This window comes from Amphritea sp. GJ51-11, from assembly GCF_055808735.1.
In genome coordinates, this window is the sequence record NZ_CM147881.1 from 777,598 (window position 1) to 1,238,970 (window position 461,373).

The window sequence follows — 461,373 nt, forward strand, 5'->3', positions numbered from 1 at the left end:
AGTGCACTGCCTTCAGGCACGGTCGCTTTTGCTGATGGCCAACTTAGCCAACAGATTACGGTTAACATTGCTGCGGATGAAAATGTTGAGCAGAGTGAAGCGTTTAGTGTTGTGCTGAATGTCGCTGATGCGGACAACGTTGATTTGTCGTCGCCCTCCGCCAGTGGCTCAATTAGCAACGATGATTCGGGTTTCTCTATTTTTGCTGCTGAGAGTACTAAAGCCGAGGGCGATAGTGGCATCACCACCTTTACGTTTGAGGTGGTTCGGGCCGGGGATCTATCTGGCGCCGCCTTGGTTGATTGGGCGGTTGGCGGAGGTTCTCAGAACCCTGCTGATGCGGATGACTTTGGCGGCAGTTTGCCGCAGGGAACCTTGAGTATTCCTGCGGATACCGAGACCGTTACTCTGAGCATTGAGGTGTCGGGTGATACCCTGGCCGAGTTTGCTGAAGCGTTTACCGTGGCGATCAGTAATGCCCGTTTGCAGGCGGGCGGGGCGCTAGGTATATCAGCTGAAACCAATACGGCGGTCGGTAGTATTGTTAACGATGATCAGAACTTTGCGGTCAGTGCCGCGAATGCTAGCTTAGCTGAGGGTGATAACAGTACTCAGGAAGTTGTCTTTACGATTACCCGCACGGGTGATGTGTCAGGTTCTGCCAGTATTGACTATGCCGTGACCGGTGGTGCGGGTGTTGATAATGACGACACCAGTACTGCACTGCCATCCGGTGCGCTGGCTTTTGCTGCGGGGGTTAGTGAGCTAACCGTGTCAGTATTTGTTCAAGGGGATCTGCTAGGTGAAGATGATGAAACCTATACCCTAACATTGTCCAATCCTAGCGTCGGGGTTATTACCGGTGATACGGCTGCCACGACGATTACCAATGATGATGCGAGCTATGAGGTGTCTGCACCAGCGGATGCTTATGAGGGCGATGAGGGTGGCTCAACGGCATTCACTTTTGTTGTTAGTCGCACCGGAGATATCAGTCTAGCAGGCTCGGTGGAGTGGGCGGTGCAGGCCGCAACAGGTCTGACGGCAGGGGATTTTGTCGCCGGCCAAGACGCGTTAAGTAATGGTGGTTTACCCAGTGACGTCGTGTCATTCGCCGCCAATGAAAGCAGTAAAACCATTACGGTTAACGTATTGGGCGATCTGAATCTGGAAAGTGATGAGACGCTGTCGGTGCTGTTCTCCAACCCAACCAATGGTATTTTCTTGGATCAATCCGGTGCTCAAGTCAGCAGCGTGACGGATTCTGCGACGATTCTGAGTGACGATGATAGTTTCAGTATTGATACTCAGACCACCTCAACATTTGAAGGGCATGTCGATGACAGCACTCTGACCTATAGCGTTAGCCGCAGCGGTTCGTTGGTGGGCGCTAGAGAGTTGACCTGGACAATAACGGGCGTCGATGCGGCCGATCTAGGCGATGCTCAGGACATGACTGGAACGGTCAGCTTCGCCGATGGACAGGATACGGCGGATATCGAGATTACGCTTAAAGCCGATACGGTCACCGAAGCTGATGAGACACTCACGGTAACCTTATCGGGCGCGCCTGCTAACTCAGTGATTGGCACGGCTACGGCGAGTACCGATATTCTGAATGATGATGCCAGCCTGTCGATTGCCAATCTGTTAGCAGATAAAGTGGAAGGTAATAGTGACGTGGCATCAGGAGAAGTGCCTGAAGATAACACTTCTACATTTACTGTGGATAGCACTGGGGTTGCTATTGGTGATGTTGAGGTTTCATATGATAAGGATTGGTATCGTGTAAATTTAACAGCGGGGCATACTTACCAAATTAGTGTCAATGGAAGTCCTGCAGGTGAAGGAACAATTACCTACCCTTATCTTTGGGGAGTATATAGCAGCGATGGAGCTTTTTTAGGGGCTAATAATTTTGGTTATGACTCAGGATTAGGCGGCTATAAAGGACAAAGCAATTATACTGCCAATGAAACAGGAGTCTATTTTGTGTCGGCTGGGGGCTATCCAGGTGATTTTGGAGGTACAACCGGAACTTATACCTTAACGATTTCTGATCAGACGACGTCAGGCGCAGACGTAAGTGCCCCAATAATTACTTTGGTTGATTACACGTTTACTGTCACTCGTAGCGGCTATCTCGATCAGGAAAGCACTGTTGAGTGGCGTGTTGGTGGCGGTGATGATGCGGTCACCACAACCGATTTTTACGGTACAGTGGATACGTTGGGCGATAACAGCGGCTTACCCAGTGGCAGTGTCACTTTTGCCGTTGGTGAAACCACTAAAACCCTGACCGTTCAAGTATCAGCTGATTCGCTTCTTGAAGCGGATGAGAGCCTTCAAGTAACTCTGTCTGATCCTAGCAGCGGATCTGTTATTGGTACTGCCGTGGCAACCGGCGTTGTGCGTAATGATGATGCCGAGTTGAATATCACTGCGGGGACTGCCAGCTTGTCTGAAGGGGACGCGGGTCATGGCACCGATGTGGCGTATACCTATACCGTCACTCGTACCGGTAATACCGATCAGGTCACCACGGTCGATTGGGATTTGGCTCACGGTACTACGGATATCAATGATTTCAGTAACGGTAGCAATGCGAATATTACCCCCAGCGGTACACTAACATTCAGTGCTGGCGAAACCTCGAAAGAGATTACGGTTTATGTGTCTGGTGATACCGGCGTGGGTAGTATTGAAACGGATGAAACCTTCAGTATTAAGCTTAGTAATGTCAACTCGGGCAGTTCATTGGGTGACACCTCATCCTTTGATAGCACCATTCTCAATGATGATGCAAAACTGGTTCTAACCGTTGATGATTATGAGAAAGCCGAAGGTAAAACCGGTGAAAATACCGTATATAACTATACGGTCACTCGGGAAGGTTATCTGAGTCAAACTACCGAGTTCAACTGGAACGTCAATGATGCAGAGAGTATAACGCACTACAATAATGGTGGCGTTTATGACCATACTCCGTCCTCGCGGTGGGAGTATGATGCCGATACAACAGACTTTGGAGGCAGTTTCCCCGCGGGAGGCAATATCACCATGGCGAGTGGTGATGAAACCGCTTCTTTTGCGGTGACAGTGCCAGGTGATAATACCGTTGAGGATGATCAGTGGTTTGTTGTTAATATCGCCGCAACAAGCGGTTATGACGAAGTTGTTGTTAAATATGACGACCCGAATGAGACGGATAATACCACTCTCTTTAGAACCTATAATAATAACTACAGTGGCAACTGGACCTATTATTACGATAATCAGGAAGTAACCAGTGCCCGTAATAACACCACGGTTGATAAAAACTACCTGTTTACCTCGATTGAGCGTGATGAAGCCATTTTTTATCTCAGTGACCGTGAGGTCGCTGATGAGACGATTGAAACACTGTCACCGGGCGATAGTCTCTATCAACGGGACGAAGGCGATAGTGCTGCCGATGGTGGTGCAGGTTCGATAACCGTTAATGTTGGCGGCACCGATTATTCCTATGTTGAACATATTTTTGCGGTTCAACGTCAGGTAGCAACCGCTGGAGAGGCAACCGTTGATTGGCGTGTTAGCACTTACTATGGTGATGCGGTTGAAGTGGATGACTTCCTTGATTTAACCTTTGATGCCGGTGGTGTGGTAACCGCTGCCAGTGTTTCAAATGAATTTCCTTCAGGCACCGTTACCTTTGTTGATGGTCAAGAGTGGGCGTATCTCAAGTTTTATACACTTGCCGATGATGTGGGTGAATATGATGAAAGCTTTAGCCTTTATTTAGAAAACCCAAGTGCGGGTTCGTCAGTCAATGGCACAGATAATTCAGGTAATCGCTATCGCAATACAGGCTATCTCAATAACGACGATACCCGCTTCGATGTGACGGTGAGTGATGTAACCGAAGGTGAAACTCTGACCTTTACGATTACCCGTGATGGTGATGCCCGAGGCACGGATACCGTCGATTGGTTTATTACTTTCCCCGGTAGCGAAACCACCAATGAGAGCACCAGTGATGAGTCAAGCTGGTATCAACTGGATGCCTCCGATGTGCAAGACCCCGTTCCTGCTAATGGCACAGTAAGCTTTGATGCGGCCAATAATTATTGGACGGGTACGCTAAGTTTTGCCGACGGTGAAACCACCCAAGTGATTACCGTGGACACGCTTGACGATAGTTGGACAGAAACTTGGCGTGAGAGTGTTTCGATCACCTTAGGTAACGCCAATAATGTGGACGAAGGCGAAGCGAATCATGACGCCGAAACTGCTGTGACAGGTTATACGGATACAGCCTATGTTTATGATAATGAACCAAGCCCAATTTTAACCCTATCGGTTGACCAAACTTCGGTGTTTGAAGGCACCGCGGCGAATCCTGCTTACAATGATCAGAATACCGGGAACACGGTTACCTTTACGGTCACCCGTACCGCTCAAAATGGAGAGGCCCTTGATTACACATCAACGGTTGCTTGGTATCTGAGTGGTTCAAATATCAATAATGGCAGTTATGGTGATATCAAAGACTACGGCACAGTCAATAGGGCTTGGGAAGGTAATGGCAGTAGTACCTGGGGCAATGTTTTGTTTGCCGCTAATGAAACCGAAAAACAGATAACCATTACCTATAATGGTGATGACTTCGTCGAAAATGATGAAACCTTGACCTTCCGGTTGTTTGAAGCTGATCAGGCAGAAAGTTCTTATTATGATATTTATGGTGGTGCAGCGGATCAGAACGGTTATGGTCCGGCCAACATCGATATCAGCACTGAAAATAATTACATTGAGCAGCAAGTGATTATCAAAAATGATGATGTCCGCTTGTGGGTTGGTGGTTGGGATACCTATAACGGTGATGCCGAGGGCTATAACACTAACCTAAATGTCAGTGCTTATGAGGGCAACCCGCTCTCGTTTACCATGATTCGTGCCGGACGCATGGATAACGATGTGACGGTGGGTTATGAAATTATTACTGGTAGTGCAACTGCCGGCGATTTCGGGACCACCAGTGGCACCTTTACACTGGATGCCCAAGCTAGCAGTTACAGTGGTGGCTATACCTATAATATTTCTATAGAGGATCTGCTGAGCGACGATACACTGGTCGAAACAAATGAGACCTTTACCTTACGGCTAACCACGCCGGGTGATGCAGAAGGTTCCTATGTCCGTTTCCAGAGCTATGCGCTCAACTCAACTGCATGGAACAACGGTTACAGTGGTGAATCTACTACCTTAGATCTGTCTGCCACGCTCTATGATGATGATACCTCTTACACTCTGACGCCGGCGAGCACTAGCCTGGTTGAGACGGATACGGGCTCCAGCCAGACATTCTCCTTTACGGTGGATCGTGCCAGCACCGGTTATAGTGGTGCGGCCACCCTCAGCTGGCGCGTTGAAGCGGTAGGTGATGATGGTGCCGATGCAGATGACTTCAGTTCGGCTGATGCATTAGGGACCAATAGTGGGTTACCGAGTGGCACGGTTTCCTTTGCCGATGGCGTGCTGACCAACCAGTTCAGTGTTGTGGTGTCGGGGGATATTCTTGCTGAGAATAACGAGCAGTTTAGGGTTGTGTTGTTTGAGGACACGTTAACGTCTCCTGATCCTGATATCACTAATACCCATAGTATTGCCAGTGCTGACCTGACGATCCTGACGGATGATACCGGAATAAGCATTGCTGATGCGCAGATTGCCGAAGGGGATGCGGATAAGACATTGAGCTTTACCGTTACGCGTAGTGGGGATTTGAGTGGTAGCTCTTCAATGAACTGGAGCCTAGTGAACATCTCCACGGCGGCGAGTGATTTTGTTGGTGCGACAACCGGTGCAATTAGCTTTGCGGTGGGTGAGAGCAGTCAGCAGATTCAGGTGACCGTGGCTGGCGATATCACGCCGGAAGATTCAGAAAACTTCACCATACAGTTGAGTAATATTGTTAATATCGACGAAGTGATCGACAGTTCCGCTGCCGGTATTATTAATAACGACGATAGTAGCTTCGCGATTCAGGCCGGTAGTGCGGCTGTTGAAGGTACAGCTCAAACCTTTACCGTGACACGTAGCGATGATACGGCGCAATCACAAACGATTAACTGGTCGGTCAGTGCCGGCACCGATACGGAGACGGCTGACTTTAATGGTAGTTTCCCTACCGGATCAGTGACATTCGCGGCTGGTGAGTTTAGTAAAACCTTCGAGGTAACCGCCTTTGATGACGCCAGCGCTGAAACCCCTGAGGCGTACGCGGTTGAAATCAGTTTGGGGGACGGTACCAGTGACGACATCATCACAACGGGATCTGCGGTAGGGACGATTCTTGATAATGATGCCGAGTTTAGTATTACCGCTGATGCTGCCACCGAACTAGAAGGTAACAGCGGCACTCGTTCATTGACCTTCACCGTTGATAGCGTCTCAGGGTATGGCACCGTGAATTGGGCCTTATCAGGTGAAGCTGCGTTAACGGAAGCTGACTTTATAACGGCAGACGAGCTAGGTAATAACAGCGGCTTGCCCAGTGGTTCACTGACATTTACAGGCGATCGTTATCAGACGATTACCATTGAAGTCAGTGGCGATGAAACGTTAGAAGCGGATGAACTCTTCACCCTAACATTGTCTGATGCAGCCTCAACAACGGCTGGAACAGCTACCGTTACAACGGCTACCGCATCGACAACGGTCGTGAATGATGATTCTGCACTGTCCATTAGCGCCGCCGATGCGGTTAAGGCCGAGGGTGATGCAAGTCTGACAGCCTTTACCTTTACAGTCGCGCGTACCGGTTATTTAGCGACGGCGGCAACGGTTGATTATGTGGTGACAGGCAATGGTGCTCAGGCGGTCGATGGCACTGACTTTGGCGGTGCTTTGCCGTCCGGTACTTTGAGTCTAGCGTCCGGCGAAGCTGCTACGACCTTAACGATCTATGTCAGTGGTGATATTGCCGGCGAATTTGATGAAGGCTTTACCGTGACGCTGAATAACCCTAGCACCGGTGTGACACTGGCGCAGGCTTCGGCAGAGGGTATTATTCAAACGGACGATATTGTGTTTGACATAGTGGCCCCGGGGACTCCCGTGGTGGAAGGCGATACCGGCACCACAACCTACTACGATTTTGTTGTCACTCGCAGCGGTAATCTCGATGCCAGCCAGACATTGACATGGAATGTTGCTGGTATTGGTAGCAATCCGGCCGCCGCCAGTGACTTTGATGCCATTACGGGTACGGTAACATTCGACGTTAATGATACCGAACAAACGATTCGAGTCCCTGTCACCGGCGATTACCTAGTTGAAGATAATGAAAGCTTCCAGATTAGCCTGACGGGCCCTGATGGTATCCATTTTATCAACAGCACTGCCGATGCGGTGATTGTCGATGATGAAACCGCTGTGAATATCACCGCAACGGATGCTTATAAAGCGGAAGGGCAAGAGGGTGATCTAACCTATTACACCTTTGTTATTAGCCGAGAGGGCAATAAAGCGTTGGCCGCCGATGTGGATTGGAGCCTGACACTACCAGCGGGGCAAGATGCCGCGTCGTTAGATGATTTTGTTACCGGGCAGGATGATCTGGGAGACAACGGTGGTCTGCCTTCAGGTCGAGTGAGTTTCAGCGCTGGGGACAGCGACAGTAAAACCATCACTATCGCGGTTATGGGCGATCTGTTGGTGGAGCCTGATGAACTCTTCAATATCGAAATTGCCACCGATTCAATCGGTCATGGTGTGGTGGATGGCAGTGCGACCGGCACACTGGTCAGCGATGATCTGGCATGGACGGTAAATGCAACTACTATACCGGTGGAGGGTGATAGCAATAGTGAATTTGTGTTCACCGTTTCCCGTACCGGTAGTCTATCGGCAACTACGCTGGATTGGTCGATCGCGGGTAGCGGCGCTGATGCCGCCGATACCAATGACTTTGTCGGTGGCTTCCTGCCGTCGGGAACCCTTACCTTTACTCAAGGGCAGGTTAGCCAAACATTTATCGTCAATATCAATGGCGATAATCAGCTAGAAGCCGATGAAGGATTTACAGTTTCACTGGTCGCGCCGACGGATGGACTTAACCATACTTTTGCTCAGCAAAGCGTCGATGTCACTATCACCAATGATGATGATGTTATGTCCATCGCCGCGCTGGATGCTGATCAGACAGAAGGGTCTGGCACCAACACTGGCTTTACCTTCACTGTTACGCGGAACGGCAGCTTGGATGGGATATCGACCGTGGGCTGGCATATTCTCAATACGGAGACGTCGGCGGCTGACTTCGAAGCCACCTCAGGCGTGGTTGAGTTTGCCGATGGTGAATCTAGTCAGGTGTTGACCATTAATATTGTCGGCGATCGCGAGGTTGAAGCTAACGAGGCGTTCTCGGTCGAACTCTATGATGCGGGCAGCGGCAGCACTATTGCGGCAACGGCTGGCAGTGCCGAGGCGCTGATTAGTAATGACGATGTTGATTTGGCTCTCAGTGGTTTGGTCACCAGTGCAGTCGAAGGCGATGAGTCCAGTGCCAGTTCGACAACCTTTACGGTCAGTCGAAGTGGTGACTTGAGCGTGGATACCACGGTGGATTGGCAGGTGGTTGCCGGTTCGGCGACCGCGGATGATTTTGTCGGCGCGGTCTTACCCTCCGGTAGCCTCACCTTTGTGGCGGGTGAAACCAGTAAAACCATTACCGTTGACCTCGCTGCCGATGGTTTGGATGAAGGCAATGAGACCTTTAATGTTGAGCTGACGAATCCGAGCGGTGAAGCGGATATTATCGTCGACAGTGTGACGGGTTCTATTATTGATGACGATGATACCCTGACGGTGGTGGCAGTTTCGGGCCCACAGGCCGAAGGGGATAGTGGCAGCGGTACATTTACTTTCCGTATCGATCGCACCGGCACCACAACGGGCTCCGCGAATGTGGATTGGACGGTTGCCGGTTCCGGTGAGCATCCGCTTGAGTTAACTGAATTTGCTAATACTTCGGGCAGCGTTGAGTTTGCCGATGGCGAGACCAGTAAAACCTTCACCGTTGAAGTCTATGGGGATAACCTAGGCGAGTATGATGAAAGCTTCCTCGTGTCGCTTGAGAATCCAAGTTTTGGTTCGACGGTGGCCAATGTAACAGCGCAAGGGACAGTCCTGAATGATGATGCGGTGTTAACCATTACTGCCGATCAGGTATCACGCGATGAAGGCGCGGATGGCGTCGAAACTGTCTTTACCTTTACGGCAACGCGTAGCGGCGATATTAGTGGTTCGGGTAGTGCAGCGTGGTCGGTGCAACCGAGTGGTGATAACCCTGCAAACGCGTTGGACTTTGGCGGATTTTATCCTTCTGGGGTGGTTGGTTTTAGCCCCGGCCAAGAAACGGCGACGATTAGCGTGGTGGTGATGGGGGATGATGTTGGTGAATTTGATGAATCCTTCACCGTCGTCCTGTCCGAACCCGATGGTGTCGATATTCTCCAGAGTGAGGCAAGTACCGTGGTATCGAATGATGATACCGGGGTGTCTATCTTTGCGGTGGATGCGGAAAAAGCAGAAGGTAATATTGGTGAGACCAGCACCTTCACTTATCGTGTTGAGCGTGTCGGTGATTTGTCCGCGACAACCATTACTTGGGCAGTTGAGGGCTATGGTAGCTATCAAGCGGGTGCCGATGACTTTGTCGGTGGGGTAATTCCATCGGGCAGCATTGAGTTTGCTGAGAATCAAGCCTCTGCAGAGATTGAAATTGTGGTCGCTGGTGATAATGAACCGGGTCAGGATCAAACCTTTAGGGTTGTGATTGATGGCGCTAACCTCGTTAACGATGTTGCCTTGGGTGTTATCCAGAATGACGATAGCCTGATTACTATTGCTAACGAAGGGGCTGATAGCCAGCTTGAAGGTGATAGCGGTTCGGTTATCTATCAGTTCACGCTGACACGAACGGGGGCCGTCGATAAGGTCGATACGGTTGAGTGGGTCGTGGTTGGCAATGGTGGTAATCAGGCCGATGCGAGTGACTTTGTAGGGGGATTGCTGAGCGATACGGTCACCTTTGGGCTTGGTGAAACCAGCAAAACGATTTCGGTTGAAGTTGCATCGGATATGTTGACCGAGGTGGATGAAGGCTTTGCGGTACAGCTACAAAACCCGTCACAGGGTGTTGCCCTAGATCCTAATAACTCACAAGCAACGGCGACGATTGCTACCGATGATGAGGGTGTTGTCTTACTTGGGCTGGATGTGGAACGCTTTGAAGGCGAAGCAGGTACACAAACCCAGTTTACCTATCAAATCTTACGTTCTGGTAATACGGATAATCCGGTCACGATCGACTACGCCATTACTGGGGATGTGGATCAAGATGACTTTATCACGTCACTGACGGGTACCATTACCATGGCGGCCGGTGTCAGTAGTCAGCAGTTTGTTGTCACCGTCCAAGGTGATGATGTGATCGAAGTCGACGAGGGATTCCTGCTGACTCTCAGTGGCGAGGGTTTGAATATCGATAGCACACCGGTGAATAGCACTATCTTGGCAGATGAACAGGGTATTCGAATCGTTGCTCGAGAAAGCAGTGTGGTTGAAGGCACAGGCGGGGTAACGCAGGTCACCTTCGATGTGGTGGCAACCGGTGTAACGGGCAGTACCGAAGTGACCTGGGGGCTCGTGGGTACCGGCGGTGCGGATGTGTCTGCGAGTGATTTCAGTGGTGCTGTTATGCCAACCGGTTCGCTGGTTTTCGAGGCCGATGGAACCCAGTCGTTTACAGTTAATGTTAATCAAGATGCAACTGTTGAGTTGGATGAGTTAATCAGCGCTGAAATCGATAGTGCGATGACCTTGTTGAATAACAGTGCCACCACTCTGATCACCGACGATGATGTTGCCGGTGAAGGTGATGATGTGGTGGAGGGCAATAATCAGGCGGATACGCTGCTTGGGTTGCTGGGTAATGATTCCCTCTATGGCTTTGCCGGTGGCGATCGCCTGGAAGGTGGTGATGGCAATGATAGTCTATTCGGAGGAGAAGGTGCGGATGTGCTGATTGGTGGCGCCGACGCTGACCGTTTTGTCTTTGAGGCGCCAACACAGGGTATGGATGTGATGCAGGATTTTGATGCGGCCGAAGGTGACAGCATCGTCTTGAATAGCGCAACCTTTAGCGGTTTGCCGGCGACCATGACTAAGGCGTTCGCTTCCTTTACTACCGATGTGAATACCACTCTCGGGGTGCTGGCAGCGCAGGCCGATGCCGATCTCTATGTGGTGAATCTGGATGCGAGTTTTAATTTCGATAACAGTGAAGCAGGCCATCTGGATGAGCTTGAAGCCTCCATGACTAACGGTGATCACAGTGGCTCGGCGCTATTCCTTGTGTCCAATGGCGCTCAGACGCGTTTGTATTATGATGCAGATACCAACGCGGGTGATGATGGTAGTGGCTTGATTGCTGTGGCCGAGATGACCTCTGTTGCTGATGCAAGCACCGTTGATGATGCGATTGTTACCGAGTCACTTTAGGGTTTCATTGGGAGATTAAATGAAGGAGTTCTACCGGCGTCTCACTCAGGAGAGACGCCTCGCTATCGAAGTACTCGTTGTGTCACTGATCATCAATATGTTGGGTCTAGTGTCATCGTTATATAGCATTCAGGTGCTGAATCGATATTTAGCATTGGGGATTGATGAAACACTGATTACGCTGACATTGGGTGCACTTATCGCTATCGGGCTTGAGGTCTTTCTCCGTGGCGCACGACATAATGTGGTGAAGTGGCTCTGTCGAAAGTCTGATAAGCAAATGGCGCACGCGGCTATGCATGCGATTACGACCAGCCGTTATATGTCGTTTGAAAACTTACCCGCAGAGGCGCGGCGAGAGGCATTGAGTGGGCTGAATACGGTGCAGATGTCATTCGGACCGCAAAACCTGTTATCAGTGGTTGATGGTCCGTTCGGATTGATTTTCGTGCTGTTTGTCTTTTTGCTGAGCCCTGTTGTGGGGCTCGGTGTGTTGCTATTAACACTATTGATTGCCGCACTGACATGGTTGCTTTATAACGCCATCGACGATCCGTCTAAGGGGCTGATTAAATCTGTTGTCTCTTGGGGACGGTTACAGAATGGGCTGTGTTCGAGTTCTGAACTGACGCGGGCTTTTCCAACTCAGGCGTTGATTAGCACTAAGTGGGATGAAAATGTCCAAGATGTAACACGCTTCCGAGGAATGGTGGCTGGCTTGCAGGGGCATATCGGTACCATTGGTATTATCAGTGCGGCACTTGGCAGTATTGTTATTTTCGGTTTAGGTTCTCGGGAAGTGCTGGCGGGTAACCTTGATGTGGGCTCATTAATTGGCGCCAGTATTCTCGGCTCTCGGGCGATTGGCCAGTTGAACCGCGTGATGCAACTGGTTGAACCGGTAAAAAGAGGACTGCGTTCTCTCGAACTTCTTGGCCAGCTTGCGCGCTTGCCACGGCAGAATGAGCAGGGCATGAGTCTGACGCATGTGAAAGGGGATATTACCTTTGAAGACCTTGCCTTTGCTTATGCAGGGCAGCCTGTACCGCTGTTTGAATCTCTCGATTTTAAACAACCACCAGGCACTGTTTTGGTGTTTAAAGGCAGCAATGGTGCGGGTAAAACCACCTTTGCTCGCTTATTGAGTGGGCTGCTTGAGCCTGCCAGAGGGCGAATTAAAATTGATGATATGGATTTAAGGCAGGCCTCTCAGGAGTGGTGGAGCCAGCAGTTAAGTTATTTCCCCCAGGAGCCAGCGTTTTTGGATGGCTCATTGCGAGAAAATCTCTCAATGGGGGCGGATATTGCTGATGATCGGTTAGTTGAGGTTATGCAAGAAGTGGGTTTGGGGGCTTTTTTACAGAACAGTAAAGAGGGACTTCTGATGCCGCTTTATGCGAACGGAGCTTCCCTTTCTATGGGGGTTAGGCGGCGTATTACCTTAGCGCGGGCGCTATTGGTCGATGGCCAAATTGTCATCTTTGATGATCCGACGGAAGCTTTGGATAGCCAAGGCTGTATAGCGGTTGCCAATATTCTTAATCGATTAGTGAAGGGGGGAAAAACCGTTATTGTGATGACGAATGAGCCTTTTATTATCAAGGCAGCAAACTTTATGATCGATCTTGATAGCAAGCCGCAGCCAACGGTTGTTCATGCCGCGCAAATAAACCATGAGGCGGCTGAAGACTGATGGCAAATAATCAATTAATCGGTAGGTTAAAATCGTACTTTGCACCGGCACATGATCCCGATGATATCACCAGCTTGTTTTCCAGCCGGGTGCATATCTGGGGGCTAAGTATCCTGCTGTTTGCTTTGGCATTGTGGGTCTCCTTTTTTACCCTCGATATGGCCAGTCGCTCCGTGGGTGAGGTGGTGCCATCGACACTGACTAAACCGATACAACACTTCGAAGGTGGTATTGTTCACGCGATTCTGGTGTCTGAAGGGCAGCGAGTCGTGAAGGGGCAGCCGCTGGTGGAGCTAAAACGTGTTGCATCCGAAGCCGACCTAGGGGTCGTCGAGAAACGTATACGCTCACTCGAAATTCGAATGATGAGAATTCGGGCGCAGCTTGCCGGTGAACAATCTTTCCCCGTACCAAAAGGCTATTCGCAACAGGATGCTCAACAGGTCAATAATGCTAATCAGATTTTGACCGCCGCGTTCGATCGCTATCACTCCACAGAGGATCGTTTGTCCCGCTTGATTGAACAGCGGCAGGCAGAATTGCGAGAGTTAAAATCGAGGGAGTTGCATCTTAATCAGAAGTTACGCTTACTCAGAGAGCAGGTGAGTATTAATAATGCACTGCTCAAAGATGGTTTGGTCACTAAGTATGAGCAATTAAACTTATTGAAAGAGGAGCGAACGGTGACCGGTGCAGTGGCTGAGATCCGTTCGACCAAACAAAGTGCAGAGGCCTCGATAGCCGGAGCAAAGTCTGAATTAGAGTCTTTTAGGTCAACAGAGACTGAAGCGTTAGAAACGGAGTTCTCAGAAACGAATATGGAGCTTGAGGAGCTGAAAGATCAGCGCTTGAAGCTAACCGATACTCAGGATCGGCTGATTGTTATGGCGCCCTCCGATGGAGTGGTATTAAATCTTAATGTCTTGGGGCCTGGAGTGATTGTGAAGCCTGGTGGTACCTTGATGAATCTAGTGCCGGTGGATGATCCTTTAGTGATTGAAACCCGTTTGCCGGTGGGGGATGTTGGTTTGGTCAGAGTCGGTCATCGGGTACGGATGGAATTGATGTCAGGCACGGCCCGAGGGTTCCGGCCTATCACGGGTAAGGTGGTTTCGGTGAGTGCTGATCGCATGATGGATAATGATGGCATGCCATTTTATAAGGTCAGAGTGAAGCCTGATTCCTATGAGTTTATTCGTGGCGTGCAATCGTTTCGCTTGATTCCCGGAGTACGTGTTCAGGTATCGATATTGGTGGGTACACGCACGGTTGTTAGTTACCTGTTCGAGCCGTTTATGTCGATCTCTCAAAATGCACTGATTGAGCCTTGAGTCGGCGTCATCTTAAAGCAGTGTTATCTCACGTAGAGGCACTGCTCAATACCTCTGCTGTTTTTCTGAGTCATGAGCGTTAGGTGATGCTAGATAAGGGCAGAGGTTGTTTTAACTGTTCGGCTTAAGTTGACGTCGGGCTGAATATCAACCGTTGTTTATGACTTTTTATCTAGCTCTTGGCTGCTGGTTTGCAATAGGCCTGCTAACCATTGCAACCCGGGGTCAGAGTCCCTGACGTTATGCCACTGGATCCCCTCGACAATCTCCGGGAAGGGGGTCCAGGTTGGGTGTAGTTTGATGGGATATAACTTGGCGAAATGCAGAGCATAGCGGCGATGCATTGTCGCCAGTCGCTTGGTACCGATGATCGCCTGACAGAGTGCACCAAATTCAGGTAGTTGCACTTCTACGCGGCGTTTCCAGCCGTTTCTGTTAATATAATGGTCTGCAATCGAGGGGCGCCGCTCCGGGCCAAACGCGGCAATGGCGTGACCACAGGCGAAAAAAGTATCCACATCTATCTCTTCAAAACCGGCTTCATCCCAACTGATGATCACCTCATCATCCCGCCAAAGTTCTGTAAAGGTATGATTCGACAGTGCCAATGTATCGACGGTTAGCAGTAGATCTATTTCGGCGCGATCAAAGCGGTTAATGGTTTGTTCGCTTGGGGGGACGATCTCGAAGGTCACTTTAGGGGCTAGGGTTGCCGCTTTAGCCACTACATTGCCGAGCAGGATAGTGTAGGCGTAATCCGAGGCGGATATCACGAAGTGACGTGCGGTGGTGGCCGGATCAAAACTGCCAGCCCGGGTGATTTCGCCCCTGATTTGCAGCAGTGCTCGGTGTACCGGTTCCGCTAGTGCCTCGGCTTTAGGCGTCAGAAACATGCGGCGACCACGTTGCACGAGTAGCTCATCATTAAAGTATTCCCGCAGTCGCTTAAGAGCCCCGGTCACCGCCGGTTGGCTCAAGTGAATGCGTCGCGCCGCCGCCGAAACGTGTCGCTCCTCAATCAGTGCCTCAAGGGCAACCAGTAGGTTTAAATCTAATCCGTCAAATCGCATTGGGCTAATCTATCAGCGGCACTTATAGCTTGCAAGGTTAATTATGATTGGACGCTTATATGTGTTAGATGGGAAATTAGACCATCAGTCTTTATATCTATGTGTGCGTTTAGCACCGCGAAGTCGCATAACGGTTTCTGCAACTGATTTTCTTTGTGTGTACCTTCGTCATTATAAAAATAATAGTTAATGGGGTTTTAATTCATGAGTGTTGTTAGTTGTGCAGATCAAAATTTAATTCCGGTTGAGCGTAAAGGCAAACACTTGGTGGTGGATATCCATTGTCATTTAAATGTGCCCGCTGCGGATGGCATTGTGCAGGTTAATTACCCGGGACCACCGCCGGGAATTAATGAATTTTCATGTGCTAAAACCTTAGAGGTTAACCGTGCTCAATTTGGCACAATCGGTGCGACACTCAATGGTGTAGAGCAACGTATTAAGGATATGGATCGGTTGGGCATTGATGTCCAAGCGATGTCTCCGAATCCGGGCCAATATTTTTATTTCACGGATGCTGACATCGGTTTGCACGCCGCTAAACTGGTTAATGATGGCATTGCACAAGCGGTGGAGGCGAATCCCGATCGTTTTGTGGGTATGGGGACTGTGCCATTACAAAACGTGCCGATGGCGATTGCCGAGATGAAACGCTGTGTGCGTGAACTGAATCTACGGGGCATTGAGATAAGCTCAAACGTCAATGGTAAAGATTTACACAGCGAAGAGTTTCGTCCTTTCTTTGCTGCCGCCGAGGCGTTGGGTGTTCTACTCTTTATTCATCCGTTAGGTTTCACCCAAGCTAACCGTATGACGGAATACTATTTTAATAATCTGATTGGTAACCCGTTGGAATCCACGTTGGCTGTGGGTCATCTGATTTTTGGCGGTGTGTTGGATCGCTATCCCGGTTTGAAAATCTGTGTTGCGCACGGTGGCGGTTATATTCCGGGCTACTGGGGACGTATGGATCATGGCTGGCGTGCACGGGCCGATTGCAGCGAACATTGTCAGCACCTGCCATCGAGTTATCTGCGTAAGCTATGGTTCGACACTCTGGTGTTCGATAAGGATCAACTCGATTCTTTAGTGCGTACTCAAGGGGCTGATCGTTTATGCCTCGGTAGCGATTATCCTTTTGATATGGCTGAACCAAACCCAGTTGAGTTCCATCAGCATCTTTGTGATGGGGATAAAGCCAAAATTATGGGGCTAAATGCGGCGGATCTATTGGGATTAACATTGCGAACCTGAGTTATTTGGGGGGCACCTATAGTGAGTACTGATAACTTAACCTATAAGTAATACGAATAGCTTGATGGTTTTTATTATATTGGACGCTGATAGGTTAGGCGCCTATATTGATCCAACCTTTAGTCGAGTCGCGGTTTCGATGAGTAAGTGATTTGTGGTGTGCTGCTGACCGGTTCAAAAATAAAATAAAAAAGGAGTAACCCTTATATGCGTCTTAAAAGCCCTCATCATGTGAGATTTCAGGTGCAGGACCTTGCTCAAACTGAAGCGTTTGCGCAAGATTTTGGTCTATTGACCGTTGAGCGAACCGAGCAGCGTTTAGTGATGCGCACAGGCGGCGGTGACGCCTTTGCTTATGTCGCCGAAAAGGCCGACGAACCCCGTTTTATTGGCCTCGCGTTTGAGGTTGAAAGTGAAAGTGATCTGCGTCATGCGATTGATGAACATGGCGCTTCGCCCATTCGTCAATTGACGACTCCCGGCGGTGGTGTGGCGGTGACCTTGATGGATCCAAATGGTTTCGAGATTGATTTGGTCCATGGCATTGAATCTGTCGCAGCAGAGCCCGCGTATGCCTCGCTTATTATGAACTCGCCACAGGAATACGCGCGCGAAGGCCGTTTTGAACCTAAGCGTCCGATGGGGCCGGCAAAACTATTTCGTTTAGGCCATGTGGGATTGTTTGTGCCAAGTTTTGGAGAAAGCCTCCCTTGGTATCAAAAGGTGTTAGGGCTTATTCCGAGTGATGTTTATCACATCCCGGGTCAGCCGCATGCCCAGATCGTTGGCTTCTTGCGTCTTGACCGTGGTGAAGAGTTGGTCGACCACCATGTTATTGCCTTGATGCAGAGTCAAACAGGTGAAAGCGCCTGCCATCATATTAGTTTCGAAGCACAAGATTTCGAAGCGCAATTTATGACGCACCGCTTCTTAGAATCGAAAGACTACGAATTGGTGTGGGGCGTCGGACGTCACCCCCATGGTAGTCATATTTTTGATGTATGGCGTGACCCGGATCGTAACCGTTTTGAAACTTTCTCAGATACCGACCGGATGAAAGCCAGTGATGGTTCACGCGTACACAATATTGCTGATGTCGAAATGGATGTGTGGAGTTCAGAGCCACCAGATCGCTACTTTAGCTGATCGCCATGTTCGCACACAGTAAACAGCATTGAGTAGAGGAATACAGTTTATGAGCTCAAAAGAATTTACGGCATACCAGGTACAGCCTGCAGTAGAGCCAGAGAATATTGACCCGATTACCGGCCTCGTCGAGGGGACTTTTGGTATTGGTACTTATCAAGCACGGGGCGAAGGTGAACTCCCGTTTCCAGGTTTAGTGTTGCCCGGTGGCAATGTGTTAAATCTGTCGGATCGTTATGTGGATACCCATGCGATCTTTAATGATTGGGATCGTGCTCTTGAATGGGCTAAATCATTAGCCGAAAAGCAAGATCGTCCCGCACAATCGTTTCAAGATCTGATTATCTTGCCGGTGCTGGCTCATCCTAATATGCTATGTGCCGCATCGAACTATCGTCAGCATGTTGCTGAGATGATGACGTTCAACAAGTTTAACCAAGATAAGCGCTTGCCAGGCGAAGACGATGAAGCGTTTTTCAAACGCAACTATGAAGAGGTCGATCGTCGCGGTCGTGAAGGCACACCTTTCTTTTTTGTGGGTATGCATTCAGCTTTATGTGGCGCGAATGATGATGTTCCTTTACCACTCGTTGGCGATCAACCGGATTGGGAGTTAGAACTTGGTATCATCGTTGGAAAAAGCGAGCGTTATGTTAGGCCTGAGGACGCAGAAAACCTGATCGCGGCTTATGTCATGGTCAACGATATTGGTACGGTGGATGAATTTAAACGGGCTGATATTAAGTTTAACTTCGACTGGATCAGTAAATTCCAGCCTAACTTCAAACCGTTTGGCCCTTTTGCGGTGCCGAAAGAGTTTGTTGATCGTCAAAAAATGCAGATTAAGTTGAATGTTAACGGTGAGAAGCGCCAAGACTGGCCCGCTGAAGATATGATTTTTTCACCTAGTCAGGTGCTGTCCCATGCGTCTGAGCGGATCAAGTTACTGCCCGGCGATCTGATGATTATGGGGTCTCCTCCGGGTAACGCCGCCACGCTCGGTGGTTTATGGCTGAAGCCGGGAGATGTTATGGAAAGTTCTATTACTTACCTTGGCCGTCAGCGGAATAACATTGTCGAAGAGGAAACTAACGGACGTACGCCAACTTACGGCCCATTTAAAACGGAATGGTAAGTGAGTCGTTCGCTCTCTATTGAGCGTTCTGTTATGACTTGAGTCTATGTATACCAGAACGCTTTAAGCGCTGCAGGGGTTAACCCATGGGCGCTATTTTTGGGTTTGCTAAAACGAGTCTATTTGAATCGCAAGAGCTGCTCAAAAAGCACAACAAATATAAAAATATAAATTGGGGAATATTTAATTATGTATCCATACAAATATGAAAGCTCAATTGTTCGTAACCGTTGGTATATAGCGGCGTTTTCGAATGAGATTTCACGCGAACCTATCGAACGCACCTTATTGAATAAACCGGTTGTGATGTATCGCAAAGAGAATGGTACGCCGGTAGCGATGTATGGCTTATGCCCTCACCGTTATTATCCTTTAGCAAAAGGACGGCTTGAAGGTGATGCTATTGTGTGCGGTTATCATGGCTTTACCTTTGCGGATACGGGTGAGTGTGTTGATATTCCCTCCCAGGACAGTGTCAAAGCTAAGTTTTGCCAACCGGTGTATCCATTAGAAGAACGCGGCCCCCTTTGCTGGATCTGGATGGGCGATCTTGATCAGTGTGATACGAACTTGATTCCCCCTTACGAAGACTTTGGTCTAGGCCTGCCCGGTTGGCATTACAGTTCAGAAAACTATTTTCTGCTTAACGGTCGTTCGCAACTGTTAATTGACAACCTAATGGATCTGACTCATCTGCCGTATGTGCATCATCATGTAGGTGGTGGCGAAGCGATGAAAAAAATACCCCTGAAGACTGAAGAGCGTGAAAGAAGTTACCGCATTGTGCGCAGTGGTAAGGCGCCATGGAACCCCTTCTTCACCGAGGTGTTTGGTGCTGAGGCGGCCTATGAAGGGCTGGCAGACTTTGACTCATTGAGTGATTTCTATGGTCCAGAATTGATTAAAACCAGTTTGCCGATTGTGACTAAGTTGGCGGGTCACGATACAGTGCCTGAGGCGTTGGGGGCGTTATTGATTCTTCATGCGATCACTCCCGAAACAGAAACAACCACCCATTACTTTGGTTTTTCTGTACGTAATTTTAGGCAGGGTGATGAGGCGTTAGACCGCTTCCAACAAGAATCTGATATCACCATTCGTCAGCAGGATGTCGATGCGATTAATGCGGTTGAAGAGCGTTTAGACGTGGCGGCGAGTGTGCAGAAAGAATTGCTCGCACTTGCGGATGTGCCCGCAGTGCAGGCGCGTAGAAAAATTGAGGCGATGTTGGCTAAGGAGTACGGCCAGCAAGACACTTAATTTAAATCAGGCTTTATTCTTAAATAAGCCTTAGCTGAGTCATTGCGATATTGGGATCCTCATTGAGGGTCCCTTTTTTCGTTTTCGGGGTATTTGAGTGTGAAGTGTCGCTCACTGGTGAATATCGAGAGTGCGGGTTAAGGGGTAAACTGTTTAAAAAGTACAATCAATAGATCTAATCGTCTATTTTTTGCACGCCGGGTTCCCGGCAGTATAGATCTCTATTAATTCGAAGCATTGTGGTTTAAAGCTGCTAAGACAAGAGATGATTATGAATACTATAAAAACTCAAGTTGCAATTATTGGTGCGGGCCCTTCAGGGCTATTGCTAGGTCAGTTGTTAGCGAAGCAGGGCATTAGTAATATTATTTTAGAACGGGTAACGGGTGACTATGTCTTAGGGCGCATTCGCGCGGGTATTCTGGAACAAGGGTTTGCTGACTTGGTGCGTGAGGCGGGTGTTGCTGAACGCATGGATCAAAGTGGTGATGTCCACCATGGCTTCGAAATTTCCGCTAATGGCCAGCGTCATCATATTGATCTGCAAGGACTGACCGGCGGTAAAACCGTGGTTTGTTATGGTCAGGTCGAGATTACTCAAGATCTGATGAACGCCCGTGAAGCGGCAGGTCTGACGACCTATTATGAAGCCTCTGCCGTGCAGCCACACAATGTTACCTCAGACACACCTTCGATCACCTTTGAGCATGGCGGTGAGCAGTATGAACTACAGTGTGACTATATTGCCGGTTGTGATGGTTTCCACGGCATTTCTCGCCAGACCATTCCCGAGGAAAAGCGCACCGAATATGAACGCGTCTATCCGTTCGGTTGGTTAGGGCTGCTGAGTGATACGCCTCCGTGTAATAGTGAGTTGATCTATTGTAAACATGAGCGTGGTTTTGCGCTGGCGAGTATGCGTTCCGAAACCCGCTCCCGTTATTATCTGCAAGTGCCACTGACCGATAAAGTTGAAGACTGGTCTGATGATGCATTCTGGGATGAGCTGAAAAAACGTCTGCCAGCAGATGTGGCGGACAATATGGTTACCGGACCTAGTATTGAAAAGAGTATTGCGCCGCTGCGATCATTTGTTTGTGAACCGATGCAGTATGGGCGTTTGTTTTTAGTTGGTGATGCTGCGCATATTGTGCCTCCGACAGGGGCGAAAGGACTTAACCTAGCGGCTTCTGATGTGGCGACGCTGTATAAAATCATGACGCGGGTTTATCAGGAGAATGATCCTGAATGTATTACCCAATATTCGGCGATTGCGCTGCGTCGGGTTTGGAACGGTGAACGTTTCTCTTGGTGGATGAGTAATATGTTGCATAACTTCGGTCAGATGGAAACCGGTGATATGGATGCGGCAACCTTTAAACGCTTTATGGATTCAGAGCTGGATTACTATCTAAACTCTGAGAACGGCCGCCGGGTAATTGCTGAGCAATATGTGGGTCTGCCGTATGAAGAGTTAGCGCCCTGAGCTATCAGCGAAGGTTTGATTTTATGTAAGCAATACCGGCGAAAGCCGGTATTTTTTTGTCTGATAGGGGCGCGCTAAAACGCGCTCTGTTTGTTTTTCCACAGACCTTCGGCGGTAAAGAAGATTAAGCCGGCCCAGATAAGGGCAAAGGTGACTAGGCGATTAGCATCCAGTGGTTCATGGTAGACCAGTACCGCTAATAAAAAGGTGATGCTTGGTGCGGTGTACTGTAGCAGCCCATTGAGGGTTAATGTTAGCCGGCGGGCCCCCGCAGCAAAGCAGATCAGCGGTAGGCTGGTGATAATCCCTGCAGCAATTAGTAGTAGGTCCATATCAATTCCTTGGGTTAAAAACGTCAGTTGGTCGTGCTGCTCTAACCAGAATAGATAGAGTAGGGCAAACGGGCTGATCAGTAAGGTTTCGATTAACAGACCGGAAAATGGGTCAACGACGATACGTTTACGTAATAAACCGTAGATACCGAAACTGCAGGCGAGAAACAGTGCGACCCAGGGCAGGCTGCCAAGTAATACCAATTGATATCCGACACCAGCGACCGCCAATAGAATAGCGATCCATTGTCCTCTACGTAGGCGCTCGCCGAGAAAGATCATGCCTAACAGTAGGCTGATCAAGGGGTTGATAAAATAACCGAGAGAGGTTTCCAGAATCCGTCCCTGGCCAACGGCCCAAATAAACACCAGCCAGTTCAGGGAGACAAAGATAGCGGACATGGCAAGGCTGACCAGTAAGCGTTTTTGGCGCAGGTTGCCGACCAGTGTTTGCCAACGGCCCGATACCATAATAAATAATCCAAGGAAGACCAGCGACCAGATAATCCGGTGACACAGCACTTCAAAGGGACTGACCTCAGCAACACTTTTAAAGTAGATGGGAAACAGCCCCCACATGCCGTAAGCGGAAAGGGCAAACAACATGCCTTTTTTTAGCTCTTGCGTATCAGTTTGCATTGAGACGTCCTATGTCGGTGTTGTCGGGCGTATTGAGTAACCAGCGATGCTGGAATGTCTTTGAGGTACGGTTTAGCCAACGGGTCATAATAGCAAGAAAGACAAAACTGAAGGCAAGGCGTGTCCAGAGTACGCCGGATAGGTCTGCACCGAGGGTCATAACCAGTAAGGTGTCTTCGATAATGCTATGACTCAGGCTGAGTAGGCAGAGTGCCGAAAAGCAGTCTTTGGGGCTGATATGTCCACTCTGGGCTTCTCTTATTAGTAGTCCGCCTCCGAAAGATAAGCCTAAGGTGACGCCAATAATCGTTAACGAGGTGGCTTGGGTGCTAATCCCCAGTAGTTTCAACAGTGGTTGCAGTAGCCAGATCATCAAGCGTTCAATATGCACCCAGCGCAGAAAGCGTAGCAGACTCATTAGCGCGGTGATAATCACAATGATCATAATAAAGCTCTTAAGTTGATTAAGGCCCCAGCTCAATAAGCTGTTATCGGTGACGGGTTGTTGCCAGATGAGGACCACTGGCTGCTGTAGCCAGTCGGCCCACTGATAGCTGTAGTGGAGTAACATGCCGAGCGCCAATGCCGATAACAGACGGATGAGCAGCGCGACTATTATTTTTACACCAGCCTTTTGCACGATACGTAGCTCTATCGGTAGGCTGTGGGCGATCAACATCATGCTGCTAAGCACCGTGACTTGGGCGACAGTCAGATGTTCCTGCGGGGCTAATTGAAAAAAGATCAGCATACCGCCGTAGATATTGGTTAATAGCGTGGTGGTCCAGACGAGGCCCATTGAGTCGGGTAAGCCGACTAGCTGCATAATAGGTTCTAATGCCAAGCTGATATAGGGAATAGCGCCGAACTCTTCTAATGCTTTTACAACCAGTAACACTGGAATCATGATTTTAAAGAGTAGCCAGCAGACCTCATAGATCTCCCGTGCCAACTGGGGCAGGGTGCTATGGAAAAATTGATTGAATAACTGTCGCATAAAAGAGGTTCCGCTAAGGCTGGGTAACAGAAGGCTAGTCTAAATGAGAATTCTGTCCTATGATTTCAATGAGTGGCTTCAAACGAAATAATATTGCAAATTTCATCATCAAACTTTCTAAAAGTTAACAAATAGGTTGTCTTTATGTTATTTGATCTTGATCGAACCGATCGGCGTATCCTCAATATCCTGCAGCGAGACAGCCGCACCAGCAACCAAGCATTAGCAGAACAGATCGGTTTATCACCGCCAGCGTGCCTGCGTCGAGTTCGTCGACTGAGAGAGGCTGGTGTCATTATGGCGGAGGTCGCGCTGATCAATCCGCGGTTGGTCGGGCGTTATATAAATGTCATTGTTGAAGTCGAGATGGTGCGTGATCAGCTGGATATCTACGCTGCTTTTAAGCGCAAGATGGAATCGGTTCCAGAGGTGACGCAATGTTATCAGGTGACCGGTGAGGTTGATTTTCTCTTGATGCTGATGGTGGAAGATATGGAAAGTTATGAGCGTTTCACCCGTCAATATTTATCGACTGATGCGAACCTGAGTAAGTTTAGAACGTTGATCTCACTTCGGCGGGATAAGTTTAGTACTGCGATTCCTTTATAAGTGACGAATTTTCGCACAGTGCATTAGTCGGGTTCTATTTATAGTGTTTTGAGCCGTATGGTGAATGGTTACTTTAGGCGCTGAGGGCGAGATAGTAGGGGCTTAGGCGTGTTGAGTTAACGGGGCTGGAGACATGAGCCTGTATTTTTTAAAAATACTAAAAAAATATTACAAAATTGATGGAAAGGGGTTGACCGAAACGGGCCAGATCAATAAGATACGCCCCGTCTTCTGGAAACAGAGCCACAGCGTCCCATTCGTCTAGTGGCCTAGGACACCGCCCTTTCACGGCGGTAACAGGGGTTCGAACCCCCTATGGGACGCCACTTTTTATGACGCGGAATTAGCTCAGTTGGTAGAGCGGAACCTTGCCAAGGTTCAGGTCGTCGGTTCGAGCCCGATATTCCGCTCCATTCTTGATACTCTCTCTTCTTTATTATTCACTTTTATTTTTCTTCGGCTTAATTCTTTCTGCATCCTTATTGCTCAACACCTTGCGATTGACGGTGACGTATAGCTTTAATCTTTAGGCTTCCCTCTTTAATGTACGACCATCTTCTACGCTTGCTTGTGTGGCTGAGCGCTGCTCGTTAGCCTGATTCTTTTTACCCGTATTAGACTCAACTATTTGCCGTGCTGCAGTTGTGTCGATTGAATGAATTTTTTGTATATTTTTTCTTGACGGGGGTGGGGTTAGTCATTAATATACGCGCCTCCTCTGATGACGAGGAGAGATACAAATGTGTTTAGTCCCATTCGTCTAGTGGCCTAGGACACCGCCCTTTCACGGCGGTAACAGGGGTTCGAACCCCCTATGGGACGCCACCTTTTGTAACGCGGAATTAGCTCAGTTGGTAGAGCGGAACCTTGCCAAGGTTCAGGTCGTCGGTTCGAGCCCGATATTCCGCTCCAATATACAGTTCATCAATATGCGTCCCATTCGTCTAGTGGTCTAGGACACCGCCCTTTCACGGCGGTAACAGGGGTTCGAACCCCCTATGGGACGCCACTTTTTTCTTTTTTCCTCTCATATCTGTTCATTATCCCTAAAATTCTTCAGCTTTTTGCTGTGGAATATTTTTTGTCTTATAAGCTTCGTATATACTCAGTAACTTAATGATTTGATAGGTAATCATTTAAATGGTCTGGCTGATAAGGATATCACTGCTCTTTGTTGTCGTACTGAGCCTTTCTGTAGGAAGCGCTTCCGCACATTCAGTGATCGTCTCTCAAGACGTTAAACAACAAACACTCGACAGAAATTTTCTTTTTGCTGTTTTTTCGATGCGCGTTACCCGTTGGCCAGATGGAAGGCCGATACGGGTCTTTGTGTTGCCCGATAGACATCCTCTACACAGCCTGTTTGTTAAGCAACAGCTACAAGTTTTTCCTTATCAGTTAAGAAATAAATGGGATCGTCAGGTTTTTACTGGCGCAGGCTCTGAACCTGAACGGGTGGATACCATGGAAGAGATGTATCGCAATGTCAGTCAGAACAAAGGGGCGATCGGCTATATTGAAGAGTCATTTAAGCTAGATCTTGAAAAAGTGAGGGTTGTCGATGAATTTTAAATATCTTTCGGCCCTGCTGGTTTCAGGATTGGGCGCTTTTTGCTCCGTTGCCTTTGCTGAGGGCTCAGATAATGATTTCTCGGTGAATGGCTTCATCACTCAGGGCTTCTTCTATACCGATGAAAACAACGTCTATGGTGAAAGTAGCGAACATGGCAGTTTTGACTTTCATGAGATCGGCTTAAATACGGCCTATCGTTTTACCCCAAAGTTACGTGGCGCGGTTCAGTTGATGTCCCGCCAGGCGGGAGAGGTAGACAACGGTGATCCTCAACTGGATTATGCGCTGCTCGACTACCGTTTCACTGACTCTGTAGAACATGCGGTTGGCATGCGGGTTGGTCGGCTGAAAGTCCCTTTTGGTTTTTACAATGAGACTCGTGATGTAGCCTTTACCCGGCCCAGCATTATGTTGCCACAGTCGCTCTATTTTGATCAGGCGCGGGATTTAGAGTTGTCGATCGATGGTGCGATTTTGTACGGTTCTATATCGGTGCCCGGTGGTTGGCTTGATGTTGATCTACTGTATGGCAGTCCGCAAACCGACACAAATGTTGAGTATGCCTACCTTGCCGTGGATGCCGTGGGTGAGTTTGATCAATCAGAAGGCTTTATGGGGCGGGTGATTTACAATACTGAGAGCGGTCGGTTTCGGCTTGGGGCAACAGTGTCTGAATATCGGTTAGGTTATCAGCCCGCAGGGGGAACAGTGCCCTTTGACTATAATGGCGGCGATCCTCAGTTTGAATTTCATGACGGCGATCTTAAGCTGAACGTGGCGATGCTCTCGGCACAGTACAACACCGAACACTGGAGCTTAACCGGTGAGTATATGGTGCATGACATTGACTGGACCGAATTAGGCGGTATTTATGCTGCCCGGCCAAAGACCCCGTTAACATCCTATTATTTACAGCTGCAATATCGACTCAACTATAACTGGGACCTGTTGCTGCGCTATGACGACTTGATGCTGGATGGTAATGATCCCAAAGGCAAAGAGAATAGCCAAATGTTCTATCCCCGCCAAGCGCATAATTTTTATAGCCAAGATGTCACCCTTGGGGTGGGCTGGCGGCCTAATTCGGACTGGCTATTTCGGGCTGAGCTACATAATGTAGAAGGTACTGGCTGGGCTGCAGAACAGGATAATCCAGATTCTGCCAAATTACGTAAGTACTGGAATATTTTTGCTTTGCAGGCGACTTACCGTTTCTAAACTATGACATCGTGAGATAGAGCATGATGGTTGACGTACACCGAAAGTTTGTAAGTATCAGGTGGAAAATCTTCATCCTGCTAGTGGTTGTGCTGGTCGGGGTGCAGGGCATGTATGCTTTTTTCTCACTGACGCAGCTCAATGAGCAGTTTAAATTACAGCGAGAGCAGATCAATTTATCCGAGGTGGCCCGCCTCGATGGCTCGGTTGAAGCCTCTTATCAGCGCTTGCTTGAAGTCGCTGAACTATTGCCGTTGATCGATAACAGCTCGCAGGAGCAACACGCTACGCCGTTGGCCCATCTGACGCAGATGATTAATCTTAAGTTTGATGCGTTTCAACTGACTGGCTCGGTGAATGCTGCGTATCTTTTTGATGGTCAGGCCCGCATGGTGGGTTTTTGGGGCGAAAGAGTTGATATCCAAGCAGATGATATTCGCCGTGTATATGAAACTGAACGACCATTACGTAAGTTGGTGTGTACCACCGTATGTCTGCGATATGTCGCCATTCCTATTCAGATGGCGGGAGAGAAGCAGGGCGTGCTAATGGTTGGCCGTTTTCTCTATGATGTTATTTATGACATTAAACAGCAGACCACGTTGGATATTGGCTTGGCACTGCAAGCTCCCGCTGGCGTGGGTGAATTAGGTAACTGGGGGTTGTTGATCAACTCTTTGACGAACCGATCGCAAAATCAGGAACTGTTAGAGCGGCTTAGTTTAGAGCAAAGCTTCAACCCCGGGGGTGGGAGTTATGTGTTGGAATATAATGACCGGTATTTCGAGGTGCTTTTCTCTCCCTTAAAAGGGGTTAGCGAAGGACAGGCCTATTGGGTTGTATTGGATGATATCTCAGGCCATTTATTAAGTATTCGTCAAAGTTTATTGAACTACCTGCTGCTGGGTCTCGGCGGTATTCTCACGGCCTTGGTGCTGTTGTCACTGTTGTTACAAAAACCGATTCATTTCTTTACCCGTTTGGCGCAGGATATGTCGCTGTTAAGTCGCGGAGAGTTTGGCGAGTTTCGTAAAAACTTGGCGGAGTTTCGCACCCGACGGCCTATTTTTGGTGAAGACGAGCGGGACCTGCTGGTTCAAAGTTCGGTCCTGTTGAGTGAACAGCTTGAAGGGTTGGAGGATGAGGTTGCTGAACGCACCGATAGCCTCGAAAAAAGCCGTCATGCGTTAACTCAAGAACGAGACTTTTTATTCGGCCTGCTGGAAACCGCACCGCTGGTTATTATTACCCAGAATGGTAAAGGGCAATTACGCAGTGTTAACCACTTTGGTCTGCAATTGATGGATCTCGATAGTCAGTCATTCCGTAAAGCGACTTTCTTGGATACCCTGCAGCGGGAAGAAGAGCGGCTCGACTTCCTATCTAATACCGGCCGGTTGATGGATGGTCTGGAAACGGAAGTGCGCACTGACAGTGTGTTACTTGATAGTGGTGGTAATCGCCATGACCTTTCTTGGCTGCATGTACGGTTGCGAAAATCCCAAGATGAACCGCTGATGTTAAGTATTGGTATGGATATCAGTGATCGTAAGCTAGCTGAGCGCCGTCTCCAGTGGCTAGTGAATCATGATCCCCTTACCGAGCGCCCCAATCGATTATTCTTTATGAGCTGCTTGAATGATGCGATTGAAAAGGGTCGCAGTACCGGAAGCCATGTTGGGGTGCTGTTCATTGACCTAGATCGCTTTAAAGAGGTTAATGATTCTTTGGGTCATACGGTGGGCGATAAACTACTGAAAGTGGCGACCCGGCGGATCAGTGAGTGTATTCGTGATACGGACCTGTTGGCGCGGCAAGGGGGCGATGAGTTTAGTGTATTGCTCACCAGTATCCGAGATCTTGAAGGGGCAGAGGTGGTTGCTAGTAAAGTCCTTCAAGCGTTTCAGCAACCCTTCTGGATTGGTGAATATGAAATTGTGGTCACTGTGAGTATTGGTATAAGTCTGTTCCCTGATCATGGCGATGATGGCGCTACGCTGATCAAACATGCTGATGTTGCGATGTTCCAAGCCAAAGACGCCGGTAAAAATTGTTACTTTATCTACGATGTAGAGAAAGATCATCAGCGTTTTGAGCGTTTCTCTCTAGGAGCTGATTTACGTAAAGCAATCCAGAATGATGAGTTGGTACTTTACTATCAACCTCAGGTGGATGCTGTCACGAGCCGGGTTATCGGGGTGGAAGCTTTAGTGCGTTGGCAGCACCCTAGCGCCGGTTTATTGCCGCCGGATCGCTTTATACCTTTAGCGGAAGAGCTCGATCTGATTATACCCTTAGGTGAGTGGGTATTACGTGAAGCCTGTCGGCAGATGCAGGCCTGGATTCATGTTGGTCTGCCGGACATGAAAGTATCGGTTAACCTGGCGGGTCAACAGATAGCCCATGAGCGTCTGATCAGTAGTGTTGAAGAGGCCTTGTCTGAATCGGGCCTCAGTCCCGAGAATCTTGAGTTGGAAGTGACCGAAAACTTTGTTATTCGTCAGCCTGAGGTCGCGGTGGGCAAGTTAACCTATCTGCGGGAGCGGGGAATTACGTTGGCGATGGATGATTTCGGTACCGGTTATTCGTCGCTTAGTTATTTGAAGAAATTGCCGATCGATCGGTTAAAAATTGATCGCAGCTTTGTTAAAGATATTGGTATTGATCGCAGTGATGAGTCGATTATCAAAGCGACATTAGCGATGTGCCATACGCTGGGGCTGGAAGTGGTTGCCGAAGGGGTTGAGACCAGTGAACAGTTGAGTTTCTTAAGGGAGAATAACTGCCAAATCATTCAGGGCTACTATTTTAGTAAACCTTTGCCGCCTGAAGCCTTTATGCAATATATCTGTCATTCACAGCCGTTGAAGGATATTTGAAACTTTAGTCAGCCGAAATCCACGAGTTGATAAGTGTGGATTTCGGTTGCTGTAAAGTGTTACAGCAACAAATAGCCGAATTAAGTACTCTATTAGTTTTGCCCGAAAATGCTCGCGCGGGTATTGATATAGTCAAACTCTTCGCCTTGCTCTTCTGCGGTAAAGCGCAGCTCGTCGAGACGTTGGAATTTTTCTAATTCGATATCCGCCATGTTATGTAGGCAGGTGCCGCCGAAAAACCAGAGAAGGTCGCGGGCAATGAGATGCGCCAGTTGAGGATACATACGAAATGCTCGGTCAAGGAACTGCTCACCTTCTTGATAGATCTGCGTATCACCCTGTTCAAAATCATGAATCAGCTGCTGAAAATCAAGAATAAACTGCTCCTCTTCAGCCGAAATCTCCTCAAGGGTGAAAGGTTCCTGATGAATAAAATTGTTATAGGCAATTTTAAGGAAATTAAGGTGGTGAAACTGATAAGGTGTCATAGTGTTCCGTGCGTTATATACGAGAGCAAAGCGACATTTTAACCCAGAATTTAAGTGGCAGTAACCGTTGAAATTGTCTCCGGCTGCCCCAATCTATGCTGTTTAATCGATTCAGCATTCCCTCTTAGCAATGCCACAGGAAACTGCATGACAGCTGCACTCTCCATCAAAGATCTGCGTAAGGTTTACAAAAATGGTTTTGAAGCACTGAAAGGTATCTCGTTTGAGGTGCAAGAAGGTGACTTTTTTGCGTTACTCGGCCCCAACGGGGCAGGTAAGTCAACGACGCTGGGTATCGTCTCCTCATTGGTGAATAAGACCAGTGGCCAGGTCGAAGTGTTTGGTTACAACCTCGATAGTCAGGCCGATAAGGCTAAATGTGAGCTGGGTGTTGTGCCACAGGAGTTTAATTTTAATATGTTCGAGAATGTCGAAGATATTTTGATTACTCAGGCCGGCTATTATGGCATTGCTGCGACAGAGGCGAAGAAACGCAGTGAGTTTTATCTACGTAAGTTAGGTTTATGGGATAAGCGACATGAACCCTCGCGGAGTCTTTCTGGCGGGATGAAACGTCGTTTAATGATTGCCCGTGCGCTGATACATCAGCCGCGCTTGTTAATATTAGATGAGCCTACAGCGGGGGTTGATATTGAGTTGCGCCGCTCAATGTGGGCATTTCTGCAAGAGTTAAATGCTAATGGCACGACGATTATTTTAACCACTCATTACCTAGAAGAAGCGGAAAGCCTGTGTCGCAATATCGGTATTATCGACCGGGGTGTGATTGTTAAAAACTCCAGTATGCGAGACCTATTGCAACAGTTGAATACCGAGACCTTTATTCTCGACACGGCACAGTCGTTGAGTGAATGTCCCGTGTTGGAGGGCTATCCGGTGACGCTGGAAAAAGATCTCTCTTTACGTGTGGAGGTCGAAAAGTCTCAGGGGATGAATCGTTTATTTAGTCAATTATCCGAGCAGGGGATTGAAGTGACCAGTATGCGTAACAAGAGCAACCGCTTGGAAGAGTTGTTTGTTTCATTGGTGGATAAAACCCTAGACGACAAAAATAAGGGTGAAAACAATGAATAATCGCCAACTGTTTATTGCTTTTTGGACGCTGCTGGTTAAAGAGGTGCGCCGGTTTACGCGTATCTGGGGGCAGACACTGTTACCTCCTGCGATTACCATGACACTCTACTTTATTATTTTCGGTAACCTGATTGGCTCACGTATCGGTGAGATGGGTGGCTTTGATTATATGCAGTTTATTGTGCCCGGCTTGATTATGATGTCGGTGATTACCAACTCATACAGCAATGTGGTGTCCTCTTTTTATAGCACTAAGTTTCAGCGGCATGTAGAAGAGCTATTGGTTTCCCCTACACCTAACTGGATTATCTTGGCAGGGTATGTCATCGGGGGATCGGTGCGTGGGTTATTGGTGGGCTTGATCGTGACGACATTGTCGTTGTTCTTCACCGATCTGCATATTCATAACTTCTGGGTGATTACCTCTATCGTCTTTTTAACCGCTATTTTGTTTTCGCTGGGGGGCTTTATTAATGCGATTTTCGCTAACAGCTTTGATCATATCTCGATCATTCCGACCTTTGTGTTAACTCCGTTGACTTATCTTGGAGGTGTGTTCTATTCCATCAGTTTGTTGCCTGAGTTTTGGCAGGGCGTTTCCCAGTTGAACCCCATACTCTATATGGTCAACACCTTCCGATATGGCATTTTAGGTGTCAGTGATATTAATATCGGTCTGGCTTATGCCATGATCATCGGTGTGATTGTGGTGTTGTTCAGTTATTCCATGTATTTGCTCAATACCGGCAAAGGTATACGACAGTAGCGAGGTTCGCCAGATGAAAGATCAACAAAACGCCCTAGATCATGCGCCTCTGGGGGCTGATACTACCTATGTTAATCAGTACGATGGGTCGCTGCTATACCCGATTGCGCGGGATCTAAACTGGAAGGCTCAGGGCGTTGATCGCACTGCACTGCCATTTCAGGGATGTGATATCTGGAACGCTTATGAAGTTTCTTGGCTAAATAGCCGAGGAAAGCCGGTGGTTCGGCTGGCCGAGTTTCGTATTCCCGCTGCTAGTAGCCATATTGTTGAGTCGAAATCGTTTAAGCTTTATCTCAACTCGTTTAATCTGACCCGCTTCGAGAGTGAAGCTGAGGTGCAGGTGCGTATGGTTGAAGACTTATCTGCGGCGGCTGGTGGTGCGGTTGAGGTGTTGTTATTGCCGGTCGATAACAGCGCTGCGATCAGTCACTTTAAGGGTGAGTGCTTAGATGACTTGGATATTGAGGTGGTTGATTATAGCCCTGCTCCACAGCGTCTTAGTGCGGTGGGTGCGGTGGTGGAAGAAGCATTATATAGTCATCTGCTGAAATCGAATTGCCCGGTGACCGGACAACCCGATTGGGCGAGTATTTCGATTGACTATCGAGGCCCCGCTATCGAAAAAGCCGGTTTGCTGCACTACCTGATCTCTTATCGTGAGCACGGTGATTTTCATGAACAGTGTGTCGAGTCGATTTTTATGGATATTTGGCAGCGCTGCCAACCAGAGAAACTAACGGTTTATGCCCGTTATTTACGACGCGGAGGGTTGGATATTAACCCTTGGCGTAGTAGTGAGGCGGGTCAGCCTGTGAATTTACGTTTAAGCCGCCAATAACGGGAGTTAACATGGACGCACTGGATAATCTGCATCAGCGAGTCTCCATCGCTGCGCTGGAAGCACCTGGGCCTAGCCCTCAGCAGTTGGAGAATATGTACCGTGCGGCTCTTCGCGCGCCGGATCATGGTGCGATACAGCCATGGCGGTTTCTGAATATAGCGGGTGATGCGCGCCATAAGCTGGGTGAACTCTACCTGAGTGCAATGGCAGCGGATCAGTTGCTTTCTGCTGAACAGCAAACGAAATTCAAAAATATGCCGTTAAGAGCACCGCTGATTATTGTGGCGATTGCGGCTATTAAAGATCATCCCAAGGTACCTCACTCGGAACAAATTCTTGCTGCCGGTTGTGCGGTACAGAATATGTTATTGGCCGCTCATGCTCAGGGCTTAGGGGCCATTTGGCGTACCGGCGAATTGGCTTATCATCCGCTAGTGATGGCGGGTTTAGGGTTGCAGGCGGATGAACAGATAGTGGGTTATCTCTACGTCGGCACACCGATACGGCAACGTAAGGCTCCCCAGCCTGATATCAGCCAATTTGTCAGCGATTGGAGCTGATTGTTCAAACGATAGAGCAGGGCTAACTGGATGAATCATCAACAAACAGCAGATCTCTTTCAATTATGGCTGAAAGAGCAGATTCCATTGATTGGCCATATGGGACTAGGTGATCCGGTTTATGATGGTCGATCATTAACACTGACGGCGGCATTGGCTCCTAATGTTAACGATAAAGGCACCGGTTTTGGTGGCTCGTTAGCGACTCTGGCAACCCTCTGCGGCTGGGCTATTGTGACCCTGTATCTACGCGAGCAGGGACGTGATTGTGACGTGATGATTCGCGATAGTCAGCTCAAATATTTAGCGCCCGTGTTGGGTGATTTTACGGCAACAACGACGCTTCCCGAGCAAGCCGAGCTAGATGGTTTTATCGCGTATATGGATAGCAAAGGGCGGGCCCGACTGAATCTAGACGTTGAGGTTCGTCAGGGTAACAAGGTTGCAATGACCTTAGCTGGTGCTTATGTGGCGGTGGAAAGACCTTCGTAGCGGATTGCTCGAAGGTTGCAGAAAGAGCGACTCACTCGACGCTCAGAAAGTCAGTAAGAAGACTTGCTTTGCATCATTGATGCTCGCAAGTCTTTTTCGATCGACATCTTTCTTTAGTGGTTGTTTTTCAATACCACGCTCTGAATCACAATCGGCTCAACAGGCACATCGCTATATGGTCCTTGGCGGCCGGTTTGTACATGGCCTATTTGAGTAATTACATCCATCCCATTGATCACTTTACCAAATACGGCGTAGCCCGGACGAGGGCCGTTGGCATTGAGAAAGTCGTTGTTCTTCAGGTTGATAAAGAACTGTGATGTTGCGCTGTGAGGATCATTGGTGCGGGCCATGGCAATGGTACCGCGCATATTGGGCAGACCGTTGGCCGATTCATTACGGACCGGAGGTAGGGTGTCCTTACGCTCCAGATCAGCGCTAAATCCGCCACCTTGAATCATAAAGTTATCGATAACTCGGTGGAAAATCGTGTCGGTAAAGAAACCGCTATCAACATAGCGCAGGAAGTTGGCCACGGTGAGTGGTGCTTGCTCCGGCATGAGTTCGAGCTCGATAACTCCAGCGCTGGTGGTCATCACCACGACAGGGTTTAGATCATCAGCAAACGCTGGGCTGAACAGCGTGACACTCAGTAATATCGATAGCAGGTATTTCTTAAGCATTATGATTCCTTAAAAGTCGAATACTTGTTTTAGTAGGTCGGTGGTACGGGCAGCTGGGTTTTCACGGATTTTTTTCTCTTCGGTCGCTAGCATGGTGAATAGGCCATTTAATGCGCCTTTAGTGACATAGTTTTCAAGATTATAGTCTTCAGCGAAATCGCCTACCATCGGTACCTGAGCCGCTTGTTTCGTTAGGTCACTATAGGATTTAGTCACCCCAACCTGATCCATCGAGCTTTTAACCGATGGGCGAAAGAGTGCTTCTAAGCTGCTTGAGGTTTTCTCGCGGAAGTATTCGGTAGCGGCGTCATCCGAGCCATTCAAAATAGTTCGGGCATCCTCGATGCTCATCTCTTTAATCGCGCCGACCAGTATTTCGGTTGCTTCGGGCGCTGCTTGTTCGGCGGCGCGGTTCATGCTCAGCTCAAATGCCTCAACCTGCGAACCTAGGCCGAACTTTTTCAACAGACTGCTTGCCTGTTCTAATTGATCGGGTAAAGGAATTTTGATGAGTTCATTACTAAAATAACCATCTTTCTGACTGACGGATTCGATCGCTTTGCGGCTACCGACTTCCAGTGCTTCTTTCAGGCCGGCAATTACAGTGTCATAGCTAAGGTTGCTATCAGCGCCCGATGATGTAGATGTACTTTGTTTTTGTTCTAGCAGCTGCTTGCCGCTATCTTCTACTTTTTTAAGAAGATCGCCAAAGCCTGCAAAGGCGGTGGCCGCGATACTGCAAGAAAGTAGCGTGATGCCCACTTTGCCGAGGGTTGTTTTGCGCATAGTGTGTACTCCAGACGGAATGACGAATTGATTACATTCAGTCTAATCATTAAACCTTAAAATAACCTTAATAATTAGGCTAAAGAAGGTGATGCGGAGTAAAAATGTTGGTATTTATCCTCAGTATAAAACTTTACCTTTCTTAACACCTACATGACTTATGTTTTTCATCAATAAGATTTAGAGTTAGCAGATCAAACGCTTATTGGAATTCATGATGGATAGTCGCACTCAATTCACTAAAACTACGGTGTTTTTACACTGGATCATTGCGCTGGCGATTATCGGCAGTCTTATTTTCGGTATGTATTTAGAAGACCTGCCGCGTAGCCCCGATAAAGGCGCTTTAGTTGGTATTCATAAATCGATCGGAGTGCTTATTCTATTGGTGGCTCTGTATCGCATTTATTGGCGTATTCGTAACGGCTTTCCGCAGCGTTTGACGCCGGTTGAGCAGTGGCAGGAAAAAGTCGCCACTATTGTGCATCTGACTTTGTTAGTCGGCACGGTGTTGATGCCGATCTCCGGTATTTTAATGACGGTTGGTAATGGTTATCCGGTCGCGGTATTTGGTCTAAACCTAATACCGGGGGGCGATAAAATAGAGTTGTTGGCTGATGCCGGGCACATTGTGCATGGCTTGGGCGCAAAGGTGATGATCGCGGCGGTTCTGCTGCATGTTGCGGCGGCCGTTAAGCTGCAACTGTCGACTAAAGATGGTTCATTGGCGCGTATGTTTGGGCGCAAGGTGTCTTAAAAAGTTTTGACTCAGGGGCGTCGTTAACACCGCGGGTTGGGTTAACGATGTTGAGTTTGAAGGGGATCAAAAGCCGCGTGAAGCGGCTTTTTTATTGTCCGTGAGTGCTGAACTATCGTTTATGGGGGTCGATATTAGGGTGATCAGCGGTTCGGTTTGCGGCTTATTTTGCGTTGATGCCCATGCAGCGGTCGGCTATCTCTTCACCGATTGGAAGGCTAAAGCGGCGCCTGTCATCGCTATAATGGCTTACCTCAGGACAGCGGTCTGGATCAATGCGGATCGGTAGCGCTAGATCCCAGCCGTTGTCGATAGTGTGTTTGCGCGGAATTTTATAACCAAAAATGGTACTAAACCGTTTACCAACAGCCTTGCGGCTCTCTTTCTTGAGAAATAGGTGCCATTTCGGGGTTGAGCCGATATAGCGGGGCGGAGTCTTGTAAGCGGCCAGCACCCGGATCGATAGCTGACGAAAGTCAGTGAGTGATGCTTGCGTTACTTGCAGACTTTCTTGATTCGTTTGGCTGGCTGAATAACACTGGCCGGTCAGTATTACACTCAGCATCATTGACGAAATTCGTATCAACATAGATTTTTACAACAGTCCGGTTTTGAATAGTGGTTTGAATAACGGTGAACTTCAGAATCAGACTTTACAATAACGGAAAAATTCCATTTATTATAAAGCGTTATGTTCTTTTAGCAGAGAGGCGATACGCTGTGATAGTGCTTGATAACCCTGGTTATTAAAATGCACCGGGTCCGATTTATAGTGCGGAGTGCGCAGCAGGTTGGCAATGATCTCGGGTTCCCACACCAAGGAGTACTCCTGCGCTAACTCTCCATATAGTGGTGCGCTATTGGAAAATAGTGATTTTTCCGGCACCGCCAATAGCACAACATCGATTTGACGTTGCTGCGCCAGTGAGATCATCTGTGCTAGGTTTTGTTTTAGCTTCGTTTTATCAAGATTGCGCAGAATATCGTTACCGCCTTCTAGCAGGATTAACAGTGTGGGCTGGTATTCATCCAGCAGTGTTGGCAGTCGCTGTAAGCCTTCGGCGCTGACTTCGCCGGCGACACCGGCATTGATCACTCGACGTTCAATGAGTTGTTGCAACTGATGAGGATAGTCACCGCCATCCGTGCTGCCAACGCCCTGTGTGAGACTATCACCAAAGGCTAGAACAACTCCGTCGGCAGGGACGTAGCTCAGTTCTGCGCGATCGCTGCAACCACTGATGAACAGCAGCAGCGCAATTAAAGCAGTTTTAACGGTTGTTCCAAGCAATGCATTGCTCCAAGGTGACACCGTTGCCACCAAAAATATCCAGTGCACTGCCGATGGTAAGATCAACTTTACCGGCGGATAAACGGTCGACTAGCTTTAAATCGTCAAGGGAACGGGCACCGCCCGCGTAGGTCACCGGGATCGGGCAGGCTTCACCCAGTAGCTTGACTAATTCCTCATCGATGCCGGCTTGTAGACCTTCGACATCCGCCGCATGGATTAGAAATTCTGCACAGTGCTGGCTCAGTTCTGCCAGTGTCTGAGCATTCACCGGGGTGTCGGTGACGGTCTGCCAGCGATCAGTGGCGATGTGCCAACCACTGGTGGTGCGCCGACAGCTCAGGTCGAGAATCAAACGCTCTTTTCCGGTGATCGCTTTGATCTGCTCTAATCGTTGCCAACTGAATTGGCCGTTATCAAACAGATATGAGGTCACGATGACATGGGAAGCGCCTGCTGCAATAAATTCCGCAGCGTTGGTGTTATTCACGCCACCCCCAAACTGTAAGCCGGCGGGCCAAGCTGCGAGCGCTTTCAGTGCTTGCTCTTTATTACCAGGCCCCAGTGCAATGACATGACCTCCGGTCAGATGATGTTTGCGGTATAAAGTGGCGTAGTATTCAGCATCATACTGACTGACAAAGTTAGTCTTAGCGCCTTGGTCATTTAGGCTGCCACCAACAATCTGTTTTACCTGACCCTGGTGCAGGTCGATACAGGGGCGAAACTGGGTCAAAGGACTCTCTCCGAAACACTGGATTGAAAATACTCGATAACAGCCGCCTATTGTAGCAGAAAGCATTAATACCACTATCGGGCGGGGGGTAATCCTGTCATCTTTCAGGCATAATTTACTGAACAATCCTCTTCATTGGTGGTCACACCATCAGCCAATGGGGTATGGACTATCGTTAAGCAGTATTGAGGCAGAGTGACAGCGTTTGAAAATCGGTAATATAAGTGCACGACTGCGGTCGTTTGTTAGCTTAACTAAAGCTGTGTTGAGTCATCTACCCACCCCCCATCGCATTATCTTGGGAAGTGTTTGTTTTATTCTGCTGGTGTCATTGATGCTAGCGGATAATAGTTCTGCTGTGTCTGTTCCACCGGGGCAGTTCAGGAGCGAACTTGAACTTGAGTTACCGACGGCGGATAGCGCCGCAGAGGTGGTTGACGAACCGCTTGAGTTTTCACATGAGCCGAGCGCCGTCGATAACCCTTCTATCGGTTATGTGGTGCAGAAGGGCGATACCCTGAGTACTATCTTTAGTCGTTTGCATATCTCCCAAGCGACCCTTTATAAATTGATGGAAGCCGATCTTAACTTGCTGGCTCTCGATACCATTCAGCCCGGTCACCAGTTGGGATTTAATTTTGATGACGCAGGGCTTAAGCAGTTTATCTTCCGTTCTGGCCTGACCTATCAAGTGACCTTTGATCGGGGCGCGAAGGGCGACTTTGAGTTTGAAGAGTTTATCGAGAAGGGTGGTTATCGTCGGGAAATTATCAGCGGCACTGTTGAAGGTGATCTGCCACGGTCAATGAAACGGGCTGGTGCGCGAATTGCTGAGGCCTATCAGGTAACCAATTTACTGAAAGAACGGATGAATTTCAGAAGTCACCTGCGTGCAGGCGATCGTTTTCAGCTGGCGGTATCGCGTCAATATGTTAAGGGTGAATATACCGGCAACAGTATTATTGAGGGCTTCGTCTATGATGGTGCGATCCGCAAACAATCAGCCTTTTTGTTTGATGATAACTATTTTGATGCCGATGGTGAGAGTTTAGAAAAAGCTTTTCAGCGAATCCCTCTGGCAAAACGTTATCGTATCTCCTCACGGTTTGACCCACGGCGTCGTCATCCCATTACCAAGCTGATCCGGCCCCATAATGGCACCGACTTTGCGGTGGGTATCGGCACGCCGGTGTTAGCCGCAGGTGATGGCGTAGTTTCCCGAGTTATTAAGCATCGCTATGCTGGTCTCTATATCGAGATTCAGCATAACCGTAAATATAAAACTCGTTATTTGCACCTGAGTAAGGCCTATGTGCGTAAAGGGCAGAAGGTTTCCCGTGGGCAAAAGATCGCCGCATCGGGTAATTCTGGTCGCTCGACCGGCGCCCACCTGCACTATGAACTGCATGTTAATGGTCGTCCGGTGAACGCCATGACGGCACCTATTCCGGTAGTACAGACTATCTCCCGTAAGAAACGTAATCAATTCAAACAACAGGTGGCGTTAATTAAAACGCAGATGGCCGAGCAACTGATGTTGGCAGAAAAACAGCCATCAAAGTAATCGCGCTTGCTTTGGCGCATTGCTGGCGGGAAAGCAGGACGAATTAACGCATGGAAGCCCCCAGCGTATCGACAATGAGTAGTCGATACGCGGGGTTATCTACAGATGAGGGTTAGATCAATCTAGCAGTATGCTGTAACCGGTCGACATACTTTGTTGGGTTACACAGGAAAAATCACATTGCACTGTCCAGTGCCAGAGCTTGGAAAGTACTCCGTCATCATTTCGGCACAGCCGGTATAGCTGTCCCAACCCAATAGTCCAAACAGCATCGCGGTATCGTGCATACCCCCTTCACCCGCACAGTCTTTGGCGTATTTCGGCAGAATTTCAAGAAACTCTTTGGCTTTGCCTGATTTCCACATATCCAGCACCATCAAATCAATCTCTTGGTTCATCGGCTCACTGATTTTGAACATGTAGTCGCCAACCACTTTGTTGGGTGGAATACGGTGGGATAATGAACCGCTGGCAAGGAAGGCCACGCGCTTGTCGGACTGTTTAATCGCTTCAAGCACCGCTTCGCCAACCTGTTTAGACTCTTCCATATCTGCGTCATACATCCAACCGGCGATGGAGACCACCTTGATATCGTTACCAATACCCAGGTAGCGCAGTGGCACCAGAGTACCGTACTGTAGTTCAAGGGTCGCTACTTCATGATGGCAGAGGGTCTTGACTCCGTTAGCGGTAGCGATAGCCGCAATCTGTTGCCCCAGCTCGGGGTCACCGCTGTGGCTATACTCCATATTATTAAGAAAATGTGGAAACTCGGTGCTGGTGAACACACCGGACATATCCGGCTTGGCATTGATATGAAAACCGGCATTCACAAGCCAGTGGGTGTCTGAAATAACCACCGTATCAACGTTTAGCTCACGACACATATCCCCGATGCGATGCAACCCCTGAATAGCTGATTCGCGGATACCGTTGAGCGGTCCTTCTTGTTCAGAAATAAACATCGATGGCACATGTGTTACTTTTGCTGCTAGAACTAATTCGCCCATAACTCACCTCAGTTGTTTTTTTATTTGAATAGTCGTGCTGGATCAAATATCCATTGAGCGTGAGTATACGGTGGGTTTTGCATACGTCTTTGCCATTTAAAGCAAAGCTTTTACCATTTAAGACAGACGCTTTTTAGCGCAACGGTGAGTTGCTCCTATGACAAATTACGTTGTCGGATTCGCTAAATGACGGGCACGGAATGCGGTGGGCGTTTCGCCGGTCCAGCGTTTAAAGGCGCGGTTAAGATGGGCCGGGTCAGAAAAACCCAACGAGTAAGCGATTTGAGTAATGTTTTGTCGTGAATGCTGTAAATATTGACGCGCCAACTCTTCACGTATCTGATCTCGCAGCGCCTGTAGCGGGGTGCCGTTTTGACTCAGCTTATATTGTAGGGTTCGGGGGGACATCTTTAGTTCGCAGGCAACCGCATCTAAGGTTGTCAGTCCGAGGGGCATCAGATTAATCAGAGCACTGCGAACGATGCCACGAAGGTCGGCCATCTGTAGTCGTTGGAGATATTCTTCAACCAGCTTGTCATTTTGCTCTGCCAATAAACGGTTGCCTGCGGGGAGAGGGCGATTAAGTTGTTCGGCACTTAGTTGCAGATGATTGCAAGACTGGCCGAACAGTACCGGACACTGGAAGTAAGTTTCCCAGCGGAGGGGATTAGCTGGGGTTGAGCGGGTAAAACTGACCGCTTGGGGTGAAAAGTGCTGATCGGACATATCGCGAAACATTTTCACCACCGCGCCGAGAAAGTAATCGACACCTTCATCGGCGACCAAAGGTTGCTGAGCGGATTTTTTTACCTGCATGCAGAAGTCGAAGGTTTGCTTGTTTGACGCCTTAAGCGACAGAGTACAACCATCATTGAGTAAGACTTCAAAACGCACCATGCGTTGAAGTGCATCGAGCAGGTGACTACTGGCCCAGAGTGAAAATCCTAGTGCATGAAAGGTGGTTGGGCAAACATATTCAGCCACCCGTAAGCCGATATCCTCTTGGCCGGTTTCCGCCAGCGCCAAACGCCATAATTGACGGGTATTGTCAGAGGAGAAACGAATATCGTTGTCTCTTTTTTTCGCTAGATCGACACCTGCTGCCTGTAGTAAACGATCGCCATCATACCCTAATGCATCCAAAGCCCGTCCCACGGCCACAGACCAACCGCCGACCACGGTGGAAGATTGTTGGCGAGTGATTGTTGTATGCGGTGTCTGAGGCTGCATCATGGTTTGAAACATTATTCATTAGGGAGTGTGTGGGTAATTAACAGTGTATGTAAAACCGCCGTCAGGATACAGCGCTACTTTGCTCGAACGGATTGTGTTGTACCTGAGGTGTGTTTGTTGTGTTCGTATTTCGCGTTGCTTTATAGCCCTATTTAACGGTGTATTTAGTTATTTCGTACAATGATTAACGGAGTCTGTTTTTGCTAACCTCGTTAGATGAGAGACCGTTGTTCCTTGAGACCTTTAAGCCCGTTTACCGATAGCAGTGTTATGGGGTTGTGTTGTCTGGCTTATCGTATCTGATACCTTATTTATTCTTTCCCCTTCAGGGTGTTTTATACGATATGCCCATTTTTTCTTATCGGGTGATGAGCGATAGATGTGCCGAACGGGCACGGTATCTGAGCATTTAATCATTGGGAGGCTGTTATGAAGATTGTCTATTACGCTGCTGCATTCAGCCTGATATTGAGGCCCTTTATGGGGCGTATCTTAAGCGCGTTTATTTTAGGCATGTCAGTGATAACAACGACAGGGTTAAAACGGCTTACTATGTGTGTGCCGTTTAAAGAGCTAAGAACGTACGCCATCAGCATGGTCGTTACTGCGCTGATATTAATGCCATCGGCAGCATTATATGCGGACACACGACCATTAGTGCGGGTGGCGGTATTGCAATTTGGTACGGTTAATTGGGAAATGGATGTGATACGCCATCATCGACTCGATGAAAAATACCACTTCTCCTTAGAGGTGATGCCGGTGGGGAGCAAAAATGCCAGTGCAGTCGCCTTACAAAGCGGGGCTGTGGATCTTATCTATGGTGATTGGGTGTGGGTTAACCGTCAGCGCTTCAATCAACGGCTATTTGGTTTTTCGCCGGTATCTTCAGCAACAGGGGGGCTCTATGTTCAAGCAGATAGCCCTGCATCGTCCCTTGATGAGTTACTAAATTATTGGTTGCAAAACGCGGAGGCAAAGCGACTGCGATTAGGCATTGCCGGCGGCTCTGTGGATAAAAGCTGGTTGCTGCTGCAGGCCTATAGTAAGCAGGTACTCGGTCGAGATATGGTCGCTGCCATAGAGCCGGTATTCGCCGCGCCACCTTTACTGAATCAGTTGATGTATGACAGCAAGCTGCCTGCTAGTCTCAATTTTTGGCATTATAGCGCACGGCTTAAGGCCCGTGGTTTTAAACCCATTCTTACCGTCGAGGAAATGATTAAAGGGTTAGGTGTGAAGCATCAGGTGCCTCTTTTAGGGTGGATCTTTACTGATGAGATGCTGCAGCAACAGCAGGCGTCGCTGGGTGCTTTTTTAAATGCCTCTCGGGCAGCTCGGCAGATATTATTAACGTCTGATGCGGAGTGGCAACGTATTCGGCATTTAACGCGGGCCGAAGACGAACACATTTTCACTGCGCTGAAGCAGGGCTATCGTGCTGGAGTGCAACAACAATTTGGTGTTACCGAGCTGGACGGACTGGCAACACTGTATGGGATCTTGGCTCAGGAGGGCGGTAAAAAACTTACCGGAGGGGCGCAGACATTAGACCGGGCACTCTTTTGGATGCCGGATGCTACCTTGGGGATGCGTCAGGTTGATGCGCGGAGAGTGCCATAATGGTGAGGTGTCGGCGGCTAGCGCTGGCGGTGTTACCACTGCTGGTATTGTTTCTTCTGTGGCAGTTTGCCGCTATGTTGCTGAATGATAGTCGTTTTCCGAGTGTGTTTGAGGTGTTTGCAAGTTTACGTGGCCATCTGCTTGAAGGCGATATGCTGCATCATCTGTTAGTGACGATGGTCAGAGTGTTACTGAGTTTTATCATTGCGATGGCTCTGGGTGTCGTCATTGGCATGATGATGGGGGCCTTTCCTCGCTTGAATGCAGCAGGTGATGCTATCTTGATTCTGGCGCTTAATGTACCAGCGTTAGTGACTATTATTCTTTGCTATGTTTGGTTTGGCTTGGTTGAATCGGCAGCTATTGCTGCCGTGGCGATTAATAAAATTCCTACCGTGGTGGTGATGGTACGTGAAGGTGCCCGGGTGGTTGACCAAGATTTACTGGCGGTAGCGAAAGTGTTTCGGGTAGCGCCAGCGCGTTACTTTTTTAAGGTTTATCTACCCCAGCTTTATCCATTTATTATGGCTTCAGCCCGTTCAGGCCTGTCGTTGATCTGGAAAATTGTACTGGTGGTTGAGTTGCTTGGTCGCAGTGATGGGGTGGGGTTTCAGTTGGGTAGTTTTTTCCAGTTTTTTGATATCGCCAGTATTCTCGCTTATACCCTAGCGTTTGCCGCTATTGTTTTGCTGCTAGAGGGACTGATTATGCGTCCCCTAGATCGTTATATCGCTCGGGGGGGATATGGTCAGTCTTGATATTTCACTGTTGGGTAAGTTTTATCGCAATAGCCCTGATCAGGTGCTTGATGCCGTGTCGTTTAAACTGTCTTGCGGTGAATTTGTGGCTTTGCTTGGCCCCTCAGGCACAGGTAAAAGCACGTTGTTAAATATGATTGCTGGGTTAGAGCCTAGTGCGCCCGGTGAGATTAAGCTTAATGGTTGCCCTTTGCAGGATAAGCCGGACTGTAAGCTGGGATATATCTTTCAACAGCCTAGACTGATGCCTTGGTTGACCGTAGCGGAGAACCTGCGTTTGGTGCAGCCCGATGCAGATGCGGCGGCGATTGAATCGATGTTGGCAAAGGTAGGTCTAGCGGGTAAATCAGCCTGTTACCCGAAGCACTTGTCAGGAGGCATGCAGCGTCGAGTGAGTATTGCTCGGGCTTTTCTGACTCAGCCAGATCTACTGTTGTTAGATGAGCCGTTTGCTTCGTTGGATGCGCCGAATGCCGATAAATTACGCAGATTGTTATATGCGTTATGGGTTGAACAAAAACCGACAGTTTTGTTTGTAACTCATGATCTTAATGAAGCGATTCAACTAGCCGATAGGATTATCTTTCTTTCCTCGGCTCCCGGCCGGGTGATTCTCGATAAAACCGTTGATCTTTCTCGCCCCCGTGCCACTGACGATTATCGGCTTCAGGGCTGGAAAGATGCTCTGCTCTGTCAACATGCAGGCCTGTTAGAAGGTACAGTGCCTAATGCGTTTGAATCCTAAGGTTAAAAACGTGCGGCATGCTGGGCAAGTTGCTCTGCTGAAAAACGATAAATCGTCATCTCATCAACGCTGTATGCTCCCATTTGTCGATAGAACTTGATGGCGGGTTCATTCCAGTCGAGGCATCCCCACTCCAGCCGTTGGCAGCCGCGCTGTAATGCCAGTTTTGATATATAGGCCATCATCGTCTGTCCTAGTCCTTTAGACTGGACCTGTTGATCGATAAAGAAACCATCAATATATAATCCCGATTGTCCTGTGAAAGCTGACGAGTTTTGATAAAAATAGATAAAACCGACGGTCTCGCCTTCAAGTTCGCCAAAAATCACTTCGCCTTGCTTATTCTTTAGCCGTTGACGAATACTGGCTTCGGTTGCAGTGATTTTATCCAACATTTTTTGATAGGCGCCTAACTTCTTCATGTAAGCAACGACCAAGGCGGCATCATCTGGGGTGCCGTGGCGCAGGGCAAATCCAGCCTGTTGGGTTTGAATGAAATCCATATCGTTAATCCTATGGTTTAGCCGGTGGCATACACCAGCCACCTTTAAATTGAGCGTCGTAAATGACGGGGTTATCGGTGGTATATATTGGGTAGTTTTAGTTCAAACACAATAGCTAAGGCTCGCAGTACAAAGGCCACCAAAAAACCGCCTATCAGGTCATAGTTGTCGGGTAGGTTGAGTTCGCCGAGGATTAAATAGGTGACGGAGCCGGCCAACATGGTGGTGATATAGAGCTCTTCATTCATTAGGGTCAGGTTGCTACCGCAGAGCAGGTCGCGGGCAATACCACCAAAGCTGGCAGTCATTACCCCCATGCAGACAGCGATAAGGGGAGAAGTGCCGAATACCAGGGCGATCTCAGTGCCGACGACAGCAAACAAGGCGATACCCACGGCGTCCATCCAGATCAGTGCTCGTGTTCTTGATGCCAGTTTGGGGGCAATAAAATAGGTAACAGCGGATGCTATCAAACAGACGATAATCCAGACGGGTTCTCGGATCCAAAGCACCGGTAGTTTACCCAGTAATACATCCCGTAGGGTACCGCCTCCCAACCCGGTGGCAGTGCCTATAAGCATAAAGCCTAAAATATCCATCTTCTGACGTGCGGCATCAAGCGCACCTGAGATGGCGAATACGGCACAGGCTGATAGTCCCATGATGTTAATTGCAGCGGTAATGTCGAAAGGTATCATTAAACGTCCTAGAGTCTTGTTTATCGTTACCGCAGATGTTTTGTATGGGTCTACTGATGAGTAGGGGGTTGGCTGAGGTAATAGATGAATTGTAGCTGGTTTTCAGAGGACTCGAATACGTTTAAGTCACAATACTTCGGAGTTTTTATCGGCAGTAGGCTGTTGTTACTCCGGTTATTTGATATGGGGGCATTTAGTGCAATAACAGAGGTTCGACAGCAGCCTTGAATACGATTTACATCTCTCGATTCTAGGCGTGCTTTAGGGGAGGAATAGTCCCGCGCTGTTGACTCCCAACTCGCTTTCAATAAGTTCCTTTTAATTGGTGCGTCATTATGTCACAGCAACTGCGGCATCCTGTCACATCTCAGTAGAGGGTGGTCACTCTACAATACGCGCAGTTTATAACCTTCCGCTGCTAAGGAACGCTGTATGATCAAAACAACGCTGTCGCTGGCTATTGCTGCGACGATTTCGGCACAGGCTTTTGCAGGCCATGATGATAAACCTCTCGTGATTGAAATAACATCAGGCCTCCCGCAGGTTGAGAATACGGTACACAGTGAAACCGCTGCGGTTCAGGCATCGCCAACGACTGATGGTGGTGAGCTGTTGCAGAGCCTGAGTGGTGTGTCTGGTATTCGGATGGGGGGGCGTTCGATTGATCCTGTGATTCGAGGGCAGAGCCAGACTCAACTGAATATTCTGTTGGATGGTGCTTATATCCACGGAGGGTGTCCTAACCGTATGGATCCGCCGACCTCTTATACTTCGGTGGATAGCTATGACAGCGTCACCGTTATTAAGGGTAACCGTACCGTGGTTTATGGTGGCGGCGGTTCCGGTGGTACCGTTCTGTTTGAGCGTCAATGGCCTCAATTTGATAACAATAGTTATGCCGGTGAGTTGAGCGCTAGTTATCACGGTAATGGTAATCGTTATGAACTGGGAGCGGATGTTGCGGCCGGTTCCGATGAGGGTTATATCCGAGTTATTGCGCATAAAGCGGAAGCTGATAACTATGATGATGGGGATGGCAATGAGGTTCGCTCATCGTTTGAAAGCTTATCGAAATCGCTGCTGGTGGGTTACCGCCTGACGGATCTCACCACCATCGAAGCTAGCTATGAAAAGCAGGAAGAGGATGATGTTCTGTTTGCGGGTGCAGGCATGGATTCCCCCTATGCTGATGCTGATACTACTCGTTTAAAACTCACTCATGAGTTTGAGCAGGGGGTGTTGCAGCAAGTCCAGCTGGAGCTGTATAAGTCGGATGTGAAGCACAATATGGATAACTATAGCCTGCGTCCCGCCGGAATGATGAAGATGCAGGCGCCTTCTACCTCCGATACCGAAGGTGGGCGGTTAATCTTTGATGCTCAGGCGGCGGATATTGCTTGGACTTTTGGTGTAGATATGCAAAACAATGACCGCGATGCAGAGTTGCAGAACAGTGCTGGAGTAGCAAGTCGTCTGCTTTGGCCTGGTGTTGAAATTGATCAAACGGGTGTTTTCGCAGAGAGTGAAAAGGTTCTGAGTACAGATGATATTGTACGTGCAGGGCTGCGTTATGATCATATTAGTGCTGTCGCAACACGTCGGAATGAAGTGGTAGGTGGTATGACGCCAGCGGCGATTTGGTCGATGGCTGGCGCGCCTGCCGGAGCCGGTGAGCAACGCAATGAAGATAATGTGGGCGGTTTCGCTAGCTGGACCCACCGTTTAAACGACCAGTATAGTGTTGAAACTATTTTATCTCGCAGTGTTCGTACCGCCGATGCAACGGAGCGCTATATGGCTCGGTCAACGATGACCAGTGACTGGATAGGCAATCCATTGTTAGAACCTGAAAAGCATCATCAAATAGAGGTCAGCCTGCAGGGTAATCTTGATACGCTGAACTGGTCGGCAACCGGCTGGTATAATCAAGTTAATGATTATATTTTACGGCAGACCGTCGCTGCAGGCTCTAAAAGCCGCGATATTTATCGCAATGTTGACGCTGAACTGTACGGTGCTGAGTTAGAAGCTGGCTATCAAATCAATGCCAATTGGCAGTTAGGTAGTGCCTTAGCATGGACGGTGGGTAATAATCTGGATGATGACACATCGCTATCACGTATCGCGCCTTTAGAACTCAATACCTCATTGGATTATCAGCAAGACCGTCTGCAAATGGGCGTCGAGTGGCAGCTGGTGTCTAATCAGAATGATATCTGTTTAGCCGGTAGCGGTTACTGTGGTGGTCAAGATGTACGTAAAACACCGTGCTATGGCGTCGTTAACCTGCATGCTCAATATGAATTTGATAATGGCTTAAACCTACAAGCCGGTGTGGATAATCTGATGGACAAGGCGTATACCGTGCATGAAAGTCGTGATGATTCGATCAATCCTGATCCATTCCAAGTGGCTGAACCCGGTCGTAGCGCTTGGATTCGGGTGACCCAGTCATTCTAATAGCGTTATTCATTTCCCTTTTCCATAGCCGGATCATCTGATCCGGTTTTTTTATATCCTTTGAAAGGTTTCTTAGTGGTTCATGTAACAGCCACTGGCTTTTCTTACTTGCTGTATTAAAGCTAGCCAGTCTTTAGAGGCTAAATTGTCCAGTGGGTGATTAACACCCGCAAGTTTTGCATGTTTAGCGTAGGGATTATGCTGGAGGTATTTTTGCTGATGCTGAAAAGTAACCTGGGTATCTTGGCTGCCCGTCAGGTGAAGTTGATAGATATCAGCTCGAGAAGGGAGTTGTGCAGGGTTAATTGAATCGTATAAAGGGGAGTAACCATGTGATGCTGTCCAGCGATCGGTATCTAATGGGGCTGCGAGTGTTACGACTGCGGTTACCTGTGGTGATCTTTGAGCAACCAGAGTTGCAAGTACTCCGCCACCGCTATGGCCCACAAGAATAACTGGTTTATCCACAGCGAGTGTCTTAACCAGTTCAGTGAGGCTGCGAACCACTTCTTCCGAGTAACGGCCAAAGGTCCATAGATGGGGGTTACAATGGCGGCTTGTTTGTAAGCCAAAATAACAGGGGCGTCCTAGCCAGACCGCATTTTCATTATCTTTTTGGCTGAGCTGTAACAGTGGGTTTTTATACCCGGTGGGGTTGGCCGAGATGCGACTACCCTGCGCTAAAAACGGAATACCATCTCCTTCAAGATAAATGGTTAAGCAGCGAAGGTTGGTTATGGTGTTTTCAGGGGTGGCAAGCCAGTGGTCAAATTCAGTAGAACGAATTTTTTCAAACGTAAATCCAGGTGGTGAACTCTGCGCTGGATTCGGTTGTGTTGGCTGAGATTGGCAGCCATGTATGAAGAGAGAAAAGAGGGCGATACACAGTGTTAGTATCGCCCTTTGGCCAAGCCTGACAAACGTCAGGCAATGGCCTTTTTTAACAATGCTTTTCAGCGTAAGTTACCGTTAAAATTCATAGCGGAATTGTGCTGCAAGGCTATGACTTTCAACATCACTATTATCGATAAATGTATTGTAACTCAGAGCCAGTTTAGATGTCTTAGACAGCCATACGGTTGTACCAAGGCCTAGAGTGACATATTCCTGATCAAGTTCACTGATATCCATATTCAATACAGATGAACCACCGACAAAGTTAACCGCAACACTACGTGAATCATCCGCAAACTCTTTGACAAAAGCCAAATTAGCGTTGAGTTCAACATCTTTCTGTTTCACTTGCAGGTATTTAACCAGTTCGCCGCCGAGTGTTAGACGTACAGATTCGGCCTCATCATCACCAACAGACAGTGGTGCAACACCGCTTTCGGTATAGCCATCTACGTTAACTTTTTCGTAGTTAGCCGCGAGAGTAGGAGTTACTTGCAAGCTGTTTGAAACAGCGTAGTTGTAACCACCTTTCACCATCAGGTATTGAGTTTCTGAATCAGTAGAAGCTGTCATGGTATTACCGCCGAAGTTACGGCTAATATCATGATTAGCCCAGCTATAGCCTACTAAACCGTCGATAAATACATTGTTGGTAGGATAATAAGTACCGTAGAGAAACAGAGACGTTGCTTCGGTGTCAGTTTCACCTTGGTCATTATCTTGCTCGGTATTGTTATCAGTGTAGCCCAGTGCAACCCCGGCAAGCAGGTTTGGATTAAACCGGTAGTCAAAGCCAATAGTTAAGCCGTTGGTGTCATAATCACTTCCAACGGAACTGGCATCGCCATCAAATGAACCGCGATCCATTCGACCTTCAATAAACAAGCCTTTGGCCAATGTTGACATCTCACCTTCACCAGCGGCGGCGCCATTTACATTGCTAATGCCCTGTTGTTCAAGTATGTCGCGGTAGGAAACCATCTGGCCGTTTTGTTCTATTTTCAGTTTATCTAGGTCGACCTGAACCACTTGGTTGCTACGCCGAGAACTCATCCGTTGATTGATGTTCTGTAACTGAAATATGCCTGTTTGGCGGTTGTAGCTGATGATGCGGGGCAATGTGCGGGAAGAGAGAGCTAGCTGTTGTGTACCGCTAGTACCAGGCTGAGCCTGAATTACATTTGATAGACAGTTAAGGAAAGCACCTGAAAAGGATTGGGCGTCCGTACCGCCATTACGCAATACATTCAAGTTGGCAACACAGCCCTGAGCGGCGATCGCTAAATTGGTGTAATCAGTGGTGGTGGTGCCAGAGGCATAATCAATAGAAACCCCTGCTTGGGTCGTGAATCCGCCATTTCCATCAGCCACATAACTATCAGTACCATCGGTACCGACAGTGACACTGCTGTCTGCTGAATTTAGGTTCTGATTGAGGATGCCGGTGAGGGTTGCCCCTTTATCTTGAAGGGCTGTCAGCACGGTGTTGTAAGTCAGAGAGGAGTCGGTGTTATCCCGGTCTTCATCGGTGACGAGTACGACAGCCACCCGTGCGCCGGCATCAAATGTTAGGTTATCTAGCGCATATTGAATACCCGCATAGCCATCTTCCGTACCGCCGTTTGTTACGAGGTTTGAAGTGGCTGTGGCAAAATCGCTGGCGCTACCAAATTGCCCGCTTCCGACGCTGATTGGGCGAGGCACTACTGAGTTATTACCATAGCCGACTAAACCATAACTAGAGCTTAGGCCTACCGTTGTTTGTAAGTCTGTTTCGAGTTGTGTGGTAAAACCGGGTAACCACGCATGTTCACCGGACATCGAGCCGGATTCGTCGACAACAAAAACGAGGTTGACGTCTGCAGCTAATGCTTGGTTGGCGGTGGCTATTGCGATAGACAGTAAAGAGGTTGATATAGCGGTGCTCAACACTCGGTTAAGTCTCATGAGGATTCTCCTTTCCTTTCTTTATTATGGTGCCTAAACTGCGGACGTTCATGTAGACAACCCTGTAAAAGTAATGGTAAGTATTTTTTGTTTCAAAATAAAGATAACATTTAGGATAACTTGATGTACGACAGGTTTTAAAAGGGGTAAACGCCGCGCATGGTCGGCGTTATTCATTGATGTATATAAAAACCGTAACCGTCGCTTACAAAAGAGTTTTAAAAACTATAGGACGCGGAGATAGAGCCAAAGCTGTGAGTTTCGCTTTCTGTCTCAAATGATTTACTGCGAAAGACCCGCGCGTAGGAGAGTTTCCAATCTGCGATAAGCATGCTGGCACCAACGCTGAAGTCGCCGACAAAGTTCTTTTTATCCACGGAGTGGCTATCGCGGAAGGTGTTGCCATCGAGGAAAATATTCCGCAGTACCCAACGGCTATCGAGGGCGACAAAGCCATGTAGGCCAAAGTTCTGCTCACGGCTATAACCAGAAGCGCTTTGAGTGCGAATATCTTTGCTGCCAGGGGCGCTGTTATCGCCCCCTGGACGTAGGGATGAGGTTCCAAAGTCGTCCGGTAGGAACCAGCCTAGACGGAATTCAGCACCCGCATTCATATAGGTCGCGACGTTGCCTAGGCTAGCGCCACCATGCCAGATAATATCGTATTCGAGAGCACCTTTTATTCGTTTTACCGGGGTACGGTACTTACGTTCGTAAACTAGTTGTATACCGAGCTCATTGTGTAGCTGATTGTCCCACCCCTCAAATTTGTCGATACCGCGTATATCATGCACTAAATCCTGTGCTTCTTTGGCCATGGAAGCAGGTCCAACAACCCCGATATTAATGATCGCGGAGTCCATCTGTTGTTGGTGTTTTAAATGATAACCCATACCGAGGTAAAGCCAGCCCGCGTAGGGACGGTCATCGGGGTCGATGGTGGTGCGCTTATTATCCTTTGGGGTATACATCTGCTGTCCTAAGGTGATCACCAGATTACGAACAATTTCATTTTGTTTCGGTGGGGTATCATCAAATAGCCCCAGCGGCGAAGTGATATAACGGTTATAGCGGCGCGCCCAGACCGGCAGACTATTATCATCGAGATAGCTGGTTAGGTCTGGGGAGGTCCAAGAGAAGCGAATGCCGTTGGTGTATTGTTGATCGGTATCGGCAAATAGATCGTTTTCCAGATAAAAATTGAACGTGCCTGGATTCGTCTCATTACCTAGCAATGCTTCGGCGGCAATCAGGGGGGCGGGCAACATCAGCCCCGCAGTGAGTATTACAGCCGTTTTATTCATTAGAAGAATAGGTTTCTCTGAGGTTTTTTAATTACGATTTTCCACACCAAGACCAGCAATACTAGCATCAGAATCAATGATAGATGGGCAACACTAAGTTGATAAATATGCCAATCGGGATAGGGGCAAATGCCAGCGTTGTGGGCAGTTGTTAAGAGGGCGCTAAAACTGCCCTGTTCGAGTAGCAGTGAGGTGCTCAGCTCGCAGCTTGAGGCGAGGTTATCGGCATCGACGAATAAGCTGCGAATGATGGTTATGATGCCACCACTAATCAGTAATAGGTGGATAGTCGCGACGAATCGCTGAAAATATACGCTGCGATTAATGAGAAAGCTAAGTAGAAACAACCCAGACATCAGTAACAGAATAATACGGATGACAGAGCACAGAGCGCAATTGCTCTGTGCTATCAACGGCTCGATATAGGTTTCTGTGATGGTTAGACTGGCCACACAGATAAAAAAGCCTAATGCATTATTTGAACGATATGAGGGTTTAGCTGATATGCCAAAGGTGCTCACATGACTGTCCTAGTTTGGTTTACGATTTACTTTTTGGACCACTGCCCGTTCGGGGTTTGAATATATTGCCCCGGAGAGGCCCGTTTAATCAAGCGTTCACCAATGCGTAGTTCAATAATATTGATATCGACACCCGCATTGCGAGCGGTATCGGCATAGGCTTCACGCCGTTTTTCATTGATTTTTTTCACCAATGCATTGACCTCAGAGGAGCTTTTGACGACACCGAGGTAACCATTAAGCTGTTCACCGACCATGCCTTGATGCTTGGCATCATCCAGACTGATTGCCCAGACTGGCGTGATCACTAGGCTGAGTAGGAGGGTGGCGAATGTTAGGATCGTTTTTATCTGTTTCATGTTGCTGCGCCTCAGAATAGTTCGCTGTTTTCTTCTAACAGATTATCAATTTCTTTATCAACCTTTATCAGTATCTCATGTTTGATTTTAACATTGAGGTTGATGGTGATCGGTTCATTAGGAACAGCGACCTGCACCGTTGGCGAGCAGGCGGCTAACATCGCCATCAGGCTGCTGAATGCCAGCGATTGTAGTATTTTTGGCATGGACATGTGCTGTTCTCCGTCAATTGTAGAGCATGTTTACGATGCCGTTGTTGAGGCTTTGCTGCCTGATTGTAACCTGTCAACGGTAGCGTTTCTCTAAGGTTTTGGTCAATTTGTCTGTAAATTGTAGTGCCTGTATCAATTTGGGGATGTTCTCCTCAATATTGATCGTAAAGTCTACCGGCTGTCCTTTGTTCCAGTCCGGATTGTGGCCCTTTAAATGGGTTTTTAGCAGAGCTTCACCGTCCGGCTGGTAATCCAACTCAATGCCGAGGCGTTCATAGTGCATATTGCCTAGCGCACCGAAGGCGATTGCCAATGCCTGATTGGTTTTCGTCAGGGCTAGCATGGCGGGTGGAGGGTCAAATCGAATCCAGCCTCCTTCTGCGTCACTGATAATCTGTCCACCAACAATGGTTAATGCGCCATTTGATACCTGAATTGGCATCTGCCCATTGAGTGTGCCGGAGCCGCTTAGCCCCTCCTGTTGCTCTAGCGCAATCAACTGGGCTAAATCGATGCCGGTGACCGCGACAGCGGTGCTAAAGTTTGGCGTATCCAAGGAAACTGTTACCGGCAAGGTAGTGACCGTGCCACCTAATAGGTCGACGGTGCTGCTCTCCAAGTGCAGCACCGGTTGCCCGCTAAGATGCTGTTCAAAATGGTAGCGACCGGCAAAATTCTCCAGTGGCACGCCGACATCGATAAAGGCGATCGTCAGTTGACCGTTATCATCTACTTTACCTTGATGGTTCTTAACGGTTTCTGAATTCCAATCAATCTCGTAAAGGTGGGTTTGATCATAGCTGAGGCTGGCGTGTTCTGTCTGATTTAATAGCCGTAGGGCAATACCTGTTTTGTTGCTATCGAGCCAGCCTTGTTGGTTTAGTTTGCCGCCGGTAAAAATTAGCTCAGGAGGAAGCGCGGTGCTAAAGCGGCGAATCAGCTTTTCGATGCCTGTCAGGGGAATGCTGGTTTTCCAACTGCCGGTAGTGCGACCGGTGTTTAGCGTGGTGTTCGTTGAGCCGCGAACCTGAGTCTCACTGGCAAGCAGGCGATCTTTGAGCTTGAGGTTAAAGATGTTGCTGATGTTAGTCGAGGAGATGGTGGCGGTGTTATCTAAGGTTATGCTTGGGAGTGACTGGGCGCCGTAGCGCGTCTCAATGAGGTCTGTGGTTAGCTTGGCTTGGGCGCGTTTATCATTAAGGTTGATCTGCGATAGCGCGAGTTTCAGCGGCGTGCTTTTAAGCAAGATGGTTGGCTGTCCCGCCAGTTGGATACTGATAGGCTGAGGGCTTATTTGCAGTTGTGTGTTTGGTAATTGAATGGCTTTTAGACCTTGCTGGCGGAGCTGTTTGATACTGCTACTCAGTGTAAGGGGCTTGAGTAAGTCGATACGCAGGGCGGTCGTACTGACTTGCATGGCGTTTTTTTTGGGTTCTGGGATGAGGCTAAACTGTTGTCCATTGGCCGATAAACTGTTCACCGTGAGGGTTATAGCATCGCCGTTCAGTGTCAGCAGGGTATCTTGCTGTACGGTTAGTTTTTCAATAGTGGGTAGTTCGGTTATGGCAACCTGGTGATGGAGTTGGTAGCGGTGTTGGCCTTCGTTTAAATCATCGTTTAGGGAAAACTGGCTCTGCCCCGTCAAGGTCACTGTGCCAGTGATGTGAGGTAAGACGGCAATATCCGGCAGCTCGATAAGGGTCGTTAACAAGGGTTGCTGCAGTATATGGGGCAACTGTTCGGGATAGAAAAGGGTCTTGCTTTGGCTATTGATCTGAGGTTGCTGGTAGCTCAGGGAGGCTTCGGTTGTTAGGGCGATGTCGTCGCCAGTGTAGAGTGATATATCCACGTTATCTTGTTTATTGAGTGTCAGTAGGAGGTGCAGATCGGGTGCGTCATCGATCTGATTGATCGTTAAACTCAGTTGCTCATTAGTGGCGTTGGCGCTGCCTGAAAATCCTAGCTGCATGAGGCTGTTTGTTTCAGAACCGCGGGTGATATTAACGCGGTAATGTGACAGGTTGACGCTGCTGGCCGGGATTAGACCAAGAATATAGGACGGTAAAGGAGGAAACGGTAGTGATATTTGTTCCGATTGGACTGCGCCATTGGGTTGTGGCGTCAGTTGGAGGTCCAGTGCAAGAGCGTTTATCTCTAAGGTATCGATACGGCCGGTATCAAATAATTGCCAAGGATTAAAGCGTAGGCTGATGGAGTCGGCGGTGAGTGTGAAGGCTTGCTCAGCGGTGTTTTTTTCCAGCTTAAGTTCTCGTACTTCGATGCGGTTAAGGCCGGGGCGTTGTAGCACAAAGCTGGCATCGATCTGCTGTTCTGTTAGGGCTTGGCGGACACTGTATTCGGCAATGGCGGGCAGGGCGATATAGATTCCGCCAATCAACATAATCAGGAGAACTGTTGCTATCAACAACTTACGCATGCAGCTCTCCTTATGTGTTCATTGACGGTTGTTTAGTCAAATATCGTCTAATTCCATCTCGTAGAGTCGGTCAACCGCATCCTTGAGGTGAAAGATCATAGCTGTATATTGATCACTGTCGGCGGCAATATCAAGATCGCTGAGGCGGTCTGCGGTTTCTTCTAAGGATGCCCCGTCGGCCCGAATACCATGATCGTCTAATAGCCAGTGTATCAGACCGTAAATTTCGGCGCGGGTTTCAATGGCATCAAGGTCAGTAAGCAGGTGGTCTCTGATCTGCTGCAACGCTGAAAACAGCGGTGCATCTCGATCGGTGGCCACATAAAGCCTGAGCAATGTATCGGCACTATCGATCTGATAATCGGTCGGCGCGAGAGGTGCGTCATCATTAATGTTGTCTGCGTGTATTGGATGCCGTTGTTCAATTGTGAAATCATCGCCGTTGGCGCGAATGATAAACCCCATGATGGTTAATCCTATCGGTCTAATTGTTTACGCGGCGTATTAGCGGATTTTGCGTACAACGTTGAGGCCGTCGCGTACGGTTAGGAAGACGTTTTCCACATTGGGGTCTTCAGCGATAACCCGATTCGTTTCTACTAACACATCATCGATATCAGATTCTGGTTGTACCACCTTGCCTGACCAAAGCACGTTGTCGAGTACGATCAGCCCACCGGGACGGGTCATCTCTTTGACGCGGTTGTAATAGTTGAGGTAGTTACGTTTATCGGCATCGATAAAGGTGAAATCGAGTTCGAGGTCAAGTTTCTCGATAGTTTCCAGCGCTCGGCCAAAGATCACTTCAATTTTATGACCGTGTTCACTGCGGTCATAGAAGGTTTGCGCGAATTCAATCGCCCGAGGATTCGTTTCACAGCAGATGAGCCGTCCGTCATCGGGCATTCCTTCAGCAATCGAGAGGGCGGAATAACCGGTAAACATACCAATTTCTAAAGCGACTTTCGGCTGGTGGATAGCGCTGAGTAGTTTCAATGTACGACCCACTAAACGGCCCGAAAGTTTCTGCGGCCAGCCCATATTCTCGTTAGTTTGGTCGATGAGCTCCCGAAGTAAGGGCGGCTCTTCACCGGTATGGATAAAGGCGTAATCTTCAATGGCTTCATCAACCAGATACTGGGTCATGCTGAGTCTCTCAATATGGCGGGTCAGGGCCGAAGCTTACTGGCGTCGATGCCATCCGCTGCGGAGTAAAATAGGGGTGAATAATATCACTTTCAGGCGCGTTAGGGATAATTGCATTGTGACGCTGTCGTTGGGCTGTAAATAGGTTGTTTTTTCCGCTGTCAGGGCGGTGAGGCCATAGGTTGAAGATGAAAAATCCCTTACAATGGACTTCTTTAATATCTGTCATAGTGGAGTAATCCTTTGGAACCCCTGATTCTGTTTCTTGTTACCGGTTTTGTATCTATGTCTACCGCCCTCAGTGCCGGTCAGCTGAATAAACTACCAGAGGCTGAGAAGTCCGCTTTCCTGCAGAGTCGAAATGGCGCTGTGTTGGTTATTATGGCGGGTAATCTCGGGGCGTTGACGCTGATTGGCGCGCTGGCTTACGGTTTTCGTCTATTGGAATGGTGGATACCCCTGAGCAGTATTTTCATCTCTTTTCCTGCGATCTCAGTGGGCATTACGCAACGTATGTTTGGTGACAAGGTCAACCTGTTTATTATGTTACCGCTCACGCTCGTGTCTGTCGGTTTGCTGTATTACTTTTGGTAAGACCGCTTCTCAGCGTCCGTTATTAAGGAACAACAATGGAACCGACCCTTACTGCATTACTCAATGACCCCTTCATCACTGCGATTATTGGCCTCGGGCTTGGCTTGCTGTTGGGGGTACTGTTGTGGCAGTTAAACGCAGTGAAGCTCAAAGGACTTTTTAATCAGCAGTTACAGGCTTACGAAACCGAGAGGCTTAAAGCTCAGGAACAACTTGAGCGTTTTCAGGTTGAACTGAATAGCTCGGCTGAACGCGCTCAGTTACTTGAGCGGGAGCAACAACAGAGTCGTGCGAGGGTACGTGAATTAGAGTTAGATCAAGTGCGCCTGCAACAGATTGAAGCGCAGAAGTATCATCAAGACGATGAGTTGGCCGAACAGCATGAGCAGGTGGATAACCTACAGCGCTTACTGAGTCAGCGGCAGGCCCGAATTGCCGAATTAGAAAGCCGACTCGAAAGCGAGCGGGAATCGCAATCTGAAAAGCTGCAGTTGCTCACCGAAGCGCGGGATCAACTGAAAAGTGAATTTCAGAATTTGGCGAATAAAATCTTTGAAGAGAAATCCGCTAAATTCACTTCCGCTAATAAAGATTCTCTCGGCTCTTTACTGACGCCCTTAAGGGATCAACTCGGTGAGTTTAAACGGCGTGTTGATGATGTCTACGACAAGGAGGCCAAAGATCGGCGTTCATTATATGAACAGATTACCCAGCTGAAAGAGTTGAATCAGCAAATGAGTGCCGATGCGGTCAATCTGACCAATGCCCTTAAAGGGGAAAGTAAAACTCAGGGTAACTGGGGCGAAGTTATCCTTGAGCGGGTATTGGAACAATCGGGGCTGCGCAAAGGCTATGAATATGAAACGCAGGTCTCTCTGAACGAAGAGGGGCAGCGCTATATGCCCGATGTGATTATCCGTTTACCGGATGATAAAGATGTTATTGTCGATGCTAAGGTGTCGCTAACGGCTTATGAAAAATATTGTTCTAGTGGTGAAACGCGGATGCAGGAACAGGCATTAGCTGCGCACCTGCAATCCATTCGCAGCCATGTACGCGGCTTAAGTGATAAAGCTTATCAGAGCCTCGAAGGGGTGCGTTCACTGGATTTCGTCTTGATGTTTATCCCCGTGGAAGGGGCTTTTTTGCTGGCGCTGCAACAGGATAAAGAGCTTTTCAGCTTTGCCTATGAACGCAATATTATTTTAGTCAGCCCTTCAACTTTGTTAGTGACGCTACGCACCATCAATAATATTTGGCGCTATGAACGACAAAACCGTTTTGCTCAAGAGATCGCCCAACGGGGCGGTGAGCTGCATGATAAGTTTGTTGGTTTTGTGGAGTCGTTAGACGATGTGGGGCGTCACTTGGGGCGTACTCAGGCGGCTTATGAAACGGCCCATAAACGGCTCAGCACTGGACGGGGTAATTTAGTAAGCCAAGCCGCTTCACTGCACAAACTCGGGGTTAAGAGTAAGAAAGAGCTGGATAAAAAACTGGCCGATAAAGCCCTTGATTCTGACCCCGATGCGGAACAGTTGGAGATTCTCGAGTGATGATTTCGGTGGTGGGTTATGGCTCACTCTTATCTGAGCATTCTGCTTTGCAAACCGTGCCTGCGCTGCAAAATTTTCGGTTAGTGCGGGTGCCCGGTTATCGACGCATCTTTAATAAAGTCGGAGTCGTCTTTATCAGTCGCTTTGGCGCTGACCCGGCTAATCTACAATTAGCATCCTGTTCTACACAGGCAGTTAAGACTGGAGAGATTATTTGCAGCCAGTTTGAATGTTCGGTTGATGACTTTACGGCGCTTTATGAACGGGAACACCGGTTTCGTTGGGTCGAAGTGGAGACTGTGAGGCTTGATGGTTCAGTTAATCCTGCAGAACCGAATGTGGGGCGTATGTGTACCGCTTACAATGATCTCGATTACCGGCTAAATAAATGTATTACCCCGCAGGAGTATGAGCGCCGGGTCGGGGATTTTTATCACGGGTCTCTCTGGCGTGATGATATTCTTCCGTTTCCTCGTTATCTGGCATTCTGTCTGCAAGCGATGGCCTCTCAGGGTCAAGCGGTGCTGGACAACTTTCTTGATAGTAGCTTTCTTGCTGATGGCACAACGTCGATTAGAACTTATCTACAGCAGTCTCCTGAACGACAGGATTGGCGTAACGTTGATACAGGTTATAACTACCGCACTGGCTACGAGTGATGGCGTTGAACTATTAACCCCCGATTTATATCGTCATTATTAGCCCCTATTTTTATATCAATATGCCATGTTGATTTTTAGTGAAAAATCAAAACTTAATTTTGAAATTTCTCAAAATCATCAATATTAAATATTGAAAATTCTTAAAAACATCAAGATTAAATAATGATTGCTATGTTTTTGATCAAAATTTGATTTTGATTTTTGTATATTTTTTGTACAAAAAAGTCTGGATATATGATAAAAATAGAGAGGTTATCTAAGAAGTGCTATATTTGCTGTAATGGCTGATGTGGCAAGGGTATCTGCTGCTAAAGATAGCAAAATATGGCCGATATAGATAAATAGACCAAATTTGGGGCTGGTATTTTGTTATTGCAAACTTTTGTTTAGATAAATACTCATTTTCGTAAATATTTGGTTTATTTTTTGCTGTAGTTATCAATAATACGGGTCTTAGCAAAAAGAATGATTTAAGTGGATGAAAAACATCCGCTGTTGGTTAAATAATATTCAGGACTGAAACAAACATCAGCCTGGTAATTTGAGTGTTCTGTGACGGAACAACGAATTTCAAAATGTGACTTGATATGGCAATGACGAGCAATATGATCGTGGCACTGGATATAGGCACCTCGAAAGTGGTGTGTCTAGTGGGCGAGGTCGGCCTAGACGGCACAATCGATATCGTTGGCATTGGCTCTCATGAGTCTCGCGGGCTTAAGCGCGGGGTGGTGGTGAATATTGAGTCCACTGTGCATTCTATTCAGCGGGCGGTAGAAGAGGCTGAGCTGATGGCCGGCTGCAAGATCCATTCGGTAACGGTGGGTATTGCCGGCAGTCATATCAAGAGCATGAACTCTCACGGCATTGTCGCGGTGCGTGAGGGTGAAGTAATGGAACATGATCTAGAACGAGTGATTGATGCGGCCCGAGCGGTGGCGATTCCTGCTGATCAAAAGATTCTGCATATTTTACCGCAAGAATATGTCATCGATAACCAGGAAGGCATTCGTGAGCCATTGGGGATGTCCGGTGTTCGATTGGAAGCCAAGGTGCATCTGGTGACCGGCGCGGTGAACGCGGTACAGAATATTGAAAAATGCGTTCAGCGTTGCGGTTTAGCGGTGGATAACTCGGTGTTGGAGCAATTAGCGTCCAGTTATTCGGTACTGACCGATGACGAAAAAGAGTTGGGCGTTTGCATGGTGGATATGGGTGGCGGCACGACTGATATCGCTATCTTTACCGGGGGGTCTATTCGCCACACGGCAGTGATTCCCATTGCCGGTGATCAGGTGACCAACGATATCGCTATGGCGTTACGCACACCGACACCCCATGCAGAAGAGATCAAAATTAAATATGCCTGCGCATTGGCGCAGTTGGCTAGTGCCGATGACACCATTAAGGTGCCGAGTGTGGGGGATCGTCCAGCACGGGATCTATCCCGGCAGGCGTTAGCTGAGGTGGTCGAGCCTCGCTATGACGAACTGTTCACCCTGATACAGGCTGAGCTGAGACGCAGTGGATTTGAAGATTTAGTCGCGGCAGGTATTGTCCTGACCGGCGGCACGGCGAAGATGGAAGGTGCAGTAGAATTGGCGGAAGAAATTTTCCACATGCCGGTGCGCCTAGCATTGCCAAAAGGTGTGCGGGGAATGGGCGATATTTTGAATAGCCCTATCTATGCCACCGGCATTGGCTTGCTGCAATACGCTAAACAAGATAATCAGCATATGGCTGAAGCGGTACCGGTTGACGATGGTGTTGAGCAACCCAATGTTCTGCAGCGGATGAAGACTTGGTTTCAGGGGAACTTTTGAAGTGTTCCCCGAGTGTCGATTGTAGGTCAGCGAATGACCTCGATCGATAGGTTCACAGGATGTGACAGATAGCGAATAAACCGAACGTAATAATAAGCAATACAACAGGTGCGGGTTGGGCACTGAACCTGGAGGAATGGGACATGTTTGAACTAGTTAATAATATTGCACAAAGCGCGGTCATCAAGGTGATTGGCGTGGGTGGTGGCGGCGGTAACGCGGTCCAGCACATGGTCTCGTCAGAAGTGGGCGGGGTTGAATTTATCTGTGCGAATACCGATGCACAGGCACTGAATAATATGGGCTCACGCAACGTCCTACAGCTGGGTGGCGAGATCACCAAGGGGCTAGGAGCTGGCGCGAACCCTGATATTGGTCGTGATGCGGCGCTTGAAGATCGCGATCAGATCGTCGAGATGCTGAGCGGTGCTGATATGGTATTTATCACCGCCGGTATGGGTGGTGGTACCGGTACAGGTGCAGCACCAATTGTGGCTGAAGTGGCTAAAGAGCTCGGTATTTTGACTGTTGCCGTGGTGACTAAGCCATTCCCGTTTGAAGGCAAGAAGCGCATGCTGATTGCCGACCAAGGAATCAAAGAGCTATCCGAGCATGTTGATTCACTGATTATTGTGCCTAACGAAAAACTGCTTCAGGTGCTGGGTAAGAACTGCACCCTAATGAAAGCATTTGATGAAGCGAATGATGTGCTGAAAGGCGCGGTACAGGGTATTTCTGACTTGATTATCCGTCCGGGTATGATCAATGTCGATTTCGCTGATGTGCGCACTGTTATGTCAGAGATGGGTACCTCGATGATGGGGACTGGCTCAGCTCGAGGTGAGAACCGTGCCGTTGAAGCGGCAGAAGCGGCTGTACGTAGCCCACTGCTGGAAGATGTTGATCTGATGGGCGCTCGCGGTATCTTGGTTAATATAACGGCAGGCCTAGATTTAGGCTTGGGTGAATTTAGCGATGTGGGTCAGGTGATCGAAGAGTTTGCTTCTGACAGCGCTACTGTCGTCGTTGGTACCGTTATCGATCCAGAAATGACTGATGAGATTAAAGTGACCGTTGTTGCGACAGGTCTCGGTGGTGCTGAGAAACAAGATATTCGAGTGGTTAGCAATGGTACAACAGGCGCGACAGGCTCACGCCGTGCCGCTAGCGCTGTAAGTGATTATAGCCAGTTGGAACTACCAACGGTGATGCGTAACCGTAATGACTCTGTCCGCGCGCAGGATAATCCTGTGGTTGAACCTGAGCCGGTTGCTGAAACACGCAAAACAGGCACTGACGATATGGAGTTTCTTGATATTCCGGCGTTTTTGCGCCGTCAGGCTGACTAAGAGATCATTTATAGGGGTATGTCCCGTCCCTGATCTTTTTATGCCTAACAGACCCCGCCGTGAAGCCCTTCACGGCGGGGTTTTCTTTGTTGTGGCTATTTTTTATCAATTAATTGATGTTTTTGATTAATCCTAAAAAAGTCGTTAAAAAGCCCTTCATATGTTTGATTTAAGTCCTGAATTCTATTAAAGTACGCGACCTCTGAGATCGGCTCTCAGAGCGTTTACAGCAACTCTTGTGTAAACAAGCAAACGTGGTGAGGTGTCCGAGTGGCCGAAGGAGCACGCCTGGAAAGTGTGTATACCGCAAGGTATCGAGGGTTCGAATCCCTCCCTCACCGCCATTTTTTATCTTATATTTCTATGACTTACAGTGTATCGTCCTTTTTCTGAGGCATCTGTGGGGCTGTTTGATTCGAAAATTCCATTATCTTGTTAATCATATTCGCCATCGGCGGAGCATCCTCTGGTATCTATTTAGCATAGTGATCATCTAGCATTTTAGTGCTGGTTTGTCCCATTTGTTGCGCGATCCAGCCTTTCGATATCATACCTGTTGATAATAGCTGCGATGCAAATGTATGTCTGCATGGCACTGTTCCGCGGGGATAGACTGTTTCTCTCGATCGGGGGGCAGATTTCGTTATTCACGGTACGATTGTCTAGCTGAGCTATTTGAACCTTCTTGGAGTAGGTTAGAAGTTCGTAGATCTACTAGAAGTTTTTCATCTTCATTCGTTAAACGGGATTGTCTGTATAAGCAGATGGGGTCGTCATGGCTGCTGAGCATCCCCAATAATCCTAACCTGTTGTTGTTCAGGCTCAACTTCGAGATAGAAGCATGAGGGGCGACCAGTATGACAGGCTGCACCTTTCTGCTCCACTTGGCAGAGAATGACATCACCATCGCAATCAAATGAGATGCTGATCAATTTTTGGGTATGGCCACTGGTTGCTCCTTTTTCCCAGAAGCAGTAACGACTTCGTGACCAGTAAATCATATGTCCTGTATATAGCGTTTTATCCAGTGCTTCTCTATTCATCCAGGCCTGCATTAATACCGCTTTGGTCGAGCAGTCTTGGGTGATAACGGGAATGAGCCCGTTTTCATTAAAGCAAAGGTTCTCCATCACCTCTGCTAATGGCAGTCTGTGATTGTGGGCATTGCTTTCCAGACGTTGAAAGAACATCTTGCTCATATAGCAGTCTCCTGACATGAATAATCTATCGGATGTTAGAATAACTTGATTAAAGATGTTATAACATAACCTTAATGAGATGTAGCAATTATGTCAGGTGTTGGTATGAATGTGGTAGAGCGGGAAGAAAATCGGGCAGGTTGTATTGGTCTTGGAGAGCAGAGCTATGCATCAGGTTTAATGCCTGAAGTGATGGCAAAGATTTATCAAGAACAGATAAATCTAGTCGTGTTAGAGCGAACGTTGGCAAAAGAAGTCGCTGGCTATTGCCAGATGCTAGTCACAAGCAAACCTGGTTTTAATCTGCGTATTTCGGAGCATTCCGAACAGCCATTTCGGTATGACCCGAACACCTATTTCGGTTTAATCCGAACGCACATTCCGCGATTATCCGAACACTTTTAAGCGAACTCCGAAATCAGCGTTCGGAATAGCGAAAACCGCGTTCGGAATGCCCGAAATCCTTCCTTTTTCTCTTTTAAATCAATAGCTCGCTATTCTTTACTTCTTAAAAAAGAACGTAAGGAAGCGACAATGGCTAAAAAGAGAACGCCAATGAACAAAATCAAAGAGGTATTACGCCTTAAGTACGAGTGTGGGTTGTCCTACCGTAGTATTGCCAGTTGTCTCAATGTCAGTCTTGCAACAGTCTCAGAACTTGTCGCTCGCTTTAAGCAAAGTCAGATAGGCTGGCCTCTCCCAGAAGGTTGCAGTGATACAGACCTTACTAAAGCTCTTTATCATTCGAAGAAAGCCAGTCGACACAAGGTCATGCCAGACTTCGCTCAGTACGCTGTCGAACTCAAGCGTAAAGGCATGACAAAGATGTTGTTGTGGCAGGAATACCATGAGCAATATCAAGAGCAGGCTTACGCTTACACTCAGTTCTGCGAGCACTTCACTCGCTGGTTCAAAACCCAAAAGCGCAGCATGCGTCAGCTCCATGTTGCAGGTGACAAGCTGTTTATCGATTACTGTGGGCCTCGGCTTCAAGTCGTCAACCCTAATACAGGTGAAGTGCGCGAAGCCGAAGTGTTCGTAGCGACCTTAGGCGCGTCAAATTACACCTATGTTGAAGCCTTCCCTAGTCAAGGTAAGTCTTACTGGTTAGAGGCGCATGCGAATGTGTTCGAACACTTCGGCGGTGTACCACAGCTCTTGGTTCCCGATAACCTGCGTAGCGCGGTCACCAAAGCTAATCGCTATGAGCCAAGACTTAATGACAGCTATCAAAAACTGGCAAATCACTATCAAACTGCTGTGATGCCTGCTCGCCCCTACAAACCGAAAGACAAAGCCAAGGCAGAGAATGCCGTGCTCCTAGTGGAACGTTGGATCATGATGCGGCTACGACACCAAACCTTCCATACCTTCAAAGAGCTGAACTTGGCCATCCGTGAGCTTATGAATGACTTAAATCAACGTGAGATGAAACAGTATGGTGCAAGTCGTAAAGTGCTGTTCGACAAACTCGATAAACCTGCATTGAAGCCACTGCCTAAGCAGCGATACCTATATACCGAAACCAAACGAGCCAAAGTGGGGCCTGATTATCACATCGAATATCGCCGCCATTACTACTCGGTTCCTCATCAGCTTGTTGGCCATCATGTCGAACTGGAAGCTTCCAACCGTTTGGTGCAAATCTACCATCAAGGTAACTTGGTCGCTCAGCACCCACGTAGCCAAAGGGAGCACGGAAACAGCACTCAACCAGAGCACATGCCGAGTCATCATCAACATCAAAAGTGGTCGCCTGGACGCTTACTCAACTGGGGAGCCAATATCGGCCCAGCCACACGAGAAGTTGTCAATAAGATGCTTAACTCCAAGCCTCATCCAGAGCAGTCTTATCGTTCTTGTCTGGGGTTACTCAACCTAAGCAAAGCCCATGGTGAATCGCGCCTAGAGCAAGCCTGTAAAGATGCACTGATGCTGACAAAACCCAATTACACCTTCGTCAACAATCTACTCAAGAACAATCGTGAAGGGCAACTGAGTAAAGACAAAGCGAATACGCCGAACCTTGTTCACAGCAATGTTCGAGGCCCGACCTGTTATCACTAGGAGAAAAGATATGAACGCACTTAATGATCAACTCAAAAGCCTCCGCTTGAGCCATGCGGCGAAAGCGTTAGAGCAGCAACAAGAGCAACTGACCACTTACGCAGAGCTGAACTTCGAGGAGCGGTTAAGCTTGCTTCTGGAAAGCGAGATCTTGAACCGTAATCAGAGCAAAATACAACGCTTAAAACGACAAGCTAAGCTGAGAGTGGATGCGCAACCGAGTCAACTCATCTACAAGGAGGGACGAAACCTCAATCGCAAACAGATGAGCGAACTTCTGACGGGGAGTTATCTGCACAAGCACCAGAATATCTTGATTACAGGCCCAACAGGTGCAGGAAAAACCTATCTTGGTTGCGCTCTGGCAACCAGCGCCTGCGACCAACAGCAAACCGTCAGATACTACCGATTAACTCGCTTGCTGATGATCTGACCGCAGGTCGTCTGGATGGTAGCTATCAAAAGCAACTTCAGTCTCTCGCTAAAAAAGCCCTGCTTATCCTAGACGACTGGGGGATGGAAAAACTGACTCAAGAGCATGCTGGTCACTTGTTAGAAGTGCTTGAAGACCGCTACCAAAACAGCAGCACAATCGTCATCAGTCAGTTACCTGTCAAGGAGTGGCACAACATGATCGGCAACGCCACCGTCGCAGACGCTCTAATGGATCGTCTAGTTCACAATAGTCATCGAATAGAACTGGGAGGAGAGTCAATGAGAAAACTGGCGCAATCCGAACACTTAGAGTAAAAATAGGGAAAGAGAAAAAGTGCTGGTTCAGGTGTTCGGAATAAACCGAAACAAGCGTTCGCAATCACCGAAATACGCATTTAATCTTCGCTCTGTCATTAATCCTGAGAAAGCGGTTTCGTCTCTAAGATCTTTATTGCCTGATCTGGAAAGCCAATCAGCGTTCATCGATGATCTGGCCTTGTTGCTTGATATGTATGCCTGCTTGTTTGAACTTGATGAGGTTGGTGTAAGGCTACAGGTGCTGGATCGTGCGATGTGCCCCCGTTTCCATACTGACAAATTAGGTTGTCGTTTAGTCAGCACTTATCAGGGGCAAGGAACAGAGTGGCTTCATAATAGTGATGTAGACCGCGGCAAGCTGGGCTCTGGAAATATGGGTTTGAATGACGATGAGTCAGGGCTGATTTCTAGTCCAGCTTGTATTCAACAGGTTAACTCGGGAGATATTGTTCTGTTAAAAGGTGATGGCTGGTATGGCAATGATGGGTTGGGAGCGGTGCATCGTTCTCCAGCAGTTTCCGGTGGTGAAAAGCGCCTTGTAGTTACTATGGATTTTGCTTGAGAGTGAAACAAAACGTAGCGAGTTGAGGGTTTTAGAATAAATGCGACAACGGGATAAGAGATTCACTATTGATCGTTATACCCTTCTTTATTGTCAAAAACATAAGATTTAGCGTTAATGGTAATTATTTGAAAATTATTTTGGATGGAAATTCGATGGTATAGACGTTGACGAAATTGGGCTTAACAGCATTGCTCAGTGGTTTAGGATGTACTCGATGAACGCTTTGAATGTGTCGAGGCCGGTTGTAGCAGCCCCATTTTAGGCTGTTACGTTTTGGCATGCTTAGCCGACTTCTTCAATCGGTATTCGAGTTTTATCCTTGTCATGTCAAGTTCACGTGCAGTTTTCGATATATTACCATTATTTTTCGCAACGATATTCTTTAAAAAGAGAGTTTGGATATCGGCGTATTGAAGTTGGTCTCTTGTCATATCATCAAGGATAGAATCATATAGAGGGGCTGCTTCTTGACCTGTTGTATCAACCTCAAGATTCAATGAGCCTTCTAAATTTGAAAAATGTCCATAATCAAGGGTTTCATTATTTTCTGCTAAGATAACTGCGCGCTCGGTGATATTTTCTAGCTCTCGGACATTTCCCTCGAAAGTGTAGTTAGTTAATTGCTCTACGACACGGGAAGAAATACCGCTGATATTTTTTTTGTGGATTTTACTGAAATGTTTTATGTAGTGATGGAGAAACATCGGAATATCTGATTTTCGTTGTCTTAATGGGGGTATGTGAATCGGAAATACGTTGAGTCTATAGAGTAGGTCGGTTCTGAAGCGTCCATTCGCTGCCGCTTTATTAAGGTCAATGCTGGTAGCAGCAACAATTCTGACATCAACCGATATTGTTTTGCTATCGCCGACTCGTTCAATTTCTTTATCTTGAAGAGCCGTTAAAAGTTTGGTTTGTGCTTCCCAAGATAGATCTCCTATTTCATCGAGAAAAAGCGTTCCTCCATTTGCCCTTTCAAATCGACCCGCTCTGGATTTACTTGCATCTGTATAAGCTCCCTTTTGTACGCCAAAAAGCTCCGATTCAACTAATTCATCTGGTATTGCCGAACAGTTTATGGCAATAAAGGGGTGGTTATTGCGATTACTGATCGTATGCAACGTCTGCGCGAGTTTTTCTTTCCCCACTCCTGTCTCGCCTAAGAAAAGTACAGATGTATTAGCGTTGGCAACATTCTTGATTCGGGCTAAGCATTTTTTAAGTGCGTCTGAACTACCAATCACACCATGAGTGGTTTCAATAGTGATATCGTTAGTCAAAATAGCCGACGTGTTATGGGGGCGCTGTTTTGGTGCAGTCGTAGACTCTTGGCAGAGTGAAATATATTTGAGTTGATCGTGTATTTCATCTTCATACCAATCTGATAGTTGTTTGCCTATCAATCTACAGCATTGGTGACCGGATACTTCGCATTCAATTTCTTTATAGATAATGGGGATATTTAATAAAGTTGATGCAAAGCCACTCATATAGCCTGTTTGCATCCAGCATGCTGCGTTTTTAGATAACCCTTTATTTTGGAGTATGGCGTCTACTTCGAAATTACCGGTAAAGGTTCTTTCTTCATAAAAATAGGGGGCAAGAGGGTCTATATCTTGTTGTATTATTTTTGTGTTGATCGTGCCACGAATAGACTGTGCCTGTTGACCGATAGCAAAAATCTCTTTTATAGGGCTTTCTTTATAGGTTTTCTGACAGGTGAGTGCATCTCGTTTTCCGGATGAAAATCCGAGTTCGCAAAAAATTCTGGATGTCTCTCGGATGCCAATAATTTCAACGATTTCTCTTTTCATTCGAGCTAAGGCAGAGGTCTGGATTAGAGAAACGTATTCATCAGAGAATTGTAGACGGCCCGTTTCTGGATAAAAACTGATGAGATCTGTTAGGTCGACTGAATTACCTGGGCTCGCCGTTGTATTTGGCTTTTTCATTTCTATTTTCAAGATAATCTACCATAAGGTTTGATTGTTACAGGTGGAAGAAAGAATTTCCACCTGTAATATCAGCTATTATCTTGGTAACGTGTCTTTCCACGGTTTTTGTTCGTACGGTAGAGGACCGTCGAGCATTTGGAAGTCTTCAACGCAGTTGTTGTACCAGTCGGTCATTTTCAAGGGGTCTGCATTCATTTGTGCGGTCCAGTCTGAGCGATCACACTCTTTCGGCAGTGGTTTATGTGTTGGCTTGTCTAAATAGTTCCACAAAATAACCCACTTGGCCGGTGAACCCGTGGATTTATAACCATGAACCTGTCCAGCAGGGACGTGCACCCATTGACCTTTTGTAACCACCATATCTTTGTCACCAACGCGCATCTGAATAGTACCTTCAGTGACGATAACCGTTTCAGTACGGTGGTAGTGGATGTGTGGCGGGCCATAATAATCATGTTCAATATGCTCAATACCACCACTGAATAGCCCATCGGTATCTGAGGGTAGGATCATAGGAATAAATGTTGCTCTTGGAAAACCAAGATGAAACATCGGCATATCAAGTGGTCGAACCATCGGCATAGGGTTTGTTTTCGGGTCATATTTGGTGTGATCAGCTTTCTCTTGATACATACCGTTAACATCGTCTAAAGCGTATGAGCCTGAAGACATACCCAGTAGTGCTGCCGTTGCCAGTACTAATGCTTTTTTCATATCTATTTTCTTTTGTTGTATTGTTGTATTTATCAGGCAGAAAGTGAGACATTGCTGCCTTAGTGGTTCTTATGGCCTTGTTAATACAGGAGAAAATATTTATTTCCTCCTGTAGCGTTAGCTATTATCTTGGTAGTGTTTCTTTCCACGGTTTTGTTTCGAACGGCTCAGGGCCGTCAAGCATTTGGAAATCTTCAACGCAGTTGTTGTACCAGTCAGTCATTTTTAAGGGGTCTGCATTCATTTCTGCCGTCCAGTCTGAGCGGTCACACTCTTTCGGCAACGGTTTATGTGTTGGTTTGTCTATATAGTTCCACAAAATAACCCACTTGGCGGGTGAACCGGTGGATTTATAACCATGAACCTGTCCGGCAGGGACGTGTACCCACTGACCTTCTGTAACCACCATATCTTTGTCACCGACGCGCATCTGAATAGTGCCTTCTGTGACAATAACTGTTTCAGTACGATGGTAGTGGATGTGTGGTGGGCCATAATAATCATGTTCAATATGCTCAATACCACCGCTGAATAACCCGCCGGTATCCGAAGGGAGGATCATCGGAATGAACGTTGCTCTTGGGAAGCCAAGATGAAACATCGGCATATCAAGTGGTCGAACCATCGGCATCGGGTTTGTTTTGGGGTCATATTTGGTGTGATCAGCTTTCTCTTGATACATACCGTTAACATCGTCTAGAGCGTATGAGCCTGAAGACATACCCAGTAGTGCTGCCGTTGCTAGTACTAATGCTTTTTTCATATCTATTTCCTTTTGTTGTATTTATAAGGTTAGAAAGGGAAGTCTTGCTGCCCTAACTGCACGGTGACCCACTTCACTTCGGTAAACTCGTCCATGGAAAATTGGCCACCCTCGCGTCCAAAGCCACTGTTTTTAACACCACCAAAGGGAGCAACGGCTTCATCGCGGATCGTTGGGCCATTAATGTGCACCATCCCTGTTTCTAGAGCTTCAGATATCTCATAGGATTTCTGTAAGTCATTTGTGATAACCGCTGAGGAGAGGCCGTATTCGGAGTTGTTAGCCAGTCGGATGGCATCTTTATAATCTTTAGCTCGAATGATTGATGCGACAGGGCCAAAACACTCCCGCTGGAATATGGACATGTTTTCTGTGACATCAGCTATGACTGTTGGTAGGAGACAGTTCCCGACATTATCACCACCGGTGAGTAAGCGAGCGCCTTCTGTTTGGGCTTCAGCGATAATTGATTTAATAAAGTTGATCTGTGAAGAGCGGATCAAAGGGCCAACAATAACCGTAGGGTCGCTAGGATCACCAGCTTTAAGTGATTGAGCTTTCTGTGCAAACTTGTTGCAGAATTCCTCATAGATCTCGTCTTCTACAATGATACGAGAGCCGGTCATACATACTTGTCCTTGATGTATGAAGTTGCTGAAAGCAGCGGCATCGACGGCATACTTAATATCGGCGTCTTTAAGTACGATCATCGGATTTTTTCCGCCCAGTTCTAGGGTGAATTTTTTCAGATGGGCTGCTGCTTTCTGGGCTATTTTCTTACCCACCAAAGTTGAGCCGGTAAAAGTAACTTTTTTGACTCTTGGATCATCTATCAGAATGTCGCCGATATCCGTAGCTTGTGCCGGAACAATATTCAATACACCGTCTGGAAGGCCCGCTTCTTTGAAGATCTCGCCGAGTTGTAGTGCGATAATTGGGGTTGCTTCGGAGGGCTTAAGGACAACACAATTCCCCGCTGCGATTGCCCAGCCTATTTTTCGTACTGTCAGGAGCAAAGGAAAGTTGAAAGGTGAGATGGCGGTAATAACCCCCAATGGTTTGCGAATACTGTAAGAACGTACGCCATGGGACTCAGATACAAACGTTTGGCCGGCTACTCTACGACACTCTCCCGCCATGCCTCTTAACGTTGAGGGAGTTAGATGCAGTTCAAAACCGGCTTTTAATTGCGTCGACCCTGATTCCTGAGTCAGCAGTTTTATCAGTGCATGTGATTTCTGCTCCATCAAGTCAGCCGCTTTGAGAAAGATAAGTTCCTTCTGCTGAGGAAGTGTATCTTTCCACGTTTGGAAGGCCTGATCTGCAGCGTCTATCGCCTTTAATATGTCAGACTCATTCGCTTGATGGACGGTTGCGAACTCTTCATTATTGTATGGGTTGCGTGAAATAAGTTTTTTTTGTGATGATGAATTAACGGGTTGTCCATTAATAAACAGCTTGTATTCATTCATTGTTGGCACCAATTGGTAAGCTAACCCCGCTCATCTTTTACCATCGAATAAAGCGGGGTATAGGGCTAGGTTAAAAGAACCTCACGGACGTCATTGATGACTACTTCTTTTCTGCGAGGTATGTCGCAAGCGCTTTAAGTTGTTGATCTGAGATTTCGGTATCCCGAAAAAAGGGCATACTGAAAATGCCTGATCGCACAATATACTGTACATACTCAGTAGTTAGGTCTGAGCGCTTTTGTAGCTGCGCTTTATCAATCCCAAGACGTTGTCCGAGTAGCTTGGTGCCAGGATGGTCGGCACTACTAGGGCCATGACAGTGAACGCACCATTGATCAAACACTACTTTTCCATCAGTGGCAGATGACTCTGCATGACTCACTGATGTCAGAGTTAAAAAGAGGGCAGCATAGACAGATTTCATGATTTCGCCTCCCGGTAAGCTTTAGGCCAAATTCCCTGTTTACCTGGGGCGAATATGCCATTGGGGTCAAGCGCATCTTTTAGGGTTTGATTGAATTTAAGTGCAGCGCCATCATTGAATGAATACGATCCCGCAACCTGATCCATAAGGAAAAGGTGTGAACGGTAAGCTGCCCAGCCACGTTTAGCACCTTCATCAATCATTGCACTTATCGCTTTCCGGCCTTGCTTATTCACTTCAGGCATATTTTTAATGATAGGTAGCGGAACAATATGCAGTAGGCCTCGTTCTCGACCGACAAATCCGCCGACATATTCATAACCAGCATCCTGAACCATCTTGCTGAACAGGTTGTATTGCTCCATGGCTGTGGAGCCTATCAGTGGACAGGTTGGGGAAAAGTCCATATGGCCGCTCAAGCCGGTGCCCCAGTTGATAACATTCCACTCGGCCATATTCGGTATGCCTGCTTGAAGCTTTTCGTTGTAGTCGAGCTCGTCAATAGTGAGTGGTGTTCTGAACTCTTTCATCTCATGGGTGACGCCTGGAAGTTTCTCAAAAGCTAAGCGTACTTTTTCCCAGTTATGTTTAACTGTGGATTCATCACCATAAAATGAAAGGCGTATATTCCACCATCCAACGCCGAGGTCTGCGTACATGTCCCGTAGTTCCTTTTTAGTCATCGGAACGGGACCTTGTTTATATTTTGATCTCACTGTACGGAAGGCCGCTTCGAAGGTGCCTGTGTAGATGGAGGGGGCGCATTCAATTGTTTTATCGAGCATGAAAGGGCGAAGTGTGTTGACGATATTTTCTAGTTGATCTTCATCCCTGACATGGATCATTCCGCACGTGTAGTATTCTGGCTCAGGCATTAGCCATAATCCCATTTTGGTGACAACACCATAATTGGATTGGGTGAATAGACCATCAACATAAGGCCCAAATCCGTATTTGAACTGTTGCCAACTATCGGTGCCCTCAATCGCGCCGTTACCTGTGCGCATAAGTTCACCGTCGGCAAGGACGACTTCCATACCGCACTGTTGGCCAAAGTGATCACCATACGGTGTGTAACCAGCACCACGTTCCAGTGCGTTACCCAGAACACTACCCCACCCAGGAGATGGCACTGACATCCATAGTTTTGAGTGATTTTCTTTTAAATGGTTGTGAAGGTCGAAAAAGCTAACGCCAGGTTCGACCAGTACGTAAGCAAGCTCCTCGTTAACTTCTAGGATTTTATTCATGCGCTTGAGGTCAAGAACGATGGTGCCGGTCATTCTTGGAGATGAACCGCCATAAGCAAGGTTTTTGCCTGTGGAGATACTCCAGAGAGGAATTTTATATCTATTGGCGATTTTAACGATGGCTTGAACTTCTTCCGTGCTAGCGGGGGCTATCGCAGCAGAAGCATAAAATTCATCGTTAGCGTCTAATGGGGTGTAAGCGTCTCTATATAGATCGACCTTTTTTCTTTCAATAAAAACCCATTGTTTTCCTACAACCTGATTGAACTCAGTTAACGCTTTCTCAAAAGTTGATCTATCGAGACCTGGTGGAAGCACTCTGTCCATCAAACATACCTCTATTATTAAAACGCTTAGCCTAATAAGTTGCTCAAGATACTGTGTAATTAACCCCGCTTTGTGCCGTAGGCATCGGTTGGCAAGAGTTTGCTGACACAGTTCAATGTTGGACAGCATTAGATAAGTGTTCTTATTTGTTGTTGTGGTTTGTAGGGGGAAAGCAATAACGAGACCAATTACTATTATTTTTTATAAGTGATTGATTTTAAGAGTTAAAAAATATTTTTTTAGAATGATTTGGTTTTTATTTTGAGGGGGGATGAATAATCGGCTAATGATTTATATTATTAACATTTTTGATAGTTGGGGTCTGTAAAAGATTTGGCTATAAGATAGTTTAAATTATTGATTTATAGTTGAATTCATATTATTTTTCAATTTATTTTAAAGTTGTAAATAATATAAATTTTTTATTTTGTTTTTGTCATAAAAGTATCTTATATATTTTTATCTATATGATATTAAACAGATTTATTATTTTTGGTGTTGTTTTTGCTATTCCTTACAGCAGGTCATGATAAATGAGGAATGCCTTAGTGAATAATAATAAATGCTCATACAATAAAAAGAAGAGTGCTCTTTCCTTAAGAGTAGTATCCAGTTTAGGACTCGCTGTCATTGCTGCTAACGCTGAAGCGGTGCAGTTATATCAGTCAGATGATGTCTCAATACGCTGGGATAATAATATTAAATATAGTGCTGCAAGTAGTGTCGCCAAGAAAGATAACGCTACATCTGCGGCGCTTGCCGCACAGTTTCGAAATGATGGTTATGACAACTTTGATCGAGGGTTAATTTCCAATCGTATTGATCTTCTGTCGGAGCTAGATGTTAAAGCTGGCGATATTGGCTTTCGCCTTAGCGGTGCTGCATGGTATGACGATGTATACAGTAAAGAGACAGAGCAAAATACATCCTTTCATCCCGACGTTGAAGATCAACATGGATCAGATGCAGAGCTTCTGGATGCTTTTCTTTACGGTCAAACTAGCTTTGGTGGAACCGATGTCTCGGTTCGTCTAGGTCGACATTCTTTGGTGTGGGGAGAAAGTTTATTTCTTGCCACCAATGGCATGGCTTATGCAAATGGCCCATTGAATCTAGCTAAAGCGTTGGCTGTACCGAATACCCAAGCAAAGGAACTATTCCTCCCGGTTAATCAGATATCGATGGGCGTTCAGCCGACGGATGACTTCAAGGTTGAAGCTTATTATCAATTTGAGTGGGAAAAATCTCGTATTCCCGGAGCTGGTTCATATTTCTCAGATACCAACTTTATGGATAAAGGCGGCAGCCTTGATCTTGGTTACGGTAATTTGGCTAGAGAGGATTATGAAGCTAGTGATGATGGTCAATGGGGTATCGCTTTTAAGTATTTTTCGCCAGAGCTTGATACCGACTTTGGTCTTTACTATATGAATTACCATGAAAAAATTGGCTACAATCAAGCAACCGATAACTTTTTTGATTTATCCACGGTTGCCCCTGTACCTCCTTCAACCATTGTGCCTGGTTCTTATGGTCTCTGGTTCCCTGAAGATATTACGATGATTGGTCTGAGCGCGAGTACGACTGTCGGGACTATGAACGTGGCGGGTGAGATCAGCGTGCGTAAAGATACGCCATTGCTTGCTAGTCCTTTTTCTCCGCCAAGTCAGCAGCCGTATGGCGATAGCTTCCATTACCAGATCTCCGGTATTTATATCGGTGGTCCACACCTTTTTTGGGATAGTTTTACCTTTATCGGAGAAATTGGTGGCCATAAGGTTACCGATGTAACAAAGAATGAAGCATACCTTTGGCCCGGTATGAATAATGAAGTATTGGGCACGCGATTCCAGTTTATTCCCGCTGTATACCAAGTACTCCCAGGTCTTGATATTGAAACGCCATTGTCCGTTGGTCATAACTTTAAGGGGTATTCTCAGCTTGATCCTAAGTTTAACGGGGGTTCTGGTGATGGTGCTGGCGATGTCTCTTTAGGGGTCGATTTTACTTATCAAGGTTATTGGAAAGGAGGGGTTAGCTATACCCATTACTACGGTGATGATGTGTCAGAACAAGCGTTGATCGACCGTGATTTTATTTCATTTAATATCAATCGAACTTTCTAATCAGGAACGCGAATATGATTAAAATAATTAAAAATAGCGCTCTTACAATGGCTGTTGCGCTGACCTGTAGCTCTACTGCTTTTGCTGTCTCAGAACAAGAAGCGGCGCGTTTAGGGCAAGATTTAACACCATTAGGTGCCGAAAAAGCGGGTAATGCAAGTGGCACTATCCCTGCTTGGACTGGAGGGTATAAAGGAGGCAACCCCGAAGGCTATGTTTCCGGCCAGCCTCGTAAAGATTTATTTCCAGAAGATAAGCCTCGCTTGGTAATTACGTCATCGAATTATAAGGAGCATCTGGATAAGTTGAATGCGGGTATTGTTAAGTTATTTGAGACCTACGATGATTTTCGGATGGATATTTATCCAACTCGCCGAACCGGTATGGCACCGCAAGAAGTTTATGAGGCGACCAAAAAAAATGCGATAACGGCAACGACTAGCCACAATGGTTATCTGCTCGAAAACGCTATCGGTGGGATTCCATTCCCGATACCGTCAACCGGTTTAGAAGCTATGTGGAATCATCTAACTTCCTATCGAGGTAAAAGTACCCACGATTATTTCAGAACTTATGTCGTTCCACCAAATGGCGAGAAAGTTTTAGCCTCAGGAACGAGCCAACACTGGATTTATCCCTACTATGGTGAAGGTTCATTCGATGGCAACGCGTTTGCTAAGGCGGCTCTTGAAAACTTGGAGCCTAGCTACAAAGTAGGTGAGGCGATGTTGGTATATGAGACGTTGGATAATTCAATTAATGGCCGTAAAGCTTGGCAGTATATGGCGGGACAACGTCGTGTAAGGCGCACGCCTAGTCTAGGTTACGATACGCCAGACTTTGTTACATCCGGTAGTGCTTTTTTTGATGAAGCATATATTTTCTCTGGCGGAATGAATCGTTTTAATTGGAAGTTAGTCGGCAAAAAAGAGCTGTATGTTCCCTATAACAATAACGGTTATTTAGAGCATTCTGACGATCAAACGATAGGTAAACACTTTTTGAATCCTGATTATGTTCGCTGGGAGTTGCATCGTGTTTGGGAAGTGGAGGCGACGCTTGCTGAGGGTCAACGTCATGCTGTTGCGAAGCGTAAGTTATACCTAGATGAAGATACATGGTTAGCCTTACTTGTTGATGGTTGGGATAGCAATGGTGAGTTATGGCGGATGAGCTATGGGCTACCTATCGTTATACCGGAAGGTGAATTTGTCGTGTTTCGTCCTTGGGGAACCTATGACTTTATTAAGGGAAGCTACCTAGTCAACGGTCAGTTGAATGAAGGCGATGCACAAATGAGTGTTACTGAGCCTAAAAGTGAGCGTTACTTTACCCCTAAAGCTTTGGCTTCTCGTAGTTTGAGATAACGTCCGTACTATGCCGGGAGTTTCCTCCCGGCTATTTATACCTCAGGTTATTTATGAGAAATTTTTTTAAAAAAGTATCCAAGCGGATAACCGTTTTTGTGATGTTGGTTAGTATGGCTATTTCATTTAGTTCAGCTAAAGCCAATACTGCTGCGGAAAAAGCACTGGAAATAGCGACACACTCACTCGTTTTAGATATTGCAACGGCTGGTCAACGGTTAGTTGCTGTCGGTGAGCGAGGTAATATTCTTTTGAGTGATGATCAAGGCCTGAATTGGCGTTTAGCCAACAGCCCCATCGGCTATGGTTTGACATCGGTGGCGTTTCCTTCAGCAACCGTTGGTTACGCTGCGGGACATCGTGGTGTAGTACTTAAAACGGAAGATGCTGGCCTACATTGGGTTCAGATTTTGGATGGCAAAACAGCATCGAAATTAGCATTTGATCAACTACCTAGTGATATTGACTCGTCCATTGCTGAAACCGTGCGGCGTTTATCGGGTGATGGTGCAGATAGGCCCTTTTTTGATCTTTGGTTTGATAGCCCCGATAGAGGTTTTGTGGTCGGCTCCTATGGACTTATTTTTATGACAGAAGATGGAGGTTTAACCTGGGATTCACTGATTCATAAAGTTGAAAATCCTTTTGGGTTTCATTTTTATTCGATTTCGCGGCTCCTAGATGGAGCTGTGTTGATATCGGGTGAGCAAGGTGGTATTTACGTGGCCGAAACGGATGATATGAATTTTGTAGCAAAAGATAGCCCTTATATAGGCACATTTTTTGGGCAGATAAGTCTTAAAGAGGGTGGGGCCATTGTTTATGGATTAATGGGTAATGTTTTCAAAAAGATCCATCTAGGCTGGGAAAAATGTAATGTTCCAACCGAAGCAACGATTAATACCGCCATTGAATTAGATGATAAACGCGTGTTGCTGGCCGCTGCTAATGGTCGTTTACTGATTAGTGAAAGTGATGGATGTCGGTTTAAAGCATTGGGTGTCGGCAGTGTCTTTACTGCTGGGCTAGAGCAAATTGACACGTCAAAAGTTATAGCTGTTGGGTTGAATGGCATAAAAAATATTTCAATTTCAATTTCAAAAGAAAAATAAATACTCAGCTATAAGAGATAATAAAAATGATACCTGAAGAAATTAATCCTAAAGATCATGATGGGTCTAGCTCTTTAGCTAGCTTTGACCATAAATCAGGCCCTATGATTGAACGCCTTATATTTAATAATCGACCAATTATTCTGTTGATCTGTTTAGCACTAACTGTGTTTTTTGGTGCTCAGTTATTTAATCTAAAATTGAATGCAAACTATGAACGAATGATCCCAGTTAATCATCCGTTTATTCAGAACTTCAATAAACATAAAGGCGATTTATCGAGCAGTGGGAATACACTTAGAATCGCTGTTTCGAACAAAGGTAAATCAATATTTACTTCTGAATATTTAGCTATATTACGTCAACTTAATGATGAATTATATCTGCTTCCAGGGGTTGATCGAGCCTATGTTAAATCGTTGTGGATGCCATCAGTTAGGTGGACGGCTATTACCGAGTTTGGTTTTGATGGTGGGGCGGTTATTCCCAGTAATTATAATGGATCTGAAAGTTCACTTGAGCAGGTTAGGATCAACGTAGAGCGGTCAGGGGAAGTCGGTCGACTGGTTTCTAATGATTACAGCTCAAGTATTATTCAACTTCCTCTATTAGGCATTAACCCTAAAACTAAAGAGGCGTTGGATTATGGCGCATTCTCCGTAGCGCTTGAAGAGCTGCGTTCAAAATACCAAGCGCAGGGCGTGGATATACATATTATTGGCTTTGGTAAAGTGGTGGGTGATCTCATCGCAGGCCTACAAGAAGTGATTCTCTTCTTTGTCATGTCTGTTATTGTTGCCGGTTTCGCTGTATTCCTTTTTACTCACTGTATTCGAAGCTCTTTGATCGTAGTGGGCTGTTCTTTAACGGCGGTCATTTGGCAGCTAGGGATTCTGTCTATCATGGGGCTAGAACTTGACCCCTATTCGATACTCGTACCTTTTCTCGTTTTTGCCATCGGGATGAGTCACGGTACTCAAAAAATGAACGGCATTATTATCGATATAGGTCGAGGCACCCATAAGCTTATTGCGGCTCGATATACTTTTCGCCGCTTGTTTATGGCGGGAATGACAGCATTAATCAGTGATACTTTTGGTTTTGCTGTGTTACTTATGATTGATATTGGTGTGATTAGAGAGCTTGCGTTGAATGCGAGTATTGGGGTGGGGATCTTGGTTATTACTAACCTGGCCGTCATTCCTGTTTTACTCAGTTATACCGGTGTATCTCCTCGTGCCGCTACCCGTGCGGTTAAAGATGATGTGATTGATATGCAGGATCAACAACATAGCAAGCATAAGATGTGGGCCTTCCTTGATCTTTTTACGCAAAGGAAATGGGCTGCAGGAGCGATTACAGGGGCTTGTTTGTTGGGTATTGTCGGCCTCTATGTCGCTCAAGACCTAAAAATAGGTGATTTAGACCCCGGGGCTCCTGAGCTAAGAGGCGACTCTAGGTATAACCTAGATAATGCTTTCATAACGAATAACTTCACTGTTAGTAGTGATATTTTTACAGTGTTAGTTGAGACTCAGAGTGGTTTCTGCGGGAGTTTTGAAGCGCTGTCTAAAGCCGAAGAATTAGAGTGGCGATTACGTCAGTTATCTGGCGTTGATTCGGTTGAGTCGATGGCGTCAAAAGGGAAGGCGGCATTAGTTGGATTAAATGAAGGGAATCTTAAGTGGTTTGAGTTAGTGCCGAATCAGAGGGTGTTGAACGGCATTATCAATTACACCCCGAGAGATCTATTTAACCAGAATTGCGATTTGCTTGTTGTAAATGCTTATCTACAAGACCATAAAGCGGAAACACTTAAGCGCATTGTCTCAACGGTTGAAGCGTTTGCCGTTGAAAATAATACCGAAAACGTTCGTTTCATCTTAGGGGCCGGTAATTCTGGCATTGAGGCGGCGACTAATATCGTCGTTAAACATTCAAATCACATTATGTTGTTTTGGGTCTATGGTGTGGTGTCGCTGCTTTGTTTGATAACGTTCCGTTCTTGGAGAGCGGTTCTAGTTGCTGTTTTGCCTCTTATGTTGACGTCAATTTTAGCGGAAGCATTGATGGTAATACTGGGCATGGGAGTTAAAGTTGCAACCTTACCAGTGGTAGCCCTAGGGGTGGGGATTGGTATTGATTATTCTCTTTATTTAATCGTGGTTCTGCAGGCCCGATTAAAAAGTGGAGATAGTCTATCTGATGCTTATTATCATACGCTTCTTTTTACTGGCAAAGTGGTTCTGCTAACAGGCTTCACGCTTTCTATTAGCGTTATAACATGGCAAATGTCTGATATTAAATTTCAAGCAGATATGGGGGTCATGTTAGCATTTATGTTCCTCTGGAATATGCTTGGTGCTTTGATCTTAGTTCCTGCTCTGGCGCGCTTCTTTCTTGTAAGAAAAAATAACGTTGTTTAAGTTTTTCCTGCAGTATTAAATCGAGGTTTCAAATGAATAGACGTGATTTTATAAAAATATTCGGTGCAGGTACTGCAGTTTTAGCGATCCCAGACATGAGTTTTGCAATGGATAGCACAAACGTAGATAGCCCATTGTTAACGGTTTTTGATGAACGCTTTGAAGAGGGTGATGGTTTAGTCCGTACATTAAGCGGCCCTAATAAAAAGGTTATTTCATTTAAAAATGATATCTCTACTGTTTGGTTTAGTGATATTCTTCCAGCCTTTAATAATGGACATAAAATTGTTGGTGTATCTCGTCCTGCTGAATATTTTATTTTAGAGCAGTTTCTTCTTGGCGAGGGTGCAGCACCGTTATATGTATCCGCTCATGAATATCGGAGTCATGGTATACTGCATAAAGTCCCAGAGGGAAGTCCTCTGCATAAGCTGGGTGTAGAACCCTCTTTTGAATGGGGTAGTGCATTGGCTAAGCAGTTAGTTTCGGAAAAGTTTTTTGCTGAAAATCAGCCTACCATACAGCTTATCTCTTCTCATAAAAAATCGTTGGAGAGTCCAGATGAGTTCTTTATTTGGCGGATTTCTTAAGGATTTTTTGTAAAATATATAAAAATAACCTGATGATAAACCTTATTTTTTATCTCAGGTTATTTGTGTTGATAGTTAACGTTTTAGTAGATGAGTATTAATTATTTTTTTGTGAATTAATTCTATATCGAATAAAATCTCTTTTTACACCTAACAATTCTGCTGCTTTTGTTATGTTGCCATCGGCTTGGCGGATAGCTGACTGGATAATACCTTGTTCGAAATCTGAAAAAGTAATTTTATTATCAATTAACTGGTTCATGGTTGGATCTTCAGACGCGATGATTTTTTTGCTTTTTAAATTGCCGGTGGGATCAACTTCCATTAGGGCTGTTTCAAGAATATTCTCATCGACAAATAGATGCTCAATATCAATAAGTTTTCCCTCTTCGGTCATGATGACTGCTCGTTCGATCAGATTTTCAAGCTCTCGAATGTTACCGGGATAGTCATATTGATATAAAACATCGGTGGCCATATCGGTGAAACCATGAATTTTTTTGTTGTGGCTTTTTGAAAAATTTTTCAGGAAAAAATCAATCAGTAGTGGGATGTCTTCCTTCCTGTTTCTTAAGGGGGGAATATCAATTGTAAAAACATTGAGTCGATACAGAAGATCTTTTCTGAATTTACCCTCTTTGACCGCCTGATTTAAATCAACATTGGTTGCTGTGATAATTCGGACGTCAATTTTTTTGACGTGAACGCTACCGATGGGTTCTATTTCTCGCTCCTGTAAGACCCGTAACAACTTAACTTGTGCTGATAGACTTAGAGTGCCTACTTCATCAAGAAATAGTGTTCCTTTATGTGCGCGTTCGAATTTACCCAAACGTGTTTGGTTTGCGCCAGTATAGGCACCGGCTTCTACTCCAAACAGTTCCGCTTCGATTAGATTTTCCGGTATCGCCGAGCAATTTAGTGAAATAAAGGGTTTGCTGGAACGGTCGCTTAATTCGTGTATAAGCTTCGCAAACTGTCCTTTACCTGTGCCTGTTTCACCCAGCAACAAGGCGGTCGTACGTGAGTTTGCTATCTTTTCCGCAAGGTAGCGTGCTGAAGTATAGGCAGCAGAAACCCCAATCATACGACTGTTTATTGATTTGTCGTGCGATGAATTTTTCTCCCCAACCTGATCGAGTTTATTGCTGAAAAAATGGGTTCTCAGCGCATTGAGCTCGTTTTGAATTTCATCGTCTTGCCATTCTTCAAGTAATTTGCCTTCCATTACGCAGTTGTCGTCACCATGTGCACGGCATTGAGTTTCTTTAAACACCATGACTCTTCCTAGGAAAGTTGATGTATAACCGGAGGCCATACCTGTATGAATCCAACAAACACCTTCATCCGACAGACCAAAGTTTTCGAGATGACTGTTGGCATCCATTGTGTCATGAAGTATGACTTTCGCTTCTGATACACCTGTTGCGTAATTTGCAGCGATCGCTAGAGGCTCAGTTCGTGTTAAGCCCGTCATGGTATGAAGCTGCGGTCCCAGCAAATATGAGTCTGTAGTGTTATGAGATAGCTGAAGTCTTTTGGCAATCATAGCTGTTTGGCAGCCAATATGGTGACCAAACCGAGTGAGAATTCCCCTCGCTTCTTCTATTCCTAGGCTGTCAATCAACTGTGTTCGTAACTTACTCAGTGTTTTTAAATGGACTAAGGTAACACGATCATTACCAAACCAGATTTTTCCTTCATTAGGGAAAAAACGTAGTTCCCTTGTCAGAGATTCAAGATAAGGGAAATGGGTAAGAATTTCTTCGGGGGTTTTTAAATTTACATCTGAATATTCTGTATTTTCAGCGTTAGGAACCATTGAATTTTCTGTTCTACTTATTGTTATAGGAAAGCCACTTTATTGTGCTACTAAATATTTCTGATGATATATAGTTGAGTCTGTAGATATATTGGCAGGCATACGTAGTTGTCAAATTGGTTTCAACTTAGGCGCTCAATATGAATTATAGACAGGTGAAGCGCTTTGCACACTATATATTTGTAGGTCAATTTTTTAATTGTTAACCATAGCAGCGGAGAATGATTTCAACAAGATATTCTAATGGATAACACTCATGAGCTATCGATAGAAGATAAGTGAAATTAATTGATTTTAGGATGAATCAACCGGCGGAGTGATTCAAAGCCATTTTGTACTTAGTTAGCTAAGGTGAGTTTATTACCGCTAATCAGGTGGTCAAGATTCTTGTATCTTTACAGTTATCCGCAGGTCGCCTGTAGGTCGGCAGAAGACCTAATGTCTAACGAAAAAACATTTCTTATGGCTGTAGATATAGCCCAGTTTTACAGGCTACAAAGAGATAGCCCTAAAGGCTCTCGCTTCTGTGTCTAGTACCTCCAATCCCCAGCTCAACTCGCAGATGGCCTTATTATTGGCAGTTTTTTCCATGTTCTTGCGAGTTAATGATTCGCATAAATGGTGCACTATGTGCACGATGCAGTTGGTTTTTATTGAGGGCTATTCAACGTAATTGATATAGTGATCGCGAAAATTACAAATAATAATGTCTGATCTGTGTCACTGAATAAGCCACAGATTTGGTTTCCTAGTGTTAGATGACAGACGGTTTATCCAGCGTTTACACACTTCTCCCGAACAAGGTGCTTGCATGACTGCCGACAATAAGACCAATGATGTATCGACCGATTATCTCTGTAAAGTAGCCATTCTAGGCGCTGGACCTGTTGGTTTGACTATTGCCAATTATCTTGGCCAAGCCGGTGTTGATGTCATCGTACTAGAAAGGCTCGACAAGCTGATTGATTACCCTCGTGCCATTGGTATTGATGATGAATCGCTACGCACCATTCAGTCTGTTGGGCTGATCGATGAAGTTCTGCCGCATACCACGCCACATCATGCTATGCGCTTTCTCACACCGAAAGGACGTTGCTTCGCTGATATTCAACCGATGACCGATGAGTTTGGCTGGTCGCGCAGGAATGCATTTATCCAGCCGCAGGTAGATGCCGTATTGTATCGTGGTCTTAGCCGCTTTAAGAATGTGAAAGTAATGTTCTCGCGGAATGTTCAAGCGTTCGAACAGGATGACAAAGGCGTCACAATTCATGCTGACGGCCCGGAAGGTCAGGAAGAATCCATTCGTGCCGATTATCTGGTTGCCTGCGATGGTGGTAATAGCTACGTGCGAAGCTCTCTGGGCATTAGCTTTGATGGAAAGACGGCTCCGAATCAATGGATTGTAGTTGATATAGCCAACGACCCATTGGCGACACCAAACGTTTATCTATGTGCTGATCCTGAGCGCCCCTATGTATCTGCTGCGTTGCCTCATGCGACACGACGCTTTGAGTTCATGGTGATGCCGGGTGAAACGGAGGAGCAGTTGAGCCAGCCGGAAAATATGCGCAAGTTGCTGGCGAAGGTGCTACCCAACCCGGATAACGTAGAGCTGATTCGTAGCCGTGTTTATACCCACAATGCCCGCTTGGCTGGTGAATTTCGTAAAGGTCGTGTGTTGCTCGCAGGTGATGCTGCTCACATCATGCCGGTATGGCAGGGGCAAGGTTACAACAGCGGGATGCGTGACGCGTTCAATCTGGCTTGGAAATTAGCACTGGTTGTTCAAGGAAGTGCCGGTGAGCAGTTGCTAGATAGTTATGAGGTCGAACGACGGGATCATGCCAAAGCGATGATTGACCTATCGGTATTGGCTGGGCATGTGCTGGCGCCTCCTAAACGCTGGCAGGGTACACTGCGTGATGGACTCTCCTGGGTGATGGGTTTTGTGCCTCCGGTGAAGCGTTACTTCCTAGAGATGCGCTTCAAGCCTATGCCAAAGTACGATCAGGGTGCATTGGTTGAAGTGAAAGAAAATATCAAGGGGTCGCCCGTTGGTAAAATGTTCATTCAGCCGAAGGTGCTGACGGAACAAGGTCCGATAGTTTTACTTGATGAAGTGATCGGTACTGGTTTTGCTGTTATTGCCTGGGGAACAGATCCAACTTGGGGGTTGAACGATAGGCAAGTTGAGGCTTGGAAAGCGCTCGGGGCTAAGTTCATTCAGGTGCTTCCAGACGTTCAGATGAAGAATGGCTGCGAGGTGGCGGATGGCGTGATTCGTGTGGGAGATGTTCAGGGCCGTCTGAAGGATTGGTTTGGTCAGTATCCAGCCTCTATTGCTGTTATTCGCCCGGACCGCTTTGTTGGAGCGGTTGCCATTCCCCAGACTCTAGGTCAGGTGACTGAGGATTATCTACGGGTGCTGCAGGCTACGCCGGTTTGTGCTGAGGATATATCTGCGCCACATAAACGTGAAGTAGCTTGATATGCCAGCATTATTACAATGTTTGTCTCATACCCCTTTGGTCGGGCTCGTGGATCCCGAACAAATGATACTGGATGAGGTCAGCGGTGTCGTGGCTACTGCTCGTAAGCGTATCGAAGCTTTTGCTCCGGAACTCGTATTGCTGTTTTCGCCAGACCACTATAACGGTTTCTTCTATGACATTATGCCGTCATTTTGCATCGGCACTGCTGCCCATGCGATTGGTGATTTTGGAACCGCAGAAGGCGACCTACTTGTGCCCGCTGATCTAGCCGAAGCGGCTGCTCAGTTTGTTATGGACGCCGGTGTCGACACTGCGTTGTCGCATAAAATGCAGGTGGATCATGGTTTTGCCCAGCCTCTTGAGTTTCTACTGGGCGGGCTGGATAAGGTTCCGGTGATTCCTGTATTTATCAACTCGGTTGCGGTGCCATTGCCGTCTTTTGAACGTGCTCGTTTGCTGGGTGATGCTTTAGGTCGCTATGCCGCTTCGCTTAACAAGCGAGTACTTATTATCGGTTCCGGCGGCCTGTCACACCAGCCGCCTGTGCCGGAACTGGCCAATGTCAATGCACACATGAGAGATCGGATGCTTGGTAGTGGCCGTAACCTGCCGACAGACGAACGGGAAGCTCGTACCCAAAGGGTTATCGACGCAGCTCGTGGCTTTGTCAACGATCAGAACTCACTGCTCCCTTTGAATCCAGAGTGGGATCAGTGGTTCTTGGATCTACTTGCTACTGGCCAGATGAGTGAGCTGGATACCATAAGCAATCAGGACGTTTCCGAAAAGGCGGGTAAGTCCGCTCACGAGGTAAAGAACTGGGTAGCTGCGGCTGCAGCGATGGCTGCTTTCGGGCCTTACCGGGAGGAGTCTCGCTACTATCTCCCGATTCCTGAGTGGATTGCCGGTTATGGCGCATTGACCGCTTCGGCAGTCAGTTAATCTCGGGATAACACATTTTAAAACTAGGGGTATTTGAGAATGTCACAGCAATGGACTGAAGCAGGAACCAGTAAATTTATTTCTATCAAGGAAGGCGATGCTGATTTGAACATCCACTACAACGACACCGAGAAAGGTGATCAAGTTGTGGTGATGCTACATGGCTCTGGGCCGGGTGCGAGTGGTTGGGCCAATTTTAATCGTAACATCCAACCACTGACAGACGCAGGTTATCGCGTAATTCTGATGGACAGCCCTGGCTGGAGCAAGAGTGATAGCATCGTTAACGACGGTTCTCGCTCTCACCTTAACGCCCGAGTCCTGAAGGGATTGGTTGACGGCTTAGGCCTGAAAAAAATTAACATTATTGGTAACTCTATGGGTGGGCACAGCGCTGTCGCTTTTGCCCTGGAATATCCAGAGTATGTCGATAAGCTAATCTTGATGGGAGGCGGCACCGGTGGCGGTAGCATGTTCACGCCAATGCCAGCCGAAGGTATCAAGCGTATTGGTAAGCTGTATCGCGAACCGACCATGGATAATCTTAAGGAGATGATGGATATCTTCGTCTATGACAGCAGCAGTATGACAGAAGAACTTTTCCAGACTCGTCTGGATAACATCTTAGCCCGCAAGGATCATTTGGAAAACTTTGTAAAGAGTATCCAAGTCAATCCTAAACAATTTCCGGACGTGGGCCATCGTCTTAATGAGATTACTAACGAAACGTTAATCTTATGGGGACGGGATGATCGCTTCGTACCCATGGATACGGGTCTTCGTCTAGTGAATGGCTTGCCGCGTGCCGAGCTGCATATATTCAACCGCTGTGGTCATTGGGTACAGTGGGAATTTGCTGACAAGTTCAATCGTATGGTGTTGGATTTCCTCAAGTACGGAATTAAGTAAGCTGTCAGCTGGTGCATAAAGCCAGCGAGTCTTGCGTTTCAGAATCAGGAGTTAGTTCCGAGTGCGCTTGAAACCAGTGTTATTGAAGATGAAACCTTTCACACTGCGTCGGTTAGGTCTTCTGCTGATCGCTGCTGGGTAAGGGGAGTGTTGAAGCAGGTACTCCAGCGACAGAATAGCTTGTACCGATGCTTTATGAGGCAGTGACTGAGATTGATACTCCTTTGAATGAAATCTGCGCATGAAAGAGCCTAGTTTAACGACTGGGCTTTTTATGCCTGAACTATGCAGGAGACTCTTTTGTTATTCTTGCTAACTAAAGTGAAGCTGGTTATCCCAAATTAGGTGGCTAAATGTGTTGTGTCATTACACGGGGTCAGTGCTAGCTATCTTGACATATATGTTTATCCATATATATTTGTTTGAATATACCTTTATCCATATGTGTTTACATAAATATGGCAATGTCTCCCTTACACTTTTATAAGTGTCTTTATATAGAGAGTTATGGCGGTTTGAGGCGATAGGGAATCGGCTTGAGCGGACGCAGGCTTTTTGCTGTTAGCGACCGTCATTTGTTGATTGGATAAGGCATAGGAATAGTGGCCTGATCGGCGATCAAGATCGATTGAGTATATGTTAGTTAAGGCATAGCCAAGGAGAGTTTGCGTGGGTAGTTTTGAACGATATCTTAGTGTATGGGTGGCTATAGCCATTGTCTGCGGGGTGGCACTGGGGAATCGCTTACCTGAATATTTTGAGTTGATTGCTTCCTGGGAATTTGCCCAGGTAAATGTGGTTATCGCGGTGCTGATTTGGTTAATGATCTACCCGATGATGGTGCAGATCGATTTTTCCTCATTGAAAGAGGTGGGTAAAAAACCTCAGGGTTTATTACTGACGCTGGTGGTCAATTGGTTGGTTAAACCTTTCACGATGGCATTCTTAGGTTGGTTGTTTTTTAAAGGAATATTCGCCGATTGGGTCGATCCGAAAACCGCGAGTGAATATATTGCCGGGATGATTTTATTAGGCGTCGCGCCATGCACGGCGATGGTATTTGTTTGGAGTCAGTTAACCAAAGGGGACCCCAATTACACCTTAGTACAGGTATCGGTTAACGATATTATTATGATCTTCGCCTTCGCGCCTATTGCCGGATTTCTATTGGGGGTCACGGATATATCGGTGCCTTGGGGGACTCTACTGCTCTCGGTCGTACTGTATGTGGTTATTCCATTGCTGGCAGGGGCGATCACCCGCAAGAAGGTTGATCGTAGCGATGATCATTCGGCACTTGAGCGCTTACTAGCGACACTCAAACCCTGGTCTGTGATTGGGCTGCTGACGACGGTGGTGTTGCTGTTTGGTTTTCAGGCGCAGACGATATTGGCTCAGCCGCAAGCGATTGTGTTAATTGCTATTCCATTGTTGATTCAAACCTATAGTATTTTTGCGATGACTTACTGGGTCGCTAGGAAAATGCGTTTGCCCCACAATATAGCCGCGCCAGCATGCATGATTGGTACCTCCAATTTTTTCGAGTTAGCCGTTGCGGTGGCTATTTCATTGTTTGGATTACATTCTGGTGCCGCGTTAGCAACGGTTGTCGGGGTGTTGGTTGAAGTGCCGGTGATGCTGAGTCTGGTTTGGTTTGCTAACCGAACTCGGCATTGGTTTGGGGCAGTATAACGATTTTTTACGCTAAGGCTGTCATCTAAGGTTTATACATAGTGCTGCTGAATGACGCCTTAGTTCAGCTCAGTTACATATTGGTGAGACTGTAATCCCCAAAATACAACAGCGTTCAAGTGAGCATACGAGCCGTCGCTTTATCGTGCTAGCGAAAATGACAAAGTTGTCATATTGATTGCGGTTGCGACGGCTCAGCTGAGATACTGGTTTGAGTCGTTTAAGGATGAGTCTCAATGAACCTGTTGCTAGTCGAAGATGAACAAAAAATTGCCGATTTTATCTGTGAAGGTTTGCGGGCAAAAAACTTCCACGTTACCCATTGTGCCGATGGTCATAAGGGATACGAGGCTGCGAGCAGTCAGGCTTTCGACGTTATTGTTCTTGATATTATGCTGCCGGGCCGCGATGGCCTAGATATTCTTGCCTCCCTTCGACAGATCGGGGTTGAGACGCCGGTTATTCTGCTGACGGCTCGAAATGAGTTAGGTGATCGTGTGCAGGGCTTAGAGATGGGGGCCGATGATTATTTGGCCAAACCTTTCTATGTGGAAGAGTTGAATGCGCGGATTCAAGCGTTACTGAGACGCCATAGCGGCAGAGCACAGCATCTGCTGGAAGTTGGTTCGCTGCAATTGGATTGCATCAATCGCAGTCTTCATTGCCAGGGGCAATCGGTGGAACTCACCAGCCGCGAATTTAGCCTGCTTGAATATTTGATGCGCTCGCCCAATCAAGTCTTAACGCGGGGCCAGTTGTTGGAACATGTTTGGGGTTACGATTTTGATCCCTGCACCAATGTAGTGGATGTCTGTATTAAGCGCATTCGTCGCAAGATTGCATCATTGGAAGGGGCCGGCAAGATGGTGGGCGCGATTGAATCCGTGCGCGGTACGGGCTATCGTTTAAGCGCAGGCTGAGGGGCTAGAATGTATTTTCGCACACGGATTATTACCATCTCCCTGCTAACGGTGAGCGCAGTGCTGGCGATTGTGATCACCTTGAGCTGGTCACGCATTATGCAAGTCGAGTTTAATCGCCTTGATGACCGACTGTGTATGGAAGCAAGGCGACTGATTCCACGGTTTGATGCCGATGGTTCTCCTCGTTATCGACCGATTTCAAGTGCGGGAAAGCCTTCAGATAGTCAGATTATTGCTGACTTAGTCAATAAACTAAGAGTTAGCTCACCAAACGAGGTCATGATCTATCTCGGTGCTGGTGACGCTGGTGTTGTGAGAACATCTGAGGGTGTTGATATCAACACTATTATTAATAACATCAATTGGCGTAGCGCTGATCAGTTAGAATTATCCGATAAAAACCAAGCCAAAGCCTATTGTCGGGTAGCCTTTTTTGAACATGAAGAGAAGCAATGGCTTGGTGCGCTGTTAAAGGTTCGAGACTATCAGAGCTTTATCGGCATTGATGTGGCAGCCAGCACCCGGGAGTTAAAAAGCACCCTACGTGAAGCGCTGGTCGTTGTGATTCCATTCTCTTTTTTGCTCAGCTTGTTGGGCTCTTGGCTGATCGCGAGTCATACCCTTCGGCCGATCAATCGTCTGCATCGTTCCATGGATAGGGTGACCGAGAAAGATCTGAGCCATCGCTTGCCTGAACATAAAGAAGACAAAGAGTTTCAACGCTTAATCGAAGCTTACAATACAATGCTCGATCGGCTTGAGGATAGCTTTCAGCAAATCTCACGCTTTACCGCCGATGCCGCTCATGAATTAAAAACACCGCTGACCGTTTTAAGAGGCAAGCTGGAACAAGCGGTGCTCGCTGAAAATTCATCGCAGTTAGACCTCAATGCCATTCTTGATGAAGTCGGGCACCTCTCGGCGATCACGCGTAAATTGTTGCTTTTGTCACAAGCAGATTCCGGCTCAATGGCACTTCATCTGGAACCGATCAATATGACCGATCTATTAGATGAACTAACCGCCGATATGGAGCTGTTGTCCGAGGCGTTAGTGCTGCATTGCTCGATCGATCGAGGCCTAATAACAAAAGGCGATAGTGTCTTGCTGACGCAGCTACTGAATAATTTACTCGTTAATGTGATGCACTATAGCCTGCCAGAAAAAGGCGTTATGATTAACGCCAGCGAAAACGGCTCGACCATTGAGGTGGTGATCAGCAACGCCTGTTTACCACTGTCAGAGCAGGTCAGAAGTCAGCTATTCGAGCGTTTTTACCGTGGCGAATCCGCACAGATTCAAGGTGCTTCTGGTAGTGGTCTTGGGTTGAGCTTGGCACGTGAGATCGCCCGTGCCCACGATGGCGATCTTTTACTTGAGCCCAGCGCGCAAGATGTTGTGGTGATGAAATTAGTGTTACCCATGGTTAAATGACAGCATTGTCATCCATCCCAGCCGTCTAATCGTTAGACTTAAGTTAACTGCTTAAATCGTTACCTTGATGACTAAAGAGATTAGCCATGCAGACGAAAAAAATTGCTCTATTGACTCTCGTTACCTCGATACTACTGGTGTCTGGGGCTCAGGCCCATGACTTCCTCGAACTAAGCAGCCCTGAGTTTGTTGATGGAGGAATGCTACCTGTTAAGTTTACCTGTGAAGGCGAGGGTATATCGCCACCGTTAAGTTGGCGTGGTGTGCCACAGGGTACCCAGTCTTTGGTCATTATTATGGATCATATGCCGATGTCTAAATCTGAGCCTAAAGTGGCCAAGTACCCAGCCGGCAGCCCAGACTCTCAGGCGGGTCATGATGAAAACAATCCCGCACAGGTCACTCCCGCTCCTCTTCCCTCACATAAGCCAAACAAGCCGGAAGGATTGCGTTGGTATTGGGGGATGTACAACGTGCCCGCCACGGTATCGGGTATTCAAGCTGGACAAGTTGCCGGCGCATTGGGCAGCAATGTTGTGAATCGGAAAAGTGAGTACGCACCACCCTGCTCCAAAGGGCCTGGAGTGAAGAACTACAGCTTTCACCTTTATGCATTGTCAGCGTTTTTAGCGCTGCCAGAGTCCGATAATGTGTCCGCTGCGGTGCTGCGAAACAAGATGCGAGGCTTGGTGCTCGGGTCTGGTTCCCTCACTGTTAGTTTTGAACGCTATGGGCAAACGCAACAGCCAGTTCATTGAGAACCGTTGCGCCAATCAACCGTTGCTATTGTATAAACCTGTTTGTGTTCGCTGAAGATAAATCGTCACAAGCTCTCAAGAGATTGACATGAAAAAGAAGATGAAAAACACATTGATCGTCCTACTTCTGATCGTGGTTGTGGCCATCGGAGTTGGCTATAAATACATTCAGGCACAGCAGGTTCAGCCGGCCTTTATCACCAATGTTGTTAAGCGAGGCAGCATTGAAAATGTGGTACTGACCAACGGGGTTTTGTATCCGTCAAAATTGGTCAGTGTCGGTTCTCAGGTATCTGGCTTGATCGAAAAAATCGATGTTCAGGTGGGCGATACGTTAAAAAAGGGTGAGCTTATTGCTCAGATTGATAACCTGACACAGCAAAATGCGCTGAAGGAAGCGCAAGCATCACTCAAGAGCATTAATGCTCAATACAAAGCAAAACAAGCGCAGATTAAAGCCGCGCAAGCCGAGTTTAAACGTAAGCAACAATTGCTGATGGATGGCGCTACCTCGCAAGCGGAATACGATACGGCGGAATCATTATTGGCCGTTTATCGGGCAGAACTGGATCAACTGAGTGCAGAGAAAGAGAAATCGATTATCAGTGTGGATAATGCCAAGCTTGATCTAGGCTACACCACCATTACATCACCCATTGATGGCACGGTGGTTTATGTCTCGGTCGAAGAGGGCCAGACCGTTAATAACAATCAGGGGACGCCCAGTATTATCGAGTTGGCACAACTGGATGTGATGACCATCAAGGCGCAGGTGTCCGAAGCCGACATCATTAATGTGGCTGCCGGGCAGGAGGTCTATTTCACCATCTTGGGGGCGACGGATAAGAAGTATCACGGCGTTTTACGGGCGATTGAACCCGGTCCTACCTTGCTCAGCGGTGATGATAGCGATCTAACGATTGGCGATGATGAGGCGATCTATTACAACGCCCTGTTTGATGTGGAAAATCCCGACAATTTGTTGCGCTTCGGTATGACTGCGCAGGTCTCTATTATTTTAGCGCGGGCAGAGGATGCATTGTTGGTGCCTTCGCAGGTGTTAGTTGCCAAGCGGGGCTCAAAGAATACTTATCAGGTGCTGGTGAAAAACAAGGATGAGGTGGAATACCGCGATGTGACGGTGGGCATCAATAATAAAGTCTACGCGCAAATCTTGTCAGGTCTTAATGAAGCAGATGAGATTGTTATCGGTCAGTCGTCCAGCAGCAACAATGCTAGAGCCGGTAGCGCTAGTGGCGGCCTTGCGAGTGGGTTGATGGGGCAAACTCGGCCCGGCTCAGGTAGACGGTAATAGCCATGACTGAAGCACTGTTAAATGTGGTGGGTGTCAGCCGTAGCTTTTCTGCCGGAGAAGACGAACTGACGGTTTTGAAGGAGATTAATCTTCAGATTAATCGCGGCGAGATGGTGGCGATTATCGGCGCCTCTGGCTCGGGAAAATCGACCTTGATGAATATCCTTGGCTGCTTGGATAAACCCAATAAAGGACATTACTTCATCAATGGCCAAGATACCTCGGCGATGGATGAAAATGAGTTGGCGGCGCTACGGCGCGAATACTTCGGCTTTATTTTCCAGCGTTATCATCTATTGGGCGATTTAACCGCCTTGGGTAACGTCGAAGTGCCGGCACTCTATGCGAATGAAGGGCCTAATGAGCGGCAGAAAAAAGCGACCGAGTTACTCACTCGGTTGGGATTAAGTGATCGTTTAGAGCATAAGCCAAATCAACTGAGTGGTGGCCAGCAGCAGCGGGTGAGTGTCGCAAGGGCGCTGATTAATGGCGGAGATGTGATCCTCGCGGATGAGCCGACCGGTGCGTTAGACAGCAGCAGCGGCGAAGAGATGATGAAGCTGCTGCGTGAGCTACACCGTGATGGCCACACCATTATTTTGGTAACACATGATCCGCATATTGCCGAGTTTGCCGATCGTGTTATTGAGATCAAAGATGGCGAGATCATTGGCGATACGCTCAATACTAAAGTCAATGAGGATCAATCGAGTGACAGCAGGGTAGAGGACGCATCGCAGTCTGCAATCGAGCTTGACGACCATAAGCCACAAGTCGATCAACAAACAATTAAGCAGCCAGCGATTAAACACCACAGGCTGGCGCGCACGATTAACTGGTCCCGTTATCTCGAAGCGCTAAAGATGGCGTTGATTGGGATGTCGAATAACCGTCTGCGTACGTTTTTGACCATGCTCGGCATTATTATTGGTATTGCTTCTGTGGTGTCGGTCGTTGCACTAGGGGCCGGATCGCAGCAGTCGATTATGGATAATATCGCCTCTATGGGGACCAACACCATTGAGATAAAGCCCGGGACTGGTCGCGGTGATCGGCGTTCTGGGCGGATTCGTACACTAACGGCAGCGGATGCCGATGCGCTGAAAACCTTGTCTTTTGTCGATAGTGTTACCCCAACGGTGAGAGCCAATGTGGCGATTCGCTATTCCAGTGAAACGGTGACCGGGTCAGTGCAGGGGGTGGGCACGGATTACTTCCGTGTGCGCGGTTATAGCTTGGCGCAGGGACAGTTTTTTGCCGAAGACAGTGTCGTCGCGATGGAGCAGGTGGCGGTTATTGACGAAAACACCGAGCAAGCGCTTTTTGCTGAAGGGAATGCACTGGGTAGCGTTATCTTTCTTGGTCGCCTGCCGGTCCGGGTGATTGGCGTAACAGAGCCCATTGAAAGTGTTTCTAGTAACAGTGATGAACTGAATGTTTGGTTGCCTTATACCACCGTATCGGGGCGTATTTTCCGGCAAAACTATGTCAGTGATATCACCGTCAGAGTGGATGAGAATGTCGAGAGTGAGGTGGCAGAGCAGGGCATTATTAGCCTGCTAACGATGCGTCATGGCACGGTGGATTTCTTTACGATTAATACCGATACCATCCGCAAAAGTATTGAGAAAACATCGGATACCATGACCATGCTTATTTCGGCTATCGCTTTTATCTCGCTGCTGGTGGGCGGTATAGGGGTGATGAATATTATGTTGGTCTCTGTTACCGAGCGAACACGGGAGATCGGTATACGTATCGCCGTCGGTGCTAGGCAGACCGATATCATGTGGCAGTTTTTAATCGAAGCGGTGCTGGTGTGCTTTTGTGGTGGTGCGTTAGGGATCGGGCTGGCTTATCTCGTTGGTATCATCTTTAGCTATAGCGGTAGCGATTTTCAGATGATCTATTCCGGCACCTCTATCGTGGCGGCGTTTACCTGCTCGACCTTAATTGGCATTCTGTTTGGCTATCTGCCTGCCCGTAATGCCGCACGACTTAACCCTATTGAGGCACTTTCCCGAGATTAGGGTGAAGGATATTAAAATGAAAATTGTCAACAAAATCTCTACCGTCATGCTGTTATGCGTACTTGGGTTATCTGGGTGTAGTTCAATGCGCAGTGAGTATCAGCCACCGGTGTTAGATGTTCCAGAAAGCTGGTCCCAGTCTCAAGTGCAAGCGAGCGCAACCGTGGCGCGCCCTGACGCTTGGTGGACGTTATTTGGAGACCCACAGTTAAATCGGTTGATCGATCAGGTATTGGCGTCCAATAGTGATTTGGCAAAAGCGACGCTGACGTTAAAGAGAGCACGGCTGGAGGCCGGTGTCAGTGAAAATAACAAAGTGCCAAGCATCAGCGCTTCGCAGTCTTCGTCACGGGAATATGACCTTGACGCGGAGACCTCCGATAGCCGTTTTGGTTTGAGTTTATCTCTAGCCTATGAGCTGGATCTTTGGGGACGGGTGGATGCGGTGGCTGATGCTGCTGAATGGACCGCCAACGCCCGTTATGAAGATCGTGAGAATACCGCCCACAACCTCGTCGTAACAACGGCGACGCTGTATTGGAAAGTCGCCTATCTGAATCAGGTGATTGCGCTTAGGGAGCAGACCATCGCCGATACCGAACGGGTCGTTATGCTGACACAAAACAAATATGAGGTTGGCGCAGAGAGCCGTTTGGCGGTGCTAGAGTCAACCCAGTCGCTGTATAACCAGCGGGTGGAACTGAGTCAATTGCAACAAACGCTATCAGAAACGCAAAATGCGATCTCCATTCTGCTTAATCAGCCTTTGCAAGACGTTGGTATAAACGTCGACCGGTTACCGGCCCAACTTATCCCTGATATTGAGGCGGGGATTCCGGCGGATCTGCTGTTGCGCAGACCGGATGTTAAAGCCAGTTTGTATGCCCTGAAATCCACGCTAGCGTCTAAAGATGCGTTAGATGCCAGCTATATGCCGACCTTTACTCTAACAGGATCGCTAAACACCTCATCTTCAAGCTTATTGAATTTATTGCAAAACCCGGTTGCTACGTTGGGTAGCGGTATTGTTTTGCCCTTCTTAGAGTGGCAGGAGATGACATTAAACAAAGATATTTCTGAAGTCGACTATCAGCTGGCCGTAGTGGATTATCGAGATACGATTTATCAAGCATTTGAAGAGGTAGCGAACCTGTTGACGGCTAAACAACACTTCGGTTATCAGGGCGATATTTATCAAGCGCAGTATACTAACGCGCAAGCGATTGAGGCGATCTACGGAAGTCGATATCAGCATGGGGAGAGTGATATCATCGATTGGATTAGCTCGATGGAATCGAGACGTAGTATCGAAACATCACTGTTGGAAAACCGCTATAACCAATTTGTCATTCAGGCAAAACTTTATCAGTCACTCGGTGGTGGCGATATCGCACCTGAGGCTTGAGGGTAATACACTGCTCATACAGTGGTGTTGATCGATCGCTGATTCAATTTTGTAACGCCTGCTGTTTTTGTCGGTACAGCAAAAGAACCGCTAACGGTTATTCACATTCTGTGAGCGGAACTGTTTTGGCGTCAGTTGGGCGAGTCGCTTAAAAAAGCGGTTAAAGTAGGCGGGGTCGTTAAACCCCAGTTCGTAAGCGATCTCATTAATACTGGTGACGGTGTAGATCAAATGCCGTTTGGCTTCGAGCAGCAGACGATCGTGAATCAATTGCAGGGCGCTGCGTTGGATGAGTTTTTGGCACAAACTGTTGAGATAAGGTGCGGTAATGCCTAGTTCTTCGGCATAACTTTCCACTTTTCGATGCTGGGCAAAATCCCGATTGATGAGATCGGTAAAGCGGTTGAGGTATTCACTTTTTCGATCTTGATGGTTACCCAAATAGTGCCGATGAACGGCGTTGCGTTCCAACCAGATGCCCAATAATTGCACCAGTGATCCGAGGGCTTCTGATCGTCCGCTGATGATGGGTTGGGAATACTCATGCTGAATTAGATTGAGGATCGATTCCAGTTGCGTCTGTTCACGTCGCACGGTCATGATGAGCGTCGATCTAATCACCGGTTGCTCTTTCTGCACGGCTTGTTCGACTCTTTCTAATAACGGGCTGGCAATCGACAGCACCATCCCCGAAACATCTTCCGACCAAAGAAAGTCGTGTACACACATCTCTGAAATAACAATGATGCAGGGGCCTTTGATGGTGGTTGTGTCACCATCTAAATTGGCTTCACCGCTGCCCCGCTGTAGATAGAATATCTGACTCAAACCATGGTGCCGATGGGGGCGAATGGTGAATTGATGGGCTCGGCTGCGGGTGATGAGTGGCTCGCAGTGGAGCAGGTCCGGGGTGACATACTGCTCTTGATCGCCGTAAAACTGTACGGTAAGTATTTCGGAAGATTGACCCATAGGACAATTTACTCTCGCTGCTGATATTCGAAAAGTACAATTTTTATATCATTTTATCTCTTAATTATGTGCGTTTTTTAGATAAAAATACATAAACAATAGATAGCGAAGTCACTCGCTGATCTCAGATATAAATCTCAACAATAAAAGGGCAATCAGCATGGTTTGGCAAAAGCATGATTATGACGATATCCCAGGCACTTATGTGTTTGATGGAAAACGTTCCCACTCTGCCTATAACTTGAATAAGATGGCGTATAGCTTCAATAGTGCGGCAAATCGCGAAGAGTTTGCAGCCGATATGGATGCTTACTGTCGTAAGTTTAACCTCCCGGATGAGCAGCGTATCGCGGTGTTGGAAGGTAACTTTCTTAAGCTGTTACAACTCGGTGGCAATATTTACTATCTAGCAAAAATTGCCATTTTCCATGGTTTGAGTGTGCAGGATGCCGGTGCGTCCTTCCATAACATTACCACTGATGAGTTTAAGCAAGTGCTGCTAAACAATGCCGAAGGTTTTGATGAGAAGTTACAACAGCGTGGAGGTTACTGGAATGGGTAAGGTTATTGGTGGTATTACAACGTCTCATATTCCGGCAATCGGCAATGCGATGGCGAACAAGCAGGAAAATGACCCGTATTGGCAGCGTTTTTTCGCCGGTTACGAGCCGGTAAAAGCTTGGTTAGCAGAGGAAAAGCCTGATGTAGTAATCGTCGTGTATAACGACCATGGTTTGAATTTCTTTTTGGATACCGTGCCGACTTTTGCAATTGGTTGCGCCGATACCTATCAGAATGATGATGAAGGTTGGGGCATTCCCACGACTGCCTCATTTGAGGGGGATGCGCAACTGTCTTGGCATTTAGCTGAGTCCCTGATTAATCAGGGGTTTGATATGACCATGTGTCAGGAAATGAAAGTTGACCATGGTTGTGTTGTGCCGATGGGACTGATGTTCCGTCACCTGCCTGAATGGCCATGTAAACTGATTCCGTTGGCAGTTAATACCGTGCAACATCCATTACCAAGTGGCCAGCGTTGTTATGATTTGGGTAAAGCGTTAAGGATCGCGATTGAGTCTTATCCTGAAGATACCAAGGTGGCGGTTTTTGGTACCGGTGGTATGTCGCATCAGTTACAGGGTGAGCGGGCCGGTATTATCGATGTAGACTTTGATCTGAAGTGTATGGATTACATCATTAATGACCCGGAAAAAATGACCGCTTTTTCTAACGCTGAAATCATGGAAAAGGCGGGCACTGAAGGAATTGAAGTGATCATGTGGATGGTGATGCGAGGGGCGTTATCGCCTAACGTTAATGTGCTGCATAAGCACTACCATGCACCGATTTCAAATACCGGTGCTGGTGTTGTTTTGCTGACGGATGGCACTGATTAAGCGTCTGCGTTGTGTGCTCAGGCTGGCTTAAGGGCGAGTCTGAGCGCGTTTAATGGTTACATTTTAGGGCTATAAGCTCGGGTCAGTATTTACTGATTATCTCCTCGTTCATTGTTTTTTTCATTAATTGCACTTTTTAAACAGTAGTTTTTAGCGGCAATCTTTCGCCCGTTCGCTTTACTGAATATGCGATACTACATTGATATTTAGTCGATATGGGGTTCTTTCTGTTTTCGACACCGATATCGATAGCTCATCATAGCGCTATACGACTTAACACCTCTCTCTTTTTGCCTATTATGAATAGATTTTCCAGCTAAAGAATTGTACTTTTACCCTAAAGCATACCAACACACGGCGATGGGGGCTTGTCCGCTATGAGTAAAAAAATCGACGAAAGGGTGAAGCGTTAATCTCCACCTACGCACTGTATAGCGAAGAGCCTTCGCGGGAAGATCCAGAGTTTATCCATATTGAAGATATTCGCACCCGGGCCGAACTGTTTGATTGGACGATTAATATTCACACCCACCCAAAGATGTTTCAGCTGATCTATGTTCGCAAGGGCGGGGTGAGAATCCATATCGACGGCCTAGAGCAGGAGGAGGTTGCTCCCTGTCTGATCACTATTCCTCCAGGGGTGGTGCATGGTTTCCAATTTTATAAAGAAAATACCGAAGGTTCGGTGGTCACCGTGTCGCAATTATTGGTGCAGGATGAGCAGTTTCAGCACCGTTTTCCCTTTAAAGAGGAGCTGTTGAGTAAAGCGTTGGTGATTCAGTTAACCGAGAATGATCCGGACCAACCCTTGATCGATCAGCAGTTTGCCAACCTGACCCGCGAATATCGTGATAACCAGATAGGGCGAGTGGTGATGTTTGAATGGTTGCTGTATTCGTTACTGGTGCGTATCGGTCGCAAATTACACTCCGCCTATAGCAGTAGTGAATCGGGTTCACGCTATGAGCAGCGCTATAAAGAGCTGTGTCAGTTGATCGAAATGCATTATCGCGATCATCTATCGGCGGATCATTATGCGCAGATGTTGAATACCACGCCCATGGGACTGAATCGGGCTTGTTCGGCTGTGGTGGGCAAGACTATTAGCGAGCTGTTACAGGATCGATTGATTCTTGAAGCCCAGCGCTTTCTAATCTACACCGCCGCACCAGCATCATTGATTGCTTATGATCTGGGTTTTAAAGATCCAGCTTATTTCTCGCGCTTTTTTAAGAAACGGGTCGGGTTAACCCCGGGTGCTTTTCGTAATCAGCGGGATACCTGAGAGAATCCTAGCGATCCCAATAGGGTGTTTCACTGAAACGCTCAACCAGAAAGTCGAGCATACTTCTTAGTGCTGCCGGAACATGTTGTCGAGAGAGGTACACGCCCCAAATAACCAGTTCCGGCGGATGCCAGGCCTCCAATAGTGGGGTTAACTCGCCACTTCGAATGTAAGGGCCGGCAAGGTAGGTGGGTTGTAAGGCTATTCCGGCACCGGCTAAGGTTGCGGCGGTGAGAGCGCCAACTTCATTAGCACTGAGATTACCGCTGACGGGTACGCCAATTTCGTCAGTTTGGGGATGCTGGAAACGCCACTCGCCCTTGCCAAAATTGGAATAGGTAAGGCAGTTATGTTCAGCTAGCTGTTCTGGTGTTGTCGGTGTGCCGTGCGCTGCAAGATAGGCTGGCGAGGCGCAGATAACCGAGCGGCATGGGGCTAGACGGCGGGCGACTAAACCGGGATCGAGTTCACCTGAAATTCTTATGGCTAGGTCGATACGCTCCTCAATCAGATTGACCGTTCGGTCGAGCATCATCATATCGACAGATACATCCGGATAGCGTTGCAGATAATCCGTTACCGCTGTTGCCAGATGTAGCTGACCGAACGAGCTGCTAGAGGTAATCCTCAGTTGCCCTTTAGGCGAGCTGTCACGCTGGCCGATGGTTGCCTGTAGACCATTTTCTAACTCTAGCATCTGCTGACACTGCACTAGACAAGTTTGACCTGCCTCCGTGAGTGAGACCCGGCGAGTCGAGCGTTGCAGTAACCGCGTTCCCAGCCACTTTTCTAATTCAGACACAAAACGTGTTGCTTTGACACGGCTCATATCGAGATGGTCGGCCGCGGCGGTAAAGCTCCCCCGTTTAACCACTTCGGTAAAAACCTGCATAGCCTGTAGACGATCCATATGTTCACTTTTTGAAATAAAGTAGTCAATTATTGCATATATATCTGAACCAATGAAGCACGTAACCTCTATCTCAATCACTACAGTGATCTCGAATTTAACGCAATGAGGTTTACATGAAAACAATACAGTCACTACTGCTAACCGCTGCACTATCGGTCTCTTTAACGAATGGAGCTTGGGCCAACGACAGCGATACTCTTAATTTGAAAGTCTATAACGCCGATGGCAATAGCTTCCATGTGAACTCGGTGTTAGTGACAGGAGAGCATGATGCCGTTCTGATTGATGCACAGTTTTCCCGCGCTGATGCGCATCGGCTGGTGGCGGAGATTTTAAAGAGTCAGAAGAGGCTAACAACCGTTTATGTTAGCCATGGCGATCCGGACTATTATTTTGGGCTTGAAGTGATCAAGGCTGAATTTCCCGACGTGAAGATCGTTGCCAGCAAACCGACCATTGCCTGGATTAAGCAAACAGTGCAAAAGAAAGTTGGTTTTTGGGGACCTAAAATGGGTGCCAATGCACCGCGTAAGCCTATTATCCCTAGCGAATTACCCGCTGAAGGTTTGATATTGGAAGGTAAAAAACTAGAGATAAAAGGCTTGGATGGTGAGCTTCCTGGCCGCAGCTATGTCTGGATTCCTTCAATCAAAGCGGTTGTCGGTGGGGTAAATGTGTTCAGTGGCTTGCATCTGTGGACTGCTGATAGCCAAACCTCTGCGGAGCGGGCCGCGTGGTTCTCTATCTTAGAAGGGATCGAATCGCTCGGGCCTGATACGGTTATCCCCGGACACGCCAACAGTGGCGCACCAACTGGACTGGCGGCGGTTGAGTTTAGCAAAACTTATTTGCGTCGTTTTGAGTCATCTTTAGAGGAAGCGGCCGATGCTGCGAGTCTAATCCAGCGTATGAACCAGCTTTACCCAACGCTCGGTTTAGGGACCGCTTTGGAGATTGGTGCCAAAGTGAATAAGGGTGAGATGAAATGGTAATCCACGCTTGATGGATGCTGAGGGTTAATCAACAACGCCCTCATGTTAGGGCTTAGTTGCTGATCAGAGATTCTATCCTTTGCTCGTCAATCAAAAGCCTTTTGGTTGGCTCTGAAGTGAGCTACCTCCGAGCGCGTCCGGAATAAGATTCCGCTCGCGCAAATTATTTTAAGGACAACTTAATGCACACCCCGATATTCCATTATATTTATGACCCGCTGTGTGGCTGGTGCTATGGTGCGGCCCCCTTGCTGGCTTGCGTTCATGAGCTAGATAACGTGACATTGACATTGCATGGTGGCGGTTTAATGAGTGGCCGCTCCGTGACAGCCGAACTGCGCCGCTTTGTGATGGCGAATGATGCCCGCATCGGGAAAATCAGTGGCCAGCGATTTGGCCAGGATTACGTTGATGGTTTGTTGCTGGATGAAACGGCGGTGTTTGATTCGGTGCCTCCCATCGCCGCTATTTTGGCGGCGCAAGCCTGTGGGGCCGATGGTTATGCCATGTTGGTGGCTCTGCAGCAAGCACACTTTGTTGCTGGCCGTAAAATTGTGGATCAAGCTGTGTTGCTGGAGTTAGCCATAGCGCAAGGTATTGAGGCCGGCGTTTTTCAGCAATCATTGGCACAACAATTAAGCGGTTCGGTTGAGCAGCATATTGTTGCCAGTCGAGCACGACTGGCTGGCGCCGGTGGCGGAGGTTTTCCGACCCTTGTGCTGGAACGAGGAGGGCAAATGACGCCACTCGATATAAGTGGTTACTATGGTCAGGTTGAGCCGTGGCGGGCGGATCTTTTGGCGATCCTTAGCCGTTAGTCAGTGTATATCCTGTCCAACTCATTATTGCGATGAGGGTTGGCGAGCCAGTGGCAGCCAACCTTGCGTGACTACTTACCCCAGTTTTCGATGCTGTCGACAAACTGCGTTAAGAACAGATTGGTTTGATAGGCATCGAGGGCGCGGTGGTCAATACTCAGTGAAACATAGCATTTGGGGCGGATGGTCATAATATCCTCACCATCGACCTCTTCAACGACGACTCGCTTTTCCAGTTTACCGATCCCGAGTATCGCTACCTGGGGTTGATTGATGATGATCGGTGCCGCAAATAGGCTACCACTGACACCATGATTCGATAGAGTAAAGGTGCCGCCTTTCAGATCGGCAGCGGTGAGTTTGCCTAGTCGGGCTTTTTCTGTTTGTTGCTGCAGTGCTGAGGCGATTTCAAATAGGTTTTTGTTTTGCACCTGTTTGACGACGGGCACAACCAACCCTTTATCACCCAGTGCGGTGCCAATACCAATATTGATGTCGCTGAATATCTCTAATGCCTCTTCATGAAAGCGAGCGTTAACCGATGGTACCGCATGCATCGCTTTGACCGTGGCAGCGAGGAAGTACGCGGTGTAGGTCAGTTTTACACCGGCTTCGGTAAACCCTAACTGACACTGTTTTCGGTGTTCGATGATGCGCCCCATATCCATTTCAAAGACACTGGTGACATGGGGAGCAGTCTGTAGCAGGCTCTTAACCATATGGCTAGCAATCGATTTACGCATCGGCGAATGGGGCACCAGTCGACTAGCTTGCTCCGTTATTGAAGCGGGGTCCGTTATCGCTGAAGTCACTGGCGTTGCTGTGGCTTGAGTGACTGACTGAGCATCTATCGGAGCATCTAAGTAGGCCAGTACATCATCTCGGGTGACTCGGCCACCACGGCCACTGCCGTTGATTAAATTGATATCGAGGCCGTGCTTATCCAATAAGCGTCGTACCGCAGGACCGATTAGATGGCGGGCGTTACGCGCATCGCTCGCCGGTTGATGGTCGTTCGCTTGATCCGTTGAAGCTATCGCGTGAGAGAGGTCGGTTGTCTTCATCGAGGAATCGATATGTTGAGTCAGTTTACCCAGCAGGCAGCCCTCTTCGACGTCATCGCCGGGCTGTTTATCCTGCTGCAAGAGTACACCGCTAGCAGGCGCAATGACTTCCAGAATCACTTTGTCTGTTTCCAATTCCAATAGTGGGGCTCCCTGTTCAACGGGGTCGCCGACATCGATTAGCCAGTGAGCGATTTTAGCGGTCAAGCCTTCTAATTGATCGGCAGGTAGCGTGATATCGAGCTGCTCGGCGTTGTTGGCTATCCTAGGAACGGATGATGTTGCGCTGGATGCTGTTTTAGTCTGAGCGGCTTTAATCGGCTCGATGGCGCTAACGGTGGTACTCTGCATGAGGCCAAGCGGCGTATTTTCATCGACTTCAGTGCCGGGAACTGCCAGTATTTGGCTCATCACGCCATCGGCTTCGGCACAGATCTCCATCGTGACCTTATCGGTTTCCAGCTCCAGTAGAGGCATCCCTTTGGTCACCTGTTGATCCTCTGTGACTAACCACTCAGCGACCTTTGCCGCAGTGCCTTCTAACGCATCTGCGGGTAGGGTAATTGATATTGAATTTTGCATGGCGGGCTCCTTTTTAGACGGCGATCAGGTTTTGCATGGCTTGAGCAATACGCTGTTCACTGGGAAGCGCGTTTTCCAACAGGTGAATATTGTGAGGGCTAGGGATATCAGGCATGGTGAGTCGTTGAATCGGCGCATCTAAGCTAAAAAATAACTCTTCTGATAGGGTGGCGGCGATCTCGGCACCAAAGCCCGCGGTTTTATTGTCTTCATGGACAATCAAGCAGCGAGCAGTTTTGTCTACCGAACTGAGGACGGCCTCTTTATCCCAAGGTTGCAGGGTGCGAAGGTCGATCACTTCGATGCCTATGTCGAGCTGTTTCGCAGCGCTTTCGCAGCGTTCAACCATCGCTCCCCAGCAGACAACCGTGAGTTTGTCTCCACAGGTTAAGCGCTTGGCCTGACCAAAGGGAATGACAAACTCATCGCCGGGGTAAGGACGACGAGCCCAACTGTGATCCAGTAAGAAACGGTGTTCAAAGAAAATGGTGGGGTTATTATCCCGCAAAGCAAAGCGCAGTAAACCGACCGCATCTTCGGCATTGGAGGGCATCGCCAGTTGCCAGCCAACCTTGTGGGCCCATTCGACTTCATCGCTCATGGAGTGCCATGGATCGCCTCGGCGAGCAAAACCGCCGGGGATTCTAACGACCATCGGCGCGGCAAATTGATTGTTGGTTCGCCAGCGCATAATGCCGGTGTCGGTGAGTTGTTCTGCGGCGGGTTCGGCATATTTCCGGAACTGAATTTCAGGCACCGGCATCAATCCACTCAACGCCATGCCTACTGAACGGCCGATAATACCCTCTTCAGATAAACTGGTATCGAATACCCGGTGGCGGCCAAACTTTTTGTGTAAGCCTAAGGTTGCTCCATGCACGCCCCCTTTAGGGCCAACATCTTCTCCAAAGACGATCACTTTGGGGTTGGTCTCCAACTCATAATCTAAGGTTTTACGAATCGCTGTGAGCATATTGATCCGTGCACCTGTGGGGTTAGGTGTACAGCTCTGTGCCGGAAAACGATGGTTGTCTGCTGCGAGGCCTCCTCGGAGTTGTGTCTGGCCCTGTTCGGCATAGACAGAAGCGGGTGAGCTTGCCAGGCTCTGGCTGCTGACGGGCTTTTGCTCGCGCTACGGATGCTTGAATCTTGTTAACACTCGCTGTTTCGAGCGCCTGCCAAGCAGCGGCGGTGATGAGTTTTTGCTGCAGCATAAAGGCCTGTAATTTCGGCAGCGGATCACGGGTCATCTCATCGGCGATAAATTCGGGTGATTTATAGGTTTGAGTGTCTTGAAAGGTATGACCGCACAAGCGAGGCACTTTCAGTCTTAACAGGCAGGCGCCTTTAGCTGAACGGACATAGTTGACAGCCTCCTTTATTAGCGCTGGGGTTTGCTCCGGGTCGGTGCCATCACCTTCAATAATGTGCAGGTTCTTATAGGCTTTTAGATTTGCTACCTGATCGCCGCCGGGGGTCTGTTCCGTCTGGGGAACGGAGATGCCGTAGCCGTTATCTTCAATATAAAATAGGTGGGGTAGGTTATGGGTGGTGGAGATATTTAATGCCGCCCAGAAACCGCTGGTGGACATCGAAGAGTCGCCTCCCATCGATACAGCGATAGCGCCGTTATAATGGCTATCCTTTAGTTGGTCCCGATGATAAACGATCGATTGCGCCCAGCCTGCGATGGGGGAGTATTGTGCCCCGACACCGCCACACATCGGAAAGAGCATCGCGCCGGTGCGGTTTGGATTAGGGTAATTACAGACAACCCCGATATCTCGCCCATCACTATAGCCGCCGGCTGTGGCCATCGGCGATGCAACCACATCATCTAAATCGATACCGAGGCTCATCACGAAAGGGCGGGAGCGATAATAGCCAGTGGCAGCATCATGGGGGTGGGTCAACAGTGAGCCGAGAATAATCTGAGCAAAATCATGGCCACGGGCAGAAAACTGATTAAAGACTAACTTAGCAGGCACTAACTCTTGCTCTTCGATGGTGTCGAGTGCGCGTGATGCAAGCATCAATTCGGCGATGTGCAGCCAGTCGAGATTAATAGGGATATCGATGAGCGATGTCGCTTTCGGGGTTTCTAACGTTACCTTGTTCATGACTTAGTCGACCTCAGCATGAGCTGTTTCCCAGCTTTTTATTGTGTTATTCAATCTATTTATTTTAGTGCCTTAGTGACGAAATTATCTTTCTAAAGAAGCTTTGTTTAAGGGATAATAAGCAAGATAATTTCTTCTATTGGCAGATAAAGGAAACAAATTATGCTGGATAGCTTTGATGTAGCGATACTGGCGTCTTTGCAGAAAGATGGTCGGCTGACCAATCGTGAATTGGCCGAAACCATCGGTCTGTCGGGAGCGCCCTGTTGGCGACGGCTTAAGCGACTAGAGGCTGAGGGCTATATTGAACACTACACGGCGGTGTTATCGCCTAAAAAAATCAACTTAAATGTGGTCGCTTTTGCGCAGATCTCAATGGATAACCACCACCCTGAAACTTTGAAATCGTTTCTGTCGATGGTGGCGGCCTGTCCCGAGATACAGGAGTGCCATTCGGTCAGTGGCTCTTGTGATTACCTTCTCAAGATTATTACCCGGGATATGGAGAGTTACGAAGCACTGTTAAGTAATATGTTATTACCGGCCGAGGGGATTCGCTCTACCAGCACCATGTTCTCGATGAAACAGCCAAAAATAACCCGCGAGTTCCCTTTGAGTGGCTGTTGATAAGCGGCTGTTCGAACGACATAAAATGCCCGACATCGGATGACCGCCTTCCATCATAACTAAGTTTGCTGGATAGCTTGGTCGACGATCTGTATCCAGTGTTTTACCGGTACTTCTGCGGCTGCGTTTAAATGGGTCATGCAGCCGATATTGGCGGTGCCGATCACCTCAGGTTGCCCTCTCATGAGGTTGTTAAGTTTTTTGGTTTTTAATGCCTGGGCTAGCTCTGGCTGAAAGATAGAGTAGGTGCCTGCCGAGCCGCAGCAGATATGATTATCCGCCACAAAGGTGGTTTCAAAGCCCAGTCGTGTGAGGATTCTTTCAACTTCGCCGGATAGGCCCTGTGCATGTTGTAACGAACAGGGGCATTGAAAGGCTATTTTGGTCTTGGGGCTCAGTGGTAGTTGATGTAGCTCTTCATGGGTTAAGACTTCGACAACATCTTTGGCTAAGGATGAAACCTTTAAGGCTTTGTCTGCATAAGCCGGATCTCGTTTTAACAGTTCGCCATACTCTTTCACTGTTGCACCGCAACCACTGGCGGTCATTACAATAGCTTCGCAGCCCGCATCGATGTAAGGCCACCAGGCATCGATATTGTGACGCATAAAATCCAGTCCGTCGGCTTGCCGATTAAGATGATAGCTGACGGCGCCACAACAGCCCGCTTTCGGGGCCGTGATCAGGGATATGCCAAGGTAAGCAAAAACACGGGCACTGGCCGCATTGATATCCGGTGCAAGGCCCGGTTGCACGCAGCCTTCTAGCACCAGCATTTTGCGGGCATGGCTATCGTTAGGCCAGGGGCTTTTTTTCTCGTATGCGGGTATTTTTATTTTCAGATGTGAAGGCAGCAACGGTTTAAGGGTTTGTCCTAGTCGCAGTAACGATTGAAACCGCGAGCGATAGGGCAGTACATTGACGATCGCAGTACGCAGCAGTCTTTGTTTAACATTGCGGGGGGCTTGTTGCTCCACTAATGGAATAGCAATATCTAATAGCCGATGATACTCAACATTGGATGGGCAGGTGGTTTCACAGGCACGACACTGGAGGCAGCGATCAAGATGATCTCGTGTGTTAGATGTCACTGGCTGCCCTTCGAGCATCTGTTTTATCAGATAGATACGGCCTCTGGGGCTGTCTAACTCATTATTCAGCACGTTATAGGTGGGGCAGGTAGCGAGACAGAAGCCGCAGTGTACGCACTTGCGTAGAATCGCATCGGCTTCCTGGCCTTCCGGGGTGTCCTTGATGAAATCTGCTAGGTTCGTTTGCATGGTGGAGGTCTCTGGCGTGCCGGATTAAAGGTCAGGGTAGATGCGGCCAATATTGAAAATATGCTCGGGATCGAAACGGGCTTTGAGGCGTTGATGCAGTGCCAGTAACGGCGCGGGCAGCGGGGTGAAAATATGGGTGCCTGCCATGGGGTTTCTGAAACAGGTGGCGTGTCCACCCTGGGCTTTGGCCCACTGCTGAATCTGCTCGCCCTGCTGGCTATAGAGCCAGCGAAGGGCGCCACCCCACTCGGTCAATATTTGGCCATCATATAAGCTGTCCGGAATAGCGGAGGCCATCGGCGGTAGCGAGACGCGCCACAGCGGTGTGGGTTGCTGGAAAAAGCCATGTTGCTGTTCTTTGAGGTTATGCCAGAGGCTATCAGAATCGGCCAGTGTATCACCGCCGATCCGTTGTATGGCTTCCCTAACGCCACCCTGTGCACCGGATAAACGGATATAGAGTTGATCCTCATGCTGTAGGGTAGCGGAAACCGGAACGGGTTGGCGGCCAATATCCGCTAGTAGACTCTGCATCTGTGGAAAAGTGGCGCTGAGTACTCGGGTTTCTTCATAATGAGGTTTAGGTATCACTTTTAGAGAAATATCCAGCAAAACCCCTAATGTGCCTAGTGCGCCACACATCAAACGGGATAGATCATAACCGGCGACATTTTTCATCACCTGACCGCCAAACTTAAGGCGCTGCCCTTGACCATTGATCAGCGTGACTCCAAGAACAAAATCTCTAACCGCTCCGGCGTAAGGGCGCCGTGGGCCTGACAAACCACAGGCGATAGTCCCACCGAGGGTGGCATGGTCAGAAAATCGTGGTGGCTCAAAGCCAAGCATCTGCCCTTGCTGTGCCAGCAACTGCTCTATCTCTTTTAAGGGAGTACCTGTCCGAGCGGTGATGACTAGTTCAGAGGGTTCATAGTTAATAATGCCTTGGTACTCGGCCATTATTAATGGTGTTCCCGCCGTTGCTGCGCCATAAAAATGTTTACTGCCGCCACCCTGAATCTGCAATGGGGTTTTCGTCGCCGCCGCGTGTTGTACCTGTGCCGTTAAATCTTGGATATCGAGCATATTAAAAACGTTCCAGATGGGGGAAAGGCATCTCGCCTTGATGTACGTGCATCGCATGAAATTCAGCGCAGCGGGCGAGGGTTGGTATCTGTTTACCCGGGTTGAGCAGGTTTTTGGCATCGAAGGCGGCTTTAACATCGTGGAACTGTTGGAGCTCAGCTTCGGTGAACTGCAGGCACATCTGATTGATCTTTTCGAGACCGATGCCGTGCTCTCCCGAAATGGTGCCGCCGACCTCGATGCAGAGTTCTAGAATGCGTGTGCCGAGTTCTTCGGCCCGATGGTGTTGGTCGGCATCCATGGCGTCGAACAGGATAGAGGGGTGCATGTTGCCATCGCCGGCATGGAAGACATTGACCACTAATAATTGATATTCATCGGCGAGTTGATTGATACGCTGCCAAACATCGGCCAAGGCTCTTCTCGGTATAGTGCCATCCATAATGTAGTTATCCGGTGCTAGGCGCGCCATCGCGGGAAAAGCCGCTTTGCGGGCCGCCCAGATACGGGCTTTTTCCGCCTCACTGTTGGATATCTGGATATTCGCGGCGTCCAGTGCTTCTAGCAGCGAGATTACCTGCGCGAGTTCATCCTCTACTTCATCAACACTGCCATCGAGTTCGCAGATTAAGACGGCCGCCGCATCGGTGGGGTAACCGGCATGCATCAACTCTTCGATGGCATTGATACCGGTATGGTCAATCATCTCTAGACCGGCGGGGATAATACCGGCCGAAATAATCTGTGCAATGGCGTGGCTGGCATTCTCGATACTGGCAAAACCGCATAACAACACGCGGGCGCTGGCGGGTTTGGCAAGCAGTTTAACTCGAATGCCGACAATCACACCGAGCAGCCCTTCAGATCCCGCAAACAGCGCGGTGAGATCATATCCTGCGGCATCTAACGAAGCGCCGCCAAGGGTGAGTCGCTCGCCTTCAATGGTGATTACGTCGAGCTCCAGAATATTGTGTACGGTCAGGCCATATTTGAGGCAGTGAATACCGCCGGCGTTTTCGGCCACGTTACCACCCACGGAGCAGGCCAGTTGTGATGATGGGTCCGGTGCGAAGTAGAGATTGTAAGGTGCTGCGGCTTGAGTCACGGCTAGGTTGCGTACACCGGGCTCAATCAGGGCGGTTTTATTGGCAATATCGATATCGAGAATGCGATCAAACTTGGTCATGCTCAGCAACAGGCCGTTTTCGACCGGCATGGAACCTGCGGTTAGCCCTGTACCTGCGCCTCGAGCAACCACCGAGATATCCAATTCATAGCAGAGGCGCATGATCTGCTGTACCTGTTCAATAGTGTCAGGCAGTACGGTGAGCAGTGGCAACTGACGCATGGTGGTGAAGGCATCACACTCGTAAGCCCGCAAGGCTTCAACGCTGGTGACGATATTCTCCGCTTTGATGAAGCGTTGCAGTGGCGTAAGAATGCGTTGCAGCTGCTGTTCTCGTGTTGGTTGAACGTCGCACATGGCCGATACCTAAATTGTCCCGTTGGATGGAGTTTAGGGGGAGTGATGATATTAAAAAAACACATATTATATATACTTAACCATCGTGTTTTTTAATGGTTTATCAGCGGGTGATGGTTTGAATCTGAAGCAGTTGGAATATTTTGTACAGATCGCTGAACATGGCAGCTTTTCGGCCGCTTCTCGCGCTATTTTCGTCGCTCAGCCGGCGTTGACCCATCAGATAGCGGCGTTGGAAACTGAGCTTTCGATAAAACTTTTTGCCCGCAGTGTTAAAGGGGTAAAGCTGACCGAGACCGGTGAAAGCTTTTTACATCACGCGAGACTGATTTTACGGCAGGTGGATAAGGCCAAATCGGACCTGATCTCCGATGAGTTAGCCCCCAGAGGGGAAGTAGCGGTTGTGATCGATTCTTCCAAAGCGTTTGCCCTGATTCCCCATCTGCTGTCTTTATGTGAAACCCGCTATCCGGATATTCAGTTGCAGGTGCGCGATGCGATGAGTGTCGATGCGGCGGCTTTGGTACAAGAGGGGAAGGTGGATTTAGGGTTGATTCCTAACGCGGCGGATATTGATGGAGTGGATGCTATTTCGGCTTACCAAGAGAACCTTTATCTATTTGGCAAAGCGTTGTTACCCTTTGCCAATGAGGGGACGATCAAGTTTGAACAGCTATGTGAGTTTCCTTTGGTGGTGCCCGCTAAGCCCCATAGCATGCGTCTGCAACTAGAACAGAAAGCATTGGAGGCTAGGCGGCCGCTGAATATCCGTTATGAACAAAACTCTGCCAATGTTATTCGCAGTATTGTTAACAGTGATTTGGCCAAAGCGATTGCTCCCTATGATGTGGTAACGCAAGAGTGGCGGGGTGATCAGCTCGATGCCTTAAAAATTGTCAGCCCAGAAGTTAAGCGTGTCCATGCGATCGTATCCCTTAAAGGGCGACCGAAAACTAGGGCTGCCCGGGCGGTGGAGAGTATTCTAAAAGAGGTGATTCAAAGCCTGCATACCTCGGGGCAGTTACGAGGGACGCTGTTACTGCCATGAGCCGGTCGCTTTCAGGCGCATTGAGCGTTAGCGATCGATGAAATTGTTATAAAAGCATGCGCCTACCAATAGGCTCAAGCTTGGCGACGGGCTAAACGGGCCTGTACTTTTTCGATAACCTCGGCGGGAGGAATGACTCCCTGCTTGCTGAGTACGCAACCTTTCGATGTGCTCTGCGCTAGGATTCGGCCTTTAGACGCTTTGCTATTGGCGATAAAGGTGTGCGTCATATGAAAGGTTTTTTCATCCCAACCGGTAATTTCCATTTCAATATCATAGCTTTGAAACAGGTTTAACGGCCGTTTGTAGACCATGGTTTGCTCTGCCACAACCGGCATCCAATTTTCACGCATCATAGTTTTGGCCAGTCCAGTGCGGATAAACATATCCACCCGTGACAGATCACAGATAGTGAGAAAACGGCCATTATTCATGTGGCGATTAATATCGATATCATTGGGTAAGACGCGAAGCGATAAGGTGTTTTTTGGGTGATGGATCGACAGTCTTGGCTTGAATACCGAAGCAATTAAAAGATAAAGCATGCGTAGATAGAGATTCATGTGGCTGGCCTGTAACGAAACGAAAATAGCATTCTGGTTGACGCGCACACAGATATCACTGACATCCTTAGCCAAGATGATTTACAAATTGAGTCACCCAGCTGAGTGCACTGTTAAAAGGGGCATCAGAATTGCTTAGCCGATGCTCGATTATCAATATTTTGTTTAAACTTATTCATGATCGATAGGGATTATTAATCAATAGTTAGGCTGTTAGTCTAACCAAGGCTGCTAGTTTGAGAGGCGCGTTGCTTTGGGCATGAGGAAAGACAATGGTCCGTGTCATATCAGCAACGACAGACTAACAACATTTAGCGAGAACTTTTGAGTCACGAAGGCTTACACATGCAAAAAACAATTTTGATTACCGGCTCTACCGATGGTATCGGCTTTGAAACCGCTAAAATGCTGCGTTCTTTAGGCCATCATATTTTTCTTCACGGGCGTAATGCCGCGAAGCTGGCCGCGGTTGAAAAACAACTCGCGGCACTGCCGGGGGAAGGGACGGTTGAGGGCTTTATCGCCGATCTATCGCAGCTGTCGCAGGCTTATGGGTTGGCCGATAAGATTACTCAGCAGACTGTATCATTGGATGTGCTGATCAACAATGCAGGCATCTATAATCTGCCGGCTAGCGTTAGCAACGATGAGATTGACCCCCGTTTTACGGTTAACACGCTAGCACCCTTTGTGTTAACGCAGCGGTTGTTACCATTGCTAGGCGCATCGGGACGGGTGATTAATTTGTCTTCTGCCGCGCAGGCTCCGGTCGATCTTGAGATGTTAGCGGGGCCGGTTAATGGTGTGGATGATTTCTCTGCCTATGCTCAGAGTAAACTGGCGTTGACCATGTGGTCGCGGCATCTAGCGCTAGCCTTGGGTGACACCGGTCCGGCTATTATCGCCGTTAATCCCGGTTCGATGTTGGGCAGTAAAATGGTCAAAAATGCATTTGGTGTTGCCGGGGGCGATCTGAGCAAGGGGGCAAAAATACTCACCCGCGCGGCCCTTGATGATGAGTTTGCTAGCGCTACAGGATTGTATTTCGATAATGATGCTGGCGATTTTGGCGCGCCGCATATGGATGCTCTTGATCCACTGAAAAACGATGCTGTTGTGCAGGCGATCGATGCTCGACTAGATCAGTTGAATCTTGCGGCAAAACCGTCATAGCCGCGATACGACAGCTGAAGTGAGCATATCGAAAAGGAGGGCTGATGTTATCAGTCCTCCTTTTTTATACCTGAGGCTCGTTGACGGTGTGCGATAGCGTTATTCGCCGCCAGTATTGCGTATCTGGCCCCTACCGCCCTATTAAAAAAGTGTCCTACGGTATTAACAGTGGCGTTAACTTTGGTATTAACACAATGCCTCTGTCTCACTTATCTGCGTATCTTGATCATCATGGGATTGGGCAATAAGCCGTTTGAACTGCTGCTGATAGCGCAGCCAGCTTAGATAGCCCGCCAACATATTACCGAGCATTGCGCCGCTAAAGAGTCCGGTCGGCCCAGCCAATACTGAGCCTATCCAAAGCAGCGGCAGATAGCAGCCAAATAAACGTATGACAGAAATGATAACGGCCTGAGCGGGCATCCCGATGGCGCTGCAGGCAGAGATGGTGATCATACTGATCCCAAGCCCTGCATAACTTAGCGGCACTAATAACAGATATTGATGAACATGGTCGGCGGTCTGTCTATCACTGGTTAAGAGGTGACTAAGGGGGGCTGACACGAACAAAATCATGAGTGCTACAAACAGTTGAAAAACGATAACAAAGCCGATGGCGATACGCATCAGCTGATCAATTTGAGCAAACTGCTGACGACCTCTCAGCCTGCCGATGATCGGAGGCATCGACATGGTCAGTGAGAGTACGATGATGATAGAGAAAAACTCTATCCGGCTACCTAACCCCCACGTGGCGACAATAGCATTACCATGACTGGCAACCAGCCCGGTGGCGATCAGGGCCGTTAGTGGTGGCAGAAACTGACTGAGCATCGCCGGTGCGGTAAAGCTAAAGAGCCGTTGTAAGCCGTGGCGGATGGTCGCTAGGGTGTTGGGTAGTAGAATCCAGCGTTGCCGATAAATAGCCACAAAAATGATCATACAACCTAGACCAAACGCGCCGACGGTAGCCCAAGCCGCTCCCGCGAGTCCCATATCAAAGGTAAAGATAAATAGTGGATCGAGTAGGATATTAATCAGGCTAGTAAGCACCAGCACAATGCCCGGAAAGCGAGTTTGACCATAGGCACGAAAAAGACTGAAGCCGAAATACAGCATGGCGCCTAGCCAGCAGCTGATTAGCCAAGGAAACCAGTAAACCCGAACTAACGGCAGCAGTGTTGCATCGGCTCCCAGTAACGAAAAAATAGAAGACTGTGTCGCCCAGAGCAATAAGCAGAGCAACGATATAAGGACAAAACCGGTGGCAATAATGAGTGCCCCTAGTTGTTTGGTGTAGGCGGTTTTGTCTTCGCCAAGCGCCATTGAGATGACTGCCGTGGTGGCGATGCCGAGGCCGACCTGGATACCAATGATTAGTTGATAAATAGGCATTGAAAAACCCACCACTGCGAGTGGCTCGGCACCCAGTTGACCGATAAAGGCACTATCAACCAATTGACCGCTGCTAATGGCCAGCATGCCGATCAACATTGGCCATGTCATATGAAATAGTTGTTGTTTCAACGGGGTCGATTGTGTGCTCACGCTAGCTCTCTTTATTTAGATCCCGTTTTGGACTAACCCCAGGCCTTCCTTGGCCCGTTGGCTTGGCAGGTTAAATATCGATAACGACTTTACCCATGCCCTGACCGCTTCCTAGACGCGCATGTGCTTTGCCGGCTTCGGTAAGCGTAAAGCGTTGTTCATCGAGTACTGGCATCAGGTTTCCGGCTTCAACGATCTTGGCTATCTCGGTCAATATCTGACCATGGGCCGCACGCTCATGATTATGAAGCATCGGAATCAGCATAAAGACAACATGCAGTGACAGACCTTTAAAGTGCGCAACGGATAGGTCGAGTTCGACCATCGCAACGGTTGAAGCAATCTGGCCATTTAACGCTGCGGCTTCGAACGAGTTAGTTAAATTAGCGCCACCTACCGAATCGAAGACGACATCAAAGCCGGCACCATCCGTATGTTTAGCAACATAATCAGCAACGGTTTCGGTTTTGTAGTTGATGCTTTTGGCGCCAAGCTTTTCGATCAGGGCGAGTTGTTTCTCGCCGCCACCGGTCGCATAGACATCGGCGCCAAAGTGACGGGCCAGTTGTACTGCAACATGGCCAACACCGCCTGAACCGCCATGTACCAGCACCCGTTGACCGGCGCTAATGCCTGCACGAAGTAAGCCTTCATAAGCGGTGATGCCAACGAGTGGTAAGGCTGCGGCTTCACGCATCGAAAGGTTGCTTGGTTTGTGAGCAATCAGGCGGGCATCCGCGGGCATATACTCAGCCAACGCTCCCTGAAGGTCAGCGAGGCCACCGGCACAGCCATAGACTTCATCGCCGATGGCGAACGTAGTGACACCTTCACCCAAAGCGACGACTGTTCCTGCGAAATCCATACCCAGCACTGCTGGCGCTGGGGGAGAGAGTGGTAACTCTGGGCCCAACTGACGAATCATCATATCGACGGTGTTAACACTGGTTGCCTCGATACGCACTAATACCTCACCTGGCTTAGCCACCGGTGTTGGGATCTCAGCAAGCTCGAATACTTCAGGTGCACCAAATTCACGGACAATCATTGCTTTCATGGGGGGAAACCTCTGTTTAGTTGATGAGTTGTACTTTATTCCTTATTGTTAGCGATGATAATCTGCAATAATGCTCAATCTGTTTATAGATTATATTGATAATAACGATGAATATTGAACATCTGAAGCTCTTTATTAGGGTCGCGGCGAGCCATAATATTAGTCAGGCAGGCGCCGAGTTAGGCTTGTCGCCTGCGGTCGCCAGTGCCCATATTAATAAGCTGGAAGAAGGGCTTGGGGTGCGTTTGATTCACCGAACAACCCGTAAAGTGTCGTTAACCGAGGAGGGAAAAGACTTCCTGCCCTATGCCGAAAATGTCTTGTCCAGTGTCGATGCTGCCTGTGCTTCGGTGGGCGTGGGTAATAGCTTACCGTCCGGCACGTTGAGAGTGTCGGCCTCGGCATCGTTTGGACGTATGCATCTAGTGCCTGCGTTGAAAGGTTTTCTGTCCAGTTATCCTGACCTCAATGTCGATCTACGTTTATCCGATTCCATTATAGATATGGTGGAAGGGGGCTTTGATATTGCGATCCGTATTGCCGAGTTGAAAGATTCAACCTTGGTGGCTCGTAAGCTGGCCTCTGACAACCGCATTATTTGTGCCTCGCCCGACTACATTAAGCAGTATGGTGAACCCACATCACCACAAGACTTAATCAATCATCGCTGTATCAGTTTATTGGGCTTAGAACATTGGCGTTTTAAAGGCCCGAGCGGCGAGCAAGTCGTTAAAGTACAGGGGCATTTTCGTACCGATAATGGCGAAGCCGTCAGAGATGCCTGTACGAATGGTATCGGTATTGCGATCAGCTCGACTTGGAGTGTCTATCAGCAACTGCAAAAAGGCGAGTTGGTGCAGATATTGGAGGACTACCCATTAATGTCCGACACTGCCGTTTGGGCGGTGTACCCCAGTTCACGCCTACTGGCCCCCAAAGTGAGGGCGTTTATAGATTACTACTCTCAGTGCTTCAGCGCGCCGTTGTATTGGGATAAGAGGGCTAGCGATGATGCATCGTAGACGGCTGTAGATGTAGCGTTAGTTGCAGTCGACGTGTATCGATAGCCGCTTCACACTATGAGTTGAACCGGCCTTGTTGATAGCGCTGCAGTGCTGCGTTGATCTCGTTGACGCGCCATGAATTACAGAATTGCGGGACTTTACGGCTTTGGACGTGATGGAAGCCGATGCCGTTGAGTTCATGGGTAATCGCTTTCTTGCCAAATTGTTGTATTAATAATTGAATCATATGAGGTTTGTCATAATTGATACGGCAGGTGATCGCTGCCCCTAAGCGTGACCAGACCTTTTGTAGTTTGGGGTCATAACCTAGTGAGTCAACGCCGGTAAAGCCATGTTTGTAATGGTAAAGATAGGCTTCAGGTTGGATATCCCATTGAGTCATACCGCCAGCCCCTTGATATTCGGGTAACTCGGGGGCTTGAGAACTCGCGCAGCTAGTCAGCAGAAGGGCCAATAAACCACAGGTGAGTATGCTGATTCTTCTCATGGGTATCCAAAGGCCTGCTATAGTTATAAATATAAAGGTTAGTAGGATGATGAGTGTGTTAGCCGGTTAATAACTGACGCTCATTTAAACACAGCCTTACTACCTAGATCGTGTTGTTAGTACAGTTTATCGCGACAGACGGCGAAGGCAATCACTTCTTATCAACCGGGCAAGAAGGGGTTGTTAGCTGTAATTGGTAGCGTTTGTTGGCCATGTCGGCGGTTAAATAAGTGTGAGCATTAATAAATAGGCATGTTTGGTGGTGGGGGGTATATGAGAGACTGGCCCAGTTGAAATGATCGCGATAAAAAGGTGCAACCGTTTTTTATCCTATATAGCGCTTTGTATTACCTGTTTTGGGTAGTGTATATGCTCTTTTATGGCGGCAATGCTTTTGTTATGGGTGAGGTGTCTCTATATTTGAACGTTTAAATATATACTTAAAAAGTGGTTGAGTGTATGCGCTTTACATACTTTTACATTTCACTTTAACTGACGCTTATCCCTAAGAGGAACATTATGCCCAGCTGTATGATCAATGATCGGGAAATGCATTACCTAGATCAGGGAGAGGGGTTTCCTCTCTTGCTGGGACATGGTTTTCTGTGGGATTGCCGTGTGTGGGATACTCAACTGCGCTTTTTGTCGGAGCATTTTCGCTGCATCGTTCCTGACCTATGGTCTCATGGGCGTTCTCAGCCGATCAATGAGGGTGACCTGGGGATCGAGCAACTGGCTGAAGATCACCATCAGTTGATGCAGCAGTTAGGTATTGATCGTTACAGTGTTTTGGGGATGTCGACGGGTGGCTTGTGGGGCGCGAAGTTGGCGATGACGTATCCTCAAGAAGTCGCTAGTTTGGCGCTGATCGCCTGCTATCTAGGCAGTGAAACCGAAGAGAGTGAGGTTGATTACCTTGAACTGCTGAACATTGTTGAGCAGTTGGATACATTGCCCACGCGGGTGGTGGATTCTATCGTCGAGATTCTTTTTAGCCCCGAGACTCAAATGGCGAATCCCGCCTTGGCTGAAACCTTCCGTTTTGATCTAATGTTTCTGACACCAGAACAGGTGAGCGGCATTATGGCGCTGGGCAAACAGGTATTCAGGCGTCGTTCGATGCTGGATCAAGTGGCTAATATTCGTTGCCCGACACTGATTATTGCCGGTGAACATGATATTCCTCGGCCGCAACAAGAGATTGAAGAGATGCACCGGCAGATGCCGGGTAGCCAACTGGCAGTGATTAAAAATGCCGGTCATATGGTGACATTAGAGCAGCCGGACCAGGTGAATCCGTTGCTGATTAATTTTTTGGCGGCTACCGATGGTGTCGATCTTGATGTGAGTCAGTTGGATTTGATCTGATGTCTGTGGCGTTACCTTGGTTTGTGTACATCGTGCGCTGTGCGGATGACTCACTCTATACTGGCGTGACGACCGATACGGTGCGGCGCTTGAATGAACACAATTTTGATGATCGATTAGGGGCTAAATATACCCGTCCACGGCGCCCTGTAAACTTGGTTTTTCAAGAAGCCTGCGCCGATCGCTCCGCTGCTTGTAAGCGGGAAGCTGAAATTAAAAAAATGTCCCGTCCGGCAAAATTAAAACTACTGCAATTAAGCTGCAATCAGTAACTATTCAGTAACGCTCAATCGGCGCATGCGCGTTGCTCCTCGGCTTTGCTTCCCGCTCTGGTTGTGCATCTGTATAATGTTTGACAACTTTTTTGTTATCACTTCAGCGCTTAGGATTCCCTCTCTATGACAACTTTGACCATCCGTACACCCGATGATTGGCACCTGCATTTTCGTGATGGCGATATGCTGACTGAGACTGTACCGGCGACGGCGCGCTGCTTTCAACGGGCAATCGTGATGCCGAATCTGGCACCGCCGGTGGTAAATGCTACCCTTGCGCTGGCGTATAAAGAGCGAATTTTGGCGGCACGTCCGGCCGGCTCCACCTTTGAGCCACTGATGACGCTCTATTTGACTAACGCCACCACCGGTCAGGATATTATCGATGCTAAAGCGGTGGGCGTGGTCGCGGCTAAGCTTTATCCTGCCGGGGCGACAACCAACTCTGCCGCCGCAGTGACTGACCTTGAGGCGATGTATCCCGTGTTTGAGGTGATGGCCGAGCAGGGGATGCTGTTATTGGTTCATGGTGAAGTGACTGATCATCATATTGATATCTTTGATCGGGAAAAAGTTTTTATCGATCAAAAGATGAGCAAAATTGTTGCCGCTTTTCCGCAGCTTAAAGTTGTCTTTGAACATATCACCACCAGTGATGCGGCACACTTTGTTAATGAGGCCTCCGATAATGTCGCCGCTACGATTACCCCGCAACACCTGTTGCTGAACCGTAATGACTTGCTGGTGGGTGGGGTGCGGCCACATAACTTTTGTTTACCCGTGTTAAAGCGTAATACGCACCAAGCGGTGCTGCGCCAGATGGTGCAGTCCGGCTCACCTAAGTTTTTCCTCGGTACTGATTCGGCACCTCACGCCAAAGAAGCGAAAGAAAATGCCTGTGGTTGCGCCGGTTGTTACAGTGCTTGGAGTGCCATTGAGTTGTACGCCCATGTTTTTGAAGAACTGGGAGCACTGGATAAGTTGGAAGGGTTTGCCAGCGATCATGGCGCCGACTTTTATGGCCTGCCACGTAATGAAGGTACGATTACGTTGGTGCGAGAAGAGTGGACTCTACCCAATGAGATTATCTTGCCGGATGGCCGTCCCATCGTGCCATTTTTTGCGGGCCAAAATGTCAGTTGGAAACTTCAGGCCTAATTTGATGAGTCCCTAGGCGGTTTAATTTGCTGTCTAGGACTCTCTTGATCGTTCCCTTGCAGAGCTTAAGCCGTTTATGAAGCAAAAAATTTTGGTTATCTATGCCGGTGGCACTATCGGCATGCAGGCATCGGCGCAGGGTTATGTGCCGGTTGCCGGTTTTGAACGACAGGTGCGTCAACAACTGAACGATGAGCGGGCGGCTCAATTACCGGCATTTGATATGCTGGAATTGGATCAATTGATCGACAGTTCGAATCTGCAACCCCATCATTGGTGTGAGCTGGCTGGTATTATCCAGCAGCGATGGCAGCAGTACGATGGTTTTGTCTTATTACATGGCACCGATACGATGGCTTATACCGCATCAATGTTGTCATTTATGCTGCAGGGCATCGATAAGCCGGTGATTGTGACGGGCTCGCAGATTCCCTTAGCTGAGTTACGCAATGATGCGCTGGATAACCTGTTAACGGCACTGATATTTGCAGGACAATATTCGATTCCCGAAGTGTGTATCTGCTTTAATGGGCGTTTACTGCGAGGCAACCGATCACGCAAGTTAAAGAGTGCGGCGCTGGATGCGTTTGATTCACCAAATTACGGTCATTTGGGGCAGGCTGGTATCAATATTACCCTGCATGCCGAACGACTATTAGCGGTGGGTCGTGCAAATTTCAATATTCCAGAGTTAAACCCTAATGCCGTGGTGGTATTACCGGTCTATCCGGGCATGTCCGCCAGCGTAGCTAAGGCGATACTCAATGATAACGCGGTTAAAGGTTGTGTCTTGCAGACCTACGGCGCAGGTAATCCACCGGATGCTAACAGCGAATTAATGCGGGTATTAGAAGAGGCTATTAAGCGAGGTGTTAGCATCGTTAATGTTACTCAGTGTCTGCAGGGGGAGGTGAATCAGGGCGCTTATGCGACCGGCGCAACGCTGAATCGTCTGGGTGTTATTGCCGGTAGTGATCTGACATTGGAGGCGGCCTTTACCAAGTTACACTACCTTATCGCCACCGAGCCTCAAGCACATATTGGGGCATTGATGGTTAAGCCTTTGTGCGGTGAGATGGCATGAAGAGTTGAGTTTGCCAGTATGTTGCAACTAGCCCTAGTCGTTTTACGATTGGGGCTTTTTTATGAGTGTAGGCTTTCTTTCTTGCCAAAGTTTGTTATAACATAACATCTTTGATAATCCCTAGAGAGTTTGTATTTATGAATAAGTATTGGTTGGCGTTAATGGCAACAGCCTTAGCGGTGCCTGCTATGGCGTACGAGCGGCAACATGAAAGCCATGAGCATGGTGCTGCAACCATGCGGCTGGTGATTGAAGAGGATGCACTGCAGTTGCAGATTGAAACCCCCGCGATGAATATTGTGGGTTTTGAGCACGCGCCAACCAGCGAGGCACAGCATCAAGCGGTGCACAGCGCTGAAACGCTATTAGGCAATCCAGATAATGTGGTTGTGCTGCCCGCTGCGGCACAGTGTCATGTGACGATGGTATCGGTTGAGAATTCGCTGCCAGATGAGGCGGCTGGCGAACATGACGCTGCTGATCATCACCATGAAGGTGAGCACGAGCATGATGATCATGATGAATCCGTGGGTGATGCCGATCATGAGGAAGGGCATAGTGATTTCGATCTGGGCTACGCCTTTAAATGTGGCAATATCGATGCATTGAAACAATTGGATGTTAAGCTTTTCAGCCATTTTCCGCTGCTAGAGGAACTTGAAGTACAATATATTGTCCCTCTTGAGTCAGGTTCAGGCCAGGGGGTACAACATCTCAGCCCGACTCAGCCGCTATTTAAATTCTAGTCACAGGACATCTGTCTAAATGAGTTCACTGATTGAACTGCAGCAGCTTACATTTCACTGGCAGCCCGATAGGCCTGTGTTGGATATCCCCCACTTGGAGATATTTGCCGGTGAAAAGCTGTTTTTGCATGGGCCTTCCGGCTGTGGCAAGTCTACTCTGCTCAACCTGATTGCCGGTATTCACCGGCCGGTGAGTGGGTGTATTTCAGTGAACGGCTGTCATCTGAATGATCTATCCGCCGCCGCCCGAGACCGGTTTCGGGCGGATCATATCGGTCTTATTTTTCAGCAGTTTAATCTACTACCCTACCTTTCAGTACTGCAAAATGTGTTGTTGCCTTGCCAATTTTCTGCGTTAAGAGCGGCGCAGGCTCGCCAGCAGAGCGGCTCGGTAGAGGCCGCAGCACAGGCTTTATTGCAAGAGTTGGGGCTTGCCGACTATCTGAACCATCCCGTCACTGATCTTAGTATTGGGCAGCAACAACGGGTTGCTGCGGCGCGGGCTTTAATCGGTAATCCACAAATCTTGATTGCTGATGAGCCAACTTCATCGTTGGATAGTGATAATCGGGAAGGCTTTATTCAATTACTTATTCGAGAGTGTGACCAACATGGTATTACCCTGCTATTTGTTAGTCACGACCGCCAACTGACAGGCCATTTCTCTCGTATTATCGACCTGAAACAACTGAATGTCGCCGGAGTGAGTGCATGAAACTGATGCTGAGTCTGGCTTATAAAAGTTTGTTTAATCGCCGAATGACGGCGTTGATGATTATCTGCTCGATTGCTGTGAGTGTGGCACTGTTGTTGGGTGTAGAAAAAGTACGTCACGGTGCAAAACAGAGCTTCAGTTCCACTATTGCCGGCACAGACCTGATTGTTGGCGCTCGCTCGGGGTCTGTGCAGCTGTTGTTGTATTCGGTGTTTCGTATCGGTAACGCCACTAATAATGTTAGCTGGCAGAGCTATGAAGATATTGCCGCCAACCCCAAAGTGGCTTGGTCTATTCCCTTTTCGCTGGGAGATTCTCATCGGGGTTATCGAGTATTAGGTACTTCGCAGGCTTATTTCGAACACTATCGCTATGGTAAAAAGCGCCCGCTAACCTTTAACCAAGGGGCACAGTTTCAACAGTTGCATGATGTTGTCTTAGGGGCTGAAGTTGCTAAAAAACTCAGTTATCAGCTCGGTGATCAGGTGGTGATTGCTCACGGGATGGGCAACACGAGCTTTAGCAAACATGAGGATCAGCCCTTTACGGTCGTGGGTATTTTAGCCCCGACAGGCACGCCGGTAGATCGCACCTTACATGTGAGTTTAGAAGCGATTGAAGCGATTCATGTGGATTGGAAAAGTGGCGCCTATATTCCCGGCTCAGGCGGCAAAACACCGCTGCAAGAGCGGGACCTACAGCCTGATCAGATAACCGCTTTTCTCTTGGGGCTGAAGTCGAAAATGGCGACCTTCCAGTTACAGCGTTATATCAGCCAGTATCGCGCCGAGCCATTACAAGCGGTATTACCAGGCGTAGCGCTGCAAGAGCTTTGGGGGATGATCGGGATTGCTGAAAATGCCCTATTGCTGATTTCCGCTTGTGTTGTCTTGTCGGGATTATTTACTATGTTAACGGTACTGCTAACCGGGCTGAACGAGCGACGACGTGAATTGGCGATTCTTCGTTCGGTTGGCGCTCGGCCATGGCAGATTATGCTGTTACTAGTGCTGGAAACCGCTCTGCTTACTGTGTTGGGAATCATGTTAGGGATGCTGCTGCTGTATAGTGGTTTGGCGTTGGGGTTGCCTTTGCTAGAACAGCATTACGGCCTGCAGTTAGCTCTAACCTTACCTCAACTACCAGAACTTAAACTACTCTTACTGGTGCTGCTAGCGGGCACGCTGGTCGGATTGATCCCGGGCTATCGTGCTTATCGATACTCCTTAGCCGATGGCATGACTGTACGGATATGAATACCATGAAACGTTTGATGCTTTTTATCACCATGCTGACATTAGCGGGCTTCCTTCAGGCTGCGACTATCAATGGTAAAACCGTGGAGGACACGGAATGGGATAGTCTGATGCCAGCGGATTACTCTCTTGATGCTATTTTTGATACGACTCAGTTTGGCAGTCTGGATGATTATGATCCGTTGGCAGAGATAAAATTAAAAGCGATGATGGAGGCCCTAAGTTCGGCGCCGGTTGTGCAGGAGATGGATGGCAAGATGATCCGTATTCCCGGCTTTGTCGTGCCGCTGGTGGAAGAGGGGATGGCCGTTACTGAATTCTTTCTCGTGCCTTATTTTGGCGCCTGTATCCATGTGCCGCCACCCCCTCTAATCAGATGATTCATGTTACCTTTGAGCCGGGCACTCAGGTCGAAAATCTTTATGATGCGGTGTGGATTAGCGGCGAGTTAAAGGTGGCTACTGTTGCCCATGAACTGGGGACATCGGGATACACCATGGAAGCCTATAAGATCGAGCCCTATACCGAAGAGTAAGTAAACGGCCAGTCGATGAGGTTTATCTCGTTGTTATAACGGCGTGTGAATAGCACGCCGTTAATTTTTTGAGTCTCATCCGTGCGGATTAAAAATGGTATTGCTGCCATAGTTTACGGATGTCAGCGTCAGGATTACTGACTTCCGCACTATCAATATCGAAGCGCATTGAGATCGGTTTATTTGGTTGGTAAGTGCTCCAATCCGCGTTACCCTGCTTGGCAAAGTGTAGCCATTGATTATGTATTTCGGTTGCTAGCGCCGCCGGTGGTTGGTCGCCGACAAAGTCCGTCGCGGCATCACGGTCGATGGTATTAAAGGTAAAGGGTACATCAACGAAGTGAGCCGCACCGAGTCGGCCACCAAAGGCTGGTGATTGCCACGCAAAATTATACTGCCAAACGGTATTGCCGTTTTTAACCAGTTGCTCGGCAATATGAACAGCGGGCATTCTAAAGGTGTAGTCTGATTGAATGGCGGCATAAATATCGCCCTCAGATTGTTCCGTGTTTGCTTTTGAATAAACCGTTAATGCTGAATCGTTGAGTTTTAAATCATCGAGAAATTGTGTTGTCTGTTTTGCTTCAATACGGTCGATAATCCCCCCTGGCACCAAATAGAGCCTCGCTTCTTGTGCGGTGCTACCGACAATGACGGGGATATCCGGGTTGGCATTGTTGGCCAAGTTAGCCATTGGGGTTTGTTCAATGAGTGTACGATCAATCACTGGTAGAAAGGCAGTACCACCCCAGGACAGCATGCCCCAGTCGTCGTGATTCTGAATGGCATTGCCCATCTGAGTTACTGCTGCAACCAGTTGCGGAAAGGGGACACTGGCGATCCCGGCAATGGTGGCAGGTACATTCAGTTGTGCAGCGAAGGCCTGTGCGACACGCTCAGCTTCAGTTTGGGTCATCGCTTGCATGGGTGGGCTTTGGATAATAGCTTGGTGGTATAAGCCATTGGCTTTCTCCGTTCCTAAGAGAATCGCCACACTTTCGGCTCCGGCGGATTGACCAAACAGGGTGACTCGATCTGGATCTCCGCCAAACTCAGCGATATTATCTTTTACCCATTCTAATGCCGCTATTTGATCAAGAATGCCGCGGTTATCCGGTGCGCCGGGAAGATGCATAAAACCATCGACGCCAACTCGATAATTAATGGTTACCACCACTACGTCGTTGCGGGCGAAACTACTGCCATCATAAACGGCTTCTGAGGCATCTTCACGAATAAAGGCACCACCGGGAATCCAGACCATGACCGGTAGCTTTTGCGCCGATGTTATCGCTGCCGTGGGTGTCCATATGTTGAGGGTCAAATCGCCCGGTGCACCGACTAATTCAGTTGTTTGTCCGCGGCTAGGTTGTGGCACCGGCGGTTGCATGGTGGTGCTATCAAACACGCCTTGCCAGCTTTCGATCGCTTCGGGTGCCTGAAAGCGTCGCGCTTCGGTAAACGGGTTTTTGGCGTAGGGCAGGGCATAGAAAGTGGCGATGTCATCATTCACCAGGCCTTTAATCTGACCTAAAGATGAGGTGATCGTGAGGTTAGTTTGGTTCATGGTGGGTGTTGCAAATAACGCAGTACTCATCAGCAGGGCGAGGGTTATTGCGCCGTTGAGTAGCATTCTAATCGGTTGTCGTTGTTTCATGTGAGTTCTCCCGTTAAGCATACCGCGAGGGGCGATGTTTATTAAGATTACTTTAGCATTTGAAAAATGAATTGATAAACGCTAATTTTAACTTAATATAATCTAATAATTAGATGGATAAATGCATAGAGTCACATTAGATCAGTGGTATGTTTTACAAACGGTTATCGATACTGGGGGCTTCACTGCGGCCGCGGAGCAGTTACATCGAAGTCAGTCATCGGTGAGTTATGCCATTAAAAATTTACAGCAACAGCTCAAGGCTCAGGTGGTCGCGATTGAAGGCCGAAAAGTCAGCTTAACCCCGCTAGGGGCGACTCTCTTAGAAGATGTGCGGCCGCTGTTAAAAGAGTTTAATAGTCTTGAGACTAAAGCGCAGGCATTGGTGTCCGGAGCGCCAGCTAAAATTAAGTTGGAAGTTGATAGTCTGTATCCTAAACCACTGTTGTTTCGCGCATTGAAAGTGTTTGTCGAGCAATATCCCCATACCCAGATTGAGTTAAAAGAGGTCATCCGCTTGGCGCCCACCAATCAGGTTTCTCGCTGCGATTTAGCTATTGGGCTGCCTTTCAACGGCAAAATCATGGCGCAAAAACTGTTTGATGTTGAGCTACTCGCGGTGGCGCATGTAAATCATCCGATTCATCGATTAACGAAAACTGCACTGTCTGAAAGTGATCTGAATCACTACACCCAAGTTTATCTTAATCACAATGATAAACAGGCCAGCGAGAAGCTGGAATTGCCACCTAAACGTTGGATGGTGAACACCGTAGAAACGGCGATAGAAGCGGTGTGCAGTGAGCTGTGCTTGGGCTGGTTGCCTAAGCATCGAATCGAGCCATTGCTTCAGCAACAAACCTTACAACCACTGGCCCTGAAAGTCGGTTTGGTGAGAAAAATTCCGTTATATTTGATCTATATGGATTACGACCACTGTAGCCCAGCAATACACTCACTTGCGACGATTATTCATGGGTGTGCTCATCATTGTGAATCTAGTGAGTGAATACTAACTACTAGTGGCGCTTTATGGGTTTCAGCCTGATTGAATAAACCGCTTGGTTTTGGCCGCTTGTTCAGCGGCTAACGGTTTTCTACTGTATTGTGGGGTGTGGCAGTCGCTGTTGCTGTTGATTGTCATCTTTTTGAAAACGCCTCTAGGCATGTTTTTCACCGCGTTATCGAGAGATCATTGTCAGAAAGGTAACTGGTAACGGTAAGTGACGCAGAGCGTACTTAGCAGAGTATTACCCTTCAATCATCGTGAACAAGGAACCGTCATGACAGAACTCATTATTGAATATCCATATTTGTTAATACCGCTGATCTTTCTGGCGCGGGTTGCTGATGTTTCGTTAGGTACATTTCGCACCATTGTCGTTTTTCGTGGACACAAATTACTTGCCTCATTTATCGGCTTTTTTGAAATCATGATCTGGTTAATGGCCGCCGCTCAGGTGTTAACAAACCTCGATCAATGGTATCTAGCATTGGCCTATGCCAGTGGTTTTGCGGTGGGTAATTATGTGGGTATTTCGATAGAAGCGCGTTTTGCTATTGGCGATGAAATGGTTCGATGTGTCTCATTTAATCGTGATGTACTGGCGGATAGCATTCGCCATCAGGGTTATAAGGTGGTGTCATTCGATGGTGATATGGGCTCAGACGTGCCGGTTGAGCTGCTCCTTATTATCGAAAAAAGACGTCGTATTCCGGCGCTGATACAGTTGATTAAAGCACTTGATCAAACGGCTGTTTATTCTATTTCGGATGTAAAAAGTGTTTATGAAGGCCCAGACCTGTTACCGCGGCGTAGCTTTTTAGGCAGTGCTTTTATGCTGTCAGGCAAGCGTCGTTAATCATCGGGTACTCATTAAAGCAATGGGTTGTATTTTCTACGTGCTGCAATAGGTTACTGTTTCATAACCTAAACATTAGCAACTTTGGTTTTAAATATTCATCCCCCTCTCTAGGATGGCTTTCATCATCGAAAAACAGATGATCGCTATCGTCCTATGGCGACTGATAAGTTAACTACTTTTTGGCGCAAACGTCTTTAGGGAAGATGCGATTAAGAGGTCGCAAAACACTCAACCCCTCTTTCGAATAAAAAAGCACAGGATGCTACTTGTTTTGATGCTTTTCATCACTAAACAAGCTTATTTAGCCTTGTTTAGTGGATTTTGAACGAATTAACCCCTTGCGGCTCGTATCATCTGGTCAATTCTAAACACATTGGCTAAGGCAAACAGCATCGCCAACTTGTTATCGTTTTTAGCCAGTCCTCGATAGATGGCTTTCCTAAAACCAAACTGACGCTTTATGATCCGAAACTCTCGGGATCGCGTGCTTTCGCTTTATTCTTCGTTGAGCTGGCGGCTTCAATGATGGTGGCGTCGACAATCGTGCCTTCTTTTAAGTAAATCCCTGCGCTGGACAACCATTTATTGACCTCTTTAAACAGCTGACGGGAGAGTTTATGTTTTTCCAGCAAGTGCCTAAAATTCATAATAGTAGTGTGGTCAGGGATAGCGATGTCCAGCGACAACCCAGCAAAAAGGCGCATCGACGTGATTTCATAAAGCGCATCCGCCATGGCAGGGTCGCTCATGTTGTACCAATGTTGCATGCAATGAATGCGAAACATGGTGGCCAATGGATACGGTCTTCTTCCTTTTCCGGCTTTTGGATAGAAAGGTTCAATCACCGCTTCAAGCTGATCCCACGGCATCAGTTCGTCCATTCGAGTCAAGAAAATTTCTTTGCGTGTTTTACGACGCTTATTGTTGAATTCACTGTCGGCAAAAGTAAGTTGATGTGACATGGTCAGGCTCGAAAATTAAAAATAAATTGTCTCATGGGAAGGACTTATTCGCATCTTCCCTAGTTATTCAATGCAGTATATGGCGATTACTAAAAGCGGCAAAAAGGATAATTTGGTACTCAATAGCTATATGCAAAGCCTGCAAAGTACTAACGAGTAATATTGTCTCTGCCCCTCGTCAACGCGGTTCTCTACTCTGACCTTAGCCCTCAAGCTAGTCGTTAGATTTGTCGCATGACCTCGTTTTATCATCGATTACTCCGCAAGTATCGTTAAAATCCCCTTTAACTCCTCTCTGCTTCGATCGATACCGGTGCTCTTTTTCATCCCGCCTTAGATTTGTCGAGGCGCAAAAATCGAGTACACTAAGCCACCATTTTTAGACTGAGTAATGATGCATGCAGGCACTTCTTTCAGCGGCGCTTATCGATGCTGGCGGTTGGATTGATCGTCAGGGTTGGTGTCCAGCCACGGGCGGAAATTTTTCGGCGCGGCTAGGCGATGAGTTGGCTTTGGTAACGGCTTCTGGACGGCATAAAGGGCGCTTAACGTCAGATGATCTGCTGCGCGTTGACCTGCAGGGGAATCCGCTTGCTACCACGTTAAAGCCCTCTGCAGAAACATTGTTACATACGCGGTTGTATCAGTTGGATCAGCAGATCGGTGCGGTGTTACATACACACTCGGTCGCGTCTACGGTGTTGTCCCGTCTGGCAACTGGCGAGTGGCTGACGATCTCTGGTTATGAGATGCAAAAATCCCTAGCGGGAAACACCAGCCATGAGGCGGCCATCCAGTTGGCGGTGTTTGATAATACCCAAGATATGCAGTCGTTAGCCGAGCAACTTGCAGCGCGTTGGCAGCAATCACCACTGAGTTGGGGATTCCTCGTGCGTGGCCACGGTCTCTATGCTTGGGGTAAGGATATCGCAGAAGCACGTCGACATCTTGAAGGGTTAGAGTTTCTGTTTGCCTGCGAGTTAGAGATGCGCCGGTTGGCGGTGAAATAAGGATGTATAGAGTATGACGATCAAAGCGATCTTAACCGATATTGAAGGCACCACCACCGATATTAATTTTGTGCATAAGGTGTTGTTTCCCTATGCCTATGAACATCTGTCCGATTATCTACGCAGTCACGCAGATGATGAGACAGTGCAATCTATCTTAACGGAGGCCCGTGAAGTATTAGGGCAACCGGATGCCGATGTAGAGACGCTGATCAGCGCATTTTTAAACTGGATCGAGCAGGATAAAAAAGTTACTGCGTTGAAAAATTTACAGGGGCTTATCTGGGTCAACGGCTATGAGAATAAGGATTTCACCGGCCACCTGTATGCTGATGCCTACGAATATTTGCAGCGCTGGCAGCAGCAGGGGTTGGATCTGTATGTCTTTTCGTCTGGCTCGGTAAAAGCGCAAAAACTGCTGTTCGGCTATAGCGATTTTGGTGATCTGACGCCGCTATTCAGTGGCTATTATGACACCCATATTGGCCATAAACGGGAAGCTTCTGCTTATCGCAAGATCGCCGAGGATATCGGTTTGCCAGCCACTGAAATACTGTTTTTATCGGATATAGTCGAAGAGTTGGATGCGGCCCGAGAAGCGGGGATGGCTACGGTTCTGTTGGCTCGGGATGAACCGGTTGTCAGTGACCATCCGGCGGTCGAAAATTTTCAGCAGATAGCGTTGAACGCATAGTTAAACAAGAGGATTCAGACGTGAGTGAATTACGTATATATCAGGATGACAAGCCGCAACAACCCTTAAGTGTTACCTGTGATGCTGCTGACATTAGCCAACAATTGGCGAACGTAGGGGTACGGTTTGAGCGTTGGCAAGCCGCCCAGCTAATCAGTGCTGGCAGTCAAGCTGACGAGATTTTGGCTGCCTATGCTGCTGAGATTCAGCGACTTAAAGATGAACAGGGCTACATCACGGTTGATACCATCAGCCTCGCCAGCGATAACCCCGCCAAAGATGAACTGCGGCAGAAGTTTTTGAGTGAACACACCCACAGCGAAGATGAAGTACGCTTCTTTGTACGGGGCGAGGGGATCTTCTACCTACATATCGAAGATAAGGTGTATAGAGCGCTGTGCTGTAAAGATGATCTGATCTCGGTGCCCGCCAATACCCCTCATTGGTTTGATATGGGGCCAGAGCCTGATTTTACGGCGATTCGACTGTTTAATAATCCCGAAGGGTGGGTGGCTAACTATTCCGGTAGTGCGATTGCCGATCAGTTTCCTAAGTTTGATGACTAAATTTTGAGGGGAGGTTTGGGAGATTTGATAGCGTTAGCGATGGCATAAACTCCAGTATGCTGGGCTATCTGTCTGTATCGCCATGAAATTAATATTGTTAGGTGTGACCGCTGATCCCACCATAACAAGATCTCCTTCATTCTCTCGATCTTCATCATCGACTAAAATGACCATCCGACCTTAACGGATATCCCCAATAATTTCTTCGCTGCTATTAAATTGCATTTTGGTTACTCACTTGATTTTTAAGATATCTTGAGTTGGCTTTATATCTCTATCACTGAGAGAGTGATGGGCGATAGAGTGTGGATACCAGCAGGCTGAAAAGACTTAATCGAGCACAGAACGCGCAGTACTGTGATGTGAAACGATTCCATCATTCTAGTGTTGATGGAATCGTTTGATGAGACGAACAGTTCGCTTTAAGCTTTTGCTTCGCTAGCGAGGAATGCTTTTTTCTCGTTATTTTCGTTCTTGGGCGAGGTGGGATAAACCACGCCGTTGGCTTCATCATTGAGTCCCTTTACGAATGCGGCGCACATAAAGAGAAGAACAATTGAGAACGGTAGAGCTGCGGCAATTGAGGCTGTTTGCAGCGCTTTAAGTCCACCTGCCATCAGTAGTACGGCAGAGACTGCACCAAGACCAAGGCCCCAGATAATACGGAAGCGTTGAGGAGGATTTTTATCACCGACTGAAAGGATGGTACAGATCACCAGCGTTCCTGAATCCGCTGAAGTAACGAACCAAGTGATGATCATGAACGTTGCCAATGCAGACATGGGCCATGTTAACCACTCCACGCCAATGGACTCAATGGTCTTGTAGAGTGCTAGGGTCATATCGTTATTAACGGCTTCAACGATACCGCCAGCGCCATACAATTCGATGTGGAGTGCAGTGCCACCAAAAATAACGATCCACAAGAATCCGCCTAATGGGGGAATGGTTAACGCGGATAATAAGAATTGACGAATCGTTCGGCCGCGGGAAATACGAGCAATGAACATACCAACCAGAGGACCCCAAGATAACCACCATCCCCAATAGAAGATTGTCCACCAGCCTTGCCACTGGCGTTCAGGGTTAGGGTCAGTCCAGAATCCCATTGGAATCAAGTTCCACATGTAGTCGCCTACACTTGTGGTGAATAAACCTAGTAAAAATACGGTAGGGCCAGCCAGTAGGAAGAAAAGAATCAAGATAGAGCTGATGCGCATGTTCCAAATGCTGAGAAATTTAATGCCTTTCTCAACACCTGAGACAGCTGATAATGTGCCAATCACTGAGATAATGGCAATCAGGATAACCTGCGTAGTTGTCGATATTTCAAGGTCGAATAGGTAGTTTAGCCCTGCGTTCATTTGGGATACACCTAAACCTAAGGTTGTCGCTGTACCAAATAATGTACTGAATATTGCTAGCAGATCTACGGCATGACCGATCGGGCCATAAATACGATCACCTAACAGAGGGTAGAGCGCTGATCGAACAGTGAGGGGCAAGCCTCGACGATAAGCGAAGTACGCCAGAATCAGGCCGACCATGATATAGATAGCCCAGCCATGTAAACCCCAGTGAAATAGGGTAATGCGCATAGCCATTTGTGCAGCTTCAGCCGTACCGGCAGTAATACCGGCCATTTCTATAAAGGGGTTACCCTGAAAGTGGAAGATTGGCTCTGCAATACTCCAAAATAAAATGCCGGTACCAATCGCACAGCTGAACAGCATCGAGAACCAAGTAACGAAGCCGAATTCTGGTTTTTCATCGTCTTTACCTAAGCGAAGATTTCCGAAACGGCTGAAGGCTACCCATATCGAGAAAAACAATACCAGGCTGACCACTGTAATGTAATACCAGCTCAGTGTTGCTTGGATCCAATTTTTGACATCGCTATAGATTCCATTAGCGAAATCTACATTGAGAACGGTGAATAGCACAAAGGCTAATACCATTGCTTTAGAGGCGATCCCCATCCCTGGGTGTATCCCATGGAAGAAGCCCTCACGAGCTATGATTTTTCCGGGCTGCATGTGGCATATCCCCTTAATTTTTTTTATTAATTGATGTCTGTTCTTACTTTCTTGGAAAGAGAGAAAGAGACAAACGCGGATAATCTTTTGTTGCTGTATTATGGTATACCATAATACAAATACGCGATCAAATGCTATTTGTTGCCGTTAAAAGACTGGTTAGACCTAAGAAAAAAAACAAAAGTATTATTTTGAAATTATGATTTGTTACGTATCTATATGTTTTTAAATATAAAAATTAATACCGATTTATTTCTGACTAGCTAAAGGGTTTAGGCTGGCAACGGTTAATATTTATCGATAAATAATGTGACGGTTGGCGTGTTGTTCGAGCCGGAGTGGACAACAATCGATGTTGTCGGCCCGAGAGAATACGAGCAAAGATGGGTAGGGGGATCAATACTAGTGAGCTTTCGTTAGTTTGGTAATGATGCCGCTATTGAGTGATAGGGTTTGTTCTGCGCAAAGTCGATAAACCGCCTCGACGGCATCGCAAAAGTTTATATAACGTAGCTATGTCATCGTTGGCTGTGTAACAAGCTCTGAAGTCGTTCAGAGCTTGTTTTCCGGCGGGATGAGTTCTTCGAAGGCCTATTTAACCCGGTTGCTGCGAGGCTTTATGTGCTAAATATCGCCCATGCAAATGTATTTAATTTCAAGGTAGTCATCTACACCATACTTAGAGCCTTCGCGGCCTTGTCCTGATTCTTTCACACCGCCAAAAGGAATCACTTCAGAGCTGATAGACACTTCATTTATCCCGACCATACCGTAATCTATTGCTTCAGAAACTCGCCAAACACGGGATATATCTTTAGTAAATAGATAGGAAGCCAGACCAAATTCGGTCGCGTTAGCTATCGCTATCGCTTCCTCTTCTGTACTGAAGGTGAAGATCGGCGCAACAGGGCCAAAGATTTCTTCCTTAGCTATCCGCATATCGCTGCTTAGGTTCGCTAATACTGTGGGTTGGTAGAAGGTGCTCCCCATCGCGCCAATTTTTCCGCCGGTTGTCACTGTTGCGCCTTTAGCTTGCGCATCGACAACAAGTGAATGAACATTCGCAGCGGCTTTAGCGGTAATCAAAGGACCTAAGGTAGTAGAACTATCAAAGCCATTGCCTAGATTAAATGTATTCACTTTAGCGGTGAATTTTTCAACGAACGCATCATAAATGCTGTCCTGCACGATAATGCGGTTGGCACAAATACAGGTTTGTCCGGCGTTGCGGTACTTCGCTGCAATAGCGCCGTCTACTGCTTTGTCCAAATCGGCATCGGCAAATACTAAAACGGGTGCGTTGCCGCCCAACTCCATGGATGTACGTTTAACCGTCTGTGCACATTGCTGCATGAGCAATTTACCCACGGGGGTCGAGCCGGTAAAAGTGAACTTTTTAACGATCGGGTTGGATGTTAGTTCAGTACCTATTTCAGGTGCATTTAGACCCACCACCACATTAAATAATCCGGCAGGTATACCGGCTCGGTCTGCGAGTTCTGCGAGGGCCAGTGCTGATAACGGAGTTTCTGCCGCAGGCTTTAAGACAATAGCGCAACCTACCGCTAATGCTGGTGCGGCTTTGCGGGTGATCATTGCGTTGGGGAAATTCCAAGGCGTCACCGCAGCAACAACACCAATGGGTTGCTTGATAACAATGGAGCGTCGATCAGCAGTAGTATTGGGGATAACGTCGCCATAAATACGCTTCGCTTCTTCGGCGAACCACTCTATGAATGATGCACCGTAAGCCACTTCTCCTTTAGATTCAGAGAGTATTTTGCCCTGTTCCGCCGTCATAATGGTAGCTAAGTCATCTTGGTTTGCGATGACTAAATCAAACCATTTTCTTAATAAAACAGAGCGTTCTTTAGCGGTCATTTTTTTCCAAGACTGCATAGCCTGTTCCGCTATTTCAATGGCATAACGTGTTTCTATGACACCTAGATCTGCCACCTTCGCGATAACATTGCCTGTTGCTGGGTCTGTTACATCAAAGGTTTTACCTGACTCAGCATCGATCCATTGACCGTTGATATAGGCTTGTGTCTTTAATAATGAATTATCATTTAAATCTAAAATCGACATTTTTATTTTACTCATATGTTTTTGTTAGAGGTTGATGGTCTGTGTTATCTATTAAGCGTCCACAAGACAATGCTTCGAAGCCTTTTATTAGGCGTCAAAAAGTTATGAGACAGCCTTAAGCTTGTCCCAATAAAGTTGATCATCGTTTTTAATATGCTGAGGCGCAGCGAATAGGCAAGATTGTGCTGCGCCGTGTAAGGGGCAGGCCCTTTATGCTAAAAGATCGAGTTCTTCGAGAACATCTCTGGCGATTCTGAAACACTCCACCCCCTGTGGAACCCCACAGTAAATGGCAATAACATGAATAGTGGATCGAATTTCATCAACAGACACACCATTGGTGATGGCGCCACGTAGGTGAAGTTCCCATTCATGCATTTTTCCCAACGCTGCAATCATGGTGAGATTCATTAATGAACGGGTTTTTACATCAAGGGTGTCATCGCCCCAGCCAAAACCCCAGCACCACTCGGTCATTGCTTCTTGGAATGGTAAATTAAAGGCGTCAGCCTTGGCCAGATTCTTAGAGACGTAATCGTCGCCTAGAGTGGCTTTGCGTTTATTTAAACCCAATTCAAATAGTGCTTTATCCATTATGACCTTCCGTTATATTAGTTTGGATGCAATTTCAGCAGCCTCAGTAAGGTGCTTTTTACAGATCTCTTCGGCACGGTCGGCATCTTTCTGCTCAATCGCATCAATGATATTTAATAAATTTACAGGTCCTTTTGTTTTACGACCTGTGGAGCTCAGGGTTAGCGCACGTAATCTTGAAATACGCGCATTCAGGCGTTCGACTAAATCCCAAGAAACGTGTTTGCCGCCTGTGGTGAAAATGAGTTTATAAAACTCAGTTGTTAGCTTGAGAGCTTGCATAACGTCAGTGTTTTGCAGACAACTGGCAATCTGCTCGCGTAACTGATGTAACTTATCAATCACGGCTTTATCAGCATTTAAGGCGCAACTTCGTACAGCAGAACATTCCAACATAATCCGAATATCATAAATCTCTTTTACTTCATCACGGCTAATCGTGGCGACAATAAAGCCAGCGTTAGGTATACCCACGATTAATCGTTCGCTCTCTAAATGCCTAATACATTCTCGTACCACTGTACGGCTAACACCCATGCTCTCGCATAATGTTCGTTCGACTAGTCGATCTCCCGGCTTGATGAGGTCGCTTGTGATTGCATCGCGCAGGGACTCTAAAGCATTTTCTTTCAGAGTCTTTGGTCTATCTACCTTTAACATACTGTCCATGATTCCATAAATTTAGACATGTAAAGCTCTCTTTATACAGCGGAGCACTAAGGCATCCAGATTACTATATTTCTGAACGTTTTGTTGCATGCGGTAAGATTATATGATTGTATACCATAATACAATAAACGTTGTTATTTCTCTGAGAGAGTATGAAATGAAGCCTGAAATTAGAAAAATCGTTAGTTTTGAAGAAGAAACCTTTATTGAAGGTTTTAAAGAAGCCGAAACACCGGTCCGCATGTTTGCGGTAGCGGCCGTGATTAAAAATCCATGGGCAGGTCGATATGTTGAAAATTTACGCCCTGAAATTTTGGCTTATGGTCCTGTTTTGGGCCAAATATTGACAGATAAAATCAGTGAGATGGCAGGTGGAGCTACCAATATTGAAGCATTCGGCAAAGCAGCCGTGGTTGGTCAAAATGGTGAGATAGAACATGCTTCTGCTTTAATTCATACACTTCACTTTGGCAATATTTTCCGCGAAGCCGTGCAAGCCAAATCATTCTTATCGTTTACGAATACTCGTGGCCCTGCGAATGCGCCCATTATGATTCCGATGATGGACAAAAATGATGGCGGCCGTCGTTCACATTATTTGACACTGCAATTCAATATTTCTGATGCACCGGGCCCCGATGAAGTTGTGATTGTGTTGGGCGGCTCTACAGGTGGTAGGCCTCATCACCGTATTGGTGATCGGTATCAGGAACTTCAGGAGTTAGGCCATGACATTGAAAACCCAGCAGCGGTTTAAGTCTGAGACCGGTCTTGCTTACCTCAAGACCGGCGTCGGTTCTCCCATCGTGTTAATACATGGTGTTGGACTGCGGGCGGAAGCTTGGCTTAATCAGGTGCCGGTACTGAGTGAGCATCACACGGTGTATGCCATTGACATGCCTGGGCATGGCGAAAGTGATTTATTGGCTGATGCGGATGCTGGTTTAGATGAATACGTCGATCTTATCGCCACGTGGATCCAAGCAGAGATTAAAGAGCCCGTTATTATGATGGGGCACTCGATGGGATCTATGATTGCGCTGAACTTTGCGGCCCGTTATAGCGGGATCTGCAGCGGGGTAGCCGCGCTGAACTCCGTTTATCGGCGCAGTCCTCAGGCTAAGCAAGCCGTGCAACAACGCGCGCTTGATATGATTGAAAATCCAGTACTGAGTAATGTTACGACGCCAATTTCACGTTGGTTTGATGATAACGCTAAAGGGTTTGAAAAGCAGATGGCTAGCCTCTGTGAACAGTGGTTGCTCGCTGCACCTGCAAAGGGCTATGCCCGTGCGTATCAGATATTTAGCCAAAATGATGGCCCTAAAGATGAGGCGTTAGCATCGCTCGAAATGCCGGCAATCTTCATTACAGGGGATGGGGATGCTAACTCATCTGGGGATATGTCAAAGCGTATGGCGGCAATTTGTCCTAATGGGCACTATGCCGTGATAGAGCATTCACGCCATATGGTACAGATGACACATCCTGATGAAGTTAACCAGTTGCTCGTCAAATTTGTAAAGCAATGCAGTATAAAAATAAAATAAGGAATCAGTTATGACTAATATTGATACCCGAGAACTACGTAATGCGTTTGGTTCATTCATGACCGGCGTCACAGTGGTCACGGCGGTGAGTGACTCAGGTGAAAAGGTTGGTTTCACGGCTAATTCATTCACATCTGTTTCTGTGAACCCTCCTTTATTGTTGGTGTGTCCGGCTAATAACTTATCAAGCTTTGATATTTTCAATACCTGCCAGCACTTTGCTGTGAATATTCTGGCTGAAGACCAACAAGATATTTCCAATACTTTTGCTAGCGCTAAAGGTGATCGTTTTGAGGGTATTTCTTGGCACAGTGATGAACATGGCTGCCCGGTTATTGATGATACGGTGGCGCACTTTTCCTGTACTACTTTTAGCAATAGTCCTGCAGGTGATCATATTCTGTTAGTTGGGCAGGTTAATGATTTTGCCGCGAATGAAAAACTAGGTTTGGGTTATGCTAAAGGTGGTTATTTCAGCCTAGGGATGGAGCATCGTGCAGAGGAACTTACCCATTCTCTCGATGGTGTTGTTGGCAGCATTATCGAATTTGATAATAAAGTGCTGCTAAGTAAAACGGATAAAGGCTATACCTTACCGCAAGTGGATATACGTTCTGAGCAAGGCTCACAAAAGAGCATACGTTTATTTCTTGAGAGTCAGGGATTAGATTGCGAAGTGGGTTCAGTTTATTCAGTCTATGAAAATCTAGACGCGCAAAAATTCACGACTTATTACCGAGCTAATGCCCTAAATGAGAAAGCGGGTGGGCTGGGTGAGTATATTGATATCGATAAGATATCGGATCTCAAGTTTGTTTCTTCTGATATACAAAGCATGTTGCAGCGATTTGTTCTTGAAAAGCAAAACGGCGTGTTCCGTTTATATGTCGGTGATAATCAAACCGGCGACATCCACTAAATAAAACGGGAGTGATGTAATGAAGTTTTCGTTATTTGCACATATGGAACGGGTTGACGAAGAGCAAACTCAAGTCCAATTATATGAAGAGTTTTTATCATTATGTGATATGGCTGATAAAGGCGGGATGTGTACGGTATGGACCGGTGAACACCATGGGATGAATTTCACCATTGCACCTAATCCGTTTCTTAATTTAGTCGATTTAGCACATCGCACAAAGCATATTCGTTTAGGAACAGGTACGGCGGTTGCACCCTATTGGAATCCTATAAAACTGGCGGGTGAAGCTGCCATGACGGATATTATTACGCAGGGTCGTCTAGAACTGGGTATTGCACGAGGCGCATATTCCTTTGAGTATGATCGCATGGTGCCGGGTATGGATGCTTGGGAAGCGGGTGAGCGCCTTAGAGAAATGGTTCCTGCAATCAAAGGGTTATGGGCAGGTAATCATACACAAACAGGTAAGCATTATAACTTTCCTGAAACGACGTCTGCGCCTAAACCATTATCAGAGAAAGGCCCACCTATCTGGGTTGCTGCAAGAGATATTAATAGCCATGAATTTGCCGTTGAAAATGACTGTAATGTGCAAGTGACACCGTTGTGGCAGGGCTTGGATGAGGTAGAAGGCTTGATTAGTAAATTTAATCAGGCCTGCGAAACCTATAATAAACGCCCTAAGATTATGATTTTGCAACATGCCTACGTGGGTAAAGACGAAGCGGAATTGGCGCGTGCGGCAAAACAGTTAAATGAATTTTACTGCTATTTTGGTGCTTGGTTTAAAAACGAGCGGCCGATTGATCAGGGCTTAATTAAGCGCTTAAGTCAGGCTGAAATTGATGCGCATCCTTTTTACTCTGCTAAAAAAATATGCAAGGACCTGATGATTGGTACATCAAAGCAAATTATCGATCGGTTAAAACACTATCAGGATTTAGGTTATGACGAGTTCTCCTATTGGTCCGACTCGGGTATGAGCCGAGAACAAAAAGAAACGTCGCTTGCGCGCTTTATTGATGAAGTGATGCCCGCCTTTACCTAATATTTTGGATGAGACAGACCATGACAAATAATAACTTACCTCATTACCAGTTGCTGATTGATGGTGCTTGGGTCGAAGGCTTCGATAATCAGGTGATGCACAGTACCAATCCCGCTAATGGCGAAACATGGGCAACCTTTGCCTGTGCCAATAAAGAGGATGTCGATCGCGCTGTGAAAGCGGCTAGGCGGAATCTGAATAGCGGTCCTTGGGCGAGTATGAATGCGACTCAACGGGGGGCAATGCTTTATCGTTTAGCCGATTTAGTCGAAAAAAATGCGCAAAAATTAGGTGAGATTGAAACAACGGACAGTGGGAAACTAGCGGCTGAGACAGTTAGCCAATCCAGTTATGTTGCCAGTTATTATCGATATTATGCCGGCCTAGCCGATAAAATCGAAGGGGCAACACTGCCCATCGATAAGCCGGATATGCATGTATTTACCACCCCTGTGCCGATTGGCGTTGTAGCGGCGGTGGTGCCGTGGAATGCGCAGATGTTTTTGACGGCGTCTAAGCTAGGCCCTGCGTTGGCAGCCGGTTGTACAGTGGTATTAAAAGCATCTGAGTTAGCCCCGGCACCGTTATTCGAACTGGGTAAGTTAATTAAAGAAGCGGGTATTCCGGATGGTGTTGTCTCAATCATCACTGGTGACGCTGCTAATTGTGCCATCCCGTTAACATCACATCCTGATATTGATCGTCTTGCATTTACGGGGGGGCCAGAAACAGCCAAGCATGTAATTCGTAATACCGCTGAAAACTTTGCCGTCACTTCTTTGGAACTGGGTGGTAAGTCACCGATCATCATCTTCGATGATGCCGACTTGGAAAGTGCTGCCAATGGCCTAATTGCGGGTAATTTTGGTGCTTCTGGGCAATCTTGTGTGGCAGGCTCTCGGGCTTTTATTCAGCGTTCAATACTGGCAGAGCTATGCGATAAGATAGAACAAAAAGCCAAGCAGATTGTGATGGGCGACCCTCAATCCAGTCGTACCCATATCGGTCCGTTGTGTACGTTTGCTCAGGTCGAGTGTATTGAAACGACGTTGGCTAAGGCTGTTGAGCAGGGTGCTAATATTCGTTTTGGTGGTAAGCGTGCGCCACAGTATGGATCAGAAAACTACTTTGAGCCGACAATGGTGGAGTGTCCGCACGATCAGATCGAAACACTTAAAACTGAGATGTTTGGTCCGGTGATGTCGATTGTTGCGTTTGATACGGAAGAAGAAGCCATCGCGATGGCAAATGACAGTGTTTATGGTTTAGGTTCCGGCGTATTTACGCAGAATATTGCTAGAGCGCATCGCGTATCCAGCAAGATACAGTCTGGTATTTGTTGGGTAAATACTTATCGGGTCACGTCACCGATTGCGCCCTTTGGTGGTATCAATCAATCGGGGTATGGTCGCGAAGCGGGTGTGCAGGCAGTGCTAGATTACGTTAGAACTAAAACCACATGGATTAATACATCCTCCGAGCCGATGAGTAACCCTTTTGTAATACGGTAATTTATCGGTGTCGTTAGGCCTCTATTGCTTGCCATTATCAGCGACTCTCAATTGAGAGTCGCTTTTTATTATCTGTATTAAAGGGTTGTTAATGCGCCAGCTACTATCTGCTCTGGGCGATAAATTCCCGTATCGAGAATCCATCCACTGACCAACTTAGCGGGGGTAACATCGAACGCCGGGTTATAAACCGGGGTGCTATCCGGTGCCCAATTGACCTCGCCAAAACTACCACTGACACCTTGAACTTCAGCGGGGTTGCGCTGTTCGATAGGGATAGCACTGCCATCGGGGCAGTTTGCATCGACGGTGGTGTAGGGGGCAACTACATAGAAGGGCACTTGGTGATACTGTGCAATCACCGCTAGCGAATAGGTGCCGACCTTGTTGGCAAAATCGCCATTCGCGGCGATGCGGTCAGCACCCACGAGAATTACATCGACCTTTCCTTGGGCCATCAGTAGGGCGGCCATATTATCGCAGATCAGCGTATGAGGGACGCCGAGCCGATCCATCTCCCAAGTGGTTAAACGGCCTCCTTGCAATAATGGACGGGTTTCATCGACCCAAACATGCAGCGCTTTACCTTGCTGTTTAACCGCGCCGATCACGCCGATAGCGGTGCCAACCCCCGCGGTAGCCAGGCTGCCGGTATTACAGTGGGTTAAGATATTGGCTCCATCGGCAATCAGATCGGCACCTAAGTCTGCCATGCGTTGGCATAAGGCGATATCTTCATTAAACAGCTGCTCAGCGCAGTGGCTTAGCGCCGTAGGGCCTTGCTCCGTCAGTGTTGCCAGCATTCGGTCGATACAGATCATCAGGTTAACCGCTGTTGGCCGTGCGGCACGTAAACGTTCGGCATCAGCGCGCAGTGAAGCGGCGCTAGCGCCCTGTTCTGCTAGGTGGGCCAGTAACAGGCTTGCACCGATACCAATTAACGGTGCCCCCCGAATCTGCAGTTTTTTAATCATCGCGATCATTGTATCGGCGCTATCGCAGGGCAACCACTGTTCACGGTGGGGGAGTTGATGCTGATCGAGTATAAGCAGCGTCCCTTGTTGATATTTTATACTGGTGGCCAATAGATCTTTCATGGGGATTACTCGGAAGACATTTAAGGTCGCCTAAGTTATCAGGAACCGTTGAGTCAGAAAAGGGGTATGCAGAGGCAAAACGATTTGCCACAATGCAATCATCTCACCAGCACGCGCTGTTTTGAGTTAAGCCCTTATATTGCTTTTTTACATAGCTGCGGAAACCAAGATAAAAATGAGTTTTAGACAATTTTCATCTGATGCTGATGTGATCGCTTTTGCGCGCCAGCACAGCGATCTATTGAGTGCCGATGAACCTTTGCGGGTCGAGGAAATCGGTGATGGCAATATTAACTTTGTCTACCGGGTGTCCGGTGCCAGCACCAGCCTGATTATCAAACAAGCGCTACCCTATATCCGTATTATTGGTGAGGGCTGGCCACTGTCGCAGGATCGCATACGCATCGAAGCCGAAGCATTGCAGTTGGAGGCAAAGCATTGTCCTGACCTAGTGCCTGAGGTGTACCACTATGATGCAGAGCAGTGCGCCATCGTAATGGAAGATATCAGCGCTTATGACAATCTTCGGAATGTGATGGTGGCTCGTCAGAAGCTGCCTCTGTTAGCGGAACATCTAGGCCGCTTCTTAGCCGATACCTTGTTTTATACCTCCGATCTGTATTTGGATGCCCATGCGAAAAAAGCGTTGGTGAAATCCTTTATAAACCCGGATCTATGTAAGATTTCCGAGGAGCTATTTTTCTGGGACCCTTACTGTGACCATGAGCGCAACAGTATCAACGAATACCTGCGCCCAGATGCCGAAAGGTTATGGCAGGATGAAGCACTGAAGCTGGAAGTTGCACAGCTGAAGATGAAGTTCCTTAACCAAGCCGAGGCGTTGCTGCACGGTGATCTCCATGCGGGTTCGGTGTTTGCTAATGCGTCGGGCTGCAAGATTATCGATCCTGAATTTGCCTATGTTGGCCCGGCCGGTTTTGATATAGGTTCCATCATCGGTAACTATGTGTTGAATATTGCCGGGCAGTCTAATTTGCCGGGGGATCAAGCTGAGCGTCAAGACTATCAACAGTGGCTACTCGATGGCATCAATATTCTGTGGAATACGATTGCGCAACGGTTTCGACAGCATATACGTGACAAAACGACAGACCCAAGCCTGCAGCAAGCAGCATTTGCCGATTGGTACCTGTCGAGCTTGTTAGCCGATAGTCTGGGCTATGCGGGCACTGAAGTGATTCGTCGTACGATTGGTTTAGCCCATGTGCTGGATATTGAATCGATTGAAGATGCTCAACAACGAGCAGAATCCGAGCGCTTGGCACTGACATTGGGGCAACTGCTGATTAAAGAACGCGCCAGCTTTAGCCATATTGAAGCATTGACCGCCAAGCTGGCGGAACAGCTATTTTGTCACTAGGGTAGGTTTTAACAAGCCGTCATACATATAGTTATGATGGCTTTTATTTTTTTTGTACAAGGCAAAGAGTATTCTTTGGCTGTACTTGTTCGGCTATTTTTTATGATAAGCCACTTGATGGAGTAGGCTTTCCGTAGTGCCAATTTCAGACATCGTTGCAATTAATGACTTCAACAGTGTATCTGACGCTTCATAAAAGTTAGGGAAGGTGCGATTAAGAAGTTGCAAAACACTCAACCTCTCTTTAGATGGTCGGTGGAAACCTCATTGCTTCAGCCTATTGTGGCAGTTGTACCTTGAAAGTGCTCCGTTGAGACTATTGGATCTTTATCGTGCTTTAGTTGCGCCAATGATGTGGGATTAGGTTTGAGAAATGGAGCATATGCTCTCTTGAAGTTTATCGTTTTAGATGTGGGTAGTCAGGATGGAAAAGCCGAGTTTTAAACAGTTTTACATTCCAGAAGATCAGTCGATCTACCTGCTTAGTCATAATGATGCACGTAAGCTCAAGGAGTGGTTTAGTCTCTGTCAAGAACAGCTAGAACAGCTGGGCTATCGTAATATTGAAATGATTGGCAAGGGGGCGTTCGCGTTTGTGTTTGGTGGGATCAATCGCCAGGGACGGGAGCTGGTATTCAAGTTTTCCCGCATCACTCTGCCACAACATGTGCAAGACCGTTTGGAGGAAGAAGCTTTCATACTGTCACAGATTGATCACCCACGGGTACCCAAACTGATCGAATTTCAGCGCATCGGTCGTCAGGCGATTATGGTGATGGAGCGTGCGCCGGGGCTGGACATGGAAAAACTAGCGCTACAGAGCGGGCCTCTGTCACCACGATTACTGGTGCATATCGCCAAGCAGCTGGTCGATATTCTTCATGCCCTGCGAGGTGCTTCCATACGTTCCCAACGTCCATTAGTACACGGTGATATTAAACCATCGAATATTATCTTTGATCCGCTCACAGAGCAGATCTGTCTTGTTGATTGGGGCTCATCAGTCTTTGCTCAGCTTGATGAAACGAATCAGCATGTCAGTGTTAATGTGATGGAGTTGATGTCGGATGATCTGCAGCACAGTAATGCCCGTCTTGGTGATGTCTACTTTATTGGTGAGGAGCAGATTAATGGCGGTCTTTCTTCCCCCCGGTTTGATGAGCAGGGTGCGGCCGCAACGCTTTATGCATTAGCGTCAGGGCAGTCTAGTCGATTCGGTCACCATGTGATTCCCCCTACATCGTTAGGGCTACCTCAGGAGATCGCGCGGGTTATGGATCGGCTACTTGATGATGATCCTCACGTACGCAATCAAGCAGGTGACTATTGGCTGAGGAATATGGCATCGATCAGTCGATTGCTGCTGATTGATTTCAATAAGAAGTCGTTGCAGCCTCTAATACCTGTGTGGGTCCACCCCCAGACAAAGATAATGGATTCTGTGGTATACAGCTCCCGTAAAGCGTTTTTAAAGGAGGAGGGAGTTGAGAGTCAATTTATGGATATTGATGATGTTCAGTTTGATCGATATTACAAAAACTTTCTCCAGGGGATGGGGGATACCGAAAAGGCATTTCTGGCTGCGGTAAGTAGACTGGGAAAATTCCCAGTGGTCGGTGGTCTAGCAGTGCGTTGGGAAGCTGACGGTGTGTATATCGATTCTAGTCTTAATCTATACAACCCATTGCAACGGGAAGCCTTTGTGGCAACGGTCAATAATCTGGTCAACCTGGCCCGCTCTGTCTATCGCAAGGGGATATTCAAGAGTTGCTTGTTCGACGCCCGTTGCACTTTGCATATTGAACGCGAATACTGTGAAGATGCGTTTATTCCAGCACCCGAACAGCGGATTCCTTTCGAGGTGGCGGTGATCCCTAATCTTGATGGCAAAAGTCGGTTGCATTCTTATTTCGAGGATGGCCGAGATCCAGAAGAGAATTTAGAACTGCCTGCTTCTATCATTGCTGCCATTAAACAGCTTAATCGGCTTCATCATACCGGGTTGATCATCTTCGAAAGCATGTCGTTGCATCTTAAGGTGCATAGTCAGTTTACACTACTCAATCCTGTTCAAGAGGCTGAGTTTATAACCTGCTTGCAGCAGATTATTTTAGCGATACCACAGATACGAGGACTGGGGGTGGCAGGTTTTATGAAAATGCCTTATAAAGACACCCGCTTCTTCAGTCATATCGAACGACAGCCCGAACGCTTCTATCCGCGCAATCCTAAACGTCTGGCTAGCCTATCGTATGATAGTGATCATCCTGACTGATGATCACTATCAACGGTTCATGGAGTGTGTGCCTATCATTGCCCAGTAATTACTGAGTCTGCGGCGATGAGTTGAAAGCTAGCCCGCATACTAGCAAATAATTCGCCCGTACGTTCTTGAGTGTTACCCGGTATAAAAGAAACCGCCTTCTGGCGGTTTTTTTGTGTCAGGACTCGCGGATGAGAATAGCAACTTCGGGCTGAGCGCAGTGAGACGTTAATAACGAGTGATCCGGCCCCTGAGGGAGGGGCCATTAATACAGATAAAAATTACTTTATCTGTACTGCTTTATCCATAAGCGATAGCTGGTAACCAGACGACTATCTGTGGCCATAATATCAATGCCATCAAGGCCAGCAGCTGTAGGATGATGAAGGGGATCACACCCTTATATATGTCGGCTAATTTCACTTCCGGCGGGCATACGCCTTTCAGATAAAACAGAGCAAAGCCCACCGGTGGGGTGAGAAACGAGGTCTGGAGTGTCATCGCTACCAACATCACAAACCATACCAATTCTGGGTTATCGACTACGCCGTAGCCATCGATATCTAGCCCCAGGGAACTGATAACCGGTGCCAGTAATGGCAGTATGATCAGCGTAATCTCGATCCAGTCGAGGAAAAATCCTAGCAGGAAGATGACAAATAAAACAAAAGCGATGATGCCGTAGGTGCCGAACGGTAGTCCCGTCAGGAAGGATTCGATTAGTTCATCTCCACCCAATTCGCGCAATACTAGAGCAAAACAGCTGGCACCGATAAAGATCATGAAGATATACGCCGTGGTGCCATAGGTACCATGCATGACCTCTTTAAGAACTCTAAAGTTGAATTTACGGTTGTACATCGCAAGTAGAGTGGCGCCTAATGCGCCAACGCCAGAGGCCTCGGTAGGGGTAGCAATACCGCCAAAGATAGAGCCAAGCACCACGAATATTAACAGCAGCGTTGGTAGCATCGCTTTCATCAGGCTGATGAAGGTGCGCATGCTTACCTGCTTGGCGTCGGGCGGTACCGGAGCAGAGTCGGGGCTGAGCAGACCGACGATAACGATATAGACGATATACATGGCGCCAAGCATCAGACCTGGGAATACCGCGCCCATAAATAGATCACCAACTGACAGGCCTAACTGGTCTGCCATGATAACCAGCATGATGCTGGGGGGGATAAGGATGCCGAGGGTGCCTGCCGAGGCGATGGTGCCCAACGCGAGTGGCTTGGAATAACCCTGCTGTAGCATTGATGGTAATGACATGACAGCTAGCAATACAACCGATGCCCCTATAATGCCGGTCGAGGCTGCCAGAATGATGCCAATAGCCATGACTGTGATGGCCAGACCACCACGGACTTTACCAAATAGCTCCTGCATCGACGCCATCAGTTTTTCAGCTACGCCGGATTTGTCCAGCATGATGCCCATGAAGATAAACATCGGCAGGGCTACCAGAATCCAGTTATCCATGATTTTATAGAGTCGGTTAACTATGAGTCCGAGGGTCAGAAAGTCGAGCCCAGTCATAGTATCCAGATAGATATCTGATAAGTAGCCAACGCCGGCAAAAATAACTGCAATACCACCCAGAACATAGGCTATTGGGAAACCGGTAAATAATAAAAGGATGAATGAAATAAACATCCCTACAACTAGTATTTCATTCATTTCCACGATGAATCTCCCCGAATCACTAGGGCAATATTGCGAATTAAACGTGATACAACAGCCAATCCCAACAACGAGAAACTGGTGGGGATTACCGCTTTGATTGCCCATCGCCAGGGTAGCCCGGAAGGTGAAGAGGAGGATTCGTTGATGCGCCAGGCGTCGGCTACAAAATCAACGCTGTGGAATACGATGATCCCAATAAAGGGCAGGGCCAGCGTCAGGATGCCGATGATGTCTATAATATATTTCGTCCGGGTATGCAGGCCTGCATAAAGTAAGTCGACGCGGACATGAGCGTTATTAACCTGAGCGTAGGAAACGCCGAACATAACGCCGATGGCGTATAAGTGCCATTGCAGCTCTTCAAGGGCGATTAGACCATGTGAGAAGCCTTTGCGTAATGCAACTTGCAGGACAATTACCAGAATCAATACAACATAGACCCAGGCGATCAGTTTACCGATTTTTCGTATAGCGTTATCGATAGCATCAGCGATTGGGATAATGGGCGTTTCGTGTTTGGGGACAGTCACGGCAGAAGTCTCTCTTACTGAAAAATAAAAGAGCGCTGGTTCAGCGCTCTTGATTGTCGCTGTAGTTAGATTTACAACGCTTCAGGTTTATCCGTAGGTAGGTAGCCGTTGCTCTTCCAGAGCTTGTAGTTGGTGCGAAAGGCGCTCATGTCCTGCCAGACTTCTTTGAAGAAAGGGTTTGCCGCGCTTTGTTCAGAAGCGACTTCGTGCCACGCGGTTTTAAACGTATTCAGCATTGTATCGTTCCAGTAGCGCAATTCGGCTCCGTTCTGTTGCGCTTCCTGCATCGGCTTGAACTGGCTGGCCTCGCCTTCAGCTAAGGAGTCGGTAATCGCTGATTTACATGCAGTTTCGATCAGTGCTTGCTGTTGCTCAGAAAGAGAGGTCCAGGTGTCCTTGTTGATCAGCAGTTCAAGCAGGGTAGACTGTTGATGCCAACCAGGAAAGTAGTTGTATTTAACGACTTTATGAAAGCCCAGCTTCTGATCGATAACGGGTAGTGAAAACTCAGCAGCATCAACGGCACCTTTTTCCAGAGCTCCGAATATTTCGCCCCCAGGAAGTTTAACGACACCAACCCCGAGTTTTGACATTACGTCAGCACCCAGTCCGTAAAAGCGCATGTTCATCCCTTTGAGATCTTCGGGCTTATTGATGGGCTTGGCAAACCAGCCAGATGTTTCAGGTGGTAGCACGCCACAAACCAGAGCTTTTACGTTAAATCCACCCTCATCATACATCCGCTGATACAGCTTCATACCATTGCCCTGATACATCCAAGCCAGATATTCCCCGGCTTCAGGCCCGAAAGGAACGGAAGAGAAGAGCGGTGCTGCGGGTAGTTTTCCCTGCCAATAGCCAGCGGCTGCAAATCCAGAATTAACCTTGCCGTTGGAAACAGCATCGAGAATTTCAGTTGGGGATACTAGTTTGCCTGGGTCGTAAAGCTTAACTTTGATATCGCCCCCGCTGATGGTCTTGAGGGTTTCGCTAAACGTCGTTGGCGTTGTACCAATTACCGGCAAACTGCTTGGAAATGCAGTGGGGGTTTTTAACAGAAGTTTGGATCCCGCTTGAGCACTTTGAATACCACAAGTGAGTATTAGAGAGGTGCCTAAAATTGCTGAAGCTACTGCTTTCATTCTTTTGTATCTCCGTATTCTTATTGTTATCAATTGGAGACTTAGGTTACAAATCCAGCATAAAAAAACTAATGCATAGTTCTAATGTTCTGATAATAAATACGAATAATCTTTTTAAAACAATAGGTTGCTTTGTGTCAGTGGCGTTGTGAAGGTTAATATAGCCTCTTAGTCAGCAGTTCAGTTAGGGGTGCAGCGAGTTCAGCTGTTCGTTGAGCCCTGCATCGCATCTTTTAATAACTTCCTCAGCCAGCCAATACCGGGGTCTTTGTCCTTTCTAATATCCCAGAGTAAACATACTTTAAACGGATTTACCTCAAAGGGAAGAGAATAAAACTTCAGGGGGGTGCCTGGGCAGACAACTTTCGCTGCCGTTTCAGTGATGCAGGTAATGAGATTAGTACCGGGTAAAATGCGCGTCAGGGGCATGATCTGGGGACTCTTTGCAATGACCTTACGGGTTAAGCTAAGTTCCTCTAGCTTGATGTTGATCAGCGATGGCATATCTTCCCGATGAGCCATCACGATATGCGGATTGCCGATAAGGTCATCGATAGAGATGCAGTCGCCTGTACCGTATATACTGGAATCTGCAATGCAACCTATCCGGTCTTCGAAAAGGAATTCGTGATTTTTACCCTGTGGAGGATATTCAAGTAGTGCGATAGCGATATCCAGATCATTAGTACGTAAGATCTCATCAGACTGTTCAATTCTCGCCATTTTTACCGGGACAATATTGAAACTTACATTAGGCGCATGCTTTAACGCATGACTTATCAAATAAGGTTGAACAGTTTGATTCATGTAATCTGCCAACCCGATCTTAAACTCTCTGTTTGATGACCCCTGATTGAACTCGCTATTCATTGAAAGCGCCTGATCGAAACAGAAAAGTCCCTTTTCAATGGCGGCATCAATCTGATTAGCCGTTGGTGTGGGCTCCATCCCCTCTGCTGTCTTGATGAAAAGTTCGTCGTCAAAAAGTAAGCGTAATTTTTTCAATGAATGGCTGACGGCGGGTTGACTCAGGCAAAGAGCATTGGCCGTTTTAGTCAAATGCCTATTTCTATAGAGCGTATAGAAAATAAGCATGAGGTTGAGATTGGTCCGGTTCAGCTTGGTGATCAGGTTTTCGTCTGGGTGGGAAATCATCAACAGCTGCCTATGAGTTATTATTCAAAATATGAATGTCTACATAAGAATAAATCATTTATCACCTTGATCTAAGCGATCTACTCTGTTTCGTCAATACTATGCACTTCGCTAAAGCAACTCAGTGTAAGCGAAATGCTAGTGTAACCGCTAATGTTGTTAGATCGGTGCAGGATCATGGCTTGATGGCCGTAAGAAATAATTATGAGAACAAAAATATGACTGGAAGAAAAGAGAATACTTTGGCCCTGACCGCTCTTTCGGATGCTTTTGGTGAGCGTCTGATCACAAGCTATGCTGTCAGACAGCATCATGGGTGCGATGAGTCTTGGCATTCGCCTACGTTGCCTGACGCGGTATTGATGGCCCATTGTACTGAGGATGTGGTCACCGCCGTAAAGATTTGTGCAAAGTATCAGTTGCCCGTTATTCCTTTCGGTATTGGGTCTTCGCTTGAGGGACAGGTTATCCCGCTTGAGGGTGGATTATCGATCGACTTTACCGAGATGAGTAAGGTATTGGAGATCAGGCCTGAAGATTTCGACGTGACCGTTCAGCCAGGCGTTACCCGTAAACAGCTGGGCCGCGAGTTGCGTGATGTCGGGCTGTTTTTTTCGGTCGATCCAGGTGCCGACGCTACTCTGGGCGGGATGACTTCTACCCGTGCCAGCGGAACCACAAGCGTGCGTTATGGCACGATGAGCGATAACGTTATTTCTCTTACGGTAGTTACGCCAGATGGCCGAGTTGTTCGTACCGCATCAAGATCCCGTAAGTCTTCAGCTGGCTATGATCTTACTCATCTTTATGTTGGATCAGAGGGTACTCTGGGCGTCATTACCGAGATCACTTTGCGTTTGCACCCGGTCCCCGAAGCGGTATCAGCGGCAGTTGTATCCTTTCCCGATATGGAGTCTGCGGTCAGTGCGGTTGTAACCACACTTCAGTATGCAGTACCGATTGCGCGCATTGAATTGCTGGATGAGCAGACGGTTGATGCCGTCAACCAATACATGAAAACCGACCACCCGGTACAACCTACTTTATTTCTTGAATTTCATGGCAGTGAAAGCGGCGTGAAAGAGCAGGCCGAACTGGTTGGTGATGTGTGTCAGGAGTTTGGCGGGGGGATTTTGTATGGAAAACCCTGGAGGAGGACAGGAATGCATTGTGGGAGGCGCGTCATAACGGAGCGCTGGCTGCGATGAGCCTCAGACCTGGCCGCGAACTATTATCAACCGATGTCTGTGTACCTATCTCCCGTCTGGCTGAAGCGATCGCTGAGGCTAAGGCAGATCTGCTTGAAAATGATATCTATGCTGCATTGATGGGGCATGTAGGTGATGGCAACTTCCATTTCGTTATTCCAATGGATCGCAGCAATAACGAAGAGATGACCAAAATAAAGGCATTCTGCGATCGCCTGGCCCAGATGGCCATAAAGATGGATGGAACCTGTACCGGTGAACATGGAATAGGTATCGGAAAACAGCCTCTGTTAGAGCTTGAAATGGGAGACGGGGTTGATCTTATGCGCTCGATTAAGAAAGTGCTCGATCCAGATAATATTATGAACCCAGGGAAGATATTTAATGGAATAGCCGGTTCATCTTCTTAACAAAAACAGTTAGTTTAACACTGTCAAGATTTATTATTTGGCGGTGTATATCTATTCAGACGTTTAATTTATGTACTTAGTACAACTTGTATACCTGTTTTGCCCTGACTTGGTCGTTTAATTACTGCGTTCAAGAGGGGAGCTTTTTCTCCATTAATAAAAATAAGAGGATGTTATGAGTACGGATACCAAAGACCGGGCTATCCATCAGCCCCAGTTTATTCGTGGCGATGCCCTGAAAATCCCTACCTATAGGGTGTTAAAGCAGGACGGCAGCCTTTATGAAAACGCCCAGGCTCCTGAGATCGATCAGACGTTGGCCCTGCGTATCTATACCAGCATGGTGCGCACCCGAATGCTTGACGAGCGTGGTCTGGCCTCGCAACGTCAGGGACGGTTGAGTTTTTATATGCAGTGTACCGGTGAAGAAGCGACGATTGTCGGTTTTGCTGCGGCACTGGATGATAAGGATATGATCATGACCCAGTACCGCGAACAGGCGGCCCTGGTTTATCGCGGTTTCAGTCTCGATGAATTCATGAATCAACTGTTCAGCAATGAATTGGATTACGGCAAAGGCCGACAGATGCCGATCCATTACGGCTCTGCAAAACTCAATTACATGACTGTTTCTTCCACTCTGGCAACCCAACTGCCCCAGGCCACCGGGTATGCCTATGGTCAGAAGATGGCCGGCGAAGGGCTCTGCACTGTAGCTGTCTTTGGCGAAGGCGCTTCATCTGAAGGTGACTTTCATGCGGCGCTGAATATGGCAGCGGTACTCAAGGTACCAGCGATCTTCCTCTGCCGAAACAATGGCTACGCGATCTCTACCCCTTCCAGCGAACAATTTGCTGGTGACGGTATCGCCCCGCGCGGCGTGGGTTACGGCATGCATACAATCCGCGTTGATGGTAACGATATTCTGGCGGTCGTTGAAGCAACCCGTCAGGCACGTAAGATCGCCGTTGAACAGAACGAGCCGGTATTGCTTGAGGCTATGACCTATCGCTCGGCGCCTCATTCCTCCTCGGATGACCCCTCAGGTTATCGGAGTGATTCTGAAGAGGCAAAGTGGCGTGAGCTGGACCCTTTGTTGCGGATGAAAAACTGGTTGCTGCAACAGAGCTGGTGGAGTGATGAGCAAGATAAAGAACTGTATGAGGCTGAGCGTCAGGCGGTGTTGGCAGCGATGAAAAAAGCGGAAAAGGTGGGCCGGTCGCATATCGATGAGATGATCACCGATGTCTACGACACCCCGCCACCTCATCTGCAACAGCAACTGAAAGCGCTTAAAGCGCATATCCGACTTTATCCTGAGGTGTACCCTACGTCAGCTGCTCAACTGGATACTAAGGAGGGGGTGGATCATGGCTAAAATGAATCTGTTACAGGCCGTTAATAACGCTCTGGATACCGCGATGTCCGCTAACGAGCGTGTTATCTGTTTTGGTGAGGATGTAGGTGTGTTTGGCGGTGTTTTCCGTGCGACCAGTAACCTGCAGGAAAAATTTGGTCGTGCCCGCTGCTTCAATACCCCGCTGGTTGAGCAGGGGATTATCGGTTTTGCCAATGGTTTGGCAGCGCAGGGCTCTGTCGCTGTTGCTGAAATCCAGTTTGCCGATTATATCTTTCCCGCGTTTGATCAGATTGTTAATGAAGCGGCTAAGTTTCGCTACCGTTCCGGCAACCTGTTTAATGTGGGCGGGTTGACTATACGGACTCCCTACGGGGGCGGTATTGCCGGTGGGCATTACCATTCCCAGTCGCCCGAAGCCTATTTTACTCATACGCCGGGCCTGAAGGTGGTGGTACCGCGTAACCCGCATCAGGCCAAAGGACTGTTGCTGGCATCGATTCGTGATCATAACCCGGTGGTTTTTTTCGAGCCCAAACGGATCTACCGTGCTTCAGTGGGTGAGGTTCCAGAAGAGGATTACGAACTGCCATTAGGTCAGGCTGAAGTGGTACGCGAAGGCACCGATATCACCCTGCTAGCCTGGGGCGCACAGATGGAGCATCTCGAACTGGCAGCGGAACTGGCGGATAAAGAGGGGATCTCCTGCGAAATTATTGACCTGCGTACGCTGCTACCCTGGGATGTTGACACTGTCGCCTCTTCGGTACAAAAGACAGGCCGTCTGTTGATCAGCCATGAGGCCCCTATTACCGGAGGCTTTGCCGGAGAGATCGCAACGACCATACAGGAACGCTGTTTCCTCCACCTTGAATCGCCTATCGCGCGGGTAGCCGGGCTTGATGTGCCTTACCCGCTAGCACAGGAAAAGGAGTATATCCCGGACCAGTGGAAGATCTTTGAAGCGATTAAAGCCAGTGTTAATTTCTAGGGGTGTGGAACGATGATTAATAATTTTATTCTGCCGGATATCGGCGAAGGGATCGTTGAGTGTGAGCTGGTTGAGTGGCTGATTAAAGAGGGGGATCTGATTGAGGAAGATCAACCGGTCGCTGATATGATGACAGATAAGGCAGTGGTGCAGATTCCGGCACCTCACGCCGGTCGAGTGACTAAACTCTTTTATCAGCAGGGAGATATCGCCAAAGTGCATTCACCGCTGTTTGCAGTAGAGCAGGATGACGGCTCGAACGATAAGAGGCAAAGCGTTGCTGCATTAGTCGAAGAGACTGTTGCAGCACCCGTTGAGGCCAGCAGCGCCGCAGCGGAAACCATCGATTTTATACTGCCCGATATTGGTGAGGGAATTATCGAGTGTGAAGTGGCCGAGTGGTTAGTTGCCGTAGGTGACCGGCTTGAGGAGGATCAGCCGGTGGTTGATGTGGTGACCGACAAAGCGACGGTACAGATTCCCGCTCCCCGTGCTGGTGTGGTCACCAAGCTTTACTTTGCTGAGGGCGAGATAGCTAAAGTGCATGGACCGTTGTTTGCCTTGTTGCCAGATGAAGCGGCTGCAGTTAAGGCTGATTCTGTTTCGGCGTCAGTACCTGCTGCTGTGCCATCTACACCGTCTGCTTCGGCTCTGTCTGCTGCAACAATGCCTGCTCAGGTTAATGGAAAGGTTGGTACCAAAGCGCTGGCCGGTCCTGCGGTTCGGCGTGTAGCCCGGGAACTTGGAGTGGATATACACCAGGTACCTGGGAGTGGCAAAAATGGCCGGGTGCTCAAAGAAGATGTACAGCGATTTAAGGAACAAGGCGGGGAGGTTGTTGCCGTTTCTTCAGCCCCTGTCGCTGAGATCTCTACTGAAAATCGGGTCGAGAAGATTAGCGGGATTAAGGCTGCGATGGCGCGGCAGATGACACTGTCTGCCTCGACCATTCCACATTTCACCTATGGTGATGAAGTGGATGTGACAGCGTTGCTGGCGTTGCGGGCTCAACTTAAAATTCAGGCGGAGAAGCAGGGGATTCGATTGACGTTGATGCCCTTTATCATGAAAGCACTGGCGCTGGCGTTGCAGGAGTTCCCCATCCTCAATAGTCAGGTAAATGCTGATTGCACTGAGATTCACTATCAACCGAACTGCAATATCGGTATGGCGGTGGACTCTACCAAAGGTCTGATAGTCCCCAATATCAAGAAGGTAGAAACCCTGAGTATTCTTGAGATTGCCAGGGAGGTCAGCCGTCTGGTTGAGGCTGCACGCTCCGGTCGGGTATCTCCGGTGGACCTGCAGGGGGGCACGATCAGTATCTCCAACATAGGCGCTCTGGGTGGTACCTATGCCTCTCCGATGGTTAACCCACCAGAGGTGGCTATTGTGGCCCTGGGTAAGACCCAGACCCTGCCGCGTTTTAATGACAATGGAGAGGTGGTGGCGCGTTCATTGATGAATATCAGCTGGTCGGGAGATCACCGTATTATCGATGGTGGTACTATCGCCCGATTCAGTTTGCTGTGGCAGTCCTATCTGGAAGATCCTGCGTCCATGTTATTGGAGCTGTCTTAATCATGAGATACTGGGTCGATATCGGCAGAGGCCTTTCGCTTTGAAAGGCTATCAGCCAACGAGCGACCTGGTTTCATTCCCTCAACTACAGGAAAGACTCACTTAATCCGCAACCGAACCGTTGCATAAGTTGGGCTGGTAATCGAGAGTAACCGGAAAATGACCATAAACATTGGTTTCGTGCTAAGTTTTTTCAACAGTATCGTTTGTTTTTCAGGTTTGATTCCGCTGCTAAAATTATTGTCTTTAGCTGGGTTAACGATGAAAATAATAAACGTGCCTATGGCAGTATGTCTGACGCGTATCGTGTTTTGAGAAAATGCTGAACAATGGTCATCCACCTGATGATTGTGATTAATTGCTCAAGGAAGCTAAAGGCCATTTGGATCGATTGAATGAGCTTTCTAGCCAGCTATTAGACTAAGATTGTTAATCACAAGGTCAGAAGAGCGGCAAGCCTAACAGCCAAATAGCTGGGCAAATTCCTACGTAAAACTACGTAGACTCTCTACGTATTATCACTTCTGCCTGTGCGCAGTATTCCGAATAGGCGTATCACGACTAATTTAGCACACTGTTCTCATGCTGGCGCTGCACTTTAACGGCGCTATCCGGTGGTGATGTTCGCTCGATATTGTTTCAGCGTTGATCGCTACCTTTATAGATGTTCTTCCCGGCAGGGGAGCTGCAAATAGAGGATGAGAATAACAATGCTAAAACTGAACTTTGCAAAGAAGCTAGTGACGGTCGCAGCCTGCGCGACGATGCTGGCAAGCCCGTTGATGGCGGCGGAGAAAGTCTATCGCTTAAAGTTGGCGGAAACTTGGCCAACTAACTTCCCTGTGTTTGGCGATGCGCCTAAGAATATGGCCGCGTTAGCTGAAAAAATGTCTAACGGTCGCTTAAAAATCACTATCGATTCAAAAAATAAGCACAAAGCACCTTTCGGTGTGTTTGATATGGTGCGTTCGGGTCAGTATGACATGGGCCACTCAGCGTCTTATTACTGGAAAGGCAAGGTGCCAAACACCCTGTATTTCACCACTATGCCTTTTGGTATGACAGCACCTGAACAGTACGCTTGGTTTTATCATGGCGGCGGACAGGAACTGATGGATGAGGTGTACGGTAAGTACAATATTATGTCTTTCCCTGGAGGCAACACCGGTAACCAGATGGGCGGTTGGTTCCAGAAAGAGATCAACTCACTGGATGACCTTCAGGGCCTGAAGATGCGTATTCCAGGATTCGCTGGTGAAGTGCTGGCAAAACTGGGTGCTAAGCCTACCAATATTCCACCGGGTGAACTGTACACCGCACTGGAACGTCGCACCATCGATGCGCTCGAGTGGGTTGGACCCTCATTGGATCTACGCATGGGCTTTCACAAGATAGCACCGTTTTACTATACCGGCTGGCATGAGCCTGCGACTGAGCTTCAGTTCATGATCAACAAGAAAAAGTACGATACTTTGCCGGCTGATCTGCAACAAATCCTGAAGACGGCAATGCGTACCGCTGCGTATGACATGTATATCCAGTCTTACCATCTGTCTAGCGAAAACTGGGCGACTATGAAACAGGAGTTCCCGAACATTCAGGTGAAGTCATTCCCGCCAGAAGTACTCGCAGCGATGCGTACGGCGAACGACGAATTGTTGGCTGAGAAAGCGGCAGCGGATCCTTTAGCAAAGAAAATCCTGGATTCTCAAGCTGAGTACATGAAGAAAGTACGGGTCTGGACTGATATCTCCGATAAAGCTTATCTGGATAACGTCAGTAACTGATCAGTCTGATTGATTGAATCAATGTAAATACAACGAGCAGCCTGTATCTGGTTTCAGGTACGGGTTGCTGCGTTTTTAAATGGCGAGAATGATTATGTTGTTAACCAGACTCGAACAGCTTTGCGATGGCTTTTCTGAACTGTTGGGCAAACTGTCCGCGGTGCTGTTTGTGGTGATGCTGTTTAATGTATTCATCGATGTGGTGATGCGTTATTTATTCAATGATGTGTCGATTGGCATGCAGGAGATGGAATGGCATCTGTATGCATCCGTATTTCTGCTGGGGGTACCTTATACCCTGAAAACCGGTGGGCATGTGCGGGTCGATCTTATCTATGAGGGTCTTACGTCTAAAACCAAGGCGCTGATCGATATGGTTGGCATTCTAGTGTTGCTAATACCTTTTTGTGCGTTGGTCGGTTGGTATGGTGTTGGTTTTGCCATGGAAGCCTATGACCTCGGTGAAACGTCGGGCGATCCCGGTGGTTTACCCTATCGCTGGATTATCAAAGCCGTGATTCCGTTTGCCTTCTTCGCCATTGTGATTAGTGGCATCGGGCTGTTTCTTAAATCGCTCAATATCTTCCTTGGTCACGGTCAGGCGGATAGCTATCAACCCCCACAGCATTAAGAGGCGCTGACGATGATTGGTATTGTAATGTTTTGTGTTGCGCTGTTGATGCTGCTGTTTGGCTTCCCAGTTGCATTTACTTTTGGTGGTGTTGCTCTGTTGTTCGGCTTGTTTGCCGAAGGTCCTGAGCTGTTTGCGTTTATGCCGTTCCGGATTCAAAGTATCATGGAAAACACGGTGCTGATGGCGGTGCCACTGTTTGTCTTTATGGGGATTGTGCTACAGCGCACCCGCTTGGCAGAACAGCTGTTGGAAGCGATGGCGAAGTTGTTTGGTGGTGTACGCGGTGGTTTGGCGATCTCGACGGTATTAGTTGGTGCGTTATTAGCTGCATCAACCGGTGTAGTGGGGGCATCCGTCGTGGCCATGGGATTGATCTCATTGCCGGTCATGCTGAAATACAAGTATGACAAATCGTTAGCCTGCGGCACTATCTGTGCATCCGGCACTCTCGGGCAGATTATCCCGCCCTCAATTATTTTGATCATACTCGGCGATGTATTGGGTATTCCTGTCGGTGATCTGTTCAAGGCAGCGGTCGGTCCGGGCTTTATTCTGATTGGCCTCTATATTGTTTATATTCTAATTTATGCTTGGCTCAAGCCAGAGGCCGCTCCGGCGTTGCCGATGGATGAAGGCGTCAACAGCAAGACCGAACAGTACGTTAAGGCGATGAAGGCGATTATACCGCCGCTGGCACTGATTCTGATTGTGTTGGGATCGATCTTTGCGGGCATCGCAACGCCGACAGAATCTTCTGCTTTAGGTGGTGTAGGTGCTATTGCGCTAGCGGCTATTTATGGTCAGTTTAGCTGGAAGATGGTTATCGATTCGGCTTCCGAAACCGTAAAAGTTACGGCGATGGTGTTTGCTATTCTGTTGGGGGCAACGGCGTTCTCGATGGCCTTTACCTATACCGGTGGTGATTATATTGTCGAAGAGCTGTTATCGGATATGCCAGGTGGTGCCACCGGGTTCCTGATTTTGTCGATGCTCGCGATTATGGTGCTGGGCTTCTTTATCGACTTTGTTGAGATCAGCTTTATTATTGTGCCGATTCTCGCGCCGGTGGCCGATGCATTGGGCATAGCGCCGGTTTGGTTTGCTATTTTGATTGCGATGAACCTTCAGACCAGTTTCTTGACACCGCCGTTTGGTTTCAGTCTGTTCTACCTGAAAGGGGTCTCGCCGCCGGAGGTGCGTACCGTTGATATCTATCGGGGTGTCATGCCGTTTATAGCGATGCAGGTCGCGGTGGTTATTTCGATACTGTTGTTCCCTGGGTTCTATGGTCTTAATTAAAAGCGCTTCTTTAAATGATGGCTAACGATATACTGAGGTTAAAAACAGGCTGATATTGGATCTATGAAACCCGTAGTCACTTCGCTTAAAGCAAAAATGCTGCTGTTATCGATTATCCCTCTGATAATCGTGACGGTGGCGATTACGCTGATCAGCCTGAATCAGGCCCGGTTATTATCCGAGCAAGAGATCCAAACCTTCGAAGAGAATCTACTGGCTTCGAAACGTAAAGAACTGCAACACTATGTTGATTTGGCGATGACATCTATCGCCCATGTGGTTGCCGAAGCGGGGCCGGCTGATCGAGCGGCTGAAGCGGAAGTAAAACGGATTCTACATAGTTTGACTTACGGCGATGACGGCTATTTCTTTGTCTATGATGCCAAAGGGGTTAGTTTGGTACACCCGGTTCAGCCGGAGTTAGTGGGCCAAAACCTGTTTGATATGCAAGACTATAATGGCAACTATGTGATTCAAAACTTGTTGCGTTTGGCGCAGGACGGGGGCGGCTATCACCGCTATATCTGGAGTAAACCATCCAAAGGTGGACTCGAAGATAAACTCAGTTATGTTGTTCAGATACCCAAATTCAATTGGATGATGGGGACTGGGTTATATATCGATGATATCGCTAAAGAAGTGGCCATCACACGACAGAAAGTAACCCATAATATTCGTAATACCTTTTTCACGGTGGTGGCGATTCTTGCGGCAACGGTGGTGGTGATTGCGTTATTGGGGTTGGGGTTAAATGTACACGCCTCGCAATTGGCCGATACCCGCTTACGGGAGGTGGCCCACCGTTATGTGCAGTTTCAGGTGAGTCAGCGGCGTAATTTTGCCCGCGAACTTCACGATGGTATTAATCAATTAATGGTGTCGGTGAAGTTTCGTATTGAGTTAGCGAGAGACAAACTGCAGCCCGATGACATTAAGGCGCGGGCTGAGTTGGACCGTGGCAGTGAAGTATTAAACCAAGCGATTCAAGAAGTCCGACGTATTTCTCATGATCTTCGGCCGATTCAACTGGATGATTTGGGTTTAGAACCCGCTTTGCGCAGTATGATTGCGGAGCTTTCTGAACGCACCGGTATTGCGATGCAGGTCGGCTTAGCTTTGCCTCAGCAGCGCCTGCCTGATGATATCGAGATCACCCTGTATCGTGTTGCTCAGGAAGCCTTAATGAATATTGATCGACACGCGAAGGCGACGCAGGCAAGTGTGCATATTTGGCAGGAAGAACGCTTTATCTGGCTGGAGGTGCGTGACAATGGCCGCGGTTTTAATCTGTCTGCGGATACCGGAGAGGGAATTGGACTACTGAATATGCGTGAGCGTACCGAGCTGTTGAGCGGCCAGTTCAGTTTGCGGAGTAAACCCGGTAGCGGCACCCGCTTACGGGTGGGATTTTCGCTGATCTAGATTAGATGAACAGGTGAAACGGATGACAGGTAAAAAAATTCGTGTTGTGCTGGTGGACGATCACGCCTTGGTACAGGAGGGCATTATTGCCCGGCTGGAGAATGAGTCGGCATTAGAGGTTGTCGGTGCTGCCAGTAATGGTGCTGAAGCACTGTCGTTGATTGCCCAAGTTAAACCCGATGTGGTGTTAATGGATATCTCCATGCCGGTGATGAATGGCTTTGAGGCAACTGAACGGCTACGCGCAGAGCAACCGGATGTGCGGGTGCTGATTTTAACCATGCATGAAAGTCGTGAATATATACTGAAACTGATTCAGTGCGGCGCTGCTGGTTATGTGCTGAAGGATGTGTCGGCGAGTGAGCTGGTCAGTGCGATAAAAACGGTTTATAGCGGGGCGACTTATTTTAGTGCCGGTGTTTCTCAATCTCTGTTTAGTCAGCCGGATCTAACCTTGCAGAATGATACGCCACCTCAGCAGGATTCATTGACCTGTCGAGAAACAGAAGTACTCAGTTTATTGGCGGGTGGCGCGAGTAATAAAGAGGTTGCCCGACAGTTAGATATCTCCGTAAGAACAGCGGAAACGCACCGTCAAAATATCAAAAATAAGCTGGATTTGCATACAGCCGCCGGTTTAGTGCGTTATGCTATCGAACATCATTTGATCGACTGAGATCTATGTAAACCCTCTTGGATCTCGCGGATCGAACGTGACCCTCATGACCTTAGTTGAGCGCGTGAAGCTCGTAAAATATTGTCTCGATCCATTGAGTAAACCCATGCAGGGCAAGCGTTGACGCTTTTCTGCTGTGTGGGTGAGCCATGAGGAAAGAGCCGTCGATGTTGAGTCTACGGCTCTTTTTTTGTTGTAGGCAATGCCAGCTTTGTGCCAAAAGCGGATATGCCACCTGTGATTGATACAATGTGGTAACGCTTTCTTTAATCCTTGAAGAATGTTGTTCTAGCCTATTCGTGTTTTCCAACGTTTGCCGTTTAGCCAAACGTTGTAGCAATCAACAGGGTTACTAGGATATAGTTCAACTAGATGGGTAAGAGGAGTACCCGTATCGTAGTCCGTCATTTTGACTAGCCTACGAAGGTCTGGCCATTCAGACGGATATTCAGGATGAATACCATCATCTTTTTTCCTCTCTGGTGACCCTTGCCTTCGCATACTTAGTCACATATGCCTGATAGGTACGACGTCTAGGATACATACCTTCCCCCTCTTGGATGATGACTACCGTGTAAGGTCGTAGAGCTTGCAAGCTTTAGAGCCTTGCACGGGCGCAATAATAAAGTTGTTAAAAACAAGGAGAAGTCATGATCGGAGCTCATTCACTAGACGGCATCAAAAACAAAATATCCTCCGATCTTCCTCGAACGATTAGCGGCACGAGGAGAGAACCTATTCATGATATCAGGCTTATGACCACTTTTGATTCGCGTCGTCCAACTCGATATCAAAATGTTCGCTTTGAGGAAAAGTGTGATTCGAAACTTGTAGGGATATTGTTAGCGCACCCTAATGCGCCGACTGCCCAACAGGAAATCGTAGGTCATTTATCTCATTTTCACCTCCGTTCGGGAGAAGCCGTCGACTTCTTCTGTGTGGGTTATGGTGCCTATTGGCCGCCGTCCCATTACGCAGATCAAAAGGTGGTAGCCTCCATTGAAGAAACTGATTGGTACTTTAGCGAAACGGCGTTTTCGGAGGTAATTGACCAACTCGAAAAAGAGACACGATGGAGTTACAGCGGCGAAACTGAGCTGATTTTGCTCTCAGCGCATAAAGGCAGTGATGGCAAAGCGGAATTAGATTTCGGGAGTGCCATTGTTTGTAACTTGGAGAGAATGGCCGCTGACGGTGCTTTCAGTTCGATTCGCGCTTTTTTTGCTCAAATCTTCACATTCGCCAAACAGAAAAGAGCTAGCGATCCGGCTTGGGCTTTCAGTGATCATGCGGGTATCGGAGTTGGTAAATCAGTGATAAAGGATGGAATTCTGGGGCTTTTGCCCAGCTCTCTTCGACAGCGGTACAAACAGGCGGAGCACTACGCCGTTCGGGACATCGGCAGTTTTTTAATCGGGTAGCCGAGGGTCTCTAACCCTCAGCCCCCACAACACCCTGCATGCGGATCCGCACAGGGCGTTTCACTGAGAATGGTGAAGCTTGATCCATCCATCGCGCAATTCATAAAGCCCCTGAGATTTTAAATAAGCATTGGATAATGCCTGATTAATCCCCGGTGTTTTAGCGCTTCGCCATGGGCCTTTACTGGTAATGCCACACGCAACAGCCGCCTGTACGTGGACGCCTCGACTTATCAGGTTCCTTACCTTGGTGCGTGGCTTTCGCCACTGCCGCCAGTAAGCCATCCTTATTCTGCGCCGAATCCAATGATCTAGATCGGCGCAGAGTTGATACCCATTGTCCGTTTCGCTCACTCATTGCTGGAGCCGTTTGCGACATATCGTGGCATTTAGTAGAAGTGTGGCTTTGGTCATATAACGAACTAGACGCTCAAAATGGACACAAAAAGTCTGCGGTTTTCGGTCCATTTAGTTTAGCGTTAGTCGATTTTTATGCGCTCTAAGCTATGGCACTCGAATCCTACGGCAGTCAATCACACCGTATCAGCCTATGTAGGTCAGTGGTGTGGTGGTGCTCCAGAGAAATACGGTTGCGGCTCTTAGACCCACTAAAATCACCAAACCGACGGTGAGAATCGAGATACAAAACATAATCCCCCGTGCTTGCGGTATTTTCATAATGATGGGCACGCCGGTAAACAGTAGATAGGTGCTATACGCCAGCGCCGCCATGCCTGCGGCAACACACAACCACAACATCGGATACAAACCCGCTAGCCCGGACAGTAACAGCGGTGTGGCGGTATAGAGGGTTAGGTTCATGCAGCGTTCAAGGGAGGCATGGCCACCGTAGGTTCTTTCCATCCAGTGAATAGCAAAGCTCATTACCCCGAGTGCCAAGCAGGTGGCCAGATAAAAGGCGAAGGCCGAATTGATAGCGCTGATTAAGCTTAGTTTTACGACATCACCACCGGGAATCAGACTCCAGCCGACTTGCGTCGTCCCGATAAATAGAGAGGTCGCGGGGATCATGGCTAGTAACGCCAATAAAAACAATACCTCGGTGGTTCCTTTAAGTCGCTCGTCCCTGAGGTGTTGCATGGCTAGGGTGGGGCGGTAGAAAAGTTCAGACATCGATTTTATGGTCATGATCGTCACCTGCTCGGGTTGCTCGGGGTTAATCTGTTACGCCGATCCCTTAAGAGTAGATCAATACAGCAAAATCTGTACTGCCAAGAGGGATGAAAACTGTATCTGGCGGAGGGGCATCGGCGTTATATATGCTAGTGATACAGCGATGAGGAGATGGGCATGAAGACAATCGGTTTATTGGGTGGCATGAGTTGGGAGTCGACCGCGAGTTACTATAAAGCGATCAATCAAGGGGTTAAAGCCCAGTTGGGTGGCTTACATTCCGCTAAGTTGGCGATGTTAAGTGTCGACTTTGCTGAGATTGAAGTGTTGCAGCAACAGGGCGACTGGCAGCAGGCGGGGGCTATTTTGGCACAAGCCGCTCAGGCGGTTGAGGCGGCAGGGGCGGATTTCTTTGTTATCGGCACCAACACGATGCATAAGGTTGCCGGCCAGATCGAAGCGGCGGTGTCGATTCCCTTACTGCATATTGCCGATGCCACCGCAGTGCAATTGAAAGCCGACAACATGACAACCGTGGGATTATTGGGCACCCGTTTCACCATGGAACAGGATTTTTATCGCGGACGGTTAACGGATCATCATGGCATTGAGGTGCTGGTGCCGGATGAAGCCGCTCGGGGGTTGGTGCATAACATTATTTATGATGAACTCTGCCAAGGGCAGATTAGCGATAGTTCTCGTCAAGTTTATGTCGATATTATTGCGGAGTTAGCGAAGCAGGGGGCGCAGGCGGTGATTCTTGGATGCACCGAGATTGCCTTGCTGGTGAAGCAGAAGGATACCTCAGTGCCTCTGTATGATACCACCGCTATCCATTCAGCGGCGGCGGTTAACTTAGCACTGAGTTGATGATCATTGAGTTAATCGCTGAGGTGCCTATTTAGGTGGTTAGTCGGTTTCGATGACGGGATAACAGTGTCGGCGCATTGTTTCGGTGCTGTCATTATTGAAGTCTTCATAGGACATCTGGCCGATCGTGCCTTGGCTATCGATTAACATGGTCATATTGCGACCGCTCTCTTTGGCGGCATACAAGGCGATATCGGCTCGCTTGATGGAGCCTTTGATATCCGAGTAGCGGCTCAGTTGAGTAACCCCGAACGAGGCGGTGACGTTGTGCTGGTTGCCATGATGATTGATACGGGATTGCGCCAGTTGTAGGCGGATACGATCGATCACGGGGGCCGCCTGCTCTAACGACATCTCTGGGAAAATAAACAAAAACTCCTCACCACCATAGCGGGAAACGGTGTCATGGCGACGAATGCTGTCATCAAAGAGTTTGGCCGTATGGCCTAGTAATAAATCGCCGACATCATGACCCCAGACATCGTTGACGTTTTTAAAGTGATCAATATCGGCCATGGCGATACAGCAGTCATAGTCATCGGAGCGCTGCATTTTATTGTATTCACTGGCCAGTACCGCACCGACTGAACGACGATTCATTAATCGAGTGGTCGGGTCAAACTGCTGCTTGTTTAGGACTGAAAATTCAAACAGCACCATAACCATATCAAACAGTTCTTTTTGGGTGTGCATAAACTTATTCAGGTCATCACGTTTGATCTCTTGATGCTGATTCAGCTGTTGTACTAAGGTGCTGGCAGCAGTATGTAGCTGCTGATGGTAAGCCTCTATTTTTAAAAAGGAGCCCTGTTTGAACATCTCATCTTCAAATACTTTGGTGAGCCATTGGCCAAATTGACAGTGCCGGTGAGCATCGGCCGCAACAAACTGAGCACCCTCTAAGGGTTGGCGGATAATGAGTGCTTTAGTGACGGCCTGCATCCAGTCTCGATGGGCCTCCAATGAGTGCTTAATATCATCGGACAGCGCCTCGAAATCTTCATGGTGCAGACTCTCCAATAGATTTTCGATGACGTATCTATCCTTCGTTTGCTTGTCCGCGGGTGCTAAGTTTGTCGCGCGGTGTAGAGGGCTATTCACAAGCGCAATCTCACTGTAAAGCCAGTTGTTCAGGAACAGGGTGTTGCAATAGTTCCTGCAATGTCTGGCGTTGGTAATGTCTAGCCGAACTGCTGATCTTGCCGCTTTCGCCAGTGGTGAGCCAACGGCGTATACGGCCAGCATCGCCTACCGGGGTACGCTTGCCATAGGAGTTCAGCATCACCATGACGGTGTTGCGGCCATTGATATTTGCCATCATCACTAGGCAGCGACCTGCTTCATCGAGGTAGCCGGTTTTTGTGACGCCGATCTGCCAGCTTTTACGGTGCACCAAGACATTGGTGTTGCCATAGCGTAATGAGTAACCGGGGCTACTAAAACGGGCGGTGTAGCTCGGGGTCTTGCTGTATTCACGAATTTTGGCGTAGGAGGCCGCCGCACGCACCATAATAGCCAGATCCGAGGCGGTTGAGACATTGTGCTCCGATAGCCCGGTGGAGTCGACAAAATGGCTATGGGTCATCCCGAGTTGCTGGGCTTTAAGGTTCATTGCGCGAACAAAGGCTTTAATCCCGCCGGGATAGGTATGACCAAGGGCAGAGGAGGCCATGTTTTCAGATGACATCAAGGCGATGCGGATAACATCTTTGCGGGGGAGTTCGGAGCCGATACGGATACGTGAATAATAATTGTTATTGGCTTGTTTATGACGCTGGGTAAACTGAATTTTTTCATTTAAGGGCAGCTTAGCGTCTAAGGTAACCATCGCAGTCATCAACTTGGTGATGGACGCGATCGGCATCATCATCTCAGCATGTTTTTGATACAGCGGAGCGCCGGTCTGGGCGTCAATGACGGCGGCACTGACCGATGCTAATTCGATATTGCTTTTATCAAGGCTGAGTAACCGTTGTGTGGCACTCGAGAGCGATGCGCTTTGATTATTTGTTTGAGCCTGTGCCGGTAAACTGATGGCGCAGATAAGCAGAAGGCTGTGCAGAACACAGCGGGCTGAGTGGCTCGTTTTAAGGCGTTGTCTGATGGATTGGGTCGCGTATTGGCTTAACAACCACTTTATTGTGAGTATTTTCAAGACTGAACCGTCATAAAATTGGCTTCGTTAAAAGTATGTGTTTATTGACAGTCCGTTGTCTGCCGCATGAATAAATGCAGCTTCTGTAAACTTAGCGTTTTGCCACTTTAGCATAAACACGTGTTTTAATCGTTGTTTAAACTGATCATTTTATGTTTTTATGGCGGCGTTTATTGGATCAGAAAGCCTATCGTAAAATAATTACTTCCCTGAATAGGGTAGAATAACGCACCTGATATTCAGCACTGAAAGCAGGCTTAAACCTTAAGGAATATGTGAAACCGCTATGGAGCAAATAATAACCCTGATTCTAGATTCCGGTCGCACGGCGATTGATTTGGTGCTCTATATGTTATTGCCGGTTATGGTGGTGATGTTAGCGCTGATGAAATTGTTGGAAAGCAAAGGGGTCTTAGGTTGGATCTCCAATCAGCTGTCACCGGTGCTTCGGCTGTTTGGTATGCCAGGGCTAGGTATCTTTGCGATGCTGCAGATTTTGTTCGTTAGCTTTAATGCGCCGGTGGCTTCATTGGCGATTATGGGGCGGGATGGCTCTTCGCGGCGTAGCATTGCGGCAACCTTAGCTGCAGTGTTGACCATGTCTCAGGCTAATGTGGTTTTTCCGATGGCGTTGGTTGGGCTGAATTTACCGGTGATTATGGCGACCTCTGTGTTGGGGGGCTTGATTGCTGCCGCTGCTACTTATTATCTGTTCGCTCGTCAGCCGGGAATGGATGATGACTATAGTTATGCTTCGCACCTTGCGCCTGAGCATCATGAGAAAAAGAATATCATTCAGACTTTATCTGACGGAGGACAAGAGGGTGTTAAGATCGTTATCGCCTCGATACCGTTACTGATTTTGGCGTTTTGTTTTGTCAATGTATTGAAAGTGACCGGCTCTATGGAGTTTTTAACCGCGCTGTTGGCACCGGTATTAGCTCTGGTTGGACTGCCTGAAACAACCGTTTTGCCTATTGTGACTAAATTTGTCGCCGGTGGAACCGCAATGATGGGTGTTACCATCGATCTGTTGAATCAGGGGGCCATGAGTGCCACGGATTTGAACCGGATTGCCGGCTTTGTGATCAGCCCGTTTGATGTGGCTGGCGTGGCCATTTTATTGGCGGCGGGTAAACGGGTCGCATCGGTTGCACGGGCGGCTATGTTGGGGGCGCTGGTGGGCACACTGGTCCGTGGCATACTGCATTTAGTGATATTCTAATCACCGCAACGGTTGGTGCTTGACCCCCGGACGGCGCGGACATAAAGTTGCCTTTACTGCTGATGTTTTACAGCAATCCGGGAAAGGACAATCATATTCATGCAATACCCTGAGACTAAATTACCCAACGTGGGTACCACTATTTTCACTGAGATGTCACAACTGGCTTCAGAGCATAATGCCATTAATCTGTCTCAGGGTTTTCCTGATTTCGACGGGCCGTTAGCGCTGTTGGATCGGGTTACCTATTATCTTGAAAGTGGCCTGAACCAGTATGCCCCTATGGCCGGTGTGCCAAGCTTACGTAACGCTATCGCCATGAAAATTGAACATCTATATGGCTGTCAGGTAAACCCTGATACGCAGGTGACGGTGACATCGGGGGCGACCGAGGCTCTGTTTGCTGCGATTGGCGCGGTGGTCCGTTCTGGCGATGAAGTGATCGTATTTGATCCAGCCTACGACTGTTATGAACCCGCGATTGAATTGAACGGTGGTCGGGCTATCCATCTTGCACTGCAGGCTCCTGATTTTGCCATTGATTGGCAAGCGGTCCAGGCGGCTATTAATGATCATACCCGGATGATTATTATTAATAGTCCTCATAACCCTACTGGGAGTGTACTTTCGACGGCGGATCTTGACCAGCTAGAAGCTTTGGTTGCAGGAACAGATATTTTACTGCTCAGCGATGAGGTGTATGAACACATCTGTTTCAATGGTCCGCATCAGAGTTTATTGCGTCGGCCAGCGCTGGCAAAACGCGCTTTTGTTGTGTCATCCTTTGGTAAAACCTACCATACCACCGGCTGGAAAGTGGGTTACTGTGTGGCACCGCCTGCGTTAACCACAGAGCTGCGCAAGCTACATCAATATCTGACTTTCTGTACCGTGCACCCAATACAGTTGGCACTGGCGGATTTCATGACAGATTACCCAGAACACCATTTGGAGTTACCCGATTTTTATCGCCAAAAGCGTGATCTGTTCTGTCAGTTGATGGCTCCCAGCCGGTTTAGTTTTAAACCCGCCGATGGCACTTATTTTCAATTAGTCGATTATTCGGCGATCGCGCCGGATATGGATGATGTGACCTTTGCCCGTTGGTTGACCACGGAGGTGGGTGTGGCCGCGATACCGGTATCGGTTTTTTATGCTTCGCCGCCGCATCAACGATTGGTCCGCTTCTGTTTTGCGAAAGATGACAAAACCCTAAAACAGGCTGCAGAAAAACTATGCAAGATCTGAAAATTACCTTAGTTCAACCGGATATGCAGTGGCAGAATCCGGCTGAAAATTGCGCGATGTATGAGCGCCTGATGGATCAAGGGGCCGCTGGTACTGATCTCGTCTTATTGCCGGAAATGTTCTCCACCGGTTTCACCATGGATAGTCGCTTAGCCGCGGAACCGATGGGCGGTGAAACCTGCCAGTGGTTACAACAACAGGCGATGCAACGGGGAGTTGCTATCGCGGGTAGTTTGGCGATTAAAGTCGATGATAGCTATGTTAACCGGATGATTTTTACCTTTCCGGATGGTGAGCAGGTTTATTATGATAAGCGCCATCTATTTCGCATGGCGGGTGAACATGAACGTTATCAGCCTGGTGAAAAGCGTGTCGTTGTCGAATATCGCGGTTGGCGGATTCTGCTTCAGGTATGCTATGACCTGCGCTTCCCGGTGTTCTCGCGTAATAATAATGACTATGACTTAGCTCTGTATGTGGCTAACTGGCCGGCCCCCCGTCGTCAGCCGTGGCGTAAGTTATTACAGGCCCGAGCGATTGAAAACCTTTGCTATGTGGCCGGCGTTAATCGTGTGGGTACAGATGCTAATGGCCATCAATATAGCGGTGACAGCATGCTGGTGGACTTTAAAGGTGAGCGGCTAATGGATCATGCTCCAGACTTGCCGTTCTGTGACACCATGACCCTGTCTGCCGAGGCGTTGAAAAGTTTCAATCAAGCTTTTCCTGCTTGGATGGATGCGGATTCATTTGTTATCGCCAATGAGGAATAAGCCGAAGGGTTAAGTCGAAATGCTTTCTAAGCCGTGTTTATCAACTCACCTTACTACACCAAAAGCCGTTCGCAGCTGAGGGAAGGCGCTGCAAGCGTTACCATTGTGTCACTCGGTATCGACTGACAACGCCGGTGTAAGTTTGCCGCAGTGATTTTCTGCCTGTGCTGCGATTGATGAATGTCGATGTTAGCAATACTTCAATGTCACTATGGACTATTGCTTTTAGTCGGTGGCTGAAGGGTATTGCTGTTTTAACACTATATTGAACGAAACGTTCTTAACAACATTCTTAACGAAACGTTGGATACAATGGCCAAGCATATCTAGGGATAGGCCAATAAAGGATATAAGCATTGCAACAGTCGAATACTAAACAGATCCCCTTTGCCGAATTTGTCACCTTGATTGCGCTATTGATCTCGTTAGCCGCTTTATCGATCGATTCGATGATACCGGCACTCGGGGAGATCGGTCGAGATCTGAAGGTGGCCGACCCTAATGATAACCAGCTGGTGATTATCGCTTTTCTGGCGGGTATGGGGATCGGTCAGTTTCTCTATGGCCCGCTGTCCGATTCCTTCGGGCGAAAATTGGCGGTGTTACTGGGACTGTCAATTTTTGTACTGGGGACGGTGCTGTCGATTACGGCAGAGAGTTATCCACAGATGTTGCTAGGGCGGGTACTACAAGGGTTTGGCTTGGCAGGGCCTCGAGTGGTTTCGGTTGCCCTTGTACGAGACCTTTATTCGGGCCGTGCGATGGCTCGGGTGATGTCGTTTATTATGAGCGTCTTTATACTGGTGCCAATGATGGCGCCAGCACTCGGGCAGCTGGTGCTGAGCTTTGCCGACTGGCGCATGATATTCACCGGGTTGCTGAGTATTGCTGTCGTGCTAGGTGTTTGGTTTTTCGTGCGTTTGTCTGAGACATTAGCAATGGATAAGCGTCGCTCTTTTGCTCCTGCTGCCCTATGGCTAGGCTTTAAAGAGGTGATGAGCAATCGGGTAGCAATGGGCTTTACCCTGCTAACCAGCCTCGTGTTTGGTGGTTTTTTGGGGTATTTGAGCCTGTCTCAACCGATCTTGCAGACACAATATGGTCTCGGCACACGATTTCCGCTGTATTTTGCCATACTGGCCGGTGCTATCGGCCTGGCATCTTTAGTGAATACTCGCCTTGTGGGCCGTTATGGTATGTGGCGACTGACAATATTTGCGATACTCAGCATCGCACTAACGTCACTGATCTATGGTGGTGTTGCGTTGACCTATAGTGGGCATCCACCGCTTGCGTCATTGGTGATTTATCTGTTGCTTGTGTTTTTCGCGACAGGCTTGCTGTTTGGTAATCTGAATACGATGGCGATGGAGCCTTTAGGCCATCTGGCGGGCCTTGGGGCCGGATTAATCAGCGCTATTTCGACCATGCTGAGTATTATTCCAGGGATGATTATCGGCAAATTATATAACCAAACGGTTTATCCCGTGGTAGGGGGCTTTTTGGTACTCATGACTTTCGGGTTGTTGGTGTGTTATTGGCTGCATCGTTATGCTGATGTTGGCGAAGGGGAACGTTAGCGTTTCGCGTCATTGTTATCCAACTCGTGCTCAAGGGGCGGTTGCCGCGAAAGGGTTTACAAGCAGTGTCTATCTAAATCGCCTAGATTGGTTCGATGAATATTAAGATTCTCGAGAACTGCTGATCACCCGAATAGTGCTGTTATCATCGTTGGCTAAGTAAAATGGTTCGGCGTACTGCAGAGTGACGTAGGCATGTTCACGCATAATGCCTTCGGCTCGTGCGCCCAAGCCCTGATCAATCGCCTCAAACGCGGCATGGTGCTGCATATGGGCGAAATTAAAACGACGGTATTCTAAGGCCAGGTTATGACGGTCTATGGCTAATGAGCTAACGGATGCAAAGGGAGTATGTTCACTATGCCTCAAGGCGGTGCTGATAGCCGGGTTATCGCTGGCTTCAATAATTAAGGTGTGAAAGCGTTTATTCAGATCGTGATAGATTTCTAGGTCTGTTTCGTCGACATGGCCTTTAATAAACAAGGCATCTCCCTGAGCTAAGCACTGTAACAACTCTTCACGCTGTGCCGTGGTGAGACCTTTCTCTGCGGCTTGTCGAGCGGCTAATCCTTCTAATACTCCGCGCACTTCAACGGCGCCTCTAATATCACCGGCGGTCACTTCTCGCACCCGATAGCCTCGGCGTTCTAATTTGCTGAGTAAGCCTTCCTGCTCGAGTGCTCTAAATGCAATACGTACGGGGGTACGTGATACTCCGAGCCGGTCAGCGGTGGGTATTTCCGCTACCCGTTCACCCGCAGCCAATTCACCCGAAATAATCATTTGGCGTAATGTACTCAGCACCCGCTGACTTGCTTTGCTCATTGAAACTAAAACCTCAGGTAGCATTAATGGTGTGTCAATAGGCTGCGTAATGCCCGTAACCGATGTTCGAGAATAGCATAATATTGGATCCAATAGCGGAAGATTAATGAGTCGGCTATCTGTTTGATCGTGCATCGGGAAACGCAGATTCTTGTGCTGAAACGCTGGATTACTGGTGAGGTTGCCTGGTTGATTAGAGAAAGATGTTAATTATTATTGGATCCATTTTTTGTTGATTTTGAGCTTTAAAGCTATATTATTCCATATATTGGATCCAATAAAATAATAACGAAATGCAAAGAAGGTCTGTTATGTTTCCCAAAAACTGCTGGTATGTTGCTTGTACTCCGGATGAATTTACCGATAAACCACTGGGCCGCCAAATCTGTGGAGAGCGAATTGTTTTTTATCGTGGCACTGAAGGTCAGGTTGCCGCTGTGGAAGACTTCTGTCCCCACCGTGGGGCGCCGTTATCGTTAGGCTATGTTGAGGATGGCTTATTAGTCTGTGGTTATCACGGTTTGCAAATGGGATGTGATGGTAAAACAGTTGCGATGCCTGGGCAGCGGGTAAAGGGATTTCCTTGTATTCGTAACTACCCGGTTATCGAGCGTCATGGTTTTGTTTGGGTCTGGACAGGGGATGCGACGCTCGCCGATCCTGAGGATATTCCAGAGCTGGAATGGGCAAACAATTCGGCATGGGCTTATGGTGGCGGTCTTTACCATATTAACTGTGACTATCGCCTGATGATCGACAACCTTATGGATTTGACCCACGAAACCTATGTGCATGCCAGTAGCATCGGACAGAAAGAGATCGATGAAACACCGGTGCACACCAAAGCTGAAGGCGATACCGTTATTACCAGCCGCTTTATGAATAATGTTACTGCGCCGCCATTTTGGCAGGCGGCATTACGGGCCAATCAACTGGCTGATGATGTGCCGGTCGATCGTTGGCAGATCTGCCGCTTTACACCGCCGAGTCACGTAATGATTGAAGTTGGCGTTGCCCACGCTGGCCATGGTGGTTATGACGCTAAGCCAGAATTGAAGGCGAGTAGCATCGTGGTGGATTTCATTACCCCGGAAACTGAAACATCTATTTGGTATTTCTGGGGCATGGCGCGTCATTTTAAAGCGGATGACAGTGCACTAACAGAGCAGATTAGAGAGGGACAAGGGCAGATATTTAACGAGGATTTAGAAATGCTCGAACGCCAACAGCGTAATCTTTTAGATTATCCCGACCGTCAGTTGTTAAAACTGAATATTGATACTGGTGGGGTTCGATCCCGCCGCATTATTGAGCGCTTGATTAAAGAGGAAGATCAGTTAAGCGCCAGTAAGACGCTCTAATGCTGTGAATCCGTTTACTGCTGTCTCTACGTTTGGGTCGATCAGTAGAGGGTATATCGGAACAAAGGAATTCGTTGTTTTAGAGCCTTACAGGCTGTGATTGGTTCTGGGTCGTTTAATAAATGACAACCGCTTAAGCATAAAATATAACAATAGGAATGTGCTGCTATGACGCTAAAAAAATATATGGGTATCACCGCTATGGTCTGTGGGATGTTGGGTGCATCGGTCAGTTCAGCGATAGCGGCAGATTATAACTTGCGCTTTGCTCATCCTTGGCCCGGTGGATCTGATATTCATAAAGGCTTAGCCGCCTGGAGCGACTCTTTAACGGAAGCATCTGATGGGCGTATAAAGGTGGAGTTTTATCCGGCACAAACCTTGGCAAAGGCGGCGAAAGCCTATGATGCGGTGGTGAATCAGGTTGCCGATATGACGGCAACGGTTCAGGGGTATAGTGCTAATCGTTATCCCTTAACCCAAGTCATTGAGTTACCGGGTATGGTTGCTAGTGGCTCCCAAGGCTCTTGCATTTTGCAGACTCTCTATGATGATGGCGATATTGCCGCTGAGTATGATGATACCCATGTGCTGTTTGTCTGGACTAATGGCGCGGGGCATCTGCATATGAATGGTAAAAAGGTGCTCAAACCTGAAGATATTGCAGGGTTGCGAATTCGTCGACCGACTACAGTGGTGGGTCAATTGTTGCAAGATTTAGGGGCCAAGCCAGTAGGCATGCCCGCCCCTGATGCATACACAGCGTTACAACGAGGTGTGATTGATGGGGTGGCCATCTCTTGGGACGGCGCTAAGGTTTTTCGCCTGAATGATGTGGTGGATTCTCATACGGAGCTGAACCTCTATTCGTTAAGCTTTGTGGTAACGATGAATAAGGACGTTTATCAGCGTTTGCCAGAGGATCTGCAGAGGGTTATCGATGATCACTCTGGCCAGAAATGGTCTCAGTATATGGCCAAGATCTTTGATCGTGTTGATCATGAATCACGGATAGACGCTAAAGCAATGGGGGATGAGGTCATTGAATTTGATACGGCTATTCAACAGGCATGGCGTCCTGCATTAGTAAAGGCAACGGACAACTACCTCGATGAGCTGGAAAGCAAAGACCTGCCGGCTAGGGCGGTCTATGCAAAGGCGAAAGAGTTACGCCAACACTGTGAGACATGATTGTCAGGCCTGGTGTTTAAGCATTGTATTAACAAGCCTGAAAGGTAGCTAACAAAATGGTGAGCGCGCTTTATCGGCAAAGGAACGGTGATAAAAAAAGATAGTCAGCAAGTGTAATGGCTATGGAATGATGTTAACGATAGATTAATGCCAGTCTTGATTGTGCTTAATAAACCCACCCTCCGGTGGGTTTATTACGTGAGGCTTGAATAGTTAAACTAGGGCTAGGTTATGAACAGGCCTGTTTATATTCGAGGGCCTTTTGATAGACCGTTTTGGCGTTTATCGGCGCGTTATTGTTAGCCTCAAGGTAGTCGTTAACCACTTTCTCTAGCACGGTTTTCCATTGTGGATTCTCCATTAACTTATTAATTGTATTGATCGTATGCCCTGCCGCTACTGCTTCAGCACGTCCCGCGGCATCGAGGTCATCTAGTTTTCGCCCCATCGTGCGGGCCCAAGTCATACCACTGTTTTGGTCGATTACGGCTTTGAGTTTGTCTGGTAATCTCGCATAGGCGTTGTTATTCATGGTGGCGATAAAGGCTAGGGTATAAAGTGCTAGCTCCGTGTGTGAACTTAACTGCTCGTTCAAGCGAAAGTCTTTCATCGCTTGCCAAGGAAAAGCAACGCCATCGATGACTTTGCGTTGGGCCGCAGTATAGGTTTCCGGTGCGGGCATGCCGATCGGTTGAGCGCCGAGCGACGTTAATATTTCAGCAACAACGGTGGTTGCCCGCCGGATACGCAGGCCGTTAACATCCTCCGGTGTTAATATTTGTTTTGCGTTTGTATGAAGGTGGCCGGGGCCGTGGGCAAAGAAAAACAGCGGGTGAGTATCTTGATATTCATTATCGATCAGCTTGTTCTCATACAGTGTTTGCAATACGCAGCTGGCATTTTCAGCGGTTTTCACGATACCGGGTAGTTCTATTACTTGGGTAATGGGAAAGCGGCCTGCTATATAACCCTGTGCAGTCACGGTGATATCCATGATGCCATTGACGGTGGCGGTATAACTTTGCGGCGCTTTAGCGAGGGTTTGAGAAGGATAGATCTCTATTTCTAACTCGCCTTGGGATTCAGTCTTAACCTTGTCGGCCCAATCGCTGATAACGTTATCAACACTAGAACCGGGAGGCCAGAAGTGGCCTAAACGAAGTTTATGAACATCGGCGTGGGCGGCATTGATTGCCATACAGCTGGTGAGTGCGGCAGCTAGAACGGTTGTTAGTTTCATTTTGGCGTCCTGTTATTATTTATATTTTTAGACGTAACGGGGGCTTACTAAGGGCTAAGCCTGCTTTTGCTTTTTCAGTCGGGCAATAATTCTTCTGGCGCGATTAGCGCCCACGTCTACATGAATATCGATCATCGGCTTATCAGCAAAGCGCTTCATGTTGGCGTACTGGGCTTCGATAACGACTTTATCTTCATCAAAGGTCATTGCCGACTGGTCAATAATCAGTTTCATGCTTTCCATGGGTTGACTGCTGGGGTTACTTGCTTGAGTCCAGATATAGAAACAGGTCTCATCAGTCTCCGGAGTGACCGCGTGGAAGCCTTTAAGATGAAAACCACCTCGTTCAGGGTCATCTAGCGATGCTGTATTGACATCGACGGCACCGGTCCATATTTCGAGATGCGAAGGGTGGAAGATAATCTCTTGCCAGCGGTCAACGTTACCTTTAAACGGGTAAGCCGCGGTGTAGGTGGGTGGTGGTGTCGAGTTAGGCATCTTGCGAACAACCTTTATCGAATCACCTTTCGCTTCGACGGTCATTTCTGCATTCATATGCAGCTTAGCGTTGCCGCCAATGGTATGCAGATGGACATAACCGAGATGGCTCAGGTCGAGTAAGTTATCGTGGATCAGTTGATAGGGGGCTTGATAGTGGTATTTATCACCATCGTATAGATAGCGTTCATCGGTATGAACATCATACGTTGGGGGTTCACAGGTTGGCTCGGCGTTACCTTCAGAGCCAAACCAGATCCAAATCAGCGCGCCTTGTTCTTTAACAGGATAGGCCGAGATAATCGCTTTAGAGGGTATTTTGCTCTGACCAGGCACCTCAATGCACTTGCCGGTGCCATCAAATAGCAAGCCGTGATAACCACAACGAATACCGTCTTTATCAATAGTACCGAGGGAGAGTGGTAGATCTCGGTGGCAGCAGCGATCTTCGAGAGCACTTACCTGACCGCTTGGAGTGCGGTAAAAAACGATCGGATGATTTAGCAGGGTACGCCCGAGTGGTTTATCCTGTACCTCTTTGCTGAGTGCTGCGACGTACCACATATTCAGTGGAAATTTTGCATGCTTAGCGGCTTGAATATCCGCCACATCGGCTGTTTTGATCTGTTGAACGGTCATTTTCAACCTCTTATTTTAATAAGTTTTTTTGTTTTTTATCGATCGCTCTAGTGCCCGTTAGTTAACCTAGATATCTGACAGGCGCTGCGTGGTTATTTAGTTGACACCTCAACGATACTTGAAATCTAGTTGAGGCGTCAACTAGATTGGCAGGTTTTTATCCGCTTTTTGGTTTACTAAAATGAAATCAATATGTTGTGCTATATTTGTCCGGCGGCTTTTGGACTGAGCTTTAAGTCGCGCAGAAACGGGGTAGCGAGGCTCTAACTAAATGACAACGACATCTTTATCAGTACACAGAAATAAGTTGGATCTTGATCGTTATGTCCCTGCGCTGGTTACATTCCTCGCTAATAAGCTCTCGAGTGGTGCTTCAGCCTGTTATCGGAAACACTTCGATGTTGGCGTTGTTGAGTGGCGAGTTCTCGCGTTACTGAGGGTAGAAAGCAATATAACGGCAAACCGGATCTGCCAAGTAATAGGTCTAGATAAGGCTGCAGTAAGTCGGGCATTGAAACTCTTAAAAGAAGACGACTATGTTACTTTTGTTAAGGACGAAACCGACGGACGTTCAGTACTGATTAGTCTGACACCGAGTGGTGAAGGAGTCCATGATCAAATTCTGCAGATCGCGCTGCAGCGCGAAGCATTGTTACTTGAAGGGTTAACACCGGCAGAGCAGGACACGTTGATCTCTTTATTGCAAAAAGTGAATGCGAGAGTCGCTGTTGTGAATGCCTATGACCCTTCTGATCATGAATAAACAGGTGAATGACTGTTTAGCTTGACGGGCCTCGAAAAGCGACCGCTGAACTATACTTTTATCATTCACAACGGCCGTTCGCGCCGGGAGGTAGAAGATGAAACGTTTAGTGTTTTTAGCGCCGGATCTGGAACATGCTGAGAGAGTGGTTGAGTCGTTACATGAATTAACGATTAATGATGCCGCCATTCATCTGCTGGGTCGGGATCATAACGCGTTGCAGCAAGCCCATCTGCATGAAGCCACCGAAATGGAAACATCGGAGCTAGAGTCTGATTTCAACTGGGGTATTGTTGCCGGGGGTGTTTTGGGACTGATACTGGGGATGGTTAGCTATGGCGCGGTGATCTTTGACGTTGAGTTTGGCCCTATTGCTATTCTGTTGTTAACGGTTATCGGCTCACTGTTTGGCGGTTTGATCGGTAAAAACATTGGTGAAAGTACTCCGAATGCGGATTTGAATAAGTATCAGCATGCACTGGATGCCGGGCAGATTCTATTGATTGTGGATGTTGCGGTGGAGTTATTACCCGAGGTCTATAAACAGGTGCGCAGCCATTGTCCTAAAGCGCTGATTGAGAGTCGCCATGTTTTTCATGATCACCCGCTGGCGGCTTAATCAAAGCAGATGAGCTAAGTGGGTTGCCTTTGTTGGTCAGGCTGTGTGATCGTGATAGTTCAGGTTACGGTCCTGAACGATATGCTTTATTCTGTCGATGAGTGTCCGTTTAGTCGTTGCTTTAACAGGTGTTTTTGACGTGCTAAATCCTTTATAATTGCTTTAATTACAATTGTTAATAAAGTAAATAATTTAATGGCTAATCAAAGTTCAGCGGAAGAGATCGATTACGGTATTTTAGATACACTGGTCGGATACAAGCTTAGACGTGCTCAGGTCACTGTATTTAACCATTTCACCGATCGTTGCCTTAAATTTGGCATTACCCCGGGTTTGTTTGGGGTGTTGTCTATTGTTGAACGTAATCCGGGATTGACGCAGACAGCTATCGCTAACGCGCTGGGTAATGATCGTTCGGCAATGGTCAGTGTGGTTGATCGGCTCGAAGCGATGAACGTGGTTGAGCGTAAGCCTTCGGTAAAAGACCGACGTTCCCATGCACTGTTTTTGACACCTCACGGTGAAACATTTTATAAAGAGTTAGTGGCTCAGGTGTTAGCCCATGAGAAAGACTTCACCGACACCTTGAATGAGAGTGAAAAGGTATTGTTACTCGATATTCTTGATCGTTTCGCCAAGCATTCGCCATCCGCTAAGGCTGAATAGTCGTTATGCCAAATATAAAAAAGCCCTAGCAACATTATTGTTGCTAGGGCTTTTTTTTGTTAGCGCAGCGGCTGGTTTATAGTTTCAGCAGCTTGACCGCATTCTCTTTAAGAATCTTTGGTCGCACCTCATCTTTAATACCAATGGTTTCAAAGTCTTTCAACCAGCGATCTGGGGTGATGACGGGCCAATCAGAACCAAATAGCATCTTGTCTTTTAGCAGTGAGTTGGCGTACTGAATCAAAATTTTCGGGAAATATTTAGGTGACCAACCCGACATATCGATATAGACATTAGGTTTGTGGGTGGCAACGGATAGGGCTTCTTCCTGCCAAGGGAAAGAGGGGTGAGCCATGACAATCGGCATATCCGGAAAATCAGCCGCCACATCATCAATATACATCGGGTTAGAATATTTTAGGCGCATATTCATACCGCCTCGGCTACCCGCACCCACGCCGGTTTGGCCGGTATGGAACAGTGCCACCGCACCTTCTTCAGCAATCGCTTCATAAAGGACATACGCGGCGCGGTCATTAGGGTAAAAGCCTTGCATCGTCGGGTGAAACTTGAATCCGCGGACACCAAAATCACGGACTAGACGACGGGCTTCACGGGCGCCCATACGCCCCTTAGCAGGGTCGATGGAGGCAAATGGAATGATGATGTCGCTATTATCGGCGGCTAGGCGTGCCACCTCTTCGTTTTCGTAGCGACGGAAACCGGTTTCCCGTTCAGCATCCACGGGGAATAGCACACAGGCAATTTTACGATCACGGTAATAAGCGGCCGTTTCTTCAATCGTCGGCAGCATGTTGTGCCCCGCTGGATTTTTGAAGTATTTGGCGAAGTCCTGTTGGAACTCATAATAGCCATCATCGCGCAAGCATGTGCAGGGCTCTTCAGCATGGGTATGGAAATCTATCGCGATAATGTCATCGATATTCATTGTAGCCACCTATCTCTTAAATATTCTTTAGGGAACGCTGACAGCTTATTTTAGTGTTCACTGTAACGGTCTAATTTGTCTCTATTCGGATGACCCGCCGCCATCAACGCGGTGACGGTAGCGGGTATTGCTTCGGTTAACTCAGTATATGCACCAGTGACAGAGTAATTGGCGGGAACAGTACCAGCAACGCAACCCGTGTCATATCCGACATGATAAAGGGCACTACGCCTCTGAAGCTTTCTTTCAGCGACAGTGATTTATCAAACGAATTAATAATAAATACATTCATGCCGACCGGCGGGGTGATCAGCCCAACTTCAACGACCACCAACGCCAGAATACCAAACCAGATACCGGTGTCTTCGACCGACATGCCAAAATCCATCGCCACGATAATCGGGAAGTAGATTGGAATGGTCAGCAAAATCATCGCTAGGCTATCCATGAAACAACCCAGTATGAAGTAGCTTAGCAGCATTAGTGCAAGAATCAGATAAGGGGACATCTGCGCGTCTAACAGTAATTCTGCGCCGAGGTTAGGCAAGTTCGTCAGGGCGATAAAAACACTGAATAGATCAGCTCCGAGAATGATCATAAAGATCATGGCACTGGAAACGGCCGTTCTGATGATGCAGCTCTTGAGCTGATCGAAGGTCAGTTTGCCGTGGGTCAGTGCCAGAATACCGGTTAATACCACCCCAACGGCCGCCGCTTCTGTCGGAGTAAAAATACCGAGATAGATACCGCCTAAGACGATCAAAAAGATCAGACTGATATGCCAGACATCAGCGGTAGATTTAATCTTCTCCATAAAGGTGGTTTTTTGCCCACGAGGGCCTGATTTAGGAAAGATACGCACATAAATAGCGATCGCCAAGATATAGCCAACCGCGGCCAGAATGCCGGGTACAAAGGCGGCGATAAACATTTTAGAAATGTTTTGCTCGGTGAGCACGGCGAAGATAATCAGTACCATTGAGGGAGGAATCAAGATCCCCAGTGTGCCACCAGCCGCAAGACAACCCGCCGCTAAGCCACCGGCATAGTTATTCTTTTTCATTTCAGGCAGCGCAACCTGACCCATAGTCGAAGCCGTTGCTAACGATGAACCACAAATCGCACCAAAGGCGGCACAACCTGAAATCGAAGCCATTGCGAGGCCGCCTTTAAACTGTCCGACCCAGGTATTACAGGTGCGAAATAGTTCGGAGGTGATGCCCGCCCGAGTGGCCAATTCGCCCATCAACAGAAACAACGGTACAACCGATAGGTCATAACTGGAAAATTTAGAATAGGGGACGGTGCTCAAATAGTTCAGTGTGGTGGGAAACCCCGCCAGAATGGTATAGCCCAATGCGCCGCAAGATAGCATCGCCACTGCGATCGGTATACGAATAGACATCAGCACCAGAAGCAATGCCAGCATGGATAGGGCAAGTTCAATATTGCTCATGATCGTGAATACTCCCGGAAGCCCAGCACTGTATCAATGAAGCAGCAGAGGGTGAGAAGTGAAACGGAAAATACGGCTGGAATGTAAGCTATCCAGACCGGTAGTTCGAGAATCATGGTCTGTTCGTTGTATTCGAACATATCCAAGCCTCCCAGATACATCTGCCAAGCCAGTGTGGCGGCAATCAGGGTAAACATCAGATTACCGACGGCATCGAGAAAGTAGATCTTTCGCTTGGCCATATTGAGGGTGAAAAAATCGACAATTACGTGCCCTTTATGTAACTGGCACTCGGTCAAGAAGAGAAAAATTGAGATAGCGAGCCCCATCTCAACCATTTCGTAGTCACCCTGTACCGTGATGCCCAGAAAAGCACGGCCGATAATACTGGCAACTGTCATGAGTGCGAGCAGAATCATAATAATACCTCCCACCAGCGCGAGCTGACGGGAGATGAATGCGATTCCGCTCTTCGTTTGACTAAGCAGAGTAAACATAGGTAAGGCCTCTTACTTGTTGGCCGCTTCGTACTTAGTAATCAGCGCGTTAGCTTTGTCGAGCAGAGCTTGGGATTGATAACCGTCAGACTTCATCTCTGTCAACCAATCTTCAGTGATGAAGTTGATTTGAGACTTCCAGCTAGCAATTTCAGCTTCTGGCAAGGTATAGAACTCATTACCCTGATCAACAGCCGCTTGACGCCCCATCGCTTCAGATTCATCAAACAGTTCGCCAATATGTGCGGCCAGTTCGATGCCTGAGTTGTTGTCGATTACTTTTTGCAGGTCTGCCGGCAGCTTGGCATAGGCCTCTTTATTCATGGTGAACAGGAAGAAGTTAGCATACAGGCCGCGCTTGCCAGGGATCTCAGTGTGGTGTTTAACCAGTTGATGGATTTTCAGTGGTTTAACCACCTCAAAGGGTAATACCGCAATATCTAGTACACCTTTCGAGAGTGCGCTAGGCATCTGTGGCACCGGCATAAAGACAGAGTTAGCGCCTAGTTTTGAAAAGGCTTCGGCCATGATCTTGTTAGGTGCTCGCAGTGTCATCCCTTTTAGGTCTTCAGCGGTGTGGATAGCTTTTTCACGGGAGTGCAGTGAGCCTGGGGCATGCACATGCATCGCAAGCAAATGAACATCTTTTAGTTCATCGGCCATCTCTTGTTCAGCGTATTCTTGAATCGCCATGCTCATCGGTTTTGCTTTGCTGGCCATAAAGGGTAGCTCAAACACCGTGGCTTTAGGGAAACGCCCAGGAGTATAGCCACCAACGGTCCAAGACATATCCACGATGCCTTTACGCACCTGATCAAACAGTGCTGGGGGCTTACCGCCAAGCTGCATTGATGGATAAACGTCGATCTTGATTCGGCCATTAGACTCTTTCATGACCTTATCAGCCCAAGGCTTAAGGAATTGAGAGTGAGCCATAGAAGGTGGCGGTAGAAAGTGATGCAGTTTAAATGTGTATTCTGCATCGGCAGACATAGCACTGCTGGAACCGAGTACCAGCGCACATGCGATAAGTGATTGTCTGAAAGTCTTTTTAATGCCCATGTTTATATCCCTTAGGTTTCTTTATTGTTTTAGGATTCCAGCGAGCTGGTGGGTGTATTTATACATAAACTGTTTAGTAGTGCAACAATTGTCTGTATAAAACATATGCACCAAATTCAGGCGCCTCAGGGTCTAATTTTTGTTGCTCATCGGACGGGAAAACGCGGATCAAGATATTTCCTTTTTTAATTAACAAGTTAAGTAACTAAGGCGAGTGGCTGACGGGTTATGATTGAGATTAGAGGGTAATGTTTTACAAATAATATTGTTGACTATATAAACAATGTTTTATATAAACATAACCAACAACAACACTATACAAGCTGATACGGCTTATTTTTTCTGAGGTGGCGAATGGCCGAGTACCGTTTTATTGAGTTTTCTGTAGAGGCTGATATTGGCCATTTGCAATTGAATCGTCCGGCAAAGAAGAATGCGATCAACGATGCGCTTCTTCTGGAAATCGAAGATGTGTTTATCAATATGCCGGAAGAGGTTGCGGTGGTTTTGATCTCGGGTAATGGCCCTGAGTTCTGTTCTGGGCTAGATCTGTCCGAGCACGTTGCCCGTGACCCTTATGGTGTCGTGCAGCACTCTCGTATGTGGCACCGCGTATTTGGTCGCATCGCGAATTCAACTATTCCCGTGGTGGCTGCGTTACACGGTGCAGTCATCGGCGGTGGTTTAGAACTGGCATCGAGCGCCCATGTTCGGGTGGCCGATGAAACAACCTATTTCCGTTTGCCAGAAGGGCGTCACGGTATCTTCGTTGGCGGCGGTGCATCGGTGCGAGTTGGGCGGATCTTGGGTGCCAGTCGAATGATGGACATGATGCTGACGGGTCGTACCTATGATGCGGTCGATGGTGAGCGTTTAGGCCTTGCCCATTACTGTGTTGCTAAGGGCACGGCGCTGGAAAAAGCGACTGAGCTGGCTAAGTCGATTGCGCAGAATTCACGGCTATCGAATTTTGCCATGGTGAGCGGTTTATCCCGCATTGAAAGTATGTCGATGGATGACGGTATGTTTACCGAGTCTCTATTGGCCGGGATGACCCAAACCAGCCCTGAAGTGCAGGAGCGTATTGGTCAGTTCCTGAATCGGAAAAAGAAATAACCAGCGCGTTTGTCGGCTCAGAGTAAAGTGCAATTTACCTTTGATAAAAAACGCCGGCCCTTACTACAACACAGTTGATTATTGCTGAATAAAAGAAGAACTGAGGACACGGATAATGGATATCAAGCAAAAGGTTTTTATCGTCACGGGTGCAAGCTCCGGTCTAGGTGAAGCCGTAGCGCGGCACTTAGTTGACCAAGGCGCATCGGTGGTACTGGCCGATATTAATGAAGAGCGAGGCGATGCCGTTGCGGCTTCTGTTGGCGCCTCATGGGGTCTTTTGCAAAACCGATATCACCGATGAGGAATCGGCGCAAAACTGTATCGATACCGCAGTTAATCATTTTGGCAGCCTTAGCGGTCTGGTTAATTGTGCGGGTATTCCAGGTGCTGAGCGGGTGTTAGGTAAAAAAGGTGTGCACCGTTTAGAAACCTTTAGCCGTGCGCTACAGGTTAATTTGCTGGGGACCTTCAATATGATTCGTTTAGCGGCCAGTGTGATGAGTGAGCAGCCAATACAGGAAACCGGCGAACGCGGGGTGATTATCAATACCGCGTCTGTTGCTGCATTTGATGGTCAGATCGGTCAAGCCGCCTATGCCGCGTCGAAAGGAGGGATGTGTTCGATGACCCTGCCATTGGCGCGGGAGTTGGCACAATTTGGTATTCGCGTGATGACCATTGCCCCAGGGATTTTTAAAACGCCGATGATGGATGTGCTACCCGAAGAGGTGCAAGCGTCATTGGGTGCGGCGGTGCCATTTCCATCACGTCTAGGTGAGCCTGCTGAATATGCGCAATTGGTGCAGCAAATTATCGAAAACTGCATGCTCAACGGCGAAGTGATTCGTTTGGATGGGGCCATTCGGATGGCGGCTAAGTAGGACATTATGATGGCTAATTATTCTGCTCCGCTTAAAGATATGGATTTCCTGTTAAAGCATGTCGCCGACAGTCGTCAATTTGACCAGCTTGCGCATTTTGATGATTACGATGCACCACTGTTAGCGGCAGTGCTTGAGGAAGCGGCAAAATTTGCCGGTCAGGTGCTGTCCCCTTTAAACCAAACCGGTGATATTGAAGGGTGTCACTTCAATGACGGGGCGGTCACGACCCCAGCTGGTTGGACCGATGCTTATCAGCAGTTCTGTGATAATGGTTGGTTAGGTTTAGCATTACCCGAGGCGTATGGTGGGCAATCTTTACCACGCTTTATCGCCGCCGCAGTACATGAGATGTGGTTAAGTTCTAACCTCAGTTTTGTCATGTTTCAAGCCTTGACCCAAGGGGCCGCCGAAATTTTACTAGCCGCTAAAGATGATCGGCTGAAACAGCGTTATCTGGAAAAGCTGGTCACCGGCGAGTGGGCTACCTGCATGTCCTTAACGGAGCCGGGAGCAGGGTCTGATCTTGGTAACACCCGTACCCGAGCGGTTCGTCAGGAGGATGGCAATTATCTGATCCGTGGTCAGAAGATCTATATCACCTATGGTGAACATGATCTAACCGACAATATCGTGCATCTGGTGTTGGCTAAAACACCGGACTCTCCGGCAGGCGCCAAGGGTGTCTCTCTGTTTATCGTGCCGAAATATAAGGTCGATGAAGCAGGCCAATGTGGTGAGCTGAATGATGTGCGCTGTGTTTCGATCGAACATAAGACAGGCTTACATGGCAGCCCCACCTGTAGCATCAGTTATGGTGATGAGGGTGGCGCGATCGGTGAGTTGGTCGGCGAAGAAAATCGTGGCCTTGAGTATATGTTTATCCTGATGAACGAAGCGCGTTTGAGCACCGGTCAGCAGGGTGTCGCGATTGGTGAGATGGGCTATCAGCGGGCACTGGAATACAGCCTCGAACGTACCCAGGGACGCGATGCGTTAACCGGTGAAACCAATGTTCAGATTGCTCGGCACCCGGATGTTAAACGGATGCTGATGGGCTTAAGAGCACAAGTGACTGCTCTGCGCGCTTTGAGTTATCAGATAGCATCACGTTTGGATCTTGCTGAGGTTGATTCACAAGACCGCGCTGCGCATCTGCAATTTGTTGCCTTGATGACCCCCATTTTCAAAGCCTTTTCTACCGAGAGTGGCAATCAGATGGCCGGTACTACCATTCAAATTTTTGGTGGTATGGGTTTTGTGGAAGAGACCGGCGTGGCCCAGTTAATGCGAGATATTCGGGTTACCACCATCTATGAAGGTACCACCGGTATTCAGGCTAATGATCTCGTTTTTCGTAAGGTGTTGGCCGATCAAGGGGCTGCGCTAACTGCATTGGTCAGCGAGATAGAAACGGATTTTGCCCTCTATAGTGCATTGGATTGTGCCGGGGCTGAGACCGAGATGCTGACGCAGATGATTAGGGTGGTAAAGGATACCGCTGACTACATTTTACAGCAGGGTAAAGAGGGGCGTGAAGCGTTGCTTTGTGGCGCGGTAAATGTCCTTGAACTGCTCGGTATTGCGTGTTGCAGCTGGATGATGATGCGCACTGCGGTGGCGGCTGAAAAGCAGAAACTGCAAAGCACAGACAGGGATTATCTGAATAACTTGATTGCGTTGAGTCGGTTCTATTTCGCCCACTTTACGCCCAAAGTGTTGGCGCTGCATCATACTGTGATCAGTGCTGGGACGGGCATTCAAGATTACCAGATAGAAGAGTAAGCCAGCGGTATTGCTGACGGAAACTGATTAAAAAAATGATAGCGAGAATAACAATGAATGCAGAAGTGCTTCCTGTAAATGTAGTGACATATGATGTTAACGTCGATAAGCGTGACGATGGCTCTATGTTGATTCGTTCCGCCGCTGAGTTGCCCGCCTATGCAACAAAAATGACCGATAAGCTGGAGCATTGGGCCGAGGTTACACCGGATAAGGTGATGGTCGCGCAGCGCACAGAAGATAAGCATCACTGGCAAACCGTTACTTATGCTGAGGCGTTAGTGCAGGTTAAGCATCTGTCGCAATATCTTCTAAATCAGAATCTATCGGCAGAGCGTCCCATTGTTATTCTTTCCGGTAACAGTATTTCACACTTACTGGTTGGTCTCGCGGCGATGTATGTGGGGATCCCTTACTCTCCGATCTCGACCGCTTATTCATTGATCTCCACCGACTTCGGTAAGTTGCGTTATATCACTGAAAAACTGACCCCAGGATTGGTGTTTGTCGAAAACCTCGGACCATTCCGTGATGCGATTGACGCGGTGATGCCAGCAGATTGCAGTGTGCTGGCATTTGAGGCGGATCATGGTGTTGATGATTTCCGTTTTGATTTAAGCCTCTTTGCCGATGCCGTGACCACACCGTTAACGGACGAAGTGGCCAAGGCGAATGCCGCGGTCAATGGCGATACGATTGCGAAATTACTCTTCACCTCGGGTTCAACCGGTATGCCGAAAGGGGTGATCAACACTCAACAGATGATTTGTGCCAATCAGGAGATGATCGGTACGTACTTACAATTTGTAAAACAGCAACCGCCGGTTCTGTGTGATTGGCTACCCTGGAACCACACCTTTGGTGGTAATAAAAACACTGGTTTGGTGGTCTATAACGGTGGTTCGCTCTATATCGATGGTGGTAAGCCGGTACCGAAAGGTATTGCTGAAACCGTGCATAATCTACGTGAGATCGCTCCCACTATTTATTTTAATGTGCCTAAGGGTTATGAGTTGCTAGTAAAAGAGCTGAAGCAACACCCGGATATGGCAAAGGTCTTCTTCTCTAATTTACAGGTGTTGTTTTACGCCGGCGCGGGCCTTGCGCAGCATGTTTGGGATGATCTGTTGGCACTTTCAGTGCAATACACGGGTCGTAAAGTGCCGGTCTTAACGGGCTTAGGCGCAACAGAAACGGCTCCTTCGGCACTGTTCACCTCAATCGAAGAGGCGGCTTCCGGTGTGGTCGGAGTGCCGATTCCCGGTGTTGAACTTAAACTGATTCCGAATCAGGGTAAAATGGAAGTGCGGATTAAAGGGGTTAGCATTATGCCGGGTTACTGGCGTGATGAGGAACAAACCGCTAAAGCGTACGATGAAGAGGGCTTCTACTGCCTTGGCGATGCGCTGAAATTTATTGATGAAGCACAACCGTCTCGTGGGTTTCATTTCGATGGTCGGGTGTCTGAAGACTTTAAACTGGATACCGGTACCTGGGTGAGTGTTGGCACCCTGAAGGCTCACATGATTCACGAGTTTGCACCTTATATTCAAGATGTCGTGATTGTCGGTCGAGACCGTGGCTTTATCAGTGCACTGGTGTTTCCGGATATTGAACACTGTCGCCATCTGATCGATATCGAAGAGGGTGAGCTGAGTCAGGAACAGATTGTAAATCATGCCGCCGTGCGCCAAGTATTCCAGGAACACCTGACGGCGATGGCTGAAAAAAGTACCGGTAGTTCAACCCGCATCAAAAGCTTGGTGCTGCAGAGTCGTCCAGCAGATATCGATGCCCATGAGATGACCGATAAAGGATCGTTGAACTCGAACGCAGTTATTAGCCATCGAGCTGACATTGTCGCCGATATCTATAGTGCCTCACCGTCTTCTCAGGTGATCTCGCTATAACCGTTTCAGGCTAGGAGTTACCAAGAGTGGCTCTCCTCAGTTGCCCCTTCTGATGAAGGGGCCTTTTTTAATTTAGATAGTTAACTTGTTAATTATATTGAAAAATCTAGTTGTTTAATTATTAACTAGTAGCCAGATTGAAAAATGGAAGATCACCTGATCTTCTGCAAGGAAATAATAAAAATAATATCTAATAGTCCGGGGTTGTAATGAAGAATTTTTCTGAATTAAGGATGAAAGGCAGAGCAAAGGATCTTGTCATAGCAAAAAAAACAGAGATAGTTTATGCCACTGATGAAAGTAGTGATGAGTTACTTATCTATCTGTTAACGGATGAAAATAATAATGAGATCCGTATTCAAGTACATCAACGTATGTTTGTGAATTATTTTATTATCGATACCGAGTCGACCTGTCAGCGCAATGCTGATCAGCGCCTCAAAGTAGATAATGAGCGACGTATATTACTGACATCGACACCGCTAAAAGAGCTAATTCTGCATATGTTAAAGCTCAAGGACTTTCATGATCAGGAGGTGCAGAGTCACTATGTTGATATCATCTGCCGTTTCCTTGATGCTGAACTGGCTGAGAGTGAGTCCTGTCCTAGCAGTGGGCACAGCAAACACAAAACAATGGAAAAATTGCGCGATTACATTGATAACAATATCAAACATAGCCTGTCTGTTAAGAGTCTCATCGATGTTTGTCATATGAGCGAACGGTCGTTGTATTATCTGTTTCGTGAAAGTGAATCCATGACGCCATTATCCTATGTGCAGCAACGTAAAATAGTTCATGTACATCGTGAGTTAAGTGCGCGAAAGTCGAGCCGTAGCATCACCCAAGTGGCGATGGAATATGGCTTTACCAATCTTGGGCGGTTTTCTCAGCTCTACCGTAAGCAGGTGGGGGAGTTACCATCGGTAACCCGTTCGAAAACCCTAGGTCAGGCACTGCAAGCGTGATGTCAGCCTAATATTTGCTTAGCGTGAGTGTTTTAAAATGTGCCTGTTGGCGCATTTTTTTTGCCTGACATAAACCTGCTTAAAGCCCTTTATCTAGCATCTTAATCGAGCCCCTTGGTTGAGTCCCTTAATCGAGCCGTTACTTAATCTTGTGCAGTGCCGCTAGGTAGGCTTTGTCATAGATTAAACGTTGCTGTCGGTCGTCGTCGGTAGCAAAACTAAAGGGCCAAGCGATTAGAAATTAGTGAGGGCTGCTATAAGGGAAGGGCTTGATAGGCGACGGGCGAAGGAAAGTGACGAGTTGGGTGTATTTGAAATGGAGTTAACGCCGGTGCTTAGCATCAGTGTGTGGAGACAAAGGGTTACGGGGCGAGGGTTATGCTTTGTTTGAGGTGAATAGAGATACCGGTGAAGGGGGCCAGTATCTCCATTCGTAGCGACTAAGGTACTAAACGTTTACTTAGAACTTGTACATCGCCATGACTTCAACCTGCTGGCCCGCTGGACGCAGAGGATGGTTTTTCATGTCTTGATCACGCCACTCAATACCAAAGTCGAGATCTGGCAGGTAGCTATACATCAGTGTTGCTGTTGTCATAAAGGCAGAGGTGTCTGCAGCATCATCAACTTCAACTTTACCATAACGCAGGGTGCCGTTTAGGCTAGGTGTCAGATTTTGAGTGACGCCAACGCTGTAACCTGTTTGTGAGATAAGGTCGCCAGACGCATCGATATCACAGCTGGCGGTAATACCTGGGTTCCATGCACCACCCACACATAAGCCGGAGTTGACACCCTGACCTTTACCGGTGAATGCGCCTGCAAACAGGGCACCATTACCGACGGCCAGCTTACCTTGGAAAGAAACGGCGGCGCCGACTTCCGAGTCATCGTTCAGTTGTTCTACTTCACGGGCCGTAATCGCTGCGCTGTAGCCGCTACCGCCGTCAAAACGCTGAGCGTAAGAGACCACGAGATCAGGCATGGAGGCGTTATCATAAAGAGGTTCGGCGGCTGATAGTGTGAAGCCATGAGTACGGTAGTGAGCCACCATACTTGGACGAACAGTACCGCCATTACCGGCGATGCTACCCCAGCCTGGGCCAAAGAAGTTGATCATGCGGGCATCGAAAGGCGCGGTGGCAAAAAAGTTACCGCTCCACGTTTGACCTACAGTCAAAGCATCGATGTTGATATAGGCGTGGCGTAAGCGCAGCCCTGGAGTTGTTGAATAGCTTGATTGGTTTTCCCAGAAATCTGCTTCTACAAAGCCGGCAACTTTGTGGCCGTCGACATTCTTCTCTGCCTTAATATTGAAACGGGATTGGCGTGCAGTGCCCTCAACGGTGTTATCACCGACATCTGGCATACCCCAGATCGCTTCTGCTTTCAGATATCCGCCAATGCTGAATGTTGTACCCTTAATCTCGCCCAGCTCCACAGCGCTAACAAACGTTGATGCGGTTGCGGCTAAGACTGCGATACTTAGCTTATTAAGTTTTTTCATCTAAGAGAAGCCTCTTTCTTATTATGTAAATGAGGCTTTATGATCGCAGATTGATAAAAATCTAATATTTGAATACTGCAAATATATGTACAGATACTGCAAACATGATATGAGTGTTAATGACGACTCAAGTGGTTACCTGAATCTATAGTGTTGCTTTATTGGTTTTTTTGGTCACGCTGAAGCATTAGTCTGTTGCAAGTAGAAATAGTTCAGATGTTTTGTGTCAACGTGTTTTTAACTGTTGCTTTTTAACGTTGTTTAATTGGGCAAGGTTAACGGTGGGCTTAAGGTCATTCGCAAAGCGCAGTTATCGAAAGAGCGCTTTGCAAGGGCTGCTAAGCAAGTTTTATAACGGCACGATCAATACCGGCCGTTTTGAGTGATGGATCACCTTATTGGCGGTTGAACCTAGTAAAAACTCTCCGACAGCCGAATGGGTGCGGGTGCCCATAACAATGACATCTGCCTCAATCTCTTCAGCCACCTTCAGAATAACCTTCCAAGGCTGACCCTCTTCGACACGGGCAGTGATATTTTGTGGCTCTAGGTGTTCATGGGCTTCAATCTCAGCGACATAAAAGCGTTCTAAGCGTGTCTGCATCGTGCGCTTCAGGTTTTCAATACTCTGATCATGAAGTTCATTGAGGTCATGCTCATTGATGATGCTTTTGACGACACTCTGGGTACTGGCGCTGAGCGGTTCGATAACATGCAGATAGATAATTTCTGACTGTTCTTGACCACAGAGGCTGATCGCTGAACGTAGGGCTGGACGTGAACCTTTCTCTATGTCGGATGCATAAAGAATTTTTTTAATTTTAGGTAACATCAATATCTCCTTATTACCGTACTCACGGCAGGGACATTGTGGCAGAAGAAGTGATTCGGGTGCAATTGCGCCGTCATTATCCGATCAATTATATTGATATAGATTGTATGATATTTGTTGCATCACGAGCGCCAATATTTTGCCTAGCCATTTAAACGCAGGGTCTTTTGTTCAGCGATGGGGAGAAATACGCCATCGACAATACCCTGTTGCAGCAATTCATAAACCTTAGGCGCTGGGGCACCGACCGGGGTTACGCCTAAACGGTGACCAATTTCAGCGGGTACGCCACCGCCGATACGGATCTTTTTACTTTTTAGGTCGGCCAAGACCGTATTCGATCATGACCTTAACTCGGCCATCGGTGGCTGCTTCGATCCATTTGCCCCAAGTTGGCCAGACCACCGCGTTTTGAACATGGGTGGGCGGCAGCCAACTAGCTATTCGCATAACGGTTTCAGCGTAAGATAATCGACTAAAAGAGAGTAGTAAGGAGGTGAGGGCGATCAGTTTGATTATGTTTAGCGGCATTGTTTATGTCTCGTCAGGGATAACCCCAGCAAAGGCTGTTATGAGTGAAATTTGCAGGACAGCTTTACTGGGGCGTATTTAGTTAGCAGTGTTATTTCAGTTTTGACATTGATAGCGCCAAATCTTCAATCATATCTTCCTGCCCACCGACCGTGCCGCGACGGCCCAGCTCCACCAGTAGATCCCGAGCTTGAATGCCATACTTCGCCTCAGCGCGCTTGGCAAACAGTAGGAACGAGGAGTACACACCGGCATAACCCAGAGTCAGTGCATCTCGATCAACCCGAATGGGCTGATCCATCAATGGCACCACTAAGTCTTCCGCTACATCCATAATGCTGTAGAGGTCGATTCCATGATCCGCACCCATCCGATCAAGCACCGCTACCAGTACCTCCAAAGGGGTGTTACCGGCACCGGCCCCTAAGCCAGCCACCGAACCATCGATACGGATCGCACCGGCATCAATCGCCGCGAGTGAGTTAGCGATCGCCATGCCCATATTATGATGACCGTGGAAACCGACTTCAGTGGTTGGGTTCAGCTCGGCCCGCAGTAGACCGATTTTTTCAGTCACTTCATCCGGCAGCATATACCCGGCGGAATCGGTGCAGTAGATGCAGTTGGCGCCATAGGATTCCATCAGCCGCGCTTGTTCTAAAATCTTTTCTGGGCTGGCCATATGGGCCATCATCAGAAACCCGACCGTGTCCATTTCGAGCTTAGCGGCCAGGCCGATATGCTGCTCGGTAACATCCGCTTCAGTACAGTGGGCCGCGACACGAATGGTGTTCACGCCCATATCGTTGGCCATGCGCAGATGATCAACCGTGCCGATCCCGGGCAACAGCAGCGCTGATACTTTGGCGTTTTTCAGCTTTGGAATCACCGCACCGAGATACTCTTCATCACTGTGGGCCGGGAAACCGTAGTTAACCGATGCGCCACCGAGACCATCACCGTGGGTGACTTCGATCAGCGGCATACCCGCCGCATCTAAACCAGTTGCCACGGCAACCATCTGTTCCAGTGAGATCTGATGACGTTTAGCATGCATACCATCTCGCAGGCTCATGTCGTGGAGTACTACTTTTTTACCGTTCAAATTCATCTTCTTTTCCTCCACTTAGCCGCGGGCCGGCAGGGTGATATTGCCGTTGGCCGCTTCTTCAGCAAACATCTCAGCGGTACGCAGTCCGGCGGCAGTCATAATATCCAGATTGCCAGAGTATTTAGGCAGGTAATCACCCAGCCCTTCAACTTCCATAAACATGGACACTCGATTGCCATCAAAGACAGGGCCATTCACCAGACGGTAACCCGGCACATATTTCTGCACCTCTTTGACCATCGCTTGAACCGATGCGGTGATCGCCGCTTGATCGGGCTCACTTTCGGTCAGACAGTGGACAGTATCGCGCATCAACAGCGGTGGCTCGGCTGGGTTAATGATGATGATCGCTTTACCCTGCTTAGCGCCACCCACTTTTTCCACCGCGCTGGCGGTGGTGCGGGTAAACTCATCGATATTTTTACGGGTGCCGGGACCCGCTGATTTAGAGGAGACTGTGGCGATAATTTCGCCATACCCAACTGGTTGGACTTTAGATACCGCCGCGACCATCGGAATTGTCGCTTGGCCACCACAGGTCACCATATTGACGTTCATCTCTAACTCTTTCGCGTGCTGTACCAGATTCACCGGTGGCACACAGAACGGGCCGATCGCAGCGGGTGTTAGATCGATCATGATCACCCCCAGCTCGTTCAGCTTGCGGCTGTTCTCTGCATGGACATAAGCCGAGGTGGCATCAAAGGCAACCCGAATATCATCTTCAATAATGTGGGCCAGCAAACCATCAACGCCTTCAGCGGTGGTTTTGATGCCCATCTCTTTGGCCCGTTTTAGACCGTCGGATTCAGGGTCGATACCGACCATCCAAACCGGTTCGATCCAGTCGGAGCGTTTCATTTTCATGAGCAAATCGGTGCCGATATTACCCGGCCCAATAATGACTGCTTTTAGTTTTTTCATAGGGAATATCTTTAACTCATTAATGTGTAAATTTCTGGATACAGCGCTTTGGCGCTAAGGCCGCTAGCTGAATTGAGTGCTGACGCGGCCAATATCGCTGATACGCACTTCAAATTGATCACCGGGTTCAACGGTGACCATCGGTCCGAGTGCGCCGGTCAGCACGATATCGCCGGCTTTAAGTGGTTGGCCGAGCTTGCTCAGGGTGCGTGCCAGCCAAACGGCGGCATTGAAGGGGTGGCCTAGGCATTCATTACCGCTACCCGATGAGACCTCAGTTCCATTGCGGGTCATCGTCATACGGATCTGTGCCAGATCAATACCGCCCTGCCAGCGGGTTGCATCCCCGAGGACAAAGGCGCCACTGGAGGCATTATCAGCAACAGTATCGACAAAACGGATGTTCCAATCGCTGATTCGGCTACCAACCACTTCAATCGCGGGCAGTAACCAGCCTGTGGCATCGATTAAATCCGCAAAGGTGGTATCCGGTTCGGGTAAGTCCTTGGTCAAGATTAAGGCGAGTTCGGCCTCGACTTTGGCTTGCATAACACTGGCAAAGGGAATGGTTTGATGGTCGCCATAGCACATATCAGCGAATAGCGTACCGAAGTCGGGTTGGTCCACCCCTAGCTGCTGTTGCACCTTGATGTTTGTGAGACCTATTTTACGCCCGACAATGCGGCGTCCTGAGAGGCAGGCGTGATCAGTATTCATTTTCTGAATTTGATAGGCTGCATGGGCATCGTCTTCACCAATCAACTCCCGGATTGGGGCAATCGATTTGTTATCGCGTTCCGCTTGGCGTAAGTTTTTTGCGATGAGATCCAGGTCAATCGACATTAATTTAATCCTCAGAGTCGTATGACTGAATGATATTCAGTCAGGTAGTTAGACAGACTTTCATTTTTGACACAGTGAGTCGGCGTTACAAAATGGCTTGGTATGCGATCAGCGCTATTTAAATGGATTTGCTTTTGCACGGGTGACGTTAAAAAAGTAACAACAAAGAGGGCCAGCAAGAAAAAGTAGACAGCGATGATAAGATCCATTTTTCGAGCCCCTATTATTAATAGGTATTATTTTTTATGACTTATTATGTGGCGTCAGTATAAAAAAATGACCTAGCAGGCTACAATTAAAAACTGTTGTTGCGTGCACTAAGTGCACTGCTTTGGTTGTGCTAAGGATAAAAAAAGATGCAAACTGAAGAGTCTGGTCAATATAAACAAGTGCGGGGTCTTAGCCGGGGCTTAGCGCTGTTACAGCTATTAAATCGGGCCCATGGCGGCGCTAAAATTCGTGATTTAGCACAATGGAGTGGGATTCATCGAACCACCGTGCGGCGTATCTTGGAAACCTTAGTGGCGGAAGGCTATGTACGGCGTAGCCCCTCTGATGACAGTTATCAACTGACCATTAATGTGAGGCAACTCAGTGATGGCTTTCAGGATGCGCAATGGATATCCCAACTGGCGGCACCGTTGCTAGGGCGGCTGTTGCAGAAAGTTATCTGGCCGACCGATATTTGCACGCTAGACGGAGATGCCATGGTCATCAGGGAAACCACCCACCGCTTTAGTAAGTTATCGTTCCATCGGGATATGGTTGGCAGACGTTTACCCTTATTAATGACGGCCACGGGACGCGCTTATATTAGTTATTGCCCGGAAGATGAGCGGCATGAGATTCTGACGCGCTTACAGCAACAGGAAGATCGTCAGGGCCGTTATGCTAATGATGAAGATTATGTTCGTCGAGTGCTGCGTCAAACTCGAGAGCAGGGCTATGGTGCGAATAATCAGGATTGGGGAGATGAAGGCAACATTGCAGCGATTGCCCGGCCGATTATGCGAGGGGATGAGGTGCTTGGCTGTCTTAATCTGGTTTATATCGCAAAAGCGATGAGCACTGAAAAAGCGGCCAAAAAATATCTGACTAAAATGAATGATGTTATTCAGGAAATTGAAGAACAGCTATAAAACCCCTAGACCAATCGTAGTTTTTAATCACTATTAAAATTTGATAATGGTTTGATAGCAATGAGGTTGTTCAGTTGATCAATAACCTCATCGGCCATTAATGTTGCCAAAAGTCTAATATGATTCGCTTGAATCTAGCTGCATCTTCTCATTGGGCCCAATGACCACCTTTGTTGAACGCATGCAGCTGCGTATTGGGGAAGCCTCGAATCAGCTTTAAACCGAGCCAGCACGCTGTAGAGGGTAATGACGCTGTTTCAGGATGGGCGCCGTGTAGTGAGCGAGGTAGTATTGATGCAGTAAAAAATAGCTTTTTCGTGCACTGAGTGCACAATCTGTCAATTTAAAAGATGACGGTATAGGGTCGCTCTCGGCGCGATTTATGTTGTTTTTATTGCGGGGTTTAGCGGTGTGAGGCTTGCATACTAGAGGGGTATAGCAGTATGTTAGCTGCCTTGAAATATTTGACATGTTCCGTGTATAGCCCTTTTTTGGTATCTAAATCACTATGTTAACGATGATCGGTATTACCGCCCCTATTTTCTTGTTGATCTTGGTTGGCAATATTGCCGTGCGCACTGGGATCATTCCGAGGGAATCTTTACCGGGCATGAGCAGCTTTGTATTGTATCTCGCGTTGCCAGTGCTGATCTTCCATAAACTGACACAGATGGATATGGGGCAGATCGTCGATAGTCAGTATTTAATGGTCTATGCCGTCGCCGGTGTTGGATCATTTTTAGCGGTATTTTTTATTAGCCGAATGGTCCGTGGGGACAGTCTTAGTTTCGCCGGATTGAAGGGCATGGGCGGCGCGATGCCCAACAGTGTATTTATCGGTTTTCCAGTGGCGTTACAGTATTTTGATCAGCCCCCAACTCAGGCATTGGTGATGTGTCTGTTGGTGGAAAATATCGTCTTATTCCCGTTAGCATTAGCGTTTATGGAAGCCCGTGAAGACCAGGGGGCAGACCTGAAAAAACTGCTAGTGACAGTCGCGCTACGGTTGATTAAAAACCCGATCATTATTGCCGTGATCAGCGGTATTTTAGTGTCTTTGATTGGCTTTCAATTACCACAGTTTCTTGATCGGGCGATGCAAATCTTGAATGGTTCTGCGGCACCAATGGCGTTGATTATTATCGGGGCTTCTTTGGCCGGTGCGAAGGTGACCGCCAGCTTAAAAGAGGTTAGCCTGATTGCGTTCTGTAAGTTGTTGTTACAGCCGATTATTGCCTTATTATTGGTGATTTTTGTGGTGCCGGATATGGACCATAACTTAAAGCAAGCGGTGGTGATCTTTTCGGCCTCACCGATGCTGAGTGTCTACCCGATTTTCGGTAGTAAATATGGCCACCAGGTATTCTGTTCAGGGGTGTTACTGATTACCACGGGGTTGGCGTTTTTCAGCGTGACCTTGATGTTGAGTTTGTTGACGTTGGTATAAGTATGACGGCGGAGTCCTGGCTGATTGTATTCAGGCCGTTCTTATTGTCGAACCCGTATCGTTTTGTTGTTAAATCTCCCCCTTAATCACTATAGTCTTAACCGCTCAGCAGTTATTATGTGGCTCTTATCTGATTCAGAGGGTTTATCATGCCATCCATTATCCGCGTGAGCGGGCTGACCAAAACCTATGCGTCCGGTTTTACTGCGCTGCAGGGGATCGACTTGGATATTCACCAAGGAGAGATCTTTGCCTTGTTGGGGCCTAATGGGGCGGGTAAAACAACCCTGATCAGTATTATCTGTGGTATTAGTAGTCCATCTGAAGGTTCGGTCTTGGCCGATGGTTTTGATATCGTCAAGGATTATCGCGCAGCCCGCAGTAAGATCGGCTTAGTACCGCAAGAGCTCTGTAGTGACGCTTTTGAAAATGTTTGGTCGGCGGTGAATTTTAGTCGCGGTCTGTTCGGTAAACCCGCCAACCCTCAATATATCGAAAAACTGCTGCGCCAGTTGTCCCTTTGGGATAAGAAAGATGCCCAGATGCGTGAGCTATCGGGAGGCATGAAACGTCGGGTGATGATCGCCAAAGCGTTGTCCCATGAACCCGATATTCTGTTTCTCGATGAGCCCACCGCCGGAGTCGATGTCGAGTTGCGTAAAGATATGTGGCAGATGGTGCGCGAACTGCGGGAGCAGGGCGTGACGATTATTCTTACTACCCACTATATCGAAGAAGCAGAAGAGATGGCCGATCGGATCGGGGTGATCCGTAAAGGTAAGATTCTGTTGGTTGAAGAGAAGCAGGCGCTGATGGATAAGCTCGGCAGTAAGCAGTTGAGTATTCGTCTGCAACAGCCGATCAGTGAGATCCCGGTGGAATTAGCGGAGTTTAATCTGCAGCTGGATCAGGATGGCAGTAATCTATCCTACTGCTATGACAGCCGTCAGGACGGCGACAGTATCGCTCGATTATTACGTAAGCTGACGGCTCAGGGGTTGGAAATTCGTGATCTTAATTCCAGTGAAAGCTCGCTAGAGGATATCTTTGTTAGCTTGGTTCATGAGAAGGAGCAGTAAGATGAATCTGTATGCAATTCGGGCGATCTATAAGTTTGAGATGGCGCGCACCTTTCGTACTTTAATGCAGAGTATCGCTTCGCCGGTGTTATCCACATCCCTCTATTTTATTGTTTTTGGCACCGCGATTGGCTCGCGGATGGGAAATATCGATGGCATCAGCTACGGTGCCTTTATTATTCCCGGGCTGGTGATGTTATCGCTGTTGAGTGAGAGTATCTCCAATGCCTCCTTTGGTATTTTCTTCCCTAAGTTTTCTGGCACCATTTATGAGGTGTTGTCTGCTCCGGTATCGTCGATGGAAATTGTTATCGGCTATGTCGGTGCGGCGGCGACTAAATCGGTCACCCTCGGTTTATTGATTCTTTTGACGGCTCAGATTTTTGTTGATTATCATATCCAGCACCCCTTTTGGATGTTGGCTTTTTTGATCCTGACGGCCATCACCTTTAGCTTGTTCGGTTTTATTATTGGTATTTGGGCCGATGACTTTCAGAAACTGCAGGTGATCCCCTTGATGGTGGTTACGCCGCTGACCTTTCTAGGTGGCGCGTTCTACTCGATCAGTATGTTGCCACAGCCTTGGCAAACCCTGACGCTGTTTAATCCTGTGGTTTATCTTATCAGCGGTTTTCGTTGGGCTTTCTATGGTGTGGCGGATGTGAATGTTGCGGTTAGCTTGGGAATGACGTTGGTATTTTTGTTGATCTGTCTGACCACGGTTTGGTGGATCTTTCGTACCGGTTATCGTATCCGAACTTAACTGAATGTTTTTCGGCCTGCTCAGGCAGGACTGTTTGCGGCAGGCATCATGACCAGTGCGGCCACTTCGTCAGCGTTGATCGCTTTGCTGAAGTAGAAGCCTTGATAAACATCGCAACCCTGAAAGCCCAGAAAGGATAACTGGGCTTGATTTTCGACGCCCTCGGCGACAATTTCTAGCTCGAGGCTCTTGGCCAAACTGATAATAGCCTTACAGATTGCGGCATCATCCCGGTTTGAATAGCACTCGCGGACAAAGGCGCGGTCAATTTTTAAGATATCCACCGGAAACTTTTTCAAATAGCTAAGGGATGAATAACCGGTACCAAAATCATCAATCGCCAGTTTGATGTGAATCTTCTTTAACGCCTGCATGGCATTGATGCTTTCTTCACTATTGCCCGTTAACGCCCCCTCGGTGATTTCGACTTCGATCAGCTCAGGGTCAAGGTTATGTTCGGTAAGGCAGCCTTCAAGAAAGGGCACGAGGGTTGGTGAATGTAAGTGGTAGCCCGAGATATTCACGGCAACCGGTAGGTTGATGCCCGCTTGGCGCCAGTGAGCCAGTTGTTGCGTGACCTGTGAGATAACCCATTCGCCGACCGTGATAATCAGCCCGGTGTTTTCAATAACGGGGATAAATTCGGCCGGGGAGACAAAACCATGTTCGGGATGTTGCCACCTTAGCAGGGCTTCAAAGCCGACAATCTTGTTACTGACACAGCAGACTTTCGGTTGGTACTGTAGATACAGTTGGTGATTGAGCATCGCATTGGGTAGTTCGTTTTCTATCCACGAGTGCAGTTGAGCTTCCTGTTCCATCTGCGGAAGAAAGAGGCTATAGGTGTTGCGGCCATTGCTTTTGGCCTGATACATCGCTAGGTCGGCATGTTGCAATAAGCGGTCGGCATTTACCTCGCCGTCAACCGAGATAGCAATGCCGATACTGGTGAGAACGGTCAGAGCATTATCGAGCAGGGTGATTGGGTCGCGCATAACCTTGAGTATTTCATTAGCTTTTTTGCTGGCCGCTTGTTCGTCGAGTTGACCGGATAAGACGACGACAAATTCATCGCCGCCCCAGCGCGCTACCAAATCTGAGTCGCGGATAATGGTTTTTAAACGGGCCGCGACTTCACGCAGTAAGATATCCCCAGCATTGTGACCTAATGTATCGTTGATGCGTTTAAACTGGTCGAGATCCAAAAACATTAACACCACACTGCCGGTATGCTCTTTATGTTTAGCGATCAGCCGTTCAAGGGTTCGCATCAGGTAGGTGCGGTTATACAGCCCTGTCAGAGGGTCGTTATAGGCGAGTAATTTAAGTCGGTTTTGCAACTTCACCTGTTTGGTTATATCGCGGATATGCAGGGTATATTGTTTTCGATGGGCGTTCAGGTCGGTGGTTTGAGTGACCACAATCTCTGCTGGAAAGGTTTCTTTGTCATAGCGGGTTAAGTTACAAATGTTATGCCGTTTAAGCACTAACCCTTCGCCCATGGTAAAGCCCTGAGACAGGCTTTTGAGCGCTTTAGCTCGGGGCTCGTCTTCCATAAAGAGCTGGAAGAAATGCTCGCCGAGAACCATCCCGGCGGTGATGCCAAAGCATTGCTCGGCGGCTGGATTAAAGGTAACTATGTGAGCCTGTTCGTTGATGGTAATAATGCAATCCATCGCCGCTTCAAGGATCGCGCCATTACGATATTCGCTTTCTTTGAAGGCATTAAAGGCTCGGTCGCGCTCTTGGATCTCCTGCTGTACCTTGTCGATCACGCGATTATATTCCTGTGCGATCTGGCCGACTTCGGTAAAGGGCTCCACTGGTACTGGAGAGGAGTAATCAGATTGGATCTGTTGTTGATTCATGGCGGTTAACAGGTCAAACACTTCGGTGGTGACTCGGTGTTCAGAGACATTCAGCCCATTCATTTCGGCCTCTGAAGAGACTCTTAAGCGGTAGACCTTGTTAGCTAAACTTAGCGCAATGAAGGCGGTTAAAAAGCTATATAGGCCGATCACAATGATGCCGATAAATTGCGTGGTTAACTGTTCTGGCTTAGTTAAGCCTGTATCGAGCAGGACGGGATCGCCAAATAGGGCGACCGCGATAGTGCCCCAGATACCGGCAAACAGGTGAACCGGAATAACGCCGATGGCATCATCCAACTTGAAATATTCCAACAGGTTGCTGCTATAGACGACGATAATACCGGCAATGCCGCCAATCATCGCGGCATCGACTACCGATACGACATGGCAGTTTGCGGTTATCGCCACCAGTCCACCGAGTACGCCGTTGATAATCTGTGAAATATCAATATAGCCATCGCTCATATATTTGATAACGATGGCGGCAATACCGCCCCAAAAGGCGGCTAAGCAGGTGTTTAATAGAATGCCTGGCACGGCATCGGTCCACGCTAGAGTACTGCCACCATTAAAGCCAAACCAGCCAAACCAGATCAATAATGCGCCGAGCATCGCGATGGGGATATTACTGCCGGGAATATGTCGTTTATCCTGATTGAAGCGTCCAATACGCGGACCGATGACAATGATCGCTGCCAGTGCTACCCAGCCGCCTACCGAGTGCACGACGGTTGAACCGGCAAAGTCAACAAAGCCTGAGACGGCTAACCAACCAGCAGCTGCGCCATTGATCAGGCCTCCCCAAGCCCAGTGGCCAACAACAGGATAAATAAGCAGGCTGATAATCACCGTGGTAATGATATAGCCGGGGTAGCTCATACGTTCTGCGACTGCACCGGAAACGAGCGTGGCTGCAGTGCCACAAAACATCATCTGGAAGAGAAAAATACTGAGTTGTAACGGGGAGGCGCTGTCGCCAAAGAAAAAACTGCCGGTACCGATTAAGCCGTTATAGCTGTCACCAAACATCAAGGCAAAGCCAAAGGCCCAGAAAAGGGTGCTGGATATAATAAAATCAGTGATATTTTTCGCGGCTACGTTGATGCTGTTTTTGCTGCGAACCAAGCCGCTTTCGAGACATAAAAAGCCAGCCTGCATCACAAACACCAACATGGCGCCAAACAGTATCCAGAATATGTTCATGGTCGAGGCCTACTTCGATTGTCAGGGTGTGAGTGAACGCCCAGCTCTAAGCCATAAAACTCGATGCAAGTCACCAGCAGGGATGCAGCGGAGCTATTTGATAGTTTTGCCGTCAATGGACATTGTCTGTAACGCTAATGGATCGAGATCCATGAGATCTGGTTAAAATATTGACAGAAGCGCGGGGTAAAATCTAGCCATAGAGCTAAAGCACCGGCACGAGTTGCTCAGTTTGAGGATGAAATGCCATGTGTGACAGGTTAATGCCTATGGCGCTGAAGACGTTGAGCGAGGCCGCTGCGGTATTTTGGGGCTATTTATCGGCGCATATTGGCTGGTTTAGTTCTATCGGTTGCGTTGGTCGAGGGTTAAGCCATAAGCCTTGGTGATGCTTTGGGCCTATTGGGCTGACGTTGCAAGGGGGTGGAAAAGCTGGAATGCGATGTAGAGTAGAGTCGCAAAAGGTAATGTTGCAAAAGCAGAGTGAAAACAGGAAGGATCAGTGACGGTGATGAGTCGATATTAATGCAGCGAGGCCTGATGCGGTGCGGTGATCAGGCTTTGCTGCATAATAACAGGCATTGTTTAATGTCCGTATAGTGATTCAAGGTTTGGCGTGCGTTTTACGTTGAAACGTTTTGCGATAGCGGCAAACAGAGAAACCAGTTGTTGCTTTCTAGCAGCACGTTTTTCAGCAATACGCATCTGTTCCATTTCGCGGGCCATACGCATAAAGTATTCGCGCTCAGATTCAGGATGGTTTTGAGTCTGTTTGTTGTAAAGGTCGATATAGTAGTAAGTGGTTAACATGGGTCTATTCCAATATACGCACTGTTTTAGTGCTTCTCGGATGCAGCCAATTCTAATTTGCATCCTGTTAGGGCGTTATTAATCTACGCGCGCAGATTATCCAGAATAGGCTGATGAGACAAAGTATTGTTTTTCATCTAAATGGTTAGTTTTTCTAATCTATCGTGGAAGTTGTTGATTCGCTTGAAACTTGTTATTGCCAGCTATAGGGGGAATGTAGAGAAGGTTGTTTGTTTTTTAGGCTAAGTTATATTTTTCAGTGGACAGATAAATCAGTGGATGATTTTGTTGTTTTTTTGCACTGAATTGGGGCTGTGATAACGAATGACTTGAGTGCGTGTAGCCTTATCACTTTATTGATCGACCTCAACGGCTTGAAGTCGATTTGCTGATCAATAGATTAGCTATGCCAACTGACATCGGTGGTGAGGATATAACCTACGCCATAGATGGTCTTGATGATCTCGGGGTTTTTGGGGTCCCGCTCAATTTTCTTTCGCACGCGTGACATTCGTACATCAATACTACGATCAAAAGGGCCTGCACTGTCCCCCATGAGTTGATCTCGTGAGAGGATAGTTTTTGGTGCTTTGAGCAACTTGATTAGTAGTTCGTGTTCCGCCGAGCTTAATTCGGCTTGCTGTCCTTCGGTGCCACTGAGGCTGAGGGTTTTCGGGTCGTAATGCCAATTGGCAAACTGGGCAACCCGGGTTTCGCTGTGGGGTTGGGCTTCTGTGGTGATGCGACGCACTAAACTATTAACCCGTGCCACCAGTTCGCGGGGGATAAAGGGTTTCACAATATAGTCATCGGCTCCAAGCTCTAGCCCCAGCACTTTGTCGGGTACACTATTGCGGCCAGAGAGAATCATGATGCCGATACTATGAAGCTCGCAGAGCTGTTTAACCAACTCCATGCCGTCCATATCGGGCAGGCCGAGATCGATTATACAAAGTACTGGTGGGCGAAGGCGTATCGCATGGCTGGCCTGTGCCCCGGTACTAAAGCTGCGTACATCGTAGCCAAACTGTTCCAGCTCGTGGCTGACTAATTGGCAGATATCCTGCTCATCATCGATGACGTAGATGGTTTTCGGGTTACTCACATATGTCTCCGTATTCACAAAGAGTCCGCTGGACTGCTATACGTGCGGTGATCTCTTGTTGCTATCCTGAAATTCCTTTTTCAAGGCAGCTAAATCAAAAGGTTTACTTAATAAGGAGAAGGCCGGGTTTATCGGTTTCTCTTGACTCTGCAGGTAGGAATATCCACTGATCAGAATGATCCTGCAATGACTATTTTGTTGATGCAGCCAGTTAGCCAGCTCAATACCGTTTAGCACACCTGGCAACATCACATCGGACACCAAACCATATAGGGTCGGTAGGAGCGGGATGAGACGCTGGGCTTCTTCGCCGCTATGGGTATCGATCACATCGAAGTTGAGGTCAAGCAACTGCTGGCGGACGATCGCACGGACATCCGGGTCGTCTTCCACTAGACAGACCAGCTTGCGATGATCATCGCTCGATGGCGTCTCGCTGTGCGGGTTAACGGTGTTATTGGGTATCGCAGGCGTTGCCTTTTGCGCCGGCAGTAATAGCGTCACGCTGGCGCCCTGATCCAGATTATTCTGAATGCTGATATAACCGTTCGACTGCTTTACAAAGCCGTATACCATGCTTAATCCAAGGCCTGACCCGGTGCCATTAGTTTTACTGGTGAAGAAGGGCTCAAAGCATTGTGCTAGTGCCTGACCGCTAAAGCCTGATCCACTATCTTGCATGCGGATTTCACAATAGTGTCCAGGGGCCACGGCTTCGTCCATGACCAGTGGCTCAGTGACCTCGATACTTTGTGTGATGACATTCAGATCACCACCCTCCGGCATCGCATCCCGAGCATTAAATGCCAGATTAACCAGTGCATCTTCGAGCCGACTTGGATCGGCAAAAGGCCACCACTCATGAGTATGGTTATGCAGTTGAATGTGGATCTTCGCCGGCAGCGAGCTGGTCAGTAGTTCAATGGTATCGGATAACAGTTGTTCGAGGTTGATCAGCATGGGCGAGAGCGGCTGTCGTCGGGAGAAGGATAATAGTCGGCTAGTAATATCGGCGCCCCGCCGGGTGGCCCGAATAGCGGGTTCGAGATAGTGATGTAGTTGATCGTCCTCGGCATAACGGTCACCGACGGAGTGGAGGTTACCGAGGATGATGGTGAGAAGGTTATTGAAATCATGGGCTAGCCCGCCGGCCATCTGACCGACGGCATTCATACGCTGCGCTTCGTTTAACTGCCGCTCGGCATCTTTCTCGGTCGTGATATCGAATGTCAAAATAAGAATGCCGTTGACCTCATGAACCTGATTAAAACAGGGGATGAGTGTACGTTTGCAGATCATCGGTTGCTGATCGTAAATTTCGCTATATTCGCCGGCGCTAGGTTGGCCCTGTTGGGCTTCGTTTAGCTGCCACTGGATATCGCTGAAACGGGTCTTACCAATCACCTCGATTAACCGTCGATTAATCATGGCGGCTTTGTCCTGTTGATAGGTTTCGGCAAATAATTGGTTAACAAATAAAATGTTCAGTTGCGGGTCGAGGTAGGCGATCTGCGCGGGTAGGGCATCGAGAATCTGTCGTTGACGCTGTTCTGATTCGCTCAGAGCCTCTTTCGCTTGGGTCATTGAGGCGGAGGTGAGCATGAGCTGCTGGTTTTTCTCGGCCAGCGCGTGGGTGCGCTGGGCCACTTTGCTGTCGAGGTTATTAATAGAATCTCGTAAGCGTTCAACCATGGTGTCGAAGGCCTGGGCTAACACGCCGACTTCATCATCACGACGAATACCGCTGGTGGCGGATAAGTCGCCGTTTGATACCCGCACTGCCGTGTCTGCCAGTCGTTTAATCGGTTGGCTGATCCATTGGCTGAAGAGCAGCATCAGTAGTAGGGCGACAAAAAGAGCGATCACGGCGATGGTAATAATTCGTTCGGCGAGCAGCTCGGCACTGCTGCGTAGTTCATCAACATAGACTGACGAGCAGATATACCAGTCGAAGCCCGGCAGATAGCGTACCAGCGAGAGTTTTTCGTATTGATAGTTGCCGGGGTCGTCTGGCCTATCCCATTTGTAATACAGCTCTTGGCCGGTATCCGCCATCCGTATTAGATCTTCTGCGATGGCGTTGCCGGTGACTGGGTTGGTTAATTCGGGGAAATTGCTGCCGGCGATATTGGCGTTGGGGTGAATCAACATATTGGTTTTGGCATCAAAGACAAACAGGTAGCCGGTAGAGGCTATCTTAATCTCTTCGATACCGGCCCGTAATTCCTCTAAGGCTTCATGGCGGATGCGTTCGATATCGGCCTCCAGATCATCGAGGTAAACGCCGGAGCCAATTACAAAGCCCCACTGGGGGTAGTGTTTAACAAAGGAGACTTTATCGAGAGATTTCTGTGAATCAAGTCGGTGCCACTTGTATTGGTAAAACCCTTCGCCTTGATTTAGGGCTAAATTGATGACTTCATAGACATCTGAAAGGCCGTCAGTACGGCGTAGGTCGCCGGTATCTTGTCCCTGATAGCGGGGGTCTGGATGAGATATCAGGATGCCATTATAGTCGGCGACCCAAATATAGTCATTTTCGCCATATTTAAAGTTCTTTAACTGCCCTAGCACCTGTTGGCGTGCTTGTGCTGCGCTCATACCTCTGTCGATGGCCTGCTGTAGTGAGCTTTCATAGAACGAACCGGCCAGATCAACCACGGTTTGTAGCTGTTTTTTGTGGGACTCCAGCGCCTGGCTTCGGTATTTCTCGGTATCGGCATACATCTTATTCGCCAGCGAGAAGACGCTGTTCAGGGCGATACCACTGGCATTACGCTCAATCTCAAAGACTTTTTTCTTGATCACGGGCACTGAATAAAAATACACCGTGGTAAAAATCATCGAGATGATAATTAACAAGGTGATAAAAAAGCGTTGCATCAGTTTAGATCTGAAAAGCATAGAGGTCGTCTTATCAGGCAGTGTGTTGGGCTATTCTAAAGGAAATACGGGCGACTCAGATAGCTTGTTACATTTTGTTATATTTCAGACAAATTGTAGCAATACTTAAGGCTTTAACTATGCCACAAACACACAAAAAATAGTGTGGCACATAACAATAATAAAGCTGACCGATAACTTAAGGTCGAATGAGAGTAAAGATGCCTCCCTTATATCCACAGCACGATTGTCATGCCAATTTGTTACTTTGGCTTGGCGGGCGTCCTCTGTTTCTGGGTAATACTCCTGCTGTTTCGTGTTATTTATCCTTTCCGTTATAACGGTATCGGTTCGCTTTATCGTACCTAGATTTAACCGGAATGGGCCGCTGATGTGGCTTATTTGACCGCGCCTACCGCGTGCCAGACGGGTTTGCCATAGGGTAGCCAGTCGATAATAAGTACAGGGAATAGCAATGTCTGCACAATCGAATGTTTATAATCAGTCACTGGGGCAAAACCAAGCGAACTTTATTGCACTGAGTCCACTGAGTTTTCTTGAGCGCACCGCTAAAATTTACCCCCATCGCACCGCGACGGTATACGGTGCCGTGCGTCGAAACTGGGCTGAAACCTATCAACGTTGCTGTCAATTGGCCAGCGCATTGACTCGCCGTGGTATCACCCGTGGTGATACCGTGTCGATTATTGCACCCAATCTACCCGAGCATTTTGAAGCTCATTTCGGTGTGCCAATGAGTGGTGCGGTATTGAATTCGATCAATACCCGTCTTGATGCTGAAGCGATCGCTTTTGTTCTGCAACACGCGGAAACTAAAGTGTTGATTACCGAGCGTGAATTTTCCACCGTAGTGAATAAAGCCCTGAAAATGATCGGTAAAAAGATCCTCGTGATCGATATCGATGACCCCACCTATGATGAAGGTGAGCTGATCGGTGAATTGACCTATGAAGACTTTTTGGCTGAAGGTGATGTTAATTTCACTGGGCTGAAACCCGAAGATGAGTGGGATGCCATCACATTGAACTATACCTCTGGCACCACTGGTGACCCAAAAGGTGTGGTTTATCATCATCGTGGCGCCTATCTAAATGCCGTCAGTAACATTGTTTCGTGGGATATGGGCCATCATCCGGTTTATCTGTGGACGTTACCGATGTTCCATTGCAATGGCTGGTGTTTCCCTTGGACCATCGCCGCGGCAGCCGGTACTAGCGTCAGCTTGCGTCATGTGCGTGCGGATAAGATTTTTGAGCAAATAAAAACGCAACAGGTTAACCATTTCTGTGGTGCGCCAATTGTCTTGAATATGCTGAATTCCTCTCCCGCCGAGATGAAAGCAGGCATCGATCATGAAGTTAAAGTCATGGTGGCAGGTGCTGCGCCACCGGCGTCTGTGATTCAGGGGATGGAAGAGTTAGGTTTCAAAGTCACCCATGTGTATGGTCTGACGGAAACCTATGGTCCATCGGTGCTGTGTGCCTGGCATGAAGAGTGGGATCAGTATGATGAAACGAAAAAAGCGCGCCTGAAATCCCGTCAGGGGGTGCGTGCACCGATGTTGGATGGTTTGATGGTAGCTGATCCAGATACCCTTGAGCCAGTCCCTCAGGATGGCGAAACCATCGGTGAGATCTTTATGCAGGGTAATCTTGTGATGAAAGGCTATCTGAAAAACCCATCGACCACCGATGAAGCATTCAAAGGGGGCTGGTTCCATTCAGGCGATCTGGCGGTGTGGCATGAGGATGGCTATATCGAAATTAAAGACCGTTCCAAAGATGTCATTATTTCTGGTGGTGAAAACATTTCCAGTATTGAAATTGAAGATGTGTTGTACCGTCATCCGAAAATTCAGGATGCCGCCGTTGTCGCCCGCCCAGATGAAAAATGGGGTGAAACGCCCTGTGCATTTATTACCGCCACTGATGGTGAGGTCGTGACCGAGCAGGAGATTATTGATTTCTGTCGTGAAAACATGGCTCATTTCAAAACCCCTAAACGGGTGGTTGTGGGCGATCTGCCAAAAACCTCTACCGGTAAAATCCAGAAGTTTTTGTTGCGTAACAAAGCTAAAGATCTGAAATAACCGTCTACGTGTTCAAGGGTCAACGCTGACCCTTGATTTTTTAGGTTGGACGGGAGAATAATAATGCAGATCACCGTCATACTGACGCCGGACGCCGTTGATGAATCTCGCTTGCTGAGTCGACAGGCTTGGGCGAGTATCAATGAAGCGCTCAAATTAAGGCGGAGTGGTCAGGCCGATCAAGTGAGAGTTGTCGTAATAGGACAGTCTCTCGATGAGTCTCAAGGGAGAATATTGCAGCGTCAAAGCGTAGATTGCCGAGTGGTACGAGAGGTTGATATTAATTTAGGACCGATGGAGCTGGTCGAGCTATTCATTGACGTTATTCGCGTCGATCACCCCGATCTGATTTTTATTGCCCGCCGAGAAGAGGGGAGTCCCTGTTCGTTAGGTAATTTATTGGCCGAGTTACTGCATCTAAGACAACCTGAGGCGCTGTATTCCGATCATGAGCGGACGCTGGTAATTCGTGAAATTGGCAGTGGCATGCATAGGGTGCGTGTCGCTTAGTTCGCGGCTTTCATACCCTTGTCGTCGCTCGCCAAACAAGGCTGAGCGTGATTGTCGGAGTATTTATCGTGATCTTGTAAGTTAAGCGCGCTATAAAAAAACCGGCTCTGCCTAGGCAGAACCGGTCGGAAATATTGGTTCGCAGGGTAGGAACCAACTCGCTAACAACAAACCAAAACTATCTTGGCTAGCTAAGGGTGCAATAGATTATGGTTTCTCACGGCTGATTTGACGATAGCATTTGGAGTCAGTGTTTTGTTTTAATCGGACAGTCAGCACAGAGGCTTATCCATGACGAGTATCAATGTTGACTACCGTGGTAGAAGCGTAAACTTAATATCAACCCTTTGATTTACGATAGGTGCTAGGGGAGATACCGGTCCAGTGCTTAAATGCCCGCGTGAAGGCGGCTGATTCTGCAAAGCCGAGCATTCTGGCAATACGCGAGATCGGCAGATTGGGTTGGCTGAGTAGGTGAATCGCCTCGTCTCGGCGCACACTGTCTTTTAGTTCTTGAAAGCTGGTGCCCTCTTCATCAAGCTTACGGCGAAGGGTGCGGGTGGTGGTGTGAATTTGGCCGGCGATATCTTCCATGCTGGTATCAGCCATAGAATCGGAACTTTCTAGATAATCGATCACCTTACGGGTGTAAACTGGATAGTAGGATTGTCGCTTAAACCAGTCTAAGGGGGCCCGGCGAAGATAGCTACTGAGGTTTTGTTGGGTTTGCACTACCGGCGCGCTGAGGATCGAACGGTCAAATGAAAAGCTATTGTTCGGCTGATCATAGACCGCAGGGCAGGGAAACATCAGCCGATATTCCTCAAAGTGGGCCGGTTTTGAATGACGAAAGGACACCTGCTTAAGTGGGATACGTTGACCGATCATCCAACTAGGGAAGCGGTGCCAGAGTAACAAGAGAAAATCGAGCAGTGCAAAATCGGGGTCTTTGCTCGGATCTGTCAGGGTCAGTGTAAAGGTGGCGGTGTCGCCGGCTTCGCTGAAGCTTAGGTGTGAAGCGGGCACCACTAAATTGTAAAAGTGAACCGCATGTTTATACACCTCTCTAAGATTGGTGCTGTGGATCACCAGTTTAGCCATCACCCCGAATACCCCATTACGGGACGGCTGACTGCCGAGGCAGAGATAATCATCATCGCCGTGCCGTTGAATAGACTGTACTAGTCGGCTCAACTGCATAGGTGTGATGCGGACTTCCTGGTTGCTCAACAGTTCGCGGTTGAGGCCGGATTCGAGCATCAGCTGTTGCTCATTAAGGCCTTTTAAACGGGCGCCTTTGAGCATGGCATTGGCAAAATGGATAGAAACTGAATGGTGGCTGTAGCTCATCTCAAGAGTCCGGCATCATTGTGATGACTGTCCTATAATGGTTTTGTTTTTCCGATATTAACAGACTTGTCCGAAATTGAACGGGTATGTGTGTCCGAAAATATCAACTTTAAGGCTTTTTTTGTTATTGTTGTTCTTTGCTTGCAGAGGCAAACTAGAACGCAATAAAACCTCAACATAAACAGTGAGTGCTATGAAAATACTTGTCCCGGTAAAACGTGTAATCGACTACAACGTGAAAGTACGTGTTAAGTCAGATAACAGCGATGTTGATCTGGCAAATGTTAAAATGGCGATGAACCCGTTCTGTGAAATCGCCGTTGAACAAGCCGTTCGCCTAAAAGAGGCGGGTGTCGCGAGTGAAGTAATCGTTGTTTCTATGGGCGATAAGAGCTGTCAGGAACAGATTCGTACTGCATTGGCGCTGGGCGCTGACCGCGGTATCCAGATCGAAACGGATACCTCACCTGACTCACTGTCAGCGGCTAAGTTGCTTAAAGCACTGGTGCAGGAAGAGCAGCCACAGCTGGTCATTATGGGCAAACAGTCCATTGATACGGATAACAACCAGACCGGCCAGATGCTAGCGGCATTGTTAGATTATCCACAGGGCACCTTTGTGTCTGAAATGAGTGTTGAAGGCGACAAGGTACAGATTACTCGAGAAATCGATGGTGGTTTGCAGAGCCTGGAACTGGATTTGCCAGCGATTGTAACGGTTGACCTGCGTCTTAACGATCCTCGTTACGCTTCATTGCCGAACATCATGAAAGCTAAGCGTAAGCCTCTGGCGGTGAAAACCCCAGCTGACTTGGGCGTTGAGCTGAACAACAAAGTGACCCTGGTGGCTGTGAATCCGCCAGCAGAGCGTCAAGCGGGTATTAAAGTGGCCTCGGTATCCGAGTTGGTAGATAAGCTGAAAAACGAAGCGAAGGTTCTTTAAGGAGACGACTGATGACTATTCTGGTAATTGCAGAACACGATAACAACGCACTTAAGCCTGTTACGCTGAATACTTTGGCTGCCGCACAAGAGATCGGTGGCGATATTGAGCTACTGGTAGCCGGTTTTAATTGTCAGGCTGTAGCTGATGCTGCTGCCGCGATCCCATCGGTTAGCAAAGTATTGCTGGCCGATAATGCTGCCTATGAACATGAACTGGCTGAGAATATCAGCAAATTAATCGTCGCATTGGTTAGCGGACACAGCCATATCCTAGCACCGGCGACCACTAACGGTAAAAACTATCTGCCACGGGTTGCGGCACTACTGGATGTTAATCAACTGTCCGATGTGATTGCTGTTGAATCCGCGGATACTTTCCAACGACCAATTTACGCCGGTAACGCGATTGCAACCGTTAAAAGCGATGATAGCGTTAAGCTGCTGACCATTCGTGGCACTGCGTTTGAAGCGGTTGGCGCTGAAGGTGGTAGTGCGGCTGTCGAAACCGTCGCCGAAGTGTCTGATAACGGTAGTGTACGTTTTGTTAAAGAAGAGTTAGCAAAATCGGATCGCCCAGAGTTGACCGCTGCATCAGTGATTGTTGCCGGTGGTCGAGGTATGGGTAACGCTGAAAACTTCGATATGCTGTATGGTCTGGCGGATAAGATGGGTGGCGCAGTGGGTGCTTCACGTGCAGCCGTTGATGCGGGCTTTGTGCCTAACGATCTGCAAGTGGGTCAAACTGGTAAAGTGGTTGCGCCGGATCTGTATATCGCGGTCGGTATCTCCGGTGCTATTCAGCATTTGGCGGGTATGAAAGATTCAAAAGTAATAGTGGCAATCAACAAGGATGAAGAAGCGCCAATCTTCTCTGTTGCTGATTATGGACTGGTCGCCGATCTGTTTGAGGCGCTGCCGGAACTGTCTGCCCAGATCTGAAAAATGGAAAACTACAGGTAACGATCATGAACGATTATAAGCACCCCCTTACCGACGTCGAATTTGTACTGAATGAACTGGTTAAGTTTGATGAGCTTTGTGCCGCTGCTGGACTAGAAGATGTTAATGCCGAATTAGCGTCAGTGATTTTGACCGAAGCCGGTAAACTCGGCACGGGCGTCTTAGCGCCACTCAACCGCACCGGTGATGAAGTTCACCCGGTGATTGTTGATAACGGCGTCCAAGAGACAAAGGGTTTCGCCGACGCCTATCAGGCGTATGTTGAGGGGGCTGGGCCACACTAACAGCAGCCGAGGAGTTTGGTGGACAAAATCTACCCAATGTTTTGGGCACTGCCGTCAATGAAGTGTGGCAAACGTCTAACCTGTCGTTTGCCCTTTGCCCGCTGTTAAGTCAGGGGGCTATTGAATCCATAAGTCATCACGGTAGTGATGAACTGAAAGAAAATTTTCTGCCAAAACTGGTGAGCGGTGAATGGACCGGCACTATGAACCTGACCGAAGCGGGTGCGGGTACTGATCTGGCCGCTGTTAGCACTAAAGCGGTGCCTAATGGCGACCATTATCTGATTACCGGCCAGAAGATCTTTATCACTTGGGGCGATCATCAGATGACAGATAATGTTATCCATCTGGTGCTAGCTCGTCTGCCGGGTGCTCCGGCTGGTGTGAAGGGTATCTCGTTGTTTATCGTGCCTAAATTCCTGTTGGATGGAAACGGTAACCCGGCTGATCGTAACGATGTTTACGCGGTGTCGCTGGAACACAAAATGGGTATCCACGGTAGCCCTACCTGCGTCATGAGCTTCGGCGATAATGGTGGTGCAGTGGGTTATCTGGTGGGTGAAGAACATAACGGCCTCGCTTATATGTTCACCATGATGAACCATGCCCGTCAGGGGGTTGGTTTGCAGGGTTTAGGTGTATCTGAAGCCGCTTATCAGCTAGCCGTGCAATTCGCTAAAGACCGTATTCAGGGCACTAAAAAAGATGGAAGTCGTTATCCGATTATCCGTTTTGCCGATGTTCGTCGGATGCTGATGCAGATGAAATCCGGTACTGAAGCGATGCGCGCGCTCTGTCTTGTGGCTGCGGCTGAAGCCGATCGGAAAAATACGGCTCGTCAGGAACTATTGACCCCAATCGTTAAAGGTTGGGTGACCGAATTTGCTCAAGAATTAACCTCGCTGGGTATCCAGATCCACGGTGGCATGGGCTTTATCGAAGAAACCGGTGCCGCGCAGTATTATCGCGATGCCCGTATTCTGCCTATTTATGAAGGTACTACAGGGGTTCAAGCACTTGACTTGGTTGGCCGTAAAACGCTGATGAATGGTGGTGAATCACTGCAGTCACTCTTGGATGAAATGGCCGCTGATATCAGTGCCTTTGAAGCCCTAGGCGGTGACTTTACACTGGCAGCGCAGCAATGTCGCACCTCACTTGATAATGGTATTGCGGCCCGTCAGTGGTTACTGGATACTAAAGCGGATAGAAACGCATCGGCGAGTGCTTGTGTTAATTTTATGATGTTGTTTGGTTTCCTTTGCGGTGGTTGGTTGATGGCGAAGAGCGCAGTACAGGCACAAGCTAAACTAGCGGCTGGCGAAGGTGATCCTAAGTTCTTACAAGCCAAACTGATCAGTGCGCGGTTCTACTGTGAACACATGATGCCCCGCACCCAGTCCCTTCTCGCTTCTGTTATTGCCGGTGGTGAGAGTATTATGGCACTGGATGAAGAGCTGTTTTAATACCGGTAATCGAGGATAAGAATAATGCAAAGAGAATCGATGGAGTTTGACGTCGTCATCGTCGGTGCCGGACCGGCCGGATTGTCGACCGCCTGTCGCCTGATGCAACAGGCGAATGAGGCCGGCCAAGAGTTGATGGTCTGCGTGGTTGAAAAAAGCGCTGAAGTCGGTGGACATATTCTATCGGGTGCGGTGATTGAGTCGCGCGCCTTGGATGAGTTGTTCCCTGACTGGAAAGAGCAGGGTGCGCCGCTGAAAACCGAGGTCACCGAAGATCAGGTCTATCTGATGACCAGTGGCGAAAAGGCGATTAAACTGCCTAATCTCGTCGTGCCAAAAACCATGCATAACCACGGCAACTATATTGCCAGCGTAGCTAATCTAAGCCGTTGGTTAGGTGAGCAAGCAGAACAGCTGGGGGTTGAGATATTCCCAGGGTTTGCCGCGTCTCATATTATCTATGGCGATGATGGTCAGGTGGCTGGTATCGGTACGGGTGATATGGGCTTGGATGAAAAAGGTGAACAGAAAGATACCTATATGCCGGGTATGGATCTGTTGGCCAAGTACACGATTTTCTCCGAAGGTTGTCGTGGTCATCTAGGAAAAGAACTGTTAGCTAAGTTCGAACTCGATAAAGACGCCGATGCTCAGCATTACGGTATCGGTATCAAAGAGTTGTGGGATGTCCCTGCCGATAAACATCAGCCCGGTCTGGTGTTGCACGGTGCGGGTTGGCCACTGTCTGAAGCGAATGCTAGCGGTGGATTCTTCCTTTATCATGCGGAAGATTGTCAGGTTATGCTGGGGTTGATTACCGATTTGAACTATTCAAATCCACATCTGAGCCCGTTTGATGAGTTCCAGCGCTCGAAACACCATCCATTAATTGCTCAATACTTGGAAGGGGGTAAGCGGGTCTCTTACGGCGCCCGTGCAATCACCAAAGGCGGCTTTAATGCATTGCCTAAGATGAGCATGCCGGGTGGGTTGTTGCTGGGCTGTGATGCGGGCACGCTGAACTTTGCCAAAATCAAAGGCACGCATACTGCTATGAAAACCGGCATGATCGCGGCTGAAACGATTTTTGCTGCGTTAACCAGTGGCGATGAGGGCGGTAAAGATCTAACCGCCTACGGCGATAACTTCAAAAACTCATGGGTTTATGAAGAGTTGTATCGCACCCGTAACTTCGGCCCTGCGCTGCATAAATACGGCACCTTTATCGGTGGTGCGGTTAACTTTATTGACCAGAACCTGTTCGGTTTGCCGTTTACACTGCGTGATAATCATGAAGATTATGCACAGATGAAACTGGCCTCAGAATGTGCAACCATCAACTATCCTAAGCCGGATGGTGTGTTGAGCTTTGATAAGCCTTCGTCGGTATTTTTGTCGAATACCAATCATGAGGAAAATCAGCCCTGCCACCTCAAATTAAAAGATAGTAGCATTCCGCTGATGCAAAACCTGCCTAAGTTCGATGAACCGGCACAGCGTTATTGCCCTGCGGGGGTCTATGAAATATTGGATGATGCTGCGGGTGAAAAGGTATTCCAGATTAACAGTCAGAACTGTGTTCACTGTAAAACTTGTGATATCAAAGACCCTGCCCAGAATATTACCTGGGTGACACCGGAAGGTGGCGGTGGGCCGAATTATCCTAATATGTAGGTGCATCTAACACGAAAACGGGGCTATACGCCCCGTTTTTTTGTCTGGATTATAGAGAGTTCGCTACAAAGCATTTCGGTGGGCGGTATTACGGTCAATAGATGGCTGATGCAAAGTGTCCCGTTGATGGCCACTTTGCTCTATCTGCTCGGCTATGCATAGACTGCTAGAAACTAAGCATTGAGCTAACGATAGCGAAGCGGGCGTTTTATACGGAAGTGGGTGAAATAACGTATGTATTGCCTCGTCGTATATGGCATATCAGAGTAAGCAATATAACTGTCTAGTTTGAATATTTTCGCATGTAACCAGTCGGTGCCAGTGGCTGAGTGAAGCCAGCTAAAGGCTGAGATATTCAGCAGCAGGGTAAACCAAAAGGTGACTCGAAAGCTTTTCTTTTGGGTTTTATGCCGCAGGGTTTGCTGGGCGATAATCGCACCTGGCCAACCGCCCAGAAGTGCTAACAGATGCAGTCGGCTTTCCGGGGTGCGCCAAGCACCCTTTACCGCCGCTGATTTGTCTTTGTAATAGATCGCCAGAGTCAGCAGGCTGATACTGATAAACAGTGCTGGCAGCAGTAATGGCGTGTAACCGAAATAATAGGATAGTCCCAATAGTGGGATAAATATAAAGATGGGCAGGTAGTGTCTTTTCATCGGGTAAGTCTAGCAAAAGGGCGAGAGTGGCAATAGATAAACGCTGAGAGTAACCGCAAATTGGGTGTGACAATGCTGTTTTTAATTCAATTTTTTGATTATGACGGCTAACGGAGGGAAGTGTTAAGAGGTGATGTTGCAGGCTGGGAAACTAAAAATATCCAAGTCATAGCCGGGGGAGCTGAATCGGAGTATTAACTGTTTTGTGTTACCCAGCCTGCTGAAGCATAGTGTCAAAAGAAGGTGATATTTACAATTGATTTGACGCAATGTTTACCCATTTTGGGTAAAGGCGGCGGGCTGATGACGTGCTTGATGCGCGGGCTGTAGCGGCATGGGGGCGTTTTTGCGAGGGGTAGCGCTACGCGCTGGATTAGGGTGCGGTATTAGCGTCGATGGATGTAAATAAAGCATCCATCGACCTATCGTTTGTTAAACCGATTTAAAAGCCAGTTATTAACTGTGTGTAGCTATCGAGTCGGTCGGCTTGGCTATGGGTGACAGCTACCGTTGCAATTTCATCACAATCGAAGGCTTGGGCTAACTGAGTGATCTCCTCGCCACATTGTTCAGGGGTACCGACAGTATAACCATTGAGAATATGATCATATTGCGCCTGGTGGCTAGCAGAGAATGTCCGGTAGCGATCCTGAACTTCTGACGGGGTTAGAAAGGCTTCACGTAGCCCTAGTTGTGCCGCGAGTTTGCGGTACACCGCGGTACCTGCTCGGAGTTTAGCCTCCTCCTCTGTGGCAGCACAGATACAGGCGATAGCTAGCATTTTATTCGGTGTTTGCGGATGTCCGGCCTGTTGCCACTGTTGCAGGTATTCCTGGAAAATAGATGGGTGACAGTTATCGGGGTCGATAAAACGCGCCAGCGCAATGTTGTAGCCTAAATGTCCCGCCAACCCTGCACTGCCTCCGCTAGAACCGAGCATCCAGAGTTCCGGTTGTGGGCTGCTGTCAGGCAATACTTTTATTGCGCTGAACGGGTTATTGTCTGGCAGGTTTCCTTCGATAAAGCCTTTGAGCAGTTGTGCTTGATTGGCATACAAATCGCCATGTTGCGCCTGATGGGGGTAAGCCAGTGCTTGTGAGGTGAGGCCGGTACCACCGGGGGCACGGCCAATACCTAGGTCGATTCGTTCGGGAAACAGTGTAGCCATCATTTTAAAGCTTTCAGCGACTTTCAGTGGGCTGTAATGGCTAAGCATTACACCGCCGCTACCGACACGGATGTTTTTAGTCACACTGGCGATCGCCGCAACCATGATTTCCGGGCAAGGATTGGCAAAATGGATACTGTCATGGTGTTCGGCGACCCAGTAACGGTAATAGCCGAGTTGATCGCACAGTTGTGCTAATTCGATGGTAAGACGCGGGGCGTCGATGGCGGCATGGGAGCCGTGCACGGGTGACTGATCAACAACGGACAGTTTTATACTCATTAGAATCTCCTAGAATTATTAATATGTTAAATATTTTTCCCAGATAGATCAATGATCGGAACAGGGCTTATGGGTAGTGCTGGTTTTTTTACTACCGGTATCGGCTTTAAGGTTAGCTTTGATACGCGGTTTAGCGATTGGCTTAACGCCCAGCTGCGATTTGTATCGCGGTAATATTCGCCGGTAGACAACGCTAAAGGGAGCGGTGATGAGCAGATTCAATAATAGACCGGCGATTAGCCCAAAGGCTATCCCTTCGGTACTCAGAGGAATCCCAGGGGTAAAGTTATTGAGGGTTATTTCGAGGTAGTGATAGCGTGAAGGGGCAATCATATAGAGCGTTTTACTGATCAAATTGCCATTGGCAAATAGGGCCACACCCTGCTGCAGCTGTTCAAATTGTGCTAGCGTAGCGAGTTTTTGTTTTGCATCGGCACGCACACTTGGGACACTGTTTTGCCGGTGATGCTGAATCATGGCGCTGGCATCAGTATAACCAAAATCTTTTGCGGTACGATTATAGCCTTCAATCTGCCAATGGGTTGATTCATAGAGGCCGGCAAGAAACTGTTGATAATGATCAGCTAACTGCGGCACTTGCAACGCCAGCAGTAGTGTGGCCCCGAAAAGGAGTTTGTCTAATAGGGGCCCAACTAGTCGTCTAAACAGCCGTACAATCAACGCTACTTTTCCTGAAAATGATTTGAGATTCAGTATACCCGACTAACATTAACTTTTATGGGCGCTTTTCTGACCGAGGTTTTTTAGGCGTTGATTATTGCGATCACATGGCAACGATAAGTCTTGTTGGGGTTCTTACCCCACCTCAACCTACGTTCTTTTTCAAGCTACTAGCAAGTCGCGCAGCGGCGTTCTAACCACTAACTACTTTCTTTGATACCGTCTTTCAGGCCTGCCGACAGAACCGTAGCTGACTTCAGTAGAGAGTTCAGAACAACTGACCATATATTCCAGATAGCGACGGGCAGTGGTACGGCTGGCACCGATCAGTTCACCGGTTTCTTCAGCGTTCAGTGAATTATCACTCTGGGCGAATATGTTTCTGATCTTTTCTAGGGTAATGCCATCGATACCTTTAGGTAAACGGGCTTCCGGTTCCGAGATAGTTTCAATTGATGTGCTGCTTCGGGGTAAAACATCGTCTACTCCATTCTGATCAAGCGATTGGAGCGTCTCAAACTTAGTCAGATGTTGTTGGTAGTTGGTCAGGGTTTCCTGCAGTCGTTCGAATACCAGTGGCTTAAGAATATAATCGAAAACGCCAGCGTAAAGGGCTTCGCGCAGGGTTTCAACCTCTTTGGCCGCAGTGATCATTATGACATCAACTTTGCTGTTACCAGCACGTATTTTACGTAGTAATTCGAGTCCGGTACCAGTGGGAAACATGATGTCCAGTAGTAGTAACTGTGGTTGCAAAATCTCAATAAGATCCTCAGCTTCCTCTAAACCATGGGCGATACCTATTAGTTCAAAACCGTCGATTCGTTTCAGAAAACGGCGCTGGATCTCAGCTATTTGTGGGTCATCTTCTGCAATTACAACTTTAATCATCTGACTCTAGCCTGGTGTATTTTTATTTTTAGGAATGTAAACAATGAAGCGGCTGCTTCCGGTAGTTGTCGTTTCAATAGTGATAGTGCCACCGAGCTTATGCAGCAGACTCTGTACCAGGTGCAGACCGTAACCGTGGCCTTCCCGGTTCTTGCTGCTGTAGCCTTTTTTAAAAATATACTGCTGCTGTTGCTCGGATATTCCGGGCCCCTGATCTTCTATTTCAAAGATCAGGTCGTTACCCAGATCGGTCATCGATAGCTGAACTTTACCCTCACTACCATATGTCTGCAGCGTAGCTTCCAGCGCGTTATCGATCAGGTTTCCCAATATCGTAACTAACTGCTCCCGGGGCAGGTGATCGGGTAACTGCTTCATTTGGCTTTCAGGATCAATCACCAGTTTCAGCCCCAATTCTCGAGCCCGGTTATATTTTCCTAACAGGCAACCGGCCAGCACAGGATCGGGTGCTGCGTGCATTAACAGATGGATCAGTTCCTGATGACTGGCAGATTCCTGACCGATCAGATTGAGTGCTTCATCAGTCGCACCGATCTGTATCAGGCCAGAGATCGTATGTAGCTTATTGGAATATTCATGCGATTGGCTACGCAGGGTATCGGCATATTGTTGGATTCGGGTTAGCTTCTGGCTCACCATATCCAGTTCATCTTTGCGCCGAAAGCTGGAGACCGCACCGGTAATTTTATCGCCTTGCTTCAGGGGTAAGCGGTTAGCAATAATACATAAACTACCGCGCCAGACCTCTCTGTCATACTGTGGTTCACCGCTTTGCAGGACTTCCAGCATTGAGCTGTCAGATAGCACTTCATCAACTCTTCGGCCGATCAGATTGGTCTCTTTTGGCAGGCCCAAGGTTTCAATCGCTGTCTGATTGATGGTTGTGATCTCGCAGTTGCTGTTGATGGCGATAATGCCTTCACGTACAGATTCGAGTGTGGCGCGCTGCTCATCAAACAGTCGGGCGATCTGTTCCGGCTCGAGACCGAAGATCGCTTTCTTAAAATGGTTAGCAAACCAGACAGCGATCGTAGCGCTAAGCGCAAATGAAAGAATGATGACCACAATCAGCGTTGTGCGGTAGCGATTAATGATGGAGGAGACACGATCCAGGCTATATCCGACTGAAACCAGCCCGACAATTTTGTTTTCATCAGTGGGTGAATAAACAGGTACTTTGCCCCGCATAGACCAGCCGGTATGACCCAGGGCTTTGGAAATATATGAGCGGCCCTCCCGCAGGGGGATGGAATTATCGTCATTGTCATCATCTGCGAGTGACAGGCCTACCCACTTCGGATTGGGATGAGACAATCGTATCGCATTGTAGTCACCAAAGACGACAAAATTAGCCTGCGTTTTCAAGGCTAAAAATTTCCCCATTGGTTGTAGATAGACGCTGTCTCTACGTTCGACTGCCGAGGCAATTTCCGGCATGGCCGCCACCGTTTTAGCTATAAGCAGAGCGCGCTGACCAATCTGCTCATCCATGGAGTGCTGCAGGTACTGTAGGGCAAATAAACCGATAAAACCTGTCTGTACCAGCGCCATGACACCCAGAATCAGGATCATCCGTTGTTTAAGTTTCATTCGGTGCTCCTTCATATACAGTCCCATATGCTCTGTTGCAGTTTATTTAGCTACTGATTAGATATTAAGCAATAGAACGGCATAAGGCCCGTAAACAATATGAACTAAATGAATTTTATGTTTTAAAAAGCCTTTAAATTCATAAGCTTCATTTCGTAATGCTCAACATCTACCTTGCAGACATCACAAAAATAAAACTAGGAATTACCGGATGTTCTGTAAATCTATAAGTAAAAAATCGCTGATATCTGCCGCACTGACAACCTGTCTCACCGCGGGGGCCTCTTTTAGTGTTTCGGCTCTTGAGTCGGTACACTTTTTGATTCCTGGTGGCGCTGGTGGCGGCTGGGATTCCACTGCCCGAGGGACAGGTGAAGCTTTGGGTAAATCAGGTCTGGTTGATACAGTCTCATATCAGAATATGTCCGGTGGTGGCGGTGGTAAAGCTATTGCTCATCTGATCGAAACCGCAGGCCAGAAAACGGACACGCTGATGGTTAACTCAACGCCGATCGTGATCCGTTCCCTGTCAAAAGTCTTTCCACAGTCTTTCCGTGATCTGACACCTATAGCAGCAACTATCGGTGACTTCGGTGCTTTTGTCGTAAAGAAAGATTCTCCTTTTACAAACTTCGAAGAGGTGGTTGCTAACTTTAGAGAGAACCCCCGAAGCATAAAAGTTGGTGGTGGCTCCGTTCGGGGCAGCATGGACCATTTGGTTGCTGCAATGGCTTTTAAAGCGACAGGGGCTGATGTCCGCCAGGTTCGTTATGTTGGCTATGATGGTGGTGCTGAAGCGATGGCAGGTCTGCTTTCCGGTGAAACTTCTATTTTGTCTACGGGGTTCAGTGAAGCTCTGACGTTGGCCGAAGCCGGTGAAGTTAGGATCCTGGTAATGACTGGTGATGAGCGTAATGCTGCTGCGCCTGAAGTGCCGACTCTGAAAGAACTGGGATATGACTCAGTTTTTGTTAACTGGCGAGGATTCTTTGCGGCTCCAGGTACCTCCGAAAGTCAGAAGGCTGAGTTCGTTAAAGTATTGGGGGAAATGTATCAGACCGACGAATGGGAAAATGTTCGAGCGCGAAATGGCTGGGTTGAAATTTTCAAGCCGGATACAGAGTTCCTCACCTTCCTTGAACAACAGGAACAGGAAGTGGGTGGTTTGATGCGGGAATTAGGCTTTTTAAAATAACTTATCTTATATCTGCCCGGATATTTATAAATGGTGATCCGGTCAGTCTCTGTTATTTAACTGAAGTTTCAAAGCTTTTCTTCGGGCCTGTGCCTCAGTCCTTTGCCTTTGCTACAGGCCCGGAGCTTTCTAGATTGAAAGGACGGAATATTCCACCGTCCGGGAGCATCCTATGATTATTACTAAAGACCATATTGGTGGGTTGGTGTTTCTCTGCCTGTCGGTTGTTTACGGTTATTACGCCGGAGATATAGCGTTGTTACCCGGCGACGAGTTTGAACCCTTCCATGCGCAAACACTGCCTTACGCGCTTGCGACTCTCGGCGGAATTTTATCACTTGGATTATTATTTACCGCTGCCAAAGGTGTAGAGCATAAGCTCAGTCTACAAGGTTATGACTTTCTGTTAGTCGCCAAATTACTGCTGCTGGTGGTGGTCTTTGCCCTTGCGCTGGAGTGGGTTGGATTTATGCTGGCCACCATATTCTTTCTGATGTCGGGTTTCTGGTTACTGGGAGAGCGTCGACCGAAGATGCTGCTTCTGGCTTCGGTGCCTTTTGCTGTGGGTATCTGGTTTGCCCTGTCGCAGTTGCTGGATATCTATCTGGCACCCGGCAAGCTGTTAACTCAACTGTTCGGAGGATAAACATATGTTAGACGGAATTATTATCGGCCTATCAACTGCTGTGATGCCCTTTAACCTGATGATGGTTGTAGTTGGCTGCTTTGCCGGAACCTTTATCGGCATGTTGCCGGGCCTTGGCCCAATTTCTGCCGTAGCTCTGATGATACCAATCACCTATGGCCTTGATCCTTCATCAAGTATTATCCTGATGGCGGGTGTCTATTATGGCGCAGTTTTTGGTGCCTCCACTTCATCCATTTTAATCAATGCTCCTGGCTGTGCTGCCACTGTAGTCACCGCTTTTGATGGCTATCCACTGGCGCAGAAAAATCAGGCCGGTAAGGCACTGGCATTGGCTGCTTATTCTTCGTTTACCGGGGGAACTGTCGGAGCTTTGGCTTTACTCGTTGCTGCTCCGACTTTGGCTTCTGTGTCGTTGAGTTTTCAATCTACCGATTATTTTGCTCTTATGATTCTGGGGCTGACAGCGGTGGCTGCATTCTCGGGTAAAGGGCAGGTGATTAAAGCGCTGATGATGACAGTGTTCGGTCTGATGATTGCGACTGTTGGTACCGATACAACGTCTGGTGCGACCCGCTTTACCTTCGGCAATATTGATCTGATAGACGGTGTCAGTTTCCTGCTGCTGGCAATGGCCACCTTTGCATTGACTGAAGTGATAATGACGGTTCTGAATGGCCAGCATAAGGAAGACGAAAAACAGGTTGATATGAGTAAGCTCGGTAGCATGAAGCTGAGCAAGGAGGAGGTGAAAGAAGTTGCGCCTACGATAGCTCGTTCATCAATATTTGGTTTTTTCATTGGTGTGCTACCGGGGGCCGGTGCGACTATCGCTTCTTTTTTGGCCTATGGTCTGGAGCGAAATATAGCCTCAGCTAAAGAGAAACTGAAATTTGGCAAGGGCTCCCTGCGTGGTCTGGCTGCGCCGGAATCTGCCAATAATGCTGCTTCTACTGGCTCTTTCGTGCCACTGCTAACGCTGGGTATACCAGGTTCTGGTACTACCGCTATTATGCTGGGTGCTTTGATTGCCGCAGGCATTCAGCCTGGGCCGCGTTTGTTTATCGATAATCCGGATGTTTTCTGGTCGGTAATTATCTCAATGTATTTTGGCAACTTGGTACTACTGATTCTTAATCTACCGCTGATTCCATATATCTCTAAGCTATTGTTGATTCCGCGATCAATTCTGATTCCGATGATCTTGTTCTTTTCAATAACCGGTGTGTATCTGGTTAGTTTCAATACTTTTGATATTCAGATGATGGTGATTATTACGGTCATTGCGATCTTTCTTAAACTACTGCAATTCCCTATGGCTCCAATGCTGCTTGGTTTTATCCTCGGCGGAATGATGGAGTCTAACCTGAGCCGTGCACTCGTTATCTCAGATGGAAGCTTTGCCTTTCTGTGGGAACGGCCATTGACGTTTGGCATCGTTCTGACGGCTATTACCGTACTGTGTTTACCTCCGGCACTGGAATTCTTGTTCGGCCGCCGGAAAGACAAAGGGCCGGACGTCGCTGCAACTGAAGGAAAAGGCTGACCAGCCAAGACCTCTAAACCATATTTTTACCGGATTGATATTCCCTGACCTCTCGTCAGGGGCGGGCACTGCTGTGCCTGAGATCGAGCACCTGGGAATAACAGGGGCCCATCCTGTCCTGCAGGAGAAACCCTGAAAAACTATAAAAAGAAATACATTCACTAAAGTGGAGATTGATGATGAAGAAAGTTGTTTTAGCTACCGCTATCGCTGCGGCGACTTTGGTTGGTTCCGTTCAGGCGGCGACAGTCTATGAAGACAATGGCCTGACATATGTTCTTAAAGGCGACCTGCAGGTTCAGCTGCGACAGAAGATAGGTGATAACCAGGATCAAGATCTTGAGTTTGACGATCTGGAACTGAAAAATCGGGTGACCTATAGCCTTAATGAAGGGATGAGTGCGTTTGCACAACTAGATTACAGCTTCGATAAGCGTGCTAATGATCAGAGTAGTGATTCTCAGGATGGCGGTAAACTGGAGGAGGCGTATCTAGGTCTTAAGTTTGACAATGTTGCCCTGCGCGTTGGTAAGCAGAATTACTCTTCGGATGAGTTTAGTGTTGAAAAAGCGTATGAAACGGTTGTTGAAGACGACATTTTTGATCTGAACGATGATGCCGGTGATGATGTTATCCGTGTTGATGCTCAGTTTGATAGCGTCTTTGTGTCAGTTTCTACTGACCTTAAAGCAGAAGGTAATGGGGATAGTGATGGCACTAAATCCGCTGATCTATTTGTCTCTACCGAGGTGGGTAATCTGGGGTTGATGGCTGCGTATCAGAACTATCAAGAAACCGGCTCTGACTCAGTTTCGACCTGGGGTGTAGGTGTGACTTTTGATGCCGGCTTTGCAACGTTTGGTGCTGACTACGGGTCTATGGAAGATACCGCAGAGGTTTACAATTTGGTCGCCGCCTTCCCGGTTGCAAAGACTACGACGGTTGCGTTAGGTATTCAGAGCCGTGACGAAGATGCTGGAGATAACGTGACTGGCTGGTATGCCAATGCGACTTATAAGTTCCCTGAACAGAAAGGCGTCAGTCTTTTCGGTGAGGTTGGTGATAATGATGCCGATAATACCGATCCGGGTTATCTGGTAGGAATGCGTATCACCTTTTGAAGCTAAACTACGGTCACTGTGGCTGAGCATTATTTGCCTCCCCCTTCGGGCATTTGATCGCGTTACTGTCCCGTTCATCAACAAAGAAAAAAGCCCGGCTGTTATGCCGGGCTTTTTTTATCTACTTATCAGTATAGTGCAAAGCTATTAGCTATTTTCAGGCTCGCGTTTTTCCAATGCTAAATAGTGATCGATGCCTTTGATTTTGTCTTCAGCGTGATGGTTCACATAGAGCACGGCGGTTTCGCTACCGGCGCAGATCTTCTCGATCAGTGCTAATACCAGCTGGCGGTTCATATCATCTAGGCCTAGGCAGGGTTCGTCGAGAATCAAGAGGGGGATGCTTGACCATCGCACGGGCGATGAGTAACAGGCGCTGATCACCGTAGGATAGTTTGTTGAACGGGGTGTCGGCCCGGTCGGTCATGCCTAATAGTGCCAGCCATTGATCGGCGATCTGCTTCTGTCGATCAGTGGCTTTAGTGTATAGACCAATGCTGTCATAGAAGCCTGAAATAATGACATTTCGCAGGCCGGTACCGACTTTATATTCCCATTGCAAAGCGGTAGAAACATAGCCGATAAATTGTTTTATCTGCCAAATGCTTTCGCCGTTACCACGCTGAAAACCGAAGACAAAAATATCATTTACATAACACTGCGGATGATCCCCGGTAATGAGTGACAGCAGGCAGGTTTTACCACTGCCGTTAGGGCCGCTGAGTTGCCAATGTTGATTGGGCTCGATGGTCCAGTCGAGTGAATCGATAATACGGTGACCATCGTAAGTTACATTAATCTTATTCAGTCGCACTAGGGGCTGGGTTGGGTCAAGCGGTGGCAGGGCGGTATCACTGTCAGTGGGCGGCACTTGAAGTTCGGTGGTTTTCAGGTGCAACAGATGATATAGCTCGTTATAGGCCTGTGAATCATGCCGGTTGATCTGGTGTTGTAAGCGGCCCTGATCGACATAGGCGATATGGGTAATGAAATCGGGAAACTCATCGAAGCGGTTAAGCACCAAGATCATCGGTACGGTTTCGACTAAACCGAGCAGATACTGTTGCAGCATCTCTAGGGTATGGGCGTCGAGGCCGTCGAAGGGCTCATCGAGTACCAACAGCTCAGGCTCACTGGCCAACGCCCGAATCAGCATCACTTTGCGGGATTCACCGGTGGATAACTTACGGAATGCACGGTCGAGTAGGGATTCGAGTTTGAACATTGCGACCAGTTGTTGAATCAGCGCTGGATTGCGCTCGCCCTCATGGAGTATCTCATGCACAGGAGTACCTTCGGCGATAACATCCATAATATCAGCGTCGTCTTTTTTCCGTTCCCGCTCAATCAGTTCCGCCTGTGCTTCAAAGGATACTAAGCCTACCTTCGCTGGAACACCGCTCATTGAACCGCTAACGATGTCGCCAGCTCCCGCCAAAATAGCAGCTAATGCTGATTTACCTGCGCCGTTCGTGCCGGTAATCACCCAGTGTTGGGTATCATCCAGTTGCCAGTTGATCTCATCTAGCTGAAAGCGATCATCGAAGTTGACGGTGAGGTTTTCGAGGCGAATATTCATAGCGATCCGAAGTCTGTGTTAGGTTGTTTTGAATGCTAAAAAAAAGGCCAGGAGGTGAGTCCTGGCCTTCATCTACCTGTTATTCATCACAGGTGAGGTCGTTATTAAACGATCTTCTTCATGTCAGCCATGTGGCCACGCAGAACAGAACCGATCGCTTCAACAGGATGTGAACGCAGGGCAGCGTTAACTTCGATCAAGCGAGCGTTGTCGACGCCAGTGTCGTCCAGTTCCAGACCTTTACCGATAACATCGGTTTTAATGTCTTTCATGAAGTCAGCCAGCAGTGGCAAGCATGCGTGGTTGTACAGGTAACAGCCGTATTCTGCTGTATCAGAGATAGTTGCGTTCATCTCGTACAGTTTCTTACGGGCAATAGTGTTAGCGATCAACGGTGTTTCGTGCAGTGATTCGTAATAAGCAGAATCAGGGATGATGCCCGCAGCTGTCATCGTTTCAAAAGCCAGTTCAACACCCGCTTTAACCATAGCAACCATCAGAATACCGTTATCGAAATATTCCTGTTCGGAGATCTCGACATCGCCAGCAGGGGTTTTTTCGAACGCTGTTTCAGCGGTTTCTGCACGCCAGCCCAGCAGGTTCTTATCATCATTAGCCCAGTCTTCCATCATGGTGCGAGAGAAGGTGCCATCGATGATGTCATCTTGATGCTTGTTGTACAGCGGACGCATGATCTGCTTCATCTCTTCAGCCAGATCAAATGCTTTGATTTTAGCTGGGTTAGAAAGACGGTCTAGCATGTTAGTCACGCCGCCGTATTTCAGCGCTTCAGTGATGGTTTCCCAACCGTACTGAATCAGCTTAGAGGCATAACCGGCATCAATACCTTCTTCAACCATTTTGTCGAAGCACAGTAGAGAACCGGTTTGCAGCATACCGCACAGGATAGTCTGTTCACCCATCAGGTCAGACTTAACTTCAGCGATGAAAGAGGACATCAATACGCCCGCTTTATGACCACCCGTACCAACGGCATAAGCCTTAGCCAGTGCTAAGCCTTCACCTTTAGGATCGTTATCTTCGTGAACAGCGATCAGCGTCGGTACACCGAAACCACGTACATATTCAGCACGTACTTCAGAACCAGGGCACTTAGGTGCAACCATGATAACGGTCAGGTCTTCACGGACTTTCATACCTTCTTCAACGATGTTGAAACCGTGAGAGTAAGACAGGCAAGCGCCTTCTTTCATAAGAGGCATAATAGCGTTAACAACCGGCGTGTGCTGTTTATCAGGTGTCAGGTTAAGCACAACATCAGCGGTAGGGATCAGTTCTTGATAAGTACCTACAACAAAACCATTCTCAGTCGCGTTTTTCCAAGACTGACGCTTTTCAGCGATGGCTGCTTCACGCAAAGCGTAAGAAACATCGAGGCCACTGTCGCGCAGGTTCAGACCCTGGTTCAGGCCTTGAGCACCACAACCGATAACAACCATTTTTTTGCCTTTCAGAGCGTCAACGCCATCGCTGAACTCGTCCATCGACATGAAGCGGCATTTGCCCAGTTGTTCCAGTTGCTCACGCAGTGGCTAGCGTGTTGAAGTAGTTATTAGACATATCTGATAGTTCCGGTTAATTAAGTCATAGCCGAGGGCGGTGACTGAAAATTCTGTTCATTTACCTAGCAGGTACAACATTTCCGGCAAGGCTCAAAATCAGGCAGGCGGACATTATACAGACAGCCCGACTGAAATTTAATAGGGCTACTCTATAGAAAAAGTAATCTTGCGTATATTGATATATGTAAATCACAGTGTTGCAATAAATGAAATGTTAGCGAGGTGCCGTCAGCTGTGCTGAATCAATTCAAACGGGTGTTTTCTCATGATGCAACAGTGGTAGTAGGTTTTGTGGTACCAGATTGGTGATTACTAGGCTAAAAATGTATCGAAACTAGACTAGAATGATAGTTTAAGCCGAATTCGAGACCCGCTAATGATGAATGTTTCTAGAAAGATGAGCTGGATTGTGATTTTGAGCTCATTGGCAGTGTTACTGCCCGCATTGTTAGTGTTTTACTATACGGCAAGAGCAGAGCTGCTCGATAAAGAGCTATCGCAACATCAAGAATATATGCAGATGACGGCCGATAACTTTCAATCTGATTTAGCTATCTATACTACCAGCCTGAAAAAGTTAAATCAGTTGGTCAATCGGCAACTGGACGACACCGGTGCAAAAGATACGGATCGATTCGATACCCGTATGGCTATCTCTGAAGACGGTGCTTGGCGTAATAAGAAAGATAGCTATGATGGCGACATCGAAGCGGGTTTGTTTTTACCGCCTGATTACCATGTTACTGCAGAGACCAAGCTGTTTTACGGCAGAATGTTTGATATTTTTGAAACCTTTGGGGTTGCCACCAGTAGTGATAAAGCCTTCAGTAATATTTGGTTTCTAGATCATGAACGTGGTGAACTAATTTATGATCAAGCATTTCCTGACTTTGTTTATCTGATGTCCCCGGACACCGATTATACCTCTACCGAATGGATGACCTTAGCCTCGCCGGAGCGTAACCCCGAGCGAGAAATTCGCTGGACGCCTCCGCTCTTCGATCCTGTTCCAGGTACGTGGATGGTGAGTGCCGTTTATCCTTTAGATATCGAGGGGGAATGGGTCGGCACCCTCGGGCAAGATGTACAATTAAATCGTTTATTCAAGCTTATTCAAGGCATGAGTGAGATGTATGACGATGAGCAGTACATTTTAAGAGATAGCCAGGGCGGTTTTATTTTGGCAGGACCTTGGCAAAAACAGTTAGAGGATGGTGTTGAGACGTTTTCCATCGATTCTCAAGAAACCGAACTGTTGTCCATCTTAGCTAAACCGTTGCCAAATAAGGCGGTGTTGATGGGTGAGGTGATGGTGCAGGGCAAATCCTATCAAGCCATCGGCGTCTCTCTACAGCCGATGAACTGGAGCTATGTCCACTTAATCCCCACCGGCACTATTTTAGATAGCCTCGTTAAAATGGTTTATATCGCTGCGCTCTTTTTTGTGTTCACGGCCCTTGCTATCAGTGTGCTGATTAACGGTGCTGTGCGTAAAGTGATCTCTAAACCGATTGAACAGTTGGTGCTACGCACCCGGTTGTTTGCTATAGGGCTTAAGCCCGAACCTGTTTCAAATTGGGGCAGTACAGAAATAACAGAATTAGCCCTAGCATTGGATATGATGAATGATGACCTTGATCGGGAAACCAATCGTCTAGCCTTTATGGCCACCCACGATGACTTAACCGGCTTGCCCAATCGTAGCTTACTGAATGATCGTTTAGAACAGATTATTGCCGATGCTAAACGTAATAACAGCAAAGCGGCGGTGCTGTTTCTCGATTTAGATCAGTTTAAAACTATTAATGATTCCTTGGGCCACTCGGTCGGCGATAAACTGCTTAAAATGGTCGGTGAGCGCATCTCTTTTCAGCTGCGAGAGGAGGATGTAGTGTCCCGCTTTGGTGGTGACGAGTTTGTGGTTGTGGTCTCCGAGTTTGAGCATATGCTGGATCTGTCAAACATTGCCGAGAAGCTGCTCTTCATTATTAAACAGCCCTATATCATCGATGGTTATGATCTGAGTATTACCAGCAGTATCGGGATTAGTGTTTGTCCTGAAGATTCAGATGTTGCCGAGATCTTAATCCAAAATGCTGATACCGCAATGTATCAATCGAAAGATCTTGGGCGGAATGCTTTCCAGTTCCATACCAAGGATATTCGAGAGCGGGTGCTGCGTAAATTACAGCTAGAAGATGCGCTGCGTAAAGCCCTCGACGATAATCAATTTGTCCTCTATTACCAGCCAAAAGTGAATCTGAATACGCAGCAGGTTTATGGCATGGAGGCGCTGATTCGCTGGCAGCATCCGGAGATGGGGATTGTTTCACCGCTGGAGTTTATCCCCTTAGCGGAAGAGACTGGGCTGATTATCGATATCGGTGAGTGGGTTATCGAGGAAGCCTGTCTACAGATGAAAGCCTGGACTGAATATTACCCTTGGTTAAAAAATATGGCCATCAACCTCTCTGTTCGTCAGTTCCAGCAGAAAGATTTTTGCCAACAGATAGAACTCTTTATGTTTGATAAGAAAATCGATAGCTCGAAAATCGATTTTGAAATAACTGAAAGTATGATCATGGGGGATGTTGAGGCGGCGATCAGTGTATTAGCCAAACTGAGAACCTTAGGCGTTTCGATCAGTATCGATGACTTTGGTACCGGTTATTCCAGTTTGAGTTATTTGAAGCATCTGCCTGCGGACACTTTAAAAATAGACCGTGCCTTTGTTAAAGAGCTGGTGAATGATCAGAATGATCAGGCGATTACCAAATCGATTATCGCCTTGGCGACTAACCTTGGATTGAGTGTGATTGCCGAGGGTATAGAGGAGCCGGAACAGGCCGCGATGCTGAAACAGATGGGGTGTGATTATGCACAGGGTTACTATTTTAGCCGGCCACTACCCGCGCATGAGATGAGCTTACTGTTGGAAAAGCAGCATGAGGCGACCGAATCCGGCTTTAATTAAGCCATACAGCTGTTTTTGTGATGGTATCGTCTGTTTTATAAGAGGCGGTATAAGAGACGCTATAAGAGGTGATATCAGCGTTGATGTTTGTATCTCCAAAGGATATGGCAAAAGGTGTCTGGCAGGGCTAGCGGACGGCATCCAATGGATCTCGATGAGCGTTGATGATTCAAAAATAGGAAGCGGGTCAGTTTGAATCAGCACTGATATATAGATATTTAACGGGCATAAAAAAAGCAGCGCATTCGAGAATGGGCTGCTTTTTTTATGAGGCGCAGTTGTCAGCGCTTAGGCAATTTACTCAGTCAAGCCCTGCTAAGAGTGCGCGCCATAAGGGATGAGAAAAATCCTCATCTTTCATCAGCGTTTTAAATGAGGTGCTCTGTTGCTGCACTTCTAAAAAGACTTTATTTGCCATTTTTAGTTTTTCTTTCAGCGGCTGTTCAGACGTGAAAGGGCGCATAGACACGCGGTTACCGGAATGTGTCACACCATTACTGGTGTAGCCGATGGTCGGTGTTAAAGCGTAAGCCTGATTATCAATCCACACGGTAGCGCTCTTGATGGAGTGGTATTCTCCGCTCACGGCGACTTTCAGTGTTCTTGGACGGGTGTTTTTTAGGTATAGCGCACTGCAGACGTCGAATTGATTACAGGAAAGTGATTGAATCACCTTATCTGAGAGATCATACGGCAGTTTATATTCCGGCTGGTTAGCGACGCTGCTGCAGCCCGTCAGCAGAGCGAGGCAGAATATGAACGGATATTTCATGGTGTGTCCCTTCTTGAAATCGATAAGGTAAAATTTTTTATTGATTAACTGATTATAACGGGGATTACCAATGCTTCAATCATTGTTTGCCGCAATTATTCGATATAGTTCAACGGTACTGCCGTGGTATCGACGATTTTGCGCATAATAAACGATGACTTTACACCGGTTACACCTTGAATTCGGGTGATTTTTCCCAGCAGGATGTCGTGGTAGCGATCCATGTCAGGCACGGCAACTTTGAGTTGATAATCGGCATCGTGTCCGGTAATTAGATAGCACTCCATTACTTCTGGGAAACCGGTGATCGTGTTTTCAAACGCTTCAAACCGTTCGGGAATATGTTTATCCATACTAATATGCAGGATCGCCATTAAGTTAAGATCCACCGCTCGTTCATCTAACCGTACAACTCGTTCACGAATAACGCCCGTGTCTTCCAGCGCTTTGACTCGGCGGGAGCAGGGTGCTGCGGTGAGGCCTACTTTCTCCGCTAGATCTTGATTGGATAGCCCGCCATCCCGTTGTAATTCGCGCAATATTTTTAAGTCAAAACGGTCGATAGCATGGTTTGATTTCATAGTTTGATCGCCTTGCGCAATAATATTTAATGGTTGAGTGTATTTAATTTATTTTAATTGCGCAATATTGTTAAATTTTTTGTATTTAGCGCAGTTATTGCGCAGTAATCCCTTTAAACTTTGCTCTATTGATTGCTGCAGCGAATCATACTTGCCGAGAACCTCCAAAGCAGCCGTTATCAGCGGATGTGGATGACAACACCAAAAGTGTTTAATCAGGTTTAAGCACCAGTCTACCGGACTGATTAATGTGTACCAAAAGTATGCCAGAGAGTGATTTGATCCCGCGCCCTGTTGCGCGGGATTTCAATAGAGAGAGCCGCTTAACCGGCGACAATCATTTAGAAACCCTATTCTGCCGCAGGCAGAGATTTAGCAGGACGAGACTATGTTCGATCATCGTAAATACAAAGCATTTGAACCGATCCGTTTGACTGACCGTACTTGGCCGGACAATACGCTCACGCAGGCACCTGACTGGTGTAGTGTTGATCTACGGGACGGTAATCAGGCGCTCGTAAATCCGATGAGTGTTGAGCAGAAAACGCGCCTGTTCGACCTGCTGGTGAAACTGGGTTTTAAAGAGATTGAGGTGGGATTTCCATCGGCCTCGAAGCCCGACTTTGATTTTGTGCGTAAATTGGTGGACGAGCAGCGGATTCCCGATGATGTCACCATTCAGGTGCTGACACAGGCACGGGAAGAGCTGATTGAACGTACTTATGAAGCGATGGCCGGGGTGAAAAAAGCGGTTATCCATGTGTATAACTCCACCTCAACGGTGCAGCGAGAACAGGTGTTTGGTCAGTCTCGAGACGGGATCAAGGCCATTGCCGTACAGGGCGCCAAATGGGTGCAGCAGTATGCACAGCAGCACCCCAATACTGAATGGTCGTTCCAGTACTCGCCGGAAAGCTTTAGTGGTACTGAGATGGATTATGCCATTGAGGTCTGTGATGCCGTCATTGAGCAGTGGCAGCCACAGAGCGGCCGCGACATTATTATTAATTTGCCGGCAACCGTGGAAATGTCCACGCCGAACCGTTTTGCCGATCAGGTTGAATATTTCTGCCGCAACTTAGTCAATCGCCAGTACGTGCGTATTAGCCTGCATACCCATAATGACCGTGGTTGTGCCGTGGCTGCAGCAGAGCTTGGCTTGCTGGCGGGGGCTGACCGTATCGAAGGCACATTGATGGGTAATGGTGAGCGTACCGGTAATATGGATGTTATCACCATGGGAATGAACCTGTATTCTCAGGGGATAGATCCAAAGCTGGATTTCTCTAATATTATGGAGATTAATGAGGTGGTGGAAAGCTGCACCGGTATTCCAGTCGGCGTGCGTCACCCATGGGCAGGGGAACTGGTCTATACCGCTTTCTCCGGTAGCCATCAGGACGCGATTCGCAAGTCGGTTAACTATCACACCGAGCATGAAAAGCAGCATTGGGATGTGGCTTATCTGCCGATCGATCCTCGTGATATTGGCCGCGAATATGAGGAGATTGTACGCATCAACTCGCAGAGTGGTAAAGGCGGCGTGGCACTGGTGTTAGAGCGGGACTATGCGATTAGTCTGCCAAAATGGATGCACTCTCCTCTGAGCCGCGTGGTTCAAGGGGCGGCAGAGCAAAGTGGCGTGGAAGTATCGCCGAGTAATATTAAGCGTTTGTTTGATGAGCAGTTTATTGCGGTGCAGAGTCAGTGGCAGTTAGATGATTATGATCTGCACACCGAAGGTCACCATGTGAGTGCCCACTTCCGTATCGGCGAAGTGCATTTTGATGGGCAAGGTGCCGGTGCACTTGAAGCACTGTGTTGCGCCCTGAAGCAAGGCTTCAACTGCGACATTGAGGTCATTAACTTTGACCAGCACGCTATCAGCGGCGGCACTGATGCGAAGGCGCAGGCTTCGATTGAGGTACAGATTAACGGCACGGACTATTATGCCGTGGCCGTGGCGGGTGATACCTCGGCCGCGACCTTGCAAGCAATGTTGACCGCCTTTAGCCGTACCGAGCTTGAAGTAACTCAAGCTGCTTAATGTGATCTATAAACAAAACCCGGTTCACTGCCGGGTTTTGTTTATGTTTAAGTTTTCGTTAATATTCTAAATTGCTGTTGAACCTAGACGGCGTCACTATTCTCCGTTCTATTATTCCTCATTTTACTTCTATTTCTTCTGCTATTTATTTCATATGCTGAGCTGGTGGTTGAGAGGCCACAGTTGCGGAGAGCGATTTGCTGAAAGAATTTTAACCCGGTATGGTTTCATTTAAGTGGCATGGGAATATCAACGGCCGTGCAAGACAAAGACGCCAATGAATCGGTGCGGATGAGACTGTGTTTAGGGCATTGGCTATTCGTTAGGGTTTATTTCAATGGGTTAACAGACTAATGCAAACTAATATTTTGCTTCGTATTCAGCCAATTTTGTTTGCTATTTTTGCCATGGCGGTAAGCCATAATCTATTTTTCGTGATGCTGCCGATACGCCTTAAAGAGGGCGGCTTCGCCTCGTCGGATATTGGCATGGCCATGAGTATGTTCGCGGTTGGCGCGATTATGGCCGGTTTGTTTGGCTCACGAGCGGTGCTCAGGGCGGGACATATTCGGGCGTTTGCCTCGATGGCGGCGATGCTGGCGATTGTGTCAGTGTGCCACAGCTATTTTATTAATATCTGGATTACCGGTGGGTTGCGGATGGTGGCAGGCTTCTGCTTTGTCACTAGTTTTATTACTTTGGAAAGTTGGCTGAATGTACTGAGTGATAAACGCAACCGAGGCACGGTGTTTGGTACTTATCAGATCTGTTTTGCAATCGGCTTTGGTTCTGCGCCGTTTCTCTTTAGTTTATCCAATGAACAGGATCCCCGCTTATTTGGGTTGATCGGCGTATTTCTCTGTGTCTCGTTAATTATTATGTCGATGAGTCGGTTGCCGTTGCCCGAGTTGCCGAGCCGTCCGCGCCCCATGTCACCTAGAGCGTTATGGCACTACTCTCCCTCGGGAACTCTATCTTGTTTCTGTGCTGGTTTAATCAGTGCCGCCAGTGTCTCATTAATCTCCCTGTATGCTTATGACCATGGGATCACCGGTATCTGGTTATCACTGGTGTTGGGTTCCTATCAATTGGGCGGATTGTTAACTCAGTACCCGGTGGGGTGGCTGGCGGATCGTTATGATAAACGTATCGTCGCCGCAGGCCTGATGGGCATGGGGGTTTTTAGTAACTTACTGATTATCGCCGAAAGCTTTATACCGATGCCGATCGAGGTGTTAGTGGTACTCTTTTTGTTATCCGGTGGTTCAGGCGTGGCATTGTTCCCGTTAGCGGTGACTCAGGTGTTCGATCATATTGACCTCAAAGATGCGATGTCGGCCACCAGTATGATGCAAATCCTGTTGGGCTGTGGCGGTATCTTGGGCCCTATTATTGCTGGCTTTTTGATGACTGAGTTTGATGCTATCTGGCTGTACTATTATTTGGTTGCTGTACATCTGTTTGTAGTGGTGTTCCTGTTAATTCGTAAGCTCTATGTACGCACCGAAACACTCGAGGCCAGTGCGAAATATCAGGTCAGCATGCAGGGCACCTCAGTAGGGTCTGGGGTGCTGGAATCTCAGTTGAGCTACAATCTAGCTGAAATTGGCGACCCGGAACTGAAGCTGCTGCTAGTGGCGTTGGGGCAATACCCAAAAGATCCCGATATTTTGATCAGTACGGCGTTGGAAGGTTCTTCCTTGAAACCTCAGGATGTCGCTATCCATATGGTCTTGGCGCTGCCTAAAGGCTCTGGGGAATTGATAAAACGCTTAGTGCTGTTATTTCCTGATGATCGATTGGCTATTGCCTATTCATTGCGTGATCTGTTTATTCTGCGCAAGGAACGGATCAACGCTATGTTGTTGGAAGCCTTGGTTGACGGTGCGGATGATGCCGAGCGCACCGAGATTGATTCGATGATGGCGCATATTCTTCGTGAATTGAATGAAGAGGATGAGCAGTTAAGCGCAAGCTCGGTTTAAGTTCTGCGGGTGTAAATTGAATTCGTCTAAGAGGTCGGTGAGTAATCGCTAGAAACAGCAAAGCCACCGACGAGGTGGCTTTGTGGTCAGTTATTGGTCTGCCGACTTATCGGTCGCTCAAACCGAGTGCTTAAGATTTAGGTTTTTTCGGCCCGCGTCCCACCCGTTTCTTGGGTGATTTCTTCTGCGAAGCAGCCTTTTTAGCGGCGGCTTTGGCAACCGCTTTTTTGTTCTTCACTTTAGGCTTTTTCGGTTTTGCTTTGCCACTGCCCTTGCCGGGTTCTGGATTTTTTGGTGCGAGGCCGGGGAAGGTTGCCCTCGCTAGTTTATCGCCAATAAAGCGTTCGATCTTACCCAGTGTTGGCCAATCTAACGGTTCAACAATCGACCAGACGGTGCCTTTGGCGCCATCGCGGCCAGAACGGCCTGCACGGTGCACATAGCTATCGGCCTTCATTGGCAGATAGAGGTTGATGACATGGGTTAGGTCGGGCAGATCTAAGCCGCGGCCCACCACATCGGTGGCGATGATCAGTTTGATCCGCCCACGACGCATCTCTTTAATCCGTTGAGTCCGTTCACTCTGACGCATATCACCGTGCAGGCCATAGCAAAGCATGCCGGCATTGCGGATGATATTGACCCAGTGTTCGACTTGCTTACGGCTGTTGACGAAGATAATGCCCTGTTTGAGTTCTGGTTGGTGGATCAAGGCTTTGAGCAAGTACTCTTTATGTTGCTCATTATCTGCGCGGTAGATCGTTTGCTCGATATTTGTTGGGATTTGCCGAGGTTGTTCAACGGCGACAATCTGCGAATCTTCATTAAGCAGGTCGGTGGCGAATTGTTGAATCTTTTCGCCCTCAAGAGTGGCCGAAAACATCAATGTTTGACGTTCTAGCGGCAGCACATCGGCAATCTGTTTGATATCGTGGATAAAGCCCAGGTCGAGCATCCGATCGGCTTCATCGATAATCAGCATATCCACTGTCGATAGATCTAGCCATTCCTGAGCATTGAGCTCGAGTAGGCGTCCGGGGGTGGCGATCATAATATCGATGGGTTCAGCCAGCATCCCTTTTTGCATACCAAAGGGTACGCCACCGACAATCAAACAGCTTTTGATACGGTTGGTTTGGGTTTGTAGCTGGATCACCTGATAGATCTGTTTTGCTAGTTCCCGAGTCGGAGCTAGAATCAATATCTGTGGTGCGCTACTGCGATCTTGCTCACTATCAAATACTTTCTGTAGCGCAGGCAAGACAAAGGCTAGGGTTTTACCTGTACCGGTGGGGGCTGACGCCAGCAGATCAAAACCTTCCAGTGCCACAGGGATTGCCTGTTGCTGGATTGGACGGGGGCTGAGAAAGTTGTTGTCAGCCAGAGGGCCCAGAATTTCAAGATCCAGGTTTAGGTCGATAAAGAACATCGAGGAGTACTCACAGAATTAAAGGCGCAAGCATACCTTATTTTTGCCAATCCGGATATTTGGCATAAGGGTGAATACTGACTTTATGGGCACTATTTGATGAATTTTTTCCGATATTTGCCAGTGATTGAGATTGCGCCTTGAGGTAGGCCTTCACAACGCCTATCATTCCGCGCTGACCGGTTATAATGGGTGCGGGTGTCGAGATGAGTGTTGATATTTCCGCTGGCGCCACTTAACGGGTGTTGTTTCTATCGAATTCTGTTTGAGAGCTGTCTTTTGTCTGAATTTATTCCCGGCCAACGCTGGATCAGTAATACCGAATCAAATCTGGGGCTGGGGTTGGTAACCAGCGTATCAAATCGTCGTGTTGAAATGTTATTTCCAGCGGTTGAAGAGGAGCGAACCTACGCGGTTGATAACGCGCCTCTGAGTCGCGTGGTGTATCCGGTTGGAGAGCAGGTACGTAATGCCGCCGGTGTTAAAGTCACCATTACTGCGCAACAAGAGCTGAATGGCTATATGGTCTATCAGGCTGAAGATGCGCAGGGCGAAGTGCTGGTATTGGAAGAGCGCGATCTCGATAGCGCAGTACATTTCAGTAAACCCCATGACCGTCTGTTTGCTGGACAGGTTGATAAGCTTTCACAGTTTAGGTTGCGGGTTGAAACCCTCAAGAATCAATTTAATCATCTGCAATCTGAGAGCTATGGTTTACTCGGTCCTCGAGTACAACTATTACCCCATCAGTTGTATATCGCCCATCAGGTCGCCCAGCGTTTTGCGCCGCGGGTGTTACTGGCCGATGAAGTGGGCTTGGGTAAAACCATTGAAGCCGGGCTTATCCTGCATCAGCAGTTGATTAGCGGCAAAGCCTCCCGGGCGTTGATCGTGGTGCCCGATAGTCTGGTGCATCAATGGTTGGTGGAGATGCTACGCCGCTTTAACCTGCGTTTTACCATTTTAGATGAGTTGCGCTGTGAAGCACTGGAGCTATCGGACGAGGGTGTTAACCCGTTTGAAACGGCTCAGTTGGTACTCTGTAACCTCTCATTCCTAAAATCGAGCCCTGACCGCTTAGTACAGGCGTTGGATGCTGGCTGGGATATGCTGGTGGTGGATGAAGCCCATCACTTGGTTTGGTCGGAAGAGGAATCGAGCCCTGAATATATCTGTATTGAAGCGCTGGCTCGCGAAGTAAAAGGTTTGTTGCTGCTGACAGCAACCCCCGAACAACTGGGTGTGGATAGTCACTTTGCCCGTTTACGTCTGCTCGATCCGGATCGTTATTACAGCTTAGAACAGTTCCGCGCTGAAGAAGAAAGCTACCAGCCGGTTAGTCAGTTGGTGGCTCAGTTACTGGCTGAAGATGCCCGTGAACAGCTTCAGGATGCCCCTGAGGTGTTTTCACAGTTACGTCACTATCTCGGTGATGAGGTGGCTCAACAGCTGCAAGATGAACTGTACAATGACTCCCTCGACCAAGCGATCCAAGATGCGGTAAATAACCTATTGGATCATCATGGCACCGGGCGGGTGCTGTTCCGTAATACCCGTGATGGCGTCAGCGGTTTCCCGAAACGGATACTGCACAGTTATCCGTTAGCGGAACCGGAATTCTATCTCGAAAGTGAGCGTCAGTTGATGGCGCAGGCTGATTTAGAAGAACGACTGCATCCCGAATTGATTTTGGCAGATCGTTGGTTAGAAGCGGACCCTCGGGTTGAGTGGTTGGTTAATTGGCTAAAAGAAAATCGAGATCAGAAAGCACTGGTGATTTGTGCTTTTGCGAACACCGCTAAATCTCTCGAAGCGCACCTGCGGCTGTATGAGGGCATTCGCTCATCGGTGTTCCATGAAGGTATGAGTCTGGTTAATCGTGACCGTGCGGCGGCTTATTTTGCTGATGAAGATGATAGTGCTCAGGTGTTGATCTGTTCTGAAATTGGTAGTGAAGGACGTAACTTTCAGTTTGCCAGCCACTTGGTGTTGTTTGATTTACCACTTAATCCGGACCTGCTGGAACAGCGGATTGGTCGACTGGACCGGATTGGTCAGCGCAATGATGTTCAGATTCATGTGCCGCACTATGAGTTCAGCGCTCAATCGACGCTACTGGATTGGTTCCACCGGGGCTTGAACTGTTTTGAACGGGCTTGTCCGGTGGGGCAGGTGTTGTTTGATCAGTTCCTTGAACAACTGATTCCAGCGCTGTTCGATGAATATGATGAAGCAAATATCGAAGGGCTAATTGAGAGTACCCGAATTGAAGCCGACCGCCTGCTAGAGCAGTTACAGCAGGGGCGTGATCAGCTACTTGAACTAAACTCCTGTCAGCCTGAAAAAGCTCAAGCGATAGCTGAAAGTATGGAAGTCACCGGCAATAGTATTGAACTGAGCCGTTATATGGAGCGCATGTTCGATCAGTTCGGCGTCGAACAACAGGTGCACAGCAGTCAGAGTATTATTCTCAGCCCGGGCGAACATATGCACTATGAAAGTCTGCCGGGTCTACCAGAGGATGGTATGACCGCAACCTATAGCCGTGCGCTGGCCCTAGGGCGGGAAGATATCCAGTTTATGACTTGGGAACATCCGTTGGTCTTGGGCACGATGGATATCGTGGTGAATGGTGATTTTGGTAATACGGCGGTTTGTTCGATCAAACTGCCGCCGTTGAAGCCTGGCACATTGCTGCTGGAAGCTATCTATACCCTGCATTGCGCCGCGCCGAAACCGTTGCAGGTACAGCGTTATCTGCCGCAGACCTTGAGTCGTATTGTGGTCGATACCAATGGCACTGATCTTAGTGCAATTCTTACCGAAGCACATATTAATAATCTGGCCGAACGGGTCGGACGTCGTCAGTCGGTCGAAATCGTTAAGCATACTCGCCCTGATGTCGATAAGATGGTGAATCGGGTTGAGGATATTGCGGCTACCCAGCTACCGGCGATGTTGCTTGAGGCGAAGCAAAATGTCGCGCGGGTGTTAGGCTCAGAGCAGGAACGCCTCACAGCATTGGCGGCGGTGAACCCTAATATTCGTCAGGAAGAGATCGAATACTTAGCTGAAAATAGGGCCGCACTGGAACATCATCTGGATAGCGCTTCACTGAAGCTTGATGCGATCCGTGTGATTGTAGCCACTTGATGTCTGCTAGTATTGCTAGTTATACAGATGAATTTAGCCTAACCGGAGCAGACTTTGTCCAACGCTGAAAACTTTACCGATCTGGGGCTCGACCCCCGGCTCAGCACGATTCTTGATCATCAGGGGATTACCGAGCCAACGGAGATTCAGGCACGGGCAGTGCCCACGGCGATTACTGGCCATGACCTGATTGCGTCTTCCAAAACCGGCTCCGGTAAAACACTGGCTTATCTGCTGCCGACGATGCAGCGGTTGATGCGTCAAAAGGCGCTGAGTAAAAAAGATCCGCGGGCGCTGATTCTGGCGCCCACCCGCGAACTGGCGAAGCAGGTTTATGCTCAACTGCGTAGCCTGATTAGTGGCACGACCTATAAAGCGGCATTGGTGCTGGGTGGTGAAAACTTCAACGATCAGGCGAAAGCCTTGGCGAAAAACCCCCATGTGGTGGTGGCTACCCCTGGTCGCTTAGTGAATCATCTGGATGAACGATCGCTGTTTTTGGATGGCCTCGAACTGTTAATTCTGGATGAAGCTGACCGGATGCTTGATTTAGGCTTTGCCGAACAGTTGAATCGGATCAACCAAACGGCCAGTCACCGTCTTCGTCAGACGCTGATGTTTTCCGCCACGCTAGAACACGCAGCGGTGAATAGCATGGCTAAAACCCTGCTCAAAGCGCCTAAACGGATCGCTATCGGTGCTGCGAATGCTGAACATGCGGATATTGAGAAACGTTTTTATCTCACCGATCATCTCGATCACAAGCAGGTTTTGCTTGAACGGATTCTGGAAACAGAAACCTATCAGCAGGTGATTATTTTCACCGCGACCCGCACCGATACTGAGCGATTGTCCCAGCTGCTATCGGCTAAAGGGTTAAAAACGGCCGCTTTGAGTGGCGATATGAGCCAAACCGATCGTAACAAGATTATGGACAGTTTCAGCCGAGGGCAGCAGCAGGTGTTGATTACCACGGATGTGGCGTCCCGTGGGCTCGATCTGTTGCAGGTCTCGCTGGTGATTAACTTCGATATGCCAAAACAGGCCGAAGAGTATGTTCATCGAATCGGCCGTACGGGTAGAGCTGGCGCGAAAGGGGTAGCTGTTTCATTGGTCGGGCCGAAAGATTGGGATGCCTTTCGCCGGGTTGAGAACTTTTTGCAACAGTCGGTCAACTTTAGCGAATTGAAGGGGCTGAAAGGTAAGTTTAAAGGCATTAAAGACGCCCCAGCGGCGAAGGCTAAACCGGAGAAAGCACAGGCGGAACGTCGTCCCAAGCGGGTTGTTAAAGCACCGCAGGATCGTAAGAACCGCCGTCAGGCGAATCGACAGATTGTGTCTGATGATGGTATGGCGCCATTGAAAAAGAAAAAAACCGATTAGCGCAGCCCTGCGCTGATTTGTGGATACGAAAACCAGCCTTGTGCTGGTTTTTACGTTTACTGTCGACTGCTGTTATCGATTCTCCATCGATTATCATCCTGTCTAACCCTTTGCTTTATCTCTTTTTGCTGTTTGCGAGGGGTGTCGAACCTCCCAAATTGATGACTGATAGTTTTGTAATACATAACATCCCCTGCTAAAAAGACTGTAACCCGTGACCGATGAGGCGAGAAACCGTCGCGTTAATCTGTCCGTTCATCTCGCCCTTTAATCTGGCATGCAGTCGTGGGTTTGCCTTGATAGGAGGGCTGGTGGCTAGGTGTGTTGTCAGCCATAGTAAATCAGTGGGCTGATGTTACTCATTTTAAACAAAATAGATCTATGCTTAAGTTATCCGGTTGAGGGTTGAGTCACTAAGGTTGGTATTACCAGCCAGACAACATAAAAAATTTTTATCTGGTTTTAATTGGGCGCACTGAATGACATCGCCTTAGCTGCAGGAGATATGGATGCTCAGAATAGCCTCTTGGCTAGTACTTGCTTTAAGTCTTTTTGGGGCGTTTGCCTCAATGACATCCTATGCGGCTGAGCAACAAGGAATCGATGCCACTGTCTGGCGTCAACAACACCTTACTCCTGATGAGATCGTTTGGCTTGAACAGCATCCGCAGTTAAAAATGGGCATGGACCCTAAGTTTGCACCGTATGAATGGATTGATGGTGATGGCCGTTATACCGGTATCGCCGCCGATTATTTTCGTCTGCTAGAACAGCGGTTAGGTATTGTTTTCATGCCGATGGCGGATAAACCGTTATGGAGTGAAGTACTTAAAAGCGCCCGTAACGGTGAATATGATCTGATCTCTTGTTTGGTTCAAACCGATAAGCGAGAGGTTTATCTGGACTTTACCGAGCCTTACCTAATCAGTGCGGCGGTGATTGTGGGGCGGCAGGGCCCCTATGTCGGGACATTGGATAAACTGAAGGGTGCCACCGTTGCCATTCATAAGGGCCACTTTACCAACGAGCTGCTGCGCCGAGATTACCCCGAGATCACGATCATTAATACGGCCACTATTGAGGGGGCGCTGAACATGGTGTCTGACGGCCGTGCGGATGCCTTTGTGGGCGATGCGACGGCGGCCAGCTATGTGATGAAAAAAGAAGCTATTTTGAACCTCAGTTTTTCCGGGCATACCGACTATAAGAGTGAGTATCGCGTTGGTGTGGCTAAGGGTAATCCGGTGCTGTTAGGCATTATTCAGAAAGCCTTGGATAGCATTACTGACCAAGAGCGTCAGCAGATACTGGATCATTGGAGTGGTCTTGAGTTTTCTCAGGGCGTTCCTGTGGCTCGGATTGTTAAAATCAGCGCGGTTGTGATGCTCGCGTTTCTATTTTTTATCTATTGGAATTTCCGGCTACGCCGTTCGGAAGCCGCGCATCGAGAGAGTGAACAACGGTTTAAAAGCTTGGTAGATAGTTCCGACGGGGTAGTTTGGGAAGCCGAGTGTAAGAACAATGATGTGACCTACATCAGCGACAATGTGGTTCGCTTGTTCGGTTATCCCATTGAAGATTGGATGCAGCCGGATTTTTGGACCAAGCGAATACATCCAGATGATTTAGAGTGGGTGCTTGAATACGGCGATAGTGAAACCGCGGCATTAAGGGATCATATGCTCGAATACCGCTTTTTTAATGCCAGCGGTGAAGTCGTTTGGATTCGAGATATGATTCGGCTGGTGATTGAAAAAGGTAAGCCTCGCTGGCGTCGCGGGCTGATGCTGGATATTACTCAGCAGAAGAAAGCCGAGTTATTGATGCAGGAAAGTGAATCCCGCTTTCGGGAGTTAATTGAGAGTCTGCCCGCGATAGCGGTGCAAGGTTATGATGAAGACCGCCGGGTGATCTATTGGAACGATGCCAGTGAAACCCTATACGGTTATACCAAAGAAGAAGCTAGAGGAAGGCGTTTAGAAGATCTTATTATTCCAGCAGAGATGCGCGAAGGGGTGGTCGAGTTTCATCGGGCTTGGCTACAAGAGGGTTTGCCGATCCCTGCGGCAGAGCTAGAGTTGTTGCGTAAAGATGGCTCGTCTGTGCCGGTTTTTTCCAGCCATGTGATGCTCACAGCGGCGGACTACAGTCAGAATATGTATTGTATTGATGTCAACTTGATCGAACAGAAACGTGCTCGGGCAGAGTTAACCCAAATGGCACACTATGATTCCTTGACCCACCTACCAAATCGCCGCACTTTCACTGATCGGCTACAGCAGATGATGAAAAGTGCTAAACGAGAAGGTGAACAAGTGGCGGTGATGATGATTGACCTCGATCGCTTTAAAGAGGTGAATGATACCCTCGGTCATGATTATGGTGATCTGCTATTACAGGAGGCCGCTAAGCGTTTGACCGACTGTGTTCGTGAAACCGATACGGTGGCGCGTTTAGGCGGCGATGAATTTTTGGTGATTCTGGGCAACATTGGTGACGTGACCGTGGTTGAACGGGTCGCCAGAAAAATACTGTTACAGCTTAGTGAACCCTTCGACCTGAATGATAACCGAGCCTTTGTCTCAGCGAGTATCGGTATTACCCTGTATCCGGTGGATGCAATGACCCTTGAAGTGCTGATGAAAAATGCCGACCAAGCGATGTATGCCGCTAAAGCCGAGGGGCGTAATCGGTTACATTACTTTACCCCCGAGATGGAGGCCGCGGCACAGCGACGCAGCCGGATGCTGTCTGAGTTGCGTGAAGCGATTAATTTGCAGCAGATGGAAGTCTATTACCAGCCGATCATCGACCTGAGTAGCGGAAAAATTGTTAAAGCGGAGGCATTGCTACGTTGGAATCACCCTAAAGGTCAGATTCCACCGCTGGAGTTTATTCCACTGGCCGAAGAAACGGGGCTTATTGTTGAGATTGGTAACTGGGTATTTGCTGAAGTGGTGCGTCAGGTATCGGTGTGGAAGGCGCATTTTAATACTGATTTACAGGTGGGTATCAACACTTCTCCGGTGCAATATCAGGATGAAAATTGCTGTCAACCCGAGTGGTTTGGCAATATTTTAGGCAGCGGTTTGGCGAATGGTTTGAGTCCTGCCAATCTTTGTGTCGAAATTACTGAAAGCCTGCTGATGGAGGCAGGAAGCACGATCACCGATAAGTTGTTACAGTTTAGGGATCATGGAATCGAGGTCGCATTGGACGATTTTGGCACCGGTTATTCTTCCCTCGCTTACCTAAAAGAGTTCGATATCGATTACCTTAAAATCGATAAGAGCTTCGTCTCCAACCTCTCACCCGACTCGCAAGATCTGGTGCTCTGTGAGGCCATCATTGTCATGGCCCATACACTGGGCATTCGTGTCATTGCCGAAGGGGTCGAAACCGAACTGCAGAGACAGCTGCTGACGGCGATTGGATGTGACTTCTGTCAAGGTTATCTGTTTGGTCGTCCAATGCCAGCCAACGAGTTTTCCGCGCAATGGTTGGCGGTGTCGCATGATGCCAATGATCTCAACTAAACCATAGGCGTTGTAACGTTAGCGTTTTAACGTAAAGTCTATGAGTGTCTTATATGCTTGGCTGCGAAAAGCATTCGCCGCTGTTTAGCGTTTTTTTTCATTAATTATCGATGTTTTTTTTGGCTTGATCAATATCAAGTGAATAGGCGTACTACCTTGTTAGTATCGGGGTGTGACAAATTGTCGCACATGGACAGTGCCCGGGAGCCTGATATGACACTTATTGTTAAACACTCATTCACAACATTAGCCGCTCTATTCTTAGCATTGATGGTATCCCTCATGCTAAGCCCTCCGAGTCGTGCTGCTGATATGGCACAGCAGTCCGGGCACCAGCATGGCAACATGAATATGAATGCTATGGCCGATGAAGTGGTCGCTGTTGGTATCGTTAAACGCATCTTACCCGAATCCAATCAGTTGATTGTGCAACACGAGCCTATCCCTGAGTGGATGATGTCAGCCATGCAGATGAAGTTTAATTTGGCTGATGGTTTGTCTGCTACCGCTGTTAAACCGGGTCAGCAGATTCGTTTTCGCTTGAAACAAGAGCATATGATGAGGTTTACGATCACTCAGTGGCTGCAGTAATCGCTATTTATCGTTAGCGGATTAAGCTAAAGCCGCCGATGTTACAGGTTGTTATTGATTCTGATTCACCTCGTTTGCCCGTGAGGATATAAAAGTGCGATTCATTGACCGTTTGTTCCCGCAATCAATTTTTTCATCGGTATTTCTATTCATTGCGATTGTTTTCTCATCGGTGGTTGGCGCGATGGTGCCGGTGAGCCAATCCCAATCGTTAGACTCGATTAAAGAGGTCTTTTCACAGGCAACCTCTGTGGGTGAAAAGCTGCCGGTGGCGGAAGGTAAAGCGCTGGCCTGGACCGTCTATAAGGGCGAAGAGGTACTCGGTTATGCTTTTGAAACCAATGATGTCGTCAAAATTCCAGCCTATTCAGGTAAGCCCGTTAATACGCTGGTCATGATGGATGTCGATGGCAAAATTCGCGGTACTCGCGTGCTAGAGCATCATGAGCCAATTCTGTTGGTGGGTATCCCCGAGCATAAATTATTTGATTTTGTCGCCGCCTATGTTGGCTTGAGTGTTAGCGATAAGGTGCGTGTGGGGGCCGGTAATAATAGCGACGTTATCAATGTTGATGTGATTTCCGGTGCCACAGTCACCGTGATGGTGGTGAATGAATCGATTATGCGTTCAGCCCGCCGTTTTGCTCAGGTTATGGGGTTGGCGGGTATGTCAGAGCAGGCGGCCACACCACCGGCGACAATAAAACCGGATCTATTTGCACCGGCCGATTGGCAAACGCTGACCGGAGATGGCTCTATCCGCCGGCTCATGTTGGTAGAAGCGGATATCGATAAAGCCTTTGAGGGCACCGCTGCGGCAACACAAGGCAAGCATGGCCCAGGTCGGCAACAGAAGATGTTTATCGACATGTTTTATGCCCCTCTGAATATCCCCTCAATTGGTCGTAACCTGCTGGGTGATGAGCAGTATAACTGGTTGATGGGGGAGTTAGAGGAGGGCGATCAGGCGCTGGCCGTGATGGGGGAAGGGCAATATTCCTTCAAAGGTAACGGTTATGTGCGCGGCGGTATTTTTGATCGGACTCAGCTACAGCAGGGCGGAAAGGTCATCAGTTTCCACGATACGGATTACTATCGCTTAGATGATGTCTATATTGAGGGCTTCCCCGGCTTTAGGGAGATGGCGATCTTTATTGTCCGTAATCAATATGATTTTGATCTTGGCACACCCTGGCAGCTTGAATTATTAGTGCGCCGTCAGGTCGGTGCGCTGGACAGTATTTTTACCAGCTTTCATGCAGATTATCTAACCCCCGAGAAATATCTCGACCGACCCGAACCGGTGGTAGAGCCTGAGCCTGAAGCGTTATGGGTCTCTATTTGGAAAGAGCGGGCCTTCCAGATTGCGGTGCTGTGTGTAGCGCTGGCTATTCTGTTTGTAGTGATCTTTATTCAAGACGTACTGGTACGTTATCCACGCTTGATGCACGGTATTCGCCGAGTGTATCTGGTGTTTACGGTGTTCTTTATTGGTTGGTATACCCTCGGTCAGTTATCGGTGGTGAATGTGTTTACCTTTGTGCATGCACTCAAAGACGACTTCCGCTGGGATCTGTTCCTGTTAGATCCGATGTTATTTATTCTCTGGGGCTTCGTTGCCATGACCATGTTGTTGTGGGGACGGGGGATCTTTTGTGGCTGGCTATGTCCGTTTGGCGCGCTGCAAGAGCTGATTAACGAAGTGGCACGACACTTTAAAGTGCGTCAGTTCGAGATTCCATTTGCGGTGCATGAACGGCTGTGGGCGTTGAAATATGTGATTTTATTAGGGTTATTTGCCGTGTCATTGGAATCTCTAGCAGAAGCCGAGCGCTATGCTGAGATTGAACCATTTAAAACGACCTTCCTGCTGAAGTTTCAGCGTGATTGGGGCTATGTGTTCTATGCCGTCTTCCTATTAGTAATCAACCTGTTTACTCGAAAAGTCTATTGCCGTTATGTCTGTCCACTGGGTGCTGCGTTAGCGATTCCTGCCCGGCTACGCCTGTTTGACTGGCTGAAGCGTCGGAAGGAGTGTGGCCAGCCCTGCAAGGTGTGTGCGAACGAGTGTGAGATTCAGGCAATCCATCCAGACGGTCATATTAATGCCAACGAGTGCCACCAGTGTCTGGATTGCCAAGTGACCTACTACCGGGATGACAAATGTCCTCCTCTGGTGCTTAAAAAACGTAAGAAAGCAAAACAAGACGCCGCTTTAAGTGATATCCCTGTGGTGCAAATCCAGTGATGTCGATTGACGATCAGCTACGTGCTGGGCGCTTATCTTAAATCCAGTCCAGAAATGAATTCTGGCGTATATTGTGTGGAGATCAACACCATGATAGATCCAAAAGATACGAATCTTCCGACTATCGATACTGAAGATCCGCAGGCTTCAGAGCATGTGAAGCTAAGTCGTCGTTTGTTCCTTAGCGGCTCTGCTGCTCTGATGGGCGCCGGCGCGGTGGGGGCAACCATGGGTGGTGCTTTGATGCCATCGATGGCTCATGCGTCATCCGATACTCATCATTCGATCGGCCCGGGTGAACTGGATGAATACTATGGTTTCTGGAGTGGTGGCCACTCCGGTGAAGTCCGTATTCTGGGTTTGCCGTCGATGCGCGAACTGATGCGTATCCCGGTGTTTAATATTGACTGTGCAACTGGTTGGGGTTTGACCAACGAATCGAAAGCCATCCTCGGTGAAAATGCACCGCTCAATGGTGATGCCCACCATCCGCACATGTCGATGACCGATGGTCATTATGATGGTAAATATATCTTCATCAACGATAAAGCGAACACCCGTGTGGCGCGTATCCGCGGTGATATTATGAAGACCGATAAGATAACCACGGTGCCTAACTGTCAGGCTATTCACGGTTTACGAGTACAGAAAGCGCCCTACACGAAGTATATTTTTGCCAATGCGGAATTCCGTATTCCTCATCCTAACAATGGTCTGAATATGGATGATATCGAGGGCTATTATACCCTGTTTAACGGTATCAATGCGGAGACGATGGATGTCGATTGGCAGATCATTGTTGACGGCAACCTCGATAACACCGATGCGGACTATACCGGTAAGTATGCGTTCTCTACCTGTTATAACTCGGAAGGCGCGATTGACCTGCCAGGGTCCATGCGTAACGAACGTGACCATCTGGTTATCTTCAATATTGAACGTATCGAAGCGGCAATTAAAGCCGGTGAATTTACCACCCTGCCGGGCTCTGATGTCCCTGTGTTAGATGGTCGTAAAGGCTCTGAGATTACCCGATATGTGCCGGTGCCTAAAAACCCGCACGGTATTAATACTGCGCCCGGTGGCAAATACGCGGTTGCTAACGGTAAGCTATCACCGACTGTTACTGTCTTTGAACTGGCTAAGTTTGATGATCTGTTTAGCGACAAAATTAAGCCGCGTGATACGGTTGTCGCTGAAGTTGAGCTGGGTCTTGGACCACTACATACGGCGTTTGATAACCGTGGGCATGGCTACACCACGCTGTTTATCGATAGCCAGATCTGTAAGTGGGATATCGAGAAAGCGATCCGTTTTTATAACGGTGAAAAAGTGAACTACATCGTACAAAAATTGGATGTTCATTATCAGCCGGGTCATAACCATACATCCATGGGTGAAACCCGTGATGTGGATGGTAAGTATCTGGTATCACTGCAAAAATTCTCTAAAGACCGATTCCTTAAGTGTGGACCGCTGCACCCAGAGAATGATCAGCTGATCGATATCTCCGGTGATGAGATGAAATTGATCCATGATGGCCCCGCTTATGCTGAGCCCCATGACTGTATTATTGTTCACCGCTCCAAAGTGAAGACCCGTAAGCTGTATGACCGTAAAGATGCGATGTTCGCAGCGACAGTTGCCATGGCGAAGAAAGATGGCGTCACGCTGGAAACTGACAGTAAAGTGATCCGTGACGGCAACAAAGTGCGGGTCTATATGACCTCGGTTGCACCGAACTATGGCCTCAACGAATTCAGTGTGAAGCAGGGCGATGAAGTGACGGTCATCATCACTAACCTGGATCAGATTGAGGATGTTAGTCACGGTTTCTGTATGGTAAACCACGGTGTGCAGATGGAGATCAGTCCACAGCAAACGGCTTCCATCACCTTTATTGCCGATAAACCTGGGGTGCACTGGTACTACTGCAACTGGTTCTGCCACGCGCTGCATATGGAGATGCGTGGTCGGATGTTGGTCTCTCCAGCATAAGCTAAACGGAATAGGCTATACGGCGAGATCATGGCCGTATAGCTGTTCTGTCTTTTCACTCGGCGTTAGGGTTGAGTGAAACTGCGTTTTAAGGCGCATTGTTTTGCCGCTTCTGTGGGCTCGATGGTTAATGCGAGTGCTGGCTGGGGGCGACAATAACTTAGCTCTGCGTTGTTCTTTAAGGAGTGGTGTATGGCTTTTCGTTCTGCCTGGATAGGGCTTGTATGCTTCCTTTTGGGGCTTTCAGCCCAGGCAGCGGTGATTAATGTAGCCCCGTCTGACAATCTGCAACAGTATTTAAATCAGGCCCAACCCGGTGATCAGCTAGTCTTAGCGGCCGGTATCTATCAGGGCAACTTCATTATTTCGCAACCGGTCGAACTCAGCAGTGAAGGAGGTGCCATCCTTGATGGTAATCAGAAGGGTCATGTGCTGAAAATTGATGCGGCCGGTAGCTATATTCATCATTTAAACATTCAAAATTGGGGTGTCGATCTGACCACCCTTGATGCGGGGGTGTTTGTCTCACGTGGCGCGACGGGTTCCCGGATTGAAAATAATCGCCTGCAAGGGGGCGGCTTTGGTATCTGGGTTGATGCCACGGCCGGAACACAGATCATCGGCAACAGCATCGAAGGTGATCTGACCATGCGTTCCTCTGACCGGGGCAATGGTATCCACCTCTATAATGTGACCGGCACGGTCGCTCGGGATAATGAGGTGTGGCACACCCGCGATGGTATCTATATTGATACCAGTAATAAGAATGAACTGGTGGGTAATTACCTGCACGATCTGCGCTATGGCGTGCACTATATGTACTCTTATCATAATCTGATTGAGAACAATGTGACCCGTAACACCCGTACGGGTTACGCGCTGATGCAGTCTAAATATCTGACGGTGATCGGTAACCGTTCTGAAAACGATGCTAACTATGGCATTTTGATGAACTACATTACCAATTCGGTGCTTAAGGATAATCAGGTCATCGGAGTACAGAACGCTCACAATCCCCATATGCAGCAGCAAACTAATTTAACCGGCCTCGAAGGCAAGGCGCTGTTTATTTACAACTCATTATTCAATGAGTTGCGTGGCAACTTGTTTGCCCAGAGTGATATCGGTATCCATTTAACCGCCGGTTCAGAACAGAACATCCTTAGTGGCAATGCTTTTGTGAGCAATAAAGAGCAGGTTAAGTATGTGTCCACCACTACGCAGGATTGGTCTGATGCTGGTGTCGGGAATTTTTGGAGTGATTATTTAGGCTGGGATATGGATAACGATGGCATTGGCGATGTGGTGTATGAGCCGAATGACAGCGTTGATCAGTTGTTATGGAAATTCCCGTCGGCGAAATTGCTGCTTAACAGCCCGGCTGTTGAAACCCTGCGTTGGGTGCAGCGTCAGTTTCCAGTATTGAAATCCCCCGGGGTGTTAGATAGCCATCCATTAATGACGATTCCGGCTTCACTTGCTGCGCCAACGAAGGTCAGTTCAGCTTTGGCGCCGGTGTTAAACCGCGAACAGTGGGTCGAAAATTGATATGAGAAGTACAAATAACATTGTTGAGCTGCAACAGGTTGAGAAGCAATATCAGGGCGTGAGTGCACTGAGTCAGCTTAACTTGGAGTTACGTCAGGGCGAAGTCTTGGGGCTGTTTGGTCACAACGGGGCGGGTAAGACCACGACCATTAAATTGATTTTAGGTTTAATTGAAGCGACCTCCGGTCAAGTGAGAGTTTTTGGTGAAGACCCAACTCAATCGGAAGCCCGTAATCTACGTCGTAAACTGGGTTTTCTGCAAGAAAATGTAAGCTTTTATGATCAGTTAACTGGGCTGGAGGTGTTGCAATATTTTGCTCGGCTCAAAGGTGTTGCGAAGCAAAATTGCCAAGGATTACTGGCGCAGGTGGGGCTTGAACAAGCAGGTAAACGTCGTGTTAAAACCTATTCTAAAGGTATGCGTCAGCGTCTGGGATTAGCGCAGGCATTGCTGGGCGAGCCGAAGCTGTTACTGTTGGATGAGCCAACCGTTGGTTTAGATCCGATCGCCACACTAGATTTTTATCGTCGGATTGAACAGCTGAAACAACAGGGTTGCACCGTTATTTTATGCTCCCATGTGTTGCCTGGGGTTGAAAAGTATATCGATCGAGCACTGATTCTAGGGCAGGGTAAACTGCTGGCTGAGGGCAGCATTAATGATTTGCGGCAGCAGGCAAATTTACCCGCCATCTTTCACTTACAGGGGCAGAGCTTAACGCTACCGGAACATTTTATGTCCAACGCTAAGCAGGATGGCGATGGTACCTGGCTGGAGGTTCCGCTGCCTGACAAGATGGCAGCGATGCAACAATTGATTGGGCTGCCGGGGTTGCAAAACTTCGATGTACAGCTGCCTTCACTGGAAGATCTGTATACCCATTTTATTGCATCGCATACTCAAGCGGGTGCGATAGCGACTCAGGAGTTTGTGCAATGAGAGCTATTCTGACGGTTGCTAATAAAGAGTTCCGGGATGGTTTACGTAATCGCTGGGTGTTATCGATCTGTGTGATTTTTGCGGTCTTGGCGATCGGATTGGCTTATTTTGGTGCCGCCGCCGCAGGTAAAGTCGGCTTTACTTCGCTGTCTTCTACCATTGTCAGTTTGGCGAGTTTGGCGGTCTTTATTATTCCGCTGATTGCGCTGATGCTAGCCTACGATGGCGTCGTGGGTGAGGATGAAAATGGCACGCTACTGCTGTTAATGACCTACCCGTTATCCCGTTGGCAGTTGCTGCTCGGTAAGATGATGGGGCAGGGGGCGGTGATGGCCTTTTCAACACTGGTGGGGTTCGGTTCGTCAGCGATAATGATGGGGATTTTTTCCGGTACCACCCGTTGGGGTGAGTTGATTGGCCCCTATACGGTGTTTATCTTCTCATCGATGTTACTGGGGTGGATTTTTATCGCCATTGCTTATGTTATCAGTGTGTCGGTGTCGGAGAAGTCGAAGGCCGCCGGTATCGCTCTGATCACTTGGTTTGTGTTTGTGCTTGTTTTCGACCTCGGACTGCTGGGGGTGCTGGTAACGACTCAGGGCAATGTGGATGAGACATTGTTCCCATACCTGCTGTTATTAAACCCGACGGATATTTTCCGTCTAGTGAATATCACCTATTTTGCCGACCAAAACCTTACCGGCTTGATGGCTATCGCTCAGCAATCGCAATTTTCAATTGGCGCGTTATTGGCTGGCCTGTTGGTATGGCTGGCAATACCGGTGGGGTTAGCGATGGCGGTCTTTAATAAACGAGGCTTGTGATGAAACATTGGTTAAAACTGTTGCTGGTGATTCCGCTAGCCTTGCTGGGCTGTGCCGACGATGAAAAGGAGCGGATGGTGCATCAGGCGATTGCTATTGAAAGTAGCGCAGAATGTCATCTGTGCGGCATGATTATTACTAACTTTCCCGGCCCGAAGGGGCAACTCTACACTAAGGGGATCAATGGCAATCTGCGCTTCTGCTCCACTCGGGATATGTTTGCTTTTATTGTCGACCCTGAGAATCAGCATAATATTCAGGAAGCTTTTGTGCATGATATGGCGGTAACACCTTGGGATCATCCTGAGGATGAGGCCTATATCGATGCTCGAAAAGCCTTTTATGTGGTCGGTCACGGTAAGCGTGGTGCGATGGGGCCCACCTTAGCGAGTTTTTCAACTCAGGCTGATGCGGATGCTTTTGCGACTTCGCAAGGGGGAAGGTGTATCGTTTCGACGAGATTACGCTGGAGCTTCTGGTGAGTATGAATGGCATGAGCACCGATGCATCATTGCCGGGTATGTCGGGTAACGCACACTGAGCAAGTTGCTAACCAAAGACCTGTCAGTAAGTCTCTCGGTAAACAAAAAAAGCCAGCCCGGTTAGGGGCTGGCTTTTTGGTAAGTGGTTTGATCTATCTGGCGTTTATCACAGGGCGGCTCAGTTGGGCCTGATCAGCCAGCAATGCCTTGTTTTTTCAGATACTCTTCATAGCCGCCTTGGAAGTCGGTCAGGCCGTCTTCTTTCATATCGATAATGCGGGTGGCTAGCGATGAAACGAACTCGCGGTCATGGCTGACAAAGATCAGTGTGCCATCAAAGTTCTCCAATGCAAGGTTCAACGCTTCGATCGATTCCATATCCATATGGTTGGTGGGTTCATCCATCAGCAGAATATTCGGCTGTTGCAGAATTAATTTGCCTAGCAACATGCGACCTTTTTCACCACCGGACAGCACCTTAACTGACTTTTTAATCTCATTTTGCGAGAACAGCATCCGGCCTAAAGAGGCACGAATAACCTGTTCGTCTGAGCCGGATTTAGTCCACTGGGACATCCAGTCAAACAGATTACTCTCTTCGGCAAAGTCGTGGGCATGATCCTGAGCATAGTAGCCAATATTGCTGTTTTCAGACCATTTGACTTCCCCAGCGTCCAGCTCAAGTTCACCCTGTAGGCTCTTCAGAAGGGTCGTTTTACCGATACCGTTAGGGCCGATAATCGCGATGCGTTCTCCCACTTCGACCATCATGCTGAGGTCTTTGATGAGTGGCTCGCCGCCATAGCCCTTGGTGAGACCTTCTACTTCGAGCGCTAAACGGTGTAGCTTTTTCTCTTGATCAAAGCGGATATAGGGGCTTTGACGACTGGAGGGCTTGATATCGTTAAGCTCGATTTTTTCAATCTGACGCGCCCGCGACGTGGCCTGTTTGGCTTTCGAGGCGTTGGCGGAGAAGCGGCTAACGAAACTACGCAGTTCGGCAATCTGGGCTTTTTTCTTGGCATTGTCCGATTGCAGGCGTTCCTGCAGAGCAGTCGATGCGATCATGTAATCGTCATAGTTGCCGGGATAAAGTCGTAGCTCACCGTAATCCAAGTCGGCCATATGGGTGCAGACTGAGTTGAGGAAGTGACGGTCGTGGGAGATGATCACCATGGTGCTGTTACGATCGTTTAGCACCCCTTCCAACCAGCGAATGGTGTTGATATCCAGATTGTTGGTCGGCTCATCCAGCAGCATAATGTCGGGATCAGCAAACAGTGCCTGAGCCAGTAATACTCGTAGTTTCCAGCCGGGTGCGACTTCGCTCATCGGGCCGAAATGCTGTGCGGTTGGGATATCCAGACCGAGCAGCAGTTCGCCAGCACGGGATTCAGCGGTATAGCCATCCAGTTCGGCAAATTCAACTTCCAGTTCGGCAACTTTAATGCCTTCCTCTTCGGTCATATCAGGCAGGCTGTAGATACGGTCCCGTTCCTGTTTGATTTCCCACAGTTCGGCATGGCCCATAATGACGGTATCAATCACGCTAAACTCTTCAAACGCGAATTGATCCTGACGCAGCTTACCGATGCGTTCGTTCGGGTCTTTACTGACGTTGCCGGCCGAGGGCTCCAGATCTCCCCCGAGGATTTTCATTAGGGTGGATTTGCCGCAACCGTTCGCTCCGATCAGGCCGTAGCGGTTACCCTCACCAAACTTAACAGAGATATTTTCGAACAGTGGTTTGGCACCAAACTGCATAGTGATATTAGCGGTAGTCAGCAAAACAGGAATCCATCAGTCTAAACGTTGAGGTTAAAAATAAGCGCCGTATTGTCCCACAAATCACCCTTAAAGTGTGTGAATAGAGTGTTTCTTTTTGATAATTAAATGGAGATACTGCAACGGTTGAGTTACAGGTGGATGTATGGATAAACAACGGTTAATCGCGCAGATCATTGGTCAGCTGCAGACAGACCTCGAAATGAATGTCGCGGCGGCGAATGAAGCACATGAAGCGGCAACCCATGAAGAGAGCGTGGCGGAGAATCAATATGACACCCTCGGTCTTGAAGCGTCCTATTTAGCCCACGGCCAGTCTATGCGAGTGCAGGCACTCGAGCATGATATCGCCGCCTATGGGCAGATGCCGGTTCGCGCGTTCAACGAGGATACTCCGGCGGGGTTAGCGGCACTCATTACTCTGGAAGACAGTCGTGGCGTAGAAAAACAGCTATTTATTGGGGTCGCCGGTGGGGGAATGCAAATTGACTTCGACGCGTCTAAGGTCACGGTCATAACGCCGGAAGCCCCCTTAGGAGCCGCACTAATAGGGCGCTATATCGGTGACCAGATAAGTTTGCCGCAGGGTGAATTTGAGATTACCAATCTACGCTGATGCCGTATAATCAGCGCCAATCGTTTTATGAGCTGTTTAATCGCTCAGTCACTTAAGGAATTACAATGAGTATTACCAAAGACAAAGTTGTTCAGTTTCATTATGCGCTGCACGATGCTGACAAAACGGTTGAAGAAACTACCCGGGGTGGCTCTCCTATGGCTTATCTGCACGGCCATAATAATATGATTAAAGGTCTCGAGCAGGCGATGGAAGGCAAAGCCGTGGGCGATACTTTTTCCGTTACGCTTGCGGCCAAAGATGCCTATGGGGAACATCAACCAGATTCAGAGCAGCGTATTCCGGTTAAACACCTACAGGGTGCTAAAAAATGGCGCCCGGGAATGGTAGGCACCGTTCAGACCGAGCAGGGACAGCGCCAAGTGACTGTGGTTAAAGTGGGTAAGTTTATGGTGACTGTGGATAACAACCATCCGCTGGCCGGCAAGGAGCTGACCTTCGATATCGATATTCTTGATATTCGCGATGCAACGGCCGAAGAGGTCGCCCATGGTCACGCACACGGTGCGGGAGGTCATCACCACTAAGGGATGCCGATTGGTCGGTTGTTCTAATTTATCTTACCAATCTGCTCCATAGCGAAAAATAAATAGCTCATCGCCTCTGTCTGATTAATACTGTGTATCGAAGACAATTGAGGAAGGTGCGATGAAGACGGAGCGTTTAGAGTTTACTGGCCATGATGGCTCGTTATTGGCGGCAAGATTGGATCTACCGGTGGGCAAGCCGGCAGCTTATGCGCTGTTTGCCCACTGCTTTACCTGCTCAAAAGATCTACAAGCATCCCGTCGAATAGCTCAGCGTTTAGCTTCTTTGGGTATCGCGGTATTACGCTTTGATTTTACTGGGCTAGGGCATTCCCAAGGTGAGTTTGCCAATACCGGCTTTAGTTCCAATCGCCAGGATCTGCTGTTAGCAGTGGATTTTCTCCGTGAGCATTACGCAGCCCCTCAGTTGTTGATTGGCCACTCCTTTGGAGGTGCTGCGGTGCTGGCGATTGCTGGCCAAGTTCCAGAGGCAAAGGCGGTGGTGACCATCGGTGCTCCGGCTGACCCAAAACATCTACTGCATAACTTTGATGAGCATATCGATACCATCTGCGCGGAAGGTGAGGCTAATGTTAGTCTTGGCGGTCGTCCATTTACCATTAAGCGCGAGTTTCTTGAAGATATCTCATCGGCATCGCTCGAAAAAGCGGTTAGAGGCTTACGTAAGGCACTATTGGTGATGCATGCGCCGTTAGATGAAACGGTACCGGTGGATAATGCCGCTCAGATCTTTCAGATGGCTAAACACCCTAAGAGTTTTGTTACTCTGGATTCTGCCGACCATCTTCTCAGCCGACAGGAGGATGCTGACTATGCGGCGGAAGTGATATCGACTTGGGCGCAACGCTATATTGATGTACAGATCCTGCCCAAATATATTAATGCACCGGAAGGTATTATTCGGATCAGTGAAGCCGACCCGGATAGCTTTACCCAAGATATTAGTGCTGCAGGTCATCATTTGATTGCCGATGAGCCGCTCAGTTATGGCGGTAGTAATCTCGGCCCATCCCCGTATCAACTGGTTGCGGCGGGTCTGGGCGCGTGCACAGCGATGACGATTAGAATGTACGCTCGGCATAAAAAGCTGGCCTTGGAGCATGTGCAGGTGGATGTTACCCATGACAAGGTACATGCGCAGGATTGTGCCAGCTGTGAGCAGCGTAGCGGCAAGGTCGACCAGTTTGAGCGGCGTATCACCCTCTCTGGAGACTTAATTGATGAAGAGCGTCAACGTTTATTGGAGATTGCCGATCGTTGTCCTGTGCATCGAACATTGGAAGGCGAGATTAATATTGTTACACGGTTAACCGACTAAGCGTCGCTTGGTGTTAGTCGTGTGAACTCGCGAGGTCGTCCTCGACTGACCGGCATTGTCGGCCAGTCGAGTGTTGCTAGCTAACAGGTTCGTCAAGCAGGGATTAAGTCTTAACCACAAAGTTGCAACTCTTCCGCTTTTTGCCGGACTTTCGTCATTAAATCCTGTAGCTGTTGCTGTTCTTCACTGGATAGTGCGGAAAGAATAAAGGCTTCCCGCGCCAAGATCAGCGGCACTAATTTTTTATAGATTGAACGGCCTTCATCGGTCAGGCTCAGACGGGAGTAACGTCGATCCTGACTATCTTCCTGTCGCTGTATCAGACCGGTGTCCGTGAGGCGACTGATGCCACGGCTAACCGGCATTTTCTCCAGTTTACAAGTGCTGGCAATGGCTTTTGCCGACATCGGCGGGTTAGCACCCAGTACCGCCAGTATTCGCCATTCTTGGCGATTTAACTTAAATCGACCGTGATAAAGCTGAGACATTGATTGACTGACGGCCGAGTCCAAATTGGATAACTGATAAGGAAAAAACTGGTTCAGTTCAAATATCGGCTCGACCTTATCCTGAGTGGTTGATGGGTCATTCACTGAGGTTCATCCATAAAAGAGATAATAATGGCGTATATTCTATAAGGCTATTGGTGAAAAAGACAATTTCCAGTTACCGAATAATCGGTGTTATTCTAAATTTAATCAATTAAAACAAAAGGTTAAAAGTCTAAAAAACTTAAGTCATATAGTAACGAATGTTACTGATATAGCTAGGTTGAAAGCGAAATGCTACTTTGGGCACAACAGCTAGATAACGGCTCGATAACAAGAATAACGATTATTATGAGGTTGACCCATGATCGAAATTGAACAGATACACCATGTTGCGTATCGCTGTAATGATGCCAAAGAAACGGTTGAATTTTACCAAGATGTGCTGAATATGGAGTTTTTGGTGGCGATTGCTGAAGATCGCGTGCCTTCAACTAAAGAGCCTGATCCCTATATGCATCTGTTTTTGGATGCGGGTAATGGCAATATTCTAGCCTTTTTTGAACTGCCAACTAAACCGAAAATGGATCGTGATCAGAATACCCCTGCCTGGGTGCAACACATCGCTTTTCGGGTGAAAGATGAAGCGGCGTTATTGGCCGCCAAAGCGGATATTGAAGCGAAGGGTATCGATGTAATTGGGCCAACAGAGCACGGTATTATCCGTTCGATCTACTTTTTTGATCCCAATGGCCATCGTCTAGAACTGACCCATACTAAGGGCAGTGATGCACAGATGGCTGAGCTAAAAAGAGTCGCGCCATTGATGTTGGAAGAGTGGTCACGGACTAAAAAGGCACCTAAACATGCCGCTTGGTTGCATGAGGATGAGTTTAACGGGTTGGATTAAGATGAAATGAGTTTAGTGAATATCAATTGAGTTGGCCTTTTAAGTTGACCTTTAAGTTGGACTATACAGGCGAGTTATTCACTAGATCTATTCAACCGATCGATAACGGAGGCTAACCTTCGTTATGTTTATCGCCGTTATGGTTACGACGTTCAAGCCACTTAACCTTGTAGTGACAATGGGGACAGCGGTCGTGCAGTACCGAGTCGATCTCGTTGCGCAAGCGTCCCATATCTCGCTCTAAGTCTTTTTCCATATTCCGATTTAGGCTGGCATGTAGAATGTTGGCCGCATCCTCTTTACTGATACCCAATGTTTCACGCATTTGATTGAGTGCATTTTGCTCAATGGTATCGATCTTGCCATCCTGAATGGCCATATGCACCATCTTCTCATAGGTCGTACGCCGCTCTCGAATCGCTTCGTTAAAACCCGATGCGAGGATACCGGCGGGGAGGGCGACGATACCCAAACTCATGATACTGATGATGGACGCCAGAACTTTGCCGACCACGGTGATGGGAATAACATCGCCATAACCTAAGGTGGTCATGGTCACAATGGCCCACCACATCGCCGCCGGGATACTGCTAAACACTTCTGGCTGGGCTTGGTGTTCGGCATAGTAGATCAGGCTAGAAGCCAGAATAATCAGCATTAAAATCACAAATAGCGCAGCACCGATTGATCGGGCTTCGCGCCGCAACACCTGTAATAACAGAGACATCGAGGCTGAATAACGGGTGAGTTTGAATACCCGCAGTAAACGTAGTACCCGCATAAAACGTAGATCGACGATCATCATCATGCTGAGATAAAACGGCAGAATAACTAATAGGTCGATCAGTGCTAGGGGGTGAGCATATAACGTAGCCGGCTCCATAACGGGTGGCCATGCTTTATCTCTTCATTTTCAACACTGCTCCAGACCCTAGCCAGATATTCAATGCTGAAAATGATGACCGAAAAAATCTCAAATTGACTAAACCAACGCTGCTCTTCGATATTGTTTGAGGGCATGGTTTCTAGTATGACGCAGAGGACATTGAGGGATATCAGTGCGACGAGAAAAATCTGAATGATATTCCCAAAGCCGTGGTGATTTTTACCCGTCTCAAGGGTGTCGTACGTCAGTTTACGTATAGCGCGCATGGCCAACCTGATTATTGCTGAGCGAATAATTCATAGTATCGGTAAAAGGGGCTGATTATAAAGTCATTTATCGGACTAATAAGTGCAGCTGGCTGTTTCAGCGCGAGGCTTTTAAAACGAGATAACGATGAAAGCACACAGAGATAAGCTGCCTATCGAAGGTCTCAGGCAGCTTCGGGGTAGCGATGGTTAAAGCGTTTTACACCACTGTTCTGTCTTAATCGGGTCTAGCTGAGGGCTGAGTAAGGCTTGAGAGATAATCCGCTGTGCATCCTCAACCGTTAAGGAGGTTTGTGGTATCTCAATAAGCTTATAGCCGTGGCTGTTATCTTTGTTGCAGTACTCAATGTAGAGAAACAGTGTCGGCCGAGTTTGGCGCTTACCTTCAGCCATCCAATAACGAACATTGCACTGATAGATAGTGTGCCAACAGTTTGCTGGTGTATTAGGTTTAACAGGACGCTGATGCAAACCCGCGTCGGGGTTGGCCGCTTCTGTATAAATATGTGCTTCAAACATGGATCTGCTCCCATTTTCATGAGAGCTGACGTTGTGCGTGGGGGTTACCTGAAATTGTCGGTAATGACCACATCGTTTTGCGATAAATCAGCAGCAAAACAACCACCTTACCCAGGCAGGCAGGTTGGCGAGGACGTCAGCCCTTCTCTTGATGTTGAAAAAATGTATAAAAACGAATTCAGCCGCAATTTTAAGGCAATGGCGGGTTTCGCGCAAGACAGCCTTGTAAAAGATAGGGCGATTAACGACATTATTAATATTTAAGTGTCAGAGTATCGCCTTTTTGTATCAGTTCGAGGTGTTGTAAAAAGCTCATGCCGAGTAAAACTGTCTCGCCCTGCATATGGGGATTAATATGGGCCGACACCTGTTTTAGCGAAAGGCCTCCGAGTGCAACGGAATCCAATTGGGTGGCATAGACCTTAATTGTGCCATTAGCGGTGTTGGCATAGGCGGCTCGGCCGGGAGTGAGCTTGAGACTGTCGGCCAGCGCCCCCGGAATGCTGATGTTGGTAGCACCTGTATCCAGTAAAAAGCGTACCGGGTGGTCATTAATTCTGCCCGGAGCTACATAGTGTCCCTGACGGTTACGCTGTAATACCACAGGCGCATTGTTGTTGATGTTCATCAGCCCATGATTGGGGTCATTCTGCTGTAGCCATTTATCCTGAAAAAACAGATAAAACAGCCCCAGTATGATAATCCAAGTGAGATGGGTAAAGAAGCGAGCGATAAAACGTCGGCTGCTATCCTGTTGCATAATGCTCCTGTATATTAGACCGCTTTAGACTTTAGTCTGATGTTGACGTTTGAATCCCTGCCGCGTTGCGACTAGGGCAATATTATCAGGGTTTCGGCGTAAGAGGGCAGAGTCGCAAACCCTTTCATGGTGGATGAAGGCCAGCGTCGGTTGCATCAGCGTACAGTGGAGTGAATACCGTGAAGTTTCATACACAGCGTCAAATGGTAGCCGATGAAGTTCATGCTCGGCCGTTTCAGCAATTGAGTGCGCCGTTAAAAGTACTGCACTTTGCGCTGATGTTAGGGGATAAGAGCATCGCCGACATACACGACGAGATCTCGGCATTTTACCAACTCTGTGGCGGTCAGCGGTTAGATCCGATGGCCAGCTTCTGTTATCAGCAGTTGGGCGCGTTGGCGCTCCGGTGGGAGGCGCACACAGAGTTTTACACCTTGACCCTGTATCATATTCAACTGGATGAGCATTGGCAGCAAAGCCTACCAGGCTTACCTGATAACTGGCATGAACAGCTTCCCGGTGAGTTGATCAGTGGTGTGCAGATACAGATGCTTGATGCCGGTGATCAATCGGATGCCACACAGGTTGAACAACTATTTCACAACCGCCAAGTGGTCGGTTCCGATGTGATGCGGGGTGCTGCGAGGGTTTGGACCGACTTTCGTGCCGAAGGCGTATTCGCGCTGGATCGAGTGTTAGTGAAGAATAATGATCTGCACGGCTATCAATGTGGTCGATTGATACAGCGTCTGTGTGAAATTAATACTTATAGAACAGTCGCATTACTCAGTTTAGAGCCGGCCCGCCAAGCGATGAAACAAGTTTCGTTACTGGATCGTGAGCTGGCGGCTATCACCGTTAAGTTAAGTGAGCTGGAGAAGGGTGAAGAATCTGATAGCCTAGATGCTCTGATGATTTTATCGGCACAGGCGGAAGAGATCTCGGCGAATACGGTTAACCGATTTTCTGCATCGGATGCTTATTATGCATTGGTACGTATGCGTATTTCTGAATTGGAGGAGGTGCGTATCGAAGGGCTACAAACCTTTGAACAGTTTATTGAGCGTCGGGTCGATCCCGCCATGCGTACTTGGCAGTCGGCGGCTCAACGGCTAGAGCGATTATCCCAGCGTATCGCTCGGGCTAGCAACCTATTACGTTCGCGGATCGATCTGTCGACCGAACAGAAAATCCACGGTTTGCTTAGTTCGATGAATAAACGCACCCGTCGTCAACTGACACTGCAGGCGAAGCTAGAAACTTTCTCAATTATTGTTGTGACCTACTATGTATTTGATTTGGTTGAACGCACCATTCGCCATCTAACCACCGGCGCGCCGCAGGATACGGCTATTCACTGGCTAAGTTACTCATTACCGGCGGTGGTGTTATTAGTTTGGCTGTATGTACGGCGTATTACCAAAGAGTTTAAATCCGATGATTAATGGTTGTTTTCTAACCATATTTCACAGCCTGCGCCATTAGTTTTCGGTCGCGGCTATAATCGGGTTTGCATCTACCGAACAGGCTGTTATACTGCCCGCCTGTCTCGTTCGAGACGACCTTAATGGTCACGTTATGGTGGCTCCATTGGTCCTCCCGCAACGATAAACCGTGAACCTGGTCAGGCCTGGAAGGGAGCAGCCACAGCGGTGGATTCGTGTGCCGGGATGTGGCTGGTGGGGCTGCCCCCATTACCTCATCTTGTTTATTTGTCTAAATCATCATTCTGTCTAGTTTGAAGATAATTCGTTTCGGCGCTATGTCGTGATCTGTTAACTGTTTTTCCTGCACCATTTTTGAGCTTGTTTGTCTCTCTGTATGCAATTAGCAAAAAATTCCTGCGTTGAGAGCATCGCTGGGCTAATGCTGGTTTTTACGGTTGAAAAACGATGCGGGCATAGGTGCCTCGGGTTGGCGTGTGTTCCAAGGTGAATCTCCATTCCAGTTGTTCGCAGATCAGTGTGACAATATAGAGACCTAGTCCATGGCTTTCTTTTGCATCGCTCACTAAGGCGCTGTCCAGCGTGTTGACGACTAATTTTTCGGCCTCATCCCACACCTCAATAAATTGATCAGAGATGACGACAATGACTTTCCCCTCATTATGGTTCAGCCCATTATTGATGAGATTGCTCAGTAAAATTCTCACAATACTACTGTCGGCTTCGATTAAGGTATCGCCCTTCAGAGATTGAATCTTTATTCGTTCTTTTGTGTTGGGTGTGGCATCCGCGATGCTTGCGGTTACATCATTTGCAAGTGCTAGCAGCGAGAAAGATTCGTTAGTGGCGGTGCCTTTTGTCTGACGTACGATGGTTAATAGTGCTTTGATATTATCAGACATTATCTCTGCTGAACTGATGATTCTCTGCAGCGTTTTTTGATCGTCGGCCTGTAATTGCTGTCTATGTTCAATGACCTCTGCGGCGCCAAGAATAACCGCGACGGGGGTTCTTAGTTCGTGACTGGCCATTGTGATAAGGGAGCGTTCTCGCTTGATCAGGGCATCGATCTTACTCAGAAAGGCATTGAAACAAGCGGAGATCCGGTTTAATTCTGCATCTTTATAGGTTTCCGGCAGACAGGTGAGGTTATCGATAGACTGAATGTCTTGTGTCAGTTGGGTGACGGGGCTCGAGACCATACGGCTAATCATTATCGATAGGCCATATCCCAATAGGATGGCTATCACCAGCAGACTCAATAAGACAGATATCATCAGGGCTTCATATTGACCAAAGAGTGACTGGTCTTTTGCAAGAAAGAAAGTACCTCCAGGGACCTTATCGATAATAACCATATACTCTTTGTCTAAAAATTCGACTTCACCTTCATAAGGGATGGATAGGTTGCGAAAAATGATGGGGAGGTTTTCTATTTCAGACGTATGGGTTGGCAGGTAGGTTAGGGTTAACATCGCTGATTTTACGTGTACCACTTGATCTGTATCGTGGCGGCTCAGTAGGTGCTCTATTTCCGATTGCTTGTCCATTTTCATCATGGTGCCTTCCATAAACTCCAGAAAGAGCCAAGCGGTGAAGAGTACTGCTAGGACGCTGAGCGTATAGGTCCAGAAAAACAGTTTTTTAATGCGGCTGGAGATCGAGCGTTCCATATAGCTACCTATGCACTAGGCGGGATCAAGGCAATACCCGCGTCCATGAAGTGTTTTGATCATGTCTTGGCCATAAGTGTTCTTTAACGTTTTTCGTAGCACGTAGACATGGGTTCGAATGACATTAATATCCCCATCCGGATGACCCCAGATATCCGTACTGAGGTGTTGATAAGTCACATAGTCGGGATACTTTCTAATCAATGTTTCAAAGATGGTTGCGGCATAACCTATTAATTTCAGTTCGCGTTGATCCTGCAGTTTGACGGTTAAGGTGCCGGGGTAATAGCGGATATTGTTAGCCGTTAAACAGTCGTTATTCGTTTGCCGGCGGCGACATAATGCTTGTATGCGCAGCTCCAGCTCTTTCATATGAAAGGGTTTGACCAAATAGTCATCTGCGCCGTTATCAAAGGCTTGGGTTTTATCTTCAATCGAGTCTCTCGCCGTGAGCATTAACACGGGAACTGAAGAGTTTAGGTCCTCTCTTATTCGGCAACAAATGGTTAACCCGTTTACCCCCGGCAGCATAATATCGAGAATGATCACGTCATAGGGATGACTCGCCAGTAAGTGGAGTGCTGTTAGACCATCAGCGGCATAATCAAGCTCATAATTATCTTCGCCTAGATATTCAAAGAGGTTTTCCGCCAGTCGTTTATTATCCTCAACGATAAGCAATCTTCGTTTGGCATTGTTCGATGGCGGTGTCATAACGCTGTTCTCGTGGGTCAGAAGACGGGTAAATTTATATAGCTCAGCGGTAATCTGCATTGTGACGCTGAGATGTTCTTATAGCATATTAAGCTGCGGCTGTACGGTGGCGAAACAGCCATTGATAGCTTGCTAAGGCCGTATACCAACAGATTGCTAATGTCCAAAGGTCATGGGAAAGGAAGTGAGCGCCGCGAAATTGTTGCGACAGGCCAAACGCCATACCCAGTAATAAGCCAACAGAAAGTGCCGCCATGCGCCATTGGGGCTTATAGAGACGGCAGAAGAAATACAATGCGACCCAGGCATAGCCGCCACTAGCATGTCCCGCCGGGAAGCAGCGAACAGTGCCCGAGCCGAATATAGCATTAACGATCGGGGCATAAAACTGCTCTCCGCCATAGCGTTGGAAATCCCACGGACACGAGATATGGGTAATATCTTTCAAACCAGAAACGATCAGCAAAGAGGTTATCACCGCGCCAAACAGGTACCCTAGGCCTGCCCGATAGGAGCGCATACTTTGACTTAGCCAAGTGCTGGCTAGCGCCCCTAGATTTAAAAGAATGAGAGCGCCGACGAACATTCGTCCCCCCTTATGGATAACCGTTTCTAATAACCAACTATCTTGCAGGTTCCAGCTGTTTCCCTCGAAAGCGTAAATGGCATCGGTTAACCGTAAATCTAAGCCTTGCACGTCGAGCAGATAGGTCGCGATCAGTAACAGCGGCAGAGGCATGACCCAGTGATAAGACAAAGATCTGTTCATAGAATGATTAGCCCCCATGTCATGAGTACAATCATTAATGCCAGCAAAACCGCAGCAGACCCCATATCTTTTGCTCTGCCGCTAAGTTCATGGAGTTCGACACCGATACGATCAACGACAGCTTCGATCGCCGAATTCAGTAGCTCAACAAGGATCAGCAAGAGAACACTGGCGATCAATAAAATGCGTTCGATGGAATCCTGACCGAGATAGAGCGCCAAGGGAATCAGTACCAGTGCACAGAGTGTTTCTTGTCGAATGGCTGCCTCATGCTGCCATGCCGCTTGCAAGCCTTTGATTGAATAGCCTGTGGCTAACACTAACCGCTTGACGCCTTTGATACCTTTAAAAGCCGATGCATCTGTGGTTAGCGGCTGTTGTTCAGTTTTTAACATGATGACTCTTCTATTCATGGGATGTGGCGGCAATGGTGGATGCTTTGTTAACGGATCGGCAGCTGCTGAAAATATCCATTTCTTGGCGGTAAGCGTCAGTCTGCACATCGAGTAATCCCAGCATGGAATCAAACAGATTGTCGTGACTAAAATGACGTTTACGTTTGCCGTCTACGCAGCTTTTACTGATTGAAAAGCGATTGGCGAAACCATCATCCATCCAGAAGATAAATGGCACCTCGGTTTGTTCCTTCGGCGCCAACATATAGGGCACACCGTGCAGGTACAGATTGTTTTCACCCAGTGATTCACCGTGATCAGAGAGATACAGCATGCTGGCATCATATTGATCACTTCTCGATTTTAGAAAGTTGATCACCTCAGAAAGAAAATAATCGGTGTAGAGAATGGTATTGTCATAGGCGTTGATGATTTCCTGCTGGCTGCACTCTTGCAGTTGGTTGGTGTCACAGACAGGTGAAAATTTTCTAAACGCCTCAGGGGTGCGCATAAAATAGCTGGGGCCATGACTTCCTTTTTGGTGCAAGACAATGACCACATTGTTATCTGCTGCGCTGATCGTCTGTTCTAGTTTTTCCAGTAGAATCATGTCGAAACACTCACCGTCATGACATAGGGCCGGGTTATCGGTTTCGACGACGCTGACATTCTCAACACGATCACAAACGCCTTTGCAGCCTGAATTATTATCTTCCCAGATAACGCTAAGTCCCGACCGTTGTAATACATCTAATAAATTGTCGGAATTGATTGCCTGATCATGGTCATAATTGGAGCGGTCCATGTTGGAAAACATACAGGGCAAAGAGACCGCAGTGGATGTTCCGCAAGATGAAAAATCACTAAAGCTGACAATATTTTGTTGGCTTAGGTTGGGCGTCGTTTCACGGGGATAATCGTACAGTGAAAAGTTAGCTCGACGCGCCGTTTCACCTACAACCAGAATAGTGACTACCTTTTTCTGTGCCTTAGACTGCCAACTCAAGCCTAGGTGTGCATCGCTACCGACAGTTTGAAATTCACGTTTATTTTTCGGCAGAAAATGCTGCGCATAGGATTGCAAAGAGTACACATAGTTGAGGGGGACGATCAGGTCTCGCACATATCGGTGGTTACGAAAAAGTGAGGCGTAGTCCTGGTAGAAGGTCACTGCGATAAGACCAATAACAAGAGTAATGGTAACGAATGTCGTGATTTTCGTTAGCAGGAACCGCAGTGGCGAGCCATAGTTGATCTGTACATGCCAAACCCATAGGGCAGGTAAGACGCCCGTCAGAGTAACGTAGACCAATAGACTGATACTGAATAACTCGGTGCTTTCTTTAACATCGGTTTCCATCATATTCATGATCATGGTTTTATCGATCATGATGTTGTAAGTCTGCATGAAGTAAGTCGCTACTGATGCGGTGATTAACAGCGTAATAAGCACCGGTTTCAACACCCAGGGAAGCGCTAATAAAGTCAGAAATAAATTAAAAATCGCCATGAAGAAAAAGAATAAACCCACCATAAAAAGCAGGTCTTTAAGGCTGTTGACGCCATGGATTTCGTAGACAGCGGAAAAGAAGCTGGTATTGAACATCACCATTAAATAGGTTGATACCAGTAGCGTCATTAGCCAACTGGAGCATTGGTTAGGCAGTTTCTGGAAGATTTTTTTAATGGCGAACGACATAGCTGGAAAACCCACATTCATAGTTGTCTTACCGCAGAGGTAAGATTGGAAGTGGGATTATCGAAGAGGTATCGTCATGCCAGTATCAAGGAAACATCAAGGAAATATCAAACTGTAAAAGTGATGGGTAATCGGGGCTGGTCGCTCTACTTTTTTCGGCTAACCCTTTCACTAATCCTTTAATTAGCGAGTTTCACTGGGTCATGGTTGTCTGCTAGGTGAATCTTTTGCTATGAATCGCTTATTAGTATGGTTTGAATGCTAATTTAGAGTATGCTAATTTAAATTTCTGTCACAACTTACCGTTATCACCGATATGGGGCAGTGGTTTAGCGTTTACTGGGCCCATGGTTGATTGAGGTCGATGAAATCCCCCTTAGATTGTTGATATTCTATTCATATGAGTTAACAGAGGCGGGTATTAGCTCGCATAACAGCATCTCAGACGGTGTGTTATGTATGTTTGAATGCTAGTTGGGATAGATTTATACGCCCCTTTGTATGGTTTAAATATGGCTGGTGGGCGATTGAATCATGGCGATGGCTGCTAGGTTGATGGACAGCAGGTTCAACGATAATCAGTTGGCGATGTTTGGATAATGGAGAATAACGTGAAGCGAGTCATAATCGGTGTGTGTTTAATACTGGCCGTTGCTGCAAGCTGGCTGCTGTGGCAGTACTTTCAAGCGCCTGGCTTACCGGCGGATATCGCTTCGGGTAATGGACGCATTGAAGCGGTGCAAATGGATATCTCAACAAAGATTGCGGGTCGTGTAGAGTCTATATCGGCACAAGAGGGTGATCTAGTCCAGCCAGGGCAAACGGTTGCCATGATCGATACCGCACAGTTACGTGCGCAGCGATTACGGGCGGATGCTCAGATCGCTAGTGCTGAAAGTCAGGTGGCAGCCGCTGAAGCGTCGATTGCTCAGGCTAAGGCTAGGCTGGTGTTAGCGCAACAAGAACTCGCCCGCGCACGGGAATTACTGAAAAGAGGCCACGCTAGTCAGGAATCATATGATACCAACGTGAGTGCGGTGGCTGTGGCGAAGGCTAACCTTAAAGCGGCTGAGGCAACCTTGGTTTCGCAACAACGCAATGTGGATGCTGCGCGGGCGGATGCTCAAGGCATTCAAACACAGATTGACGATGCAACACTGGTTGCTCCGAGTATTGGCCGAGTGCTATATCGTCTTGCGGAGCCCGGTGAAGTGTTGGGCAGCGGCGGTAAGGTGCTAACACTGGTAAATCTAGCCGATGTCTATATGGAAACTTTTTTACCCTCATCCCAAGCATATCGTGTTTCTATCGGTGCCGAGGCTCGGGTTAAGCTGGATATTCTCGATGTGGCTATTCCCGCCACTGTTAGCTTCGTGTCACCGGAATCACAATTCACTCCGAAAGAGGTCGAAACCGCAAGCGAGCGGGAAAAACTGATGTTCCGGGTCAAGGTTCGGGTGCCAGAAGCCTTAGTACAGGCCTATATCGATCGTGTTAAAACCGGCGTACGTGGGGTGGCGTATATTCGTCTTGCTCCGCTATCGGGTGAACAGTCTTCAGAATGGCCCGAATTTCTTCAGAAGCTGCCCCCGATGGTCAATCCAGCCACTAGCAATAACTAACGGGTGCCAATAATGGCTCAACAAGATCGCCCGATCGCCCGGCTTCAAGGTGTTACGCACACCTATAAACAGGTCGCCGCTGTCGATGATATTACTCTGGATATTCCCGCAGGCTTGATGGTGGGGCTGCTAGGGCCGGATGGTGTTGGCAAATCGACCCTGATGGGGCTTATTTCTGGCGCGCGCAAACTGCAGCAAGGTCATCTTGAGGTGCTCGGCGGTGATATGGCATTGGCTGCACATCGTAATCTGGTTGGTCCTGGGATTGCCTATATGCCCCAAGGGCTTGGCAAGAACCTTTATGCCGAACTCAGTGTTGAGGAAAACCTTGATTTCTTTGGCAAGCTATTTGGCCAAGGGCCGGCTGAACGCAAGGTTCGTATCGCTAGGTTAACTCAAGCGACGGGGCTTGATCCGTTTCTGTCACGCCAAGCGGGCAATTTATCGGGGGGCATGAAACAGAAGTTGGGGCTTTGTTGCTCATTGATTCATGACCCTGACCTGTTGATTTTAGATGAGCCAACCACCGGTGTTGATCCACTGTCTCGGCGGCAGTTTTGGCAACTGATCGCGACGATTCGTCAAGAACGGCCAAGTATGAGTGTGTTGGTGTCTACCGCCTATATGGATGAAGCTGAAGGCTTTGACTGGCTGGTTGCGATGGATGCTGGGCGAGTGCTCGATACTGGTACACCAGCAGAACTTAAGGAACGTACAGGTGCTGATGATTTAGAAACCGCTTTTGTGCGGCTTTTGCCGGAAGACAAACGCGGCGATATGACTGAACTGGTCATCCCACCGCTGGAAAAAAGTGCAGCTACCCCGGCGATTGTCGCAAAAGGCTTAACCCGTCGCTTCGGTAGCTTTACCGCGGTGGATAACGTTAGCTTTGAGATTCAAGCCGGCGAGATCTTTGGTTTCCTCGGTTCAAACGGCTGCGGCAAAACCACCACCATGAAGATGTTGACCGGATTGTTACCAGTATCCGAGGGTGAGGCGTTTCTGTTCGGCAAGCCGGTCAATGCCAGTGATTTAGAAACGCGGAAGCGGGTTGGCTTTATGACCCAGGCTTTTTCCCTCTATGGCGAGCTGACGGTTGCGCAAAACCTAACCTTGCATGCTCGGCTGTTTCATTTGCCGCCGGAAAAAGCCAGCGACCGTATTGCTGCCCTCGTTAAGCGTTTTAGCCTAGGTGAGCATATGGATGCCTTGGCCTCATCATTGCCCTTGGGGATGCGTCAGCGACTTTCATTGGCGGTGGCGGTGATTCATGAGCCGGAAATGCTGATTCTTGATGAACCAACATCCGGTGTCGATCCCGTTGCCCGAGATGGCTTCTGGGAGCTATTGGTTGAGCTATCTCGGAAAGATAAGGTGACAATCTTTATCTCGACTCACTTTATGAACGAAGCGCTGCGCTGCGACCGGATCTCTCTGATGCATGCCGGCCAAGTGCTAGTCTATGACGAGCCGCAACATCTGGTGGAAGCCAAGGGTGCTGCCTCATTGGAAGATGCGTTTATTAGCTACCTTGAAGATGCTATTGCTGAGAAGGAGTCGAATGTTGCGGTGCAGGCCGATCAAACGGCCATCACAACAACGTTGACAGCGGGTGCTGAAGAAGACATCGAAGCGCTAGCTCCTCAAGCTACAACTGAGCAACTGCATGGCTTCAGTCTTAATCGACTGCTGGCTTACAGCTATCGTGAAATCATGGAGGTCATGCGTGATCCGGTACGGATGGCATTTGCTTTTCTCGGCAGTTCGATGCTGCTGATCGTGATCGCCTACGGGATCTCATTGGATGTTGAAAACCTCACCTATGCGGCGCTAGATAACGATCGTACCCCCGAGAGTCGCGAATATTTAAGTAATTTTGAAGGTTCTCGCTATTTTAGTGAACAGCCTGCGTTACAGAGTAAAGAGGAACTTGAGCGACGCTTGAGATCGAACGATATCACCCTTGCGATTGAGATACCGTCGGGCTTTGGTCGGCAGTTGAAAAAGGGGGAGAACCCCAGTATTTCGGCATGGATCGATGGCGCTAACACCACCCGGGCGAATACGATTGCCGGTTATGTTAACGGCGCCCATGTTCACTACCTGACCCAACTGGCGACCAATGTCGGCATCGATGCCAGCACCATGAGCAAGGTGTCACAGGAATCTCGCTATCGTTACAACCCGACCTTCGAAACCATGTATTCGATCGGCCCGAAAACACCGGCGATGCTGCTGTTGTTATTTCCGGCGATCCTGATGGCGGTGAGTCTGGCGCGGGAAAAAGAGATCGGCACGATTACCAATTTCTATGTGACCCCGACCAACCGGTTTGAGTTTTTGATTGGTAAACAGCTGCCCTATATCGCAATCGGTATGGTCAATTTCGTGATTTTGACCTTGCTGGTGGTCTTTTTGCTCGATGTGCCTTTGAAGGGGAGTTTGGCGGGTTTAACCCTCGGTGCGTTGCTGTATGTTTTTACCTCAACCAGTTTTGGTTTGTTGGTATCAACGATCACTAAATCTCAGGTTGCCGCCGTGTTTGCGACTGCGATTCTGTTAATCATGCCGACCATTAACTTTTCCGGCTTGGTACAGCCCACCTCAACCATGGAGGGGGGCGGTTATCTTATCGGTGTTTTATGGCCAGCGACCTATTATATGCATCTCAGTGTTGCCGCCTTTACCAAAGGCTTGAGCTTTACCGAATTGATGGGGGATATCATGGTGCTGTCCCTGTTCGGCCCCATTTTAGTGGTTATCGCAGCGGCATTTCTGAAAAAGCAGGAGGTCTGAGTGATGCGAACTTGGATCAATATCTTCTGGCTTGGCACTAAGGAGCTGCGTAGCGTCTTTAGCGATGTGGTGATGGTGGTGCTGATTATTTATTCGTTCAGCCTGGCAATCTACTCCCAAGCCACCGCGACCAGTGAATCGGTCAATAACGCGTCGATTGCGATTGTCGATGAGGATCATTCGGCGCTCTCACGGGCCATCGCGAATGCGCTTTATCCGCCCTATTTTAAGACCCCAGAGCAGATCTCGCCTGCCGAGCTGGATGAGGGGATGGATTTAGATCGCTATATGTTTGTGCTGGAGATTCCGCCAAACTTTGAAGAGGATATACGCCGTGGTCGCCAGCCAAGCGTACAGATCAATATTGATGCGACTGCCGTTACTCAGGCCAGCCTTGGCAACAGTTATATTCAAAATATCGTGGTTGATGAGGTTAACCACTTTATCAATCGTTCGGACGAAACCAGCGATTATGCCGTGACACTGGTTCAGCGGCGCGCTTTTAACCCAAACGGCACGGGGATGTGGTTTGGGGCGATTAATGCGCTGATTAATCAGATTTCGATGATTACCATTATTCTCACCGGAGCCGCGCTGCTGCGGGAACGGGAGCACGGTACGATTGAACACCTGTTGGTTATGCCGCTGAGTTCCTTTCAAATTGTGATGTCGAAAGTCTGGGCTAATGGGTTGATTATTCTGGTCGCCTTTGCCTTGGCGATGTGGTTTGTGGTGGAAGTGATTCTTGATGTGCCGATCAGTGGCTCGCGCTTGTTGCTGTTGGTGGGGACGACGCTGTATTTGTTTGCGGCGGCGGCCATTGGGATCTTTTTGGGTACCATCGCCCGCACCATGGCGCAGTTTGCGCTGTTGATGATCATGGCGATCGTGCCGATTATCATGCTGTCCGGTGGCTTAACGCCGATTGAGAGTCAGCCTGAGATTATTCAACCGCTTACTTGGTTTCTGCCATCGCGACACTATATGTCATTTGCTCAGGCGGTGGTTTTCCGCGGGGCGGATCTCAGTATCGTCTGGCCTGAATTGTTGAATATTCTAGGGCTAGGGGTGGTGTTCTTCAGTGCCAGCCTTGGTTTATTCAGACGATCAATTGCCGTCAGTCATTAAATCGTTTGAGCAAGCTAGGCTGCTTGCTCAAGCGTCCATAGATTATCGATCTCTGTCGTCCAGTATAGCTTTAACGGATGGTTAGAGCTTTGCTCTGTCAGGTTGATATCAGCGTATTGATCATCTCATGCTGCTGTGCACAAAAAATTGTTTTTAATAAGCAATAGAATCTTCTATAAAGCCAGTTTGGATCAATACTGCGCTGCAGCATTTAGGCTATACTCTAAGTATTAAAGAGAGTAGTTCATATCATTAATATGAGAGGGATTTAGGATGGAATCGCAACCCTTAGAACATGCAGATAATAATCAAGCTGATTCAGTTGATGTGCATGAAACAAAAACATTACCGTCCCCAGTTAAACCACAGGCAAGTGCTGCTGACCCATCTTATGGGGTGCAAACGCTCAAGTTGCCGGCGAGCGTGGCTGAGTACCTAACCCATCTGTTTGAGCGAGATACCTCGACGCCGGTTTCACTGCAGGAAACAATGGATAGGACGGTTAATGCCACCATGGCGCGCGTTACTGGGGGATTGTCGCCGGGTGGGTTAGCCGGCGCTTATGCCGATTGGGCAGTACATCTTGCGACTGCCCCCGGGAAACAGGCTCAGCTTCTTGAGAAAGCGATTAAGAAAGCACTCAATCTGGCTAATTACGCGAGCTTTTGTGCCACCGGTATTGCCCAAGATACGTCGATGCCTTGTATCGAACCTTTGCCTCAGGATAAACGTTTTAGAGGCGAGGCTTGGCAGAAGTGGCCATATAATGTGTTATATCAATCTTTCCTACTTAACCAACAATGGTGGTACAACGCCACCACGGGTGTACGCGGGGTAACGCAACAGCATGAAAATGTGGTTGAGTTCGCTGCACGCCAGATGTTGGATGTGCTGTCGCCATCGAACTACCTGCTGACCAATCCTGAGCTGCTTGAGCAAACTGAAAGAGAGGGGGGCTTGAATTTACAGCGCGGCATGAAAAACTTTATTGATGACTTTGAGCGCGCAATTAAAGGTCAAAAACCGGTCGGTACTGAAGCCTTTCAGGTCGGTAAAAATCTAGGGGTGTCCCCCGGCAAGGTGGTGTATCGCAATCGCTTGATCGAGTTGATTCAGTATGACCCGGTCACTGAAACGGTTCATCCTGAGCCTATCCTCATCGTCCCTGCTTGGATCATGAAGTATTACATTCTTGATCTATCACCGGAAAATTCACTGGTTAAATACCTCACCGAACAGGGCTTTACTGTCTTCATGGTGTCATGGAAGAACCCTGATGTGGGAGATCGTGATTTGGGTATGGATGACTATCGTACCCTCGGTATTATGGATGCACTCGATACTATCGAGACTATTACGGGTGGGCAGCAAGTGCACGGGGTTGGTTATTGCTTGGGCGGCACCTTATTGTCTATTGCTGCTGCAGCGATGGCGCGTGACGGTGATGAACGCTTAAAAACTCTGTCATTGTTTGCCGCCCAAACCGATTTCACCGAAGCCGGAGAGTTGATGCTGTTTATCAATGAGAGCCAGGTGACTTTCCTCGAAGATATGATGTGGGAAAAAGGCTATCTCGATACCAAACAGATGTCGGGTGCTTTCCAGTTGTTGCGTTCTAACGATTTGATCTGGTCCCGTATGGTGCACGATTATCTGATGGGTGAGCGAGCCAAAATGAATGATCTGATGGCTTGGAACAGTGATGCAACGCGTATGCCTTACAAAATGCATTCACAGTATCTGCGTCAGCTATTTCTTAACAATATGCTGGCCGAAGGTCGCTATACCGTGGATGGTCGGGCAATTGTTGTGTCAGATATTCGCGCGCCTATTTTTATGGTGGGCACGGAGCGAGACCATGTCGCGCCTTGGCGTTCGGTTTATAAACTTAACCTACTGGCTGATACCGAAGTCACCTTCCTGTTAACCAGTGGTGGTCACAATGCCGGGATTGTCTCTGAGATCGGCCATCCCCGGCGGCATTATCGTATCGCCACTCAGAAACATGATGACCGCTATCAGGACCCTGATACTTGGTTTGCTGACAATGATGCCCAAGAGGGTTCATGGTGGCCTGAGTTTGCTGGCTGGTTAAAACAACGTTCGGGCGATCAAACGGCCGTGCCATCTGACGCCACTCAACGTGGGCTGAAGCCTATCTGTGACGCACCTGGAACCTATGTTATGCAGGATTGAGGGGAACTATGATGCTTAATGATGCGAATACCGGCCCAGCCCCCGAACAACGCGATGGCGGGCTATCCTCTGAAGAGGCTGCGCGTCGGCTGTCTGAGCAAGGGGCTAATGAAATCGTTGAACAGCGGGAGGGGCCGCTGAAAAAGATTCTCTCCTATTTCTGGGGGCCAATCCCTTGGATGATTGAAGCGGCGGCGGTGTTGTCGGCGTTAGCGCGGGACTGGCCTGACTTCCTTATCATCCTGACCATGCTGGCGGTTAACGCTGGGGTGGCTTTTTGGCAGGAACGTAAGGCCGATAATGCGGTTGAATTACTGAAGAAAAAACTCGCCACGCGGGCGCGGGCATTGCGTGATGGCAGATGGCAGGACCTGTCTGCCCGAGAGCTGGTTGCGGGGGATTTGATCCATTTGAAACTGGGTGATGTAGTGCCAGCCGATGTTGAACTATTGAAGGGATCAGGCCTTTCAATTGATCAGTCCGCATTAACCGGTGAATCACTTCCCGTTGAAAAGAGTGCATCTGATCCAGCCTATTCAGGCTCAATTGTGCGGGTTGGCGAGATGACCGCAGTCGTAACCGCGACCGGGATGCACACCTATTTTGGTAAGACCGCCGCGCTGGTCGAACGGGCTGGTGCGCCATCGCATTTTCAGCAAGCGGTGTTGAAAATTGGTAATGCCTTGATTGTTGCCACCTTGGTGCTGGTGGCAATTATTTTAGCTTACGGTTGGTTGCGGGGGGATCCACTCCTGGAAACAATGCAGTTTGCCCTGATCTTAACCATTGCAGCGATCCCCGTGGCATTGCCCGCAGTACTGTCGGTGACACTGGCGGTGGGGGCGATGACGCTGAGTCGTCTGGGCTCGATCGTGTCACACCTTGCCGCGATTGAAGAGTTGGCTGGGATTGATGTGCTCTGCTCGGATAAAACCGGCACTTTGACGCAAAACCGATTGGTGGTGGGTACTCCCGCATTAATCGAGGCAAAGGATACTGAACAGGTACTGTTTGCCGCTGCGCTGGCGTGCGAGCCGGAAAGTAATGACCCGATCGATACTTCAATTTTGGCTGCGGTTAAAGGGGTTGATAACCTAGCAAGGGCACAGATTGATAAGTTCACACCCTTCGATCCGGTCAGTAAAATCGCCGAAGTGGAAGTGACGCTGGATGGCCAAGCGCGGTATATCGCTAAGGGGGCGCCGCAGTCAATTTTAGCCTGGGCTAACGCCTCGTCAGAAACACAGGCGGCGGTTGAGGTGCAGATTGATACTTTAGCGGCGGGTGGTTATCGTGCCTTGGCGGTGGCTGAACGTATCGGTGATCAGCCTGCTGAAGTATTGGGTTTGCTGCCATTGTACGATCCACCGCGTGAAGACAGTGCGGAGACGGTTTCTGCGCTAACGAAGTTGGGTGTGTCGGTTAAAATGGTGACCGGTGATCATATCGCTATTGCTCGACAGATCGCTGGACAATTGGGGATTGGATCTAACTTTATCACCGCCGATAAAGCGTTTGCCAAAGAACATAAAATGACCGCCAGCGAGATTCTTGAGCGGGATGGCTACGCCCAGGTTTTTCCTGAACATAAGTTCGAGATTGTCGAAACACTGCAATCCAGTGATCATCTGGTGGGTATGACTGGGGATGGTGTGAACGACGCTCCGGCATTACGTCAGGCGGATGTGGGGATTGCGGTCAGTGGGGCAACCGATGCGGCACGAGCGGCAGCGGATCTGGTGTTAACTGAGCCGGGGCTGGGGGTTATTCGTCACGCGGTGGAAGAGGCACGCCGTATCTTCGAGCGTATGACGGCCTACGCTATTTTCCGTATCAGTGAAACCGTTCGCGTGCTGTTGTTTATGACGCTATCTATTCTGGTGTTTGATTTCTATCCGGTCACGGCGGCAATGATAGTGTTGCTGGCGCTGCTGAATGATTTCCCCATCATGATGATTGCCTATGACAATGCGCGGCCTGCGCCACGACCAGTGCGCTGGGATATGCGCAGGGTGCTTATTCTGGCGAGCGTTCTCGGTACACTGGGTGTTATCTCGAGCTTCGGGATGTTCTGGATAGCAGAATCAATCTGGGAATTACCGCGTCCGACAATTCAAACACTGATCTTCCTTAAATTACTAGTCGCGGGTCATCTGACTATCTATCTGACCCGTAATGACGGTCATTTCTGGGATCGTCCGTTCCCAAGTTTGAAACTGTTTATCACCACCGAGTTGACTCAAGTGGTGGGGACTTTCGCTGCCGTCTATGGCTGGTTTGTTGAGCCGATCGGTTGGACATTAGCATTGATCGTGTGGGGCTATGCGATCGTCTGGTTCTTGATCAATAATATGGTTAAACGACTGGTCTTACATCACTTGGTGGGTATCCAGCAGAGATAAGATATTAGGTATTGTCAGCGCCCCTTAGGGTAGTAGCGCTGTAATTACACTGCTGCTTAATCAAGCAGAGACGATTGACGATTAGGCTTTAAAGGCTTAATCGTCAGCGGTGATAGCAATGGCCTAACGTCGCAGTATAAAGTTTGGCTCAATCAGCTCGGGTTCTCCTGAGAGAGTGGTCGCATAGGAGATTTTTGCGGTGGTCCGTAACACTTTGACGGTCGCAATCTGTTCTTCTAACTGACCCAGTGATTCCTTGGTATAGGGATCAAACATCTCATCGCCTAGCAAGAAAACATTCAGCACATCGCCTTTTTTTAAGGTTTTACCTCCCTGATTGATCACCACGGTTTTGCCTTTAACGGCCACTACCCGCATAGGGTAAATATTCGCCAAGGCTTGTTGTGCTAAGTGTTCAGCTAATTCAGCGGTGATACCCGCTTGGGATGAGCCATGTTTTTTCAACATAGCGCGGATGTCGCGATCGCTGAACTTGAGGTTGATGGAATCAGACCATTTTACTTGGCGGGTAGAGGCGAGAATGATTTTGTAATCCAACTGAGCACTACCGCTATAGCTGACGATAGTTTCACCGGTTAGCTGCAAGGTTTTTGTATGCCGAGTACTGCGTACATTGCGAATATTACCCACAACGATGTAGTCGGCTCCTAGGACATTACCGGTCTTGGCTTTTTCAGCCAGTGCAGCATCATCACTGAGCCAGAGAGCCTTCTCTTGTTGAAACTCGGCACCAAACTCACGATCTAACACGTTCATCTTGCGGGACTGAATAAACTGATCCAGCGCGCGGTTACGCAGCTCTGATTCAATTTTGGTCGCAGAGGTGCGGTCTCCTAAGAGTGAGTAGCTACCCTTATCGCTGTGGAAGGGCATTATCGCCAGTGTACGGCGGCTATCAGTGGGCAGGCCCGGTTTGTCGTACTTGAGCACATGCAGACTAACATCGGCGCGGTAGCTGCCATCCGCTTCCTGCTCTACCGAATGGACGTCATAGCGTGAAATGAGTCCCTTGGTTTTGAGGCTGAGGTCGCCACGATGAGCGACCTCGAACGAGTTGCTGAACTGCTCGCCTTCATTGTTGCTGCTACTGGCATGACCCGATAAGGTTTGCATAACCTCACGGCTGTCGATGCTGACACCGGTAGCTTGTCGCAGACCCTGTACTAAGGCATCGCTGATCGCCTGATTGCGATTGTTGCCATAACCAACAGTATCGACGACCTGTTCAGCGGAGAAGCTGCAACTACTCCAGAGCAGAGCGGTTAATACCAGTAGTGTTTTCAGTAATGATGAGTGCATTCTTCTGTCCTTAGAAATCATCGGCCGACATTAGGTCGCGACTTTGACTCGTGCCGGTTGAGTGAGCCTTGCTGTTGCGCTCCTGAGACTTAGCCTGTGCTTGATGTTTGGGTTTGAAGTTACGCATATTGCGAGCGTTTTGCTCTGAAACCGGGTGCCAGACATAGATAACACCGTTGATTTCGTTACCGTATTGAGGGTGTTTAGCCGTCCAGCGCAGTAGCTGACGGGTGCCTGCTAGATCTGAGATGCTGGCGCGGGCTGAAATTTCATTGTTAATTGATTTCACCATCTCAATGCGGCTTTCTTCAGATGTCAGCACGCCATTTTTTTCGGCTTGCACGATACCTTCAGTTACATCCGTGCTTTTTTTGCTGGTGCTGAATTCAGCATTGCCGACGGCATTCAAAAGGTAAGCAAAGTTGGCGTAAGCATCTGCTTTTGCGTATAAAAAGGCTCCTTTGCGGGCATTCATCTTACGATTGAAGTCGGCACCGTTATAACCTGTTCCTGCTTGACCAAAAGATACCAACACAGGGTAGCCGTTTTCATCATATATTTTGCGGATGCCGAACTCATTAATTAGGGCGGCTTTGTTCTCGGTGAAGCGTTCACGCAGGGATGGCCCGCCCACTTTTTTAGGGTTAGGGGCTAAGTCGCCTTTGCTTTGTGTCATATCATAAATAAATTGGCGCATCTTATCCGAGGCAACCACCATGACAGCGATCGCATGACGGCCTTCGGCATCATTGGCTTCAAAGGTTTTAACCGGTACTAAGCCTGTCAGGCTAGCACGTGCTCGTGTTGTAATTTGTTCGCTGATGGAGTTCTCAAATAGGCGGGCACGTTTCGCGGGAGGTGCGGCATTAAATTCATCCGGGTTTATGCCCAATTCATTAAGTTGTTCATCCAGTTTACCACCGGCCAATGCGACGGCTTTATTAAGCACCTCTTCGAGCTTGTTCGAGCTCTGTAGCTCCTCAGGCGAGAATGATGGCATTTGACTCTTATCTTCAAAGAGTTTACTGACGGTTTCGGCTCGAGAGCTGATCCCTTCAAACTCGATAAATTGTGCTTGTGCATTCATCAGCGCTTCTTTATAGGCCAATAGTCGATGGTCGGCCCAGTCAGCCGCATCTGGCGTAACTTTTACAAAGGAGGTTCCTTCCGCCATAAAAATATCGCCATTTTCAGCCCGTTGAGCCAAACCTGCGCCTGCACCTTGTTTCCACTCTTCGATCTGTTCCATCAGCATCATGCCTGAGTCGACCGGTGCCAGTTTAGCGGCCTCTGCCACTGCAAGATCAACTGCTTCAGTCTGATCCATTGAATGCGCTGTTTCTACTTGGATTGTTGTTTCGATTTCTGGTTGATTAGAGTCTGTTTGTGCTTGAGTTACGACCGCTATGCTACTGATGGCCAGTGCTAGTGCGGTTTGTTTGAATAGCATTTTCATCATCGTATTCCTTTACCTTACTTACCAAGAGGTTCCTTTGGCGCTACCAATTTTGCGAATCGGTGTTTCGCCTTCCCATACAGCTAGGCCATGTTTGAGGTCTGTGAGTGATAGTTGGAAGTAATACTCAACCAGTTGGCGATCATTATCGACGCGGTTGTTACGTTGAATGATCTTGCCTGAAAGACTCATATTCGGTGCGGTAAAGGCTTGTTTAACAACGCTGCTACGATCAACTTTTTTTGATTGGCTTAGTTCACTGTAGACCGAGTTCATTTCGTCCTCAGCGCCGTGCAGGCCGATGGCTGTTGTTGTCATTACCTTGCCGCTTCTTAATAATTCAATACGAATTTTCTTGACCAGCTGGTCGGTGTCGATACGCTGCATGGTGTCGTTAATAATCGAAGAGACCACCATGATGTTCTTTTTTCCATCGTTACGATCTACTGCTCCAGAGGACAGCATAGATTGCACCGCATCGACAGACGCTTGCTCAAAGTCTGTTCCGCTCAGCCCCATGGTGATGGGTTCATCTACCGCACCAGGCGTTAGCATCTGCGTTTTTGGTGTACAGCCAGTGGCGAGTAGTACCAATGCTGACAGAGCAATAACTTTAGTTTTTTGAGCTGAGAATAGTGTTCTCATTGGTTGTTTCCTTGAGGTTGAGGGGATGCGGCGTGAGCATCAGATAAAAATACTTTATAGCTGACGGCTTTCGGGCTAGTGGCGATACGCTGGATAGATATCGGTTCTTTAGGACCGGCTTTTAGTGCTTCCCAACGTGACGTGAGGCTATCTATTGCAAATCCATTTTCATCAAACCAAGTGAATTTATAGCGTAAGGTTTTAACTTGGGTACTGGTATTAAAGGCTTGGATAGAGACCCGTAATAACTGCCCTGAGGTATAGCCATCGACGACAGATTCGACGGCTAAAAAGCTTTTTGCTCCTTGGCCAAAGACGAGTTGTGGGTAATTAGGTGATTTGACCTGCTGTGTTTGGCAGCCCGTTAAGAGTATTAACGGGAGCAAGGCAGTCAGTATTAATGTCTTCATTGGGTTCCTTATTCTCAGGCTTCGAAGCTGGTAAGTTTGTAAGCAGGAGTACTGCCTGGCGTGGTTGCTTTAACATAGATAACGGTAAAGCGGCTATCAGGTAGGTCTATGTTTATAGGGGCGGTGAAGCCAGGAGCATTGATGCTTATGGTGTTGTTTTTGGGCTTTTTGACCCGTGCGAGCTGTACCTCTTTTGGCAAGGCACTCCAGCTACGGGTATCCGCATGGGTGGTGGCGGCTTGATAAATTGCTGCGACTAATCCGCCGAGACTGCCGCCTTCTTTTTGTGCCTGATATTGGATCAATGCTTTGACTAACGAACTGCTGATCGCTTCAGTCACTTTTAGTGGAAACTCTTTTTTAAATTCAGTTTGAATAACGCGATCGATGTCGGCTAATTGTGCTGTTTTACCTAATGATTTTTTACCATCGAAAAGTTCCAGATAGGGGTAGGCTTTAGGCCGGTGGTTTAGTTTTGGTAAGGCGATCTGGGCGTAATCGATATCGTTGTTAACTAGGAAAAGGGGAATAGGGATGAGTGTTTCTTCGACGGTCGGGGCTAGGCCATTTTCAAAAATAACCCAAACGGCGGGGTTTAAGCGTTTTTTACTCCACTGTCCTCGGCGTAATTTGTCCGCTACTTTCAGGTCTGTTTTCACTGCAGGGTTATTAGGGCTCATGCCTGCAACTCTGCGCATTGAGGTGCGAGCTTTGCTGAGATCTGATTTGTCCTGACTAGAGAGCATAAAGTAGAGGCCATGCAGGTAATCAGTATAGGGGTTTACATAATCGGGGTAGGCTTGCCACTCTTTTAGCTCGGGGTATTGCTCATAAACAGCTGATTCGGATTGGGCGCTGCTTTTTTGATAATCGAAAGGGTTGCTTTTATTTTTAGAAGCGCCCGATTTCTTGGCTTCGGCTTCCTTTTCTGCGAGTTCTTTCTGTTTCTCTGCCAGTTTCTCTTTAAAGGCCTCTTCAGCTCGCCGTTGACGATCTGCAGCGCGGTTGAATTCTATCCTGGCATTCTGAAAATCATGTAAGAACATGTCATTAACGGCTTTGTAGGTATTCGTCATGACACCGTCGTACACAGTGGGGGAGTAACGGTTAACACTATTATTGAGGAATGCTGCGGAGATTCTTTCCACCCCTTTTCGGCCAAGACTCTCAGTATCTTCAGCTTTCATCATTAATTCAGCCGAGTCGAAGACCTTGTTACTAAACTCATATTGACCCACGGCGCTGAGTGCTGAACCGCTTTGCAGCGACCAGAGCAGGCTATTCGATTCACCGTCTGGTGTTATTTCACCTGCACTTAAGGCGGTGTCAGCAGCGGCTTGAAATTGGCCTGCCTCAAACTGCTGATCAAAATCAGCGGATTTTTGTTTTGTCTGGATGGCGTTACAGCCGCTTAGTAAAATGGCGGAGAAAAGAAGTGAAGCGGGTTTAGAAATCCCTTTGGTTCGCATGATAAGTCCTTTAAGCGAAAATAAAATCTTTTTATATCAATGGTCTATGTGCATGCGAGGGTATAGATAAGCACTTTGTCTGCCTATAGGAAAAAGTCTTACTTTTATTGTGGATTAGACTGAAAGTACCCAAAATGTCATTTTTAAACGCTGCTGCGACATCGGGTAGCCCAGCTATGTGTCTTATTCTTGACGTTTTTATGGTCGAATTGGGTAAAGGCGTTAATGGAAAGTCCTGTTGTCGGGGCGCGGTGAGCGTGTTGAAACGACTTATAGCGTCTGGAAATGCCGCCAGCTTTTTTATTTTTACGATGGACTATATGAGTTTTCATCAGCAGCGGGATGTCGCGCATGTTTTATTTGCAGCGGGATGCTATAGACGGAGATGCGTTTGCATCTCCGGTGGGTGTTCGTGTAGCGGGTTAGTGAGAATTGAAGTGACTGCTTTCCAGTGAGATCATCTCATCACTGACCGTTACCCAATTGATCGCCTCTTCGGTGAGGACTTGGATAGGGCAGTGCTGATCTTGAAAGTGAATGATCTCGTCTTGTTCAATCAGTCGGTGACGCCTGACGGCGTATTGGTTGGCACTGTTTGCTTTTTCCATCCTCTTATCCTCGTCGGTGAGAAGATTGTTGTTGTCTATGTAAGTTAGTTCATTAATCCTGAGTTAGCGAAGAACAGTTTTCATGTAAAAGCCGATGTGCATGAGTCATCGCAATTTAGTTGCCACTAAATAGCCGGTTTCGCTGGCGATATCAGGCGGTTCCCGTTAGCATTGGTAGCCATGAATAAACACCCCTCTCATATAGATTTGCAGCGATGAGTTATCAGGTACTGGCGCGTAAGTGGCGTCCCGCAAAGTTTCAAGAAATGGTCGGTCAGGAGCATGTGCTCAAGGCTCTGGTAAATGCGCTGGATGACGATCGTTTGCATCATGCTTATCTGTTTACCGGCACCCGTGGTGTAGGTAAAACGTCGATTGCACGGCTTTTTGCTAAGTCACTTAACTGCGAGAAAGGTGTTTCGTCGACGCCCTGTGGTGAATGCTCTGCTTGCCGTGAAATCAGTGAAGGTCGCTTTGTTGATTTGATCGAAGTGGATGCGGCATCGCGCACCAAGGTGGAAGACACCCGTGAGCTGATGGAAAATGTTCAGTACGCGCCGACTCATGGACGCTTTAAAGTGTATCTCATCGATGAGGTGCACATGCTGTCCACACACTCATTTAACGCGCTGCTGAAAACCTTAGAAGAGCCGCCGCCGCATGTTAAGTTTTTGCTGGCAACCACCGATCCACAGAAACTACCCGTTACTATCCTGTCCCGTTGTTTACAGTTTAATCTGAAAAATATGATCCCTGAGCGGATCGTTGAGCACCTGTGTCGGGTGTTGACGGCGGAAACGATTCCTTACGAAGAACCCGCATTATGGCTGTTAGCCCGATCTGCTGATGGATCGATGCGTGATGCCCTGAGTCTGACGGATCAGGCGATTGCCTTTGGTGCAGGCGCCGTTGTCGAAGCCGATGTGCGGGCGATGCTGGGAACGATCGATCAGCGATTAGTCTATAGCTTGGTGGATAACCTAGCGGCTCATAATGCACGAGCCTTGTTAGCAACGGTGGACGAACTGGCCCGTTATTCACCGGATTACAATGCGGTGTTGGGCGACCTGATTAGTTTAATGCATCGTATCGCACTGGCGCAGATTGTGCCGGATGCGGTGGACAATGGCTTGGGCGATCGAGAACTGGTGCTGGATCTGGCGGGTAAATTAACCGCTGAAGACGTGCAGCTGTTCTATCAAACCGCATTGATGGGACGCAAAGACCTACCCTTTGTGCCGGATGCCCGTGAAGGACTGGAGATGACGCTGATGCGGATGCTGGCGTTCCGTCCGGTATCGGTGAGCCATCAAGGGTTAAGTCAGCCAAATGCCGACAGCAAACCCGTTGCGCTGGCGGCACCAGCATCTGAGCCAGTATCGGCTGTGCCCCAGCCAGCGCAGCCAGTCGCGGCAGCGGTTGAGACTCAAAATCATGGCGCAATGGCATCGTCTGGGCCGGCCACTAATATCTCCGCCAACGCTTATCCGGATGCACCACCACAACATCAGGCATCACCTCCGGATTATGATGAGTCATATCTCCAAGGTCCTTCTGAGGATCTTCCCGGAAAAAAGCCTGACGCTGATTCTGAACCGCGGGGGGCTGCGGGGTCGGCTGCTGTAACGCAAAACGCACCGGTTGATCTGCCTTGGGAAGATAATACTTCATCGGCTAAGACATCAGGTGAGCGTCATACGAATCAGCCGCCGCCCAGTGTGACGGGGCAACAAGTAGACAGGCAACGTCGCGAAGCTCAAAGCGCAGCGCCACCGCAATCGGAAGTGCCGTCTGTTGCGCTCGCTCCAGTAGCCCAGCCAGAGGTACGCGCAGAACGACAAAACGGCGAGCGACAAAGCCTTGTAGTCAACAATACCATGCAGTCGCCAGCGACGATGGCGAGAGGTACTGCTGAGGCGGTGATTGAACCGGCGGCGAATGTCAGTCAGGATATTACGCAATTTAATCCCGATCAGTGGGTTCTGTTAGTCGAGTTGATTGGGCTCAGTGGTATGACTTATAGCATTGCCTCGAATACCTCACTGGAAGCGGTGGGGGATTGTTGGCGTTTTCATTATATGCATGAGCAAAAAGCGCTGGTGAACGAAACCCATATCGGCCGCATTCGCGAATCGATTGGTCATTATTTTAATACCCCGGTTGAGGTAGAATTCAGCCTTGGCCATTATAGCCGCGAAACCCCCAGCCAATATCGCGACCGGAAACGGGCCGAGCGTTTGGCTGAGGCGGTGAGCTCTATTCAGAATGATCCGGTGGTACAAACTGTGATTGAGCGGTTTGGCGCCAGAATCGATATTGAGTCGGTTCAGCCGATCGATTAATACGATGACAACAACCTGGTTATCGGCAATATGATTGCCGGTCTTTAACACAGACGAGGAAGAGTATGATGAAAGGTGGTATGGGTAACCTGATGAAGCAGGCCCAGAAGATGCAGGCTGATATGCAGAAAGCCCAGGAAGAGATCGCTAAGGCTGAGGTCAACGGTGAATCGGGCGCGGGTCTGGTGAAGATTGTGATGAATGGTCGTCATGATGTTCGTAGCGTTGCCATCGATGATAGTCTGATGGACGAAGATAAAGAGATTCTCGAAGATTTGATTGCCGCTGCGATCAATGATGCGGTGCGCAAGGTTGAGAGCACAACTCAGGAGCGGATGGCTAAAGTAACCGGTGGTATGGCGATGCCTCCCGGCTTTAATATGCCATTCTGAGGCGGTTAGACTATGTCGTTTAGCCCGATGATTCAGGAATTAATTGACGCCTTCCGGGTATTGCCGGGGGTGGGGCCGAAAACCGCACAACGGATGGCATTTCATCTGTTGGAGCGGGACCGTGATGGCGCCAATACTCTATCTTCAGCGCTGACTCAGGCGGTAGATAAGGTTGGTCATTGTGATCGTTGTCGCACGCTGTCTGAAAATACACTGTGCGAAATCTGCGCCGACACTGGTCGGGATGAAAGTCAGATCTGTGTATTAGAATCACCGGTGGATATGTTGGCGATTGAACAGACCGGCGGCTTTAACGGTGGTTATTTTGTGCTGATGGGCCACCTGTCACCGATTGATGGGGTAGGGCCGGATGATCTCGGGCTCGATAAGCTATTTAGTCGTCTCGAATCCGGAGCGGTTAAAGAGATGATTTTGGCCACTAACCCAACCGTTGAAGGTGAGGCGACCGCGCACTTTATCGCCGCACAAATTAAGCATCTTGATATAAGGGTGACTCGTATCGCCCATGGTGTGCCGGTGGGGGGCGAACTTGAATATGTTGATGGCGGCACCTTGGCCCATGCGATGGCCGGTCGTCGGTCGATGAACTGAGGGAATCATGACACACGCGTACAATTGGCAACGACTGGAAGCCGCTGCAGATCAGCCGATCTGGATTACGGATGATGAAACATTGGCTCGCTACTGTCAGCAGTGGCAGGCTTTGCCGTTGATTGCGCTGGATACGGAGTTTATCCGGGTAGATACCTTTTACCCGGTGCCCGGTTTAATCCAGATTGCCGATGATCAAGCCTGTTATCTGATCGATCCTCTTAAGATCGAAGATTATGCCCCCATGGTGCAATTGTTTCGTGATCCTAGCGTGCTTAAAATAGTGCATGCTGGCAATGAGGATCTGGAACTATTCTTCTATATGTTAGGCGAGATGCCCCAGCCCATTTTTGATACTCAGGTCGCCGCCGGTTTTCTGGGGTGGGGGTTCTCAATGGGGTATCAGCGCTTGGTGGAATATGCACTGGATGTGCAGCTGGAAAAGGGCGAGACAACCTCCGATTGGTTGCAGCGTCCTTTAACCACATCGCAGGAGCACTATGCGGCCCTCGATGTTGCTTATTTGCCCGTGCTTTGTCAGCAACAGATGGCTGAGTTAGCCGAACGAGGCATGAGCCGTTGGGCAGAGGAAGAAACGGCGCTGCTGCTGGATCATGTTCCGGATGATGACCCGGATGGGGTGTGTTATTACCAGCGCTTTAGTCAGGCCTGGAAGTTGCCGCCAGAAAAAATGGCTGCCCTGCGTGATTTGACCGCCTGGCGGGAGCGAATCGCCCGGCAGCGGGATGTGCCCCGCAACCGAGTGCTGAGAAATCATGCGCTGCTGGAAATTGTTAATCGTTGGCCTAAAGATGCCCGTGAACTTGCCCGGGTGCCTGAGGTCAGGATGCAACAGGTGAAGCAGGATGGTGAGGTTATTTTAGGTTATCTTAAAATGGCCGCCCAATCCGCTGCCGAAAAACCGCCAGCGCCAATTCAACGTCCCTTAAGTTATCAGTGGAATAAACCACTTAAGGTGTTGAAGGCGATGGCACGTAGCAAAGCCGAGGCGCTTAATATAGCGCCGGAGATTCTGCTGCGGAAACGCGATCTCGATGCTCTGATTAGAACGGAAGATCAGGGTCAATTCAGCCTCCCGCCCAGCCTGTCAGGTTGGCGTAAAGAGGTGATTGGTGATGCACTGTTGGAAAAACTGCAGAGCCTGGATATTTAAGCAGAGTGTCTATGAAAAAGATTTGTAGTGTGTTTCGAAGCTCAAAAAAGATGAAATGTATCTTTACGTTGATAAAACGGACAAGTTGAAGCGTGTGCCCGACACATTAAAAGAGATGTTTGGTGCGCCGATTCATGTGTTTGATATGCTGTTAACCCCTGAAAAAGAGTTGTCTCGGGTCGATGCGGCTAAGGTGTTGGATGATATCCGTGAAAAGGGCTATTTCCTGCAGATGCCGCCGCCTAAAGATGATTATCTACTCGATCTGTTTAAGGATCGTCCACAAACAGGTGTGCGTTAGTGGCTGATCAGGTATTTTGGCGTTCTAAAACCTTGCAGCAGATGTCCGAACCGGAGTGGGAATCACTCTGTGATGGTTGTTCACTGTGTTGTTTACATAAGCTTGAAGATGAAGATACCGGCCAGGTGCATTACACCAGTGTGGTTTGTCATCTATTGGATATGGAAACGTTGTACTGCACTCAGTATGAGACACGTTGTTCGCTGGTGCCTCAGTGCGTCAAGCTGCACCCTGAAGATGTACAGGAATTTCATTGGTTGCCGCCGAGCTGCGCCTATCGTTTAGTGCATGAAGGTAAGGATCTTCCCGAGTGGCATCCGTTGGTGAGTGGACGTCGTGAATCGGTAAAAGAGGCGGGTGCTTCAGTGCTAGATTGGTATGAAATTACCGATGATAAGCTGAAAAGTGATGATGAGTATTTTGATTATCTGCTCGATTAATTAGTTTGTGAGTTAATCAGAAAAATAAAAGGAGCGGGTGACGCTCCTTTTTTGATCAATTTAATTGCTAATTGACGCGTTTTACTTTTTAGCGGCCAATTGGGCTTTGATCAGATCGCCAATGGTGGTTGGTCCAGCGGTTTCAATTGGAGCATCCGCCATCGCTTTGATTGCGGCTTTTTCGTCGGCTTGATCCTTGGCTTTGATCGATAGGCTGATTGAGCGATTACGACGATCTTGGTTAATGATTTTCGCTTCGACTGTTTCGCCTACTTTAAGCACTGTTGAGGCATCATCGATACGATCGATACTGATATCAGCGGCTTTCAGATAAGCATCGATACCCTCAGCCAATTCGATGTTGGCTCCTTTCGCATCGACAGACTTAACGGTGCCGGTGACGATGGTATTTTTAGGGTGTGCCAACGTGTATTCAGAGAAAGCATCGCCTTGCAGCTGCTTGATACCCAGCGAGATACGCTCTTTCTCGGCATCGATCGAGAGTATCACCGTTTCGACCGCATCGCCTTTCTTGAATTCTCGCAGCGCCACTTCGGCGTCAGTATCCCAAGTGATATCCGACATATGAACCAATCCGTCCAGGTCATTTTCTAGGCCAATGAAAATGCCGAAATCGGTGATGGTTTTAATCGCGCCGCTGACTTTATCGCCAGCAGAATGCTGTTCAGCGAAGGCTGTCCAAGGGTTGTTAGTGCACTGCTTGATACCCAGAGAGATACGCCGACGGTCTTCATCGACATCAAGAATCATCACTTCAATGGCATCGCCAACCTGAACCACTTTCGAGGGGTGTACGTTTTTATTAGTCCATGACATTTCTGATACGTGGACCAGACCTTCAACCCCATCTTCGATGGATGCAAAGCAGCCGTAATCGGTCAGGTTGGTCACCGTCGCCTGCACCACTGCGCCAGCGGGGTAGCGTGCTTTAATCGATGACCAAGGATCGCCGCTCAGCTGTTTTAAACCGAGAGATAGACGGTTAGTCTCTTTATCGAATTTGATGATCTTAACGGTGATCTCATCTCCAGGGGTAAGCATATCGCTTGGGTGGGCAATACGTTTCCAGGCCATATCGGTGATATGCAGTAGGCCGTCAACGCCGCCAAGGTCGATAAAGGCACCGTAGTTGGTTAGGTTCTTAACGTACCCCTTAACTTGCTGGCCCTCTTGTAATGTTGCCAGTAGTTCGTCCCGCTGAGCGCTGTTGGCTTCCTGTAGTACCGCACGACGGGAGACAACGATATTGTTGCGCTTAGGGTCTAGTTTGATCAGTTTAAATTCGAGTTCTTTACCTTCTAAGTGATCAACATCGCGAACTGGGCGAACATCGACCAAGGAGCCGGGTAGGAAGCCTTGAATGTTGTTTACATTAACGGTGAAGCCACCTTTAACCTTACCGTTGATATAACCTTTAACGGTTTCTTCAGCGTCAAAGGCGTTCTGCAGCACTTCCCAAGCTTCAGAGCGTTTGGCTTTTTCACGGGAGAGGTGGGTTTCGCCGTTACCGTCTTCAACACTTTCCAGTGAGACTTTAACCATATCGCCAACTTGAATTTCAAGCTCATTGGCATCGTTGAGAAACTGTTCGCGAGGGATGATCGCTTCAGATTTTAGACCGGCATTCACCGTGACCCAATCATGATCGATATCGAGGACTTCACCCATAACCAGGGTGCCGGGTTGCATATCGAGATGTTGTAGGGATTCTTCGAATAATTCAGCAAAGCTTTCGGACATATGTATTCCTGTAGGCTTGCCCTAAGGAAAGACAGGGCAGGCCGTGTTTACACCCGTACCATCAGCCCGATACAGGTCCGGTTTTGGTTATCCTGATGAGCGCTGTGGTGGCTGATAAAATGAGCGGCAGGCAAGAGGACAGGGGGCAAATTATACCGATTTTGCGTTTTTGGTAAAAGGGCCTGGGTCCGCTAGAACTGGGTTGCAGGCTTTATAGGTGTCGGTAGGTGGGGCGTTTTATCTGCTTCAGGCGTTAGGCGATAGGTAGCTTAAACGTTTTGCTAGCAGCGCTTGGCAGGGCTCGATAATCGCTTTGAGATCACTTTTAAGTCGACTGCTCATGAGTACGGTGGTCATGGTTTTGAAATATTCGACGACTTGCTGCTCTTCTTCCCGGTTGTTTGCGGCGATATCCATGCCGTCGCCAATACAGTAGGCATACACGGGTAAATGGCTATTGACGATGGTATCAATCTGGTCCTGATCGAGTAATAGCTTATGCATGGTCAGGTAGCGTTTGTACTCTTGGGCGGAGGCTGCCGCCATGCCTTTCAGTTGGTTGCGAGAAAAACGCTTTGATTCTTCTTGGCTAGCCAACAGCTGTTTCATGCGGGTATGCACCGTGGATACTTCTTCATTGAAGGTGTGCGGTGCATAGCGCTCATTGGTCTGCTTGTAACGTTCGAGTTCGGCAATCTTCATATGCAGATTGCTAATCTCTTGGCGCATTTCACCCGCTTCTTCGATCAGTTTACTGCGTTCGTTTTTGAGGGTGACGATGATCCGTTGGGTAGGGCTCAATTCATCGTTGCCGATACTTGGGCTTCGATCAGTAGAGGATTGTGATGCGGTTGAGTCGAGTGGGATGACTAGCTCGCCAAAGCCCTCTACTTTTTTACGGTTTTCCTCATGCTGGGCGCTGATCAGGCTATAGATTAAATAGCCTGTCCCCGCCGCAATGATCAGCATGACGGGTATGCCGATCAAAAGACCTAATTTGAACTTGCTTAGCTGCATCGAACCTTACCCTTGGCAGATCAGTTTTTGATAGCGATATACTTATCCGTTAATTCAATCATATCGAGTAAGACGTTGCCGGTTTCTGTTAGCAGGGCTTCCTGCTCCGGACTGATGGTACGACCTTGAGAGTCTTTTTCAAGTAGATCATCGAGATCAGAGAGTTCATTGATTGTGGGTAATTGTTTCGCGGCCCGGCGTTTATTTTCTTGATCGAGTAGCCACTGTTCAGAGTCATTGCGCTCCGCCTTAATGGTGGCTTCGTTGAGCGATATCTGTTTATCCTGCTTGTTTTCATGCATACGCTTAATTTGTGCATCCATGAATAGGAAGTCGGGATTAAACTGTGTTCGTTCATGATGACGACGATTGAGTACCGGTAAAATGGTGCTGAAGTCGATATAACGCTGATGAGGAATTTCCGGCACGGTATCCCAGGGTAGAGCACCATCTAAGGCGCTTTCACCGATCAGGTCCATATCATACATAGTCGGTAGGCTGACATCCGGGACAACCCCTTTATGCTGGGTGCTTTCACCGGATATGCGGTAAAACTTAGCATGGGTCAGTTTGATTTGGCCGTGATGTAATGGCGCGAGGGTTTGCACTGTACCTTTACCAAAGGTCTGGCTACCGACGATAAGGCCACGCTGATAATCCTGAATAGCGCCGGCAAAGATTTCCGATGCTGAGGCACTGAGTCGGTTAACTAGGACAGCCATTGGGCCGTTATACGCGACTCGAGGGTCTAGGTCCGCTTGAATATTAACGCGATTCAATGGGTCTCTGATTTGTACTGTCGGGCCTCGGCTGATAAATAGTCCTACCAGTTCGTTGGCCTCACGAAGTGAGCCGCCTCCGTTGTTGCGCAGATCGACGATCAAGCCATCAATTCCTTCGGCTTTTAGCTCGTTGATCAGCTTCGCCGTATCACGAGTGGTGCTTTTATAGTTCGGGTCGCCACGCTGTAGGGCAGCAAAGTCGATATAAAAGGCCGGTATGCTGATGACGCCCAATTTATAGGGCTTGCCTTGATGGTCGATTTCGATGATTTTACTCTGAGCCGCTTGTTCTTCCAGCTTGACCTTATTACGGGTGATCTTTATGACTTTCTGGTGGGTGTCATCGCCATCAGCAGGGATAATGTTGAGTCGGACAACGCTATCTTTGGGGCCGCGAATCAGGTCTACGACCTCATCGAGACGCCAGCCAACGACATCTTCAATTTCACCATCTTCACCTTGGCCCACGCCCACAATCAGGTCAGCAGGTTTTAGCTGTCCGGCTTTATCGGCGGGGCCTGCCGGCACAAGACGTACAACTTTGGTGTTTTCATTCTCGCTTTGCAATACCGCGCCAATACCTTCGAGGGAAAGGCTCATGTTGATATTGAAGTTTTCCGATAGTCGGGGAGAAAAATACTGAGTATGTGGATCAAACTGCTTGGTTAGCGCATTGGCAAAGTTTTGAAACACATCTTCGTTGTTGGTTTGTGTCGCCCGATTAAGCTGGCTCTTATAGCGTTTTATCAATAACTCTTTGGCTTCATCGATACTCTTATCGGCGATTTTTAATCCTAAGAGAGCGCTTTTTAGGCGCTTGCGCCAAAACTCGTTCATCTGAGCTTCATCGGCGGGCCACTGGCTTTCTTCTCGATCGGTTTCAATGCTCTCATCGATGCTGAAGTCGACCTGGTAGTCAGGGCTTTCCAATGTGCTAACCAGTTTTTCTAGACGGTCTTGTGAGCGTTGCTGGTAGCGGTTGAAAATGCTGTAAGCGGCGGTTAGGTCACCACTGCGGATTTCATCATCAATCTGAGTGCGGTATTGTTGGAACTCATCAATATCGGACTGATAAAAGAATGCTTTCGAAGGGTCGAGGCTCTCTAAGTATTGATCCAATACTTTGCCGGAGAGTGTGTCATTGAGGGCAATGTTGTTATAGTGGCCCTGATTCAGTGAAGTGACAATATCGGTAATCGTCTGCTTATGAATGGGATCCGGCTGTAAAACAGGATTGGTTAGAGCACTCGCGGGAAGCGCTATCAACAGGCTCAGGGCAAGTGATGTGGTGAGCAAGCGACGTAATGGGCGTGTGTGTATCAAACTGTATGTTCCTGTTTTACGACTACATATAGACTCTGAGACAGACAAATGACCCGCTTGGTTCCGTAACTCAGAAAATCTGAGTGTAGTCTTGTCTCGTGCTGATGTAAAATCAACGGCTTATCCCTCGTTTATTAATTGAAGTAGGTACTACCATCGTGATTATGCGGGTTTTGAAGATTACGTTTTTATCGTTGTTAGTTACCATCGTCGCTGGTTGTGGCCAAAGTGAAGAGGAAAAACAGTTTCGCCAGGAGTTGCTTGATAAAGCATTGAATGATGAAACTAAACAGATGGGCACCCGTTTCCTCACTGAAAACGCACAACGAGAGGGCGTTATTGTGACCGATTCTGGGTTGCAATATGAGATATTAAAGGCCGCAGATGGGCCAAAACCACGGGTGTTAGACCGTGTTAAGGTGCGCTATACCGGTTGGACCGTGGATGGTGAGGTGTTTGAGAGCTCAGCGCAGAAAACTAAGCCGGCACTGTTTACGATTAAAGATGTGATTAAAGGTTGGCGCTTGGCGCTGCTTGAAATGTCACCGGGGGCGCGCTGGAAGATCTACCTGCCGTCTGAATTAGCTTATGGTGCCCGTAGCCCCGGTGGTATGGTGCCGGCCAATTCGGCCCTTATTTTTGAACTAGAGTTGTTAGAAATCCTGCCAGAGGAAAAGGTCGATCAATGATGCAAAAACATGACTTTAATAAGCAACTGTTTGAATTTCTCGCCGCATCGCCGACCCCATTTCATGCGGTTTACGAGATGCGAGCACGGTTACAGGAAGCTGGCTTTATTGAGCTTTTGGAACAGGATGTTTGGAATGTAAGGCCCGGTGGCCGGTATTTTATTGTACGTAATGAATCATCCATTATTGCTTGGACGCTGGCGGCGAATGCTGGTTTAACCCGTTCGGGTATTCGGATGGTCGGGGCGCACACCGATAGCCCCTGTTTGAAGGTGAAGCCGAACCCCGAAACCCAAAGTCAGGGATGCTTGCGGGTTGGTGTGGAAGTTTATGGTGGTGCCTTGCTCAATCCGTGGTTTGATCGTGACCTATCACTTGCTGGACGAGTTAATTACATTAATAACGATGGTGACATGGCCAGTGCTCTCGTTAATTTTGAACGCCCTGTGGCGGTGATACCTAACCTAGCCATTCACCTTAATCGGGATGTCAATCAAGGCTTGAATGTTAATCCACAAACCGATCTGCCGCCGATTATGGCGCAACTGGTTGGTGACGATAAAATTGAGCTGCGTGACATCCTTAAAAACGAGTTGTTGATGCACCACATCGATGATGTCGCAGAGATTCTTGATTATGAATTGAGCTTCTATGATGTGCAGAAACCTGCCTATATCGGCTTAAATAATGAATTCTTTGCATCGGCTCGATTGGATAATCTTCTGAGCTGCTTTATCGGTATGCAGGCGTTGATTGAGTCTGATTCCGAACAGAGCTGTCTGCTGGTCTGTAACGATCATGAAGAGGTGGGTAGCATGAGCGCTGCAGGTGCACAGGGACCGATGCTGAAACAGTTACTCGAGCGCTTACAACCGGACCCCGAATCCCGTAGCCGGATGATTGCCAACTCAATGATGGTCTCCGTGGATAATGCCCATGCGGTGCACCCTAACTTTGCCGATAAACATGACGGTAATCATGGCCCGCGGATGAATGCCGGTGCGGTGATTAAAATTAATGCGAATCAGCGTTATGCCACCAACAGTGAAACTGCGTCGTTGTTTCGTCATATTGCTCGACAGGAAGGTGTGACATTGCAGTCCTTTGTTGTTCGCAGTGATATGGGTTGTGGTAGCACCATTGGTCCAATCACCGCTGCCGAGATCGGTGTGAAAACGGTTGATATTGGTGTGCCACAGTTGGCGATGCATTCGATTCGTGAGTTGGCCGGTAGTGATGATCCCGTCAGCTTAGCGAAAGTGTTGAAGCGTTATTATCAACAGGAGCAGGTGTAAGCTTTTATTACACCCCTGTTAACTTTCAGGCCGGGCGATAGCGATATCGTTCGGCTTGTTGCTTTTTACGTCCGATTTACCGGCTGCCTTGTGTTCTAACGGGCGCGGAAAGAAACCGTCTGTCATTGTTTACCGTCACCTTGTTCTATGCTCGCCTCTGAATCCAGTAGGTGAATGAATTTTGAGTTGACGTGAATTAATTTATTTAAGCTTCTCAGCGCGGTTTTGATAGAATGCCGCCACTTAAATCGTTTGGTAAAAATACCTTTGATCGTTGCCTATGCGGCATAGGCAAGGGCAAGCTGATGTGTTGGGTCGTATTAACATGAAGAACTATTTTGCGCGTATGAAAACTAAAGGGCAGTGCCCACCGCGTAAACCGCTTAAAAAGATTGTTTGGTCTTGGGTTGGGGCCTTTATGGGCATTCTCATTATCTCGGTCATGGGACGCGAACTGCACCATCTAGGGATGGATAATCTACTGTTGATTGGTTCATTTGGTGCATCTGCCGTACTGATTTATGGCGCGCCGTTAGCTGAGTTTTCTCAACCTCGTAACATTGTTGGTGGTCATGTGGTATCGGCATTGATCGGTGTAACGGTCTACCTCTTAATAGGTGATCAGTCGCTTTTTGCGGCTCCCTTGGCGGTATCTTTAGCGATCGTGGCGATGCATTTTACCCGCACGCTTCACCCGCCGGGCGGAGCCACTGCCCTGATTGCTATTATCGGCGGCGATAGTATCCATGCGATGGGCTATCTATATGTGGTGTCACCGATTCTCTCTGGGGCAATGGTGATGTTATTAGTGGCACTATTGGTCAACAATATGTCGCGTAATCCCGGGCGGCACTATCCGGTCTATTGGCTTTGATGCTTTCACGTTAAATTAGGGCGCGGCAGATGCCCGCATAATGGGGTATTCTATAGCCATGCAGCTTATTAAAATCACCGCCCCGATATTTAAATGCTTGGCTGATGAAGATGCCTTTTTTCAACGTTTGTCAGAGATTGATGGCTGTCATAAGGTGGTGGCTAGGGCTGCTTATATCAGCGTGACCATGGGTCATGTTGGCGAGGAAGCGTTGCCGACAATAGAGAATATCTGTGATATCTGGAATGTATCCTATACAGTCGTTAGCGATTGAGTCGAATAGTGCTGTCTGAGGGATTTATGGAACAACTGTCTGATCAGGTCATGGCCTTTATTCCGTTGTTTGTCACGGTTGTGTTGGCTGTTCTATTGCTGCTGACACTGCATTGGTTGTTACTGGCGCGTCATCCCGAGATGGGGAATGAGCGTCGCTTGCCGCGGCAGTTGATTATGTTGGTACTGAGCTTGGCGGCGGCGGTGTTGATTGCCATTGCGTTACCGGTGAGTGTCAGCACCCGAAATCAGGTGATAGGGCTCATTGGCGTGCTGGTCTCCGGGGTGATTGCTTTTTCATCGACCACGGTGACCACTAACCTGATGGCGGGGTTAATGCTGCGAAATACACGGCCTTTCCGGGTAGGTGATTTTATTCGGGTGGGTGAGCACTTTGGCCGGGTGGCTGAGCGTGGCTTGCTGGATACCGAGATTCAAACCGAACATCGTGAATTAGTGTCACTGCCCAATACCTATTTGATTACCAACCCGGTGGAAGTGGTTTTATCGGATGGGGCAATTGTTTCGGTTACGCTATCTCTAGGGTATGACCTGCACCATGGCCAGGTAGAAAATTTACTGATCGAAGCGGCTGGCGAAGCCGGTTTAGCTGAACCTTTCTGTCAGATCGTCGAACTGGGTGATCATGCGATTACCTATCGGGTGAGTGGCTTACTTAGCGAAGTAAAAAGCCTGTTAACAACCCGCTCAAACCTGTACCGGGCAATTCTCGATACCTTACATGGCAATGATATTGAGATTGTCTCCCCAGGATTTATGAACCAGCGGCAGCTGTCTGAGACAACCAAAATATTGCCTAATTCGGTGATTAAAGCGGCTACCACTGAACTGTTTAAAGCGGAAGAGATTGTCTTTGATAAAGCTGAACAGGCCCAAGCTCGAGAAGAGAAAAAGCAGGAACTGAAAAGTGAAATAAAAGCATTGGGGGTACAGGCGAAAAGTGCTAGCGGTAATGATAAGCAGCGCATAACCGAGGTGATTAGCGAAAAAACCGAGCAAATGACATCTCTCGAACATCCAAAGCAAGATGAGGATGGCGAGCAGCAGGGTAGTGCGCCGCAACCATCATCGCCTAATTAAACCCCAGTGAATATTGTACGGCTTAACACTCTCCGCATCGGGGCTGACTTTTAGGCGATGATGGGGTGACGATTCAAATCAGCTCTTTTCCAGCCTAAAACCAACCTTGAGAGTGACCTGAAAATGCCCGATATGGCCATTGATGATATGACCTCGAGTTTCAATGACTTCGAACCAATCCATATGTTTGATAGTTTTGCTGCATTGTGCCAGCGCATTACGAATCGCATCATCAGAGCTGATGGGTGACGAGCCGACTATTTCTATCTTTCTATAGGTGTGATGATTAGACATGTTGTTCGCTACCCTCATGGTTTATACCGGTTAATTTAAGGGTAGCTTAAAAGTAGCGATAGGGCAGATGACGAATGACAAATCAATCGGTTGAGGGGGAATCAACGATTGGCTGCCCATAGTGGATGATATTGTGAAAAACAGCAGCGTGATCAGCGCTGTTGCGATAACCGTGGGGTTTGTCCGCCGCAAAACGTATCGCCTCCCCTTGGGTTAACGTTAGCCATTCATCGTTAATAAGCAGTTGGATCGTGCCGCTAATGACCACCACATGTTCGGTTACGCCGGGGCGATGAGCCTCTGACAGTCGTTCGACACCAGCATCGAGGATGAATTCAAACATCTCAAACCCCATATTAGGATCATAGGGAAAAATGGGCGGCACGGGTGCATTATCACTGGCTAGGTATTTGTGTTCTGCCAGTATCGGTGGAATGACCGTGGCATCGCTATTGGCCGATAAGGGGTCGATTAAACTCGATAAGGAGATATTAAAACCACTGGCGATTTTCCATAGGGTGGTAATGGTTGGGCTGGACTCCCCACGTTCGATCTGCCCAAGCATCGCTTTGCTCACTCCGGTTTCATTGGCGGTGCGATCGAGGCTCCATTTTTTTGCTGACGCTGTTGCTTCAAGTGTTTGGCGAGGTTCTGATTAATTTCTTGCACAGATAAGTTCCCAATGGCTAGATTTCTGTTGTGCGCTATAGCGCACAATGATACGCTTTTGGTCTTGGGCGTTATAGCGCACAAGTAATGAATCAAGTGTAAGGGGCTGTTCGGATGGGATCAATCATGGGTCGCTCAAAACGCAGTGGTTTTTTCAGCCTGTCGCATATATCCGCTGGTTTTGTCGCGGTTTTGGTGGGTTATACCAGTTCGGCGGTGATCATCTTTCAGGCTGCGGCCGCCGCCGGTGCCTCAGCGGCAGAAATGAGTTCGTGGTTATGGGCGCTAGGTATTGGCATGGGGCTGACCAGTATCGGTTTATCGGTCTATTTTCGCACCCCTATTTTGACCGCATGGTCGACCCCCGGTGCTGCGTTGTTGGTCACGGCATTATCCGGTGTGCCGCTTAATGAAGCGATTGGGTTATTTATGTTCAGCTCGGCGTTGATTCTGGTATGCGGTATTACCGGTTGGTTTGAAAAGATCATGCATCATGTGCCGATGCCGTTGGCCGGGGCGATGTTGGCGGGGGTTTTACTGCAGTTTGGCCTCGATCTATTTACGGTAATGGCAACGAACCTATTACTCGTGGGGCTGATGCTAACGGCGTTCCTGCTGATTAAGATTACCTTGCCGCGCTATACGATTCCGTTGGTATTGCTGATCGGTACGCTGGTGGCTTTCTTTCAAGGGCAATTGAATCTAGAGGTTCTGCAGTGGCAGTTATCGACTCCCGTATGGGTGACCCCGGTATTTGATCCACAAAGTATCATCGGTGTTGGCATTCCTCTGTTTATTATCACGATGGCCTCTCAGAACGTTCCCGGTGTCGCGGTGATGCGGGCCAACGGGTATGACACTCCTGTTTCACCATTATTGACCTGGACCGGCTTAACCGGTGTGCTATTAGCGCCATTGGGTGGCTTCTCCTTTAATCTAGCGGCCATTACCGCCGCTATCTGTATGGGTGATGAAGCAGGGCATGATCCGCGCAAACGTTATTTAGCGGCGGTCTGGGCAGGTGGTTTTTACTTGCTGACGGGCTTGTTTGGTTCGACCATTGCCGCGTTGTTTATGGCTTTCCCTGAAGCATTAGTGATGGCGGTTGCTGGTCTGGCGTTGCTGAGTACTATTGGTAATAGCTTGTCGGCGGCACTGGCCGATCCAAGTCAGAGAGACGCGGCTCTATTAACCTTCTTGGTGACCGCCTCGGGATTGAATCTGTGGGGTATCAGTAGTGCCTTTTGGGGATTGTGTCTTGGTCTGATCGCTTATTACCTACAGCGCGGTGATCGGGCTTAGTTTAGCGGTTTTAGGTTTGCGATGAATGTCGCAAGGGCGACTAGTGCGAGTCGCTTGTGGGGTGAAGGTTGTTAGCCATGATGCCTGAAAGACGATGAAATTCCGCTAGCTCTTCTGACGTAAGTCCCTCGGTCATCACCTGCACCGTTTTGGCATCAATATCGATAATCTCTTTGATAACGGCAATACCAGCATCTGTAGGGCATAAGTAATGACTGCGTTTGTCGTTCGGGTTGGGCATTCGGGTAATAAACCCCCGTTCAATCAAGGTGTTAACCAAGCGTGTTACCTGGGCTTTATCGCGTCCGAGAAAGCTGGCGATATCAATGGCGGTGCAGGGCTTTTTACGATGGATAATCTTGATGACACGGACATGCATGGGGGTGATACCCAAGTTGAGTTGCTCGGTCTGTTGGTGTAACTGACGCTTTAATCCGTGGACTAAGTGAAACAGGCTTTCTAATGATGATTGATCAGACATAAAGAATCTCTGTGCAAGTGGTTGACAAGGTCAACCATATTAAATATAGTTGCCATTATCAACTATATTTGCATTTGTATCAAGACAGGAGAGCTATCTTGAGCGCACACACCGATTCAATATCGAAAACACCGCTGACCTATAAGGTGCTGGTGGTACTCAGTATCATGAGTGTGATGGGCGGTTCATTAACCGGAGTGATGACCTATATGAATGTTGGCTACGCGAATACTTTTTATAGCGATTGGCTGAGTTCATTTTTAGCCGCCTTCATTCTGATGCCGGCAGGATTTTTGCTGATGGGACTGATCACTAAGCTTGTTGCACAGTGGCTGCCAAACACCAATGCCCATGCCCGTAACTTGGTTGCAGGCGGGGTGATGGCTTGCATCATGGAGTCAATGATGGCGTTTAGTACCACCGCCAATACCCTTGGGTTTTCGAGTTCGGCTGAGTTTATGACCGGCTGGCTATTCAGTTTTTTAGCAGCGCTACCTTTAGGCTTAACCTTAATGGTTGTTATGTCGTTGACGGTTAAACCCAAAATTGAGCTTTATTTAAAGAGTTAAGTGTCTGTTTAACCAAAGTATTAAACACCGTTATCGAAGCGTGAGCACTTGTTGGCCCGTTATACGATGACGAACTTATAGAGATAACGATGATGAAGAAACAGCACCTGTACAAAATAAGCATTGATCACATTCAAAACGCGGATGGTTCTGTGCCTGAAGATGACATTTGTGAATTTGAATTTTCAAGCCATGATGAGCTGTTTGAGATCATCGAAAAACTAAAAAGCAGAGCGGATGTGGGTCCTGAAAATGCGGCCCCGCTGGGGCTGGGCATTAAGTTATTTGGCGGCATGATGTTGGCCAATAAAAAACACGACCTATTTGTTAATTTGCTGCCACATTTTGCTGCCTTTATGAAAAATCTAAAACAGCAAAAAACAGAGTGATTTCTGGTAAAAACAAACAATTCGCTAGAATTCTAAAAAAGCAAAACGGAGTCACCCGAGTAATACTATTTTTCAGTCTATTTGTTTTACTGTATAGGCCTTGAACGTTACGTTTTTGAGGTTTATTCGTTAATGAATAATACCAATAAGGCCTTGCTTTAATTAAAAGCATCTTGCCTGCAGGGTAAATATACGCACGGAGAGGGCAAAAAAATGGTAAGATGTTTAGTTCACCATTCAACGGAGTGCTTTTTATGGCAGTAAAGTCTAAAAAAACAGCGGCAAATGAAACCCATGATTCTATTGCTGAGCAGACAGCCGCCTTCTTAAAGGCCGGTGGTGAAATCCAAAAAATCGATAAGGGTGTTTCTGGCCGTGAAAATAACGGTGGCCCACGTCATATCGTACTAGGTAAGGCATCTCCTCGATAGTATTGTTTGCCGATTGACTTTTCGCGCTCCTGTTATTCGTTTTGATCTTAGTGCCCGAACTGGCTGTATGGCGGTAGATCGTTTGCAGTAGGGCGCGCGCATTTTAACGCCTAGCCTATCAGAATAGCCTTGCTAATATTCTGAACTCTTTTCTCGTTTTCACTCTGCCGTTTCCACGGCGGTTTTTCGTTATCTGCTTATCGGTTTTCGGAGCAGAATTTTATGACTGAAGCAGACATTATATTTATGACCACTAAAGCATTTACGCTCCAACGCATCTGTAATTTTGCGGGCAAGACTTTTGACCCTAATTCGGATGAACAGGTGAACGAAGTTTTACGCAACAAATTTAATATATCTCTACCGCAACGCCGGCGGATGGATGAAGCGATGGAAGCGGTCGCTAGCGATCACGACATTATTGGCTTGATTTTGCAGTACCGCTCGATGGCTTGAATGGCATTCTCTTTTGTTAGCGATGTATAGCACAGTTTAGACTGCGTATTTAGGTTGCTTTTTAGATGAGCGGTTTTATTAGAGCAGGCTTATCTAACGGTGATTTTAGAAAAGCCTGACGAGTATTGATGAGCAAGATATCAGCTTGATCTCATTAGCGAATGGATCGCACTCCAGGTTTAAGACAGCAGGGTAAATATCTCGTCTTCCGGCAATCTTGATTTAGGCAGCTCTGCATTGAAGTCTGTTTGATGACGATAGCCGAGGGCAATCACGGCGAGTGCGGTATAACCTTTTTCGAGCAACCCAAACTCTTCGTTGAGTGCTTTAGTGTCAATCCCTTCAATGGGCACCGCATCAATTCCCAGCGCTCCGGCGCCGAGGAGTACCGTGCCCATATTCAGATAGACCTGTTTCTCCATCCAATGCTGTGCATCTTTTAGTTCGAAGCGGTGTAGATTGACAAACATTGTGCGTCCATTATTCACGCCCTCTTTAAAGGCGGGCTCGGCAAAACGTCCGTCATCATCCTCTACCGTCAGCAGGTGCTGCATATAGGCGTCATCAATATTGGTTTTGGCGCAAAATAGAATGACGTGGGAAGCGTTCATCACTTTCGCTTCATTAAAAGAGAAAGCACCCTGAGTGCCTGCGCTGATGCGCTTGCGCGTTTCCGTAGAATCGGCAATGACAAAGTGCCATGGCTGAGAATTGACGCTAGAAGGGCTGTAGCGCAACAGCTCTTTAATCTGCATAAACAGTTCGTCGGGAATGGTTTTGCTGTTATCAAACTCTTTGGTGGCATAACGAGACTTGATAATGTCAGTCAAGTTCATTTTTCTATCTCCAGATTTCAAACGGTTTTGAGTGGTTGGTTTTATTGCCGAACCACTCAAAAATAATGTGTATAGAGTAACATAAATTGACGTGTGATTTACTCAATGAAACGGTGTTAGTCTTTGTTGTTAAAGGATTTATATGCCTTTGTAATGTTTGCTGTTTATAGCAGGGTTACAAAATTCATATATTGTTCCAGTTCACCGATAACACACTCTTCCATTAATGCGCCGGTTTCCATGGCGTAAGGCTGTTTGAAGTGTATATCCCAAACGTCGGATTCTTTGCGCCAATGCTCATAGACAACCAAGGTTTCATCATCCCCTTCGACCGTGTAAAGATCGAACAGTAAGCAGCCGTCTTCGGTACGGGTATGGCTAATATGTTTTTTGAACTGTTGGATCAGCTTTGCACGGCTGCCGGGCTTAATCTTAAAGATGAAAAAGATATTAAATAACGGGTCTTCCGGGTTAGCCTGTTTTAATGCAATAGGGGCTGGCTGAGTATCATTGACGCTAAACACTTCAATGGGTTTATGCTGCGCTTGTTGCGCCAGTGCAAGCAGCTCTTTTGTGTAGGGCTGCTGCATATGAGTCGCTAATGCGGCCTCATCTTGCCAACGGTCGTAGGCAAAAAATAGATTGGGGTTAGCATTATCCCGATAGAGTCGCATTTCAAGGTTGCCGGGTTCCTGTGCAACGCCTTTTTTATTCACAGCTAGGGCGGTGGTAAATGCTGCGTTGAACTCTGGTTTAATTGAAAATTTGATAACTTGAGTAAAAGCCATGATGACTCTCCTGGTGAAATTAGATGTTTAGAAGCCTTCGAGTACGATTTTTCCCCGCGCTTTACCCGTTTCAAGCTGTGCGTGCACTTTCTTCAAATTATCAGCATTAATGCGGCCGGCGATTTCGGTTAGTGTCGTTTTGATTTTTCCTGCATCAATCAGTTCTGCGACTTTGCTTAATAGCTGGTGCTGGGCGGCAATATCGCTGGTACCAAACAAGGAGCGGGTAAACATCAATTCAAAGTGCACGGAGATCGATTTCATGACAAAGGGCTGGCTGGCAAAGGCTTCGACTTCATCGGTTAAACTGAAGCGTCCCTGTGGTGCGATCAACTCAGCGATATCTGCTAGGTGATGTTGACTGTGGTTGGTTGAAAATACAAAACCAGGCGCGCCTAACCCTAATGCTTCAATTTGTGGCGCCATCGGTTTACTGTGATCAATAACATGATGGGCGCCTAGCTCTTCCACCCAGGCTTGTGTCTCAGGGCGTGACACGGTGGTGATAATAGTCATGTCAGTCAGGGCGCGTAACAATTGAATCGCAATGGAGCCAACGCCACCGGCGCCACCAATAATCAAGATTAGCTTGCCGCCCTGAGTGGTTGGACGGGTGACATCTAAGCGATCAAATAATGCTTCCCACGCGGTAATGCTTGTCAGCGGCATCGCCGCTGCTTCTGCATGGCTGAGACTGGTGGGCTTTTTCGCTACGATACGTTCATCTACCAGATGGTATTCGCTGTTTGTACCTGGCCGAATCATGGAGCCGGCATAGAAAACTTGATCGCCTACTTGAACGTTTTGCACCGCTTCACCGACCGCATCTACCACCCCCGAGGCATCATAGCCTAAGACATTCCAGCCGCCCTCAAGAGCGGGCATACCCTGTCGGATTTTATAGTCAACGGGATTAACGGATACGGCCTGAATCTTAACTCGTAGGTCTTTGCCTTGTGGTATTGGCTGGTCGAGGCTGATATCGACGAGGGCTTCTTGACGGTCGATACTGCCGGGGGTTTGATATCCAATTGCTTTCATGGGACGCCTCATCTAGGTGTAAACGGTTGACTGGTTTGGTCTTGCTTATATGAGGCTTATGTTAGCTGTCCCGTTTTCAATGATCATCTAGCTAGATCAGGATTGATTTTCCTGTTTTTCGGGATAGTATGAAGGGAATAACGATCTATCTGTTGAGCGGAGTCAGTCTTGGATCTGGATTTAAAAACCTTAGCGTTATTTGTGCGTATTACTTCACTCGGCGCTATTGGTCGAGCAGGGGAGGAGTTTGGTCTATCGTCAACGAATGCCAGTCAGCGGATACAGGCCTTGGAGGCGACATTAGGAGTTAAGTTGTTTCATCGAACCACGCGGGTCGTTACCTTAACCCATGATGGGCAGGTGTTTTTAGAGCATGCCAAACGTATTTTGGATAATGTGGAGGAAACCTGGAACGTTTTTAAGGGGGACGCCGATAAAGTACAGGGTAAAATTCGCTTAACGGTGTCGGCCTCCTATGGGCGTATTTATCTAGTCCCTTTTATTCCTGAGTTGTTAGCCAAGTATCCTTACTTACAAATTGAGATCGATTTTACTGATAAAACCATCGATATTGTCGAGCAGGGATACGATATCGCCTTTCGTATGCATGCGCTCGACTCGACCAGTTTATTGGCCCGGCGCATAGCCGATAATCCGATGATCTTAGTGGCCTCGCCGGGGTATCTGGAGCAGGCGGGTTATCCTCAAACACCGGCAGAGCTTGCTCAGCACCGCTGCATTCCGTTTGCCAAATCAAACCACTGGCGCTTTAAGGATAAAGTGGGTGAAACCCATGAGGTATCGGTTTCGGGCCCTATTAATGCTAATTGGGGTGATGCAATTGCCGATCTAGTGGAAGCTGATATGGGCATAGGGATGGCTTCGTTATGGCATGTGGGCCCTGCGGTGAAGGCGGGAAGAGTGGTGCCTGTATTAACTGATTATAAGGTTTGGCCCGAAACCCGTATCTGGGCCGTCCGCCCACCGGGTCGGTTAACGCCGGTGCGGGTAAAGGTGTTTTTAGATTTTATTGAAGAGGTGATACGTAAAACGAATATTGAGCGCTATGGGGATTTATTATAGTACTCATTAGGTTAGCCTAGCTGGCTGCAAGTTAACTAAGGCAAAAACAGGTCATTCGCCAAAGGTCTGCTAGACTAAAAGCGGTTATACAGACAACTCTCACTGTGTCACTGTACACACTGATTAGTTCTCATTTCTCTTACGGAGTGCCGCTAGCGTTTGAATGTTGAACCCCACCTGAGTAAAAGTAAGTATTTGTTCTGCTTTTTACTCTATATTGGATCGGCCTGTGTGTTCGCGATTTTTAGTCCACAGGCCCAAATCGTCTCTTTATGGCCTCCAGCCGGTGTTGCGTTGGTAGGGTGTTTGCTGTTTGGTTATCGCTTTTTACCCGCATTATTTGTAGGCTCTTTGCTGTTCAATTCCGGCTCTGCTGTATGGCATGAAGGGGCGCTCAGTCTTACAGTGCTAAAGGCCTCTGCTTTGATTGCTGTTGGATCGATTATTCAAGCATGGGTCAATGTCCGCTTGCTACGGTATTTCCGCATCAATATCGTGGATGCTCCATCGTATGCACAGGTGTCGTTTTTTATCTTAATTGCTTTGGGCTGCTGTTTGATCAGTGCGGCTATTGGTAATGCGAGCTTGGCCTATTTCTATGGTGAAGTAGGACAGCGGCAGATTGATTGGAGCAATTTGTTAACCTGGTGGGGTGGTGATTTTCTCGGGGTCATTTTGGTGGCACCTTTGTTGTTGGGGTTACTCTTTCGACTGCCGGGAAAGTCTGATCCGAAACGGTTGTTGAGATCTTTATCGATGCCGCTCTTGATTATTATTGCCGCGTTTCAGATGACACAGCAGTTTTTTGGCGACTCGATTGTCACGAATATGGAAAATAACTTCATCTTAAAAGCTGAAGCGCTGGAGAATAACTTTAAGCGGGATGTGGATAGTTATACCGATGCACTGGATCAGTTAACGGTCTGGGTGGCACATCAAGAGCAGGTTAATAAAGATGATTTTTTGACCTATAGCCAACAGTTGATTGTGGATTTGCCAGGCATTAAGGGTATCTCTTGGAATCCGCTAATTAAGCCTAATGAGGTGGCCGCCTTTGAACATAATATGCAGCAAAATTATCCTGATTTTAAGGTAAAGGGGACGCCGTTAGCACCGGCCGATCCACTGGTCGTCGTACAGTATATTCAACCCTTAGCGTCCAACGAGGAGGCGTTAGGCTATAACGTGTACTCTCATCCAGTCCGTAAAAACAGTATGCAGATGGCTAAGAACCTGCGTACCAACATCGCCACGGATATTATTCAACTGGTGCAGCTTGAGAAGAATGATCCGGGATTTTTGATTTTCTCGCCGGTGTTTCAGTCGGTTGATCCGACGGACGATTCGATGGGAAGTTATGATTCGTTAAAAGGATTTGTAGTTGGAGGCTTCCAAGTGTCGGCGATCCTTGATCGCAGTATTAGGCTCAACGTGCAGAAGTATATGGGTCTGTATATCTACGAAAACGGCAACCCTGCCGAAAAGGTGTATGGCGATATCGGTATTTTGGCTGCTATTGAGGCAGAGGAAGGGCTCAATCATCAATTTATTATGAAGTCCGCTCAGCATGAGTGGACCTTTAATCTACATGTGCCTAAAAGTGCGATAACGGCGCTGCAGGTTAACGATATGTTGAGCTTTCTAGCGGTGCAGGTGTTGTTTGGTGTATTGGCCGTACTGATTACACTGTCGGCCTTTGGTTATCATGAGCGGCTGAGCCGTTTGGTTGATAGCCGAACCGAAGAGTTAAAGCGGGTGAATGATCAACTGCATCATTATGCTTTTTATGATTCCTTGACCGGCTTACCGAATAGACGTCTGTTTCTTGATCGCTTGAAACAGGCATTAGCACTGTGTCAGCGTAATAAGAGTGAGCTTGCTCTGCTATATATGGATCTCAACGGTTTTAAAATTGTTAATGATAGCTTGGGTCATGAGCAGGGTGATCGGTTACTCATCGAGGTGAGTCGACGTTTCGATGCGGTCTTACGGCATAGCGATACGCTGGCACGTTTAGGCGGAGATGAATTTACCCTGCTTTTACCGGATAACCCAGATCAAAACGATATCATGTCAATTGTGAATAAGCTGACCGAATGTCTAAAAGACCCGATCATATTAGGCGATACCAGCTTAGTGATTGAGAACAGTATCGGCGTGGCGATCTTTCCAAAAGATGGGCAGACGCTCGTCGAACTGATGGCCGCCGCAGACACGGCGATGTATGCCGCTAAAAAACAGTCTGATGCGGTGTGTTTTTATACCGAAAACCTGAAGACGAAAGCGAGTTTTACCACTGTCCATGAACTTGAAAATGGGGCCTGATATGGTCGGGCGTTACGCACGCTGAGTCAAAGTAGCATTTTAAATGCTAAAAGGTTGAGCTCATAGGGTTGAAAAAAGGCTGAGGGTTGCCCCCCAGCCTTTTTTCGTTTTTTATCTGTTTGATCGCGGCGTATAGCGCTTATGCCGCGATACTTTGTTCCCGTAATCTTTTTGCCGTCGCGATTATGTTGATCAAACGGGTAGCAACCTCATCCCAACCACGGGTTTTGATCCATAGGGGTTCTGCCGGAATCAGTGTGTTTCTTCTGCTGTTTAATAGCGCGTTCTGTCTATGGCAGGCCTCGTTCATCATCTTCTCCTGTTGATCCTTGGATGTAACGGTTGTTTTAACGAGTGCTAATGATGGCTTTCCGTTATGGCGGAGCGAAGAGGTGAACCGAGAGGTGAGTATTAGGGTATTGCATTTGGCGAGAGATGCTCGAAGGCTGCCTTCGCTAAAAGCAGTTAGTTTTAATCGTCGGCTTTAGCCCGTGGGTTATCGAGTGTGGGTTTGGCAGAAGATTGTTCTGATGGCCGACTCCACACATACCAAAGGGCAAAGACAACGGTAGTGGCAGCCAACGCTTTTAAGCCGGGATGGAACGGTAGAAAGATTAGTGGGTAGCTGATCATGGTTAACATCATGGCAGTGGAAAATAGCTTTGCCTTGAAGGGAATGACCCCGTGTTCTTCCCAATCACGAATGAAATGACCGAACATCGGTTGGTTAAGCAGATATTGATGCAGTCGTTCAGAGCTGCGGGAAAAGCAAAACGCCGCCAGCAGCAGAAAAGGGGTCGTAGGAATTAACGGCAGTAACAAACCGATAATGCCCAGCAGAACGAATATGAAACCGCCTAGCAGATAAAGCGTTCGGATCAGCGTGTGGCGCACATCACAACCTCAATGGTCTGTATTGGATTATCCTAACAGGTCTGTGGTTAAGGTATCGAACGGATTGCGATCAGGCAATAGATATCTTTAATGGGCCGCTGTTCGTCTGCTTATAGCTGAGATTGCTGACAGGTGTTAGGGTGGAATGCTATGACTAAACAGCTATGAATAGGCTGTCATTTCACCTCCCCCGGTTGGGGCATATACGCTAAAGAGGGGCGGGGGGTAATATCAGTAGATGGATAAAATCAGGATTATCGAAGGCCGGATGATACTTGATTTTGTAAAAAATAATGAACAATATACGGTTTTGATTCTAGTCGGTTCAGTGCTGTTGGCTGACTATAGTGATGGCCGTTCATAACGAAAAGCATAAAGGTGTGTTCCATGAGCAAATCTTCTACAAAGCCTGCATTTAACTGGGAAGATCCATTCTCCCTTGAAAGCCAACTGACCGAAGAGGAGCGCATGGTACGTGATGCCGCTCGCGATTACTGTCAGGGGCAACTGTTACCGCGGGTTACAGAAGCCAACCGTCACGAGATCTTCCATACAGAAATTATGCAGGAATTGGGCGGCCTAGGTTTACTCGGCTCTACTCTGCCAGAACAGTACGGCGGCTCTGATGTTAACTATGTTTGTTATGGTCTCGTTGCCCGTGAAGTTGAACGGGTTGATAGCGGTTATCGTTCGGCCATGTCAGTGCAGTCTTCTTTGGTCATGCACCCTATCTACGCATACGGTAACGAACAACAGCGGATGAAGTATCTGCCAAAACTGGCTTCCGGTGAATGGATCGGTTGTTTCGGTCTGACTGAGCCGGATGTTGGCTCTGATCCTAATAATATGAAAACCCGTGCCACTAAAGTGGACGGCGGTTACTGCCTTAAAGGCGCGAAGATGTGGATCACCAATTCACCGGTGGCTGATGTTTTCGTGGTATGGGCAAAACTGGATGGCGTCGTGCGCGGCTTTGTACTGGAAAAAGGTATGCCGGGTCTGAGCGCACCGAAGATCGAAGGTAAGTTCTCACTGCGTGCCTCTGTGACCGGTGAAATCGTCATGCAGGATGTGTTTGTGCCCGATGAAAATCTGCTGCCAAATGTGCAGGGTTTGGCCGGTCCTTTCGGTTGCTTGAATAAAGCCCGCTACGGTATTGCTTGGGGTTCACTGGGCGCTGCCGAGTTCTGTTGGACGGCTGCGCGCCAATACACCCTCGACCGGATTCAATTTCAGCGTCCTTTGGCGGCTAACCAGTTGGTCCAGAAGAAACTGGCTGATATGCAGACCGAGATCTCGCTGGGTCTTCAAGGTTGCTTGCAGATGGGCCGTTTGATGGATGATGATCGCTGCCCAGTGGAGTTAATCTCGCTGATGAAGCGTAACAACTGCGGTAAGTCGTTGGACATCGCCCGTGTCGCCCGTGATATGCACGGTGGTAATGGTATCTCCGATGAATTCGGTGTTATTCGTCATGTGATGAACCTTGAAGCGGTGAATACTTATGAAGGTACTCACGATATTCATGCGCTGATTCTGGGTCGGGCGATGACAGGCATTCAGGCGTTCTTCTAATGGCTGGCGCACTGAGTCATATCAAAGTACTGGATTTAAGCCGTATTCTGGCGGGCCCTTGGGCTGGCCAGTTATTGGCTGATTTCGGTGCTGAGGTGATCAAGGTGGAGCGTCCGAGCTGCGGTGATGATACCCGCAGCTGGGGGCCTCCGTTCCTCAAGGATGAAGAGGGTCATTCCGCTGATGCGGCTTATTTTCATGCGGCTAATCGGGGTAAGCAGTCGATAGCGATCGATATCACCACCGCTGAGGGCCAAGCGTTAATTAAACGCTTGGCGACCAAGGTAGATGTGGTGATCGAAAACTATAAGGTCGGTGGCTTGAAGAAGTATGGCCTCGATTATGACAGTCTCAAAAGCGTCAATCCGGCGTTGGTGTACTGTTCCATTACCGGTTTTGGTCAGGATGGCCCCTATGCCGAGCGTGCCGGTTATGACTTTATGATTCAGGCCATGGGTGGCTTGATGAGTGTCACCGGTGAAGCGGATGGTCAGCCGATGAAGGTAGGGGTTGCACTGGTCGATGTGATGACCGGTTTGTACGCCTGTAATGCGATTCAGGCGGCGCTGTTGCATCGCCGTGAAACCGGTGTAGGACAGTATATCGATATGGCCTTGCTGGATGTACAGGTGGCGACGTTAGCTAATCAGGCGATGAATTACTTGGCGGGTGGTCAACCACCGGCACGGTTGGGCAATGCCCATCCTAATATCGTACCCTATGAGGCTTTTCCAACCGCCGATGGTCATATTATCTTGGCGGTGGGTAATGATGCGCAGTTTGCTAAATTTTGTGCCTTAGCTGGGGCGCCTGAATTAGCGACGAATCCGGCCTTTGAAACCAACTCTTTACGGGTTGAGAATCGTGCCGATTTGACGCCGCTGGTGGCTGAGCTGATGACCCATGAAAGCAGTGACTGGTGGCTGGAACATCTATCGGCTCAGGGCGTGCCTTGTGGGCCAATCAATACGCTCGATAAAGTCTTTGCTGATCCTCAAGTGCAGCATCGTAATCTGCGGGTTGATCTGCCCCATGCGGTGGTTGGCAGTGTTCCCTCGGTGGCGAATCCGGTGAAGTTTTCGCATACGCCGATCGAGTACAACAACGCCCCGCCTATGTTAGGTGAACACACCGATGCCGTGTTGATTGGTCTTGGCTTAAGCGAAGAAGATATTGCACAACTCAAAGCGCGCAAGGTGGTTGGTTAACCTCTTGTGGCGCTCATTATGTATCGACCACTGAACCTCTGTTGATAACGGCCGCCAGCAGCGCTGTTATCTTCGGGGCGTTTAGTTCGCGTCTTATTATTCTATTTTTATATATCCAGTGGCTAAAGATCGTTGGGTATCGCTGTTTTGGAGTTTCATATGATTACCCTGAAAGACCCCTCCCTGTTAAAACAACAAGCTTATGTTAACGGTCAGTGGATTGATGCCCTAAATGGCGAAACCAATCCGGTGATTAATCCCGCCACCGGCGAACAGATTGCTACAGTACCTGATCTAGGCGTTGCTGAAACCGAAGCGGCGATTGCGGCTGCCGATGTGGCTTTTAAAAGCTGGAAAAAGAAAACCGCTAAAGAACGCTCAGCACTGCTGCGTAACTGGTTTGAACTGATCGTTGCGAATAAAGATGATCTGGCGATGCTGATGACTGCCGAGCAAGGCAAACCATTAGCAGAATCCGCCGGTGAAGTATTGTACGGTGCTTCTTTTATCGAGTGGTTTGCCGAAGAAGGTAAGCGAGCTTACGGCGATGTGATTCCGAGTCATGCGGCGGATAAACGTATTATCGTCACTAAAGAGCCGATCGGTGTAACCGCAGCGATCACCCCGTGGAACTTTCCCAACGCGATGATCACCCGTAAATGCGCCCCTGCGTTAGCAGTGGGTTGCAGCATGATTATCAAGCCCGCAGAAGATACCCCACTATCTGCGTTGGCATTGATGGAGCTGGCGGACCGTGCCGGTATTCCTGCAGGTGTGATTAATGTCTTAACCACTAAGCGACCTATCGAAGTGGGTAAGGCGTTAACCGATAGCTCTGTGGTACGTAAGCTCTCCTTTACCGGGTCTACGCCGGTAGGTAAGCAGTTGATGCGTCAGTGTGCTGATACGGTGAAGAAAACCTCCATGGAACTCGGGGGCAATGCGCCACTGATCGTGTTTGATGATGCCGATTTAGATAAAGCGATTCCGGCCGCGATTGCCTCTAAATATCGTAACTCTGGTCAAACCTGTGTCTGTGCTAACCGTTTGTTGATTCAAAGTGGTATCTATGAAGAGTTTGCCCAGCGTTATGCCGCTGAAGTGGCGAAATTGAAAGTAGGTAACTGCCTCGAAGGTGAGTTTCAACAAGGGCCCATGATTAACCGGGCCGCGGTTGATAAGGTGACCGCGATGGTTGAAGATGCGGTGGCAAAGGGTGCGCGGATTATTGCCGGTGGTAAGCCGCATGCATTGGGCGGTAACTTCTATGAACCCACCATTATTGCCGATATCAATAATGATATGCGTTTGGCCCATGAAGAGATTTTCGGCCCTGTCGCGCCATTGTTCCGGTTTGAAACTGAAGAGGAAGCCGTGCGTATCGCCAATGATACCGAGTTTGGTTTGGCGGCCTACTTCTTTACCCGTGATTATGCGCGGGTGTTCCGTGTTTCCGAAGCCTTAGAATATGGCATGGTGGCGGTTAATGATGGCATTCTGTCGACTGAAGTCGCGCCGTTCGGTGGCGTTAAAGAGTCCGGCACCGGCCGAGAAGGGTCTAAATATGGTATGGACGATTATCTGGAAATTAAGTACACCTTAGTGGGTGGCTTGTAAGCGCTGTATAAGTTCTTTAGTTAAGCTCTCTCTTTCGCTTCTTTATCTTTAGGAGCCACACCGAGGCGATAGGCCATCTATCGCTTCGGTGACTGGCCCTTTCTCCTATGCTGTTCTTTGTATAAAATATTTCGCACAGGGTATGCTGGTGTGCGATTATTCTAATCTATAAAAAAACTGATGGCGGGAACTGGTGTGGAGCATGTAGATGTTGGCGAACGCTTAAAGGCGATTCGTAAAATGAATGGGCTTTCGCAACGGGAACTGGCGAAGCGGGTTGGGGTGACCAACAGTACTATCTCAATGATTGAGAAGAACGGGGTAAGCCCTTCGGTGAGTTCACTGAAGAAGGTGTTGTCTGGTATTCCCATTTCGATAGGCGATTTTTTTACCTTAGATCTCGATGATATAGAACCCGATAGCGTGGTCTATAAAGCGGATGAGATGCCTGATATTGGTTCTAATAATCTGAGTCTTAAGCTAATCGGTGCCCGCCATAAGGGACGCTCGATGGATCTATTGAAAGAGCGCTATGAACCCGGTGCTGAAACCGGTTCTGAGATGTTGCAACACCCCGGCGAAGAAGCGGGTTTGGTGATCAGTGGTGAGATCGAGTTGACGGTCGGCTTTCAAATCTATCACCTAAAAGCCGGTGATGGTTACTACTTCAATAGTAACCGTCCACATAGGTTTCGTAATATTTCCACCGAGGTGTGCGAAATTGTCAGCGCTAACCCGTCGGTATGACGCTGGAGTCGTGTAAGTTGGTTTAAGTGTCTTTCGCTGTACTTTCAGGCACATTGATATGGGTAGACTCTGTTGGGCTTGTTAGTGGTGTTTGAGTCTGCGTAGGGGGATGATCAAATTTAATCACCGCTTTCTGTAAAATCAGGGTATTGGGATAGGTGAGGATCTGTCCTTGGCGACGGATGATGACATGAAACAACGTGATCTCATCGACCACACCACTGATATCGTCATCCTTATCGACAATCTTAATATAATCACCCACTCGATATGGGAAGCCAAAAAAGATAATCAAGCTCGCGGTGATATTGCTTAGAATCGACCACTGGGCAAACATTGCCACGCCGATGATGGCAAACACCGATGATAAAAATACCGACAGTTGTGCATATTGAATTCCCAATATCAGTGTGAGCAGGGTGAAAAACAACACTGTCAGGGCGATATTGAGGGTTTTGGCAATATATTTGAGCCGGTAGGGATCGGTGCCCTTAAGCTCACCCAGCCGATTGATATTGCGATTGATAAAACGTAATGCAAGGGCATAAACAGCAATGACCGCAAACACGATAAAGTATTTCATCACGGGTTATTCTCCTGAAGGTTTATTGCCTTGTTGAACGAGCGTGTCGCTGAGTTGATCCAATTTTGTGTGTAAGCGCATGATCTGCAATTCCAATTTAAGATTGATCTCAAAGGTGGCATCCTGTTTTATCCGATCTTTTGCTGCTTGTCGGTTTTGCGACATCATAATAATTGGAGCCTGAAAGGCAGCCAAGCTTGAAAGCCCAAGGTTCAGCAGGATATAAGGATAGGGGTCAAAGGGTTTATCGATCAGCAGATAGCTGTTAGTCATAATCCAGGCGATGATAAACAGAAAAAAGAGCGAGATAAACCACCAAGAACCGCCAAAGCGAGCCACCACATCTGCTATTTTTTGTCCGGTGGTTAGGCTGTCGCTGTAGGCATTGTTGACGTTCTCCGACACGGTTGTATGTTCGGCAATACTGTTGATAACTTTTTGCTCTTTTTCGGCCAAAGCGCTGTAGTTTTGCCCCAGTAAGGCTTTGGCTAGGTTTTCAAAGTAATGTTTCATATCAATCTCCTTAGGCGGATTCATCCCAGTATAGAAGACCCGATATGGTGCGCGGTTTGAAATTTTTCAGCGTGATCCAATATTCACTCAGTTATAACTCATTCTCTTTCGCTTAAACATTCTTTTGGCTAACGATTGTGGTTGTTGTGGTTTTTCTGTCAGTCCGTTGCCCACCGCAGAGAGGTCTACTAATGGGGTGTTAAGTTTTCTGTGACAAAACCCTATTAAATTAAGGTTAATTTGACAATATGTAACTACTATATAAAGACGTTGTTATACGATTGCTATAGGCTGCGCTGCGGGCCATGGAGGCCCTAAGTATACCCCGATCTGAGGTGGATTTATCGCGGATTAGATGGGGCTGAGGAAAACGAATAAATGATATTGAGTTGTCAGTTTGGGTCTTTAAGGTGCCGCTTGGTTCTGCTAATGCTCTTGATTGCATTGCCGGGTTTTTTAGCTGTTTTTATTCACGTGCAGCAACAGCGAGAGTCGGCGATCAATATCAGTCGAGCACAGGCGCGTTTTGTGGTGGAACATTCGGTGTTACATCAAAATATTTTGGTTGAGAGTACCCGTAAATATCTCAAATTATTAGCCGATAGTCCCTTTGTAAAGAAACCTTCTGATCCGAGCTGCTCAGCTTATTTAGCCAGCATTCTGGAATTAAATCCTGATTACGTGAACCTTGGGGTTCCCCGTTACGATGGTCGACTATATTGCAATGCGTTGCCCCTTGAAAAACCGGTCTCTGTCGCCGATCGAGGCTATTTTCAGCGAACCATTCAAAATCACGAGTTTGCCATTGGTGAATATCAGCTAGATAGAGCGGCAGAGGTGGTGAGCGTAAACTTTTCTTATCCGGTATTTAAGGATGATGGCACGATTGCTGGCGCGGTGGTCGCGGTGGTGGCGCTGACATGGTGGAATGATTACCTAGCTAAATCGGGCTTACCGAGAGACTCGATTGCGGTGATAACCGATGCCGAGGGCTTTATTGTTGCGAATTACCCATCCTCAACGGATAAGATCGGTAAGCGGGAGAAATTGCTGCATCAAAATACCCTTGCCGCGAATAACCCTATCATGATTGATGTGGATGGTATTCGAAGGGTTTATTTCACCGCAGAGCTATATACCACCCCGGCGGGCCGAACAATCACGATGAGTATTGGGGTGCCGGTTGAGGATGAGATTGCCGCTGCCAGTCGCCAGCTATATATGAGCCTGATGTTGATGAGTGGGGTCATGTTCTTGGTGCTATTTATTGCGATTAAAGGGCTTCGTGACGGCATTTTACAACCTTTGGCGCAGCTTACCCGTGCCACTCGATTATTATCCCAAGGGCGTTTTAGTGATGTTGAGGTGACCAGTGCAGCCGCCGAAATTAAGGAGTTACATACTCAGTTTAAGGGGATGGCGCAAAAGCGCTTGTGTGCCGAGCAACAGGCACTGGAACGTAATGAAGAGCTAAACTCTGTGTTTAAAGCGCTGCCAGATCTTTATTTTAGACTTGATGAACACGGCATTATTCTCGATTTTAAGGCGGATAAAGAATCTGATCTCTACCTCGCACCGGACGTTTTCCTGAATAAGCCGATGACCGAGGTGATGCCTGAAAACGTCGATATGGCAAACCATTTAGGGCAACTGCAGCAGCTTATCGAGCCGGTAAGTTGGGAATATAGCTTGACCTTCCCTGAGGGCGAGAAGTTTTTTGAGGCCCGCCTTAATCGGATTTCAGGTACGTCGCAGTTTATTCTAGTGGTGCGTAATATCAGCGATAAAAAGCAGGCTGAGGCATCGTTAGAACTCTCTTCAATGGTCTTTCATTCGATTAGCGAAGGGATTTTAGTCACCGATATTGATGGTCTTATTGTCGAGGCTAACCCAGCGTTTACTAAAATTACGGGCTATCGCACCGATGAGTTACTGGGGCAAACACCGGCGATATTAAAATCGGGTTATCATGATCAGGCATTCTATGAGTCTATATGGCATCAGTTAGACACGGAGGGATTCTGGGAAGGTGAGATCTATGATAAGCGTAAAAATGGTGAGGTGTTCCCCCAATGGTTAACGATTAATACGGTTTACGATAATGATGATAAACCGTATCGAAGAATCGCTATGTTTATCGATTTTACTGAAAAGAAACGGGCAGAGGAGGTGATCTGGCAACAAGCGCACATGGATATTCTGACCGGGTTGCCTAATCGAAAACTATTCGGCGATCGAATCCATCAAGAGCTGGAGCATACGGACCGCAGCGGTTTGCCGACCGCGATTCTGTTTCTCGATCTGGATATGTTTAAAGAGGTGAATGACACCCTTGGCCACGCGATGGGTGATCAGTTATTGGTGCAAGTCGCAGCCCGAATCTCTAAGTGTGTGCGTTCGGTCGATACCGTTGCACGTCAGGGAGGAGACGAGTTCGCCATTATTCTCAGCCAGGTTAAGAATATGCATGTGGTTAACGCTATTTGTGAGGAGTTGCTCAATAGTTTGGCCATGCCCTATCAATTGGGAGATGAAGATGAGGCGGCCTATATTACCGCGAGTATTGGTATCACCTTTTATCCCGATGATGCGACTAATGTCGGCGATCTGATTAAATCCGCTGATCAGGCGATGTATGCCGCGAAAGAAAGAGGCCGTAACTGTTTTCAGTATTTCACGCGAGAGATGCAGCAGGAAGCCGTTCAGCGGATGCAGTTAATTGCCGATATGCGCCGTGCCATAACGGAGCATCAGTTTGTGCTCTACTATCAACCGCTGGTGTTGTTAGAAGACCGGTCTATCAATAAAGCCGAGGCGTTAATTCGTTGGCGACACCCCGAGAAAGGTTTGGTTATGCCGGATGAGTTTATTCCGACGGCGGAAGAATCCCATCAGATTTTAGCGATTGGCAGTTGGGTGCTAGAAGAGGCAACCAAAACGGTGCTGATGCTACAGCAGAAATATGATGCGGATTTTCAGTTGAGTGTGAACATCTCGCCGGTACAATTTGAAAGCCTCGATAGCAATATCTCTTCTTGGTTAGAACAACTGGGTTCATTAGCATTATCGGGGCAATCGGTGGTTGCTGAAATCACCGAAGGCATGATGATGAGTGGTTCAGACGAGATCCGTGAAAAGATGATTGCTTTTAAAACAGCTGGAGTGCAGGTGGCATTGGATGATTTTGGCACTGGCTATTCAAGCTTGGCTTATATCAGCGAATACGATATCGATTATCTTAAAATCGACCAGTATTTTGTCAAAAATCTATCACTTAGATCCGATGCCTATACATTATGTAAAGCGATCATTGTGATGGCGCATAACCTCGGTATTAAAGTGATTGCCGAGGGGGTCGAGACCGAACAGCAACATCGTCTATTGTTAGAGCTAGGCTGTGATTTTGGTCAGGGTTATCTCTATTCAAGACCGGTGAAACTGGGCGATTTTGAACAGCTACTGCATGATCGGCGTCAGCAAAAATGATGAGTTTAGATCTGTAAGACTAGGGCTGCCAAGCGAGGATCCAGCAAAATAGAATCTAGCAAATCAAGCCTTACTGATAAGTAAGGACGTGTACAGAGGGGAAGGTGCGGGCCTGAAAGCGAAGTCCCAAAGGCGTTCCGTCAAATGGTAGGCAAAAAAAGCCGACGACGAGATAGCTCGCCGCCGGAAAGGTTACTGCTGTGATGTTTAAGCGAACATATCTTCTGCGGTTTCGCGTAGTACATTTACCAGCCGGTCGATATGGTTGGCTTCGATGGTTAAGGGGGGAGAAAGCAACGATATTACCCATCGTCCGCACCATCACGCCGCGCTTGTAACAGCCTTTCTGGAAGTCCAAACCGATCGGGCCGTTAGCCGCTACTGAAGCATCAAACTGCACTGCACCAACGAGGCCATAGTTACGTACATCGATCACTTTTGGCGCATCTTTCAAGCTATGTAATGCATTTTCAAAGTGAGTGCCAATCTCACCGCTGGCGCGGGTTAGCAAACCTTCTTTCTCATAGATATCCAGTGTTGCCAAGCCTGCAGCACAAGCGACTGGGTGGGCAGAGTAGGTATAGCCATGGTAAAACTCGATGCCACCGACCGCGACGTTGTTAATAATCTGGTCGTGAATTTCATCTTTAACGAATACGGCACCCAGTGGGATCACACCGTTGGTGATACCTTTTGCTGAGGTGATCATGTCTGGCACAACATCAAACTCTTCTGAAGCAAAGGCTGAACCCAAACGTCCCCAGCCGGTAATGACTTCATCAAAGATCAGTAAGATATCGTACTGGTCACAGATCTCGCGCATACGTTTCAGGTAACCCTGTGGTGGCATAATCACGCCACCGGCACCGCTCATCGGTTCGATAATCACTGCGGCAATACTGTCAGCACCGTGGAAGTTGATCAGTTGTTCGAGGGCTTCCGCCTTATCGATGCCCTGTTCTGGTAAGCCTTTACTGAAGGCGTTATTAGCGATATCCAGTGTATGAGGTAGGTGATCGGTTGGCAGCAGTGGGCCAAAACCAACACGGTTAGGTGTCAGGCCACCGACTGAGATGCCACCGAAGTTAACACCGTGGTAGGCCAGTTCACGACCGAGAAACTTAGTTTTACCACCTTTACCACGGGATTTCTGATATTGCAGGGCAATCTTCAGCGCAGACTCAACGGCTTCTGAACCGGAGTTGGCGAAGAATACCTTATTTAGCGAGGCTGGCGTATGTTTGATTAGACGGTTGGCAAACTCAAAACCGATCTCATGACCAAAGTTAAAAGGGGATGCGTAATCCAGATCGCGCAGCTGCTGGCTAACCGCATCGGCGATTTCAGTACGGCCATGACCGGCATTAACACACCACAGTCCGGCGGTTGCATCGAGAATTTCTTGGCCTTCATTGGTGTAATACATAACACCTTCGGCGCGCTCAATTAGACGAGGTTGGTTTTTAAAGTCCCGGTTAGCCGTAAATGGCATCCAGAACGCATCCATATTGATGTTTGTGCTCATGAGAAAACCCTGTTTAGGTTATTAGTAATGGCCCGTTGCTGACGTCAGCTCAGCATAGAACGTTGTCGTTACCCGTTAACATTAAGCGCTTGCTTGAACAGGAGAACCCAATGTCATGGTTTAACTTAATGGCCTTATAGCGTCATAGTAGCGTCAGTGTTAAAGTCTTATAAATAACAAACATTGAATGCTTACTTTAGTGTTTATCAAACTTAATAGGTGAGACTTAGATGGTCGGAAAAGCTCTGCAAAGTATGGGGAAGGTTGGGGATTTTGAGATCCGCCTACTACGGGTTTTTAAAACCGTGGTTGAGTGCGGAGGATTTTCCGCCGCGGAGGTGGAGTTGAATATCAGTCGTTCGACAATTTCGGTGCATATGTCGAACCTTGAAGCGCGGCTCAAACTTAAACTTTGCCAACGGGGCCGTTCCGGTTTTGCTTTAACTGAGGAAGGTTTAACCATCTATAACGCAACCCGGCAGCTATTTTCTCGGTTAGCGGAATTTCGTTCCACCGTTAATGCGCTGCATCAGCAGATGACCGGAGAGGTGCGGATTCTCACGTCGGATACGATCAGTTTGGATGAGCGATGCGGCCTGGATGAGGTGATCGCCGAGTTTGCCGCATTGGCACCGGATGTGTATATCAGCTTTGATACCGCGCCCCTTGGAGAGATCGAACGGCGGGTGATCAATGGCGATGCGGATGTTGGTTTTATTCCCCACCATCGTGATATTGAGGGGCTAGATTTCCTGTTAATGTATAAAGATAAATCGATGCTCTATTGTGGTGATCGTCATCCGCTATTTAATGAGCAGGACCAGAAGCAACTGAATGATGCCTTGAAGTCATGTAAGTTGGTTCATGCGGGGGTGTTGACCAGTCCTGAAGCAAATCAGCAGCTAGTGGAAATGAATAAAGCGGCCGAAGCCTATTATTATGAAACCCGGGCGACCATGATTTTGTCCGGTGTATATGTGGGGTTTCTGGCGGAGAAATTTGCCCAGCAGTGGGTAGCGCAGGGGCGAATGCGGGCGTTGCTGCCTGAAACCCGGTTTTATAATTTACAGGTGGCTGCCATCAGTCGCCGCTCTGGGCCGTTAAATAAACCCAGAGATCTGTTTATGGAACTGTTAAACCAACATATTCAAACCAGCGAAGCGGACTAACCTTTGAGCCATTCGGTTATCTGACGTAATAGCCAGTCGGGCTGATCGTGGGGGATATCATGGCCCGCCTTCGGGTGTTGAATATGTGGCATATGCCAGCTGTTTGCCAGTTGTTCTGAACAGTGTGGATTGACCAGTTTATCTTTAGCGCTACTGAGCAACAGCACCGGTTTTTTAGGCGGATAGGGTTGGGGGCCGCACTGGATGGCCAGTTGTAGCTGGCGTCGCACATTGCTGAAGCTGAGAGGGTATTCCAACTGATACATCTGCCAAAAAGATAGTGTTTCCTGCCGTCCATAGGATGATTCACAGGTGAGATCGAAGAGCGCTTTTTCCCGAGGGTAGCCAGTGCTGAGCATCGCACGGATGATTTTTGGCCAGGCTCCGGGCTGCAAGCGCAGGGGGAAGCTGGTGTCGGATAAGCTGCTGTTAATTAGTACTACACCGCGTAAATCATCGGGATATTCCTGCATCCAGTGATAAGCAATCATACCGCCTAGAGACAGTCCAAGCAGATACACGGGTTGCTCTGGTCGGTGGCGCCGGTGCAGGTCATTGATGAGTTCATTCACCGAGGTCGGGCAGGGGTGACGGTATCGCTGACCGTTGCCCGGTAGATCGATACAGCTCACTTGGGTGTTGGGTAAACGCTGTTGCATCTGTTCTGGAAATGAACCCCAGTGGCGGCTTTCACGGCATAAGCCGCGCAGTAATATCCAGTGTTGTTTAGCCATAACGGTATTTGTTTCACCTCCGCTCCTCACACAGTCGACACTTCAGTGTTAGCGGTACTCGCTTGGCCCTATTGGGCAGATGGCCGGGCTGTTGTCAGTTTAATTGGATGATTGCAGAGTACCGTTACACCACCGTTAAAGTGTAGTCGGAAATAACCGCTGCGAAAATTTTGCGGTGAGACTATTTTAGCACTGAAGCTTGGTGTCATTAGGCTTTAAGCCGGGAGCAACCCCTTTGCCCTATCTAACCTTTAGCAAGCAACCGCTGTAACCAGCCTCTCACAGTAAAGGTATAGACGTAAAAAAGGAGGCCGAAGCCTCCTTAGATATTAACGGGTAGAAAAGGCATTATGCTTGTTTGGCAAAGTATTCCCGTGTCAGTCGGAAGACGACTGGGCTGAGCAGTGCCAGGGCGATCAGGTTTGGAATCGCCATCATTGCGTTGAGGGTATCCGCCAGCAGCCAGATGAAATCAAGGCTGACACCGGCACCCAGAGGCACGGCAATAATCCAAGCGATGCGGTAAGGGGTGATGGCTTTCAGGCCAAATAGAAACTCAACACAGCGCTCGCCGTAGAAAGACCAGCCAATAATGGTGGTAAAGGCGAAGATCGCCAGTGATACCGCAATCAGGTAGTTACCCACACCCGGCAGAGCCTGTGCGAAGGCGGCTGAGGTCAGTGCCGCACCGGAAGCCCCAGAGGTCCATTCACCGGAAGTGATGATCACCAACCCGGTGATGGTGCAGATCAAGATAGTATCGATAAAGGTACCCAGCATCGCTACCATGCCCTGACGGACAGGGTCTTTAGTTTGTGCAGCAGCGTGGGCGATAGGAGCAGAACCAAGGCCCGCTTCATTCGAGAAGATACCTCGGGCTACACCAAAGCGGATCGCCATCCAGATAGCGGCACCGGCAAAACCACCTTCCGCAGCGCTGTCAGTAAAGGCGTAGGTGAAGATCAGGTTTAAGGCGTGGGGGATAGCATCCGCATTGATGGCCAAGACAATCAAACCAGCCACCAGATAGGCAATCGCCATCACCGGAACCAGCGCGCCAGCAACGCTACCAATACGCTTGATACCACCGATCAGCACTGCGCCAACAAGTACCATCAAAATAATACCGGTCAGCCAAACATTCAGTCCAAAGTTAGACTGGATAACATCGGCAACGGAGTTCGATTGCACTGTGTTACCGATACCAAAAGCAGCGATGGCACCAAAAATAGCGAAGGCAGTACCCAGCCAAGCCCACTTAGCGCCTAGACCGTTTTTGATATAGTACATCGGGCCGCCCACATGGTTGCCTGCTTCATCGACTTCACGGTATTTAACCGCCAAAACCGCTTCTGCGTATTTGGTCGCCATACCCACCAGTGCAGTACACCACATCCAGAACAATGCGCCGGGTCCGCCGAGGAAAACCGCGGTAGCAACGCCGGCAATATTACCGGTGCCGACTGTTGCTGAGAGGGCGGTCATCAGTGCTTGGTAGGGTGGAATCTCACCCTCTTTGGCTGCATCGCCGTCAGCGGCGCGGCCGCTCCATAGCAGTTTAAAGCCGGCTCCCAGTTTGAAAATTGGCATCAGCTTCAGACCCAACATCAGAAACAGGCCAACTCCCAGAATAAGAACCAACATCATTGGCCCCCAGACGACACCGTTAATCGCGCTGATTATTGATGTGATAGCTTCCATATGAACTCCCTAATTATTGTAATTATCCCCGCCGACAGACTTATGGTCTGCGGTTGGGTATGTGACCGTTTATGGCGATCGTTTAGTGAAACTAGCGCAGCAATCGTCGAGCCGATGGCTTAAAGAGTCGCTGCGTTAGTTGCAAAAAATCCGGCAATGGTTAAAGCCGGTCATCACTCAGGCGCTCAATGTGATCGGCCTGAGCGTATCCTTTACAGGCTGGCGAGTTGAGCGCCATGCTGCTGGAATTTTTCCATCTCTTGGGGCGGTACAAACAGGCCACCAGTCGTCCAGAGTAGGTGGGTGGCGTTGTGTATAAGCGGTGTTAACTGTTGTTGCTGTTGATAAGCCTTACCCGCATCGCTATGGCTTAACCAGCGTGGCCCGGCAAAACCCGCAGCAGCGGAAGGCTCGATCTCAAGGCCTTCACACTGGTTGAGCTGATAGAGGTGGCGGAACAGTTCATCATCGGTGACGGTAAAGATGCCACTGAGAATGGTTTCCATCATCGAACAGACCCAACCAGAGGCCATGCTCACCGCCAGCCCATCGGCTTCGGTGGCCACGTTGAGGCCGACCTGATAAACCGATTCTGGATGACGCTTATCTTCCGCTTGCATCCCCACCAACACACAGGGGGCTTCCACCGGTTCGGCAAAGAAGCAGTGTACGGCGGGGCCGAATACCTGCTTAAGGCCGAAGGTGATGCCACCGGGGGCACCACCGACGCCGCAGGGTAGATAAACAAACAACGGGTGTTCAGCATCGACGACAACCTGCTGCTCGGCGAGTTGCTGTTGCAGACGCAACGCGGCGACGGCGTAGCCAAGAAAGAGCCGCGGCGAGTTTTCATCGTCGACAAAATAACTGCTGGGATCGGCGTTGGAAGCCTTTCGTCCCGCATCGACCGCCGCGCTGTAATCATCACGGTGTTCGATAACGGTCACACCGCGATCACGCAGTCGTTGTTTTTTCCATTGCTTAGCCTCGATGGACATATGTACCACCGATTTGAAACCCAGTGCCGCACTGATAATGCCGATACTTAAACCGAGGTTGCCGGTACTGCTAACAGCGACCTCATGGCGATTGAATAGTGCTGTAGCGTCGGGACCGAGCAGGGCTAAATAGTCATCTTCGGTGCTCTGGATAATGCCATGCTGCAGGGCCAATTGTTCGGCATGACAGAGGACTTCATGGATACCGCCACGGGCCTTGATGGATCCGGCAACCGGCAGCGCATGATCAGCTTTTATCATTAGCTTGCCTGATAACTCAGGATAGTGCCGTTGTTGCAGTGAGGTGGCAGACTGTAGCCTTGATTCGATCAGCCCTTGGTGGGCTTCTAGTTCAGGAAAGAGTTGTTGCAATAGCGGTGCAAAACGTCTGAGACGCTGATCGGCTTGGTCAATATCATGGCGGCTTAGTTCGCTTTTATGTGCGCTAAGATCGGCCCTGTAGTCGGGGTTCAACCATAACATCGGCTCGCTGGACGTGAGAGTTTGTCCTAGCGGTGTATCAATAAGGTGGCTCATAGTTGGCTCTGCATCTTGTTATGTTTGTATCGCGCAGTGGGAGGTATTTTCTAGTCTTCAGTGAGGCTAAACAAACGATGATTTCTATTGTATAGTTTAGTTTGACTAAACTAATATTAACGACAATAAAAAAGCATCCCTATGCACATTAATAGTCAGATTCTCGCCGCTATGCGCACCTTTGAAGCGGCCGCACGGTTACACAGTTTTAGCCAGGCTGCGAGTGAATTATCGATCACGCCCGGTGCGGTCAGTCAGCAGATTAAAAACCTCGAACAACAGATCGGCGTAGCACTGTTTACCCGTAAAACCCGACAAGTTGAGTTAACCCCGAGGGGGGCGCAACTGTATGAGTCGGTCAGGCCTGCATTGCTGAGCCTGGAAAGCTGCTTGAGCCGTATTAAACGTTCCGACCCTGAGGGCAGTGTGCGTTTGCGCTCGATTCCCTCCTTCGTGTTTAAGTGGCTGATTCCACGGCTGGGCGGTTTTCAGAAACGCTACCCCGATATCCGTATTGAAACGATAGCGGAAGGGAGTTTACTGGATCTGAATAACCGTGATTTTGATATCGCCATCGACTACGGAATTGGCCACTACCCGGGTTTGAGTTATTCGCGGATGATGAATGAAAATCTATTTCCGGTGGTCAGCCCAGAGTTTTTTGGTGATATCGATTGGCAGGCACCCGGAATACTTAATCGGTTACCGTTACTGCATGACACGGCTCCTTGGGCGGATGCCGAGCCGGATTCCGAGTGGCGCTATTGGTTGCAAGAGAGTGGTATCAAAGGGATTGAAACGGATCGGGGACACTATTTTAATCGCGGTGATATGGCGATTAAGGCGGCGGAATCGGGTCTAGGGGTGGCCATCGCGCGGGAATCGTTGTTAACCGATGAGATTATTCGTGGCCGTTTATTTGCGCCCTATCCGAAGCAGAAGTGTCGTTGTGCCTACTATATCGTTTATGCCCATGGGGCATTGAATAATCCGGGGGTCAAAGCGGTGCATGACTGGCTGATTGGTATCGGCAATCAGCCGGGTTGAGCGATCACCTAGGTGATATCAGGTGTCGCCGACCGAGCCAGTGTGAACGCGTGTTGCTGTGATCATGTTCCGCTGTCAACCAAGAGGGTTAACCTCTTGGTTGTACCGGATTGATTGGCAGGCTGAGGGATTCTTTAACCTCTTCCATCACGATATAACTCTTCGAGTTTTTAACGCCCGGCAAGGTCAGCAACATTTCGCCGAGCAATGCACGGTATTCCGACATATCGGCAATACGTGCCTTAATAAGGAAGTCGGCATCACCCGAGACCAAATGGCACTCCAGTACATAGGGTAGCGAGACCACGGCTTTATTAAACTTAAGAAAGGCATCGGGGGATTGATAAGAGAGGGATATCTCGACAAAGACCAACATACCATAGCCCATCGCATGGGGATCGATCCGTGCATAGTAGCCCTGAATCAGCCCATCTTTCTCTAATCGCTTCACCCGTTCCATGCAGGGTGTGGTACTTAAACCAACGATATCGGCTAGGTCGACATAACTAATGCGGCCATTTTCCTGCAGGGTTTTGAGGATATTCAGGTCAATCTTATCCAGCTTGCGTTTTTGTTTATTGTTCATAGCGTTGCTTTGCCCTTAAGCCTCAAATGAGGTGAAAATTATTTTTGCTGTTAATTTGTAGGGTAATTTATTTGAAAATAGTTTAAATACAAAAAAATAATCTGTCAAAGATGCAATACACTAGCTGAATCATTTGTTGGTGATAAATATAAAAACGGATAGGTATCTTTAATGAAAATTTTGATTTTGGGTAGTGGCGTCATTGGCGTAGCGAGCGCCTGGTACCTGGCCAAACAAGGCCATCAGGTTACCATAATTGATCGGCAGAGTGGTCCAGCGATGGAAACCAGCTTTGCTAACGCCGGCCAGATCTCGCCGGGCTATTCTGCGCCTTGGGCTGCTCCTGGGGTACCACTGAAAGCGATCAAATGGCTGATGCAGGATCTTGCACCGCTGATGATCAATCCCAAGGTGAATGCTAACACGCTGAAGTGGATGACCAAAATGCTGGCCAACTGCACAGAATCGTCTTATCACACCAACAAAGCACGCATGATGCGCTTAGCTGAGTATAGTCGTGATTGCTTCAAAGATCTGCGTTCTGAAATCGATATCGATTATGAAGGCCGGACGGATGGTACGTTACAGGTGTTTCGTACCCAGAAGCAGGTCGATGCGGCGGCTAAAGATATTGCCGTGCTAGAAGAGTGCGGCGTGAAATATGAAGTGCTCGATCGGCAGGGCTGTGTTGCCCGCGAACCGGCGCTGGGTCATGTACAAGAGAAAATCGTCGGTGGTTTAAGACTGCCGGGTGATGAAACGGGTGATTGCTTCAAATTTACCACGGCCTTAGCTGAAGAGTGTAAGAAGCTCGGCGTTGAGTTTAAGTTTGATACTGAAATCGAAGGTCTGATCAGCGATGACCGTGACATTGTTGGGGTGAAAACCAAACAAGGCATCATGACTGCCGATCGCTACCTGATGTGTCTCGGTAGTTACAGCACTCTGCTGCTGGCAAATGTCGGTGTTGTTGTACCGGTCTATCCGATCAAAGGCTACTCTCTGACGTTGCCGATTATTGATGAGTCTCGTGCGCCTGTCTCAACCGTCATGGATGAAACCTATAAAGTGGCGGTGACCCGTTTCGATGACCGAATTCGCGTCGGCGGCACGGCGGAGATTACCTCTTACGATACATCGTTGCAGGAAAAACGCCGCAAGAATGTCGAGTTTACCGTGGGTGACCTATTCCCCGGCGGTGGCGATATTGAGAAAGCAGAGTTCTGGACCGGCTTGCGGCCGATGACACCGGATGGTACTCCCGTACTCGGTGGCACACGTTACCCTAATCTGTACCTCAATACTGGTCATGGCACCTTGGGGTGGACCATGTCTCTGGGGTCAGGCAAGTTCGTTGCCGATGTGATCAGTGGCCAGCAGCCGGATATCGATCCTGAAGGCTTGTCAGTGGCCCGTTATGGTCAAAAATAACGCATAACATTTTTTGAGCACAGAGGTTTTTTACGCACCCCCTCAGCACTTTTTAATGCCTCTGTGCTCAGTTTTTTTTACAGGCTATAATCGGCGGCTTCTGGTGCTGAAAAGCAGGCTGATCGGGCCAGCTGATGAATGAGTTGGCCGCCCTTACATTACTTATTTATGGAATTTTAATCATGACAACAAAGACAATTATTGCGACTGAAAATGCCCCTTCTGCGATCGGTACTTACTCTCAGGCGGTTAAGGTAGACAACACGGTTTACATGTCAGGTCAGATCCCGTTGGTACCAGCGACTATGGAAATGGTCACCGAGTCTTTTGAAGCCCAAGCTGTGCAGGTGTTTGATAACCTGAAAGCGGTTGCTGAAGCGGCGGGTGGTTCAATGAATGATCTGGTTAAGGTCACTATTCTGCTGACCGATCTGGGTAACTTTGCCACTGTCAATGAAGTGATGGCGCGTTATTTTGAGCAGCCATATCCTGCCCGTGCAGCTTACGCCGTTAAAGCGCTGCCGAAGGATGCAGATATTGAAGTTGAAGGGGTAATGGTGCTGGCATAAGTCACCGTACAGTCGTTTTTTAAGGTCGCAGATTAACGGCCTTGATAGCGGTCTTCGCCGGCCGCTATCAGACCAGAGCAAAAGGTAAGGTAAACTAACATGAGTCGAGCAGCTAAAATTACGGTTGATCTGGATGCTATCCGGCACAACTATCGATTGGCACGTTCTCTTAATAGTGCGGGCCACGCGGTCGCCATTATTAAGGCGAATGCATATGGCCACGGGGCGATTGAAGTCGCCCGAGCACTGGAAGCCGAAGCTGATGCTTTTGGTGTTGCCTGTATCGAAGAGGGTGTCGAGCTGGTTGACGCTGGCATTCAGAAGCCGGTATTGCTTCTAGAAGGGTATTTTGAGGTGAGCGAACTGGATTATATCAGTGAGCATGGCCTCTGGTGTGCAGTGCACAGCCTGGATCAGATTGAACAGATTGCTCAGGCGACGCTTAGTAAACCGATTACCGTCTGGTTAAAAATGAACTCCGGCATGAACCGTTTAGGGGTGCATCCAGATGATTATCAAGCAGCCTTTAAGCGCTTGAAACAACTGGATAATGTCTCTGATATCGTCTTGATGACTCACTTCTTTAATGCGGATGAGTTGGCTCTAGGGGATACCGAGGCTCAGCTCGCGGTGTTTAATAAAGCCTCGGAAGGTCTCGATGCGCCCCATTGTTTGGCTAACTCGGCGGCGGTGCTGGCATGGTCTGATGCCCGTCGCGACTGGATGCGTCCCGGCTTGATGTTATACGGTGCCACTCCGTTCCCAGAGACTCAGGAGAATGCTGATAAACTAATTCCGGCGATGACCCTTAGCTCCAAAGTGATTGCTGTGCGTGAGGTTCAGCCCGGTGAGACCGTGGGCTATGCTGGCCTCTTTTGTGCTGACAAACCGACGCGTGTGGGTACGGTCGCGATGGGTTATGCCGATGGTTATCCCCGTCATGCGGTTAACGGCACACCGGTTTGGGTGAATGGCCAGCGCAGCCGTATTATCGGTCGGGTATCGATGGATATGCTAGGGATCGATCTTACCGATATTGAAGGTGCTGATATCGGTACTGAAGTTGAGTTCTGGGGCAAGCATGTTACCGCCGCAGAAGTGGCAACCTACTGTGATACCATCCCGTACACACTGTTTACGGGCATTACTCGACGGGTGTATAAAGATTATTTGAATAAGTAAGGCTGAATCCGTTAACAAAAGCCGGCTCTGTGCCGGTTTTTTTGTGTCTCGTTTATTAAGCGAACGGTGGCTAAGGTTATTAATCTGAGGATGGCTTCTGCGTTCAGGCGAGGGTAATCTTGCATAAACGATGATAGGCCAATAGCGAAGGCTTCGATGTTTAAAATTTTATAGCGATGCAATGAGGTGTGTAATGAGGTTAACACAAGGCGTGCTGGGTTTTTTGACGCTCTGTTGTGCGCTGCTAACAACGACCGCAATGGCGGGCAGCAGTGTTTGGAAGGTAAGCGCAGGGGATAACGTACTGTATATCGGCGGCACGGTGCATGTCTTACGTCAGGGTGATTATCCATTGCCGGTTGAGTTTGATCGGGCCTTTATCCGTGCCGATCGTTTAGTGTTTGAAACGGATCTAGCACAATTGCAAACCGCCGAGGTGCAGCAACGTATGCAGCGGGCAGTTCGCTATGCCGATGGCTCGGGGTTGGCGCAGCGGGTTTCGCCGGCGCTGTATCAGCGTATCGAGAAGGTGTGGCAGCAGTATGGTTTGCCCCTCGAGGCGTTAAAGGATCTGCGGCCATCTGGGATTGTGATTACCTTAACGATGCTGAACCTGAAACAGATTGGGGTTGATGCACAGGGGATCGATGATTTTTACCATACCCGCGCGGTTAAGCGGGGTAAGCCGGTCAGCGGATTGGAAACCGTCGATCAGCAGATCGGTTTTCTTGCTACGATGGGAGCGGGGGATGAAGAAACCTTCATGCGTGTTTCACTGGATGAGTTAGATGAATCAGCGAACTTTGTCGATGATATTGTCGCCGCGTGGCGTAAGGGGAGTCTTGCTGATCTGGAACGTCTGATTGTGGCCGATATGCGCCGCGATTCGCCTGCGCAATATCAAACTTTGCTGGTGGGCCGAAATCAGCACTGGTTGCCACAGATTGAGGCGATGTTGCGTGATCGTCCGGTCGAGTTTGTACTGGTGGGCAGTGGCCACCTGGCCGGTGATGAGGGGGTTATCAAACAGTTGCAGCTAGCCGGTTATCGGGTTGAGCCGGTGCAATAGTGGCAATAAGAGATGAAAGCGCCGCAGCTAACGGTTGAGTCGCGGCGTTTTAGTCTGTGCTTTTTACAAGCCATCGATAGCTTCAGCTGGCCATCTGTAGTTGATTATCGCCGAGTAGTTTTAGCAGTTGCAGCTTACCCGCGGGATCTTTGCGGGTAACAACTTCCCCTTCCTTACGAAAGTGAATATCCCGTAAACGGGACAGCCAGAAACGCATAGCGGCCACCTGCAGCATTCCACTGAAGCTGCGCTGCTCGTCGTGGTTGAGTGGGCGAACGCTTTGATAACTGTCGAGTATCAGCAAGGCTTTATTGAAATCATAGGTTGCACTGTTCTCGTCATAACACCAAGCGTTCAGGGTGATACAGAGATCGTAAAGATAGGGCGCTGAACAGGCGTGATAGAAATCGATCAGGCCACAGAGTTTATCCCCATCAAACAATGCATTATCTGGAAACAGATCACCGTGAATCGGTCCGCCGGGCAGGGTGTCCCAAGGGATCTGCTCCGCATCCTTTAGGCTGTACTGTAAAATATGCTGCTGCTCTTGCGCTAGCTGAGGCATCAATTTATCAGCCAAGTTAACGCACCACTGGTGAATATGTATAGCTTGTTCAGGCTTGAGTGATTCGGCAGTACGGTGCATCTGTGCCAGTGTTAGACCGATAATGCTGGCCTGCTGGTCATTGGGTAGCTCTAATGGCACACCCGCTAGACGTGACATCAACACCGCTGGCCGGTCATTGAGGTGACCATACAACTGTTGGTTGTTCAGATGGATCGGTGTCGCACAGGCGACACCGTTCTGTGATAGGTGCTCAATATAATCAAGAATAAAGGGTAGTTGTGTGTGGCTGACTGATTCGATCAACGTGAGGACAAAACGACCCTCATCGGTGGTAACGAAATAGTTAGTGTTTTCAACACCGGCCTCAATGCCCTGAAAATCAATCAGTTGGCCTACAGAGTATTGCTGCAGGTAACGTTCAAGTTGTTCGTGGGTGATGGGTGTATAAACAGACATCAGCAGTTCCTTTATTCTTGTTATGCAAAGCGCGGGATTAACCGCGCTTGTTATTAATCACTTAGCCGCGGTAGTAGCGCTGCTCGATAAACGGTGTTTTAGCAACGGTCATTGGCAGCTGCTTACCGCGAACCAGAGCATATACTTCTGTATCCAGTACGGCATACTCAGTTGCGACATATCCCATCGCAATTGGAACACCCACGGTTGGGCCAAAGCTACCGCTGGTAACTTCACCAATTTTAACACCATCGGCGTTCTGCAGTTCTGCGCCTTCACGGATAGGGGCTTTGCCTTGTGCGATCAGGCCGATGCGCTTGCGGCTGTAGTTTTTGTTGGCGATTTGATCAAAGATCTTGTCAGCGCCAGGGAAACCGCCGGCACGTTCACCATCGGCACGACGACATTTGCTGATCGCCCAGATCAGGCTGCCTTCGATAGGTGTGGTGTTTTGATCTAGGTCGTGACCATAGAGGCACAGACCGGATTCCAGACGCAGTGAGTCCCGCGCACCTAGGCCGATAAACTCGACTTCAGGCTGAGCAATAAACAGACGGCACAGACGTTCGGCTTCAGCCGCAGGAATTGAGATCTCATAGCCATCTTCGCCGGTATAACCGGAACGGCTTACAAAGCATTCCACGCCATCGATACTTACTTGGCGAGAATCCATAAAGACCATGTCATTCACTGCAGGGCAGATGCGTGACAGTGCTTGAGCGGCTTCTGGCCCTTGCAGGGCAACCAGTGCGCGATCATCCAATACTTCTAATTCTACGCCTGCGCCAAGGTGCGCCTGCATATGGGCGATGTCCTGTGCTTTACAGGCAGCGTTAACCACTACATAAAGGTAGTCACCGGCATTGGTGACCATCAGATCATCCATAATACCGCCTTGGTCATTGGTGAACAGCGCGTAACGCTGCTTGCCAACGGGCAGATCAATAATGTCGACGGGAACCAGTTTTTCTAGCTCGGCGGCGGCGTTGGCGCCAGTGAGTTTTACCTGACCCATGTGAGATACATCAAACAGACCGGCGTGTTCACGGGTCTGGATATGCTCCTTTTTAACCCCCAACGGATACTGAACGGGCATTTCAAAGCCTGCAAAAGGGACCATTTTGCCGCCCAGTTCGAGATGCAGATCATAAAGCGGTGTTTTGTTCAGTTCAGACATGAGTGTCTCCATTAGTGATTATGCGGTTAATCGCAATACGGCTCGGTTGACGCTTTAGCAAGCTTCTTTGGTGAGGCGAGCTAAACGAAACCCTAGTATCGAGATTATAGTAATAGAATATGTTTCCAATAGGAAACAAAGTTAATCCAACAGGAAATATTTTGCAATAAAAAGTTACGCATCGACGCTAGTTGATGTCGTATACAGGCTATTTTCGGTGACAAAGGTTCTGTGGGGGCCAGGCTAAAGCAGCAATACAGTGGCTGTAGTAGCTAGAGTTTGTGCGGTTATTGGTGGCATTAGCAGGGTTATTTGAGGGGCTTACAGGGTAAAACCTGAGGCTTGATGCTAAGAAGAACAGTTGATTAATGCCGCTAAACTCTGGGCGCCGTTAAGCGGTAACCCAGAGAACTTCAGCATCTTTTTGGCTGGTTGAAACCAGTGCATGGCCCATCTCACAGTCATAGTAGGCGCTATCACCAGTATGCAGTTCGATCGGCTCATAAAACTCGCTGTAAAACATGATGCTGCCACTCAGCACAAAGAGAAATTCTTCGCCGTCGTGCCGTACCCAGTCTTCATATTCATCCCAAGAGTGGGTGCGCACGGTGGTTTTGAACGGGATCATCTTTTTGCTGGATAACTGGGTGGCCAGCAGTTCGTGTTCATAGGTGGGCGTCGGATGAGGTTTGCCTTCACCGCAACGGGTAATATCACGCCGTCCGCCGCTGCCCGGGGTTTTCTTCTTCGGTTGAGTGAATAGCTGCGGGATATCAATACCCAACCCTTTGACCAATTTATTTACCGCTGTAAAGGTGGGTGAGATCTGTTCATTTTCGATCTTCGACAGCGTCGAGCGGGCCAGCCCGGTCAGCTTACTGGCTTCTTCAAGAGTCAGCTTTTGGCTAAGACGTATCTCCCGCACCCGTTTACCCAGTTCTAGGGGTTCTACCATCGCTTCGGCATTGTCCTGAGTTACTGAGAACATTTGCTGAGCTTCTTTAAGAAAGGAGGGTTGGTCTGGCATCGGGTACTCCGTTTACACCTGTCGGGTTCAGGGTATATCACGTATGGATAGTTGCTTGGCTTGGCAAACCGTGTGCTTGCTGTTTCCAATAATAGTACACAACCGGCATTGGCAATGAAAGAACGCTTTTTTCGTCTGATAGCGATATTATGTGGAATATATTTCCTATAGGAAACTTTTTGTTGATTTTGGGAAATCTCGCTGCTAACCTTCGATCCAGTTCTTGATGAAACGTTTATCAGCGCTTTTGCTAGCGCACTTAATAAAAACGCTTATCAAGCACTCATAACAAAAATAAGTAGCTAAACCGATTTTATGATGAAGCCTTAGGTTAAGCGGTTACGTTTAAGTTGAGTCTTTCATTAGGGTATTCGGTCAGCATGTTGGCCTAGCGCCGCAAAATAAGCAGCGTGGATGACCACGTGGGAGCAACGAGACAGTGTCTTTAAGTATATTTGATCTCTTTAAAGTAGGCGTTGGCCCCTCTAGTTCACATACCGTGGGACCGATGGTTGCCGCTAACCGGTTTCTGGATGAGCTGACCCAGCGTGATCAACTAACACAGGTTGAACAGCTGAAAGTAGGGCTGTATGGCTCGCTGGCGATGACCGGCAAAGGGCATTCAACCGATGTGGCCGTGATGGTCGGACTATTAGGTGAAACACCTGATCAGGTCGATCCGGATAGTGTGCCGGTGTTGGTTGAACAGATTAAGCAAACCGGGCAGTTGATGCTGGCAGGGCAGCGACAGATTCGTTTCTCGCCTGACACCGAGCTGCTGTTCCACTTTGCCCAGACATTGCCGAAACATCCTAATGGCATGCGTTTTCAGGCGTTTGATGCAGCGGGTATTATACTGCATGACGCCATTTTTTATTCCGTAGGCGGGGGCTTTGTACTCAGTGATGCTGAGGCAAGCCAGTCCCCGGCACAGGCCGATGATGTGGTGCTGCCCTACGACTTCAATAACGGCGTCGAGTTGTTAAAGCTGTGTAAAGAAAGCGGCTTGAGCGTGGCGCAAATTATGATGCAAAACGAAAAGGTTTGGCGCAGTGAAGATAAAACCCGCGCCGGGCTACGTCATATTTGGCAAGTGATGGAAGGCTGTATTCAACGTGGCTGTGTACAGAAGGGTAACTTGCCCGGTGGTTTGGGGATTAAACGTCGCGCTAATGAACTCTATGAAGAGTTACGCAGTAGCCCCGAAGCCTCCTTTAAAGATCAGCTAACGGTGATGGATTGGATCAATCTATTCGCCATCGCCGTGAATGAAGAAAACGCTGCGGGTGGCCGAGTGGTGACGGCTCCCACGAATGGTGCAGCTGGGGTGATCCCGGCGGTGTTGGCCTATTACGACCGTTTTGTACATGGCTCTAGCGAGCAGGGCATCTTCGATTTTCTCGCCACCGCCGCAGCGATCGGCATGTTGTATAAGAAGAATGCCTCTATCTCGGCCGCGGAAGTCGGCTGTCAGGGTGAGATCGGTGTGGCCTGTTCGATGGCCGCCGGTGCACTCTGTGCGGTGATGGGCGGCACGATAGAACAGGTCGAAAATGCCGCTGAAATCGGCATGGAACATAACCTAGGACTCACCTGCGATCCAATTGAAGGCTTGGTGCAGGTGCCCTGTATCGAACGCAACACTATGGGCGCGGTGAAAGCGATCAACGCGGCCCGTTTGGCGATGCGTGGCGATGGTAAACATCATGTGTCACTGGATTCAGTGATCGAAACGATGCGCCAGACCGGTGTCGATATGCAAGACAAGTACAAAGAAACCTCGCAGGGGGCTTGGCGGTCAATGTGGTTGCCTGCTAAGCACTTGAGATCTGGTACTAGAGAAATAAATGACGGGCGATGGCTCTGTCCAAAAAGCGATTTGATTAACAGACTTCCCGAAGACCAACAGAGAAGAACAATATGAATAATACTGAACTGTATCGTGGTGACGCTGTAAGCGAAGCATTTTTTACTCAGGATTTAGCCGCACGTGATGCCGAGATTATGGCTGCGGTGAATGAAGAGTTTAACCGTCAAGAACATCAGATTGAGCTGATCGCTTCGGAAAACATCGTTTCCAAAGCGGTGATGCAGGCTCAGGGTACGGTACTGACCAACAAATATGCCGAAGGCTATCCGGGTCGTCGTTATTACGGCGGCTGTGAATATGTTGATAAAGCCGAAGGTTTGGCGATTGAGCGGGCGAAGCAACTGTTCAACTGTGAATTTGCTAACGTACAGCCGCATTCTGGCGCACAGGCGAATGGTGCGGTGATGCTGGCGCTACTGCAACCGGGTGATACCGTATTGGGTATGTCACTGGATGCCGGTGGCCATTTGACTCACGGTGCCCGTCCTGCACTGTCGGGTAAGTGGTTTAATGCGGTGCAGTATGGCGTATCAAAAACGGACAACCGGATCGATTATGATGCCGTTGAAGCGTTGGCGGTTGAGTGTCAGCCAAAAATGATTATTGCTGGTGGCTCTGCAATCCCCCGTGAAATTGATTTTGCCCGTTTCCGTGAAATCGCCAATAAAGTCGGTGCCTATCTGTTTGTTGATATGGCCCACATTGCGGGTTTGGTGGCAACAGGGTTACATCCGAGCCCATTACCTCATGCGGATGTGGTGACAACGACGACTCATAAAACCCTGCGCGGACCTCGCGGCGGTATGATTCTCACCAATAACCTTGAGATCGGCAAAAAGATTAACTCAGCGGTTTTCCCTGGTTTGCAGGGTGGCCCACTGATGCATGTGATCGCGGCTAAAGCGGTTGCCTTTGGTGAAGCGCTGCGTCCTGAGTTTAAAACCTATATCCAGCAGGTTGTGGATAACGCTAAAGCGCTCGCCGGTGTAATGGTTGAACGCGGTTGCGACATTGTGACCGGTGGCACCGATACTCACCTGATGCTGGTGGATCTGCGACCTAAAGGACTCACCGGCAACGTGGTTGATGCGGCGCTAGAACGTGCCGGCATTACCTGTAACAAAAATGGTATTCCATTTGACCCAGAAAAGCCGATGGTGACCTCGGGTATTCGTTTGGGTACGCCGGCTGGCACAACTCGGGGCTTTGGCACCGAAGAGTTCCGCCTGATTGGCAATCTGATCAACGACGTGCTCGATGGTCTGGTGGCTAATCCGGATGATAATTCAGCGGTGGAAGTGGCCGTTAAGGCGCAGGTTGAAACCCTGTGTAAACGCTTTCCACTGTATAAGTAACACCGAAACAACGGTATTGATATTCACTGTAACGGTCGGGCTACCGATCTAAATTATATGGGAAATACGACTATGAACATTCCAACTAATTACCGCTTTGCGTCCAGCCATGAGTGGGTTCTGGATAACGGTGATGGAACGGTCACGATGGGTATCTCAGATCATGCACAGGATCTGCTGGGTGATGTGGTGTTTGTTGAACTGCCAGAAGTCGGTCGTGAAGTGACTGCCGGTGAAGAGTTCTCTCTAGTTGAATCAGTAAAAGCGGCGTCTGATATCTATGCACCGATTGCGGGTGAAGTTATCGCCATTAACGAAGCGTTGGAAGACGAGCCTGAGTTAGTGAATAGCGAGCCTTACGAGGGTGGTTGGATCGTTAAGATTAAACTGGCTGATGCGGCTGAAGTGGAAGCATTACTCGATGCGGATGCTTATGCAGCAACGATTGCTGAAGAGAGTTGATCTGCAGGATAGCCTTTCTTGGATGATTTTCCTGTAGCCGATTGTTGTGCAGGATTATCGTGTGAGATAATGGCTATCGTGTCCCCCGGTCAGATCTTTTCGCAACGCGAGGTGATGATTATCATCTCGCACCCCTTTGATTTCAGATCAGGCGCTAACTCGGCTGATCAGTTTAAACAGGTTATTGTATGGCTACTGATAATTCTACTCCTGTCTCTGCTTTAAGTGAGCTTCAGCAGACGACTGACTTTACGCGTCGACATATTGGCCCAGATGCCGATCAGACGGCAGCAATGCTAGCTGATTTGGGTGTTGGTTCTATCGAAGAACTGATGACACAGACAGTGCCGGATTCAATCCGTCTGGATGATGCACTGGCAATGGAAGATTCCGTATCAGAAGCTGATGCGTTGGCATTGCTGCGCAGCCTGGCTGATCAGAACAAAGTTAACCGCTCTTATATCGGCATGGGCTATCACAACACCCAAGTGCCAAACGTTATTTTACGTAACGTATTTGAAAATCCGGGCTGGTACACCGCGTACACACCTTACCAGCCTGAGATCTCTCAGGGACGTCTTGAAGCACTGCTGAACTATCAGCAAGTGGTGATGGATCTTACCGGTATGGATCTGGCGAATGCGTCTTTGCTGGATGAAGCCACCGCCGCCGCTGAAGCGATGACGCTGTGCAAACGCTCTAATCGTAAGAAAACCGATGTGTATTTTGTGGCGGATGATGTTCACCCACAAACCATCGACGTGATTAAAACCCGTGCCGCTTATTTCGGCTTTGAGATTGTCGTTGGCAACCCTGTCACCGATCTTGAAAACCATGATGTGTTTGGTGTGCAGCTACAATACCCAAGCACCTATGGCGATATCACCGATATCAAAACATTGATTGAAAACGCTAAAGCGCAGAAAGCGATGGTCTCCGTTGCCGCTGACCCATTGGCGCTGGTATTGCTTAAATCGCCTGGTGAGCTGGGTGCTGATGTCGTACTGGGCTCGTCTCAGCGTTTTGGTGTACCGATGGGCTTTGGTGGCCCACACGCGGCCTTCTTTGCTGCCAGTGAAAAACTGAAACGTTCTGTGCCAGGCCGTATTATCGGCGTCTCTATCGATGCTAACGGTAACCAAGCCTTACGCATGGCGATGCAAACCCGTGAGCAGCATATCCGTCGTGAGAAAGCGACCTCTAACATCTGTACTGCACAGGCGTTGCTGGCCAATATGGCATCGTTCTTCTGTGTTTATCACGGTCCTGATGGCTTAAAAACCATTGCTGAGCGAGTCCACCGTCTGACGGCGATTCTGGCTAACGGCCTGAAAGCTAAAGGCATAGCGGTTAATGATACCTATTTCGATACCCTGACACTGACCTTGCCAGAAACCGCTGCTGACGTTTATCAGCGTGCGCTGGATGCCGGTTGTAACCTGCGTCAAATCGCGGCTGACAAGCTGGGTATCGCACTGGATGAAACGACTCGTCCTGCCGATGTTGCCGATCTGTTTGATGTGGTACTTGGTGCTGGTCACGGCTTGAGTGTCGCTGATCTGGATGCTGAGATTGTGGCCGGTGCCGCAACCGGTATTACGGCTGAGATGCGTCGTAGCGATGCGATCCTGACCCACCCAACCTTCAACAGCTATCACAGCGAAACTGATATGCTGCGCTACATGAAGAGATTGGAGAATAAAGATTACTCGCTCGTACACGGCATGATTCCGCTGGGTTCTTGCACCATGAAGCTGAACGCTACCGCCGAGATGATTCCGGTGACCTGGCCTGAGTTCTCCAATATTCACCCCTTTGCACCGGCTGATCAGGTGCAGGGCTACCACAAAATGCTCTCTTCATTAGAAGAGCAGTTGGTGGAGATTACCGGTTATGATGCGGTTTCACTGCAACCTAACTCCGGTGCTTCCGGTGAATATGCTGGCTTGCTGGCGATTCGTAAATACCAAGCGTCTATCGGTGAAGGGGATCGTAATATCTGCCTGATCCCATCCTCTGCACACGGTACTAACCCTGCCTCTGCTGCAATGGCCGACCTGAAAATCATCGTCACCCGTTGTGATGAGAAGGGTAATGTCGATGTTGCGGATCTGCGCGCTAAGGCAGAACAGCATAAAGATGACCTGTCTTGCTTGATGATTACCTACCCATCCACCCACGGTGTGTATGAAGAAGATATCGTCGAAATCTGCGAGATCATCCACAAAAACGGTGGTCAGGTGTATATGGATGGCGCCAACATGAACGCGCAGGTGGGTATCTCTAAACCCGGCGTGATCGGTTCTGATGTGTCCCACCTTAACCTGCATAAAACCTTCGCAATCCCTCACGGTGGCGGCGGCCCAGGTATGGGTCCTATCGGTGTTAAGAGTCATTTAGCACCCTTCTTGGCGAGCCATAAGGTGAGCCCAGTGGCAGGATTAAACCCAGAAAACGGCGCAGTCGCGGCAACCCCTTATGGTTCGGCCTCTATTCTGCCGATCACCTGGATGTACAACAAAATGTTGGGCAAATCTGGCCTGAAACGTTCTACTCAGGTGGCGATTTTGAATGCCAACTACATGGCGGAAAAACTGTCGGCGCACTACCCAGTGCTCTACCGTGGTCGCAACAACAAAGTGGCCCATGAGTGCATTATCGATATCCGTCCGTTGAAGGAAGCGTCTGGCGTAACAGAAGAGGATATCTCTAAACGTCTGATGGATTACGGTTTCCATGCACCAACCATGTCCTTCCCAGTGCCGGGCACCTTGATGATCGAACCGACTGAATCTGAGTCTAAAGTTGAGCTAGATCGCTTTATCGACGCCATGATTCAGATTAAAGGTGAAATCGAGAAAGTGCAGAGCGGTGAATGGCCTGCTGATAACAATCCACTGTGTCGTGCACCCCACACACAAGCGGATATTATGGCTGCTGAGTGGGATCGTCCTTACACCCGTGAAGAAGCGGTATTCCCAAGCCGTTCAGCCCGCGAGAGTAAGTTCTGGCCAACCAGCAACCGTATCGACAATGTCTATGGCGACCGGAACTTCATCTGTTCTTGCCCAAGTATTGAAACCTATATGGAAGATTGAAATAGTTGATAACGACAATTCAAGTTGGAAACTGTGACAATCTAGTTGGAAACTAACAATTCTAGTTGGAAACTAAAGGCTGCTATCTGCGGCCTTTTTTTATGAGATCGACAATTCAAGTTGGAAACTAGAGGCCGCTATCTCAGCGGCCTTTTTGTGTTTAACGCTTTTATGTGGGAGCCCCCTTCTAGGGGCGATTGTAGAATCATCGGGGTCTAAAGTGATACACAGATAGAAATGGGTGTCGGTGAAGCATGAGACGTACCATCCTGATATGTTCATTACCCTTATTAAAGGGACCGGTTTCCCTTGAGTACAAAAGTATTGAGCTAACGCTTTGATTTAGCAGCATCTAGCTATTATGATTGAAGTATATTTATGGAAGGGATACAGCCTCGATCGGCACTATAATTCTGTAGAGTGCTTCTTTAAAATGTTCTTAACCTGCTGATATATAAAATGTAAGTTCCCCTTGCTCCGTCGCGTTTCTAGAATTATGGTATTTGGGGGATATAGCGCCAAAGGGCGCTATAATTAGTGTTATGATTTTCTGGAGTAATATGCGAGCAATAATAAAAGCACCAGCAGGTTGCTCTCGAGAAGAGCTTTCTACTTTCGAAAAATTTGTTCTTGAGGGTGGCGAGGTTGCTTCGCAAGGCTTAGCAGGCCGGATTAAATCGGCATATAAACTGATTTTTATAGAGATTAATACAGAATGCGTTGCGGTTGGTGCCATAAAATGCCCGACTGGAAACTATAAGAGTGAAGTATTTTCAAAGTCAGGATTGGCTGATGACGGCGACAGCTATAAATATGAATTGGGCTATCTGTACGCATCACCAAAATCAAGAGGCAGCGGTATTGGAAGTTTTCTAATGAAGTCTGTCTGTGATGCCTTAAATGGTTGTAGTTGTTTTGCCACAACGCGTGAGAATAATGAAGTCATGCATCACTTATTTAGTAAAGCCTCTTTTACAAGGCTGGGCGTTAAGTATAAAAGTGATAAAAGAGACTATTATCTTAGTCTATTCGTTACCAAATCATAACAAGTCGTGTCAGTCGGACAGTTTGTTCTGCGACTTCTTTTTTTGCTGGCCGTTACGCTAGCAAAAAAAACGCTCCACAAACTGCTGCTGCACTCAGTGTTAGAAGGCTAGAGAAAGTATATGGAATCCTAAGGATCTTAATGGACATTGAAGAATTTGACGCATCATTGAGACAAATATCCACTCACGAAGAAGAGTTAGACTTTTGCAGAAAATATATTCTTCACGGAACACCTTATGTATTCGAAGGCAAAGATGAGGATTTCTATGAATTTCGAAAGAAAATAGGTGAAAAATTCAATATATCGTTTTATGAAATATACATAACTGGATCAGCCAAGCTGGGGTTTAGTCCATTTAAAAGAAAAGCATTCGATTTCGACTCAGATATAGATGTTGCCCTCGTCTCTCCACAACTTTTTGAGTCGGTGATGCTAGGTATAGCAGACTATCAAATGCAATTTCGAAAGAATCGTACTGTTGTGAGAGATAGAGAGCTCAAAATGTATCACGAGTTTTTGGAATATGTTGCATTAGGTTGGATTAGGCCAGATAAACTACCAGTATCTTTCCAAATGAAGGCTTTTAAAGATGATTGGTTTGAATTTTTTAGAAGTATTTCAAATGGGAAGTCAGAAGTAGGTAATTATCAAGTTAATGCAGGGATATTCAAAAGTTACAATCATTTGGAGGGGTATACTCTTTCAGGCGTAAAAGATTTGAAGCGGCGAAAGCCCGGGGAATTATGATATGGCTCATCAAATTAAACCTTCTGTTACGAACCCGACGATTGCCGATATTTATGAAAAAATGGATACCGACCGATTGCAGGTTTCACCGGATTTTCAGCGGAAGTTTGTTTGGACACAAGAGCACCAAGAGCAGTTTCTCGATACGATATTACATGGGTATCCATTTCCCGAAATATATGTTTGTCAAGGTGAAACAGACATAAAGAAACTAAGGACCTCGCAAAAAGTAATCGATGGACAGCAGCGCTTAACGACAATTAGGAATTACATTGAGAATGATTTTCAAAAAAATTAAAATTAGTCCCTCCCTTTGATACGCTAAATCAGGAGCAAAGAGAAGACTTTTTATCTTATCAAGTTGTGCTCAGGGATATTGGAAAGGTTGATGATGACCTTGTTAGAGAAATCTTCAGAAGAATCAATTTGACTAAGTTTAAACTAGAGGATATTGAAATACACAATGCAATCTATGACGGTCAATTCATACGAGTTGCTAAAGAACTGTCAGAAGAAGTTTCGCTAGAAGAATTTGGCGTTTTTTATGATTCTGAGCTAACTAGAATGGCTGACGTCCATTTCTTTTTGTCAGTGATGTCCACATTAGAGAGAGATGGTTATTTTCCAAGGGATAATGAAGTCGAAAAATGTGTGGCTGAATTCAATGAGGAATATGCTAATTCGTACAGCACTAAAGCTAAGGTGCTTAGGGCTTTTTCGATTATTCAAAGCTTTGGACTTGAATTAGATTCTATTTGGTTCAGAAAGTCATGCTTCTTTACTTTGGTGGTTGAGATTTGCTGGTCAGACAAGATTCCTAAGGATATAGTTGCTCGATTAAATGACTTTGATGTACAAGTTTTGAAAAGTAAAAATGAGCAAGATACAGATTATGGTCAGTTTTATCACGCAATGTATTCAGGTACAAATGACCGAAAATCTAGAATTATAAGGTCGAATTACTTCCGTAAATATATTCTAGCATAATGCACTTCTAACAACTGCTGTAGTTGAGCCAGTTACGCATCGCATTTTTATGGTACTGCTATAAAAAGTGCTCCTGTACACTGGCCCACTGAATACGGCGTTAGACAAGAATTAAAGAGAGTAGATATGCCTACAATAGCAATTATAATTTCAGCTTTGATTGGAGTGTTTATCGTTGGGTATGGGATTTGGAGGTGGATTAATGGCGCTTGGTCAGGCAAAATTATGGGCCGGTTAATATTTCTCTATGGCCTCTATTTCTCATTTTTTATAGGTTCGCATTTCTCGCTAGTCCTACCCGGTATTGGTTCAATCGGTCTTGGTGCAGTAACAGGCGGAGTTATAGGTTGGGTAGCCTCAACTATTATTGGTACAATTGGAGTTGTAACAGGAGGAATTGGTATAGCTGTCGGCGCTTTAGGAATGGCTACTATTGGTGCAGTTCTTGGGGCTATAGGAGCGAGTAGTGGTGGTTTTGGTATCAAAGCTACTAAATATTTTTTTGTTACACCTTGGTTTTGGGGGCCGCTAATCATCATTGGTCTTTTTTTAATGTTTCGTAATCGTAAAAGCAATATAAAAAATTTAGGGGAAAAATAATTAAAGCCCCCAAAGCCCCTTTTTTATTAGGGCTCTTATATCATCGTTATTCACATCCTAACTTCCTTTATTGACGATTCAATCTTCTGAAACGACCTGGTTCCGTCCATTCTGCTTAGGGAAGATGCGATTAAGAAATCGCAAAACACTCACCTCTCTCTTTCGAATAAAAAAGCACAGGATGCTACTTGTTTTGATGCTTTTCACCACTAAACAAGCTTATTTAGCCTTGTTTAGTGGATTTTGAACGGATTAACGCTTTGCGGCTCGCATCATCTGGTCAATTCTAAACACATTGGCTAAGGCAAACAGCATCGCCAACTTGTTATCGTTTTTAGCCAGTCCTCGATAGATCGCTTTCCTAAAACCAAACTGACGTTTTCCGGCTTTGGGATAGAAGGGTTCAATAACGGCTTCAAGTTGATCCCAAGACATCAATCCATCCATTCGCAGTCAAGAAGATTTCTTTACGTGTTTTACGGCGTTTATTGTTGAATTTGCTGTCGGCAAAGGTAAGTTGATGTGACATGGTCAGGCTCGAAAATTAAAAATAAATTGTCTCATGGGAAGGGCTTATTCGCATCTTCCCTAGGGGCGATTGTAGAATCAGCGGGTTCTAAAGATACACAGATAGAGATAGGTGTCGGTGAAGCATGAGACGCGCCATCGTGATATGTTCATTACCCTTGATCAAGGGACCTTTCCCTTGAATATAAAAATATTGAGCTAACGCAGCATGTAGTTATTATGATTGAGGCACGTTTATGGCAGAGATGCAGCCTCGATCGGCACTATAATTAGCTGTTGGGCGACTTAAGGACATTTATGAAGGCAACCCTACAAAAAAACATCGTATGGCCTTTGCTGGTTATCATCGTCGTTGCGGTTGGGGCATTTTCTGGCGGGTTTGACTCAAAAGCTGAAGAAGCTGTTGAGACGGCTTTAAAGCGCTCAATTGTCACCTTCGGGGTTGCAAGGGGGCTAAATGCAATGATCTCAGTAGCTCAAGGCACGGAAGTAAATGTTACTCCTCTTGGTATGGGGGTTACTTTGGCGCCAGGGGAAGTTCTTGATCCCTTAAACGACTTGGTCGAGAGGTTTTCAGGCTTCATGCTAGTCAGCTCCGTTGCGCTTGGTACTCAGCGCGTTTTGATCGAAATTTCGAGTTGGTTGCCGTACTCAATATTCATAGTCGCTTTTGGTGTGGCTTCGTTGGTTTGCCGGCTCTTAGCGCCCGAGTCATTCTCCGAATGGCGCCATTACCTTTGGCGAGGATTTGTCGTTCTGGCTGTTATCCGATTTGTAGTGCCAGTGGCGATTGTCGGATCAGAGTGGATGTACTCAGGTTTTTTGGAGTCTCGGCATATGGAGGCCGAACAAGGCATCGCTGACGCCTCGGATCGTGTTCGTAATATCAACGTTGAAAGGGGTGTTGAAATTCCAGAGAAAGCCGAAGAAGGCTCTTGGGATAAGTTAAAAAACTGGGCAGCTGGCGCAAAAATAAAGGCAGCCTCGGCGGTACAGCTTGACCGTTATACAGAGGCTCTTAAAGAAACAGCTAAAGATGCGATTGAGCTCATCGTGGTTTTCTTTCTCAGTACCTTCCTATTCCCAATCGCCATCGCAATTGCCCTTTGGCAGCTTACAAAGTGGGCATTGGCGCGCCCCGCGGTTCGTGAAAGAGCCTAACGGTTCGGTGGTGAAGTCGCCCAATAGAGTAGCTAGATTTTAGAGCTAAGCCATGGGTCTTTACTCGTAATCTACGCCCAACTGCAACTTGAGCGCGAACGCCTACTTAAAATTAAAGGGCCCAAAGCCCCTTTAATTAGGGCTCTTATATCATCGTCATTCACATCCTAACTTCCTTTATTGACGATTCAATCTTCTGAAGCGACCTGGTTCCGTCCATTCTGCTTAGCTTGGTAGAGACGTTCGTCAGCCAAGTTTACGATAATGTCAGAATTAATATCCTCATCACAGATAACCGTAGCCACCCCTATACTGACGGTAAGGTGATTTTCGATTGCTGAACCTTCGTGTCGGATGCCCAAACCCGCAATGCCATCTTTAATGCTCATCGCAATGCTCACTGCACCTGCGTGTTCGGTCTCAGGTAAAATGCAGCAAAACTCCTCACCGCCATAACGAGCCGCTAGGTCCTGAGGTCGTTTGAGTTTACTCTGGAGAACTCCAGCCACCGATTTGAGGCACTCATCCCCAGCTAGGTGGCCATAAGTGTCGTTGAAGGCCTTAAAGAAATCCACATCAATCATCATCACAGAAATGGGCGCTTTTAGACGGCGCATGCGATGACATTCGGCATCCAAAACATTATTGAAGCAACGGCGATTGGCTAATCCGGTCAGGGCGTCTGTGAAGCTGAGGTCTTCAAGTTCATCACGGACTTTTTTGAGTTCAACGAGATTATTCAACCGTTCCCAGTAAATATGAAGCGTATAGAAAGCCAGTAACCATAAGATAACAAGCGCCGCTGTCGTCAACCAAACATGCAGCCGCCAAGCGGCTTGCCAATCACGATCGGCTTCGCCAACCACAACAACAAACGGTAACCCCTCTATCTTACGAACACCATACAGCCGCGGCTCCTGATCCAACGGAGAGATTTTCCGAAACGTTTTATAGTTTTCACCGGAAGCAATAAAGTCTTTAACGACCGGACCATTCACCTTTTTACCCAGCATCTCTGGTGTAGCTGGTTTTCTCGCCAGCAAGTTGACATTCTGATCAGTGATGGCTAAAACGCCATGAGTACCGATCGACACCTTTTCAAACCATGTTGAAAAGAATTCCAAATCCACGCCAATACCCGCCAGCCCACTAAACTCATCTCCCGGAAATTTTCGAGTCTGGATAACCATCAGTTTGCCAATATTACTGGCAAACATATTTGAAACGTAGGTTTGAATCTTTGGGTTATGCATCGGTACTCTACACCATTCACGGCGGCTAGCATCAAAGCCCACAATTGAAGGGGTATGAGTCATAATGCAGTTTTTATCATTTAGGCCTACACCGATGGCATGCGGGAGTGTCTTATATTTGTCCTCAATGTATTTTGAGGTGCGGGCGTACTCATCGGCATTGGTTGCTGGAAATTGAAGCGCTGAAACAGGCACCGTGTAGACGATATCACGCAGAATATAATCAGAAGCCACAAATGCCCCTTTGATCCACTCTCCAAGTAAAATGCTGGTATTTGCAACCCGTTCTTCAACTTTTGTCTCTTCCTGCAACAGGGAATATCGCAGTTCATAGAAAGCCATTCCGCCAGTCAGCAAACAAAACAGTAGGCAATAGGCAAGGCTCTTTTTTCGCTTGATCATAGGCTAACGTACCACGATTACCAAAATTTCCAGATCCAAATAAAATAGTATTACAACAGCGATTAAAGTACTTGTATGTCAACAATATGAGATCGGTAGTTCACAGCTTAAGCTTTTTTTATCCTTACCGCTAATAGCGGTGCCGACCAACGCCGCCGGTAAGAACAGCGCGGCTCAAAGCCGTTGAAAGTCTCGTTTAATTCAACCCTAATATCTCACTGGAAGAGCGCTTTAACCCCTTTAATGACAGATCAAGAGAGTCCTTATACGCGTTGGTCATTCCGACAGTGAGGTTTAATTGGCGGCAGGGTCGCCAACGGCTAACAGGCTATGTCGCTTTGGATTCGGTGCAGAGTCCGGATGACTTATCTGACGCGATCGTGGCGAAAAAGCCCCTAGTACCACTAGAGGAGTGGTTTCCGATAAAAATGTGACTTCATTTGAGAAGCCCTCATTTGCTTAGATGCCGTTCCTAATCGGTCAAAGCAATTGATGAACTATGAAGTTAAAAATGGGTTAGATTAGATGTGTATACCTTATTATGTCTGCGAGGAACGGCTGGGAAAGGACTGTACTATTTCCAACCAAACACTGAACCAGCGCAGACGAGGGATAAAATTCCGCTGCGCTTCTTCGCTTTTCGGTGATTGGTAGCGTTAAGCATTCAAGTAAGGAGAACGGGTAATGGCGACAAAATCATCGGAATTTGAGGCTGTTTCATTCGCTGAGGCGTGCTTTAAAGACGTCAATCTACAACGCTCAAGTTTCACTGATGTAAATCTTGCAGGCTCGTCGTTTTCTGACGTGTCGTTAGCGGGAGCTACACTTCATAACATCGATTTAAGCGATGTTACAATCAGTGATGCGAATTTGGATGGCATGACAATCAACGGCATTCTCGTCACTGAGTTACTGCGTGCCTATGGCACCTAAACCCAATTAAGCAGCTGGCGCTTATTTGTACACACCGTCGGATTAAACCCCGCTTGGTGGGTCTCGATTTTTACCAACGGGTCAGTGAGTAGTCTCTTTAGGATGCGGCGTAGCGAAAGGTTGCTCGGTTTGCCTGAATAAGCACGTCCATTGCCGCCAGAGGCGGCGCCTACAGACCGATCCAAAAAATCCCTACGCCTTGAAAGGGGTAGAGATGGTGAATCCCTGGCTTATCTCATCTTAGGGAGACTGACGAGATCATTAGATACGATTCAGCAGTTCTGTCTTTTTCGCGTTGTATTCATTTTCTGAGATCGCCCCAGCGTCTTTCAATTTTGCCAGTTTTTCGATGACCTGTAGGGTTTCATCGATAGACGCGGTATTTGGCACCGGGGTGGATGGGGCGTTATTGACGGGGGCTGGGTTGTTGATGGGCGCATTGTTGGCCGGTGCATTATGGTGTTGCGCTGGCTCGGCAAAGTTACGTTGTGGAGCAGGGGCGATGCCGGGGCCTGAAACAATCGGTAGGCTGTTGACGGCAATGGTGCCGTACTGGCTACTGAAGGTTAACGAGGTGTCGCCACCTTGCTGCTGGCTAACGCCGCTAATATTGTTGTCTAGGGTATTATAAACTGTCACTTGGCCATTGAGTTCAACGGCTAAACGGTTTGGAAAGACAGCATAGCGAATATTGTTCTGCGAACCACTACTAAAGGGTTGGCCTAAGTCGATAGGCCACCATTGGTTACTGCCGGGTGTGCCTTGTGGAATCGGGGCAAATATTTGCTGATTAGCTAGAGCATTTGATAGCTCGTTACAGAGGTTGTTGACGGTGTTTTTCAGGCCGTTATTAAACATATCACCGACCATGATCATGCCACCACGCATCCATTGGCCACCGCCGCCTAATTCTGGGCAATTAAATTGCGCCATACTGCCCGAGCCGTTATTAACGGCGATTAGCATATGCATGACAGCATCATAACTCAGGTTGTATTTGTGGCTAAGGTTGTTGACGAGTTGCTGCCCGTCCGGTGTTAAATTTTGCATCATTGGCTCTTTTATCAGTGGAATAACGGAGAGCTGTTCAGCAGAGATTGTTGGCAGGTTCCGTAGAGGGGTTAGTTTACCAGATCAAGGGTCTGGGGATGTAACAGAATTGTTTATTTTTTGAACTATTTTAAGGTTTGTTCAGCTTGCTCTGCTACCACCGCGATGTTGTTGCCGTACGCTCTGTTGTGGCTTCACTGCTGCACGGATTAAGCACCATTTTGGTTCGTTTTCAGCGGCGCAATCAATAACCTATGTCTTTAGTGACCTTATTAACTATGTTACTGTTTAACCAATGTTTTTGGCTATGTCAGCGCGTAGTACAAGCGTTTTTTGAAATATAGATCTCATGGATAGGACGCTAATCCGTATGGCCGTTAAAATGACAGACCGCACGTTAGAAGAGAAAATTCTACTCGGCATTACTGCTGCGGCGACATTGATACTTTTTCCTTTTCTGATTACCAGTATTTTGGCCCAAGATATGCTGCATATCATCGTTGATTTTATTGCGGTGGGCGGTATTTTTTCTATCTGTCTCGGGGTTTGGCTGACCCGTCGAATTAAGCTTTACAGTGGAATTTTCGCGGTGCTTGCCCATGTTAATATCTTGGTGGGCATTTATATCAAAGGGCCGGGCTTAATTTATTGGCTGTTCCCGATCATTATCGGCAGCTATTATTTGTTGCCGACGTTGATGGCGATTTTGTTTAATTTTGTCTTGCTTACGGTTGCTTGCCTGTTTACCTATGAGCAATTTGATAGCTTCACTCTGCAGCGTATTGTGGCCGCGTTTATCGTGACCAATATCTTTTCGTTAATCTTCTCCGTGTTTATGAAAAACCAAAATCGCCGGCTGTCTGAAGAGGATAAGCGAAATAAAATTCGTAATACCATTCTTGAGTTGGTGGCCAGCTCAAGCCCGTTATCCAAAGTGTTGTCCGTTATTATTGAGGGGATCGAAAATGAGTTTCCGGACACGATTTGTAGCGTGTTACTGCTCGATAAAACAGGTAAGCAGTTAGTGGTAGGGGCCGCGCCTAACCTACCTGATTTTTTTAATGAGGCCTTAAACGGTGTCGATATCACGCAAGGGGCTGGGTCCTGTGGTGAAGCCATCTCTACCGGTAACAGAGTTATTGTGACGGATATAGCCACCGATCCAAAGTGGGGGCCTTGGGCTGCACTAGCCAAACAAGCTAATTTTGCGGCCAGTTGGTCTGAACCGATTATTGATCACCAAGGCAAGGTGCTGGGTACGTTCGCTATTTATTATCGCAACATAACGCGGCCGACTACCGCTGAATTTAAAGTGATTGAGCAGTTCGTTAACCTTGCCCGTATCGCTATCGAACGCCAAACAGCCGATCAATTAATATGGCAACAGGCTAACTACGATAGTTTAACCCGTTTGCCGAATCGTAATTTACTTTATGAACAACTGAAGAGCGCAATCGCCAATAGTCAGCGTGAAAAGACGCAGCTGGCCATTGCGATGTTAGATCTCAATAAATTTAAACATGTAAATGATACTTTGGGCCACGGTGCTGGGGATGCTGTGTTGGTTGAGTGTGCCAGCCGTATTAAGGGTTGTATTAGAAGCAATGATATCGCGGCCCGCTTGGGGGGCGATGAGTTTATTGTTGTCCTGGTGGGCACGACGACCGCTGCAGATGTCGATATTATCGGCAAGAAACTCTCGCATGTATTGGCCGAACCCTATGTGATTGATGATCAGCCGGTTTCTTGTACCGCCAGTATCGGCATCAGCATGTATCCTAGCGATGCGCAGAGTATTGACGATTTACTCAAGCATGCCGACCAAGCGATGTATTGTGCAAAAACCGCAGGCCGTCATAGCGTTTGTTATTTTAAAGACGTTGGGTCAACGCAATAATCATCGCTGGCATGGTGCGGGTGAGGTGATATCCACTTTATAAGTGGGTTGTTAAACGCGTTTAATCAGGGCTGCTGTGATGAGGTGGCTCGGTGCAATTCAATATCACTTGCGTCAAGTCAATAAGATGCCTATCGCTGGGGCATATCATGTTGCAACACTACTTTTAGCGAATTGCATCATCGATAGGCTGCTCAGTATCATTAAGCGCATATCGAGAATAGCGTCTTTAACATCGTTTACTTAGTGGGTGTCTACAACCTAGGTCTTATATCGACTTATTCTCGGTGAGGTACAGTACGCCGCAATTAAATTAGGGTCGTTTCGTTAGGCTTTAGGTGCGTTTGCCACTTATCCCTAGAAGGTACGTCTAGCCACCCCGTTTGTCGTTTCAACGAAGTTTTATCTGGAGTATGCATGTTTTCTACATCGCGTGTCGAATGTCCAATCCTGCGCAAAAAAATTATGTCCGCTGATGAAGCCGTTTCTTTCTTACAAGACCGACACACGGTCGGTATGAGTGGTTTTACGGGAGCGGGTTATCCTAAATCTATTCCTGCCGCACTGGTTAGAAAAGCTAAGGCGCAGAAAGAATTAGGTAAGGAATTTAGAATCAATTTGTGGACTGGGGCATCGACTGCGCCGGAATTGGATGGTGTGCTCGCCGAGGTAGAGGGCATTAATATGCGCCTTCCATATCAATCCGATCCTGTGTGTCGTCAACAAATCAACGATGGGGTGATGGATTATGTGGATATGCACCTATCTGAGGTTTCGCAATATGCTTGGTCAGGATTTTTAGGCAAGCTGGATGTTGCCGTGATTGAAGTGGCGGCCATACATGCCGACGGTCGTATTATTCCGTCCTCTTCGGTGGGTAATAATAAAACTTGGGTAGAGCAAGCGGATCTCGTTATTCTAGAGGTCAATGATCAGCAAAGTATCAAGCTCGAAGGCATGCATGACATCTATTATGGCACTGCACTACCACCTAACCGTAAACCTATTCTGATTAATACGCCCGCCGATCGTATTGGCGAAAAATATTTAGATATTCCTCTCGAAAAAATTGTTGCGGTGGTCGAAACCTCAGCGCCGGACCGTAACAGCGCGTTTAATCCACCGGATGCGATTTCCACTCAAATTGCGGCAAACATTATTGATTTTTTTGCCCATGAAGTGAAACAGGGACGGCTTCCTAAAGAGTTGTTACCGCTGCAATCCGGCGTGGGTAATATTCCGAATGCTGTATTGAGTGGCTTAGAGCAGGGTGGTTATAAAAACCTGACTGCTTACACCGAAGTCATACAGGACGGTATGCTGCATATGCTGAAGTCCGGTACCTTGTCGGTGGCCTCTGCAACGGCTTTCTCTTTAAGCCCTACGGCGTTGGAAGATCTGAATGAAAATATCGATTTCTATCGTGAGAAAATCATTCTGCGTCAACAAGATATTAGTAACCACCCTGAAATTGTCCGCCGTTTAGGTATTATCGCCATGAACGGTCTGATCGAAGCGGATATCTACGGTAATGTGAACTCGACCCATATCATGGGCTCTCGTATTATGAATGGTATCGGCGGCTCCGGTGACTTTGCGCGTAATGGTTCGCTGTCGATCTTTATGACGCCCTCTGTGGCTAAAAATGGGGCGATTTCTGCCATCGTACCGATGGTGTCCCATGTCGATCATACGGAACACGATGTGAAGGTGATTGTGACCGAGCAAGGCTTAGCCGATCTGCGTGGTTTATCTCCGCGTCAACGGGCCAAAGTGGTTATCGAGAAATGCGCTCATCCGATGTTTAAAGATCGTCTGACCGATTATTATGAACGTGCCTGTGCCAGTAAGCGGGGCATGCATACGCCGCACATTTTGAGTGAGGCGTTAAGCTGGCATGAAAACTATGAAACCAAGGGTGAGATGTAAGAGGCAAGCGGGCGGTCATCTTTCGTTTTTGACGGCCCGGTTTTGTGTTCACCGCCGTTCTTTATATCGGTGAATAGGAGGAAGGCTCAGCCATTGAGCCTTGCCTTTACCCTCGCTCTAAAGCCCAATCTCTAAACTCAAAGTCCCCCTAGCCCCAAGCCGGTTAAGTCATCATCGCGCAGCCCCCCGGCCTGCGTTTATTCAGCCTCGGGTGTTTTCTATTGTCGGGCGCTCTTCTTACGGGTATCCTCAGCGCTTTCATGTGTGGGCGCAACCTACATATTATTTACACACTTTCTTCTTATTCTTTAACACCCGATACGAGTCTAATCCGGGTATGGCTCAGTCATCATTTGCTTCACTATCCTTTTGTTATTGCTAGGTAATGACGGACTTGCTTATTGCGGGAATCTGTCAGGGTTTGGTCGTTTCAAAGGGCGATCAGAAGAGTGGTTCGGCTAAAGAGTTCAGGGTGACGGCTTGATTAACAAAACGTCAGAGTGAGCTATTCGGCTATCATCAAATTTTTACTCATGCTTCACATGGATATTTTATGGAAAACCAACAAAATAGCGCCGCATCAGGCATGTCACCGAAAGAATTTACCGTGCTCGTCGCCTTGCTCATGTCGATAGTTGCTATTTCAATCGATGGACTGTTGCCTGCGCTTGGGGTTATCGGCCATGCACTCGGGGCGACCACGGCCAATCAGCCGCAACTGTTAGTGAGCATGCTGTTTTTGGGCTTGGCGTTGGGGCAGTTAATTTGTGGCCCATTATCGGATGCATTAGGGCGCCGGCCGATACTCTTTGCTGGCTTCAGCCTTTACTTGGTCGGCACGGTTATCTGTTATCAAGCCGATAGCTTAGAGACGATGTTGATCGGGCGTTTTATTCAGGGGTTAGGTGTGGCTGGCCCGTATATCTCGGCGATCTCTTTGGTGCGCGATCTGTACCATGGCTCACAGATGGCACGTGTTATGTCGTTGGTGATGATGATCTTTGTACTCGTGCCGGCGATCGCGCCGAGCCTTGGGCAAGCGATTATGTTTTTTGCCGATTGGCGCGGTATCTTTGAGATGTATCTGGTGTATGCGGTGATCTTGATTTTGTGGATATTGTTACGGTTAAAAGAGACCTTGCCTAAGGAACACCGTATACCGTTCACCCAAAAGGGCTTCTATGACGGCTTTAAAGAGGTGCTAACCAATCGTATCACTGCCAGTTACACCCTTTGTATGGGGTTGTTTTTTGGTAGTTTTATTGGCTACTTGAATTCGGCACAGCAGATTTTTCAGGTGCAATTCAACACTGGTAATCTGTTCTCGGTTTACTTTGGCTTATTGGCGCTGTTGTTGGGTGTTTCATCACTCATTAACGCACGTATTGTGGAACAACATGGCGCAAAACATATCGCCTTTCGTGCTATTTTTGCGGTGGTGTTAGCCTCGATCATCTTTTTGAGTCTGCATGCTTTTGTTACCGTGACGTTGTGGATGTTCCTCTGTTATGCGGGCACGTTCTTCTTCTGTTTTGGCTTTCTCTTTGGCAATGTAAATGCCTTAGCGATGGAGCCGATGGGGCATGTTGCAGGTATCGCTTCTGCGGTTATCGGTTCGGTTTCTTCTATCATGTCGATGCTGATAGGCACGCTTATTGGGCAGATGTACGATAATACGCTGATCCCAATGACGACCGGTTTCGCGCTTTTTGGCACCCTTGCGTTGGGTATTATGTATTGGGCAGAAAAGGGGCGCATTGAAGAAGAGGACGAAGAGGTTCTGATCGAAGGGTCGCCGAGCTAAACGCCAGTGAGTTAATCGTTAGATAGTTAAAAACCGAGTATGTTAGCCATACTCGGCTTTTTTATCTCAATGTGGGGCTGTTTTTCGTTTAGTTAGCCATAGATCCGTTGAGCTTAACCGGTGATTTTTTGTTTTTCATCGGTTCTATGTCAGGGGCTGGGTTACGGATAACCTGGAGATCTTGGACTTGAACCTTACCGCCACCGCCATTACCCCTTAGCTTCGTTTCACTAGGTTCCCCTGCCTCTTCTCCATTGTGCTTCATTTCCGATACAGCCCAGTCATTAGCAAGTCTGCCAGGACTACTTTGTTGTGCGTAAGCAGGGAGTGTCATGGCGGTGACCATCAGGGAAACAACAGCGGTTAAAAGAGTTGACTTGATCGGGCTGATTTTCATTACATGTAATCCTTTAGTGTGTGAATTGCGTGCTAGTCGAAAACTTTTTGTTTTCGATCGCGCTAATCAAGCAACGGTTGGCCCTACTGTATGGGTCTTTTACTGAATGTTTTATTAACAGCAGACGTATATTACTGGGGCTAACCATTGGGCCATCATACTTGATCGACTCGACTATCCGTTAATGGATAGGTTTATGATGCAGGGATAGACAACGGTATGAGCAGAGATGTTTTATGGTTATGGGGTTTAGAGTGAGCTATGACGTAACAATGACACTGCTAAGACAGCCCAAGGTGTTTGATGCCGGGCAAAGGGGCAGAGATAAAAAAAGCCGCGCGAGGCGGCTTTCTTTGCTGTCATTGCTCCAGCTGAAACACCCTAGTTATTAGGCTTAATGGGGGGGGGCGTAACAATCAGAGGGCATCAGCCGCAGCAATGAAAATATATATACAATTTTGGTGCCTATCTTTATTTAAACGCTATTAATCAAATACTTATATTTAATTGGGTTCTCATTGTTAGTGATTTGTCAGTGATAGCATCAATTACTGTCTCTGATCGGTAACGCTATTGTGTAGTTTGTTATTAATATTTTAAAAATCAATAAGATAAAGTGTCTCCAATAGCTTGCATATGGCTCAGTAACCGGCGGATAGTGGTGCATCTGAGTGATAGGACGTATCAGTTATGACAGGAGGCTTGTCATTTTTGTCTAGTGTTCTTGCTAAATATGACAGTGGTGTGGGGTCATTTAAATATGATTTGCGCCGGGGGAATATTTGGACAAAAAAAGCAGACCATCGTGGCCTGCCAAAAAAAGAGCTTAAGTGATAGAAGCGTCTACAGAATAGACACAGAAAAGCTCTGTAGAGAGAAGTGTTTACGCTGCCGCGGATTGGATGAGCAGCGGTTTATCCAGTGATGTCATTGTCATTTTGGCGTTAGCTCTGCGTAAGAGTGGGCCAAAAGCCGGTGTTGTCGTTTTTACTGACGACTTGAATAGCGAAAATGCGCTCAGCACCAGTTCTGCCTGGACTTCAGCGCGCAGGTTTGCCGCCTGAGTATAAACGTCGCGATGTATGCCAGATGGAATCATGTTTCACCCATAAGTGTAAAATTAATTCAGGCCTGAACCATGTTCAGCGCTTCGACCCGCTGTCAGACCTGAATTGAAACCGTTTAAGAGGCGTGGCCTCAAAGAATTCGCGTATTCTATACTTTAGTCGCACCGATGATAGCTGATCAATTTTCAGATAATTGATGAGTAAAATTCACCATTGTGTTGCTTATCGTGCTTTAGCGAATGACGGTTGAGTGGTTGTAGCATCATCATGGCGTAAGGTTTGCTGTTTTAGGTTTAAAGGGGTGGCAAGTGAGCGCTGCTATTCGCTTTCAATTCAATACGTTGCTATAAATGGGTGATAAATGATGCGCTTTACCCCATGATAGCGAATGTAAAATGGCAAATTTTCTAATGCTCGATAGACCGTGTTTTAATCGAGACCGCACGGCTCTTATTCACGAGTCGTTGCCAAATAAGCCATAAAAAAAGAGGAATACTGCACGATGGCGTCTGATGTAAATCGATTTATGGGGTTCTCACCCTCATCGGCCCGTAATCGCGAGCCTATTTCGCAAGTATTGATGGCGGTGTTGCGTGGCGATGAGACAGTGTTAGAGGTGGGTAGCGGCACGGGGCAGCATGCGGTTTATTTCACGGAGCAGTGGCCAAACCTGCAATGGATGCCAAGTGAAATTAGTCAGCAGCTGCCGTTACTGCAAGCCAACTTAGAAAATCAGGGTAACGATAATATTGCGTCACCGCAGTGGCTGGATTTACAGAATGCGGATTGGGCCGATAGCTTAGCGCCGGCCGATGTGATCTACAGTGCTAATACGCTGCATATTATCGCTTGGTCCGAGGTGGTTTCGTTGTTTAGTCGGCTGGATAAAGTCCTACAGTCCGAAGGGCGGGTGATGCTGTACGGGCCGTTCCGTTATAACCAAGGGTTTACCAGCGCGAGCAATGCTGAATTTGATCAATGGCTCAAAGCGCGTAACCCGGCCAGCGGTATCCGGGATTTTGAGGCGGTAAACCAGTTAGCGATAACGGCGGGGCTGTCATTAATGCATGATATTGAGATGCCCGCGAATAATCAGTTTTTGGTGTGGCAAAAGAGTTGATTGTTAGCGCGATGAATCGGTTTGAGCGCTGTTGCTGTTGTGCAGGGAATCTATTGTGAGGGAATGGGCTGCAACCCGGAGGTTGCAGCCGGGCAGTCAACAATTACAGTAAAGTAACGTTCTCAGCCTGCGGGCCTTTTTGGCCTTGAGTTACTTCGAAAGATACTTGCTGTCCTTCGTTCAGAGTCTTAAAGCCATCGGAGTTGATCGCGCGGAAGTGAACGAATACGTCAGGACCGTTATCCTGTTCGATAAAACCATAGCCTTTATCGGCATTGAACCATTTAACGGTACCAGTAGATGTAGACATAATTGTATTCCCTACAATAGTTTTTTTAAAATAAGGGTGCACAGAGAGTAGTCTGCGCACGGGTTAAGCTAAGAATGCAGGAACTACATTTATGACGAAGGGACACACAGGTTAATCTGATGGACTCTTTGGTGCATAAAAAACAGGCCGTACTTTCAAGCTAATTTAATTCTAAGATATTTATTGAAAGAGTAAAAGTGTTATTTTTTAAAGAATTTATTGGTTTAAGTTATTGTAATATATAGGTTAATTTCTTTATTCGGTTGGCGAGCTAAAACATCAATATTGCCCTAAATCATTTTATAGTGCCTTTTTTACATCGAGGTTACGCTTTAAAAATAGCCTGAATGACGGCTACTAATGGCTGTGAGAGGCGGTTTGGGTTTGTTGCTTAGGCCGAATTGATGGCTTGGATTTGTTGGTGGTAATTGAGGTGTCGTTGCTTTCAATGTTATCTAGCTGCATAGCGCTAAGTGAGTGGCGTTGAAAAAGCTGTATTGAATCGATGCTGTGAAATGAGTGCTGTTGAAAGAGAGTGCAGTGAAAAGAGCGTGCCGATAGGTTGGGTGTGACTAAGAAAATGCCCCTCATTAATAACAAGGGGCTTATTAAGCCGTTTACCACATAAGATCATCGGGGATCTGGAAATCGGCATAAGGATCGTCAGGATCGATCTCTTCCACCTGCTGCTGGCTGATGATCAGCTCGGGGCGACGTTCGCTGATTTTTTCCGCAACACCGGCAGGAATCAATTGATAACGGCCCTTGTTAGAAGCGATCGCGAGATTACCTTTGGCTAATTGCTCTTGCAGGGTTTTGCTAACATAGAGCTTTTTGATGGTGGTGCCATCGACAAAGTTATATTCAACATCGCCATCGGCGGGCATATTAATCACATTCTGCTGCATCATCTGCAAACATGAAGCATCGATAGAGCGACGGGTCAGTTCATCTTCCCGTTGGCGATTCAGTTCCCGGTCACGCTCAAGCTTTTCTGCTTTCGCTTTGGCGATGGCCTGTTCCCGTGCTAGCTCTTCTGGGTCTTTAAACACTTCGCCTTTTTTAACGGCTTTTGCTTGTTTGGTTTTCTTACGTTTTTCAGCTTTGGCTTTATTTGCCTGCTGTTTATTTGCCAGACCTGCTTTAAGAAGCTGGTCCTGTAGAGATCCTGCCATGATGTTTATCCTGCTTCAGTCGCATACTGGTTGCGAACTATAGCGAACATTAGGGTTTAGCTCCACATCATGGGGGCGATTAGAGGGTATTCGCGCTGGAATTCTGTTGCCTTAGCCCATCGGTTATTTTTTCTGATTGGAATTTGCGCTTTAATCTCATGGCTGACTGTTGTTGAATAGTCGTTATAGCAGGCCTGCGAAGGCGATATTCACTCACTTACAGGGATGGGATGGTTAACATGAAGATAGCGGTTTATTGTGGTGCATCATCCGGTCGGGTAGACGGCCCCTATCAAGCGGAGGCGCGTAAACTCGGGCAATTGATGGCGCAGCATGATATTGAGTTGGTGTACGGTGGCTCCAGTGTTGGGTTGATGGGCAGTGTGGCTGATGGGGTGCTGGATGCCGGCGGTCATGTCTGTGGCGTGATGCCACAAGTATTAGTCGAGCGTGAACAGGTGCATATCGGACTGAGTGAGCTACATGAAGTTGAGGACATGCATCAACGTAAGGCGGTCATGATGGAGCTGGCGGATGCCTTTATCGCCTTACCGGGAGGCACCGGCACCCTAGAAGAGTTGTTTGAAGTGTGGGCTTGGCGTCAGATCGGTATTCATCATAAGCCTTTTGGCTTGCTGAATATTGAAGGATACTACGACCATCTACTGGCTTTTATCGAGCACGCCTCAAAGGAAGCCTTTATTCGTGGTGAATACCGTGATTTTCTGCTGGTCGATCAGCAGGCTGAAAGCTTGTTGACCCGCCTTAGCGGACGGGTTGAACCGCGCAGTGTTTGAATAAATTAATAGGAGATACAATGTCACACATGCCTACATGTAAACCGTCACTGAGAACCATTGCTATGCCGGCGGATGCCAACCCTGATGGCGATATTTTTGGTGGCTGGATTATGTCTCAGATGGACCTTGCCAGCGGTGTGTTTGCGGCGCAGGAAGTTAAAGGGCGAGTGGTGACGGTGGCGGTCGATGCGATGACCTTTCATAAACCGGTTTATATCGGTGATGATGTGAGCTGCTATTGTCGTTTAGTGCGACAGGGTAATACATCGTTAGTGGTGCTGGTGGAAACCTGGGTGCAGCGCCATCACAGTGAACAGGTCGATAAGGTGACGGAAGGGCGGTTCACCTTCGTGGCGATCGATGCCGAGGGGCGGCCACGGCCTTTGAACCTCACGGCCAAATAACGGAACATAAAAAAACGCGCTTAGCCATAATGGTTAAGCGCGTTATTTATAAACAAGGAAGGCTTACTGACGAATACCTTCAACGTTTAGGTCGAGATAAACGCTCTCTGAGGCAGGGCCCAGATTGTAGTTAATATCAAAGTCTTTCAGGTTCAGTTGGGCTGTACCCTTGAAACCGGCACGGTATCCACCCCATGGATCTTTACCTTCACCTACTTTTGATACCTGAATATCGATCGCTTTGGTAACGCCATGCAGGGTTAAGTTACCGCTCAGTACTGCGCTGCCATCGGCGGCTGGGGTAAATGAGGTGCTTTCGAATTTAGCTTCAGGAAAGTCCTTAACCGCTAAGAAATCACCGCTACGGATATGCTTGTCTCGCTCGGCGTGATTGGAATCAACGCTTGGCGTTTTGATATTGACGGTGATTTTTGCTGCAGCAGGGTTGGCGGCATCATAGCTGAATTGACCACTGAAATCGTTAAAGCGGCCTTCTAACCAGCTGTAACCCAAATGTTGAATACGGAAGTTGACTGAAGCATGTCCAGTATCGATAACGTAGTCAGCAGCTTGCGCCGAGGTGATGGTGCCCGCCAGCAGCGCGCCAGCAATCATTGTTTTTAGGTTCATTAGTTATTTTCCTTTGATATACGAATCATGCGGATGAGAGTGTTATCTTTTTCAATATAGTGATGCTTTAGTGCAGCCAAGGCGTGCAGCCCTGCCAGACTTACCATTAAGGTGGCAACCCAGTAGTGTACTTCTCCCGCCAGATCCTCTTGGTTTTCCATGATGGCGGGGAGTGCCGGCACATCAAACCAGTTAAATACCGAGATGGGACGACCATCGGCGGTGGAGATCATATAACCTGAGGCGAGGGTAATGAGTGGCAGCAGGTACAGCAGCCAATGTACCGCTTTGGTTATCCACAGCAGGGGTTTGGGCTGAGGCAGCGGGTCGGGTGTCCGGTTAAGGGTTCGCCAGAGCATCCGCAGTACTAACAGCACGAGTAACATCATGCCGATACTTTTATGCCACGCCGGGATCGTTTGGTATTCCGGGTCGTAGTAACTCAGCGTATCGATATAGAGCCCGAGTGGGTACATACCGATAATGGTGAGTGCGACAATCCAGTGGAGCAGTATGCTGCCTAAACCAAAGGTGCTGGAACTGTCTTTAATAGGTAAGGCCATCGCTTCAATCTCTAAAAACGGGCGGCAAACTGGCCGCCCGCTGTGTTATCCGGTTACTGTTTCCAACGCTTCGCGGCGGTGGCCACTCGAGCACCTAGTGCTTGAGCGGTATCTCGGTCGCACTGCGGCGGCGCTAATTCAGGGCCTTGATCAGCATTGCTGGTGGCCATTGCGCCGAGGTATCCACCGACCCGGTTTAGGCTTTGTGGATCGCCCTGACTGCTGTTATTGCCGTTCATCACGCCCAGGCTAACCCAAAGCATGCTGTGCTGTGCCGCAAACACAGACATCTGCACCATGGTGTTCAGCTTATCGCCACTTAGGCTACCGGAGTTAGTGAAGCCCGCCGCCAGTTTGTCTTTCCAGCCCTGTGTGTACCAAACCTTTGAGGTGGCATCCATAAAGCATTTAAAGGGACCGCTAACCGATCCCATATAAGTAGGCGAACCAAAAATGATGGCGTCGGCATCGGCCAGTGCATCCCAGTTGATGGTCTCTAAGTCGGCCACCGATAGGGTAATGGCAGTCGCGCCTGCATTTTCGACCCCAGCTGCAACGGCTTGAGCCAGTACTTCAGTGTGTCCGTATCCGCTGTGATAAGCGATCGCTACCTTGATCTGATCTGACATGTTATTCCCCTTTTAATTCAATGACCGGATGTTTCCAGTGGTGAGGCTTACTATATTCCGCCATAATAGATTCATCTAATGCATTGTTGTGATTATTATTATGCGCGAAGTGAATTTAAGGTCGGTGGATCTCAATCTGTTAGTGGTGTTGCAGGCACTATTGGAAACCCGTCATGTAACCCGGGCGTCGGAGCAACTGAATATGAGTCAGCCGGCGGTGAGTCGGGCTTTGCAGCGGCTCAGAAGCACCTTCGATGATCCATTGCTGGTACGCACGTCCCAAGGCTTTGATCTGAGTGCCCGAGGAACGGATATTCTGCCACGCTTGCGGTTATTAACCAGCGGAGTTGAGCAACTGATTGCACAGCCCCGGTTTGATCCCTCTAAGGCCGTCGATGTGGTGAGGGTGTACGGTTTAGATCTAGAGGTCGCCTGTTTTGTCGCTCCGTTGTTGAAAGTGTTGCGCCGTGAAGCGCCGCGGATGCGCTTAGAGGTGAGAACCGAGCCGCGTAACCATTTTGAGCTGCTGGATTCTGGCGAGGTGCATTTCAGTTTGACGGGCATGGAGCCTTCCGCCGGGGAGGGGCAGTACCGTCGACTGCTGATCGCACAGTCCGGCATTGTTTGTATGATGTCGGCAGATAATCCTCTGGCTGAGGGTGAGCTAACCCTCGAACGTTATCTGTCGGCCAGTCATGGATTGGTGTCGATGACCGGTAAAGGGCCGGGGCATATCGATGACCGATTGGCTGAGTTGGGGCATAAGCGGCATCTGGCGTTGCGCTTATCGAACTTTATGACGGCGGCGGATTTTTGTGACACTTCCGACCTGCTGTTTATCCTGCCCGAAATTGTCGCCCAACGTATCGCTCAAGGGCGCAATATTATTCTCAAGGCGGTGCCTGTTGAGCTGTCGTCCCCTATGATTAACTTTTTTCTCTACTGGCATGAGCGTTTTCATCACGACCCTATGTGTCGTTGGGTGCGTCAACGGGTGCTGCAAGTGGTGTCATAACGGGGGATATTAAACCAAAGTAGCGGTTAACTGATCGCAAAGTACAATAGCTGAAAAACCTCTCGGGCTGGATTATTTATACTTATCCGTCGGAGTCTGTCTATGTTGTCTATGCCGCTATTTAGAGTTATCGCACTGCTATGGTTAATGCTGTGCAGCGCTGTTGCTTCTGCTGAGATCACCGAGGCGGATATCCGTTCTATTTTTCCTAAGTTAACCCGTGTCGGTGAGCCGCAGCCAAATCCGAAAGTGATTCCGGTCTATCAGTTAGATGAGTTGCTGGGATATGTTTTTGAAACCAATGATTTAACGAATCTACCCGGCTTTTCCGGCGAGCGGATCAATCTGTTGATTGGCTTAGATGCCGCTGGGCAGTTGGTGCGCTTAAAGGTGCTGAGTCATCACGAGCCGATCTTCCTACATGGTTTGGGCGAGCGGCCCATGCTTGAGTTTCTTAGTCAATATGAAGGTGTCACCGTTGATAAGCGGGTGATTGTCGATAGCCGCCGTAGTGGCCAAGATCAAAGCGGGTCTAGCACGGTGTATATTGATGGTGTGACCAAAGCTACGGTGTCGGTACTGGTGATGAATGATACCGTGTTATCGGCAGCGCTGCAGGTGGCAAGAGCCTATCTCGAAGGGTTTGCGCGGCCCCCGTCGGTGACCGTGCGTGAGGATGTTTACCAGCCCTATAATTGGCAGGCTTTAGAACAGCATGGCTTATTGCGCCGTTGGACGATCTCACAGGAGGCACTACAGGCTGAGTTCCCCCTCGATCTTCAAGATTACGCGGATTCTGAGTTACAGCAGGCGCTGGCGCAATCGGATCTGCCGGGACAATATTACTACGCTTATCTGAATACCCCGGTGACCGGTAAAAACTTACTCGGCGAGCAGGACTATGCACGTTTGAAGCAGGTGTTGCGCCCCGGCGAACATGCTTTGCTCGTAGCGGCGGTGGGCGACTATGGTTTTCTCGAACCCGAATTTCGCCGGGGCACGGTACCGAGTCGTCTAGGGATGTCGCAAAATGGCTTGCCCGTGGATATTCGCGGGCTGGATTTTTTCGATAATAACACCCCACATCTACCGGCGGATGCACCGCCGATCACCCAGCTAGGGGTGTTCCGTATTAAGGCTCAGTCCGGTTTTGATCCTTCGCAGGCAATGAGCTTGAAATTGGATCTCGATCTAGCCCGTAACCATCTGATCCGCGATCAGGCCGAGTTGAGTGATAGTTATCAATTGCCTGCGGAGCTGTTTGATATACAAGAGCTGGTTGAGGAAAAGCCAATGCCTCTGTGGCAGCGTTTATGGTTGGATCGTTGGTTGCAGATTACCGGTCTTGTATTGACGTTGCTGGTGGTTAGCGCAGCATTTATTTGGCAGCACCGCTTATCATCTCATCGGCGGTTGTTTCATCGGCTGCGCTGGGGAGTGATGCTGTTTACCCTGTTCTTTATCGGCTTTTATGCCCAAGGGCAGCTCTCGGTGGTGAATATCTATACCCTGTTGCTGCAGTTGGTTAAAGGTTTCGATATAGAGGTGTTTCTACTCGACCCGGTGCTGTTTGTCCTATGGACCTATGTGTTTATCTCGCTGTTTCTTTGGGGGCGGGGCGTCTTTTGTGGTTGGCTGTGTCCGTTTGGTGTGCTGCAGGAGATCGCCGCAAAACTGGGTGGTTGGTTGAAGCTAAAACAGCTGAAAATTCCCCCAGTGTTGCACCATCGATTACAAAAACTGAAATATTTATTGTTACTGGTTTTACTGGCGAGTGCCTTCTGGTCGGTCAGTCTAGCTGAGCGCTTGGCCGAACTAGAGCCGTTTAAAACCGCCGTAACGCTGGTGTTTGTGCGTAGTTGGCCTTTTGTGGTCTACGCGCTGTTATTGCTCGGGGTCGGGATGGTTATTCACAAGTTTTTCTGCCGTTACCTCTGTCCGTTGGGGGCCGGGTTGGCGGTGTTGGGCAAATTTAGTCTGTTCCGTTGGTTGAGCCGTCGAGCTGAATGTGGCAGTCCTTGTCAGCTGTGTCGAGTACGTTGTGAGATCGATTCAATTAACCGGGATGGTAGTATCGACTACGATGAGTGTGTGCAATGTATGGAGTGTATTGTGATCCTTAACAATCCAGATCAGTGCGCTATCGAGCTATCTCAGAATAAACAGCGCCAAAAGGCCGCCTCGGCAGAAAATAACATCGTGGTGCAGCAGCTATAAATATGGCGGCTGCACTTGCCATTATTGACTGGGGTTAACCTAACCCCAGTTTGATGCCTAGCAGTATTAAGCCGCCGCCGATAACCCGTTCGATTGATGTCCGCACCCGTTTAAGGGGCGCCTGCACCGCTGGCCGGGTGAGCAGCAGAATGAGAATACTCAACCAAGAGAACTCCACTAATACCGGTGTTGCACAATATAGCAGCTGCATCCATAGGCTGGAAACTTCGGCGACCACATGACTGAAAATCGCCACGAACATAATTAAGATCTTTGGATTGAACAGGCTGACCATCATCCCGGCGATGAACGGGTGACGGTTGTTGCCTTGATCGTCTTCTGCATCGTCGCTGGAGCGGGTGGCTATATAGACGATCCCCAGATAGATCAGATAGGCACTGCCCAGCCAACGAATCGCACTGTAGAGCACGGGGGTCTGTTCAATCAGGGCGGCGAGGCCAATAACGGACAGCAGCACATGAATCGCCAATGCTGTGGCTAAGCCTGCCGCCGTAATAAAGCCGGTGGCCAGCGAGCCCTGCAATGTATTGCGTAAAATAATTGCCGTGTTAGCGCCCGGTAACATCGCGCCTAGCAGCATGATGCCGGCAAAGATTAGCCATTCAGTCATTGTATCTATCATCCCTTAGTGAACGGCAGCGATTGTATGCTTCGTCAGAGGTGGCGGCGAATGCTGAATATGGATATAGGTCATCAGTTTTTGGTATGACCATATTAAGCGCTATTGGCGCCCGTGTTAGTAGGCCTGGGTGCGGAGGCTATCCAGCATTCGCTCCCGCAGATAGCGGTGTGCCGGGTCGCCTTGTAGCCGTTGGTGCCAGATCAAATAGTAGTGGCTGGTGGGGATGTTGATTTGTGGCGGAAGCGGTTGGGTGATCAAGCCATATTCTGGGCCGAGCCGAAGGGCGATATGGGTGGGCAGTGTGAGGATATAACCCGCTTGCCGGGTGATCGCCATTGCCGAGTGAATAAAGGGCACGGTTAGCTTCATCTGCCGTTGACGATTGAGCTGACTAAGGGCTTCATCGACCGCGCGGATCTTATCGCCACCGGCGCTGATGCCAATATGGTCGGCACGGGTGTAATCGTTTAATGAGATCTCTTGGCCCGCCAGTGGGTGCTCGCGGTTGACCAAACAGCTATAGCCACCGCTACCGAGCTGTTTACCATAGATATCATCGGGCACAGTGTCCAGAATACAGGCGGCTAAATCGATACGGCCTTGGCGTAGCGCTTCCATCATACCGGGGTGCCAGAGATGGAAATGCAGACTGATGCCTGGGGCATCCTGTTGTAACTTGGCTAGCAGCGGCGGCATCAGATCATGGGTAATAAAATCGGTGGTGGCGATATTAAATTCGCCATGATAACCGGCGGGTTCAAACTGGCTAGGAATCAAGAGGCTTTCAAGGTGATTGAGTGCATCCGGTAGCTGGGTCCAGAGCTGTTCGCCTCTGGGGGTTAGGTGCATCGCATTGCCTACCCGGACCATTAGGGTGTCTTGAAAGATCTCTCTTAATTGGCTGAGATTTCGGCTCATGGCCGGTTGAGTAATATGCTGCGCGGTTGCAGCGGCGGTGACGCTTTTGAGCTGTAGCAGGTAATACAGCGAGATAAGCAGATTAAGATTGATGCGAGAGAGTTCCATCGGCTAAGCATATCAGTAATAGTTATAACGTCAATCCTCTCTTCGGGGTTGCAGTGACTAACGAAAAAAGAGATCCTGTCGGCACAATTAACATAGAGGTGGAATTTTTTATGGCACGTGCAACGGCCCGACATATTTTGGTAAGCAATGAAGTTCAGTGCGCTGATCTTAAATCACAGATTGAAGCGGGCGCTGAATTTGCAGAGCTGGCAAAACAGCACTCTAGCTGCCCGTCAGGTGGTCAAGGTGGCGATCTGGGTAGCTTTGGTCCAGGTCAGATGGTTCCTGAGTTCGATAAGGTGGTTTTCTCTGCACCTGTCGGTGAGGTTCAAGGCCCGGTTAAGACTCAGTTTGGCTACCACCTGTTGGAAGTCACCAGCCGCGAAGACTAATCGCTAGTCTTCGCTTTGCTGATGAGACTGCTGCTGCAGTGATGCGCAGTAGTCTTTTTCAGCAGATCTACCGGTAAACCAAAGGTAATCGGCCATACCCGCGTAGGGGGCAATCGCCGCTTCGATGGTATTGTGATGCATGTCGATTTCAACCAGCAGAATAGAGGCCACCGCGGCTGCGCTTCGTTGCTGTAAATGTAAAGGGACACCCGTGTCTTTACGCGCATGAAAGCTACCGGCAATCAGGATCGCTTGCCTCTTATCCCCAAGGTTTTCGCTTAACGCATAGGCCATGCTGGCATCCCGGCTAAGCTGAATCTGCGTCATGGGCCCCACCTGATCCAAAGGGATCATTTGACAGTGACTGTCGTAGACCTGCTGTTGAATCGTTGCTTGAATGGCTGCGGGTATCGTTTTGACCGTTGCGAGGCGTGGCTGTTCGGCAAGAGTATTCTGATAAATCTGCATAATCAGCGGTTTGCTTATATTCCCTGCGTTGAGTTGATTATGATCCTTGAGTGCTGCGCTGATGAGTGGGCCATAATCCTGCCATGGCCAACTGCGATCATTCCAGTGGAGTGTGGTTTGGATCTGCTCGTCGCTGCTATGAGCCGATAACTGATCAATATGTTCAGCTTGGGCTTCATCTAGCATCTCTAGCACTAAACGGGTGTTTTTGCCCTGCTGTAAGCTCTTGAGCAGCTGTAACTCACGCTGATGGTGTTCCGGGTTGTCATGTTTCTCCCCCAATAGAATAAAGCGACGGCTTTTTAACTGATCCAGCAGTTGGGGATAACTAAGCGGCTGCCCCGTGGCCATCGAGATAATCTTGCCAGTGAGAGGGTGGCTAATGGCTGCCGAGAGAGAGGGTGACTCAGGCGCGGCTTCCGATTGTGTGCTATTCGACAGGCAGCCAGCGCTTAATAGGGCCGTAGTGATCAATGCGAGTGAGATTATTTGCTTTTTAATGCGTTGTTTTAGATACATTTTGACCTGTCCCCTTTTCAGTTGCTCAGTGCTGGGGTAACGTTATAGAAAAGTACAGTGTGAAGGAGAAACATAACATGAAATCAGGCATTAAAGTGAGTATTCGCAAGAAAGGCGAGCAGGTTGAGGGTATTGATTCCGAGCTGCAGCAGCGCATTGAAGAAGCGGTGCATTTCGTCCAAGGTCTGAGCAAGAAAGGCGAAAATGTTAAACAGATGATGGAGAAGCTGAACGAGCATAACCATAAGCATCCGGATGGCTCGGATTGGAGTTATGACTCGCTACATGACTTTATCGCAGAGCATCATATCTAAACCCTTTACTAAAGAGGGTTGCAGCTGATGGGCGGAAAGTCAGCGGCATGCAGCCTGATCCATTCGATGGCCGCTTGTTCATGGTTGAGTGAGCGGCCATTGCGTTGTTGTTGTAAACGATAACTTTCAATCTGGCAGACCTGCTCCATCATTCTGACCGAATAGGCCTGTTCCGGGTCATCAAAACCGATGCCGAGTAAAAACCGAGACTGTTGTTTTCGGCACCAGATCACCTGACCGGAAGCGGTTAAGGTGGACGGTAAGTGTTTGAAATAGATATCGATGGAGAGGCCGGGAGGAATATAGCGTTCCCAGAGGCAGCTCAGTCCACCGGGACTGAATACGCTGCTTTTCTGCCCTCGGGACCGTCGATTTTTTGCCGTGCGCAGCAGAATCGGAATATCGATGGGGTGATGTAAATAGTGTTTAGGCATAAATCACCTTTCAGCGGTGCGCTAACCTGTGAAGCTAAGGCGTTTGCGAGAGCCTAGATTTCTCAGATTGTCTTACAGTTGCGCTAGCGCTGATGTTTAGCGGCTAATATCATAATCCCTAACGGTAATAATCCTATTTGCGTGACGATAAAGGTGTTATCGGCGCTTCACTGGCAGTATTTAATGATTTCGTCAGTATTCTTCTATCCAGTGCCATCCTTTACGTTTATTCGTCGTCTTTAGATCTAAGCAGCCTGCGCTAATAATGCTGTGTTAAATCAAGGCGGCTATCATCCGCAAGTACCCGCTAATCAAGTCAACATGTCTTTCAATCGAAGCGTTAAAAAACTTCAGGGCGTGTCAATGGTGACAAAAAACTTGTCATAAGTGACAGCAGTTGAGGGTGTTCATCGCTGATGAAATCGAGCGATATTTTTTAACTTATTGAAATAAAAGGACTTGTATATATTGGCTCTGTTTATGCTTAGTAGATAGTAACGCACAAACATAGTTGGAGAATGACTCATGGTACATCAAGAGCAAGAGCAAAATGTTGAGATGATCGGTATTGCAGCAACTATTGCAATGGTTGTGGGGGGTCTGGTGGTAGGCATTTCACCCATGCTAGTACAGGTTGCTATGTTGGTATTCTGATCGTTTTAGGCACCTTCAACCGGCTGGTTAAGCAGCGTCTTCCTTCCAGCGAGTAAACCAGCCATTAGGAGGATTCCATAATCCTCCTTTTTTATAGTAATATGCGTAACTAGTTACGTAATTAGTTTTGGTTGTGTTTTATGTGCTGCTTGATACAGCGGAAAAGGTTGGGTCTATGGATTACATGAAAAGTTTTGGCAGCCTGTCGCTCGGCAGTCGGCTAAAGCGGCTGTCCGATAAATTAGTGCAAGATGTGATTCGGCTCTATCAAAGTCAGGGTATTGAGCTTAATCCGAGTTTTTTTCCGTTGTTTAATATGTTGCATCAACAGGGGCCGATGACCGTTACCGAAGCGGCTGAAAAGCTGGCGGTGAGCCATCCGGCGATCAGTAAAATTGCCGGTAAGATGCAGCAGCAGGGCTGGCTGAGCAAAACAGTAGATCCTGATGATGAAAGGCGACAGTTATTGGCGTTAACGCCACAGAGTGACGCTTTGTTAGAGCAGATAGCGCCCGTATGGCAGGCGATTGAAAATCACCTAGACGGATTGATTTGTGCTCAGCAATACCCGCTACTGGATTCGTTGGCCGAGTTTGAAACTTTACTCAATGAGCAGGGGTTCTATGAACCGGTATTGCAACAGTTAACAAGACGTCATGACAGTGAACAAGTGGTTATTTCGGGCTGGGATGATGGTTATCGCGAAGCCTTTAAACGGCTCAACTTGGCTTGGTTGACGCGCTATTTTGATGCTGAGCTGACCCCAAGGGATTCTGAGGCATTAGACAATCCTGAGGGTTACTACCTTGCTCGGGGCGGCTACATCTGGTTTGCCCGCCATCAAGCGGATAATAAAGTGGTTGGTTGCGTTGCACTGGCGCGGCATAGCGATGGTCAGTATGAAATTTCTAAAATGGGGGTGGATGATGCTTGGCAGGCGGTTGGTGTGGGGCGGCGGTTATTGCTGACGGCACTGGATAAGGCGCGCGAGTTAGGCGCGTCAGAAGTGTTTCTGGAAACCTCCAGTAAGCTTGAAAGGGCGCTGCAGCTATATCGTAATTTGGGATTTAGACAGGTCGCTCATCCGGCTGGGAACTCCTATTACAGTAGAGCCGATATCTATATGAGGTTAAGTTTGTGACTAGTCAGACCCAGGTCAACCAGGATCTACGTGCGATTCAGAGACGTGAGATGTTGGGTGGTGCTAAGGCGACCATCCCCTTGATTATTGGCGCCATCCCTTTTGGCATTATTTTTGGCACTTTGGCCGGCCCAAGCGGTTTATCGGCTTGGGGGGCGCTGGCGATGTCGGTGATTGTGTTTGCCGGTTCAGCCCAGTTTATTGCATTAGGGTTAATGGCGGCAGGGGCCGCGGTACCAGTAATTATTGCCACGACCTTTGTGGTTAATCTACGGCATATTCTCTATGCCGCTAACCTTGTACCCAAGGTGGCTCATCTGCCCCATCGTTGGCGGGTGATGATGGCCTTTGGTTTGACCGATGAAACCTTTGCTGCCGTCAGTAATCGTTTTATGCTGCAGCAAAACACCGAGCATGCGCACTGGTTTTATCTCGGTTCTTGGTTGGCGATGTATGGTAATTGGATACTCTGCACTGGTTTGGGTATTGCTTTAGGAGAGCTGTTTCCGGATATGATGGATTGGGGATTAGATTTTGCTATGTCGGTCACCTTTATCGGCATGGTGGTGCCCTATCTGAAAACCAAGCCGATGTGGGGAGCGGTGATTGTCTCTGGGGCGATCGCTATGGCTACTATCGGTATGCCTCACAAGCTGGGTTTAATCGTTGCGGCGTTGTGCGGAATCGCAACCGGCTTATCATTTCATCTCTTATTGAAGCGCTGTTCTGCACAGGAGACCCGCGATGACTGAAGTGTTGCTGATCGTCGGTATGTTCATGGCCACCTTTAGTGTTCGCTATGTGTTATTTGCCGTTGCGGGTAAGGTGCGTTTTCCGCCTTGGTTAACAACCGGATTGAGCTTTGTGCCGCCGGCGGTGTTAACCGCCATTATCGTGCCTGCGGTGCTATTACCTCGGGGTGAACTGTGGCTAAGATTTGATAATCCTTGGTTGTTGGCCGGGGTGTTTGCCGCACTGGTCGCTTTTTGGCGTCGGGATCTATTGACCACCATCGTGCTGGGTATGCTCTGCTTTATGCTGCTTCGCTTTGGCCTAGGGCTATAGGTTTTACAGTATGACCGGGTGTTGTATGGCGAGGCGAGTAGCGATAATCGATTAACCGGTTAGGTGGAATACTGTATAGCTGCTTTCCATTAAATCTTAGGGCTCAAGCTGTAACCCTCCCCGTTACAGCGCTTCATGGGGTATATTCAGTAGGTTGGCATATAACTTGTAATATAACAGGTAGCTAGATAACAGGGCTTTTAATAAAGCCAATACGAGAGCCAGTATTAGAACCTACATCGATGCAGCAGGGGCGGGTTATCAATATTTCAGCGGTTAATATTCGGATTAGTGGCCAGGTGCAGGGGGTTGGTTTTCGTCCCTTTGTGTATAACCTTGCCCGCCGTCTGAAGCTGAAAGGAACGGTCGCTAATTCAGCCTTCGGGGTGGACATCTCTGTTGCAGGGCCGGCGGCAGCGTTGGCTCAGTTTCAGCAGTTGCTCGTCAGTGAGCCGCCGCCGATGGCGTTGATCGATCAGTTACTGGTTGAATCTGCCGCTGCTCAAGCGTATTCAGACTTTTCCATTATTGAAACACAGCAGGGGCCTTTAACGGTGGCGGCTACCCCGGATGCTAATGTTTGTTCCGCCTGCCTGCATGAGCTGTTTGATGCCGCAGACCGCCGTTACCTCTATCCCTTTATTAACTGCACCCATTGTGGCCCACGTTATAGCATTATTCGCGCACTACCTTACGATCGAGCGTTTACAACCATGGCTGATTTCGCCCTCTGTCAGCCTTGTAAGCAGGAATATAGCACCCCGACCCATCGCCGCTTTCATGCTCAACCTAATGCCTGCGCAGAGTGTGGGCCGCAGCTGAGTTTTGCTAACGCAGAGGGGGCGTTACAACCGGGCGACCCGATCGAGGCCGCCATAGAATTGATTGAGCAGGGCTTAATTGTTGCGGTGAAAGGGATCGGCGGGTTCCACCTGCTCTGTGATGCCCGTAATCCCGAAGCCGTGGTACGACTTCGACAGCGTAAACAACGGCCCGTTAAGCCGTTTGCGGTGATGGGGTTAAACTCTCCATCTTTGGCGGCCATTGTGCAGTTGAATGATGTCCGTGAGCATCGGTTACAGGCGCAGGATGCTCCGATCGTGCTCTGCCCTGCGACCACTGAGCTACCCACCGATATTGCACCGGGGCTAGCGTGGTGTGGCGTAATGCTACCCCATACACCGTTACACTATCTGCTGCTGCATCGCTTATGTGGTGCGCCGACAGGAGAGGATTGGTTAACCCAACCGCAGTCACCTCTTTTAGTGATGACCAGCGCCAACGGCCGGGGGAATCCGCTGGTCACTGATAATCAGCAAGCACTCCTTGAGTTGCAAGGTATTGCTGATGGTTTTGTGCTGCATAACCGGGATATTCGTATCCGTTGTGATGATTCGGTAGTCAATGGGTTAGCGGATGACATGCCCTTGATTCGTCGGGGTCGCGGATTGGCACCGCAGGTTATACGTTTACCGCAAAGCGGCCCATCGACGCTGGCGGTGGGGGCGTTTTATAAGAATACCCTCTGTGTTACCCAAGGCGATAAAGCCTATGTGTCCCAGTATATTGGTGATTTGGATAATCCCGATTGTTGTCAGGCATTAGCCGAACTGACCGAGCATCTAATTCAGTTATTAGAGATCACGCCAGAGCAGGTGGTGTGTGATCTACACCCGGATTTTTACAGCAGCCGATTTGCTCGGGAATATGCCAGTCAGCATAAGATTCCGTTGTACTCTGTGCAGCATCATCATGCGCATATCGCCTCGGTGATGGCAGAGCAGGGCTTGCGTGAGCCCGTATTGGGGTTGGCTCTCGATGGATTAGGATTAGGTATCGACAATCAGCTCTGGGGTGGCGAACTGCTCTATGTGGATGGTCATCAATACCGGCGTTTAGGTCATCTGCCTGAACAGCTTATTCCCGGTGGTGATCGGGCGGCCAGAGAGCCTTGGCGCTCGGCCGCTGCGGTGTTGTATCAGCTACAACGGGGTGATGAGATTATCAGTCGTTTTAATCAGCCGGCAGCGATCACGGTTAAGCAGATGTTGCAGCAACAGTTTAATTGCCCGCCAACCAGCAGCGCCGGGCGTCTCTTTGATGCGGTGGCATCGTTGTTGGGTATTTGTCATATCAACAGCTTTGAAGCGGATGCCGCGATGCAGCTTGAAGCCTGTGCTTACCGTTATCTGCAGCAACATGATTGGCCTGATCTACCGCCGATGATCGACTTGAGTACCACCGGCCAACCATTGCTGCAGCCTTTACTGGCGAGGTTAGCCGATGTGCAAGACCCTGAGTGGGGAGCCGCATTGTTTCACCGTCAATTGATTGATGGCTTAAGCCGATGGGTTATACAACATCAAGGCAGTACTCGGCTTGCTGTGGTGTTAGCGGGCGGCTGTTTTCTCAATCAGTTGTTACGAGAAGGGCTCACCGAGCAGTTACAGCAGGCGGGGCTGAGGGTTTACAGTGCAGCATTGCTACCCTGCAATGATGCCGGTATTAGCCTAGGGCAAGCGCAGATCGCGCAGCTTTTGGCGAATGACAATAATAAAGACAAGCAAGTGGCAAAGGGGTTATTCCAATGTGTTTAGCAATACCCGTAGAGGTGGTTGAGATTATCGATGATGATACGGCCATCGCCGATATTGGTGGCGTGCGTAAAACGATCAATGTTGCGCTGATTGCCGATCTACTCGTAGGTGATTATGTGATCCTGCATGTCGGTTATGCGTTGAATAAAATCGACCCAGAAGAGGCTGCCAAAACCCTAGCACTGTTTGCTGAACTGGGTGAGTTGGATGCGGCAATGGATGACAATCAGCAGGTGATCTCATGAAGTATGTCGAGGAGTACCGGGATGGCAAAATGGCCCGCGAGATTGCCGAGCGGATTCGTCAGGAGGCGCTGCCGACGCGGGAGTATAACTTGATGGAGTTTTGTGGCGGCCATACCCACGCGATCTTCCGCTACGGTATTCCGGACCTGCTGCCGGATAATGTCAACATGATCCATGGTCCTGGCTGTCCAGTGTGTGTCTTGCCCATCAGTCGCTTGGATACCGCTATCGAACTGGCCGTGACCCATGGGGTTATTCTCTGCTCCTATGGCGATATGATGCGGGTGCCGGGTTCGCGTAAACGTAATCTATTAAAAGCTCGGGCGGCCGGGGCCGATGTGCGCATGGTCTATTCCTGCATGGATGCCTTAAAACTGGCGCAGGATAACCCCGATAGAGAGGTGGTGTTCTTTGCCATCGGCTTTGAAACGACAACGCCACCGACGGCTTTGGTGATTCATCAGGCGAAGCAGCTGGGGCTGACCAACTTCACGGTTTTCTGTAACCATGTGCTCACCCCCGCTGCCATCAGCAGCATTCTCGATTCCCCAGAAGCGGGCGAGTTAGGTTTGTTATCCTTAGATGGTTTTGTTGGCCCGGCGCATGTTAGCACCGTTATCGGTAGCCAACCCTACGAGCGCTTTGCCACTGATTACAACAAGCCGATTGTGATTGCCGGTTTCGAACCCTTGGATCTGCTGCAAGCGATTTTGATGCTGATCCGACAGTTGAACGATGGGCGCGCCGAGGTTGAAAACGAGTTTTCCCGGGCGGTCACCCGGCACGGCAATGAGCGTGCCAAGGATATTGTCGCTAAAACCTTTGAAGTGCGTGATGCTTTTGAGTGGCGCGGCCTAGGCTTTGTGCCTCACAGCGCCTTGAAAATTCGACCGGAGTTTGCTCAGTTTGATGCAGAACTTCGTTTTCCAGTTGATTACCATAGCTCTGCTGAAAATGCCGCCTGCCAGTGTGGCGCGATCCTGCATGGGGTGAAATCGCCCCGCGATTGCACTCTATTTGGCGGTGCTTGTACCCCAGAAAATCCATTAGGCCCCTGTATGGTCTCCAGTGAGGGCGCCTGTGCAGCGTATTATAGTTATGGTCGCCACCAAGAATCGCTAATCGTCACCGATAATGCCGAATAAAGAGCAACTTAGCTGAATTGAATACGCTCGGCGTAGTTAAGCGCACTAGGTTAAATCAGTACGCCGTGTGAGAAAGGGTTTACATACCATGACCAAACAAACTGAATACAGTCATCCTCTCGATTTACAACATGGCCGGGTTGAAATGGCCCACGGCGGTGGCGGTAAAGCGATGGCGCAGTTGATAGACCAGCTGTTTCTACAATCTTTTTCTAACCCTTGGTTAGAGCAGATGAATGATCAAGCCTGTTTTGATCTGCCGCCGGGACGAGTAGTGATGGCGACCGATAGCCATGTGATCTCACCGTTATTTTTCCCCGGCGGTGATATCGGGGCGCTGTCTGTCCATGGTACGGTTAATGATGTCGCCATGTCCGGTGCTGTACCTAAATTTCTTTCTGCCGGTTTTATTTTAGAAGAAGGTTTCCCTTTGGCGGATCTTCAGCGCATTGTTATTTCCATGGCACATGCGGCAGAAGCCGCCGGTGTCGCCATTGTGACCGGTGATACCAAAGTGGTGGAGAGAGGTAAAGGCGATGGATGCTTTATCAATACCACTGGTATCGGTGTAGTACCTGAAGGGCTTAACTTGTCGGGTAACCGAGTGCAACCGGGGGATAAAGTACTGCTGTCCGGCACCTTAGGGGATCACGGTGTTGCCATCATGTCACTGCGCGAAGGGCTAACCTTTGAAACCTCTATCGAATCCGATAGCCAAGCGCTGCACGACCTCGTCGCCGCCATGGTAACCGAAGTCCCCGACATCAACTGTATGCGTGATCCAACCCGGGGTGGGCTGGCCGCGACCCTGAATGAAATCGCCCAAAGCAGCGGGGTAGGCGTGTCCATCGCTGAAACAAATATTCCGATTAAGCCGCAGGTTAGCGCCGCCTGTGAGTTTCTTGGGCTCGATCCGCTCTACGTTGCCAATGAAGGCAAGCTGGTCGCCTTCTGCCCGGCGGGTAAGGCAGAACAGTTATTAGCTATCATGCGGCAGCATCCGCAAGGTGCAGAAGCCGCCATCATTGGTGAGGTGACCGCCGACCCCCTCAAGTTTGTACAGATGGAAACGGTGTTTGGTGGCAAGCGAATGGTGGATTGGATATCGGCTGAGCAACTGCCTCGCATCTGCTGAGGCTTTGCATGGAAACGGCATGTTGCGTTTACGCTCGTTCGTGTAAGAGCGCTACAGGTCACTCGCTAAGCCTTGCCTGCCGATCCGCTGATAACACCTTGCAGAATCCTGCTGGCGATGAGGCGACACTTGAATAGCGACGTTCAACTGGCCGGCATTGAAGGGTTGATAATCTGCTATTGTTGATAGAGATTTTAGTTGTTGTACTGCTATTGGAGGGGATATGAAATTCATCATATTGATGATTGTGTTATTGGTTGTCGGGTTGCTGAGCATGCAGCAGATGGCGCCAAAGGAAGCCCCGTTAAGATCGATGGAACAGGATTCTACCCATTCAACTTCAGATATTCCCAAAATTCCGACGCGTCCCGATGAGGTTAAGCAGTTTGCTGATGATATTAATCATTACGTTCAGCAAGAGGCAGCCAAAAGAGCGGTGATGCTGGAAGAAGCAGAAAAACACTAATATCGGCGGATCACCGGGTTTATCTTAGCCGGCTGATGCTGGATTTTCAGCCGCAATGCTTCCGTTAGCTAGGTGCTGCTTGGGTTCTGTTTCGCTTTCTTTATGCAATAAAATACTGGATGATCTGCTTCTATGCAGTATCGGTGTAACTATGCACTCAATAACATCTCTATAGGTAACGGTTATGATTCAAGTAGGCGATAAAATTCCGGCTATCAGTGTTAGCACTATCTTCGCGGGTGAAACAGCGGCGGTGAGCACTGAGCAACTTTTTGCGGGTAAGAAAGTAGTGTTGTTTGCGTTACCCGGCGCGTTTACGCCGACCTGTTCGTCATCCCATCTGCCGGGGTACATTGTTAAGGCGGATGATATTTTAAGTAAAGGCGTTGATCTGATTGCTTGTCTTTCTGTTAACGATGCTTTTGTGATGAAAGCTTGGGCCGAGTCGCAAAATGCTGAGCAGATTACTATGGTGGCTGATGGCGGTGCCGAGTTAACCAAGGCGCTAGGACTGGAGATGGATAGCGGTTCGTTTGGTGGTGTGCGTTCACGTCGCTATGCAATGATTGTTGAAGATGGCGTAGTCACCGCCCTCAATATTGAAGAGCCTAAAACCTTTGAAGTCAGTAGTGCCGAAGCTATACTTGAATTGCTCTGAAACGATTCAGTTTAGTATTTTGTCAGTGATCAATACGTAAAGGTTTGTGGAAGAATTATGCAAGATGTAATTGATGCGATACGTGACGCTAATATTGATGTTGTGACTCCTTTAGAACTGCCGGATTTTGATGATGTCGTGGCGGCAGAGGAAGAGATCTGTGTACCGCTTTATCCGGATTTCAAAGAGTTTCTCTTGACGGTGAGTGATGTTGTCTGTGGCTCTATAGAGCCGGTGACCGTGGCTGACCCATCATCCCATACGCATCTGCCGGAAGTGGCGGCTTATGCTTGGTCGATTGGTCTGTCCCGTGAGCACACGCCGATCTGTGCTCATGACGGGGGCTTTTATGCGGTCACGATTGAGGGTGCCGTGGTTTACTGGACACCGGAGAGTGGTGAAATAGAGGAGTGGACAACAGTTTGGGAGTGGGCTAGGGAAGTTTGGCTAGTTAGTTGATTTATATGTATTATTCAATGAAAAACGGCTCCTAGGAGCCAAGCCAATGGCATCTGGGGTGCATATAGTGCCTGTAATTTGGTTATCAATTTGATAAAGCCCTTGCATCTATTAATGCTAGGGCTTTATTGTTTTTGCCTCGATTTTATGGAGCTAAAGTTATTAAGATTTAATGCTTTTAGTTGATGATATCCGTAACTCGAACCTTTCCCTTCGCTAGTCCTAATCGCTCCGCAGAGGCATAATATGACTTATCGAGCAGATCGTTTGTCTGTACTTGTCCTCCTGACGGCGCTCACTGCGATGGCCCTACTCCTCATTGGTTTACCTTAGAAACTACAAAGCTGCATCTCAAATATCAATGTAATAGAGTGAAAAATAGACGCGTTGCTTTCTTTTTTTCTTAGGTAAAAGAGGAGTTCAGACAAGGTGTCGGATTTCACCACTTCAGTGGTGAAGAAGCATTCGTCTGCTTCAACGCCTTTTTACTGAAATGAACTATCATGATGTTTAAATTTGTGGGGATACCTCAGGCTTTGGCCCCTTTAATTCACTTTGACTCTATGTTTCACTCATATATTTGTAGGTAGCTACGGCGCGTTCAGGATTAGGTGGTACAAATTGGACATTAAAAAAACAATGCCCTCCACCAAAACACGTTTCTTTAAACACCTGAAAAAATCCTTTGTAGATGGACCGCCTTGAAAAACGGTCTATATCTGTCCGACCAAATCCACTTTCAAATTGTTTAAGTCCGCCAAACTTGTAAGACCCTAATCTGCTAATCAATGGAACAGAAATCATCCTCCCTTCGGATTCGAAGGTATCGTATCGAATTGTCACCAACGACAAATCTTCCTCGATCGATAGATCCCACGGAACGCTTATGCTCAAAAAGAATATTTGTTGATCGGTTTCTCTATTCTCCATAAAGGATAAGAAATTCTGATCATGCACTTCAATAGCGCCAGGAGGGTCTGCCTTAGTTACAGTTGCATCTTCTGGAATCTGTAGGTTATAAGACTCGTAGGCGCGTACTTCTAACTGAATCGGTATAACTGTTGGCGAATATAGATATGTTAATACGAAGACCGCCATGGCACCGCCGGCCCTTAAAGTAAATCCTTTGCCTTTCCAGTCGAGGTAAAGAAAACCGGGTATGACCGCTGCCAACACAGAAACCGCTAAGCTTAGAACAGTCCTGATCAATATGACTAAATTTGGATCAGAGAAAGGTTCGTTCCTTACCAGTAAATATGCAACAAGAGATATGAGTAAGAATGACAATGCGAATACAGTGATCTTTTCCCAAGTTGCAGGTTTGTATGAGGTCATCGAATCTTCCATATTGGTTTGTTGATCTAATGCTTTACTAAGCGGGAATAAAATTAGCGAGGAACGAGCAAAAGCGACCTCGTCAATAATTCAATGTAACTGCCAAGTTTAAATGAAACCCCTCAACCAGTCTTCAAATTCAATCATAAATCGAGTTGGTGCGGGCTTCCAGTTTTAATTCTTTTGGCCTGCTACTGGTGTTTGGGAACAGATGGGAAATACAGTGCCATGATTAGCTCGCTTCATTGAAATATTTCCGGGGCCTACGTACACGTCCAACATAGTCCCAAGCCAATCTCTTCTACCAACTTAATCCAGGGTGTTTAAAGCCTGCGTCGGTGACAATGGTAGGCTTGGTGTTACTTGGAAGGAGCGCTTTGAGCATTACCAGAAAACGTTGATGAGTCTGAGGTTTCTCTTTGGTTTCAAGACCATGTACTTCCTTATATAAAGTCAACGCCCGCCCTGCAAATGCCACAGCATCTCTGAACAGAAAATGTTCTTTTCGTCCATCTAAATCTGACCTGTCTACACTGATGACAGAGCGTCTTTTTCCCGTAAAGAAGCGACACATATAAGTAGAGAGCGACTCTTTTTGTAAGTGAGGGTTTGAAAGCGACCTATCTGAGCGTTTTATCCGAAGTTTTTCATAGACTTGGGAATGAATTCCACGCCCAATACTGGTAACAGTACAGCGACTCCCTTGCGCTAGGCTCAAGACACTGACAGCTAATGAATTTCGTCGTTTTTTTATGCATATGGGGCAGACAAACGGGATGATTTTATTCAATATAATGATCGCGTTCATAGCTCTGGTGGTAATTTGTTTTTGGCGAAATAATTGATCCCCAAGGGTTATGAACGTCCCCTTCCTAAGCTAACTACATGTTATTTATTAAAAATTCGTGAGGATATCACAGGCTTTGTCCCCTTTACTTACGCAGTGTCATGTGATGATTTGATATCACGCGGTTACTGCAAGTCGAGGTATAGTTTGTTATATCACGTTCAGGGCCATTTCCTGTTTTTCGCTGGCTTTGAGTATCAGAATCATACCGGCTCCCAGAACAGAAATAGCAGCGGCGATATAGAGTGAGTCGGCATAACTACCGCCCCTATCGGCAATGATCCCCGCAATGGCTGGCGCGCCAATCTGGGCAATACCGTATAGCAGCGTGAGTTTGCCCATCAATTTGGCCGGCTTGGTTGGGTAGAAACGCCCGGCCATGGCGAGCACTAGGCTAACGATACCGATAAAACTACCGCCATAGAGAACGGCACTGACTAATACCACCCAGAGTGTGTCATTCACGGCGGGCAGAATAATACCGATAATCTGTATTAAAAAGGCGATCAATAGGGCGTTAAGCTCTCCCTGTTGACGGGCGATCCGATCCCATAGAATCACTGCGGGTGTGGCGCTCAGACCAACAAAAATCCAGACGATTTGGCCATCTCCTTGAAGGCTTGGTTGGGCTTCGACAATAGCGACCAGAAATGTAGCGCTGATCACGTAGGCATAGCCGGCACAGAAATACATCATCCCTAACAGTAGCAACCAGCGACGGCTAGGGGGGTTATCTTTTAAAGGCACACCCGCTTTGGTTTGATGGCTGGTATCAGGGCGGGGCAGCCAGCGCCATGCTGGAATGGCGATCAATGCACCGAGAATACCTACCGTTAGCCACTGCTCATGCCAGTCCAGCCGGCCAATCATCAGTTCGCCAGCGAGACCGCTGACGATAATACCCAGACCTGCCCCGGCATAATGAATCCCCAGTTCGGGGCGATGTCCGTGACGCAGTAGCCAATTCATAATTAAACCGGCACTGATTAACATGCCGCTGGCGCTGCTTAGGCCGGAGAAAAAGCGGAGTATGCCCCAAGCCCAGATATTATCGGTAAATGCCATGGCCAGGGTGGTAATCACTGCGGTGATTAGGCCTGCGCGGTAGAGTCGATCTTTGATTTTTAAATTACCGACAGTGGCAGCGAGCAAAGCACCACACATATAGCCGATATAGTTAATGGTGGCTAGGTATCCGCCCGCTAAGTCGGTTAGACCCGCTTGCGACTGCATTTCGGGTAGCAGGGTTGTATAGCAAAAGCGAGCGATACCGATGGTTAAAATCAGCCCTAGCAGGCCTGATCCCAGCACCTTCATGTGCTGCTTGTTATCCGTTGTGTCCATTCATGCGCTGCCTATTATTGTTATAGTGATAAGCGTATATATTTATATTATTCTTTACAAACGAATTATAGAGATATAAATGTTCTCTAATTAAGAATGATTTGTTGCTGATTCGACTCGGCTATTCACACCATTGTATGAGCAGTTACTGTCTTGATGGCAGGCGGTCTGCGGGAGATGTTTTGGAAATACTGGCACTGAAAACCTTTGAAAAGGTGGCTAAAGAGGGGGGCGTGTTGGCCGCCGCTAAACAGTTAAATACAGTGCAGTCTAATGTCACTACACGTATTCAACGTTTGGAAGAGGAGTTGGGTACTCGATTGTTTTCCCGAAAGGGGCGGGGATTGGAATTAACCCGGCCGGGGCGGGTGTTGTTGGACTATGCCGAACAGATTTTACAGTTAGAACGTCAGGCGGGGGTGGTGGTCCGATTGGCAGGAAAAGGCGCGGCGGAAATTAAAATCGGAGCCATGGAGACTTTCACAGCTACCCATTTACCGCCATTGCTAGGTGCGCTGAGAGAGTGTTGCCCTAAATTGAAACCACAGGTAATGGCGGCGACCACGGCGGAACTTGTGCGGGCAGTGCTGGATCATCATATTGATTGTGCCTTTGTTGCCGGACCGATTAATCACTCTGATTTAATCAGTATGGATGTATTGAGCCAAGAGTTGGTGTTAGTGCAACCTAAAAAACTGATTGCGGCAGAAAATCTTGTGCTGTTTCGGGAGGGCTGTGTGTATCGCAATAAAGCGCTACAGTGGGCGCGTGATTATAGGGATAACCGTTATGGGCTCAGTGAACTGGGTACATTAGAGGGGATTCTTGGCTGTGTTGCCCAGGGGTTAGGAGTCACGCTGATGCCGCGCAATGTGGTGGCGCTATCGGTTTATCGTGAGCAACTGACGTTAGAGGCGCTGCCGGATGAGCTAGCTATAGTGCCGACGGTTTTGATCCGTCATCGTAGCACGCCTCGGTTAAAGGTGATCGAATCCCTGTTGGATTCGTTGCGCTGGTTGCCGGATCAGCCCGCGGTGGGATAGCAGCCGTCGTGTAATAAAGTGTCAATCAGAGGTTGTCGGGTAAGCCCTAGTGCGTATCTTAGAGCTGATTGGCTTTACGATAATTACCCTGATAATCAAAGACTCGTTCTTGAACGCGCCAGAATTGACCGGATTTTCGTGCCACGACAAAATCGGGTGCGGTGAATAGTGGGGCAACCGCTAAGACTTCTTCGAGTGTTTGAAACGTTCGCGGGGTTAGGCTTTGAGCAAAACGGCGGCCATATAGGGTGTTAAAGCGTTTGCGCTGCTGACTATTGTGCAAATCAAACAGCTCGCTGAGTTCCTCCCCCTGCTCATCGTGATAAAGGATTTTCAAACGGCCCTTCGATTCGGTCATTGAAATACCGGCACAGCGGATGACTCGCGCATCTTTGAGTTTAAGTGCTGCTTTAAGTTGATCGTCTGGATCGATAATGGCGTGACCACATTGATGACAGTTGCGCGCGGCAATATCATTTTCTGCATTGCACTGTGGGCACTCCTTAAAACGAAAACGATAGTCGCACTGGGTCATTGCCCCGTTTTCTTCCGGCAGTGTACCCTGGCAGCGTCGGCCAAAATGCTCAATCACATGACCTTCGTCGTCGGTTTTACCCCAGAAAATATTGGCAAATTCACAAGCGGGGCAGAACACCTGCACCGGTACACTGCTGCTATCGGGTTTTGGTTGTCCCACTTCGGGGGCGAACAGGTTAAAGCCATTACCGGCGTAATCCATCACCAGACAATTCTCTTTACCTTCTGCTAATCTGAGCCCTCGACCCACGATCTGTTGGAACAGTGATACCGACTGAGTGGGTCGTAAGATGGCAATAAAATCCACATGTGGCGCATCAAACCCGGTGGTTAACACTGCCACGTTGACCAGATACTTTATCTGTTTCTGTTTAAATTGCTGAATCCGTTCATCCCGTTCTGCATTGGCGGTGGCGCCGGTGATCAGTGCGGTGGTTTCGTCGGGCAGGTAGCCGCAGATTTCGTAAGCATGTTTGACCGTGGCGGCAAAAATCATCACCCCTTGGCGTTCTTGTGCCAGTGTTTTGATCTGCTCACAGATAGCCTCGGTTACTCGAGGGTGGCTGACTAATAACTGGTTAACCTCGGCTTCGCCGTAGCCACCGAAACGATTGGCTTGCAACGCGGAAAAATCATACTGGGCGATCGGCGCATCGACCATATTAGGCGGTGTAAGAAACCCTCGCTTAATCATGTATTGCAGGGGTAGTTCGTAGATACAGTGTTCGAACGGACGTGGTTCACTGCTGCGGCAGAAGCCGCGATAGTGATAACGGTAGATCCAGCCCATGCCCATACGGTAGGGCGTGGCGGTTAACCCTAAGAGCTTCAGTTGTGGGTTAAAGCTTCTCAGTTGGGTAAATATCTGTTGATATTGGCTATTTTCATCATCGCTGATCCGGTGGCATTCATCGATAATGACCAAAGAATGTTCAGTCGCAAAGTCTTGTAAGTTGCGAACCACCGACTGCACGCTGGCAAAGGTAACCTGAAAATGGCTTTGCTTTTGCTTTAAACCGGCGGAGTAGAGGCCGCCCTGCAAACCATAACTTAAGTATTTATTGTGGTTTTGCTCAACCAGTTCTTTGACATGGGCTAACACGAGAATTTTACGGCGTGCTAAACGGGCTAGCTCGGCGATCACCAAGCTTTTGCCCGCGCCAGTTGGCAAGACAATAACGGCAGGGTCATTCGTTTTACGAAAATGTTGTAGGGTGGCATCGACAGCATCGCGTTGATAGTCGCGTAGTTGAAATTTATCCGCCATTGAACGGCCCCAAGATGTTGTTAATAAGGGGGTTAGTTGAGACGACGTGCTGCAGTCGAATATCGGTTATTCTGAATCGCTTAGCGAAGGCTGATGAGCTGAGTATTCGTGCATTTTCGTGGGCCGCTGTCATACGACTATTGTAGCGTGGAAATAACTGATTTAAACGGGCTTTTTGGCATGGATTATGAGATATTTCAGCCAGCAGAAGAGCGGCCATTCAGAATTATTTCTGATAGATCAGTCTTATGCGTCTATTCTAAATATACATTCTGAAACACACTGCTTAAAACAATAGAGGAAAACACTATGGATCTATCTTTTATCGATATTTACGTCATCCCTTGGGCTATCAATATAGCGATGGCCGCGGCCATCTTTATCATTGGTCGGATGGTTTCTAAATTCCTTGTTAATTTACTGGGCAAAGTCCTACGTAAAGGGAAAATGGAAGATATCCTGGTGAACTTCATCAGTGCTATCGCCAATATTCTGCTGTTGTTGGTGGTAGTCGTTGCATCATTAGATCAGTTGGGCGTTGATACAACATCAATGATTGCGCTGGTGGGTGCTGCAGGTTTGGCGGTTGGTTTGGCTTTGCAAGGTTCACTGCAAAACTTTGCTGCCGGTGTGATGTTGATTGTATTCCGTCCGTTTAAAGAGGGTGACTTCATTGAAGCGGCGGGTGTTGCTGGTGTGGTTGAACATATCAGTATTTTCAACACCATTATGCGTACTGGAGATAACAAAGAAGTAATCGTCCCTAACGGTAATATCTACAGCGGTGTTATTACTAACTACTCTGCGCGTGATACTCGTCGTGTGGATATGGTCTTTGGTATCGGTTATGGCGATGATCTGAAGAAAGCTAAAGCACTGTTAGAAGAGATTGTGACCAGTGATGAGCGGGTTCTACAAGATCCTGCACCGGTGATTGCAGTATCTGAGCTGGCTGATAGCAGTGTTAACTTTGTGGTTCGTCCATGGGTTAAATCGGCTGACTTCTGGGCGGTTAAATTTGATACCACGGAAAATGTGAAATTACGCTTCGATCAGGAAGGTATTTCGATTCCTTTCCCACAGATGGATGTTCATCAGTACAAGCACGACAACGATTAAACCTATCTTTAAGGTTTATGGTTAAACGAAACAGCCGCTTATGCGGCTGTTTTTACATCTACTAGTTCTCTTCATCCCTTGGCGTGTCTATATCAAGGGATTGCTCAATTTGACGTTTCAGTGCTTCGTTTTCTTGACGTATCTTCTGCGTTTCAAGGCGATAGCGGAAGATGTCCTGAACCCGCACTTCCAATTTGTTTTCCAAGCCTTCAATCCGTTTATCCTGCAGTTTAATAATGTGTTGGTACTTCTTGACCTTCTGCTGCAGGTTATTGATTAGGCCGTAATTCTGCATCCCTGAGCGATGGTTATCGAGATTCCCATGTTCAGGGTGGTGTTGCTGACTTAGTTCGGTCACTAGATGTTTGTATAGGGCTTTAAGGTCAGTGGATTCGCGGGTGTTATAGCGAATGTTGTTTTCCACGGCTTTATGAGCGCTGGCCGAGCCAATCGAGCCGGCGAGCGTATGTTCCAGCATCCGGTGAAATTCGAGTAGCTCGATAATGGCGATATGACTTTTGCCCGTCACTTGCAGATCATCGGTGATTTGTGTCAGTGCGGCTTTGGCCTTATCGCTACTGAGATAGCCTTCGAGCAGTGTTTGGGCTTCATTGAGTTTCTCATTGAGCGATATATAGCGGTCGAGTCCAGTGGGACGGGCTTGCCGGAATGGCGCCGGCTGCATAGCGGAAAGAAACTCGGTGGTCAGGTTACGCTCTGCTTTGTGGGGGTGGTAAAGCCATGACCCGAGAATATAAAAACTGATATTGACCAGCATTGTCCAAAACACGCTGTGCGGAATAGAGCCAATATCGTCGAAGCCAAATAGTGCTTCGGGGCGAAGCAGGGCAAAGCCGAGTAAACCCTCCTGTAGCAGCCTGTCGGATAACCAACCGTGTTCGATGAAAGCGGGAATTATGAGGGTGTAGGTCCACATAATAAAACCGGCCAATAAGCCCAGTAAGGCCCCGGCACTGTTGCCCTTGCGCCAGAAAAGCCCGCCCAATAGCGCGGGGGAAAACTGCAGTACGGCGACAAATGAGATCAAACCAATGGTGACTAAAATATAGGAATCACTGAACTCGATGGCAAAACCATAACTGCCAAGCAGAATTAGCGCCGCCAGAAACCAACGAATTTGCAGTAACAATGGTTTAATAAAACGGCAGCTGGGCATTCTTTCGATAATCGGCAAAATCAGATGATTAGAGGCCATGGTGGAAAGTGTCATGGTGGTGACGATGATCATGCCGGTGGCGGCAGAAAAACCACCAATAAAGGCCAGCATTGTTAGGCCGTTATTGCCGGCTAGTTGGGGCAATAGGAGAACATAAAAGTCGGCGGACTCTTCTGGTAATCCCATTAATAAACCGCCGGCGGCAATGGGCACCACAAAGAGGTTAATGAGAATCATATACAGCGGTAACATCCAGATAGCCGCTTTAATATGTTTGTGATCGGCATTCTCTACTACCGCGACATGGAACATTCTGGGTAGGTTTTGGATGGCGGCAAAGCTGAGTACGATCAGTGTTAACCACATCACTCCCGAATCTCGGGTGCCGGTTACTTGAATAACCCGCTCGAATCCCTGTTCAAAGAGTTGTTCGGTAATATCATCAAAGCCATTAAAGAGGCTGAAGCTAACGAACAGGCCGATCGCGATAAAGGCAACCAGTTTGACCAAACACTCAACCGCCAAGGCCGTCATCATCCCTTGATGTCGTTCGGTCGGGTCGAGTCTGCGCATACCAAACATAATGGTAAATGCGACCATAAAGAGTGTGATCAATAGGCCGGACAGATCCCAGCTCATCGAACTGTCATCATGGGCGGTAATTAACTGAAATGAGCCTACCACGGCTTTTAGTTGCAATGCGATATAGGGCAGTACGCCAAACAGGGCCATCAGTGTGACGAGTGCGGCAATGGCTTCGGAGCGGTTATAACGGGTAGAGATGAAATCAGCGATGCTGGTGATGCGAAAGGTCTCTTTGGCAAAGACCATGCGTCGCAGGGTGATCCACCAAAAGGCGATGCCGAGTATCGCGCCGATATAGACGCCTAAAAATTGTAATCCAGAACTTGCCGCGAAACCGACACTGCCATAAAAGGTCCAGGACGTATGGTAGACCGCCAGTGACAGGCAATAAACCCAGGGGCTTTTAAATCCCTCCCCGCGGCGGCTGATGCGTCGTTCCACTATTTGGGCGATACCGAAAAGTACCGCCATATATAAAGTAACCGTGAGAATAACGGTAAGTGTGCTAAACATCCTTATCCTTTATATCAGCAATTATATCAAACGGGATTATAAATCAGATAGTTAAGCTATAGCTGGCTTCATGGCTCCGGTCAATGAAAAGAGGCTAAGTCGGGCCTATGGAGGGTCGGTTGGCTTGTCATCGGTGATTGGCTTAGCACCGCAACATGCCGGTGGCACCGGGTCGAAGCCTCCGGGGTGACCGGGGTGGCACTTGCCTATCCGTTTTAGGCCGAGCCAGCAGCCTTTTAAAATGCCATGGGTTTCAATCGCTTCAAGGGTATACGCCGAACAAGTCGGATAGAACCGACAGTTAGGCCCCAAGAATGGACTAACCAGATATTGGTAGGTGCGAATTAAAAAAATAAAGCAGCGGCGTAAAATCATGATGGAAGTGTAGCGCTGTGGGCCAGAGAGTTACAAGCAAAACCGGCATGAAGGGGTCTGTTGTTGATCTCTGCCATATTGATAAAGGTATAGCGAGTAGCGGAATAAAAGAAAGCCGCTATACAGATAGCGGCTTAAGGTGTCTAACTGGAGTGATTAACGCCGTATTAGAGGTGTTCTTCAGCGTATTCGGCCAACCTCGAGCGGAAAATGCCTTCTAAATGAACAGTGGAAGCACCTTCAAAACCTTTGAATCGCTCGACCACATAGGTTAAACCGGAGGTCAGGGCGGTCAGATAGTTTGAATCGATCTGGGCCAAGTTACCCAGGCAGATCATCTTACTGTCCTTGCCACAGCGGGTGAGAATCGTTTTCAGTTGTTGCGGTGTGAGGTTTTGTGCCTCATCAATGAGAACCACCGCATTTTGGATACTACGGCCACGGATAAAGTTAAGCGATTTGAACTGAATGTTCGCTTTCTCAATCGCATATTTAACACTGCTTTGCGGCCGCTCATCACCTTCGTGCATTGCTTCTAAATTATCGTGAATAGAACTCAACCAAGGGGTCATTTTCTCTTCTTCGGTGCCGGGTAGGAAACCGATATCTTCTGCCACCGGTGGGGTTGAGCGGGTGACGATAATCTTGTTATAGCGATTCTGTTCGATCACCATTTCAAGTGCACAGGCCAGCGCGATCAGTGTTTTACCCGAACCTGCTGCGCCATTGAGCAGGCATAGGTCAATATCCGGGTCCTGAATCGACTGCATGGCAAACGCTTGGAAAATATTGATGGGATGAATGCCCCAGCACTCCTGCTGCATCAACTTATCGTAGCCTAGATCGAGCAGTATAATCTCTTCGTGATTAACCGAGACCACCCGCGCGGCAAAGTCTTTTGAATCGTCATAAATATATTGACAGGGGTAGGCATCCGGCAGTAGATCAGGACTGACTTTATGGTAAGTATTAGCGCCTTCTTGATAGCTCTTAACCTTATCAACGTTTTCCCAGAAATTACCGTCAATATGAAAGTGGCCTGAGGGCAGCAGATCTAAATCCGATACCAGTTGATCTTTGCGGTAATCTTCAACTTTTTGTAATCCGGCACCGAGTGCCTTGAGGCGCATATTGATATCTTTGGTGACCAATACGATTTCGCGATGTGGGTCACTGCCCTGTAGGTGCAGAGCGCAGTTGATAATATGGTTATCGTTGTTCTTGTTATCCGGCAGGAAACCCTGACGAGTGGTGAGTTCGTGATCGGGGAAAATACTTAGTTTCCCCAGTTTAGTGGCATCATCGGTGCCGGGCACTAAAATCTGGACCCCTTTGAGAATCTGTGAGGGGGTGGCAGCACTGAGGATATTGTCGATGGCTCTGATAACGTGACGGGCTTCCTGTGCCACGCTTTGCTTGCGGTCCTTAATATTGTCCAGTTCCTCTAGGACGGTCATCGGGATAGCGACATCCTGCTCTTTAAATTCGTACAGGCAGTTAGGATCATGCAGTAAAACATTGGTATCGAGGATATAGAGTTTATCAGCACTCATACGGGTTTCCTTCTCGAGCCGACTCAGATGTTTACACAGTTGCCGGTAAAAAAACTGCCGGTCTGTATGGTTAGTTAAGCAGAAGTTGGCGTAGGATTAAAGCCGTCGATAGCATTTTTAGGGAGATGTGCTGTGCTATATCAGAATATTGTGATTCTCACCGGTGCGGGAATTTCCGCTGAGTCCGGTATCAGAACATTTCGTGCAGCGGATGGTTTATGGGAGGATCATCAGATTGAAGATGTCGCCACCCCCGAGGCCTTCGAGCGAGATCCTGGGTTAGTGCATCGGTTTTATAATCAGCGCCGAAAGCAGTTGTTACAACCAGATATTCAACCTAACTTGGCCCATCAGGCGTTGGCTCGATTAGAGCAGCAGTTTACCGGTGAGTTACTGTTGGTGACGCAAAATATCGATAATTTGCATGAACGGGCCGGGAGTCAGAATTTGATTCACATGCACGGAGAGTTGTTGAATCTTCGGTGTACTACCTCGGGTCAGGTGTTCTCTCATCACGGACCTGTGTTACCCGATGCCCGTTGTCAGTGTTGCGATCATCAAGGTACGCTGAGACCTGATATTGTCTGGTTTGGTGAGCTGCCGATGCAGATGGAGCTGATCTATGATGTCCTCGAAAGCTGTGATCTTTTTATCGCTATCGGCACATCTGGTCATGTTTATCCGGCGGCGGGCTTCGTTGAAATGGCCAATCGTGCAGGAGCTGAAACGGTTGAAATTAATCTTGAACCTTCAAAAGTACAATCGGCCTTTGATCGTCACTTGTATGGCCCTGCTAGCCAAGAAGTACCTCGCTTTATTGATAGTTTAATTGGTAGTTGAGTAGGTGGTTAATGCTTCTTTTTCAATAAGTTACTGGAGTGGTGTCGAGTTTTTAACTATATTGTAACCTGAGTTAGATATTTTTTAGACGGATCAGGCCGGTCACAGCGGCCGGTGATAATCGATCTGCTAAGCCCTGTATACAGCCGAGAACTCTCTCTGCGCTGGGGTGTTTATTTAGAGGGGCAGGACCATGATGACAGAACAGTTTGTAACGGCCAATATCACGCCGTTAGATAGTATGGATACACTTTCACCTTATGAAGTGGCCAAGCTGCAAGACCGCAACGAAGCGGGTTTATATCCCTTATTTCGACAGTGCGCCTTGGCGGTACTGAATTGCGGTAGTGAATTGGATAGCACCAAACAGGTGCTGGAAAAACATAAAGATTTCGATATTAAAGTCAGTCAAAAGCACCGTGGCGTGCAGTTAGAGTTGATTAATGCGCCTGCGAGCGCCTTCGTGGATGGTGAAATTATTCAGGGGATACGTGAACACCTGTTTTCAGTGTTGCGGGATCTACTCTATGTTGGTGATGGCTTCGTGCAATGCTGCGATGGCATTGCCGAGGGTGAGCAGATTACCAATATGGTGTTCCATATTCTGCGTCACGCAAAGGCGATTGAACCCCATGTTAAACCTCATTTGGTGGTCTGTTGGGGCGGCCATTCGATCAGTCGAGAGGAATATATTTACACCAAACAGGTCGGCTACGAACTTGGGTTGCGAAGCATGAGTGTCTGTACCGGCTGTGGTCCTGGCGCGATGAAAGGCCCCATGAAAGGGGCTACGATAGGTCATGCGAAGCAGCGGATGAGCGACGCTCGCTATGTGGGGATTTCTGAACCTGGCATTATTGCGGCAGAATCGCCCAACCCCATCGTGAATGAACTGATCATCATGCCAGACATTGAAAAACGCTTGGAAGCCTTTGTCCGTTTAGGACACGGTATTATCGTTTTTCCTGGGGGGGCAGGCACGGCAGAAGAGATTCTCTATATGCTGGGGATCTTGCTGCAAGAGCGTAACAGTACTTGCCCATTACCGCTGATTTTTACTGGACCTGAGGGCAGTGAAGCCTACTTTGAAACCGTGGATAAGTTTATTCGTGCAACTCTGGGTGAGCGAGCTGCAAGCCTGTATGAGATCATCGTAGATGACCCATATGAGGTGGCATTGAAGATGAAAGCGGGATTAGAACGGGTCACTGAGTATCGTAAAGCGACAGGTGAGTCTTTCCATTTCAACTGGCAGTTATATATTCCAGCCGAACTTCAACTGCCATTTGAGCCGACCCATGAAAATATGGCCGCGTTAGATTTAACCCGCGATCAGCCGGATTATCTGTTGGCAGCAACGCTGCGTAAAGCGTTATCAGGGATTGTGGCGGGTAATGTAAAAGAGCCGGGTATTCGTGCTATTGAAGCCTTTGGTCCATTCGAGTTAAGTGGTGATGCTGACCTGGTCAATGAGCTCGATTTGTTGTTGGCTTCGTTTGTGCAGCAGCGTCGGATGAAAATTGACTATGAGGAATACCGTCCCTGCTATCGGTTGGTTCAGGCGAAAACGGCTTAGTCGTTTGAGTTTTCGTCGTGTATAAAAAGCCCGGGGTGATACGATCCCGGGCTTTTTAATTATTGTTTGCTAGCGCCTGTCGCGTTGGGTGACGACCGTTGCTCCTGAACTGCCGAATTTTATCAACGCCAGGGCATAACCGTTGTTTCCTTTGTTTCTCTATTATCGGCGAACCAGAAACCAAGTGCGGCGAGGTGAATTATTTTATCCTCTGTCGGTCTTTAAGGCTCTCGCCAACGGCTGAAATATTGATAACATGACGGCCCTATCGTTAACCCTTTGAGACACTCTAATGCAGTTGTTGTTTGATATTGTTATACCTGTTTTTATTCTGATGGTGCTGGGCTGGGGCTGTTCCCGCTGGGGCTTATTGGAAGAATCGAGTGCATCGGCGCTCAACCGTTATGTGTACTACATCGCTGTGCCAGCCTTGATGTTTACCTCTACGGCAACCGTTGATATTCAAGCGGTATTACAGTGGGATTTTATCGGCGTCTATATCGGTGGTTCGTTGATCGCGATACTGATGGCTTTTTTGGCTTGGCGCAAAATGCAGCTGGGCAAACCCCTTGATTGGACCGTGATCGCACTGAATGCCGCATGGGCAAACACGGTCTATATGGGGGTGCCGATCTTTTATTTCATGTTTGGTGATCGGGGTGCTTTGCCGGTCATTATTGCTACCTTGGCCAGTAACCTCGTGTTCATTCTGGTGTTGGCGCTGATGTCTGAACTGCAGAACAGTGAAGGGGGCATACTCAGCAAGCTGAAAACCCTATTGCTGCAAGCGCTGTTGAAAAATCCGGTCATGATGGCCCCATTGCTAGGGATGGTCGTATCGATTAGTGGTGTTAGCCTGCCAGCGATGATTTTAACGCCGCTGCAGATGCTTGCGCCCTCAGCCGCGCCGGTAGCGTTATTTGCGTTGGGGATCTCACTCAGTGGACTCTCTGTGCGCAAGGGTAGCTTCGAATTGACCTGGCTAACGCTGGTGAAACTAGTCTTACATCCGTTGGCTACCTTTGGTTTAGGGTTATGGGTTGGGCTTGAACCCTTTTGGCTTGCCAGTGCGGTGGTGCTGGCGGCACTGCCGACCGGTGCGATGGTGTATGTGTTGGCGCAGCAGTACAACACGAGGGTGACACTGACCTCCGCAACGATTATGGTGACTACTTTAGTCTCTATGGTGACGTTGGCGGTATTACTACCACTGATGAAACAATGGGGCGGCTAGCAGGTTATTAAGGAGAAAAATAATGCAGTGTCATAAAGTGGATTACGAGATTATTGGCGACTCAATGCCGATGCTGGAAGTGGAGCTGGACCCAGGTGAAACGGTGGTAGCAGAAGCCGGTTCAATGAACTACATGGAGCAGGACATCGGTTTTGAAACCAAGATGGGGGATGGCGCCAACCCTGAAGAAGGGATGTTTTCAAAACTGTTCTCGGCTGGTAAGCGTATGGTTACCGGTGAATCATTGTTTATGACCCATTTCTCCAACCACGGCGGGCAGAAACGTAAAGTCGCATTTGCCGCGCCTTATCCCGGCATGGTCGTGCCCGTGGATATGTCACAGACCGGTGAGCGGTTATATTGTCAAAAAGATGCCTTTTTATGCGCAGCGCTAGGCACCCGTCTATCCGTGGCTTTCTCGCGCAAGCTTGGAGCAGGTTTTTTTGGCGGTGAAGGGTTTATTCTGCAAAAGTTGGAAGGCGACGGCATGGCCTTTATTCAGGCCGGCGGCACGGTCGTGAAAAAGGAGCTGAATAATGAAACCCTGCGTATCGATACCGGTTGCTTGGTGGGGTTCAGTGAGGGCATTGAGTATGATATCGAGATGGTTAAAGGATTGAAGTCGATGTTCCTCGGTGGCGAAGGATTATGGCTGGCAACACTGTCTGGTACCGGCACTGTCTGGGTTCAGAGTTTGCCGTTCTCGCGTTTAGCGGATCGAATTATTGCAGCAGCCCCAAATATCGGCGGTAAGAATAAAGGCGAGAGTTAAGTTATATCCACTCAAAGTCATAGAATGGCGTGATTTTCATGTCATTTTTATGACTTTTGGCCTCAATAAAGGTATATTTCACCGACATTTCTTATCGTGTTGTTTGGTTTTTCGGTCATGCTGCGTAAAAAATTAGTGATTACATTAACAACTGCGCAGGGATCTCGGCAGTACACCTTGGGTCAATTGGCCCGGTATCTGCTTGTCCTCTTTTTGTTACTATCGATCTGTAGTTTCTTTATTTCCAATCTTTTGTTGGCAAAAACATCCGATGAACTCGATGAATTGGAACAGGGTATTAACTCCCTCTCTAGCCAGTATGAGATGACTCTCGGCACCCAAGAGTTGCAAAAAGGCCAGCTCGATCAGCTTTCTTCTACCTTGCAGGAATTAAAGGTCGAACGGGATAAATTGCAGGAAGAAAACCTGCGGATAGGTGAACTCAACGAAACCTTGGATGCGAGTTTATTTGGTCTTGAAGACTTACTTGGCTTGCCGCCCTCGAAGGATATGACCTCAAACCGTGCCGATGCGCTGACGGTGATGACCAATCAACGATTATTTTTTCTGAGTGTGTTGCCCAATGGGGAACCTATTGACGGCCTGCGTATCAATGATTCTTATGGTATGCGGATGCATCCGATACGTAAGAAAAAAATTATGCACAATGGCATCGATTTTAAAGCCAAAGTGGGTACTCCTGTTTATGCCACGGCAGATGGTGCGGTGGAATACGCGGGGACACATAAATCGAGTGGCTTTGGTAAACTGATAATACTGCAGCATGCGCTTGGGTTTAAAACCTATTACGCGCATCTGAGTGATGTAAAGATTAAAAGCGGAACCTTTGTTAGTAAAGGGCAACTGATCGGTTTAAGCGGTAATACGGGAAGCTCGACGGGGCCTCATCTTCATTATGAAGTGCGTTACTTATTCCGGCCAGTCGACCCCAAGCCTTTTATCGCTTGGAATATAAGTAATTTCGATTCACTGTTTGCAGAAGTAAAAGGTGTAAAATGGGCTTCTTTACGAAAAATGTACCCGCTAAATCAGGTGCTGGAAACGGCTCAGCAATAACGATTATCGCTGAAGGCAATAAATTTAGTGGCGATATGAGTATCGTTGGCCGTATGCACATTGACGGTACATTTGAAGGCAATGTCTCTTCGCTCGACAATATCTCAATTGGTAAAAGTGGCCATGTTCACGGCGTAGTAAAAGCCAATCACATTACCGTATGCGGATTGCTCGAGGGCGAAATTATATGTGATGAGCTAGAAATCGATCGCGGCGGCAAAGTGGTTGCAACGGTGATCAGTAAAGTGATGGCGATTCATCCCGAGGGCAACTTTATCGGTGAGCGACGCATGAAAGAGGTGGGTGTGTTAGATCATACACCGACGATTGAGTCCGGTATTGATGCTATTGATTCGTTACCTGATAAAGTCACCCTTAACTCGACTAAGGAATCTATCTAAACAATGTGTGAACTGCTCGGCATGAGTGCCAACGTCCCGACCGATATTTGCTTTAGCTTTAGTGGCTTGATGCAGCGCGGTGGTGAGACCGGCCCCCATAAGGATGGCTGGGGAATTGCCTTTTATGAAGGTAAAGGGTTGCAGGTGTTCCATGATCCAGCCCCGAGCTGTCAATCTGAGATCGCACAGCTGATCAAACAGCATCCGATCAAGAGTAAAACCGTGATCAGTCATATACGCCAGGCGAATGTCGGTAGTATCTGTTTAGAAAATACTCACCCATTTACCCGTGAACTCTGGGGCTTTAGCTGGACCTTCGCCCACAATGGTCAGTTAGATCAACGGTTGTTTGATCTGCCGTTAGATTTTTATCGCCCGGTCGGTACCACCGATAGTGAGTATGCTTTTTGTTGGTTGCTTGGGCAGGTGAGAGCGCGTTTTCCTGAACGTCCAACTGATTTTGCTGCGGTGATCGAGCTGATTCACTGCTGCTCTGATCAGTTACGGGAACTCGGGGTCTTTAATATGCTGCTGACCGAGTCTGAATACCTACTGGCTTACTGCTCTACTAAACTTTCGTGGATTACCCGGCGGGCACCCTTTGGCCGCGCTCGGCTGACAGACGAAGAGCTAACGGTGGATTTTTGTGAAGAAACTACGCCAAACGATATCGTGACAGTGATTACCACCGAGCCATTGACTGATAATGAACATTGGCGAAAGCTGCAAACCGGCGAGATGATCGTCTTCCGAGAAGGTGTACAACAGCCGTTAAGTCGCTGTTTTGGCCACGCCTGATTTAAACCGCTTGTAAATTGACTACCCCATTGTGACTGCCACTATTAAGCAACTATATACCCGATTGGATAACTGCCTAATCGCCGATCGTTTTGCGATTCGCAAAAAAATCCAGCAGCTGCAAAAGCGCCTCAAAGAACAGAAACCGGCTGAGCGGCTTCAGGATGATGTCGAGGCGATGTTATCGCGTTCAGAAGAAAAGGTCGCACGGCGCGATTATAGCCAACCGATTCGCTATCCCGATTTACCGGTCAGTGGGCGGCGGGAAGAGATCGCCAAGGCTATTGCGGAACATCAGGTGGTGGTCATCGCGGGTGAAACTGGCTCGGGTAAAACTACTCAGATCCCCAAAATCTGTCTGGAATTAGGCTTAGGGCGGGTCGGATTAATCGGCCATACTCAGCCTCGTCGATTGGCAGCGAGAACGGTTGCGAACCGTATCGCGGAAGAGCTACAGACGGCTTTGGGTAGCACCGTAGGTTATCAGGTGCGCTTTACCGAACAGGTCGCGGACAATACCCAAGTTAAACTGATGACCGATGGTATTCTGCTGGCCGAGACGCAAAATGATCGTTACCTCGAACGTTACGAAGTCTTAATCATCGATGAGGCTCACGAACGCAGTCTGAATATCGACTTTTTGCTGGGTTATTTACACCGTATCTTACCTAAGCGTCCAAACCTGAAAGTCATTATCACCTCAGCAACTATCGACCTTGAACGGTTCTCAAAACATTTTAATAATGCTCCAGTGATTGAAGTATCTGGGCGCACGTTTCCGGTTGAACTGCACTATCGTCCATTGGAGGAGATGGACGACAACAGCGAAAAAAGCATTCCGGAAGGGATCGTTTGTGCCGCTGAAGAGCTAGTTCAGTTAGAGCGCAAGAAAGGTATTACGGGCGCAGGTGATATTCTGGTATTCCTCAGTGGTGAGCGGGAGATCCGTGAAGCTGCCGAATATCTTCGTAAAGCGGTACAGCAAGGCCGTTTAAGGCATATTGAAGTGATGCCGCTCTATGCCCGTTTGAGTGTGGCCGAACAGAACAAAATATTCTCGTCGGTTCGGGGCGCGGGGCGGCGCATTGTGCTATCGACCAATGTGGCGGAAACCTCATTGACGGTGCCGGGTATTCGCTATGTGATTGATCCGGGGTTGGCACGTATCAGCCGCTATAGTTATCGCTCAAAAGTACAACGTTTACCGGTCGAGCCGGTATCTCAAGCCAGTGCTAATCAGCGCAAGGGGCGCTGTGGCCGGGTGGCCGAAGGTATCTGTATTCGTCTGTATTCCGAAGAGGATTTTAACGCTCGGCCTGAGTTTACCGATGCTGAAATTCGCCGGACGAACTTGGCCGCTGTTATTTTACAGATGCTCAATGTGCGGCTCGGTGCCATTGATGCGTTTCCTTTTATTGATCCGCCGGATAGCCGTTATATCAATGATGGCTTTAAACTGCTGCAAGAGTTGGGGGCGGTGGATGATAAACGGCAACTGACTCGACTCGGCCGGCAATTGAGCCGTTTGCCGGTTGACCCGAAAATCGGGCGGATGTTGCTGGCCGCGGTCGATAATAACTGCTTGAGCGAGATGATTATTATCGCTAGCGCGCTCAGTGTGCAAGACCCTCGTGAACGGCCGATGGATAAGCAGCAAGCAGCGGATCAGAAACATCGAGAGTATGCCGACGAAGAATCGGATTTCGTCACCCTGATCAACCTGTGGAATCTGCATGAAGAACAGCGTCAGGCGCTGAGTCAGAACCAGCTAAGAAAGTATTGCCAGAAACAGTTCCTCTCCTATATGCGGATGCGTGAATGGCGGGATGTGCATCGTCAATTACACCTTATCTGCCGTAATTTAGATTACAAAGAGAACAACCAGCCGGCTAGTTACGATGCTTTGCACAAATCGTTGTTGACCGGTTTGCTGGGTAATATGGGCTTTAAGCAAGAAAATAAAGAGTATCTCGGGGCCCGTAACCGCCGTTTCAGTATTTTTCCCGGTTCTATGCTGTATAAAAAAGCCCCTAAGTGGGTTATGGCTGCCGAATTGGTCGAGACCAGTCGGTTATATGCCCGTATGGTGGCGCGTATCGATCCTCTATGGGCGGAGGCGTTAGCCGGTCATCTGGTTAAACGCAGTTATTTGGAGCCTCACTGGGAGAAGAAAAAAGCTCAGGTGGTGGCGCAAGAGCAAGTAACCCTCTATGGGCTGATTATCGTGCCAGGACGTAACGTGCATTATGGCCGGATTGATCCAGAGGTTAGCCAGCAGATTTTTATTCGTAGTGCGCTGGTGGAGGGTCAATTTAGCACCCAAGGTAAGTTTTTCAGTCATAACCGCAGTTTGCTGAACTCTATTGAAGGCTTAGAAGCGAAAACCCGCCGGCGAGATCTGTTGGTAGACGAAGATACTCTGGCCGAGTTTTATACGCTGCGATTGCAAGAGAATAATGGCGCAGCGGTGGTCAATGGTGCTGGTTTTGAAGCGTGGCGCAAAGAGGCTGAACAGCACAATGCTAAGATTCTCTTTATGCAAGAAGAAGACCTTCTGCAGCGTTCTGCCGATCATGTCACCCGGGCTAGTTATCCAGAACAGTTGATGCTTAACGGCGCAAAGTTAAAACTTAGTTACCATTTTGAACCGGGCGCGAAAGATGACGGAGTGACTCTGCAGGCGCCTTTAGTGCTGTTGAATCAAATCTCTGCTGAACGGCTCGAATGGTTGGTGCCGGGTATGCTCAAAGAAAAATGTGTGGCGCTATTAAAAGGACTGCCGAAATCGCTCCGTAAGAATTTCGTACCGATCCCTGATTATGTCGATGCTTTTGTTGAGGCAGCGGTATTTGCCGAAGGCTCATTGAATGAAGCGCTGGCATTACACCTTAAGCGTATGACCGGTGTACGGATCAGCAAAGATGATCTGGATGCGGTTAAGCTGGATGACCACTACCGGGTGAATATTCGCTTGCGCGGTGAAAAAGGTAATACCGTGACCGAGGGGCGTGACCTGCAAGCGTTGCAACAGAATTTCGGCGCTCAGGCCCGACAGGCACTGACGCAAGCACCATCGGAGAGCTGGGGACGTAAAGGGATTACCCTTTGGGATTTTGGCGATCTACCTGCTGCGATTACCTTAAAGCAGGCGGGCGGGTTAGAGCTTGAAGTCTATCCGGGATTGCAAGACTGTGGCGACAGCGTTGAACTCAAAGTATTTGATGATCGGGCGATGGCCGTGCACCAAAACCGCATAGGCTTGGCACGTCTTTTTATCCTGCAATTGGGTGAGCAGGTTCGCTTCGTCAAGAATCGCCTGCCGAGATTCCAGCAAACGGCTATCTTGCTGGCCAAGGTTCAGAGTCGGAATCAGTTACACGAGCAATGTTTATTAAGTGCTGTGGTTGCCACCTTCCTAAAAGATGATGTTGATATCCGCACGCAACAACAGTTCGAAGACAGTCTTAATCGCTACCGAAGTGATTATTGTCAGCAGGCTGAACAGCAGGCCGAACTGTTAGGGGTGATTGCTAAACACTATCATGGCATTCAAAAGCAGCTTTCAGGCTCTGTTAATCTTCAGGCCGTTACGATACTTACCGATATTCGTCAGCAGTTAGAGGCTTTGGTATGCAAAGACTTTCTACTGCGGGTGCCGAGTGACGTGTTGCCATCGTATCCCCGCTATTTAAGCGGGATTGAGCAGCGGCTGGAAAAATATCAGCGAGAGTTGTCTCGACAACGCATGTTAAGTGAACAGTTACAGCAGCTGACTCGCCAGTATCGAGGCCAGGCGGAACTCAATGCTAAGCATAACCGTTACAGTGACGAACTCGATAGCTATCGCTGGATGCTAGAAGAGTATCGCATATCACTGTTTGCTCAGCAGTTAGGCACTCGGATGACGGTTTCTGAAAAACGCTTGAAACAGTTATGGCAGCAGCTTGAATAAAGATCTGGATTAGTCGATTAAGGTCTAAAAAGTTTATGTTTAGCTCATGATGTTGAAAGTTGCAGAGTATACTTTTTGATCTGTATCAGTCTTAGTGAATGACGTAGGCTTTTAACGCTTTAACAAGCTAAAAAATAAGGTTAAAGAGTTGCCAAGCGCTTGCTGCTATGTTGTAATGCGACAAATTTAATTAAGGGCGGTTTTAAAACTTAGGTTTGAAACGGTTTTTCGCCTATAATGAAAAGGCTAAAGCATTGCTAAACTTCGGTTTGTCAATTATTTAAGCCACACAAGATACTAAGGGCTGTTTTAGTAGTCAGTCCGACAGGATAGAGACCATGTGGGAATTTATTTCACACATGGGATTGATATATTTCTGAATTATAGTATTTTTCTTGTTAGCTGAGCGTAGTTGATGACGTAAGGCCAACAAAGAAATTATAAAGTTTAACTACTAGTACGTTAAAATATTGAAGGGGAAATGTTAATGAAAAAGTCTCTGATCGCTCTGGCTGTTGCCGGTGCTCTGACGGCTCCAATGGTTGCTCAAGCTGACGCTACTCTGTACGGCTCTTTGCGTGTACAAGGTACTTCTGAAGACAACAAAGACTTCACTATCGGTGATAACACTTCACGTATCGGTATCAAAGCGACTTCTGAGCTGTTCTCTGGCGCTACTGCTATCGCTCACTTTGAAACTTACGTAAACACTGAAACTGGTGCTTTGGGCGTTGCCAATGGTAACAAAGGTCGTTTGGCTTACGTTGGTGCTACCGGTGATTTCGGTACAGTAACTGTTGGTCGTCAGTGGTTGCCAGCTTACCTGTGGACTATCGGTAAAACTGATATCATGGCTGCAGCTAACACTGAAACAACTCACAGCTATACTACTGGCGGACGTCAGGGTAACTCTGCTGCATACGTAACTCCAGACATGAGCGGTTTTAAACTGGCTGCTGCTGTCGTTGCACGTAACAATGCAGGCGTTGATGCTGGTGATACTGGTAAAGATGTTGATGCAGTTCACGTTGCAGCTAACTACTCTATGGGTGGTTTCGGTGTTGCACTGTCTACTCTGCAGTACAAAGGTACTGTTGATGAAAACATCAACTCTCTGGGTGTAAACTACTCAGCGGATAACTTCTACGTAGGTCTGTCTGTTGAAGACGACGAAGTTAACCGTAAAGATGGCGATGCTGTAGTTGTTCTGGCTGGTTCTTACTCTATGGGTAACACAACTCTGCTGGGTTCTTACACTGCTTTCGGTGATAACGCTGCTGATGTTGATGAAGGTAACCGTTACATTGCTGAAGTTCAGCAAAAACTGGGCAACCAAGCATTCGTATTCGCTAACTACATCGAAGCTGATGGCGATGCAGAAGATGCTGGTAGCGCTGTAGATACAATCGCAGTTGGTTACAACGTAAGCTTCTAATCTTTTTATAAGATAAAGCTTGAGAAAAGGGCCCTTTGGGGCCCTTTTTGTTTGTCTAGGTTTTGTTTGTTGTTTACTCGTAGATTCGACGATGCTTTGGTGGCTTGGTTTTTAAGGCTATTTGGTAGTCGCAATCGTTTATGTTGTGATGCACAATGGGGTCGGTGACTGTTTTTGGTTAGGGATGCTGTTTATGTCGATGTTCAAACGTCTATTTTTGACTGCTTTTATCCTTCAGCTTTCATTGCCTGCATTGGCTGAGCAACAAGCTGAAGTGGATCCATGGGAAGGGTTTAACCGGGCGATGTTTAGTTTTAATGCGGCGCTTGATCGCTATGCATTGAAGCCCGTTACTCAGGGTTACCAAGCGGTTACGCCAGATATTATTGAAACTGGGGTTGGTAATTTTTTCGGAAATCTCGCTGACGTTGGTAGTATTGTCAATAATGTACTGCAGTTTAAGCCTGAAGCGGCAGTGAAAGATTTTTCTCGAGTTGTATTTAATACCACTATTGGTTTGGGGGGGCTTATTGATGTTGCCACCCCTATGGGGCTGCCTGAGCATAATGAAGATTTTGGTCAGACATTGGGGTATTGGGGGATGGAAACCGGCCCTTATTTAGTGCTGCCCTTTTTGGGACCATCCAACGTTCGTGATGGTATTGGCCGAATACCGGATTCTATGGTTGATCCTGTCGGGGAGGTTAATCCTATCCGTACTCGTAATCAGCTGTACGGATTAAGGGTTGTTGATACACGGGCAGGGTTGTTTGCGGCGGAAGAGCTGTTGAGAGGTGATCGCTATATAGCGATGCGTGATGCTTATCTGCAGCGGCGTGAGTTCTTAGTGAATGATGGTCAAGTTGCCGCCTTCGATGAAGATCAGTTCTAGTCGGGACGGGTGAAGAATGCTCCGCATTCTGGCTGCCTAAATTTTCAATGATCGTTCATTGAACGATAGTGTCTATATATAAAAAACGCATCCCAAAGGATGCGTTTTTTCGTTAATGGCAGACGCTATTAATCTCGAAGTTTAGATCTTCAGAAGGAGCTGCTCCAATTTCACTTGGTCGGAGGCAAAGTTACGGATGCCTTCCGCTAGTTTTTCTGTCGCCATTGCATCTTCGTTCATTGCCCAACGGAATGCTTGCTCGTTATTCTCGAGCTTAACTTCATTGCACAGCGGATTGTCGGCAAACAGTTTTTGGTCCAGCGGTAGTTGGGTGTCGGCCAGTTCTGAGATCAAGGCTGGGCTGATGGTCAGACGATCGCAGCCCGCCAGTTGACGAATCTCCTCGCTATTGCGGAAGCTCGCACCCATGACGACAGTGTTATAGCCGTGATGTTTGTAATAGTTGTAGATACGACTCACGGATTGTACACCAGGATCTTTTGCGCCGTTGAAGTCTGTGCCTTCAGGGTTATGGCCTTTATGCCAGTCGAGGATGCGGCCAACAAAAGGTGAGATTAAAAAGGCGCCAGCATCAGCACAGGCAACCGCCTGAGCGAAACCAAATAGCAGTGTTAGGTTACAGTTGATACCCTCTTTTTCCAGCTGTCGTGCTGCTTCGATGCCTTCCCATGTAGAGGCTATTTTTATCAGCACTCGATCATTACTGATACCTGCCTCGTTATATAGGCCGATGAGCTTTTTAGCTTTTTCGATCGTTGCCAAGGTATCAAAGGAGAGTCGTGCATCGACCTCCGTGGAGATGCGTCCAGGGATTAGCGAGAGAATTTCATACCCGGCTAACACTGCTAGCTTGTCGGTCATATTGGCTAGCTGTTCTGCATCACTACCGGCTTGGCTCAGTGCCCAGCTTTTAGCCTGTTCAAGATAGGGGCGGTAAGCAGGATCTTGGCTGGCTTTCAGTAACAGTGAGGGGTTGGTGGTTGCATCAACGGGTCTCAGGTCTCTGATCGCATTGATATCGCCAGTATCGGCAACAATGGTGGTCATTTTTTTGAGCTGATCCAGCTGGCTTTCCATGTTTAGTATTCCTTAATCTTTTAGATAGATATGACTTTATCAACGGCACGTTTTAACACATCGACATCAGCGCCGGCTTTATGGGCATTTTCACTCAGATAGCGACGAAATTGACGACCGCCGGGCTGACCGTGAAACAACCCTAGTAGATGGCGAGTGATATGTCCTAGGTAGCAACCCTGTTTTAATTCGGCTTCGATATAGGGGTACATCTGTTCGATAATCTGCAAGCGAGTTTTTACCGCTGCGTCAGGCTGATACAAAGCATCAACTTCCGTCATCATATAGGGGTTGTGATAGGCTTCGCGGCCAATCATGACGCCATCAACATGCTGTAGGTGTGTACGGCTTTCTGCCAGCGTTTTAATGCCGCCATTGATCAGTATTTCCAATTCAGGAAATGCCTGTTTAATCTGATAGACCCACTCATATTTTAGCGGCGGTATATCCCGATTTTCTTTTGGGCTTAAGCCTTGCAGTATCGCTTTTCTGGCATGGATTATAAAGGTTTTACAGCCAGATTGGCTGACCGTTGCGACGAATTGATGAAGTGCTTCGTAGCTATCCATGTCGTCGATTCCCAAGCGGTGCTTAATGGTGACGGGTATTGTTACGGCGGCTTGCATGGTTGCAAGGCATTCAGCGACTAATTCTGGGTGTGCCATGAGGCAAGCACCGATCATATTGTTCTGTACCCTGTCGCTGGGGCAGCCGACATTGAGGTTAACCTCATCATAGCCGGCATCTTCGGCCATGCGGCTGCAACTGGCGAGCTCTTGGGGATGACTGCCGCCAAGCTGAAGTGCGAGCGGGTGTTCCGGCTCGCTATAGCGTAGAAACCGTTGTTGATCACCGTGAATCAGTGCGCCGGTGGTTACCATTTCGGTATAAAGCACCGCGTTGTCGCTGATCAGACGGTGGAAATAACGACAATGTCGATCAGTCCACTCCATCATAGGGGCAACGGTGAATGTTCGGTTAAGCTGTGAGGTCTGTTTTTCTACAGTCATGTTGAGCATCGGGCCTAAATTATAACGGTCAGCGTTTGGATATTTCCCGCATCAGACCGCTGAGATCCAGTCCCTGCAGTTCTGCCAGTTTTTGAATATCATTTTGGGTGCGGGGAGGAAGTTTGCTGGCCGCTTTAATGGCCTGCTTTTTGTCTGCGACTTTTTGATTAAGTTTTTCCAACAGATTATTTAATTGTGCCAGACTGAGCAGGCTCAGCTGTTCATCTACTTTATGATTAAGCATCTGATAATGTAATTTTCCAGAGAGAAACGATCTATCCTTACGACTTCTGCGGTGAAGGCAGATTATCACTACATCCGTTGTCGACAGCACAACCGCTGACAGAGTCAATCTTCACTTGCTGCTAAGTACGCTCTGAGTGTGGCCTGTGCGGGGCTAACTATAGCATTCAACGGATTGCTTTTTAAGCGGATAATGCTGCGATGAGTTCTCTTGAGTGGCTTTTGCTGTGGGATGTCCGCACGGAAGTTATTTCGGCGCTGCTTTTTGTTGAAATACGGTACTATTCGAGTACTTTTTGGACTTTGAGCCTGACACAAATCCAAGAGAGGCAAGAGCGAAGCAGGACTTATTGCATCTTTGTTAAGCTGTCTTGCGAGCCGTGGTATGACCCTTCTTTTCATGTTTTAATGCCAGCTTCACAAACCAGAAGTAGCCATTCAGATGCATCAGATTAAACGTACCGGCATTACGCGTTTCTATTATGCCACTAAATATTCACTGCAAGGTATTAAGGCGGCTTGGGTTGAAGAGCCGGCCTTCCGCTATGAGGTTATGGCGGCGGTGGTGATGTTTCCGGCAGCTTTTTGGCTGGCGGAGTCGGGTATGCAGCTAGCGCTTTTGTTAGCCTGCTGCTTTTTAGTTTTGGCGTTTGAAATTGTTAACTCGGCTATCGAAGCGGTGGTCGATCGTTGGGGGCCTGAATATCATGAATTGGCTGGGCGGGCCAAGGATATGGGCTCCGCCGCGGTGTTTATGATGCTCAATATGACCTGGGTCGTCTGGGCGGGTGTTGCCTGGGATAACGGTTATCTGGATGGCATCAAAGCGCTGTTTTAACTCCCTTAGCTCAGTATCGTTCTGATCTCTGGCAGGCAAGAGCCACAGTTGCTACCACACTTTAATTGTGCGGCCAGTTTGTCGGTGCTGTTAGCCCCTTGACGGATTGCTTGGCGAATCGTGTGTTCACCCACTTCAAAGCAGCTGCAGATGATGGCGCCGCACTCGTCTTTGTTGTCCATCGGCTTACCGGCCAGTAACGACATTCGTTGGGCAGGGGTATCTATAGATTGCTGAAACTGTTTGCTTAGCCAAGCGCTGCTGGGTAGCGCTCCGGTAGAGGCAAAAAAGAGTTGCGTGGGGCGCTGTTGCTGAAAACTCACCATGCGGTAGGTTGAGGCGCTATTGAGTTCGATGAGATCGTCGCAGGGCTCAATAAGCTGGGCTAACCACGATTTCCAGTCGGCGGGTAACTGCGCCCCGCTCAGTTCATATCGAAATCCATTTGGTAGCGGAATTTTACACCAGTATTCACAGGGCAGCGTCGCCAGTGATTGCTCGGTGATCAGAAGAGCCTGCCAATGGCTGTCAACTTTACCTATCTGGACAGGGCAGTGCTTGGCTTCAGGCTGGCCGGATAGAGGGTCCTTAATCGATGTAAATAGGCTATCCACCCTGGCTGCCGAGGCAAATTGTGCACTCCAATGGATCGGCATGAACACCGAACCAGGTCGTTGATTTGAGGATAACTTGGCTTTTACGAGGCAGCGACCCTGGGGACTGCGGATTTCAACCAGGTCTTGCTCAGCGATACCGTACTCTTCGGCATCGGCTAACGCGAGTTCGATATAGGGTTGGTCGATATGGTTCAGCAAGCGGCTAGTTTTGCCGGTTCGGGTCATAGTGTGCCATTGATCCCGTATGCGACCGGTATTGAGTATTAGTGGATACTCTTCAGATAGTTTATTAAGCGGCGCTTGAGGGGTAATCGGTAGCATGCGCGCCCGGCCTGAGGGAGTATTAAAGCGTCCGTCGCTGAACAGTCGAGGTGATTGCTCTTGCTGGCCTTCGATGCAAGGCCACCTTACCGGTTCTAGCTGTTGATACTGTGTTGCTGAGAGGTGTGCGAGGCCAGAGATATTAAAGTATCGTTGACCCTTATTTTCATAGCCCGAGAGTGCTGCATGTTCGGCAAAGATCTCGCTGGGGGAGTTAAACGCAAAATCCTGTTCAAACCCCATCGCACGGGCGACCGCGCAGATAATCTGCCAATCGTGACGGCTCTCTCCGGGAGGCGCTAAAAAGCCGCGTTGGCGGGAGATAACGCGTTCGGAGTTGGTCACTGTGCCGTCTTTTTCAGCCCAGCCGGTGGCGGGGAGTAATACATTAGCACAGGCGGTAGTGTCGGTTTTTGCCATACAATCGGAAACCACTACCTGTTCGCATCGTAATAGTGCCCGGCGAACTAAATCGGCATCGGGCATGCTGACCACGGGGTTGGTGCCGATTATCCAGATCGCTTTGATGCGGCCCTCGTCGACAGCCTGAAACAGATCCACGGCTTTTAGGCCTTCAGTGCGAGCGATTTTGGGTGCCTGCCAAAACCGCTTAACCCGTGCGATATTGGCTGGATCGCTAAAGTCCATATGGGCGGCCAGTTGATTAGCGAGGCCTCCGACCTCTCGCCCCCCCATGGCGTTAGGCTGACCGGTAATCGAAAAAGGGGTAGCGCCCGGTTTGCCGATACGGCCGGTGGCGAGGTGGCAGTTGATAATGGCGTTGCCTTTATCGACCCCAGATGACGATTGATTGATGCCTTGAGAAAAGAGTGTGACGACTTTATCGGTACGGCTAAAAAGTTGATAAAACTGCTTAAGGCTTTGCTCATCCAAACCGCAATGTTGCGCCGTTTGTGACAGGCTCGCAGTAAGCGTTTTCGCCGCGTCTAGGGCGTTATCAAAGCCTTCGGTATGTTGTTGAATATAGTGTTTGTCGAGCGCGTCATGATCGGCCAGATAGCTCAACAAACCGGTAAATAGATAACCATCGCTACCGGGCGTGACAGGTAGATGTAGATCAGCCATATCACAGGTGGCGGTACGGCGAGGGTCGATTACGACAACGTTCATTGTTGGACGTTTTTTCTTTGCCGCGAGGATACGTTGATAGATTACCGGGTGTGCCCATGCGGTATTAGAACCGACCAGCACTAACAGATCCGCCTGCTCGAGATCGTCATAGCAGCCGGGTACTAGGTCCGCACCAAAGGCTCGCTTGTGTGCTGCCACTGCGGATGACATACAGAGGCGCGAATTAGTGTCGACATTGGCCGATCCGATAAAGCCTTTCATCAGCTTATTGGCGACATAATAGTCCTCGGTCAGAATCTGTCCTGAAAGGTAGAACGCCACTGAATCGGGGCCATGCTGTTCAATCGTTTGACGAAAGCTCTGCGCGACATGGTTAATCGCTTGATCCCAACTGGCCGTTTGGCCATTAATTTGGGGGCTGAGCAGCCGCCCATCTAAATCGGTGGTTTCATGTAGAGCAGAGCCTTTGACGCAAAGACGTCCGAGATTGGCGGGGTGGTCTTTGTCACCGCTGACCGCAATCAGTTGGTTATGACTGACCGTAGCGTTAACGCCGCAGCCAACGCCACAATAAGGGCAGGTGGTTTTTACCTGACAGGTTTCCGGCTTGGCTGCATGGGTCATCGATAGGCTTCCTGTGTGGCGAAGGTTAGCTGAGTTTTAGTGGCTTTTATACCGTGTTTATCACTAGCGCTTAGATCAGTACCTCGACCTGACCATTCTCGATACGGGCCGGCCACGCTTGGATGCGGGTGTTCTCATCATCGAGGCAGCGTCCAGTTTCAAGGCAGAAGTGCTGTTTGTAGACCGGTGAGGCGACAAATAGTTGATCACCCTTTGAGCCAACTAATCCCCGTGACAGGACATTGGCTTGACTAAAGGGGTCGTGGTTAGCAATCGCAAAGACGGTCTGCTGTTGCTTGATATAGAACAGGGCGACCTGGGTCTCTTTGATCAATGCGCAGATGCCTGAATCAGCGATTAGGTCATGTTGGCTGCACACCGCAGTCCAGTGAGTATTTGTAGTCATTCGGCTGTCCTCTGTATTAACCAACCAACTTGATCGGTTCGGCGGCGATAAGATTTTTTTCGTCAGCGGTGGCTGGGCGAATCTGCTGTCGTTCTTCAACAAAGACAATATTGCTGTCCTGCGCCTCGGTATTCACAAAGTGACGGAAGCGCTTAAGAGCCTCGGGATTTTCCAAGGTGGTTTTCCATTCACACTGATAACGGGAGACCACCAATGCCATCTGCTGTTCTAGTTCTGCCCCTAGCTTGAGGCTGTCTTCGATAACCACCTGGCGTAGGTAATCCAGCCCGCCCTGCATATTTTCCATCCAAACGGAGGTGCGCTGCAAACGGTCCGCTGTTTTGATATAGAACATCAGAATACGGTCGATGTAACGGATCAGGGTGTCGCGATCAAGATCGGTGGCAAAGAGATCACCGTGGCGGGGTTTCATGCCACCGTTACCGCAGACATACAGGTTCCAGCCTTTTTCGGTGGCGATAATGCCGATATCTTTACTTTGTGCTTCGGCGCATTCGCGAGTGCAGCCTGAAACTGCAAACTTGATTTTATGGGGGGCACGCAGGCCCTTGTAACGGTTCTCCAAGTCGATCGCTAAGCCAGCACTATCATCGACTCCAAAACGACACCAGGTGCTGCCGACGCAGGATTTAACAGTCCGCAATGATTTGCCGTAGGCATGACCGGTTTCGAAACCCGCATCAATCAGGATTTTCCAGATCTCCGGCAACTGTTCCAGACGGGCGCCAAATAGATCGACTCGTTGACCGCCGGTGATTTTACTGTAGAGGTTATACTGTTTGGCCACTTGCCCGAGTACGATCAGTTTATCGGCGGTTATTTCACCGCCAGCGACTCGTGGCACCACTGAATAAGTGCCATCTTTCTGCATATTGGCCATAAAAGTATCGTTGGTATCCTGCAGGCTTACGTTCTTCTCACTGAGAATATAATCGTTCCAGCAGGAGGCCAACATGCTGCCAACGGCGGGGCGGCAGATTTCACAGCCGTGGCCACGACCCTGTTGTTCTAGTAATTCATCAAAGCTTCGGATCTCTTCAACGCGGATAATGTTGTAAAGATCCTGACGTGAGTAGGGGAAGTGTTCACACAGGTCGCGATTAACCTCAACGCCCAGCTCTTCTAATTCATGATTAACTAAGTCCGTCAGCAGTGCTGCGCAACCGCCGCAGCCAGTGGCCGCCTTGGTGCTACCCTTTACATCGGCTAATGAGCAACAGCCGCCATCGAGTGCTGCCCGCACATCGGCTTTACTGACATCATGGCAGGAACAGATCTGCGCGGTTTCCGGTAGCGCGGCCACGCCTAGACCGGTTTGTTCATCATCGCCACGGTGGGGCAAAATTAATGTGTCGGGGTATTCGGGTAGCGGAATACCGTTAAGCATGTATTGTAATAATGTGCCGTAGTTTTCCGCTTCGCCTACTAAGATGGCTCCGAGTAACTGCTTACCATCGTCTGAAACCACCAGTTTTTTGTACACCGCTTCACGCTCATCCACGAAGGTGTAGTTACGTGCGCCGGGAGTACGGCTATGGGCATCGCCAATACTGGCAACATCAACACCCATCAGCTTGAGTTTGGTGCTCATATCGGCACCGGTAAAACTGTCGTTGCCACCACTCAGGTGAGAGACCGCCACTTTAGCCATCTGATTACCCGGCGCGACCAGACCAAAGATCTGTTTATTCCATAGGGCACATTCACCTATGGCATAGATGGCCGGATCCGAGGTTTGGCAGTGATTGTTGATGACGATGCCACCACGTTCGCCGACTTCAAGCCCGCTCTGGCGGGCAAGCTCATCCCGAGGGCGGATACCGGCCGAGAAGAGGATTAGATCGGTTTCTAAGACTTCACCATCGGCAAAGTTCATTTTATGAAAACAGTGTTCGCCATCATCGATCAGTTGGGTATTTTTTTCCGTATGTACGCTGACTCCCAGCGCTTCGATTTTTTGCCGTAGCAGGGCACCGCCGCCATCATCTAGCTGTACCGCCATCAGACGAGGGGCGAATTCAACTACATGGGTTTTGAGTCCCAAATCGGTTAGTGCTTTGGCCGCTTCCAGCCCGAGTAGGCCTCCACCGACAACCGTACCCACCGTGGCATTTTTGGCCACGGCGGCGATGGCGTCTAAGTCATCAAGGGTACGGTAGACCAAACACTGTTGCCGATCATGGCCGGGTACGGGAGGAACAAAAGGATAGGATCCGGTTGCCAGTACTAATTTGTCATAACTCAGTTGCTGGCCTTTATCGGTGGTCACCGATTGCTGGTCTCTATCGATGGCAATGACTTTTTCATCGGTGAGCACGGTGAGCCCCCAGCGGCGATAGACCTCGGCGTCCCCCATCGCTAAATCGTCAGCCGTGGCACCGGAAAAATAGGCGCTTAGGTGAACACGATCGTAGGCCAGTCGGCTCTCTTCACAGAAAACGGTGATATCAAAATGTGCTAACTGGTCATTGTCGGCCAGGCTTTGCAGAAATTGATGGCCCACCATGCCGTTACCGGCGATGAGTAGTTTTGTTTTATTCATGAGGTCGCTCCTGTTGCCAAGCTTAATGCGGGGGCTGCGGTGTCAAAATGAGGGACAGCGGCAGGGGTTAATTGGGCGATTGATTCAGCGTTGCAATAACGTCGGCCGAAGATCATGTCTGGGGCTAGGTGTTGTACTTTTTGCTGGGCCTGAATCAGCTCGAAATACCAGTTACCTTCGTTAACAGCGCCAAACAGCACTGCACCGGCCAGTTTTTGTTGCCGGAAAATAAGTTTGCGATACACACCGTTGGCCGGGTCTTGATAGACAACGGATTCGCTCGCGGGGCTATCGAGATATTCACCGGCGGAGAACAGATCAATACCGGATACTTTGAGTTTGGTGGCGCAGGGTTGCAGGCTGAAACGCTGGTCGGATGTTAGACAAAGTTGATCAGCGAGCACACGGGCCTGATTCCAAATAGGCGCCACTAGGCCAAAGGTGTGTTGGCCAAACTGTGAGCATTCACCTAAGGCGTAGACGTTTGTTACTGAGCTTTGCAGCTGGTCATTGATTAGGATGCCTCGATCGCATGCTAGGCCGCTACGTTCAGCCAGTGCATGGTTAGGGCTGATGCCGATGGCAATCACGGCGAGTCCGGTGTTAATAACCACGCCATCCTTTAAGATGATTTGACTGATTGCGCTTGATGACGCTGAGTCACCTTGTATCTCGGCGCTTGGCTCAGAGGCAAACTTGTCTATCTCGGCATTTAACTGAAAATGGATGCCACGGGATTCCAGTGATTGTTTTAAGTATTCACCGGCGGTGGCATCAAGCTGGCGATTCAGTAACCACTGTCCACGATGAATAACGGTTACCTCGAGCCCCTGCTGACGTAATCCCCAAGCGGCTTCTAACCCGAGTAGGCCACCACCGATAACGGTGGCATGCTGAATGTGAGGCACTTTAGCCATGAGCTGATCAATATCGGCGAGCGAGCGAAAAGTTAAGACGCCATCGAGGTCATTACCACGGATGTTAGGCATGATCGGGTTAGACCCGGTGGCCAGTACCAGTTTGTCATAGCTGAACGCTGTGCCGCTTTGGCAACGCAGGGTTTGTTTAGCGGTATCGATGGTGCTGACCGGGTCGTTGCTATGAAGTGCGATATGGTGATCCTGATACCACTGTTCTGAGTGGGTCACTATATCGTCTGCCTGCATCTCACCGGCGAGTACTGTGGAGAGCATAATGCGGTTGTAGTTGGCATAGCCTTCTGCGCCAAACACGGTGATCCGGTACTGATCCGGATTCCGTTTTAGAATCTCGTCCAGCAATCGGCCAGCAGCCATGCCGTTACCAATAATGATGAGATGAGCTTTAGGCATAAAAAAATCCAAAAAAATGGCATTCACCAACCAGTACAAGTGCGAAGTACTGGAGGATGAACACCATTGTCCAAAAAAATATGAGAAGCCTAAGATAGGCGCTTAGTATATAGCAGAGAACGTGCCTGATTTGTAAATGTTGTTAATATTCAATGGCTTATATGTTTTTATGGGCCGCTTTCTCGTATAGGTTACATATTTGCCGCACTGAGTTGGGGCGAAGAATAGGGTGGTTTACGAGGTGGTGCACCCTAAGGAGTCCCTCTTGTTGGGCAGTGGCGATGGCATCGGTATGTGTTACGGGGTGGTTTGCTCAGTTGTATAGAACAGGCTGCAAGAAATAGGGCGGTGAAGGACGAAGAAATAAAAAGCCCGACAATCGCCGGGCATAAGCTGTTGACGTTTATTAAGAGGTTAGGCTGCTTGATCATCCTTTTGTGTTGCGGTTGTGTCAGTCTTGCTTGCCGCCGGAATTGATTCAACGGGGGCTGTTTCAGTCGTACTTGGTGTTACTTTGCTGGTGGGTTTGCTCGTGGGTTTAGCCACTGCGTCGCCTGGGGTTCGCTGTTTCTCATAAAGAAAGCTTAAAACCGCTGCCCGGTAATGGTTGTATTGCGGATCATCGGCTAATTCAAGGCGGTGCCGGGGACGCTCTAAGTTCACCTCCAATATTTCACCGACAGTGGCGGCAGGGCCGTTGGTCATCATGACGATGCGATCGGACAATAACACGGCTTCATCAACATCGTGGGTAATCATAATCACGGTATTATTTAAGTCAGCTTGAATCTCCATGAGAGAATCTTGCAGGTGGGCGCGGGTAAGGGCATCCAAGGCACCAAAAGGTTCATCCATCAGCATGACGGTTGGCTCCATCGCCAGTGCTCGGGCGATGCCGACTCGCTGCTTCATACCACCGGAAATTTCATCTGGGCGTTTATGCATGGCATGATCCATATGCACCAACTGTAAGTTGTATTCGATCCAGTCTTTCATTTCCGCTTTGGTTTTGGTTTTTTTAAAAACCTGTTTGACCGCCAGTTCGACGTTCTCATAAGCGGTTAACCAAGGCAGTAAGGAGTGGTTTTGAAATACCACCGCCCGTTCGGGGCCGGGTTCATTTACTTCTTTGCCATCCAATAACACGCCGCCTTGGGTGGCCTGGTATAAACCGGCAACAATATTGAGAACGGTTGATTTGCCGCAGCCTGAATGCCCAATCAGGGATACAAATTCGCCCCGATCAATCTTTAAATTAACATTACTCAGCGCTTTAAACGGGCCGCTAGGCGTCGGGAAGTCGATGTCGACGCCGGTAAGCTCAAGGTGTTTAGTGGTAGTCATCAGTTTTCTCCTTAATGCTGCCTTAGCGTAATTCGACGGATTTGTCCCAAGATACTTTTTTCTGCAGAACTAACATGATGCGATCGAGCATAAAACCGATCAGGCCAATCACTAGCACGGCCACCATGATGCGTCCGAGGGAGTTGGAGCTGCCATTCTGAAATTCATCCCAGACAAACTTACCTAGCCCTGGGTTTTGTGCCAGCATCTCGGCAGCGATTAACACCATCCAAGCGATACCCAATGAGAGCCGAAGACCGGTGAAGATCATTGGAATAGCCGAAGGGATAACAATCTTGATGACGTGTGTTAACCAAGAGAGTCGCAGCACCTTGCTGACATTGTTGAGGTCGGCGCTGATCGTCGATACGCCAACCGCGGTGTTGAGCAGCGTTGGCCAGAGACAGCAGAGGGAGACGGTGATGAGTGAGGTGACAAAGGATTTGGCAAACATCGGCTCATCACTGACATACACGGCACTGACCACCATGGTCACTAACGGTAGCCAGGCTAAGGGGGAGACCGGTTTGAATAATTGAATGACTGGATTAAAGGCACTATAGAGGGTTTTGTTGAGACCGATAACAATCCCTGCCGGAATGGCAATCAGCGAGGCGGCAAAGAAGCCGGCTAATACGGTGATCAGGCTTGTGCCGATTTGATCGATAAAGGTGGGTTTGCCGGTGTAGGGGCGAGTTTTAACCACGGCGTCGGGGTTCTTTTCCAATTTTTTGGCATTACGAACATCTTGGCGCTGATGGAAAGCCACCTCTTTTTGCCGTTCGCGATTATGCTCTGATAATAGATTGAGGCTTTGCTCATAAACCTGTGTGGGACCGGGAAATTCACCTAACGAGGTGTGGATATTGCGGGCGGCGATATTCCAGATAAACAGAAAGATCAAAATACCGCTCAAGGGAACCACTAGGGCTTTGACTAGCTGGGCTAGGCTTAGCTTTTCGGGCAAGCCCAGTGGTTTTAATAGTTTTAATGCGATGCTGCTCATAGTCAATCTCCAATGGGGTGCCCATAGGCCACCCTTTGGTTTTCTATCGGTTTTGGCTGGGCGCTGCGGTGTTGATGCAGCGCTACAGATTAAATTTCACTGTCGGGTTTTAGACCGATTTTAAACTTCGTCAGATATTGGTTAGGTTGTGTGCCATCGTAGGTGATGTTATCGATAAAGTGCGTTTGCGGTGGTTTGAAGCCAGATTCAGACGTGAAATCAGGGAATTCATTGCTGGCGATCTTGCCTTCTGCGATTAGCTCGTTAGCGGCTTGGGCATAGATATCCGGACGATAAACCTTTTTCGCGGTGTCCATAAACCACTCATCCGATTTAGGCTCGGCGATCTGTCCCCAGCGGCGCATCTGGGTGAGATACCAGATAGCATCGGAATAATAGGGGTAGGTGGCGTTGTGGCGGAAGAATACGTTGAAGTCGGGTACTTCGCGCTTATCGCCTTTTTCGTATTCAAAGGTGCCGGTCATTGAGTTGGCAATAACATCGTAATCGGCACCAACATATTCCGGCCGAGAGAGAATCTCTACTGCCTCTTTTCGATTACCGTTATTGTTGTCATCCAGCCACTTGGCGGCTCTAATCATCGCTTTTACAACGCGGATATGGGTGTTGGGGTATTTATCGGCCCAGCCTTTAGAAACACCGAAAACTTTCTCGGGGTTGTCTTTCCATATTTCATAATCGGTCACGACCGGGACACCGATCCCTTTAAATACTGCTTGTTGGTTCCACGGCTCACCGACGCAGTAGCCATAGATCGTACCGGCTTCCATGGTGGCGGGCATCTGTGGGGGGGCGTCACAGAGAGCAGGGCATCGGCATCGATCTGGCCCGATGAGTCGCCTTTATGGGGGGCGTAATATCCGGGGTGAATACCGCCGGCGGCGAGCCAGTAGCGTAGCTCGTAGTTGTGAGTCGACACGGGGAATACCATGCCCATATTGAACGGCTTGCCTTGTTCTTTATAAGCATCGACAACCGGCTTTAGCGCATCGGCCTTAATCGGGTGAATCGGTTTGCCCTCGGCGTCTTTGTCAATATAGGGCTTCATCTGTTTCCAGATATCGTTAGAGACTGTGATGGCATTACCGTTAAGGTCCATACTGAACGCGGTAATAATATGTGCCTGGGTGCCAAAACCGATGGTGGCACCTAATGGTTGCCCTGCCAGCATGTGGGCACCATCCAGCTGACCATCGATCACCCGATCGAGCAGTACTTTCCAATTCGCCTGGGCTTCGAGTTGCACATACAGCCCCTCATCTTCGAAGTAGCCTTTCTCATAAGCCACCGCTAATGGTGCCATATCTGTCAGCTTGATAAAGCCAAACTTGAGATCCTCTTTCTCCGGTTCACCGACAGCGGCCTGTGCAGCGCTCAGCGTTAGCAGGCTGCCGATCGCCACTGCGCCGAATGTTTTGACTGCGTTTTGTAGCAGTGTGCGGCGTCCCATCATGTTAGAAAGCAGAGTGTGAGTCATGTTTGTGGCTCCTGAGTTTACAAAAACGAGTCAAAAAAAAACGCCTGCCCCTTCCGATAAAGCTATCAGTAAGAGCAGACGTCGTTGTCATGTGTGAAACCAAGCTAGGTGGTTTCAAGTATTTATATTTATTGCGTTAGATATAGCAGGTGCTGTGCCATGTTTTTAAAAACTATTTATTATCAGTATCTTAGTGGTTTTTGGTGTTTTTATAAGATCCTTGGAAGATATAAATCGCACTTAAACGGTGCTGATAATGCTTTTTAGCACCCAAACAGCGCCAATTGAACATGGCTCTAAGCTCAAGGACTGTTTGGATCAAAGGTGCCACCGTTAAAAAATAGGTCACTGCCCATGGTGACAACCCCCGCGGTACCTTGTAACACCCAGTCGTTGTCGTGAAAGCCCTCCGGTTTAAAGTCGATTGTCGGATGGGAGATACGCATTTTATCCGCCACGTTGCGGTATAAATCGGGTCGATAAACCTGACAGGCGATCTGTTTTAAATCGGCTTGAGGCTCTATTAACTGCTGCCATTGGCGCATCTGCTTGAGGAACCAAAGTGCATGGGAGCGCCATGGATAACTGGCAGCATAACGGTAAAAGTGGCGGTTACCCTGCTTCAGTTTTGGCTGAGATAGCATCGATAGCGCGGGGCCTAAATAGGCGTTGCCGAGTAAAATATCCAATGCCTCGTCACTATTTTGCGGCTTATCGAGCCATTCTGAGGCGCGAATAAGCGCGCAGATCAGTGCCTGATGGGTGGCGGGGTGGGCGTCATGCCAGCTTTCTAACACGGCGAAAACTTTGTCAGGGCAGTTATTCCAGATCTGATAACCGGAGATGACCGGGCTACCGATGCCCATCTCTTGAGCAACGGAGTTCCAAGGCTCGCCAGCACAATAACCATCGATTAAGCCCTTCTTCATGGTCACTGCCATCTGTGGCGGCGGCACAACTGTTAGATTGATATCGTTATCGGGATCAATACCCGCCGCGCTGAGCCAGTAACGCAGTAGATAGCTGTGTGCCGAATAGGTATATACCATTGCGAGTGTTATTTTGGGCCGGCCACTGGCTTTACGGAACGCTACCAGTTGTTTTAACCCTGCAGCCGAACTGTCTCCCGGTGAGTGACCAAGTTCATCAATTTCGGCCAATAGTTCACGGGATAGGGTGATAGCGTTTCCGTTTAAACCAATACTAAACGCCGTGATCATAGGCACTTTAGGTGACCCTAGCCCGAGAGTGGATGCCAGCGGGATACCGGCAAGCATCTGCGCACCATCTAAAAGTCCTAACATCACTTTATCGCGTATTGAAGCCCACGAGCCTTCGCGGCTTAACTGCACGTTGAGCCCTGATTCACTGAAAAAACCTTTCTCTTTTGCAATGACCAGTGGTGCGCAATCCATCAGTGGTAGAAAGCCCAAGGTCAGATCGGCTTTTTCCGGTGAGTCTAATGTTGGGCTGTGTATTAATGTCATAATGGTTTGCCCTTGCTTAACTCAGCATCTCGAGTACTGAAATTATATTTTTAGCTATCTGTGTCATGGTTTTACCCTGATCCATGGCCATCTTACGCATGGCACTGTACGCCTGATCTTCAGTGCATTTTTGGTGCTTCATAATCAGGCGCTTAGCTTGTTCTAGTTGTTTTCGATCTTCTAGTTCACTGCGGACATCATGGAGTTCGTTGCGCAGGGCTTGAAACTCTCTAAAACGGGCCGCCGCGACATCCATAATTGACTGAATTCGCTCGGGACTCATGCCATCGACGACGTAAGCGCTAACACCTGCTTTAATCGCTTTTTGAATCGTCTGGCTGTCGCCTGATTCGGCAAACATCACCACGGGGCGGGGGATATGGCTATTGAGAGTGGCCATATGTTCCAGCACGTCACGGTCGGGGGAATCTAGCTCGATAATAATGATATCCGGACGGATCTGCTCCACCCGGGCGATCAGCCCTTCGGTATCATGTAGGCGACTGACAACGTCATAGCCTTGATCGGTCAGCGCCTGTTCCAGCAGGGCCGAGCGAGCGGTGTCCTTATCAATTACCAATACCCGTTCGGGCTGTGATTGCGTTATGGTCATAGGGATTTTTCTTATTAAAGTTACTCATGGTACTGCACGTAGCGTGCCAGCCTTTGGTGCAGTCGCCCTAAGAGCATCGTTAATATTGTTAAATAGGCGGCCATATCCTGATGTCATAGCGTTTGGTCGTGAACACAGGGTAGGGCCTGGATAACATGGGGGGTGTTGATGTGGATGATATTTGCACTTTTATGGTGCGGTTAAGTGCGAGAGTAAGGAGGCAAGTCAGCCGTGATTGTGATTACGGTAGGCGCTTATCGGTCAAGCAGGTATAATGCCGGGCAATTTCCCCTAAATCAGTCTGGATGCATATTTTCTGATGACCGTACGTACTCGTATCGCACCGTCTCCAACCGGTGATCCGCACGTAGGCACCGCCTACATCGCTCTGTTCAATATGGCTTTCGCCCGTCAGCACGGAGGAGAGTTTATCCTGCGTATTGAGGATACCGATCAGACCCGTAGCACCGCTGAATCAGAACAGATGATTCTTGATTCACTGCGCTGGCTGGGCCTTGAGTGGGCGGAAGGCCCGGATAAGCCTGGTCCTTTTGGTCCTTACCGTCAAAGCGAGCGAGGCGATATCTATCAACAGCATACCCAGATTCTGCTCGATAAGGGACATGCGTTCAAATGTTACCGCACCTCTGCGGAGCTGGATGAACTGCGTAACGAACGTCGCGCACAGGGTTTGCAAAGTGCACTGAAAGAGAGTGATCTAGCGCTACCGGCTGAAGAAGTGGCTAAACGCGAAGCGGCGGGCGAACCTTATGTCGTGCGTATGAAGGTGCCGGAAGAGGGCGTCTGCGTCTTTGACGATATGCTGCGCGGTAGTATCGAAGTGGATTGGGCGCAGGTCGATTGCCAGATTCTGATGAAATCTGACGGCATGCCAACTTATCACCTCGCCAACGTAGTGGATGATCACCTGATGGAGATCACTCATGTATTACGAGGTGAAGAGTGGATCAACTCCGCGCCGAAGCACCAGTTGCTGTATAGCTACTTCGGTTGGGATATGCCTAAACTGTGTCATATGCCACTGCTGCGTAACCCGGATAAATCAAAGTTGTCTAAGCGTAAGAACCCAACCAGTATCATTTACTATCAGCGTATGGGTTATATGGCCGAAGCACTGCTGAACTACCTCGCCCGCATGGGTTGGTCGATGCCGGATGAGCGGGAAAAATTCAGCCTCGAGGAGATGATCGAGCACTTCGATATCAATCGTGTATCACTGGGTGGTCCGATCTTCGATCAGGAAAAACTCAGTTGGTTGAACGGTCTGTGGATTCGTGAAGAACTGTCGGATGAACAGTTTGCCGCTGCGTTCCAACAGTGGGCGCTGAATCCTGAATACCTAATGCAGATTATTCCGTTGATTAAGCAGCGTATCGAAAAGTTCTCGGATGTCGCGCCGGTTGCAAGCTTCTTATTGTCCGGTATGTTACCGATCACCGAAGAGAGCTTTGCTCATAAGAGCCTGCAGAAAGACGATATCCGACGTATTCTGCAATTCGCATCGTGGATGCTCGACACCGAGCAGAACTGGAATAAAGATCACCTGTTCGCTCAGTTTAAAGCGCTAGGTGATGCGATGGGCTATAAAGTCCGTGACTTCCTATTCCCATTGTTTGTCGCTATCGCCGGCACCAGCGCCAGTGTTTCGGTGGTGGATTCTATGCAGATTCTCGGCCCCGATATGAGTCGCGCCCGGGTGCGTCATGCTTTGAATACTGTTGGCGGACCTTCGAAGAAAGAGACCAAAAGCTGGGATAAAGAGTATCGCGCCTTAGCTGATTCACTAGCTTAAATCACGTTCATTCAGCACCTCAAGCCCTGCGATGCAGGGCTTTTTGCGTTTAAGGCTAAGCGATTGAAATACCGTTAGCTTTTAGTTATAAAATTGCACTCAGTTTGCTTGACAGCAGGCAGGGTCATGATTAATATAGCCGCCACTTGGTTTTGGGGCCTTAGCTCAGCTGGGAGAGCGGTTCGCTGGCAGCGAACAGGTCAGCGGTTCGATCCCGCTAGGCTCCACCAATTCCAACGTAGATCCGCGGTTCACGCGGCCTCCAGCGTACCTCAAGAATTGATTTTCAGAAATGTAGCACCACCTTGTAGCACAAAGGTGAACTATGGCTGCACGTATTCCTCATTCTTACCGTCGCAACGGTATGTATTATATTCGTCTTAAATGGCCGTCTAAGATCTTTCAGGCAGTACCTGGACTAGGGCAGCAATTTAACCACTCGCTTAAAACGCACGATCAAGACAGAGCTCGATTGCTCATCTATCACTGTGCTTATCAGTTTCGACAATTGATAAACTTTATAGACACTTGCTTAGATCTTGATAAGATCGAAGACATTAAGCCCGATTTCATCATTGAAACGCTTAAATCGACGATATTTAGCGAGAAAGAGACTAAAAAGGATATGTCTGATACCCCTGATTTCGATTTTGACCTCGAAAATAAAATACATATTGATATTGATCCCAGCACGGGTACTCAAAGAATTCATTCAGATCTAGAAGATTCTGATGCTAATCAATTTGAAATCATAGAATTTATGCGCAAAGCAGGCATGGGATTCACCGCGGGAGGTGGTCTTGTCGAGACTAGTGGTCCAACAGTTGCAGATGTCGCTACAATGTTTATTGAGGAAAAGCTCACGTCAGGTAATTGGGGCCACGCGAAAACTCGATCTCAGGGCACGACGCGATTAAAATTTGTTGTCGAGTTATTGGGCGCGAAGACTGTTTTTGCCAAGCTTGGGCGGAAAGACATTATCAGCGTTCGAGAGAAGTTGAGAGCGATGATAGACCCGCAAAGAGAGCGACGCTCGAAGCGCGATGGTACGCTCTCGGCGGACACTGCGCGAAGCTACTTTCAGTTGTGCACTGCGCTTGTTAAGTTTGCTTATGATGAGGATATCATTCAAACAAACTTTGCCGCAGATTTAAGTCTGAATGTGAGTAAAGGAGCCACTGATAGTTATCGTCCATTTGAACCTGAAGACTTGCGCAAGTTGCTGAATGGCTCGGTCTATCGCTCTATAGAGCTGCCTAGACAGCGAGCATTAGTGGACAGCTACTTCTGGGCACCTTTGCTGGCAATGTACACGGGTGGACGCATTAATGAGCTGTGTCAGTTACACATTAGAGATATCAAGTACGAACAATCTCAACAAGCTGATGATGTCATTTGGTATTTTAATATTACTGATGATGAGCTAGATCAGTCGACCAAAAATGAAACATCAAAACGACAAGTGCCGATTCATAACCAGTTGATTGAACTAGGCTTTTTAGACTATGTCGAGATGAGACGACAAGCAGCTACTTCTGAAGCTGAAACGCTGTTCCCTGCGATGAAATATTGCAAAAATAATGGCTGGGGGCGAGAGACCGGGCGGTGGTTTAATGGCGAAACAGCCAGTCCCGGCTATCTTGATTCGGTAGGGTTAGCTAGCAGGAAAAATAAGACGTTTCATAGTTTCAGGCATACCGCTGCACGAACGTTGAGAAATAAGGGGGTTGAAGAGTCAGATATTGCGGCAGCCATTGGTCATGAGCATAAAACGACTACGCGTCGCTATGGCGCCGGCTATACGTTAGATCGGTTACAGCAAATCGTTAATACGCTCGATTACAATCTTGATCTATCACATATTAGTTTCGAAGAATTTGAGCGATATAAGGTATGCAAAGGGCGCCCTGAGAAGAATAAGCATTTACTGTATAGCTTCGATAAAAAGAGAAAGGTTACTTAGATATATTGACGGTGACATCGCGGGTTAGGTGACATGCAACGACAGCACAAATTTTAGTGCTGCTAAGAAGGGAGCTTTCTAGACCTTTAGGTATCCATTTAGGGCGCAAGTAAGCGACCCGTAGATCTCACAAACTTGACACCTTCATGCGTTAAGCTAGATCGTATGTACGAGTCGATTGGTTAGTCATGACGGGTTAGTATCTCCAATCATTCTAACTTGTTTCTGCTCAGGCTCAACTTCCATATAGAAGCATGTGGGGCGATCAGTATGGCAAGCAGCACCTTTCTGCTTAACTGAGCAAAGGTCAAGGGTGCTGATCTTTCAAAGCACCAAATAATGCTTCAATACAGAGTACTATCGAGTACTGCAACCGGCGAAATTAAAGGAGTTGATCCGGTCTACTGCCTGATTCCGATTTGTGCCTTGCTGAGTATTTTTTTTGTTTAATTTTAATTTCTTCGCTTATCTTTTGTAGGGTCAGCCCTTCTCCAATTTGCTGAGTGAGCCTATGGCTGTTACGTTGTTTTACTTTTTCAACTGCCTTTTTGTCTGGTTTCATGTAACTACGTGAAGACTGCGCGCTACGAGGGTTTCCATAGACTTGTACACTGTTTGTAGACTGGTGTCCCATCATTGCCGCGATTTCTTCTGGGGGGATATCACTGGCTTTTAAATCTGCCCCAAGCTGATGTCGCCATGAGTATAGTGACGGGCGTACTTTGCGTTTAGGCCATAATCTTTGGGTCAGCGTGTCTAGCCGTCTTTGCACATAGCGGATGGGGTCTGTGTAAGGCGCGTTTATGAGCATCTCATGGCATTCTTTGAGACCGTTAAAAATCGAGCTGTCTTTTATCTCAAGGATGCGATCAAGTCCCCTTGTTCCATCCTCAGTTTTTTTAGCGGAAGAGATAGCTATATAGCAGCTCCCTACGAACTGGAGGTTTCTGAGCTCCGCTGGGCGACAACCTAGGTGGTTAACGAGCTCCACTCCGGCAAAAACCGTTCTTTCTTTTTTTCTACTAAATAATCTAGAAGTTGCTTTTCATCGGCGGCATTAACGGTTTTTTGCCGCTTCTGCTTCGGTTTGATTTGACTGCGTTTTTTGCGATCGGCGGTGATGGGGTTAACGGTTGCTCTAATCTGATCTGCAACTTTGTAAAATTTGCTTTCTTCTGCAACTAGCGCTAGAGCTGAACGTAATATTCGCCAGTAACCTGGCCGATAATTTGCTGCACATTGTTGTAGCGCATCAATTACGGTTTTTGCAGTCGGTTTTTCTATTCCATTTATATTGTAAAAGTGATTTGCTCGCTTTCTGTATTCATTTTTCGTTGTTTCATTCATGGTAACATTCCTTGTTTTTATCGGCATCCTCGCCGTTCATGAATTAGTATAGTGCTTAATTTTCAATGTCTTGCATTTTTTTTATGGAAATTAATTAGATGAAGTTTTACGGCTTAGCTGAGGCCATTCGTTGCCTAGGAGAGGCCGATAAAGAATGCTAGTTGTTCTGGGGTGACGTTCTTGCGTGTCCCGGGGCCACATAAAATGTAAGTAATGTCTTCACTCTCAAATAAGCAGTCATAATGAATGTCGACTAAATGGGCTGAGATAAGAGTCTGCTCACCTTCATATGTATTGGTTTCATCTAGTAGTACTTGGTCTGCTCTGATTTTTACCGGTTGCAGGTGATGTTCAGCTAAACGACTTAAGTCCGCTAACGGGTATTCAATCTGCCACCAGATCCAGTCACTAACGATACGTATAGGCTTTTGTGGGCTCTTACGTCGGGCCCTTTCAATCATAGTGACGGACTCGTCTTCTGAGCAGCCAGAATCAAACGCTTCTCCTTTGTCTTCAAGTATATCGATGATTTGTTTGATATCTTTAAGCGCTTCTGTGGTTGTCTTCATTTTATCTCCGAAATATTTGAGATTTTGGCTGTACCTAAATTGGGTACAAGAAGAATTGTACCCATAATCGGTACAATGAACAAAACAATTTCAAGTAAGCGTTATTTCGAATTAGTCACTTGGCTGAAAAGTGCTCGTCAGCACCAAGGGTTGAGTATGCGAGCCATGGCACAGTTATTAGGTGAGCCACACAGCTTTATACAGAAAGTAGAGACGCTTGAGCGAAAGCTAGATGTCTATGAATATGTTCAATATTGCGACGTGCTGAAGATAGATCCTAGCGAAGGTATCAAGAAGTACTTACAAAAAAGTTAGGCCTGATAGGTTTTTAGCCCTAGGTTTAATTTTGATTGAATGATCATTATTGATAGGCTTGTTTCAGCGGCATTGAAGGCGCGAGGGGAGGGCGATTTTTATAGCCAGGGTGTGCTGTTCTTCGGCTGCGGATGCATGATAAGAGCGTGTAGCTACTCGCTCTTATCATAATGACATCAATGCGGTAGTACTCAATCGGTAACTCTAACCAAATCTCTGTGAAGTTCACTCATCGTGTTAGTCTGAATAGCTTGTAGTCATATTGATTGTTAGGCGGTGGTTAGTATTGGTCAGCTTGTTGTCTTCAATGATCTCGTTGCTTTCAACCGCTTGTTGCACTCAACCAGCAGCTCTATGAGCTGCGCCCTTCCTTTCAATGGCTGCTCCAAGCGTCAAGCTCTACTCAAAAATCACAAACAGCGTGATTTTTTGCGTTCCAGCTTGACCCTTTCCTCAGCCATTTCCATTCAGGGCCGGGGGTTCTCACCCCTCTTCGCTCCTTCGTCGCTGCGGGGGATTCCGTCGTCGGTACCCGCCGAACACCCCCATACTTGCAATGGCAAGTATGGGTAGAGCAAGTGAGTGCAAGTATGCCTGTTGGTGGCAAAAATATGGCGCTATTATTTCCATGCTCGCAGGTTGCTGACCTGATGGCCAGCAACCTGCGAGCGCTAATTTGTAACTCACAAACGTCTATCGTTTTATTGTTATCAGTTTGAGTGAAATCAGCCAGCGAGGTTGCTGATTGATTTCATTCAAGCTGATTATTAGTTGTTGATCGTTGTGCAGTATTTGAAGTAATTAGCGCTGATCAGAGATAAAGAGAGATAATTTTTGAGTTAGACATGAATCTGCTTGGCTCTCATAGACCTAATGAAATCGGGAGCTGGTCATTATTATTGGCAAGATACTACGAAGTATATCGAGTCACACGAATACAGACTACTTTCGTTATAGTTTGCTGAGGCTCTCTATCCTGGTTACTGCTTGTGATATTGGTATTTCATATCAATGGATGCTGTGCAGGGGGCCATCTTTAGGCGCTAAGGTATGGATATTGTCGATTTATAAACGGTATTTTATTTTTTAAATAAAAACTAGTACCAATCAAAAACGACTAATTGCCATCCGAAGTGTATGTGTATTTTTTATGGGGGGGAGCGGTGATGCTAGTGTTCAGTGGTTTCTGATAACTCAGCCTAGAATGCTGGGACTTAGCAATAAGGCTATATTTGAGCTGGATATTATCAGGGTTAGTGATTGTTGGCTGAGTAATGAATAGTTGCCTCAACTAGTGTGAGACAACTACAAGGAGCCTGTCACAAGACATTGAGCGGCTGAATAGTGGCATTGGCGACTAGATGCTGAAGGCTTGCGTTTATTTCGTACCCGACGATTACTTGTTTGCATAACCCGATACTGCCTTCACGCTGCCGACCTACTTTGTCTGTTGTTTTAGCACGAACACTCCAGCCATCATTAACTAGTCGCTTCACGACAAGAGAAAGGTCTTCTGTGTAATCACCACCGCCGTGACGATCTTGCTTACCAGGAGCGGTTAAGGCAAATCCATATCGACCAGTTGATAGTTGTTTTTTCTTGTAAGGGTACAAGCGATCACCATTATCGGCGATTAAAGCAAAGCGTGTATCTGTACTGCTCATATATAGTTCCTTTCTATGCAATGTCTACGGAAAATTAAAAAAGAACCCCTCGTGAGAGGGGCTAACACACAAGAGATGACTATGAACTCATCTATCGCTGAGGAGACTATTTCTCAAGCGATGAGGGTATATTAAATAAAAGTGATACAAATCGCAACATTAAATTTTAATGAGTCCAATTGAATCATTTTAATTTGTTGGTATAGTAGATGTCATTACAACTCACTGCTTGGAGCATAAGTATGCTGAAAGATGAACTAGCTATTGATAACTTGACAGAAATGGAAAATCAGGTTGATTGGATTGTTAATGAACTTGATGAGCAAGTGTCTTTAATGAAAATATCGCTAAATAGCGAGGTATCGTATCTCTATGATTATGTTTACAGTCGAAAACTGGAAACGTTTGAAAGCGAGAATGCGGTAGATTGTTTATTCGGAGCCATCGGACTGCTTGGCGGTGCGTTAGAAATGGTATGTAATAACTCGCACCTAGGGTTGATGCCAGGATTTTTAATGAGAGATAACCCGCCTCTAAAATCGCTACTTTCCCAAGCAAATAATTATGCAAAGTTGGATTTTCCAGAAGAAGCCAATTGGTCTTTTTTTTCTGCAGAGCAAAAAGGGTTGTATGTTTTTTCGTTGGAAGAGCTTGCAGAGTTGTCGAGACGTAGTCTAGGTAGTCTTCGAAACTCGGCTATGCAAGAGGGGGGCTACAGACAGTAAAGTTAGAGGGAGTACTTAACATCGATGGTGAGCCTGTCAGCCAATCAGTGTTTGTTGAATATTCAGAAGCATTGCGCTGGTTGGAAGAAAAAAATTTCTATGAGCCACTAAAAAATTCCGTTAGTGATGAGCATTCACGTTTCGAGTTTATTCGTGAATTTGGACCTAACTTTGACGGCAGTAACCTACCTCAACAGCTTCTATTGAGAAAAAAGGCCAGTTAGAGGTTTACTATGCACCCTTTGAATACGTAAATACTTCAGCAAAAATTGTGTTATGTGGCATTACGCCAGGCGCGGCTCAGGCAGAAATTGCGCTTAATACGCTAGCAACCGCTTTAGTTAATGGAGACTCAGTTTTTGAGGGGCTTCGCAAAGTTAAGCAGTCTGCTAGTTTTGCAGGACCAATGCGAACTAGCTTAGTCAAAATGCTCGACCATGTTGGCGTAAATGACCTTCTGGAAATCGATAGTTGTTCTGCCCTTTTTGGAGATAAGGCAGAGTTGGTCCACTACGCTTCGGCATTAAAAAACCCAGTGTTTTATAAAAGTGGAAACTATACAGGTAACCCTTTGATGCTTAAAGAAAACGCCTTAAAGTGGCAGATTGATGAGTGTTTAGCAGAAGAGGTTAAGTCTTTCGATGATTCTGTATTATATATTCCATTGGGTCCAAAACCTGCTGATGCACTGATGTACTTAGCAAAGCAGGGGTTGCTAAAGCAGGAACAGATCTTAGTCGGCATTCCACACCCTTCTGGAGCAAATGCTGAACGTATAAAATATTTCTGTGAAGAGAAAGATAGAAATAATCTTTCTTCGAGAACTAACGCGGATGCAATTGATCAAGCTCGCTCGCGAATCAAAGAACAAGTTATTTCTAAGATAAAGCTGAAGAGCTCGATATAAGATTTAGGGGGTCTATTTATAGGTATGGCAATGTCTTGTTTTTTAAAAAATATTTTGTAAATAAAACTACTGTCCAGATTCCCTCTGAAACTCCTTGCAGCATCCCCTCTGTGGCATCATAAATTCGTTCATTGGAGGGGTATTGGAAAAGCTGATTGAGCTACAAAGGGCGTCGATAACCAGAATCCACTGAGATAAAGGTTTCCTCACCATGAAGCAAATTTTCTGTTTCTGTGATGTCATGTACATTGGCGGCTGTTGTGCTTAGGCTATGCGTCAGGCCTTACAATGTGGCACAAGATGCTAGGGTAGGGAGAGTCCATCCCTTTTCCTAACACTGCAGGTGTCATGAGAGTGTCCACGTATTCGCTAGTGGACGCTATAAATGAACAATGTAAGCTAAGCATAACTCGCCCATATGAAAACGTTGCCAATACATACCGAATCACAGTTCGGCTGCTTGCTGAAAGCCAGCGGTCTGAAACGTCTGTTTCACCGGAGCTTCTGTATAATTTTCTGTATGACTACAGCTTTGACCGCTACACCTGTAATTTATACATCCCCAAAACTTACCGTTTCGCCCATCTCGCAATTTTAGCTCTTCTTTACATGAAGGGCATATAGACACCCATTTTTGGCATTGGTCATTTATACAAATTTTAAAGCGGTCCTCTGTTTTCATCTCACTTTGGTAGGCTATGTTTGCGCAGGCAGCAACGGTTCCGTTTGTAGGGTTGGCTCTTTTAACGAGGCAGTTGCTATAGCTCGGTAGCATTGATACTTACTTTTGGCCTTGAGCTTCACTTGGATCGGTTGGTGTACTTAAAGTAGCTATTAAAATCAGTAGCTTAGCTGCTGCCATGCCGAATTGCCTCGAATCGATAGAGGTTGGTGACGGAGTGTTGTTTAAGTTGTGATGTCTGGTTTACCTGTGATTAAAAATACAGAACTTGAGGTTTTTTATTAAGTTATTGATATATATAGACTATTGTTTTTATGGTAGGGGTTTATCTTCAAAGTCTGTCTCAGTAGAATAGTCACTGGACTTTTTCTCCAGTGACTCCGTCTTTGAGGTGAATACTTAGTGCAAGATATGGATTATACGACACGCTTTTCGGGACATGAAACGTTTCCGTTGAGATACGGATGGCTTTTCAAGGCTGTTAAAGAAGTTAAGAATGGACGCAAAATTCGCTCTTCTAGTAAAGAAGATATTGAAAACGCTGTGATTCAGATGGGCGTTGGTAAAAATATGGTTAGCTCAATCAAATATTGGGCTGATGTTTGTCAGGTAGTGAAGAGTAATAGTGGGATAGAGGTTCTTACTAGAGAAGGGAAGTATATCTTCGGCGGTGACGCAACAAATAAGCGACCGTGTGGTAGAGATCCTTACATGGAAAATCCTGCTACTGTTTGGTTGATTCATTGGTTGATCAACTCAAATTATACTGAAATATCGGCAAGTCGTTGGTTTTTCAATTATTTTAACGGGCAGCGCTTTGACAAAAAACAACTGTTGAAGGCGCTATTAGCTGATTTAGAGCGCCGTAATATTTCTAGTTTTTCTGAGAAGACTATTGAGAAAGACATTGATTGTCTTATTCAAACCTATACATACCGCATATCAGGTGGACAGAAAGTTACAGAAGATTCTTTTTCATCTCCTTTGACAGAGCTTGGGTTATTACAGAGCGGGGAAGGGAAAGTTATTCGTGCGGATCTATCTAACCATCGATCTTTACCTGGAGAGCTCTTCACATATTGCCTGATTAGTTTTTGGAAGAAAAATTTAGGAAATGCTACTACGGTTTCGTTCGATAGTGTTCTTTCCTCTGCTGGTTCACCTGCTCGAATCTTTCGGTTATCACAAAGCGCGCTAGGGGACTTAATCGATTTGGCGCATAAGCTTACAGATGGTCAAATAAGTTGGACAGATACACAAGGCCTGCGGGGTGTTTTTTGTAAGGATATAGAAACTCTCGATGAGTATGTGTTCTTAGATCGAGTGTATGGGAAGTAAGTTATGACATTAAATGAAAAGTACTCGATAAATGTTCGCTATCAGCGGTCAACAAGAATTGATAGTGACCTAGATGTAAGCTTTTTCAATGGGTTAGTTTATCACGGTACAGCGGCTCAGACTTTAGGGACTATTATTGAGCAGTTTAAACAAGCAAAACAATCAACGTTTACCGTGACAGGGCCTTACGGTTCAGGTAAATCGACTATTGCGCTGTTAATGTCAGGTCTGCTTCATTGTGATGAGGCTATTAGAGCAGCAGCAGTTGATGCTATTGGGGATCAAAAAGAATGCAGTCATTTTTATAAGGCTTTCGGCTTCAACCCTAAAAAAGGAGCTGGGTGGTTAGTCATTCGTTCTGTTGGTGGAGTTGGTGATCCTGTTGATGTAATTTGGATGGGTATCCAGAATGCACTTAAAGAACACCCAAATACTTCAAATCACTTACTTGTTAGACAGCATCGGCCTAAGTCAGAGGTCGAACTGCTAGAATACATTGACACTCTCATTGGTGAAGTTGCCCCATTGGTCGATGGCGTATTATTTATCCTTGATGAGATGGGTAAGGTTCTAGAAAATATTAGTCGGAATTCTGCTGATTTACATTTGTTCCAAGATTTAGCTGAGAAGTTGAGCCGGTCATCTCAAAGCGGTGTTTCCTGTGTATTTATTGGTTTGTTACATCAGGCCATGAGTGAATACGCGTCTGGTTTAGGTGTAGGAGTGCAAAGTGAATGGGGAAAGATTCAAGGTCGTTATTCTGATATCCCATATCAAGTATCTACAGATGAAACGCTCGCTCTGATTGGTAAGTCTATTGTTGGGCCTGACTTAGGATCTAAAGATATTTCATCCTCGGTGTTAAGTGCAGTCAATGGATCATCTTTGAAAAATACACCTGAGATGATTGAACGCTTGAATTCTTGTTTTCCCCTCCATCCATCTACTGCAATTTTATTGGGGCCGCTTTCAAAAAGAAGGTTTAGCCAAAACGAGCGAAGTACGTTTAGTTTTCTCAACTCAAGAGAGCCGTTTAGTTTTCAACAATTCCTGCAAGAAGCAGGCGTAAATGATGTATATCGATTGTCTAGACTGTGGGATTACCTTGAGACCAATGTCGAGCATTTAATCGTTAGCTCTCCTGATGGGCATCCGTGGAGTTTGGCGGAAGATGCCCTTGTTAGGGCGAGTAAGCAATCTGAAGTTGAGAACATTCATATTGAGCTTATTAAGGTTATTGCGCTGATTAACCTGTTTGGCCGTAAGCATGGTTTCTATGCCAGTGAACAATTGATTAAAGCATCTTTAGATAATTTCTCTGAGGATAGTGTCTTACAGGGTATAAGGGAGCTGAAAGAGTGGTCGCTTATCACCAAGAGAAAGCATTTGTCTGCGTGGGCAATTTTTGAAGGTGCAGATATTGATATCTCTGAGCTTGTTGAAGAAAAAATTCAGCAATTGAGCGGTGATGACTCTTGGATTGAAAATCTTGAGTATAGTAATTACGTTATAGCTAAGCGCCATTATCATGAATGTGGTGTTCTTAGGTGGATGTCACAACGGTTAATTAGAAATACAGGATACCTCTCGTCGAAAGAGGTCGTCAGTGGCAAGGATGGTTCGTTTGCGTCTTTTGTAATGATAGCCGAGTCAACTGGGGACGAAGCATCTGATAGTTCGATAAAGAAGCTTTCTCAGCAGGTTGCGAATCAGGGATTGGCAATTTCTCTTTGTCCAAACCTAAATGATATAAAAAAACAGGCTATTGAAGTTTATGCTTTGCAAGAGCTTGAACGTGAGCTGCCAGAACTACAGAACGATAAAATAGCCCAGAGAGAGCATGGCATCCGTTTTGTAGAAGCCACTAGGGCGCTTGATGATGCTTTTGTGACGGGCTTCGAAACGGCAACTTGGTGGTTTGATGGTTATGATTATCTGAAACAGCCGTTACCCGTTATAGCTTCAGAAATAGCGAGTGATTTGTATGATGAATGCCCCGCTATATTTAATGAGCTGATTGGTCGGTCTAAGGTTTCTGGTACATCAGTTTCTGCCCGAAAGAAGCTTATGATGGCGATGGTTGAAAGTGGTGATCAAGACGGCCTAGCGATAGAGGGGTTTCCTCCTGAGAAAGCTATCTACCTTACGTGCTTAAAAAACTTGGGTCTTCATGGCGTTAACGGAGATGGTACTTTTGGATTTAAAGTACCTAAGTTGGGGGAGATTCGGTCATTAATTGTTGCTGCTGAAGAGCTAATAAAGAGTGACAGTGAATCTATTGTTACGCTCGATAATATCTATAGTCTGTGGAAGAGCGCGCCTTATGGCGTGGCTGATGGCGTTATTCCTGTTTTGATATTGGCTATGTTATTAAGCCAAGATGAGAATTTGGCTTTCTATGATAAAGACTCTACTAATCAATATGTTTACGTTCCTGATATTGATGAAGTCATGATAAATAAATTGGCGAAATCGCCAAAGGATATAGCGGTTAGGTATTTCGAAGTTAAGGGTGTTAAGCGTCAATATATTAGCAGTATGGCTTCCCTAGTTTCGCAGCAGTTTGATCGAGATGTACCTGAGTCCGCGTTATCAGTGGCTAAGCCTATAGTGACTTTTGTTCATCAGCTCCCACAGTGGGTTAAAGTAACAAAGAGACTGTCGACAAAGACGATCGAGTTTAGAGATGTCGTGCTTAAAGCAAATGACCCTTATCAGTTGCTTCTTGAGGACTTCGTAAGCCTATTTGGCCTTGAAGGTCTACCCGATAGTGAGCATGCTGAAAGAATACAAAGTCAGCTTGCCTCTTGCTTTGACGAACTAAAATCTAAACAAGCTGAGCTTCTTAATACTTTTGAAAGTTCTATTCGAAGTGAGTTAGGCAACATTGATGAGCAGCTGGTGGCACAGTGTAAAAAAGTACGAGAGTTAGCAGCAGATTTTCGTATGCAAGCATTTGCTCAGAGGCTAGGCTTATGCTTAGAGAATACCAAGTGGTTAGTAAATGTGATTACTTTAGTAGGAAATACGCCTGAGCGAAATTGGAATGATGTTTCATTGGCTAAAGCGAAGGAGGACCTCCATGAATTTTGCCAACGATTTAAGCGAATAAGTGTCTTTTCATCTCAAGTTAATTCTGTTGAATCTAAAGGTGTTAAGTCCATTGCTTTAGTAGTTGGTGATGGTGAAGAAGCCCAAGAGTTTGTTCGTCATGTTTCAGTATCTGATTCAGCTCAGCCTGAAGTGAATAAGGTAACCCAGCAGCTCTGCGACTCAATGACTAAGTCAGGGTTGAGTGACGATATGCAAGTCTTGGCCTTACAGGAAGCATTGAAAAGTCTCATGACTGAATATCAACAATCAGTGTGTGATGTAAAGGGATGAAAGAGTGATGGAACAGAGAAAGCAAAAGCATGTACTAGGGTTATCTGGAGGTAAGGATAGCGCTGCACTTGCTGTATATATGCGGGATAACTATCCTGATATTGATATTGATTATTTCTTTACCGATACGGGTAAAGAGCTGCCTGAGGTCTATGATTTTCTAGATAAGCTAGAGGCTTATCTAGGAAAAGAAATTATTAGACTAAATGATGATAAGGGCTTTGATTATTGGCTTGAGCAGTACAATCATTTCCTGCCCTCAGGTCAGCAGCGTTGGTGTACTGTGCAAATGAAGCTGGTGCCATTTGAAAATTGGATCAGGCCCTATCTGGATGATGGCTATGAAATTATTAGTTATGTAGGAATTCGCGCAGATGAACCTTATCGCGAAGGTTATGTGTCAACTCAAAAGTTTTTGACTATTAAGATGCCTTTTGCTGATGATGGGTTAGTCAAGGCAGATATTATCAGTCTTTTAGAATCCTCTGGTTTAGGGTTGCCTGCTTACTATGAATGGCGGTCTAGAAGTGGTTGTACTTTTTGTTTTTATCAGCGAAAAATTGAGTGGGTGCGTTTAATGGAGCGTCATCCAGAGCGTTTTGAAGAAGCCAAAGCTTATGAGAAAAATGCTTGTAAAAACTCAACTCGAGGAGAAAGTTTTTATTGGATGGGTAAAGGAATTCCATTAACTACTTTGGAAGATCCTGTTCGTATTCAGCAAATAAAAGATGATCATGAAAAGCGTAAAGCGAGGTTGTTAAAGAAAAAGCGTAGAAATGCATTAATAGATGATGACAAGCTTATAGAGATTCAAGACATGGACTCTATCTATGATGATATTGAAGGTGGAGGTGCTTGTATTACTTGCTATAAATAGAAGGCACCGAGTGGTATCTGTGCCCTGTGCCTTCTATCATCATCTAAATTAAACTGCTTAGGTGGGTGAGGATCGCTTGTTTAAGCATGTCATATCTCTTTTCTAGTAGCTGCTTGTGTGGGTCTCCGTTTGACAAGCTTACTATATCAGTAGGAATTAGATGGTCGTTGATCGTCAACTGATCAAGCTGTTGTAAATAATCAGAGACCGATCTATCTTTGATTTCTTGATTTGCTTTTTTGGTTATTGGGGTTAAATTAAGGGCACTGTTGAGTATGTGTTTAGAGTTTCTTCTTATTTCTTTAGTTGATTGACTTAATGTTGTCGCTGGAGTCAAAGGGGCGATATGATGTATTTCTATCTTTGTGCCATCTTCTATTATTTTCCATGGAATCAATCTTTCTGGAATAGCACTAAAGTTATGAGGCTTTCGGCTTAATATAAATTGGTTAATGATCTTTTTAACGGAACCAATCTCATCAGGAGTATCATCTTCTCTTAGAAGGATATCTTTTGTTGTAAAGGAGTCAGTGTTGAGTACTTTAGATGTGGAAGACGGGAAAGGGCTTGCTCCATTGGTTGCTAATAAGTAATCAAGCTTTTTGATGTCTTCAATGCATGTTTCATTTTGGCGATAAGTGTAGCGTCCCGAAAACATTGAAGTCCAATACCAATACTCAACTTTTTTCCAAACTTCAGGGCTTTCCCAATTAGAGTCGTCTGAGAAAATGTTAGCAATTACAACAACTGTAAGCTTATAAAGGATACTTTCAGTATTTATTACTCCGCATTTAATGTTGAGAAATGCTAACGCCCTAGAAATTGCGTTGAAAGTATCAGCTGTGAGCTCATTTATAGTCCCACCTGATATGCTCAATATGTGTGATTTTTTGATGTGTTCAACTTTATAATTAAAGTTTCCGCTTACTTTCTCGGCTAGTATAGAAAGTATATTTACAAACCATTCTTTTACTTGCTTGGTGGGCTCTTTCCCATCTAATGTGTTCAGAAGTGATGGTTGCCATGTCGATTGATTTATATCAGCTGAAATGTGATTTGGCAAATCAATTTTTGAGTCCAAAATGTCATTTGCGCAAGTGATTAGGTCTGTTCTTGATCCTTCAGCGACTTCAGCGGTTGTAGATTTAGCAACGATAAGGTCGAAGACTGAAAGTTGAACACCTCCTCTATTAATCGCTTCAAAAATTGCGACTGCCCTTGAAGTTTCGTCAGAAGTAAGTTCGATAATAGGTATGTTTTTTTCAATAAGGCTATTGATATTTTCCGTCAGCTTGATGGCCCATTTGCTTTTGAGGTCGCTGAAATATGGCGTTAATTCAGTTTCAAGATCACTCTTGCTGAGAAGACATGCCCGTTTTAATTCTACAACGTCCTCAATTGAAGATATCTCGCGAATGTCTTTAAAGAGGTTTAGAATTTCTTGATCAGGATAACCCATATCGGCAAGAGAGGCCCGAAGTTCTTCAGCTTTACTATCGGCCATTTTTGAAATTACACTTTTATGTAACCCATCTTCACCTTTATTGACTTCATACAAAGGGATTAAGCCTAATGAACTAAGCTCTTTAGCGATGAGTAATCTTCTGAAATGAGCAGAATGCAGTTGACCGTGTTCGTCTTTAGGCGAAAAGCTTGGGTGGAATACCTTATCATGACCCTTTGTTTTTAGGATTTCCTTACTTTCGATAAAATCCTCAATATCGACATCGGTAAGTTTTCTCAAGTTACTAACAGTTAGCGAGTTAAAACCAAAAATATCCTCTTCTTCAACATCAGGTCTAACCCGAAGAAACCAGCGCCTTCTTAGACCAGAGTGGAGTCTATGCCGTACTTCTTTCCAGTCACCTTCTTCAAATAAATCGTAGAATACACTTCTAAGAGTTGATAGCCGCTGTTGCCCATCTAGAATGAAGAAGCAGTTTTCTTGAGTTTGTTCAGTCGTATCAGGAAAGCATAGTTCTCTAGCAACAAAATCATTTTTCTTTCCTTCCAAATATAAGAGACTTCCAAAAGGGAGGTCAGCTATAAAGGAGGCTATTAATTTTTGCTGCTTTTCTTTAGGCCACACAAACCCTCTTTGAAATTTTGGTAGAAGGCTTTGTTTGCTTTCGATTTTTGAATAAATTACACGAAGTTGTTCTTCCTTGTTGGTTATAGCCATCTAGACGTTCCTTGATAGGTAGTTATTTTCTGATTATATGCTTAGCTAATTCATTTACTGCTTCTACTGCCTTGAGTATAGTCAGCGGGCCTCCAAAGCTAATCCTTAGTGTCTTTTCTCCTTCTTCAAAGCTCAGCCCTATAGCCTGTAGTACATGAGAAATCTCTACGTTCATAGAAGAGCAGGCTGAACCTTGGGATATCGCTAATTCAGGGTCATCTTTTAAAGATTGAAGGTTTAAATCCTTAATTGTGATATTAAGAATATTCGGAATTGTTGACTCACCTCCGTTGATTGAAAAGCTGCAGTGTTGTTCTAGTTTCTCTATAAATAGATTTCGTATAGAGAGGATACGTTCTTGGTCTATATATTGAGAGCATCTCAATATTGCTTCGCCCATACCAATGATTAAAGGGCTTGCAAGGGTTCCACCACGTAACCCAAACTCTTGACCTGCCCCGTGAATGACAGGGGTTATTTTAGTCTCTCTGATATCTCTTATGTAAAGTGCACCAATGCCTTTTGGTCCGTAGCATTTATGAGCAGAGATTGAGAGAAGGTCAATATTCATATCATCTACATCGAGATCTAGTTTGCAGAATGATTGGGCGGCATCCGTGTGAAATGGGATGCCCTTGTCAAAGCAAAGAGCACCAATTTCAGCAATTGGTTGAATAGTACCTAGTTCGTTATTAACGTGCTGAACTGAAACGAGAATGGTGTCTTCTCGTATTGCGTCAGCTATTGAGTTAGCGGAAATTTCCCCGAGGGGGTTAGGTTCTATATAAGTAATGTCGAAGCCTTCTTTTTCAAGGTAATGACATATTGATAGAATACATTTGTGTTCTATCGACGAGGTTATGATATGTTTACCCTTGGCCTTATTCGATAAAGCGAGCCCTTTGATAGCAAGGTTGTTTGCTTCTGAAGCTCCGCTAGTAAATATAATTTCGCTTGGGTAAGCCCCTATCTTATCTGCGATTATCTCTCGCGCTTTTTCTACTTCTGCTGCTACAGATCGACCTTGATGATGCGAAGAAGAAGGGTTGCCAAATTCATTACAGAATATTGGTATCATCTTGTCCATTACTTCTTTAGGAACGGGCGTGGCTGCAGCGTAGTCAAGATAAATCATGGTTGATGAGCTTCTTAATTTGAAGGTTAATGAATATTAACACGAGTGGTTCGGGTTATGAGGTTATATTTTGTAAAAGCGATAGCCTTTTATTTTGAAACCTTCAGAGGCAAGAAGCTGATCAAGTTCTGATCTGCTAGGCCCAAACTCTTTGGTTACGTCGATGAAGGAAAATTTAGATAATCTCTTGTCGAAAGAAATCTGTTTGTTATGATCGGAAAAGGTCTTGTCAGTATAGCGACCTTTCCAATATAGCGGAGGTGGCGTATATCTATCAACATAGTCGAAAAAGTCTATATCTTGATCTCTCAACTTGACCTTAATTCGTTCTTTCAGGAGAGGTAGCGGTGAAGTATCAAATTCTTCATAATTCATAAAGGATACTTTTCCTGAAGTGGTGTGAATCTTTACTAAATCGATATCCTCTATGTCACCAAATAATTGTGCAGCACATCCGACATAAACCCTCAGTACAGCAGGTAGTGAGCTAACAAATTTTTCATGAATAATAAGGGAGTGTCCAGGGTTTAAGTGGCTTGATGGCAGTAGTTCATGAGCTTGGTTACATAGTGAGTGGATTAGGTTTGTATCGGAAACACTAAATAATAACTCTCTGGCTTCTTCAATTGCATGCTGATATTTGTCGAAAAAGACTTTGATGTCTAGTTTAAGGGATTCAGGCATCTCCTTGTAAGTCTTTCTCTTATCGAATAGCCCTAATGCAAAATAGACTAGCAGATCCTCCTTCCTTAATTGTTGGGCTGTCTGAAAATCTGCGGTATTGGCCTGTTCCTTTAGAATTCTAAATGCTTTCTGGTGAGATCCTAAAGCTTCGAGGAGTTCCTTGGATTTATGAAATTCATTATTTGAAGGTAGCCTGCCAAGCTCGAGACACCTTTGCCAGAATTCGTCTAAGATCTCTTTGTGTTTTATAAATAGTAATTCAGAGGATGCGCTTTGTCTTGATGTACCGCTAGTAAGGTGGTTCCATTGTTGTTTACGGCGCTGTCTATTAGAGAGAAATTCTTGCTCAAGCAGCTTGTCTTTGAAGACATAAAAGACTCCAGGGGAGGCTGCTATGGCATCTTCATCGAGGGTTCTTTCTATGAAACCTTGGAGTTCGGCTTGACTAAAGTACTTTTGAAAAGTGTTTCGGGAGGTTAATACGCCATCTTTGTACGGTTTGAATTTTGAAATAGTAGCGTCACCAGCGATCATCGCCGATATGACAAGTATTTTATTTGTGAGAAAAAACGACCGTTGTACTGCTTCAATGCGTTCGTCAAGGTCTTCAATAACATTGATTACAAATCCTAAGTTAACTATGTCAGCTTCAATTAGGTCTGCATCAGGCCTAAAATTAGGATCCCAGCCGCATGCGTTGAGGCCATGAGCTTCTAGTTCTCTAAGGTCATCTCCTCTGCCGCAACCATAATCAAATATTGAATAACTGCCCTCGAGATAGCCGTGTTTAGCTAGGCATTTAAACGGTGTAGATAGCTCGTATCTAGTGATGGCTGTTCGGTGTCTATCTATTTGATCACCGCCTTTCTCTGTACATATGGAGCTAGAGCGGACTAATCTACCATCTACTAATGTGTACCCTTTTTGTGCTATCAGTCTTTCCCAGGTTTCCTTGAAACCTATTTTATGTGGATTTTCATATAGCCCAGCAGCAACGCCTTCTTCAGTTATTTCTTTAAATTCTTGAAATCTACTATCTGATGGAAGTATGAATAGTTCTTTTCTGTGAAGTATGGGCGGGTTAGACGAGCAAGAATAGTCTGTGAGCTTTGAAGATAGCCTACTAAGGTCTACAGTGATACTTCTTTGGAGATCGGGATATGATTCTGTGTCAAAGGAAGGATAGCTTAGATATGAAACTTTGAATTCTTTTATGGATAGCTTGACTATATTCCATGAATTATTTTCTATTTTCAGTGCGTTAGCGATCAGGGTTAGAAATGAATGAAGAGCAGAAGACTGTACAGTCAAAGAGTCCCGATGTAAATATTTAGCGTCAGGCAGCTTCTTAGCGCAAGCAATGTCAGAAACTAGGATTTTGAATTTTTTATTGTCGATCGCCATGTTTAGGGTTGGCTCATAGCTGATTGTTTAGTATCTTTTATAGATTATATGCCTGCCGGATGGCAAGTGGATAGTTCTTTGAACATGAAGTTTAGAGATGGAGCCTTTTTAGCATGGACTTTTATGGATTTTCAGCGTTCTAATTATTCTGAGGAGAGAGGCTGCCGGATCTTTCTCTCATGTATCGCCAGCATTGTCTTCCTATGGAAAACTAGCCATATATTTCTAGCTGAAAAGTCAGCTTGGGGAGGATTATGACATCATTGAAGGACTTACCTCTTAAGTCAGTATATAGGAGTGGCAAGGATGATTTACTTGCTGATTTTTACCTTCCTGTGCTGCAAACAGCTGTCAAGTATGATCGAGCTGTTGGGTATTTCTCTACGAGCCTCATTGCGTATGCGCTTAAGGGTCTTTCTTCACTGATAATTAATCAAGGAAAAATGCGGCTTGTCGTTGGTTATCCCCTGGATGATGATGAGTTTGAAGCTTTGAAAAATGGTGAAGAATTAAAGCTTATAGGCTCAACTCTTTCTCGAGAGTTAGAAAAAATTAGTACTACATGCTCTAGTGAGATTGAGAAACAGCGCCTGCGTATTTTTACATTGTTAGTTGCTACTAAACGGTTGGAGATGAAGTTCGCGCTAAAGCGTCGAGGAATGTACCACGAAAAAATTGGAGTGATAACTGACTCCCACAATAATAAAGTTCTTTTTCATGGCTCAGCCAATGAGACAACAAATGCCATACATCCTGATTTGAATTTTGAGTCTATTACTGTATATAAAAGCTGGAATGCAGAGATTTACCAAGAATATGCTACAGAATTTGAAAATGGATTTGAGCAACTTTGGCAAGGAAGCGAGAAAAATATAATTACTATACCAATGCCCTCGGAAATGTATGAGGCAATCATTAAAAAATACAGAACTGAATCTGAGAGTTTGAAGGACTTAAAAGTCGATGAAATACAGTTAATGGAAAAGTTGTATTTTTCTAGAGACCGAGGTTATCCCATAATTCCTAGTTCCTTAGGCGGTAGAGAGTTTAAGTTATTTGATCATCAAGTAGAAGCTCTGAGGTCTTGGTATGCTCATGGGGTAAGAGGTATTTTTCGATTAGCTACTGGAGCTGGAAAAACAATTACAGCGATGTATGGCGCATCAAAATTATTTGAAATGGCGAATGCTCCTAGAACAATGCTCCTCATTATTTCAGTGCCTTATGTAGCTTTAGCAGAGCAGTGGGTAAAAGAGTTAGGGCTTTTTGGCATGAAACCTATTAAGTGCTTCACTGGTAATTCAGATTGGTCTAGTCGTTTAAATGAGGCTATAAATCGGTTAAAAAGTAGGGATATTGAATTTGCTTCAGTTGTGGTAGTGAATAGAACTCTTTCCGGTGAGCAATTCCAAAAATCCATAAGTCGATTAGATCCGAGCAGTATCTTGTTTATTGGCGATGAATGTCATCGACTAGCAAATAAAAATTTAATAGACTCGTTACCGAATTGTAAGTTTAGAATTGGACTATCGGCAACACCTTTCATAGAAAATGATGAGTTTGATGAAAGTGAAAGTGAAGAAAAACAATTACTTTTATCATATTTTGAGAATGTAGTAGCAGAATATACACTCAACGATGCCTTGTCTGAAGGTATATTGACCCAATATATTTATAAAATTATTCCAGTTAGACTTTCATATGATGAGTCTGAGGATTATATAGAGTTATCGAAAGAAATTGCCCGCTTGATGCACATAGATAGATCTAAAAATAATACAGCACTTTCTAATGCGATAAGAAAAAGAAATAAAATTATTTCAAGCGCTAGTGATAAAACAAATGCTTTGGATCGTCTTCTATCTAATAATATTTTTGAAGATAAATCGCATACGCTTTTCTATGTAGGAGAAGGGTCTTCTAATAGTGATTCTGCGGCAGGGAACGAGGATGAAATATCTCAGCTTGAAGAACTTGCAACGGTCATTAGGAATAATGGATGGGCAGTATCAAAATTTACTTCTCTAGAAAACTCCAATGATCGTAGGTTGATAATGGATGATTTTACTAGTGGAGGTATAGACGGTCTTGTATCTATGAGAGTTCTCGATGAGGGAATTGATATACCTCAGTGTAAAAGGGCTTTTATTCTTGCTAGTAGCCGAAATGAAAGACAGTTTGTTCAACGGAGAGGACGTATTTTACGGAAGGCTCCTGGTAAAGAGTTTGCTGAAATTTATGATTTTGTTGTGCTTCCTCATGAATTATTTTGTCAAGATTCATCATGTATTAACTTAGTGAAAAAAGAGTTCACTCGCGTTATGGATTTTGTGCGTTTAGCCTTTAATCGGAATGAATTAGAATATGAGGTTGATAATATTCTCTCCGATTTCGGAATTAGCTATAGGGAGATATAAATGACTAACTCTGTAGAGTCAGTTTTAAAAGAACTTGAGTCAATTAAGGATGAGCAAGAGAAGAATTTCAATGAAGGTGAGGTTACTAGAGCCTTGTCTCAGTTATTAGAAATTGAAAAGCAGGCTCTTTACGGAAACCTTAGGAATAAAAATAAGAAGCAGGAAGAGATAATTTTGTCAGGGCTTAAGGCATATAAAAGGGATTAACATGCTTATTCGTAAGATTAAAATATTTAATTTTAGACAATATTATAAAGAAAATATCATTGAATTTTCTTGTGACCCCGATCTTAATGTTACCGTGATCAGAGGAGAAAATGGGGTCGGTAAAACAGCCTTGCTTAATGCTATTAAATGGGCATTCTTTGGTACTTTTACTAACAATTTTAGAAATCCATCTGACTTAATTAATTCAACAGCTCTAAGAGAGGGTAGAAGTTCTTGTTCTGTGCAAGTTGAATTTGAAGAGGATGGGCGCGAATTTCTTCTTAAGAGAAGATTTGAGCAGGGGAAGAGAGGAACAGAAGTAAAAGTTTATGAGTACCTAGATCAAGTTTTAACGTCAGCATTACCAGAACCTGAGCTTGTGATAAATAGTATGTTGCCTAAAGAAATGGGTGATTATTTCTTTTTTCAGGGTGAAGGTAGTAATGCTGTAGATACAGGTAATAATTCAGGTAACCTAGCTCGATCCATCAGGGATATCATGGGTTTTAAAGTGGCAGAAATGTTGTCTGAATCATTGAAAAAAATGATTAATGCGGTGAGTAGAGAAATTGCTAGCCAAGATAATTCTGGGGAGTCTACAAAAATAAACGAAAGAATTTTGAAAAATACACAGCAGCTTGAGCGAACTAAAAAGCTTATGGGGCAGGTGGAAGAAAGAATACCTTCTTTGGAGTCAGAGCTTGAGCAGGCTGAAGAAGATCTTGAAAAGATAAATAATACTTCTCTTCAGCAGTTAAGGCGTGAAGAGTCTGAAAAGGGGGCTCTTCTTAAGAAGCTTAAATTAAAATTTGATAATTTGAGAAAACAAAAATATAAATCTATTGCGAAATATGGTTGGGCCGTTTTTGGGTACGATTTTGTTAATACATCTCAAGATTTTATTGATGAATCTCAGCTAAAAGGTAAATTACCTGAGCCTTATAATAAGACTTTCATCGAAGATATTTTAAACCAAGGTACTTGTATCTGCGGGGCTTGTTTAGAAAGTGGTTCTGATGGATATAATTTGATCGTTTCAATGTTGGATAAAGCTGCGAATCCTGCTTTGCTACAGAGGCTCACAGGTATTAGAGCGCAAGTGCAAGATGTAAATACTCTATATTCGTTAGCGTTTGAAGATATCTCCAGAATCAATACAGATTCCTCTGATGTTGCTGATGAGATTGAGGCTGTTGAGCTCCGCTTAAAATCTTTGAATGAGCAGATACTTCAGATTCCCGAGGAAGAAATTAAGCGTCTTCAAAAGTTAAAAGAATCACTACGGGTAGATATATCTTTACAAAACCAAGCTCTTGGTAATTATAAATCTGATATTGAGTCTCTTAAAAAGGATATTACCAAAGACGAAAAAGACCTAAAAGGCTTAGAAAGCTCTGGTGATTTACTTCTTTCACTAAATAATAAGAAAGATTTTTTGGTGGATATAAGAAACTATTTGATCAATTATCTTGATAGAACAGAAAGTAATGTTCGTCTCCATGTTTTATCTGAGGTTAATAAAACTTTGGAACTTTTCTCGAGACATGACTTTAAGATAAAAGTCTCTGAGTCAGGCTTTCGCTTCTTTTTATTAGATAAACATGATCATTCTGTAGGTCAAGGGGATGGTTTAAACTTGTTGTTAAATTTGACTATTACTTCTTCGCTTATTCATTTCGCTTCTGAGCGAAAAAGAGTTAATGATCCTATTTTAAATACAGCCACTGTTGCTCCTTTAGTTATTGATGCACCGTTTGGTGTCTTGGATACAAAATACCGAAATGTGGTTGTTAAACTACTACCATCATACGCAAGGCAAGTAGTATTCTTTGTATCATCGAGTCAATGGACAGACGATATGGATAAAGAAATCAGGTCTAAGATAGGTAAAGAGTATGTTTTGATTCTTGAGGAATCATCAGAGCAAGATAGTAAAGAAATTGATAAAATTAATATATCTGGTGTAGAGCATATAGTCAGTCGTTATGGTTGTGAGGTTGACCGAACGTTGATTCAGGAGGTGGTAGTATGAGTCTGTCTCGTGAGTTGTTAAATAAAAATGTTCGTCGTAACAATAAATATAAAGATGTTGTAGATCTATTGGTGTATGGCGGGTTAGAGGGTTCTCAAAATACTGATAAGAAAATATTCAATGATATTAAAGATTTAATAGTTTTTGCTGCAATGGTTGGTAAGCGTTTTAATATCTGTGAAGATGTTGATTCCAAAGAGAATACAGGAATAACGCTCCATACCTTTAGTGGTGGGGGGAACCGTATGGGGTCTAGGGTTGATCAACATAATGTGATTTTTATGTTCTCATTGTTAGATCACAAAGATATGGATTATATACGGGAGGAAAAAATTGGAGAGGTTATTGATTTATTTGAAAAGTACTCAAATGGTGGTCTTAAGATAATTAAAAAATGGTTAACAGAGTCTGCATGGAACCCATTGTGCCTGATTGATCATATGCTTGATGAGCTTTCAGACAATAATGAAGATGCTTCTGGTCTTGTTGTTCCTGAAAACCCGTTTTAGCCAGGTCGTTGATAGAGACATCTAAGGCAAATTTTATTCTAGCTAACAATGGGTGCAAAGGTGATGGTAACTCTCTCTTTTTAGCAGGTACTTAAAGTTGAAGTTAAGCTAGACGGGGTGTTATATGGTTGTTCATTTTTGTAAAATCATAGCTAGCTTGTTGCATCCAGTGTTTCGAAGAGGTATTTGCTCACCCGGCTGTACCTGATCGTGCGATTATGGCGCTCAATCTAGGCTTTTTGTTGAGGGTTGTTTGGCTGTATATATTTAATACGTATTCTGTTCTTTCGTGCCCAGATGGTAAATTTAAGACTAATAAACACATGGCCATTATCGCAACGGATGCCTAACGGCTTACCAGGCCATTCAATCAGCTGATTATGCTGACCGTATAACTTGTATTGAGGGTAGTGAAAAGCTTGCGTCAATAGCTAAGCCCTCTCGTTTATAATCAATAACATTAAATAGGTGGTGGTTACTGCCGTCAGATAATTGAGCGTGCATGAAATTGCGTATTTCGGTGATTGCGAACGCTTGTTTCGGTTTATTCCGAACACCTGAACCAGCACTTTTTCTCTTTCCCTATTTTTACTCTAAGTGTTCGGATTGCGCCAGTTTTCTCATTGACTCTCCTCCCAGTTCTATTCGATGACTATTGTGAACTAGACGATCCATTAGAGCGTCTGCGACGGTGGCGTTGCCGATCATGTTGTGCCACTCCTTGACAGGTAACTGACTGATGACGATTGTGCTGCTGTTTTGGTAGCGGTCTTCAAGCACTTCTAACAAGTGACCAGCATGCTCTTGAGTCAGTTTTTCCATCCCCCAGTCGTCTAGGATAAGCAGGGCTTTTTTAGCGAGAGACTGAAGTTGCTTTTGATAGCTACCATCCAGACGACCTGCGGTCAGATCATCAAGCAAGCGAGTTAAGCGGTAGTATCTGACGGTTTGCTGTTGGTCGCAGGCGCTGGTTGCCAGAGCGCAACCAAGATAGGTTTTTCCTGCACCTGTTGGGCCTGTAATCAAGATATTCTGGTGCTTGTGCAGATAACTCCCCGTCAGAAGTTCGCTCATCTGTTTGCGATTGAGGTTTCGTCCCTCCTTGTAGATGAGTTGACTCGGTTGCGCATCCACTCTCAGCTTAGCTTGTCGTTTTAAGCGTTGTATTTTGCTCTGATTACGGTTCAAGATCTCGCTTTCCAGAAGCAAGCTTAACCGCTCCTCGAAGTTCAGCTCTGCGTAAGTGGTCAGTTGCTCTTGTTGCTGCTCTAACGCTTTCGCCGCATGGCTCAAGCGGAGGCTTTTGAGTTGATCATTAAGTGCGTTCATATCTTTTCTCCTAGTGATAACAGGTCGGGCCTCGAACATTGCTGTGAACAAGGTTCGGCGTATTCGCTTTGTCTTTACTCAGTTGCCCTTCACGATTGTTCTTGAGTAGATTGTTGACGAAGGTGTAATTGGGTTTTGTCAGCATCAGTGCATCTTTACAGGCTTGCTCTAGGCGCGATTCACCATGGGCTTTGCTTAGGTTGAGTAACCCCAGACAAGAACGATAAGACTGCTCTGGATGAGGCTTGGAGTTAAGCATCTTATTGACAACTTCTCGTGTGGCTGGGCCGATATTGGCTCCCCAGTTGAGTAAGCGTCCAGGCGACCACTTTTGATGTTGATGATGACTCGGCATGTGCTCTGGTTGAGTGCTGTTTCCGTGCTCCCTTTGGCTACGTGGGTGCTGAGCGACCAAGTTACCTTGATGGTAGATTTGCACCAAACGGTTGGAAGCTTCCAGTTCGACATGATGGCCAACAAGCTGATGAGGAACCGAGTAGTAATGGCGGCGATATTCGATGTGATAATCAGGCCCCACTTTGGCTCGTTTGGTTTCGGTATATAGGTATCGCTGCTTAGGCAGTGGCTTCAATGCAGGTTTATCGAGTTTGTCGAACAGCGCTTTACGACTTGCACCATACTGTTTCATCTCACGTTGATTTAAGTCATTCATAAGCTCACGGATGGCCAAGTTCATCTCTTTGAAGGTATGGAAGGTTTGGTGTCGTAGCCGCATCATGATCCAACGTTCCACTAGGAGCACGGCATTCTCTGCCTTGGCTTTGTCTTTCGGTTTGTAGGGGCGAGCAGGCATCACAGCAGTTTGATAGTGATTTGCCAGTTTTTGATAGCTGTCATTAAGTCTTGGCTCATAGCGATTAGCTTTGGTGACCGCGCTACGCAGGTTATCGGGAACCAAGAGCTGTGGTACACCGCCGAAGTGTTCGAACACATTCGCATGCGCCTCTAACCAGTAAGACTTACCTTGACTAGGGAAGGCTTCAACATAGGTGTAATTTGACGCGCCTAAGGTCGCTACGAATACTTCGGCTTCGCGCACTTCACCTGTATCAGGGTTGACGACTTGAAGCCGAGGCCCACAGTAATCGATAAACAGCTTGTCACCTGCAACATGGAGCTGACGCATGCTGCGCTTTTGGGTTTTGAACCAGCGAGTGAAGTGCTCGCAGAACTGAGTGTAAGCGTAAGCCTGTTCTTGATATTGCTCATGGTATTCCTGCCACAACAACATCTTTGTCATGCCTTTACGCTTGAGTTCGACAGCGTACTGAGCGAAGTCTGGCATGACCTTGTGTCGACTGGCTTTCTTCGAATGATAAAGAGCTTTAGTAAGGTCTGTATCACTGCAACCTTCTGGGAGAGGCCAGCCTATCTGACTTTGCTTAAAGCGAGCGACAAGTTCTGAGACTGTTGCAAGACTGACATTGAGACAACTGGCAATACTACGGTAGGACAACCCACACTCGTACTTAAGGCGTAATACCTCTTTGATTTTGTTCATTGGAGTTCTCTTTTTAGCCATTGTCGCTTCCTTACGTTCTTTTTTAAGAAGTAAAGAATAGCGAGCTATTGATTTAAAAGAGAAAAAGGAAGGATTTCGGGCATTCCGAACGCGGTTTTCGCTATTCCGAACGCTGATTTCGGAGTTCGCTTAAAAGTGTTCGGATAATCGCGGAATGTGCGTTCGGATTAAACCGAAATAGGTGTTCGGATCATACCGAAATGGCTGTTCGGAATGCTCCGAAATACGCAAAATCGATTGACCATACTTGATTTAAACGCAATGGTTGCTTTAATGGTGCAGGCTTAAGCCTTCAACGAGGCGACACTCTTTTTCAATACTAGCTCACAGTAGATGCGGTAAGTGTGAAGGCGGTAGGCTTCTACGATTCCTGTAGGTTAGCACGTTGTTGGTTGGTCGTTAACTTCCTCTGATATCGAATCCTAATGATTTAATAAAACAACCATTATAGTGTTAAAAAACACGGCTATGATTTCAAATAACACTGCATATTAAGTATTTTAACATCCTACATGTGTACCCGTGTAGGATGTTATTCGTGACTATCGGATTCGTGATGGCTTGCAAGTATGTCGTCAAAAACTCATTTATCCTTATCAGCAGCCTTTCGTTTGTGTGGTTTTTTGAGTGAATATGCAATTGATTTCTTAACTAGTGATAATTTATATTCCCACTAGTTAAGACTTATTAGTAGCCGGATTTTCGCATGAAGGTCTGTTTTTATGTTGAAAGTCTTAGGCTTGAGTGTTATTTAACACTGTACTTGATGTTAAATAACACTGCAGTGATATACATGTGTATGATGTTAAATGATAATTTGTCCTTCGATTATTAATTGAATTATCATAGTTTATGATGAATTATGGATGATATATTTTTGATGGTTTTATAAATTATTAAGGTATGTTTTTATAATATTTTTAATAAGTGGTTATGGTTTTTATTAGTAATGATATAAATATATTGCTAGATTTTTGTTATATTTGTTATATTTTTTATATTTTTATATTTTTAAATTTTTTCTTGCATATTATTATTTTGAATTTATTATTGTGTTTGTAAATAATAAAGGTGTATATATATGTAGGATGATAGTTATGGAATATGAAGGGCTTTCTTCTCGAGATGAAATTAAAATTGTAGCAAGGAATTTATTGAAAAAAGACATAAGACCTTCTCAAAATAATGTAAAAAAAGAGCTTAATAGAAATTCAAGTAATACCACAATTAGCCTAGCTTTTGACGAATTTTGGTTGGATATTTCCAATGAACTTGAATTAAATGATACTCGGCCAGGGATCCCTGATGAATTATATGAAATGGTTCAGAAGTTATGGGTGATGTCTTTAGAATCGGCTAATAAAGTAGCGCAAGATAGAATGGATGAAGCGTTAAAAGTTGAATATAATACTTTAGAGCGTGAAGCAGAAGCACAGGAAGAAATAGCTAAGATTTCCTTGAAAAATGATAAGTTAGTAGGGGAGCTTGATAAAATGAAGGCTCTTTTAAAAAATGAGAAGGCATTGTCTGCGGATCTAGGCTCACGCTTAGTTATGTCTCAGGAGAGTGTTCGTGATATACAAGCACAGCTTCAGGAAACGATTAAGAGCAATGAAGCTTCTCGTGCAGCAGCCAGTCAACGTTTGGACTCATTAATGTCTGAACAGACCCAGCTTAGAAATGGGTATGAAGCCCGTGAAACTCAATTAAAGACCGAGTTGGATCAATCTGCTAAAGAGTGTCGGACATTAAATGAATCGCTTACGAGTCGCATAGCGAGAGTTAGTCAGCTGGAAAAATTCGAAGACCTACACGAGCATGAAAAGAGTGAGAATAAAAGGCTCTTAGCACAACAAGATAAACTAACAGATCAGGTTGAAGTGCTTCGTGATCAACTATAAGGCATGAGTGAAAAGATCGAGACACAAAGAAAGGATTTTGAACAACAGCTTAAAAAACAGCGAAAACTATTAAGTGATAAATCAAAAGAGATTGCCGTAGGTGAGGAGAGGCACCTGGTAGAAATAAAAGAACGGCAAGTCTTAATTGAACAACTTAAGCTTGAGCATTTAACAAGTTGTCAGGAGCTAAAAATTCAGCATGAATTATTGAAGGCAGAAATGGTTCAATTAAAAAATGAGATGAAACGAACCAGTCAAAAATAAAAAGCCAGCAGGCGTTAATTAATAAATTAAAGTGACCTGAAGAAATGACAGTCTCACCGGCTCGCAAAAACGGCCAGCCAGGCTTCATTTCCCATACCTAAACAATAAATTGAGGTGTTCCATATTTATGTTGCGGAAGCGGGGCGCATCAGCTTCTACGAGTCTGTTTAGTGGTGAAAAACATCAAAAAAGGTAACATTTTGTGCTTTTTTATTCGGAAGATAAAGATTGAGTATTTCGCGACTTCTTAATTGTAGTCTCTCTTGCGTCAGCGGGATATGTCAGGCAGAATTTAAGCGGATGATAATAGAGCGTCTAGAAACAGCTGGTTGTTTATTAGCCAACTTTTTGATTAAAAAACAACCAGCAAAAACAGTGCTGCAAGTGATTGAAAGAATGAGTGATTATTTTTCCTTGGAGTCCAAGGGCTACCCCGAAACCGGAGGGGATTAAGACGTGATATGCAGGCCCGTGGCTTCCTGATTGGGTCCAAGGGCTACCCCGAAACCGGAGGGGATTAAGACCCGATACCCTTGTTGACGGGCTGGTTGTAGCAGTCCAAGGGCTACCCCGAAACCGGAGGGGATTAAGACGCTAATATCATCCCACGCAGCCGTATCTATCGTCCAAGGGCTACCCCGAAACCGGAGGGGATTAAGACGCTAATATCATCCCACGCAGCCGTATCTATCGTCCAAGGGCTACCCCGAAACCGGAGGGGATTAAGACGCGGCTGACCGGTTTGTTTGTCCTTCCACGTTTCTGTCCAAGGGCTACCCCGAAACCGGAGGGGATTAAGACTCAGCAACCTTTGGTCTTCTGTATCTTTTCATGTCCAAGGGCTACCCCGAAACCGGAGGGGATTAAGACTCTGGGAACCTCCCGTGAGTATTCTTGCTGGAAGTCCAAGGGCTACCCCGAAACCGGAGGGGATTAAGACTTTTTCCCATTTACTGGCAACTGTTCGAATATTGTCCAAGGGCTACCCCGAAACCGGAGGGGATTAAGACATACACCGTGGATTGTGTAGCCTACCTCTTGTGTGTCCAAGGGCTACCCCGAAACCGGAGGGGATTAAGACCAAGCTCTACGCGCCGTTTCACACATATCTCGGTGTCCAAGGGCTACCCCGAAACCGGAGGGGATTAAGACTCCAATAACAAGCCTACCACTAATCCTCAGTGTCCAAGGGCTACCCCGAAACCGGAGGGGATTAAGACGTTGCGGTTCTTCTGGGATTCGCTCGGTCGGTGTCCAAGGGCTACCCCGAAACCGGAGGGGATTAAGACTGTTTAGTAAGCTCATTGTTACTCTCCCA

Annotated in this window: 387 protein-coding genes, 7 tRNA genes, 1 other RNA gene, 12 pseudogenes, 1 CRISPR repeat array and 1 riboswitch (2 of these 409 cut by a window edge); of the genes and pseudogenes, 239 read left to right on the forward strand and 168 right to left on the reverse strand. The window is 47.7% G+C overall.

The features are described from left to right. The 3 genes in view from AC0L4K_RS03350 to AC0L4K_RS03360 are tightly spaced (at most 19 nt apart) and all read left to right on the forward strand, a layout consistent with a single transcriptional unit that may run on beyond the window. A protein-coding gene (locus tag AC0L4K_RS03350) for a Calx-beta domain-containing protein (RefSeq protein WP_473268201.1) crosses the window boundary here: on the forward strand, positions 1–11,550 show its end. The gene continues 14,952 nt to the left of window position 1, outside the view; the window shows 11,550 of its 26,502 coding nt (coding positions 14,953–26,502); its start codon lies off the left edge, out of view; its stop codon occupies positions 11,548–11,550. 19 nt (positions 11,551–11,569) lie between these two features. Next, entirely contained in the window at positions 11,570–13,243 is a 1,674-nt protein-coding gene (locus AC0L4K_RS03355) for an ATP-binding cassette domain-containing protein (RefSeq protein ID WP_473268202.1), read from the forward strand. Beyond that, positions 13,243–14,574: an HlyD family type I secretion periplasmic adaptor subunit gene (locus AC0L4K_RS03360; RefSeq protein WP_417227730.1), complete on the forward strand. Its 1,332-nt coding sequence runs from the start codon at positions 13,243–13,245 to the stop codon at positions 14,572–14,574. Before AC0L4K_RS03355 ends, AC0L4K_RS03360 begins: the two co-directional genes overlap by 1 nt. A 158-nt stretch (positions 14,575–14,732) precedes the next feature. Here the strand turns inward: AC0L4K_RS03360 and AC0L4K_RS03365 are convergent, their stop codons facing one another. Further along, positions 14,733–15,644 (reverse strand): LysR family transcriptional regulator, encoded by a 912-nt coding sequence (locus AC0L4K_RS03365; RefSeq protein WP_473268203.1) that lies wholly within the window; start codon positions 15,642–15,644, stop codon positions 14,733–14,735. A 204-nt stretch (positions 15,645–15,848) separates the two neighbouring features. On the opposite strand from AC0L4K_RS03365, the gene AC0L4K_RS03370 reads away from it, so the two are divergent. From AC0L4K_RS03370 to pobA, 5 genes are all read left to right on the forward strand, one after another. Beyond that, positions 15,849–16,898 carry an amidohydrolase family protein gene (locus AC0L4K_RS03370; RefSeq protein WP_473268204.1) on the forward strand — a complete coding sequence of 350 codons (1,050 nt, stop codon included), beginning with the start codon at positions 15,849–15,851 and terminating at the stop codon, positions 16,896–16,898. Positions 16,899–17,105: 207 nt separating this feature from the next. Continuing rightward, positions 17,106–18,044 (forward strand): VOC family protein, encoded by a 939-nt coding sequence (locus tag AC0L4K_RS03375; RefSeq protein ID WP_417227733.1) that lies wholly within the window; start codon positions 17,106–17,108, stop codon positions 18,042–18,044. Positions 18,045–18,093: 49 nt separating this feature from the next. Then, complete coding sequence (locus tag AC0L4K_RS03380; RefSeq protein WP_417227734.1) at positions 18,094–19,179, forward strand: fumarylacetoacetate hydrolase family protein; 1,086 nt, start codon at positions 18,094–18,096, stop codon at positions 19,177–19,179. Between the two features lie 189 nt (positions 19,180–19,368). Then, complete coding sequence (locus AC0L4K_RS03385) at positions 19,369–20,439, forward strand: Rieske 2Fe-2S domain-containing protein (RefSeq protein WP_417227735.1); 1,071 nt, start codon at positions 19,369–19,371, stop codon at positions 20,437–20,439. A 280-nt stretch (positions 20,440–20,719) separates the two neighbouring features. Continuing rightward, complete coding sequence (gene pobA, locus AC0L4K_RS03390; protein WP_417227784.1) at positions 20,720–21,925, forward strand: 4-hydroxybenzoate 3-monooxygenase; 1,206 nt, start codon at positions 20,720–20,722, stop codon at positions 21,923–21,925. A 74-nt stretch (positions 21,926–21,999) separates the two neighbouring features. On the opposite strand, the gene rarD is transcribed toward pobA, so the two are convergent. Further along, the gene (rarD, locus tag AC0L4K_RS03395) at positions 22,000–22,896 is read right to left on the reverse strand and encodes an EamA family transporter RarD (protein ID WP_417227736.1); all 897 of its coding nucleotides are present in this window, start codon (positions 22,894–22,896) and stop codon (positions 22,000–22,002) included. After that, entirely contained in the window at positions 22,886–23,893 is a 1,008-nt protein-coding gene (locus tag AC0L4K_RS03400) for a hypothetical protein (protein WP_473268205.1), read from the reverse strand. Before AC0L4K_RS03400 ends, rarD begins: the two co-directional genes overlap by 11 nt. A 144-nt stretch (positions 23,894–24,037) precedes the next feature. Between AC0L4K_RS03400 and AC0L4K_RS03405 the strand changes: the two genes are divergently transcribed. The 9 genes from AC0L4K_RS03405 to AC0L4K_RS03445 all read left to right on the forward strand — a co-directional run bounded on the left by AC0L4K_RS03405 (position 24,038) and on the right by AC0L4K_RS03445 (position 30,172). Next, positions 24,038–24,502, forward strand: a complete 465-nt coding sequence (locus tag AC0L4K_RS03405; RefSeq protein ID WP_417227738.1) for an Lrp/AsnC family transcriptional regulator — start codon at positions 24,038–24,040, stop codon at positions 24,500–24,502. 250 nt (positions 24,503–24,752) lie between these two features. Continuing rightward, positions 24,753–24,828 (forward strand) — tRNA-Glu (locus AC0L4K_RS03410). A gap of 11 nt (positions 24,829–24,839) precedes the next feature. Beyond that, positions 24,840–24,915: transfer RNA gene (locus AC0L4K_RS03415), tRNA-Gly, on the forward strand. A 336-nt stretch (positions 24,916–25,251) separates the two neighbouring features. Further along, a tRNA-Glu gene (locus AC0L4K_RS03420) sits at positions 25,252–25,327 on the forward strand. An 11-nt stretch (positions 25,328–25,338) separates the two neighbouring features. After that, a tRNA-Gly gene (locus tag AC0L4K_RS03425) sits at positions 25,339–25,414 on the forward strand. Between the two features lie 21 nt (positions 25,415–25,435). After that, positions 25,436–25,511 (forward strand) — tRNA-Glu (locus AC0L4K_RS03430). Between the two features lie 275 nt (positions 25,512–25,786). Beyond that, positions 25,787–26,074, forward strand: a complete 288-nt coding sequence (locus tag AC0L4K_RS03435) for a hypothetical protein (protein WP_473268206.1) — start codon at positions 25,787–25,789, stop codon at positions 26,072–26,074. After that, a complete protein-coding gene (locus AC0L4K_RS03440; RefSeq protein ID WP_473268207.1) occupies positions 26,064–27,293 on the forward strand; it encodes a porin family protein in 1,230 nt (409 codons plus the stop codon). The genes AC0L4K_RS03435 and AC0L4K_RS03440 overlap by 11 nt, the downstream gene beginning before the upstream one ends. Positions 27,294–27,316: 23 nt before the next feature. Beyond that, positions 27,317–30,172: a bifunctional diguanylate cyclase/phosphodiesterase gene (locus tag AC0L4K_RS03445; RefSeq protein WP_417227741.1), complete on the forward strand. Its 2,856-nt coding sequence runs from the start codon at positions 27,317–27,319 to the stop codon at positions 30,170–30,172. A 92-nt stretch (positions 30,173–30,264) separates the two neighbouring features. On the opposite strand, the gene AC0L4K_RS03450 is transcribed toward AC0L4K_RS03445, so the two are convergent. Then, positions 30,265–30,660, reverse strand: coding sequence for a PA2817 family protein (locus tag AC0L4K_RS03450; RefSeq protein WP_417227742.1), 396 nt, complete (start codon positions 30,658–30,660; stop codon positions 30,265–30,267). A 147-nt stretch (positions 30,661–30,807) separates the two neighbouring features. Between AC0L4K_RS03450 and AC0L4K_RS03455 the strand changes: the two genes are divergently transcribed. Genes AC0L4K_RS03455 through AC0L4K_RS03475 form a run of 5 tightly spaced genes read left to right on the forward strand, consistent with a single transcriptional unit; the run spans position 30,808 to position 34,417 of the window. Beyond that, the gene (locus AC0L4K_RS03455) at positions 30,808–31,755 is read left to right on the forward strand and encodes an ABC transporter ATP-binding protein (RefSeq protein ID WP_473268209.1); all 948 of its coding nucleotides are present in this window, start codon (positions 30,808–30,810) and stop codon (positions 31,753–31,755) included. Beyond that, positions 31,748–32,521: an ABC transporter permease gene (locus tag AC0L4K_RS03460; RefSeq protein ID WP_473268211.1), complete on the forward strand. Its 774-nt coding sequence runs from the start codon at positions 31,748–31,750 to the stop codon at positions 32,519–32,521. Before AC0L4K_RS03455 ends, AC0L4K_RS03460 begins: the two co-directional genes overlap by 8 nt. Before the next feature lie 13 nt (positions 32,522–32,534). Then, positions 32,535–33,362, forward strand: coding sequence for an NADPH-dependent 7-cyano-7-deazaguanine reductase QueF (gene queF / locus AC0L4K_RS03465; protein ID WP_473268212.1), 828 nt, complete (start codon positions 32,535–32,537; stop codon positions 33,360–33,362). Between the two features lie 11 nt (positions 33,363–33,373). Continuing rightward, positions 33,374–33,925: a nitroreductase family protein gene (locus AC0L4K_RS03470; RefSeq protein ID WP_417227746.1), complete on the forward strand. Its 552-nt coding sequence runs from the start codon at positions 33,374–33,376 to the stop codon at positions 33,923–33,925. 30 nt (positions 33,926–33,955) lie between these two features. Continuing rightward, positions 33,956–34,417, forward strand: coding sequence for a YiiD C-terminal domain-containing protein (locus AC0L4K_RS03475; protein ID WP_417227747.1), 462 nt, complete (start codon positions 33,956–33,958; stop codon positions 34,415–34,417). Between the two features lie 113 nt (positions 34,418–34,530). On the opposite strand, the gene AC0L4K_RS03480 is transcribed toward AC0L4K_RS03475, so the two are convergent. Both AC0L4K_RS03480 and AC0L4K_RS03485 read right to left on the reverse strand, forming a co-directional pair. Continuing rightward, complete coding sequence (locus AC0L4K_RS03480; RefSeq protein WP_473268214.1) at positions 34,531–35,100, reverse strand: peptidylprolyl isomerase; 570 nt, start codon at positions 35,098–35,100, stop codon at positions 34,531–34,533. A gap of 9 nt (positions 35,101–35,109) precedes the next feature. Then, positions 35,110–35,886, reverse strand: a complete 777-nt coding sequence (locus tag AC0L4K_RS03485; RefSeq protein ID WP_473268217.1) for a DUF4197 domain-containing protein — start codon at positions 35,884–35,886, stop codon at positions 35,110–35,112. Between the two features lie 214 nt (positions 35,887–36,100). On the opposite strand from AC0L4K_RS03485, the gene AC0L4K_RS03490 reads away from it, so the two are divergent. After that, positions 36,101–36,643, forward strand: a complete 543-nt coding sequence (locus AC0L4K_RS03490) for a cytochrome b (RefSeq protein ID WP_473268220.1) — start codon at positions 36,101–36,103, stop codon at positions 36,641–36,643. Between the two features lie 163 nt (positions 36,644–36,806). On the opposite strand, the gene AC0L4K_RS03495 is transcribed toward AC0L4K_RS03490, so the two are convergent. The 3 genes from AC0L4K_RS03495 to hisA all read right to left on the reverse strand — a co-directional run bounded on the left by AC0L4K_RS03495 (position 36,807) and on the right by hisA (position 38,670). After that, positions 36,807–37,211 carry a hypothetical protein gene (locus AC0L4K_RS03495; RefSeq protein ID WP_473268221.1) on the reverse strand — a complete coding sequence of 135 codons (405 nt, stop codon included), beginning with the start codon at positions 37,209–37,211 and terminating at the stop codon, positions 36,807–36,809. 111 nt (positions 37,212–37,322) lie between these two features. Then, complete coding sequence (locus tag AC0L4K_RS03500; RefSeq protein ID WP_473268222.1) at positions 37,323–37,964, reverse strand: GDSL-type esterase/lipase family protein; 642 nt, start codon at positions 37,962–37,964, stop codon at positions 37,323–37,325. Then, a complete protein-coding gene (gene hisA, locus AC0L4K_RS03505; protein WP_473268224.1) occupies positions 37,915–38,670 on the reverse strand; it encodes a phosphoribosylformimino-5-aminoimidazole carboxamide ribotide isomerase in 756 nt (251 codons plus the stop codon). The genes AC0L4K_RS03500 and hisA overlap by 50 nt, the downstream gene beginning before the upstream one ends. A gap of 334 nt (positions 38,671–39,004) precedes the next feature. Between hisA and AC0L4K_RS03510 the strand changes: the two genes are divergently transcribed. Continuing rightward, positions 39,005–40,234 (forward strand): peptidoglycan DD-metalloendopeptidase family protein, encoded by a 1,230-nt coding sequence (locus AC0L4K_RS03510; protein WP_473268225.1) that lies wholly within the window; start codon positions 39,005–39,007, stop codon positions 40,232–40,234. Positions 40,235–40,395: 161 nt separating this feature from the next. Here AC0L4K_RS03510 and hpaD read toward each other — a convergent pair whose 3' ends face one another. Then, complete coding sequence (hpaD, locus tag AC0L4K_RS03515) at positions 40,396–41,244, reverse strand: 3,4-dihydroxyphenylacetate 2,3-dioxygenase (protein WP_473268226.1); 849 nt, start codon at positions 41,242–41,244, stop codon at positions 40,396–40,398. A 165-nt stretch (positions 41,245–41,409) separates the two neighbouring features. After that, positions 41,410–42,477 carry an AraC family transcriptional regulator gene (locus tag AC0L4K_RS03520; protein ID WP_417227756.1) on the reverse strand — a complete coding sequence of 356 codons (1,068 nt, stop codon included), beginning with the start codon at positions 42,475–42,477 and terminating at the stop codon, positions 41,410–41,412. A gap of 429 nt (positions 42,478–42,906) precedes the next feature. Between AC0L4K_RS03520 and AC0L4K_RS03525 the strand changes: the two genes are divergently transcribed. The 3 genes from AC0L4K_RS03525 to AC0L4K_RS03535 are packed head-to-tail and all read left to right on the forward strand — an operon-like array spanning position 42,907 to position 45,603. Beyond that, complete coding sequence (locus AC0L4K_RS03525) at positions 42,907–44,100, forward strand: ABC transporter substrate-binding protein (protein ID WP_417227757.1); 1,194 nt, start codon at positions 42,907–42,909, stop codon at positions 44,098–44,100. After that, complete coding sequence (locus AC0L4K_RS03530; RefSeq protein WP_473268227.1) at positions 44,100–44,858, forward strand: ABC transporter permease; 759 nt, start codon at positions 44,100–44,102, stop codon at positions 44,856–44,858. Before AC0L4K_RS03525 ends, AC0L4K_RS03530 begins: the two co-directional genes overlap by 1 nt. Continuing rightward, entirely contained in the window at positions 44,845–45,603 is a 759-nt protein-coding gene (locus AC0L4K_RS03535) for an ABC transporter ATP-binding protein (RefSeq protein WP_473268229.1), read from the forward strand. The genes AC0L4K_RS03530 and AC0L4K_RS03535 overlap by 14 nt, the downstream gene beginning before the upstream one ends. Positions 45,604–45,605: 2 nt before the next feature. Here AC0L4K_RS03535 and AC0L4K_RS03540 read toward each other — a convergent pair whose 3' ends face one another. Continuing rightward, complete coding sequence (locus AC0L4K_RS03540; RefSeq protein WP_417227760.1) at positions 45,606–46,106, reverse strand: GNAT family N-acetyltransferase; 501 nt, start codon at positions 46,104–46,106, stop codon at positions 45,606–45,608. Positions 46,107–46,177: 71 nt separating this feature from the next. Then, positions 46,178–46,804: a trimeric intracellular cation channel family protein gene (locus AC0L4K_RS03545; RefSeq protein ID WP_417227761.1), complete on the reverse strand. Its 627-nt coding sequence runs from the start codon at positions 46,802–46,804 to the stop codon at positions 46,178–46,180. 432 nt (positions 46,805–47,236) lie between these two features. On the opposite strand from AC0L4K_RS03545, the gene AC0L4K_RS03550 reads away from it, so the two are divergent. Further along, entirely contained in the window at positions 47,237–49,264 is a 2,028-nt protein-coding gene (locus AC0L4K_RS03550; RefSeq protein ID WP_473268231.1) for a TonB-dependent copper receptor, read from the forward strand. A gap of 72 nt (positions 49,265–49,336) precedes the next feature. On the opposite strand, the gene AC0L4K_RS03555 is transcribed toward AC0L4K_RS03550, so the two are convergent. From AC0L4K_RS03555 to AC0L4K_RS03600, 10 genes are all read right to left on the reverse strand, one after another. Continuing rightward, a complete protein-coding gene (locus tag AC0L4K_RS03555; RefSeq protein WP_473269205.1) occupies positions 49,337–50,221 on the reverse strand; it encodes an alpha/beta fold hydrolase in 885 nt (294 codons plus the stop codon). 12 nt (positions 50,222–50,233) lie between these two features. Then, on the reverse strand, positions 50,234–52,105 hold the full coding sequence (locus tag AC0L4K_RS03560) for an autotransporter domain-containing protein (protein WP_417227763.1): 1,872 nt from the start codon (positions 52,103–52,105) through the stop codon (positions 50,234–50,236). Positions 52,106–52,323: 218 nt separating this feature from the next. Beyond that, the gene (locus AC0L4K_RS03565; protein WP_417227764.1) at positions 52,324–53,409 is read right to left on the reverse strand and encodes a lipid A deacylase LpxR family protein; all 1,086 of its coding nucleotides are present in this window, start codon (positions 53,407–53,409) and stop codon (positions 52,324–52,326) included. Further along, positions 53,409–53,930, reverse strand: coding sequence for a disulfide bond formation protein B (locus tag AC0L4K_RS03570; protein ID WP_417227765.1), 522 nt, complete (start codon positions 53,928–53,930; stop codon positions 53,409–53,411). Before AC0L4K_RS03570 ends, AC0L4K_RS03565 begins: the two co-directional genes overlap by 1 nt. Before the next feature lie 26 nt (positions 53,931–53,956). After that, complete coding sequence (locus tag AC0L4K_RS03575) at positions 53,957–54,289, reverse strand: YdbL family probable chaperone protein (RefSeq protein ID WP_417227766.1); 333 nt, start codon at positions 54,287–54,289, stop codon at positions 53,957–53,959. Between the two features lie 11 nt (positions 54,290–54,300). Continuing rightward, complete coding sequence (locus AC0L4K_RS03580; protein ID WP_417227767.1) at positions 54,301–54,501, reverse strand: YnbE family lipoprotein; 201 nt, start codon at positions 54,499–54,501, stop codon at positions 54,301–54,303. 73 nt (positions 54,502–54,574) lie between these two features. Further along, entirely contained in the window at positions 54,575–56,938 is a 2,364-nt protein-coding gene (locus AC0L4K_RS03585) for an intermembrane phospholipid transport YdbH family protein (RefSeq protein WP_473268233.1), read from the reverse strand. Positions 56,939–56,974: 36 nt separating this feature from the next. Further along, the gene (locus AC0L4K_RS03590) at positions 56,975–57,403 is read right to left on the reverse strand and encodes a hypothetical protein (RefSeq protein WP_417227769.1); all 429 of its coding nucleotides are present in this window, start codon (positions 57,401–57,403) and stop codon (positions 56,975–56,977) included. 39 nt (positions 57,404–57,442) lie between these two features. Continuing rightward, positions 57,443–58,084 carry an O-methyltransferase gene (locus tag AC0L4K_RS03595; protein WP_417227770.1) on the reverse strand — a complete coding sequence of 214 codons (642 nt, stop codon included), beginning with the start codon at positions 58,082–58,084 and terminating at the stop codon, positions 57,443–57,445. 10 nt (positions 58,085–58,094) lie between these two features. Then, entirely contained in the window at positions 58,095–58,313 is a 219-nt protein-coding gene (locus AC0L4K_RS03600) for a hypothetical protein (protein WP_417227771.1), read from the reverse strand. A 14-nt stretch (positions 58,314–58,327) separates the two neighbouring features. Here AC0L4K_RS03600 and AC0L4K_RS03605 point away from each other — a divergent pair, with 14 nt between their 5' ends. The 6 genes from AC0L4K_RS03605 to AC0L4K_RS03630 all read left to right on the forward strand — a co-directional run bounded on the left by AC0L4K_RS03605 (position 58,328) and on the right by AC0L4K_RS03630 (position 64,412). After that, on the forward strand, positions 58,328–58,678 hold the full coding sequence (locus AC0L4K_RS03605; protein WP_417227772.1) for a hypothetical protein: 351 nt from the start codon (positions 58,328–58,330) through the stop codon (positions 58,676–58,678). Between the two features lie 35 nt (positions 58,679–58,713). Next, the gene (locus AC0L4K_RS03610; RefSeq protein ID WP_417227773.1) at positions 58,714–60,234 is read left to right on the forward strand and encodes a DNA recombination protein RmuC; all 1,521 of its coding nucleotides are present in this window, start codon (positions 58,714–58,716) and stop codon (positions 60,232–60,234) included. Further along, on the forward strand, positions 60,234–60,893 hold the full coding sequence (locus tag AC0L4K_RS03615) for a gamma-glutamylcyclotransferase (RefSeq protein ID WP_473269206.1): 660 nt from the start codon (positions 60,234–60,236) through the stop codon (positions 60,891–60,893). Before AC0L4K_RS03610 ends, AC0L4K_RS03615 begins: the two co-directional genes overlap by 1 nt. A gap of 590 nt (positions 60,894–61,483) precedes the next feature. Then, a complete protein-coding gene (gene ftsA, locus AC0L4K_RS03620; RefSeq protein ID WP_417227774.1) occupies positions 61,484–62,719 on the forward strand; it encodes a cell division protein FtsA in 1,236 nt (411 codons plus the stop codon). A 143-nt stretch (positions 62,720–62,862) separates the two neighbouring features. After that, entirely contained in the window at positions 62,863–64,068 is a 1,206-nt protein-coding gene (gene ftsZ, locus AC0L4K_RS03625) for a cell division protein FtsZ (protein ID WP_417227775.1), read from the forward strand. 256 nt (positions 64,069–64,324) lie between these two features. Continuing rightward, positions 64,325–64,412 (forward strand) — tRNA-Ser (locus AC0L4K_RS03630). Positions 64,413–64,841: 429 nt separating this feature from the next. On the opposite strand, the gene hisI is transcribed toward AC0L4K_RS03630, so the two are convergent. Further along, positions 64,842–65,267: a phosphoribosyl-AMP cyclohydrolase gene (gene hisI, locus AC0L4K_RS03635; protein WP_473268234.1), complete on the reverse strand. Its 426-nt coding sequence runs from the start codon at positions 65,265–65,267 to the stop codon at positions 64,842–64,844. Positions 65,268–65,372: 105 nt separating this feature from the next. Between hisI and AC0L4K_RS03640 the strand changes: the two genes are divergently transcribed. The 4 genes and pseudogenes from AC0L4K_RS03640 (at position 65,373) to AC0L4K_RS03655 (ending at position 68,649) form a co-directional block, all read left to right on the forward strand. Beyond that, on the forward strand, positions 65,373–65,672 hold the full coding sequence (locus AC0L4K_RS03640; protein ID WP_473268235.1) for a hypothetical protein: 300 nt from the start codon (positions 65,373–65,375) through the stop codon (positions 65,670–65,672). A gap of 129 nt (positions 65,673–65,801) precedes the next feature. Then, positions 65,802–67,334, forward strand: a complete 1,533-nt coding sequence (gene istA / locus AC0L4K_RS03645) for an IS21 family transposase (RefSeq protein ID WP_473268236.1) — start codon at positions 65,802–65,804, stop codon at positions 67,332–67,334. Between the two features lie 10 nt (positions 67,335–67,344). Beyond that, positions 67,345–68,084 (forward strand): annotated as a pseudogene (gene istB, locus AC0L4K_RS03650) (IS21-like element ISVch3 family helper ATPase IstB). A 19-nt stretch (positions 68,085–68,103) separates the two neighbouring features. Then, complete coding sequence (locus AC0L4K_RS03655; RefSeq protein ID WP_473268237.1) at positions 68,104–68,649, forward strand: DUF1826 domain-containing protein; 546 nt, start codon at positions 68,104–68,106, stop codon at positions 68,647–68,649. A gap of 269 nt (positions 68,650–68,918) precedes the next feature. Here the strand turns inward: AC0L4K_RS03655 and AC0L4K_RS03660 are convergent, their stop codons facing one another. The 6 genes from AC0L4K_RS03660 to AC0L4K_RS03685 all read right to left on the reverse strand — a co-directional run bounded on the left by AC0L4K_RS03660 (position 68,919) and on the right by AC0L4K_RS03685 (position 75,557). Beyond that, the gene (locus AC0L4K_RS03660; protein ID WP_417227778.1) at positions 68,919–70,616 is read right to left on the reverse strand and encodes a sigma 54-interacting transcriptional regulator; all 1,698 of its coding nucleotides are present in this window, start codon (positions 70,614–70,616) and stop codon (positions 68,919–68,921) included. A gap of 66 nt (positions 70,617–70,682) precedes the next feature. Next, the gene (locus tag AC0L4K_RS03665; RefSeq protein ID WP_417227779.1) at positions 70,683–71,321 is read right to left on the reverse strand and encodes a cupin domain-containing protein; all 639 of its coding nucleotides are present in this window, start codon (positions 71,319–71,321) and stop codon (positions 70,683–70,685) included. A 124-nt stretch (positions 71,322–71,445) separates the two neighbouring features. Then, positions 71,446–72,084: a cupin domain-containing protein gene (locus tag AC0L4K_RS03670; RefSeq protein ID WP_417227780.1), complete on the reverse strand. Its 639-nt coding sequence runs from the start codon at positions 72,082–72,084 to the stop codon at positions 71,446–71,448. Positions 72,085–72,113: 29 nt separating this feature from the next. Next, entirely contained in the window at positions 72,114–73,556 is a 1,443-nt protein-coding gene (locus AC0L4K_RS03675) for an aldehyde dehydrogenase family protein (RefSeq protein ID WP_417227781.1), read from the reverse strand. Positions 73,557–73,656: 100 nt separating this feature from the next. Next, positions 73,657–73,980: a c-type cytochrome gene (locus AC0L4K_RS03680; RefSeq protein WP_417227782.1), complete on the reverse strand. Its 324-nt coding sequence runs from the start codon at positions 73,978–73,980 to the stop codon at positions 73,657–73,659. Beyond that, positions 73,977–75,557: an FAD-binding oxidoreductase gene (locus AC0L4K_RS03685; RefSeq protein ID WP_417227783.1), complete on the reverse strand. Its 1,581-nt coding sequence runs from the start codon at positions 75,555–75,557 to the stop codon at positions 73,977–73,979. The genes AC0L4K_RS03680 and AC0L4K_RS03685 overlap by 4 nt, the downstream gene beginning before the upstream one ends. Positions 75,558–76,105: 548 nt before the next feature. Here AC0L4K_RS03685 and AC0L4K_RS03690 point away from each other — a divergent pair. Genes AC0L4K_RS03690 through AC0L4K_RS03710 form a run of 5 tightly spaced genes read left to right on the forward strand, consistent with a single transcriptional unit; the run spans position 76,106 to position 83,178 of the window. Further along, positions 76,106–77,683 carry a DUF1302 domain-containing protein gene (locus AC0L4K_RS03690; protein WP_417228124.1) on the forward strand — a complete coding sequence of 526 codons (1,578 nt, stop codon included), beginning with the start codon at positions 76,106–76,108 and terminating at the stop codon, positions 77,681–77,683. 14 nt (positions 77,684–77,697) lie between these two features. Then, the gene (locus tag AC0L4K_RS03695; protein WP_417228125.1) at positions 77,698–79,050 is read left to right on the forward strand and encodes a DUF1329 domain-containing protein; all 1,353 of its coding nucleotides are present in this window, start codon (positions 77,698–77,700) and stop codon (positions 79,048–79,050) included. 53 nt (positions 79,051–79,103) lie between these two features. After that, positions 79,104–80,162, forward strand: coding sequence for a WD40/YVTN/BNR-like repeat-containing protein (locus tag AC0L4K_RS03700; protein ID WP_473268239.1), 1,059 nt, complete (start codon positions 79,104–79,106; stop codon positions 80,160–80,162). A gap of 26 nt (positions 80,163–80,188) precedes the next feature. Further along, on the forward strand, positions 80,189–82,588 hold the full coding sequence (locus AC0L4K_RS03705) for an efflux RND transporter permease subunit (RefSeq protein WP_473268241.1): 2,400 nt from the start codon (positions 80,189–80,191) through the stop codon (positions 82,586–82,588). Positions 82,589–82,620: 32 nt separating this feature from the next. After that, positions 82,621–83,178, forward strand: a complete 558-nt coding sequence (locus AC0L4K_RS03710) for a hypothetical protein (protein WP_473268243.1) — start codon at positions 82,621–82,623, stop codon at positions 83,176–83,178. Positions 83,179–83,275: 97 nt separating this feature from the next. On the opposite strand, the gene AC0L4K_RS03715 is transcribed toward AC0L4K_RS03710, so the two are convergent. Next, positions 83,276–85,000 (reverse strand): sigma 54-interacting transcriptional regulator, encoded by a 1,725-nt coding sequence (locus AC0L4K_RS03715; RefSeq protein WP_417228129.1) that lies wholly within the window; start codon positions 84,998–85,000, stop codon positions 83,276–83,278. 811 nt (positions 85,001–85,811) lie between these two features. Between AC0L4K_RS03715 and AC0L4K_RS03720 the strand changes: the two genes are divergently transcribed. The 10 genes from AC0L4K_RS03720 to AC0L4K_RS03765 all read left to right on the forward strand — a co-directional run bounded on the left by AC0L4K_RS03720 (position 85,812) and on the right by AC0L4K_RS03765 (position 98,903). Continuing rightward, complete coding sequence (locus AC0L4K_RS03720) at positions 85,812–87,491, forward strand: bifunctional 3-(3-hydroxy-phenyl)propionate/3-hydroxycinnamic acid hydroxylase (RefSeq protein WP_473268245.1); 1,680 nt, start codon at positions 85,812–85,814, stop codon at positions 87,489–87,491. A 1-nt stretch (position 87,492) separates the two neighbouring features. Beyond that, entirely contained in the window at positions 87,493–88,437 is a 945-nt protein-coding gene (locus AC0L4K_RS03725; protein WP_417228131.1) for a 3-carboxyethylcatechol 2,3-dioxygenase, read from the forward strand. 39 nt (positions 88,438–88,476) lie between these two features. Further along, positions 88,477–89,346: an alpha/beta fold hydrolase gene (locus AC0L4K_RS03730; protein WP_417228132.1), complete on the forward strand. Its 870-nt coding sequence runs from the start codon at positions 88,477–88,479 to the stop codon at positions 89,344–89,346. A 669-nt stretch (positions 89,347–90,015) separates the two neighbouring features. Continuing rightward, positions 90,016–91,038, forward strand: a complete 1,023-nt coding sequence (gene arsB, locus AC0L4K_RS03735; RefSeq protein ID WP_473268246.1) for an ACR3 family arsenite efflux transporter — start codon at positions 90,016–90,018, stop codon at positions 91,036–91,038. 236 nt (positions 91,039–91,274) lie between these two features. Beyond that, on the forward strand, positions 91,275–91,958 hold the full coding sequence (locus tag AC0L4K_RS03740; protein ID WP_417228134.1) for a response regulator transcription factor: 684 nt from the start codon (positions 91,275–91,277) through the stop codon (positions 91,956–91,958). Positions 91,959–91,967: 9 nt separating this feature from the next. Further along, a complete protein-coding gene (locus AC0L4K_RS03745; RefSeq protein WP_417228135.1) occupies positions 91,968–93,395 on the forward strand; it encodes an ATP-binding protein in 1,428 nt (475 codons plus the stop codon). Between the two features lie 86 nt (positions 93,396–93,481). Then, the gene (locus AC0L4K_RS03750) at positions 93,482–94,153 is read left to right on the forward strand and encodes a YbhB/YbcL family Raf kinase inhibitor-like protein (protein WP_473268248.1); all 672 of its coding nucleotides are present in this window, start codon (positions 93,482–93,484) and stop codon (positions 94,151–94,153) included. Between the two features lie 88 nt (positions 94,154–94,241). Then, complete coding sequence (locus tag AC0L4K_RS03755; RefSeq protein ID WP_473268249.1) at positions 94,242–95,465, forward strand: efflux RND transporter periplasmic adaptor subunit; 1,224 nt, start codon at positions 94,242–94,244, stop codon at positions 95,463–95,465. Between the two features lie 5 nt (positions 95,466–95,470). Continuing rightward, complete coding sequence (locus AC0L4K_RS03760) at positions 95,471–97,498, forward strand: MacB family efflux pump subunit (protein WP_473268250.1); 2,028 nt, start codon at positions 95,471–95,473, stop codon at positions 97,496–97,498. A 16-nt stretch (positions 97,499–97,514) separates the two neighbouring features. Next, complete coding sequence (locus tag AC0L4K_RS03765) at positions 97,515–98,903, forward strand: efflux transporter outer membrane subunit (protein ID WP_417228139.1); 1,389 nt, start codon at positions 97,515–97,517, stop codon at positions 98,901–98,903. Between the two features lie 90 nt (positions 98,904–98,993). Here AC0L4K_RS03765 and AC0L4K_RS03770 read toward each other — a convergent pair whose 3' ends face one another. Then, positions 98,994–99,875, reverse strand: coding sequence for a helix-turn-helix domain-containing protein (locus tag AC0L4K_RS03770; protein WP_473268252.1), 882 nt, complete (start codon positions 99,873–99,875; stop codon positions 98,994–98,996). Positions 99,876–100,035: 160 nt separating this feature from the next. Here AC0L4K_RS03770 and AC0L4K_RS03775 point away from each other — a divergent pair, with 160 nt between their 5' ends. From AC0L4K_RS03775 to AC0L4K_RS03785, 3 genes are all read left to right on the forward strand, one after another. Beyond that, on the forward strand, positions 100,036–100,437 hold the full coding sequence (locus AC0L4K_RS03775; protein WP_417228141.1) for a protocatechuate 3,4-dioxygenase: 402 nt from the start codon (positions 100,036–100,038) through the stop codon (positions 100,435–100,437). After that, on the forward strand, positions 100,430–101,275 hold the full coding sequence (locus tag AC0L4K_RS03780) for a class III extradiol dioxygenase family protein (protein ID WP_417228142.1): 846 nt from the start codon (positions 100,430–100,432) through the stop codon (positions 101,273–101,275). The genes AC0L4K_RS03775 and AC0L4K_RS03780 overlap by 8 nt, the downstream gene beginning before the upstream one ends. 520 nt (positions 101,276–101,795) lie before the next feature. Then, on the forward strand, positions 101,796–102,560 hold the full coding sequence (locus AC0L4K_RS03785) for a helix-turn-helix domain-containing protein (protein ID WP_473269207.1): 765 nt from the start codon (positions 101,796–101,798) through the stop codon (positions 102,558–102,560). Positions 102,561–102,567: 7 nt separating this feature from the next. Here the strand turns inward: AC0L4K_RS03785 and AC0L4K_RS03790 are convergent, their stop codons facing one another. Next, positions 102,568–103,470 carry a LysR family transcriptional regulator gene (locus AC0L4K_RS03790; protein WP_473268255.1) on the reverse strand — a complete coding sequence of 301 codons (903 nt, stop codon included), beginning with the start codon at positions 103,468–103,470 and terminating at the stop codon, positions 102,568–102,570. Between the two features lie 116 nt (positions 103,471–103,586). Between AC0L4K_RS03790 and AC0L4K_RS03795 the strand changes: the two genes are divergently transcribed. Then, a complete protein-coding gene (locus AC0L4K_RS03795) occupies positions 103,587–104,465 on the forward strand; it encodes an MBL fold metallo-hydrolase (protein WP_473268256.1) in 879 nt (292 codons plus the stop codon). A gap of 182 nt (positions 104,466–104,647) precedes the next feature. Continuing rightward, complete coding sequence (locus AC0L4K_RS03800; protein ID WP_473268258.1) at positions 104,648–105,283, forward strand: DsbA family protein; 636 nt, start codon at positions 104,648–104,650, stop codon at positions 105,281–105,283. A gap of 71 nt (positions 105,284–105,354) precedes the next feature. Here the strand turns inward: AC0L4K_RS03800 and AC0L4K_RS03805 are convergent, their stop codons facing one another. The 3 genes from AC0L4K_RS03805 to AC0L4K_RS03815 are packed head-to-tail and all read right to left on the reverse strand — an operon-like array spanning position 105,355 to position 109,049. Beyond that, positions 105,355–106,929, reverse strand: coding sequence for a 2-oxo acid dehydrogenase subunit E2 (locus AC0L4K_RS03805; protein ID WP_473268259.1), 1,575 nt, complete (start codon positions 106,927–106,929; stop codon positions 105,355–105,357). A 13-nt stretch (positions 106,930–106,942) separates the two neighbouring features. Continuing rightward, positions 106,943–107,902 (reverse strand): alpha-ketoacid dehydrogenase subunit beta, encoded by a 960-nt coding sequence (locus AC0L4K_RS03810; protein ID WP_473268260.1) that lies wholly within the window; start codon positions 107,900–107,902, stop codon positions 106,943–106,945. A 22-nt stretch (positions 107,903–107,924) separates the two neighbouring features. Further along, positions 107,925–109,049: a thiamine pyrophosphate-dependent dehydrogenase E1 component subunit alpha gene (locus AC0L4K_RS03815; RefSeq protein ID WP_473268263.1), complete on the reverse strand. Its 1,125-nt coding sequence runs from the start codon at positions 109,047–109,049 to the stop codon at positions 107,925–107,927. A gap of 162 nt (positions 109,050–109,211) precedes the next feature. On the opposite strand from AC0L4K_RS03815, the gene AC0L4K_RS03820 reads away from it, so the two are divergent. Next, positions 109,212–109,676, forward strand: a complete 465-nt coding sequence (locus AC0L4K_RS03820) for an Lrp/AsnC family transcriptional regulator (protein ID WP_473268265.1) — start codon at positions 109,212–109,214, stop codon at positions 109,674–109,676. Between the two features lie 59 nt (positions 109,677–109,735). Here AC0L4K_RS03820 and glcF read toward each other — a convergent pair whose 3' ends face one another. Genes glcF through AC0L4K_RS03835 form a run of 3 tightly spaced genes read right to left on the reverse strand, consistent with a single transcriptional unit; the run spans position 109,736 to position 113,525 of the window. Continuing rightward, complete coding sequence (gene glcF / locus AC0L4K_RS03825; protein WP_473268267.1) at positions 109,736–110,956, reverse strand: glycolate oxidase subunit GlcF; 1,221 nt, start codon at positions 110,954–110,956, stop codon at positions 109,736–109,738. A gap of 24 nt (positions 110,957–110,980) precedes the next feature. Next, positions 110,981–112,042, reverse strand: a complete 1,062-nt coding sequence (glcE, locus tag AC0L4K_RS03830; protein ID WP_473268269.1) for a glycolate oxidase subunit GlcE — start codon at positions 112,040–112,042, stop codon at positions 110,981–110,983. Between the two features lies 1 nt (position 112,043). Continuing rightward, on the reverse strand, positions 112,044–113,525 hold the full coding sequence (locus AC0L4K_RS03835) for an FAD-linked oxidase C-terminal domain-containing protein (RefSeq protein ID WP_473268271.1): 1,482 nt from the start codon (positions 113,523–113,525) through the stop codon (positions 112,044–112,046). Between the two features lie 118 nt (positions 113,526–113,643). On the opposite strand from AC0L4K_RS03835, the gene AC0L4K_RS03840 reads away from it, so the two are divergent. Then, positions 113,644–114,573 carry a LysR family transcriptional regulator gene (locus AC0L4K_RS03840; protein ID WP_417228153.1) on the forward strand — a complete coding sequence of 310 codons (930 nt, stop codon included), beginning with the start codon at positions 113,644–113,646 and terminating at the stop codon, positions 114,571–114,573. Positions 114,574–114,647: 74 nt separating this feature from the next. Here AC0L4K_RS03840 and AC0L4K_RS03845 read toward each other — a convergent pair whose 3' ends face one another. After that, positions 114,648–115,136, reverse strand: a complete 489-nt coding sequence (locus AC0L4K_RS03845; RefSeq protein WP_473268273.1) for an acyl-CoA thioesterase — start codon at positions 115,134–115,136, stop codon at positions 114,648–114,650. A gap of 345 nt (positions 115,137–115,481) precedes the next feature. Here AC0L4K_RS03845 and AC0L4K_RS03850 point away from each other — a divergent pair, with 345 nt between their 5' ends. Next, positions 115,482–116,309: an SDR family NAD(P)-dependent oxidoreductase gene (locus AC0L4K_RS03850; protein WP_473268276.1), complete on the forward strand. Its 828-nt coding sequence runs from the start codon at positions 115,482–115,484 to the stop codon at positions 116,307–116,309. A 186-nt stretch (positions 116,310–116,495) separates the two neighbouring features. Here AC0L4K_RS03850 and AC0L4K_RS03855 read toward each other — a convergent pair whose 3' ends face one another. Then, positions 116,496–117,857, reverse strand: coding sequence for an MATE family efflux transporter (locus tag AC0L4K_RS03855; RefSeq protein ID WP_417228156.1), 1,362 nt, complete (start codon positions 117,855–117,857; stop codon positions 116,496–116,498). A 70-nt stretch (positions 117,858–117,927) separates the two neighbouring features. After that, complete coding sequence (locus AC0L4K_RS03860; protein ID WP_473268279.1) at positions 117,928–118,914, reverse strand: zinc-dependent alcohol dehydrogenase family protein; 987 nt, start codon at positions 118,912–118,914, stop codon at positions 117,928–117,930. Positions 118,915–119,021: 107 nt separating this feature from the next. Between AC0L4K_RS03860 and AC0L4K_RS03865 the strand changes: the two genes are divergently transcribed. After that, positions 119,022–119,936, forward strand: a complete 915-nt coding sequence (locus AC0L4K_RS03865; protein ID WP_473268282.1) for a LysR family transcriptional regulator — start codon at positions 119,022–119,024, stop codon at positions 119,934–119,936. A 55-nt stretch (positions 119,937–119,991) separates the two neighbouring features. Here the strand turns inward: AC0L4K_RS03865 and AC0L4K_RS03870 are convergent, their stop codons facing one another. Further along, a complete protein-coding gene (locus AC0L4K_RS03870) occupies positions 119,992–120,426 on the reverse strand; it encodes a hypothetical protein (protein ID WP_473268284.1) in 435 nt (144 codons plus the stop codon). Between the two features lie 519 nt (positions 120,427–120,945). On the opposite strand from AC0L4K_RS03870, the gene AC0L4K_RS03875 reads away from it, so the two are divergent. From AC0L4K_RS03875 to AC0L4K_RS03910, 8 genes and pseudogenes are all read left to right on the forward strand, one after another. Then, positions 120,946–121,794, forward strand: a complete 849-nt coding sequence (locus tag AC0L4K_RS03875; RefSeq protein WP_473268286.1) for an alpha/beta fold hydrolase — start codon at positions 120,946–120,948, stop codon at positions 121,792–121,794. Continuing rightward, positions 121,794–122,066 carry a GIY-YIG nuclease family protein gene (locus AC0L4K_RS03880; protein ID WP_417228161.1) on the forward strand — a complete coding sequence of 91 codons (273 nt, stop codon included), beginning with the start codon at positions 121,794–121,796 and terminating at the stop codon, positions 122,064–122,066. Before AC0L4K_RS03875 ends, AC0L4K_RS03880 begins: the two co-directional genes overlap by 1 nt. 126 nt (positions 122,067–122,192) lie before the next feature. Next, on the forward strand, positions 122,193–123,227 hold the full coding sequence (pyrC, locus tag AC0L4K_RS03885) for a dihydroorotase (protein ID WP_473268288.1): 1,035 nt from the start codon (positions 122,193–122,195) through the stop codon (positions 123,225–123,227). A gap of 76 nt (positions 123,228–123,303) precedes the next feature. Beyond that, positions 123,304–124,311 (forward strand): asparaginase, encoded by a 1,008-nt coding sequence (gene ansA, locus AC0L4K_RS03890; RefSeq protein ID WP_473268291.1) that lies wholly within the window; start codon positions 123,304–123,306, stop codon positions 124,309–124,311. A 137-nt stretch (positions 124,312–124,448) separates the two neighbouring features. Next, on the forward strand, positions 124,449–125,057 hold the full coding sequence (locus AC0L4K_RS03895) for a DUF2796 domain-containing protein (protein WP_473268292.1): 609 nt from the start codon (positions 124,449–124,451) through the stop codon (positions 125,055–125,057). A gap of 19 nt (positions 125,058–125,076) precedes the next feature. Further along, positions 125,077–125,772: an ABC transporter ATP-binding protein gene (locus AC0L4K_RS03900; RefSeq protein ID WP_417228165.1), complete on the forward strand. Its 696-nt coding sequence runs from the start codon at positions 125,077–125,079 to the stop codon at positions 125,770–125,772. Then, the gene (locus tag AC0L4K_RS03905) at positions 125,769–127,028 is read left to right on the forward strand and encodes an ABC transporter permease (RefSeq protein ID WP_417228166.1); all 1,260 of its coding nucleotides are present in this window, start codon (positions 125,769–125,771) and stop codon (positions 127,026–127,028) included. The genes AC0L4K_RS03900 and AC0L4K_RS03905 overlap by 4 nt, the downstream gene beginning before the upstream one ends. Positions 127,029–127,138: 110 nt before the next feature. After that, positions 127,139–127,563 (forward strand): annotated as a pseudogene (locus tag AC0L4K_RS03910) (DUF3299 domain-containing protein). A gap of 88 nt (positions 127,564–127,651) precedes the next feature. Here the strand turns inward: AC0L4K_RS03910 and AC0L4K_RS03915 are convergent. Next, complete coding sequence (locus AC0L4K_RS03915) at positions 127,652–129,220, reverse strand: carboxylesterase/lipase family protein (RefSeq protein ID WP_473268293.1); 1,569 nt, start codon at positions 129,218–129,220, stop codon at positions 127,652–127,654. A 121-nt stretch (positions 129,221–129,341) separates the two neighbouring features. Here AC0L4K_RS03915 and AC0L4K_RS03920 point away from each other — a divergent pair, with 121 nt between their 5' ends. Continuing rightward, entirely contained in the window at positions 129,342–130,229 is an 888-nt protein-coding gene (locus tag AC0L4K_RS03920; protein WP_417228169.1) for a LysR family transcriptional regulator, read from the forward strand. Between the two features lie 274 nt (positions 130,230–130,503). Beyond that, positions 130,504–131,082, forward strand: a complete 579-nt coding sequence (locus AC0L4K_RS03925; protein ID WP_417228170.1) for a DUF2179 domain-containing protein — start codon at positions 130,504–130,506, stop codon at positions 131,080–131,082. A gap of 333 nt (positions 131,083–131,415) precedes the next feature. Here AC0L4K_RS03925 and AC0L4K_RS03930 read toward each other — a convergent pair. After that, positions 131,416–132,047, reverse strand: a pseudogene (locus AC0L4K_RS03930) (IS5 family transposase). A gap of 398 nt (positions 132,048–132,445) precedes the next feature. Between AC0L4K_RS03930 and AC0L4K_RS03935 the strand changes: the two are divergent. The 3 genes from AC0L4K_RS03935 to AC0L4K_RS03945 are packed head-to-tail and all read left to right on the forward strand — an operon-like array spanning position 132,446 to position 134,317. Then, complete coding sequence (locus AC0L4K_RS03935) at positions 132,446–133,057, forward strand: methylthioribulose 1-phosphate dehydratase (protein ID WP_417228005.1); 612 nt, start codon at positions 132,446–132,448, stop codon at positions 133,055–133,057. Between the two features lie 13 nt (positions 133,058–133,070). Then, on the forward strand, positions 133,071–133,751 hold the full coding sequence (gene mtnC / locus AC0L4K_RS03940) for an acireductone synthase (RefSeq protein ID WP_473268294.1): 681 nt from the start codon (positions 133,071–133,073) through the stop codon (positions 133,749–133,751). Positions 133,752–133,771: 20 nt separating this feature from the next. Next, the gene (locus tag AC0L4K_RS03945; RefSeq protein ID WP_417228007.1) at positions 133,772–134,317 is read left to right on the forward strand and encodes a 1,2-dihydroxy-3-keto-5-methylthiopentene dioxygenase; all 546 of its coding nucleotides are present in this window, start codon (positions 133,772–133,774) and stop codon (positions 134,315–134,317) included. A gap of 33 nt (positions 134,318–134,350) precedes the next feature. Here the strand turns inward: AC0L4K_RS03945 and AC0L4K_RS03950 are convergent, their stop codons facing one another. The 5 genes from AC0L4K_RS03950 to AC0L4K_RS03970 all read right to left on the reverse strand — a co-directional run bounded on the left by AC0L4K_RS03950 (position 134,351) and on the right by AC0L4K_RS03970 (position 139,695). Beyond that, complete coding sequence (locus AC0L4K_RS03950) at positions 134,351–134,491, reverse strand: 3,4-dihydroxy-2-butanone-4-phosphate synthase (RefSeq protein WP_417228008.1); 141 nt, start codon at positions 134,489–134,491, stop codon at positions 134,351–134,353. Positions 134,492–134,739: 248 nt separating this feature from the next. Further along, the gene (locus AC0L4K_RS03955) at positions 134,740–136,353 is read right to left on the reverse strand and encodes a BCCT family transporter (RefSeq protein WP_417228009.1); all 1,614 of its coding nucleotides are present in this window, start codon (positions 136,351–136,353) and stop codon (positions 134,740–134,742) included. A 624-nt stretch (positions 136,354–136,977) separates the two neighbouring features. Next, positions 136,978–138,441, reverse strand: a complete 1,464-nt coding sequence (locus AC0L4K_RS03960) for an NAD-dependent succinate-semialdehyde dehydrogenase (RefSeq protein WP_417228010.1) — start codon at positions 138,439–138,441, stop codon at positions 136,978–136,980. A 210-nt stretch (positions 138,442–138,651) separates the two neighbouring features. Beyond that, a complete protein-coding gene (locus AC0L4K_RS03965; protein WP_417228011.1) occupies positions 138,652–139,035 on the reverse strand; it encodes a carboxymuconolactone decarboxylase family protein in 384 nt (127 codons plus the stop codon). Between the two features lie 12 nt (positions 139,036–139,047). Further along, positions 139,048–139,695, reverse strand: a complete 648-nt coding sequence (locus AC0L4K_RS03970) for a GntR family transcriptional regulator (RefSeq protein ID WP_417228012.1) — start codon at positions 139,693–139,695, stop codon at positions 139,048–139,050. Positions 139,696–139,861: 166 nt separating this feature from the next. Here AC0L4K_RS03970 and AC0L4K_RS03975 point away from each other — a divergent pair, with 166 nt between their 5' ends. The 5 genes from AC0L4K_RS03975 to AC0L4K_RS03995 are packed head-to-tail and all read left to right on the forward strand — an operon-like array spanning position 139,862 to position 144,735. Then, a complete protein-coding gene (locus tag AC0L4K_RS03975) occupies positions 139,862–140,461 on the forward strand; it encodes an amino acid synthesis family protein (RefSeq protein ID WP_417228013.1) in 600 nt (199 codons plus the stop codon). Beyond that, positions 140,433–141,254: an alpha/beta fold hydrolase gene (locus AC0L4K_RS03980; RefSeq protein ID WP_417228014.1), complete on the forward strand. Its 822-nt coding sequence runs from the start codon at positions 140,433–140,435 to the stop codon at positions 141,252–141,254. The genes AC0L4K_RS03975 and AC0L4K_RS03980 overlap by 29 nt, the downstream gene beginning before the upstream one ends. Before the next feature lie 10 nt (positions 141,255–141,264). Beyond that, positions 141,265–142,173: a flavin reductase gene (locus tag AC0L4K_RS03985; protein ID WP_473268296.1), complete on the forward strand. Its 909-nt coding sequence runs from the start codon at positions 141,265–141,267 to the stop codon at positions 142,171–142,173. Between the two features lie 19 nt (positions 142,174–142,192). After that, positions 142,193–143,224 (forward strand): LLM class flavin-dependent oxidoreductase, encoded by a 1,032-nt coding sequence (locus AC0L4K_RS03990; protein ID WP_473268297.1) that lies wholly within the window; start codon positions 142,193–142,195, stop codon positions 143,222–143,224. 20 nt (positions 143,225–143,244) lie between these two features. Then, positions 143,245–144,735, forward strand: coding sequence for an aldehyde dehydrogenase (locus AC0L4K_RS03995; RefSeq protein WP_473268298.1), 1,491 nt, complete (start codon positions 143,245–143,247; stop codon positions 144,733–144,735). A gap of 77 nt (positions 144,736–144,812) precedes the next feature. Here AC0L4K_RS03995 and mtnA read toward each other — a convergent pair whose 3' ends face one another. Continuing rightward, positions 144,813–145,832 (reverse strand): S-methyl-5-thioribose-1-phosphate isomerase, encoded by a 1,020-nt coding sequence (mtnA, locus tag AC0L4K_RS04000; RefSeq protein WP_473268299.1) that lies wholly within the window; start codon positions 145,830–145,832, stop codon positions 144,813–144,815. A 175-nt stretch (positions 145,833–146,007) separates the two neighbouring features. Here mtnA and mtnK point away from each other — a divergent pair, with 175 nt between their 5' ends. Together mtnK and AC0L4K_RS04010 are read left to right on the forward strand one after the other, a co-directional pair. After that, positions 146,008–147,213 carry an S-methyl-5-thioribose kinase gene (gene mtnK, locus AC0L4K_RS04005; protein ID WP_473268300.1) on the forward strand — a complete coding sequence of 402 codons (1,206 nt, stop codon included), beginning with the start codon at positions 146,008–146,010 and terminating at the stop codon, positions 147,211–147,213. 424 nt (positions 147,214–147,637) lie between these two features. Further along, positions 147,638–149,488 carry a protein kinase domain-containing protein gene (locus AC0L4K_RS04010; RefSeq protein WP_473268301.1) on the forward strand — a complete coding sequence of 617 codons (1,851 nt, stop codon included), beginning with the start codon at positions 147,638–147,640 and terminating at the stop codon, positions 149,486–149,488. A gap of 288 nt (positions 149,489–149,776) precedes the next feature. On the opposite strand, the gene AC0L4K_RS04015 is transcribed toward AC0L4K_RS04010, so the two are convergent. The 4 genes from AC0L4K_RS04015 to AC0L4K_RS04030 form a co-directional block, all read right to left on the reverse strand. Further along, complete coding sequence (locus AC0L4K_RS04015; RefSeq protein ID WP_417228021.1) at positions 149,777–151,162, reverse strand: TRAP transporter large permease; 1,386 nt, start codon at positions 151,160–151,162, stop codon at positions 149,777–149,779. Further along, complete coding sequence (locus AC0L4K_RS04020) at positions 151,153–151,692, reverse strand: TRAP transporter small permease subunit (protein ID WP_417228022.1); 540 nt, start codon at positions 151,690–151,692, stop codon at positions 151,153–151,155. The genes AC0L4K_RS04015 and AC0L4K_RS04020 overlap by 10 nt, the downstream gene beginning before the upstream one ends. A gap of 71 nt (positions 151,693–151,763) precedes the next feature. Further along, a complete protein-coding gene (locus tag AC0L4K_RS04025) occupies positions 151,764–152,834 on the reverse strand; it encodes a TRAP transporter substrate-binding protein (RefSeq protein ID WP_417228023.1) in 1,071 nt (356 codons plus the stop codon). Between the two features lie 201 nt (positions 152,835–153,035). Beyond that, complete coding sequence (locus AC0L4K_RS04030; RefSeq protein ID WP_473268302.1) at positions 153,036–153,989, reverse strand: LysR family transcriptional regulator; 954 nt, start codon at positions 153,987–153,989, stop codon at positions 153,036–153,038. A gap of 362 nt (positions 153,990–154,351) precedes the next feature. Here AC0L4K_RS04030 and AC0L4K_RS04035 point away from each other — a divergent pair. The 11 genes and pseudogenes from AC0L4K_RS04035 (at position 154,352) to AC0L4K_RS04085 (ending at position 166,775) form a co-directional block, all read left to right on the forward strand. Next, a pseudogene (locus AC0L4K_RS04035) lies at positions 154,352–155,607 on the forward strand (FAD-binding oxidoreductase). 175 nt (positions 155,608–155,782) lie between these two features. After that, positions 155,783–156,985, forward strand: a complete 1,203-nt coding sequence (locus tag AC0L4K_RS04040; protein ID WP_417228026.1) for a thiamine pyrophosphate-dependent dehydrogenase E1 component subunit alpha — start codon at positions 155,783–155,785, stop codon at positions 156,983–156,985. Continuing rightward, on the forward strand, positions 156,978–157,955 hold the full coding sequence (locus tag AC0L4K_RS04045; RefSeq protein ID WP_473268303.1) for an alpha-ketoacid dehydrogenase subunit beta: 978 nt from the start codon (positions 156,978–156,980) through the stop codon (positions 157,953–157,955). Before AC0L4K_RS04040 ends, AC0L4K_RS04045 begins: the two co-directional genes overlap by 8 nt. A 12-nt stretch (positions 157,956–157,967) precedes the next feature. Beyond that, the gene (locus tag AC0L4K_RS04050) at positions 157,968–159,536 is read left to right on the forward strand and encodes a dihydrolipoyllysine-residue acetyltransferase (protein WP_473268304.1); all 1,569 of its coding nucleotides are present in this window, start codon (positions 157,968–157,970) and stop codon (positions 159,534–159,536) included. 206 nt (positions 159,537–159,742) lie between these two features. Then, on the forward strand, positions 159,743–159,862 hold the full coding sequence (locus AC0L4K_RS04055; RefSeq protein WP_473268305.1) for a type II toxin-antitoxin system YhaV family toxin: 120 nt from the start codon (positions 159,743–159,745) through the stop codon (positions 159,860–159,862). Positions 159,863–160,246: 384 nt separating this feature from the next. Then, the gene (locus tag AC0L4K_RS04060) at positions 160,247–161,323 is read left to right on the forward strand and encodes a TRAP transporter substrate-binding protein (RefSeq protein WP_417228028.1); all 1,077 of its coding nucleotides are present in this window, start codon (positions 160,247–160,249) and stop codon (positions 161,321–161,323) included. Between the two features lie 94 nt (positions 161,324–161,417). Then, entirely contained in the window at positions 161,418–161,954 is a 537-nt protein-coding gene (locus AC0L4K_RS04065; RefSeq protein ID WP_473268306.1) for a TRAP transporter small permease subunit, read from the forward strand. Positions 161,955–161,966: 12 nt separating this feature from the next. Next, complete coding sequence (locus tag AC0L4K_RS04070; protein ID WP_417228030.1) at positions 161,967–163,256, forward strand: TRAP transporter large permease; 1,290 nt, start codon at positions 161,967–161,969, stop codon at positions 163,254–163,256. A 63-nt stretch (positions 163,257–163,319) separates the two neighbouring features. Beyond that, entirely contained in the window at positions 163,320–164,678 is a 1,359-nt protein-coding gene (locus AC0L4K_RS04075; protein WP_473268307.1) for a cache domain-containing protein, read from the forward strand. Positions 164,679–164,700: 22 nt separating this feature from the next. After that, a complete protein-coding gene (locus tag AC0L4K_RS04080) occupies positions 164,701–165,354 on the forward strand; it encodes a response regulator transcription factor (RefSeq protein WP_473268309.1) in 654 nt (217 codons plus the stop codon). Between the two features lie 650 nt (positions 165,355–166,004). Further along, positions 166,005–166,775, forward strand: coding sequence for a hypothetical protein (locus tag AC0L4K_RS04085; RefSeq protein WP_473268310.1), 771 nt, complete (start codon positions 166,005–166,007; stop codon positions 166,773–166,775). A gap of 60 nt (positions 166,776–166,835) precedes the next feature. Here the strand turns inward: AC0L4K_RS04085 and AC0L4K_RS04090 are convergent, their stop codons facing one another. After that, entirely contained in the window at positions 166,836–167,129 is a 294-nt protein-coding gene (locus tag AC0L4K_RS04090) for a group II intron maturase-specific domain-containing protein (RefSeq protein ID WP_473268311.1), read from the reverse strand. 189 nt (positions 167,130–167,318) lie between these two features. Then, entirely contained in the window at positions 167,319–167,924 is a 606-nt protein-coding gene (locus tag AC0L4K_RS04095) for a Yip1 family protein (RefSeq protein WP_473268312.1), read from the reverse strand. A 162-nt stretch (positions 167,925–168,086) separates the two neighbouring features. Between AC0L4K_RS04095 and AC0L4K_RS04100 the strand changes: the two genes are divergently transcribed. Further along, positions 168,087–168,779 carry an aspartate/glutamate racemase family protein gene (locus AC0L4K_RS04100; RefSeq protein ID WP_473268313.1) on the forward strand — a complete coding sequence of 231 codons (693 nt, stop codon included), beginning with the start codon at positions 168,087–168,089 and terminating at the stop codon, positions 168,777–168,779. A gap of 39 nt (positions 168,780–168,818) precedes the next feature. Here the strand turns inward: AC0L4K_RS04100 and AC0L4K_RS04105 are convergent, their stop codons facing one another. Together AC0L4K_RS04105 and pbpG are read right to left on the reverse strand one after the other, a co-directional pair. Next, entirely contained in the window at positions 168,819–169,880 is a 1,062-nt protein-coding gene (locus tag AC0L4K_RS04105) for a diguanylate cyclase (RefSeq protein WP_473268314.1), read from the reverse strand. A 10-nt stretch (positions 169,881–169,890) separates the two neighbouring features. Further along, entirely contained in the window at positions 169,891–170,934 is a 1,044-nt protein-coding gene (gene pbpG / locus AC0L4K_RS04110; RefSeq protein ID WP_417228036.1) for a D-alanyl-D-alanine endopeptidase, read from the reverse strand. Between the two features lie 286 nt (positions 170,935–171,220). Here pbpG and AC0L4K_RS04115 point away from each other — a divergent pair, with 286 nt between their 5' ends. The 4 genes from AC0L4K_RS04115 to AC0L4K_RS04130 all read left to right on the forward strand — a co-directional run bounded on the left by AC0L4K_RS04115 (position 171,221) and on the right by AC0L4K_RS04130 (position 175,760). After that, on the forward strand, positions 171,221–172,159 hold the full coding sequence (locus tag AC0L4K_RS04115; protein WP_417228037.1) for a nucleoside recognition domain-containing protein: 939 nt from the start codon (positions 171,221–171,223) through the stop codon (positions 172,157–172,159). Between the two features lie 99 nt (positions 172,160–172,258). Continuing rightward, positions 172,259–173,407: a pyridoxal phosphate-dependent aminotransferase gene (locus AC0L4K_RS04120; protein ID WP_417228038.1), complete on the forward strand. Its 1,149-nt coding sequence runs from the start codon at positions 172,259–172,261 to the stop codon at positions 173,405–173,407. Continuing rightward, the gene (locus AC0L4K_RS04125; protein ID WP_473268315.1) at positions 173,395–174,180 is read left to right on the forward strand and encodes an amidohydrolase; all 786 of its coding nucleotides are present in this window, start codon (positions 173,395–173,397) and stop codon (positions 174,178–174,180) included. Before AC0L4K_RS04120 ends, AC0L4K_RS04125 begins: the two co-directional genes overlap by 13 nt. A 356-nt stretch (positions 174,181–174,536) precedes the next feature. After that, positions 174,537–175,760 carry a multidrug effflux MFS transporter gene (locus tag AC0L4K_RS04130; RefSeq protein ID WP_417228040.1) on the forward strand — a complete coding sequence of 408 codons (1,224 nt, stop codon included), beginning with the start codon at positions 174,537–174,539 and terminating at the stop codon, positions 175,758–175,760. Positions 175,761–175,862: 102 nt separating this feature from the next. Here AC0L4K_RS04130 and AC0L4K_RS04135 read toward each other — a convergent pair whose 3' ends face one another. Continuing rightward, positions 175,863–176,585, reverse strand: a complete 723-nt coding sequence (locus AC0L4K_RS04135; protein WP_417228041.1) for a GntR family transcriptional regulator — start codon at positions 176,583–176,585, stop codon at positions 175,863–175,865. A 311-nt stretch (positions 176,586–176,896) separates the two neighbouring features. On the opposite strand from AC0L4K_RS04135, the gene AC0L4K_RS04140 reads away from it, so the two are divergent. Both AC0L4K_RS04140 and AC0L4K_RS04145 read left to right on the forward strand, forming a co-directional pair. Continuing rightward, a complete protein-coding gene (locus AC0L4K_RS04140; protein WP_473268316.1) occupies positions 176,897–177,946 on the forward strand; it encodes an aromatic ring-hydroxylating dioxygenase subunit alpha in 1,050 nt (349 codons plus the stop codon). 168 nt (positions 177,947–178,114) lie between these two features. After that, a complete protein-coding gene (locus AC0L4K_RS04145) occupies positions 178,115–179,137 on the forward strand; it encodes a TRAP transporter substrate-binding protein (protein ID WP_417228043.1) in 1,023 nt (340 codons plus the stop codon). Positions 179,138–179,366: 229 nt separating this feature from the next. Here AC0L4K_RS04145 and AC0L4K_RS04150 read toward each other — a convergent pair whose 3' ends face one another. Next, complete coding sequence (locus tag AC0L4K_RS04150) at positions 179,367–180,377, reverse strand: TRAP transporter substrate-binding protein (protein WP_473268317.1); 1,011 nt, start codon at positions 180,375–180,377, stop codon at positions 179,367–179,369. A 54-nt stretch (positions 180,378–180,431) separates the two neighbouring features. Next, the gene (locus AC0L4K_RS04155; RefSeq protein ID WP_473268318.1) at positions 180,432–181,514 is read right to left on the reverse strand and encodes a Rieske 2Fe-2S domain-containing protein; all 1,083 of its coding nucleotides are present in this window, start codon (positions 181,512–181,514) and stop codon (positions 180,432–180,434) included. Positions 181,515–181,785: 271 nt separating this feature from the next. Here AC0L4K_RS04155 and AC0L4K_RS04160 point away from each other — a divergent pair, with 271 nt between their 5' ends. The 3 genes from AC0L4K_RS04160 to AC0L4K_RS04170 all read left to right on the forward strand — a co-directional run bounded on the left by AC0L4K_RS04160 (position 181,786) and on the right by AC0L4K_RS04170 (position 183,562). Further along, the gene (locus tag AC0L4K_RS04160; RefSeq protein WP_417228046.1) at positions 181,786–182,277 is read left to right on the forward strand and encodes a MarR family winged helix-turn-helix transcriptional regulator; all 492 of its coding nucleotides are present in this window, start codon (positions 181,786–181,788) and stop codon (positions 182,275–182,277) included. Between the two features lie 97 nt (positions 182,278–182,374). Continuing rightward, positions 182,375–182,896 carry a hypothetical protein gene (locus AC0L4K_RS04165; RefSeq protein WP_417228047.1) on the forward strand — a complete coding sequence of 174 codons (522 nt, stop codon included), beginning with the start codon at positions 182,375–182,377 and terminating at the stop codon, positions 182,894–182,896. 195 nt (positions 182,897–183,091) lie between these two features. Further along, the gene (locus AC0L4K_RS04170; protein ID WP_473268319.1) at positions 183,092–183,562 is read left to right on the forward strand and encodes a MarR family winged helix-turn-helix transcriptional regulator; all 471 of its coding nucleotides are present in this window, start codon (positions 183,092–183,094) and stop codon (positions 183,560–183,562) included. A gap of 76 nt (positions 183,563–183,638) precedes the next feature. Here AC0L4K_RS04170 and AC0L4K_RS04175 read toward each other — a convergent pair whose 3' ends face one another. The 4 genes from AC0L4K_RS04175 to AC0L4K_RS04190 all read right to left on the reverse strand — a co-directional run bounded on the left by AC0L4K_RS04175 (position 183,639) and on the right by AC0L4K_RS04190 (position 187,526). After that, positions 183,639–184,511, reverse strand: coding sequence for an amidohydrolase family protein (locus AC0L4K_RS04175; RefSeq protein ID WP_417228049.1), 873 nt, complete (start codon positions 184,509–184,511; stop codon positions 183,639–183,641). A gap of 136 nt (positions 184,512–184,647) precedes the next feature. Further along, positions 184,648–185,967: a TRAP transporter large permease gene (locus AC0L4K_RS04180; RefSeq protein ID WP_417228050.1), complete on the reverse strand. Its 1,320-nt coding sequence runs from the start codon at positions 185,965–185,967 to the stop codon at positions 184,648–184,650. Further along, positions 185,964–186,464, reverse strand: a complete 501-nt coding sequence (locus AC0L4K_RS04185; RefSeq protein WP_417228051.1) for a TRAP transporter small permease — start codon at positions 186,462–186,464, stop codon at positions 185,964–185,966. Before AC0L4K_RS04185 ends, AC0L4K_RS04180 begins: the two co-directional genes overlap by 4 nt. 12 nt (positions 186,465–186,476) lie before the next feature. Further along, the gene (locus tag AC0L4K_RS04190; RefSeq protein WP_417228052.1) at positions 186,477–187,526 is read right to left on the reverse strand and encodes a TRAP transporter substrate-binding protein; all 1,050 of its coding nucleotides are present in this window, start codon (positions 187,524–187,526) and stop codon (positions 186,477–186,479) included. Positions 187,527–187,880: 354 nt separating this feature from the next. Between AC0L4K_RS04190 and AC0L4K_RS04195 the strand changes: the two genes are divergently transcribed. The 5 genes and pseudogenes from AC0L4K_RS04195 (at position 187,881) to AC0L4K_RS04215 (ending at position 194,189) form a co-directional block, all read left to right on the forward strand. After that, a complete protein-coding gene (locus AC0L4K_RS04195; RefSeq protein WP_417228053.1) occupies positions 187,881–188,642 on the forward strand; it encodes a crotonase/enoyl-CoA hydratase family protein in 762 nt (253 codons plus the stop codon). Between the two features lie 115 nt (positions 188,643–188,757). Continuing rightward, positions 188,758–189,526: pseudogene (locus AC0L4K_RS04200) on the forward strand (3-hydroxyacyl-CoA dehydrogenase). Positions 189,527–189,532: 6 nt separating this feature from the next. Then, entirely contained in the window at positions 189,533–191,311 is a 1,779-nt protein-coding gene (locus AC0L4K_RS04205) for an acyl-CoA dehydrogenase (RefSeq protein WP_473268321.1), read from the forward strand. Between the two features lie 53 nt (positions 191,312–191,364). Then, entirely contained in the window at positions 191,365–193,221 is a 1,857-nt protein-coding gene (locus AC0L4K_RS04210) for a feruloyl-CoA synthase (protein WP_417228056.1), read from the forward strand. Between the two features lie 209 nt (positions 193,222–193,430). Next, complete coding sequence (locus tag AC0L4K_RS04215) at positions 193,431–194,189, forward strand: AraC family transcriptional regulator (RefSeq protein WP_417228057.1); 759 nt, start codon at positions 193,431–193,433, stop codon at positions 194,187–194,189. Positions 194,190–194,649: 460 nt separating this feature from the next. Here the strand turns inward: AC0L4K_RS04215 and AC0L4K_RS04220 are convergent, their stop codons facing one another. The 7 genes from AC0L4K_RS04220 to mhpD all read right to left on the reverse strand — a co-directional run bounded on the left by AC0L4K_RS04220 (position 194,650) and on the right by mhpD (position 199,937). Beyond that, the gene (locus AC0L4K_RS04220; RefSeq protein WP_417228058.1) at positions 194,650–195,696 is read right to left on the reverse strand and encodes a hypothetical protein; all 1,047 of its coding nucleotides are present in this window, start codon (positions 195,694–195,696) and stop codon (positions 194,650–194,652) included. A 349-nt stretch (positions 195,697–196,045) separates the two neighbouring features. Beyond that, a complete protein-coding gene (locus AC0L4K_RS04225; RefSeq protein ID WP_417228059.1) occupies positions 196,046–196,528 on the reverse strand; it encodes a universal stress protein in 483 nt (160 codons plus the stop codon). 143 nt (positions 196,529–196,671) lie between these two features. Then, a complete protein-coding gene (locus AC0L4K_RS04230; protein ID WP_417228060.1) occupies positions 196,672–196,857 on the reverse strand; it encodes a hypothetical protein in 186 nt (61 codons plus the stop codon). Then, complete coding sequence (locus AC0L4K_RS04235) at positions 196,838–197,059, reverse strand: hypothetical protein (RefSeq protein ID WP_473268322.1); 222 nt, start codon at positions 197,057–197,059, stop codon at positions 196,838–196,840. Before AC0L4K_RS04235 ends, AC0L4K_RS04230 begins: the two co-directional genes overlap by 20 nt. Before the next feature lie 91 nt (positions 197,060–197,150). Beyond that, complete coding sequence (gene dmpG, locus AC0L4K_RS04240) at positions 197,151–198,170, reverse strand: 4-hydroxy-2-oxovalerate aldolase (protein WP_473268323.1); 1,020 nt, start codon at positions 198,168–198,170, stop codon at positions 197,151–197,153. A 15-nt stretch (positions 198,171–198,185) separates the two neighbouring features. Continuing rightward, positions 198,186–199,094, reverse strand: a complete 909-nt coding sequence (locus AC0L4K_RS04245; RefSeq protein WP_473268324.1) for an acetaldehyde dehydrogenase (acetylating) — start codon at positions 199,092–199,094, stop codon at positions 198,186–198,188. Positions 199,095–199,157: 63 nt separating this feature from the next. After that, the gene (gene mhpD, locus AC0L4K_RS04250; RefSeq protein WP_473268325.1) at positions 199,158–199,937 is read right to left on the reverse strand and encodes a 2-keto-4-pentenoate hydratase; all 780 of its coding nucleotides are present in this window, start codon (positions 199,935–199,937) and stop codon (positions 199,158–199,160) included. 356 nt (positions 199,938–200,293) lie between these two features. Here mhpD and AC0L4K_RS04255 point away from each other — a divergent pair, with 356 nt between their 5' ends. From AC0L4K_RS04255 to AC0L4K_RS04270, 4 genes are all read left to right on the forward strand, one after another. Beyond that, complete coding sequence (locus AC0L4K_RS04255; RefSeq protein WP_417226198.1) at positions 200,294–201,076, forward strand: DNA-binding transcriptional regulator; 783 nt, start codon at positions 200,294–200,296, stop codon at positions 201,074–201,076. Between the two features lie 508 nt (positions 201,077–201,584). Beyond that, positions 201,585–202,523, forward strand: coding sequence for an AEC family transporter (locus AC0L4K_RS04260; RefSeq protein ID WP_417226196.1), 939 nt, complete (start codon positions 201,585–201,587; stop codon positions 202,521–202,523). 149 nt (positions 202,524–202,672) lie between these two features. After that, positions 202,673–203,602, forward strand: a complete 930-nt coding sequence (locus AC0L4K_RS04265) for an ABC transporter ATP-binding protein (protein ID WP_473268326.1) — start codon at positions 202,673–202,675, stop codon at positions 203,600–203,602. A 1-nt stretch (position 203,603) separates the two neighbouring features. Then, positions 203,604–204,365, forward strand: a complete 762-nt coding sequence (locus tag AC0L4K_RS04270; protein WP_417226192.1) for an ABC transporter permease — start codon at positions 203,604–203,606, stop codon at positions 204,363–204,365. Between the two features lie 20 nt (positions 204,366–204,385). Here the strand turns inward: AC0L4K_RS04270 and amt are convergent, their stop codons facing one another. Continuing rightward, positions 204,386–207,439, reverse strand: a complete 3,054-nt coding sequence (gene amt, locus AC0L4K_RS04275; protein WP_473268327.1) for an ammonium transporter — start codon at positions 207,437–207,439, stop codon at positions 204,386–204,388. Between the two features lie 248 nt (positions 207,440–207,687). Here amt and AC0L4K_RS04280 point away from each other — a divergent pair, with 248 nt between their 5' ends. Next, complete coding sequence (locus AC0L4K_RS04280; RefSeq protein WP_473268328.1) at positions 207,688–207,828, forward strand: hypothetical protein; 141 nt, start codon at positions 207,688–207,690, stop codon at positions 207,826–207,828. Positions 207,829–208,024: 196 nt separating this feature from the next. Here AC0L4K_RS04280 and AC0L4K_RS04285 read toward each other — a convergent pair whose 3' ends face one another. From AC0L4K_RS04285 to AC0L4K_RS04295, 3 genes are all read right to left on the reverse strand, one after another. Next, positions 208,025–208,249, reverse strand: coding sequence for a hypothetical protein (locus tag AC0L4K_RS04285; protein ID WP_473268329.1), 225 nt, complete (start codon positions 208,247–208,249; stop codon positions 208,025–208,027). Positions 208,250–208,649: 400 nt separating this feature from the next. Continuing rightward, the gene (locus AC0L4K_RS04290; protein WP_473268330.1) at positions 208,650–209,354 is read right to left on the reverse strand and encodes a response regulator transcription factor; all 705 of its coding nucleotides are present in this window, start codon (positions 209,352–209,354) and stop codon (positions 208,650–208,652) included. Positions 209,355–209,390: 36 nt separating this feature from the next. After that, complete coding sequence (locus AC0L4K_RS04295; RefSeq protein WP_473268332.1) at positions 209,391–212,258, reverse strand: cache domain-containing protein; 2,868 nt, start codon at positions 212,256–212,258, stop codon at positions 209,391–209,393. A gap of 454 nt (positions 212,259–212,712) precedes the next feature. Between AC0L4K_RS04295 and AC0L4K_RS04300 the strand changes: the two genes are divergently transcribed. Together AC0L4K_RS04300 and AC0L4K_RS04305 are read left to right on the forward strand one after the other, a co-directional pair. Then, the gene (locus AC0L4K_RS04300) at positions 212,713–214,347 is read left to right on the forward strand and encodes an acyl-CoA synthetase (protein ID WP_473268333.1); all 1,635 of its coding nucleotides are present in this window, start codon (positions 212,713–212,715) and stop codon (positions 214,345–214,347) included. Between the two features lie 63 nt (positions 214,348–214,410). Beyond that, the gene (locus AC0L4K_RS04305; RefSeq protein ID WP_417226180.1) at positions 214,411–214,857 is read left to right on the forward strand and encodes a hypothetical protein; all 447 of its coding nucleotides are present in this window, start codon (positions 214,411–214,413) and stop codon (positions 214,855–214,857) included. Positions 214,858–215,196: 339 nt separating this feature from the next. Here AC0L4K_RS04305 and AC0L4K_RS04310 read toward each other — a convergent pair whose 3' ends face one another. Next, positions 215,197–216,207, reverse strand: coding sequence for an AraC family transcriptional regulator (locus AC0L4K_RS04310; protein WP_417226178.1), 1,011 nt, complete (start codon positions 216,205–216,207; stop codon positions 215,197–215,199). 193 nt (positions 216,208–216,400) lie between these two features. Between AC0L4K_RS04310 and AC0L4K_RS04315 the strand changes: the two genes are divergently transcribed. Genes AC0L4K_RS04315 through AC0L4K_RS04335 form a run of 5 tightly spaced genes read left to right on the forward strand, consistent with a single transcriptional unit; the run spans position 216,401 to position 221,536 of the window. Continuing rightward, entirely contained in the window at positions 216,401–217,150 is a 750-nt protein-coding gene (locus tag AC0L4K_RS04315) for an electron transfer flavoprotein subunit beta/FixA family protein (RefSeq protein WP_417226176.1), read from the forward strand. A gap of 11 nt (positions 217,151–217,161) precedes the next feature. Beyond that, a complete protein-coding gene (locus AC0L4K_RS04320) occupies positions 217,162–218,091 on the forward strand; it encodes an electron transfer flavoprotein subunit alpha/FixB family protein (RefSeq protein WP_473268334.1) in 930 nt (309 codons plus the stop codon). A gap of 26 nt (positions 218,092–218,117) precedes the next feature. Next, complete coding sequence (locus AC0L4K_RS04325; RefSeq protein ID WP_473268335.1) at positions 218,118–218,396, forward strand: hypothetical protein; 279 nt, start codon at positions 218,118–218,120, stop codon at positions 218,394–218,396. Between the two features lie 41 nt (positions 218,397–218,437). After that, complete coding sequence (locus AC0L4K_RS04330; protein ID WP_473268336.1) at positions 218,438–219,862, forward strand: acyl-CoA dehydrogenase; 1,425 nt, start codon at positions 218,438–218,440, stop codon at positions 219,860–219,862. A gap of 24 nt (positions 219,863–219,886) precedes the next feature. Next, entirely contained in the window at positions 219,887–221,536 is a 1,650-nt protein-coding gene (locus AC0L4K_RS04335; RefSeq protein WP_417226170.1) for an electron transfer flavoprotein-ubiquinone oxidoreductase, read from the forward strand. Positions 221,537–221,721: 185 nt separating this feature from the next. Here AC0L4K_RS04335 and AC0L4K_RS04340 read toward each other — a convergent pair whose 3' ends face one another. From AC0L4K_RS04340 to AC0L4K_RS04360, 5 genes are all read right to left on the reverse strand, one after another. Then, entirely contained in the window at positions 221,722–222,192 is a 471-nt protein-coding gene (locus AC0L4K_RS04340; protein ID WP_473268337.1) for a DUF1294 domain-containing protein, read from the reverse strand. 442 nt (positions 222,193–222,634) lie between these two features. Continuing rightward, positions 222,635–223,642 (reverse strand): MsnO8 family LLM class oxidoreductase, encoded by a 1,008-nt coding sequence (locus AC0L4K_RS04345; protein WP_417226156.1) that lies wholly within the window; start codon positions 223,640–223,642, stop codon positions 222,635–222,637. 48 nt (positions 223,643–223,690) lie between these two features. Next, on the reverse strand, positions 223,691–224,323 hold the full coding sequence (locus AC0L4K_RS04350) for a DUF2937 family protein (RefSeq protein WP_473268338.1): 633 nt from the start codon (positions 224,321–224,323) through the stop codon (positions 223,691–223,693). 204 nt (positions 224,324–224,527) lie between these two features. Continuing rightward, a complete protein-coding gene (locus AC0L4K_RS04355) occupies positions 224,528–225,214 on the reverse strand; it encodes a response regulator (protein WP_417226152.1) in 687 nt (228 codons plus the stop codon). A 6-nt stretch (positions 225,215–225,220) separates the two neighbouring features. Beyond that, positions 225,221–226,825 (reverse strand): ATP-binding protein, encoded by a 1,605-nt coding sequence (locus AC0L4K_RS04360; protein WP_473268339.1) that lies wholly within the window; start codon positions 226,823–226,825, stop codon positions 225,221–225,223. 211 nt (positions 226,826–227,036) lie between these two features. Between AC0L4K_RS04360 and AC0L4K_RS04365 the strand changes: the two genes are divergently transcribed. From AC0L4K_RS04365 to AC0L4K_RS04380, 4 genes are all read left to right on the forward strand, one after another. Continuing rightward, positions 227,037–228,020, forward strand: a complete 984-nt coding sequence (locus AC0L4K_RS04365; protein WP_473268340.1) for a tripartite tricarboxylate transporter substrate binding protein — start codon at positions 227,037–227,039, stop codon at positions 228,018–228,020. Between the two features lie 172 nt (positions 228,021–228,192). After that, positions 228,193–228,666 (forward strand): tripartite tricarboxylate transporter TctB family protein, encoded by a 474-nt coding sequence (locus tag AC0L4K_RS04370; RefSeq protein ID WP_473268341.1) that lies wholly within the window; start codon positions 228,193–228,195, stop codon positions 228,664–228,666. A 4-nt stretch (positions 228,667–228,670) separates the two neighbouring features. After that, entirely contained in the window at positions 228,671–230,212 is a 1,542-nt protein-coding gene (locus AC0L4K_RS04375) for a tripartite tricarboxylate transporter permease (RefSeq protein ID WP_473268342.1), read from the forward strand. Between the two features lie 176 nt (positions 230,213–230,388). Beyond that, positions 230,389–231,333, forward strand: coding sequence for a porin (locus AC0L4K_RS04380; protein ID WP_473268343.1), 945 nt, complete (start codon positions 230,389–230,391; stop codon positions 231,331–231,333). 147 nt (positions 231,334–231,480) lie between these two features. Here AC0L4K_RS04380 and modF read toward each other — a convergent pair. Together modF and ilvC are read right to left on the reverse strand one after the other, a co-directional pair. After that, positions 231,481–232,912, reverse strand: a pseudogene (modF, locus tag AC0L4K_RS04385) (molybdate ABC transporter ATP-binding protein ModF). Between the two features lie 104 nt (positions 232,913–233,016). Beyond that, positions 233,017–234,493 (reverse strand): annotated as a pseudogene (gene ilvC / locus AC0L4K_RS04390) (ketol-acid reductoisomerase). Between the two features lie 417 nt (positions 234,494–234,910). Here ilvC and AC0L4K_RS04395 point away from each other — a divergent pair. Further along, complete coding sequence (locus tag AC0L4K_RS04395) at positions 234,911–237,469, forward strand: EAL domain-containing protein (protein ID WP_417226137.1); 2,559 nt, start codon at positions 234,911–234,913, stop codon at positions 237,467–237,469. 301 nt (positions 237,470–237,770) lie between these two features. Here the strand turns inward: AC0L4K_RS04395 and AC0L4K_RS04400 are convergent, their stop codons facing one another. Then, positions 237,771–238,241, reverse strand: coding sequence for a hypothetical protein (locus AC0L4K_RS04400; protein WP_473268344.1), 471 nt, complete (start codon positions 238,239–238,241; stop codon positions 237,771–237,773). Positions 238,242–238,336: 95 nt separating this feature from the next. Continuing rightward, positions 238,337–238,822 (reverse strand): Lrp/AsnC family transcriptional regulator, encoded by a 486-nt coding sequence (locus AC0L4K_RS04405; RefSeq protein ID WP_417226133.1) that lies wholly within the window; start codon positions 238,820–238,822, stop codon positions 238,337–238,339. Between the two features lie 388 nt (positions 238,823–239,210). Between AC0L4K_RS04405 and leuA the strand changes: the two genes are divergently transcribed. Then, entirely contained in the window at positions 239,211–240,869 is a 1,659-nt protein-coding gene (gene leuA / locus AC0L4K_RS04410) for a 2-isopropylmalate synthase (protein WP_473268345.1), read from the forward strand. A 353-nt stretch (positions 240,870–241,222) separates the two neighbouring features. Next, entirely contained in the window at positions 241,223–242,854 is a 1,632-nt protein-coding gene (locus AC0L4K_RS04415) for an MFS transporter (protein WP_417226130.1), read from the forward strand. A gap of 130 nt (positions 242,855–242,984) precedes the next feature. Here AC0L4K_RS04415 and AC0L4K_RS04420 read toward each other — a convergent pair whose 3' ends face one another. After that, positions 242,985–244,283: a DEAD/DEAH box helicase gene (locus AC0L4K_RS04420; RefSeq protein WP_417226128.1), complete on the reverse strand. Its 1,299-nt coding sequence runs from the start codon at positions 244,281–244,283 to the stop codon at positions 242,985–242,987. 279 nt (positions 244,284–244,562) lie between these two features. Between AC0L4K_RS04420 and rapA the strand changes: the two genes are divergently transcribed. The 10 genes from rapA (at position 244,563) to AC0L4K_RS04470 (ending at position 260,986) form a co-directional block, all read left to right on the forward strand. Continuing rightward, entirely contained in the window at positions 244,563–247,436 is a 2,874-nt protein-coding gene (gene rapA / locus AC0L4K_RS04425; RefSeq protein WP_473268346.1) for an RNA polymerase-associated protein RapA, read from the forward strand. Positions 247,437–247,490: 54 nt separating this feature from the next. Then, entirely contained in the window at positions 247,491–248,819 is a 1,329-nt protein-coding gene (locus AC0L4K_RS04430) for a DEAD/DEAH box helicase (protein ID WP_473268347.1), read from the forward strand. 509 nt (positions 248,820–249,328) lie between these two features. Then, positions 249,329–252,355, forward strand: a complete 3,027-nt coding sequence (locus AC0L4K_RS04435) for an EAL domain-containing protein (RefSeq protein ID WP_473268349.1) — start codon at positions 249,329–249,331, stop codon at positions 252,353–252,355. 213 nt (positions 252,356–252,568) lie between these two features. Continuing rightward, positions 252,569–252,946, forward strand: a complete 378-nt coding sequence (locus AC0L4K_RS04440) for a copper-binding protein (protein ID WP_473268350.1) — start codon at positions 252,569–252,571, stop codon at positions 252,944–252,946. Positions 252,947–253,040: 94 nt separating this feature from the next. After that, on the forward strand, positions 253,041–255,194 hold the full coding sequence (gene nosR / locus AC0L4K_RS04445) for a transcriptional regulator NosR (RefSeq protein WP_473268351.1): 2,154 nt from the start codon (positions 253,041–253,043) through the stop codon (positions 255,192–255,194). Between the two features lie 90 nt (positions 255,195–255,284). After that, positions 255,285–257,192: a TAT-dependent nitrous-oxide reductase gene (gene nosZ / locus AC0L4K_RS04450; protein ID WP_473268352.1), complete on the forward strand. Its 1,908-nt coding sequence runs from the start codon at positions 255,285–255,287 to the stop codon at positions 257,190–257,192. A gap of 192 nt (positions 257,193–257,384) precedes the next feature. Next, entirely contained in the window at positions 257,385–258,740 is a 1,356-nt protein-coding gene (locus AC0L4K_RS04455; protein ID WP_473268353.1) for a nitrous oxide reductase family maturation protein NosD, read from the forward strand. A gap of 1 nt (position 258,741) precedes the next feature. After that, positions 258,742–259,680: an ABC transporter ATP-binding protein gene (locus AC0L4K_RS04460; protein ID WP_473268354.1), complete on the forward strand. Its 939-nt coding sequence runs from the start codon at positions 258,742–258,744 to the stop codon at positions 259,678–259,680. Then, entirely contained in the window at positions 259,677–260,504 is an 828-nt protein-coding gene (locus tag AC0L4K_RS04465; protein ID WP_473268355.1) for an ABC transporter permease subunit, read from the forward strand. Before AC0L4K_RS04460 ends, AC0L4K_RS04465 begins: the two co-directional genes overlap by 4 nt. Continuing rightward, on the forward strand, positions 260,504–260,986 hold the full coding sequence (locus AC0L4K_RS04470) for a nitrous oxide reductase accessory protein NosL (protein ID WP_473268356.1): 483 nt from the start codon (positions 260,504–260,506) through the stop codon (positions 260,984–260,986). The genes AC0L4K_RS04465 and AC0L4K_RS04470 overlap by 1 nt, the downstream gene beginning before the upstream one ends. Positions 260,987–261,178: 192 nt before the next feature. Here AC0L4K_RS04470 and AC0L4K_RS04475 read toward each other — a convergent pair whose 3' ends face one another. Next, positions 261,179–262,774: an ABC-F family ATPase gene (locus AC0L4K_RS04475; protein WP_417226108.1), complete on the reverse strand. Its 1,596-nt coding sequence runs from the start codon at positions 262,772–262,774 to the stop codon at positions 261,179–261,181. Between the two features lie 142 nt (positions 262,775–262,916). Between AC0L4K_RS04475 and AC0L4K_RS04480 the strand changes: the two genes are divergently transcribed. From AC0L4K_RS04480 to AC0L4K_RS04490, 3 genes are all read left to right on the forward strand, one after another. Further along, positions 262,917–263,387, forward strand: coding sequence for a transcription elongation factor GreAB (locus AC0L4K_RS04480; RefSeq protein ID WP_473268357.1), 471 nt, complete (start codon positions 262,917–262,919; stop codon positions 263,385–263,387). A gap of 65 nt (positions 263,388–263,452) precedes the next feature. Continuing rightward, entirely contained in the window at positions 263,453–263,935 is a 483-nt protein-coding gene (locus AC0L4K_RS04485) for an FKBP-type peptidyl-prolyl cis-trans isomerase (protein ID WP_215952399.1), read from the forward strand. A gap of 121 nt (positions 263,936–264,056) precedes the next feature. Then, positions 264,057–265,274, forward strand: a complete 1,218-nt coding sequence (locus AC0L4K_RS04490) for a bifunctional alpha/beta hydrolase/OsmC family protein (RefSeq protein WP_473268358.1) — start codon at positions 264,057–264,059, stop codon at positions 265,272–265,274. Positions 265,275–265,384: 110 nt separating this feature from the next. Here the strand turns inward: AC0L4K_RS04490 and AC0L4K_RS04495 are convergent, their stop codons facing one another. Next, positions 265,385–265,867 (reverse strand): MarR family winged helix-turn-helix transcriptional regulator, encoded by a 483-nt coding sequence (locus AC0L4K_RS04495; protein ID WP_473268359.1) that lies wholly within the window; start codon positions 265,865–265,867, stop codon positions 265,385–265,387. A gap of 259 nt (positions 265,868–266,126) precedes the next feature. On the opposite strand from AC0L4K_RS04495, the gene AC0L4K_RS04500 reads away from it, so the two are divergent. Then, positions 266,127–266,672 carry a VOC family protein gene (locus AC0L4K_RS04500; RefSeq protein ID WP_417226101.1) on the forward strand — a complete coding sequence of 182 codons (546 nt, stop codon included), beginning with the start codon at positions 266,127–266,129 and terminating at the stop codon, positions 266,670–266,672. Positions 266,673–266,784: 112 nt separating this feature from the next. On the opposite strand, the gene AC0L4K_RS04505 is transcribed toward AC0L4K_RS04500, so the two are convergent. The 4 genes from AC0L4K_RS04505 to AC0L4K_RS04520 all read right to left on the reverse strand — a co-directional run bounded on the left by AC0L4K_RS04505 (position 266,785) and on the right by AC0L4K_RS04520 (position 269,103). Beyond that, complete coding sequence (locus AC0L4K_RS04505) at positions 266,785–267,555, reverse strand: ion transporter (protein WP_473268361.1); 771 nt, start codon at positions 267,553–267,555, stop codon at positions 266,785–266,787. Then, positions 267,522–267,824 (reverse strand): hypothetical protein, encoded by a 303-nt coding sequence (locus tag AC0L4K_RS04510; protein ID WP_473268362.1) that lies wholly within the window; start codon positions 267,822–267,824, stop codon positions 267,522–267,524. Before AC0L4K_RS04510 ends, AC0L4K_RS04505 begins: the two co-directional genes overlap by 34 nt. Positions 267,825–268,013: 189 nt before the next feature. Further along, positions 268,014–268,343 (reverse strand): hypothetical protein, encoded by a 330-nt coding sequence (locus AC0L4K_RS04515; RefSeq protein WP_473268364.1) that lies wholly within the window; start codon positions 268,341–268,343, stop codon positions 268,014–268,016. A gap of 40 nt (positions 268,344–268,383) precedes the next feature. Next, positions 268,384–268,503: riboswitch (SAM-I-IV-variant riboswitch) on the reverse strand. Between the two features lie 93 nt (positions 268,504–268,596). Continuing rightward, complete coding sequence (locus tag AC0L4K_RS04520; protein WP_473268366.1) at positions 268,597–269,103, reverse strand: retropepsin-like aspartic protease family protein; 507 nt, start codon at positions 269,101–269,103, stop codon at positions 268,597–268,599. A gap of 179 nt (positions 269,104–269,282) precedes the next feature. Here AC0L4K_RS04520 and AC0L4K_RS04525 point away from each other — a divergent pair, with 179 nt between their 5' ends. Both AC0L4K_RS04525 and ffs read left to right on the forward strand, forming a co-directional pair. Next, positions 269,283–270,548, forward strand: a complete 1,266-nt coding sequence (locus AC0L4K_RS04525) for a DUF3422 family protein (RefSeq protein ID WP_417226094.1) — start codon at positions 269,283–269,285, stop codon at positions 270,546–270,548. A 143-nt stretch (positions 270,549–270,691) separates the two neighbouring features. Then, positions 270,692–270,788, forward strand: an RNA gene (gene ffs, locus AC0L4K_RS04530) — signal recognition particle sRNA small type. Between the two features lie 191 nt (positions 270,789–270,979). Here the strand turns inward: ffs and AC0L4K_RS04535 are convergent. From AC0L4K_RS04535 to AC0L4K_RS04555, 5 genes are read right to left on the reverse strand one after another with little or no spacing between them, the layout of a single operon-like run. Continuing rightward, positions 270,980–272,221: a HAMP domain-containing sensor histidine kinase gene (locus AC0L4K_RS04535; RefSeq protein ID WP_473268368.1), complete on the reverse strand. Its 1,242-nt coding sequence runs from the start codon at positions 272,219–272,221 to the stop codon at positions 270,980–270,982. A gap of 15 nt (positions 272,222–272,236) precedes the next feature. After that, positions 272,237–272,995, reverse strand: coding sequence for a response regulator transcription factor (locus AC0L4K_RS04540; protein WP_473268369.1), 759 nt, complete (start codon positions 272,993–272,995; stop codon positions 272,237–272,239). 28 nt (positions 272,996–273,023) lie between these two features. Then, positions 273,024–273,704: a phosphatase PAP2 family protein gene (locus tag AC0L4K_RS04545; protein ID WP_473268370.1), complete on the reverse strand. Its 681-nt coding sequence runs from the start codon at positions 273,702–273,704 to the stop codon at positions 273,024–273,026. Then, positions 273,701–274,099 carry a diacylglycerol kinase gene (locus AC0L4K_RS04550; RefSeq protein WP_417226087.1) on the reverse strand — a complete coding sequence of 133 codons (399 nt, stop codon included), beginning with the start codon at positions 274,097–274,099 and terminating at the stop codon, positions 273,701–273,703. Before AC0L4K_RS04550 ends, AC0L4K_RS04545 begins: the two co-directional genes overlap by 4 nt. Before the next feature lie 10 nt (positions 274,100–274,109). After that, complete coding sequence (locus tag AC0L4K_RS04555) at positions 274,110–275,798, reverse strand: phosphoethanolamine transferase (RefSeq protein ID WP_473268371.1); 1,689 nt, start codon at positions 275,796–275,798, stop codon at positions 274,110–274,112. A 611-nt stretch (positions 275,799–276,409) separates the two neighbouring features. On the opposite strand from AC0L4K_RS04555, the gene AC0L4K_RS04560 reads away from it, so the two are divergent. The 5 genes from AC0L4K_RS04560 (at position 276,410) to AC0L4K_RS04580 (ending at position 285,942) form a co-directional block, all read left to right on the forward strand. Further along, positions 276,410–277,420 (forward strand): HlyD family secretion protein, encoded by a 1,011-nt coding sequence (locus AC0L4K_RS04560; protein ID WP_417226083.1) that lies wholly within the window; start codon positions 276,410–276,412, stop codon positions 277,418–277,420. A 12-nt stretch (positions 277,421–277,432) separates the two neighbouring features. Further along, positions 277,433–280,216: a ribosome-associated ATPase/putative transporter RbbA gene (gene rbbA / locus AC0L4K_RS04565; RefSeq protein WP_473268372.1), complete on the forward strand. Its 2,784-nt coding sequence runs from the start codon at positions 277,433–277,435 to the stop codon at positions 280,214–280,216. Between the two features lie 3 nt (positions 280,217–280,219). Next, positions 280,220–281,344: an ABC transporter permease gene (locus tag AC0L4K_RS04570; RefSeq protein ID WP_417226208.1), complete on the forward strand. Its 1,125-nt coding sequence runs from the start codon at positions 280,220–280,222 to the stop codon at positions 281,342–281,344. 273 nt (positions 281,345–281,617) lie between these two features. Next, entirely contained in the window at positions 281,618–283,540 is a 1,923-nt protein-coding gene (locus AC0L4K_RS04575; protein ID WP_473268373.1) for a PHA/PHB synthase family protein, read from the forward strand. Between the two features lie 8 nt (positions 283,541–283,548). Beyond that, positions 283,549–285,942, forward strand: a complete 2,394-nt coding sequence (locus tag AC0L4K_RS04580; RefSeq protein ID WP_473268374.1) for a plasma-membrane proton-efflux P-type ATPase — start codon at positions 283,549–283,551, stop codon at positions 285,940–285,942. A 123-nt stretch (positions 285,943–286,065) separates the two neighbouring features. On the opposite strand, the gene AC0L4K_RS04585 is transcribed toward AC0L4K_RS04580, so the two are convergent. From AC0L4K_RS04585 to AC0L4K_RS04610, 6 genes are all read right to left on the reverse strand, one after another. Beyond that, positions 286,066–287,262, reverse strand: a complete 1,197-nt coding sequence (locus AC0L4K_RS04585) for a hypothetical protein (protein ID WP_473268375.1) — start codon at positions 287,260–287,262, stop codon at positions 286,066–286,068. Between the two features lie 10 nt (positions 287,263–287,272). Then, on the reverse strand, positions 287,273–288,721 hold the full coding sequence (locus AC0L4K_RS04590) for a DUF6844 domain-containing protein (protein ID WP_473268376.1): 1,449 nt from the start codon (positions 288,719–288,721) through the stop codon (positions 287,273–287,275). An 18-nt stretch (positions 288,722–288,739) separates the two neighbouring features. Further along, positions 288,740–289,363 (reverse strand): penicillin-binding protein activator LpoB, encoded by a 624-nt coding sequence (lpoB, locus tag AC0L4K_RS04595; protein WP_417226073.1) that lies wholly within the window; start codon positions 289,361–289,363, stop codon positions 288,740–288,742. Further along, positions 289,360–289,773, reverse strand: a complete 414-nt coding sequence (locus AC0L4K_RS04600) for a YcfL family putative periplasmic lipoprotein (protein WP_473268377.1) — start codon at positions 289,771–289,773, stop codon at positions 289,360–289,362. Before AC0L4K_RS04600 ends, lpoB begins: the two co-directional genes overlap by 4 nt. Positions 289,774–289,787: 14 nt before the next feature. After that, on the reverse strand, positions 289,788–291,242 hold the full coding sequence (locus AC0L4K_RS04605; protein WP_417226069.1) for a COG3014 family protein: 1,455 nt from the start codon (positions 291,240–291,242) through the stop codon (positions 289,788–289,790). A 422-nt stretch (positions 291,243–291,664) separates the two neighbouring features. Beyond that, complete coding sequence (locus tag AC0L4K_RS04610) at positions 291,665–291,850, reverse strand: hypothetical protein (protein WP_417226067.1); 186 nt, start codon at positions 291,848–291,850, stop codon at positions 291,665–291,667. 215 nt (positions 291,851–292,065) lie between these two features. On the opposite strand from AC0L4K_RS04610, the gene dnaX reads away from it, so the two are divergent. The 6 genes from dnaX (at position 292,066) to AC0L4K_RS04640 (ending at position 297,111) form a co-directional block, all read left to right on the forward strand. Next, the gene (dnaX, locus tag AC0L4K_RS04615; RefSeq protein ID WP_473268378.1) at positions 292,066–294,192 is read left to right on the forward strand and encodes a DNA polymerase III subunit gamma/tau; all 2,127 of its coding nucleotides are present in this window, start codon (positions 292,066–292,068) and stop codon (positions 294,190–294,192) included. A 65-nt stretch (positions 294,193–294,257) separates the two neighbouring features. Next, entirely contained in the window at positions 294,258–294,584 is a 327-nt protein-coding gene (locus tag AC0L4K_RS04620; RefSeq protein ID WP_473268379.1) for a YbaB/EbfC family nucleoid-associated protein, read from the forward strand. Positions 294,585–294,596: 12 nt separating this feature from the next. Next, complete coding sequence (recR, locus tag AC0L4K_RS04625; RefSeq protein WP_473268380.1) at positions 294,597–295,196, forward strand: recombination mediator RecR; 600 nt, start codon at positions 294,597–294,599, stop codon at positions 295,194–295,196. A 7-nt stretch (positions 295,197–295,203) separates the two neighbouring features. Then, positions 295,204–296,370, forward strand: coding sequence for a ribonuclease D (gene rnd / locus AC0L4K_RS04630; RefSeq protein ID WP_417226059.1), 1,167 nt, complete (start codon positions 295,204–295,206; stop codon positions 296,368–296,370). 55 nt (positions 296,371–296,425) lie between these two features. After that, positions 296,426–296,671, forward strand: coding sequence for a YcgL domain-containing protein (locus tag AC0L4K_RS04635; protein ID WP_473268381.1), 246 nt, complete (start codon positions 296,426–296,428; stop codon positions 296,669–296,671). Further along, positions 296,671–297,111 carry a YcgN family cysteine cluster protein gene (locus tag AC0L4K_RS04640; RefSeq protein ID WP_473268382.1) on the forward strand — a complete coding sequence of 147 codons (441 nt, stop codon included), beginning with the start codon at positions 296,671–296,673 and terminating at the stop codon, positions 297,109–297,111. Before AC0L4K_RS04635 ends, AC0L4K_RS04640 begins: the two co-directional genes overlap by 1 nt. 81 nt (positions 297,112–297,192) lie before the next feature. Here AC0L4K_RS04640 and rpsA read toward each other — a convergent pair whose 3' ends face one another. The 3 genes from rpsA to AC0L4K_RS04655 form a co-directional block, all read right to left on the reverse strand. Further along, positions 297,193–298,872 carry a 30S ribosomal protein S1 gene (gene rpsA / locus AC0L4K_RS04645; protein ID WP_473268383.1) on the reverse strand — a complete coding sequence of 560 codons (1,680 nt, stop codon included), beginning with the start codon at positions 298,870–298,872 and terminating at the stop codon, positions 297,193–297,195. A gap of 246 nt (positions 298,873–299,118) precedes the next feature. After that, a complete protein-coding gene (locus AC0L4K_RS04650) occupies positions 299,119–299,889 on the reverse strand; it encodes a hypothetical protein (RefSeq protein ID WP_473268385.1) in 771 nt (256 codons plus the stop codon). Between the two features lie 20 nt (positions 299,890–299,909). Continuing rightward, on the reverse strand, positions 299,910–301,994 hold the full coding sequence (locus AC0L4K_RS04655; protein ID WP_473268386.1) for a carboxy terminal-processing peptidase: 2,085 nt from the start codon (positions 301,992–301,994) through the stop codon (positions 299,910–299,912). 164 nt (positions 301,995–302,158) lie between these two features. On the opposite strand from AC0L4K_RS04655, the gene AC0L4K_RS04660 reads away from it, so the two are divergent. From AC0L4K_RS04660 to AC0L4K_RS04680, 5 genes are all read left to right on the forward strand, one after another. After that, positions 302,159–302,683, forward strand: a complete 525-nt coding sequence (locus AC0L4K_RS04660; RefSeq protein WP_417226204.1) for an FKBP-type peptidyl-prolyl cis-trans isomerase — start codon at positions 302,159–302,161, stop codon at positions 302,681–302,683. Further along, entirely contained in the window at positions 302,683–303,978 is a 1,296-nt protein-coding gene (locus tag AC0L4K_RS04665) for a M18 family aminopeptidase (RefSeq protein ID WP_473269208.1), read from the forward strand. Before AC0L4K_RS04660 ends, AC0L4K_RS04665 begins: the two co-directional genes overlap by 1 nt. A 325-nt stretch (positions 303,979–304,303) precedes the next feature. Next, on the forward strand, positions 304,304–304,852 hold the full coding sequence (locus AC0L4K_RS04670) for an HPP family protein (protein ID WP_417226049.1): 549 nt from the start codon (positions 304,304–304,306) through the stop codon (positions 304,850–304,852). Between the two features lie 58 nt (positions 304,853–304,910). Beyond that, the gene (locus AC0L4K_RS04675; protein ID WP_417226047.1) at positions 304,911–305,126 is read left to right on the forward strand and encodes a hypothetical protein; all 216 of its coding nucleotides are present in this window, start codon (positions 304,911–304,913) and stop codon (positions 305,124–305,126) included. A gap of 26 nt (positions 305,127–305,152) precedes the next feature. Further along, positions 305,153–306,226 carry a mechanosensitive ion channel family protein gene (locus AC0L4K_RS04680; protein ID WP_473268387.1) on the forward strand — a complete coding sequence of 358 codons (1,074 nt, stop codon included), beginning with the start codon at positions 305,153–305,155 and terminating at the stop codon, positions 306,224–306,226. A gap of 78 nt (positions 306,227–306,304) precedes the next feature. Here the strand turns inward: AC0L4K_RS04680 and AC0L4K_RS04685 are convergent, their stop codons facing one another. Together AC0L4K_RS04685 and AC0L4K_RS04690 are read right to left on the reverse strand one after the other, a co-directional pair. Beyond that, positions 306,305–306,520, reverse strand: a complete 216-nt coding sequence (locus tag AC0L4K_RS04685; protein ID WP_417226043.1) for a dodecin — start codon at positions 306,518–306,520, stop codon at positions 306,305–306,307. Positions 306,521–306,602: 82 nt separating this feature from the next. Further along, the gene (locus AC0L4K_RS04690; protein WP_473268388.1) at positions 306,603–307,097 is read right to left on the reverse strand and encodes a helix-turn-helix domain-containing protein; all 495 of its coding nucleotides are present in this window, start codon (positions 307,095–307,097) and stop codon (positions 306,603–306,605) included. A gap of 206 nt (positions 307,098–307,303) precedes the next feature. On the opposite strand from AC0L4K_RS04690, the gene AC0L4K_RS04695 reads away from it, so the two are divergent. Then, positions 307,304–308,491: a benzoate/H(+) symporter BenE family transporter gene (locus tag AC0L4K_RS04695; RefSeq protein WP_473268390.1), complete on the forward strand. Its 1,188-nt coding sequence runs from the start codon at positions 307,304–307,306 to the stop codon at positions 308,489–308,491. 40 nt (positions 308,492–308,531) lie between these two features. Here AC0L4K_RS04695 and AC0L4K_RS04700 read toward each other — a convergent pair whose 3' ends face one another. Then, positions 308,532–308,972 (reverse strand): MarR family winged helix-turn-helix transcriptional regulator, encoded by a 441-nt coding sequence (locus AC0L4K_RS04700; RefSeq protein ID WP_473268391.1) that lies wholly within the window; start codon positions 308,970–308,972, stop codon positions 308,532–308,534. Between the two features lie 98 nt (positions 308,973–309,070). Here AC0L4K_RS04700 and AC0L4K_RS04705 point away from each other — a divergent pair, with 98 nt between their 5' ends. The 4 genes from AC0L4K_RS04705 (at position 309,071) to AC0L4K_RS04720 (ending at position 310,817) form a co-directional block, all read left to right on the forward strand. Next, a complete protein-coding gene (locus AC0L4K_RS04705; protein WP_473268392.1) occupies positions 309,071–309,541 on the forward strand; it encodes a DUF2798 domain-containing protein in 471 nt (156 codons plus the stop codon). 89 nt (positions 309,542–309,630) lie between these two features. Then, positions 309,631–309,930: a DUF3861 domain-containing protein gene (locus AC0L4K_RS04710; RefSeq protein ID WP_417226033.1), complete on the forward strand. Its 300-nt coding sequence runs from the start codon at positions 309,631–309,633 to the stop codon at positions 309,928–309,930. Between the two features lie 254 nt (positions 309,931–310,184). Next, positions 310,185–310,361, forward strand: a complete 177-nt coding sequence (locus tag AC0L4K_RS04715; protein WP_417226031.1) for a hypothetical protein — start codon at positions 310,185–310,187, stop codon at positions 310,359–310,361. A 222-nt stretch (positions 310,362–310,583) separates the two neighbouring features. Then, complete coding sequence (locus AC0L4K_RS04720) at positions 310,584–310,817, forward strand: hypothetical protein (protein ID WP_417226029.1); 234 nt, start codon at positions 310,584–310,586, stop codon at positions 310,815–310,817. A gap of 179 nt (positions 310,818–310,996) precedes the next feature. Here AC0L4K_RS04720 and nfsB read toward each other — a convergent pair whose 3' ends face one another. From nfsB to AC0L4K_RS04735, 3 genes are all read right to left on the reverse strand, one after another. Beyond that, positions 310,997–311,653 carry an oxygen-insensitive NAD(P)H nitroreductase gene (gene nfsB, locus AC0L4K_RS04725; RefSeq protein WP_417226027.1) on the reverse strand — a complete coding sequence of 219 codons (657 nt, stop codon included), beginning with the start codon at positions 311,651–311,653 and terminating at the stop codon, positions 310,997–310,999. Positions 311,654–311,817: 164 nt separating this feature from the next. Then, complete coding sequence (locus AC0L4K_RS04730; protein ID WP_473268393.1) at positions 311,818–312,441, reverse strand: putative quinol monooxygenase; 624 nt, start codon at positions 312,439–312,441, stop codon at positions 311,818–311,820. A gap of 27 nt (positions 312,442–312,468) precedes the next feature. Further along, positions 312,469–313,482, reverse strand: coding sequence for a zinc-binding alcohol dehydrogenase family protein (locus AC0L4K_RS04735; protein WP_473268394.1), 1,014 nt, complete (start codon positions 313,480–313,482; stop codon positions 312,469–312,471). 168 nt (positions 313,483–313,650) lie between these two features. On the opposite strand from AC0L4K_RS04735, the gene AC0L4K_RS04740 reads away from it, so the two are divergent. Together AC0L4K_RS04740 and AC0L4K_RS04745 are read left to right on the forward strand one after the other, a co-directional pair. Further along, positions 313,651–314,565, forward strand: a complete 915-nt coding sequence (locus tag AC0L4K_RS04740; RefSeq protein ID WP_473268395.1) for a LysR family transcriptional regulator — start codon at positions 313,651–313,653, stop codon at positions 314,563–314,565. 159 nt (positions 314,566–314,724) lie between these two features. Beyond that, complete coding sequence (locus AC0L4K_RS04745; RefSeq protein ID WP_473268397.1) at positions 314,725–316,890, forward strand: CHASE domain-containing protein; 2,166 nt, start codon at positions 314,725–314,727, stop codon at positions 316,888–316,890. Between the two features lie 471 nt (positions 316,891–317,361). Here AC0L4K_RS04745 and AC0L4K_RS04750 read toward each other — a convergent pair whose 3' ends face one another. Then, a complete protein-coding gene (locus AC0L4K_RS04750) occupies positions 317,362–317,784 on the reverse strand; it encodes a YbaN family protein (protein WP_473268398.1) in 423 nt (140 codons plus the stop codon). A 238-nt stretch (positions 317,785–318,022) separates the two neighbouring features. On the opposite strand from AC0L4K_RS04750, the gene AC0L4K_RS04755 reads away from it, so the two are divergent. From AC0L4K_RS04755 to AC0L4K_RS04775, 5 genes are all read left to right on the forward strand, one after another. Further along, positions 318,023–318,148, forward strand: a complete 126-nt coding sequence (locus tag AC0L4K_RS04755; protein WP_473268400.1) for a hypothetical protein — start codon at positions 318,023–318,025, stop codon at positions 318,146–318,148. Between the two features lie 23 nt (positions 318,149–318,171). Then, positions 318,172–319,359 carry an acyl-CoA dehydrogenase gene (locus AC0L4K_RS04760; RefSeq protein WP_417226016.1) on the forward strand — a complete coding sequence of 396 codons (1,188 nt, stop codon included), beginning with the start codon at positions 318,172–318,174 and terminating at the stop codon, positions 319,357–319,359. Beyond that, the gene (locus tag AC0L4K_RS04765) at positions 319,359–320,567 is read left to right on the forward strand and encodes a CaiB/BaiF CoA transferase family protein (protein WP_473268401.1); all 1,209 of its coding nucleotides are present in this window, start codon (positions 319,359–319,361) and stop codon (positions 320,565–320,567) included. Before AC0L4K_RS04760 ends, AC0L4K_RS04765 begins: the two co-directional genes overlap by 1 nt. 159 nt (positions 320,568–320,726) lie before the next feature. Further along, on the forward strand, positions 320,727–322,184 hold the full coding sequence (locus AC0L4K_RS04770; protein WP_473268403.1) for an NAD-dependent succinate-semialdehyde dehydrogenase: 1,458 nt from the start codon (positions 320,727–320,729) through the stop codon (positions 322,182–322,184). Positions 322,185–322,379: 195 nt separating this feature from the next. Beyond that, positions 322,380–322,931 (forward strand): cupin domain-containing protein, encoded by a 552-nt coding sequence (locus AC0L4K_RS04775; protein WP_417226010.1) that lies wholly within the window; start codon positions 322,380–322,382, stop codon positions 322,929–322,931. Positions 322,932–322,953: 22 nt separating this feature from the next. Here the strand turns inward: AC0L4K_RS04775 and AC0L4K_RS04780 are convergent, their stop codons facing one another. Both AC0L4K_RS04780 and AC0L4K_RS04785 read right to left on the reverse strand, forming a co-directional pair. Continuing rightward, entirely contained in the window at positions 322,954–323,514 is a 561-nt protein-coding gene (locus tag AC0L4K_RS04780; protein ID WP_417226007.1) for a mechanosensitive ion channel domain-containing protein, read from the reverse strand. Positions 323,515–323,520: 6 nt separating this feature from the next. Continuing rightward, positions 323,521–324,027 (reverse strand): DUF1003 domain-containing protein, encoded by a 507-nt coding sequence (locus AC0L4K_RS04785; RefSeq protein ID WP_417226005.1) that lies wholly within the window; start codon positions 324,025–324,027, stop codon positions 323,521–323,523. A 429-nt stretch (positions 324,028–324,456) separates the two neighbouring features. Here AC0L4K_RS04785 and AC0L4K_RS04790 point away from each other — a divergent pair, with 429 nt between their 5' ends. Continuing rightward, complete coding sequence (locus AC0L4K_RS04790) at positions 324,457–327,513, forward strand: bifunctional diguanylate cyclase/phosphodiesterase (protein ID WP_473268405.1); 3,057 nt, start codon at positions 324,457–324,459, stop codon at positions 327,511–327,513. A gap of 70 nt (positions 327,514–327,583) precedes the next feature. Here AC0L4K_RS04790 and aptA read toward each other — a convergent pair whose 3' ends face one another. Then, the gene (gene aptA / locus AC0L4K_RS04795) at positions 327,584–329,038 is read right to left on the reverse strand and encodes an omega-aminotransferase AptA (RefSeq protein ID WP_473268406.1); all 1,455 of its coding nucleotides are present in this window, start codon (positions 329,036–329,038) and stop codon (positions 327,584–327,586) included. A 230-nt stretch (positions 329,039–329,268) separates the two neighbouring features. Between aptA and AC0L4K_RS04800 the strand changes: the two genes are divergently transcribed. Continuing rightward, entirely contained in the window at positions 329,269–330,207 is a 939-nt protein-coding gene (locus AC0L4K_RS04800; RefSeq protein ID WP_417226000.1) for a LysR family transcriptional regulator, read from the forward strand. Here AC0L4K_RS04800 and AC0L4K_RS04805 read toward each other — a convergent pair. From AC0L4K_RS04805 to AC0L4K_RS04815, 3 genes are all read right to left on the reverse strand, one after another. After that, positions 330,204–330,941, reverse strand: coding sequence for an alpha/beta fold hydrolase (locus AC0L4K_RS04805; protein ID WP_417225998.1), 738 nt, complete (start codon positions 330,939–330,941; stop codon positions 330,204–330,206). The two genes, AC0L4K_RS04800 and AC0L4K_RS04805, sit on opposite strands and share 4 nt — an antisense overlap. Positions 330,942–331,289: 348 nt before the next feature. After that, entirely contained in the window at positions 331,290–332,642 is a 1,353-nt protein-coding gene (locus AC0L4K_RS04810) for an alanine/glycine:cation symporter family protein (RefSeq protein WP_417225997.1), read from the reverse strand. A 212-nt stretch (positions 332,643–332,854) separates the two neighbouring features. Beyond that, positions 332,855–334,177, reverse strand: a complete 1,323-nt coding sequence (locus AC0L4K_RS04815) for a D-serine ammonia-lyase (RefSeq protein WP_417225995.1) — start codon at positions 334,175–334,177, stop codon at positions 332,855–332,857. 141 nt (positions 334,178–334,318) lie between these two features. Between AC0L4K_RS04815 and AC0L4K_RS04820 the strand changes: the two genes are divergently transcribed. Beyond that, positions 334,319–335,224, forward strand: a complete 906-nt coding sequence (locus AC0L4K_RS04820; RefSeq protein WP_417225994.1) for a LysR substrate-binding domain-containing protein — start codon at positions 334,319–334,321, stop codon at positions 335,222–335,224. Positions 335,225–335,312: 88 nt separating this feature from the next. Here the strand turns inward: AC0L4K_RS04820 and AC0L4K_RS04825 are convergent, their stop codons facing one another. Next, positions 335,313–335,810, reverse strand: coding sequence for a winged helix-turn-helix transcriptional regulator (locus AC0L4K_RS04825; protein WP_417225993.1), 498 nt, complete (start codon positions 335,808–335,810; stop codon positions 335,313–335,315). Positions 335,811–335,981: 171 nt separating this feature from the next. Here AC0L4K_RS04825 and AC0L4K_RS04830 point away from each other — a divergent pair, with 171 nt between their 5' ends. The 4 genes from AC0L4K_RS04830 (at position 335,982) to AC0L4K_RS04845 (ending at position 340,061) form a co-directional block, all read left to right on the forward strand. After that, the gene (locus tag AC0L4K_RS04830) at positions 335,982–337,241 is read left to right on the forward strand and encodes a D-amino acid dehydrogenase (protein WP_417225991.1); all 1,260 of its coding nucleotides are present in this window, start codon (positions 335,982–335,984) and stop codon (positions 337,239–337,241) included. 182 nt (positions 337,242–337,423) lie between these two features. Beyond that, entirely contained in the window at positions 337,424–337,810 is a 387-nt protein-coding gene (locus tag AC0L4K_RS04835; protein WP_417225990.1) for a RidA family protein, read from the forward strand. Between the two features lie 99 nt (positions 337,811–337,909). Next, a complete protein-coding gene (gene alr, locus AC0L4K_RS04840) occupies positions 337,910–338,992 on the forward strand; it encodes an alanine racemase (protein ID WP_473268407.1) in 1,083 nt (360 codons plus the stop codon). A 193-nt stretch (positions 338,993–339,185) separates the two neighbouring features. Continuing rightward, positions 339,186–340,061: a TraB/GumN family protein gene (locus AC0L4K_RS04845; RefSeq protein WP_473268408.1), complete on the forward strand. Its 876-nt coding sequence runs from the start codon at positions 339,186–339,188 to the stop codon at positions 340,059–340,061. Between the two features lie 82 nt (positions 340,062–340,143). On the opposite strand, the gene AC0L4K_RS04850 is transcribed toward AC0L4K_RS04845, so the two are convergent. From AC0L4K_RS04850 to AC0L4K_RS04860, 3 genes are all read right to left on the reverse strand, one after another. After that, entirely contained in the window at positions 340,144–341,085 is a 942-nt protein-coding gene (locus tag AC0L4K_RS04850; RefSeq protein ID WP_417225986.1) for a homoserine kinase, read from the reverse strand. Positions 341,086–341,146: 61 nt separating this feature from the next. Then, positions 341,147–342,262, reverse strand: coding sequence for a glycine cleavage system aminomethyltransferase GcvT (gene gcvT, locus AC0L4K_RS04855; protein ID WP_417225985.1), 1,116 nt, complete (start codon positions 342,260–342,262; stop codon positions 341,147–341,149). Positions 342,263–342,653: 391 nt separating this feature from the next. After that, complete coding sequence (locus AC0L4K_RS04860) at positions 342,654–343,289, reverse strand: helix-turn-helix domain-containing protein (RefSeq protein WP_417225983.1); 636 nt, start codon at positions 343,287–343,289, stop codon at positions 342,654–342,656. 439 nt (positions 343,290–343,728) lie between these two features. On the opposite strand from AC0L4K_RS04860, the pseudogene AC0L4K_RS04865 reads away from it, so the two are divergent. The 9 genes and pseudogenes from AC0L4K_RS04865 (at position 343,729) to AC0L4K_RS04905 (ending at position 353,456) form a co-directional block, all read left to right on the forward strand. Continuing rightward, positions 343,729–345,107: pseudogene (locus tag AC0L4K_RS04865) on the forward strand (L-serine ammonia-lyase). A 102-nt stretch (positions 345,108–345,209) separates the two neighbouring features. Continuing rightward, on the forward strand, positions 345,210–346,514 hold the full coding sequence (gene glyA / locus AC0L4K_RS04870) for a serine hydroxymethyltransferase (RefSeq protein ID WP_473268410.1): 1,305 nt from the start codon (positions 345,210–345,212) through the stop codon (positions 346,512–346,514). 72 nt (positions 346,515–346,586) lie between these two features. Next, positions 346,587–346,976, forward strand: a complete 390-nt coding sequence (gene gcvH, locus AC0L4K_RS04875; RefSeq protein ID WP_417225977.1) for a glycine cleavage system protein GcvH — start codon at positions 346,587–346,589, stop codon at positions 346,974–346,976. A 188-nt stretch (positions 346,977–347,164) separates the two neighbouring features. After that, positions 347,165–350,074 (forward strand): aminomethyl-transferring glycine dehydrogenase, encoded by a 2,910-nt coding sequence (gene gcvP, locus AC0L4K_RS04880; protein ID WP_473268411.1) that lies wholly within the window; start codon positions 347,165–347,167, stop codon positions 350,072–350,074. Positions 350,075–350,634: 560 nt separating this feature from the next. Continuing rightward, positions 350,635–351,120: a GNAT family N-acetyltransferase gene (locus tag AC0L4K_RS04885; RefSeq protein ID WP_473268412.1), complete on the forward strand. Its 486-nt coding sequence runs from the start codon at positions 350,635–350,637 to the stop codon at positions 351,118–351,120. A 140-nt stretch (positions 351,121–351,260) separates the two neighbouring features. Beyond that, a complete protein-coding gene (locus tag AC0L4K_RS04890) occupies positions 351,261–351,869 on the forward strand; it encodes a hypothetical protein (protein WP_473268414.1) in 609 nt (202 codons plus the stop codon). A 1-nt stretch (position 351,870) separates the two neighbouring features. Beyond that, entirely contained in the window at positions 351,871–352,167 is a 297-nt protein-coding gene (locus AC0L4K_RS04895) for a DUF262 domain-containing protein (RefSeq protein ID WP_473268415.1), read from the forward strand. 128 nt (positions 352,168–352,295) lie between these two features. Further along, a complete protein-coding gene (locus tag AC0L4K_RS04900; RefSeq protein WP_473268416.1) occupies positions 352,296–352,856 on the forward strand; it encodes a hypothetical protein in 561 nt (186 codons plus the stop codon). Between the two features lie 126 nt (positions 352,857–352,982). Further along, positions 352,983–353,456, forward strand: coding sequence for a hypothetical protein (locus AC0L4K_RS04905; protein WP_473268417.1), 474 nt, complete (start codon positions 352,983–352,985; stop codon positions 353,454–353,456). A gap of 381 nt (positions 353,457–353,837) precedes the next feature. Here the strand turns inward: AC0L4K_RS04905 and AC0L4K_RS04910 are convergent. Further along, positions 353,838–353,985 (reverse strand): annotated as a pseudogene (locus AC0L4K_RS04910) (IS5/IS1182 family transposase); the annotation flags it as partial. A gap of 296 nt (positions 353,986–354,281) precedes the next feature. Between AC0L4K_RS04910 and AC0L4K_RS04915 the strand changes: the two are divergent. Beyond that, positions 354,282–355,145 carry a hypothetical protein gene (locus AC0L4K_RS04915; RefSeq protein WP_473268418.1) on the forward strand — a complete coding sequence of 288 codons (864 nt, stop codon included), beginning with the start codon at positions 354,282–354,284 and terminating at the stop codon, positions 355,143–355,145. A 188-nt stretch (positions 355,146–355,333) separates the two neighbouring features. Here the strand turns inward: AC0L4K_RS04915 and AC0L4K_RS04920 are convergent, their stop codons facing one another. Further along, on the reverse strand, positions 355,334–356,800 hold the full coding sequence (locus tag AC0L4K_RS04920; protein WP_473268419.1) for a sensor domain-containing diguanylate cyclase: 1,467 nt from the start codon (positions 356,798–356,800) through the stop codon (positions 355,334–355,336). Between the two features lie 684 nt (positions 356,801–357,484). On the opposite strand from AC0L4K_RS04920, the gene AC0L4K_RS04925 reads away from it, so the two are divergent. Continuing rightward, a complete protein-coding gene (locus AC0L4K_RS04925; RefSeq protein ID WP_473268420.1) occupies positions 357,485–357,733 on the forward strand; it encodes a pentapeptide repeat-containing protein in 249 nt (82 codons plus the stop codon). A gap of 261 nt (positions 357,734–357,994) precedes the next feature. Here AC0L4K_RS04925 and AC0L4K_RS04930 read toward each other — a convergent pair whose 3' ends face one another. After that, positions 357,995–358,786: an SHOCT domain-containing protein gene (locus tag AC0L4K_RS04930; protein WP_473268421.1), complete on the reverse strand. Its 792-nt coding sequence runs from the start codon at positions 358,784–358,786 to the stop codon at positions 357,995–357,997. A gap of 367 nt (positions 358,787–359,153) precedes the next feature. On the opposite strand from AC0L4K_RS04930, the gene AC0L4K_RS04935 reads away from it, so the two are divergent. The 3 genes from AC0L4K_RS04935 (at position 359,154) to AC0L4K_RS04945 (ending at position 364,413) form a co-directional block, all read left to right on the forward strand. Next, on the forward strand, positions 359,154–360,680 hold the full coding sequence (locus AC0L4K_RS04935; protein WP_473268422.1) for a diguanylate cyclase domain-containing protein: 1,527 nt from the start codon (positions 359,154–359,156) through the stop codon (positions 360,678–360,680). A gap of 417 nt (positions 360,681–361,097) precedes the next feature. Beyond that, complete coding sequence (locus AC0L4K_RS04940; protein WP_473268423.1) at positions 361,098–362,609, forward strand: acetyl-CoA hydrolase/transferase family protein; 1,512 nt, start codon at positions 361,098–361,100, stop codon at positions 362,607–362,609. A gap of 553 nt (positions 362,610–363,162) precedes the next feature. Further along, positions 363,163–364,413, forward strand: coding sequence for a multidrug effflux MFS transporter (locus tag AC0L4K_RS04945; RefSeq protein WP_473268424.1), 1,251 nt, complete (start codon positions 363,163–363,165; stop codon positions 364,411–364,413). 88 nt (positions 364,414–364,501) lie between these two features. Here the strand turns inward: AC0L4K_RS04945 and AC0L4K_RS04950 are convergent, their stop codons facing one another. Next, positions 364,502–364,810 carry a hypothetical protein gene (locus AC0L4K_RS04950; RefSeq protein WP_473268426.1) on the reverse strand — a complete coding sequence of 103 codons (309 nt, stop codon included), beginning with the start codon at positions 364,808–364,810 and terminating at the stop codon, positions 364,502–364,504. A gap of 902 nt (positions 364,811–365,712) precedes the next feature. Here AC0L4K_RS04950 and AC0L4K_RS04955 point away from each other — a divergent pair. Together AC0L4K_RS04955 and AC0L4K_RS04960 are read left to right on the forward strand one after the other, a co-directional pair. After that, positions 365,713–365,874, forward strand: coding sequence for a hypothetical protein (locus AC0L4K_RS04955; RefSeq protein WP_473268427.1), 162 nt, complete (start codon positions 365,713–365,715; stop codon positions 365,872–365,874). Between the two features lie 505 nt (positions 365,875–366,379). After that, positions 366,380–366,997 carry a DUF938 domain-containing protein gene (locus AC0L4K_RS04960; protein ID WP_473268428.1) on the forward strand — a complete coding sequence of 206 codons (618 nt, stop codon included), beginning with the start codon at positions 366,380–366,382 and terminating at the stop codon, positions 366,995–366,997. Between the two features lie 103 nt (positions 366,998–367,100). Here the strand turns inward: AC0L4K_RS04960 and cspE are convergent, their stop codons facing one another. Beyond that, positions 367,101–367,307: a transcription antiterminator/RNA stability regulator CspE gene (gene cspE, locus AC0L4K_RS04965; protein ID WP_473268429.1), complete on the reverse strand. Its 207-nt coding sequence runs from the start codon at positions 367,305–367,307 to the stop codon at positions 367,101–367,103. A gap of 617 nt (positions 367,308–367,924) precedes the next feature. After that, positions 367,925–368,482, reverse strand: coding sequence for a DUF2058 domain-containing protein (locus AC0L4K_RS04970; protein WP_473268430.1), 558 nt, complete (start codon positions 368,480–368,482; stop codon positions 367,925–367,927). Positions 368,483–368,721: 239 nt separating this feature from the next. On the opposite strand from AC0L4K_RS04970, the gene AC0L4K_RS04975 reads away from it, so the two are divergent. Beyond that, the gene (locus AC0L4K_RS04975; RefSeq protein WP_473268431.1) at positions 368,722–369,279 is read left to right on the forward strand and encodes an LOG family protein; all 558 of its coding nucleotides are present in this window, start codon (positions 368,722–368,724) and stop codon (positions 369,277–369,279) included. A gap of 20 nt (positions 369,280–369,299) precedes the next feature. Beyond that, positions 369,300–369,686, forward strand: coding sequence for an acyl-CoA thioesterase (locus AC0L4K_RS04980; protein WP_473268432.1), 387 nt, complete (start codon positions 369,300–369,302; stop codon positions 369,684–369,686). Between the two features lie 63 nt (positions 369,687–369,749). On the opposite strand, the gene AC0L4K_RS04985 is transcribed toward AC0L4K_RS04980, so the two are convergent. From AC0L4K_RS04985 to AC0L4K_RS04995, 3 genes are read right to left on the reverse strand one after another with little or no spacing between them, the layout of a single operon-like run. After that, the gene (locus tag AC0L4K_RS04985) at positions 369,750–370,316 is read right to left on the reverse strand and encodes a YceI family protein (RefSeq protein ID WP_473268433.1); all 567 of its coding nucleotides are present in this window, start codon (positions 370,314–370,316) and stop codon (positions 369,750–369,752) included. Beyond that, entirely contained in the window at positions 370,316–370,879 is a 564-nt protein-coding gene (locus AC0L4K_RS04990; RefSeq protein WP_473268434.1) for a cytochrome b, read from the reverse strand. Before AC0L4K_RS04990 ends, AC0L4K_RS04985 begins: the two co-directional genes overlap by 1 nt. A 53-nt stretch (positions 370,880–370,932) precedes the next feature. Next, complete coding sequence (locus AC0L4K_RS04995; protein ID WP_473268435.1) at positions 370,933–371,508, reverse strand: flavodoxin family protein; 576 nt, start codon at positions 371,506–371,508, stop codon at positions 370,933–370,935. A gap of 100 nt (positions 371,509–371,608) precedes the next feature. Here AC0L4K_RS04995 and AC0L4K_RS05000 point away from each other — a divergent pair, with 100 nt between their 5' ends. Together AC0L4K_RS05000 and AC0L4K_RS05005 are read left to right on the forward strand one after the other, a co-directional pair. Continuing rightward, positions 371,609–372,523 (forward strand): LysR family transcriptional regulator, encoded by a 915-nt coding sequence (locus AC0L4K_RS05000; RefSeq protein ID WP_473268436.1) that lies wholly within the window; start codon positions 371,609–371,611, stop codon positions 372,521–372,523. 102 nt (positions 372,524–372,625) lie between these two features. Beyond that, positions 372,626–374,740 (forward strand): 4Fe-4S binding protein, encoded by a 2,115-nt coding sequence (locus tag AC0L4K_RS05005; protein WP_473268437.1) that lies wholly within the window; start codon positions 372,626–372,628, stop codon positions 374,738–374,740. A 34-nt stretch (positions 374,741–374,774) separates the two neighbouring features. Here the strand turns inward: AC0L4K_RS05005 and AC0L4K_RS05010 are convergent, their stop codons facing one another. After that, positions 374,775–375,371 (reverse strand): LysE family translocator, encoded by a 597-nt coding sequence (locus tag AC0L4K_RS05010; protein ID WP_473268438.1) that lies wholly within the window; start codon positions 375,369–375,371, stop codon positions 374,775–374,777. A 126-nt stretch (positions 375,372–375,497) separates the two neighbouring features. Then, the gene (locus tag AC0L4K_RS05015) at positions 375,498–376,409 is read right to left on the reverse strand and encodes a LysR family transcriptional regulator (protein WP_473268439.1); all 912 of its coding nucleotides are present in this window, start codon (positions 376,407–376,409) and stop codon (positions 375,498–375,500) included. A gap of 110 nt (positions 376,410–376,519) precedes the next feature. Here AC0L4K_RS05015 and AC0L4K_RS05020 point away from each other — a divergent pair, with 110 nt between their 5' ends. Further along, complete coding sequence (locus AC0L4K_RS05020) at positions 376,520–376,801, forward strand: peptidylprolyl isomerase (RefSeq protein ID WP_473268440.1); 282 nt, start codon at positions 376,520–376,522, stop codon at positions 376,799–376,801. A 3-nt stretch (positions 376,802–376,804) separates the two neighbouring features. On the opposite strand, the gene AC0L4K_RS05025 is transcribed toward AC0L4K_RS05020, so the two are convergent. Beyond that, positions 376,805–377,788, reverse strand: a complete 984-nt coding sequence (locus AC0L4K_RS05025; protein WP_473268441.1) for a ChaN family lipoprotein — start codon at positions 377,786–377,788, stop codon at positions 376,805–376,807. 77 nt (positions 377,789–377,865) lie between these two features. Between AC0L4K_RS05025 and AC0L4K_RS05030 the strand changes: the two genes are divergently transcribed. Further along, positions 377,866–378,102, forward strand: a complete 237-nt coding sequence (locus tag AC0L4K_RS05030; protein ID WP_473268442.1) for a hypothetical protein — start codon at positions 377,866–377,868, stop codon at positions 378,100–378,102. Positions 378,103–378,110: 8 nt separating this feature from the next. Here AC0L4K_RS05030 and AC0L4K_RS05035 read toward each other — a convergent pair whose 3' ends face one another. Continuing rightward, positions 378,111–378,536 (reverse strand): hypothetical protein, encoded by a 426-nt coding sequence (locus AC0L4K_RS05035; RefSeq protein ID WP_473268443.1) that lies wholly within the window; start codon positions 378,534–378,536, stop codon positions 378,111–378,113. 525 nt (positions 378,537–379,061) lie between these two features. Between AC0L4K_RS05035 and AC0L4K_RS05040 the strand changes: the two genes are divergently transcribed. The 11 genes from AC0L4K_RS05040 (at position 379,062) to AC0L4K_RS05090 (ending at position 388,101) form a co-directional block, all read left to right on the forward strand. Beyond that, positions 379,062–379,190 (forward strand): hypothetical protein, encoded by a 129-nt coding sequence (locus tag AC0L4K_RS05040; protein ID WP_473268444.1) that lies wholly within the window; start codon positions 379,062–379,064, stop codon positions 379,188–379,190. Positions 379,191–379,365: 175 nt separating this feature from the next. Further along, positions 379,366–380,331, forward strand: a complete 966-nt coding sequence (locus tag AC0L4K_RS05045; protein WP_417227905.1) for a bifunctional helix-turn-helix transcriptional regulator/GNAT family N-acetyltransferase — start codon at positions 379,366–379,368, stop codon at positions 380,329–380,331. Then, on the forward strand, positions 380,328–381,083 hold the full coding sequence (locus tag AC0L4K_RS05050) for an AzlC family ABC transporter permease (RefSeq protein WP_417227906.1): 756 nt from the start codon (positions 380,328–380,330) through the stop codon (positions 381,081–381,083). Before AC0L4K_RS05045 ends, AC0L4K_RS05050 begins: the two co-directional genes overlap by 4 nt. After that, positions 381,076–381,396, forward strand: a complete 321-nt coding sequence (locus AC0L4K_RS05055) for an AzlD domain-containing protein (RefSeq protein ID WP_417227907.1) — start codon at positions 381,076–381,078, stop codon at positions 381,394–381,396. The genes AC0L4K_RS05050 and AC0L4K_RS05055 overlap by 8 nt, the downstream gene beginning before the upstream one ends. Before the next feature lie 242 nt (positions 381,397–381,638). Beyond that, positions 381,639–383,993, forward strand: coding sequence for a carbamoyltransferase HypF (hypF, locus tag AC0L4K_RS05060; RefSeq protein ID WP_473268445.1), 2,355 nt, complete (start codon positions 381,639–381,641; stop codon positions 383,991–383,993). Beyond that, positions 383,984–384,238 (forward strand): HypC/HybG/HupF family hydrogenase formation chaperone, encoded by a 255-nt coding sequence (locus AC0L4K_RS05065; RefSeq protein ID WP_417227909.1) that lies wholly within the window; start codon positions 383,984–383,986, stop codon positions 384,236–384,238. The genes hypF and AC0L4K_RS05065 overlap by 10 nt, the downstream gene beginning before the upstream one ends. Next, entirely contained in the window at positions 384,235–385,383 is a 1,149-nt protein-coding gene (hypD, locus tag AC0L4K_RS05070) for a hydrogenase formation protein HypD (RefSeq protein WP_473268446.1), read from the forward strand. The genes AC0L4K_RS05065 and hypD overlap by 4 nt, the downstream gene beginning before the upstream one ends. 88 nt (positions 385,384–385,471) lie before the next feature. Then, positions 385,472–386,518: a hydrogenase expression/formation protein HypE gene (gene hypE / locus AC0L4K_RS05075; RefSeq protein ID WP_473268447.1), complete on the forward strand. Its 1,047-nt coding sequence runs from the start codon at positions 385,472–385,474 to the stop codon at positions 386,516–386,518. 223 nt (positions 386,519–386,741) lie between these two features. Then, a complete protein-coding gene (locus AC0L4K_RS05080) occupies positions 386,742–386,984 on the forward strand; it encodes a hypothetical protein (protein ID WP_473268448.1) in 243 nt (80 codons plus the stop codon). A 184-nt stretch (positions 386,985–387,168) separates the two neighbouring features. Beyond that, positions 387,169–387,642: a redoxin family protein gene (locus AC0L4K_RS05085; RefSeq protein ID WP_473268449.1), complete on the forward strand. Its 474-nt coding sequence runs from the start codon at positions 387,169–387,171 to the stop codon at positions 387,640–387,642. A gap of 57 nt (positions 387,643–387,699) precedes the next feature. Next, positions 387,700–388,101: an SMI1/KNR4 family protein gene (locus AC0L4K_RS05090; RefSeq protein WP_417227914.1), complete on the forward strand. Its 402-nt coding sequence runs from the start codon at positions 387,700–387,702 to the stop codon at positions 388,099–388,101. A 561-nt stretch (positions 388,102–388,662) separates the two neighbouring features. On the opposite strand, the gene AC0L4K_RS05095 is transcribed toward AC0L4K_RS05090, so the two are convergent. Then, entirely contained in the window at positions 388,663–389,436 is a 774-nt protein-coding gene (locus AC0L4K_RS05095; protein WP_473268450.1) for a hypothetical protein, read from the reverse strand. A gap of 997 nt (positions 389,437–390,433) precedes the next feature. Then, a complete protein-coding gene (locus AC0L4K_RS05100; protein ID WP_473268451.1) occupies positions 390,434–391,627 on the reverse strand; it encodes a YbfB/YjiJ family MFS transporter in 1,194 nt (397 codons plus the stop codon). 182 nt (positions 391,628–391,809) lie between these two features. On the opposite strand from AC0L4K_RS05100, the gene AC0L4K_RS05105 reads away from it, so the two are divergent. After that, positions 391,810–392,670, forward strand: coding sequence for a LysR family transcriptional regulator (locus AC0L4K_RS05105; protein WP_473268452.1), 861 nt, complete (start codon positions 391,810–391,812; stop codon positions 392,668–392,670). Between the two features lie 58 nt (positions 392,671–392,728). Here the strand turns inward: AC0L4K_RS05105 and radD are convergent, their stop codons facing one another. Then, positions 392,729–394,474, reverse strand: coding sequence for a DNA repair helicase RadD (radD, locus tag AC0L4K_RS05110; protein WP_417227919.1), 1,746 nt, complete (start codon positions 394,472–394,474; stop codon positions 392,729–392,731). Positions 394,475–394,783: 309 nt separating this feature from the next. Between radD and AC0L4K_RS05115 the strand changes: the two genes are divergently transcribed. Continuing rightward, positions 394,784–395,593, forward strand: coding sequence for a mechanosensitive ion channel family protein (locus tag AC0L4K_RS05115; RefSeq protein ID WP_417227920.1), 810 nt, complete (start codon positions 394,784–394,786; stop codon positions 395,591–395,593). Positions 395,594–395,654: 61 nt separating this feature from the next. On the opposite strand, the gene AC0L4K_RS05120 is transcribed toward AC0L4K_RS05115, so the two are convergent. From AC0L4K_RS05120 to AC0L4K_RS05130, 3 genes are all read right to left on the reverse strand, one after another. Then, on the reverse strand, positions 395,655–397,868 hold the full coding sequence (locus tag AC0L4K_RS05120) for a sodium:solute symporter family protein (RefSeq protein ID WP_417227921.1): 2,214 nt from the start codon (positions 397,866–397,868) through the stop codon (positions 395,655–395,657). 105 nt (positions 397,869–397,973) lie between these two features. After that, the gene (gene yidD / locus AC0L4K_RS05125; RefSeq protein ID WP_417227922.1) at positions 397,974–398,243 is read right to left on the reverse strand and encodes a membrane protein insertion efficiency factor YidD; all 270 of its coding nucleotides are present in this window, start codon (positions 398,241–398,243) and stop codon (positions 397,974–397,976) included. A gap of 167 nt (positions 398,244–398,410) precedes the next feature. Then, complete coding sequence (locus AC0L4K_RS05130) at positions 398,411–399,796, reverse strand: PhoH family protein (RefSeq protein WP_417227923.1); 1,386 nt, start codon at positions 399,794–399,796, stop codon at positions 398,411–398,413. 132 nt (positions 399,797–399,928) lie between these two features. Here AC0L4K_RS05130 and cobB point away from each other — a divergent pair, with 132 nt between their 5' ends. The 10 genes from cobB (at position 399,929) to AC0L4K_RS05180 (ending at position 412,773) form a co-directional block, all read left to right on the forward strand. Then, positions 399,929–400,636, forward strand: a complete 708-nt coding sequence (gene cobB / locus AC0L4K_RS05135; protein ID WP_473268453.1) for a Sir2 family NAD+-dependent deacetylase — start codon at positions 399,929–399,931, stop codon at positions 400,634–400,636. A gap of 193 nt (positions 400,637–400,829) precedes the next feature. Then, entirely contained in the window at positions 400,830–402,212 is a 1,383-nt protein-coding gene (gene ppnN / locus AC0L4K_RS05140; protein ID WP_417227925.1) for a nucleotide 5'-monophosphate nucleosidase PpnN, read from the forward strand. A 292-nt stretch (positions 402,213–402,504) separates the two neighbouring features. Next, positions 402,505–403,446 carry an AEC family transporter gene (locus tag AC0L4K_RS05145; RefSeq protein WP_417227926.1) on the forward strand — a complete coding sequence of 314 codons (942 nt, stop codon included), beginning with the start codon at positions 402,505–402,507 and terminating at the stop codon, positions 403,444–403,446. A gap of 22 nt (positions 403,447–403,468) precedes the next feature. Then, positions 403,469–404,218: a TIGR00266 family protein gene (locus AC0L4K_RS05150; protein ID WP_417227927.1), complete on the forward strand. Its 750-nt coding sequence runs from the start codon at positions 403,469–403,471 to the stop codon at positions 404,216–404,218. A gap of 117 nt (positions 404,219–404,335) precedes the next feature. Then, positions 404,336–405,295: a M23 family metallopeptidase gene (locus AC0L4K_RS05155; RefSeq protein ID WP_417227928.1), complete on the forward strand. Its 960-nt coding sequence runs from the start codon at positions 404,336–404,338 to the stop codon at positions 405,293–405,295. Next, the gene (locus AC0L4K_RS05160) at positions 405,235–405,696 is read left to right on the forward strand and encodes a bactofilin family protein (protein WP_417227929.1); all 462 of its coding nucleotides are present in this window, start codon (positions 405,235–405,237) and stop codon (positions 405,694–405,696) included. The genes AC0L4K_RS05155 and AC0L4K_RS05160 overlap by 61 nt, the downstream gene beginning before the upstream one ends. A gap of 3 nt (positions 405,697–405,699) precedes the next feature. Continuing rightward, on the forward strand, positions 405,700–406,494 hold the full coding sequence (locus AC0L4K_RS05165; protein WP_417227930.1) for a class II glutamine amidotransferase: 795 nt from the start codon (positions 405,700–405,702) through the stop codon (positions 406,492–406,494). A gap of 31 nt (positions 406,495–406,525) precedes the next feature. Continuing rightward, positions 406,526–410,446, forward strand: a complete 3,921-nt coding sequence (gene hrpA / locus AC0L4K_RS05170) for an ATP-dependent RNA helicase HrpA (protein ID WP_473268454.1) — start codon at positions 406,526–406,528, stop codon at positions 410,444–410,446. A 487-nt stretch (positions 410,447–410,933) separates the two neighbouring features. Beyond that, the gene (locus AC0L4K_RS05175) at positions 410,934–411,881 is read left to right on the forward strand and encodes a porin (protein ID WP_473268455.1); all 948 of its coding nucleotides are present in this window, start codon (positions 410,934–410,936) and stop codon (positions 411,879–411,881) included. A 193-nt stretch (positions 411,882–412,074) separates the two neighbouring features. Beyond that, a complete protein-coding gene (locus AC0L4K_RS05180) occupies positions 412,075–412,773 on the forward strand; it encodes an MlaA family lipoprotein (protein WP_473268456.1) in 699 nt (232 codons plus the stop codon). Positions 412,774–412,914: 141 nt separating this feature from the next. On the opposite strand, the gene tal is transcribed toward AC0L4K_RS05180, so the two are convergent. The 3 genes from tal to AC0L4K_RS05195 are packed head-to-tail and all read right to left on the reverse strand — an operon-like array spanning position 412,915 to position 415,125. Continuing rightward, the gene (gene tal / locus AC0L4K_RS05185) at positions 412,915–413,871 is read right to left on the reverse strand and encodes a transaldolase (RefSeq protein WP_473268457.1); all 957 of its coding nucleotides are present in this window, start codon (positions 413,869–413,871) and stop codon (positions 412,915–412,917) included. Between the two features lie 20 nt (positions 413,872–413,891). Continuing rightward, positions 413,892–414,881 (reverse strand): tRNA dihydrouridine(20/20a) synthase DusA, encoded by a 990-nt coding sequence (dusA, locus tag AC0L4K_RS05190; protein WP_473268458.1) that lies wholly within the window; start codon positions 414,879–414,881, stop codon positions 413,892–413,894. A 28-nt stretch (positions 414,882–414,909) separates the two neighbouring features. Continuing rightward, complete coding sequence (locus AC0L4K_RS05195; RefSeq protein WP_473268460.1) at positions 414,910–415,125, reverse strand: hypothetical protein; 216 nt, start codon at positions 415,123–415,125, stop codon at positions 414,910–414,912. 441 nt (positions 415,126–415,566) lie between these two features. Between AC0L4K_RS05195 and AC0L4K_RS05200 the strand changes: the two genes are divergently transcribed. Continuing rightward, positions 415,567–415,962, forward strand: coding sequence for a diacylglycerol kinase (locus AC0L4K_RS05200; protein ID WP_417227937.1), 396 nt, complete (start codon positions 415,567–415,569; stop codon positions 415,960–415,962). 5 nt (positions 415,963–415,967) lie between these two features. Here AC0L4K_RS05200 and AC0L4K_RS05205 read toward each other — a convergent pair whose 3' ends face one another. The 9 genes and pseudogenes from AC0L4K_RS05205 to AC0L4K_RS05245 form a co-directional block, all read right to left on the reverse strand. Next, positions 415,968–418,616 carry a nitrate reductase gene (locus tag AC0L4K_RS05205; protein WP_473268461.1) on the reverse strand — a complete coding sequence of 883 codons (2,649 nt, stop codon included), beginning with the start codon at positions 418,614–418,616 and terminating at the stop codon, positions 415,968–415,970. A gap of 70 nt (positions 418,617–418,686) precedes the next feature. Then, positions 418,687–419,022, reverse strand: a complete 336-nt coding sequence (gene nirD / locus AC0L4K_RS05210) for a nitrite reductase small subunit NirD (protein WP_473268462.1) — start codon at positions 419,020–419,022, stop codon at positions 418,687–418,689. A gap of 16 nt (positions 419,023–419,038) precedes the next feature. After that, the gene (gene nirB, locus AC0L4K_RS05215) at positions 419,039–421,585 is read right to left on the reverse strand and encodes a nitrite reductase large subunit NirB (RefSeq protein WP_473268463.1); all 2,547 of its coding nucleotides are present in this window, start codon (positions 421,583–421,585) and stop codon (positions 419,039–419,041) included. Continuing rightward, entirely contained in the window at positions 421,582–422,916 is a 1,335-nt protein-coding gene (locus AC0L4K_RS05220) for an NAD(P)/FAD-dependent oxidoreductase (RefSeq protein ID WP_473268464.1), read from the reverse strand. The genes nirB and AC0L4K_RS05220 overlap by 4 nt, the downstream gene beginning before the upstream one ends. Positions 422,917–423,330: 414 nt before the next feature. Beyond that, positions 423,331–424,260 carry an ABC transporter ATP-binding protein gene (locus AC0L4K_RS05225; protein ID WP_473268465.1) on the reverse strand — a complete coding sequence of 310 codons (930 nt, stop codon included), beginning with the start codon at positions 424,258–424,260 and terminating at the stop codon, positions 423,331–423,333. 22 nt (positions 424,261–424,282) lie between these two features. Further along, complete coding sequence (locus tag AC0L4K_RS05230) at positions 424,283–425,266, reverse strand: ABC transporter permease (protein WP_417227943.1); 984 nt, start codon at positions 425,264–425,266, stop codon at positions 424,283–424,285. Between the two features lie 89 nt (positions 425,267–425,355). Then, positions 425,356–426,737, reverse strand: a pseudogene (locus AC0L4K_RS05235) (CmpA/NrtA family ABC transporter substrate-binding protein). A gap of 329 nt (positions 426,738–427,066) precedes the next feature. After that, the gene (locus tag AC0L4K_RS05240) at positions 427,067–428,251 is read right to left on the reverse strand and encodes a CmpA/NrtA family ABC transporter substrate-binding protein (RefSeq protein ID WP_417227945.1); all 1,185 of its coding nucleotides are present in this window, start codon (positions 428,249–428,251) and stop codon (positions 427,067–427,069) included. Between the two features lie 16 nt (positions 428,252–428,267). Continuing rightward, entirely contained in the window at positions 428,268–428,864 is a 597-nt protein-coding gene (locus tag AC0L4K_RS05245; RefSeq protein ID WP_417227946.1) for an ANTAR domain-containing response regulator, read from the reverse strand. Between the two features lie 319 nt (positions 428,865–429,183). On the opposite strand from AC0L4K_RS05245, the gene gltX reads away from it, so the two are divergent. The 3 genes from gltX (at position 429,184) to AC0L4K_RS05260 (ending at position 432,640) form a co-directional block, all read left to right on the forward strand. Next, entirely contained in the window at positions 429,184–430,677 is a 1,494-nt protein-coding gene (gene gltX, locus AC0L4K_RS05250; RefSeq protein ID WP_417227947.1) for a glutamate--tRNA ligase, read from the forward strand. 154 nt (positions 430,678–430,831) lie between these two features. After that, positions 430,832–430,907, forward strand: a tRNA-Ala gene (locus AC0L4K_RS05255). A gap of 95 nt (positions 430,908–431,002) precedes the next feature. Beyond that, entirely contained in the window at positions 431,003–432,640 is a 1,638-nt protein-coding gene (locus AC0L4K_RS05260) for a site-specific integrase (protein WP_473268467.1), read from the forward strand. 382 nt (positions 432,641–433,022) lie between these two features. Here AC0L4K_RS05260 and AC0L4K_RS05265 read toward each other — a convergent pair whose 3' ends face one another. The 3 genes from AC0L4K_RS05265 to AC0L4K_RS05275 form a co-directional block, all read right to left on the reverse strand. Next, entirely contained in the window at positions 433,023–433,451 is a 429-nt protein-coding gene (locus tag AC0L4K_RS05265; protein ID WP_473268468.1) for a hypothetical protein, read from the reverse strand. Positions 433,452–433,609: 158 nt separating this feature from the next. Then, positions 433,610–433,987: a hypothetical protein gene (locus AC0L4K_RS05270; protein WP_473268469.1), complete on the reverse strand. Its 378-nt coding sequence runs from the start codon at positions 433,985–433,987 to the stop codon at positions 433,610–433,612. 134 nt (positions 433,988–434,121) lie between these two features. Further along, entirely contained in the window at positions 434,122–434,556 is a 435-nt protein-coding gene (locus AC0L4K_RS05275; RefSeq protein ID WP_473268470.1) for a DUF6957 family protein, read from the reverse strand. Between the two features lie 75 nt (positions 434,557–434,631). On the opposite strand from AC0L4K_RS05275, the gene AC0L4K_RS05280 reads away from it, so the two are divergent. Next, complete coding sequence (locus tag AC0L4K_RS05280; protein WP_473268472.1) at positions 434,632–434,871, forward strand: helix-turn-helix domain-containing protein; 240 nt, start codon at positions 434,632–434,634, stop codon at positions 434,869–434,871. A gap of 1,319 nt (positions 434,872–436,190) precedes the next feature. Here AC0L4K_RS05280 and AC0L4K_RS05285 read toward each other — a convergent pair. Beyond that, positions 436,191–436,535, reverse strand: a complete 345-nt coding sequence (locus AC0L4K_RS05285; protein WP_473268473.1) for a hypothetical protein — start codon at positions 436,533–436,535, stop codon at positions 436,191–436,193. Positions 436,536–436,777: 242 nt separating this feature from the next. Here AC0L4K_RS05285 and AC0L4K_RS05290 point away from each other — a divergent pair, with 242 nt between their 5' ends. After that, a complete protein-coding gene (locus AC0L4K_RS05290; protein ID WP_473268474.1) occupies positions 436,778–437,260 on the forward strand; it encodes a hypothetical protein in 483 nt (160 codons plus the stop codon). A 271-nt stretch (positions 437,261–437,531) separates the two neighbouring features. Then, positions 437,532–438,167 carry a hypothetical protein gene (locus AC0L4K_RS05295; RefSeq protein ID WP_473268475.1) on the forward strand — a complete coding sequence of 212 codons (636 nt, stop codon included), beginning with the start codon at positions 437,532–437,534 and terminating at the stop codon, positions 438,165–438,167. A gap of 172 nt (positions 438,168–438,339) precedes the next feature. Here the strand turns inward: AC0L4K_RS05295 and AC0L4K_RS05300 are convergent. Continuing rightward, a pseudogene (locus tag AC0L4K_RS05300) lies at positions 438,340–438,450 on the reverse strand (IS5/IS1182 family transposase); the annotation flags it as partial. 162 nt (positions 438,451–438,612) lie between these two features. Beyond that, on the reverse strand, positions 438,613–438,942 hold the full coding sequence (locus tag AC0L4K_RS05305) for a topoisomerase DNA-binding C4 zinc finger domain-containing protein (protein WP_473268476.1): 330 nt from the start codon (positions 438,940–438,942) through the stop codon (positions 438,613–438,615). Between the two features lie 318 nt (positions 438,943–439,260). Between AC0L4K_RS05305 and AC0L4K_RS05310 the strand changes: the two genes are divergently transcribed. The 3 genes from AC0L4K_RS05310 to AC0L4K_RS05320 are packed head-to-tail and all read left to right on the forward strand — an operon-like array spanning position 439,261 to position 444,448. Beyond that, on the forward strand, positions 439,261–440,187 hold the full coding sequence (locus AC0L4K_RS05310; RefSeq protein WP_473269210.1) for a DUF4007 family protein: 927 nt from the start codon (positions 439,261–439,263) through the stop codon (positions 440,185–440,187). A 3-nt stretch (positions 440,188–440,190) separates the two neighbouring features. After that, entirely contained in the window at positions 440,191–443,571 is a 3,381-nt protein-coding gene (locus tag AC0L4K_RS05315; protein WP_473268477.1) for a hypothetical protein, read from the forward strand. 7 nt (positions 443,572–443,578) lie between these two features. Beyond that, a complete protein-coding gene (locus AC0L4K_RS05320; RefSeq protein WP_473268478.1) occupies positions 443,579–444,448 on the forward strand; it encodes a phosphoadenosine phosphosulfate reductase family protein in 870 nt (289 codons plus the stop codon). Between the two features lie 43 nt (positions 444,449–444,491). Here AC0L4K_RS05320 and AC0L4K_RS05325 read toward each other — a convergent pair whose 3' ends face one another. The 3 genes from AC0L4K_RS05325 to AC0L4K_RS05335 all read right to left on the reverse strand — a co-directional run bounded on the left by AC0L4K_RS05325 (position 444,492) and on the right by AC0L4K_RS05335 (position 449,853). Beyond that, entirely contained in the window at positions 444,492–446,630 is a 2,139-nt protein-coding gene (locus tag AC0L4K_RS05325) for a DUF262 domain-containing protein (RefSeq protein WP_473268480.1), read from the reverse strand. Positions 446,631–446,652: 22 nt separating this feature from the next. Beyond that, the gene (locus AC0L4K_RS05330) at positions 446,653–447,765 is read right to left on the reverse strand and encodes a cysteine desulfurase family protein (RefSeq protein WP_473268481.1); all 1,113 of its coding nucleotides are present in this window, start codon (positions 447,763–447,765) and stop codon (positions 446,653–446,655) included. Between the two features lie 63 nt (positions 447,766–447,828). Continuing rightward, on the reverse strand, positions 447,829–449,853 hold the full coding sequence (locus AC0L4K_RS05335) for a DNA phosphorothioation-associated putative methyltransferase (RefSeq protein ID WP_473268482.1): 2,025 nt from the start codon (positions 449,851–449,853) through the stop codon (positions 447,829–447,831). Between the two features lie 254 nt (positions 449,854–450,107). Here AC0L4K_RS05335 and AC0L4K_RS05340 point away from each other — a divergent pair, with 254 nt between their 5' ends. Genes AC0L4K_RS05340 through AC0L4K_RS05355 form a run of 4 tightly spaced genes read left to right on the forward strand, consistent with a single transcriptional unit; the run spans position 450,108 to position 455,018 of the window. After that, a complete protein-coding gene (locus tag AC0L4K_RS05340) occupies positions 450,108–452,270 on the forward strand; it encodes a DEAD/DEAH box helicase family protein (RefSeq protein WP_473268483.1) in 2,163 nt (720 codons plus the stop codon). Next, the gene (locus tag AC0L4K_RS05345; RefSeq protein WP_473268484.1) at positions 452,271–452,477 is read left to right on the forward strand and encodes a hypothetical protein; all 207 of its coding nucleotides are present in this window, start codon (positions 452,271–452,273) and stop codon (positions 452,475–452,477) included. 1 nt (position 452,478) lies between these two features. After that, positions 452,479–454,509, forward strand: coding sequence for an AAA family ATPase (locus AC0L4K_RS05350; protein ID WP_473268485.1), 2,031 nt, complete (start codon positions 452,479–452,481; stop codon positions 454,507–454,509). After that, entirely contained in the window at positions 454,506–455,018 is a 513-nt protein-coding gene (locus AC0L4K_RS05355; RefSeq protein ID WP_473268486.1) for a hypothetical protein, read from the forward strand. The genes AC0L4K_RS05350 and AC0L4K_RS05355 overlap by 4 nt, the downstream gene beginning before the upstream one ends. 164 nt (positions 455,019–455,182) lie before the next feature. Here AC0L4K_RS05355 and AC0L4K_RS05360 read toward each other — a convergent pair. From AC0L4K_RS05360 to istA (AC0L4K_RS05370), 3 genes and pseudogenes are all read right to left on the reverse strand, one after another. Further along, a pseudogene (locus AC0L4K_RS05360) lies at positions 455,183–455,528 on the reverse strand (integrase core domain-containing protein); the annotation flags it as partial. Between the two features lie 78 nt (positions 455,529–455,606). Then, entirely contained in the window at positions 455,607–456,347 is a 741-nt protein-coding gene (gene istB / locus AC0L4K_RS05365) for an IS21-like element ISVch3 family helper ATPase IstB (RefSeq protein WP_473267100.1), read from the reverse strand. 10 nt (positions 456,348–456,357) lie between these two features. Further along, the gene (istA, locus tag AC0L4K_RS05370; RefSeq protein ID WP_473268487.1) at positions 456,358–457,890 is read right to left on the reverse strand and encodes an IS21 family transposase; all 1,533 of its coding nucleotides are present in this window, start codon (positions 457,888–457,890) and stop codon (positions 456,358–456,360) included. Between the two features lie 1,097 nt (positions 457,891–458,987). Between istA (AC0L4K_RS05370) and AC0L4K_RS05375 the strand changes: the two genes are divergently transcribed. Both AC0L4K_RS05375 and AC0L4K_RS05380 read left to right on the forward strand, forming a co-directional pair. Next, on the forward strand, positions 458,988–459,791 hold the full coding sequence (locus tag AC0L4K_RS05375; RefSeq protein WP_473268488.1) for a DNA-binding protein: 804 nt from the start codon (positions 458,988–458,990) through the stop codon (positions 459,789–459,791). Between the two features lie 3 nt (positions 459,792–459,794). Further along, positions 459,795–460,055, forward strand: a complete 261-nt coding sequence (locus AC0L4K_RS05380) for a hypothetical protein (protein WP_473268489.1) — start codon at positions 459,795–459,797, stop codon at positions 460,053–460,055. A 419-nt stretch (positions 460,056–460,474) separates the two neighbouring features. After that, positions 460,475–461,373: a CRISPR direct-repeat array (repeat unit 37 nt; unit sequence GTCCAAGGGCTACCCCGAAACCGGAGGGGATTAAGAC) (it continues 673 nt past the right edge of the window).

What these genes read in the sequence shown, in the direction of transcription:
- AC0L4K_RS04920 (WP_473268419.1), bottom strand. Translation starts at nt 356,800, where the DNA reads ATGATCAAGCGAAAAAAGAGCCTTGCCTATTGCCTACTGTTTTGTTTG.
- AC0L4K_RS03610 (WP_417227773.1), top strand. Translation starts at nt 58,714, where the DNA reads ATGGAACCGACCCTTACTGCATTACTCAATGACCCCTTCATCACTGCG.
- AC0L4K_RS05230 (WP_417227943.1), bottom strand. Translation starts at nt 425,266, where the DNA reads ATGAGCAGCATCGCATTAAAACTATTAAAACCACTGGGCTTGCCCGAA.
- rbbA (WP_473268372.1), top strand. Translation starts at nt 277,433, where the DNA reads ATGGCTCAACAAGATCGCCCGATCGCCCGGCTTCAAGGTGTTACGCAC.
- nfsB (WP_417226027.1), bottom strand. Translation starts at nt 311,653, where the DNA reads ATGAACTTGACTGACATTATCAAGTCTCGTTATGCCACCAAAGAGTTT.
- AC0L4K_RS05340 (WP_473268483.1), top strand. Translation starts at nt 450,108, where the DNA reads ATGACATCATTGAAGGACTTACCTCTTAAGTCAGTATATAGGAGTGGC.
- nirB (WP_473268463.1), bottom strand. Translation starts at nt 421,585, where the DNA reads ATGAATAAAACAAAACTACTCATCGCCGGTAACGGCATGGTGGGCCAT.
- AC0L4K_RS04265 (WP_473268326.1), top strand. Translation starts at nt 202,673, where the DNA reads ATGCCATCCATTATCCGCGTGAGCGGGCTGACCAAAACCTATGCGTCC.
- AC0L4K_RS04945 (WP_473268424.1), top strand. Translation starts at nt 363,163, where the DNA reads ATGGAAAACCAACAAAATAGCGCCGCATCAGGCATGTCACCGAAAGAA.
- AC0L4K_RS03710 (WP_473268243.1), top strand. Translation starts at nt 82,621, where the DNA reads ATGAATAGACGTGATTTTATAAAAATATTCGGTGCAGGTACTGCAGTT.
- AC0L4K_RS03845 (WP_473268273.1), bottom strand. Translation starts at nt 115,136, where the DNA reads ATGAATCTCTATCTACGCATGCTTTATCTTTTAATTGCTTCGGTATTC.
- ppnN (WP_417227925.1), top strand. Translation starts at nt 400,830, where the DNA reads ATGATGACAGAACAGTTTGTAACGGCCAATATCACGCCGTTAGATAGT.
- AC0L4K_RS04380 (WP_473268343.1), top strand. Translation starts at nt 230,389, where the DNA reads ATGATGAAGAAAGTTGTTTTAGCTACCGCTATCGCTGCGGCGACTTTG.
- AC0L4K_RS05015 (WP_473268439.1), bottom strand. Translation starts at nt 376,409, where the DNA reads ATGGAACTCTCTCGCATCAATCTTAATCTGCTTATCTCGCTGTATTAC.
- AC0L4K_RS03760 (WP_473268250.1), top strand. Translation starts at nt 95,471, where the DNA reads ATGACTGAAGCACTGTTAAATGTGGTGGGTGTCAGCCGTAGCTTTTCT.
- AC0L4K_RS05175 (WP_473268455.1), top strand. Translation starts at nt 410,934, where the DNA reads ATGAAAAAGTCTCTGATCGCTCTGGCTGTTGCCGGTGCTCTGACGGCT.
- AC0L4K_RS04845 (WP_473268408.1), top strand. Translation starts at nt 339,186, where the DNA reads ATGAGGTTAACACAAGGCGTGCTGGGTTTTTTGACGCTCTGTTGTGCG.
- AC0L4K_RS03965 (WP_417228011.1), bottom strand. Translation starts at nt 139,035, where the DNA reads ATGGATAAAGCACTATTTGAATTGGGTTTAAATAAACGCAAAGCCACT.
- AC0L4K_RS03775 (WP_417228141.1), top strand. Translation starts at nt 100,036, where the DNA reads ATGGTTTGGCAAAAGCATGATTATGACGATATCCCAGGCACTTATGTG.
- AC0L4K_RS03675 (WP_417227781.1), bottom strand. Translation starts at nt 73,556, where the DNA reads ATGAATGAATACAAGCTGTTTATTAATGGACAACCCGTTAATTCATCA.
- gcvH (WP_417225977.1), top strand. Translation starts at nt 346,587, where the DNA reads ATGAACATTCCAACTAATTACCGCTTTGCGTCCAGCCATGAGTGGGTT.
- glyA (WP_473268410.1), top strand. Translation starts at nt 345,210, where the DNA reads ATGAATAATACTGAACTGTATCGTGGTGACGCTGTAAGCGAAGCATTT.
- AC0L4K_RS04480 (WP_473268357.1), top strand. Translation starts at nt 262,917, where the DNA reads ATGGATAAACAACGGTTAATCGCGCAGATCATTGGTCAGCTGCAGACA.
- AC0L4K_RS04400 (WP_473268344.1), bottom strand. Translation starts at nt 238,241, where the DNA reads ATGAAATATCCGTTCATATTCTGCCTCGCTCTGCTGACGGGCTGCAGC.
- nosZ (WP_473268352.1), top strand. Translation starts at nt 255,285, where the DNA reads ATGATAGATCCAAAAGATACGAATCTTCCGACTATCGATACTGAAGAT.
- AC0L4K_RS04220 (WP_417228058.1), bottom strand. Translation starts at nt 195,696, where the DNA reads ATGAAAAAACTTAATAAGCTAAGTATCGCAGTCTTAGCCGCAACCGCA.
- AC0L4K_RS04205 (WP_473268321.1), top strand. Translation starts at nt 189,533, where the DNA reads ATGATGGCTAATTATTCTGCTCCGCTTAAAGATATGGATTTCCTGTTA.
- AC0L4K_RS05080 (WP_473268448.1), top strand. Translation starts at nt 386,742, where the DNA reads ATGAAATTCATCATATTGATGATTGTGTTATTGGTTGTCGGGTTGCTG.
- AC0L4K_RS03375 (WP_417227733.1), top strand. Translation starts at nt 17,106, where the DNA reads ATGCGTCTTAAAAGCCCTCATCATGTGAGATTTCAGGTGCAGGACCTT.
- AC0L4K_RS04150 (WP_473268317.1), bottom strand. Translation starts at nt 180,377, where the DNA reads ATGAAACTAACAACCGTTCTAGCTGCCGCACTCACCAGCTGTATGGCA.
- AC0L4K_RS03895 (WP_473268292.1), top strand. Translation starts at nt 124,449, where the DNA reads ATGAATAAGTATTGGTTGGCGTTAATGGCAACAGCCTTAGCGGTGCCT.
- AC0L4K_RS03440 (WP_473268207.1), top strand. Translation starts at nt 26,064, where the DNA reads ATGAATTTTAAATATCTTTCGGCCCTGCTGGTTTCAGGATTGGGCGCT.
- AC0L4K_RS03490 (WP_473268220.1), top strand. Translation starts at nt 36,101, where the DNA reads ATGATGGATAGTCGCACTCAATTCACTAAAACTACGGTGTTTTTACAC.
- AC0L4K_RS03670 (WP_417227780.1), bottom strand. Translation starts at nt 72,084, where the DNA reads ATGAAAAAAGCATTAGTACTAGCAACGGCAGCACTACTGGGTATGTCT.
- AC0L4K_RS03400 (WP_473268205.1), bottom strand. Translation starts at nt 23,893, where the DNA reads ATGCGACAGTTATTCAATCAATTTTTCCATAGCACCCTGCCCCAGTTG.
- rnd (WP_417226059.1), top strand. Translation starts at nt 295,204, where the DNA reads ATGACACACGCGTACAATTGGCAACGACTGGAAGCCGCTGCAGATCAG.
- AC0L4K_RS04235 (WP_473268322.1), bottom strand. Translation starts at nt 197,059, where the DNA reads ATGCCGCTAAACATAATCAAACTGATCGCCCTCACCTCCTTACTACTC.
- gcvP (WP_473268411.1), top strand. Translation starts at nt 347,165, where the DNA reads ATGGCTACTGATAATTCTACTCCTGTCTCTGCTTTAAGTGAGCTTCAG.
- AC0L4K_RS05270 (WP_473268469.1), bottom strand. Translation starts at nt 433,987, where the DNA reads ATGAATGAAACAACGAAAAATGAATACAGAAAGCGAGCAAATCACTTT.
- AC0L4K_RS05150 (WP_417227927.1), top strand. Translation starts at nt 403,469, where the DNA reads ATGCAGTGTCATAAAGTGGATTACGAGATTATTGGCGACTCAATGCCG.
- aptA (WP_473268406.1), bottom strand. Translation starts at nt 329,038, where the DNA reads ATGAGCACAAACATCAATATGGATGCGTTCTGGATGCCATTTACGGCT.
- AC0L4K_RS05265 (WP_473268468.1), bottom strand. Translation starts at nt 433,451, where the DNA reads ATGCTCATAAACGCGCCTTACACAGACCCCATCCGCTATGTGCAAAGA.
- AC0L4K_RS05145 (WP_417227926.1), top strand. Translation starts at nt 402,505, where the DNA reads ATGCAGTTGTTGTTTGATATTGTTATACCTGTTTTTATTCTGATGGTG.
- AC0L4K_RS03495 (WP_473268221.1), bottom strand. Translation starts at nt 37,211, where the DNA reads ATGATGCTGAGTGTAATACTGACCGGCCAGTGTTATTCAGCCAGCCAA.
- hisI (WP_473268234.1), bottom strand. Translation starts at nt 65,267, where the DNA reads ATGAGCAAGATGTTCTTTCAACGTCTGGAAAGCAATGCCCACAATCAC.
- AC0L4K_RS04665 (WP_473269208.1), top strand. Translation starts at nt 302,683, where the DNA reads ATGCAAAAACATGACTTTAATAAGCAACTGTTTGAATTTCTCGCCGCA.
- AC0L4K_RS03595 (WP_417227770.1), bottom strand. Translation starts at nt 58,084, where the DNA reads ATGACCCAGTATCTGGTTGATGAAGCCATTGAAGATTACGCCTTTATC.
- hypD (WP_473268446.1), top strand. Translation starts at nt 384,235, where the DNA reads ATGAAGTATGTCGAGGAGTACCGGGATGGCAAAATGGCCCGCGAGATT.
- AC0L4K_RS03950 (WP_417228008.1), bottom strand. Translation starts at nt 134,491, where the DNA reads ATGGTCATTTTAGTCGATGATGAAGATCGAGAGAATGAAGGAGATCTT.
- AC0L4K_RS03545 (WP_417227761.1), bottom strand. Translation starts at nt 46,804, where the DNA reads ATGATACCTTTCGACATTACCGCTGCAATTAACATCATGGGACTATCA.
- AC0L4K_RS05320 (WP_473268478.1), top strand. Translation starts at nt 443,579, where the DNA reads ATGGAACAGAGAAAGCAAAAGCATGTACTAGGGTTATCTGGAGGTAAG.
- AC0L4K_RS03815 (WP_473268263.1), bottom strand. Translation starts at nt 109,049, where the DNA reads ATGAACAAGGTAACGTTAGAAACCCCGAAAGCGACATCGCTCATCGAT.
- AC0L4K_RS05330 (WP_473268481.1), bottom strand. Translation starts at nt 447,765, where the DNA reads ATGATTTATCTTGACTACGCTGCAGCCACGCCCGTTCCTAAAGAAGTA.
- AC0L4K_RS03470 (WP_417227746.1), top strand. Translation starts at nt 33,374, where the DNA reads ATGGACGCACTGGATAATCTGCATCAGCGAGTCTCCATCGCTGCGCTG.
- AC0L4K_RS04940 (WP_473268423.1), top strand. Translation starts at nt 361,098, where the DNA reads ATGTTTTCTACATCGCGTGTCGAATGTCCAATCCTGCGCAAAAAAATT.
- AC0L4K_RS03510 (WP_473268225.1), top strand. Translation starts at nt 39,005, where the DNA reads ATGCTAGCGGATAATAGTTCTGCTGTGTCTGTTCCACCGGGGCAGTTC.
- AC0L4K_RS03560 (WP_417227763.1), bottom strand. Translation starts at nt 52,105, where the DNA reads ATGAGACTTAACCGAGTGTTGAGCACCGCTATATCAACCTCTTTACTG.
- AC0L4K_RS04115 (WP_417228037.1), top strand. Translation starts at nt 171,221, where the DNA reads ATGGAGCAAATAATAACCCTGATTCTAGATTCCGGTCGCACGGCGATT.
- AC0L4K_RS04600 (WP_473268377.1), bottom strand. Translation starts at nt 289,773, where the DNA reads ATGAAGACATTAATACTGACTGCCTTGCTCCCGTTAATACTCTTAACG.
- ansA (WP_473268291.1), top strand. Translation starts at nt 123,304, where the DNA reads ATGAAGCAAAAAATTTTGGTTATCTATGCCGGTGGCACTATCGGCATG.
- AC0L4K_RS03935 (WP_417228005.1), top strand. Translation starts at nt 132,446, where the DNA reads ATGCAGGCACTTCTTTCAGCGGCGCTTATCGATGCTGGCGGTTGGATT.
- AC0L4K_RS05010 (WP_473268438.1), bottom strand. Translation starts at nt 375,371, where the DNA reads ATGACTGAATGGCTAATCTTTGCCGGCATCATGCTGCTAGGCGCGATG.
- AC0L4K_RS05195 (WP_473268460.1), bottom strand. Translation starts at nt 415,125, where the DNA reads ATGCTTAATCATAAAGTAGATGAACAGCTGAGCCTGCTCAGTCTGGCA.
- AC0L4K_RS05290 (WP_473268474.1), top strand. Translation starts at nt 436,778, where the DNA reads ATGCTGAAAGATGAACTAGCTATTGATAACTTGACAGAAATGGAAAAT.
- AC0L4K_RS03880 (WP_417228161.1), top strand. Translation starts at nt 121,794, where the DNA reads ATGTCTGTGGCGTTACCTTGGTTTGTGTACATCGTGCGCTGTGCGGAT.
- AC0L4K_RS04175 (WP_417228049.1), bottom strand. Translation starts at nt 184,511, where the DNA reads ATGAATATCGATGACATTATCGCGATAGATTTCCATACCCATGCTGAA.
- AC0L4K_RS04040 (WP_417228026.1), top strand. Translation starts at nt 155,783, where the DNA reads ATGAGTACGGATACCAAAGACCGGGCTATCCATCAGCCCCAGTTTATT.
- AC0L4K_RS04355 (WP_417226152.1), bottom strand. Translation starts at nt 225,214, where the DNA reads ATGATTAAAGTTGTAATTGCAGAAGATGACCCACAAATAGCTGAGATC.
- AC0L4K_RS05005 (WP_473268437.1), top strand. Translation starts at nt 372,626, where the DNA reads ATGTTGTCTATGCCGCTATTTAGAGTTATCGCACTGCTATGGTTAATG.
- AC0L4K_RS03720 (WP_473268245.1), top strand. Translation starts at nt 85,812, where the DNA reads ATGACTGCCGACAATAAGACCAATGATGTATCGACCGATTATCTCTGT.
- AC0L4K_RS03800 (WP_473268258.1), top strand. Translation starts at nt 104,648, where the DNA reads ATGCACACCCCGATATTCCATTATATTTATGACCCGCTGTGTGGCTGG.
- AC0L4K_RS04010 (WP_473268301.1), top strand. Translation starts at nt 147,638, where the DNA reads ATGGAAAAGCCGAGTTTTAAACAGTTTTACATTCCAGAAGATCAGTCG.
- AC0L4K_RS03360 (WP_417227730.1), top strand. Translation starts at nt 13,243, where the DNA reads ATGGCAAATAATCAATTAATCGGTAGGTTAAAATCGTACTTTGCACCG.
- AC0L4K_RS05045 (WP_417227905.1), top strand. Translation starts at nt 379,366, where the DNA reads ATGGATTACATGAAAAGTTTTGGCAGCCTGTCGCTCGGCAGTCGGCTA.
- AC0L4K_RS03925 (WP_417228170.1), top strand. Translation starts at nt 130,504, where the DNA reads ATGACAGAACTCATTATTGAATATCCATATTTGTTAATACCGCTGATC.
- AC0L4K_RS04820 (WP_417225994.1), top strand. Translation starts at nt 334,319, where the DNA reads ATGCACATTAATAGTCAGATTCTCGCCGCTATGCGCACCTTTGAAGCG.
- AC0L4K_RS04305 (WP_417226180.1), top strand. Translation starts at nt 214,411, where the DNA reads ATGCAGATCACCGTCATACTGACGCCGGACGCCGTTGATGAATCTCGC.
- AC0L4K_RS04120 (WP_417228038.1), top strand. Translation starts at nt 172,259, where the DNA reads ATGCAATACCCTGAGACTAAATTACCCAACGTGGGTACCACTATTTTC.
- AC0L4K_RS03585 (WP_473268233.1), bottom strand. Translation starts at nt 56,938, where the DNA reads ATGCGTAAGTTGTTGATAGCAACAGTTCTCCTGATTATGTTGATTGGC.
- AC0L4K_RS04260 (WP_417226196.1), top strand. Translation starts at nt 201,585, where the DNA reads ATGTTAACGATGATCGGTATTACCGCCCCTATTTTCTTGTTGATCTTG.
- AC0L4K_RS04030 (WP_473268302.1), bottom strand. Translation starts at nt 153,989, where the DNA reads ATGATTTCCCACCCAGACGAAAACCTGATCACCAAGCTGAACCGGACC.
- AC0L4K_RS05240 (WP_417227945.1), bottom strand. Translation starts at nt 428,251, where the DNA reads ATGACATTAATACACAGCCCAACATTAGACTCACCGGAAAAAGCCGAT.
- AC0L4K_RS03810 (WP_473268260.1), bottom strand. Translation starts at nt 107,902, where the DNA reads ATGCTCACAGCGATTCGTAAAACCTTAGATTATGAGTTGGAGACCAAC.
- dnaX (WP_473268378.1), top strand. Translation starts at nt 292,066, where the DNA reads ATGAGTTATCAGGTACTGGCGCGTAAGTGGCGTCCCGCAAAGTTTCAA.
- AC0L4K_RS04535 (WP_473268368.1), bottom strand. Translation starts at nt 272,221, where the DNA reads ATGGAACGCTCGATCTCCAGCCGCATTAAAAAACTGTTTTTCTGGACC.
- AC0L4K_RS05165 (WP_417227930.1), top strand. Translation starts at nt 405,700, where the DNA reads ATGTGTGAACTGCTCGGCATGAGTGCCAACGTCCCGACCGATATTTGC.
- AC0L4K_RS04440 (WP_473268350.1), top strand. Translation starts at nt 252,569, where the DNA reads ATGACACTTATTGTTAAACACTCATTCACAACATTAGCCGCTCTATTC.
- AC0L4K_RS04885 (WP_473268412.1), top strand. Translation starts at nt 350,635, where the DNA reads ATGCGAGCAATAATAAAAGCACCAGCAGGTTGCTCTCGAGAAGAGCTT.
- mtnK (WP_473268300.1), top strand. Translation starts at nt 146,008, where the DNA reads ATGAGTTTTAGACAATTTTCATCTGATGCTGATGTGATCGCTTTTGCG.
- AC0L4K_RS03770 (WP_473268252.1), bottom strand. Translation starts at nt 99,875, where the DNA reads ATGGGTCAATCTTCCGAAATACTTACCGTACAGTTTTACGGCGATCAA.
- ftsZ (WP_417227775.1), top strand. Translation starts at nt 62,863, where the DNA reads ATGTTTGAACTAGTTAATAATATTGCACAAAGCGCGGTCATCAAGGTG.
- AC0L4K_RS04755 (WP_473268400.1), top strand. Translation starts at nt 318,023, where the DNA reads ATGGATAAAATCAGGATTATCGAAGGCCGGATGATACTTGATTTTGTA.
- AC0L4K_RS05315 (WP_473268477.1), top strand. Translation starts at nt 440,191, where the DNA reads ATGACATTAAATGAAAAGTACTCGATAAATGTTCGCTATCAGCGGTCA.
- AC0L4K_RS03460 (WP_473268211.1), top strand. Translation starts at nt 31,748, where the DNA reads ATGAATAATCGCCAACTGTTTATTGCTTTTTGGACGCTGCTGGTTAAA.
- AC0L4K_RS04765 (WP_473268401.1), top strand. Translation starts at nt 319,359, where the DNA reads ATGGCTGGCGCACTGAGTCATATCAAAGTACTGGATTTAAGCCGTATT.
- AC0L4K_RS03520 (WP_417227756.1), bottom strand. Translation starts at nt 42,477, where the DNA reads ATGATGCAGCCTCAGACACCGCATACAACAATCACTCGCCAACAATCT.
- AC0L4K_RS04060 (WP_417228028.1), top strand. Translation starts at nt 160,247, where the DNA reads ATGCTAAAACTGAACTTTGCAAAGAAGCTAGTGACGGTCGCAGCCTGC.
- AC0L4K_RS03480 (WP_473268214.1), bottom strand. Translation starts at nt 35,100, where the DNA reads ATGCTTAAGAAATACCTGCTATCGATATTACTGAGTGTCACGCTGTTC.
- AC0L4K_RS04700 (WP_473268391.1), bottom strand. Translation starts at nt 308,972, where the DNA reads ATGTCTGATCAATCATCATTAGAAAGCCTGTTTCACTTAGTCCACGGA.
- AC0L4K_RS04710 (WP_417226033.1), top strand. Translation starts at nt 309,631, where the DNA reads ATGATGAAGAAACAGCACCTGTACAAAATAAGCATTGATCACATTCAA.
- AC0L4K_RS04610 (WP_417226067.1), bottom strand. Translation starts at nt 291,850, where the DNA reads ATGGAAAAAGCAAACAGTGCCAACCAATACGCCGTCAGGCGTCACCGA.
- dmpG (WP_473268323.1), bottom strand. Translation starts at nt 198,170, where the DNA reads ATGAATTTGAACGGTAAAAAAGTAGTACTCCACGACATGAGCCTGCGA.
- AC0L4K_RS04555 (WP_473268371.1), bottom strand. Translation starts at nt 275,798, where the DNA reads ATGTCGTTCGCCATTAAAAAAATCTTCCAGAAACTGCCTAACCAATGC.
- AC0L4K_RS04605 (WP_417226069.1), bottom strand. Translation starts at nt 291,242, where the DNA reads ATGCGAACCAAAGGGATTTCTAAACCCGCTTCACTTCTTTTCTCCGCC.
- AC0L4K_RS04850 (WP_417225986.1), bottom strand. Translation starts at nt 341,085, where the DNA reads ATGTCTGTTTATACACCCATCACCCACGAACAACTTGAACGTTACCTG.
- AC0L4K_RS04580 (WP_473268374.1), top strand. Translation starts at nt 283,549, where the DNA reads ATGATGCTTAATGATGCGAATACCGGCCCAGCCCCCGAACAACGCGAT.
- AC0L4K_RS04545 (WP_473268370.1), bottom strand. Translation starts at nt 273,704, where the DNA reads ATGAACAGATCTTTGTCTTATCACTGGGTCATGCCTCTGCCGCTGTTA.
- AC0L4K_RS04490 (WP_473268358.1), top strand. Translation starts at nt 264,057, where the DNA reads ATGAAGACGGAGCGTTTAGAGTTTACTGGCCATGATGGCTCGTTATTG.
- AC0L4K_RS03450 (WP_417227742.1), bottom strand. Translation starts at nt 30,660, where the DNA reads ATGACACCTTATCAGTTTCACCACCTTAATTTCCTTAAAATTGCCTAT.
- AC0L4K_RS04815 (WP_417225995.1), bottom strand. Translation starts at nt 334,177, where the DNA reads ATGAGCCACCTTATTGATACACCGCTAGGACAAACTCTCACGTCCAGC.
- pyrC (WP_473268288.1), top strand. Translation starts at nt 122,193, where the DNA reads ATGACAACTTTGACCATCCGTACACCCGATGATTGGCACCTGCATTTT.
- AC0L4K_RS05035 (WP_473268443.1), bottom strand. Translation starts at nt 378,536, where the DNA reads ATGCCTAAACACTATTTACATCACCCCATCGATATTCCGATTCTGCTG.
- AC0L4K_RS04370 (WP_473268341.1), top strand. Translation starts at nt 228,193, where the DNA reads ATGATTATTACTAAAGACCATATTGGTGGGTTGGTGTTTCTCTGCCTG.
- AC0L4K_RS03455 (WP_473268209.1), top strand. Translation starts at nt 30,808, where the DNA reads ATGACAGCTGCACTCTCCATCAAAGATCTGCGTAAGGTTTACAAAAAT.
- glcE (WP_473268269.1), bottom strand. Translation starts at nt 112,042, where the DNA reads ATGCTCGATATCCAAGATTTAACGGCACAGGTACAACACGCGGCGGCG.
- queF (WP_473268212.1), top strand. Translation starts at nt 32,535, where the DNA reads ATGAAAGATCAACAAAACGCCCTAGATCATGCGCCTCTGGGGGCTGAT.
- amt (WP_473268327.1), bottom strand. Translation starts at nt 207,439, where the DNA reads ATGAACATATTCTGGATACTGTTTGGCGCCATGTTGGTGTTTGTGATG.
- AC0L4K_RS05380 (WP_473268489.1), top strand. Translation starts at nt 459,795, where the DNA reads ATGAGTGAAAAGATCGAGACACAAAGAAAGGATTTTGAACAACAGCTT.
- AC0L4K_RS05030 (WP_473268442.1), top strand. Translation starts at nt 377,866, where the DNA reads ATGAAATCAGGCATTAAAGTGAGTATTCGCAAGAAAGGCGAGCAGGTT.
- AC0L4K_RS04500 (WP_417226101.1), top strand. Translation starts at nt 266,127, where the DNA reads ATGATCGAAATTGAACAGATACACCATGTTGCGTATCGCTGTAATGAT.
- AC0L4K_RS05245 (WP_417227946.1), bottom strand. Translation starts at nt 428,864, where the DNA reads ATGACCATAACGCAATCACAGCCCGAACGGGTATTGGTAATTGATAAG.
- AC0L4K_RS03700 (WP_473268239.1), top strand. Translation starts at nt 79,104, where the DNA reads ATGAGAAATTTTTTTAAAAAAGTATCCAAGCGGATAACCGTTTTTGTG.
- AC0L4K_RS04435 (WP_473268349.1), top strand. Translation starts at nt 249,329, where the DNA reads ATGCTCAGAATAGCCTCTTGGCTAGTACTTGCTTTAAGTCTTTTTGGG.
- AC0L4K_RS05000 (WP_473268436.1), top strand. Translation starts at nt 371,609, where the DNA reads ATGCGCGAAGTGAATTTAAGGTCGGTGGATCTCAATCTGTTAGTGGTG.
- AC0L4K_RS05285 (WP_473268473.1), bottom strand. Translation starts at nt 436,535, where the DNA reads ATGAGCAGTACAGATACACGCTTTGCTTTAATCGCCGATAATGGTGAT.
- AC0L4K_RS03765 (WP_417228139.1), top strand. Translation starts at nt 97,515, where the DNA reads ATGAAAATTGTCAACAAAATCTCTACCGTCATGCTGTTATGCGTACTT.
- AC0L4K_RS04675 (WP_417226047.1), top strand. Translation starts at nt 304,911, where the DNA reads ATGCAGCTTATTAAAATCACCGCCCCGATATTTAAATGCTTGGCTGAT.
- AC0L4K_RS05325 (WP_473268480.1), bottom strand. Translation starts at nt 446,630, where the DNA reads ATGGCTATAACCAACAAGGAAGAACAACTTCGTGTAATTTATTCAAAA.
- AC0L4K_RS04345 (WP_417226156.1), bottom strand. Translation starts at nt 223,642, where the DNA reads ATGAGTATAAAACTGTCCGTTGTTGATCAGTCACCCGTGCACGGCTCC.
- AC0L4K_RS03525 (WP_417227757.1), top strand. Translation starts at nt 42,907, where the DNA reads ATGAAGATTGTCTATTACGCTGCTGCATTCAGCCTGATATTGAGGCCC.
- AC0L4K_RS03365 (WP_473268203.1), bottom strand. Translation starts at nt 15,644, where the DNA reads ATGCGATTTGACGGATTAGATTTAAACCTACTGGTTGCCCTTGAGGCA.
- AC0L4K_RS04760 (WP_417226016.1), top strand. Translation starts at nt 318,172, where the DNA reads ATGAGCAAATCTTCTACAAAGCCTGCATTTAACTGGGAAGATCCATTC.
- AC0L4K_RS04730 (WP_473268393.1), bottom strand. Translation starts at nt 312,441, where the DNA reads ATGGCTTTTACTCAAGTTATCAAATTTTCAATTAAACCAGAGTTCAAC.
- cspE (WP_473268429.1), bottom strand. Translation starts at nt 367,307, where the DNA reads ATGTCTACATCTACTGGTACCGTTAAATGGTTCAATGCCGATAAAGGC.
- AC0L4K_RS03355 (WP_473268202.1), top strand. Translation starts at nt 11,570, where the DNA reads ATGAAGGAGTTCTACCGGCGTCTCACTCAGGAGAGACGCCTCGCTATC.
- AC0L4K_RS04375 (WP_473268342.1), top strand. Translation starts at nt 228,671, where the DNA reads ATGTTAGACGGAATTATTATCGGCCTATCAACTGCTGTGATGCCCTTT.
- AC0L4K_RS04255 (WP_417226198.1), top strand. Translation starts at nt 200,294, where the DNA reads ATGCAAACTGAAGAGTCTGGTCAATATAAACAAGTGCGGGGTCTTAGC.
- AC0L4K_RS04670 (WP_417226049.1), top strand. Translation starts at nt 304,304, where the DNA reads ATGAAGAACTATTTTGCGCGTATGAAAACTAAAGGGCAGTGCCCACCG.
- AC0L4K_RS03905 (WP_417228166.1), top strand. Translation starts at nt 125,769, where the DNA reads ATGAAACTGATGCTGAGTCTGGCTTATAAAAGTTTGTTTAATCGCCGA.
- AC0L4K_RS05305 (WP_473268476.1), bottom strand. Translation starts at nt 438,942, where the DNA reads ATGCTACCGAGCTATAGCAACTGCCTCGTTAAAAGAGCCAACCCTACA.
- AC0L4K_RS04715 (WP_417226031.1), top strand. Translation starts at nt 310,185, where the DNA reads ATGGCAGTAAAGTCTAAAAAAACAGCGGCAAATGAAACCCATGATTCT.
- AC0L4K_RS04070 (WP_417228030.1), top strand. Translation starts at nt 161,967, where the DNA reads ATGATTGGTATTGTAATGTTTTGTGTTGCGCTGTTGATGCTGCTGTTT.
- AC0L4K_RS04465 (WP_473268355.1), top strand. Translation starts at nt 259,677, where the DNA reads ATGAGAGCTATTCTGACGGTTGCTAATAAAGAGTTCCGGGATGGTTTA.
- AC0L4K_RS03900 (WP_417228165.1), top strand. Translation starts at nt 125,077, where the DNA reads ATGAGTTCACTGATTGAACTGCAGCAGCTTACATTTCACTGGCAGCCC.
- AC0L4K_RS04970 (WP_473268430.1), bottom strand. Translation starts at nt 368,482, where the DNA reads ATGGCAGGATCTCTACAGGACCAGCTTCTTAAAGCAGGTCTGGCAAAT.
- AC0L4K_RS05055 (WP_417227907.1), top strand. Translation starts at nt 381,076, where the DNA reads ATGACTGAAGTGTTGCTGATCGTCGGTATGTTCATGGCCACCTTTAGT.
- AC0L4K_RS03715 (WP_417228129.1), bottom strand. Translation starts at nt 85,000, where the DNA reads ATGGTTCCTAACGCTGAAAATACAGAATATTCAGATGTAAATTTAAAA.
- AC0L4K_RS03865 (WP_473268282.1), top strand. Translation starts at nt 119,022, where the DNA reads ATGAATATTGAACATCTGAAGCTCTTTATTAGGGTCGCGGCGAGCCAT.
- AC0L4K_RS04930 (WP_473268421.1), bottom strand. Translation starts at nt 358,786, where the DNA reads ATGATGCAAAATTTAACACCGGACGGGCAGCAACTCGTCAACAACCTT.
- AC0L4K_RS04420 (WP_417226128.1), bottom strand. Translation starts at nt 244,283, where the DNA reads ATGTTCTTTATCGACCTAAACCTGGATCTTGAAATTCTGGGCCCTCTG.
- yidD (WP_417227922.1), bottom strand. Translation starts at nt 398,243, where the DNA reads ATGATTTTACGCCGCTGCTTTATTTTTTTAATTCGCACCTACCAATAT.
- AC0L4K_RS04550 (WP_417226087.1), bottom strand. Translation starts at nt 274,099, where the DNA reads ATGTTAAAAACTGAACAACAGCCGCTAACCACAGATGCATCGGCTTTT.
- AC0L4K_RS04270 (WP_417226192.1), top strand. Translation starts at nt 203,604, where the DNA reads ATGAATCTGTATGCAATTCGGGCGATCTATAAGTTTGAGATGGCGCGC.
- AC0L4K_RS04830 (WP_417225991.1), top strand. Translation starts at nt 335,982, where the DNA reads ATGAAAATTTTGATTTTGGGTAGTGGCGTCATTGGCGTAGCGAGCGCC.
- AC0L4K_RS03850 (WP_473268276.1), top strand. Translation starts at nt 115,482, where the DNA reads ATGCAAAAAACAATTTTGATTACCGGCTCTACCGATGGTATCGGCTTT.
- AC0L4K_RS04915 (WP_473268418.1), top strand. Translation starts at nt 354,282, where the DNA reads ATGAAGGCAACCCTACAAAAAAACATCGTATGGCCTTTGCTGGTTATC.
- AC0L4K_RS05260 (WP_473268467.1), top strand. Translation starts at nt 431,003, where the DNA reads ATGGCTGCACGTATTCCTCATTCTTACCGTCGCAACGGTATGTATTAT.
- AC0L4K_RS05020 (WP_473268440.1), top strand. Translation starts at nt 376,520, where the DNA reads ATGGCACGTGCAACGGCCCGACATATTTTGGTAAGCAATGAAGTTCAG.
- AC0L4K_RS05115 (WP_417227920.1), top strand. Translation starts at nt 394,784, where the DNA reads ATGGATCTATCTTTTATCGATATTTACGTCATCCCTTGGGCTATCAAT.
- AC0L4K_RS04340 (WP_473268337.1), bottom strand. Translation starts at nt 222,192, where the DNA reads ATGAAAAGACACTACCTGCCCATCTTTATATTTATCCCACTATTGGGA.
- AC0L4K_RS03640 (WP_473268235.1), top strand. Translation starts at nt 65,373, where the DNA reads ATGAATGTGGTAGAGCGGGAAGAAAATCGGGCAGGTTGTATTGGTCTT.
- AC0L4K_RS03805 (WP_473268259.1), bottom strand. Translation starts at nt 106,929, where the DNA reads ATGCAAAATTCAATATCAATTACCCTACCCGCAGATGCGTTAGAAGGC.
- hypF (WP_473268445.1), top strand. Translation starts at nt 381,639, where the DNA reads ATGCAGCAGGGGCGGGTTATCAATATTTCAGCGGTTAATATTCGGATT.
- AC0L4K_RS04895 (WP_473268415.1), top strand. Translation starts at nt 351,871, where the DNA reads ATGGCTCATCAAATTAAACCTTCTGTTACGAACCCGACGATTGCCGAT.
- AC0L4K_RS03745 (WP_417228135.1), top strand. Translation starts at nt 91,968, where the DNA reads ATGTATTTTCGCACACGGATTATTACCATCTCCCTGCTAACGGTGAGC.
- AC0L4K_RS04470 (WP_473268356.1), top strand. Translation starts at nt 260,504, where the DNA reads ATGAAACATTGGTTAAAACTGTTGCTGGTGATTCCGCTAGCCTTGCTG.
- AC0L4K_RS04540 (WP_473268369.1), bottom strand. Translation starts at nt 272,995, where the DNA reads ATGCAGATTACCGCTGAGCTATATAAATTTACCCGTCTTCTGACCCAC.
- AC0L4K_RS03795 (WP_473268256.1), top strand. Translation starts at nt 103,587, where the DNA reads ATGAAAACAATACAGTCACTACTGCTAACCGCTGCACTATCGGTCTCT.
- AC0L4K_RS04960 (WP_473268428.1), top strand. Translation starts at nt 366,380, where the DNA reads ATGGCGTCTGATGTAAATCGATTTATGGGGTTCTCACCCTCATCGGCC.
- AC0L4K_RS04300 (WP_473268333.1), top strand. Translation starts at nt 212,713, where the DNA reads ATGTCTGCACAATCGAATGTTTATAATCAGTCACTGGGGCAAAACCAA.
- AC0L4K_RS04095 (WP_473268312.1), bottom strand. Translation starts at nt 167,924, where the DNA reads ATGACCATAAAATCGATGTCTGAACTTTTCTACCGCCCCACCCTAGCC.
- AC0L4K_RS04325 (WP_473268335.1), top strand. Translation starts at nt 218,118, where the DNA reads ATGAACGATTATAAGCACCCCCTTACCGACGTCGAATTTGTACTGAAT.
- AC0L4K_RS04145 (WP_417228043.1), top strand. Translation starts at nt 178,115, where the DNA reads ATGACGCTAAAAAAATATATGGGTATCACCGCTATGGTCTGTGGGATG.
- AC0L4K_RS04935 (WP_473268422.1), top strand. Translation starts at nt 359,154, where the DNA reads ATGGCCGTTAAAATGACAGACCGCACGTTAGAAGAGAAAATTCTACTC.
- AC0L4K_RS03680 (WP_417227782.1), bottom strand. Translation starts at nt 73,980, where the DNA reads ATGAAATCTGTCTATGCTGCCCTCTTTTTAACTCTGACATCAGTGAGT.
- AC0L4K_RS03590 (WP_417227769.1), bottom strand. Translation starts at nt 57,403, where the DNA reads ATGGGGTTTATCATTCGCGCCAACGGCGATGATTTCACAATTGAACAA.
- AC0L4K_RS05120 (WP_417227921.1), bottom strand. Translation starts at nt 397,868, where the DNA reads ATGTTTAGCACACTTACCGTTATTCTCACGGTTACTTTATATATGGCG.
- AC0L4K_RS04980 (WP_473268432.1), top strand. Translation starts at nt 369,300, where the DNA reads ATGTCACACATGCCTACATGTAAACCGTCACTGAGAACCATTGCTATG.
- AC0L4K_RS03580 (WP_417227767.1), bottom strand. Translation starts at nt 54,501, where the DNA reads ATGTCCATGCCAAAAATACTACAATCGCTGGCATTCAGCAGCCTGATG.
- AC0L4K_RS05040 (WP_473268444.1), top strand. Translation starts at nt 379,062, where the DNA reads ATGGTACATCAAGAGCAAGAGCAAAATGTTGAGATGATCGGTATTGCA.
- AC0L4K_RS04575 (WP_473268373.1), top strand. Translation starts at nt 281,618, where the DNA reads ATGGAATCGCAACCCTTAGAACATGCAGATAATAATCAAGCTGATTCA.
- AC0L4K_RS03835 (WP_473268271.1), bottom strand. Translation starts at nt 113,525, where the DNA reads ATGTGCGACGTTCAACCAACACGAGAACAGCAGCTGCAACGCATTCTT.
- AC0L4K_RS04520 (WP_473268366.1), bottom strand. Translation starts at nt 269,103, where the DNA reads ATGCAACAGGATAGCAGCCGACGTTTTATCGCTCGCTTCTTTACCCAT.
- radD (WP_417227919.1), bottom strand. Translation starts at nt 394,474, where the DNA reads ATGGCGGATAAATTTCAACTACGCGACTATCAACGCGATGCTGTCGAT.
- AC0L4K_RS03985 (WP_473268296.1), top strand. Translation starts at nt 141,265, where the DNA reads ATGACTAATATTGATACCCGAGAACTACGTAATGCGTTTGGTTCATTC.
- AC0L4K_RS03665 (WP_417227779.1), bottom strand. Translation starts at nt 71,321, where the DNA reads ATGAAAAAAGCATTAGTACTGGCAACGGCAGCACTACTGGGTATGTCT.
- AC0L4K_RS04215 (WP_417228057.1), top strand. Translation starts at nt 193,431, where the DNA reads ATGAAGAATTTTTCTGAATTAAGGATGAAAGGCAGAGCAAAGGATCTT.
- AC0L4K_RS05090 (WP_417227914.1), top strand. Translation starts at nt 387,700, where the DNA reads ATGCAAGATGTAATTGATGCGATACGTGACGCTAATATTGATGTTGTG.
- AC0L4K_RS04860 (WP_417225983.1), bottom strand. Translation starts at nt 343,289, where the DNA reads ATGCCAGACCAACCCTCCTTTCTTAAAGAAGCTCAGCAAATGTTCTCA.
- AC0L4K_RS04650 (WP_473268385.1), bottom strand. Translation starts at nt 299,889, where the DNA reads ATGCAGCTAAGCAAGTTCAAATTAGGTCTTTTGATCGGCATACCCGTC.
- AC0L4K_RS04065 (WP_473268306.1), top strand. Translation starts at nt 161,418, where the DNA reads ATGTTGTTAACCAGACTCGAACAGCTTTGCGATGGCTTTTCTGAACTG.
- AC0L4K_RS04780 (WP_417226007.1), bottom strand. Translation starts at nt 323,514, where the DNA reads ATGAAATACTTTATCGTGTTTGCGGTCATTGCTGTTTATGCCCTTGCA.
- AC0L4K_RS05345 (WP_473268484.1), top strand. Translation starts at nt 452,271, where the DNA reads ATGACTAACTCTGTAGAGTCAGTTTTAAAAGAACTTGAGTCAATTAAG.
- AC0L4K_RS04510 (WP_473268362.1), bottom strand. Translation starts at nt 267,824, where the DNA reads ATGCGCGCTATACGTAAACTGACGTACGACACCCTTGAGACGGGTAAA.
- AC0L4K_RS03575 (WP_417227766.1), bottom strand. Translation starts at nt 54,289, where the DNA reads ATGAAACAGATAAAAACGATCCTAACATTCGCCACCCTCCTACTCAGC.
- AC0L4K_RS03780 (WP_417228142.1), top strand. Translation starts at nt 100,430, where the DNA reads ATGGGTAAGGTTATTGGTGGTATTACAACGTCTCATATTCCGGCAATC.
- AC0L4K_RS04505 (WP_473268361.1), bottom strand. Translation starts at nt 267,555, where the DNA reads ATGGAGCCGGCTACGTTATATGCTCACCCCCTAGCACTGATCGACCTA.
- AC0L4K_RS04415 (WP_417226130.1), top strand. Translation starts at nt 241,223, where the DNA reads ATGCAAACTAATATTTTGCTTCGTATTCAGCCAATTTTGTTTGCTATT.
- AC0L4K_RS05310 (WP_473269210.1), top strand. Translation starts at nt 439,261, where the DNA reads ATGGATTATACGACACGCTTTTCGGGACATGAAACGTTTCCGTTGAGA.
- AC0L4K_RS03530 (WP_473268227.1), top strand. Translation starts at nt 44,100, where the DNA reads ATGGTGAGGTGTCGGCGGCTAGCGCTGGCGGTGTTACCACTGCTGGTA.
- AC0L4K_RS04950 (WP_473268426.1), bottom strand. Translation starts at nt 364,810, where the DNA reads ATGAAAATCAGCCCGATCAAGTCAACTCTTTTAACCGCTGTTGTTTCC.
- AC0L4K_RS05205 (WP_473268461.1), bottom strand. Translation starts at nt 418,616, where the DNA reads ATGACCCATGCAGCCAAGCCGGAAACCTGTCAGGTAAAAACCACCTGC.
- AC0L4K_RS04955 (WP_473268427.1), top strand. Translation starts at nt 365,713, where the DNA reads ATGAGCAGCGGTTTATCCAGTGATGTCATTGTCATTTTGGCGTTAGCT.
- rpsA (WP_473268383.1), bottom strand. Translation starts at nt 298,872, where the DNA reads ATGTCCGAAAGCTTTGCTGAATTATTCGAAGAATCCCTACAACATCTC.
- AC0L4K_RS04785 (WP_417226005.1), bottom strand. Translation starts at nt 324,027, where the DNA reads ATGAAACATTACTTTGAAAACCTAGCCAAAGCCTTACTGGGGCAAAAC.
- AC0L4K_RS04170 (WP_473268319.1), top strand. Translation starts at nt 183,092, where the DNA reads ATGGCTAATCAAAGTTCAGCGGAAGAGATCGATTACGGTATTTTAGAT.
- AC0L4K_RS03740 (WP_417228134.1), top strand. Translation starts at nt 91,275, where the DNA reads ATGAACCTGTTGCTAGTCGAAGATGAACAAAAAATTGCCGATTTTATC.
- AC0L4K_RS03875 (WP_473268286.1), top strand. Translation starts at nt 120,946, where the DNA reads ATGCCCAGCTGTATGATCAATGATCGGGAAATGCATTACCTAGATCAG.
- AC0L4K_RS04975 (WP_473268431.1), top strand. Translation starts at nt 368,722, where the DNA reads ATGAAGATAGCGGTTTATTGTGGTGCATCATCCGGTCGGGTAGACGGC.
- AC0L4K_RS04180 (WP_417228050.1), bottom strand. Translation starts at nt 185,967, where the DNA reads ATGAGCAATATTGAACTTGCCCTATCCATGCTGGCATTGCTTCTGGTG.
- leuA (WP_473268345.1), top strand. Translation starts at nt 239,211, where the DNA reads ATGTTCGATCATCGTAAATACAAAGCATTTGAACCGATCCGTTTGACT.
- AC0L4K_RS04680 (WP_473268387.1), top strand. Translation starts at nt 305,153, where the DNA reads ATGGAACAACTGTCTGATCAGGTCATGGCCTTTATTCCGTTGTTTGTC.
- AC0L4K_RS03540 (WP_417227760.1), bottom strand. Translation starts at nt 46,106, where the DNA reads ATGGATTTCATTCAAACCCAACAGGCTGGATTTGCCCTGCGCCACGGC.
- AC0L4K_RS05025 (WP_473268441.1), bottom strand. Translation starts at nt 377,788, where the DNA reads ATGTATCTAAAACAACGCATTAAAAAGCAAATAATCTCACTCGCATTG.
- alr (WP_473268407.1), top strand. Translation starts at nt 337,910, where the DNA reads ATGAGTCGAGCAGCTAAAATTACGGTTGATCTGGATGCTATCCGGCAC.
- AC0L4K_RS03790 (WP_473268255.1), bottom strand. Translation starts at nt 103,470, where the DNA reads ATGGATCGTCTACAGGCTATGCAGGTTTTTACCGAAGTGGTTAAACGG.
- AC0L4K_RS05085 (WP_473268449.1), top strand. Translation starts at nt 387,169, where the DNA reads ATGATTCAAGTAGGCGATAAAATTCCGGCTATCAGTGTTAGCACTATC.
- AC0L4K_RS04890 (WP_473268414.1), top strand. Translation starts at nt 351,261, where the DNA reads ATGGACATTGAAGAATTTGACGCATCATTGAGACAAATATCCACTCAC.
- AC0L4K_RS04825 (WP_417225993.1), bottom strand. Translation starts at nt 335,810, where the DNA reads ATGAACAATAAACAAAAACGCAAGCTGGATAAGATTGACCTGAATATC.
- AC0L4K_RS03725 (WP_417228131.1), top strand. Translation starts at nt 87,493, where the DNA reads ATGCCAGCATTATTACAATGTTTGTCTCATACCCCTTTGGTCGGGCTC.
- AC0L4K_RS04590 (WP_473268376.1), bottom strand. Translation starts at nt 288,721, where the DNA reads ATGATGAAAATGCTATTCAAACAAACCGCACTAGCACTGGCCATCAGT.
- tal (WP_473268457.1), bottom strand. Translation starts at nt 413,871, where the DNA reads ATGGAAAGCCAGCTGGATCAGCTCAAAAAAATGACCACCATTGTTGCC.
- AC0L4K_RS03445 (WP_417227741.1), top strand. Translation starts at nt 27,317, where the DNA reads ATGATGGTTGACGTACACCGAAAGTTTGTAAGTATCAGGTGGAAAATC.
- AC0L4K_RS04025 (WP_417228023.1), bottom strand. Translation starts at nt 152,834, where the DNA reads ATGAAAGCAGTAGCTTCAGCAATTTTAGGCACCTCTCTAATACTCACT.
- AC0L4K_RS03380 (WP_417227734.1), top strand. Translation starts at nt 18,094, where the DNA reads ATGAGCTCAAAAGAATTTACGGCATACCAGGTACAGCCTGCAGTAGAG.
- AC0L4K_RS04165 (WP_417228047.1), top strand. Translation starts at nt 182,375, where the DNA reads ATGAAACGTTTAGTGTTTTTAGCGCCGGATCTGGAACATGCTGAGAGA.
- AC0L4K_RS03385 (WP_417227735.1), top strand. Translation starts at nt 19,369, where the DNA reads ATGTATCCATACAAATATGAAAGCTCAATTGTTCGTAACCGTTGGTAT.
- AC0L4K_RS05275 (WP_473268470.1), bottom strand. Translation starts at nt 434,556, where the DNA reads ATGAAGACAACCACAGAAGCGCTTAAAGATATCAAACAAATCATCGAT.
- AC0L4K_RS04335 (WP_417226170.1), top strand. Translation starts at nt 219,887, where the DNA reads ATGCAAAGAGAATCGATGGAGTTTGACGTCGTCATCGTCGGTGCCGGA.
- AC0L4K_RS03970 (WP_417228012.1), bottom strand. Translation starts at nt 139,695, where the DNA reads ATGTTAAAGGTAGATAGACCAAAGACTCTGAAAGAAAATGCTTTAGAG.
- AC0L4K_RS03980 (WP_417228014.1), top strand. Translation starts at nt 140,433, where the DNA reads ATGACATTGAAAACCCAGCAGCGGTTTAAGTCTGAGACCGGTCTTGCT.
- AC0L4K_RS05095 (WP_473268450.1), bottom strand. Translation starts at nt 389,436, where the DNA reads ATGACCTCATACAAACCTGCAACTTGGGAAAAGATCACTGTATTCGCA.
- AC0L4K_RS03435 (WP_473268206.1), top strand. Translation starts at nt 25,787, where the DNA reads ATGCGCGTTACCCGTTGGCCAGATGGAAGGCCGATACGGGTCTTTGTG.
- AC0L4K_RS03405 (WP_417227738.1), top strand. Translation starts at nt 24,038, where the DNA reads ATGTTATTTGATCTTGATCGAACCGATCGGCGTATCCTCAATATCCTG.
- AC0L4K_RS04285 (WP_473268329.1), bottom strand. Translation starts at nt 208,249, where the DNA reads ATGTTAACCACTTACTACTATATCGACCTTTACAACAAACAGACTCAA.
- AC0L4K_RS03535 (WP_473268229.1), top strand. Translation starts at nt 44,845, where the DNA reads ATGGTCAGTCTTGATATTTCACTGTTGGGTAAGTTTTATCGCAATAGC.
- dusA (WP_473268458.1), bottom strand. Translation starts at nt 414,881, where the DNA reads ATGACTGTAGAAAAACAGACCTCACAGCTTAACCGAACATTCACCGTT.
- AC0L4K_RS04360 (WP_473268339.1), bottom strand. Translation starts at nt 226,825, where the DNA reads ATGAAACTTAAACAACGGATGATCCTGATTCTGGGTGTCATGGCGCTG.
- AC0L4K_RS03685 (WP_417227783.1), bottom strand. Translation starts at nt 75,557, where the DNA reads ATGGACAGAGTGCTTCCACCAGGTCTCGATAGATCAACTTTTGAGAAA.
- istA (WP_473268236.1), top strand. Translation starts at nt 65,802, where the DNA reads ATGGCTAAAAAGAGAACGCCAATGAACAAAATCAAAGAGGTATTACGC.
- AC0L4K_RS05350 (WP_473268485.1), top strand. Translation starts at nt 452,479, where the DNA reads ATGCTTATTCGTAAGATTAAAATATTTAATTTTAGACAATATTATAAA.
- AC0L4K_RS04810 (WP_417225997.1), bottom strand. Translation starts at nt 332,642, where the DNA reads ATGGAAGCTATCACATCAATAATCAGCGCGATTAACGGTGTCGTCTGG.
- AC0L4K_RS03820 (WP_473268265.1), top strand. Translation starts at nt 109,212, where the DNA reads ATGCTGGATAGCTTTGATGTAGCGATACTGGCGTCTTTGCAGAAAGAT.
- AC0L4K_RS05225 (WP_473268465.1), bottom strand. Translation starts at nt 424,260, where the DNA reads ATGACTACCACTAAACACCTTGAGCTTACCGGCGTCGACATCGACTTC.
- AC0L4K_RS03920 (WP_417228169.1), top strand. Translation starts at nt 129,342, where the DNA reads ATGCATAGAGTCACATTAGATCAGTGGTATGTTTTACAAACGGTTATC.
- AC0L4K_RS04585 (WP_473268375.1), bottom strand. Translation starts at nt 287,262, where the DNA reads ATGCACTCATCATTACTGAAAACACTACTGGTATTAACCGCTCTGCTC.
- AC0L4K_RS05155 (WP_417227928.1), top strand. Translation starts at nt 404,336, where the DNA reads ATGCTGCGTAAAAAATTAGTGATTACATTAACAACTGCGCAGGGATCT.
- AC0L4K_RS05355 (WP_473268486.1), top strand. Translation starts at nt 454,506, where the DNA reads ATGAGTCTGTCTCGTGAGTTGTTAAATAAAAATGTTCGTCGTAACAAT.
- AC0L4K_RS05375 (WP_473268488.1), top strand. Translation starts at nt 458,988, where the DNA reads ATGGAATATGAAGGGCTTTCTTCTCGAGATGAAATTAAAATTGTAGCA.
- AC0L4K_RS04100 (WP_473268313.1), top strand. Translation starts at nt 168,087, where the DNA reads ATGAAGACAATCGGTTTATTGGGTGGCATGAGTTGGGAGTCGACCGCG.
- AC0L4K_RS03565 (WP_417227764.1), bottom strand. Translation starts at nt 53,409, where the DNA reads ATGAATAAAACGGCTGTAATACTCACTGCGGGGCTGATGTTGCCCGCC.
- mhpD (WP_473268325.1), bottom strand. Translation starts at nt 199,937, where the DNA reads ATGTCGATTGACCTGGATCTCATCGCAAAAAACTTACGCCAAGCGGAA.
- AC0L4K_RS03915 (WP_473268293.1), bottom strand. Translation starts at nt 129,220, where the DNA reads ATGAAACAACGACAACCGATTAGAATGCTACTCAACGGCGCAATAACC.
- AC0L4K_RS05100 (WP_473268451.1), bottom strand. Translation starts at nt 391,627, where the DNA reads ATGGACACAACGGATAACAAGCAGCACATGAAGGTGCTGGGATCAGGC.
- AC0L4K_RS03705 (WP_473268241.1), top strand. Translation starts at nt 80,189, where the DNA reads ATGATACCTGAAGAAATTAATCCTAAAGATCATGATGGGTCTAGCTCT.
- AC0L4K_RS05065 (WP_417227909.1), top strand. Translation starts at nt 383,984, where the DNA reads ATGTGTTTAGCAATACCCGTAGAGGTGGTTGAGATTATCGATGATGAT.
- AC0L4K_RS04685 (WP_417226043.1), bottom strand. Translation starts at nt 306,520, where the DNA reads ATGTCTAATCATCACACCTATAGAAAGATAGAAATAGTCGGCTCGTCA.
- AC0L4K_RS04925 (WP_473268420.1), top strand. Translation starts at nt 357,485, where the DNA reads ATGGCGACAAAATCATCGGAATTTGAGGCTGTTTCATTCGCTGAGGCG.
- AC0L4K_RS04835 (WP_417225990.1), top strand. Translation starts at nt 337,424, where the DNA reads ATGACAACAAAGACAATTATTGCGACTGAAAATGCCCCTTCTGCGATC.
- ftsA (WP_417227774.1), top strand. Translation starts at nt 61,484, where the DNA reads ATGGCAATGACGAGCAATATGATCGTGGCACTGGATATAGGCACCTCG.
- AC0L4K_RS05280 (WP_473268472.1), top strand. Translation starts at nt 434,632, where the DNA reads ATGAACAAAACAATTTCAAGTAAGCGTTATTTCGAATTAGTCACTTGG.
- mtnA (WP_473268299.1), bottom strand. Translation starts at nt 145,832, where the DNA reads ATGAAAGATCTATTGGCCACCAGTATAAAATATCAACAAGGGACGCTG.
- AC0L4K_RS04800 (WP_417226000.1), top strand. Translation starts at nt 329,269, where the DNA reads ATGGTCGGAAAAGCTCTGCAAAGTATGGGGAAGGTTGGGGATTTTGAG.
- AC0L4K_RS04190 (WP_417228052.1), bottom strand. Translation starts at nt 187,526, where the DNA reads ATGGGCATTAAAAAGACTTTCAGACAATCACTTATCGCATGTGCGCTG.
- AC0L4K_RS03960 (WP_417228010.1), bottom strand. Translation starts at nt 138,441, where the DNA reads ATGTCGATTTTAGATTTAAATGATAATTCATTATTAAAGACACAAGCC.
- gcvT (WP_417225985.1), bottom strand. Translation starts at nt 342,262, where the DNA reads ATGTCTGAACTGAACAAAACACCGCTTTATGATCTGCATCTCGAACTG.
- AC0L4K_RS04460 (WP_473268354.1), top strand. Translation starts at nt 258,742, where the DNA reads ATGAGAAGTACAAATAACATTGTTGAGCTGCAACAGGTTGAGAAGCAA.
- AC0L4K_RS04405 (WP_417226133.1), bottom strand. Translation starts at nt 238,822, where the DNA reads ATGAAATCAAACCATGCTATCGACCGTTTTGACTTAAAAATATTGCGC.
- AC0L4K_RS03695 (WP_417228125.1), top strand. Translation starts at nt 77,698, where the DNA reads ATGATTAAAATAATTAAAAATAGCGCTCTTACAATGGCTGTTGCGCTG.
- AC0L4K_RS04045 (WP_473268303.1), top strand. Translation starts at nt 156,978, where the DNA reads ATGGCTAAAATGAATCTGTTACAGGCCGTTAATAACGCTCTGGATACC.
- AC0L4K_RS04995 (WP_473268435.1), bottom strand. Translation starts at nt 371,508, where the DNA reads ATGTCAGATCAGATCAAGGTAGCGATCGCTTATCACAGCGGATACGGA.
- AC0L4K_RS04280 (WP_473268328.1), top strand. Translation starts at nt 207,688, where the DNA reads ATGTGTGACAGGTTAATGCCTATGGCGCTGAAGACGTTGAGCGAGGCC.
- AC0L4K_RS04085 (WP_473268310.1), top strand. Translation starts at nt 166,005, where the DNA reads ATGATCGGAGCTCATTCACTAGACGGCATCAAAAACAAAATATCCTCC.
- glcF (WP_473268267.1), bottom strand. Translation starts at nt 110,956, where the DNA reads ATGCAAACGAACCTAGCAGATTTCATCAAGGACACCCCGGAAGGCCAG.
- AC0L4K_RS03370 (WP_473268204.1), top strand. Translation starts at nt 15,849, where the DNA reads ATGAGTGTTGTTAGTTGTGCAGATCAAAATTTAATTCCGGTTGAGCGT.
- AC0L4K_RS04320 (WP_473268334.1), top strand. Translation starts at nt 217,162, where the DNA reads ATGACTATTCTGGTAATTGCAGAACACGATAACAACGCACTTAAGCCT.
- AC0L4K_RS04635 (WP_473268381.1), top strand. Translation starts at nt 296,426, where the DNA reads ATGTATCTTTACGTTGATAAAACGGACAAGTTGAAGCGTGTGCCCGAC.
- AC0L4K_RS04720 (WP_417226029.1), top strand. Translation starts at nt 310,584, where the DNA reads ATGACTGAAGCAGACATTATATTTATGACCACTAAAGCATTTACGCTC.
- AC0L4K_RS04155 (WP_473268318.1), bottom strand. Translation starts at nt 181,514, where the DNA reads ATGACCGTTCAACAGATCAAAACAGCCGATGTGGCGGATATTCAAGCC.
- AC0L4K_RS03600 (WP_417227771.1), bottom strand. Translation starts at nt 58,313, where the DNA reads ATGACAGATATTAAAGAAGTCCATTGTAAGGGATTTTTCATCTTCAAC.
- AC0L4K_RS03615 (WP_473269206.1), top strand. Translation starts at nt 60,234, where the DNA reads ATGATTTCGGTGGTGGGTTATGGCTCACTCTTATCTGAGCATTCTGCT.
- AC0L4K_RS04245 (WP_473268324.1), bottom strand. Translation starts at nt 199,094, where the DNA reads ATGAAAAAACTAAAAGCAGTCATTATTGGGCCGGGTAATATCGGCACC.
- AC0L4K_RS05220 (WP_473268464.1), bottom strand. Translation starts at nt 422,916, where the DNA reads ATGCCTAAAGCTCATCTCATCATTATTGGTAACGGCATGGCTGCTGGC.
- AC0L4K_RS04315 (WP_417226176.1), top strand. Translation starts at nt 216,401, where the DNA reads ATGAAAATACTTGTCCCGGTAAAACGTGTAATCGACTACAACGTGAAA.
- AC0L4K_RS04660 (WP_417226204.1), top strand. Translation starts at nt 302,159, where the DNA reads ATGCGGGTTTTGAAGATTACGTTTTTATCGTTGTTAGTTACCATCGTC.
- AC0L4K_RS04905 (WP_473268417.1), top strand. Translation starts at nt 352,983, where the DNA reads ATGCCTACAATAGCAATTATAATTTCAGCTTTGATTGGAGTGTTTATC.
- AC0L4K_RS03975 (WP_417228013.1), top strand. Translation starts at nt 139,862, where the DNA reads ATGAAGCCTGAAATTAGAAAAATCGTTAGTTTTGAAGAAGAAACCTTT.
- AC0L4K_RS04365 (WP_473268340.1), top strand. Translation starts at nt 227,037, where the DNA reads ATGTTCTGTAAATCTATAAGTAAAAAATCGCTGATATCTGCCGCACTG.
- AC0L4K_RS04080 (WP_473268309.1), top strand. Translation starts at nt 164,701, where the DNA reads ATGACAGGTAAAAAAATTCGTGTTGTGCTGGTGGACGATCACGCCTTG.
- nirD (WP_473268462.1), bottom strand. Translation starts at nt 419,022, where the DNA reads ATGACTACAAATACTCACTGGACTGCGGTGTGCAGCCAACATGACCTA.
- AC0L4K_RS04185 (WP_417228051.1), bottom strand. Translation starts at nt 186,464, where the DNA reads ATGTTTACTCTGCTTAGTCAAACGAAGAGCGGAATCGCATTCATCTCC.
- AC0L4K_RS04075 (WP_473268307.1), top strand. Translation starts at nt 163,320, where the DNA reads ATGAAACCCGTAGTCACTTCGCTTAAAGCAAAAATGCTGCTGTTATCG.
- AC0L4K_RS04050 (WP_473268304.1), top strand. Translation starts at nt 157,968, where the DNA reads ATGATTAATAATTTTATTCTGCCGGATATCGGCGAAGGGATCGTTGAG.
- AC0L4K_RS04210 (WP_417228056.1), top strand. Translation starts at nt 191,365, where the DNA reads ATGAATGCAGAAGTGCTTCCTGTAAATGTAGTGACATATGATGTTAAC.
- AC0L4K_RS03990 (WP_473268297.1), top strand. Translation starts at nt 142,193, where the DNA reads ATGAAGTTTTCGTTATTTGCACATATGGAACGGGTTGACGAAGAGCAA.
- AC0L4K_RS05180 (WP_473268456.1), top strand. Translation starts at nt 412,075, where the DNA reads ATGTCGATGTTCAAACGTCTATTTTTGACTGCTTTTATCCTTCAGCTT.
- AC0L4K_RS03955 (WP_417228009.1), bottom strand. Translation starts at nt 136,353, where the DNA reads ATGCAGCCCGGAAAAATCATAGCTCGTGAGGGCTTCTTCCATGGGATA.
- AC0L4K_RS04310 (WP_417226178.1), bottom strand. Translation starts at nt 216,207, where the DNA reads ATGAGCTACAGCCACCATTCAGTTTCTATCCATTTTGCCAATGCCATG.
- AC0L4K_RS04985 (WP_473268433.1), bottom strand. Translation starts at nt 370,316, where the DNA reads ATGAACCTAAAAACAATGATTGCTGGCGCGCTGCTGGCGGGCACCATC.
- hypE (WP_473268447.1), top strand. Translation starts at nt 385,472, where the DNA reads ATGACCAAACAAACTGAATACAGTCATCCTCTCGATTTACAACATGGC.
- AC0L4K_RS03750 (WP_473268248.1), top strand. Translation starts at nt 93,482, where the DNA reads ATGCAGACGAAAAAAATTGCTCTATTGACTCTCGTTACCTCGATACTA.
- AC0L4K_RS04805 (WP_417225998.1), bottom strand. Translation starts at nt 330,941, where the DNA reads ATGGCTAAACAACACTGGATATTACTGCGCGGCTTATGCCGTGAAAGC.
- AC0L4K_RS03860 (WP_473268279.1), bottom strand. Translation starts at nt 118,914, where the DNA reads ATGAAAGCAATGATTGTCCGTGAATTTGGTGCACCTGAAGTATTCGAG.
- AC0L4K_RS04485 (WP_215952399.1), top strand. Translation starts at nt 263,453, where the DNA reads ATGAGTATTACCAAAGACAAAGTTGTTCAGTTTCATTATGCGCTGCAC.
- hpaD (WP_473268226.1), bottom strand. Translation starts at nt 41,244, where the DNA reads ATGGGCGAATTAGTTCTAGCAGCAAAAGTAACACATGTGCCATCGATG.
- AC0L4K_RS04515 (WP_473268364.1), bottom strand. Translation starts at nt 268,343, where the DNA reads ATGTTTGAAGCACATATTTATACAGAAGCGGCCAACCCCGACGCGGGT.
- AC0L4K_RS04620 (WP_473268379.1), top strand. Translation starts at nt 294,258, where the DNA reads ATGATGAAAGGTGGTATGGGTAACCTGATGAAGCAGGCCCAGAAGATG.
- AC0L4K_RS04195 (WP_417228053.1), top strand. Translation starts at nt 187,881, where the DNA reads ATGGCCGAGTACCGTTTTATTGAGTTTTCTGTAGAGGCTGATATTGGC.
- AC0L4K_RS05130 (WP_417227923.1), bottom strand. Translation starts at nt 399,796, where the DNA reads ATGAGTGCTGATAAACTCTATATCCTCGATACCAATGTTTTACTGCAT.
- mtnC (WP_473268294.1), top strand. Translation starts at nt 133,071, where the DNA reads ATGACGATCAAAGCGATCTTAACCGATATTGAAGGCACCACCACCGAT.
- AC0L4K_RS04160 (WP_417228046.1), top strand. Translation starts at nt 181,786, where the DNA reads ATGACAACGACATCTTTATCAGTACACAGAAATAAGTTGGATCTTGAT.
- recR (WP_473268380.1), top strand. Translation starts at nt 294,597, where the DNA reads ATGTCGTTTAGCCCGATGATTCAGGAATTAATTGACGCCTTCCGGGTA.
- lpoB (WP_417226073.1), bottom strand. Translation starts at nt 289,363, where the DNA reads ATGAGAACACTATTCTCAGCTCAAAAAACTAAAGTTATTGCTCTGTCA.
- AC0L4K_RS05160 (WP_417227929.1), top strand. Translation starts at nt 405,235, where the DNA reads ATGGGCTTCTTTACGAAAAATGTACCCGCTAAATCAGGTGCTGGAAAC.
- AC0L4K_RS04570 (WP_417226208.1), top strand. Translation starts at nt 280,220, where the DNA reads ATGCGAACTTGGATCAATATCTTCTGGCTTGGCACTAAGGAGCTGCGT.
- AC0L4K_RS03870 (WP_473268284.1), bottom strand. Translation starts at nt 120,426, where the DNA reads ATGAGAAGAATCAGCATACTCACCTGTGGTTTATTGGCCCTTCTGCTG.
- AC0L4K_RS04140 (WP_473268316.1), top strand. Translation starts at nt 176,897, where the DNA reads ATGTTTCCCAAAAACTGCTGGTATGTTGCTTGTACTCCGGATGAATTT.
- istB (WP_473267100.1), bottom strand. Translation starts at nt 456,347, where the DNA reads ATGAACGCACTTAATGATCAACTCAAAAGCCTCCGCTTGAGCCATGCG.
- AC0L4K_RS04295 (WP_473268332.1), bottom strand. Translation starts at nt 212,258, where the DNA reads ATGCTTTTCAGATCTAAACTGATGCAACGCTTTTTTATCACCTTGTTA.
- AC0L4K_RS04735 (WP_473268394.1), bottom strand. Translation starts at nt 313,482, where the DNA reads ATGAAAGCAATTGGATATCAAACCCCCGGCAGTATCGACCGTCAAGAA.
- AC0L4K_RS04455 (WP_473268353.1), top strand. Translation starts at nt 257,385, where the DNA reads ATGGCTTTTCGTTCTGCCTGGATAGGGCTTGTATGCTTCCTTTTGGGG.
- AC0L4K_RS04770 (WP_473268403.1), top strand. Translation starts at nt 320,727, where the DNA reads ATGATTACCCTGAAAGACCCCTCCCTGTTAAAACAACAAGCTTATGTT.
- AC0L4K_RS05335 (WP_473268482.1), bottom strand. Translation starts at nt 449,853, where the DNA reads ATGGCGATCGACAATAAAAAATTCAAAATCCTAGTTTCTGACATTGCT.
- AC0L4K_RS03755 (WP_473268249.1), top strand. Translation starts at nt 94,242, where the DNA reads ATGAAAAAGAAGATGAAAAACACATTGATCGTCCTACTTCTGATCGTG.
- AC0L4K_RS04225 (WP_417228059.1), bottom strand. Translation starts at nt 196,528, where the DNA reads ATGTTACCTAAAATTAAAAAAATTCTTTATGCATCCGACATAGAGAAA.
- rarD (WP_417227736.1), bottom strand. Translation starts at nt 22,896, where the DNA reads ATGCAAACTGATACGCAAGAGCTAAAAAAAGGCATGTTGTTTGCCCTT.
- AC0L4K_RS04790 (WP_473268405.1), top strand. Translation starts at nt 324,457, where the DNA reads ATGCTCTTGATTGCATTGCCGGGTTTTTTAGCTGTTTTTATTCACGTG.
- AC0L4K_RS04990 (WP_473268434.1), bottom strand. Translation starts at nt 370,879, where the DNA reads ATGGCCTTACCTATTAAAGACAGTTCCAGCACCTTTGGTTTAGGCAGC.
- AC0L4K_RS04135 (WP_417228041.1), bottom strand. Translation starts at nt 176,585, where the DNA reads ATGAGCAAAGCAAGTCAGCGGGTGCTGAGTACATTACGCCAAATGATT.
- AC0L4K_RS03550 (WP_473268231.1), top strand. Translation starts at nt 47,237, where the DNA reads ATGATCAAAACAACGCTGTCGCTGGCTATTGCTGCGACGATTTCGGCA.
- AC0L4K_RS03730 (WP_417228132.1), top strand. Translation starts at nt 88,477, where the DNA reads ATGTCACAGCAATGGACTGAAGCAGGAACCAGTAAATTTATTTCTATC.
- AC0L4K_RS03995 (WP_473268298.1), top strand. Translation starts at nt 143,245, where the DNA reads ATGACAAATAATAACTTACCTCATTACCAGTTGCTGATTGATGGTGCT.
- istA (WP_473268487.1), bottom strand. Translation starts at nt 457,890, where the DNA reads ATGGCTAAAAAGAGAACTCCAATGAACAAAATCAAAGAGGTATTACGC.
- AC0L4K_RS04695 (WP_473268390.1), top strand. Translation starts at nt 307,304, where the DNA reads ATGGGATCAATCATGGGTCGCTCAAAACGCAGTGGTTTTTTCAGCCTG.
- AC0L4K_RS03475 (WP_417227747.1), top strand. Translation starts at nt 33,956, where the DNA reads ATGAATCATCAACAAACAGCAGATCTCTTTCAATTATGGCTGAAAGAG.
- AC0L4K_RS05200 (WP_417227937.1), top strand. Translation starts at nt 415,567, where the DNA reads ATGCATCAGATTAAACGTACCGGCATTACGCGTTTCTATTATGCCACT.
- AC0L4K_RS04125 (WP_473268315.1), top strand. Translation starts at nt 173,395, where the DNA reads ATGCAAGATCTGAAAATTACCTTAGTTCAACCGGATATGCAGTGGCAG.
- AC0L4K_RS03485 (WP_473268217.1), bottom strand. Translation starts at nt 35,886, where the DNA reads ATGCGCAAAACAACCCTCGGCAAAGTGGGCATCACGCTACTTTCTTGC.
- gltX (WP_417227947.1), top strand. Translation starts at nt 429,184, where the DNA reads ATGACCGTACGTACTCGTATCGCACCGTCTCCAACCGGTGATCCGCAC.